422 protein-coding genes, 5 tRNA genes, 4 pseudogenes and 1 riboswitch (2 of these 432 only partly in view) are annotated in these 450,522 nt (G+C 63.6%); of the genes and pseudogenes, 248 read left to right on the top strand and 183 right to left on the bottom strand.

Annotation, left to right across the window (positions count from 1 at the left end; all coding sequences use genetic code 11):
* The 6 genes from ACVCMJ_RS06280 to ACVCMJ_RS06255 form a co-directional block, all read left to right on the top strand.
* Window positions 1-68 carry the end of an electron transfer flavoprotein subunit alpha/FixB family protein gene (locus ACVCMJ_RS06280; RefSeq protein WP_447080577.1) on the top strand. It extends 862 nt beyond the left edge of the window, so 68 of the gene's 930 nt are visible here — the last part of the coding sequence; its start codon lies beyond the left edge, outside the window; it ends in the stop codon at window positions 66-68.
* Window positions 69-140: 72 nt separating this feature from the next.
* On the top strand, window positions 141-1,961 hold the full coding sequence (locus ACVCMJ_RS06275; RefSeq protein ID WP_447080576.1) for an acyl-CoA dehydrogenase: 1,821 nt from the start codon (window positions 141-143) through the stop codon (window positions 1,959-1,961).
* A gap of 123 nt (window positions 1,962-2,084) precedes the next feature.
* Window positions 2,085-2,726 (top strand): peroxiredoxin, encoded by a 642-nt coding sequence (locus ACVCMJ_RS06270; protein ID WP_447080575.1) that lies wholly within the window; start codon window positions 2,085-2,087, stop codon window positions 2,724-2,726.
* 214 nt (window positions 2,727-2,940) lie between these two features.
* Window positions 2,941-3,213, top strand: coding sequence for a hypothetical protein (locus ACVCMJ_RS06265; protein ID WP_447080574.1), 273 nt, complete (start codon window positions 2,941-2,943; stop codon window positions 3,211-3,213).
* Between the two features lie 92 nt (window positions 3,214-3,305).
* On the top strand, window positions 3,306-3,677 hold the full coding sequence (gene rplS / locus ACVCMJ_RS06260; protein WP_447080573.1) for a 50S ribosomal protein L19: 372 nt from the start codon (window positions 3,306-3,308) through the stop codon (window positions 3,675-3,677).
* 63 nt (window positions 3,678-3,740) lie between these two features.
* Window positions 3,741-4,463, top strand: coding sequence for a CoA pyrophosphatase (locus ACVCMJ_RS06255; RefSeq protein WP_447080572.1), 723 nt, complete (start codon window positions 3,741-3,743; stop codon window positions 4,461-4,463).
* On the opposite strand, the gene rsgA is transcribed toward ACVCMJ_RS06255, so the two are convergent.
* Together rsgA and ACVCMJ_RS06245 are read right to left on the bottom strand one after the other, a co-directional pair.
* Window positions 4,421-5,317 carry a ribosome small subunit-dependent GTPase A gene (rsgA, locus tag ACVCMJ_RS06250; protein ID WP_447080571.1) on the bottom strand — a complete coding sequence of 299 codons (897 nt, stop codon included), beginning with the start codon at window positions 5,315-5,317 and terminating at the stop codon, window positions 4,421-4,423. The two genes, ACVCMJ_RS06255 and rsgA, sit on opposite strands and share 43 nt — an antisense overlap.
* Window positions 5,310-6,560 (bottom strand): M48 family metallopeptidase, encoded by a 1,251-nt coding sequence (locus ACVCMJ_RS06245; RefSeq protein ID WP_447080570.1) that lies wholly within the window; start codon window positions 6,558-6,560, stop codon window positions 5,310-5,312. The genes rsgA and ACVCMJ_RS06245 overlap by 8 nt, the downstream gene beginning before the upstream one ends.
* Window positions 6,561-6,608: 48 nt before the next feature.
* Between ACVCMJ_RS06245 and orn the strand changes: the two genes are divergently transcribed.
* From orn to pgsA, 5 genes are all read left to right on the top strand, one after another.
* Entirely contained in the window at window positions 6,609-7,154 is a 546-nt protein-coding gene (orn, locus tag ACVCMJ_RS06240) for an oligoribonuclease (protein WP_447080569.1), read from the top strand.
* A 67-nt stretch (window positions 7,155-7,221) separates the two neighbouring features.
* Window positions 7,222-7,635, top strand: coding sequence for a holo-ACP synthase (gene acpS, locus ACVCMJ_RS06235; protein WP_447080568.1), 414 nt, complete (start codon window positions 7,222-7,224; stop codon window positions 7,633-7,635).
* Window positions 7,636-7,651: 16 nt separating this feature from the next.
* Window positions 7,652-8,698, top strand: a complete 1,047-nt coding sequence (gene nagZ / locus ACVCMJ_RS06230; RefSeq protein WP_447080567.1) for a beta-N-acetylhexosaminidase — start codon at window positions 7,652-7,654, stop codon at window positions 8,696-8,698.
* Complete coding sequence (gene uvrC, locus ACVCMJ_RS06225; protein ID WP_447080566.1) at window positions 8,661-10,484, top strand: excinuclease ABC subunit UvrC; 1,824 nt, start codon at window positions 8,661-8,663, stop codon at window positions 10,482-10,484. The genes nagZ and uvrC overlap by 38 nt, the downstream gene beginning before the upstream one ends.
* 62 nt (window positions 10,485-10,546) lie before the next feature.
* Window positions 10,547-11,116 (top strand): CDP-diacylglycerol--glycerol-3-phosphate 3-phosphatidyltransferase, encoded by a 570-nt coding sequence (pgsA, locus tag ACVCMJ_RS06220; protein ID WP_447080565.1) that lies wholly within the window; start codon window positions 10,547-10,549, stop codon window positions 11,114-11,116.
* 37 nt (window positions 11,117-11,153) lie between these two features.
* Here pgsA and queF read toward each other — a convergent pair whose 3' ends face one another.
* Complete coding sequence (queF, locus tag ACVCMJ_RS06215; protein ID WP_447080564.1) at window positions 11,154-11,984, bottom strand: NADPH-dependent 7-cyano-7-deazaguanine reductase QueF; 831 nt, start codon at window positions 11,982-11,984, stop codon at window positions 11,154-11,156.
* Between the two features lie 280 nt (window positions 11,985-12,264).
* On the opposite strand from queF, the gene aceA reads away from it, so the two are divergent.
* The gene (gene aceA / locus ACVCMJ_RS06210) at window positions 12,265-13,584 is read left to right on the top strand and encodes an isocitrate lyase (RefSeq protein ID WP_447080563.1); all 1,320 of its coding nucleotides are present in this window, start codon (window positions 12,265-12,267) and stop codon (window positions 13,582-13,584) included.
* Window positions 13,585-13,599: 15 nt separating this feature from the next.
* Here aceA and ACVCMJ_RS06205 read toward each other — a convergent pair whose 3' ends face one another.
* A complete protein-coding gene (locus ACVCMJ_RS06205; protein ID WP_447082689.1) occupies window positions 13,600-14,328 on the bottom strand; it encodes a helix-turn-helix domain-containing protein in 729 nt (242 codons plus the stop codon).
* Between the two features lie 286 nt (window positions 14,329-14,614).
* On the opposite strand from ACVCMJ_RS06205, the gene nirK reads away from it, so the two are divergent.
* Window positions 14,615-16,033: a copper-containing nitrite reductase gene (nirK, locus tag ACVCMJ_RS06200; RefSeq protein WP_447080562.1), complete on the top strand. Its 1,419-nt coding sequence runs from the start codon at window positions 14,615-14,617 to the stop codon at window positions 16,031-16,033.
* On the opposite strand, the gene ACVCMJ_RS06195 is transcribed toward nirK, so the two are convergent.
* On the bottom strand, window positions 16,027-17,589 hold the full coding sequence (locus ACVCMJ_RS06195; RefSeq protein ID WP_447080561.1) for a sensor domain-containing diguanylate cyclase: 1,563 nt from the start codon (window positions 17,587-17,589) through the stop codon (window positions 16,027-16,029). The two genes, nirK and ACVCMJ_RS06195, sit on opposite strands and share 7 nt — an antisense overlap.
* Window positions 17,590-18,030: 441 nt before the next feature.
* Here ACVCMJ_RS06195 and aroG point away from each other — a divergent pair, with 441 nt between their 5' ends.
* From aroG to mnmA, 6 genes are read left to right on the top strand one after another with little or no spacing between them, the layout of a single operon-like run.
* Window positions 18,031-19,119, top strand: coding sequence for a 3-deoxy-7-phosphoheptulonate synthase AroG (gene aroG / locus ACVCMJ_RS06190; RefSeq protein ID WP_447080560.1), 1,089 nt, complete (start codon window positions 18,031-18,033; stop codon window positions 19,117-19,119).
* Window positions 19,120-19,155: 36 nt separating this feature from the next.
* Complete coding sequence (locus ACVCMJ_RS06185) at window positions 19,156-20,574, top strand: FAD-binding oxidoreductase (RefSeq protein ID WP_447080559.1); 1,419 nt, start codon at window positions 19,156-19,158, stop codon at window positions 20,572-20,574.
* Window positions 20,575-20,609: 35 nt separating this feature from the next.
* Window positions 20,610-22,085, top strand: a complete 1,476-nt coding sequence (locus tag ACVCMJ_RS06180) for an FAD-linked oxidase C-terminal domain-containing protein (RefSeq protein ID WP_447082688.1) — start codon at window positions 20,610-20,612, stop codon at window positions 22,083-22,085.
* Between the two features lie 9 nt (window positions 22,086-22,094).
* Complete coding sequence (gene glcE, locus ACVCMJ_RS06175) at window positions 22,095-23,186, top strand: glycolate oxidase subunit GlcE (protein ID WP_447080558.1); 1,092 nt, start codon at window positions 22,095-22,097, stop codon at window positions 23,184-23,186.
* A gap of 21 nt (window positions 23,187-23,207) precedes the next feature.
* The gene (gene glcF / locus ACVCMJ_RS06170) at window positions 23,208-24,437 is read left to right on the top strand and encodes a glycolate oxidase subunit GlcF (RefSeq protein ID WP_447080557.1); all 1,230 of its coding nucleotides are present in this window, start codon (window positions 23,208-23,210) and stop codon (window positions 24,435-24,437) included.
* Window positions 24,438-24,474: 37 nt separating this feature from the next.
* Complete coding sequence (gene mnmA, locus ACVCMJ_RS06165) at window positions 24,475-25,548, top strand: tRNA 2-thiouridine(34) synthase MnmA (RefSeq protein ID WP_447082758.1); 1,074 nt, start codon at window positions 24,475-24,477, stop codon at window positions 25,546-25,548.
* Between the two features lie 54 nt (window positions 25,549-25,602).
* Here the strand turns inward: mnmA and ACVCMJ_RS06160 are convergent, their stop codons facing one another.
* On the bottom strand, window positions 25,603-26,217 hold the full coding sequence (locus ACVCMJ_RS06160; RefSeq protein WP_447080555.1) for a glutathione S-transferase N-terminal domain-containing protein: 615 nt from the start codon (window positions 26,215-26,217) through the stop codon (window positions 25,603-25,605).
* 136 nt (window positions 26,218-26,353) lie between these two features.
* Here ACVCMJ_RS06160 and purB point away from each other — a divergent pair, with 136 nt between their 5' ends.
* The 5 genes from purB (at window position 26,354) to wrbA (ending at window position 29,549) form a co-directional block, all read left to right on the top strand.
* Complete coding sequence (purB, locus tag ACVCMJ_RS06155; protein WP_447080554.1) at window positions 26,354-27,730, top strand: adenylosuccinate lyase; 1,377 nt, start codon at window positions 26,354-26,356, stop codon at window positions 27,728-27,730.
* Window positions 27,731-27,831: 101 nt separating this feature from the next.
* Window positions 27,832-27,907: transfer RNA gene (locus ACVCMJ_RS06150), tRNA-Lys, on the top strand.
* A gap of 129 nt (window positions 27,908-28,036) precedes the next feature.
* Window positions 28,037-28,255 carry a glycine zipper 2TM domain-containing protein gene (locus ACVCMJ_RS06145; RefSeq protein WP_447080553.1) on the top strand — a complete coding sequence of 73 codons (219 nt, stop codon included), beginning with the start codon at window positions 28,037-28,039 and terminating at the stop codon, window positions 28,253-28,255.
* Window positions 28,252-28,755, top strand: coding sequence for a DUF4262 domain-containing protein (locus tag ACVCMJ_RS06140; protein WP_447080552.1), 504 nt, complete (start codon window positions 28,252-28,254; stop codon window positions 28,753-28,755). Before ACVCMJ_RS06145 ends, ACVCMJ_RS06140 begins: the two co-directional genes overlap by 4 nt.
* A gap of 161 nt (window positions 28,756-28,916) precedes the next feature.
* Window positions 28,917-29,549 carry an NAD(P)H:quinone oxidoreductase gene (wrbA, locus tag ACVCMJ_RS06135; RefSeq protein ID WP_447080551.1) on the top strand — a complete coding sequence of 211 codons (633 nt, stop codon included), beginning with the start codon at window positions 28,917-28,919 and terminating at the stop codon, window positions 29,547-29,549.
* 91 nt (window positions 29,550-29,640) lie between these two features.
* Here wrbA and ACVCMJ_RS06130 read toward each other — a convergent pair whose 3' ends face one another.
* Window positions 29,641-30,351, bottom strand: coding sequence for an FAD-dependent oxidoreductase (locus tag ACVCMJ_RS06130; protein WP_447080550.1), 711 nt, complete (start codon window positions 30,349-30,351; stop codon window positions 29,641-29,643).
* A 218-nt stretch (window positions 30,352-30,569) separates the two neighbouring features.
* Here ACVCMJ_RS06130 and ACVCMJ_RS06125 point away from each other — a divergent pair, with 218 nt between their 5' ends.
* Window positions 30,570-30,797 (top strand): hypothetical protein, encoded by a 228-nt coding sequence (locus ACVCMJ_RS06125; protein WP_447080549.1) that lies wholly within the window; start codon window positions 30,570-30,572, stop codon window positions 30,795-30,797.
* Between the two features lie 45 nt (window positions 30,798-30,842).
* Here ACVCMJ_RS06125 and ACVCMJ_RS06120 read toward each other — a convergent pair whose 3' ends face one another.
* Window positions 30,843-31,286 carry a hypothetical protein gene (locus ACVCMJ_RS06120; RefSeq protein WP_447080548.1) on the bottom strand — a complete coding sequence of 148 codons (444 nt, stop codon included), beginning with the start codon at window positions 31,284-31,286 and terminating at the stop codon, window positions 30,843-30,845.
* A 378-nt stretch (window positions 31,287-31,664) separates the two neighbouring features.
* Between ACVCMJ_RS06120 and ACVCMJ_RS06115 the strand changes: the two genes are divergently transcribed.
* The 4 genes from ACVCMJ_RS06115 to ACVCMJ_RS06100 all read left to right on the top strand — a co-directional run bounded on the left by ACVCMJ_RS06115 (window position 31,665) and on the right by ACVCMJ_RS06100 (window position 35,498).
* Window positions 31,665-32,393 carry a response regulator transcription factor gene (locus tag ACVCMJ_RS06115; RefSeq protein WP_447080547.1) on the top strand — a complete coding sequence of 243 codons (729 nt, stop codon included), beginning with the start codon at window positions 31,665-31,667 and terminating at the stop codon, window positions 32,391-32,393.
* The gene (locus tag ACVCMJ_RS06110) at window positions 32,393-33,742 is read left to right on the top strand and encodes a sensor histidine kinase (RefSeq protein WP_447080546.1); all 1,350 of its coding nucleotides are present in this window, start codon (window positions 32,393-32,395) and stop codon (window positions 33,740-33,742) included. Before ACVCMJ_RS06115 ends, ACVCMJ_RS06110 begins: the two co-directional genes overlap by 1 nt.
* 53 nt (window positions 33,743-33,795) lie before the next feature.
* Window positions 33,796-34,488, top strand: coding sequence for a methyltransferase family protein (locus tag ACVCMJ_RS06105; RefSeq protein ID WP_447080545.1), 693 nt, complete (start codon window positions 33,796-33,798; stop codon window positions 34,486-34,488).
* Window positions 34,489-34,565: 77 nt separating this feature from the next.
* Window positions 34,566-35,498, top strand: coding sequence for a 2-hydroxyacid dehydrogenase (locus ACVCMJ_RS06100; RefSeq protein WP_447080544.1), 933 nt, complete (start codon window positions 34,566-34,568; stop codon window positions 35,496-35,498).
* 9 nt (window positions 35,499-35,507) lie between these two features.
* Here the strand turns inward: ACVCMJ_RS06100 and ACVCMJ_RS06095 are convergent, their stop codons facing one another.
* From ACVCMJ_RS06095 to ACVCMJ_RS06085, 3 genes are all read right to left on the bottom strand, one after another.
* Window positions 35,508-36,608 (bottom strand): ADP-ribosylglycohydrolase family protein, encoded by a 1,101-nt coding sequence (locus ACVCMJ_RS06095; protein ID WP_447080543.1) that lies wholly within the window; start codon window positions 36,606-36,608, stop codon window positions 35,508-35,510.
* A gap of 260 nt (window positions 36,609-36,868) precedes the next feature.
* A complete protein-coding gene (locus tag ACVCMJ_RS06090) occupies window positions 36,869-38,068 on the bottom strand; it encodes an MFS transporter (RefSeq protein WP_447080542.1) in 1,200 nt (399 codons plus the stop codon).
* Between the two features lie 214 nt (window positions 38,069-38,282).
* A tRNA-Met gene (locus ACVCMJ_RS06085) sits at window positions 38,283-38,359 on the bottom strand.
* 113 nt (window positions 38,360-38,472) lie between these two features.
* On the opposite strand from ACVCMJ_RS06085, the gene ACVCMJ_RS06080 reads away from it, so the two are divergent.
* Complete coding sequence (locus tag ACVCMJ_RS06080; RefSeq protein ID WP_447080541.1) at window positions 38,473-40,053, top strand: diguanylate cyclase; 1,581 nt, start codon at window positions 38,473-38,475, stop codon at window positions 40,051-40,053.
* Window positions 40,054-40,232: 179 nt separating this feature from the next.
* Here the strand turns inward: ACVCMJ_RS06080 and ACVCMJ_RS06075 are convergent, their stop codons facing one another.
* From ACVCMJ_RS06075 to ACVCMJ_RS06045, 7 genes are all read right to left on the bottom strand, one after another.
* Complete coding sequence (locus ACVCMJ_RS06075) at window positions 40,233-41,897, bottom strand: FMN-binding glutamate synthase family protein (RefSeq protein WP_447080540.1); 1,665 nt, start codon at window positions 41,895-41,897, stop codon at window positions 40,233-40,235.
* A gap of 72 nt (window positions 41,898-41,969) precedes the next feature.
* The gene (locus ACVCMJ_RS06070) at window positions 41,970-42,404 is read right to left on the bottom strand and encodes a DUF3293 domain-containing protein (protein ID WP_447080539.1); all 435 of its coding nucleotides are present in this window, start codon (window positions 42,402-42,404) and stop codon (window positions 41,970-41,972) included.
* Window positions 42,404-43,075 (bottom strand): DNA-3-methyladenine glycosylase I, encoded by a 672-nt coding sequence (locus ACVCMJ_RS06065; RefSeq protein WP_447080538.1) that lies wholly within the window; start codon window positions 43,073-43,075, stop codon window positions 42,404-42,406. Before ACVCMJ_RS06065 ends, ACVCMJ_RS06070 begins: the two co-directional genes overlap by 1 nt.
* Before the next feature lie 25 nt (window positions 43,076-43,100).
* The gene (gene selD / locus ACVCMJ_RS06060) at window positions 43,101-44,150 is read right to left on the bottom strand and encodes a selenide, water dikinase SelD (protein ID WP_447080537.1); all 1,050 of its coding nucleotides are present in this window, start codon (window positions 44,148-44,150) and stop codon (window positions 43,101-43,103) included.
* A complete protein-coding gene (gene mnmH, locus ACVCMJ_RS06055) occupies window positions 44,147-45,253 on the bottom strand; it encodes a tRNA 2-selenouridine(34) synthase MnmH (RefSeq protein ID WP_447080536.1) in 1,107 nt (368 codons plus the stop codon). The genes selD and mnmH overlap by 4 nt, the downstream gene beginning before the upstream one ends.
* 1,147 nt (window positions 45,254-46,400) lie before the next feature.
* Window positions 46,401-47,222, bottom strand: coding sequence for a hypothetical protein (locus tag ACVCMJ_RS06050; RefSeq protein WP_447080535.1), 822 nt, complete (start codon window positions 47,220-47,222; stop codon window positions 46,401-46,403).
* A 446-nt stretch (window positions 47,223-47,668) separates the two neighbouring features.
* Window positions 47,669-48,202 (bottom strand): hypothetical protein, encoded by a 534-nt coding sequence (locus tag ACVCMJ_RS06045; RefSeq protein WP_447080534.1) that lies wholly within the window; start codon window positions 48,200-48,202, stop codon window positions 47,669-47,671.
* 96 nt (window positions 48,203-48,298) lie between these two features.
* Here ACVCMJ_RS06045 and ACVCMJ_RS06040 point away from each other — a divergent pair, with 96 nt between their 5' ends.
* On the top strand, window positions 48,299-48,649 hold the full coding sequence (locus ACVCMJ_RS06040; RefSeq protein WP_447080533.1) for a hypothetical protein: 351 nt from the start codon (window positions 48,299-48,301) through the stop codon (window positions 48,647-48,649).
* Here the strand turns inward: ACVCMJ_RS06040 and ACVCMJ_RS06035 are convergent.
* The 3 genes from ACVCMJ_RS06035 to ACVCMJ_RS06025 form a co-directional block, all read right to left on the bottom strand.
* Complete coding sequence (locus ACVCMJ_RS06035) at window positions 48,643-49,041, bottom strand: minor capsid protein (RefSeq protein ID WP_447080532.1); 399 nt, start codon at window positions 49,039-49,041, stop codon at window positions 48,643-48,645. The genes ACVCMJ_RS06040 and ACVCMJ_RS06035 overlap by 7 nt on opposite strands.
* A gap of 494 nt (window positions 49,042-49,535) precedes the next feature.
* Complete coding sequence (locus ACVCMJ_RS06030) at window positions 49,536-49,898, bottom strand: hypothetical protein (RefSeq protein WP_447080531.1); 363 nt, start codon at window positions 49,896-49,898, stop codon at window positions 49,536-49,538.
* Between the two features lie 575 nt (window positions 49,899-50,473).
* Window positions 50,474-50,558 (bottom strand) — tRNA-Leu (locus ACVCMJ_RS06025).
* A gap of 106 nt (window positions 50,559-50,664) precedes the next feature.
* On the opposite strand from ACVCMJ_RS06025, the gene rnr reads away from it, so the two are divergent.
* From rnr to ACVCMJ_RS05975, 10 genes are all read left to right on the top strand, one after another.
* Window positions 50,665-53,100 (top strand): ribonuclease R, encoded by a 2,436-nt coding sequence (gene rnr, locus ACVCMJ_RS06020; RefSeq protein WP_447080530.1) that lies wholly within the window; start codon window positions 50,665-50,667, stop codon window positions 53,098-53,100.
* Window positions 53,101-53,172: 72 nt separating this feature from the next.
* A complete protein-coding gene (gene rlmB, locus ACVCMJ_RS06015; RefSeq protein ID WP_447080529.1) occupies window positions 53,173-53,922 on the top strand; it encodes a 23S rRNA (guanosine(2251)-2'-O)-methyltransferase RlmB in 750 nt (249 codons plus the stop codon).
* 148 nt (window positions 53,923-54,070) lie between these two features.
* Complete coding sequence (locus ACVCMJ_RS06010) at window positions 54,071-55,315, top strand: cystathionine gamma-synthase family protein (RefSeq protein WP_447080528.1); 1,245 nt, start codon at window positions 54,071-54,073, stop codon at window positions 55,313-55,315.
* A gap of 266 nt (window positions 55,316-55,581) precedes the next feature.
* Window positions 55,582-55,854 carry an HU family DNA-binding protein gene (locus ACVCMJ_RS06005; RefSeq protein WP_447080527.1) on the top strand — a complete coding sequence of 91 codons (273 nt, stop codon included), beginning with the start codon at window positions 55,582-55,584 and terminating at the stop codon, window positions 55,852-55,854.
* 116 nt (window positions 55,855-55,970) lie between these two features.
* Window positions 55,971-56,046, top strand: a tRNA-Val gene (locus tag ACVCMJ_RS06000).
* Window positions 56,047-56,336: 290 nt separating this feature from the next.
* The gene (locus ACVCMJ_RS05995; RefSeq protein ID WP_447080526.1) at window positions 56,337-57,491 is read left to right on the top strand and encodes an ABC transporter substrate-binding protein; all 1,155 of its coding nucleotides are present in this window, start codon (window positions 56,337-56,339) and stop codon (window positions 57,489-57,491) included.
* Window positions 57,492-57,592: 101 nt separating this feature from the next.
* Window positions 57,593-58,474: a branched-chain amino acid ABC transporter permease gene (locus ACVCMJ_RS05990; RefSeq protein ID WP_447080525.1), complete on the top strand. Its 882-nt coding sequence runs from the start codon at window positions 57,593-57,595 to the stop codon at window positions 58,472-58,474.
* A gap of 7 nt (window positions 58,475-58,481) precedes the next feature.
* Complete coding sequence (locus tag ACVCMJ_RS05985) at window positions 58,482-59,348, top strand: branched-chain amino acid ABC transporter permease (protein WP_447080524.1); 867 nt, start codon at window positions 58,482-58,484, stop codon at window positions 59,346-59,348.
* Window positions 59,341-60,105 carry an ABC transporter ATP-binding protein gene (locus ACVCMJ_RS05980; protein WP_447080523.1) on the top strand — a complete coding sequence of 255 codons (765 nt, stop codon included), beginning with the start codon at window positions 59,341-59,343 and terminating at the stop codon, window positions 60,103-60,105. The genes ACVCMJ_RS05985 and ACVCMJ_RS05980 overlap by 8 nt, the downstream gene beginning before the upstream one ends.
* Window positions 60,102-60,812, top strand: coding sequence for an ABC transporter ATP-binding protein (locus tag ACVCMJ_RS05975; RefSeq protein WP_447080522.1), 711 nt, complete (start codon window positions 60,102-60,104; stop codon window positions 60,810-60,812). The genes ACVCMJ_RS05980 and ACVCMJ_RS05975 overlap by 4 nt, the downstream gene beginning before the upstream one ends.
* Window positions 60,813-60,892: 80 nt before the next feature.
* On the opposite strand, the gene ACVCMJ_RS05970 is transcribed toward ACVCMJ_RS05975, so the two are convergent.
* From ACVCMJ_RS05970 to ACVCMJ_RS05960, 3 genes are read right to left on the bottom strand one after another with little or no spacing between them, the layout of a single operon-like run.
* A complete protein-coding gene (locus ACVCMJ_RS05970; RefSeq protein ID WP_447080521.1) occupies window positions 60,893-61,861 on the bottom strand; it encodes an ABC transporter permease in 969 nt (322 codons plus the stop codon).
* Entirely contained in the window at window positions 61,858-62,796 is a 939-nt protein-coding gene (locus ACVCMJ_RS05965) for an ABC transporter ATP-binding protein (RefSeq protein WP_447080520.1), read from the bottom strand. The genes ACVCMJ_RS05970 and ACVCMJ_RS05965 overlap by 4 nt, the downstream gene beginning before the upstream one ends.
* A complete protein-coding gene (locus ACVCMJ_RS05960) occupies window positions 62,793-63,956 on the bottom strand; it encodes a COG1470 family protein (RefSeq protein ID WP_447080519.1) in 1,164 nt (387 codons plus the stop codon). The genes ACVCMJ_RS05965 and ACVCMJ_RS05960 overlap by 4 nt, the downstream gene beginning before the upstream one ends.
* A 200-nt stretch (window positions 63,957-64,156) precedes the next feature.
* Between ACVCMJ_RS05960 and ACVCMJ_RS05955 the strand changes: the two genes are divergently transcribed.
* From ACVCMJ_RS05955 to ACVCMJ_RS05930, 6 genes are read left to right on the top strand one after another with little or no spacing between them, the layout of a single operon-like run.
* Entirely contained in the window at window positions 64,157-65,035 is an 879-nt protein-coding gene (locus ACVCMJ_RS05955; protein ID WP_447080518.1) for a TonB family protein, read from the top strand.
* Between the two features lie 27 nt (window positions 65,036-65,062).
* A complete protein-coding gene (locus ACVCMJ_RS05950) occupies window positions 65,063-65,932 on the top strand; it encodes a MotA/TolQ/ExbB proton channel family protein (RefSeq protein WP_447082687.1) in 870 nt (289 codons plus the stop codon).
* A 1-nt stretch (window position 65,933) separates the two neighbouring features.
* Window positions 65,934-66,377, top strand: coding sequence for an ExbD/TolR family protein (locus ACVCMJ_RS05945; protein ID WP_447080517.1), 444 nt, complete (start codon window positions 65,934-65,936; stop codon window positions 66,375-66,377).
* 33 nt (window positions 66,378-66,410) lie between these two features.
* Window positions 66,411-67,085 (top strand): response regulator, encoded by a 675-nt coding sequence (locus tag ACVCMJ_RS05940; protein ID WP_447080516.1) that lies wholly within the window; start codon window positions 66,411-66,413, stop codon window positions 67,083-67,085.
* A gap of 37 nt (window positions 67,086-67,122) precedes the next feature.
* Entirely contained in the window at window positions 67,123-68,205 is a 1,083-nt protein-coding gene (locus tag ACVCMJ_RS05935) for a sensor histidine kinase (protein ID WP_447082686.1), read from the top strand.
* 3 nt (window positions 68,206-68,208) lie between these two features.
* The gene (locus ACVCMJ_RS05930) at window positions 68,209-70,095 is read left to right on the top strand and encodes a potassium transporter Kup (protein ID WP_447080515.1); all 1,887 of its coding nucleotides are present in this window, start codon (window positions 68,209-68,211) and stop codon (window positions 70,093-70,095) included.
* A 21-nt stretch (window positions 70,096-70,116) separates the two neighbouring features.
* Here the strand turns inward: ACVCMJ_RS05930 and ACVCMJ_RS05925 are convergent, their stop codons facing one another.
* The 12 genes from ACVCMJ_RS05925 to ACVCMJ_RS05870 all read right to left on the bottom strand — a co-directional run bounded on the left by ACVCMJ_RS05925 (window position 70,117) and on the right by ACVCMJ_RS05870 (window position 79,453).
* Window positions 70,117-70,599 carry a hypothetical protein gene (locus ACVCMJ_RS05925; protein WP_447080514.1) on the bottom strand — a complete coding sequence of 161 codons (483 nt, stop codon included), beginning with the start codon at window positions 70,597-70,599 and terminating at the stop codon, window positions 70,117-70,119.
* Window positions 70,600-70,706: 107 nt separating this feature from the next.
* Entirely contained in the window at window positions 70,707-71,006 is a 300-nt protein-coding gene (gene mnhG, locus ACVCMJ_RS05920) for a monovalent cation/H(+) antiporter subunit G (protein WP_447080513.1), read from the bottom strand.
* On the bottom strand, window positions 71,003-71,287 hold the full coding sequence (locus tag ACVCMJ_RS05915; protein WP_447080512.1) for a K+/H+ antiporter subunit F: 285 nt from the start codon (window positions 71,285-71,287) through the stop codon (window positions 71,003-71,005). The genes mnhG and ACVCMJ_RS05915 overlap by 4 nt, the downstream gene beginning before the upstream one ends.
* A complete protein-coding gene (locus ACVCMJ_RS05910) occupies window positions 71,284-71,772 on the bottom strand; it encodes a Na+/H+ antiporter subunit E (protein ID WP_447080511.1) in 489 nt (162 codons plus the stop codon). The genes ACVCMJ_RS05915 and ACVCMJ_RS05910 overlap by 4 nt, the downstream gene beginning before the upstream one ends.
* Window positions 71,769-73,433: a monovalent cation/H+ antiporter subunit D gene (locus ACVCMJ_RS05905; protein WP_447080510.1), complete on the bottom strand. Its 1,665-nt coding sequence runs from the start codon at window positions 73,431-73,433 to the stop codon at window positions 71,769-71,771. The genes ACVCMJ_RS05910 and ACVCMJ_RS05905 overlap by 4 nt, the downstream gene beginning before the upstream one ends.
* Entirely contained in the window at window positions 73,430-73,771 is a 342-nt protein-coding gene (locus ACVCMJ_RS05900) for a Na+/H+ antiporter subunit C (protein ID WP_447080509.1), read from the bottom strand. Before ACVCMJ_RS05900 ends, ACVCMJ_RS05905 begins: the two co-directional genes overlap by 4 nt.
* A 2-nt stretch (window positions 73,772-73,773) precedes the next feature.
* Entirely contained in the window at window positions 73,774-76,683 is a 2,910-nt protein-coding gene (locus ACVCMJ_RS05895) for a monovalent cation/H+ antiporter subunit A (protein ID WP_447080508.1), read from the bottom strand.
* Between the two features lie 114 nt (window positions 76,684-76,797).
* Window positions 76,798-78,162: a hypothetical protein gene (locus tag ACVCMJ_RS05890; protein WP_447080507.1), complete on the bottom strand. Its 1,365-nt coding sequence runs from the start codon at window positions 78,160-78,162 to the stop codon at window positions 76,798-76,800.
* Between the two features lie 6 nt (window positions 78,163-78,168).
* Window positions 78,169-78,411: a DUF2249 domain-containing protein gene (locus tag ACVCMJ_RS05885; RefSeq protein WP_447080506.1), complete on the bottom strand. Its 243-nt coding sequence runs from the start codon at window positions 78,409-78,411 to the stop codon at window positions 78,169-78,171.
* Complete coding sequence (locus ACVCMJ_RS05880) at window positions 78,408-78,833, bottom strand: VOC family protein (protein WP_447080505.1); 426 nt, start codon at window positions 78,831-78,833, stop codon at window positions 78,408-78,410. The genes ACVCMJ_RS05885 and ACVCMJ_RS05880 overlap by 4 nt, the downstream gene beginning before the upstream one ends.
* 60 nt (window positions 78,834-78,893) lie before the next feature.
* A complete protein-coding gene (locus ACVCMJ_RS05875; protein ID WP_447082685.1) occupies window positions 78,894-79,133 on the bottom strand; it encodes a DUF2249 domain-containing protein in 240 nt (79 codons plus the stop codon).
* 128 nt (window positions 79,134-79,261) lie between these two features.
* Complete coding sequence (locus ACVCMJ_RS05870; protein ID WP_447080504.1) at window positions 79,262-79,453, bottom strand: oxidoreductase-like domain-containing protein; 192 nt, start codon at window positions 79,451-79,453, stop codon at window positions 79,262-79,264.
* 213 nt (window positions 79,454-79,666) lie between these two features.
* Between ACVCMJ_RS05870 and ACVCMJ_RS05865 the strand changes: the two genes are divergently transcribed.
* From ACVCMJ_RS05865 to clpB, 14 genes are all read left to right on the top strand, one after another.
* The gene (locus tag ACVCMJ_RS05865) at window positions 79,667-87,325 is read left to right on the top strand and encodes an SDR family NAD(P)-dependent oxidoreductase (protein ID WP_447080503.1); all 7,659 of its coding nucleotides are present in this window, start codon (window positions 79,667-79,669) and stop codon (window positions 87,323-87,325) included.
* Window positions 87,325-88,647, top strand: coding sequence for an aminotransferase class I/II-fold pyridoxal phosphate-dependent enzyme (locus ACVCMJ_RS05860; protein ID WP_447080502.1), 1,323 nt, complete (start codon window positions 87,325-87,327; stop codon window positions 88,645-88,647). Before ACVCMJ_RS05865 ends, ACVCMJ_RS05860 begins: the two co-directional genes overlap by 1 nt.
* A 29-nt stretch (window positions 88,648-88,676) precedes the next feature.
* On the top strand, window positions 88,677-89,879 hold the full coding sequence (locus ACVCMJ_RS05855) for a Wzz/FepE/Etk N-terminal domain-containing protein (RefSeq protein ID WP_447080501.1): 1,203 nt from the start codon (window positions 88,677-88,679) through the stop codon (window positions 89,877-89,879).
* A complete protein-coding gene (locus ACVCMJ_RS05850) occupies window positions 89,872-90,996 on the top strand; it encodes a polysaccharide biosynthesis/export family protein (protein ID WP_447080500.1) in 1,125 nt (374 codons plus the stop codon). The genes ACVCMJ_RS05855 and ACVCMJ_RS05850 overlap by 8 nt, the downstream gene beginning before the upstream one ends.
* A 4-nt stretch (window positions 90,997-91,000) precedes the next feature.
* Complete coding sequence (locus tag ACVCMJ_RS05845; protein WP_447080499.1) at window positions 91,001-91,795, top strand: ABC transporter permease; 795 nt, start codon at window positions 91,001-91,003, stop codon at window positions 91,793-91,795.
* The gene (locus ACVCMJ_RS05840; RefSeq protein WP_447080498.1) at window positions 91,795-92,457 is read left to right on the top strand and encodes an ABC transporter ATP-binding protein; all 663 of its coding nucleotides are present in this window, start codon (window positions 91,795-91,797) and stop codon (window positions 92,455-92,457) included. The genes ACVCMJ_RS05845 and ACVCMJ_RS05840 overlap by 1 nt, the downstream gene beginning before the upstream one ends.
* A 68-nt stretch (window positions 92,458-92,525) precedes the next feature.
* On the top strand, window positions 92,526-93,635 hold the full coding sequence (locus ACVCMJ_RS05835; protein WP_447080497.1) for a stealth family protein: 1,110 nt from the start codon (window positions 92,526-92,528) through the stop codon (window positions 93,633-93,635).
* Between the two features lie 102 nt (window positions 93,636-93,737).
* On the top strand, window positions 93,738-94,535 hold the full coding sequence (locus ACVCMJ_RS05830) for an acyltransferase (protein WP_447080496.1): 798 nt from the start codon (window positions 93,738-93,740) through the stop codon (window positions 94,533-94,535).
* 296 nt (window positions 94,536-94,831) lie between these two features.
* Complete coding sequence (locus tag ACVCMJ_RS05825) at window positions 94,832-96,379, top strand: CDP-glycerol glycerophosphotransferase family protein (RefSeq protein ID WP_447080495.1); 1,548 nt, start codon at window positions 94,832-94,834, stop codon at window positions 96,377-96,379.
* A 107-nt stretch (window positions 96,380-96,486) separates the two neighbouring features.
* Window positions 96,487-98,487 carry a capsular polysaccharide biosynthesis protein gene (locus tag ACVCMJ_RS05820; protein ID WP_447080494.1) on the top strand — a complete coding sequence of 667 codons (2,001 nt, stop codon included), beginning with the start codon at window positions 96,487-96,489 and terminating at the stop codon, window positions 98,485-98,487.
* Window positions 98,488-98,571: 84 nt separating this feature from the next.
* Window positions 98,572-99,705 carry a capsule biosynthesis protein gene (locus ACVCMJ_RS05815; RefSeq protein WP_447080493.1) on the top strand — a complete coding sequence of 378 codons (1,134 nt, stop codon included), beginning with the start codon at window positions 98,572-98,574 and terminating at the stop codon, window positions 99,703-99,705.
* Window positions 99,705-100,454, top strand: a complete 750-nt coding sequence (locus ACVCMJ_RS05810) for an SDR family NAD(P)-dependent oxidoreductase (protein ID WP_447080492.1) — start codon at window positions 99,705-99,707, stop codon at window positions 100,452-100,454. Before ACVCMJ_RS05815 ends, ACVCMJ_RS05810 begins: the two co-directional genes overlap by 1 nt.
* Complete coding sequence (locus ACVCMJ_RS05805) at window positions 100,444-102,033, top strand: LTA synthase family protein (RefSeq protein ID WP_447080491.1); 1,590 nt, start codon at window positions 100,444-100,446, stop codon at window positions 102,031-102,033. Before ACVCMJ_RS05810 ends, ACVCMJ_RS05805 begins: the two co-directional genes overlap by 11 nt.
* 94 nt (window positions 102,034-102,127) lie before the next feature.
* Complete coding sequence (clpB, locus tag ACVCMJ_RS05800; protein ID WP_447080490.1) at window positions 102,128-104,719, top strand: ATP-dependent chaperone ClpB; 2,592 nt, start codon at window positions 102,128-102,130, stop codon at window positions 104,717-104,719.
* A gap of 125 nt (window positions 104,720-104,844) precedes the next feature.
* Here clpB and glnE read toward each other — a convergent pair whose 3' ends face one another.
* Window positions 104,845-107,601, bottom strand: a complete 2,757-nt coding sequence (gene glnE / locus ACVCMJ_RS05795; RefSeq protein WP_447080489.1) for a bifunctional [glutamate--ammonia ligase]-adenylyl-L-tyrosine phosphorylase/[glutamate--ammonia-ligase] adenylyltransferase — start codon at window positions 107,599-107,601, stop codon at window positions 104,845-104,847.
* A gap of 79 nt (window positions 107,602-107,680) precedes the next feature.
* Here glnE and ACVCMJ_RS05790 point away from each other — a divergent pair, with 79 nt between their 5' ends.
* Entirely contained in the window at window positions 107,681-111,385 is a 3,705-nt protein-coding gene (locus ACVCMJ_RS05790; protein WP_447080488.1) for a YhdP family protein, read from the top strand.
* Window positions 111,386-111,516: 131 nt separating this feature from the next.
* Here ACVCMJ_RS05790 and gdhA read toward each other — a convergent pair whose 3' ends face one another.
* The 3 genes from gdhA to trxA (ACVCMJ_RS05775) form a co-directional block, all read right to left on the bottom strand.
* Window positions 111,517-112,857 (bottom strand): NADP-specific glutamate dehydrogenase, encoded by a 1,341-nt coding sequence (gene gdhA / locus ACVCMJ_RS05785; protein ID WP_447080487.1) that lies wholly within the window; start codon window positions 112,855-112,857, stop codon window positions 111,517-111,519.
* 13 nt (window positions 112,858-112,870) lie between these two features.
* On the bottom strand, window positions 112,871-114,127 hold the full coding sequence (gene rho, locus ACVCMJ_RS05780) for a transcription termination factor Rho (protein WP_447080486.1): 1,257 nt from the start codon (window positions 114,125-114,127) through the stop codon (window positions 112,871-112,873).
* Window positions 114,128-114,214: 87 nt separating this feature from the next.
* Window positions 114,215-114,541 (bottom strand): thioredoxin TrxA, encoded by a 327-nt coding sequence (trxA, locus tag ACVCMJ_RS05775; RefSeq protein ID WP_447080485.1) that lies wholly within the window; start codon window positions 114,539-114,541, stop codon window positions 114,215-114,217.
* Window positions 114,542-114,685: 144 nt separating this feature from the next.
* Between trxA (ACVCMJ_RS05775) and ACVCMJ_RS05770 the strand changes: the two genes are divergently transcribed.
* The 13 genes from ACVCMJ_RS05770 (at window position 114,686) to ACVCMJ_RS05710 (ending at window position 131,862) form a co-directional block, all read left to right on the top strand.
* On the top strand, window positions 114,686-116,647 hold the full coding sequence (locus ACVCMJ_RS05770; protein ID WP_447080484.1) for a DNA topoisomerase IV subunit B: 1,962 nt from the start codon (window positions 114,686-114,688) through the stop codon (window positions 116,645-116,647).
* A 6-nt stretch (window positions 116,648-116,653) separates the two neighbouring features.
* Window positions 116,654-118,975 (top strand): DNA topoisomerase IV subunit A, encoded by a 2,322-nt coding sequence (gene parC / locus ACVCMJ_RS05765; RefSeq protein WP_447080483.1) that lies wholly within the window; start codon window positions 116,654-116,656, stop codon window positions 118,973-118,975.
* 33 nt (window positions 118,976-119,008) lie between these two features.
* Window positions 119,009-120,061 carry a CDP-6-deoxy-delta-3,4-glucoseen reductase gene (locus ACVCMJ_RS05760; RefSeq protein WP_447080482.1) on the top strand — a complete coding sequence of 351 codons (1,053 nt, stop codon included), beginning with the start codon at window positions 119,009-119,011 and terminating at the stop codon, window positions 120,059-120,061.
* Between the two features lie 36 nt (window positions 120,062-120,097).
* Window positions 120,098-121,354 carry a D-amino acid dehydrogenase gene (locus tag ACVCMJ_RS05755; RefSeq protein WP_447080481.1) on the top strand — a complete coding sequence of 419 codons (1,257 nt, stop codon included), beginning with the start codon at window positions 120,098-120,100 and terminating at the stop codon, window positions 121,352-121,354.
* Between the two features lie 6 nt (window positions 121,355-121,360).
* A complete protein-coding gene (locus ACVCMJ_RS05750) occupies window positions 121,361-122,746 on the top strand; it encodes an extracellular solute-binding protein (protein WP_447080480.1) in 1,386 nt (461 codons plus the stop codon).
* 107 nt (window positions 122,747-122,853) lie between these two features.
* Window positions 122,854-123,891 (top strand): TcpQ domain-containing protein, encoded by a 1,038-nt coding sequence (locus ACVCMJ_RS05745; protein WP_447080479.1) that lies wholly within the window; start codon window positions 122,854-122,856, stop codon window positions 123,889-123,891.
* Window positions 123,888-125,540 carry a hypothetical protein gene (locus ACVCMJ_RS05740; RefSeq protein ID WP_447080478.1) on the top strand — a complete coding sequence of 551 codons (1,653 nt, stop codon included), beginning with the start codon at window positions 123,888-123,890 and terminating at the stop codon, window positions 125,538-125,540. The genes ACVCMJ_RS05745 and ACVCMJ_RS05740 overlap by 4 nt, the downstream gene beginning before the upstream one ends.
* A gap of 3 nt (window positions 125,541-125,543) precedes the next feature.
* Window positions 125,544-126,812, top strand: a complete 1,269-nt coding sequence (locus ACVCMJ_RS05735; protein ID WP_447080477.1) for a hypothetical protein — start codon at window positions 125,544-125,546, stop codon at window positions 126,810-126,812.
* Window positions 126,799-127,320, top strand: a complete 522-nt coding sequence (locus ACVCMJ_RS05730) for a hypothetical protein (RefSeq protein ID WP_447080476.1) — start codon at window positions 126,799-126,801, stop codon at window positions 127,318-127,320. Before ACVCMJ_RS05735 ends, ACVCMJ_RS05730 begins: the two co-directional genes overlap by 14 nt.
* 8 nt (window positions 127,321-127,328) lie before the next feature.
* Complete coding sequence (locus ACVCMJ_RS05725; RefSeq protein ID WP_447082751.1) at window positions 127,329-129,026, top strand: ATPase, T2SS/T4P/T4SS family; 1,698 nt, start codon at window positions 127,329-127,331, stop codon at window positions 129,024-129,026.
* Entirely contained in the window at window positions 129,023-130,135 is a 1,113-nt protein-coding gene (locus ACVCMJ_RS05720) for a hypothetical protein (protein WP_447080474.1), read from the top strand. The genes ACVCMJ_RS05725 and ACVCMJ_RS05720 overlap by 4 nt, the downstream gene beginning before the upstream one ends.
* 40 nt (window positions 130,136-130,175) lie before the next feature.
* The gene (locus ACVCMJ_RS05715; protein WP_447080473.1) at window positions 130,176-130,757 is read left to right on the top strand and encodes a type 4 pilus major pilin; all 582 of its coding nucleotides are present in this window, start codon (window positions 130,176-130,178) and stop codon (window positions 130,755-130,757) included.
* Window positions 130,747-131,862 (top strand): hypothetical protein, encoded by a 1,116-nt coding sequence (locus ACVCMJ_RS05710; protein ID WP_447080472.1) that lies wholly within the window; start codon window positions 130,747-130,749, stop codon window positions 131,860-131,862. Before ACVCMJ_RS05715 ends, ACVCMJ_RS05710 begins: the two co-directional genes overlap by 11 nt.
* A gap of 7 nt (window positions 131,863-131,869) precedes the next feature.
* Here ACVCMJ_RS05710 and ACVCMJ_RS05705 read toward each other — a convergent pair whose 3' ends face one another.
* Both ACVCMJ_RS05705 and uraH read right to left on the bottom strand, forming a co-directional pair.
* Window positions 131,870-133,183 carry a urate hydroxylase PuuD gene (locus ACVCMJ_RS05705; RefSeq protein WP_447080471.1) on the bottom strand — a complete coding sequence of 438 codons (1,314 nt, stop codon included), beginning with the start codon at window positions 133,181-133,183 and terminating at the stop codon, window positions 131,870-131,872.
* Between the two features lie 83 nt (window positions 133,184-133,266).
* On the bottom strand, window positions 133,267-133,620 hold the full coding sequence (gene uraH, locus ACVCMJ_RS05700; protein ID WP_447080470.1) for a hydroxyisourate hydrolase: 354 nt from the start codon (window positions 133,618-133,620) through the stop codon (window positions 133,267-133,269).
* A gap of 205 nt (window positions 133,621-133,825) precedes the next feature.
* Between uraH and ACVCMJ_RS05695 the strand changes: the two genes are divergently transcribed.
* The 4 genes from ACVCMJ_RS05695 (at window position 133,826) to ACVCMJ_RS05680 (ending at window position 137,975) form a co-directional block, all read left to right on the top strand.
* Window positions 133,826-134,584 carry a GntR family transcriptional regulator gene (locus ACVCMJ_RS05695; RefSeq protein WP_447080469.1) on the top strand — a complete coding sequence of 253 codons (759 nt, stop codon included), beginning with the start codon at window positions 133,826-133,828 and terminating at the stop codon, window positions 134,582-134,584.
* A gap of 22 nt (window positions 134,585-134,606) precedes the next feature.
* Window positions 134,607-135,536, top strand: a complete 930-nt coding sequence (puuE, locus tag ACVCMJ_RS05690; protein ID WP_447080468.1) for an allantoinase PuuE — start codon at window positions 134,607-134,609, stop codon at window positions 135,534-135,536.
* A 163-nt stretch (window positions 135,537-135,699) separates the two neighbouring features.
* A complete protein-coding gene (gene alc, locus ACVCMJ_RS05685; RefSeq protein WP_447082684.1) occupies window positions 135,700-136,707 on the top strand; it encodes an allantoicase in 1,008 nt (335 codons plus the stop codon).
* A gap of 209 nt (window positions 136,708-136,916) precedes the next feature.
* Window positions 136,917-137,975 (top strand): alkene reductase, encoded by a 1,059-nt coding sequence (locus ACVCMJ_RS05680; protein WP_447082757.1) that lies wholly within the window; start codon window positions 136,917-136,919, stop codon window positions 137,973-137,975.
* A 5-nt stretch (window positions 137,976-137,980) separates the two neighbouring features.
* Here ACVCMJ_RS05680 and ACVCMJ_RS05675 read toward each other — a convergent pair whose 3' ends face one another.
* Window positions 137,981-138,268: a helix-turn-helix domain-containing protein gene (locus ACVCMJ_RS05675; RefSeq protein WP_447080466.1), complete on the bottom strand. Its 288-nt coding sequence runs from the start codon at window positions 138,266-138,268 to the stop codon at window positions 137,981-137,983.
* Window positions 138,265-138,573, bottom strand: a complete 309-nt coding sequence (locus ACVCMJ_RS05670; RefSeq protein WP_447080465.1) for a type II toxin-antitoxin system RelE/ParE family toxin — start codon at window positions 138,571-138,573, stop codon at window positions 138,265-138,267. The genes ACVCMJ_RS05675 and ACVCMJ_RS05670 overlap by 4 nt, the downstream gene beginning before the upstream one ends.
* Before the next feature lie 193 nt (window positions 138,574-138,766).
* Here ACVCMJ_RS05670 and ACVCMJ_RS05665 point away from each other — a divergent pair, with 193 nt between their 5' ends.
* Complete coding sequence (locus ACVCMJ_RS05665; protein WP_447082683.1) at window positions 138,767-139,066, top strand: helix-turn-helix domain-containing protein; 300 nt, start codon at window positions 138,767-138,769, stop codon at window positions 139,064-139,066.
* A gap of 67 nt (window positions 139,067-139,133) precedes the next feature.
* Here the strand turns inward: ACVCMJ_RS05665 and ACVCMJ_RS05660 are convergent, their stop codons facing one another.
* The 4 genes from ACVCMJ_RS05660 to ACVCMJ_RS05645 all read right to left on the bottom strand — a co-directional run bounded on the left by ACVCMJ_RS05660 (window position 139,134) and on the right by ACVCMJ_RS05645 (window position 143,843).
* Window positions 139,134-139,595, bottom strand: coding sequence for an adenylyltransferase/cytidyltransferase family protein (locus ACVCMJ_RS05660; protein ID WP_447080464.1), 462 nt, complete (start codon window positions 139,593-139,595; stop codon window positions 139,134-139,136).
* 17 nt (window positions 139,596-139,612) lie between these two features.
* On the bottom strand, window positions 139,613-140,821 hold the full coding sequence (locus ACVCMJ_RS05655; RefSeq protein ID WP_447080463.1) for a tetratricopeptide repeat protein: 1,209 nt from the start codon (window positions 140,819-140,821) through the stop codon (window positions 139,613-139,615).
* A 43-nt stretch (window positions 140,822-140,864) separates the two neighbouring features.
* Window positions 140,865-141,791, bottom strand: coding sequence for a hypothetical protein (locus tag ACVCMJ_RS05650; RefSeq protein ID WP_447080462.1), 927 nt, complete (start codon window positions 141,789-141,791; stop codon window positions 140,865-140,867).
* A 225-nt stretch (window positions 141,792-142,016) separates the two neighbouring features.
* Window positions 142,017-143,843 (bottom strand): flagellin N-terminal helical domain-containing protein, encoded by a 1,827-nt coding sequence (locus tag ACVCMJ_RS05645; protein ID WP_447080461.1) that lies wholly within the window; start codon window positions 143,841-143,843, stop codon window positions 142,017-142,019.
* 168 nt (window positions 143,844-144,011) lie between these two features.
* On the opposite strand from ACVCMJ_RS05645, the gene msrP reads away from it, so the two are divergent.
* The 4 genes from msrP (at window position 144,012) to yghU (ending at window position 147,018) form a co-directional block, all read left to right on the top strand.
* Window positions 144,012-144,974, top strand: coding sequence for a protein-methionine-sulfoxide reductase catalytic subunit MsrP (msrP, locus tag ACVCMJ_RS05640; RefSeq protein ID WP_447080460.1), 963 nt, complete (start codon window positions 144,012-144,014; stop codon window positions 144,972-144,974).
* Window positions 144,975-145,015: 41 nt separating this feature from the next.
* Window positions 145,016-145,717 carry a sulfite oxidase heme-binding subunit YedZ gene (locus tag ACVCMJ_RS05635; protein WP_447080459.1) on the top strand — a complete coding sequence of 234 codons (702 nt, stop codon included), beginning with the start codon at window positions 145,016-145,018 and terminating at the stop codon, window positions 145,715-145,717.
* 126 nt (window positions 145,718-145,843) lie between these two features.
* The gene (locus ACVCMJ_RS05630) at window positions 145,844-146,065 is read left to right on the top strand and encodes a SlyX family protein (RefSeq protein ID WP_447080458.1); all 222 of its coding nucleotides are present in this window, start codon (window positions 145,844-145,846) and stop codon (window positions 146,063-146,065) included.
* A gap of 86 nt (window positions 146,066-146,151) precedes the next feature.
* On the top strand, window positions 146,152-147,018 hold the full coding sequence (gene yghU / locus ACVCMJ_RS05625; RefSeq protein WP_447080457.1) for a glutathione-dependent disulfide-bond oxidoreductase: 867 nt from the start codon (window positions 146,152-146,154) through the stop codon (window positions 147,016-147,018).
* A gap of 75 nt (window positions 147,019-147,093) precedes the next feature.
* Here the strand turns inward: yghU and ACVCMJ_RS05620 are convergent, their stop codons facing one another.
* Window positions 147,094-148,314 carry an MFS transporter gene (locus ACVCMJ_RS05620; protein WP_447080456.1) on the bottom strand — a complete coding sequence of 407 codons (1,221 nt, stop codon included), beginning with the start codon at window positions 148,312-148,314 and terminating at the stop codon, window positions 147,094-147,096.
* A 152-nt stretch (window positions 148,315-148,466) separates the two neighbouring features.
* Between ACVCMJ_RS05620 and ACVCMJ_RS05615 the strand changes: the two genes are divergently transcribed.
* The 4 genes from ACVCMJ_RS05615 (at window position 148,467) to ACVCMJ_RS05600 (ending at window position 151,723) form a co-directional block, all read left to right on the top strand.
* A complete protein-coding gene (locus tag ACVCMJ_RS05615; protein ID WP_447080455.1) occupies window positions 148,467-149,378 on the top strand; it encodes a carbohydrate kinase family protein in 912 nt (303 codons plus the stop codon).
* A 79-nt stretch (window positions 149,379-149,457) separates the two neighbouring features.
* Complete coding sequence (locus tag ACVCMJ_RS05610; RefSeq protein WP_447080454.1) at window positions 149,458-150,399, top strand: sulfurtransferase; 942 nt, start codon at window positions 149,458-149,460, stop codon at window positions 150,397-150,399.
* A 1-nt stretch (window position 150,400) separates the two neighbouring features.
* The gene (locus ACVCMJ_RS05605; protein WP_447080453.1) at window positions 150,401-151,549 is read left to right on the top strand and encodes a YeeE/YedE thiosulfate transporter family protein; all 1,149 of its coding nucleotides are present in this window, start codon (window positions 150,401-150,403) and stop codon (window positions 151,547-151,549) included.
* A 9-nt stretch (window positions 151,550-151,558) separates the two neighbouring features.
* Window positions 151,559-151,723: a hypothetical protein gene (locus tag ACVCMJ_RS05600; protein ID WP_447080452.1), complete on the top strand. Its 165-nt coding sequence runs from the start codon at window positions 151,559-151,561 to the stop codon at window positions 151,721-151,723.
* Between the two features lie 75 nt (window positions 151,724-151,798).
* Here the strand turns inward: ACVCMJ_RS05600 and ACVCMJ_RS05595 are convergent, their stop codons facing one another.
* Window positions 151,799-154,633: a valine--tRNA ligase gene (locus tag ACVCMJ_RS05595; protein WP_447080451.1), complete on the bottom strand. Its 2,835-nt coding sequence runs from the start codon at window positions 154,631-154,633 to the stop codon at window positions 151,799-151,801.
* A 254-nt stretch (window positions 154,634-154,887) separates the two neighbouring features.
* Between ACVCMJ_RS05595 and ndk the strand changes: the two genes are divergently transcribed.
* The 19 genes from ndk (at window position 154,888) to rpoD (ending at window position 175,589) form a co-directional block, all read left to right on the top strand.
* The gene (ndk, locus tag ACVCMJ_RS05590; RefSeq protein ID WP_447080450.1) at window positions 154,888-155,313 is read left to right on the top strand and encodes a nucleoside-diphosphate kinase; all 426 of its coding nucleotides are present in this window, start codon (window positions 154,888-154,890) and stop codon (window positions 155,311-155,313) included.
* Between the two features lie 58 nt (window positions 155,314-155,371).
* On the top strand, window positions 155,372-156,580 hold the full coding sequence (gene rlmN / locus ACVCMJ_RS05585; RefSeq protein ID WP_447080449.1) for a 23S rRNA (adenine(2503)-C(2))-methyltransferase RlmN: 1,209 nt from the start codon (window positions 155,372-155,374) through the stop codon (window positions 156,578-156,580).
* Window positions 156,577-157,077, top strand: a complete 501-nt coding sequence (locus tag ACVCMJ_RS05580) for a helix-turn-helix domain-containing protein (RefSeq protein WP_447080448.1) — start codon at window positions 156,577-156,579, stop codon at window positions 157,075-157,077. The genes rlmN and ACVCMJ_RS05580 overlap by 4 nt, the downstream gene beginning before the upstream one ends.
* Complete coding sequence (gene ispG, locus ACVCMJ_RS05575) at window positions 157,074-158,399, top strand: flavodoxin-dependent (E)-4-hydroxy-3-methylbut-2-enyl-diphosphate synthase (RefSeq protein ID WP_447080447.1); 1,326 nt, start codon at window positions 157,074-157,076, stop codon at window positions 158,397-158,399. Before ACVCMJ_RS05580 ends, ispG begins: the two co-directional genes overlap by 4 nt.
* Window positions 158,400-158,403: 4 nt before the next feature.
* A complete protein-coding gene (gene hisS / locus ACVCMJ_RS05570) occupies window positions 158,404-159,687 on the top strand; it encodes a histidine--tRNA ligase (protein WP_447080446.1) in 1,284 nt (427 codons plus the stop codon).
* 7 nt (window positions 159,688-159,694) lie between these two features.
* The gene (locus tag ACVCMJ_RS05565) at window positions 159,695-160,330 is read left to right on the top strand and encodes a YfgM family protein (RefSeq protein ID WP_447080445.1); all 636 of its coding nucleotides are present in this window, start codon (window positions 159,695-159,697) and stop codon (window positions 160,328-160,330) included.
* A 6-nt stretch (window positions 160,331-160,336) separates the two neighbouring features.
* Window positions 160,337-161,488: an outer membrane protein assembly factor BamB gene (bamB, locus tag ACVCMJ_RS05560; RefSeq protein ID WP_447080444.1), complete on the top strand. Its 1,152-nt coding sequence runs from the start codon at window positions 160,337-160,339 to the stop codon at window positions 161,486-161,488.
* Window positions 161,481-162,854 (top strand): ribosome biogenesis GTPase Der, encoded by a 1,374-nt coding sequence (gene der / locus ACVCMJ_RS05555; protein ID WP_447080443.1) that lies wholly within the window; start codon window positions 161,481-161,483, stop codon window positions 162,852-162,854. The genes bamB and der overlap by 8 nt, the downstream gene beginning before the upstream one ends.
* Window positions 162,851-163,927, top strand: a complete 1,077-nt coding sequence (gene hisC, locus ACVCMJ_RS05550; RefSeq protein WP_447080442.1) for a histidinol-phosphate transaminase — start codon at window positions 162,851-162,853, stop codon at window positions 163,925-163,927. The genes der and hisC overlap by 4 nt, the downstream gene beginning before the upstream one ends.
* Before the next feature lie 79 nt (window positions 163,928-164,006).
* Window positions 164,007-164,243, top strand: coding sequence for an RNA chaperone Hfq (gene hfq, locus ACVCMJ_RS05545; RefSeq protein ID WP_447080441.1), 237 nt, complete (start codon window positions 164,007-164,009; stop codon window positions 164,241-164,243).
* 75 nt (window positions 164,244-164,318) lie between these two features.
* Window positions 164,319-165,422, top strand: coding sequence for a GTPase HflX (gene hflX, locus ACVCMJ_RS05540; RefSeq protein ID WP_447080440.1), 1,104 nt, complete (start codon window positions 164,319-164,321; stop codon window positions 165,420-165,422).
* A complete protein-coding gene (gene hflK / locus ACVCMJ_RS05535) occupies window positions 165,391-166,707 on the top strand; it encodes an FtsH protease activity modulator HflK (protein ID WP_447080439.1) in 1,317 nt (438 codons plus the stop codon). The genes hflX and hflK overlap by 32 nt, the downstream gene beginning before the upstream one ends.
* A 9-nt stretch (window positions 166,708-166,716) precedes the next feature.
* A complete protein-coding gene (hflC, locus tag ACVCMJ_RS05530; protein ID WP_447082682.1) occupies window positions 166,717-167,613 on the top strand; it encodes a protease modulator HflC in 897 nt (298 codons plus the stop codon).
* A 62-nt stretch (window positions 167,614-167,675) separates the two neighbouring features.
* Window positions 167,676-168,842 carry an ATP phosphoribosyltransferase regulatory subunit gene (locus tag ACVCMJ_RS05525; RefSeq protein ID WP_447080438.1) on the top strand — a complete coding sequence of 389 codons (1,167 nt, stop codon included), beginning with the start codon at window positions 167,676-167,678 and terminating at the stop codon, window positions 168,840-168,842.
* Window positions 168,843-168,926: 84 nt separating this feature from the next.
* Window positions 168,927-170,222: an adenylosuccinate synthase gene (locus tag ACVCMJ_RS05520; protein ID WP_447080437.1), complete on the top strand. Its 1,296-nt coding sequence runs from the start codon at window positions 168,927-168,929 to the stop codon at window positions 170,220-170,222.
* A 69-nt stretch (window positions 170,223-170,291) separates the two neighbouring features.
* Window positions 170,292-170,852, top strand: coding sequence for a phosphoribosyltransferase (locus tag ACVCMJ_RS05515; RefSeq protein WP_447080436.1), 561 nt, complete (start codon window positions 170,292-170,294; stop codon window positions 170,850-170,852).
* 225 nt (window positions 170,853-171,077) lie between these two features.
* Entirely contained in the window at window positions 171,078-171,290 is a 213-nt protein-coding gene (gene rpsU, locus ACVCMJ_RS05510; RefSeq protein ID WP_043681943.1) for a 30S ribosomal protein S21, read from the top strand.
* On the top strand, window positions 171,291-173,243 hold the full coding sequence (gene dnaG, locus ACVCMJ_RS05505; RefSeq protein WP_447080435.1) for a DNA primase: 1,953 nt from the start codon (window positions 171,291-171,293) through the stop codon (window positions 173,241-173,243).
* 66 nt (window positions 173,244-173,309) lie between these two features.
* A complete protein-coding gene (gene rpoD, locus ACVCMJ_RS05500; RefSeq protein WP_447080434.1) occupies window positions 173,310-175,589 on the top strand; it encodes an RNA polymerase sigma factor RpoD in 2,280 nt (759 codons plus the stop codon).
* A gap of 60 nt (window positions 175,590-175,649) precedes the next feature.
* Here rpoD and ACVCMJ_RS05495 read toward each other — a convergent pair whose 3' ends face one another.
* Window positions 175,650-176,561, bottom strand: coding sequence for a helix-turn-helix domain-containing protein (locus ACVCMJ_RS05495; protein ID WP_447080433.1), 912 nt, complete (start codon window positions 176,559-176,561; stop codon window positions 175,650-175,652).
* Window positions 176,562-176,675: 114 nt separating this feature from the next.
* Here ACVCMJ_RS05495 and pobA point away from each other — a divergent pair, with 114 nt between their 5' ends.
* A complete protein-coding gene (gene pobA / locus ACVCMJ_RS05490; RefSeq protein ID WP_447080432.1) occupies window positions 176,676-177,854 on the top strand; it encodes a 4-hydroxybenzoate 3-monooxygenase in 1,179 nt (392 codons plus the stop codon).
* A 52-nt stretch (window positions 177,855-177,906) separates the two neighbouring features.
* Here the strand turns inward: pobA and ACVCMJ_RS05485 are convergent, their stop codons facing one another.
* Entirely contained in the window at window positions 177,907-178,632 is a 726-nt protein-coding gene (locus ACVCMJ_RS05485; protein WP_447080431.1) for an alpha/beta fold hydrolase, read from the bottom strand.
* Between the two features lie 164 nt (window positions 178,633-178,796).
* Here ACVCMJ_RS05485 and ACVCMJ_RS05480 point away from each other — a divergent pair, with 164 nt between their 5' ends.
* From ACVCMJ_RS05480 to ACVCMJ_RS05455, 6 genes are all read left to right on the top strand, one after another.
* Window positions 178,797-179,306 (top strand): MarR family winged helix-turn-helix transcriptional regulator, encoded by a 510-nt coding sequence (locus ACVCMJ_RS05480; RefSeq protein WP_447080430.1) that lies wholly within the window; start codon window positions 178,797-178,799, stop codon window positions 179,304-179,306.
* A 222-nt stretch (window positions 179,307-179,528) separates the two neighbouring features.
* The gene (locus ACVCMJ_RS05475; protein WP_447080429.1) at window positions 179,529-180,581 is read left to right on the top strand and encodes an aromatic ring-hydroxylating dioxygenase subunit alpha; all 1,053 of its coding nucleotides are present in this window, start codon (window positions 179,529-179,531) and stop codon (window positions 180,579-180,581) included.
* A gap of 63 nt (window positions 180,582-180,644) precedes the next feature.
* Window positions 180,645-181,619 (top strand): PDR/VanB family oxidoreductase, encoded by a 975-nt coding sequence (locus ACVCMJ_RS05470; protein WP_447080428.1) that lies wholly within the window; start codon window positions 180,645-180,647, stop codon window positions 181,617-181,619.
* A 46-nt stretch (window positions 181,620-181,665) separates the two neighbouring features.
* The gene (locus tag ACVCMJ_RS05465) at window positions 181,666-182,835 is read left to right on the top strand and encodes an ABC transporter substrate-binding protein (RefSeq protein WP_447080427.1); all 1,170 of its coding nucleotides are present in this window, start codon (window positions 181,666-181,668) and stop codon (window positions 182,833-182,835) included.
* A gap of 156 nt (window positions 182,836-182,991) precedes the next feature.
* Window positions 182,992-183,990, top strand: coding sequence for an aldo/keto reductase (locus tag ACVCMJ_RS05460; RefSeq protein WP_447080426.1), 999 nt, complete (start codon window positions 182,992-182,994; stop codon window positions 183,988-183,990).
* A gap of 98 nt (window positions 183,991-184,088) precedes the next feature.
* Window positions 184,089-184,997 carry a DUF1932 domain-containing protein gene (locus tag ACVCMJ_RS05455; RefSeq protein ID WP_447080425.1) on the top strand — a complete coding sequence of 303 codons (909 nt, stop codon included), beginning with the start codon at window positions 184,089-184,091 and terminating at the stop codon, window positions 184,995-184,997.
* Window positions 184,998-185,010: 13 nt separating this feature from the next.
* Here the strand turns inward: ACVCMJ_RS05455 and ACVCMJ_RS05450 are convergent, their stop codons facing one another.
* The 3 genes from ACVCMJ_RS05450 to ACVCMJ_RS05440 are packed head-to-tail and all read right to left on the bottom strand — an operon-like array spanning window position 185,011 to window position 186,208.
* Window positions 185,011-185,445, bottom strand: coding sequence for a DUF6691 family protein (locus ACVCMJ_RS05450; RefSeq protein WP_447080424.1), 435 nt, complete (start codon window positions 185,443-185,445; stop codon window positions 185,011-185,013).
* 11 nt (window positions 185,446-185,456) lie between these two features.
* Window positions 185,457-185,888: a YeeE/YedE family protein gene (locus ACVCMJ_RS05445; protein ID WP_447080423.1), complete on the bottom strand. Its 432-nt coding sequence runs from the start codon at window positions 185,886-185,888 to the stop codon at window positions 185,457-185,459.
* A complete protein-coding gene (locus tag ACVCMJ_RS05440; protein ID WP_447080422.1) occupies window positions 185,885-186,208 on the bottom strand; it encodes an ArsR/SmtB family transcription factor in 324 nt (107 codons plus the stop codon). Before ACVCMJ_RS05440 ends, ACVCMJ_RS05445 begins: the two co-directional genes overlap by 4 nt.
* Before the next feature lie 93 nt (window positions 186,209-186,301).
* Here ACVCMJ_RS05440 and ACVCMJ_RS05435 point away from each other — a divergent pair, with 93 nt between their 5' ends.
* The 8 genes from ACVCMJ_RS05435 to ACVCMJ_RS05400 all read left to right on the top strand — a co-directional run bounded on the left by ACVCMJ_RS05435 (window position 186,302) and on the right by ACVCMJ_RS05400 (window position 193,370).
* Window positions 186,302-187,192 (top strand): MBL fold metallo-hydrolase, encoded by an 891-nt coding sequence (locus ACVCMJ_RS05435; RefSeq protein WP_447080421.1) that lies wholly within the window; start codon window positions 186,302-186,304, stop codon window positions 187,190-187,192.
* Between the two features lie 267 nt (window positions 187,193-187,459).
* The gene (locus ACVCMJ_RS05430) at window positions 187,460-188,629 is read left to right on the top strand and encodes an ABC transporter substrate-binding protein (RefSeq protein ID WP_447080420.1); all 1,170 of its coding nucleotides are present in this window, start codon (window positions 187,460-187,462) and stop codon (window positions 188,627-188,629) included.
* A gap of 137 nt (window positions 188,630-188,766) precedes the next feature.
* A complete protein-coding gene (locus ACVCMJ_RS05425; RefSeq protein ID WP_447080419.1) occupies window positions 188,767-189,633 on the top strand; it encodes a branched-chain amino acid ABC transporter permease in 867 nt (288 codons plus the stop codon).
* Complete coding sequence (locus ACVCMJ_RS05420) at window positions 189,630-190,610, top strand: branched-chain amino acid ABC transporter permease (protein WP_447080418.1); 981 nt, start codon at window positions 189,630-189,632, stop codon at window positions 190,608-190,610. The genes ACVCMJ_RS05425 and ACVCMJ_RS05420 overlap by 4 nt, the downstream gene beginning before the upstream one ends.
* A 63-nt stretch (window positions 190,611-190,673) precedes the next feature.
* Complete coding sequence (locus ACVCMJ_RS05415) at window positions 190,674-191,456, top strand: ABC transporter ATP-binding protein (protein WP_447080417.1); 783 nt, start codon at window positions 190,674-190,676, stop codon at window positions 191,454-191,456.
* Window positions 191,437-192,156: an ABC transporter ATP-binding protein gene (locus ACVCMJ_RS05410; RefSeq protein WP_447080416.1), complete on the top strand. Its 720-nt coding sequence runs from the start codon at window positions 191,437-191,439 to the stop codon at window positions 192,154-192,156. Before ACVCMJ_RS05415 ends, ACVCMJ_RS05410 begins: the two co-directional genes overlap by 20 nt.
* 29 nt (window positions 192,157-192,185) lie before the next feature.
* Window positions 192,186-192,518 carry a cupin domain-containing protein gene (locus ACVCMJ_RS05405; protein WP_447080415.1) on the top strand — a complete coding sequence of 111 codons (333 nt, stop codon included), beginning with the start codon at window positions 192,186-192,188 and terminating at the stop codon, window positions 192,516-192,518.
* A gap of 36 nt (window positions 192,519-192,554) precedes the next feature.
* Window positions 192,555-193,370: an alpha/beta fold hydrolase gene (locus ACVCMJ_RS05400; RefSeq protein WP_447080414.1), complete on the top strand. Its 816-nt coding sequence runs from the start codon at window positions 192,555-192,557 to the stop codon at window positions 193,368-193,370.
* A gap of 49 nt (window positions 193,371-193,419) precedes the next feature.
* Here the strand turns inward: ACVCMJ_RS05400 and ACVCMJ_RS05395 are convergent, their stop codons facing one another.
* A complete protein-coding gene (locus tag ACVCMJ_RS05395) occupies window positions 193,420-194,805 on the bottom strand; it encodes a sigma-54 interaction domain-containing protein (RefSeq protein WP_447080413.1) in 1,386 nt (461 codons plus the stop codon).
* A 146-nt stretch (window positions 194,806-194,951) separates the two neighbouring features.
* Window positions 194,952-195,860, bottom strand: a complete 909-nt coding sequence (locus ACVCMJ_RS05390) for a LysR family transcriptional regulator (protein WP_447080412.1) — start codon at window positions 195,858-195,860, stop codon at window positions 194,952-194,954.
* 228 nt (window positions 195,861-196,088) lie between these two features.
* On the opposite strand from ACVCMJ_RS05390, the gene ACVCMJ_RS05385 reads away from it, so the two are divergent.
* The 14 genes from ACVCMJ_RS05385 (at window position 196,089) to ACVCMJ_RS05320 (ending at window position 209,813) form a co-directional block, all read left to right on the top strand.
* A complete protein-coding gene (locus tag ACVCMJ_RS05385; protein WP_447082681.1) occupies window positions 196,089-197,117 on the top strand; it encodes an amidohydrolase family protein in 1,029 nt (342 codons plus the stop codon).
* An 18-nt stretch (window positions 197,118-197,135) separates the two neighbouring features.
* Window positions 197,136-197,831 carry a 4-carboxy-4-hydroxy-2-oxoadipate aldolase/oxaloacetate decarboxylase gene (gene ligK / locus ACVCMJ_RS05380; protein WP_447080411.1) on the top strand — a complete coding sequence of 232 codons (696 nt, stop codon included), beginning with the start codon at window positions 197,136-197,138 and terminating at the stop codon, window positions 197,829-197,831.
* Window positions 197,832-197,842: 11 nt separating this feature from the next.
* Window positions 197,843-198,760, top strand: a complete 918-nt coding sequence (locus ACVCMJ_RS05375) for an amidohydrolase family protein (RefSeq protein WP_447080410.1) — start codon at window positions 197,843-197,845, stop codon at window positions 198,758-198,760.
* A 3-nt stretch (window positions 198,761-198,763) separates the two neighbouring features.
* On the top strand, window positions 198,764-199,156 hold the full coding sequence (gene ligA / locus ACVCMJ_RS05370) for a protocatechuate 4,5-dioxygenase subunit alpha (RefSeq protein ID WP_447080409.1): 393 nt from the start codon (window positions 198,764-198,766) through the stop codon (window positions 199,154-199,156).
* Window positions 199,153-200,019 (top strand): class III extradiol dioxygenase subunit beta, encoded by an 867-nt coding sequence (locus tag ACVCMJ_RS05365; protein ID WP_447080408.1) that lies wholly within the window; start codon window positions 199,153-199,155, stop codon window positions 200,017-200,019. Before ligA ends, ACVCMJ_RS05365 begins: the two co-directional genes overlap by 4 nt.
* A complete protein-coding gene (locus ACVCMJ_RS05360; protein ID WP_447082680.1) occupies window positions 200,019-200,978 on the top strand; it encodes a Gfo/Idh/MocA family oxidoreductase in 960 nt (319 codons plus the stop codon). The genes ACVCMJ_RS05365 and ACVCMJ_RS05360 overlap by 1 nt, the downstream gene beginning before the upstream one ends.
* Before the next feature lie 162 nt (window positions 200,979-201,140).
* Complete coding sequence (locus ACVCMJ_RS05355; RefSeq protein WP_447080407.1) at window positions 201,141-202,316, top strand: ABC transporter substrate-binding protein; 1,176 nt, start codon at window positions 201,141-201,143, stop codon at window positions 202,314-202,316.
* Window positions 202,317-202,380: 64 nt separating this feature from the next.
* The gene (locus ACVCMJ_RS05350) at window positions 202,381-203,235 is read left to right on the top strand and encodes a branched-chain amino acid ABC transporter permease (protein WP_447080406.1); all 855 of its coding nucleotides are present in this window, start codon (window positions 202,381-202,383) and stop codon (window positions 203,233-203,235) included.
* A gap of 9 nt (window positions 203,236-203,244) precedes the next feature.
* Window positions 203,245-204,291, top strand: coding sequence for a branched-chain amino acid ABC transporter permease (locus tag ACVCMJ_RS05345; protein ID WP_447080405.1), 1,047 nt, complete (start codon window positions 203,245-203,247; stop codon window positions 204,289-204,291).
* A complete protein-coding gene (locus ACVCMJ_RS05340) occupies window positions 204,288-205,037 on the top strand; it encodes an ABC transporter ATP-binding protein (protein WP_447080404.1) in 750 nt (249 codons plus the stop codon). Before ACVCMJ_RS05345 ends, ACVCMJ_RS05340 begins: the two co-directional genes overlap by 4 nt.
* On the top strand, window positions 205,030-205,749 hold the full coding sequence (locus ACVCMJ_RS05335; RefSeq protein ID WP_447080403.1) for an ABC transporter ATP-binding protein: 720 nt from the start codon (window positions 205,030-205,032) through the stop codon (window positions 205,747-205,749). The genes ACVCMJ_RS05340 and ACVCMJ_RS05335 overlap by 8 nt, the downstream gene beginning before the upstream one ends.
* Window positions 205,750-205,760: 11 nt before the next feature.
* The gene (locus ACVCMJ_RS05330; protein ID WP_447080402.1) at window positions 205,761-207,650 is read left to right on the top strand and encodes an FAD-dependent monooxygenase; all 1,890 of its coding nucleotides are present in this window, start codon (window positions 205,761-205,763) and stop codon (window positions 207,648-207,650) included.
* A 167-nt stretch (window positions 207,651-207,817) separates the two neighbouring features.
* Window positions 207,818-208,417 (top strand): hemerythrin domain-containing protein, encoded by a 600-nt coding sequence (locus ACVCMJ_RS05325; protein ID WP_447080401.1) that lies wholly within the window; start codon window positions 207,818-207,820, stop codon window positions 208,415-208,417.
* A gap of 226 nt (window positions 208,418-208,643) precedes the next feature.
* The gene (locus ACVCMJ_RS05320; RefSeq protein WP_447080400.1) at window positions 208,644-209,813 is read left to right on the top strand and encodes an ABC transporter substrate-binding protein; all 1,170 of its coding nucleotides are present in this window, start codon (window positions 208,644-208,646) and stop codon (window positions 209,811-209,813) included.
* A 59-nt stretch (window positions 209,814-209,872) separates the two neighbouring features.
* Here the strand turns inward: ACVCMJ_RS05320 and ACVCMJ_RS05315 are convergent, their stop codons facing one another.
* Window positions 209,873-210,784 carry a LysR family transcriptional regulator gene (locus tag ACVCMJ_RS05315; RefSeq protein ID WP_447080399.1) on the bottom strand — a complete coding sequence of 304 codons (912 nt, stop codon included), beginning with the start codon at window positions 210,782-210,784 and terminating at the stop codon, window positions 209,873-209,875.
* Between the two features lie 182 nt (window positions 210,785-210,966).
* Here ACVCMJ_RS05315 and mdlC point away from each other — a divergent pair, with 182 nt between their 5' ends.
* The 5 genes from mdlC (at window position 210,967) to ACVCMJ_RS05290 (ending at window position 217,168) form a co-directional block, all read left to right on the top strand.
* Window positions 210,967-212,586, top strand: coding sequence for a benzoylformate decarboxylase (mdlC, locus tag ACVCMJ_RS05310; protein WP_447080398.1), 1,620 nt, complete (start codon window positions 210,967-210,969; stop codon window positions 212,584-212,586).
* Between the two features lie 29 nt (window positions 212,587-212,615).
* A complete protein-coding gene (locus tag ACVCMJ_RS05305; protein ID WP_447080397.1) occupies window positions 212,616-214,067 on the top strand; it encodes an aldehyde dehydrogenase in 1,452 nt (483 codons plus the stop codon).
* A gap of 86 nt (window positions 214,068-214,153) precedes the next feature.
* Window positions 214,154-214,717 (top strand): TRAP transporter small permease, encoded by a 564-nt coding sequence (locus ACVCMJ_RS05300; protein ID WP_447080396.1) that lies wholly within the window; start codon window positions 214,154-214,156, stop codon window positions 214,715-214,717.
* Window positions 214,714-216,048: a TRAP transporter large permease gene (locus ACVCMJ_RS05295; RefSeq protein WP_447080395.1), complete on the top strand. Its 1,335-nt coding sequence runs from the start codon at window positions 214,714-214,716 to the stop codon at window positions 216,046-216,048. Before ACVCMJ_RS05300 ends, ACVCMJ_RS05295 begins: the two co-directional genes overlap by 4 nt.
* Before the next feature lie 76 nt (window positions 216,049-216,124).
* The gene (locus ACVCMJ_RS05290) at window positions 216,125-217,168 is read left to right on the top strand and encodes a TRAP transporter substrate-binding protein (protein WP_447080394.1); all 1,044 of its coding nucleotides are present in this window, start codon (window positions 216,125-216,127) and stop codon (window positions 217,166-217,168) included.
* Between the two features lie 96 nt (window positions 217,169-217,264).
* Here ACVCMJ_RS05290 and otnC read toward each other — a convergent pair whose 3' ends face one another.
* From otnC to ACVCMJ_RS05265, 5 genes are all read right to left on the bottom strand, one after another.
* Window positions 217,265-217,924, bottom strand: a complete 660-nt coding sequence (gene otnC, locus ACVCMJ_RS05285) for a 3-oxo-tetronate 4-phosphate decarboxylase (RefSeq protein WP_447080393.1) — start codon at window positions 217,922-217,924, stop codon at window positions 217,265-217,267.
* The gene (gene ltnD / locus ACVCMJ_RS05280; RefSeq protein WP_447080391.1) at window positions 217,921-218,829 is read right to left on the bottom strand and encodes an L-threonate dehydrogenase; all 909 of its coding nucleotides are present in this window, start codon (window positions 218,827-218,829) and stop codon (window positions 217,921-217,923) included. Before ltnD ends, otnC begins: the two co-directional genes overlap by 4 nt.
* Window positions 218,830-218,878: 49 nt before the next feature.
* Window positions 218,879-220,144, bottom strand: a complete 1,266-nt coding sequence (otnK, locus tag ACVCMJ_RS05275) for a 3-oxo-tetronate kinase (protein WP_447080390.1) — start codon at window positions 220,142-220,144, stop codon at window positions 218,879-218,881.
* Window positions 220,145-220,233: 89 nt separating this feature from the next.
* The gene (locus tag ACVCMJ_RS05270; RefSeq protein ID WP_447080389.1) at window positions 220,234-221,178 is read right to left on the bottom strand and encodes an AEC family transporter; all 945 of its coding nucleotides are present in this window, start codon (window positions 221,176-221,178) and stop codon (window positions 220,234-220,236) included.
* Between the two features lie 132 nt (window positions 221,179-221,310).
* Window positions 221,311-222,588 carry an EAL and HDOD domain-containing protein gene (locus tag ACVCMJ_RS05265; RefSeq protein ID WP_447080388.1) on the bottom strand — a complete coding sequence of 426 codons (1,278 nt, stop codon included), beginning with the start codon at window positions 222,586-222,588 and terminating at the stop codon, window positions 221,311-221,313.
* Window positions 222,589-222,801: 213 nt separating this feature from the next.
* Here ACVCMJ_RS05265 and ACVCMJ_RS05260 point away from each other — a divergent pair, with 213 nt between their 5' ends.
* The gene (locus tag ACVCMJ_RS05260; RefSeq protein ID WP_447080387.1) at window positions 222,802-223,929 is read left to right on the top strand and encodes an aminotransferase class V-fold PLP-dependent enzyme; all 1,128 of its coding nucleotides are present in this window, start codon (window positions 222,802-222,804) and stop codon (window positions 223,927-223,929) included.
* Window positions 223,930-224,028: 99 nt separating this feature from the next.
* On the opposite strand, the gene ACVCMJ_RS05255 is transcribed toward ACVCMJ_RS05260, so the two are convergent.
* Window positions 224,029-224,790, bottom strand: coding sequence for an ABC transporter permease (locus ACVCMJ_RS05255; RefSeq protein WP_447080386.1), 762 nt, complete (start codon window positions 224,788-224,790; stop codon window positions 224,029-224,031).
* Window positions 224,787-225,728, bottom strand: coding sequence for an ABC transporter ATP-binding protein (locus ACVCMJ_RS05250; RefSeq protein ID WP_447080385.1), 942 nt, complete (start codon window positions 225,726-225,728; stop codon window positions 224,787-224,789). Before ACVCMJ_RS05250 ends, ACVCMJ_RS05255 begins: the two co-directional genes overlap by 4 nt.
* Before the next feature lie 15 nt (window positions 225,729-225,743).
* Between ACVCMJ_RS05250 and ACVCMJ_RS05245 the strand changes: the two genes are divergently transcribed.
* The 3 genes from ACVCMJ_RS05245 (at window position 225,744) to ACVCMJ_RS05235 (ending at window position 228,426) form a co-directional block, all read left to right on the top strand.
* Window positions 225,744-227,129, top strand: coding sequence for an ATP-binding protein (locus ACVCMJ_RS05245; protein WP_447080384.1), 1,386 nt, complete (start codon window positions 225,744-225,746; stop codon window positions 227,127-227,129).
* A 3-nt stretch (window positions 227,130-227,132) separates the two neighbouring features.
* Window positions 227,133-227,831, top strand: coding sequence for a response regulator (locus ACVCMJ_RS05240; protein WP_447080383.1), 699 nt, complete (start codon window positions 227,133-227,135; stop codon window positions 227,829-227,831).
* Window positions 227,832-227,928: 97 nt separating this feature from the next.
* Complete coding sequence (locus ACVCMJ_RS05235; protein ID WP_447080382.1) at window positions 227,929-228,426, top strand: Spy/CpxP family protein refolding chaperone; 498 nt, start codon at window positions 227,929-227,931, stop codon at window positions 228,424-228,426.
* A 70-nt stretch (window positions 228,427-228,496) separates the two neighbouring features.
* Here the strand turns inward: ACVCMJ_RS05235 and ACVCMJ_RS05230 are convergent, their stop codons facing one another.
* Both ACVCMJ_RS05230 and ACVCMJ_RS05225 read right to left on the bottom strand, forming a co-directional pair.
* Window positions 228,497-229,015 carry a C40 family peptidase gene (locus ACVCMJ_RS05230; protein WP_447080381.1) on the bottom strand — a complete coding sequence of 173 codons (519 nt, stop codon included), beginning with the start codon at window positions 229,013-229,015 and terminating at the stop codon, window positions 228,497-228,499.
* Window positions 229,016-229,030: 15 nt separating this feature from the next.
* Complete coding sequence (locus tag ACVCMJ_RS05225; RefSeq protein WP_447080380.1) at window positions 229,031-229,828, bottom strand: YggS family pyridoxal phosphate-dependent enzyme; 798 nt, start codon at window positions 229,826-229,828, stop codon at window positions 229,031-229,033.
* Window positions 229,829-230,000: 172 nt separating this feature from the next.
* Here ACVCMJ_RS05225 and recC point away from each other — a divergent pair, with 172 nt between their 5' ends.
* The 7 genes and pseudogenes from recC to ACVCMJ_RS05190 all read left to right on the top strand — a co-directional run bounded on the left by recC (window position 230,001) and on the right by ACVCMJ_RS05190 (window position 243,262).
* A complete protein-coding gene (gene recC, locus ACVCMJ_RS05220) occupies window positions 230,001-233,534 on the top strand; it encodes an exodeoxyribonuclease V subunit gamma (protein WP_447080379.1) in 3,534 nt (1,177 codons plus the stop codon).
* Complete coding sequence (recB, locus tag ACVCMJ_RS05215; protein ID WP_447080378.1) at window positions 233,534-237,205, top strand: exodeoxyribonuclease V subunit beta; 3,672 nt, start codon at window positions 233,534-233,536, stop codon at window positions 237,203-237,205. Before recC ends, recB begins: the two co-directional genes overlap by 1 nt.
* A complete protein-coding gene (recD, locus tag ACVCMJ_RS05210) occupies window positions 237,198-239,219 on the top strand; it encodes an exodeoxyribonuclease V subunit alpha (protein ID WP_447082750.1) in 2,022 nt (673 codons plus the stop codon). Before recB ends, recD begins: the two co-directional genes overlap by 8 nt.
* Window positions 239,220-239,247: 28 nt before the next feature.
* Entirely contained in the window at window positions 239,248-240,732 is a 1,485-nt protein-coding gene (locus ACVCMJ_RS05205; protein WP_447080376.1) for an NAD(P)H-hydrate dehydratase, read from the top strand.
* Window positions 240,733-240,750: 18 nt separating this feature from the next.
* On the top strand, window positions 240,751-241,599 hold the full coding sequence (locus ACVCMJ_RS05200; RefSeq protein ID WP_447080375.1) for an HAD family hydrolase: 849 nt from the start codon (window positions 240,751-240,753) through the stop codon (window positions 241,597-241,599).
* Window positions 241,508-242,104, top strand: a pseudogene (tadA, locus tag ACVCMJ_RS05195) (tRNA adenosine(34) deaminase TadA); the annotation flags it as partial. The gene ACVCMJ_RS05200 and the pseudogene tadA, both read left to right, overlap by 92 nt.
* 195 nt (window positions 242,105-242,299) lie before the next feature.
* The gene (locus ACVCMJ_RS05190; protein ID WP_447082679.1) at window positions 242,300-243,262 is read left to right on the top strand and encodes an LD-carboxypeptidase; all 963 of its coding nucleotides are present in this window, start codon (window positions 242,300-242,302) and stop codon (window positions 243,260-243,262) included.
* A gap of 101 nt (window positions 243,263-243,363) precedes the next feature.
* Here ACVCMJ_RS05190 and ACVCMJ_RS05185 read toward each other — a convergent pair whose 3' ends face one another.
* Complete coding sequence (locus ACVCMJ_RS05185; RefSeq protein WP_447080374.1) at window positions 243,364-244,176, bottom strand: IclR family transcriptional regulator; 813 nt, start codon at window positions 244,174-244,176, stop codon at window positions 243,364-243,366.
* A 285-nt stretch (window positions 244,177-244,461) separates the two neighbouring features.
* On the opposite strand from ACVCMJ_RS05185, the gene ACVCMJ_RS05180 reads away from it, so the two are divergent.
* From ACVCMJ_RS05180 to ACVCMJ_RS05150, 7 genes are all read left to right on the top strand, one after another.
* Window positions 244,462-245,208, top strand: a complete 747-nt coding sequence (locus ACVCMJ_RS05180) for an SDR family oxidoreductase (protein ID WP_447080373.1) — start codon at window positions 244,462-244,464, stop codon at window positions 245,206-245,208.
* 24 nt (window positions 245,209-245,232) lie between these two features.
* On the top strand, window positions 245,233-246,090 hold the full coding sequence (locus ACVCMJ_RS05175; RefSeq protein WP_447080372.1) for a fumarylacetoacetate hydrolase family protein: 858 nt from the start codon (window positions 245,233-245,235) through the stop codon (window positions 246,088-246,090).
* A 150-nt stretch (window positions 246,091-246,240) separates the two neighbouring features.
* On the top strand, window positions 246,241-246,912 hold the full coding sequence (locus ACVCMJ_RS05170; RefSeq protein WP_447080371.1) for an amino acid ABC transporter permease: 672 nt from the start codon (window positions 246,241-246,243) through the stop codon (window positions 246,910-246,912).
* A 1-nt stretch (window position 246,913) separates the two neighbouring features.
* On the top strand, window positions 246,914-247,564 hold the full coding sequence (locus ACVCMJ_RS05165; protein ID WP_447080370.1) for an amino acid ABC transporter permease: 651 nt from the start codon (window positions 246,914-246,916) through the stop codon (window positions 247,562-247,564).
* Between the two features lie 53 nt (window positions 247,565-247,617).
* Window positions 247,618-248,442 carry a transporter substrate-binding domain-containing protein gene (locus tag ACVCMJ_RS05160; protein ID WP_447080369.1) on the top strand — a complete coding sequence of 275 codons (825 nt, stop codon included), beginning with the start codon at window positions 247,618-247,620 and terminating at the stop codon, window positions 248,440-248,442.
* A gap of 60 nt (window positions 248,443-248,502) precedes the next feature.
* A complete protein-coding gene (locus ACVCMJ_RS05155; protein WP_447080368.1) occupies window positions 248,503-249,246 on the top strand; it encodes an amino acid ABC transporter ATP-binding protein in 744 nt (247 codons plus the stop codon).
* 199 nt (window positions 249,247-249,445) lie between these two features.
* Window positions 249,446-250,267 carry a hypothetical protein gene (locus tag ACVCMJ_RS05150; protein ID WP_447080367.1) on the top strand — a complete coding sequence of 274 codons (822 nt, stop codon included), beginning with the start codon at window positions 249,446-249,448 and terminating at the stop codon, window positions 250,265-250,267.
* A 49-nt stretch (window positions 250,268-250,316) separates the two neighbouring features.
* Here the strand turns inward: ACVCMJ_RS05150 and ACVCMJ_RS05145 are convergent, their stop codons facing one another.
* On the bottom strand, window positions 250,317-251,135 hold the full coding sequence (locus tag ACVCMJ_RS05145) for a universal stress protein (protein ID WP_447080366.1): 819 nt from the start codon (window positions 251,133-251,135) through the stop codon (window positions 250,317-250,319).
* Between the two features lie 226 nt (window positions 251,136-251,361).
* On the opposite strand from ACVCMJ_RS05145, the gene ACVCMJ_RS05140 reads away from it, so the two are divergent.
* Window positions 251,362-252,963 carry an ABC-F family ATPase gene (locus ACVCMJ_RS05140; RefSeq protein WP_447080365.1) on the top strand — a complete coding sequence of 534 codons (1,602 nt, stop codon included), beginning with the start codon at window positions 251,362-251,364 and terminating at the stop codon, window positions 252,961-252,963.
* A 178-nt stretch (window positions 252,964-253,141) separates the two neighbouring features.
* On the opposite strand, the gene trxA (ACVCMJ_RS05135) is transcribed toward ACVCMJ_RS05140, so the two are convergent.
* Window positions 253,142-253,525, bottom strand: coding sequence for a thioredoxin (trxA, locus tag ACVCMJ_RS05135; RefSeq protein WP_447080364.1), 384 nt, complete (start codon window positions 253,523-253,525; stop codon window positions 253,142-253,144).
* Between the two features lie 120 nt (window positions 253,526-253,645).
* Window positions 253,646-254,938 carry an NCS2 family permease gene (locus tag ACVCMJ_RS05130; RefSeq protein ID WP_447080363.1) on the bottom strand — a complete coding sequence of 431 codons (1,293 nt, stop codon included), beginning with the start codon at window positions 254,936-254,938 and terminating at the stop codon, window positions 253,646-253,648.
* A gap of 133 nt (window positions 254,939-255,071) precedes the next feature.
* Here ACVCMJ_RS05130 and tsaD point away from each other — a divergent pair, with 133 nt between their 5' ends.
* Window positions 255,072-256,115, top strand: a complete 1,044-nt coding sequence (gene tsaD, locus ACVCMJ_RS05125) for a tRNA (adenosine(37)-N6)-threonylcarbamoyltransferase complex transferase subunit TsaD (protein WP_447082678.1) — start codon at window positions 255,072-255,074, stop codon at window positions 256,113-256,115.
* Window positions 256,116-256,129: 14 nt separating this feature from the next.
* Here the strand turns inward: tsaD and plsY are convergent, their stop codons facing one another.
* A complete protein-coding gene (plsY, locus tag ACVCMJ_RS05120) occupies window positions 256,130-256,801 on the bottom strand; it encodes a glycerol-3-phosphate 1-O-acyltransferase PlsY (protein ID WP_447080362.1) in 672 nt (223 codons plus the stop codon).
* A 112-nt stretch (window positions 256,802-256,913) separates the two neighbouring features.
* On the opposite strand from plsY, the gene surE reads away from it, so the two are divergent.
* The 5 genes from surE to rlmD are packed head-to-tail and all read left to right on the top strand — an operon-like array spanning window position 256,914 to window position 261,452.
* Window positions 256,914-257,657: a 5'/3'-nucleotidase SurE gene (surE, locus tag ACVCMJ_RS05115; protein ID WP_447080361.1), complete on the top strand. Its 744-nt coding sequence runs from the start codon at window positions 256,914-256,916 to the stop codon at window positions 257,655-257,657.
* Complete coding sequence (locus ACVCMJ_RS05110) at window positions 257,657-258,484, top strand: protein-L-isoaspartate(D-aspartate) O-methyltransferase (RefSeq protein WP_447080360.1); 828 nt, start codon at window positions 257,657-257,659, stop codon at window positions 258,482-258,484. Before surE ends, ACVCMJ_RS05110 begins: the two co-directional genes overlap by 1 nt.
* Window positions 258,485-258,497: 13 nt before the next feature.
* Entirely contained in the window at window positions 258,498-259,361 is an 864-nt protein-coding gene (locus tag ACVCMJ_RS05105; RefSeq protein WP_447080359.1) for a peptidoglycan DD-metalloendopeptidase family protein, read from the top strand.
* Entirely contained in the window at window positions 259,358-260,137 is a 780-nt protein-coding gene (locus ACVCMJ_RS05100) for a 3'-5' exonuclease (RefSeq protein ID WP_447080358.1), read from the top strand. The genes ACVCMJ_RS05105 and ACVCMJ_RS05100 overlap by 4 nt, the downstream gene beginning before the upstream one ends.
* A complete protein-coding gene (gene rlmD / locus ACVCMJ_RS05095) occupies window positions 260,130-261,452 on the top strand; it encodes a 23S rRNA (uracil(1939)-C(5))-methyltransferase RlmD (RefSeq protein ID WP_447080357.1) in 1,323 nt (440 codons plus the stop codon). Before ACVCMJ_RS05100 ends, rlmD begins: the two co-directional genes overlap by 8 nt.
* Window positions 261,453-261,528: 76 nt before the next feature.
* Here rlmD and argH read toward each other — a convergent pair whose 3' ends face one another.
* The gene (gene argH / locus ACVCMJ_RS05090; RefSeq protein ID WP_447080356.1) at window positions 261,529-262,941 is read right to left on the bottom strand and encodes an argininosuccinate lyase; all 1,413 of its coding nucleotides are present in this window, start codon (window positions 262,939-262,941) and stop codon (window positions 261,529-261,531) included.
* A gap of 98 nt (window positions 262,942-263,039) precedes the next feature.
* Between argH and ACVCMJ_RS05085 the strand changes: the two genes are divergently transcribed.
* Together ACVCMJ_RS05085 and ACVCMJ_RS05080 are read left to right on the top strand one after the other, a co-directional pair.
* Window positions 263,040-263,378: a P-II family nitrogen regulator gene (locus ACVCMJ_RS05085; RefSeq protein WP_447082677.1), complete on the top strand. Its 339-nt coding sequence runs from the start codon at window positions 263,040-263,042 to the stop codon at window positions 263,376-263,378.
* A gap of 95 nt (window positions 263,379-263,473) precedes the next feature.
* The gene (locus ACVCMJ_RS05080; protein ID WP_447082676.1) at window positions 263,474-264,205 is read left to right on the top strand and encodes a pseudouridine synthase; all 732 of its coding nucleotides are present in this window, start codon (window positions 263,474-263,476) and stop codon (window positions 264,203-264,205) included.
* Here ACVCMJ_RS05080 and ACVCMJ_RS05075 read toward each other — a convergent pair.
* Window positions 264,178-265,044: a 23S rRNA (adenine(2030)-N(6))-methyltransferase RlmJ gene (locus tag ACVCMJ_RS05075; RefSeq protein ID WP_447080355.1), complete on the bottom strand. Its 867-nt coding sequence runs from the start codon at window positions 265,042-265,044 to the stop codon at window positions 264,178-264,180. The genes ACVCMJ_RS05080 and ACVCMJ_RS05075 overlap by 28 nt on opposite strands.
* A 7-nt stretch (window positions 265,045-265,051) precedes the next feature.
* Window positions 265,052-265,819 (bottom strand): glycerophosphodiester phosphodiesterase, encoded by a 768-nt coding sequence (ugpQ, locus tag ACVCMJ_RS05070; protein ID WP_447080354.1) that lies wholly within the window; start codon window positions 265,817-265,819, stop codon window positions 265,052-265,054.
* Between the two features lie 216 nt (window positions 265,820-266,035).
* Here ugpQ and ACVCMJ_RS05065 point away from each other — a divergent pair, with 216 nt between their 5' ends.
* Window positions 266,036-267,985: a SurA N-terminal domain-containing protein gene (locus ACVCMJ_RS05065; RefSeq protein WP_447080353.1), complete on the top strand. Its 1,950-nt coding sequence runs from the start codon at window positions 266,036-266,038 to the stop codon at window positions 267,983-267,985.
* A gap of 138 nt (window positions 267,986-268,123) precedes the next feature.
* Here the strand turns inward: ACVCMJ_RS05065 and ACVCMJ_RS05060 are convergent, their stop codons facing one another.
* The 6 genes from ACVCMJ_RS05060 to ACVCMJ_RS05035 form a co-directional block, all read right to left on the bottom strand.
* Complete coding sequence (locus tag ACVCMJ_RS05060) at window positions 268,124-270,391, bottom strand: RelA/SpoT family protein (RefSeq protein WP_447080352.1); 2,268 nt, start codon at window positions 270,389-270,391, stop codon at window positions 268,124-268,126.
* 12 nt (window positions 270,392-270,403) lie between these two features.
* Window positions 270,404-270,607 carry a DNA-directed RNA polymerase subunit omega gene (rpoZ, locus tag ACVCMJ_RS05055; protein WP_447080351.1) on the bottom strand — a complete coding sequence of 68 codons (204 nt, stop codon included), beginning with the start codon at window positions 270,605-270,607 and terminating at the stop codon, window positions 270,404-270,406.
* A gap of 12 nt (window positions 270,608-270,619) precedes the next feature.
* Window positions 270,620-271,276, bottom strand: coding sequence for a guanylate kinase (gene gmk, locus ACVCMJ_RS05050; RefSeq protein WP_447080350.1), 657 nt, complete (start codon window positions 271,274-271,276; stop codon window positions 270,620-270,622).
* Complete coding sequence (locus tag ACVCMJ_RS05045) at window positions 271,276-271,608, bottom strand: hypothetical protein (protein ID WP_447080349.1); 333 nt, start codon at window positions 271,606-271,608, stop codon at window positions 271,276-271,278. The genes gmk and ACVCMJ_RS05045 overlap by 1 nt, the downstream gene beginning before the upstream one ends.
* Before the next feature lie 53 nt (window positions 271,609-271,661).
* Complete coding sequence (gene xth, locus ACVCMJ_RS05040; RefSeq protein ID WP_447080348.1) at window positions 271,662-272,495, bottom strand: exodeoxyribonuclease III; 834 nt, start codon at window positions 272,493-272,495, stop codon at window positions 271,662-271,664.
* Window positions 272,496-272,633: 138 nt separating this feature from the next.
* Entirely contained in the window at window positions 272,634-272,861 is a 228-nt protein-coding gene (locus tag ACVCMJ_RS05035; RefSeq protein WP_447080347.1) for a helix-turn-helix transcriptional regulator, read from the bottom strand.
* Between the two features lie 892 nt (window positions 272,862-273,753).
* Between ACVCMJ_RS05035 and ACVCMJ_RS05030 the strand changes: the two genes are divergently transcribed.
* The 6 genes from ACVCMJ_RS05030 to ACVCMJ_RS05005 all read left to right on the top strand — a co-directional run bounded on the left by ACVCMJ_RS05030 (window position 273,754) and on the right by ACVCMJ_RS05005 (window position 279,687).
* On the top strand, window positions 273,754-273,990 hold the full coding sequence (locus ACVCMJ_RS05030) for a YdaS family helix-turn-helix protein (RefSeq protein WP_447080346.1): 237 nt from the start codon (window positions 273,754-273,756) through the stop codon (window positions 273,988-273,990).
* Window positions 273,991-275,310: 1,320 nt separating this feature from the next.
* Window positions 275,311-276,984 (top strand): multicopper oxidase family protein, encoded by a 1,674-nt coding sequence (locus tag ACVCMJ_RS05025; RefSeq protein WP_447080345.1) that lies wholly within the window; start codon window positions 275,311-275,313, stop codon window positions 276,982-276,984.
* A gap of 10 nt (window positions 276,985-276,994) precedes the next feature.
* Entirely contained in the window at window positions 276,995-278,182 is a 1,188-nt protein-coding gene (locus ACVCMJ_RS05020; RefSeq protein ID WP_447080344.1) for a protein-disulfide reductase DsbD family protein, read from the top strand.
* Window positions 278,179-278,688, top strand: coding sequence for a disulfide bond formation protein DsbD (locus ACVCMJ_RS05015; RefSeq protein ID WP_447080343.1), 510 nt, complete (start codon window positions 278,179-278,181; stop codon window positions 278,686-278,688). Before ACVCMJ_RS05020 ends, ACVCMJ_RS05015 begins: the two co-directional genes overlap by 4 nt.
* Window positions 278,689-278,760: 72 nt before the next feature.
* A complete protein-coding gene (locus ACVCMJ_RS05010) occupies window positions 278,761-279,195 on the top strand; it encodes a DUF411 domain-containing protein (RefSeq protein WP_447080342.1) in 435 nt (144 codons plus the stop codon).
* A gap of 63 nt (window positions 279,196-279,258) precedes the next feature.
* On the top strand, window positions 279,259-279,687 hold the full coding sequence (locus ACVCMJ_RS05005) for a cupin domain-containing protein (RefSeq protein ID WP_447080341.1): 429 nt from the start codon (window positions 279,259-279,261) through the stop codon (window positions 279,685-279,687).
* Window positions 279,688-280,222: 535 nt separating this feature from the next.
* Here the strand turns inward: ACVCMJ_RS05005 and ACVCMJ_RS05000 are convergent.
* From ACVCMJ_RS05000 to ACVCMJ_RS04980, 5 genes and pseudogenes are all read right to left on the bottom strand, one after another.
* Window positions 280,223-280,945, bottom strand: a complete 723-nt coding sequence (locus tag ACVCMJ_RS05000) for a TerC family protein (protein WP_447080340.1) — start codon at window positions 280,943-280,945, stop codon at window positions 280,223-280,225.
* A gap of 289 nt (window positions 280,946-281,234) precedes the next feature.
* The gene (locus ACVCMJ_RS04995) at window positions 281,235-281,495 is read right to left on the bottom strand and encodes a TFIIB-type zinc ribbon-containing protein (protein ID WP_447080339.1); all 261 of its coding nucleotides are present in this window, start codon (window positions 281,493-281,495) and stop codon (window positions 281,235-281,237) included.
* Window positions 281,496-281,812: 317 nt separating this feature from the next.
* Window positions 281,813-282,145: pseudogene (locus tag ACVCMJ_RS04990) on the bottom strand (Tn3 family transposase).
* 88 nt (window positions 282,146-282,233) lie between these two features.
* A complete protein-coding gene (locus ACVCMJ_RS04985) occupies window positions 282,234-283,640 on the bottom strand; it encodes a Cu(+)/Ag(+) sensor histidine kinase (protein WP_447080338.1) in 1,407 nt (468 codons plus the stop codon).
* Between the two features lie 3 nt (window positions 283,641-283,643).
* Complete coding sequence (locus tag ACVCMJ_RS04980; RefSeq protein WP_447080337.1) at window positions 283,644-284,324, bottom strand: heavy metal response regulator transcription factor; 681 nt, start codon at window positions 284,322-284,324, stop codon at window positions 283,644-283,646.
* Between the two features lie 212 nt (window positions 284,325-284,536).
* Between ACVCMJ_RS04980 and ACVCMJ_RS04975 the strand changes: the two genes are divergently transcribed.
* Window positions 284,537-284,893, top strand: a complete 357-nt coding sequence (locus tag ACVCMJ_RS04975; RefSeq protein WP_447080336.1) for a hypothetical protein — start codon at window positions 284,537-284,539, stop codon at window positions 284,891-284,893.
* Window positions 284,894-284,898: 5 nt separating this feature from the next.
* The gene (locus ACVCMJ_RS04970) at window positions 284,899-285,303 is read left to right on the top strand and encodes a hypothetical protein (protein ID WP_447080335.1); all 405 of its coding nucleotides are present in this window, start codon (window positions 284,899-284,901) and stop codon (window positions 285,301-285,303) included.
* A 99-nt stretch (window positions 285,304-285,402) separates the two neighbouring features.
* Here ACVCMJ_RS04970 and ACVCMJ_RS04965 read toward each other — a convergent pair whose 3' ends face one another.
* A complete protein-coding gene (locus ACVCMJ_RS04965; RefSeq protein WP_447080334.1) occupies window positions 285,403-285,720 on the bottom strand; it encodes a DUF4148 domain-containing protein in 318 nt (105 codons plus the stop codon).
* Between the two features lie 483 nt (window positions 285,721-286,203).
* On the opposite strand from ACVCMJ_RS04965, the gene ACVCMJ_RS04960 reads away from it, so the two are divergent.
* From ACVCMJ_RS04960 to ACVCMJ_RS04925, 8 genes and pseudogenes are all read left to right on the top strand, one after another.
* The gene (locus ACVCMJ_RS04960) at window positions 286,204-288,015 is read left to right on the top strand and encodes a copper resistance system multicopper oxidase (RefSeq protein ID WP_447082675.1); all 1,812 of its coding nucleotides are present in this window, start codon (window positions 286,204-286,206) and stop codon (window positions 288,013-288,015) included.
* On the top strand, window positions 288,012-289,130 hold the full coding sequence (locus ACVCMJ_RS04955) for a copper resistance protein B (protein WP_447080333.1): 1,119 nt from the start codon (window positions 288,012-288,014) through the stop codon (window positions 289,128-289,130). Before ACVCMJ_RS04960 ends, ACVCMJ_RS04955 begins: the two co-directional genes overlap by 4 nt.
* Before the next feature lie 68 nt (window positions 289,131-289,198).
* Window positions 289,199-289,705, top strand: a complete 507-nt coding sequence (locus tag ACVCMJ_RS04950) for a cupredoxin domain-containing protein (RefSeq protein WP_447082674.1) — start codon at window positions 289,199-289,201, stop codon at window positions 289,703-289,705.
* Window positions 289,706-289,719: 14 nt separating this feature from the next.
* Window positions 289,720-290,193 carry a c-type cytochrome gene (locus ACVCMJ_RS04945; RefSeq protein WP_447080332.1) on the top strand — a complete coding sequence of 158 codons (474 nt, stop codon included), beginning with the start codon at window positions 289,720-289,722 and terminating at the stop codon, window positions 290,191-290,193.
* 468 nt (window positions 290,194-290,661) lie between these two features.
* A complete protein-coding gene (locus ACVCMJ_RS04940; RefSeq protein ID WP_447080331.1) occupies window positions 290,662-291,192 on the top strand; it encodes a JAB domain-containing protein in 531 nt (176 codons plus the stop codon).
* Between the two features lie 637 nt (window positions 291,193-291,829).
* Entirely contained in the window at window positions 291,830-292,636 is an 807-nt protein-coding gene (locus tag ACVCMJ_RS04935) for a DUF3560 domain-containing protein (protein ID WP_447080330.1), read from the top strand.
* A gap of 71 nt (window positions 292,637-292,707) precedes the next feature.
* A pseudogene (gene ssb, locus ACVCMJ_RS04930) lies at window positions 292,708-293,177 on the top strand (single-stranded DNA-binding protein).
* Between the two features lie 787 nt (window positions 293,178-293,964).
* Window positions 293,965-294,498, top strand: a complete 534-nt coding sequence (locus ACVCMJ_RS04925) for a hypothetical protein (protein ID WP_447080329.1) — start codon at window positions 293,965-293,967, stop codon at window positions 294,496-294,498.
* A gap of 216 nt (window positions 294,499-294,714) precedes the next feature.
* Here the strand turns inward: ACVCMJ_RS04925 and mobF are convergent, their stop codons facing one another.
* The 34 genes from mobF to ACVCMJ_RS04755 all read right to left on the bottom strand — a co-directional run bounded on the left by mobF (window position 294,715) and on the right by ACVCMJ_RS04755 (window position 325,436).
* Window positions 294,715-297,609, bottom strand: coding sequence for a MobF family relaxase (gene mobF, locus ACVCMJ_RS04920; protein ID WP_447080328.1), 2,895 nt, complete (start codon window positions 297,607-297,609; stop codon window positions 294,715-294,717).
* A gap of 201 nt (window positions 297,610-297,810) precedes the next feature.
* Window positions 297,811-298,479 carry a uracil-DNA glycosylase gene (locus ACVCMJ_RS04915; RefSeq protein WP_447080327.1) on the bottom strand — a complete coding sequence of 223 codons (669 nt, stop codon included), beginning with the start codon at window positions 298,477-298,479 and terminating at the stop codon, window positions 297,811-297,813.
* On the bottom strand, window positions 298,476-299,621 hold the full coding sequence (locus ACVCMJ_RS04910; RefSeq protein ID WP_447080326.1) for a pyrophosphatase: 1,146 nt from the start codon (window positions 299,619-299,621) through the stop codon (window positions 298,476-298,478). The genes ACVCMJ_RS04915 and ACVCMJ_RS04910 overlap by 4 nt, the downstream gene beginning before the upstream one ends.
* The gene (locus ACVCMJ_RS04905; RefSeq protein ID WP_447082756.1) at window positions 299,611-300,219 is read right to left on the bottom strand and encodes an Nmad2 family putative nucleotide modification protein; all 609 of its coding nucleotides are present in this window, start codon (window positions 300,217-300,219) and stop codon (window positions 299,611-299,613) included. The genes ACVCMJ_RS04910 and ACVCMJ_RS04905 overlap by 11 nt, the downstream gene beginning before the upstream one ends.
* 26 nt (window positions 300,220-300,245) lie before the next feature.
* Complete coding sequence (locus tag ACVCMJ_RS04900) at window positions 300,246-300,716, bottom strand: TIR domain-containing protein (RefSeq protein ID WP_447080324.1); 471 nt, start codon at window positions 300,714-300,716, stop codon at window positions 300,246-300,248.
* A 55-nt stretch (window positions 300,717-300,771) separates the two neighbouring features.
* On the bottom strand, window positions 300,772-301,584 hold the full coding sequence (locus tag ACVCMJ_RS04895; RefSeq protein ID WP_447080323.1) for a hypothetical protein: 813 nt from the start codon (window positions 301,582-301,584) through the stop codon (window positions 300,772-300,774).
* Window positions 301,581-302,765, bottom strand: a complete 1,185-nt coding sequence (locus ACVCMJ_RS04890) for a toll/interleukin-1 receptor domain-containing protein (RefSeq protein WP_447080322.1) — start codon at window positions 302,763-302,765, stop codon at window positions 301,581-301,583. The genes ACVCMJ_RS04895 and ACVCMJ_RS04890 overlap by 4 nt, the downstream gene beginning before the upstream one ends.
* A 151-nt stretch (window positions 302,766-302,916) precedes the next feature.
* Window positions 302,917-304,506, bottom strand: coding sequence for a type IV secretion system DNA-binding domain-containing protein (locus tag ACVCMJ_RS04885; protein WP_447080321.1), 1,590 nt, complete (start codon window positions 304,504-304,506; stop codon window positions 302,917-302,919).
* Between the two features lie 16 nt (window positions 304,507-304,522).
* Window positions 304,523-304,969, bottom strand: a complete 447-nt coding sequence (locus tag ACVCMJ_RS04880; protein WP_447080320.1) for a hypothetical protein — start codon at window positions 304,967-304,969, stop codon at window positions 304,523-304,525.
* Between the two features lie 9 nt (window positions 304,970-304,978).
* Window positions 304,979-305,686 carry a StbB family protein gene (stbB, locus tag ACVCMJ_RS04875; protein WP_447080319.1) on the bottom strand — a complete coding sequence of 236 codons (708 nt, stop codon included), beginning with the start codon at window positions 305,684-305,686 and terminating at the stop codon, window positions 304,979-304,981.
* Window positions 305,687-305,690: 4 nt separating this feature from the next.
* A complete protein-coding gene (locus tag ACVCMJ_RS04870) occupies window positions 305,691-306,179 on the bottom strand; it encodes a hypothetical protein (protein WP_447080318.1) in 489 nt (162 codons plus the stop codon).
* Window positions 306,180-306,199: 20 nt separating this feature from the next.
* Complete coding sequence (locus ACVCMJ_RS04865) at window positions 306,200-306,667, bottom strand: hypothetical protein (RefSeq protein ID WP_447080317.1); 468 nt, start codon at window positions 306,665-306,667, stop codon at window positions 306,200-306,202.
* A 457-nt stretch (window positions 306,668-307,124) separates the two neighbouring features.
* Entirely contained in the window at window positions 307,125-308,042 is a 918-nt protein-coding gene (locus tag ACVCMJ_RS04860; RefSeq protein WP_447080316.1) for a TrfA, read from the bottom strand.
* Window positions 308,043-308,245: 203 nt separating this feature from the next.
* On the bottom strand, window positions 308,246-309,265 hold the full coding sequence (virB11, locus tag ACVCMJ_RS04855; protein ID WP_447080315.1) for a P-type DNA transfer ATPase VirB11: 1,020 nt from the start codon (window positions 309,263-309,265) through the stop codon (window positions 308,246-308,248).
* Entirely contained in the window at window positions 309,243-310,331 is a 1,089-nt protein-coding gene (gene virB10, locus ACVCMJ_RS04850; protein WP_447080314.1) for a type IV secretion system protein VirB10, read from the bottom strand. Before virB10 ends, virB11 begins: the two co-directional genes overlap by 23 nt.
* Complete coding sequence (locus tag ACVCMJ_RS04845; RefSeq protein ID WP_447080313.1) at window positions 310,328-311,155, bottom strand: TrbG/VirB9 family P-type conjugative transfer protein; 828 nt, start codon at window positions 311,153-311,155, stop codon at window positions 310,328-310,330. Before ACVCMJ_RS04845 ends, virB10 begins: the two co-directional genes overlap by 4 nt.
* Window positions 311,156-311,182: 27 nt before the next feature.
* Window positions 311,183-311,869: a virB8 family protein gene (locus tag ACVCMJ_RS04840; protein ID WP_447080312.1), complete on the bottom strand. Its 687-nt coding sequence runs from the start codon at window positions 311,867-311,869 to the stop codon at window positions 311,183-311,185.
* Between the two features lie 2 nt (window positions 311,870-311,871).
* Window positions 311,872-312,009, bottom strand: coding sequence for a conjugal transfer protein (locus tag ACVCMJ_RS04835; RefSeq protein WP_447080311.1), 138 nt, complete (start codon window positions 312,007-312,009; stop codon window positions 311,872-311,874).
* Window positions 312,010-312,105: 96 nt separating this feature from the next.
* Complete coding sequence (locus ACVCMJ_RS04830; RefSeq protein ID WP_447080310.1) at window positions 312,106-312,996, bottom strand: type IV secretion system protein; 891 nt, start codon at window positions 312,994-312,996, stop codon at window positions 312,106-312,108.
* Between the two features lie 72 nt (window positions 312,997-313,068).
* A complete protein-coding gene (locus tag ACVCMJ_RS04825) occupies window positions 313,069-313,773 on the bottom strand; it encodes a type IV secretion system protein (protein WP_447080309.1) in 705 nt (234 codons plus the stop codon).
* Between the two features lie 78 nt (window positions 313,774-313,851).
* Window positions 313,852-314,226 (bottom strand): hypothetical protein, encoded by a 375-nt coding sequence (locus ACVCMJ_RS04820; protein WP_447080308.1) that lies wholly within the window; start codon window positions 314,224-314,226, stop codon window positions 313,852-313,854.
* Window positions 314,223-314,426: a hypothetical protein gene (locus tag ACVCMJ_RS04815; RefSeq protein ID WP_447080307.1), complete on the bottom strand. Its 204-nt coding sequence runs from the start codon at window positions 314,424-314,426 to the stop codon at window positions 314,223-314,225. Before ACVCMJ_RS04815 ends, ACVCMJ_RS04820 begins: the two co-directional genes overlap by 4 nt.
* Window positions 314,417-314,983 (bottom strand): hypothetical protein, encoded by a 567-nt coding sequence (locus tag ACVCMJ_RS04810; protein ID WP_447080306.1) that lies wholly within the window; start codon window positions 314,981-314,983, stop codon window positions 314,417-314,419. Before ACVCMJ_RS04810 ends, ACVCMJ_RS04815 begins: the two co-directional genes overlap by 10 nt.
* Before the next feature lie 104 nt (window positions 314,984-315,087).
* On the bottom strand, window positions 315,088-317,517 hold the full coding sequence (locus tag ACVCMJ_RS04805) for a VirB4 family type IV secretion/conjugal transfer ATPase (RefSeq protein WP_447080305.1): 2,430 nt from the start codon (window positions 317,515-317,517) through the stop codon (window positions 315,088-315,090).
* Window positions 317,514-317,918, bottom strand: coding sequence for a type IV secretion system protein VirB3 (locus tag ACVCMJ_RS04800; protein ID WP_447080304.1), 405 nt, complete (start codon window positions 317,916-317,918; stop codon window positions 317,514-317,516). The genes ACVCMJ_RS04805 and ACVCMJ_RS04800 overlap by 4 nt, the downstream gene beginning before the upstream one ends.
* Window positions 317,919-317,921: 3 nt before the next feature.
* Window positions 317,922-318,242 (bottom strand): TrbC/VirB2 family protein, encoded by a 321-nt coding sequence (locus ACVCMJ_RS04795; protein WP_447080303.1) that lies wholly within the window; start codon window positions 318,240-318,242, stop codon window positions 317,922-317,924.
* Window positions 318,243-318,414: 172 nt separating this feature from the next.
* The gene (locus ACVCMJ_RS04790; protein WP_447080302.1) at window positions 318,415-319,122 is read right to left on the bottom strand and encodes a lytic transglycosylase domain-containing protein; all 708 of its coding nucleotides are present in this window, start codon (window positions 319,120-319,122) and stop codon (window positions 318,415-318,417) included.
* 12 nt (window positions 319,123-319,134) lie between these two features.
* Window positions 319,135-319,812 carry a TrbM/KikA/MpfK family conjugal transfer protein gene (locus tag ACVCMJ_RS04785; RefSeq protein ID WP_447080301.1) on the bottom strand — a complete coding sequence of 226 codons (678 nt, stop codon included), beginning with the start codon at window positions 319,810-319,812 and terminating at the stop codon, window positions 319,135-319,137.
* A 163-nt stretch (window positions 319,813-319,975) separates the two neighbouring features.
* The gene (locus tag ACVCMJ_RS04780) at window positions 319,976-320,269 is read right to left on the bottom strand and encodes a plasmid mobilization protein (RefSeq protein ID WP_447080300.1); all 294 of its coding nucleotides are present in this window, start codon (window positions 320,267-320,269) and stop codon (window positions 319,976-319,978) included.
* Between the two features lie 46 nt (window positions 320,270-320,315).
* Window positions 320,316-320,576, bottom strand: coding sequence for a type II toxin-antitoxin system RelE/ParE family toxin (locus ACVCMJ_RS04775; protein ID WP_414245493.1), 261 nt, complete (start codon window positions 320,574-320,576; stop codon window positions 320,316-320,318).
* A gap of 29 nt (window positions 320,577-320,605) precedes the next feature.
* The gene (locus ACVCMJ_RS04770) at window positions 320,606-320,887 is read right to left on the bottom strand and encodes a ribbon-helix-helix domain-containing protein (RefSeq protein ID WP_414245301.1); all 282 of its coding nucleotides are present in this window, start codon (window positions 320,885-320,887) and stop codon (window positions 320,606-320,608) included.
* 116 nt (window positions 320,888-321,003) lie between these two features.
* Window positions 321,004-322,326, bottom strand: a complete 1,323-nt coding sequence (locus ACVCMJ_RS04765) for a tyrosine-type recombinase/integrase (protein WP_447080299.1) — start codon at window positions 322,324-322,326, stop codon at window positions 321,004-321,006.
* A gap of 454 nt (window positions 322,327-322,780) precedes the next feature.
* A complete protein-coding gene (locus ACVCMJ_RS04760) occupies window positions 322,781-325,063 on the bottom strand; it encodes a DNA/RNA helicase domain-containing protein (protein ID WP_447080298.1) in 2,283 nt (760 codons plus the stop codon).
* Window positions 325,064-325,085: 22 nt separating this feature from the next.
* Complete coding sequence (locus tag ACVCMJ_RS04755) at window positions 325,086-325,436, bottom strand: nucleotide pyrophosphohydrolase (RefSeq protein WP_447080297.1); 351 nt, start codon at window positions 325,434-325,436, stop codon at window positions 325,086-325,088.
* Window positions 325,437-325,917: 481 nt separating this feature from the next.
* Here ACVCMJ_RS04755 and ACVCMJ_RS04750 point away from each other — a divergent pair, with 481 nt between their 5' ends.
* On the top strand, window positions 325,918-326,895 hold the full coding sequence (locus ACVCMJ_RS04750; protein ID WP_447080296.1) for a hypothetical protein: 978 nt from the start codon (window positions 325,918-325,920) through the stop codon (window positions 326,893-326,895).
* Between the two features lie 327 nt (window positions 326,896-327,222).
* On the opposite strand, the gene ACVCMJ_RS04745 is transcribed toward ACVCMJ_RS04750, so the two are convergent.
* The 10 genes from ACVCMJ_RS04745 to ACVCMJ_RS04700 all read right to left on the bottom strand — a co-directional run bounded on the left by ACVCMJ_RS04745 (window position 327,223) and on the right by ACVCMJ_RS04700 (window position 338,397).
* Complete coding sequence (locus ACVCMJ_RS04745) at window positions 327,223-328,287, bottom strand: DUF262 domain-containing protein (RefSeq protein WP_447080295.1); 1,065 nt, start codon at window positions 328,285-328,287, stop codon at window positions 327,223-327,225.
* Window positions 328,288-328,296: 9 nt separating this feature from the next.
* Window positions 328,297-329,061 carry an FRG domain-containing protein gene (locus ACVCMJ_RS04740; protein WP_447080294.1) on the bottom strand — a complete coding sequence of 255 codons (765 nt, stop codon included), beginning with the start codon at window positions 329,059-329,061 and terminating at the stop codon, window positions 328,297-328,299.
* A gap of 854 nt (window positions 329,062-329,915) precedes the next feature.
* Window positions 329,916-331,343 (bottom strand): heavy metal sensor histidine kinase, encoded by a 1,428-nt coding sequence (locus ACVCMJ_RS04735; RefSeq protein ID WP_447080293.1) that lies wholly within the window; start codon window positions 331,341-331,343, stop codon window positions 329,916-329,918.
* Window positions 331,340-332,002: a heavy metal response regulator transcription factor gene (locus ACVCMJ_RS04730; RefSeq protein ID WP_447082673.1), complete on the bottom strand. Its 663-nt coding sequence runs from the start codon at window positions 332,000-332,002 to the stop codon at window positions 331,340-331,342. The genes ACVCMJ_RS04735 and ACVCMJ_RS04730 overlap by 4 nt, the downstream gene beginning before the upstream one ends.
* A gap of 244 nt (window positions 332,003-332,246) precedes the next feature.
* Window positions 332,247-333,605 carry a four-carbon acid sugar kinase family protein gene (locus ACVCMJ_RS04725; RefSeq protein WP_447080291.1) on the bottom strand — a complete coding sequence of 453 codons (1,359 nt, stop codon included), beginning with the start codon at window positions 333,603-333,605 and terminating at the stop codon, window positions 332,247-332,249.
* A gap of 12 nt (window positions 333,606-333,617) precedes the next feature.
* Complete coding sequence (locus ACVCMJ_RS04720) at window positions 333,618-334,883, bottom strand: ribulose-bisphosphate carboxylase large subunit family protein (protein WP_447080290.1); 1,266 nt, start codon at window positions 334,881-334,883, stop codon at window positions 333,618-333,620.
* Window positions 334,884-334,890: 7 nt separating this feature from the next.
* The gene (locus tag ACVCMJ_RS04715; RefSeq protein ID WP_447080289.1) at window positions 334,891-335,430 is read right to left on the bottom strand and encodes a VOC family protein; all 540 of its coding nucleotides are present in this window, start codon (window positions 335,428-335,430) and stop codon (window positions 334,891-334,893) included.
* A gap of 70 nt (window positions 335,431-335,500) precedes the next feature.
* The gene (locus ACVCMJ_RS04710; RefSeq protein WP_447080288.1) at window positions 335,501-336,781 is read right to left on the bottom strand and encodes a TRAP transporter large permease; all 1,281 of its coding nucleotides are present in this window, start codon (window positions 336,779-336,781) and stop codon (window positions 335,501-335,503) included.
* Window positions 336,778-337,320 (bottom strand): TRAP transporter small permease, encoded by a 543-nt coding sequence (locus tag ACVCMJ_RS04705; protein ID WP_447080287.1) that lies wholly within the window; start codon window positions 337,318-337,320, stop codon window positions 336,778-336,780. The genes ACVCMJ_RS04710 and ACVCMJ_RS04705 overlap by 4 nt, the downstream gene beginning before the upstream one ends.
* A 63-nt stretch (window positions 337,321-337,383) precedes the next feature.
* Window positions 337,384-338,397 carry a TRAP transporter substrate-binding protein gene (locus ACVCMJ_RS04700; protein ID WP_447080286.1) on the bottom strand — a complete coding sequence of 338 codons (1,014 nt, stop codon included), beginning with the start codon at window positions 338,395-338,397 and terminating at the stop codon, window positions 337,384-337,386.
* Window positions 338,398-338,514: 117 nt separating this feature from the next.
* On the opposite strand from ACVCMJ_RS04700, the gene ACVCMJ_RS04695 reads away from it, so the two are divergent.
* The gene (locus tag ACVCMJ_RS04695; protein ID WP_447080285.1) at window positions 338,515-339,561 is read left to right on the top strand and encodes a LacI family DNA-binding transcriptional regulator; all 1,047 of its coding nucleotides are present in this window, start codon (window positions 338,515-338,517) and stop codon (window positions 339,559-339,561) included.
* Between the two features lie 39 nt (window positions 339,562-339,600).
* Here ACVCMJ_RS04695 and ACVCMJ_RS04690 read toward each other — a convergent pair whose 3' ends face one another.
* Entirely contained in the window at window positions 339,601-340,326 is a 726-nt protein-coding gene (locus ACVCMJ_RS04690; protein ID WP_447080284.1) for a 2-phosphosulfolactate phosphatase, read from the bottom strand.
* A 115-nt stretch (window positions 340,327-340,441) separates the two neighbouring features.
* On the opposite strand from ACVCMJ_RS04690, the gene ACVCMJ_RS04685 reads away from it, so the two are divergent.
* Both ACVCMJ_RS04685 and ACVCMJ_RS04680 read left to right on the top strand, forming a co-directional pair.
* A complete protein-coding gene (locus ACVCMJ_RS04685) occupies window positions 340,442-341,332 on the top strand; it encodes a dihydrodipicolinate synthase family protein (protein WP_447080283.1) in 891 nt (296 codons plus the stop codon).
* Between the two features lie 52 nt (window positions 341,333-341,384).
* On the top strand, window positions 341,385-341,837 hold the full coding sequence (locus ACVCMJ_RS04680) for a MaoC family dehydratase (protein ID WP_447080282.1): 453 nt from the start codon (window positions 341,385-341,387) through the stop codon (window positions 341,835-341,837).
* A gap of 53 nt (window positions 341,838-341,890) precedes the next feature.
* Here the strand turns inward: ACVCMJ_RS04680 and ACVCMJ_RS04675 are convergent, their stop codons facing one another.
* The 8 genes from ACVCMJ_RS04675 to ACVCMJ_RS04640 form a co-directional block, all read right to left on the bottom strand.
* Window positions 341,891-342,598, bottom strand: a complete 708-nt coding sequence (locus ACVCMJ_RS04675) for a substrate-binding domain-containing protein (protein ID WP_447080281.1) — start codon at window positions 342,596-342,598, stop codon at window positions 341,891-341,893.
* 171 nt (window positions 342,599-342,769) lie between these two features.
* Window positions 342,770-342,961, bottom strand: a complete 192-nt coding sequence (locus tag ACVCMJ_RS04670) for a hypothetical protein (protein ID WP_447080280.1) — start codon at window positions 342,959-342,961, stop codon at window positions 342,770-342,772.
* A 517-nt stretch (window positions 342,962-343,478) separates the two neighbouring features.
* On the bottom strand, window positions 343,479-344,018 hold the full coding sequence (locus ACVCMJ_RS04665) for a hypothetical protein (RefSeq protein ID WP_447080279.1): 540 nt from the start codon (window positions 344,016-344,018) through the stop codon (window positions 343,479-343,481).
* Between the two features lie 38 nt (window positions 344,019-344,056).
* Window positions 344,057-347,206: an error-prone DNA polymerase gene (locus ACVCMJ_RS04660; RefSeq protein WP_447080278.1), complete on the bottom strand. Its 3,150-nt coding sequence runs from the start codon at window positions 347,204-347,206 to the stop codon at window positions 344,057-344,059.
* A gap of 6 nt (window positions 347,207-347,212) precedes the next feature.
* Entirely contained in the window at window positions 347,213-348,658 is a 1,446-nt protein-coding gene (locus ACVCMJ_RS04655) for a Y-family DNA polymerase (protein WP_447080277.1), read from the bottom strand.
* Window positions 348,588-349,301, bottom strand: coding sequence for a translesion DNA synthesis-associated protein ImuA (gene imuA / locus ACVCMJ_RS04650; protein WP_447080276.1), 714 nt, complete (start codon window positions 349,299-349,301; stop codon window positions 348,588-348,590). The genes ACVCMJ_RS04655 and imuA overlap by 71 nt, the downstream gene beginning before the upstream one ends.
* 148 nt (window positions 349,302-349,449) lie before the next feature.
* Entirely contained in the window at window positions 349,450-350,106 is a 657-nt protein-coding gene (locus tag ACVCMJ_RS04645) for a hypothetical protein (protein ID WP_447080275.1), read from the bottom strand.
* Window positions 350,088-350,684 (bottom strand): excisionase family DNA-binding protein, encoded by a 597-nt coding sequence (locus ACVCMJ_RS04640; RefSeq protein ID WP_447080274.1) that lies wholly within the window; start codon window positions 350,682-350,684, stop codon window positions 350,088-350,090. The genes ACVCMJ_RS04645 and ACVCMJ_RS04640 overlap by 19 nt, the downstream gene beginning before the upstream one ends.
* A gap of 522 nt (window positions 350,685-351,206) precedes the next feature.
* Here ACVCMJ_RS04640 and ACVCMJ_RS04635 point away from each other — a divergent pair.
* The 5 genes from ACVCMJ_RS04635 to ACVCMJ_RS04615 all read left to right on the top strand — a co-directional run bounded on the left by ACVCMJ_RS04635 (window position 351,207) and on the right by ACVCMJ_RS04615 (window position 355,289).
* On the top strand, window positions 351,207-351,842 hold the full coding sequence (locus ACVCMJ_RS04635; RefSeq protein WP_447080273.1) for a LemA family protein: 636 nt from the start codon (window positions 351,207-351,209) through the stop codon (window positions 351,840-351,842).
* Window positions 351,839-352,702, top strand: coding sequence for a TPM domain-containing protein (locus ACVCMJ_RS04630; RefSeq protein WP_447080272.1), 864 nt, complete (start codon window positions 351,839-351,841; stop codon window positions 352,700-352,702). Before ACVCMJ_RS04635 ends, ACVCMJ_RS04630 begins: the two co-directional genes overlap by 4 nt.
* Before the next feature lie 2 nt (window positions 352,703-352,704).
* On the top strand, window positions 352,705-353,205 hold the full coding sequence (locus ACVCMJ_RS04625) for a TPM domain-containing protein (RefSeq protein ID WP_447080271.1): 501 nt from the start codon (window positions 352,705-352,707) through the stop codon (window positions 353,203-353,205).
* Window positions 353,206-353,348: 143 nt separating this feature from the next.
* A protein-coding gene (locus ACVCMJ_RS04620; protein WP_447082578.1) for an IS3 family transposase occupies window positions 353,349-354,559 on the top strand; the annotation gives its coding sequence in 2 pieces (ribosomal slippage) (window positions 353,349-353,664 and window positions 353,664-354,559; 1,212 coding nt in all).
* Window positions 354,560-354,866: 307 nt separating this feature from the next.
* Window positions 354,867-355,289: a DoxX family protein gene (locus ACVCMJ_RS04615; protein WP_447080270.1), complete on the top strand. Its 423-nt coding sequence runs from the start codon at window positions 354,867-354,869 to the stop codon at window positions 355,287-355,289.
* 27 nt (window positions 355,290-355,316) lie between these two features.
* Here ACVCMJ_RS04615 and ACVCMJ_RS04610 read toward each other — a convergent pair whose 3' ends face one another.
* Window positions 355,317-356,744, bottom strand: coding sequence for a phospholipase D family protein (locus ACVCMJ_RS04610; RefSeq protein ID WP_447080269.1), 1,428 nt, complete (start codon window positions 356,742-356,744; stop codon window positions 355,317-355,319).
* A gap of 469 nt (window positions 356,745-357,213) precedes the next feature.
* Between ACVCMJ_RS04610 and ACVCMJ_RS04605 the strand changes: the two genes are divergently transcribed.
* Window positions 357,214-357,693: a methylated-DNA--[protein]-cysteine S-methyltransferase gene (locus ACVCMJ_RS04605; protein WP_447080268.1), complete on the top strand. Its 480-nt coding sequence runs from the start codon at window positions 357,214-357,216 to the stop codon at window positions 357,691-357,693.
* Window positions 357,694-357,709: 16 nt separating this feature from the next.
* On the opposite strand, the gene ACVCMJ_RS04600 is transcribed toward ACVCMJ_RS04605, so the two are convergent.
* Complete coding sequence (locus ACVCMJ_RS04600) at window positions 357,710-359,692, bottom strand: helix-turn-helix domain-containing protein (RefSeq protein WP_447080267.1); 1,983 nt, start codon at window positions 359,690-359,692, stop codon at window positions 357,710-357,712.
* 134 nt (window positions 359,693-359,826) lie between these two features.
* Here ACVCMJ_RS04600 and ACVCMJ_RS04595 point away from each other — a divergent pair, with 134 nt between their 5' ends.
* The 5 genes from ACVCMJ_RS04595 to ACVCMJ_RS04575 all read left to right on the top strand — a co-directional run bounded on the left by ACVCMJ_RS04595 (window position 359,827) and on the right by ACVCMJ_RS04575 (window position 364,678).
* Window positions 359,827-361,122 (top strand): hydroxymethylglutaryl-CoA reductase, degradative, encoded by a 1,296-nt coding sequence (locus ACVCMJ_RS04595; RefSeq protein ID WP_447082749.1) that lies wholly within the window; start codon window positions 359,827-359,829, stop codon window positions 361,120-361,122.
* Window positions 361,123-361,177: 55 nt separating this feature from the next.
* Complete coding sequence (locus ACVCMJ_RS04590; protein WP_447080266.1) at window positions 361,178-362,386, top strand: ABC transporter substrate-binding protein; 1,209 nt, start codon at window positions 361,178-361,180, stop codon at window positions 362,384-362,386.
* 654 nt (window positions 362,387-363,040) lie between these two features.
* Window positions 363,041-363,337, top strand: a complete 297-nt coding sequence (locus ACVCMJ_RS04585; protein ID WP_447080265.1) for a type II toxin-antitoxin system RelE/ParE family toxin — start codon at window positions 363,041-363,043, stop codon at window positions 363,335-363,337.
* Between the two features lie 2 nt (window positions 363,338-363,339).
* Window positions 363,340-363,660, top strand: a complete 321-nt coding sequence (locus ACVCMJ_RS04580) for an addiction module antidote protein (RefSeq protein WP_447080264.1) — start codon at window positions 363,340-363,342, stop codon at window positions 363,658-363,660.
* A 622-nt stretch (window positions 363,661-364,282) separates the two neighbouring features.
* Window positions 364,283-364,678: an autotransporter-associated beta strand repeat-containing protein gene (locus ACVCMJ_RS04575; protein ID WP_447080263.1), complete on the top strand. Its 396-nt coding sequence runs from the start codon at window positions 364,283-364,285 to the stop codon at window positions 364,676-364,678.
* A gap of 217 nt (window positions 364,679-364,895) precedes the next feature.
* Here the strand turns inward: ACVCMJ_RS04575 and ACVCMJ_RS04570 are convergent.
* From ACVCMJ_RS04570 to ACVCMJ_RS04550, 5 genes are all read right to left on the bottom strand, one after another.
* Window positions 364,896-364,971 (bottom strand) — tRNA-Asn (locus tag ACVCMJ_RS04570).
* A gap of 45 nt (window positions 364,972-365,016) precedes the next feature.
* Complete coding sequence (locus ACVCMJ_RS04565) at window positions 365,017-366,609, bottom strand: DHA2 family efflux MFS transporter permease subunit (protein ID WP_447080262.1); 1,593 nt, start codon at window positions 366,607-366,609, stop codon at window positions 365,017-365,019.
* Entirely contained in the window at window positions 366,606-367,796 is a 1,191-nt protein-coding gene (locus ACVCMJ_RS04560) for an HlyD family secretion protein (protein ID WP_447080261.1), read from the bottom strand. The genes ACVCMJ_RS04565 and ACVCMJ_RS04560 overlap by 4 nt, the downstream gene beginning before the upstream one ends.
* Before the next feature lie 20 nt (window positions 367,797-367,816).
* Window positions 367,817-369,241: an efflux transporter outer membrane subunit gene (locus ACVCMJ_RS04555; protein ID WP_447080260.1), complete on the bottom strand. Its 1,425-nt coding sequence runs from the start codon at window positions 369,239-369,241 to the stop codon at window positions 367,817-367,819.
* Window positions 369,242-369,327: 86 nt separating this feature from the next.
* Window positions 369,328-369,819, bottom strand: coding sequence for a MarR family winged helix-turn-helix transcriptional regulator (locus ACVCMJ_RS04550; RefSeq protein ID WP_447080259.1), 492 nt, complete (start codon window positions 369,817-369,819; stop codon window positions 369,328-369,330).
* A 67-nt stretch (window positions 369,820-369,886) separates the two neighbouring features.
* On the opposite strand from ACVCMJ_RS04550, the gene ACVCMJ_RS04545 reads away from it, so the two are divergent.
* A complete protein-coding gene (locus tag ACVCMJ_RS04545; RefSeq protein WP_447080258.1) occupies window positions 369,887-370,873 on the top strand; it encodes a DMT family transporter in 987 nt (328 codons plus the stop codon).
* Window positions 370,874-370,883: 10 nt separating this feature from the next.
* On the opposite strand, the gene ACVCMJ_RS04540 is transcribed toward ACVCMJ_RS04545, so the two are convergent.
* The 4 genes from ACVCMJ_RS04540 to ACVCMJ_RS04525 are packed head-to-tail and all read right to left on the bottom strand — an operon-like array spanning window position 370,884 to window position 375,157.
* The gene (locus ACVCMJ_RS04540) at window positions 370,884-372,089 is read right to left on the bottom strand and encodes a DUF3734 domain-containing protein (RefSeq protein ID WP_447080257.1); all 1,206 of its coding nucleotides are present in this window, start codon (window positions 372,087-372,089) and stop codon (window positions 370,884-370,886) included.
* Window positions 372,076-372,975: a LysR substrate-binding domain-containing protein gene (locus tag ACVCMJ_RS04535; RefSeq protein ID WP_447080256.1), complete on the bottom strand. Its 900-nt coding sequence runs from the start codon at window positions 372,973-372,975 to the stop codon at window positions 372,076-372,078. Before ACVCMJ_RS04535 ends, ACVCMJ_RS04540 begins: the two co-directional genes overlap by 14 nt.
* 4 nt (window positions 372,976-372,979) lie before the next feature.
* Window positions 372,980-373,357, bottom strand: coding sequence for a SirB2 family protein (locus ACVCMJ_RS04530; protein ID WP_447080255.1), 378 nt, complete (start codon window positions 373,355-373,357; stop codon window positions 372,980-372,982).
* 12 nt (window positions 373,358-373,369) lie between these two features.
* Window positions 373,370-375,157 carry an ABC transporter ATP-binding protein/permease gene (locus ACVCMJ_RS04525; protein WP_447080254.1) on the bottom strand — a complete coding sequence of 596 codons (1,788 nt, stop codon included), beginning with the start codon at window positions 375,155-375,157 and terminating at the stop codon, window positions 373,370-373,372.
* Between the two features lie 257 nt (window positions 375,158-375,414).
* On the opposite strand from ACVCMJ_RS04525, the gene ACVCMJ_RS04520 reads away from it, so the two are divergent.
* Complete coding sequence (locus ACVCMJ_RS04520; protein ID WP_447080253.1) at window positions 375,415-376,590, top strand: ABC transporter substrate-binding protein; 1,176 nt, start codon at window positions 375,415-375,417, stop codon at window positions 376,588-376,590.
* A 1-nt stretch (window position 376,591) separates the two neighbouring features.
* On the opposite strand, the gene ACVCMJ_RS04515 is transcribed toward ACVCMJ_RS04520, so the two are convergent.
* From ACVCMJ_RS04515 to glpK, 4 genes are all read right to left on the bottom strand, one after another.
* On the bottom strand, window positions 376,592-377,875 hold the full coding sequence (locus ACVCMJ_RS04515; protein WP_447082672.1) for a purine-cytosine permease family protein: 1,284 nt from the start codon (window positions 377,873-377,875) through the stop codon (window positions 376,592-376,594).
* 51 nt (window positions 377,876-377,926) lie between these two features.
* Window positions 377,927-378,019, bottom strand: a riboswitch (TPP riboswitch).
* Window positions 378,020-378,150: 131 nt separating this feature from the next.
* Window positions 378,151-378,882, bottom strand: coding sequence for a lipoyl protein ligase domain-containing protein (locus ACVCMJ_RS04510; RefSeq protein WP_447080252.1), 732 nt, complete (start codon window positions 378,880-378,882; stop codon window positions 378,151-378,153).
* Window positions 378,883-378,889: 7 nt separating this feature from the next.
* On the bottom strand, window positions 378,890-379,360 hold the full coding sequence (locus tag ACVCMJ_RS04505; RefSeq protein WP_447080251.1) for a TM2 domain-containing protein: 471 nt from the start codon (window positions 379,358-379,360) through the stop codon (window positions 378,890-378,892).
* A 68-nt stretch (window positions 379,361-379,428) separates the two neighbouring features.
* Window positions 379,429-380,922, bottom strand: a complete 1,494-nt coding sequence (gene glpK, locus ACVCMJ_RS04500; protein WP_447080250.1) for a glycerol kinase GlpK — start codon at window positions 380,920-380,922, stop codon at window positions 379,429-379,431.
* Between the two features lie 86 nt (window positions 380,923-381,008).
* On the opposite strand from glpK, the gene ACVCMJ_RS04495 reads away from it, so the two are divergent.
* From ACVCMJ_RS04495 to flhF, 14 genes and pseudogenes are all read left to right on the top strand, one after another.
* Complete coding sequence (locus ACVCMJ_RS04495) at window positions 381,009-382,616, top strand: FAD-dependent oxidoreductase (RefSeq protein WP_447082748.1); 1,608 nt, start codon at window positions 381,009-381,011, stop codon at window positions 382,614-382,616.
* A 290-nt stretch (window positions 382,617-382,906) separates the two neighbouring features.
* Complete coding sequence (flhD, locus tag ACVCMJ_RS04490) at window positions 382,907-383,227, top strand: flagellar transcriptional regulator FlhD (protein WP_447080248.1); 321 nt, start codon at window positions 382,907-382,909, stop codon at window positions 383,225-383,227.
* A 5-nt stretch (window positions 383,228-383,232) separates the two neighbouring features.
* Window positions 383,233-383,796 carry a flagellar transcriptional regulator FlhC gene (gene flhC / locus ACVCMJ_RS04485; protein WP_447080247.1) on the top strand — a complete coding sequence of 188 codons (564 nt, stop codon included), beginning with the start codon at window positions 383,233-383,235 and terminating at the stop codon, window positions 383,794-383,796.
* Between the two features lie 106 nt (window positions 383,797-383,902).
* Window positions 383,903-384,772 (top strand): flagellar motor stator protein MotA, encoded by an 870-nt coding sequence (motA, locus tag ACVCMJ_RS04480; protein WP_447080246.1) that lies wholly within the window; start codon window positions 383,903-383,905, stop codon window positions 384,770-384,772.
* A 12-nt stretch (window positions 384,773-384,784) separates the two neighbouring features.
* A pseudogene (motB, locus tag ACVCMJ_RS04475) lies at window positions 384,785-385,645 on the top strand (flagellar motor protein MotB); the annotation flags it as partial.
* A gap of 311 nt (window positions 385,646-385,956) precedes the next feature.
* Window positions 385,957-388,089, top strand: a complete 2,133-nt coding sequence (gene cheA, locus ACVCMJ_RS04470) for a chemotaxis protein CheA (protein ID WP_447080245.1) — start codon at window positions 385,957-385,959, stop codon at window positions 388,087-388,089.
* A gap of 30 nt (window positions 388,090-388,119) precedes the next feature.
* On the top strand, window positions 388,120-388,617 hold the full coding sequence (locus ACVCMJ_RS04465) for a chemotaxis protein CheW (protein ID WP_447080244.1): 498 nt from the start codon (window positions 388,120-388,122) through the stop codon (window positions 388,615-388,617).
* Window positions 388,618-388,718: 101 nt separating this feature from the next.
* Window positions 388,719-389,564 (top strand): CheR family methyltransferase, encoded by an 846-nt coding sequence (locus ACVCMJ_RS04460; RefSeq protein WP_447080243.1) that lies wholly within the window; start codon window positions 388,719-388,721, stop codon window positions 389,562-389,564.
* Between the two features lie 27 nt (window positions 389,565-389,591).
* Window positions 389,592-390,650: a protein-glutamate methylesterase/protein-glutamine glutaminase gene (locus ACVCMJ_RS04455; RefSeq protein ID WP_447082671.1), complete on the top strand. Its 1,059-nt coding sequence runs from the start codon at window positions 389,592-389,594 to the stop codon at window positions 390,648-390,650.
* Window positions 390,651-390,707: 57 nt separating this feature from the next.
* Complete coding sequence (gene cheY / locus ACVCMJ_RS04450) at window positions 390,708-391,091, top strand: chemotaxis response regulator CheY (protein WP_447080242.1); 384 nt, start codon at window positions 390,708-390,710, stop codon at window positions 391,089-391,091.
* A 13-nt stretch (window positions 391,092-391,104) separates the two neighbouring features.
* A complete protein-coding gene (gene cheZ / locus ACVCMJ_RS04445; protein WP_447080241.1) occupies window positions 391,105-391,749 on the top strand; it encodes a protein phosphatase CheZ in 645 nt (214 codons plus the stop codon).
* Window positions 391,750-391,756: 7 nt separating this feature from the next.
* A complete protein-coding gene (gene flhB / locus ACVCMJ_RS04440; RefSeq protein WP_447080240.1) occupies window positions 391,757-392,920 on the top strand; it encodes a flagellar biosynthesis protein FlhB in 1,164 nt (387 codons plus the stop codon).
* Window positions 392,917-395,031 carry a flagellar biosynthesis protein FlhA gene (gene flhA, locus ACVCMJ_RS04435; RefSeq protein WP_447080239.1) on the top strand — a complete coding sequence of 705 codons (2,115 nt, stop codon included), beginning with the start codon at window positions 392,917-392,919 and terminating at the stop codon, window positions 395,029-395,031. Before flhB ends, flhA begins: the two co-directional genes overlap by 4 nt.
* Window positions 395,028-397,532, top strand: coding sequence for a flagellar biosynthesis protein FlhF (gene flhF / locus ACVCMJ_RS04430; protein ID WP_447080238.1), 2,505 nt, complete (start codon window positions 395,028-395,030; stop codon window positions 397,530-397,532). The genes flhA and flhF overlap by 4 nt, the downstream gene beginning before the upstream one ends.
* Window positions 397,533-397,539: 7 nt before the next feature.
* Here flhF and ACVCMJ_RS04425 read toward each other — a convergent pair whose 3' ends face one another.
* From ACVCMJ_RS04425 to flgA, 3 genes are all read right to left on the bottom strand, one after another.
* The gene (locus ACVCMJ_RS04425; protein ID WP_447080237.1) at window positions 397,540-397,986 is read right to left on the bottom strand and encodes a flagella synthesis protein FlgN; all 447 of its coding nucleotides are present in this window, start codon (window positions 397,984-397,986) and stop codon (window positions 397,540-397,542) included.
* Window positions 397,987-397,989: 3 nt separating this feature from the next.
* Window positions 397,990-398,277, bottom strand: a complete 288-nt coding sequence (gene flgM, locus ACVCMJ_RS04420) for a flagellar biosynthesis anti-sigma factor FlgM (RefSeq protein WP_447080236.1) — start codon at window positions 398,275-398,277, stop codon at window positions 397,990-397,992.
* A gap of 93 nt (window positions 398,278-398,370) precedes the next feature.
* Window positions 398,371-399,066, bottom strand: a complete 696-nt coding sequence (flgA, locus tag ACVCMJ_RS04415) for a flagellar basal body P-ring formation chaperone FlgA (protein ID WP_447080235.1) — start codon at window positions 399,064-399,066, stop codon at window positions 398,371-398,373.
* Between the two features lie 181 nt (window positions 399,067-399,247).
* Here flgA and flgB point away from each other — a divergent pair, with 181 nt between their 5' ends.
* From flgB to ACVCMJ_RS04355, 12 genes are all read left to right on the top strand, one after another.
* Complete coding sequence (gene flgB / locus ACVCMJ_RS04410; RefSeq protein WP_447080234.1) at window positions 399,248-399,664, top strand: flagellar basal body rod protein FlgB; 417 nt, start codon at window positions 399,248-399,250, stop codon at window positions 399,662-399,664.
* A gap of 18 nt (window positions 399,665-399,682) precedes the next feature.
* Window positions 399,683-400,090, top strand: coding sequence for a flagellar basal body rod protein FlgC (gene flgC, locus ACVCMJ_RS04405; RefSeq protein WP_447080233.1), 408 nt, complete (start codon window positions 399,683-399,685; stop codon window positions 400,088-400,090).
* A gap of 11 nt (window positions 400,091-400,101) precedes the next feature.
* Window positions 400,102-400,797 carry a flagellar hook capping FlgD N-terminal domain-containing protein gene (locus ACVCMJ_RS04400; protein ID WP_447080232.1) on the top strand — a complete coding sequence of 232 codons (696 nt, stop codon included), beginning with the start codon at window positions 400,102-400,104 and terminating at the stop codon, window positions 400,795-400,797.
* A gap of 70 nt (window positions 400,798-400,867) precedes the next feature.
* On the top strand, window positions 400,868-402,310 hold the full coding sequence (locus tag ACVCMJ_RS04395) for a flagellar hook-basal body complex protein (protein ID WP_447080231.1): 1,443 nt from the start codon (window positions 400,868-400,870) through the stop codon (window positions 402,308-402,310).
* Window positions 402,311-402,323: 13 nt separating this feature from the next.
* A complete protein-coding gene (flgF, locus tag ACVCMJ_RS04390; protein ID WP_447080230.1) occupies window positions 402,324-403,073 on the top strand; it encodes a flagellar basal-body rod protein FlgF in 750 nt (249 codons plus the stop codon).
* A gap of 33 nt (window positions 403,074-403,106) precedes the next feature.
* A complete protein-coding gene (gene flgG / locus ACVCMJ_RS04385) occupies window positions 403,107-403,892 on the top strand; it encodes a flagellar basal-body rod protein FlgG (protein ID WP_447080229.1) in 786 nt (261 codons plus the stop codon).
* An 11-nt stretch (window positions 403,893-403,903) separates the two neighbouring features.
* Window positions 403,904-404,596: a flagellar basal body L-ring protein FlgH gene (locus tag ACVCMJ_RS04380; RefSeq protein ID WP_447080228.1), complete on the top strand. Its 693-nt coding sequence runs from the start codon at window positions 403,904-403,906 to the stop codon at window positions 404,594-404,596.
* A gap of 4 nt (window positions 404,597-404,600) precedes the next feature.
* Complete coding sequence (locus tag ACVCMJ_RS04375) at window positions 404,601-405,770, top strand: flagellar basal body P-ring protein FlgI (RefSeq protein ID WP_447080227.1); 1,170 nt, start codon at window positions 404,601-404,603, stop codon at window positions 405,768-405,770.
* A 19-nt stretch (window positions 405,771-405,789) separates the two neighbouring features.
* Window positions 405,790-406,761: a flagellar assembly peptidoglycan hydrolase FlgJ gene (gene flgJ, locus ACVCMJ_RS04370; RefSeq protein WP_447080226.1), complete on the top strand. Its 972-nt coding sequence runs from the start codon at window positions 405,790-405,792 to the stop codon at window positions 406,759-406,761.
* A gap of 87 nt (window positions 406,762-406,848) precedes the next feature.
* The gene (gene flgK, locus ACVCMJ_RS04365) at window positions 406,849-408,816 is read left to right on the top strand and encodes a flagellar hook-associated protein FlgK (protein ID WP_447080225.1); all 1,968 of its coding nucleotides are present in this window, start codon (window positions 406,849-406,851) and stop codon (window positions 408,814-408,816) included.
* Window positions 408,817-408,842: 26 nt separating this feature from the next.
* Window positions 408,843-410,123, top strand: a complete 1,281-nt coding sequence (gene flgL / locus ACVCMJ_RS04360; RefSeq protein ID WP_447080224.1) for a flagellar hook-associated protein FlgL — start codon at window positions 408,843-408,845, stop codon at window positions 410,121-410,123.
* A gap of 74 nt (window positions 410,124-410,197) precedes the next feature.
* Window positions 410,198-410,785, top strand: a complete 588-nt coding sequence (locus ACVCMJ_RS04355) for a hypothetical protein (protein WP_447080223.1) — start codon at window positions 410,198-410,200, stop codon at window positions 410,783-410,785.
* Window position 410,786: 1 nt separating this feature from the next.
* Here the strand turns inward: ACVCMJ_RS04355 and fliR are convergent, their stop codons facing one another.
* The 13 genes from fliR to fliF all read right to left on the bottom strand — a co-directional run bounded on the left by fliR (window position 410,787) and on the right by fliF (window position 421,741).
* Window positions 410,787-411,572, bottom strand: coding sequence for a flagellar biosynthetic protein FliR (gene fliR / locus ACVCMJ_RS04350; protein WP_447080222.1), 786 nt, complete (start codon window positions 411,570-411,572; stop codon window positions 410,787-410,789).
* Between the two features lie 17 nt (window positions 411,573-411,589).
* Window positions 411,590-411,859, bottom strand: coding sequence for a flagellar biosynthesis protein FliQ (fliQ, locus tag ACVCMJ_RS04345; RefSeq protein WP_447080221.1), 270 nt, complete (start codon window positions 411,857-411,859; stop codon window positions 411,590-411,592).
* A 10-nt stretch (window positions 411,860-411,869) separates the two neighbouring features.
* Complete coding sequence (gene fliP / locus ACVCMJ_RS04340; protein ID WP_447080220.1) at window positions 411,870-412,664, bottom strand: flagellar type III secretion system pore protein FliP; 795 nt, start codon at window positions 412,662-412,664, stop codon at window positions 411,870-411,872.
* Window positions 412,664-412,984, bottom strand: coding sequence for a flagellar biosynthetic protein FliO (gene fliO, locus ACVCMJ_RS04335; protein ID WP_447080219.1), 321 nt, complete (start codon window positions 412,982-412,984; stop codon window positions 412,664-412,666). Before fliO ends, fliP begins: the two co-directional genes overlap by 1 nt.
* A gap of 35 nt (window positions 412,985-413,019) precedes the next feature.
* Window positions 413,020-413,559: a flagellar motor switch protein FliN gene (gene fliN, locus ACVCMJ_RS04330; protein WP_447080218.1), complete on the bottom strand. Its 540-nt coding sequence runs from the start codon at window positions 413,557-413,559 to the stop codon at window positions 413,020-413,022.
* A complete protein-coding gene (gene fliM / locus ACVCMJ_RS04325; protein ID WP_447080217.1) occupies window positions 413,556-414,572 on the bottom strand; it encodes a flagellar motor switch protein FliM in 1,017 nt (338 codons plus the stop codon). The genes fliN and fliM overlap by 4 nt, the downstream gene beginning before the upstream one ends.
* Entirely contained in the window at window positions 414,573-415,052 is a 480-nt protein-coding gene (gene fliL, locus ACVCMJ_RS04320; protein ID WP_447080216.1) for a flagellar basal body-associated protein FliL, read from the bottom strand.
* Window positions 415,053-415,133: 81 nt separating this feature from the next.
* Window positions 415,134-416,381, bottom strand: a complete 1,248-nt coding sequence (locus ACVCMJ_RS04315) for a flagellar hook-length control protein FliK (protein ID WP_447080215.1) — start codon at window positions 416,379-416,381, stop codon at window positions 415,134-415,136.
* Window positions 416,382-416,399: 18 nt separating this feature from the next.
* Window positions 416,400-416,846 carry a flagellar export protein FliJ gene (gene fliJ / locus ACVCMJ_RS04310; RefSeq protein ID WP_447080214.1) on the bottom strand — a complete coding sequence of 149 codons (447 nt, stop codon included), beginning with the start codon at window positions 416,844-416,846 and terminating at the stop codon, window positions 416,400-416,402.
* On the bottom strand, window positions 416,836-418,302 hold the full coding sequence (gene fliI / locus ACVCMJ_RS04305; RefSeq protein WP_447080213.1) for a flagellar protein export ATPase FliI: 1,467 nt from the start codon (window positions 418,300-418,302) through the stop codon (window positions 416,836-416,838). The genes fliJ and fliI overlap by 11 nt, the downstream gene beginning before the upstream one ends.
* Complete coding sequence (locus ACVCMJ_RS04300; protein WP_447080212.1) at window positions 418,299-419,075, bottom strand: flagellar assembly protein FliH; 777 nt, start codon at window positions 419,073-419,075, stop codon at window positions 418,299-418,301. The genes fliI and ACVCMJ_RS04300 overlap by 4 nt, the downstream gene beginning before the upstream one ends.
* The gene (gene fliG, locus ACVCMJ_RS04295; RefSeq protein ID WP_447080211.1) at window positions 419,068-420,072 is read right to left on the bottom strand and encodes a flagellar motor switch protein FliG; all 1,005 of its coding nucleotides are present in this window, start codon (window positions 420,070-420,072) and stop codon (window positions 419,068-419,070) included. The genes ACVCMJ_RS04300 and fliG overlap by 8 nt, the downstream gene beginning before the upstream one ends.
* Entirely contained in the window at window positions 420,059-421,741 is a 1,683-nt protein-coding gene (fliF, locus tag ACVCMJ_RS04290) for a flagellar basal-body MS-ring/collar protein FliF (protein WP_447080210.1), read from the bottom strand. Before fliF ends, fliG begins: the two co-directional genes overlap by 14 nt.
* A 351-nt stretch (window positions 421,742-422,092) precedes the next feature.
* Between fliF and fliE the strand changes: the two genes are divergently transcribed.
* Window positions 422,093-422,431 (top strand): flagellar hook-basal body complex protein FliE, encoded by a 339-nt coding sequence (fliE, locus tag ACVCMJ_RS04285; RefSeq protein WP_447082670.1) that lies wholly within the window; start codon window positions 422,093-422,095, stop codon window positions 422,429-422,431.
* Window positions 422,432-422,434: 3 nt separating this feature from the next.
* Here the strand turns inward: fliE and ACVCMJ_RS04280 are convergent, their stop codons facing one another.
* The 6 genes from ACVCMJ_RS04280 to ACVCMJ_RS04255 are packed head-to-tail and all read right to left on the bottom strand — an operon-like array spanning window position 422,435 to window position 426,705.
* On the bottom strand, window positions 422,435-422,740 hold the full coding sequence (locus ACVCMJ_RS04280; RefSeq protein WP_447080209.1) for an EscU/YscU/HrcU family type III secretion system export apparatus switch protein: 306 nt from the start codon (window positions 422,738-422,740) through the stop codon (window positions 422,435-422,437).
* The gene (locus ACVCMJ_RS04275) at window positions 422,721-424,058 is read right to left on the bottom strand and encodes a flagellar hook-length control protein FliK (RefSeq protein WP_447080208.1); all 1,338 of its coding nucleotides are present in this window, start codon (window positions 424,056-424,058) and stop codon (window positions 422,721-422,723) included. The genes ACVCMJ_RS04280 and ACVCMJ_RS04275 overlap by 20 nt, the downstream gene beginning before the upstream one ends.
* Window positions 424,059-424,061: 3 nt before the next feature.
* Window positions 424,062-424,397 (bottom strand): flagellar protein FliT, encoded by a 336-nt coding sequence (locus ACVCMJ_RS04270; protein ID WP_447080207.1) that lies wholly within the window; start codon window positions 424,395-424,397, stop codon window positions 424,062-424,064.
* Between the two features lie 16 nt (window positions 424,398-424,413).
* The gene (gene fliS / locus ACVCMJ_RS04265; RefSeq protein ID WP_447080206.1) at window positions 424,414-424,845 is read right to left on the bottom strand and encodes a flagellar export chaperone FliS; all 432 of its coding nucleotides are present in this window, start codon (window positions 424,843-424,845) and stop codon (window positions 424,414-424,416) included.
* A 9-nt stretch (window positions 424,846-424,854) separates the two neighbouring features.
* The gene (gene fliD / locus ACVCMJ_RS04260) at window positions 424,855-426,255 is read right to left on the bottom strand and encodes a flagellar filament capping protein FliD (protein ID WP_447080205.1); all 1,401 of its coding nucleotides are present in this window, start codon (window positions 426,253-426,255) and stop codon (window positions 424,855-424,857) included.
* A 36-nt stretch (window positions 426,256-426,291) separates the two neighbouring features.
* Window positions 426,292-426,705 (bottom strand): flagellar protein FlaG, encoded by a 414-nt coding sequence (locus tag ACVCMJ_RS04255; RefSeq protein ID WP_447080204.1) that lies wholly within the window; start codon window positions 426,703-426,705, stop codon window positions 426,292-426,294.
* 259 nt (window positions 426,706-426,964) lie between these two features.
* Here ACVCMJ_RS04255 and ACVCMJ_RS04250 point away from each other — a divergent pair, with 259 nt between their 5' ends.
* The 7 genes from ACVCMJ_RS04250 to trmD all read left to right on the top strand — a co-directional run bounded on the left by ACVCMJ_RS04250 (window position 426,965) and on the right by trmD (window position 433,149).
* Complete coding sequence (locus ACVCMJ_RS04250) at window positions 426,965-427,717, top strand: RNA polymerase sigma factor FliA (protein WP_447080203.1); 753 nt, start codon at window positions 426,965-426,967, stop codon at window positions 427,715-427,717.
* Window positions 427,718-427,823: 106 nt separating this feature from the next.
* The gene (locus ACVCMJ_RS04245; protein ID WP_447080202.1) at window positions 427,824-428,255 is read left to right on the top strand and encodes a hemerythrin domain-containing protein; all 432 of its coding nucleotides are present in this window, start codon (window positions 427,824-427,826) and stop codon (window positions 428,253-428,255) included.
* Window positions 428,256-428,390: 135 nt separating this feature from the next.
* Complete coding sequence (gene alaS / locus ACVCMJ_RS04240; protein ID WP_447080201.1) at window positions 428,391-431,015, top strand: alanine--tRNA ligase; 2,625 nt, start codon at window positions 428,391-428,393, stop codon at window positions 431,013-431,015.
* A complete protein-coding gene (locus ACVCMJ_RS04235) occupies window positions 431,012-431,269 on the top strand; it encodes a sulfurtransferase TusA family protein (protein WP_447080200.1) in 258 nt (85 codons plus the stop codon). The genes alaS and ACVCMJ_RS04235 overlap by 4 nt, the downstream gene beginning before the upstream one ends.
* Window positions 431,270-431,467: 198 nt before the next feature.
* On the top strand, window positions 431,468-431,728 hold the full coding sequence (rpsP, locus tag ACVCMJ_RS04230; RefSeq protein WP_447080199.1) for a 30S ribosomal protein S16: 261 nt from the start codon (window positions 431,468-431,470) through the stop codon (window positions 431,726-431,728).
* Between the two features lie 17 nt (window positions 431,729-431,745).
* Window positions 431,746-432,348 (top strand): ribosome maturation factor RimM, encoded by a 603-nt coding sequence (gene rimM, locus ACVCMJ_RS04225; RefSeq protein ID WP_447080198.1) that lies wholly within the window; start codon window positions 431,746-431,748, stop codon window positions 432,346-432,348.
* Window positions 432,349-432,354: 6 nt separating this feature from the next.
* Entirely contained in the window at window positions 432,355-433,149 is a 795-nt protein-coding gene (gene trmD, locus ACVCMJ_RS04220; RefSeq protein WP_447082669.1) for a tRNA (guanosine(37)-N1)-methyltransferase TrmD, read from the top strand.
* Here trmD and ACVCMJ_RS04215 read toward each other — a convergent pair.
* On the bottom strand, window positions 433,127-434,104 hold the full coding sequence (locus ACVCMJ_RS04215; RefSeq protein ID WP_447080197.1) for a PIG-L family deacetylase: 978 nt from the start codon (window positions 434,102-434,104) through the stop codon (window positions 433,127-433,129). The genes trmD and ACVCMJ_RS04215 overlap by 23 nt on opposite strands.
* Before the next feature lie 273 nt (window positions 434,105-434,377).
* Here ACVCMJ_RS04215 and ACVCMJ_RS04210 point away from each other — a divergent pair, with 273 nt between their 5' ends.
* The 4 genes from ACVCMJ_RS04210 (at window position 434,378) to ACVCMJ_RS04195 (ending at window position 437,260) form a co-directional block, all read left to right on the top strand.
* Window positions 434,378-435,028: a hypothetical protein gene (locus ACVCMJ_RS04210; RefSeq protein WP_447080196.1), complete on the top strand. Its 651-nt coding sequence runs from the start codon at window positions 434,378-434,380 to the stop codon at window positions 435,026-435,028.
* A 12-nt stretch (window positions 435,029-435,040) separates the two neighbouring features.
* Window positions 435,041-436,045 (top strand): magnesium and cobalt transport protein CorA, encoded by a 1,005-nt coding sequence (locus ACVCMJ_RS04205; RefSeq protein WP_447080195.1) that lies wholly within the window; start codon window positions 435,041-435,043, stop codon window positions 436,043-436,045.
* A gap of 112 nt (window positions 436,046-436,157) precedes the next feature.
* Window positions 436,158-436,745 carry a hypothetical protein gene (locus tag ACVCMJ_RS04200; protein WP_447080194.1) on the top strand — a complete coding sequence of 196 codons (588 nt, stop codon included), beginning with the start codon at window positions 436,158-436,160 and terminating at the stop codon, window positions 436,743-436,745.
* A 98-nt stretch (window positions 436,746-436,843) separates the two neighbouring features.
* The gene (locus ACVCMJ_RS04195; RefSeq protein WP_447080193.1) at window positions 436,844-437,260 is read left to right on the top strand and encodes a PAS domain S-box protein; all 417 of its coding nucleotides are present in this window, start codon (window positions 436,844-436,846) and stop codon (window positions 437,258-437,260) included.
* A 13-nt stretch (window positions 437,261-437,273) separates the two neighbouring features.
* On the opposite strand, the gene fghA is transcribed toward ACVCMJ_RS04195, so the two are convergent.
* Together fghA and ACVCMJ_RS04185 are read right to left on the bottom strand one after the other, a co-directional pair.
* On the bottom strand, window positions 437,274-438,113 hold the full coding sequence (gene fghA, locus ACVCMJ_RS04190) for an S-formylglutathione hydrolase (protein ID WP_447080192.1): 840 nt from the start codon (window positions 438,111-438,113) through the stop codon (window positions 437,274-437,276).
* A gap of 60 nt (window positions 438,114-438,173) precedes the next feature.
* Window positions 438,174-439,283 carry an S-(hydroxymethyl)glutathione dehydrogenase/class III alcohol dehydrogenase gene (locus ACVCMJ_RS04185; RefSeq protein ID WP_447080191.1) on the bottom strand — a complete coding sequence of 370 codons (1,110 nt, stop codon included), beginning with the start codon at window positions 439,281-439,283 and terminating at the stop codon, window positions 438,174-438,176.
* A gap of 241 nt (window positions 439,284-439,524) precedes the next feature.
* Between ACVCMJ_RS04185 and ACVCMJ_RS04180 the strand changes: the two genes are divergently transcribed.
* The 8 genes from ACVCMJ_RS04180 (at window position 439,525) to ACVCMJ_RS04145 (ending at window position 447,994) form a co-directional block, all read left to right on the top strand.
* Complete coding sequence (locus ACVCMJ_RS04180) at window positions 439,525-440,223, top strand: TetR/AcrR family transcriptional regulator (RefSeq protein WP_447080190.1); 699 nt, start codon at window positions 439,525-439,527, stop codon at window positions 440,221-440,223.
* A 258-nt stretch (window positions 440,224-440,481) separates the two neighbouring features.
* On the top strand, window positions 440,482-441,261 hold the full coding sequence (locus ACVCMJ_RS04175) for an SDR family NAD(P)-dependent oxidoreductase (RefSeq protein ID WP_447080189.1): 780 nt from the start codon (window positions 440,482-440,484) through the stop codon (window positions 441,259-441,261).
* 10 nt (window positions 441,262-441,271) lie between these two features.
* Window positions 441,272-442,063, top strand: coding sequence for an enoyl-CoA hydratase/isomerase family protein (locus ACVCMJ_RS04170; protein ID WP_447080188.1), 792 nt, complete (start codon window positions 441,272-441,274; stop codon window positions 442,061-442,063).
* A 245-nt stretch (window positions 442,064-442,308) separates the two neighbouring features.
* Window positions 442,309-443,589, top strand: coding sequence for an ABC transporter substrate-binding protein (locus ACVCMJ_RS04165; protein ID WP_447080187.1), 1,281 nt, complete (start codon window positions 442,309-442,311; stop codon window positions 443,587-443,589).
* A gap of 173 nt (window positions 443,590-443,762) precedes the next feature.
* Window positions 443,763-444,662 carry a carbohydrate ABC transporter permease gene (locus ACVCMJ_RS04160; RefSeq protein WP_447080186.1) on the top strand — a complete coding sequence of 300 codons (900 nt, stop codon included), beginning with the start codon at window positions 443,763-443,765 and terminating at the stop codon, window positions 444,660-444,662.
* A gap of 43 nt (window positions 444,663-444,705) precedes the next feature.
* Window positions 444,706-445,578, top strand: a complete 873-nt coding sequence (locus ACVCMJ_RS04155) for a carbohydrate ABC transporter permease (protein ID WP_447080185.1) — start codon at window positions 444,706-444,708, stop codon at window positions 445,576-445,578.
* A 22-nt stretch (window positions 445,579-445,600) separates the two neighbouring features.
* Window positions 445,601-446,812, top strand: coding sequence for a CaiB/BaiF CoA transferase family protein (locus ACVCMJ_RS04150; RefSeq protein WP_447080184.1), 1,212 nt, complete (start codon window positions 445,601-445,603; stop codon window positions 446,810-446,812).
* A 66-nt stretch (window positions 446,813-446,878) separates the two neighbouring features.
* Window positions 446,879-447,994 (top strand): ABC transporter ATP-binding protein, encoded by a 1,116-nt coding sequence (locus ACVCMJ_RS04145; RefSeq protein ID WP_447080183.1) that lies wholly within the window; start codon window positions 446,879-446,881, stop codon window positions 447,992-447,994.
* A 13-nt stretch (window positions 447,995-448,007) separates the two neighbouring features.
* Here ACVCMJ_RS04145 and ACVCMJ_RS04140 read toward each other — a convergent pair whose 3' ends face one another.
* The 3 genes from ACVCMJ_RS04140 to ACVCMJ_RS04130 form a co-directional block, all read right to left on the bottom strand.
* Window positions 448,008-448,754, bottom strand: a complete 747-nt coding sequence (locus tag ACVCMJ_RS04140) for an enoyl-CoA hydratase/isomerase family protein (protein WP_447080182.1) — start codon at window positions 448,752-448,754, stop codon at window positions 448,008-448,010.
* Window positions 448,755-448,832: 78 nt separating this feature from the next.
* Window positions 448,833-449,699, bottom strand: a complete 867-nt coding sequence (locus ACVCMJ_RS04135; protein WP_447080181.1) for a c-type cytochrome — start codon at window positions 449,697-449,699, stop codon at window positions 448,833-448,835.
* Window positions 449,700-449,836: 137 nt separating this feature from the next.
* A protein-coding gene (locus tag ACVCMJ_RS04130; protein WP_447080180.1) for a DMT family transporter crosses the window boundary here: on the bottom strand, window positions 449,837-450,522 show its 3' portion. It continues 241 nt past the right edge of the window; only the last 686 of its 927 coding nucleotides appear in the window; its start codon lies off the right edge, out of view — the gene reads right to left on this strand; the stop codon is at window positions 449,837-449,839.

Below are 450,522 nucleotides of genomic sequence, written 5' to 3'. Positions count from 1 at the left end.
GCGTGGCCGACTACGGCCTGGTGGCGGACCTGTTCGAGGCCGTTCCGGAGCTTGCAAAGGCGCTTTGATTTTCCGCTCGTCGCGCGGCCTCTTCCCGGCGCGCATCGTGCGGGCGTCCGTTTTCACGCACAGGATCAGCCATGACGTTTCAGGTTCCGGTTCGGGATATTCGCTTCGTGCTGCGCGAGCTGGCCGATTTGCCCGGCGTGCTGGCGCTGCCCGGATTCGAGGGCATCAGCGCGGATCTGGTGGACGCGGTCCTCGAGGAAGGCGCGCGCTTTGTGGAGAACGAGATCGCTCCGCTGAATCGCTCGGGGGATACGCAGCCCGCACGCTGGCAGGACGGTGAAGTCCGGACCAGCCCTGGTTTCCGCGATGCCTTTCGGGCCTTCGTCCAGGGGGGCTGGCAGGGCCTGTCGCATGCGGCGGACTGGGGCGGCCAGGGCCTGCCCAAACTTGTGGCGGCACCCGTTGTCGAAAGCCTGAATGCCGGCAACTTGTCCTTTGCCCTGTGTCCTCTGCTGACCGATGGCGTCATCGAAGCCCTGTCGCTGGTTGGTACGGCCGAGCAGCAGCGGCAGTTCATCGGGCCGTTGATGGAAGGCCGCTGGACAGGCACGATGAACCTGACGGAGCCCCAGGCGGGGTCCGACCTGGCTCTGGTCAGGACGCGGGCCGTGCGCCAGGACGATGGCAGCTACCGCCTGCAGGGCCAGAAGATCTTCATCACCTATGGCGAACATGACCTGGCCGAGAACATCGTCCATCTGGTGCTCGCGCGCACACCCGATGCGCCCGCGGGCGTGAAGGGCCTGTCTCTCTTCATCGTGCCCAAGTTCCTGGTCAACGCGGACGGTACCCTGGGTCCCCGCAATGACGTGTATTGCGCGTCTCTGGAGCACAAGCTCGGCATTCATGGCAGCCCGACGGCAGTCCTGCTGTACGGCGCCGGCAAGGGCGCGGTCGGCGAAGGCGCGGTCGGCTACCGGATAGGCGAGGAAAACCGTGGCCTGGAATACATGTTCATCATGATGAACGCCGCGCGCTACGCTGTGGGTCTGCAGGGAGTGGCGCTGTGCGAGCGTGCCCTGCAACAGGCGCAGGCCTACGCATGCCAGCGCCTGCAAGGCAGCGCCCTGGGAGATCCGGCGGGACCGGTTCCCATTGCGCGTCATCCTGATGTAGCTCGCATGCTGGGCATCATGCGAGGCCTCACGGAGGGAGCACGGGCCGTGGCCTACGTCGCGGCCAGTCATCGTGACTACGCGGCGCATGCGGGAGACGAATCCGAGCAGAGCCGTCACAAGGCGGTTTACGAATATTTCGTACCGATCGTGAAGGCCTTTTGTACCGAGTCTGCCGTCGAGGTCGCTTCACTGGGCATCCAGGTGCATGGCGGCATGGGGTTCATCGAGGAAACGGGTGCTGCTCAGTATTACCGGGACGCGCGCATTCTACCGATCTACGAGGGGACCACCGCCATTCAGGCAAACGACTTCGTGGGCCGCAAGCTGCTGCGCGACGGCGGCGCGGTGGCGCGCGCGCAGATCGAGGCCCTGCAGGCCGGCGTCCCGGCATTGCGCGACGTTCAGGGACAACATGCCCCCGCCTTCGGTCTGCTCGCCGACCGCCTCCAGACAGCCGGGCAAGCCTATGCGTCAGCCGTGACCTTTATGCTGGACCATGCCCGAGCCGACGTCCGGGGTGTGTTCACGGGCAGCGTTCCGTGTCTGATGCTGGCCGGCACGCTATATGCTGGGTGGCAGCTTGCACGGGCGGCGCTGGCGTCGGCGGCCGCCATCGAGACGGGATCGACGGACCCGTTCTACCCCGCGAAGATTGCGACGGCGGTGCAGTATGCCGCCCATGTGTTGCCGCGCACTGCGGCGCTCGCCGACGCTGTCGAAGCGGGCGTCGTGGCCGATCGTTATGCCGTCGCGGCAGGAGAACATAACAGATAAACACATAACTCTATTGTATTTAATACGCGGTCTATATTCTGACAGAATCTTAAGTGTCGATTCCCGATGTTTCCCGGCGGCGCCGGGAAACGGCTACTTCAGTCCTATTTACGGAGTTTTCACATGGCTACGCTTCGTCTGGGCGATATCGCCCCCGACTTCGAGCAGGATTCCTCAGTCGGAAAGATCAAGTTTCACGAATTTCTGGGTGACGGCTGGGGAGTGCTGTTTTCGCATCCGGCGGACTTCACGCCGGTATGCACCACGGAACTGGGCTATACGGCGATCGTATCGGGCGACTTTGCCAAGCGCAATGCCAAGGTGATCGCCGTTTCCGTGGACAGCCGGCAGTCCCACCTCGACTGGATCAAGGACATCGATGACACCCAGAAGACGCACGTCAATTATCCGATCCTGGCCGACGTGGATCGCAAGGTCGCCACGCTGTATGACATGATCCATCCGAACGCCAGCACCACCGCGACCGTGCGCTCGGTCTTCATCATCGATCCGGCCAAGAAGATCCGGCTGATCCTGACCTATCCCGCCAGCACGGGCCGCAATTTCGACGAAATCCTGCGGGCGCTGGATTCGATCCAGCTCACGGACAACTACAGTGTCGCCACGCCGGTCAACTGGAAGCAGGGTGAGGATGTGATCATTGCTCCTTCGATCAAGGACCCGGCCGTGTTGAAGGAAAAGTTCCCCAAGGGCTACACGGAGGTTCGTCCATATCTGCGCACCACGCCGCAGCCGGACCTGTAACTGCGTTCTTGAGCCCGGGCGGTCCGTCGAGGATCCCCGCGGCCGATGAGAGGGACGGCCCGATCCCCACGAAGCATAGCTTCGTGGGGATCGTCCTTTCGGGAGACCCGCCGGGCAATCCCCTACTTGCGCCATCGACTGTTTTTTTATACAGTATATGGAAATACTGTACACAACTACAGGTCGGCGCTGCGGCCGGCCACAGGAGATCATCATGGCGAACACTTTGGTCTGGGAATCGGCGGGGGCCGGATACGCGTGGGGTGGGCGCTCGCGGGCGACGTCCGCCGCGCGGGCCCGGTCAGGCCGGGGTGTCGTCTCGGCACCGGCTGCGGCGCTCCGTGCGCCCGCTCGCCGCCCGCGCAGCTACCGGCGGCCCTTGGCGTGGCGGCATCTGATTGGCCTCGCGGGCGACGTGGTCATGGTCGCGGTCTGGGCGGCCATGATCCCGGGACTGATGTGGGTGGGGGCGGCGGCTGGATTCTGACCGCGTACTGTCCTATAATCACGTGTTTATCGCATCCTCTGTCGCGGCCACAATTTTATCCAATGCCGCGGATATGATGCCTGGAGCCTAGTGTGAATCTCATCGAAACCCTGGAACAAGAAGAAATCGCGCGCCTGTCCGCGGGCCGCACGATCCCCGAATTCGGCCCCGGCGACACCGTCGTGGTCAGCGTGAACGTTGTCGAAGGCGAGCGCAGCCGCGCCCAATCCTACGAGGGCGTCGTGATCGGCCGTCGCAATCGCGGCCTGAACTCCGCCTTCACGGTACGCAAGATCTCCTCTGGCGAGGCCGTGGAACGTACGTTCCAGCTGTATTCGCCGCAGATCGCCAGTATCGAGGTCAAGCGCCGTGGCGATGTGCGCCGTGCTAAACTTTATTATCTGCGCAGCCGTACGGGTAAGGCCGCTCGCATCAAGGAAAAGCTGGTCCGCAAGGCCGTCTGATTCCTCTGCGATCGTCCGTGTCAAAGGCACCCGACCGGGTGCCTTTGTCGTATCCGGAGCGTCATGCCGCTGACTCAACCTTCGCCTGTTCATCGCGCGGCGGCCTTCGACCCGAAGGCCCAGCCGGTGGTGCCGGGCGCATCGCTGCCCAGTCTGCCATCCGCCTATCTGACCCTGGACCACATTCGTCGGGCCTTCAGCCAGCCTTCGCCCTGGGAGGTCGAACCGCTGTTTGCCAAGGCTTTTGAACCCGAGCAAGCGGCGCATGCACGGGCACGCCGCGCGGCGGTATTGATGCCGCTGGTCCAGCGGTCCGACGGCCTTCATGTGGTGTTTACCCGCCGGTCCGAACATCTGCACCATCATGCGGGCCAGATCAGCTTTCCCGGCGGATGCATCGAGTCGGGCGATGCCGGACCGGTGGCCGCCGCGCTGCGCGAAACGGATGAGGAAATCGGGGTGGACGCTCATTTCGTCCGGATTCTCGGGACGCTGCCCACGCTGTTGACCACCACAGGGTTCCTCATGACCCCCGTAGTCGCCGAACTCGAGACGGGGTTTCGCATTCGCCCGCAGGACAGCGAGGTTGCCGAAGTGTTCGAGGTGCCCCTGGTGGTGCTGATGGATCCCTCCCGCTACGAGCTGCGGCACCTTCGGAGCCAGAGTGTGGAGCGGTATTTCTACGCGATCCCCTGGGAAACGCATTTCATCTGGGGAGCGACGGCGACCCTGGCGCGCAATCTCTACCACTTCCTGGCGGCTTCGTTCTCGGCCAATATGCGCTGATACAGGGCGTGGCGCTCCGGCGTGATTTCGCCGCGAGCCATCGCCGCCAGTACGCCGCAGCCCGGCTCGTGGCGATGTGTGCAGTTGTAGAAGCGGCAATCCGTGATGACCCGTGTGAATTCCGGAAAGCCCTGTTCGATTTCGTGCTGGGTCAGGTGCTGCAGGCCGAAAGCCTGGAAACCAGGCGAGTCGATCAGATCGCCGCCACCGGGCAGCGGGTACAGGCGTGTCTGGGTCGTTGTGTGCCGCCCGGTGCCCAGCGCCCTGGAATGTTCCTGGGTGGCTGCCTGGGCGCGGGGCACCAAGGCGTTGAGCAGCGTGGATTTGCCCATGCCGCTTTGCCCCAGCAGCAGCGTGCTGCGTCCCTGCAGCCAGGCGCCCAACCGGGCGTGGACCTGCTCCGCATCCAGCGCGCACAGCTCCACGATGGGGACCCCCAGGGCGGCGATGGCCCGCAACCGTTCCCGCGCACCGGCGATGGTGGGCAGGTCGGCCTTGTTCAGTGCGATCCGCACGGGGATCCCCGCGCTGCCAGCCGCCACCAGCGCCCGGCCCATCAGGTCCGAGGAGAATTCCGGCTCCGGGGCGACGATCAGAAGCAGCTGATCCAGGTTGGCGGCGAATTGCTTGCTTCTGGAGGCGTCGGACCGATAGAGCAGATTGCGCCGGGGAAGAATTTCGGTGATGACGCCTTCGTCGCGCCCTTCTGGCAGGACCCGCACCTGGTCGCCGACCGCCGGGCCGGCCTTTTTGCCCCGTGTGTAGCAGTGGCGCAGCTCGCCGGGTCCGAATTGCACGCCGTAGTGGCGCCCGTGGGCGGCGATCACGCGGCCCTGGCGAGCAGTCTCAGGCATCGTGCAAGTGCGCAATGCGCACCGCTGCGGAGGGGTGGCTGTCGTACCAGGCCGAATGTAGCGGGTCCGATGTCAGCGTGGCGGCGTTGTCATCGTAGAGTTTCACCAGCGCGCTGCCCAGTGGAGCGGCGCCGCATCGATCGACGGCGTAGCGGTCGGCCTGGAATTCGTCGCGCCGCGAGAGCAGGCTGGCGACGGGTGTCACCCAGAACGTGAATACAGGCATGACCAGCATGAACAGCACCAGCGCCAGGCCATCGTTCGGACGCCCCAGTTGGGGAAGCACGCCCAGCCCGGTGTAGAACCACACCTGTGTGGCAAGCCAGGCCAGGACCTGCAGCAGCACCCCGGCCGTGATGAAGCCCAGCAAGATGCGCCGCAGGATGTGATGGTGGGCAAAGTGGCCGAGTTCGTGTGCCAGCACCGCCTCGACCTCGTCGGTGTTCAGCCGCGAGAGCAGCGTATCGAAGAACACGATGCGGCGATGCCGGCCGAATCCCGTGAAGTAGGCATTGCCGTGCGCCGACCGGCGCGAGCCGTCCATGACGAACAGGCCGGACAGACCGAAGCGGCATCGCTGTGCCAGGCTATGGATGCGCGCGCTCAGTTCGGGGTCGTCCAATGGGGTGAAGCGGTTGAACAGTGGAGCGATGAAGCTGGGGTACAGCCACAGGACGAGCAGATTGAAGGCGACCCAGACCCCCCACGCCCACCAGGCCCAATCCCTGCCCGTGGACCCCATGACCCACAGGATCGCAGCAAGTAGCGGCACCCCCAGGACCAGCGTCACGGCCAGCATCTTGAGCGCATCAGTCACGAACAGCCGCGGCGTCATGCGGTTGAAGCCGAAGCGCGCCTCTACATGAAAGGTCTTCCAGGCGGAGAAGAGCAGGCCAACGGCGCCCAGCAGAATCAGCACCACGCCGACCAGCGCCATCTGGCGCCAGAGTTCGGATTCGATCAGGCGTCCCAGCCAGAGGTCGATCGCCTGCAGTCCGCCCAGCAGTGTCAGGGCCAGCAGAACGGCCGCTTCGATGATCCGCTCGATCACGGACAATTGGGTGCGAGCCACCGTGTAGTCGGCGGCACGCTGGTGGCTGTGCAGTCCGATGCGCCCGGCAAAGGCCTCGGGGATGTCGTCGCGGTGAGCCAGTACGTGACGGATCTGCCGCCTGGCGAGCCAGTAGCGCACCAGCAGGTCCGCGAGAAGGCAGACAAGAAACAGGATAGTCAGCAGGTCCATGCAGCCAGTGTGCGAAAATCGGTGTTTTGCAAGCAAGGATTATAGGGTATGGCTGCGAATGATCAGCGCCTGATCTGGCTGGATATGGAAATGACGGGCCTGGACCCGGAAAAGGAGCGCATCATCGAGATTGCGCTCATCGTGACGGAAGCGGATCTGACCGTCGTGGCGCAGGCTCCCGTGCTGGTCATCCACCAGAGTGACGCCGTGCTGGATGCCATGGACAAATGGAACCAGTCCACGCATGGCAAAAGCGGCCTGATCGGGCGCGTGAAGGCCTCGACCCTGACCGAGTCGCAGGCGGAGGATATCCTGCTGGAATTCCTCAAGCCGCTGGTCCCGTCCGGCAAGTCTCCCATGTGCGGCAACACCATCGGCCAGGACCGCCGCTTCATGGTGAAGTACATGCCGCGCCTGGAGGCTTTTTTCCATTACCGCAATCTGGACGTCAGCACGTTGAAGGAGCTGTCGTTGCGCTGGAAACCGGAGGTCTATCGCAGCTTCGTCAAGGCGGGCAAGCACGAGGCGCTGGCCGACATCCAGGAATCCATTGACGAACTCAAGCACTACCGTGAACATTTTCTCAAGCTCTGACGGGGCGAGGCAGCGTGTCCGGGCCCGGCCCTTGCTCGCGCCGGGGCGCGCCGTCTGAGGAGAAGCCATGAACGCGCCAGCCATTGCCGGCATTGGGACGGACCTTCTGCGGGTGGCGCGGGTCGAGCGCATCTATGCCCGCCACGGGGAGCGGTTCGCACGTCGGGTACTGGGAATCGACGAGCACCAGGTTTACGAGCGCAGGCGCCTGCGGGATCCGCGCCGGGGGATCCTGTATCTCGCGACGCGATTTGCAGCCAAGGAGGCCTTTTCCAAGGCGATCGGCCTGGGGATTCACATGCCCATGACTTGGGCGCGCGTGCAGATCCTCAATCGTCGTGGAGGCGCGCCCGAAATCCACCTGGCGGGACCGCTGGCCGATTGGTACGATGCCCGCTTTGGGGCTGCCCATGTCTCCATGACCGACGAATCCGATATCGTGGCCGCGTTCGTGGTGGTCGAGGCGCGGCCGCTGCTGTGAGTTCCGGGAGACTCTGATGACGACAAGGATGGCGCCGGGTCCGGTGATGGTGGATGTGGCGGGGCTCGACCTGAATGGGGCGGAGCGCAGCCGGCTCAGGCACCCCCAGGTGGGCGGGGTGATCCTGTTTGCGCGCAATTTCTCCGACCGGGCGCAACTGACCGAACTGTGCGCCGCGATCCATGCGGCGCGCGACGAACCGCTGCTCATTGCGGTCGATCACGAAGGCGGGCGCGTCCAGCGCTTCCGCACCGATGGGTTCACGCCCATTCCCGCGATGCGCTCCTTGGGACGGTGGTACGAGCGAGATCCGCACGAGGCGCTCGGGGCTGCCACAGACATCGGCTTCGTGCTGGCCAGCGAGCTGCGGGCGTGTGGCGTGGATTTCAGCTTCACGCCGGTCCTGGACCTGGATTATGAGGTCAGCGAGGTGATCGGCAACCGCGCCTTCCACTCCGATCCCGCCGTTGTCGCCCTGCTGGCCCGGGCGCTGGTGCTGGGACTGGCACGCGCCGGGATGTCCGCTTGCGGCAAGCATTTTCCCGGCCATGGTGCCGTGGCGGCCGATTCCCACGTCGATATCCCCGTGGATGACCGCAGTCTGGACGAGATCCTGGAGGCGGATGCGGCCCCGTACCGCTGGCTGGGGGACCTGTGCCTGCCGGCCGTCATGCCCGCGCATGTCATCTACCCCCAAGTGGCTCCGGAGCCCGCCGGTTTTTCCCGCCGTTGGGTAACCGACATCCTGCGCGGACAGTTCCAGTACGACGGGGTGGTTTTTTCCGACGATCTCACCATGGAAGGAGCCCGTGTGGCGGGGGACATCCACGCCCGCGCGCAAGCCGCTCTGGCGGCGGGCTGCGACATGGTGCTGGTCTGCAATCGTCCGGATCTGGCCGATGAGCTGTTGGCCGGGCTGGCCGACCGTGCGCTGGATGTCCAGTCGGTGCGCCGGATCCGGCGCCTCATGCCTGCCCGTCCGGCCCCCGACTGGATAGGCCTGCTGTCCGATACGCGATATCTCCGTGCCCGAAGCCTTCGATCTGAAAACCTTTCTGGCTGACCTGCCCCATTTGCCAGGCGTCTATCGGCACATCGATGCCGATGGCGAAGTGCTTTATGTCGGCAAGGCGCGCGATCTCAAGCGTCGCGTGAGCTCCTATTTCCGCAAGACCGGCCATGGCCCGCGCATCGAGCACATGCTGGCCCGGGTGGTGCGCACCGAGATCACCGTCACGCGCTCGGAGGCCGAGGCGCTGATCCTGGAAAACAACCTGATCAAGCGCCTCAAGCCCAAATACAACATCCTGTTCCGGGATGACAAGTCTTATCCATACCTCATGATCACGGACCATGAGGCTCCGCGCATCGTGTATTACAGGGGCAGTACGCGTGGCAAGGGCCACTTCTTCGGACCCTACCCGAATTCCTGGGCCGTGCGCGAAACTATCCAGATCCTGCAGAAGGTCTTTCGCCTGCGCACCTGCGAAGACAGCGTCTATGCCCATCGGACCCGGCCTTGCCTGCTGCACCAGATCGGGCGCTGCTCGGCGCCTTGTGTGAATCTCGTCTCGCCGGAGGCCTATCAGGCGGACGTGGACCGCGCGATCCGTTTTCTCGAAGGCCGTACGACCGAGGTCATGCAGGACCTCGAGTCGCGCATGATGGCAGCGGCGGCCCGTGAGGAATTCGAGCAGGCCGCTGCGTTGCGCGACCAGATGCGGGCGCTGGCCAATGTGCTGCAGCAGCAGACCATGGAGCAGGTCGGGGATGATAGCGTGGACGTCATCGCCGTTGCCATTGCCGGCGGCCGGGTGTGTGTGAATCTGGCGATGGTCCGTGCCGGCCGGCACCTGGGTGACAAGCCCCTGTTTCCCACGCAGACCCAGGACGAATCCGCCGAGGAGGTCCTGGCGGCGTTCGTGGCCCAGCATTACGCCGACAATCCTGCTCCTCCGGTGCTGGTATGCTCGCACCCATTGGCGGAGCCCGAACTGGTCGAGCTGCTGGCGCAGCAGCAGGGGCATGGCATCCGGGTGCTGATTCGGCCACAGGGCATTCGGCGGACGTGGCTGGAACAGGCGGAGCGGAACGCGCGGCTGGCGCTCGCGCAGCGCCTGACGCAAAGCAGCGCGCGCGAAGCCCGCACCCTGGCGCTGGCGGAAGAACTGGATCTGGATACGGACGAGGATTCGCTGGAGGCGCTGCACATCGAGTGCTTCGACATCAGCCATACCGCCGGCGAGGCGACCCAGGCGTCGTGTGTGGTCTACGAGCACCACGCCATGCAGCCGTCCCTGTACCGCCGCTTCAACATTGCGGGGATTACGCCGGGCGACGACTATGCGGCCATGCGCCAGGCCCTGAATCGGCGCTATGCGCGCGCAGCGGACGATCCAACGCTCATGCCGTCCATCGTGCTCATCGATGGCGGCAAGGGCCAGGTGGAGATCGCCCGCCAGGTCTTCGTGGAACTCGGCCTGGACGTGGGCGTCATTGTGGGGGTGAAGAAGGGCGACCACCGCAAGGTCGGCCTGGAGACGCTGGTGTTCGTCGACGGCCGGCCGCCCGTGGCGCTGGGTGTGGAGTCCGCGGCGCTCATGCTGGTCGCGCAGATCCGGGATGAGGCGCACCGCTTTGCGATCACTGGCATGCGCGCCAGGCGGGCCAAGGCCCGCAATGTGTCTCGCCTGGAGGAAATCGAAGGGATAGGCAAGCAACGGCGTCAGCGGCTGCTGGCGCGTTTCGGCGGATTTTCCGGCGTGGTCGATGCCAGCATCGATGAACTGCAGACGGTGGAAGGCATCTCGGAGGAGCTCGCCGAGCGTATTTACCACGCCTTGCGCTGATAGGGGATGCTTGAGCCCCGCAGCGCTTCTCCGGCCCTCCTTGCGGTAGTATTGCATCTATCATGCCGTTCAACTTCCCCATCGCCCTGACCTGGCTGCGCATTGCCATGATCCCCCTGCTCGTGGGGCTGTTCTACCTTCCCGAGACATGGCTGGCGATGGGCATGCGCGACATGGTGGCGGCGGCAGCCTTCATCGTGGCGGCGGTGACCGACTGGCTGGATGGGTGGCTGGCCCGCCGCTGGAATCAGACCTCGGCGTTCGGCGCCTTTCTGGACCCGGTGGCCGACAAGCTCATGGTCAGTGCCGCGCTGCTCATCCTGGTGGATCTCGGCCGTGTGGACATGCTGATCGCGCTGGTCATCATCGGACGCGAAATCACGATTTCCGCGCTGCGCGAGTGGATGGCGAAAATCGGCGCCAGCAGCAGCGTGGCCGTGCATTGGCTGGGGAAATTCAAGACGGCCGCCCAAATGGTCGCGATTCCATGCCTGTTGTATTGGCAGCCGTTGTACCGCGTACCCACCCGGCTCTTCGGAGGCATCCTCATCGTGGTGGCGGCCATCCTGACGGTCTGGTCGATGTGCTATTACCTGAAAAAGGCGTGGCCCGAAATGCGGGCCCGCGTCTGATTCGGGGGGTTACCGGCCAGCGGCGTAGCCGCTTGGTTCATTGCCGCAGCGTGCGAATCTGGCCGACCGATTCCGGATCATGGTTGGCGCGCCAGGGATTGATGTCCAGCCCGCCGCGGCGGGTGTACCGCGCATAGACCAGCAGCTGCTCCGGCGCGCAGCGCCGCAGGATCTCGCCGTAGATCTTTTCGACGCACAGCTCATGGAATTCCCGATGGCGCCGCAGCGAGACGATGTATTGCAGCAGGCCGGCGCGGTCGATGCGTGGCCCCGCGTAGCGGATCTGCAGGCTGGCCCAGTCGGGCTGGCCCGTCACCGGACAGTTTGATTTCAGCAGTTCCGACACCAGCGTTTCACGTACGAAAGGAGCCGGCTGCGCCTGTTGCAGGAATTCGGGATGGGGCGCCGTCGCGGGCTCGCAGGCGACCTCCTGATCGTCGATGCAGGTTCCCTGCAGCGGCGCGCAGCTCAATTCGAAGGCGGGACGCACCGACAGAATCTCGATATGTACCGGCTTGCCGCAGGCGCGCGACAGGTCCGTGTACATGCGTTGGCGGGCGACGTCCGCGTAGTCGAAGCGCTCCTCGTTGAAGCTGTTCAGATAAAGCTTCAAGGATTTGGATTCGATCAGCCGGGGCGTGTCCATGGGAATGGTGAATCGGCCCATCGCCACGACGGGCTTGCCGTTCTTGTCCAGCCACGACAGCTCATAGGCATTCCAGATGTCCGCCCCGTGGGTGGCTTGTGGCAGATCCAGCGATGCGCGCGTCTGGGCGCGTTCGATGGGGAATAGCAGGTCCGGGTCGTAATGGTCCGAGCCGTGCGCGCTGCGTCCGAGCGGACTGTCCGCAAGAGGAGATGAGTTCATGGTCGTATTTTACGGCGCGCCCCGCCGGGGCCCACCGCCAAGCCTGCGATTTTGCATGGTGAAACGCCTTGTCCGTGATGTGGAAGCTTAATGTTGCGGCGCCACGCGTCTTGTTTCGAGAGGAGGAATTTGATTCCATTACATGAAATTATCGTTCCAATTATTTGATATAGATGACATAAATTTATTGTCATCTATAAGATATAAGTCATGTGTGCGCTGCGTCATTCTCGTAGACTGGTTCCAACGGTTTTCGATTTTTTCCACTAGGAGCAACATCATGACGACTCGCGAAAACGAAGTGCGCGCCCTCCAACGCCAATGGGCGGAAGACCCCAGGTGGCAAGGCATCAAACGCGGCTATAGCGCGGATGAGGTGGTTCGTTTGCGGGGTTCCGTGGTCGAGGAACATACGCTGGCCCGGCGCGGTGCCGAGCGCCTCTGGGCGCTGCTGCATACCGAGGATTTCGTGGCCGCGCTGGGCGCATTGACGGGCAATCAGGCCATGCAGCAGGTCAAGGCCGGTCTGAAGGCCATCTATCTGTCGGGCTGGCAGGTCGCCGGCGACGCGAACGATGCTGGACAGATGTACCCCGACCAGTCCCTGTATCCCTCCAGCTCGGTGCCGTCCGTCATCCGCCGCCTGAACAATGCGCTGACCCGGTGCGATCAGATCCAGTGGATGGAGGGCCGCAATCCCGGGGATGATGGCTATGTGGATTATTTCGCGCCTATCGTGGCGGATGCCGAGGCCGGTTTCGGCGGGATCCTCAACGCCTTCGAGCTGACGAAGGCCATGATCGCAGCCGGTGTGTCGGGGGTCCACTTCGAGGACCAGCTTGCGTCCGTCAAGAAATGTGGCCATATGGGCGGCAAGGTGCTGGTGCCCACGCGGGAGGCCGTTGCGAAGCTGGTGTCGGCCCGTCTGGCGGCCGATGTGCTGGGCGTGCCTACGCTGCTGGTGGCGCGCACCGACGCGGAGGCCGCCAGCCTGCTGACCAGCGATATCGATGAGAACGACCGGCCGTTCGTGACCGGCGAACGCACGCAGGAAGGTTTCCATCGCACACGCGCCGGGCTGGAGCAGGCCATCGCGCGGGGACTGGCTTATGCGCCTTACGCCGATCTGATCTGGTGCGAGACCTCCACCCCCAACATGGAATACGCCCGCAAGTTCGCGGAGACCATCCGGCGGCAGTTCCCCGGAAAAATGCTGGCTTACAACTGCTCCCCGTCGTTCAACTGGAAGAAGAATCTGGACGATGCGACCGTGGCGAAATTCCAGCGCGAGCTGGGATCCATGGGGTACAAATTCCAGTTCATCACCCTGGCCGGATTCCATGCCCTGAACTACAGCATGTTCGATCTGGCCTACCACTATGCGCGCTCGAACATGACGGCCTTCGTCGAGCTCCAGCAAAAGGAATTCGCGGCCGCCGACCGTGGATTCACCGCGGTGAAGCACCAGCGCGAAGTGGGCGTGGGGTATTTCGATGCCGTGACTCAAGCGATCGAGGGCGGGCAGTCTTCCACGACGGCGCTGGCCGGTTCCACCGAGGAGGCCCAGTTCGGCGCAGCCGCGGCGGCGCGGGCGGCCTGATACGGCCCGACCGTTTTACCCGCCGTCAGTCTCCGCGAGCGCCTGTAGCGCGTGCCGGTCCAGGATATGGACCTCGCGGTGCCGGACGTCCAGAATGCCGTCGCGCGTGAAGCGCGACAGAAGCCGGCTGACGGTCTCCAGCGTAAGCCCGAGGAAATTGCCGATTTCCTCGCGGCTCATGCGCAGGATGAAGGCGCTTGGGGAGTAACCCAGCGCCTGGAATCGCTCGGACAGGTTCAGGAGGAAGGCTGCAACCCGCTGTTCGGACCTCAGGCCGCCCAGCGCCAGGAGCAGAGTGTGAGAGCGGTTGATTTCCTTGCTCATCAGACGCCGCAACTGGGTTTGAAGAATCGGGAGCCGGGACGCGATCTGGTCCATCTCGTCCAGCCGGATGACGCAGACCTCGGAGTCTTCCAGAGCGATGGCGTGCGAGACCTGGGTATTGTCCATCAGGCCGTCCAGACCGAGGATCTCGCCTGGCAGCAGGAATCCCGTGATCTGAGCCTGTCCGCGCCTGTCCTGAATCTGGGTCTTGAGGGAACCGGAACGCAAGCCGTAGATGGCCTCGGAGGCGTCGCCCTGCTGGTAGAGCGCGCTGCCCTTGGGCACGCGGATGCGTTCCTTGATGAGTTCGTCCATTTTGACGATCTCGTCACGCGCCATGCCCAGCGGCAGGCAGACGGTGTTCATCATACAGGTGGAGCAGTGCGTCGAGTCGGGAGCGACCACGATGCGCTTCTGCAGGCGTGCCCGTACGGCGGGTCCGAAAGGCGATGGATGCACGATGGTTCTACCTGAAGGAAACAGGCACACCCGGGATGTCGCGGATGCGCGGCGGAGCGTCATGGGCCCCGACCGCCATTTTATGATCCAGATCAAACTTTGTGCATGGGGTAGCGGCCGATCTTGTGATTTGTCAGCTTTTTGACCGAGGAATCGTGAAAGGATTCTGACGTTCGGATACAGTGGGACATGCAAAGGGCCTGGTATCACGACAGGTCAGTTTCGAGTCACGAGAGACGGGGAAATCATGAATCTCTACAAGACCTTCATGAGGCAGGTGCTGCTTGCAGTGCTGGGCCTCGGATTGATGGCGCCAGTCTGGGCGCAGCACCATGGCGAAGCCGAGCACGCTGCCAAGAGCGGCGGCGCCGTCAGCTACCGGCCCGATGTGACGTTCACGCTGCGCACCGCGATTGCCGACGGCAAGCTGGTGTTCGTCGGCGACCGCGGCCCCATCGACAAGCAGATCAACCCCGACCTGAAGGTGCCCGAGGGCGCGGTGGTGCAGATCAATCTGATCAACGGTGACGGTGCCACCCACGATATCGCGGTCCCTGATTTCGGTGCCCATTCGGATCATCTCTCGGGCAAGGAGGCGGCCACGGCCATTGTGTTCCGCGCCGGGAAGAACGGGACCTTCGAGTACTACTGCACCTTGCCGGGCCACAAGGCGGCCGGCATGGTGGGCAAGGTGATCGTGGGTGAAGCGTCCGCGCAGCCACAGGCCCAGGCTCCACAGATCGCCCACGATCCCCACGACGTCGGCGTTCCTGTGGGCAAGCGCGCGCCACAGGACGTGAAGGTCGATCTGCTGACGACCGAGGTCGAGGGGCGCCTGGCTGACAACAGCACCTATCGGTTCTGGACCTTCAACAACAAGGTGCCCGGGCCTTTCGTGCGGGTCCGCGTGGGCGATACGGTGACGATCAACGTCACCAACGCCAAGGACAGCACCCACATTCATTCCATCGACCTGCATGCGGTGACCGGACCCGGTGGAGGCGCGGCCGTCACTCAGGTGCCGCCGGGGCAGACCAAGTCGTTCCGCTTCAAGGCCCAGCACGCCGGGCTGTTCGTGTATCACTGCGCAACCCCCATGGTCGCGCAGCACATCACCAACGGCATGTACGGCATGATTCTGGTGGAGCCCGAGGGCGGCCTGCCCAAGGTCGACCACGAGTTCTACGTGATGCAGGGTGAGCTCTACACCGCACAGCATCACGGCGCCAGCGGGCCGCAGGAATTTTCGCTGGAAAAATTGCTGGCCGAAAATCCCGAGCACGTCATGTTCAACGGATCCATGGATGCTCTGACCAAGATCTACAGCATGGAGTCCAAGGTCGGTGATACCGTGCGCATCTTCTTCGGCGTGGGAGGGCCCAACCTGACTTCCAGCTTCCACGTCATCGGCGAAGTCTTCGATCGCGTGTATGACCAGGCGTCACTGACGAGCAAGCCGCTGACGGATGTACAGACCACCCTGGTGCCGCCGGGCGGCGCGACTATGGTGGAGTTCAAAACCGACTTCCCGGGCCGCTATCTGCTGGTGGACCACGCGCTATCGCGCGTGGAAAAGGGCGTTGGAGGGTTCCTGACGGTCAAAGGCAAGGCCGACCCGGACATCTTCCATAGCGACGAGCCCATCGACCCGCACTCGGGTCACTGATCCTCGACAGGGAACCGCGTTTCGGAGCTCCCCTGCTGATAGACCACGACGCACTCCCGACCGCGCTCCTTGGCCCGGTAGAGTGCGTCGTCGGCCGCATGCAGCAAGGCGGCGGCGGTCTGGAAGTACGACGTGCCCTCCATGTGCGTCGCAATGCCGGCCGAGAACGTCACGGTGCCGCTGGCACCGCTTCGCGTATGGAAGGGCGTGTCGCGCACGCTGGCCAGCATGCGCTGCACGATCGCCGTGGCCTTGAAGGTCCCGGTCTCCGTCAGGACCACCACGAACTCCTCGCCGCCATAGCGAGCCACCGTGTCCGTCTGGCGGGCCTCGCCCTGCAGGCGCTGCGCGACGGAGGCCAGCACCTGATCGCCGATGGCATGCCCGAAGGTATCATTGATGGCCTTGAACCGGTCCACGTCGATGAAGGCCACGCTCAGCGGCAGATGCTCCCGGGTCGCACGGCTGAATTCGCGCTCCAGGGCCGCATCCAGGTAGTTGCGGTTGTAGAGGCCGGTGAGTGAGTCGCGCTGGGTTTGCGTCTCCAGGGTGGCGATCCGGGCTTCCAGCTCCTGGGTGCGGGTGGCCGGATCCGCTTCCTGGGAAAGTTGCAGATTTCGCACCGCCAGCAGTTCGCGGGCGCTTTCCTCGACACCGCGGATCATGCTGGGATCCACCAGCTGGGTCTCGAACAACGCCTCCATCTCGGGGATTTTCTGAATCATCGCGGTGATGACGTCGCGGTAGCTTTCCAGGCTGATGGCCAGCAGCTTGTAGACACTGTCATGCGCGCCCTCCAGCGCATCGGGCATGGATTGTTCCTCCAGCCAGGCGTCCGCGATTTGCGCGGCAGCGGCTACGTACAGGGGAAGCTGGCCGCCTTCGACCGCAAGGTTCTCATGCGACAGCATCAGTGTTTCGTGGCTGAGCCAGGCCGATTCGCAGACACGATCAGGGAGACCCCAGATTTTCAGCAGGTGGGCTCCCGCCTGCGCGTGGGTAAAGCCGAAGCGCACCGCTTCCTGGGCCAACAGATCCTTGTGGGTCGGGCTCTTGCGGTACAGCGCCGCATAGGTGTCGCCGAACATCGCGTCCATGGCCAGCACGCCGATGTCCTGCAGCAGTCCGGCAAACAGGAAATCCTCGGGTTGCAGCTCGTCCATCTCGGCCGCAATGGTCCGGCAGGCCAATGCCGTCAGCAGGGCGCGCCTCCAGTAGGCACTGGTGTCGAATCCGGAACTGTGCGGCTGGGTCAGACATTCGCGCAGCGAAAAGCTGAGCGAGAGCGCGATGGTGGCATTCAGGCCCAGCAGGCCCATCGCCTGGGAAAGGTTGGAAATGCTGCGCCGGCGCCCATAGAACGATGAATTGGCCACGCGCAGCAGCTTGCCGGCCAGTGCCGGGTCGTAGGTGATCTGCTCGGCGAACTGATCCAGGGTGGCCGTATCGTCCCCTGCCAGCTCGACCAGTCTCAGGGCGACGGCGGGCAGCGTGGGCAGCCGTTTGCAATATTTCAGTCGCGCGGTCAGATCCGGCACCGCCTGGGGGTTTGTCACGTTTTATTTCCTTTTCCACCCGGTTTTCGTATTGTGAAGGTGTTCCTGGTGTTACAGGTGGTCTTACATGCACAACTGAGGGTGATTTTGATGAGGCTGCGGCCGGATGCGGCCGGGATGTTGTGAGAACGCAACCAGTGCAGGGCGTTGATCCGGATCCCGGGATGCACAAGCTCAGTGTTGGGGAGTGCGCGCGAGTCCCGCCTTGCCGGGCAAATGGGTGTGAAAATCCGGCTTGGAATTTAGGTCCCGCGTGTGCTAGCATCGATGCATGCACGCGATTTCGTACTTTTTCAGCTTTTTTACGTTTCCAATGCCGCTGGCGGAGGAAGGGAATCGTTGCATCAACAGGTAGTCGAAAATTTCCCAGAAAGCCGCCGGCGGTGCCAGGCGGCTTTTTTATTTGCCCCCGCATGCATCCGGTCCAACAGGAGCTTTACCGTGTCACACAATACTGACGACATCCGCATCCGAGAGATCCGTGAGCTGGCCCCCCCGGCGCATGTGATGCACGAATTTCCCTGCACGTTGGCCGCCTCGGCCACAGTGCATGGCTCGCGTCAGGCCGTGCACGACATTCTCCATGGACACGGGGATCGTCTGGTCGTCGTGATCGGTCCGTGCTCCATTCATGATCCGCAGGCAGCCATGGAGTATGCCCGGCGTCTGGCCGAACAGCGCATACGCTACGCGAACGACCTGGAAATCATCATGCGCGTCTACTTCGAGAAGCCGCGCACCACGGTGGGCTGGAAGGGGCTCATCAACGATCCCGCGCTCGATGGCAGCTTCGACATCAACCAAGGCCTGCGCACCGCGCGGCGGCTCCTGCTGGACATCAATTCGCTGGGGCTGCCAGCCGGCTGCGAGTTTCTGGACATGATCACGCCGCAGTACATCGCCGATCTGGTGTCCTGGGGCGCCATCGGCGCGCGCACCACCGAAAGCCAGGTCCACCGCGAACTGGCCTCGGGGCTGTCCTGCCCCGTGGGCTTCAAGAACGGTACCGACGGCAATACGCGCATCGCGGTCGATGCCCTGAAGGCTGCTGCGCACTCGCACTATTTCCTGTCGGTGACCAAGGGCGGACGCTCGGCCATCGTCTCCACGCGCGGCAATGAAGACTGCCACGTCATCCTGCGCGGCGGCAAGGCCCCCAACTACGAGGCCGAACATGTACAGGCGGCGGCGGAAGCGTTGGAAAAGGCCCATATGCGGCCGCGCGTCATGATCGACGCCAGCCACGCCAACAGCAACAAGGACTACACGCGCCAGCCTCTGGTGATCGAGGACATCTGCGCTCAGGTCGAGGCGGGCGATTCCCATCTGTTCGGTGTCATGGTCGAGAGCCATCTGGTCGGCGGCCGCCAGGATTTGGTAGCGGGCAAGCCTCTGGTGTATGGTCAGAGCATCACGGACGGCTGTGTGGACTGGGACACGTCGGTGGCGCTGCTGGATCGCCTCGCGCGCGCCGCGCGGGGCCGCCGCGAGCGCCTGTCGAGTGCCGAGCCGGCCGCCAATGCCGCCTGATCGCTGGCTCGCAAACTGACCCTTTCGTGGACGAAGATGGATACCTTGCATGTTGTGCAGCACGTACGGCCCTTGCCTGACGGGTTCCTGGCGGCGCTGCAGGCGCGGTTCGGCGAGCGCTGTTCGCGGGCCGAGGCCGTGCGCGGGCACCATGGCCGCGACGAGTCGCCCTATCCGCCCATGTTGCCCGATGCCGTGGTGTTCGCCCAGTCCATCGAAGAGGTTGCCTGGGCGGCGCGGCATTGTCACGACCATGGCATCGCCCTCATTCCTTATGGGGCGGGTTCCTCGCTGGAGGGCCACGTGCTTGCCGTGCAGGGCGGTGTATGCCTGGACCTGTCGGGCCTGAACCGGATCCTGAACGTTCACGCCGAGGATTTCACCGCGACGGTGCAGGCGGGTGTCACGCGCAAGCAGTTGAATGAAGCGCTGCGCGATACGGGGCTGTTCTTTCCGATCGATCCGGGCGCGGATGCCAGCCTGGGCGGCATGTCGGCCACGCGCGCCTCCGGCACCAATGCCGTGCGCTACGGCACCATGCGTGAAAACGTGATGTCGCTGAAGGTCGTGACGGCGGACGGCCGGGTGATCGAGACGGCCAGCCGCGCGCGCAAATCTTCCGCCGGCTATGATCTCACGCGACTTTTCGTGGGCAGCGAAGGAACGCTGGGCATCATCGTCGAAGTCACGGTACGGCTGTATCCGCAGCCTGAGGCCGTGTCGGCCGCCATCTGCAATTTCCCGACGCTGGACGCGGCGGTCAACAGCGTCATCGAAATCATCCAGATGGGGATTCCGGTGGCGCGTGTCGAATTCATGGACGAAGGGGCCGTGCGGGCGACCAATCGTTATAGTCACCTGACGCTGCGCGAGTCGCCATTGCTGCTGTTCGAATTCCACGGCAGTCCGGCGTCGGTGCGCGAACAGGCGCAGTCCGTCCAGGACATCACCCGAGAGCATGGCGGCCTGGACTTTCAGTGGGCCGAGCATCCCGAGGACCGCAATCGCCTGTGGACGGCCCGTCACAACGCCTACTTTGCCGGACTGCAGCTGCGGCCTGGCTGCCGGTCGAGCACGACGGACGTCTGCGTGCCCATTTCCCGCCTGGCGGAATGCGTCCTCGAGACGGCGCGTGAACTGGATCAGGCGAGTTTCCCGTACACCATCGTCGGCCACGTGGGAGACGGCAATTTCCACGTGCTGATGCTGCTGGATCCCGATGACCCCGACGAATGGGCGGAATCCGAGCGGATCAACCATCGGCTGGTGGATCGGGCCATTGCCATGGATGGCACCTGCACGGGCGAACATGGCGTGGGACTGCACAAGCAGGTTTTCATGCGCGCCGAGCACGGCCAGGATGCGCTGGACGTGATGGCGTCCATCAAGGCAGCCCTCGACCCGCACAACATTCTCAACCCGGGCAAAATCCTGCCCCCGGCCGCGGCCGACTGAATCAGGAAATCGTGATGGATACTGCGGCGAGTGCCATGGTGGACCAGTCTGTCGAGCCGGACTTTGCGGGCTTTCTGGCCAGGATCCGGCCGAGTGTGCCGGACCATTGCATCCTGAGCCGGCCGGATCAGACGCGCGCCTACGAGGCCGACGGTTTGCTGCTCTATCGGGAGCGTCCGCCGGTCGTCGTGCTGCCCGAGACCGAGGCCCAGCTCGTGGTGGTCCTCAAGGCCTGTCGCGAGTACAACGTGCCCGTGGTGCCGCGCGGCTCCGGCACGGGGTTGTCGGGCGGCGCGACACCCCATCCCCGCGGCGTGCTGGTGGGGATGGCCAAGTTCAACCGGATCCTGCGGCTGGATCCGGAAGCCTGCGTCGCCGTGGTGGGGCCCGGAGTGCGCAATCTGGCCATCTCGGAGGCTGCCGCGCCGCTGGGGCTGTATTACGCGCCTGACCCGTCCAGCCAGATCGCCTGCTCCATTGGCGGCAACGTGGCCGAGAATTCCGGCGGGGTGCACTGCCTGAAGTACGGCCTGACCACGCACAACGTCCTGCGGGTGCGTTTCGTGACCATCGACGGCGACGTCGTCGAACTGGGGGGCGAGGCACCCGATTCCCCGGGCCTGAACCTGCTGCAGTCTTTCATCGGTTCCGAAGGCATGCTGGGCATGGTGACCGAAGTCACCGTGAAGCTCATTCCCCGGCCCGAGCTCGCGCGCGTCGTGATGGCGAGCTTTCCCAGTGTGGAACTTGCTGGGGAAGGGGTGACGCGCATCATTGCCGACGGCATCATCCCGGCGGGCCTGGAACTCATGGACAAGCGGGCCGTCAACATGGTCGAGCCGTTCGTCCAGGCAGGTTATGACCTGGAGGCCGAGGCAATTCTGCTGTGCGAATCCGACGGCACGCCCGACGAGGTCGCCGAGGAAATCACGCGAGTGGAGAGGCTGCTGCGCGAAGTGGGTGCCACCCGTCTGCAGACCTCCACCACCGAAGAGGAACGCCTGAAGTTCTGGGCCGGGCGTAAAAACGCCTTTCCAGCGGCCGGGCGCATCTCGCCGGACTACTACTGCATGGACGGGACGATCCCGCGCCGCCATCTGGGGCGTGTGCTCGCGGCGATCACGGACATGGAACAGGAATTCGGCCTGCGCTGTTCGAACGTCTTCCATGCTGGCGACGGCAATCTGCACCCGCTCATTCTGTTCGATGCCAATTCCCCCGACGAGGTCCGGCGGGCCGAGGCGTTCGGGGTGGCGATTCTGGAACTGTGTGTCCAGGTCGGCGGCACCATCACCGGCGAGCACGGCGTGGGCATCGAGAAAATCGACCAGATGTGCACCCAGTTTTCCCGCGAGGAACTGGACGCGTTTTCGGCCTTCAAGCGTGCGTTCGACCCGTACGGGCTGCTCAATCCGCTCAAACTCATCCCGACGCTGGTGCGGTGTGCCGAGTACGGCAAGATGCACGTGCATGGGGGCCAGATTGCCTTCCCCGACATTCCCCGTTTCTAGAGCAGACCCATGGAATATGTTCTTTCTGAGTTGAGCGAGCAGGTCGCCACGGCCCGCGCGGCCAAGCGCACGCTGCGGATTCGGGGCGGCGGCACGAAGGCCTTCTATGGCAATCCCTGGCCTGGGGACGAAACGGCTGGCTGGCTGGACCTTGCGCCTTATTCCGGCGTGATCACCTACGAGCCGTCCGAACTGGTTCTGACCGCTCGTTCGGGGACGCCACTGGCCGAGATCGAGGCGCTGGTCGCCGGCCAGGGACAAATGCTGGCCTTCGAGCCGCCGCGATTCGGCTCGGGCGGCACGCTGGGCGGGTGCGTGGCCGCGGGCCTGTCGGGCCCGCGGCGCATGGCGGCCGGGGCAGCGGCCGACTTCGTGTTGGGGACGCGCCTGCTCGGGGCCGACGGCACCGTACTGCATTTTGGCGGCGAGGTCATGAAGAACGTGGCCGGCTACGATCTCTCGCGCCTGCTGGCGGGATCTCTGGGGATCCTGGGTGCCATCGTCGAGGTCTCCCTCAAGGTCGTGCCCAAGCCGCGCACGGAAGTCACCACGTTGCTGGAGCTGGACGAGCGGCGGGCGCTCGAGCAGTGCTTGCAGTGGCGCTCCCAACCGCTGCCCATTTCGGCCACCGCGTGGATCGGTGACGGAGTGGGCCGCGGATGTCTCTCCGTGCGCGTGTCCGGCAACGAGTCCGCCGTGCGGCAGGCGCTGGTCCGCATCGGGGGACAGACCCTGCTGGAGGCCGACGCGGACGCGTTCTGGACCGGTCTGCGCGATCAGACGCATGCGTTCTTTCGGCAGACGCCGCTGTGGCGGGTGGCGCTGCCGCCCAAGGCGCCCGCGCTGGATCTGGGCGCCACGCTGCACGAATGGGGCGGGGGGTTGCGCTGGCTGGCGGGGCCCCAGGATGCCGCCGCGCTACGAGCCCGGGCGCAGGCCCTGGGCGGCTCCGTTTGCCTGTATCGGCGTGGGGATGTGCCGGCCGACGTGCCAGCTTTCCATCCGCTGACGGCGGGCCTCTTGCACATTCACCAGCGGCTCAAGCAGGAGTTCGACCCTGCCGGGATCTTCAATCCCCACCGGCTGATTCCCGAATTTTAAGGACCGATTCAAGGACCCCTCATGCAAACCCAACTCGCAGACTGGGCTCAGGATACCGATTTCGGCCGTGAGGCCGAAGAGATCCTGCGTCGCTGCACCCACTGCGGCTTTTGTCTGTCGGCTTGCCCCACCTATCAGATCTTGGGCGACGAGCTGGACAGTCCTCGCGGACGCATCTACCAGATGAAACAACTGCTGGAGGGCGTGGAACCTACCTACGTCACCCAGCAGCATCTGGATCGATGCCTGACCTGCCATGCCTGTGAAACGGTTTGTCCTTCGGGCGTGAAATACGGCGAACTGGTGGACATCGGTCGCCAGGTGATCGCGGACCGCGTGAAACGGCCCTGGCGGGAACGGCTGCTTCGGACGGTGCTGCGCCGCCTGATGGGCTCACCCGCGTTCAAGTCGTTGTACGGGGTGGGGCGCTGGTTGCGGCCGGTACTGCCTGCCGCTTTGCGGGCCAAGATCACGGTGGCCCGGGCCGCCGGCCCGCTGCCGCGGTCTCGGGAGCGCCACCCTCGCCAGGTACTGATGCTGGCGAACTGCGTGCAGCCGGCCATGATGCCGTCGATCGACGCGGCTACCCTGCGGGTGCTGGATGCCGTCGGTGTGGGTGCTCGCTACGCGGCGGGGTCGGGCTGTTGCGGGGCCATCAACTTCCACCTGGATGCTCAGGAAGCGGCGCGCGACCAGATGCGGCGCAACGTCGATGCGTGGCTGCCGCTGCTGGAGTCCGGCGCAGTCGAGGCCGTCATCGTGAATGCGTCGGGCTGCGGCGGCATGATCAAGGACTACGGCCGCCACCTTGCGCATGATCCCGACTATGCGGAGCGCGCGCAGCGGCTCATGCCCTATGTGAAGGACATTGCGGAATTCCTGGCGCCGATGGCGCAGGAGCTCCGGGCCAAAATGCCGTCGGCTCCCGGACGCTGCGCCTTCCATGCCCCCTGTACCCTGCAGCATTGGCAGGGACTGCGTGTCGTCACGGAACGCCTCCTGCGCGACCTGGGATTTGATTTGCAGGACTTTGCGGAATCGCAGATGTGCTGTGGGTCGGCCGGCACTTATTCCATCACCCAGCCGGAACTCTCCCTGTCCCTGCGGGACCGCAAGCTCAAGGCCATTCAGGAGACGCTGCCGCAAACCATTGTTTCGGCGAACATAGGGTGCATCTGCCATCTGCAGGGCGGCACCGAGACGCCGGTGCGTCATTGGATCGAATCCGTGGACGAGGCCATGCGTGGCTGAGCATCGGTCCGGGCGCGGTGCGCGCGTGGTGATCGGCATGTCGGGCGGGGTCGATTCCTCGGTCTCGGCGTGGCTGTTGAAGCAGCAGGGCTATGACGTCGTCGGACTGTTCATGAAGAACTGGGAAGAGGACGACGACAGCGAATACTGCTCGTCGCGCCAGGATTGGCTGGATGCGGCCAGCGTGGCGGATGTGGTGGGGGTGGACATCGAGGCCGTGAACTTTGCGGCCGAGTACAAGGACCGCGTCTTTGCCGACTTTCTGCGTGAGTACTCCGCGGGACGCACGCCGAACCCGGATGTCCTGTGCAACGCCGAGATCAAGTTCAAGGCCTTCCTGGATCATGCGATGGGCCTGGGCGCGGACTACATTGCGACGGGGCATTATGCCCGCGTGCGGCATGTCGATACGCCGCACGGGGTGCGTAGCCAATTGCTGAAGGCGGTGGACCTGACCAAGGATCAGAGCTATTTCCTGCATAGACTCAATCAGGGGCAACTGGCCAGGACACTGTTCCCGCTCGGAGAAGTCCGCAAGACCGAGGTCCGGCGCATTGCGCGGGAAATCGGTTTGCCCAATGCGGCCAAGAAGGATTCCACCGGCATCTGCTTCATTGGCGAGCGCCCGTTCCGGGAATTCCTGGGCCGCTATCTGCCCACGCATCCGGGGCCCATGCGCACGCCCGAAGGCCTGGATCTCGGGCTGCACCGGGGCCTGGCGTTCTATACCCTGGGGCAGCGCAAGGGGTTGGGCATCGGCGGCGTTCACGGCGCACAGCGCAGCGACGGCACGGCCGATGCGTGGTATGTCGCGCGCAAGGACATGGCGGCCAACGTTCTCTATGTGGTTCAGGGTCATGACCATCCCTGGCTGCTCAGCCGTACCTTGCGGGCGGAGGATGCGAGCTGGGTAGCTGGCGAGCCGCCGGTGTCCGGATCCTACGGCGCCAAGACCCGCTATCGGCAGGCAGACGCCGACTGCCGGTTCATGGCGGCGGACGATGGCGCCTTCGACGTGACATTCGAAGAAGCCCAATGGGCCGTGACACCGGGCCAGTCAGCAGTACTCTACGAGGGCGACGTGTGCCTGGGGGGCGGCATCATTGCCTGACCGGGATGCCGGGGAGCCTGGCCCGGCTGGCCGTGGCGTGCGGCAGGTGGGTATTCAGGCGGCCGGCGGACGGGTTGCGATGAACGAGGCCCGGGTTTCGAGCTTCTCCACCAGTCGGGCCAGGTTGGCGTGGTGCGGGCGCCAGTCCAGATCGGGGTTGCGCAGATCCAGATAGGCCAGCGCTGTGCCCACGGCGATGTCCGCCAGACACAGATTGACGCCACAGCAGTAGGCCTGTTCGCCCAGGAGGCTGTTCATGTAGTCCAGCGTGGCGTGGATCTTGTCCATCTGGCGGGCCGTCCAGGCGGGATCCTGCAAGGCCTCGGCGCGTCGATGCGTTTCGATATAGGCTGCTGCGCAGGCATCCATCACGCCGTCCGCAGTCGCTTCCCAGCGTTTGACTTCCACCCGCTCGCGACCGGGAGGCGGGATGAGCCGGCCCACTGGCGAGAGCGTGTCCAGGTATTCGACGATCACGCGGGAATCGAAGATCGCGCCGTTTTCGTCGAGAATCAGGCAGGGGACCTTGCCCAGGGGGTTATGTGTCTTGACCTGCGTCGCATCCCCCCAGGGATTGTCGAGAATCAGCTCGTAGTCGAGTTTTTTCTCGGCCAGCACGATACGGACCTTGCGGACGTAGGGGCTAGTCAGGGAACCGATCAGTTTCATGGCACAACGAGGTAGTCTAAGGCTCAAAAAGTATAGCAGGCCGGGCCGGAGCGCGGATGCTAGAATCCCTGCTGATTTCCCTCATTGCCACATGGTGTTGTGAGCCGTTGACACCGGCCCGCCCCAACTTTCTATCATGCAGACCGATTCCTCCCTGAGCGTCCTGAATGCGCTATCGCCCCTGGATGGGCGTTACGCGGCGAAAGCCGACGCGTTGCGTCCCTATCTGTCCGAAGCCGGTTTCATGGCCCATCGGGTCGAGGTCGAGATCGCCTGGCTGATCGGCCTGTCCGACGCAGGCTTGCCCGAGCTGCCGGCCTTCAGCGCGGCGGCCCGTACCCGCCTGCGGGCGCTGGTGGCGGGGTTTTCCGAGGCGGATGCCGCCCGCATCAAGGCGATCGAGCGCACGACCAACCACGACGTGAAGGCCGTGGAGTATTGGCTCAAGGAACAGGTGGCGGATGACGCCGAGCTGGCCCGCGCGTCCGAATTCATCCACTTTGCCTGTACGTCGGAAGACATCAACAACACTTCTCACGCGCTGATGCTGGGGCGGGCGCGCGGCGAGTGTCTGATGCCAAGCCTGCAGGCGGTCGTCAACCGGCTGCGCGAACTCGCGCACCGCCATGCGGATCAGCCATTGCTGTCGCGCACGCACGGTCAGCCGGCTACGCCCAGTACCGTGGGCAAGGAACTGGCCAACGTGGTGGCGCGTCTGGACCGGGCCCTGCAGGCCATCGAGTCCGTGCAGCCCCTGGCCAAGATGAACGGCGCGACGGGCAACTACAATGCCCACCTCGCCGCCTATCCGGAGATCAACTGGCCGGCGTTTTCGGCCGGGGTCCTGGGTAGCCTGGGGCTGGTTCAGAACCCCTATTCCATTCAGATCGAGCCGCATGACTGGATGGCGGCGCTGTTTGATGCCATCGCGCGGGCCAATACCATCCTGCTGGACCTGAACCGCGATTTGTGGGGCTACATCGCGCTGGGCTACTTCAAGCAGCGCCTCAAGGAAGGCGAGGTCGGCTCGTCCACCATGCCGCACAAGGTCAATCCCATCGATTTCGAAAATTCCGAGGGCAATCTGGGCCTGGCCAACGCGCTACTGCGCCATCTGGCCGAGAAGCTCCCCGTTTCGCGCTGGCAGCGCGATCTGACGGACTCCACGGTGTTGCGCAACCTGGGGGTGGCGCTGGGCTATTGTCTGGTCGCGTACGACGCCTGCCTGCGTGGGCTGGGCAAGCTCGAGCTGAACGCTGCCGCGATCGACGCGGACATCGACGGATGCTGGGAAATTCTGGCCGAGCCGGTACAAACGGTGATGCGTCGTTACGGGCTGCCACATCCCTACGAACAACTGAAGGCGCTCACGCGCGGCAAGGGCATCACCCAGGACGCTTTGCGCGCCTTCATCGCCGGTCTGGATCTTCCGGACGAGCCCAAGGGCCGTCTGTTGGCCATGACTCCGCGCAGCTACGTGGGGCATGCCGCCGGCTTGGCAAAGGCCGTGTAAATTGCGGGACAGCCGCTCGGGGCGCGCTTCTTTGGCCCCGACCCGCGCTTTGCGCGAGCCGCGGAAACCGTGTATAGTTTCGTTCTTCGCGGAAACGCGAAGGGCTGTTAGCTCAGTTGGTAGAGCAGCGGACTCTTAATCCGTCGGTCGACAGTTCGAGCCTGTCACAGCCCACCAGAATGCGGGGGTCTGAACGAACGTTCAGGCCCTCTTTTTTGTTACAACTAAGGGTATACGCGAACGTCGCCAGGCGTTACCGTTGATGTGACCCGACGAAAGTCGGCCGCTATCTGATACGGGGAGCGCATGATGAAAACGACGATTCGACTCTTTGGTAGTGTGGTGCTGGCGACGACACTGCTTAGCCTCAGCGCCTGCGGCGGCATGTCGCATCAACAGAAAAGCACGGTGGTAGGGGCGGGTGTGGGCGCCGTGGGTGGCGCTGTCCTGACGGGCGGAAGCGCACTGGGTACGGTAGGCGGAGCCGCCGTGGGCGGCGTGGTGGGGCACGAAGTCGGGAAATGAGCACAGCGATCAGCGAGCAGCAACGTAATCAGATCAAGCTTCAGGGTTTTCTGGAAGACAAGCTGAAGTGGCATGACTACACCCACATTGCCGTGGATGACGAAGATCTTCCCTTGGCGGAGAGGTTCGTTCATACGGTGGGTCGCGCGCGGGCGGGCAGGCCGGAGCTCATCCTGACCGGATGTGCCGACCTTCAGCGCGCCATGGATCTGATTGCTGACGTAGTGGCGCACGAGGACCGCGTCGGGCTGTTGTCAGACGGCCTGATGCTGTCCGCCTCCGAGGCGCGGTCGCCTCTGCTGATCAAGGACGTCTCCACGAGTTTCGTGCGGGAAAAGCGCGTGGCCCAGGCGTCCAGCCGTTTCGGGTCAGCCATCCGTGTTTTCCAGGTGGCCTGGCCAGACGCACAGGGTCGCTTTCCGCACGAGGCCGATTATGATGCGGACGGTCATCCGCAGCAGGCGCTGTGGGAGGAAACGGACTTGCCGTCACCGGGCTAGTGGCGCGCTGCATCGGGACTTGGAGTATTGGGCCGGCAGACGCCGGCCTTTTTATGATCTATTTTTCAGATCAAAAAGAACGATACTACGCTGTTCTTCATCGATTCAATCAATATTAAAGTGTGGTCATTCCATCGCCCATATTCATGAAGGAGAATTGAATGGCCAAGGTACTGGTGCTTTACTACAGCACGTGGGGTCACATCGAGCAGCTTGCGCATGCGGAAGCCGAAGGCGCCCGCGCCGCAGGGGCCGAGGTCGCCATCCGGCGCGTTCCGGAACTGGTTCCTCTTGAGGTCGCCCAGGCTGCGCACTACAAACTGGACCAGGATGCCCCCGTTGCGACCGTGGCGGAGCTGGCCGAGTACGACGCGATCATCTTCGGCACCCCGACGCGCTTTGGCAACATGGCAGCCCAAATGCGCAATTTCCTGGATCAGACGGGCGGACTGTGGGCAGCAGGCGCGTTCATCGGCAAGGTCGGCAGCGTATTCGTGAGTTCGGGCCAGCAACATTGGGGCCAGGAAACGACCATCACGTCGTTCCATACGACCTTGTTGCACCAGGGGTTTGTAGTGGTCGGTGTGCCGCCTTCAGTCCCCGGTTTGCGCGTGCTCGACGAGGTCAGCGGCGGCACCCCGTATGGCGCTTCCACGATTGCCGGGGCCGATGGGTCGCGTCAGCCGACTGAAAATGAACTGTCCGTGGCGCGCGCCCAGGGCGAACATGTGGCGCGCCTCGCAGCCAAGCTGGTTGCGAACACGGATGCCTTGGCGGAGGCCGAAGCCGCGTAGGATCTGTGAGTCGTTCGGATGAAAGGCCGAGGGCGTCCCGTGTCTGGCACGGGGCGCCCTCGGTTCATGGGCATCCGCCCATCAATGGCGATCAATAGCCGTCGAATTCTTCGGTCCGGATGTTCTCTTCATCGATGTCCATCTGTACCAGCAGCTCACGCATGGCGCGCACCATGCTCGCGGGTCCGGACAGATAATAGATCGCGGAGGCCGGATCGGGGACGTGGCGCCGAATCATGTCGGCATTGATCCGTCCGCGCTCCGCGCCGGGTTCGACTCCTTGCGTATAGACCGGCACGAAGGTGAAGTTCGGGTTCTGCGCGGCGAACCGTTGCAGATCCTGTGTGAAAGGTGCGCTGGCCGGTGTCTTGTTGGCGTACAGCAGGGTCATCTTGTGGGCGGTCTTGTCGTGTGTCGCCTGAGCGACGATGCTGCGTACCGGGGTGATCCCCACGCCGCCAATCAGAAAGACCATCGGCTTGGTGTCGTCCTTGGGCAGCGTGTAGCTGCCCCAGACCGCTTCGATCTGGAGGGCTGAATTCAGCGGCAGATCCCGGAGGGCGTTCTTGAATGCCGAGCCCCGCATGCGGGTCGCGGCGGACAGGTAGTCCTCGTAGGGCGCGTTGACGAACGAGAAGCCGTGTACGTAGGTCTTCTTTTCGGCCCCCGGCGCTGCCTTCAGGAGGATATCGAAGAACTGCCCTGCCCGGAATTTGAAGTCCTTGGGCTTTTCCAGGATGAATTCCAGCGTGCCTTCGGCAATTTCCCTCCGGCCGGTAAGTCTCGTGTCATAAACTGCCATGAATGATCTCCCATTTCCAACAGTCGGCGCGCCGGCCGGCCACGACGCTCACCCCAGCGCCGGTGGCGACACCCGTGGATCCGGTCGCGCGCCTCGGATTCGGCGCTGCAAATTTGTGGCACTGGTATATCACAAAACCACGGCCGACCGTCGCTCATTCGAAGCCTTGGCGGGAAAACCGTGTATCTTGCAAGAGTCCGAGTTCGAGTCTTCGTCCCATGCGTACTTTCATCGATCCCCAGGGGAATGGCTGGCAGGCTGCGCTGCTGGATGGCTCCTATGGCAATGTCACGCTGCTGTTCAGCCCGCTGCGCGCCAGCGACATCCGGCAGTATCAAATGCCGGCCGACACCATGGCCGAGGCCGAAGGGCAGTTCGCTGATCTGAGTGATGCGGAACTGCTGGACCTATGGGAGCGGGCCTCGCCATGGAGTCCGGGCGCCTGACTCCCGGCCGGTGCCGGAGGCGTCCGAGCTTCGGGCGCGGCCAATCTAGTCGCCCCGTAGCGTCAGCATGACGCCGGTGAAGGAACTCCCCAGCATGGCCAGCACCAGCAGCCAGTAGCCGATGCGGCCGAGGCCGGATTTTCCATTTCGGACCGACAGCCCCATCCAGATCATGGCCAGGTCGTAGAGGACCGTGCCCCCCAGCAGCAACGTCAGGCTGGTGGCGAGCGTGCCCGCGATGACGCCGGCGTGTCCCAGATTCAGTAGAACCCACTGGCCCCAGATCATGGCGGGAGGCAATTCGCGCGCCGACAGCGAGGCCTGGGCAGCGCCCAGCACGTACTGGACGACGCCGACCACCAGCACCAGGTAGGCCACCATCCAGACGATTGGTTTGGTGGGATGGTAGGCGATGGCGGCGGCGATCAGCCCTGCCGCGATGATGGCCAGCGCGCCCAGGACTTTGAAGGGTGCTGATGCGAATTCCATTGACGAGTGTCCTTGATGGGTACTGACGTAGGCCCGGGCGGATTCGGAGGGATCGTCCTGCCACCTCGATGAGGGCGGAAGGCTGGGCGCAATCGGTTCGAACCGGTTGCCCCGCGCCAGTACGACGCGCCGGTGATCGCCTCGAAGGGCGGGCAGCGGGGCGGCACGATGCCCGGCACCATTGTCCTCCTCAAAAGCCCCCGCATCGCCGGAAGCCCTTTCCGGCACCGGGCATTTGGGGAAGAGTAGCGACGGGGCTGCCGGCCTCGTCCAGCGGAGCGCCCCAAACCCGATGAACGGGATCGGCGCCAGCCGCATGTGGAGACTATGGCGGCAAATGACGATAATGCTTCTAATGCCTGGAGATGGAGCAAGGCCATGCGCGCGGACGGCGGGCGAGTCCTGATCGTGGAAGATGAACCGACGATTGCCGGGAATCTGTACAGTTACCTGGAGCGGCATGGGCTGATGCCCGATGTAGCCTATGACGGGCATGGCGCGCTCGCCCTGCTGCACACCGGTGGATTCGGCGCCATGGTGCTGGACCTCGGGTTGCCCGGCCTGAGCGGCATGGATCTGTTGCGCACCCTCCAGCGCGATGCGAGTCTCTGGTGCCCGGTGCTGGTGCTCACGGCGCGCGACCGTCTCGAAGATCGGCTCCAGGCTTTCGATCTGGGCGCTGAGGATTATCTGGTAAAGCCCTTTGCACTGGCCGAAGTCCTTGCGCGCCTGAGGGTGCTCTTGCGGCGCGGGCGCCGCGAGGACCCTGGGATCATGATGCTGGGCGAACTCAGCTACGATCCGCGCAATCACGCCATTGCCATGGGGGGGCAGTCCCTGCCGTTGCCCCGCAAGTCGCGGCTGCTGCTGGAGACTCTATTGCGCGCGGAGGGCCATCTGGCGTCCCAATCCCAGCTCAAGGCCGCGCTATGGCCCGATGGGCCGCCGTCGGAGCGTGCCTTGAACGATCAGGTTCATTTGCTGCGCCGTCGCTTGCGCGCGGTGGGCGGGGGCGATGTCGTTGCGGCACCAGGCCTTGGATGGAGGTTGGTACTCGTGGCGGAAACCGGTGACGGTCCATTCCGTTCTCAACCGGGATCTTCTTGATGCGTCTCGTTTCATTCGCCAGCCGCGTGACCTGGGCGCTGACGGCGGCGGTGTCGGTTTTTCTGCTCGTCATGAGCCTGCTGGCGTACGCGGTCTTTGCCCGGATGGAAGATGATCTGGTGGACAACGTGCTCGCCGGGCAGGTCCAGGCGTTGCGGGACGACCTGTCGGCGGGGCAGGATCTTTCGTCCGTCCTGTCGGCGCGCGCCGGCGATGGGGGCCTGATCCAGGCCTGGGTCCAGTCCGCTACTGCCTTGCCGCCGGAGGGCGACCTGTTCGCGTCGGGCGCGGGGGGACGGGAAGTCCATCGCGACGGCCATACCTGGCATACCTGGGTGGAAGAGGTCCCGCAGGGAAAGCTTTATGTTCGCTATGATGCCACTGCCCACGAGGACAGAGTGCGCGACTTCGGCTGGATACTGGCCGCGGGCGCCCTGATCGGGCTGTTGTGTGCCTGGGGGCTGTCGCGCCGTTTGGCGCGCCGTGTGGTGGCTCCCATTCGCATGGTGTCCGATCGTCTTTCCGCCTGGAGCATGGATGGGGGGCGAACGGCGGCCGTCATGCCGGGCGACGACGAGGCCGCGCAACTCATCGAGGCATTCAATCGGCTCCAGGACCACGTGGATCGCGCCATGGCCTTCGAGCGCCAGTTTGCCGCTAACCTCAGCCATGAATTGCGCACGTCGCTGGCCGCGTTGCGTTCCGACGGGGAAATGGCCCTCCTGGAGGTCGCATCCGGGTCGCCCCTGCACGATCGCCTGCAACGCATGCTGAATCAGGTGGATACCGCCGCCAGCAGTCTGTCGGGAGCAGTGGCCATCAACAGTGCGGATCCAGCCCGCATGAAGGTCGTAGACCTGGCGGCCGCGCTCGATGAAGCCTGGTATGCGCTCGAGCCTTTGGCCGAAGGACGCGGCCTGGCGCTCATGAGCAGGATTCCCGAGGGCGCGTTCTGCTGGCTCGATCCCCACGCCCTTCTCATCGTGGTGCGCAACTTGCTGCGTAACGCCATCGAACACGCGGCACCCGCCACACTGACAGTGGCGCTGGAAGGCCCCACTACACTGTTGTTCCATGATGATGGTCCAGGGATTCCTCCCGACCGCCTGTTGGAGCTGCAGGAATGGCGTAGCGGCCGGGTCGACCTGGCCAGGCCTTCGCCGTCCGAGTGGGAGCATGGCCTGGGGCTGCAGATCGCCCAGCGTGTGTGCGATCTGCAGGGCTGGCGTCTTTCCGTGGATTCCGTTCAGGGCGAGATGTCGGGATGGACGGAGTTCCGCCTGGGGCTGCCGGCTTCCGCACGCTGCGATCCCGACCGGTTTTCAGGTTATAGTCAGCCCGATTCGTAGCCTTTTCGTGCCGAAGGTACTAAGGTTCCAGCTGACTTTGAATGGGAGACGATATGTCTGCATCAGCTTCTTCGTCCGGTAGCACGGAAACCCTGGAAGCCGGTTCCGCTCCGGATGCCGGCCTTGGAGCCGTCTGGGCGCGCCTCGCTCACGCTCAGGTCTTGCGGCTGCGGGCGCTGACGGTGCTCGGCGTGCTGGCTGTGGCGGTATTGCCCTGGGTGGGCTCGGCGTGGCCGGAATCCGGCTGGGTCAATCGGAGCCTGGAGTGGCTCGGCCTTGCCCTGATCCTGGTGGCGATCCTGGGCCGCACGGCGTGCATGCTCTACCTGGGCGGGCGCAAGGGTGCCGATCTGGTGGCCGAAGGTCCTTACTCGGTCAGCCGCAATCCGCTGTACGTGTTCTCCATTCTGGCTGTGCTGGGCATCGGGCTGCAAACGGGCAGTCTGGTGGTGGGCGGGGTGCTTGCCTTGGCGGCATTCGCCGTGTTTCGCTGGATCGTCATTGAAGAAGAGCGTCTGCTGCAGGCGGCCTTCGGCACCCGGTTCGACGCCTATTGTGTGCGCGTCCCTCGCTTCTGGCCTCGCCGCGGCGTCTGGCGCTCACCGCGCCATGTCATGGTCGACCTGCATGGCGTCTGGAAGACGGTGCGCGATGCGTTGCCTTATTTCCTCGCCGTCCCCGTGTTCGAGGCCATCGAGGTCGCCCAGGCCAACGGCTGGGTACACGTCCGGTTGTGGCTCTTTTAGCAGACCGACCGATTCATCCGGGCGCGGGGCAGCGGCCATGCTACAGTGGCCCGTGAATTTTGCAGGGGCCACTGGAAATGGACGTCATCTTCGCTTCGCGCCAGGACAAGCAGCCGCAGGACTGGGTGCGAGCCCTTCAGCAAGCCTTGCCGTCGGTCCGCGTCCGCCTTTGGGAGCCCGGTGCGGCGTCCGGGGCGGCCCAGGCGGCCATCGTCTGGGAGCCGCCGGCCGAGCTGTTCCAGCGCGAACCGCACCTGAAGTATCTGTTCAATCTTGGTGCGGGCGTGGACGCCTTGCTGCAGACGCCGGGGTTGCCGCCGGACGTCACCATCGTGCGGATGGAAGACGGGGGTATGGCGGACCAGATGGCCGAGTACGCGCTGTATTACCTGCTGAGGGAAGCCAGGGGGTTTGGACGTTATGCCGGGCAGCAAAGGCAGTCCCGATGGCATCGATTGGGCGGCATGCAGCGCGAGCAGTGGCCGGTGGGCATCATGGGAGCGGGCCGGATCGGCGCCCAGGTGGCAACCCTGTTCGCGGCGCTGAACTACCCCGTGGCCGTGTGGTCGCGCACCGGCCGCGCCGTCGCGGGTGCCGAGGCATTTGGCGGTGATTCGTCGTTTGGGGCGTTTCTGGCCCGCACGCGTGTGCTCGTCAACGTGCTTCCCCTCACGGCTGAAACCCAGGGCATCCTGTGCCAGCACACGTTCGAGCAGCTTCGCCCCGATGCCTATCTGATCAACATGGCACGGGGCGGCCATCTGGTCGAGTCGGACTTGCTCGCCGCGCTGGAGTCGGGCCGCTTGCGCGGCGCGGCCCTGGATGCGTTCGTGCACGAGCCGCTTCCGGTCAGCCATCCGTTCTGGACCCACCCGCGCATCCAGCTCACTCCCCACGTCGCCGGGATCAGTCTGATGGAGCAGACCGTCCATCAGATTGCGGACAAGATTCGGGCGCTGGCGCGAGGTGAAACGATTTCCGGGGTGGTCGACCGCATCCGGCAGTATTGACGCGTCTGCTCAGCCGTGCTCGGCAGCCGCCTGGCGGGCGATGGTGGCCGCCAGGGCCTGGCGCTGTGGACCGCGTTCCAGTCCGTCCAGGAATCGACGGGGGATGGCCTGTATGCCGCCGATGGCTCCGCTCAAGGCGCCCGTCAGAATGGCGCGTGCCTGGTTCTGGCCGCCGCCATTGACGGCGTGCAGGACGGCGGATTCGAAGTCCCCCTGGAAACGCCCCGCCAGATAGTACGCAGCCGGGAATTGGTGATACACCGCGCACGGCATTCCGTAGACCAGCGACGCCTTCCAGGCCGGTTCGATGCGGACCTCCGGGTCGGCAATGGCGCGCTGGATGTTCGACACGGTCAGCAAGGCGTCGGGGGATGGATACTGGCCGGCGTGCCGGGGTGCTTCCGGTCCCGCCGGCGGCCGCTTCTCGCCAGCGGATGTGACGCTGTGAAACGGCAGGCTGCCGTCACGCACCAGCGCCATCAGTCGGTTGGAGGTGTCGCCGTCCAGCGGCTCGCCGCGTACCAGGCTGCCGAGGACGCAGGCGTAGGCGACGGTCATGGCCATGACGGTGGTGTCGCATTGCGTCAGGGCCGTGTTGGCGGAGGCATGCCGGGCGAGTGCGCCGGGGTGCAGTGCGTCACGGACGGCCAGCACCAGAATGCGCTCGGCCGCTTCGGTCGTGTCGGCCAGGCCGCAGACCTCGCCCCATGGACGCTTGTCCTGGACCCGCAGCCGCCACGCCTCGCGAATCGACTGGCTGGTGTAGCCGCCGGGACCCTGCATGGGTGTCCCATCGAGCTTGGGGAACAGATCTTCGTCGAGCCGTCGGCAGAAGTCCGCCTCGTCGTAGGCGCCCGTGTCCGCCAGCGATTGCGCCAGCATTTCGAGGATGATGCCGGCCTGGGATGACTGACCCGCATGCAGCCCGGCATGGTAGTGGTCGGGCTTGGGATCGACGTAGTCGGTGATCCAGGCGCCGAAATTCTTGTGCAGTTCATCGAGATCGTAGTACCAGTGGGGACCGAGTGCGAGCGCGTCGCCGATGAATGCCCCCATCAGCGCGCCTTGGGCGCGCTGTTCGAAACTGACCGCCGTGTGGTGACTTTCCATGGAAACTCCTGTTGTTCCGGCGTCCATCGGGTCTCCGCGGCCATGGGCCGCCTGGCCAGCCGCGCGCTCGAAGACGAGGCCGCGAAGGGGGGGCCGGCAGCACGTGCCAGGGTGCCGACATGCGCCGTTCGTTCAGCATACGCCAAAAGCCGAACGTGTCGCTCGGACATGGACCGGCCCAGGGACAGGCCGTGCGTGACAGACGAGCCGCTGCCGGAACATGGGCCGCGGCAGTCCTGGCGCGGTGGGATCGCCGCTACTCATGAACGGGTGCTGTCCGGTTGTACCGGGTCGGCGTGAGGCAGCCAGTGCCAGAACACTGCGGCGGCGACGAAACCCAGGGCCCCCGTGGCCACGATCGCGGGCGCCAGCGTTGCCGCCGCGGTGATGGCGGACAGCAGGGCGGGGGCGCCGCTTGCCCCGATGTCGGAAATCAGTCGCCACACGCCGAGGAACTGCGTCCGGCCCTCTCGAGGCGCGGCGTCGGCTCCCAGGGTCATGACCAGGCCCGATCCGATGCCGTTGCCCAGTCCGATGGCCATGGACACGGTCAGGAAGCTGATGAAGCCGGCCGTCGATGGGATCAGGATCATGGACGCCCCCATGATGAGCACCGACGGCACTGCGACCCACAGGCGCCCGTATTGATCCATGGCCTTGCCGGAGGGGTAGAAGGCCAGCATGTCGATGGAGGCGACGATTCCGTAGATGACCGAGGTGGTGGCGGGGCTGATGCCCAGATGCTCGGCCCAAAGCGGGATCACGATCTGGCGGGACGCGCGCAGCGCGCTCACCAGCAGGATACCGAAGCCTACCGTGCAGTAGGTCCTTCGATATGCGTGCATGATGTGCAGGATCCGGGTCGAGCCCGGAGTCGCCGGGGCGGAGTGGCGGTTTTCCAGGTCGGGGATGGTGTAGGCCAGTGCGCCTGCGGCCACCATGGCCACGATGGCGACCCAGTAGGCGCCGCTCAACCCCAGGATCTGCATGGCCCCGGCTCCCAGGAATGGGCCGACGAACACGCCAATGCGCCGCATGCCGCCCAGCGTGGACATGGCCCGGGCCCGCATGGAGGGCGGCACGAGCTCGATCAGGTAGGACTGGCGCGCCAGCAGCAGCACCGAGGTCGCCATGCCGATCAGAGAAATGCCAAAGGCCAGGAACATGATCTGTCCGGGAATCAGGCACAGAATCAGCGCCAGCACGCTGAGCGCGGCTGCCCAGACCATGGCCAGCCGCTCGCCGTGGCGTGCGATGAGCAGCGCGGCCGGGATATTGCTGATCAGTGATCCGATGCCCACCAACCCCACGATGAGCCCGGCCAGCGCGACCGAAGCGCCATCGTTGCGGGCACTCAGTGCGATGACGGGCAGGATTGCCCCTTGACCGATGCTGAACAGCAGCGATGGCCCGAAGGCGGGCACGGCGATTTTTCTGAGGCTGAATGTGGTGTCGTTCATTCGGGAAAACGGGTGCCAACGTCGCTCTGTTTGCGCATTCCGATACGGGATGCATCAAATAGAATGGCGAAGGCGGGATGGCGAAAGGGCTCATCATCCTGCCGCCCGCGCTGAAAGTAAACCAGAAGCATATGAGCGGCAGAAAAATAGGGCCGGAAACGAAAATCGCCACCGGATGCGGTGGCGATAGAGCTGTGGTATACAAGCGAATTCCTGGTGGCGCACCCCTGATTCGAACAGGGGACCTGCGGATTATGATTCCGTCGCTCTAACCGACTGAGCTAGTGCGCCAAAGGACGCAATTTTAGCGAGTATCCCCATGGGGTGCAAGTAACCCGCGTACCGCCATTATTACGGTCGGCGGCGAGCCGTGGGTGGGGGTCCCGCCGCGTTTTGAAACCCGAATGGGAGGGACCCTGCGGATGCGCCCGGAGCGTAGATCCAGAATCAACCTGCGTCAATTGATGCTTCTGCTGGCCGTCACCAGCGGAGTCATCATGCTGCTGGCCGGCCTGCTCGGCGCCTATCAGGTTCAGCGCCAGCAGCTCATGGACACGCTGGCCTCCAACGAAGCCTTTGCCGTGAAGCTGGCGACGACGACCACGGATCTGCTTCGTCGGGCGCAGCGCAACCTGGCCTATTCGGCCGACGTTCTGCAGGGTGCGCGGATGAATCCGGCCGTCTTGCGCGCCGAGGTCGATCGCCTGCGCGAACAAGGCATCGGGTTCAACTCGGTCACGGTGGTGGACAACGACGGTCTGGTCAGGATCATCGCTCCCGAAAGCCTGGGCCTGGAAGGGCGCCGGATTGAATCGGGCGAGTCCCTGATGATTCGCCGCTTGCGTATCCCGCTAGTCAGCAAGCCGCTGGTCACCCCGCTGGGCAATCTGGCCATCGTCCTGTCGCAGCCGCTTTTCGGGGCGGACCATCGGTACCTGGGTTACCTGGCGGGGACGCTCTATCTCAAGACCGATGGCGGTTTGCACCGCCTGATCGGCGAGCAGTATTTCCATGACGGCACTTACGTCTATGTAGTGGACTCATCACGGCGGCTTCTCTATCACCCCCTGCCGACCCGGATCGGAACTCAGGCGGACAACGATGCCGTCGTCGATGCCGTGCTGCGGGGCCGTTCCGGCCAGCAGCGCGTCGTGGACCAGCGGGGCAACGACGTACTCGACGGCTACGCTTATGTCGATGCGGCCGACTGGGGCATCATCGTGCAGCGGCCCACCGAAGTCGCTTTGCGGCGGCTCGATGACCTGATGCAACGGGTGCTGTGGCTGACGCTCGGCCCCGCCTTGCTGCTGCTGGTGCTGCTATGGGTATCCTCGCGCTGGATATCGCGCCCGCTGGAGCAGTTGGCTGGCATCGTGCGCGATGGCTACGAGGAAGGCATGATCCCGCGGATCGAAGCGGTGCGGGGCTCGTACTACGAGGCCCAGCAACTGAAGCACGCGTTGCTGGCCAGCCTTGGCGCCGTGCACACGCAGATGGGCAAACTGCATAGTGATGCCCATACCGATGCCCTCACGGGCCTGGGCAATCGGCGCGGGCTCGAGGCCTTGCTGCATTCATGGCGCGAATTGGAGCGGGATTTTGCCGTCATCTCTCTGGATATCGATCTATTCAAGCGCATCAACGACACATTCGGCCACGACGTGGGTGATGAAGTCATTCGCAACGTCGGCGGCCGGATGCAGGCCCAGGCGCGTCATGGGGACGCACTGTTTCGCATGGGCGGAGAGGAGTTCCTGGCTCTGTTGCCCGACGTCGGCCTGGAGCGCGGTGCCGGTATTGCCGAGCGCTTGCGGGCCAGCATCGAGAGCGCGCCTATTTTGGCCCAGCAGCAGGTCACAGTGTCGGTAGGCGTAGCCGTTTGCATGGGACGGGATATCGACGGTGCATTGAAGGCGGCCGACCAGGCCCTGTATCGAGCCAAGCAGGAAGGCCGCAATCGCGTGGTGATCGCGGGGGCCGCATAAAATTCAAAGGCCCCGCCTTTTGGCGGGGCCCTACTGCCGATAGGGCAGTGAACACTGCATGGGCGCAGTGTCTAACCAGTGCCTCTGGGGCATTGGCGTGCTACCGTAGGGCAGCAAGTCCAGTATAGGCAAACGCTTCGGTCCTGGCAATATCATGGATTTCCCTATGCCTTGGGGATTCAGCTGGCCGCCTCGGGGATGGCCTTGTCGGGGTGGCCAGACAGTGCTGCGCTCAGGCTATACAAGGGTTCGAACGATTCGGCCTGCGCCATGGGCCAGGCGGTCCGGAAGATCGTGTTGCGGAACCGGCCTTCTAGGAGTTCGCCTTTTTCCAGGTCTGGAAACAGGGCGGACAGCACGCGGACCTCGCCGTTTGGGATGCGACGCGCGATATGGTGCGGGCGCAGCTCGCCGGGATGGTGCAGGCCGGCCGCACCCAGCAGTTCGCCGAGCGCTTTCAGTGTGTTGGCGTGGTAATTGGCCACCCGTATGGATTTGTCCGCCACCACCAGCGCCTTCTGTCGTTTGGGATCCTGGGTGGTGACGCCGGTCGGGCACCGCCCGGTATGGCAGACCTGGGCCTGGATGCAGCCGATGGCGAACATATAGGCGCGCGCGCTGTTGCACCAGTCGGCACCCAGCGCCATGATGCGCGCCATGTCGAAGGCGCTGACCACCTTGCCGGAGGCACCCAGCCGGACTCTTTCCCTCAGGCCTATCCCCACCAGTGTGTTGTGGACCAGGCGCAACCCTTCGCGCAGCGGCGTGCCCACATGGTCCACGAATTCGATGGGCGCGGCGCCCGTGCCCCCTTCGGCGCCGTCCACCACGATGAAGTCGGGGGTCACGCCCGTCGCCAGCATGGCTTTGGCGATGGCGAACCACTCCCAGGGGTGGCCGATGCACAACTTGAAGCCCACCGGCTTGCCGCCCGACAGCTCGCGCAGGCGCACGATGAAATGCATCAGTTCGATGGGGGTGCGAAAGGCGCTATGGCTGGATGGAGAGACGCAGTCCCGCCCGACGGCAACCCCCCGCGCGGCGGCGATTTCGGCCGTGACCTTGGGGCCTGGCAGGACGCCGCCGTGCCCGGGCTTGGCGCCCTGGGACAGCTTGATTTCGATCATGCGGATATTGTCGCGCCGGGCCATGTCGGCAAAGCGCTCCTCCGAGAAGCTGCCGTCGTCATTGCGGCAGCCGAAGTAGCCCGAGCCGATGTTCCAGATGAGATCGCCGCCATGTTTCAGATGGTATGCGCTGACCCCTCCTTCGCCGGTGTCATGGGCGAATTTCCCCAGGGCGGCGCCCCTGTTCAGCGCCATGACCGCGTTGGCGGACAGGGCGCCGAAGCTCATGGCGGAAATATTGAACACGGACAGTTCGACGGGGCGGGTACAGTCCGGTCCGCCGACGGTGATCCGGAAGTCGGTGTCGGTGATGTGAGCCGGCACCATGGCGTGATTGATCCATTCGTAGTCGTGGCCGTAGACATCGCCCTGGGTGCCGAATGGGCGCAGGTCCGTCTGGCGCTTGGCGCGCTGGTAGACCAGCGAGCGGCTCACCCGCGAAAACGGCTGCTCCAGCGTGTCGTCCTCGAAGAAGTACTGGCGGATTTCGGGCCGCACGAACTCGAACAGGAAGCGCAGGTTGCCGATGACGGGGTAGTTGCGCCGGATGGCGTGCCGGGTCTGCCGCATGTCGTTGATTCCCACGACAGTCAGGGCGCCGAAGAACGCACAGGGCACCCACCAGCCCGCGTCGGCCGCCAGCGCCAGCGCCGCACTCAGCACGGTGAGGGTGATCACCAGATGGAAGATGGTGTAGCGGGACAGCAATCGGCGCATGTGGACTCTCCGGGGTGAGATCGGCCATTACCTTAGCAGAACGAACGGACAGCAGCCTGAAATCCAGGAGGCTCAGCGAATCGGCGCCGTCCAGACCAGGTGGGCGACGGTCTGCTCATCGCACCAGACAAAGGCGTTCTGTCCGAACCGGCGGGCCCAGGCGTGCGCAACGGTTTTCGGCAGGCCGGGAATCCACAGGCTGGGCTCGTCGGGCCATCGTCCGGCCGGATCCAAGCCGCGCCCTGGCACCCACGAGTAGCCCGCCTGCCTCAGCGCGCGCTGCAGCGCTTTGAGGCGCCGGTCGTTGGCCGCGGGGCTCAGGAGACGGCTGCGCGGATTGCTCGCCGAGAGGAACACTCCCCATGAGGGCCGCTGAAGGGTGCGGGCGAGCGCCTTCAACTCGGGCTGTGCGGCGCCGATTTTCAACAGGATGGGGGTCGGAGTGTCGATCCGATAGAGGGCGGCGTGGTAAGTCTGCGCCAGCCGGTCGGGACCCGGTTCGCCCATCAGCGTTGACCGGGCACCGACGGCGCGCGCCCGGGACCAGGCGTCGTGAAGCTCGACAGCGCCGGGTATCGGTCACAGTCCGTGGTGTGGTCCATGAGGCAGCCGATGGCCTGGAGATAGGATTGGCAGATCGTGGGGCCCACGAAGGTAAAGCCGAGCTTCTTCAATCGCTTGCTGAGTGTCTGGGCTTCGGGGCCGGCCACCGGGATGTCGCCGGCCGTCGCGTAATGGTGGATGCGGGGATGCCCCTTCACAGAGGACCAGATCAGGTCTACCGGATCGGAAATCGCCCGCCAGGCGCGTGCATTGCGGCCGACCGCCTCCAGCTTCAGGCGGTTGCGGATGATGGCCGGATTGCGCAGGCGGTCCTGCACCCAGGCGTCGTCCGTGGCGGCCAGGGCCTGCGCGTCGAACCCCAGCAAGGCATCGCGGAAGGCCTCGCGCTTGCGCAGGACCGTGATCCACGACAACCCCGCCTGGAAACCTTCCAGCAGCAGCATCTCGAAAAGATGCGCGGGGTCCCGGGACGGGACACCCCACTCATGGTCGTGGTAGCCGATATAAAGCGGATCGTCGTTGCACCAGGCGCAGCGGTGGATGAGCGGAGCCGCCGAGGGCGCTGTGGCGGCGCCGTGCGCCGTGTTGTGTGGGGTGGCCGACGGCTCGCTCATGGTGGACTCCGGGTGTGTGATCAGGTCAGGAGACCCGAATGCCGGGGGTGCCGGACCGCAGTGTCCCGATCCGAGCGGCGAAGCCGAAGCCGTCGGTCCTGAGCAGATCCAGCACGGAATCGGCGGCGTCCGGTGTGCAGGCAACCAGCAGTCCACCCGAGGTCTGCGGGTCGGACAGCAGCGTGCGGGCGACGGAAGGCAGGCCGGCATCCAGGGCGACCTCCGATTCGCAGGCGCGCCAGTTGCGCGCCGAGGCACCCGTGAAAATGCCGGCCTCGGCGAGGTCGCGCGCGCCTGGCAGCCACGGCAGGGCGTCGAATGCGATCTCGGCCCGCAGTCCTGAACCGCGGCACATTTCGAGCGTGTGCCCGAGCAGGCTGAAGCCGGTGACGTCCGTCATGGCATGCACGGATTCCATCTGACCGAGCCGGGCACCCGGAGTGTTGAGTTGCGTGGTGCTGGCCATCATGGCCTGGTAGCCGACGACGTCCAGCCGCTCCTTTTTCAGGGCGGCCGACAGGATGCCCACGCCCAGCGGCTTGCTCAGGATCAGCACGTCGCCGGCGCGGGCCTGGTCGTTGCGCCGGATGTGGTCGGGGTGGGCCAGCCCCATCACCGCCAGTCCGTAGATCGGCTCTACCGAGTCGATGGAGTGGCCGCCCGCAATCGGGATGCCGGCCTGCTCGCAGATCGATGCGCCGCCCGCGAGAATCGTATTGATGGTGTCGGCCGGCAGCGTCTTGATGGGCATGCCCACCAGCGCCAGTGCCATGATGGGCCGCCCGCCCATGGCGTAGACGTCCGATAGCGCATTGGCGGCCGCGATGCGGCCAAAGTCGCGAGGATCGTCCACGATGGGCATGAAGAAATCCGTGGTGGCGATGAGCGCCTGCTCGTCGTTGAGACGGTAGACCGCCGCGTCGTCCGATGTCTGCGTGCCCACCAGCAGGTCGGGGAACGGGCCCACAGGGAGGGTGTTGCGCATCAACTGCGCGAGGACGTCAGGTGCGATCTTGCATCCGCAGCCCCCACCGTGCGACAGGGAGGTCAGGCGGGGTGGTGTTGCTTGGGTCATGCGTGTTCCTGGAGTGATAGAGGGAGACCGGCGCTGTCGGCGAGCTGAGCCATCAAGGCTCGCGCCTGCGCTCCGCCGTCGTCGACCGTGGGGTCGTAGTGGAAGATGTCGGCGGCGGCCAGCCCCTCGTAGTTGGAGTGGCTGCTGCGCCGGTAGGCCGGGTCGTAGTGGCTTTGCACCAGCGACTCGAACAGTTCGGCCCGGCGGTCGGCATCGATCAGGGCCTGCCATCCGGAGACGGTCTGGCGGCTGTGCAGGCCGACGAGCTGCTCCAGTTTCTCCTTGAAGTCGCCGGAGGCATGAAAGAGATGGCGGTAGTCCTGCAGCAGGAATGCAATGCGTTGCGGCATGTCCGCGTGGACTTGCACGCAGCGTCCCGCACGCATGGCCTGCAGCAGCGCGTCGGGCAGGCTCAGGCGTCCGATGCGGCGGCTTTCCGCCTCGACGAATACCGGACGGGTCGGGTCCAGCACGCGGATGGCCTCGTGCAGCATCGTTTCGAAGCCGCGCTGGCTGGGCTGCGGGCGATCCGGAAGATCGCCGAGCAGCGACCCCCGATGGCAGGCCAGGCCTTCCAGATCCAGGGTCTGCGCACCCACGTCGGCGAGCGACTGCAGCAGCCGGGTCTTTCCGGACCCGGTGGGGCCGGCCAGAATGATGCAGGGCAGCCCCGCCGGCCATGAGGCCAGCCCGTCGATGACGTGGCGGCGCCAGGTCTTGTAGCCGCCGTCGAGCTGGCGCGCGCGCCAGCCGATCTGGTTCAGCCAGCTCGTCATGGCGCCGGATCGTTTGCCCCCGCGCCAGCAGTAGACCAGCGGGCGCCAACCCTTGGGACGGTCGGCGAACAGCGTTTCCAGGTAATCGGCAATGTGCCGCGCGACCAGCGCCGCCCCCAGGCGGGTAGCCTTGAAGGGTGATTCCTGCGCGTAGATCGTGCCGATGAGGGCGCGTTCCTCGTTGTCCAGCACCGGGGCGCTGATGGCGCCAGGGATGTGGTCGTCGGCATATTCCGCCGGCGAGCGCACATCGATGATGTCGTCGAACTGAGCGATGGCATCCAGGCCGCAGCGCAGCGAGGCCGGTGAATGGACGGGTGAGTTCATGGCCAAGATTGTAAATCCCGGGCGAGTTCCGGTCTGTATTGTCAGGAGTGGTGGCGTGTCAGGGGGAAAGGATGAGACCAGCCCGATGGGTGCATCAAACGAGCGGCACGGCGATCGTATCGGGCCGTGGCGCTGACTCAGGCCTTCAGCAGACGGCGGGTGAGCAACGACCGCATGTTTCGCAACCATCGACAATGGCGCAAATGATCACGTTGTGGTTAGTCACACCGTGGGGCCTGAAGGCGGTCTGCCGGTAGGTTTTGATGCCTAGGGCGAGGAGGCCCCGCGGGTAGCTGCCGCGATGCGGGAATCTAGACAGCTTTCCCGCAATCTTCTCCAAATCGCCAGACACATGGCCGGCGTTCGCCTAGCAGCCAAGTACGGAGATGTAGTCGTGGATCGCTTCTAAATCGTGCTCAGCGCCTGCCGCGAGCAGGACGTCGAACTTCGCTTGTACTCCTGTCATCAGGGAGCGGTTTGCCGGACCCGCAAGCGGGCGACGACATTCGTCCACGATGGTGACTATGTGTACCGCTACGTCCTGCAGCACCGCCTTGGCCCCTCCGCTTTGGGTAATGATCAGAGGCTCGCCTTCCTGGGCGAGTGCGTCAGTATTTGGGCTGCACGCGCTCGGAGTTAACTGATCGGCTTGGCCTGGGCTGAGTAGTGCATCGCTATGCTTTCGGCCGTGGTGGCATTCAACGAAGCCTCTTTATGACCGTATCAATATGATGTCAGGGGGACGCCAGCGAGCGCCTGTCTCCGTGATGCGCTGGAACAGAAACCCCCAGAACTGGATGTCTACGCGGGTCTCGCTTCTTGATGCCCGATCATATCGGGCTGCTTTGGATTTCCCGAAAGGAGATGTGGTGTCAGTAAAGAATGGTGCCAGGATAGGCAACAAAGGCATAGCATTTGTGCAGGTTTCCCTATGAAGTATTTCATATCCGCGCACGCTTCGCGCATAGCCACTGCACTTGATGTCGCGGACACGCTTCACCGAAGACCACTGGCACGTCTTAGGCGTTGTGTTGAGTCGATTGGGCTCACGCGCAGTTCGTAGCCATTATTGAACTTCACCGAATTGACGCAAGCTTGATCTTTTTCGGTGCCCCAGTATTGGGCTTTCCGTCGAGTACAAGTGCCGTTAGTTTCTCAATAATCCATTGGTTCTACGCTGCTTGGCCAATTCGTACTGGACAATGCTGCGAACCTGGTTAGCGGCCCCCTTCCACGCGCTTCGTGCCGCGCTGTTCTCGCTCCGTGTTGCGGAACTCGAACCGTCCCCCGCGACGTTGATGGTGATGTTCACGTCGCCGGCCGATTGATTACCGTTCATGGTCATGGGGATGGTTCGATCGTCTTGCAGCGGGACATATGCTTTAGGCTTCCTGCCTTCGCCATAAATGGTAAGCTGCAGGTTCCTCGCAATCCCGCGCTTGGCATACCGACGCAGTGGGATGGCCCCGAATTCAGCCATAATTTCGCCGTTTGCAAAGCTATAGCTGGGCACCGTGAACGCGGTTGCAGCGCTCGGGACAATCCCGGTCGTCTCGACGGCTCCAGTGGCACCCACGGTGCCAGCCGCGCCTTTAGCGAGGGCGCCCAAAATGCCCATGATATTGCCACCACCCGCTGAGGCGACCATGTTGGCCGGAGCCGTAGTGGCGAGACCTACCGCACTGGTGAAGGTCGTGAGAGAGGCGCTTGCGCCCTGTGTGGCTACTGCCTGGATCCCCACATTTATCTGGGTTTGAATCGCGTTTTGAATGAATTCCCGAGCTGACTTCGATGCACCTTGCGCGGCCAGCGCTTTCATAGCTTCGTTGGCCAAGTCAGCATTTTGCCCGAGCAATCCAATACCGGTCGTCGCAGCATTCGTTACAGCGTCAGCACCCTTGCTTGCGAGGATGCCAAGGAGGGACCGGCCCCTTATTTTACCATTGGGCAAATTGACCCTATCGCTCATTTTTGTGGATAGGTCCGTGAACTTGCCTGAAAAAGCCTTCTGCAATGCTATGCGGTTCAGGTCTTTTAACCACGATGCGACTAGGCCGCGAATGTCAGCTTTTTCCGTCTCGGTAAATTGCTTGGCGGCATCGATTCTCCCAACTGAGCGCAGGACAACGCGTAGACCGTCCTATGAGCCAGCGTCGGCACGGAGCGCAAGACGGCCTCTGCGCTCCCGGTAAACCGTTCGGTCAACGGCACGTTGTTCTTTTTCAAGCACTCCATCTCTTTTGTCATTGTAAGAAAATTTCCCACACTCATTTCTACGAGAGGGTGGGTCCGTCCGTCCACACTGGTGGAACGACTCGATGCGCGGACAATGGCGTCAATATTCAGAGCTTTCGTATAATCTTTTGTGAATGGGGCTCGACAATGCGAGCCCCAGGTGTCAGGAGGTAGGTGGAATTACGCCGACTCAGAGGCTGGATCGCCCAAACCGTAGAGGTCGTTGTTATGATCGGGGTCCGGATAAGCTTTGAATTCGACGATGAACACTCGCTCTTCGTCGACCTTGTAGGCAAAGGTCATGACACCGGAGGTCGCGGCGAGGTAAAGCGTCACGTCTTCGCTCTTGTCGGCGCGGTCGAGACCGATCGGGTGCAAAACGAGGGAATGCGCAATATCGAGCAAGCCAGTACCGACCCCCATGGGGACATCCACGCGTTTGAGAGTTGGGTGGCAGCGCCCGTCACCAGAGCTGCGCCGGCCCATATTCTTCACGAGGTTATCCAGCGTCGTTTCAGCCAGCGGAACCTTTGCGGTCACCTTGCGACCAATGATATATTGGTTAATCGGGGTTTCACCGGTCTGATCGACGGTGACTTCATGCGTAGTCGTCTCGACGGTGAGCTCAACGCCCCCTTTGGTCGCACCCATGTCGGTGCCACCGAAGGAAATGCTGCAAACACCGAGTTTCACGTTGTCGGCATTGACTGCCATAGTATTAACTCCTTGAAGGATTGTGATAAGCAAATACTTGCTAACCTCGCAATCCTAACAATCGGATTACTTATACTTCAATAGCTACGGGAAAATATGGGACTGATCGCAATGGCGACGCTAATGGTCGCTGCAACCGCCGTGACACCAACGTTGGAGGGAGCCTGCCACCACTACGCGTCATACATCGTCGCGTATGCCGGATCAGTTCGCTCGACTGGTGAATCACGTAGGGAATTTGTCGCGCCATTCGAAAGGTATGTCGCTCAGCAAAAAGACGACGGGGAACTCACCGCCCAGGAAGCCGTTGACGTGCTGAACGCCAATGATCTGATGACGCATATCATCTACGACGTGTATGCAAACACGTCGGTTGAAGCGATCGAACTCAGGTTTGAAAGCGACTGCCTGAAAAACAAGTGGGATCTACGCCCATTGTCTTATTGACCAACCACGTAAATAATAAAGAAATTCAGCGAGAACTTGATATTATTCCCGTCGCTGATCGGGTAGGGGATGGGTTCAGTCAGGGCGCGACAGCTTTTGATGAGGATTCCATCTGGCACGCGACGCTCGCCCCTGGTTGTGAGCGCGTCAATGATTTGGTCCGCCAAGGCACGCGCTTCGGTGTATTTGCTGCGGTTATCGCGCACCGCGATCTGAAATCGCGCTCTTCGCATCCCGGTGATCTCCGGGTCGATTTCAGCCCCCGCGTAACCTTCCATGATCAAGGCGCCACTGACGACCTCCGCTGGCATGGCATTAATGAGAATGTGACCGGCAAGCGCTGGGATCACCGCGACCAGTAGGTCGTTGATGGAATCTTCACGGTTTTTCATAGTTTCCCACTCGCAACCGCCCGTTGAACCATGGCGAAGACCCGAGCGGCGATAAAGGGCTCACGCTCCTTGTAGGCGCGTTCCATGAATTTGCCGCCCACCTTGAAGCCCGCTCTGCGTTTTGCCTCCGACCGCGGCCCGAGGTGAAACGCACCAGTCCCGTAGGGAGCCAGGCCCTCGTGCATCTGCCACATGTAGCTAGCCACGGTCCTGCCCGCCCGGTTGCCATCGGGGTGATCGCCATTGACATAGACGTAGAGCTGCGCGCGACGGTTGATGCCACCGCGATTTTCCTCAACCGTAATGGCGCCCGCAAGATCGCCCTTATCGACGGGGCATACTCACGCGCGAGCTGAGCGATGTTCTCGGACTCGTCACGGATGACATCCACCGCGTGCTTGACCACCTTGTGGCCCACCTGTCGCAACATCATGCCAAGCCCCACCGGGTCCCCGATGATGCGCGAGTTCGCCCCGCCAATCCTGCGTGAGCGCTTAAGCACTTTCGATGCTCCCCTTGATCTCGTTGTGGTCGTAGTCGCCGAAAGCGCCAAGTCGTGGGCGCACCGCGGTAACCTTGATCTGAAAACCCATCACGACAAGTCGATCGCCCACCCGAATGTCGTCATCAAAAGCGACAAGGAGCCATGCATCTGACAAGACCTCCTGCGCATGGCCGCGCGTGGCGGAGCTATCGGCGCGAACCGTCGTGTCAGCGGCACTCTTGCGCAACTTGAGCACCGCGCAGTGTGACCATCTTCGCTGCGCGTATAACGGGTGGCCGTGCGGTTGGTAGCCGGTGACTCGTCGCGACAAAAGCTTCACGGGCAGCGGTAGGACGGTGCGTATCGAATGCATCCTCAGCCTCTGTAAAGACGGAGGAGGGTGGATGCAAGGCAGGGTTTTAATTCACGCGCTGCCGCTGGCGAGATCTCTTCGGTTGCCATCGTGCGCTCATGGGTAGCGCCGCGCATTCGAGCCCAGCGTGCCTTGACTAACGGTCGACGAATTCATCAGAGGATTGGACTCGGTCTCGATGGAGCGACGCAGGCGGTTCTGTTCGCCTTGGAGACTGGGGCACCTTGGGGACAGTCGCAGCGCTTACCCATGCTGACTTAGCTAAGCTTCACTTGGGAGGGCTTGCGATATGGCTGGCGAACGTTACGCCTAGGAACATTGCGATTCCGAACGTGTTCTAGGAGGCGTCACCCGCGACGGGCAAGGCGGTGCCACTTGTAGAGCTAGAGCGCTCCGCGGCTGAGGCCGGGCGGGGCGTAGACTTCGATGGCCTGCGAAGGCTCTACCACAATCTGCTACCCGTCGACTTAGACAGCGACTGCGCAACTTCCATGGAATTTGTGGGGGACGTAAAAACGAATTTAGGGACGGAAATGGCCCCAAACCTCTGGAAAACCGCCTGAAATAAGGCCTGTTGGTGCCCAGGAGAGGACTCGAACCTCCACACCTTGCGGCACATGGACCTGAACCATGCGCGTCTACCAATTCCGCCACCTGGGCACAGCATAACGTGTATGCTATTGCTTCTGTCCGGAGCCGCGAATCCGGTGCCGCGCCAAACAGAAGCAAAACTATACAACACAAATTTTTTGGATGCAAACACCCTTTGAAAAAGCGAACCAACAACGACAATAACCGAGACGCTTCTCCCATACCGGCAGACCTGCCGCCCGACTTCGACCCCAGGGTCCCCAGCCGCGAGCAGGTTCTGCAGATTCTGCGGACCTCCGGCAAGCCGCTGTCTCTGGAGGCGCTCGCGGATGCCGTCGACGCGACGGTTCCGCCCTCGACCGGCTTCATCCGGCGCATCAAGGCCATGGAGCGAGATGGTCAACTCCGCTTCAATCCGCAGGGAAGGTTGCAGATTTGCAACAATACGACGTTCATCACCGGAACCGTTCAGGGACACCGCGACGGTTTCGGTTTTCTGATTCCTGACGACGGCAGCCCCGACCTGTTCCTGTCGCCGCACGAGATGGACAAGGTCCTGCATGGCGACCGGGTCCGCGTCAAGGCGGCCGGCGAGTATCGGGGCCGGCCCGAGGGAGCCATCGTCGAGGTCCTGGAGCGGCGCACGCTCAAGCTGGTCGGGCGGTTCCTGAAGGAACACGGGACCTTTGTGGTCGCTCCCGAGGACCAGCGCATCAAGCACGACATCCTGATCAGCGCTCAGGACACGGCGGGCGCAGAGCCGGGCCAGGTGGTGACCGTCCAGATCCTGCGCCAGCCAGCCAGCCACATGCAGCCCCTGGGCCGGGTGACCGAGGTGCTGGGCGAGATTGACGACCCCGGCATGGAAATCGAAATCGCCGTGCGCAAGTTCGACGTGCCCGTCGATTTCTCGGATGCGACGCAACGCCAGATCAAGGGGATCCCGGACCATGTGGCTTCCGGCGAAACGGCGGGCCGCGTCGATTTGCGCGATATCCCCTTCATCACGATCGACGGGGCAGACGCCCGCGACTTCGACGACGCGGTGTTCTGCACGGCGACCGACCTGGGCACCGCCAAACGGGCGCGCCCGGGCTGGCGGCTGTTGGTTGCCATCGCGGACGTCAGCCACTACGTGCGGCCACAGTCGGCGCTGGACGACGACGCCCTGGAACGCGGCACCAGCGTGTATTTTCCGCGCCGCGTGATTCCCATGCTGCCCGAGGCCTTGTCCAACGGGATCTGTTCGCTGAACCCGGACGTGGACCGGCTGGTGATGGTCTGCGACATGGTGATCCCCGCAGGCGGAGCGAAGGCGGGTACCGTCATGGCCTATCAGTTCTACGAGGCCGTCATCCATTCGCATGCCCGCACGACCTATGACGATATCTGGGCCGCGCTGCAGCAGCCATCGGGCCCCGCGGCGCAGAGCCTCGGCGACCTGTATCCGCACGTGCAGACGGCCCATGAGCTTTTTCAGGCCTTGTCGGCAGCCCGCCGCAAGCGCGGCGCCATCGACTTTGATACGGTGGAGACACGCATCGTCTGCAATCCGTTGGGGAAGATCGAGCGCATCGAGCCTACGACGCGCAACGACGCTCACAAACTGATCGAGGAATGCATGCTGGCCGCCAATACCTGCGCGGCGGACTTCATCGTGCGCAACAAGCGCCAGGCGTTGTTCCGGGTGCATGACGGCCCGACGCCGGTAAAACTGCAGGCCCTGCGCGATTACCTTCGCCATCTCGGGCTGACGCTGGAGGGCGGCGATGACCCCAGCACCAGCGACTACGCCAAGCTCATCGACGCGAGCCGCGCCCGGCCCGACTTCGCCGCCATCCAGACGCTGTGCCTGCGTTCGATGCAGCAGGCCATCTACAGTCCCGAACAAAGCGGCCACTTCGGCCTGGCCTATGAGCACTACGCGCACTTCACCTCGCCCATTCGGCGCTATCCGGACCTGTTGGTCCACCGGGTCATCCGGGCCATTCTGCACAAGCAGCCGTACCAGCCGCCGGCGCTGCCCGGGCTGCCGGCCGACCCGTCGCTGCCGGCGCGTGTGCGTGAGCATGACGCCTGGGAGGCGCTGGGCGCCTGGCTCTCGGCGCGCGAGCGGCGTGCGGACGAGGCCTCGCGCGATGTGGAGGCCTGGCTCAAATGCTGGTTCGTGCGCGAGCATGTGGGCGAAGTCTTCAGCGGCCACATCAGCAGCGTGACCAGCTTCGGCGTGTTCGTCACGCTGGATACGCTGTACGTAGAGGGGTTGGTGCACATCTCGGAACTGGGGGATGACTACTATCAGTACAACGAATCGCTGAACGAGTTGCGGGGCGAGCGCACCGGCATTCGCCATCAGTTGGGCGATGCACTGCAGGTCCAGGTATCCCGCGTGGATCTCGAGGGCCGCCGCATCGACTTTCGGCCCGTGCGCAAAGAGGACTACAAATCGCTGCAGGCTGAAATCGAAGGGGGCGCGCACCCGGCGCCACGCGGCTACAAGAAGGCGGCCGGGACCAAGCCAGCCGCACTGAAAGGCACGACGGCACGCCAGCGCCGGGCCGAGGCCAAGCGTGCCGCCCGCCAGACGCCAGCGCACAAACGGCACTCGTAGATCGGGAGCCCGTCGGGTCCATCCGCCAGCGGACGCCGCGCACTACAATCATGGCTTGCACCTAGGACTCCCATGTCATCCCAACAGATCCTGGCCGGCTTCCATGCCGTACAGGCGCGCCTGCGCCACGCTCCCGATTCGATTCGCGATGTCTACCTGGATACCAGCCGGCAGGACGCCCGCATGCAGCGGTGCATTCAGCAGCTCGACGCGGCGGGCGTGCATTGGCACGCGGCGGACGCACAGCGGCTGGATGGATTCGCGCACGGTGTCCGCCATCAGGGTATCGTCGCGCTGGCCCGGCCCAGGCCGCTGGCGGTGACTGTGGACGAGGTGCTGGATCCGCTGGCGGAGCGCAACGAACCCGCGCTGCTGCTGGTGCTCGATGGGGTGACCGATCCCCACAATCTGGGAGCCTGCCTGCGCACTGCGGACGCCGCTGGCGTCCATGCGGTGATCGCCCCCAAGGATCGGGCGGTCGGCCTGAATGCCACGGTCCAGCGCGTGGCGTGCGGGGCGGCTGACACGGTGCCCTACCTGACCGTGACCAACCTGGCGCGCACGCTGCGGGCGATGCGCGAACGCGACATCTGGCTGGTGGGTACGGACGACACGGCGGATCGCAGTCTGCATCAGGTCGACGCGGGCCGCGCCATGGCGTGGGTGATGGGCGCCGAAGGCGAAGGCATGCGCCGCCTGACGCGCGAAACCTGCGACGAACTGGTGGCCATTCCCATGCACGGCTCGGTCGAAAGCCTGAACGTGAGCGTCGCCAGCGCCATTTGCCTGTACGAAAGCGTGCGCCAGCGCACGGCGATGTAGGCGAACCCTCCTGGCGAAGGCCGTGCCGGTCTTTCGTCCGGCCGGCCGCCGCTGTCGGCGAATCGCGGGATAATGTCCGGACCCGCCGCCGTGGCCCATCGACAGCACGTGCGGCATCGTCCTCCAACCCTTCACGATCTCGACCATCATGTCCGATTTCGGTTTCACCACACAGATCGTCCACCAGGACCATCTGGCGCACCGCGAATACGGTGCCATCTTCCAGCCCATCCATCCGTCCACCGAATTCGCCTATGCGACGGCCGAGGACCTCGCCGCTGTCTTCCAGGGCCGCCAGGCAGGCTTCACTTATGGCCGCACCGGTACCCCGACGACGGCCTCGCTGGAAGCCAAGATCACCGCCATGGAACAGGGCATCGGCACGGTGTGTTTCGCCACTGGCATGGCGGCCCTGAACGCAATCTTCTTTGCACTGCTGCGCCAGGGCGATCACTTGGTCGCCAGCAAGTATGTGTTCGGCAACACCAACAGCTTGCTGCTGACCCTGGGAAGCCTGGGCGTGGAAGTCACGCTGGTCGACGCCACGGACGTGGCGCAGGTCGAGGCGGCGCTCAAGCCCAACACCCGGATGGTCTTCGTCGAGACCATTGCCAACCCCGGCACTCAGGTCGCCGATCTCATGGCCATCGGCGAACTATGCCAGGCCCGCAAGCTGGTCTACGTGGTGGACAGCACGCTGTCGTCACCCTACCTGCGCAGGGGGCGGGACTTTGGCGCCTCGCTGGTGATCAACTCGCTATCCAAGCACATCAGCGGCCACGGCAACGCGCTGGGCGGAGCGGTGACCCAGACCGGCCTGTACGATTGGGCCGGTTTCCCGCATATCTACGAGCAATACCGCAAGGGCGAATCCAATACCTGGGGCCTGCTGCAGATCAAGAAAAAAGGCCTGCGCGATATGGGGGGCACACTGTCTTCCGACGTGGCGCACCGCATCGCGGCGGGTGCTGAAACCATGGCCTTGCGGATGGACCGCATCTGCGCCAATGCGCAGGCGCTGGCCACGGCGCTGCAGGCTCACCCGCGCGTGAGCCGCGTTCATTATCCGGGTCTGACGAGCCATCCCCAGCATGAGCGGGCGACGCAGTTTTTTGGCGGGCTTTACGGCGGACTGATGGGCGTCGAGCTCAAGCCCGAGGTGGACGTCTTCGACTGCCTGAATCATCTGAAGGTCGCGGCGCTGGCCACCCACCTGGGCGACAACCGCACGCTGGTGTTGCCCGCGGCACACACCATCTACTACGAGATGGGGCCGGAGCGCCGAGCGCTCATGGGGATCCCGGACGGCTTCCTGCGTATCTCGGTGGGAATCGAAGACGAACCCGATCTGATCGGCGATTTTATCCAGGCACTGGACGCAGCTCGTCCTTGAATCGCGACCCCCGGGAATACCCGCACACTGCGCAGGCTTTTGCCGGGAGTCAGCAAACACGCGGGTTTCCAGCGGTTTTTCCTTGACAGGTCCATCGTTCAAAGGCTTAATACGCCTTAGCCACCCACTTCGTTGGAGCAATGGACGTTCTTCAGCCACAGGGCTGCTTGCGCCATGTCGGGGCTTGGTCGTGGCAGATCGTCAATCATCAGATGTCCGGCGTTCCACCTCGCCGGACCACAATAAACCTCAGGGGTATTTCATCAATGAATAAGACCGAGCTGATCGAGCACATTTCCTCCAAGACCGATCTCTCCAAGGCGGACGTAGGGCGCGCCTTGGAAGCCTTCGTGGGCGCCGTAAAGACCACCCTGAAAAAGAAGGGTTCCGTGACCCTGGTCGGCTTCGGCACGTTTGCCGTCTCCGAGCGCGCCGCCCGTACCGGCCGTAATCCGCGCACCGGCGACGCCATCAAGATCAAGAAAGCCCGCGTGCCGAAGTTCCGTCCGGGCAAGGCCCTGAAGGACGCCGTGAACTGATCGGCCCCTGTCGCACCCCCAAAAGGCCACCACCGGTGGCCTTTTTGCTGGGCGCGGGATTTGCCGCCCCATCGGCCTGCCGATATAATCTGCCCCGCGCGTTGTTGCGTGCGGCGGGGTGCTTAGCTCAGTTGGTAGAGCGGCGCCTTTACACGGCGTAGGTCAGCGGTTCGAGCCCGTTAGCACCCACCACGCACTGCAACGCCCGACGGGCCATGGTCTTCCTCCATCCCGCGCTGGTTCCTCGGTCACCCCGGACGATCCCGGTGTCGCCGCATCGTAAAGCAGTCTGACAGACCACCGATTGTCAGCTTGCGGTGACTTGTGTTGTCAGAATATTACAACGACGTCGCCGTTTTCACTCATCCGGCTTTGCACTAGAATCTCGCACAAGCTGCGTTTGAGTGGCAAGGCGTCGAGGGACAATGTCGAGAATGGGCTCATTCCAGCGTATCTCAGCAAAAACCAGAAGAGGTTTCAATATGCACGGCATACGCAATGTACTGCTCGCGGCGATCGTCGCGACCGGCAGTCTGTCAGCGGCCCAGGCGGCCGACATCAAGATCGGTATGGCGGAGGCTCTGTCGGGCCCCGCTGCCCAATATGGTCATTCGATCCAGAACGGCTTCCAGTTGGCCGCGTCGGAGATCAACGCCGCGGGCGGCATCAACGGCAACAAGATCCAGTTCGTGGTTGAAGACGAGCAGGGCAAGAAAGACGACGCCATCAATGTCTTCAAAAAGCTGATCTTCCAGGACAAAGTCCTGATGATCTTCGGACCCACCTTGTCGAATTCGGCACAGGCTGCGGACCCGATTGCCCAAGGGGCCAAGACGGTGGCCTTCGGAACGTCGAACACGGCGGACGGAATCACCTCCATCGGCAACTATATCTTCCGCAATTCAGTGACCGAGGCGGACGTGCTGCCGGTGACATTGTCCGTCGCCCAGCGCAAGCTCGGCATCAAGAAAGTCGCCGTACTGTACGGGAATGACGACGTCTTCACGGTCAGCGGGTACGACAACTTCAAGAAGGCGCTGTCCGACCTGAAGATTCCCGTCACCACGACCGAGACGTTCGCCAAGGGCGACGTGGATTTCAAGGCGCAACTGACAAAGATCCAGAGCACGCATCCGGATGCCATCGTGCTGTCGGCGCTGATGGCCGAAGGCGGCCCGATCATGGTGCAGGCGCGCCAACTCGGAATCAAGCTGCCGTTCATCGGCGGCAACGGCATGAATTCCGTCAAGATCTTCACGCTGGCACCGGGCGACGCGTCCAACGACCTGTGGGTGGGCAGCCCGTGGTCGATCGACAACGACACGCCGGAGAACACCAAGTTCGTAGCCGCCTACAAGGCCAAATACGGTGCGGCCCCCGATCAGTTCGCGGCGCAATCCTATGACGCGACCTATGTTGCGGCACAGGCCCTGAAGCAGGTGAAGCTTTCCGGCAATCTGGCGAAGGATCGCGCGGCGCTGCGCGATGCGCTGCCGGCCGTCAAGTGGACAGGGGCCACGGGTGCGTTCGAGTTCGTCCAGGCCAAGACCAAGGCAGGGCAGCCGGCCGGATACGACGCCAAGCAGACCGCCATCATCAGCGTGACGCGCAACGGCAAGTACACCATCGAGAAATAGGCGCGATCCTGTGCCCGCGTGGGCAGTGTCCTGTCTGGTTCTTCCGTTCAGGCGCCGAACGAATGTAGGCATCCGAATCAACCAAACAGCACACGAGTCCCATGCTGGCACAACAACTTGTCAATGCCCTGTCGCTGGGGTGCGTCTATGCCCTGTTTGCGCTGGGCTTCACGCTGATCTTTGGCGTCCTGGACGTCATCAACCTCTCGCACGGCGCGATTTTCATGGTGGGCGCCTATGTGGCGCTGTACGTCATCGCCGGGTTGGGGGTGCCGCTTTGGGCGGCGCTGCTGATCGCCTTTGCGGTGGCGGGACTTGGCGCTGCCGTGATCGACCGGCTGGTCCTGAAGCCGCTGCGCCGGCGGGGGGCCCCGCAACTGATTGCCATGATTGCCACGATCGGCATCAGCATCATCCTCACCAATGGCGCCCAAGGCATTTTTGGGCCCAACAATCAGCGCTTTCCCCATGGCACCGTCTCCACCGATACCCTGCAACTGGCGGGCCTGCGCGTGACGGTCGTGGAGCTGGGCATCATTTTCCTGTCGGTGGCGCTGATGGTGCTGCTCATGGTCCTGATGCGCCGCACCCGTTTCGGGCGCGCGCTGCGGGCGGTGGCGGAATCGCCCAAGGCGGCCTGGCTTCTCGGGATCGATGTGGAGCGGCTGTTTCTGACCACGTCTTTCGCGGCGGGCGGGTTGGGCGGCATCGCTGGCGTGCTGATCGGCCTGTACTCGGATGCACTGTATCCGCTCATGGGCGAACCCATGCTGCAAAAGGGCATCGCAGTGGTGATTCTGGGTGGGTTGGGCAGTATTCCGGGGGCGATGCTCGGCGGGCTGTTCCTGGGGTTTTCGGAGGTTCTGTCGGTCGCATACGTGGGCTCCACGATGCGCGATGCCGTGGCTTTCGGATTGCTGTTTCTGGTGCTGTTGCTGCGCCCTCAGGGGTTGTTTGGCAAGGCCGTCCAACGCAAGGCATGACACGGACATGGATGCATTCGAGACCTTCTGGGCCATCTACAGCAACGTGGTGCTGTCACTGGGCACCAACGCCCTGTTGGCACTGTCGATCTGGCTCACCCTGGACTGCGGCATGCTGTCCATTGCCAACGCCGCCTTCATGGGCATTGGCGCCTATTCCGCAGCGCTGCTCACGGTGAATTTCGCGCCGCCCTTCATCGTCTCGCTGCTCGCGGGGATGATCGTGCCGGCGCTGGCAGCCGCCATCATCGGCTTGCCGACCCTGCGGCTGTCGGGGGTTTATCTTGCCATGGCCACGCTGGCTTTTGGCGAGGTGGTGCGCGTGTTCGTGCTGAACACCCCATCGCTCACGGGCGGCGCGTTGGGGCTGAACGGCATCCCGCCGCTCACGCAATGGTGGCACGTGCTGCTGGCCGTGGTGCTGGTGTTGTTCGTGCTGTGGCGGCTGAGGGTTTCCCGGATCGGCCGCGCTTTCGACGCGATCCGGGGGGACGAGACGGCGGCCAGCCTGATGGGCGTGAACCTCGTGGCCAACAAGATGCTGGCGTTCGTGCTCGGGGCGGCCGTGGCCGGACTCGCCGGTGCGCTGGACGCGCACCTGACGTTCTATATCGGCCCCAACGAATACGGATTCGAGCGGGCGGTGGAAATCCTGACCATGACGATCCTGGGCGGGATCAACGGCCTCCTGGGCCCCGTGCTGGGCAGCACGATCATCACGTTGTTGCCGGAACTCCTGCGCGGCCTGGATCATTTCCGCCTGGTGGCCAATGGGTTGATCCTGGTGCTCATCGTGCTGTTCCTGCCGCAAGGCATCTGGGACCCTGCGCGGTATGCGCAGTGGCTGGGCAAACGGGGGCGCCGCCGTGCTTGAACTGTCCAATGTCTCGGTGCATTTCGGCGGACTGCAAGTGCTGCAGGACGTCAATTTCCAGGTGTCGCCCGGTTCGATTTTCGGGCTGATCGGGCCCAATGGCGCCGGCAAGACCACGATCTTCAATCTGATCACGGGTTTGCTCACTCCCGCGGCGGGGACCATCCAGTTCGATGACCGGGCGCTGGTGGGGATGAAGCCGCATCGCATCATGCGCCTGGGCCTGGCCCGCACTTTCCAGAACATCCGGCTGTTCAAGGAGATGACACTGCTCCAGAACGTCGTGGTGGGGGCTTACCGCCACATGGATTATGGCGTGGCCTCGCTGCTGCTCGGATTGCAGGGCTTTCGCCGCCAGGAATCCGCGGCGCGGGAGCGGGCGCTGGAACTGCTCACGTGGATGAAGCTCGATCACAAGGCGCACGAACTGGCCAACAATCTGTCCTATGGCGAGCAGCGCCGCCTGGAACTGGCGCGCGCGCTGGCGTCGGAACCCCGGCTGCTCCTGTTGGACGAGCCCGTGGCCGGTATGAATACCGGTGAACGCGCGGAACTCATGAAGGACATTCAGGCGATCCGGGCGCGCGGCTACACGATTCTGATGATCGAACACGACATGCACTTCGTCATGGGGTTGTGCGACCAGGTGGCGGTGCTGAACTTCGGCCGCATCATTGCCTGCGGGGAGCCGCAGGCCATCCGCAACAATCCGGATGTCATCGAAGCCTATCTGGGGCGCGACGAGGAGGCGGCATGAGCGCGGTGCTCGAGGTACGCGGCCTGGGGGTACGTTACGGGCACGTGGAAGCGGTGCGGGGCATCGATTTTGCGCTCGAACAGGGCGGCATCACGGCCCTGGTCGGCGCCAATGGAGCCGGCAAGTCGTCCACGCTGCTGGCCCTGTCCGGTCTGGTGGCGAAAGCTTCCGGAGCCGTGCTCTTCGAGGGTGAGGACATCACCCGCCTGCCGCCCCATCAGGTCGTGGCCCGCGGCATCATCCAGGTGCCGGAAGGCCGTTGCATCCTGACCCGCATGACAGTCCGGGAAAATCTGGAGCTCGGCGCCTATCGCCGGCGCAGCGGCGGCTCGCCTCAGGACTTCGATTACGTGTTTTCGCTGTTCCCGCGTTTGAAGGAACGGCTGGAAGGCATGGCGGGGAACCTGTCGGGCGGAGAGCAGCAGATGCTGGCCATCGCGCGCGCGCTCATGGCCAAGCCCCGGTTGTTACTGCTGGACGAACCCTCCATGGGGCTTGCCCCGCTGCTGGTCCAGGAGATCTTCCGTGCCCTGCGGGCCATCAACGCCGATGGCCTGACGCTGTTCCTGGTCGAGCAGAATGTGCGCCAGGCGCTGCGGCTCGCCCAGCAGGGCTATGTCCTGGAAAACGGCAGCCTGGCGTTGTGCGGAACCGGCTCCGAGCTGCTCAATCACCCGCGCGTCCTGCAGGCTTATCTTGGCGTCTGAGCCGGACCGCTGCCCGCGCGACCGTCACCGCGCGGGGTCGCGGGCCCGCATCGGGCCCGGGCGCCGAAGATCCATCCGGGTCAGGCCCTGACTTCCTGGCGCTGGAATGCGACATAGCCGGCCGTGAACAGCAGCACCACGGCGGCAATGAGTCCCGTGAACTGCGGCCAGATGATGGCCAGGCTCTGCGAGAGCGGCAGCGGGCTGCCCAGCAGTGCCCCCTGGATCTGCGACAGGAACACGGGGCCCAGCGTCCGTGTGGACGGGCTCAGCAAAGTGATGGCCGTGTCATTGAACAGGGTGGTGGGGGAAACATGCAGCAGCGCCTGCTGCCAGGCGGTGGTGTGCATGTCCACCCCGCCCGCCAGCAGGGTGGCGAGATCGGGCGGGGCGATGGCCTGGGCGATGGCGGGTGCCAGCATGGGCCAGAGCAGGGCGCAGAACAGCCAGAGACCCAGCGCGACCAGCGCCGATGTCGAGGCTGACCGGAAGGCCACCGAGCACAGCAGCGCCACCGCCAGCCACACGCCGGCGTAGGCCAGCGCGGCCAGCAGGAACATGAGCGAGCGCAACACTTCTTCGACGCTGGGCGGCACTCCGAGCAAGATGAGACCCGCGCCCATCACCAGCAACCACAAGCACGTCAGGCAGATGGCCAGTGCGGCGAGACCGGCCAGGAATTTTCCCAGCAGCAGCGCGTCGCGGTACAGCGGTTGCGACAGCAGCCGGCTCATGGTGCGCCGGCTGTATTCGCCGTTGATGGCATCGAATCCGAGGCCGATGGCGACCAGCGGGATCAGAAAGCCCAGCAGCGCGGCAAAGGAGGGCAGCGGCGCCCGCGTGTCGGTGAACAGGCGCAGGAATACGAACGGGTCGGAAGCGGTGGTCTGGCGGATGCCCTGGATGGCGCCATAGAGCGCGGCGGCCGCTGTCAGCACGACGAGCCATTCCAGCATGCGCATCCGCGCGCTGCCCATGTGGTCCGCCAGTTCCTTGGACAGGACCGCTCCCGTGCCGTTCCAGGGTGAACCGATGCGGTGGTCATTCATGATGCGGGATCCTCGGCAAAGGTGTGGTGATAGATGCGGTCCAGGCTCGGCGTGCTGACGGCCAGCCCGCGCAGCCGGGCGCCGGCCAGCACTGCGGCCTGGGCGGCCTGGGCGCGTACGTCCGCCTCGGCCTGCAGGATGTAGCCGCCGTCCGCGTCGACGCGGACCGATTTCACGCCGGGCACTGCGGCGAGCGCCTGATGCAGATCCGCGCCGTCGGCTTCCACGCGTATTTCGTGGCTGCATCCGCCCAGCACCTGCCGGGCCAGCTCGCGGACGGGACCCATGAGCGCGATGCGCCCGGCATTGAAGAGGGCCACCCGATCACAGATGCGCTGCATCTGGTCCAGCAAGTGAGAAGATAAAAGGATGGTGGTGCCGTCTTCGCGCAGGCTCTCGATCATGCGCAGGAAGGATTCCGTGGATTGCGGGTCCAGTCCCGATGTGGGCTCGTCGAGGATGGCGATGGGCGCGCGTTTGAGCAGGATCTCGGCCAGACCCAGGCGCCGGCGCATGCCGTGCGAGAACGTGCCCACGCGCTGGTCAATGCGGTCCTCCAGGGCGACGCGCCCCAGCGCTTGTTCGATGCGGCTGTCCCGTTCCGCAGCCGGGATCCCGAGCAGCCGTGCGGTGAAGCGCAGGTTGTCGCGCGCGCTCAGATAGTCGTAGAAACCCACGGAGTCGGGCATGTACCCGATCTGGCGCTTCACGGCCAGCGGGTTGCGCCAGGGATCTTCGCTCAGGACCCGTACCTCGCCCCGGGTCGCTTCGGTCAGCCCCATCAGCATCAGGATGGTCGTGGTCTTGCCGGCCCCGTTGGGGCCCAGCAGGCCGAAGACCTCACCCGCCCGGACGTCGAAGTCCAGCGACTGGACGACGGTGCGCCGGCCGTAGTCCTTGCCCAGCCCCTGGGCAGTGATGGCCGCGCGGCTCATCGCCGTCCGTACCGGGCGACCGCGCCGATCAGCACGAGCAGCGCGATGGCGATCAGGATGGCGCCGGTGATGCCCCATAGCGAAGACGTCGTGACCGAGACCCGCAGATCGCCGTCAGCCGATTGTCCGCCCGAGCGGGCGTGCAGCTTCACCATGTAGTCTCCCGCCAGCGACTGGGCCGACGGCGTGATGTGGAGCTGCACTTCGGCGGTCTTGCCCGGTTCGAGATGCGCTTCTTGCGAGGGCTCGAAACTGATCTTCCAGCCCGAAGGCGCAGTGCTGTCCAGCTTGATGTCCTGGGCCACGGCGGTGCCGGTGTTCCGCAGCTCCAGTGGCATGGTGCTGGCGTGGTCGATCTGCGCCCGGGTGCTCATCAGTCCGTCCCGACCGGCGAGCGTGAGGGCCGGTTGTCCCGTGATGTCGAGCTTGAGCGTAGTCGCCGCCTTGACCCCGTCAGCCGCCACTTGCACCTGAATGTCATGTTCGCCCGAGGCTGCCGAGACGGGGGGTCGAACGTGCAATTTCACGGTCTTGGATTCGCCGGCCTTGATGGGGACAGCGCTGATTTGTTGCGTACCGTAGCCTTCGGTGAAGGTGGCGTCATAGTACTGTGGTGCCTGGGCCGCCAGGCTTGCGAGGACATCTTGCCCGCTTTCGTTTTTGACCGTGAGTTGATAGTCGAACGAGGTGGTGGCAGATCCCGTGAGTTGCGGCAGTTCCGGCCTGACGGAGAGTTGCGCCGGCAATTGGGTGGCCAGCCTTACGTCGATCGGCAGACTCAGGTGGCGTTGACCATTGTCGGCATGGACCGTGATCGTGTGCTGGCTTTTCGCGTCCTGTTTGGGGATGTCCAGGTGGAGCTGCAGGCTCAGCGAGTCGTTGCTGGAGGGCATGGCCGACTCCACGGGGCGCCCGCCGCCCAGCAGTGTGGCCTTCCAGTCCTTGGGAACGCCGGTCAGGGAAAGCGCCAGGCGTTCAGGCGGCGTGGCCTGGTTGCGAAGTTGCAGCGATACCGTGGAGGTCTGGCCGGCCTGCAGCGTAATGGACGGATAATCCGTGGAGAGATAGATGCCGGCGGGAGGCGTGTCGGCGGCCAGTGCGGCGGTCTGTAGGCACAGGGCACACAAAGCGGTGGCCCACAGGGCAGAGATTCTGGGCATGGTGTTGTTCGGCCTCTTGATCGGTGAAAGAAAAGGAGTGTCTCCTGCCTCACAGACTGTATCGGTCGGGGTGAAGTTTCATTAAAGAAGTAAACAGTTATTTCTTTGGATCAACATTTGGGCGTGTCTTTTGTGTATTGAGAATCGTTTTCATTATTGTTAAAATGCCGATCTTCTCGTGGTAGGAACTGATGGTTTCCATGCGTTCACGCATTTCGCGCTGCCCGTGGCAGAAGGCTGCTGCCGCTCTCGCAGCATTGGGTCTGCATGCGGCGGTGCTGGCCATGGTGCTGTCATCCCCGGTGGCGCAGGTGGCCCAGGGGCAGCCGGAGGCGCTGGACGTGCAGTTCGTGGAACTGACACCGGCGCCGGGGCTGGCTGAATCCGCAGCCGCCACGGAGCAAGTGCCAGAGCCTGAGCGACCGCCAGCGCTCCCTGTGAACGAGGCGCCCGCACCCGAGCCGCAGCCAGCGCTTGTAAGCGAGGCGACCGAGCCTGAGCTCCAACCCGCGGCCGAACCGCAGCCCGAGGACGAATCCGAGCCCGAATCGCGCGAGCAGTCGGTGCCCAAGCTCCAGCCCGATCCCCTGCCCGAGCCCGAGTCCCAGCCCAAACCGAAATCGAAGCCGAGGCCGAAGCCGGTGCCTGTCCGTAATCCCCGTCCCGTCCAGCCGGTCAGGAGTGCGCCCGATCACGAGGCGAACCCATTGCCGACGGCTTCTTCATCCCCTTCGGCTGACAGCCGGGCGCAACCGGGCCCCGCCTCCGAGGGACAGCAGCGGCCGGTGGACGCGGACCGGCCCCGGACCGTCGGCCAGGTGGACTACCTGGGCAAGCGTCCCACACCGGTCTACCCCCGGCTGTCCGAGCGGCGGGGCGAGCAGGGGCGTGTCATGTTGCGCGTGCTGATTTCACCGCAGGGCCGCGTGGCCGATGTGACCGTACAGCGTTCCTCGGGCTACGCCCGGCTGGACGAGGCGGCCGTCCAGGCCATGCGCCAGGCGCGTTTCCGGCCTTATACGGAAAACGGTGTCGCTTATCCGGCCCGGGTGGACATTCCCTTTGATTTCGTTCTATAGATCTCTTGGTAAAAGGTTGCACTCATGATGCTGGATCTTGTTCATAACCTCGTGCTGACGGTGGCCCAGGTCAGCGGCGTCGATCCCGGTGCGGCAGCGGCCTCGGGGGCCATCGGGGCCGGCGCTCATGCGCTGGCCGCGGCGCCTGCGGCGACGGCTGCCAATGGCCTGGGGGTCGCGCACTTCGTGGGTCAGAGCGATCTGATCGGCAAGTCACTGTTCGTCTTTCTGCTGGCGATGTCGCTGGCAAGCTGGTATCTGATCCTCGCAAAGGCCTTCACCCATTTGCGCATTCGCCATCGTTCGAAGCAATTCCTGGCCGAGTTCTGGGCTGCCAGCTCGCTGGAGCAGGTCGAGAACGAGATCGCGACTCACGGGGCCACTGAACCCTTTGCCCATCTGGCCAGCCACGCCATTCATGCCCAGAAGCATCACGCCCGATACGGCGCGCTGAAGCTCGAGGAGAGTGGTTCCACGGCGGCGTTCGTGACGCGGACCATTCGCAAGGTCATCGACGAGGAGACCGCCCGGCTGGAAAACGGCCTGACTGTGCTGGCTTCGGTGGGATCGACGGCGCCCTTCGTCGGACTCTTCGGCACGGTGTGGGGGGTGTATCACGCGCTGCTCAGCATTGGCATGTCCGACGGGGTGACCATCAACCGCATCGCGGGACCGGTGGGGGAGGCCCTGGTGATGACTGGCCTGGGGCTGGCGGTCGCCATACCGGCCGTGCTGGGCTACAACGCCTTCGTGCGCATCAATCGCGTGTACCTGGCGCGGCTGGACGCGTTCGCCCACGACCTGTTCACGTTTCTGACCACCGGCCAGCCGGTCGATGACGGCGAACACGAGCGGCGCGGCCGCCCCATCAGTCTCGCGGCGAAACGAGGAGCCTGAGATGGCCTTTGGCAGCTTCGATTCCCGGCACCAGGGTTCGGCGATGTCGGAGATCAACATGATCCCGCTCATCGACGTGATGCTGGTGCTCCTGGTGATCTTCATCATCACCGCGCCTCTGCTCAGCCATACGATCCGCATCAACGTCCCGCAGGTCAGCGCCCAGCCGGCCGACGAAAAGCCGCGGGTGGTCGACCTGGCCGTCGATGCGCGAGGCGGGCTGTTCTGGAACGAACGGCCGGTCGCCGAAGGCGACCTGTCTGCGTTGTTCGCGCAGCAGGCGGCGCTGGATCCTCAACCCGAAATTCGCATACGGGCCGATGTGGACACGCGCTACGGGCTGCTGGCTCGAATCATGGGCGCTGCGCGCGCGTCTGGGATGAAGCGGCTGGGCTTCGTCACACAGCCTGGCGTCAACAATGTAACCGGCGCCCCGCATCGGTGACGTCGAGTGACGGGTTCAGGCTAGAATCACCTCATGCGAGTTCTAGTCATCGAAGACGACACCACTCTCGGCCATGCGCTGCAGGAATTCCTGTCCAGCCAGGGCTATGCGGTGGATTGGCTCAAGGAAGGCGACCGTGTCGAGGGTGCCGTTGCGGGGCAGGCCTATGACCTGTTGCTGCTGGACCTGAACCTCCCCGGCATGGGGGGGCTCGAGGTGCTGCGGCATCTGCGGGGAAGCGGCTATCAGGGCCAGGTATTGATCCTGACGGCCCGGGACGGGCTGGACGATCGGGTGGCCGGGCTGGATGCGGGTGCCGACGACTACGTGACCAAGCCCTTCGATCTGGCCGAACTGGCCGCGCGGGTGCGGGCGCTCGCCCGGCGCAATCACGGCAAGGCGCAGACGGTGCTGGAATGCGGTCCGCTGGCGTTCGATACGGTGGGGCGCCAGATTCGTGTGGCGGGCCGGCGTCTTTCGCTCTCGGTGCGCGAGCTGTCGGTGCTGGAGATGCTCATGGCGCGGTCGGGGCGTGTCGTGACCAAGCAGCAGATCGTCAACTCTCTGTCGGCCTGGGACGCTGATTTCAGCGAGAATGCGGTCGAAGTCTACATTTATCGGCTGCGCAAGCGGCTGGATGGCACCGGGGCCAGCATCCAGACCGTGCGCGGGTTCGGGTACCTGCTTGACGTTGAACGTGCCGATTAAGCCGGTCGCTCCGGATCCGCGTCGGGATAGGAATGCACTGGGTCTGCTCGAGCGCCTGGTGCCGCAGGATTCGCTGGCGCGCCGTCTGGTGCGGCGTCTGCTGCCGGCGCTGTTCATACTGATCGCCATCGATCTGCTCGCGACCTGGTCCATGACGGGCATGATCCGGCCGCAACCGTGGCTGCTGCGCGACCTGTTCTGGGTGATGCTGCTGGCCCAGGCTTTCCTGGTCCTGCTGTTCGTCTGGGTCCTGGTGTCCGGCATTCGGGCGGAGCTCCTCTCCATCAACCGGTTGGCCGATCAGATTCGCCTGCGGTCCATCGACGATCTCCAGCCCCTCGATCTGGAGGGCCTGCCCAGCGAAGTCGCGCCGCTCGTGCTGCATTTCAATGACTTGCTCGTACGGGTCGATGATGCCATGCTGGCGCAGCGCCGTTTCATCGGCCATGCGGCCCACCAATTGCGTACGCCGCTGGCAGGCCTGAAGGTGGAGTCCGAACTCATGCTCAGCCAGGAGCATCTGCCGCAGGACGTCCGGACGCGTGCCGAACGCATCAAGTCCGTGACCGACCACATGATCCGCATGGGCCAGCAGCTCCTGGTACTGGCGCGCGCCGATCATACGGCGCGTCCGCAGGACAGTTTCGTGCGCCTGGATTTATGCGAATGGATGCGCTGCACCGGCGCCGAGTGGCTGGGACGTGCACAGGCACGCGGCCTGGAACTCCAGCTCACGGCCCCCGACGATCCAGTATGGGTGGATGGAGACCCCGTACTTCTGGAGGAACTGCTGGGCAATCTGATCGACAATGCCCTGCGCTATGGTGCGGGTGCGCGGAACATCCAGTTGCGGGTGATGGCCAACCCGCCGTCCTTCTCGGTAGCCGACGATGGCTGCGGCATCCACGAGGGCGACGTGGAGCGCGTCTTCGAGGCCTTTTATCGCGCGTCCGACGCGGGATCGGGAGGGGCAGGGCTGGGATTGGCCATCGTGCGCGAAATCGCGCGCGCTCACGGCGCCTGGTGGAAGGTCGGCAGTCGGCCCGACTTTCCGGGTACCCGAATCACCATCATTTTCCCCGGACCCAGGCGCGGCATCGGCCTGACCCGGAGCGAGTAGAACATGGCGACACAGAACGAACAGGCCGCAAGCCCCCGGGCGGCCCTGCTGATCGGGGCATTGGGGGTGGTCTATGGCGATATCGGGACCAGCCCGCTGTATACGATCAAGGTCGCTCTGGCCGGGGTCGGGCACCAGCCCGACGTGGAGCATGTGCTGGGGATGCTCTCCATCCTGTTCTGGATGTTGATACTGGTGGCCTCGCTGAAGTATGTGATCTGCATCCTGAGCGCCGACAACCGGGGCGAGGGTGGGACGCTCGCGCTGATGGAGCTGGCGATGCGCGGGCGCCCGGACCGGGTGCGCTGGCGCTTGATCCTGCTCGGATTGATTGGCGCGAGCCTTTTCTATGGCGACAGCATGATCACCCCCGCCATTTCCGTGCTGTCGGCGGTGGAGGGTATCGGCATCGTGTCGCACGGCCTGGATCCCTGGATCGTCCCCATTTCCACAGCGGTGCTGGTGGGGTTGTTCATGTTCCAGTCGCGCGGCACCGGTGCGGTCGGCAAGCTCTTTGGGCCCGTGATGCTGGTGTGGTTCCTGGTGCTGGGTATCCTGGGGGCCTGGCGGATCATCGAAGAGCCGCGGGTGCTCAGAGCCGTGAACCCGTTGTGGGCCGTGCGATTCATCGCCGACGCGCCGCTGGAAACGTTTCTCGCGCTGGGTGCGCTGGTGCTGGCCCTGACGGGAGCCGAGGCCTTGTATGCCGATATGGGGCATTTCGGCCGGTCCATCATCCGGCGGTCCTGGTTTTCGGCCGTGCTGCCGGCTCTCGTCCTGTGCTATTTCGGCCAGGGGGCGCTGCTGCTCAGTGACCCCTCGTCCATCCGCAATCCGTTTTTTCTGCTGGCACCCGACTGGGGGCTGGTGCCTCTGGTGGCGCTTGCGACGGTGGCGACCGTGATTGCGTCGCAGTCGGTGATTTCGGGCGCCTTTTCCATGACCCGGCAGGCGGTGCAGCTCGGCTATTGGCCTCGCATGGTGATCCAACACACCTCGGCGCGCGAAGAAGGCCAGATCTATTTGCCGCGTGTGAACTGGCTGCTCATGGGGGCGGTTCTGGTGCTGATCCTGGCGTTCGGCTCATCGGACCGCCTCGCGCACGCCTACGGGTTTGCGGTGACCGGCACCATGCTGATGACCTCCGTTCTGGCCTTTGCGGTGCTTCCCCGGGGCGCCCGTGGCGGCCGGCGCGTGGCCTGGCTGGCCCTGATCTCGGTGTTCCTGGTGATCGACATTCTGCTGTTTTCGTCGAACACGTTGAAGCTGCATGAGGGCGGCTGGCTGCCGCTGGTGGTGGGCATCGTGCTGCTGACGCTCATGATGACCTGGAAGAAGGGCCGCCAGCAGGTCCACGACACCTTGGCGGGGGACCACCAGTCACTGGAAAGCTTCATGGAATCCCTGGAGGCCTATCCACCCATGCGGGTGCCCGGTACGTCCGTCTTCATGAGCATGATCGTTGGCACGGTGCCGCCCGCTTTGCTGCACAATTTGAAACACAATAAGGTGCTGCACGAGCAGGCGCTCTTCCTGACCATCGAGGTGGCCGACGAGCCTTATGTGCCGTTCGATGAGCGCCTGAAGGTCGAGCGGGTCAGCCGGAGCAGTTGGCAGGCGATTGCCCGCTGGGGCTTCAAGCAGGAACCGAACGTGCCGCAGGTCGTGGGGCAGATCGGCCAGGAAGTCCCCGAACTGAATCTGGAGCCCATGCAGACCTCTTATTTCCTGTCACGCCAGACCATTATCGTGGTGCGCCGCCTGCCCTGGTACAAGAGCTGGCGGCGCCATCTGTTCGCGTTCATGGCGCGCAACGCCAGCCGGAGCACCCGGTTCTATCGGATTCCGCCGAACCGGGTGGTCGAAATGGGCATGCAGATGGAACTCTGAGACCGATTCCCTGGCCGCTGCTTATTGGGTGACGCCGGTGACCCCGGTTGTGCCCGTTCCGCCGGTTACGCCCGTAGTACCCGTCACGCCCGTAGTACCCGTCACGCTGCCCGGGGCGGGAACCGTGATGGTGGTTTCGCGCAGGATGCCACCCGATTCCACGGATCCTTGTTCGCGGACCTGGGTCTTGTTGTCCATCAGCGTCATGCAGTCGGCGCGCCGTTCGCCCGTAAGCCTGTCGCAGCGCTCGGTACGGTTCTGCGTCTCGGCCTGCATGCCGGGCGCGGCCAGCGTGTTGTCACGGGCGGCCTGAGCAGCGGCACCGGCTTCTTTCAGGCACGCCTTCTTGTCGATGCCCGGCGTGGAATTGCAACGTGCCACGTCGCGCTGGTATTGCGATTGTACGGGGCTCGCGGCCTCGGCCACCGGGGAAAGGAGGAAGGCACACCCCAGGCCAGCGGTCAACAGGGCGGCGCGAAGGGAGACTTGAATCACTTGACGCATGATGCACTCCTATCTTAGGAACGGATATGGGCCCATGCCCGTACCCAACCATGTTACAGCTAGCTTCAGTGTACGGGTTTTCACCTATCACGATGTGACAAATTTGCTCATGACCGGCGGATGGCGCTTTGCATGAGCACAATGGCCGTCACCGGGGCCGTCAGCACCAGGAGCAGGCAGATCAGCCATTCATGCACAATGGGGCGGTGCTGCACCAGGGCCGCCACCAGGGTGCAGGCCAGCACCACGCAAAAGGCGCCCAGCGTCGTCCCCATGGTCGGAGCATGCATTCGCTCGTAAAAGCTGTGCAGGCGCAACAGGCCCAGCGAGCCGATCAGCGTGGCGATGCCGGCCACCGCCAGCAACAGGGCGACGATCAAGGCCGCCCACAGCGGCAGTTGGCTCATGGTTCGATCACCTCGCCGCGCAGGAGGAACTTGGCCAGTGCGGTGGAGCCCGCGAAGCCGAACAGCGCGATGAGCAGCGCCACGTCGAAATACAGTCCCGCTTCGAACCGCAGGCCAAGGACCAGAAGGATCAGCATGCCGTTGATGTAAATCGTATCGAGCGCGAGAATCCGGTCCTCTGCCGCCGGGCCGCGCAGCAGCCGGAGAACCGCGCATCCCAGCCCCAATACGAAGCACAGCAGCGCGAAGCCGATGGCCCCGTCCAGGATCAGTTGATTCATTCGAAAATCTCCATGAGTGGCCGCTCGTAGCGGTCCTGGATGGTGTGCGTGAGCCCGGCGGCGTCCCGCAGGTCGAGGACATGCAGCGTGAGGACGTTGCGTTCGGGATCATGTCCCGCCCAGACCGTGCCGGGCGTGAAGGTCACGATGCAGGCCAGCGCGGCCAGTGCGTGGGGATCGCGGATGTGCAGCGGAATGTCCAGAAATTCGGGATTGGCATTGGCTGCATCGCCGCGCAGGATGCGCAGGCCGACGAGGTAGTTCGAATGGGCGATGTCCACGGCGACCCGGCCCAGGAGCCGCAGCGCGATGACGGGGTGGCGCGGGCGCGACCGGACGGGCCGCAGGATCGGCGTCAGCAGGCTGAGCGTGAGGGCGATGGCCAGGCCCAGCGCCCATTGACCTGGGGATGCGCTGTCGTTCAGAACCAGCCATAGCGCGAGCAACAGGCCGGTCAGCGGCAGGGATCGCAACAGGGCCTTCATGGTTGCGTACCCCGGGCGTGGGCAGGGCCGGGGCCTGGCGTGGTGCCCAGGCGGGGGCTGTTCTGGCCCAGTACGGCCTCGACGTAGCGGCCGGGTTCATTCAGGTAGTGGGCCGTGCCGTCCAGGTAGTCCAGGGTCGGTCCCGCCCGAACGGTCAGCAGCGCGCAGGCCGACAGCAGGATCAGGATGGGAGTGATCTCCCGGATCCGGAGACGAGGAATCTGCAGGGCTTCGGGAACCCAGAACAGCCGCACGCCGGAGCGCCCCAAGGCCATCAGGCAGGCCACGCCTGACACCAGCATGGCTGCCACCAGCAGCCAGACATTCAGCGTGGGCGCCCCATATTCCGCCGTGCGCAGGGCGGCCGACAGCAGAGAGAATTTGGCCACGAAGCCCGACAGGGGCGGCAGGCCGACGATGATCAGGGCGCAGGCGAAAAAGCTCAGCCCCAGGAACGACAGGGTGGCCGGCAGAGGCTCGCCCACCACCTGTTCCGACAGGCTGGCGGCATCGGCCTCTTCGGTCTCGAAGGCCTCCTGGGTGATGGCCAGCACGTCAGCGCCAAAGGGCTGGCTGCGCTCGATGAGTTCCAGCAGCAGGAAGAGCGCGGCCAGTGCGGCCACCGAGCTGAGCAGATAGTAGAGCGCGGGGCCGGTCAGTGTGGCGCCCGGCATGCCCAAGGCCGCAAACAGCGTGCCGGATGAGGTGATGACGGCGTAGGCCGTGATGCGCCTGGCGTCGATGCTGGCCAGCATCCCCAGTGTGCCGAAGGCCAGTGTGGCAATCCCGGCCGGGAACATCCAGGCCCCGCCGAAGGCCGCCGGCGCGCCGGCCGGCAGCAACAGCGATCCGATGCGCAGGAGCGCGTAGATCCCCACCTTGGTCATGATCGCGAAGAGGGCACCGACCGGCGCGCACGCCTGGGCGTAGGTCGAGGGCAGCCAAAAATTCAGGGGCCAGGCGGCGGCCTTGATCAGGAAGGCGACGCCCAGAATCGCGGCTGCGCTATCGAAGAGCTGGCGGTCGGCGCCATACAGCGTCTGCGCCCGTAGCGACAGATCGGCCAGGTTCAGGGTGCCGGTCAGTCCGTAGATCAGCGCAATGGCGATCAGCAGCAGGAAGGACGCGATCAGGTTCACGCCAATGTAATGCAGGGCGGCGCTGACGCGCTGTTTGCCGGAGCCATGCAGCATGAGCCCGTAGGACGCGGTGAGCAGGATTTCGAAAAAGACGAACAGGTTGAACAGGTCGCCGGAGAGGAAGGCACCGTTCAGGCCCATGAGGATAAGCTGGAACAGCGGATGAAAGTGAGTGCCGACACTGTCCCAGCGCGCCGTGGCGTAGATCCAGGTGCACGTTCCGAGCAGCGCCGTCAGACCCAGCATCAGCGCGCTCAGCCGGTCCACCACCAGCACGATGCCGAAAGGGGCCGGCCAGCTTCCCAGCATGTAGACGCCGATGCCGTCGGGCCAGCCCGTGGGCAGCCACTCCAGCGTGGCAGCCAGCAGCAGGAGCGCGACCACGCCCTGCAGGGCGAGCGAAACCGCTGCGAGAGCCATGCGCACCGGTTTCTGCCCGTCGCGAGTGAGCAGCATGGCCGCCGCTGTCATCATGGGCAACAGGACCGGCAGGACTGGCAGCGGCTGCAGCCACGGGTTCATGGGCGCCGCTCCTCGCCGTCGACGTGATCGGTGTCGCTCATGCCGCGCGCGGCCAGCAGCACGACCAGGAACAGGGCGGTCGTGGCAAAACCGATGACGATGGCCGTGAGTACCAGCGCTTGGGGCAGCGGGTCGGCGTAGCGCTCCGGGTCCGCCCAGTGCGGGTCGATCACCGGCGGTGCGTCCAGCCGCAGTCGGCCCATGGCAAAGATGAACAGGTTGACTGCGTAGGTCAGCAGCGTCAGCCCCATGATGAACTGGAAGGTGCGCGGGCGCAGCAGCAGCCAGACACCGGATCCGGTCAGTGCACCGATCGCCAGCGCGAGTATCCATTCCATGGTCAGGTCTCCCGCAGCGTCGCGGGGGCGACGGGTTCGGTGAGTTTGCGGTAGGACCGCAGCGACTGGTGCGCCAGGGCGACGAGCATCAGCATGGTGGCGCCCACCACCAGCATGTAGACGCCGATGTCGAAGAACAGCACGCTGGAGAGATGAACCTGACCCAGAAGCGGCAAGGTAAAGTCCACGCTGTAGGCCGAGAGCAGCGGCAGGCCGGCTCCCCAGACAGACAACGCCGTCGTGCCGGCTACCAGCATGCCCCAGGCCATCCACGCCTGCGGGCGAATGAGCGGACGGGCCTCGACCCACAGAATGCCGCCTACCAGGTATTGCAGGATGATGCCGGTGGCCATGATCAGGCCGCCCACGAAGCCGCCGCCCGGCTGGTTATGGCCGCGCAGGAGGAAGTACAGCGAGATCATCGTGGAGAGGGGTAGCAGCAGCCGGACCAGTACCGCCGGGATGTGCATCAGGCCGCCGGGCAGCGGTGCCCGCGGATCGGGTTCCACGAAGGCAACAGGCTGCGACGACGGGCTGCGGCGCCGCAGCGGAGCAGTGATGGTGTCCGCCGGCGGCCTGAAGCGCCGCAGCAGCGCGTACACGCTCAGCGCCACGATGGCGAGCACCGTGATTTCGCCGAACGTGTCGAACGCGCGGAAGTCCACCAGGATGACGTTCACCACGTTGGCGCCCCCGCCCAGCGGCCAGGCCTGCTCCACGAAGAAGGACGATATGCTGGGGTGCCCGGCGGGCCGGGTCATCATGACGTAAGCCAGGGCCGCCAGGCCTGCGCCGGCAATGATCGCCACCGACAGGTCACGGGCGCGCCGCCAGGGGATGCGCCCCGGGGCGGCTTCGCCGAATTCCTCGATGCGCGGGGGCAGCCAGCGCAAGCCGAGCAGCAAGAGGATGGTGGTCACGACTTCGATCGAGAGCTGGGTCAGCGCCAGATCGGGCGCCGAAAGCCAGGCAAAGGTCACGCACGTGATGAGGCCTGCGGCGCCTGCCAGCATGAGCGATGCCAGGCGGTGGTATTTCGCCTGGCGGGCGGCGGCGATCGCGCAAGCGCCGCCGGCCAGCCACATGAGGCCGAAGGACTCGACGGCGCTGGACGGTTGCGAGCCGTGTGTCCACCAGCCGCCCGGCCAAAGTGGCAGCGCGGCCACTGTCACCGTGCACAGCACCAGCAGGAGGACCTGCGGCTGCAGCCTGTGCGTCTGCAGATGAGCGAGCAGCCAGGCGCTGCCCGCATCGACGGCTTCCAGGCCCGCTTCGAAGCTCCGGCGTCCGTCGAGCCCGTGGATGAGCGGCACCTGGCCCGGCGCACTCCGGTCGCGGCCGCGGAGCAGCCGATACAGCACGATGCCAGCGGCCAGCGCGATGATGCTCATGAGCAGCGGCAGATTCAGGCCATGCCAGACCCGCAGGTCATAGGCGGGCACATCGCCCCCCAGCAGCCCGCGCATGACCATGCCGAGTGCCGGGCCCAGTGTCAGCGAGGGCAGCGTGCCGACGCCCAGGCAGATCAGTACGAGGACGGCGCAGGGAATGAGCATCATGCGGGGCGGGTCGTGCGGGATGCGGGGCAGATCTGTGGTGGGCGGCCCGAAGAATACCTGCAGGATGAAGCGCAGGGAGTAGGCCACGCTGAACGCTCCCGCGATGACCGCCAGCGTCGGCAGCCCCCAGCGGCTGGCCCAATGCCCCGTTATGAAGACCGTCTCGGCGAAGAACATTTCCTTGGAAATGAAGCCATTCAGCAGCGGGACGCCCGCCATGGCCGCCGCCGATACGCCCGCCAGTAGCGCCGTCAGCGGCATGAGCAAACGCAACCCCGAGAGCCGCAGCAGATCCCGGGTGCCGCTTTCGTGGTCGACGATGCCGGCGGCCATGAACAGCGATGCCTTGAAGGTGGCGTGGTTGACCATGTGGAAGACGGCGGCGACCAGTGCGAGCCGGCTGTTCATGCCCAGCAGCAGCGTGATCAGCCCCAGGTGGCTGATGGTGGAGTAGGCGAGCACGCCTTTCATGTCGCGCTGGAACGTGGCCGCGTAGGCCCCCAGCAGCAGCGAACACAGTCCGGCACCCCCGATGATCCAGGTCCACCAATCGGTGCCTGAAAAGATCGGCCAGAACCGCGCCAGCAGAAAGACCCCCGCCTTGACCAGGGTGGCCGAGTGCAGGTAGGCCGAAACGGGCGTGGGCGCCGCCATGGCGTTGGGCAGCCAGAAATGGAACGGGAACTGGGCGCTTTTGGTCAGCGCGCCAACCGCAAGCAATGCCAGCAGAATGGGGTACCAGGGGTGGTTGCGGATGGCGGGAGCAGCCGCCAGTACGGCATCCAGATCGTAGCTCCCTACGATGTGGCCGATGATGAGCATGCTGGCCAGCAGGCAGAAGCCGCCGGCTCCGGTGACGAGCAGCGCCATCCGGGCGCCTCGCCGTGCGTCCGGCCGGTGGTGCCAGTAGCCGATCAGCATGAAGGACGAGAGGCTGGTGAGTTCCCAGAACACCACGAGCTGGATCAGGTTGCCCGCGAGCACCACCCCCAGCATGGCACCGGTGAAGGCCTGGAGAAAGGCGAAGAAGCGGGGGGCCGGATCCTGGTCTGAAAGATAGTAGTGGGCATAGAGCGCGATGAGCGCTCCCATCGTCGTGATGATGAGCGCGAACAGCCAGGCATAGCCATCCATGCGCAGTGTGAGTTCCACGCCCTGGGACGGGATCCAGGGCACGATCATCTTCACCATGCCATCGCGCGCGATGGCGGGAGTCAGGATGATGATGAGGGCTACGCTGGCCAGTGCGCTGAGTCCCGCCATCCAGGCGCAGGACCGCCGTGCGTGCGCCGGCAGCAGCGCTGTGCAGAGGCTGCCGACGAACGGAAAGGCAAGGATCAGGGCGAGAAGCATCCGGAGCGGCCAGAGATCAGCGGTTTCGCGTTCTATGATACGCGATGACACCGGCGGTTTTCGTGCGCCGCCGACGGCGGACTGGCCCCCGGGGACAGGGGCCGGCCAGAAGGCCTACTCCATGGACCCGGCGGGACGGCCGGAAGCTGGTGCCGCGAGTACTGCTGACAGCACCTGAGTCGCCACGCGATAGCGCCACAAGGCCGCGCCGGTATTCCAGGCCAGCGCGGCCGCCGACAGCACCAGCAGGGGGCCCGCAAGATATGCCGCCGCCCTCCATCCCAATGATGCGAGCGTCCAGCTCAGGATGACGGCGGCGTAGACTCCCGCCTGAACCTGGGCACGGCGCGCCGGGATGTACTGGCCCATCTTGGGCAACCGTTTCAGGCATGCGCGTATCCCGGCGGGGTCTGCTCCGGGAATCGAAAGAGCGTCCTGGGCGTGCTTCCACAACAGGAAGGGAATGATCTTGTAGAGCATCCCGTGGATGGCGGATCCGAATACACCCACGATCATCAAGGTGCCCAGCGCCAGTTCCGGCTGGGTCGAATGTCGGGGACTGAACCGCAGCCAGAACGCTGCACAGGCCAGCAGGCACACCATAGCGGCGTACCAGAAGAGTGACGTGGCCTCCGGCACCGGGCGCTTGCGGGTCCACAGCCGGTGCAGCGTCACGCCGCTCCATCCGGCATAACCGCAGGCGAGCAGCAATTCGGCCAGCCGAGGAGGCATGGCCGTGAGATCATCGGCCCATGCGAAAGCCGTCCATGCGGCCAGGAGCACAGGGATGGCGAGCGGCAGCCAGCGGACCATGCTCCGCGGATAGAGTTCGGTCGCCTGAAAAATGGGCAGCAGCTGGAACGATAGTCCCACGAGCAGCAGCCCGCCCCACCCCAGCAGTCCCCAGGATGCGTGGGCGTTCACCCAAGCGGGCAGCGCGTGGGCCGCGCCCATCGAACCGGCCAGCGCGAGCCCCATGGCGACTGTGATGGCGAGCGCGGCCAGGGAGCTCCGCACCGCCACCAGAATCTCGCGCGCGCCTGCGTAGACCCGAGCCCGCTCACGCCAGAGGGATCCCGCGACGGCCGCCAGATAGATGGCAAACGCCAGCGCCAGCAGCAGGGTGGCGGTGCGCCAGGCGGCGGGCCACCACCACAGAAATCCTGCCGCCAGAAACAGTGTCCCCGTGGTCAGCGTGGCGTGCACGAAGACCGATACTCCTCGCGCCCGCAATGTGGGAACGTTGCAGGCCACGGCCAGAATCTGCAGCAGCGCGCCCAGCATGGCGCTGGTCAGGATGCCCAGCGTCCACAAGTGGGTCAGTGCGAGCGTGATCGGGCTCCAGCGCGACGCGAAGGCCTGCGGGCCGGCCCATGTGGCCAGGATCCCCGCCAGCAGCGCAAAGGCGGGCACATTCAGGAGCAGCGGCAGTGGCACCGACAGCGCCGGAGTTTTGTCGAAATCCAGTGCGCGTTGCATGGAGGCTCAGCCGCGCCAGATGGTCACGCGGTAGTGGGGCGGCTCGAGAACGCAGTCGTGCTGGAAGCCGGCCCGCTCCAGCATGGCGTAGAGCGGATGCGGCTCGCGATCGATCAGGAGCTGCAGGCGTTGAGTCGGACCCAGTTCGTCCAGCGCCTGCAGGCAGAGCTCCAGCGGCTCGGGTGCGGGGAGGCCCCGCACGTCCAGCAGCCGGTCACCAGGGGCGGCCGCGTCGCCGGCCGCTGTCATTTGGCGAAGAGCCGGCTCATGTCCTTGAAGGCCTTGAACTCCAGGGCATTACCGCAGGGGTCGTACAGGAACATGGTGGCCTGTTCGCCCACCTCGCCTTTGAACCGGACGTAGGGCTCGATCACGAATTTCGTGCCGAGCGATTTCAGGCGTTCGGCCAGCGCCTCCCATTCGTCCCAGTGCAGCACCACACCGAAGTGCGGCACCGGCACGTCATGCCCGTCCACCGCGTTGGTGTGCGCGTGTTCCTGGGAAGGCGTGCGCGGATGCTCGTGGATGACGAGCTGATGGCCGAAGAAGTCGAAATCCACCCAATGGGTGTCCGAGCGGCCTTCCGCCAGGCCGAAGACTTCGCCGTAGAAGTGGCGGGCAGCCGGAAGATCGTAGACGGGGATGGCCAGGTGAAACGGCGACAGGCTCATGAAGGGCTCCGAGGCAAAAGGGTTGGAACCCCTATCGTAGTTGAAAACGCACCGCCCACGTCACGGGACGATATGGAAGTCAATCACGATTTCGCCAGGGTTGCGGGCCAGGTATTCGAACTGGATGTTTTCGCCGAAGTGCTGTTTCAGTTGCTGCAGCAGCGGCAGCGGATCGTGATCGTTGCAGAACCGCATGGTTTCGCCCGGCTGCAGCGCGGACAGGGCGCCGAAGATCGCCGCGTGGCGGAAGCGCTTGGCGATGCCGCGGGCATCCAGCGGGTAGGTGTTCTCGGCGAACATGGGGATAGCGTCAGAGGCCACGGTGCGTCGTCCTGTAGTGTTGTTGGGAAGTGGCCACGATTATAGGAACCCGCATCCGTCAGAAGCGATGGAACCCTACGCCCAATGGGGATGTGTTGCGCGGAGGTTCAGTCCGGCTTGTGGGCCGCGTCGGGGTGACGCAAGTCCCAGATGCGGACCGCCTCCTGCCAGCGGCGCTTTTCTTCGGCATAGGTGTCGAAGACGCACGGCGTGCAGCCGTTGCCGCAGCATTCGTTCAGGTCGGGCTCCACCGGCTCGATGGGGCGGGTGTCGTCGGGGGATAAACAGGGATCGGACATGATGTTTAAAGGCTTGAGGTCCCGTGATGGGAAGCCGTAGATGATGGCACGGCGGGCTCCGTGCAAGCAAATTACCCTTCTACGATAAGTACTATTGTGATAGATATTATTACGAAAGAAATAGAATGCCGCCGGCGCCTGCCGATCGTGTGACGGCATGGCGGTAGCGTGCCAAAAAGTAAGAAACATAACAAAGAATGTTGGGGAAGTTGTTTGTCAGTTCAGGAAAACAGCAAAAAAGCCAAGCGTACGACCATAAATCCGGATCAAGATGCCATCGCGCTGGTGGGGATGGCATTCCGGTTCCCCGGGAATTGCGACGACGAGCGCAGCTTCTGGGCCGCCCTGAAGGAGGGCCGCGACCTGGTCACGCAGATCCCGACGGACCGGTGGGCTACGTCAGAACTCCAGCACCCAAAGCGATCCGAGCCCGGTCGCAGCATCACGTTTTCGGCGGGCGTGCTGTCGCGCATCGATGAATTCGATGCTGGCTTCTTCGGTATTTCTCCGCGCGAGGCGGCATGGCTGGACCCGCAGCAGCGCCTGCTGCTGGAGTTGTCGTGGCAGGCCATGGAGAATGCCGGCGTTGCGCCGTCCACGCTAGCGGGCACCCGCTGCGCCGTGTACGTCGGCATTGCCGCCCTGGACTACGGGACCCGGGCATTGGACGATATGGCCAGCCTGTCCGCGAATTCCATGACAGGCAATACGCTCAGCGTGGCCGCCAACCGCTTGTCCTACGTCTACGATTTGCGCGGCCCCTCGCTGGCTGTCGATACGGCGTGTTCTTCGTCACTGGTCGCCTTGCATCATGCCTGCCGCGCTATCCAGGCCGGCGAAGCGGACTGCGCACTGGTGGGCGGCGTCAATCTGCTGCTGCACCCTTATCCATTCGTCGGCTTCACCAAAGCCGCCATGCTATCGGCCACGGGCCGCTGCCGGCCATTCGATGCCGCAGCCGACGGGTACGTGCGGTCCGAAGGCGCGGCGGTCCTGTTGCTGAAACCCTACCAGCAGGCGGTGGCCGATGGCGATGACATCCAGGCCGTTATCCTGGCCAGCGGCGTGAACGCCGATGGAGCCCGCAAGACGGGCATCACCATCCCCAGCGCCGAGGGGCAGGCCGAACTGATGCGGGAGGTCCTGGCGCGCAGCGGTCTGGCGGCGGGTGACGTCGATTTCATCGAGGCCCATGGCACCGGCACGGTGGTGGGCGACCCCGTCGAGGCCACGGCGATCGGCGAAGTGTACGGCAAGCCTCACGCCACTCCGCTGCCTATCGGCTCCGTAAAAGCGAATGTCGGCCACATGGAGGCCGCCTCCGGCATGGTGGGACTGGTGAAGACGGTGCTGGCGCTGAAACATCGCGCCTTGCCCGGGTCCATTCATCTGGAGGATCCCAATCCCCGGATCGACTTTCAGGCGCTGAACCTGGCGCTGTCCACCGAATACCGCACACTGCCCGCGTCCGACCGGCCGCTGATCGCCGGGGTGAATTCTTTTGGCTTTGGTGGCGCCAACGCCCACGTGCTGTTGCAGGGGCCGCCGGCCGCCACGCCGCGACTCGTGGCGACCGGCGCCGCCGCGGACCGTCTGCCGCCCTTGCTGGTGTCGGCTCGCAGTGCCTCCGCGCTCGCTGCTCTGGCCGGTCGTTACGCCGACGAACTTGTCGCCCATGGTGCGACGGTCTACGAGGACGTCGCCTACGGCGCGGCTTTTCATCGTGATCGCCTGGACAAGGCGCTGATCCTGCAGCCCGCCTCGTTCGCGGACGCAGTGGAGCGGCTTCGGGGTTTCGCCGACGGCGGCGATTCCGATGCCGTTCTGACGGGCGACACGCTCGCCGAGCCCGGTGATCTCGCATTCGTCTACTCGGGTAATGGATCGCAGTGGCAGGGAATGGGCTGCCGGCTGCTGGATGAGTCCCCCCGGTTTGCCGCTATCCTGGGTGAACTGGACGCGCTTTTGCAGCCACTGGCCGGCTTTTCGATCCTTCGGGAACTGCGTGCGCCGGTTGCCGAATACCGGCTTGCTGATACCACCGTGGCGCAACCGCTGCTGTTCGCCGTGCAAGTGGCGGTGACCTTGCTGCTGCGCGAGCGGGGTATCGAGCCGCAAGCTGTCACCGGCCATAGCGTGGGCGAGATCGCTGCCGCCTGGGCCTGCGGGGCGCTCACCCTCGACCAGGCGGCGCATGTCATTTGCGCCCGCAGTCAGGCCCAAGGCCTCACGCGCGGCACGGGCCGCATGGCGGCTGTGGCCCTGTCGGCGGATGCGCTGGCACCGGTTCTGGTTGAACTGGGTCTCTCCGCCCGCGTGTCCGTTGCGGGCTACAACAGCCCCGCCAATCTCACGCTGTCGGGCGATCTGGAAAGCCTGGCGCGCCTGCAGGCTCGCCTGGAGCCGCAGGGCGTCTTCTTCCGCCTCCTGGATCTGGACTACGCGTTTCACAGTCCGTACATGGACCCCATCCGCGACCAGCTCTTGTTGCATCTGCGGAATCTGGAGCCGTCAGCCCCAAAATCCGCAGCATTCGTGTCCACCGTTACGGGGAACGCCATAACAGATGGCGGTCTGGACGCCGGGTACTGGTGGCGCAATATTCGCGAGCCCGTTCGCTTCGAAGCCGCCGTGCGTCGCCTTGCCGATCAGGGATGCCGTGTCTTCCTGGAGATCGGCCCGCATGCGATCTTGCAGCGTTATCTGAATGAAAGCCTGGCTCCCTTGAATCTGCAGGCCCGGGCGCTAGGCACACTGCGCCGCCAGGATGACGGTCTGCAGCAGATCGAGCGCGCCGTCGGCAACTGCCTGTTGTTGTCCAGGCCTTCGGTCTTGCGGGCACTGTTTCCGGTGGCCCGCCCCCGTGTGCGCTTGCCCAACTACCCATGGCAACGCGAGCGGCATTGGCATCCGCAAAGCAGTGAGAGCCTGCTTGCGATCCACAGGCATCGCGAACATCCGTTGCTGGGCTGGCGCCTGCCCGATGCCGAGGCGGCCTGGGAAAACACGCTGGACGCCACGATCCTGCCTTGGCTGGCCGACCACCAAGTGGGCGGGGTCATCGTATTTCCGGGAGCGGCCTATGCAGAAATGGCGCTGGCCGCCGGCGGTTTCTGGCGCGGCAACGTGCCGTCTGTGCTGGAGTCGTTGGAAATCCTGGCGCCGATGGTGTTCGATGGCGAACACGCTCGCAGCGTCCGCCTCGCCGTCAATCCCCGCGATGGCGGCTTCACGATTCTGAGCCGCCAGCGCCTGAGTCAGGATGAATGGACGCTGCACGCTGCGGGGCGTTTGCTGGAGTCCTCGGGGCAACTACCCACGGTGCGCATGCCGGCACCGGGTGACGTCCGCCGTGCCGTCGATCATGACACCCATTATGCGCTGGCGGCCAGCCTGGGGCTCGCTTATGGGCCGGCCTTCCGCGGCCTGCAGTCCATTCGGGTCTACGGCGATCGCCTGGAGGCCACGCTGGATCCGCCGGCGGGAAGCGAGTCCGCCGACTATCTGCTCCATCCGGGCGTGCTTGACCTCTGTTTCCAGGTTTTGATCGCATTTTTTCAGGATGCCATCCACGCGGGCCATGGCGTGGCGATGCTCCCGGTGCGGATCGGCCGGCTCACCCTGTGCGGACCCGGTCCGGCCCGGCGCCTGCGGGTGCGGGTGTTGCGCCGCGGGCATCGATCTCTTCTGGCCGACTGTGAACTGCTCGATGAGGGTGGCGCACTATTGGCTCTGGCCGAAGCCTGCCGCTTTCGCGCTGCTGCCCTGAATCCGAACGCCAATAAGGCGGTTTCGCGTTGGCGTGTCAGCCCCCGCTTGCGGGTGCATCCCCACGACGAGCAGCGCACAACGATGCCGGCGCCTGCCGACGTCGTCCCGCTGTGCTCCGACAGCCTGTCCCCGCTGCTGGCCGCTCGCCATCAGTGGTTCCGCGAAACCTTGCCGCTGACCGAAATCCTGGTCCTGTCCTTTGCCTTCGGGGCTTGCCAGGACCTGGCACAGCAACCGGGCTCGCCTGATTGGGCCAACATGTTCGACGGGCCGCAGGCCAGTCCCATGGTGCGTTGGCTGGGCACGCAGCTGCGCGCCGAGGGTCTGTTGCTCCCCGAGGGTGAAGGCTGGAAATTGGCGCAGGATGCCGAGTGGCCGGTGGCTGCGGAATTGTGGCGCAGTCTGATGCGCGGCAACCCGGCCTATTTGCCGCAACTGGCCTTGATGGGCCACTGGGGCCGCCAACTGCCCGCGCTGCTGCGGGGCGATCTGGATCCGCTGGCCCTGCGGGATCGTCTGCGCCGATCCGCGGTCGCCGAGAGCCGCTATCAGGGCGACCCGACCTATTTGGGTGTGCGTACGGCGTTGGTGGCCGTGTTGCGCTCTTTGGCGGCCGCGTTGCCCCCGACTCGTCGACTGCGGGTGCTGGAGTGGACGGCTGGGCTCAGCGGCCTACCCGGGACGCTGTTGGCCGCTTTGCCAGAGGAGCAGATCGATTATGTGATGGTGGTCGCTGATCCGGCTCTGTCTGACCGCCAGGTGGCCGAATATCAGAATCGGCCGGCGGTCCGTGTGCTGGGATCGAGCCATGACTCGCAGGCCGTCTGGCAAGAGCTTGGAGGCGAGCGGTTCGACCTGATCATTTATCGCCATAGTCTGCATCTTTTGTCCGATCCGGCTGCAGCGGTGGCCCGGGCCCGCCGGCAGCTTGCCGCAGGCGGTCTGCTGATCGTTGCCGAGCGCAACCCCGACTGGAGCGCCCATCTGGTTGAGGGCCTGGATCCCGCCTGGTGGCTGACGACCGCAGCGGATGGCCGCGCGGACGGGCCGCAGGCCACCGCTTTGCCGACCGCTCCGTTGTGGCAGCCCGCCGCGTGGCGGCAGTTGCTGCAGGATGCTGGCTTGGGGCAGAGCACGGTTTGGTGCGAACCGGCCGCCGGAGACCTGGCCGAAGGCGCGTATCTGGTCCTGGCGCAATGCCCCGAGGCCGATGTTGAAGCGGCACGTGCTCTCACCTCCGGGGCTCCTGCTGTGGTCGATCCCACTGCGGACGCGGACCGGCCCGTCGATACGGCCGGCCGCTGGTTGCTACTGGTCGATGAGGCCAGTCTAGCGTTTGGCACCGAGCTGTCCCAAGGGCTGTGCGCCCGCGGGCTGTCGGTGGCGGTCCGCAACGCTGTTCCAGACACTGAAGCGGGCTCATGGGCCCATTGCGTCTCTTTGATCGGCTGGGTCGAGTCCGCGGACCAGTCAGCTGGTCCGGCTATCGCGCTGATGGCCTGCGCCCAGAAACTGATGGGGCTGCAAATCCCGCCGCGCCTCTGGATTGTTACGCGGGGTGGCGGCCTGGGCGGCGGAGACCAGGCAGATGGCCCAGCTCCCAGTCCCGCACAGGCCGCATTATGGGGTTTCGGCCGCGTGTTGATGAACGAGGCGCCGGCATTGAACTGCACGCTGGTCGACTTGGGCGATGGGGATGCGGACCGCCTGATGCGCGAACTGTGCCATCCCGATGGGGCCCACGAGATCCTGTGGCGGTCGGGCCGCCGAGAGGTTCCCGTGATGCAAGAAGAGCGCCGCACATCGGCGGCGCCACGCCAGCGTGCGGATCGGTTCCATCTGGATTTCCATGTGCCGGGAAAGCTGCGCAATCTGGTCTGGCTGCGGGATGCGCAACGCCCGCTGGAAGATCACGCCATCGAAGTCCAAACCCGCGCCACGGGCCTGAATTTCCGTGATGTCATGTATCTGATGGGCCTGTTGCCCGACGAGGCTGTGGAAAGCGGCTTTGCCGGCGCCAGCCTTGGCCTGGAGTTCTCCGGAGTGGTCAGCCGGGTGGGCGCGGCCGTCCGGGATCTGTCTCCGGGCGACCTGGTCATGGGGTTCGGTTCTTCCTGTTTTGCCAGCCATGTGCTGACCCGCGCCGACGCCGTCGCGCGCATGCCGGAAGGCTGGTCCTTCGAGGCGGCCGCCACAGTGCCCACGGTGTTTTTCACCGTGTACTACGCGCTGAAGCATCTGGCCGACTTGCAGCCCGGCGAACGTGTGCTGATCCATGGCGGCGCGGGGGGCGTGGGCATCGCCGCGATCCAGCTCGCTCGTCACATCGGGGCCGAGATCTTTGCCACCGCCGGCACGGACGAGAAACGCGACTTCGTCAGTCTGCTGGGGGCCGACCATGTCTTTGATTCGCGCAGCCTGGCGTTTGACGACCAGATCCGTGCCGCGACCGGCGGTGAAGGCGTGGATGTGGTGTTGAATTCGCTGGCTGGCGAGGCCATGCGCCGCAGCCTGGACGTGTTGAAGCCTTTTGGCCGGTTCCTGGAATTGGGCAAGCGGGATTTCTTTGAAAATACGCCACTCGGCCTGCGGCCGCTGCGCAACAACATCAGCTATTTCGGCATCGATGCGGACCAGCTTCTGACCGGCCGGCCCGCGCTGGCCGCCCGTCTGTTTGCCGAGGTCATGGCGCTATTTGCCGACGGCACTCTGGCGCCGCTGCCGTATCGCTGCTTCACCGCCGACCGCGTGGTGGATGCCTTCCGCGTCATGCAGCAGGCCCGCCACATCGGCAAGATCGTCGTGTCGCTGGCCGACGCCCGGCCGCCGATCGAGCCGCCCGAGCTCACCAGCCAGCCGCTGGCGTTGTCGGGTGATGTCACCTGGCTGGTCACCGGCGGTTTGTCGGGATTCGGCCTGGAAACCGCCCGCTGGCTGGCGGCCCGCGGCGTGCGCCATCTGGTGCTGCTGGGGCGGCGCGGTCTGGACGCACCCGGCGCGGCCGATGCCATCCGGAATCTGGAGGCGCTTGGCGTCCAGGCCCATGCGCGCGCCTGCGACGTTCGCGATGCCGGTGCCGTCCGGGCGTTGCTCAGCGAGGTCCGCCGAACGCTGCCGCCGCTGCACGGCGTGGTGCATGCGGCCGCGATATTCGACGACCGTCTGGTCAGCCGGCTGGATGCCGACAGCATGCGCGGTGTGCTGGATACGAAGCTGTCTGGCGCCTGGCACCTGCATCAGGCCACGTTGGCCGACCCGGTTCGGTATTTCGTGCTGTATGCGTCGGTCACGACGGCCATTGGCAACCCGGGCCAAGCCAATTATGTGGCTGCCAATGCAGGTCTGGAAAGTCTGGCTGCGTTGCGGCGCCGCGAGGGGCTCCCCGCCACCTGCATCGCGTGGGGACCCATCGGTGATGCCGGCTACCTGACGCGCCACGAAGCCGTGCGCGATAGCCTGGAACAGCGCCTGGGCCGGGCGCCCTTGTCGGCGGCCAGGGCGCTGGATGAACTGGGCCGCATTCTGGAACAGGACAGGCCCAGCGCGATCGTCGCCGATTTCGATTGGAATGTGCTGTCGCGGCTCCTGCCGTCGGCGGACAGCCCTCGTTTTGCCGTGCTGAACCGGACGCGCCAGGACGTCGATGTAGCCACCCAGGACATTCGCGCCCTGATTCGCGGCAAGGACCCGGAAACCGTGCTTCGCATCGTGCGGGAGCTGGTGACCGGCGAAGTCGCCCAGACCTTGTCCATCGCGCCCGATCGAATCGATGCCCAGAAATCCTTGCACGACCTGGGCATGGATTCATTGATGGCGGTGGAGCTGGCCCTCGGTCTGGAACAGCGCTTCGGCATCCAGCTTCCCGTCATGATGCTGAACGATGCGCCTACCGTGGCCAGCGTAGCGGCCCGCATCATTGAACGGCTGACGGACGATGCGACTGGCGACGACAGCGATCCTTCAGCATCTGTTGAGTCAAGTGCCGCCGATCTGGTGGCCAGTGTGGTCGGCCGGCACGAATCCGGTCTGAGCGCCAGTGAATTGCAAGATCTGGCGGCCGATACCCGGCAGCTCGCGAAAACCGGAACATCCCTGATCTGATGAGCAAAACCGAATTCAGCACGACGAACAAGCTTCAGCTCATCGACCGTATCCTGGGCAAGAAGACCGCAGACAATGGGTCGTCCGGCGCGGTGCCCGTCGGGCGCCGCGCCGCCCGCGCCGTTCCTGACGCCTGGACGCGATTCGACCGCCAGCCCGCCTACGAGAAGATGCTGGTCTCCAAGGCCGCGTCCCAGCGTCTGGGACTGGACAACCCGTTTTTCCGGGTCCACGAAGGCCTGGCGGGCGCCACCACCCGCATCGGTGGGCGCGACTATATCAATTTCTCCAGCTACAACTATCTGGGTCTGGCGGGACATCCGCAGGTCAATCAGGCCGCCAAGGACGCCATCGACCGCTACGGCACCACCGTGTCGGCCAGCCGCCTGGTGGCGGGCGAACGCCCCATCCAGCGCGAACTGGAACATGCGCTGGCCCGGGTCTATGGCACGGAAGATTGCGTGGTTTTCGTCAGCGGCCATGCCACCAACGTCAGCACCATCGGTCATCTGTTCGGTCCGAAGGACTTGGTCGTGCACGACAGCCTGATCCACAACAGTGTGCTGATGGGGGCTCAGTTGTCGGGCGCCACGCGTCGTTCTTTTCCGCACAACGACGCGGGCGCCCTGAACCGCTTGTTGAGCGATATCCGCAATCAGTTCGAACGCGTCCTGATCGTAGTGGAAGGCATCTACAGCATGGACGGCGACATGCCCGACCTGCCGGCGCTGATTGACGCTAAGCGCCGCCACAAAGCCTTCCTGATGGTGGACGAGGCCCACGCCCTGGGTGTGCTCGGCAAAAGAGGCTATGGCCTGCACGAGCATTTTGGGATGGGCGGCCGGGATGTGGATATCTGGATGGGCACGCTATCGAAGACGCTGTCAGGCTGCGGCGGCTATGTCGCGGGCGAGCGTGCTTTGGTTGAACAACTGAAATACGCCGCCCCGGGATTTGTCTACAGCGTGGGCATCGCGCCGCCGCTGGCGGCGGCATCACTCGCGGCGTTGACGCTGATGCAGGCCGAGCCCGGGCGCGTTGCGCGGTTGCGGCAGCGGGGCCAGTTCTTTTTACAGCAGGCCCGCCAGGGCGGTCTGGATACCGGTCTGTCCCAGGGGTACTCGGTGATTCCCGTCATCCTGGGCAGCTCGCTGAAAGCCGTGCGCCTTTCGAATGACCTGTTCGAGCACGGCGTGAACGTGCAGCCCATCATCCATCCCGCCGTCGAAGAAAAAGCCGCCCGCCTGCGGTTTTTCCTGAGCAGCGAGCATACCGAGGCCCAGATCACGGAAACGATCCGGCTGATTCAACAGCTCGCCTGAACAGACCAGAATTCCAATACCGAAATTTGATGGCCGACATTAACCTCCCCGCTACCTCATCCACTGCTTTCGTCGCAGCGGAGCCGGACCGGACCGTGCCCGACCTGGAATTGGAGGACATCCAGGCCGAAGTCACCCAACGGCGCCGCAAACGGCGTCTGTTGTGGGGCATCGTCATCCTTCCCATGGTCCTGGCTATCGTGTATTACGCTCTGCTAGCCGACAGCCGCTATGTCAGCCAGGCTCAGGTGGCCGTGCGCCAAACCAATGGCGAGTCCAATCAGGCGCTGCCCGGCCTGGCCATGATGCTGACGGGCACCAACCCGGCGTCGCGCGAAGAAACCTTGTATCTGCGCGAGTACATCCGGTCCCAGGACATGCTGGACGCCCTGAATGCGCGCTTGAAATGGACTGCCCATTTTGCCGGCCGCTGGCGCGATCCGCTTTATTGGCTGCCGTCCGACGCCACCACTGAAGATCAGCTTGTGTTCTATCAGCGCCTGGTGAACGCCCAGTTCGATGAGGAGACCGGCCTGCTGACGGTGACTGTAGAGGCTCTGGATCCGGCCTTCGCGCAGCGCAGCCTGGAATTCATCCTGAAGACGAGTGAGATTTTCGTCAATGAGCTGTCGCACCGCATGGCTCGCGAACAAGTGCAGTTCGCCGAAGATGAACTGGCCCATGCCCACCGGGATTATGAGGCTCAGCGCGACCAGATTCTGGATTTCCAGCGTCGGAATCAATTCCTGGATGCGGGTGAGGCCGCCAAAAACCGTGCCACCATCATCGGCGAACTGGAGTCCCAACTGGTCACGGCCCACGCGGAGTTGAAGGCGCTGAAAGCTCGCTTAACCGCCGACGCCCCGGCCGTGCGCACCAAGCAGACCCAGATCCGCGCGCTGGAACAGCAACTGGATGTCGAAAACAAGCGGCTGCTGTCTGACCAAGGCCAGAACAATCTGAATGTGGTAGCGGCGCAGTTCCGCAAGCTGGAGGTGGATGGCAAGATCGCCGAGGAGACCTACAAGCTGGGTGTGGTCGCGCTCCAAAACGCCCGTATCGAGGCCATCAAGAAAATCCGCAGTCTGGTGACGGTCGTGTCGCCCAACCTGCCCGATGAGGCCCTGTACCCACGCCGTCTGTACAACCTGTTCACTCTGTTGATCGTGCTGTTGCTGGCCTATGGCATCACCCGATTCATCATCGCCAGCATCGAGGACCATCGTGATTAAACCCTTGCGACTTTTGGTGTGCCTGGCGTTCTGTGGTGTGCTGGCGGGGTGTGCGGGATCCTTTCTATCGGCCGGGGGCCCATCCATCCGCCAGATCCAGCATCAGGCTGAACCGGATACGCCCGATGCCACGCCGCCTTACCAGCTGATAGACCTGAGCGCCCGGACCATCGCGCCCTACATGCGCCCGCCGGATGCCGAGCCCGTGGCCGCCGTGACGGAAAAACGCATGCCGCAACTGCGGCTGGCCGCTGGAGATGTCATCCATCTGATGATCGCGGATACGGCTGCGGACGGCGCCATTTTTGCCCCGCTGAGCAGCGGCGGCACCGTCTTCCCGCAACTCCGTGTCGATGCCGATGGCCGCCTGTCGCTGCCGTACGTCGGCCATATCCGCGTGGCCGGCCTGACACCCTACGAAACCGAACAACTGATCCGCCGCAAGCTGAAGGGCGTGGCTGTCGATCCCCAGGTTCACGTGGCGCTGACGGGGGACCGGTCGGATGCGGTGCTGGTCGCGGGGGCCGTGAAGAATCCGGGAAGAATCTCCGCGCTGGACGGCCCGCTCACGCTGCTGGACGCCATCAATCGCGCTGGCGGTGCTGTACTGGAACCCTATCTGGTGCGCGTGACCTTGCGTACCGGAGACCACGCCGAAGTCTACAACTACCAGGACGTGCTGGAAGGCCAGAACCGCATCATCCCCCCGGACTCGGAAGTCATCCTCGACCGCAACCGGCAGCGATTCGTTGCCATGGGGGCTGTGGTGAAGCCCGGCCTGCATGATTTCCCATCGCAAAACCCCAGCCTGTTGGAGGCGCTGGGTGTGGTCGGCGGCCTGCGCGATAGCACGTCCGACGCCACAGGGGTCTTCGTTTTTCGTTTGGCCGATGCCCAGCCGTCGTCGGACGCCGCCGCGCCTGCCAAGCCCCGGGCCCAAGTGTTCCGCCTGAACATGGCCGACCCATCAGCGCTATTTCTGGCGCGGCAGTTCCTTGTACAGCCCGAAGACGCGATCTACGTGACCAATGCGGGCGTGTATGAATGGCAAAAGATCATCTCGCCCATTGTGCAGGTCCTGGTTCTGGGCCGGACCGCGGACACCCTGGGGAACTGACACCATGGCTGTGATCCCGCCCCGGACCGCGTTCAGCATCACCCGTGCCGTGGTCTTCGCCATGGTGCTGCGTGAAATGCAGGTGCGATTCAGTTCGCGGCGCCTGGGCGGTGTGTGGACCTTGCTGGAACCTCTTCTGCATCTGGTGCTGATGATGCTGATCTACGCCTATATCCGAAGCAGGGGGTTGCCAGGCATGGATTTACCGGTCTTCCTGTTGTTGGGCGTGCTGCCTTTCCTGATGTTCAAGAATATATCTTTGAACATGATGGAGGCCCTGGAGGCGAACCGCGCTCTGTTCGCCTACCGCCAGATACAGGTCATCGATGCGTGGATTGCCCGTTTCGTCGTGCATTTCTGTATCTCTGCCAGTGTGTTGCTCCTGGTTGGATTCGTCATGGCATTCTGGGGAGGCTATGACCTGCGTATTCATGCACCCCTGGAATGGGGGTTGACGTGGCTGGTGGGCCTTGCCCTGGCGTTTGGGCTGGGGATGATCTACTGCGCCCTCGCGGAAGTCATGCCGGAATCAAAGAGCATCATCAGGCTTGCGTATTTCCCCTTGTATCTGCTGTCTGGCGCAATCTTTCCTGTGTGGCATCTGCCGTCCCCCGTCCTGGACTGGATGGCTCTGAATCCCTGGCTGCACGTGATCGAGTTGCTAAGAATCGATACCAGCACCGCATACCCAGTCATCGCACAGATCAATTTGGTATACCCCGCTGTCTGGGCGGCAGCCACCGTATTTATCGGCCTGGGCCTGTATCGTGCACGGCGCCTGCACATGATGGCGGCCTGATGATTGAAGTCCGCAATCTGTACAAGTCGTACCGCGATCGAAGCCAACAAAAACGATATCGTGTATTCGAAAATCTGTCGTTCACGATCCCAGAAGGGCGCAATGTCGCCATCTTGGGCCGGAATGGGTCTGGCAAAAGCACGCTGTTGAGGCTGTTGGGTGGCATCGATGTTCCCGACCGCGGCCAGATCATCACGGACCAGCGGATCTCGTGGCCTGTGGGCTTGAGCGGCGGCTTCCAAGGATCACTGACCGGGCGCGAGAACGTGAAGTTCGTGGCCAGGGTTCAAGGGGCAAGTGGTTCCGCATTGCAGCGAATCGTTGATTACGTTGAATCCTTTGCTGAGATCGGCAACTATTTTGATGAACCGGTCAAGACCTATTCGTCCGGCATGCGAGGCAGGGTCGCCTTTGGCCTGAGCCTGGCGTTTGATTTCGATTATTACCTGATCGACGAGGCAATGTCGGTCGGCGACGCACATTTCAAGAAGAGGGCGAAGGCCGCACTACACGAGAAGATCGGGAAAGCCAATGTACTGCTGGTGTCGCATAACATGGGGGATGTAGCTTCCCTTTGCGATTTGGTGTTGGTGGTCCAAGCGGGACAGATCCATCTCTATGAGGAAGTAAAAGCCGGGGTTAGGGCCTACCAGCAGGGATAGACGAAATCGGTCTCTGCGGATTTTCCAATCCAATCATTCTCATAGCGATCCGGCAAATCAAAAATCATATGACGAGAAACGCCCACCGAAAGCTCAAGAAACTAGTCCGTGACCCCGAGCTTTTCTTCCGCGATCTACTGATGAAGAGGAACCCTCCTGTTTATAACGAAATAGGATGTGACGCGTATACCGAAGAAACGCTGATCTCATCCAATAGCCTCTTGGAGGGGCTGATCCCCAACGACGTCCCTGTAGACGCTGTCTTCACCTGGGTCGACTGTAGTGACCCATGCTGGGAACAGAAAAGGCAAAACTTCCTCCTGTCCTCCGGCAAAGTGGAGAGCCTGTATGCACGTAGCCGGGCGCGATTTAGAAATCATAACGAATTGACGTATTCCGTCCATAGCGTTCTCACCAATATGCCATGGATAGGATCGGTATACATCGTCACCGACGGACAGCGACCAAACTGGGACCACGTCGACGACAGGATCAAGTTTGTGGCTCATGATGAGTTTATATCGTCCCGGTATCTCCCAACGTTCAACTCGCACGTAATAGAGGCGAATCTCCATAAAATCACTGGGCTGTCAGAAAATTTCATTTATTTTAACGATGACGTTTTTGCCGCCCGGGCGCTTGCAAAGGGCCATTTTTTCTCTTCGAATGGCCTTGCAATGCTGTTTCCGTCTGGAAAGCGCATCTCCAAGCTGGTGAACCGAGGAATCAGGACGGCGACACTTGTCGCGTCCCTCACCAGCTCCCGCCTTCTACAGCAACGCTACGGAGTGTCGGTGGACGTTCCCCTGGTACACACTTATGTGCCTCTGCGGAAGTCTGCCTATCGCTTGGCCTGGAGCTATTTTGAAGACGAAATAATTCGCTTTCAGCCAAGCAGATTTCGAAGTGATGGTGACCTGAATGTTGCCACGTTCCTGGTCCCATGGCTCATGTATTTGGAGGGGATGGCGTGCCTGGGACGGGACGTGTGTCACTATTTCAATATCGCTTCCCCTACGGCTTCACGGTACTACGAAAACCTTATTATGGCGCAAAAGAACGGAGCGGCACCGCACTCCTTTTGCGCAAATGACGTCAGTGATATAGACAACGTGCCCGGCTACGAGGCGTCGTTTGACAGGTTTATCGCGGAATACTATGGCTTTCCGTGCAGCTAGGTATCTGAACCGCGACAGATATGTCGATCGCAGCTAAAGGAATACCGTCGGGTTCTGGCGGGAATTTCTTCGTACACACTCACTGATTTTCGCTACAGAAATATGATGCTCAAGCCGTATTCCTTCGATAAGCTTACTCAAGAAGCCGTCGAATTTTGCGTTGCTGATTTTCTCACGTTCACAGAAAAGCTGTCTGAATATACTCCCGGTGATATCGGCATAGTAGGTGATGCGTCGAATCGCATATATATGGAGGATGGCAAACCTCCGGAAGGGCTGAAGATCATATTCACGAATAAGGCAGTGAATTGCAGGGTGATCATAAGGACCGGTGCGGCAATAAAGAACAGCAGGATTTCGTTCAAGTCAGAAGGCCAATTTTCTTATATTGGGGCAGACGCCGCGTTGAATGGCGTGACTGCGGTATTGCTAGGCGCCAAGGATTTCGTGATAGTAGGGAACGGTGTCTCAGTTACGGCATCTTCGAGCTGGAGCACTGGGTTCAATTCTGGTGTCTCGGGAAATGGGCTGATCGTCGGAGACCATTGTTTAATTGGGCCTGAGCTGGTAATTCGCCCGGCGGACGGCCATCTCGTCATAGACCTAGAGAGCCGACAGCAAATGAACAAGGCGGTTCGACCGGTCATTATTGAGCCCTATGTCTGGATCGCCCAACGGGCGGCCATCCTGAAAGGAGTAAGAATTGGGGCTTGCTCGATTGTCGCGTTCGGGGCTGTCATTACGAGATCTTGCGGACGGTTTAGTCTCATGGCCGGAGTTCCAGCTAAAGCTGTGGACCTCGGTAAAAAAATGTGGCTACGGAACAATGCCAAGAGATCCGTGCAGATTCAACAACTGTATGAGAAGAGGTTTCGGAGTGATCTTGTTAGCGAAGATTAGAGATGCAGACTTCCACGCTGCGAGGACCGTCATCGTAGAAATTTGATTTTCCGAGAAGCCCGATTCACGCCTCTCATGTCGGTTAATGCGATCAATTCTGTAAAACTGCGCAATTATACAAGCGGTGGAAGATGAAAAGCGTATATAGCAAAAGATTTCGGATACATAATTCTATTATCAGAATAAAAAAGAGTCGCAAGGACTTTTGGCTTTCCTGCTTGTGTCTGGGACTAGTTAAACACAGTTCGTTCGATAATAAATCCTTCCAGGTATTTGCCTCGAAAAGGGAGATCAAGGTGAAGATCTCCTTCATGCTGACCTTTCGGGTATTCCATTTCGGCTTTCTCTTCGTGCTGTACGGATTCAGGCTGGATCCCTCAGCGTTCACGGAGATACACAGCGGTCTGTTCTTGCGCAGCCTTTCGGGTGGTCTCGATTTTAGAAGGCCCATCAGATATAAGACGTTCGGGTTTGGCCGTCAGAGATATCTCAATAGCAAAATGATATTTTTGGATGGCCATCGATCCGCATATATCAGGATGGGGGGCAATGGAAATAGCTTTTTGACCATTCGTGAAACGGTCATATCTGATAAAGGACTTTATCAAGCCAAGATCATGCTGGCATGGGTGCTGTCGTCTCTTCTCTGGTTTCTTCCACGGCGCCTTAGACCTGTTCTGCTATATGAGAAGAAGTCTAGTAAGTACGAGGAAGGCGCCTCCATGTTATTCGAAAGGCTCGTTGACTGCGGATATCAGGAGGTGAGATTCATATTGTCTGGGGAGGCGATGGCCTCGTTGGACATTGATGACAAATATAGAGATCAAATAATCCTCAAGGGGAGTCTTAAGCATTACCTCGCTTTTTTTCTAAGTAAGACTTTCATCGCCACAGAATCACCCGCCCATGCCATTGACTTAAGGATTGCGAGTCCTTTCGCCCTCGAAAAACTGGCCCGCCGCCAGTTCGATTTTGTATTTCTCCAACACGGAGTTTCATACATGGTTTCCCTAGGAGCCAAGGAAAGGAAAAATTTTCGCGCTGGCAAGATATTTCCTGACAACGCGAAAGTGGTCGTCTCATCTCAATTGGAAGCCGAGCAATTCCGGTTGCATGCCGGGTTTCTGGAGAAAAATATCTATGTAACTGGTCTGCCCAAGTTTGACCGTAGAACGAGATTCCAGCAACACAATAAAATTATGATTATGCCAACGTGGCGCCCATGGGACTACAACCTTATAGCGTTGGACGTCACAAGGTCAAGCTATTTCCAGATGTGCATGGAGATCGTAGAATCTGTGCCCGACGATCTAAAGGTGCAGGTAATCCTATTGCCACATCCTTTGATTAGAGGAGCTCTTTACGGCACCCAGCTTTCTCCTTACTTGACAGATCTATCATACGAGGATGGCTTGCGCAGCTCGTCGCTGCTGATAACGGACTATTCATCGATAGCATACGATGCATTTAATAGAGGTTGCGCGGTGGCTTTTTGGTGGAAGGAGAAGGATCAATGTATGGAAAGGTATGGCGGGGAGCTTATGCTCAATAGGGAGAACGTGTTCGGTCCTGTAGCCTTTTGCAGCGAGCAGTTGAGGGATGTGATTGCCCATCAATATGGTCATGGTATTGACGGAATGTACTTGAAAAGATTTCGGGAGATAGTGAACGATTTTGGTTCAAATAGCACTGGTATGCTCGTCGATAGGATTGTAAAAGACGGACTTTTAAGAGAAAGGAGTGGGGCCGCCGCCACCGACCGTGCTCGTCAGTCGGGGCGGTATGGGGGCATGATGGGGGCCGCTGGGCCTGAGGTGCGGTCTACTCCTGGCCACAGGCTTTGATACATCCGGTGGGGGCCCCAGCCGCTCATTTTGTGCGCACTATCGGCGTTTTTTCCAACGGCGTCCTTTGCAATCGCCCTGCAGAATGGCTGCTGCAAGATTCTTTTGTGCAGTTGAGTGGCGGGCTGCGGCATTCGGGCGTTGACGGGGTGGCGGGGTGGGGTTCCAAACCGAATACCCAGCGAGCTCTGCAATACGCACGCGAGCGAAATCTGCCCTTCCTTCGCCTGGAAGACGGCTTTCTGCGCTCTTATGGCGCAGGCTGCGCGTCTCCGCAGTTATCTCTGATCGTTGATGACCGAGGTATTTACTACGATAGTACCCGACCATCCGCGCTGGAGAACCTGCTGCAGTCCGACCAGGATGTGTTGCAAGGGTTGCACGAACAGGTGGTGCGGGCTCGCTCGTTGATACAGGAACATGCCCTCAGTAAATACAATCACGCGCCGGATCTGTCGGCCGGCACGGTGTGTCCAGACGATGTATCTCGCGTGCTGGTCGTTGATCAGACGGTCGGGGATGTCAGCGTTTCGCTGGGCGCGGCATCGGCGCATACCTTTCGAGCGATGCTTACTGCCGCGCGGCGCGAAAATCCCGACGCCACAATCTACGTCAAGACGCACCCGGAAGTCTCGTCCGGCGCCAAACGGGGGTATCTGTCGGCCGTTGCGCCGGACAGTCGTACCGTCTTGCTGCGTGATCCCGTCAATCCGATTGATCTCATGCGGCAGATGGACCGTGTGTATGTAGTGTCGTCCACCATGGGTTTCGAGGCGCTGCTGGTTGGCAAGCCGGTGTCGGTATTCGGCATTCCCTGGTATGCCGGTTGGGGGGTGACGGACGATCGTCAGTCCTGCCCCCGGCGCACGCGCCGCCGCTCGGTCGACGAGCTGTTTGCGGCTGCCTATTTTCATTACACCCGCTATTTGAACCCGCTGACTCATCGGCCAGGCACGATATTCGATGTGATTGGCTGGCTGATCCTGCAAAAGCGCAAGCATCGGCGCCATGGCGGCAGGATCATCTGTATCGGATTTCGCCACTGGAAGGCGGCCCATTTGAAACCGCTATTGTCTTGCTATGACGGGTCGGTGCGGTTTGTGCGGAACAGCCGGCGGGCTGCTCAACTCGACATAGCCTGCGGAGATTCGCTTGCATTTTGGGGCCGCCAGCCACCTGTCGGGCTAGCGGAACTGGCGGCTGCGCGGGGCGCCCGTCTGGTCCGTCTCGAAGATGGTTTCGTGCGCTCGGTGGGGTTGGGGTCGGACATGATTCCGCCGCAGTCGCTGGTGCTGGACGAAACGGGCCTGTATTTTGACCCCACCGGACCTTCGGATCTGGAGAATCTGTTGAACCAGCGTGTCTGGTCGGTGGGTGAACTTCAGCGTGCGGAATCCGTGCGTGAATTCATCGTGGCGCACGGCATCACCAAATACAATCTGGAACCCCGAGCCGCCGTGGACTGGCAGCCGCGAGGACGCAAGGTAATCCTGGTGCCCGGTCAGGTCGAGGACGATGCATCGATCCGCTTTGGTTGCACGGATGTCCGTACCAATCTGGGCCTGCTGCAAGCCGCGCGCCAGGCGCACCCGGGCGCCTATATCGTCTATAAACCCCACCCCGATGTGGCCTGCGGCAATCGCCGCGGAACGGTGAGGTTCGACGAGGCGCGGCGCTATGCCGACCATGTGGAAACTCGCTGTTCCGTCATTAGCTGCATCGAGGCATGCGATGTGGTGCACACCATGACGTCGCTCACGGGCTTTGACGCGCTGTTGCGTAACAAGCGGGTGGTGACCTATGGACAGCCCTTTTATGCGGGCTGGGGGCTCACCACGGATCGAGCGAAGGGCGGTGCGGCGTTTGGGCGCCGCCACCGGCGGCTCAGCCTGGCGGAGCTGATCGCAGGGGCGCTTTTGGAATATCCGATCTATTGGGACCCTCTGCTGAAGGGTTACACCACCTGCGAAGCGGTCTTGCATCGCCTGGTCGAGGAACGCGATCAGCGTGAGCGCGATGGCACCTTGAACCTGCTGAATCGCGGCTTGTGGGCGCGCAATGGGCGCAAGCTGCGGGCACTATGGCAATCATGGCGTACCGCGGTTTGATCCATTTTTCTGAATTCTGACGGAATGCGCCGTTCTTTCTTGTTTTTACAGGGGCCTTGTTCACCCTTTTTCCGGGAACTGGCGATGGCATTGCGCCAGGCGGGGCATTCCGTCTGCCGCGTGAACTTCACCGCCGGCGATGCGCTGTACTGGCGCTTGGGCAATGCTGTTTCCTTTCGCGGGCGGCTGGCGCAGCTGCCGGAGTTCTATGAGCGTCGGTTCCGCCAGTGGCGGGTGACTGACGTTGTGCTATTCGGCGACTGCCGGCCCGTCCACCAGCCAGCGATCATGGTGGCCGAGCAATTGCATTTGCGCGTGCATGTGTTCGAGGAAGGTTATTTTCGTCCGTATCGCATCACGCTGGAACGAGGCGGGGTCAATGCGCATTCGCCGCTGATGACGATGTTGCGGCGGGATGCGGCCCCGGACTTTGAGCCGCCGGGCAAGCCGACCGCTTTCAAATCGCCTTTCTGGCGTCGGGCGGTGCATGACGTGGCCTATCACACCGCCGGGGTGGCGAATCCTGTGCTGTTTCCGTATTACCGAAATCACGCGCGCTACGTTGCGCCGCTGGAATATCTGGGCTACGCGTGGCGCCTTCCGGCGCTGCGGTGGTATCGCAAGCGCGACGATCGGCTCTTGAAATCTCTGTTGCTGCGCCGTCAGCGGTTTTTTGTGCTGCCGCTGCAGTTGGACGGGGACAGCCAGATCCGGCAGCATTCGCCTTTCAGCGACATGCGGGAATTGATGCAGGGTGTGGTGGGATCCTTCGCGAAGCACGCGCCGGCCGATGCGGCGCTGGTGGTCAAAAACCACCCGCTCGATCCGGGGCTGGCCCACCATGGCCGGGCATTGCGGCACCTGGTTGAACGATATGGCGTGAAGGACCGTGTGTTTTATATGGAAACGGGTCAACTGCCCCGACTGTTGCGCCAGGCTGCGGGGGTCGTGACCGTCAACAGCACGGTTGGGTCATTGGCGCTGGAAGCGGGTTTGCCTCTGATGGTATTGGGTCAGGCACTGTACGCGCAGCCGGGGCTCGTGCACGACGGCGATCTGGACACCTTCTGGACGCGCTGCATGCCACCGGATATGCAGCGGTTTCGCCGCCTGCGCCAGCGGGTTCTCGCGCAGGCGACGGTAAACGGGGGGCTTTATGGTGCCATGGGGATTGCCCTGGCGGTACAGAACAGTTTGCCGCGCTTGCTGGACGATTGATGCGAAGAGTCCTGATCACGGGCGCCACCGGCGCGATAGGCGCGGCGCTCGCGCATGCCTACGCAGCGCCCGGCGTGACCCTGGTCTTGCATGGCCGCCGCCCGGACGTCCTGGCGCAGGTGGCCGGCGCTTGTGCGGCCCAGGGAGCCACAGTCCAGCAGTATTGCCAGGATGTCCGTGATGGCCAGGCCTTGCAGGACTGGTTGACCGGCCTGGGCGCGCTGGATCTGGTGATCGTCAACGCCGGGATGAACACACACGTGGGGCCGGACGGCGCGCCGGAGCCCTGGGACGAGGTCGAAGCGTTGCTGGACGTGAACCTGAAGGCGTCTGTCCGGGTCGCCAACGCGGTGCTGCCGGCCATGCGGGCGCAGGGTAGGGGGCAGATCGCGTTCGTGAGTTCCCTGGCTGGGTACTTCGGCCTCCCGGTCACGCCATCCTATTGTGCCAGCAAGGCCGGTATCAAGGCCTACGGGGAAGCCCTCCGCGGCTGGCTGGCCCCCGAAGGCATCCGCGTCAATGTCATCATGCCCGGCTACGTTGAATCCGCCATGTGCAACGTTATGCCGGGCCCCAAACCGTGGCTGTGGTCCCCTGAGCGCGCGGCCCGCTCGATTCGCCGTGGCCTGGCGCGCGACCGGGCTCGCATCAGTTTCCCATTTCCTCTGAACTGGGGTGCCTGGTGGCTGGCCGTACTGCCGGCGGCCGTGTCGCATCGCATCGTGCGCTGGATGGGTTATGGGGCTTGATCCGGACTTGACGTCGATGGTGGCGGCTACGCTGTCGGGTTTGGCGCTCTCCGTGGGGATCGAGCGTCTGATGGTGCCGCGACCTCCGTGGGTGCGGCCATGGGCGGCCTGGGCGGTTCATGCCGGCCTGTGGTGTGTGGCGCATGCCGTGCTCGCCCTGCTATTGGGGCGGCCGTGGTTCGCTGCGGCGCTGGTGTCCGCACTCTGGATGGTGCTGGTACAGGTCAACAATGCCAAATACAGGTCTTTGCGTGAACCGTTCGTGTTCCACGACTACGAATATTTTACGGATGCCATCCGTCACCCGCGCCTCTATATTCCATTCCTGGGCTGGGCGAAATTTTCCGCTGCGGCCGTGGGTGTACTGCTGGCGGTGGCGGTTGGCCTGACGGCCGAGGAAAGCCTCGATGATCGCTGGAGGCTGTATGGCCATCTGGGCGGGATATGTGCCGTGGCAACGGCCGGCATGTTCCTGCTGTGGCGTGGATCGCTCAAGCTTGCCCCAGTCACTTATCACCCCGGCGCCGATCTGGCGAAACTCGGCTTTCTGGCCTGCCTTTGGCAGTATGCCCGCGCGGCCAGCCATCGGCCGGTGATCGCCTCACCCTTTGATTTTGCAGCGCGGAATCGGGCGTGGGCGAGCTTGGGTGATGCATTGTCGGGCGGTCGCCATGGGGCCATGCCGCCGGGCGGCGTCAGCGTGCGCGCAACCGGGCTCCCGCACCTGGTCGCCATCCAGAGCGAATCCTTTTTCGATCCGCGGCGCCTATGCTCTGGTATCCGGCCGGATGTGCTGGCCGAATTCGACCGCCTGCAAGCCGATGCGCCATTGTGGGGCGATCTGACGGTACCGGCGTGGGGCGCCAACACCATCCGCACGGAATTCGCTTTTCTCTCCGGGATCGGCGTTGAGCGGCTGGGGGTGCACCGCTTCAATCCCTATCGGGCGCTGGCCGCCGGATGGCGGCTGGCCTCATTGGCCTCCTGGCTGAAGCGCCGAGGTTATCGCACGGTGTGCGTGCATCCTTATCCCGCCACGTTCTATCAGCGCGACCGTGTCTATCCGCATCTGGGATTTGATGCCTTTCTGGACATTCACGCATTTGAGGGTCGGCATCCGGCAGGGCCGTATATGGATGATGCGGCGGTGGCCGACGAGGTCAGCCGCCTGCTGCGGCAGTCGGACCAGCCGCTGTTCGTGATGGCGATCACTATGGAAAACCACGGCCCTCTGCATCTGGAATCGGTACGGCCGGACGATCTGAATGGTTTGTACGTTCAGCCACCGCCTCCCGGATGCGAAGACCTGACCGTTTATCTGCGCCACCTGCGCAATGCCGATCGCATGGCGGCCCGGTTGCGCGCCACTCTGAAGTCCTTGAGCCACCCGGCGAGCCTGTGCTGGTATGGCGACCATGTGCCTATCATGCCCGAGGTCTACCGGCATTACGGTCTGCCATCGGGGCGGGTTCCCTATGTCTGCTGGAACAACTGGGAGTCCGGTGCGCACCCGTCCGTGAATCTGCTGGCGGAAAACCTGTCGCGGTGCTGGCTGCGCCAGGTCGGCCTGATGGCCTGAAGTAAGGCGGCGGAGTCTTGAAAATCCGCCGCGCCGGCCGCATGTACGGGATATCGGGGCGTATCGCCCCCACCCATTTCGGGAACCGCCCACCATGCGATTAGACAAACTGACGACGAAGTTTCAGCAGGCGCTGGCCGACGCCCAAAGTCTGGCCGTGCGTCATGATCATCCTTACATCGAAAACGTGCACTTGCTCTCGGCGCTGCTCGCCGACCCCGAGAGCGGCACCTCGAGCCTGCTCGCTCAGGCGGGCGTGGCGGTGCAGCGGCTCCAGGGCGAGCTCGAACGCCAGCTCAACGCGCTGCCGACCGTGCAGGGCGCCGAGGGCAACGTCCAGATCGGGCGTGAACTGCAGGCAGCGTTGGCACGCACCGACAAGGAAGCGGGCCAGCGCGGCGATGACTTCATCGCCAGCGAACTCTATCTGCTGGCGCTGGCCGACGACAAAGGCGCAGCGGGGCGTGCCTTGCGCGAAGCCGGCTTGCAGCGCAAGGCGCTGGAGGCGGCCATAGAATCGGTGCGCGGCGGCGCGACGGTTGCCAGTGCCGAGGGCGAGGACAATCGTCAGGCGCTGAAGAAGTACACCCTGGACCTGACGGCGCGCGCGCGGGAGGGCAAACTGGACCCGGTGATCGGGCGTGACGACGAGATTCGCCGCACCATCCAGATCCTGCAGCGGCGCACGAAAAACAACCCGGTGCTCATCGGCGAGCCGGGCGTGGGCAAGACCGCCATTGTGGAAGGCCTGGCACAGCGTATCGTCAACGGCGAAGTGCCCGAGACGCTGAAGGGCAAGCGCATCCTGGCGCTGGACCTGGCGGGCCTGCTGGCGGGCGCCAAATATCGCGGCGAGTTCGAAGAGCGCCTGAAGGCGGTGCTGAAGGAACTGTCCCAGGATTCCGGCCAGACCATCGTCTTCATCGACGAACTGCACACCATGGTGGGGGCAGGCAAGGCCGAGGGCGCCATGGACGCCGGCAACATGCTCAAGCCCGCGCTGTCGCGCGGTGAACTGCATTGCGTGGGCGCCACGACGCTGGACGAATACCGCAAGTACATCGAGAAGGACGCTGCCCTGGAGCGCCGCTTCCAGAAGGTCATGGTGGATGAGCCGAACGTCGAATCCACCATCGCCATTCTGCGCGGGCTGCAGGAGCGCTACGAACTGCACCATGGGGTGCAGATCACCGATCCGGCCATCGTCGCCGCGGCCGAATTATCCCATCGGTACATCACGGACCGCTTTCTGCCCGACAAGGCGATCGACCTGATCGACGAAGCCGCGGCCCGGATCCGGATGGAGATCGACTCCAAGCCGGAGGTGATGGACCGGCTGGACCGCCGCATCATCCAGTTGAAGATTGAACGCGAAGCGGTGCGCAAGGATACCGACGAGGCCTCGGGACGGCGCCTGAGGGCGATCGAGGAGGAACTGGCCTCGCTGCAGCGGGAATACAACGACTACGAGGAGATCTGGAAGGCTGAAAAGGCTGCGGTCCAGGGCTCGCAGGCCGTCAAGGAAGAAATCGAACGCGTGCGCGCCGAGATGGCCGAGCTTCAGCGCAAGGGTCAGTACGACAAGCTCGCCGAGCTTCAGTATGGCCGTCTGCCGGAGCTTGAAGCGCGGCTGAAGGCGGCCGAGTCGGCCGATCGGGATGCCGATTCTGAAAAGCCCCGGCTGCTGCGTACGCAGGTCGGCGCCGAGGAAATCGCCGAGGTCGTCTCCCGGGCCACCGGCATTCCGGTTTCGCGCATGATGCAGGGCGAACGCGCCAAGCTGCTGGGCATGGAAGCCGTGCTGCATGAACGTGTGGTAGGCCAGGACGAGGCCGTGCGTCTGGTCTCGGAAGCCATTCGCCGGTCGCGGGCCGGGCTCGCCGATCCCAATCGGCCCTACGGCTCGTTCCTGTTTCTCGGGCCCACCGGCGTGGGCAAGACGGAGCTGACCAAGGCCCTGGCGCAATTCCTGTTCGATTCGGACACCCACCTGGTGCGCATCGACATGAGCGAGTTCATGGAGAAGCATTCCGTGGCGCGCCTGATCGGGGCGCCCCCGGGCTATGTGGGCTACGAAGAGGGCGGCTACCTGACCGAAGCCGTGCGGCGCAAACCCTACAGCGTGATCCTGCTCGACGAGGTGGAGAAGGCCCATCCGGACGTCTTCAACGTGCTGCTGCAGGTGCTGGATGATGGCCGCCTGACCGATGGCCAGGGGCGCACGGTGGATTTCCGCAATACTGTCGTCATCATGACCTCCAACATCGGTTCGCAGCATATCCAGGACATGGCGGACCAGCCGTACGAGGTCGTGAAGGAAGTCATTCGGGACGAGCTCAAGACCGCGTTCCGGCCAGAGTTCCTGAACCGTATCGACGAGATCGTGGTGTTCCATGGCCTGGACGCTTCGCACATCGAGCCCATCGCACGCATTCAGCTCCAGCGCCTGGCCGAACGCGTGGCGCAGCAGGACATGCGGCTGGAAGTCACCGATGCTGCGATCCAGGAACTGGCCCGTGTCGGCTACGACCCGGTCTTTGGCGCCCGGCCGCTGAAGCGGGCGATCCAGCAGTTTGTGGAGAATCCGGTCGCGCGGCTTATCCTGGAAGGCAAGTTCGGGCCCCGGGACGTGATTCCTGTGGACTGGGACGGCGAAAAGTTCGTGTTCGAACGTACGCTGCAGTAGTGACCCGCCCGCTCGGGGCGGGCGTCGGTGTTGAAGAAAGGCCTTCGCGGGCGTCCGTTCGTGAAGGCCTTTTTCATGCCGGGAGGGGCAGCGCCCAGCGGGCCGGCCGTGCCGTCGGCCCCATTCTAGTCATCGCCCAGTACCTGTTGCCAGAGGCTGCGCACGGCGGCGCGCTCCCGGGTGAGTTCGGCGGCGGGTACGCGGGCCTTGTCGGCACCCTGCAGGCGCAGGGCGTGCTGCCGGCGGCGGAAGATGCGGTAAGCGTCGGCCACCTCGGTCGCGAGGGGGCCCGGGATCAGCCCGGCGCGCCCCGCCAGCCCCAGCAGCGCGATGTTGCCCAGGTTGCCCAGAAGCTCCGCGTGCGCGCCCGAATGGATCAGTACCAGGAATTGAGTGATGAATTCGATGTCCACCATGCCGCCCCGGTCGTGTTTCAGGTCAAAGTCGGCACCGCGGTTGGGGTGGCCTTGCGAGATTTTGTCGCGCATGGTGCGGACGTCGCTGCGCAGTGCCGCCGCGTTGCGCGGCAATAGCAGGATGCGCCGGCGGATGTCCTCGAAGCGCTGGCCGATGTCGGCATCGCCCGCTACGAAACGCGCCCGGGTGAGCGCCTGGTGTTCCCAGGACCAGGCCTGCGTGGTCTGGTAGCGTTCGAAGGCCGAAATCGGGACGGCGAGCAGGCCGGCATCCCCGTCGGGGCGTAGCCGCAGGTCAATTTCGTAGAGGCGTCCCGACGAGGTCATGGTGGACAGCCACGAAGCGACGCGCCGCCCCAGCTTCGCGTAGCGCTCCCCGGCCTCCTGGTCGGGGTCGTCGTACAGGAACACCAGATCCAGGTCGGAGGCGTAGCCCAGTTCCTTGCCGCCCAGCTTGCCATAAGCAATGATCGCGAAGCGCGGCGCCGGGGGATCCGCCCGCTGATCACGCGGCAGCACTTGGGGCCAGACGTGGCGGATGGTCTCGGCGAGCAGCAGATCGGCCAGCGCGGACAGGTGGTCGGCCAGCCCCTCCACGCTGATCACGTTTTCCAGGTCTTGCGCGAGCAGCTGGAAGGTCACCTGGTGCTGCACGTCGCGCATCAGGTTCATCTGCTGCTCCACGTCCGGCTGGCCGTCGGGCAGCACGCACGCGTCCAGGTCGGAGCGAAGCTGCTCGGCCAGCGCCGGAAAATCCGGCGCCTGCATGAGACTGCGCCATTCGATCAGGCTGTCGAGCAGCAGCGGATAACGCGTCAGGTACTGCGAGGCCCAGGGGCTGGCGCTGACGATGCGGGCGATCCGGGCCAGGGTCTCGGGATATTCGGCCAGCAACGCCAGATAGGCGCTGCGCTGGGCGATGTGTTCGACCAGGTTGAGCAGACGCTGCAGGGTTTCGGCGGGGGCGGCGGTGCGCATGGCCGCCTGGAGCAGGCCGGGCATGAGCGCGTGAACGCGCTTTTGACTGGTGAGCGGCAGGCTGAGAACGCGATGGCTATCCAGCAGCGTGTCGATGCGCGCTTGCAGCTCGGTGGCCTGGACATCCGACAGCGGCGCGGGACCCGCTGGTTGCGAGGCGGCGCTGTGCGGGGATTCTTCTTCGCCACCCATGCCGGCAATGCGAAAGGCGTCCCGGAAGCATTGGGCCACGAAGGCGCGGTGGCGTTCCAGATCCGCCGAAAACGAGGCCGTGTCGGTGTAGCCCATGGCCTGCGCCAGAATGGCCACTCCATCCGCAGTGCGCGGCAGCAGATGGGTCTGTTCGTCCTCCCGATATTGCAGGCGGTGTTCGAGCCGGCGCAGGAAGATGTAGGCAGCCTCCAGTCCATTGGCCTCGGCCTCGCCCAGGATGCCGGCACCGCGCTGCCGATGCAGGGCGGCGAGCAGGTTGCGCTGTTGCAGCGACGGCTGGCGACCTCCCCGGATGAGCTGGTTGAGCTGGATGACGAATTCGATCTCGCGGATGCCGCCTTCCCCCAGCTTGATGTTGTGACGCGTGTCGACCCCATTGCGGGCCAGCGCCCGGCGCTGCCAGTCCGTGCGAATGCGTTCGCGCAGCCCGCGCAAAGCCGCCAGTGCGTCGAAGTCGAAATATTTGCGGTACACGAAGGGAACGCGCAGCGACTCGATCTCATGGGCCAGCGTATCGAAGCAGGCCGTATCGAACAGCGGGCAGGGGATGAGCCGTGCTTTCAGCCAGGCATAGCGTTCCCATTCCCGGCCCTGGGCCACCAGGTAGTTCTCGAGCGCCGCCAGGCTCCACGCCAGCGGGCCGCTGTCGCCGTCCGGCCGCAGCCGCAGGTCGGTACGAAAGACATAGCCGTTGGCGTCCTGCTCGGACAGCAGGGTGGACAGCAGCCGGCAGACCTTGCCGTAGAACTCGTGGTAGCTGATGCGCCGCCGCCCGTCCGTTTCGCCTTCCTCCTCGTACAGCATGATGAGGTCGATGTCCGACGAAACATTCAGCTCCTTTCCGCCCAGCTTCCCCATGCCCAGGATCAGCATGTCTTGCGGCGCGCCGGTATCCGGGTGGCGCGGCGTTCCGTGGACTTCCGATAGCGCATGCATCGCACAGGCGTAGGCCTGGCCGATCGCCAGATCGGCAAGCTGCGTCATGGCGGTCACGACTTCCTGCAGTGAGGCCAGCCCGGCGATGTCGCGTACCATGAGCGTGGCAAACACCCGCCCTCGCACCCTGCGCAGGGCGGCCTTCAGCACATCGGGGGGAATCGGCTGGTCGCCGTCCGCCGGGGTCAGCTCCTGATACCAGTCCAGCAAGGTCCTGCGCGTGACGGCCTGCGCGGCATCGGCCACCAGCCGGCCCTCCTGCTCGGGATGGGCCAGCAGGAACCGGCGCAGCACCCCGGACCACTGCAGGGCCGGCTTTAATATAATGGCGTCAGACATGGGAACTGCCCGTGATTCAATTGGGCGGGCCGGCGCGGGCCGAACTCGCAAGGGGTTCTAACATACTTCAAACAACGGCATGCGCCAATTGATTTCAAGCCGTTTTGCCCCCTGGGTTCGCGGGCTCCTGGTCCTTGTGGCCTGCCTGTATTTCGGGCTGGGTCTCGGACTGCTGACACTGCGTTATGCCGTTTTGCCGCAGGTCGATCACTGGCGTCCGCAGATTGCGCAGCGCGTGGCCGAGGCGCTGGGCGTACAGGTCGAGCTGGGGCCGCTGCATGCCGAATGGCACGGTTGGGATCCCGCCCTCAGCGTGCAGGGGCTCCGCTTGCGCGATGCGCGCGGCAACGAACTCCTGAGCGTGCCGGCCGTGCAGGCCCGCCTGAACTGGCGGGCCCTGTTGCCCGGTCACCAGGGACTGTTGAGACTTCAGGCCAGCGGGATGGCGCTGGATGTCTCCCGGCTGCCGGACGGCCGCGTGAGCCTCCTGGGACTGTCGTTCACGCCGGGCGGCGAAGCGCCAGCCGCCGTGCCGCCCTGGTTGCAGTGGGTGCTGTCCCAACCGTTGATTGCTTTTCGCGACGTGACGCTGCATTGGCGCGACGGGGATGCGCCTGTTCTGTCATTTGATCAGCTCAATGCCGTCTGGCGGCATGACACGGCCAGCGGCGCCAGCCTGCAGGCTTCGGCGCGGGCAGAGGCAGCGGGCGGCGCGCATGTGCGCCTGCGTGCCGTGCTGGATGACGCGGCCGTGCTGATGCAGGGGCGTTGGCCCCCGCACGGGCGGGTCTGGCTGCAGGCTTCGCAGATCAAACCGCTTGCCTGGCAGCCGTGGGTACCGCCGATGCCGGCCGAGTGGCGCCAGGGGATGCTGGACCTGCAGGCGTGGGCCGAAATGTCGGCGGGCACTCCCCGGCTCACGGTGCAGGCGCGCATCCGATCGCTGGATTGGGCGGGGGCGCACAACGCCAATGTGCGCGTCCCCGAGGCGGCGGCCTGGGTTCAGGGAAGCTGGACACAGTGGCAGTCCATGGCGGGACAGGCCCGGTCGGGGCTGGCAGCGGCCGGTCAGTCACCCGGTGCGGGACCGCCGGTCGAGTCGGCGCGCGGCGTTGCGGCGTCCGAAGGCACACCATCCGGAGGCGCGACATCCGGTCAGGCGGACGGGCTCTCCTTCCAGGCGCGCGCCCAGGGCACCCAGCTCTTTCAGCCTCAATGGTTCGCTTCGGTGCTCAATCTCGGCACCCTGTCGGCGAGCGGCCGGCTGCGGCATGCGGCCCATTGGCAGTTGCAGCTCGATCACGCCCGCTGGGAGAATGCCGACGCCGACCTGCGGTTCCAGGGAACGTGGCAGGGCAATGAAGGTCCCGGCGTGGCGGACCTCAGCGGCACGATCACGCGAGCGCGGCTGGGCGCGATCCACCGCTATCTGCCACTCGTGGTGGACGCGGACACCAGAGAGTGGCTGGCAACCGGTCTGCAGTCGGGCGAGGTGGTCGATGCCCGGTGGCTGCTCAAGGGCGATCTGGCGCAATTTCCGTTCGGCGAGCACCCCCAGGCGGGGGATTTCAGGGTCACCGGCGGCTTCCGCGGGGCGCGCATCGACTTCGTGCCGGACAGTTCGCTGAAGCAGTCCTGGCCATTGCTGCAGGTACCGGCCGGCCGGGTCGATCTGCATCGCATGGACCTGAGCCTGCAAGCGGACCAGGCCAGCATGGCATCTTCGGACGAGCAGTCCATTGCCATGCACACGTTGCAGGCGCGCATTCCGGATATGGAACACGAACCGGTGCTGTCGGTTTCGGGACAGACGACGGCGCCTGCGGCGGCTTACCTGGCGCTGATCCAGCGTTCGCCACTGGGGACGATGCTCAATGGCCTCTTCGACGAGGCGAAAGTGACGGGCGACTGGCAGGTGCCTCTGGCGATCACCGTCCCGCTGCTGCACAGCCATGACACGCAGGTCCAGGGGCGCGTGGACGTCCATCAGACCAGCCTGCAGTTCTTGCCGCAGGCGCCCGCATTCCAGGATCTGGAGGGCCAGATTCACTTCACCGAGACGGGCGTGCGTATCGTCCAGCCGTTGAAGGGACGCTTCCTGGGCGGCGCCGTCCATGTGCTCGGCGACCTGGGCCGCCCCGCGGATCCCGGATTGACGTTTCGCGGACTGATGAGCGCTGCGGTGATCGGCCGTTTCGTGGATGTCCCGGGGATGAAACGGATCACGGGCGGGTTGGCTTATCAGGCCCGGCTGGCGCGCCAGAAACGGGGTTACCTGCTGAATCTGGAGTCGGACACGTCGGCGCTGGCGCTGGATTTCCCGGCACCGCTGTCCAAGCCGCAGGGCGAGGCGCGCACACTGAGCTTGCAGTGGTCGGACGCCGATCCCGCCGACGACAGGCTGGAGATCCGCTATGGTGACAGCCTGCGCGTGGACCTGAGCCACCGGCGCAGCGTGAGCAAAGGTCCCTATTTTCAGCAGGCGGCGGTGGGCATCGGCCAGGCGGCGACCCTGGCGCCTGGCCTTCAGGTGGAGATTGCCTATCCGCTGTTTGATCTGGACCTCTGGAACCGGATCCTGGATGAGTTTTCCATTGTGCGGCGCGGCCGGACACGTTCGGCCCATGCGGCCGGGCGCCCGCTGTGGCCCGATCTGGCTCTGCTTTCGGCGCAGGCCGATCAGTTGCGGCTGCTGGGGACGCGCCTCGATCATGCCGTGGTGCGCGTCGTCAAGTCGGCAGACGAGCGCTGGTCGATGAACGTCCGTTCGGCCCAGACCACTGGGACGCTCAAGTGGCAGGAACAGAACGGCCGCGTGCAGGGGAAAATGTCGGCACGCTTTGCGCGCCTGAGCCTGGGCGATGATTCCAGAGACAACAACGCGCTGTTGCCAGATGCGAAGGTCGACGAAGATGCCGCCTTCGACGACGATCTGGAAATCCCGGGAATCGTGCTGCAGGCGGACGACTTCCGGCTGTACGGCCGCCCGATGGGCGCTTTGTCGCTGGACGGCGAGCGGGATGGCGTGCGCCATGTGTGGTACATGAGCCACCTGCGGATGGGAGACGACCGCACCCGCCTGGCCGGCAGCGGAACGTGGCGCCTGCGCGGAGCCGATCGCGGGTTGAGCCTGAACGCGTCGATCAAGACCGAAGACCTGGGGGCGTGGATGGACCACGCCGGCTGGAAGGGGGTGATGGTCGGCGGCTCCGGCGATCTGAAGGGCAGCTTCGAGTGGCGCGATCTGCCATGGTCCCACGACAAGGCCAAGCTGCGCGGCGACCTCAAGGTGTCGCTGGACAAGGGGCGTTTCCCCAAGCTCGGCTCGCACACGGCAAAATTGCTGGAATTCCTGTCGCTGCAGTCCATCGCCCGTCTGACCAAGCTCGATCGGGGGCTGGCCGGGCTTTTGCACGAGGGCGTGCCCTTTGACCAATTGCGGGGCTCGGTCAGCCTGGATCGCGCGGTGGCCCAGGTGCACGATTACAAGCTGATCGGATCGGTGGGCACCATCCTGCTCGAAGGCAGCACCAACATCGTGGACGAGACCCTGAACATGCAGGCGGTGGTGGTCCCGAACCTGGATGTGAGCGGCGCGGCGATTGCCGCCGGCATTGCGATCAATCCCATCGTCGGGTTGGGCGCCTTCATCACGCAGTGGCTACTGAAGACGCCGTTGGCCAAGGCGATGACGTCCCACTATCGCATCACCGGAACGTGGGATGACCCCAAGGTTCGGGACGTCCCGGTGGCCGCCGCCTCGCCCGTCCCGGACGTACGCTGAGTGTCCGCAGGGTCTTTCGGGTGAACGTCATGAAAAACACCCCAAAGGTTGGATGGGTGTCCAACCTTTGGGGTGAGTTCATGCAGATCCATGCTTAGTGGCTGGGCAGCCTGCCCAAGCGGGAAGACCGCTCAATACACGCCCTGCGCCAGCATGGCATCCGCGACTTTCACGAAGCCGGCGATGTTGGCACCGTTGAGGTAGTTGATCTTGCGGCCTTGCGCGCCATGGCTCACGCAGTTTTCGTGGATGTCGCGCATGATGTCGTGCAGCTTCTCGTCCACCTGCTCGCGCGTCCAGGAGATGCGCTGCGAGTCCTGGGCCATTTCCAGGCCCGAGACGGCCACGCCGCCGGCGTTGCTGGCCTTGCCGGGCGCGTACAGCACGCCGGCCTCGATGAAGGCGCTGGCCGCTTCGATGGTGGAAGGCATGTTGGCGCCTTCGGCCACGCATCGCACGCCATTGGCGATCAGCGTCTTTGCGTCGCCGATTTCCAGCTCGTTCTGCGTGGCGCAGGGCAGAGCCACGTCCACCGGGACGTGCCACGGCCGCTTGCCGTCTTCATAGGTCAGGTTCAGTTGCTTGGCGTAATCCTGGACCGTCCCGCGCTGCTGGTTCTTGATGAACATCAGCACGGCCAGCTTCTCGGGCGTGAACCCCTCGGGATCGATCACGCAACCGTGCGAGTCCGAAACCGTGATGACCTTGGCGCCCAACTGGATGCACTTTTCGATGGTGTACTGCGCCACGTTGCCCGAACCCGACACGGCCACCGTATAGCCCTCAAGCGACTGGTTGGCCTGCTTGAGCATCTCTTCCGCAAAATACACCAGGCCGTAACCCGTGGCCTCAGGGCGGATCAGGCTGCCGCCGAAGGCGATACCCTTGCCCGTGAAGACGCAGCCGTTCTGGTTCGAAAGCTTTTTCATCATGCCGGCCATGAAGCCAACCTCGCGGCCGCCCACGCCAATGTCGCCTGCCGGGACGTCAGTGTCCGGGCCCAGGTGGCGGTGCAGTTCCAGCATCAGCGCCTGGCAGAAACGCATGACCTCGGCGTCCGACTTCCCCTTGGGGTCGAAGTCCGAACCGCCCTTGGCCCCGCCCATGGGCAGGGTCGTCAGCGCGTTCTTGAAGGTCTGCTCGAAGCCGAGGAACTTCAGGATCGACAGGTTCACCGACGGGTGAAAGCGCATGCCGCCTTTGTAGGGGCCGATGGAGGAGTTGTACTGCACGCGAAAGCCGCGGTTGACGCGGATTTGGCCGGCATCATCCGCCCAGGCGACGCGAAACTGGATGGCGCGTTCCGGTTCCACCAGGCGTTCGAGCAAGGCCTGGCTGGCGTAGCGCGGATTTTTCTGGATGAACGGCCACAGGCTGTGCATGACTTCGCTGACGGCCTGCATGAATTCGGGCTGGTGCGGGTCCCGTGCCTTGACTTGGGACAGGAATTGATCGACGGAAGATAGACTCATCAAAAGTGCTCGCTTATTTTTTCATCATGTCAAAGAATTCGGCGTTGTTCTTGGTGGCCCGGATTTTGTCCAGGATGAATTCCATGGCCTCGACTTCATCCATATCGTGGATGAATTTGCGCAGCACCCAGACTTTTTGTAAAAGCTCAGGCTTGATCAGGAGCTCCTCGCGACGCGTGCCGGATTTGTTCAGGTTGATGGCCGGATAAATGCGTTTCTCGGCCAATCGCCGTTCCAGGTGCACTTCGGAATTGCCGGTGCCCTTGAATTCCTCATAAATCACTTCGTCCATGCGGCTGCCGGTTTCGATCAGGGCCGTGCCGATGATCGTGAGCGAGCCGCCTTCCTCGAGGTTGCGCGCCGCCCCGAAGAATCGTTTCGGCCGCTGCAGCGCGTTGGCGTCCACGCCACCGGTGAGTACCTTTCCCGAGGCCGGCACCACCGTGTTGTAGGCGCGTGCCAGGCGCGTGATCGAATCCAGCAAGATGACAACGTCTTTTTTTAACTCAACCAGGCGCTTGGCTTTCTCGATAACCATTTCCGCGACTTGCACATGGCGCGTGGCCGGCTCGTCGAAGGTCGAAGCCACGACTTCCCCGCGGACGGTGCGTTGCATTTCCGTCACTTCCTCGGGCCGCTCGTCCACCAGCAGCACGATCATCACGGCGTCGGGATAGTTCGCGGTGATGGCGTGGGCGATGTGCTGCATGAGGATCGTCTTGCCGGATTTCGGGCTGGCCACGATCAGCGCGCGCTGGCCCTTGCCGATGGGCGCGAAGATGTCCATGATGCGGCCGGTGATGTTTTCCTTGCCCTTCAGGTCGCGTTCCAGCACCATCGGCACGTCGGGATGCAGCGGCGTCAGGTTCTCGAACATGATGCGGTGCTTGATCTCTTCGGGCTGGACGCTGTTGACCTTGTCCACCTTCACCAGTGCGAAATAGCGTTCCCCGTCCTTGGGCACGCGGACTTCGCCCTCGATCGAGTCGCCGGTATGCAGGTTGAAACGCCGGATCTGCGAGGGCGAAATATAGATGTCGTCGGTGCTCGCCAGATAGGATGTGTCAGGCGAACGCAAGAACCCGAAGCCGTCCGGCAGCACCTCCAGCACCCCGTCGCCGAAGATCTGTTCGCCCTGCTTGGCGCGCCGCTTCATGATGGCAAACATCAGTTCCTGCTTGCGCAGCCGGTTGGCGTTGTCGATTTCGAGTTCGGCAGCCATGTCGAGCAGCTGCGAGACGTGCAGTGCTTTGAGTTCGTTCAGATGCATGGGAAAGGGTAGGAGAGGATCGTGGGATCTATGGCGAGCCCGGAGCCGGGCTCGCGCGTGTGGAATCGGAGTGGAAAGAAGGCGAAGTCAGACGGCTTCGTCGAGGAAAGCCTGAAGCTGGGTACGCGAGAGTGCGCCGACCTTGGTGGTGTCGACCTTGCCGTTTTTGAAGAGCATCAGCGTCGGGATGCCGCGAATGCCGTATTTGGCGGCTGTTTGGGGATTCTCGTCGACGTTGAGTTTGGCCACGGTCACGCGGCCCTGGAATTTGGTGGCGGCTTCTTCGAGCAGCGGGGCGATCATTTTACAGGGGCCGCACCATTCGGCCCAGTAATCGACCAGGACTGGCAAATTGGATTTGAGCACGTCGGTCTCGAAGGACGCGTCGCTAACGTGCTTGATGGAGTCACTCATAGAGGTAGGCGCAAGTGCGAAGAATGGAAGTCTGCGGGCCGGGGATGGATCGCTGCGCGCGGGGCGCGTCTGGCCCGATGCAGATAAGCATACCATTAACTCCGTAAAATAGTCGTTTTTTTCGTACCGACGGCGGGCATTACAGTGACCATTGCTTCATACGACGAATCTTCGATCCGTGTCCTGAAGGGACTGGAGCCGGTGCGCCAGCGTCCGGGGATGTATACGCGCACCGACAATCCGCTGCACATCGTCCAGGAAGTCATCGATAACGCGGCCGACGAGGCGCTGGCGGGCTTTGCGCGCGGCATGGCGGTGACGCTGCACGCGGACGGCAGCGTGACCGTCGAGGACGACGGACGCGGCATTCCTGTGGGGGAGCACCCGGAAGAGCACGCGCCTGTCGTCGAGCTGGTCTTCACGCGCCTGCATGCGGGCGGGAAATTCAACAAGGCGGATGGCGGCGCCTACGCGTTCTCGGGGGGCCTGCACGGGGTCGGTGTGTCGGTCACCAATGCCCTGTCCACGCGGCTGGAGGTCACCGTCTGGCGCGATGGCGGGGAGTACCGGGTGGTCTTTGCCGACGGTGATGTGATCGAGCCATTGAAGCACGTCGCCTCGGTGGGCAAGCGCCGCACGGGGACGCGGATCCGGGTCTGGCCCGATGCCCGCTATTTCGATCACGCCGCGATTCCGCTGGCGGAGCTCGAGCATGCGCTGCGCAGCAAAGCGGTGCTGCTGCCGGGCACGCGGGTAACCCTGACGCTGGAGAAGGCCGGGCAGACCCGGGAATGGCACTATGCCGCCGGACTGCGCGATTATCTGTCTGAGGAACTGGGCGATGCGCCGGTGCTGGTGCCGCTCTTCGAGGGTCAGCAGTACGCGGCCGAGGACGATGAGCATTTCGCGCGCGGCGAAGGGGCGCAGTGGGTCGTCGCCTGGACGGCCGAGGGACCCACGGTCCGGGAGTCCTATGTGAATCTCATCGCGACCACGGCGGGCGGCACGCACGAATCGGGCCTGCGCGAGGGCCTGTTCAATGCCGTCAAGTCATTTGCCGAGTTGCATAATCTGCTGCCCAAGGGCATCCGCCTGCTGCCGGAAGACGTCTTTGCCCGCGCCAGCTTCGTGTTGTCGGCAAAGGTCCTGGATCCGCAGTTCCAGGGCCAGATCAAGGAGCGGCTCAACAGCCGCGATGCGGTGCGGCTGGTCGGCGGCTTCCTGCGCAACGCGCTGGAACTGTGGCTGCATGCCAATGTGGACTACGGCAAGCAACTGGCGGAGCTGGCGATAGGCCAGGCCCAGGCGCGCAGCCGCGCCGCGCGCAAGATCGAAAAGCGCAAAGGTTCCGGCGTGGCCGTGCTGCCCGGCAAGCTGACCGATTGCGAATCGTCGGATGCGACCCGCACCGAGGTGTTCCTGGTCGAAGGCGACTCGGCGGGCGGCTCGGCCAAGATGGGGCGCGACAAGGAATTCCAGGCCATCCTGCCGCTGCGCGGGAAGATTCTGAATGCCTGGGAAGTCGATCGCGACCGACTCTTCGCCAATCAGGAGATCCACGATATTTCGGTGGCGATCGGCGTGGATCCGCATGCGCGCGGCGAGACGGCCGACCTTTCCGGGCTGCGGTATGGCCGCATCTGCATCCTGTCGGATGCGGACGTGGACGGTTCGCACATCCAGGTGCTGCTGCTCACGCTGTTTCTGCGCCACTTCCCGCGCCTCATCGAAGAAGGGCATGTCTATGTCGCGCGGCCCCCGCTGTTTCGGGTAGACGTCCCCGCCGCGGGCAAGCGATCGGCGCGCAAGCTGTATTGCCTGGATCAGGCGGAGCTGGATGCCGTGCAGGAAAAGCTGCGGGGCGAGGGGCTGCGTGAGGGCGCCTGGCGCATCAGCCGCTTCAAGGGCCTGGGCGAGATGAATGCCGAACAGCTCTGGGATACGACGCTGAACCCGGATACGCGCCGGCTGGCGCGAGTGCGCCATGGCGGCGAGGGCGTCCGGGAGTCGGCCACCATGTTCGAGCTGCTGATGGCGCGGGGCGAGGCGTCCCAGCGCCGTGCCTGGCTGGAAGAAAAGGGCAACCTGGCCGATGTGGATGTTTAAGGAACCGTGATGGACGCAAATACCCCCGACCTGCTCGCTGCGGGTGATGATGAAAGCCTGGTGCTCGCGCAGTACGCCGAACAGGCCTATCTGGATTATGCCGTCTCGGTCGTGCGAGGCCGCGCGCTGCCCGAGGTCTCCGATGGCCAGAAGCCCGTGCAGCGCCGCATCCTGTATGCGATGGATGCCATGGGCCTGGGGCCGACGGCGCGGCCGGTCAAATCCGCCCGCGTGGTGGGCGATGTGCTGGGCAAATACCATCCGCATGGCGATCAGGCGGCTTACGACGCCATGGTGCGCATGGCGCAGGACTTCGTGCTGCGCTATCCGCTGGTCGACGGCCAGGGCAACTTCGGTTCGCGCGACGGCGACAATCCCGCCGCCATGCGCTATACCGAGGCCCGCCTCACGCCATTCTCGCGCCTGCTGCTCGACGAGCTGGACGAGGGTACGGTGGACTTCGTCGCCAATTACGACGGCAGTCAGCAGGAGCCGCTGTGTTTGCCGGCGCGACTGCCCATCATGCTGCTCAATGGCGCCTCGGGTATCGCGGTGGGCATGGCCACCGAGATTCCCTCGCACAACCTGCGCGAGATCGCGCGCGCCTGCGTCGCCTTGTTGCGGACGCCCGCGCTGCCCGACGCGGAACTCCACGCCATGGTGCCCGGGCCCGACTTCCCGGGCGGCGGGCAGATCATCTCGTCCGCGGACGAGATTGCGCAAATCTATTCCAGCGGCCGGGGAACCCTGAAGGCCCGCGCCCGATGGCATTTCGAGGACCTGGCGCGCGGGCAGTGGCAATGGGTGGTCACCGAGCTTCCACCCGGCGCTTCGGCGCAGAAGATACTGGAGGCCATCGAGGACCTCACCAACCCGAAGCCGCGCGCCGGCAAGAAATCGCTGTCGGCCGACCAGCAGCAGACCCGTGCGCTGGTGCTCAACATGCTGGACTCGGTGCGGGACGAATCCGGCAAGCAGGCCGCCGTCCGGCTGGTGTTCGAGCCCAAGACCAGCCGCATCGACCGCGATGAATTCGTCAGGCTGTTACTGGTGCGCACCGGCCTCGAGGGCAATGTGCCGATCAACCTGGTGTGCATCGATACCGATGGCCGTCCGGGCCAGCGCAGCCTGCGCCAGATCCTGGCATCATGGCTGGCATTTCGCTCGCAGACTGTGCTGCGCCGCACGCGCCACCGTCTGGACAAGGTACTGGACCGCATCCACATTCTGGAAGGCCGCAGCATCGTCTATCTGAATGTGGACGAAGTGATCCACACCATCCGCGAGGCCGAGGAGCCGCGGGCGGCGCTGATGCAGCGCTTCGGCCTGAGCGAGCGCCAGGCCGACGACATTCTGGAGATGCGACTGCGTCAGCTGGCGCGGCTGGAAGGCATTCGCATCGAACAGGAACTTGTCCAGAAACGCACGGAACAGGCCGAACTGCAGGATCTGCTGGACAATCCCACTGCTTTCCGGCGCCTGATGATCCGCGAGATCGAGGCCGATGCCAAGCAGTATGGCGACGACCGGCGCACGCTGATCGAGACGGCCGAGCGGGCCGTGCTGGAAACCCAGGTGGTGGACGAACCGGTCACCGTGGTGGTGTCGCAAAAGGGCTGGCTGCGCGTCCGGCAGGGCCATGGCCATGACCCGGCGCAGTTCGGCTTCAAGGCCGGCGACGGCCTGTATGGCACCCTGGAGTGCCGTTCGACCCAGGAATTGATCGCGTTATCCGATACCGGTCGCTCGTACAGCGTGGCGGTGTCGGCGCTGCCTTCGGCGCGCGGCGATGGACAGCCCATCACGTCCATGGTCGATCTGGAGCACGGCAGCCGCATCGTGCACATGACGGCGGGCGCGCCGGACGATCGTGTCATCCTGGGGACGGCGTCGGGCTATGGCTTCGTGGCCCGCCTGGGCGATCTGTCCACTCGCCAGCGGGCCGGCAAACAGTTCGTGACGGTGGACAAGGGCGATGGCCTGCTCCGGCCGCTGATGCTGCGGGCGGACGACAGTGCGGTGGCGCTGCTGACCCGCAAGGGCAAGTTCCTGGTTGTGCGGCTTGACGAACTCAAGACTCTGTCCGGCGGGGGCCGAGGCACCATTCTGATGGGCGTGGACGCGGGCGACCGCCTGGAGCAATGGGCGGGCGTGGGGCCGGCGGGTGTCGTGCTGCGCGGCGTGTACCGGGCGCGCGATTCGGAACTCGTGCTGTCCCCCGAGGACCTGCTGGAATATGCCGGCCACCGGGCGCGCAAGGGCAAGCTGTTGGCGACGCGGCTCAAGCAGCCCAGCCTCTGGTCGGGTCCCGCTTCGACCGGGGCCTAAAATGGGGGTGGGAATGCCGCAAAGGGAAGGATCATGAGCTTCAGGGTATCGGTGCAGCCCGCAGGCCAGGAATTCTCGGTCGAACCGGGACAGACCGTGCTGGACGCGGCGCTCGCCGCTGGTCTGGTGCTGCCTTACAGTTGCCGGACGGGCACCTGCTCGACTTGCCGGGCGCGGGTCGTGTCAGGCCAGTACGATGCCGGCCCGGCGCCGGCACGGATTCTGGGCGCCGCCGATCTGGCGCAGGGCTACACGCTGCTGTGCCAGGCGCGCCCGGCTTCCGATCTGGTGATCGAGGCACAGGAAGTGCACCTGTCCAGCGACGTGGTGGTGCACAAGATGCCGGTGCGTGTCCAGGCCCTGGAGCCGCTGAGTGCGGACGTCATGCGGGTCGTCCTGCAGCTTCCCACGGCCGAAGCCTTTCATTTCTACCCGGGCCAGTACCTGGAATTCCTGCTCAAGGACGGGGTGCGGCGCAGCTATTCCATGGCGTGCGCCATGGCCGAGAATCACCGCGTGGACCTCCACGTGCGGCACATGCCGGGCGGCGCCTTCACCGGTCGCATCTTCGGCGAGGGTGATGCGCCCCTGAAGGTCCGCGACATCCTGCGCATCGAGGGTCCGCTGGGGTCCTTCTTCGTGCGCGAGGACGCGGCGCGTCCCATTGTCTTCCTGGCCAGCGGCACGGGATTCGCTCCCATCAAGGCCATGCTCGAGGCCATGATCGCGCGCGGAGACGCGCGGCCGGCGGTCCTTTACTGGGGCGGTCGGCGCCCGGCCGACCTGTATCAGTCGGCGCTGGCTGCCGGCTGGCAGGCGGCTCTCCCGGATTTCCGCTTTGTGCCGGTGGTCTCGGAAGCGCGCCCCGAAGACGGCTGGACCGGGCGCACCGGCTGGGTCCACCAGGCAGTGATGCAGGATCTGCCCGATCTGTCGGCGCACCAGGTGTATGCGTGCGGCGCACCGGCCATGGTTGAAGCCGCCCGGCGCGATTTCGTGCAACGCTGCGGCCTGCCGCCCGACGCCTTCTTTGCCGATGCTTTTACGTCCGAGGCGGATCGGGCGGGCATATTGTCTGGCGCCTGACACAGGACCGGAGCGAGGGGCCGTGGGAGCGCGATCATGAGGGTGGCGGTATTCGGCGCGGGCATCGTCGGCGTCTGCAGTGCGTGGTGGCTTGCGCGAGCCGGCCATGAGGTCGTGGTGGTCGACCGGCGCGCCGGGCCTGCGCTGGAGACCAGCCGTGCGGGTGCCGGGCTGATCTCGGTTGGCCAATCTCGCCCCTGGGCGAGCCCGCGCGCCCTGCGGGCACTGCTGCTGCATGGGCTCGGACGGGGCGACGCCTCGTTCGGCGTGGCGCTGCGCCTGAGCCCCCACCAGTGGCTCTGGTGCCTGCGGTTTCTCGCCCAGTGCCGCGCTGCCCGGCATCCGGTCAATCTGCGCGCGCTGGTGAATCTGGCGCAATATAGCCAGGACGCCCTGCAGTCGCTGCGCTCGGATCTGGACATTGCCTGTGACCACTCGGCCCGCGGAGTGCTGACGCTCTATTCGGATGCCCGCGCGATGGCACGAGCGCGGGAAGGGCTCGCCGACCTGCCGGGCGGGGAGGAGCGGCGTCGCATCGTGGGTCCGGACGAGATCCTCCGCCTGGAGCCGGCTCTGGCGCCGGCCATCGATCGCGTGGTGGGCGGCGATTATTGGGCTGGCGACCAGGCGGGCGATGCCTATCTGTTCGCGCGGGCGCTCACCGAACACGCCCAGGCCGCCGGGGTGACCTTTCATTTCAATACGCGTGTGAATCGGCTGGTGCCCGTCAATGGCCGCGTATCGGTCGCGGAACTGGTCGATCCCGATGGTTTCTTCAGGCCTTTGCACGCCGATGCGTTCGTGCTGGCACTGGGCAGTTTCACGCCCATGCTGACCCGGCCGCTGGGGCTGCCTTGTGCCGTGTACCCAGCCAAAGGCTATTCGGCCACGTTCGGCGTGCGCGATGCGTCCGTCGTTCCCGAGATCAGTCTGGTCGACGATGCGGCCGGCGTGACCATCACCCGGCTGGGAGACCGTCTGCGCATCGCCGGGACGGCCCAGATCGGCAATTATGCGCGGTCCTTGAATACAGCTCGTTGCAATCAACTCGTGGAACGCGCCCGCGCCTTGTTCCCAAGCGGATTGGATTTTGATAATGTTCAGTTCTGGTCCGGCCTGCAGCCCGCTACGCCTTCCAGCGTGCCTTTGGTCGGGCGTACCCGATTGCGCAATCTGTACCTGAATACGGGTCACGGCCCTTCGGGCTGGGCCATGGGTGCCGGCTCCGGCCGGGCGTTGGCGGATGTGGTGTCCGGGCGGTCGCCCGATATCGATTTTCCTTTTTTGGATTAACTAGAGATGAAGCATACTTTCGGCCCCGGGACCTTCCGCCCGGGGTTTCGTGCTGTTTGCACGTTGGCGGCGGCCGCGTTGACCGTGCCCGCCATGGCGGCGACCGAAGTCCCGGTCTGGTATTCCCTGAGCGGCCACAACGCCGAGGCCTTCCAGACCCTTGTGAAGGACTACAACCGCAGCCAGTCCGCCGTGCAGGTCACCCTGAAGGCCTTCAATACGCCGGAGGCGCTGGATCAGGCGCTGGCGGCCGCCGCCGCCGCCAGGAAACTGCCGGCGCTGGCACAGATCGGTGACACGCACAGCCTGGACGAGATCGCGGCCCGTTCGTATGTGCAGCCGTTCTATACCCTCGAGAAGTCCGGCGAGCTGAAGAATGTGCGCTGGTTCCTGTCCTCGGACAATGCCTTCGTCCGCGACACCAAGGGCCGTCTCATGGCATTCCCGGCCATGTTGCAGGTGCCTGTCATGTACTACAACCAGGATGCCTTCAAGAAGGCCGGCCTGAAGCCGGCGACGCCGCAGCGGACGTGGATGGAGCTGCAGGGGCAGCTCGTGACGCTGGCCAACAACGGCTCGCGCACCTGCCCGCTCACGTCCGATCTTCCGGTCTCCATCAATCTCGAGAACCTGGCCGCCGTGAACAATCAGCTTTACGCGAGCGCGGAAAACGGCCTGAAGGCCAAGGGCCTGCCCAGCTTCTCGTTCGATTCCACGTACGTGCGCCATCTGGCGCTGATGATCAGCTGGGTACGCTCGCAAATCATGGTGCGCCCGGATGCCGGCATGCATTCGGTCGAACGCTTCGGCCAGGGCGAATGCGCCGTGCTGATGTCGAGCTCCGATCACATCGGCAGCTTCAACGCCCAGCGCAAGCTGCATTATGGGGTGAGCGGCCTGCCGTATTACCCCGATGTGACGGCCTCGCCCGGGAATCCTTTCGTGAGCGGTTCCGGATTGTGGGTGATGAAATCCGCCAAGCCGGTGACCGACGCCACCGTGGCCTTCCTGGGTTGGCTGGCGCAACCGAAGCAGGCGGCCTCCTGGTATCAGCAGACCGGGTTCCTGCCGCTGACGCAGGCCGCGTTCGATCAGACCCCGAACAGCTACTACAGCGATCTGGGGCAGTGGCGCCAACTGGTGGCGGTGTATGCCGGCCGCACCGCCTCCACGGCCCAGGGCTTCCGTATCCATAACTATCCCGCCATTCATGCGCGGTTCCGCCAGATCCTGGACTCGGCGCTGGACGGCAAGCAGCCGGCAGTGACGGCATTGAGCATGGCGGCGACCGAAGGCAACAGCCTCGCGCACCAGGGGATGGCGCCGGCGCCGTCCGCCAAGAGCGAGCGGACGGTCCACCACCGCCGCAGCACCGCGCACCCGAAAAAGTAGACACTTTGCTCCATCCGTAGTTCCCGATCTGGCGCGCTGCGCGCCACCTCGCCACCATAGGCACCTGATCGATCCGGTCAGGTGCCTTTTTCTTTTGGGGGGTGGCGATGTTCAGACTTTTGGGTGCCGGGGTGCTGGCCCTCACGCTCGCTGGGTGCGCCACATCCGACGGGCCGCAATGGTGGCGCACGCTGGCCGGCCTGTCGTCGGCGCCGGGGCATTACCGTTTTGACTGGCACATCGAGGGCGACCCTTCCCTGGCACCGTTGCAGGTCTTCGACGATGGGCGGCGGACCTGGCTCCAGTATCCCGCCAATCAACTGGCGCCGGCCCTGTTTGAGCGTACCGCGGCTGGGGACCGGCTGCTTCACCCCGAGCGTGAAGGCGATTATCTGGTGATCCAGGGCGTTCCCGAACGTCTCGTGGTGCGCGGCGGCCATCTGCAGGCGCAGATCTGGCGGGACGGGGCCGTCGGCGGTTCGGCGGCGGGCGGATTGGCGCCTTCCGCCGAACCGTCGGGTGCCGTGGCCCCCGGCCCGTCCGCGCCGCTGGGCGCATTGATCGAGCCGGCGGCCGCCATTGCCTCCCCCCTCGTGCCCATTCCCGCATCGGCTTCGCCCGTTCCCTCGGTGGCACCGGCGGCTGCATCGGCAGCGTCGGCGCACGCGGTCGTGCCGGCTTCGCCTTTGCCTCCGATGCCGTCACCGACCGCGCCGCCGCCTTCGTCGCTTTTGTCTTCGCCGCCGCCCGTCCCCCTGCGAGCGGGGCCGATGCCGAGCCACGCTGCTGGCTCACCGGGCCGCAGGCCTTCCACGTCGAGTGCGCCTGTTGCCGATCGCGCTCGCAGGTCGAGCCCCTTCGAGGCCACGCCGGCGGATGGCAATATCCGCCGGGCCTTGGGCCGTTGGGCGCGGTCGGCCGGCTGGGCGTTTGAATCCGAGCATTGGGCGGTGGACGTGGATATCCCGCTGGCCGGCTCGGCCGCGTTTGGCGACGAATTCGTGCCGGCCGTGCGCGGGCTTCTGGCCGCCACGGAACTGGGCGACCGGCCGTTGCAACCCTGTTTTTATGCCAATCAGGTGCTGCGCGTCATACCCTTGGCACAGCGCTGCGATCGCACCCAGCTGCCAGGAGCCTCTTCATGAAAGGCCGCGTGGCGACCGGCCACCGATCATTGGCGAATCGGCGTCCTGTCGGTGGCCCCGTTCGCTGGCTGATCGTGGTGGCCATTGCCAGCGGGCTTTCGGGATGCGCGCTGTCCGAGCGCCTGCGCCAGGCCGCCGCACGGCACCAGGAGGCCACACAGGACGTGGCCCGCAGCCGCGAGCAGTTTTCCGGCGCGATCACGGACGCGGAGCAGCGCCGTGCCGCGCAGCGGGTGGACAAGCCCTGGATCGCGGGCCGTGCGCAGCCGCTGGCGCGCGAGCTCAGCCTCCCGCCTGCGTTGCGGGCTGATGTGCATACCACGCTGTTGTTTGCGGACGGCACCGACGATCTTCGCAAGATCGCGCGCCGCATTGCCACCGTCACCGGCATCCCGGTGAGAGTGCGGCCGGACGCGCTGTTGCCGGACAGCCATTTCCTGCCGCGGCTTGCGGCCCAGCCCGGCCATGGCTCCCAGACGCCGGCATCGGAGGCAGAGCAGCCGTTTGATCTGGCGCCCGGGCCTGCGCCGCTGCCGCACATTCTGGACCGGCTGGCCGCGTACCGCGGCATCCGCTGGCGCCATGGGCCGGAGGGCATCGAATTCTTCCGAACGGAGACGCGCGTGTTCAACGTGCAGGCCCTCACGCTGGACGCCCGCGCACAAGCGTCGTTGGGTCTGGGTCGGAAGCAGACCGAAGGCGGCTTCGTCAGCGCATCCAGCACCCGGCTGTCGGGCACCGACCAGGACCTGATGAAGACCATACGGGCGCGCATCGAGCCGTTCCTGTCGCGCGCCGGTGTGCTGGTGGCGGAACCCGGCGCCAGCTCCTCTGTCGTGGTCACCGACACTCCGGACGTACTGGCGCAGATCGGCCGCTACCTCGAGCATGAGAACCGGGCGCTCACCCGGCGTATCCGGCTGGTCTTCGAGGAGCTCACGGTTGCATTGAACCAGCAGGCACATGCCAGCCTGGACTGGAATCTGGTCTTCTCGGGCGCCCGGCTTGCCGCCGGTCTGGCGGTACCGGCGCTCGCCACCGGTCCGGCCGGCAGGCTCGCTGTTGGCGTGACGAGCGGTCCGATGTCCGGCAGCGAGGCCGTCATCCAGGCGCTAGGTGAATCCGTCCAGTTGGTCAGGCGCAGCAGCGTGCCGATGCTTACCTTGAGCAGGCGCCCGGTGACCCACGCGGTGCGAACGACCTTTTCTTATATTGACCGGGTGGAAACCACCCCTGTCATTGGCGCCACAGGCCTGGCCGTCCCGGCCGTTTCCGTGAACCAGAAGGAAGAGACCGTGGGGTCTTTGCTGACCCTGGTGCCGGACGCCCAGGAGGATGGCCAGATCCTGCTGTCGCTCGCGTACGACAACACGGTGGCGCAGCCGCTGAAGACGGTGACCTTCGGCGACAAGTCCAATCCGCTTCAGCTGCAGCAGCTCACCGTCGAGGGCAATGGCACGGTACAGCAGCTCGCCCTGCAACCCGGCCAGCCGCTGGTGGTGTCCGGGTTCGAGCGGCGTCAGTCGGAATCGACCGAGCGGCGCCTGAATCCGGGATTGCCGGCCATCCTGGGGGGTGGCAATGCCCTCAGCGAGCAGCGGCTGGCCACGATCCTGATCATCACGGCCCAGGTCGAGGAGGGCCTCTGACCCATGCAGCTCTCGCGCGTCATTCAGGTCGATCAGATCCAGATGGTGTTCGGGCTGGATTGGATTCCGTTGTTGGGGGACGAGGGTGGGGCGTCCGGCGTGGCCGGCCGCCACGGCGCCAGTCACCTGACATTCTCGGGCCATCCGCCGGCAGCCCTCGGGATGGCGATGGGCCTGTCGCGCCGCGCCACTTATTGGTCGGCTGCGATTCTCATGGCTCGCCAGCATCCCGTCGGGACCGTCGTGCGGGTCATTCCCTTCGGGGATGGCTGCTGGCATGTGCTGGCCTGCCACGAGGGTGTGGCCCTGGTCCGGGCCGATCGAAGCTACGCTGATCACGCGCTCGCGCGCCAGGCTGTCGAGATGCTGCGCGTCAGTTATCCCCATCTGATCCTTCAAGAAGATCCGTCCTCAGCGGCCGAAGGCGCAGCCAGGGACGGCTTGCACGACCTGGCCAAGCTGTCGGGATCCGTCCCTCCGATGCAGCGGGTCCGCCGGCGTCCGGCCTTGGGGTCGGTGCTCGCCCTGCTGGCGTTGGCCGTTGCGCTGTCGGCGGGTGGCTTCTGGCGCGCGGCGGCGCGGCCCGCGCCCGCACCGGCTGCGATGGCCGCCTGGACGCAGGCGCTCAACCAGACGCTCGCCCGCCGCCCGGTTCACGGTCCCGCCGGTACGCGTGATCTTTTGCACGGCTTGTATCGGCAACCAGTTCACCTTGCGGGCTGGCGGCTGCACTCCCTGCGCTGCGAGCCCGGTTCCGGCGGCGTGCAGTGGCGGTGCGTGAGTGACTACAGGCGGGGGCGCACCGACGCCGACAACCGAGGCCTGCTTGAAGCCGCACCTGCCGACTGGCAGATTGATTTCCCGTCCCTGGATCGGGCACAGGCCCGGTGGCCGTTGACGCCGACGGCTGTGGACGTACGGCCTGGACAGCTTCCCGCAGGCGGGATTCTCGCGCGGGACTGGGCCAGTGCCCTGCAAGGCATCCTCCCCGCGTTTTCCAGGATTCAGGTGGAGCCTGCGCGGCCGCTCGCCATCGCCGGCCCGCGGGATGCCGAGGGGCGTGAGCTGCCTCGTCCGCCCGAGGTGCCTTCGCTGGCCACGCGTGCCCTGCAGGTCCAGGGACCTCTGCAATCCGCTTCATTGCTGATTCCTCTGGCAGAAGCCGTGTCCTGGCATCGGGTCACTCTGACCTTTACGCCCGGCGCCCGCACTGGCGTGCGTTTCAGCCGGTTGATCGTGCATCTGGAGGGCATCGCTTATGAAGCCTCGTGATCTGTGCCGCTGGCGGCCGCCGCTGTGGTCCGGGTACCGGCCCATGCGGGGCGCTTGGAACCTTGCTGCACTTTTACTGGCGGCGACCTGCTGCCTGGCCGGCTCGGCGTGGGCGCAGCCGGCGGGGACACAGCCGGCCGAAGACTGGGAGACGCAATCTGTGCGCGATCTCATGCGACAGGACTTGCAACGGGCATTGAATGATGCCGCGCGTTTGGGGCCAACGACTGGCTCGAGCGGGTCCCGGGCAGTCCCCGCACCGGTGCGCCCGCTGCTTGCGCCACGCCTCGTGGCGCTCTATGGCGTGGGCCGGGCGCTCATGGCCGAAGTCCAGGTGGGACGCGACTCGTTTCTGTATGTCCGTGGCCAGGCTTATCCAGCGGGGTATTCGGGCGACCGCACGGTCTATCAATTGCGCGGCATGAATGGCGCCTGCGTTCAGCTCGAGCGCGGCGAGGACCGTCATTCCCTGTGCTTGCGCATGCTGCTGGGCGAGGTGCAACCATGAAAGCGCCGATGTCTTCCTGGCTGCTGGCCGAGCCACCGGCGCCGTTCGATGCCTCGCGAGCCGGTGCGATCGATCATCCCGAGCAGATTGCGGCTCTGCAGCCCGCCGTGCGCCGACTGCTGCACCGGCCTCTGGGCACGCAGGGACTGGCGGACCGCTTTTGTCCGGTGGAGCGTGACGATGGCACCGTCACCTTGTTCACGCGTGTCGAGCATGTTGGCAGCGACCAGGCCGAGGCGCTGCTGCGTCGCATACAGGACACGGGTCATCGACTGTCCGCGCCGGACCGCTATGTGCTGCCGGCCGCGCTGCTCCTGAGCCTGTCGCGCAGCGCGGACAAGTTTCCGCTGTCCGGCACGGCATCGTCGCCTGCGGCGCAGCGCACACCCACGGCATTGTCGGGCGTTTTCCAGGATCTGTTGGAATGGGGTGTGCGCCATGGGGCGACCGACCTGCATCTGAACGTCGACAGGGCCGCACCCCAGTCCGAGGTCCGCTATACGGTTGCAGGCCGCTATGTGGCGCCCGAACGCTTTCGTCACATGCCGACCGATCTGCTCATGGACATGCTGTCGGTCGTATGGATGGATATCCAGGGCGGCAACGGGGCAGTCTTCGATCCGTTGATCGAGCAGCAAGGGAGCCTGCTGCGCCGGGTCGACGGCCGAGAGCTGCTGTTGCGCTGGGCTTCCCTGGCTTCGGATCGCGGGCCCGGCGTGTGCCTTCGGATCCTGGAGCGGGATGCCTGCCTGCAGGCCACCACGCTGCAGGCGCTGGGCTACCACGACCGCCAGGTCGCGCAGTTCGACCGCGTGCTGTGTGCGGAAGGTGGCGCTGTCGTGTTGGCCGGCACGGTGGGCTCCGGAAAGTCCACCACGCTGGCCACGCTGATTCGCGGGCTGCCGGAGCACCGCAAGATCATCACGCTCGAGGAGCCGGTGGAATACCGCATCTCGGGTGCCATCCAGAACACCATTTCCCGTGATCTGGACCGCCAGGCCCATGACCGTTATGCGGCCAAGCTGCGCACGCTCAAACGATCGGCCATGTCGGACGTACTGCTCGGGGAAATCCGCGACGCCGAGAGCGGCCTTGCGTTCATGGACCTGGCGGGATCGGGTGTCAACGTCTATACCACGGTGCACGCGCCGTCGGCGCGCGCAATCGTTGATCGGCTGGCATCCCGCTTCGTCGGGGTGCCGCGGGATTTTCTGGAAACGCCGGGAGTGCTGAAGCTGTTGGTGTTCCAGGTGCTGCTGCCGCGCCTGTGTTCGGGTTGCACATGCGCTGCTGATCCGAGCGAACTCGTGCGCCAGCAGGGTGGCGATCCGGCTCGCTGGCGCGCGTGGCTGGACTGGATCCAAGAGGGCTGGGATATCGCGCCCGCGGACCTGCGCCTGCGCAATCCGGCAGGTTGCGCCCGCTGCCGCCGGCCGCAACTGCCCGAGCTGGCCGGTTATGACGGCCGTACGGTCGCCGCCGAATTGCGCGAGCCCGGGCTGCCGTCGGCTGTCGCGGCGGACGATCCTTATCGTCCCGACCGGCATGACAGCGCGATGGCGCACGCCATGGAGAAGGTGGCGGCGGGACTGGTGGATCCGCGCGACGTGGAGCCGCGCTTCATGGCCTTCGAAACATGGGCGCTGCGCGTCCGGTCGGGCCGGCCATCGCCGGACCGGATGCGGCTCTTGCGAGGCTCGTCATGATGAGCCGTGCGCGCTGGCACCCTGTGCAAATGCGCCTGGATGCCTGGCGGTTTGCCGGTCGACGCGCCGATTATTTCGAATACTTGCACGCCGTACTTCGAGGCGCGGGCGGGCGACTCACGATCCGCGAACTCTTTGATCGCGACGCGCTGCGCCATGGCCCGCGGACGGTGCGCGGGCGGCTATCCCGCGTCTGGTCCCGCGCCTGCGAAGCGGGCGGCGGGGATCTGTACGGCACCTGGCTGGGCAGCTTTCCGGTCGATGAACTGGCGTTGATCCGCGCAGCCCAGGCACACGGGAACGCGCGGTTGCTGGCCTGTTTCGAGGCGCTGGCCAGTCATCTGAACCTGCTCATCGCGGCCCAGCGCCTGCTCTGGACGTCGCTGGGCGCGGCGGCTGTGGCGGCACTGGTGGCCAGTGTGCTGGTGCTGGCGCTCCCCGCCTGGACCGTTCCATCGCTACGGCAAGCTTTTCAGGGGCTGCCGCCGGAATACCTGGGCGGCACGGCGCGGGCGCTGTTTTCATCCGCGGGCTGGCTGCGGAACTGGGGACCGGCGCTGCCCGTCTCCGTGATCGCGGTGGCCGGCTGGCTGCTGTATGCGCTGCCGCGCGGGTGTGGCGGCTGGCGCCGCCGGCTGGACCGCCATGGCCTGTGGAGACTCTACCGTCAGGTCCAGGCGCTGCGCCTGCTGGCGCTGGTGGCGATCCTGCTGCAGCCCGGCGCGGGCGGATCCCACCAGTTCCGGCCTGTGGTGGCCTTGTTCCTGAACCAGGCCAGCCCCTGGCTCGCCATGTACCTGCAGCGCGTCGTCCGACGAATCGACCAGGGCATGGCGGGGGCCGTCGCCCTCGACGTCGGCTTGCTGGACCCGGACCTGTATTGGTACCTGGAGGATATGACGGTCGCCTGCGGCTTGCCCGAGGCCCTTCGCCTGACTCACGAGCGCATGGCTCGCCTCTGGCTGTCGCGCATCCGGGCGCAGGCGCAGACGCTGCGCTGGATGGTGCTGCTGGGCGGCCTGGCGATCGTGCTGGGCATCGGTCTTTGGCACTATGCCGCGATCGATGAACTCAGGCGCGGCTGGATGATGTTTCACGCCGGCCAATGAGGGCCGGCGATTTGAGCCGGTGAGCCGGCAGGGGAAAACCATGCAACTGAATCATCAACCGAAGGACGTCCGGCTCGCCGCACGGCAGGGGCAGCGCGGATTTTCGCTCATCGAGGTGTCCATCGTCACGGCCATCGTGCTCCTTATCGCCGTGATCGGGATTCCGGCCATCGGCGGCTATGTCATGGAGAACAAGGTACCCAAGGTCGGCCAGGAACTGGCCCGCTTCGTCATGCACACCCGCGTCAATGCGGGCACATCCGGCGAAGCGCCGTACGATGGAATCGGAACACCGAGCCTGGCCGCTCTGGTGGCCGATTCCACCGTGCTGACCGCGGCGGCGGACGGTACGGTCCTGCATGGTCTGGGCGGCGGCGGGGCGGTCGAAGTTGAACCCACGGACGCCGGGGCCGGGTTTCTGGTTCGCCTGCGCCAGGTGAATCATGTGGCCTGCCCGTCGATCGCCTCGGTGCTGCAGCGCGTAGCTGATCGCATTGTCGTCAGTTCGGACGCCGGCCCTGCGCAGACGGTCAAGGACGTCAACATCGTCTACAGCGCGCTGGCGACTGAATCGGCCTGCGCCAAGGGCGACGTCAATCAGTTCGTGTTTCATGTCCACTAGCCGGCTGCACCTCCCGCTTCGCCGCGCGCCGCCGGGTACGCTCCCGGCGGGGCAACGCGGGTCGCTGCTGATCGAATTCATGGTGGTGGCGGCGCTGGCCTTGGCCCTGGCCGTCTGGGGCAGCCACGAATGGGCCGAACGCACGCGCGTCTTGCAGGCGCGCAGCCTGGCGGCCTGGATGGAGACGGCGCGGGATGCCGTCCAGGCCTACCTGTCGCGCGAATCCGCCCGTGTTGCACAGGGCGCATCCGCGGGTGGTGAAACCGGACCCGCCGACGCACCATGGCCCGCCCCGAGCTGGCACGATCTCCAGGCGCAGGGGTTCCTGTCGGCCGGCTGGCAGCAGCTCGGGCCGATGGGCCATGAGCTGGGATTGCGGATCTGGCGCAGCGGCGACTGCCCGCTGGAAAGCTGCCGCCTGAATGCGCTGGTATACACCCGCAGCGCCTTGCAGCGCCGATCCGGACAAATCGACGCGGCGCTGGTGGCCGAGTGGCTGCTGGCCGCCGGTGGCCGGGGCTTCGTGTTGTGGCCGAACAAGCCCTCAGTGTTCAGCGGGGCGGGGGAGCAGATCTTCGTGCCGGAAGGTGGCCCCTCGGAATGGAGGCCAGGGACGGTCGCGCTCTTTGCGGGGCAAAACCTCGGGCGCGGCCCGCTGGCCGGTGACGTCGGAGGCTCGCCTGATACCGAGGAATTCCTGCGCGTGCGGGACACGCGCGATCCCGACTTTCAGAACGGGATGACTGCAAAGGGGGTGGTCCGCAGCGACACCCGGGTCGTGGCCAAAGAAAGCATTGTGCTCGAGGACGGCTGGAAGGGCGGCACTGCCTGTCCGATCGAGGGTGCCGTGGGACGTGATCAGAACTATGCCGGCGTCCTGATCTGCCGCCAGGGCAAGTGGACCCTGGTGGCGCGGGCGACCGGCGGTGGCTACATGCTGAACAGCCGCCGGGGATGCAGGAACGTCCTGGGCACGCCCACTCCGAATCCTTATACCGGAGAATGCCTGTGTCCGGCCGGGTTCTCGATCCTGCAGGTATCCGAGAGCGGCTCCATGACGGCGCCCGATGGGCTCACCATGGGGTATCTCTGCATTCCGAACTAGATCCCCGCTACTTCCCGTTCCAGCCCGCGATCACGGCGCGTTCTTCGTCCGTCATCTTCGTCAGGTTGGCCAGCGGCATGTATTTGCTGCCCACCACCTGCTTGATCTGCGCGGCGTGCTGCGTGGCCTGGGCCGTCGTGTCCAGCATGATACCGGCGGGCGCCGAGGCAAAGCCCGGTTGGGTCGGCTTGGCGGAGTGGCATTCGACGCAGCGCGCCTGCAGGATGCCATGTACTTGGGCCAGGGTCACGCCGGCCGGTGTCGTGCCTGCCGCCTGGGCTGGCGCAGCCCCTGCCGGTGAGGCGACGCTGGGCGTCGCTGGGCCTCCCTGACCCACCGCCGCCTGACTCGCTGCCGTCTGACCCGCAGCGACCGGAGCCGGCGCGGGAGCCGGCGAAGGCGCCGCCATCCAGCCGATGAGGGCCAGCAGAATGATGCCGGCCGTGGGATAGCGCAGGTCATTCTTGCCGGTATGGCGCAGCACGAAATACTGGCGGAGGGCCGCGCCGGCAAAAATGAAGAGGCTCATGATGATCCACGCATGCTCGTTCGTGTAGGTGAACGAGTAGTGGTTGCTGAGCATCAGGAAAATCACCGGCAGCGTGAAATAGGTGTTGTGCACCGAACGCTGCTTGCCCCAGGCGCCATCCAGCGGATTGGGTTTCTCGCCCGCCTTCAGTGCCTTGATCATGCGGCGGTGGCCAGGAATGATCCAGAAGAACACGCCCCACGCCATGCAGGTGGCCATAAGCCCGCCCACCAGCAGGAAGGCCGCGCGGCCCGGGAAGATCTGCGTGGACAGCCACGACGCGAACACCATCATCACGCCCACGGCCACGCTCAGCCAGCCGTCGTGGTTCACGGTGGGACTGATGATGCGGCATAGCTGGGAATAGACGTTGTAGCCCACGATCAGGAACGCCACGGCCACCAGGCTGGCTTCCGTGCCGTTCATGCCGCGCACCCACGCCCACGGGCTGTTGGGGTTCACCAGATAGATGTTGGCGTTCAGGCAGTACAGCAGCACGAACAGTCCGAAACCCGACAGCCAGGTGGTATAGGCCTTCCAGAACGACCAGTGCAGGTCGTCGGGCAGCTCGGCCGGGTTGGTCATGTATTTCTCGTTGTGGTAGAAGCCGCCGCCATGCACGGCCCACAGCTCGCCGAATACACCCAGCTGCTTGCCGCGTTCGGTGTGCGGCTTGTGCAGGCTCAGGTCCAGCATCACGAAGTAAATTGATTCGCCGATCCAGGCGATGGCGGCAATCACATGCAGCCAGCGCAGCAGCAGGTTGCTGTAATCCAGAAGGAATCCTTCCATGGGGTCTCCACGATCTCGTCAAAAGGGGTCATGCAACGCGGTTGGCCGCCGTCACGCCGGAGCGCGGGGGCGGCAAGCGCACGTCAACTGCCGCGATAGGTGGACCAGGTCCACGGCGTCACGACCAGCGGGACGTGATAGTTTTCGTCGGGGTTGGCGATGCCGAACCGCAGCACCACCTGGTCGACGAAGCGGGGTTCCGGCAACGTCACGCCTTTGCGGGCAAAGTAGTCGCCGGCGTGGAAGACCAGCTCGTACGTGCCTCGGATCAGCGCAGGGCCGCTGAGCAGCGGCGCGTCGCAGCGGCCGTCCGCATTGGTGGCCGTTTCGACGAGCAGAGTGCGGACATCGCCGTGCAGCCGGTACAGTTCCAGGGCAACGCCCTGGGCGGGTACACCATGCACGGTGTCCAGAACATGGGTGGAAAGTTTTCCCATGGGATATGTCTCCGGTCAGTATCCTGCCAAAAGGCCCCCGGTATGGCCGGCCCGGCCTTGGCGGCCGGTTCGCGAGCCCATCGGACGGCGGTCCAATGCGACTCGGGGCAGGACGGTTTAAATTGTTGTCGACAATTTGTGTTGACGATTTTCGTCTGGTCCACAATAATTGTCAACAATTTCGGTGGACAGGACTCGACCCTCCATGCTGGAGCTCAAACCCGCGGACAAGGCCGCGCGCGACCTCGAGGCGCCGCGCGCCTCTTCGCTGCGCGATCCCCGGCCCGCTGCCGAACGTCCGGAAGTGGACCGCGTCTACGGCGAAATTTTCGATGCCGCCATGGACAGGCGCTTGCTGCCCGGCGCCAAGTTGACCGAAGCGACACTGTGCGCCGTCTTCGACTGCTCGCGCGGTACGGTGCGGGCGGCGCTCGCCCGGCTGGCTCACGACAAGATCGTGGTCATCGAGCCGAACCGGGGGGCTCGTGTCTGGCAGGCCACGCCCAAGGAAGTGCGCGACGTGTTTGCCGTGCGCCGCGCGCTGGAGGACATCACGCTGGACTTGCTGGCGGTATCGAAGGACATCGCCCGGCTTCTCGTTCCCCTGCGCGACATGGTGGACCGCGAACAGCAGGCCTTCGAGCGTGGCGACCGCATCAGCTGGATCCGGCTGTCGAATGCTTTTCACGTCGAATTGGCGCGGCTGCTGGACAACCAGGTGCTGACCGAACTCCTGACCGGGCTGTGCGCGCGCACCACGCTCATCATTGCGCTGGGCGACCGTACCGCGGGCAGCACCTGCTCCTATGTCGAGCACCGGGAGATTCTGGACCATCTAGCGCGGGGCGACGCGACAAGCGCGCGCGCCGCCATGGATCATCATTTACAGGACTGCGAACTGCGGATGGAGGAGCCGGGCACCGGCACCCCCGATCCCTGGTCCGCCTTCAGCGTGAAACGCTGAGCACATTTTCGGGAGCCGCTCCATGTCAGACAGAAACTATCCCCGCGACCTCATCGGTTATGGGCGCACGCCACCACCGGCCAACTGGCCGGGCAAGGCGCGCCTCGCCGTCCAGTTCGTGATGAATTACGAGGAAGGCGGCGAGAACTGCGTACTCAATGGCGACGCGGGCTCGGAACAGTTCCTATCCGAAATCATCGGCGCGGAATCGTATCCGGACCGGCACCTGTCGATGGAGTCGATCTACGAGTACGGCTCGCGGGCGGGCGTCTGGCGCATCCTGCGCGAGTTCGAGCGGCGCAAGCTGCCGCTGACCGTCTTTGGCGTGGGCATGGCGCTGGAACGCAACCCGGACGTGGCGCGGGCCATCGTCGAGGCCGGGCACGAAATCGCCTGCCACGGCTACCGCTGGATCCACTATCAGAAGGTCTCCGAAGCCGTCGAGCGCGAGCACTTCCAGCGCTGCCTGGATATCGTCACCCGCATCCTGGGACGCCACCCCGACGGCTGGTACACCGGCCGTGACAGTCCCAATACGCTGCGCATCGTCGCCGAGGAAGGCAAATTCCTGTACGACGCGGACTACTACGGCGACGATCTGCCGTTCTGGACCGAAGTCGATCTGGGCAATGGCAAAACGCATCCGCAGCTCATGGTGCCCTATACGCTGGATACCAACGACATGCGCTTTGCCTCGCCCCAGGGGTTCAACACTGCGGACCACTTCTTCCACTATCTGCGTGATGCCTTTGACGTGCTCTATGCGGAAGGTGACGCCTCGCCCAAGATGATGTCGGTGGGCATCCACTGCCGGCTCTCCGGCCGCCCGGGGCGGCTGGCGGGCCTGCAGCGGTTCCTGGACCATGTGCAGAAGCACGACCGGGTGTGGATTGCGACGCGTGCCGACATCGCCCGCCATTGGGCCAAGGAGCATCCTTTCAAGGCGGCTTGAGCCGGCCGCTTCACATTTGTCAGAGCGCCGTTGACGCGGCGCTCCTCTGTTTCCCAGGCCGGCATCACGCCGGTCCCCGCCGCCGACCCCGGGGCCGGCGGCGTTAAATATCCATTCAGGAGCTTCTGTCATGGCAACGCCCAACCTGCCCGTCGGTACCATCGTGGACGCCCCCGCTGTCGATCTGCCGCCCTTTGCCACCCGCCATCCCAATCTCGCCAGTGCAAGTCTGGGCGCGACCGTCCAGTCCTGCACGGACCAGTTTTTCGCCGAGGCGAAACGCATGTTGCAGGATTCCGAACCGGTCTTCATCGTCGGCAAGTTCGACGACCACGGCAAGTGGATGGATGGCTGGGAAACGCGCCGCCGCCGCAACGGCGGGCATGATTTCGCCATCGTGAAGCTTGGGCTGCCGGGCACGATCAAGGGCCTGGACATCAACACCAGCCACTTCACCGGCAATTTCCCTCCAGCAGCCTCCGTGCATGTGGCCCACTGTGAGGGTGAGCCCGCGGAAGACACGCAGTGGGTGGAACTGGTGCCAGCGCGCTCCCTGCAGGGCCATTCCCATCATTTCGTCGCAATCGACGACACCCGCGTCTGGACGCACGTGCGTCTGAGCATTTTCCCGGACGGCGGCGTGGCCCGCCTGCGGGTCTACGGCCAGCCCCAGTGCAACTGGGACCAGCGCGACCCGAACCAGTCCTACGAAGTCTCGGCACTGGCCAATGGCGGCCGAATCGTCGCCTACAGCGATGCCCACTATGGCACGCCTACGGTGATCCTCCACGCCGGTCGCGGCGTCAACATGGGCGACGGCTGGGAAACCCGCCGCCGCCGCGAACCCGGCAACGACTGGATCATCATCGAGCTGGGCCATGCGGTCACGGTCGACAAGATCGAGATCGATACGGCGCACTTCAAGGGCAACTACCCGGACCGCGTCTCGGTGCAGGGCGCCCGCGTGGCCGAGTCCACGGATCAGTCGCTGGTGACGCAGTCCATGTTCTGGCCCACGGTGCTGGGCGAGCAGAAGACCGAGATGGACAAGCAGCACTTCTTCGAGGGCGATGCCATCCAGTTCAAGGAAGCGGTATCCCACGTGCGTGTGAATATGTTCCCAGACGGCGGCATCAGCCGCGTGCGCATCTGGGGGCGGCTGGCGAAATAGGGCGCGGCTTCGCCCGCGACAGGCATCGGCGAGCGCCTCGTTGAGGTCACCCCACGGGTGCCGGGTAGCGGGCACCGCCACACGCGGGCCGGCCGTTTTTCGGAGTAGCATGACCCCCGTCACCGGATTCCCTGTCCGGCCAGGAGTCAAACGCCGTGCTGTTCACGCCTTACCGGTTGGGCCCGCTGACCCTGCCTAACCGCATCATCATGCCGCCCATGACCCGGTCGCGTTCCGGGCCGGGCAACGTCCCCACCGAACTCATGGCCCGCTACTACGCGCAACGCGCCTCGGCCGGCCTCATCATCACCGAAGGCACCCAGATCAGCCAGCAGGGCCAAGGCTACGCCTGGACGCCCGGCATTCATAGCCCGGAACAGGTCGCGGGATGGCGCCGCGTGACCGATGCCGTCCATGCCGCCGGCGGCCGCATCTTCCTGCAACTCTGGCATGTGGGACGCATCTCGCACGTCTCGCTGCAGCCGGGCGGCAAACCCCCTGTTTCATCGTCTGAGCGCGTCGCCAATGGCGTGAAGGTCTTCATCGACCCCGAGCATAAAGGCGCGAAGGGCGGTGTAGGCGGCATGGTGCAGCATTCCCGGCCGCATGCGCTTACCGAGCACGAAATCGCCCTGGTAGTCGCCGATTTCGCGCAGGGCGCACGCAACGCGCTGCAGGCCGGTTTCGACGGCGTGGAGATCCATGCGGCCAATGGCTATCTGGTCAACCAGTTCATCGATTCCGGCGTCAACGACCGGACCGATTCCTACGGTGGCACCTTGCAGAAGCGCCTGCGCTTCCTGCGCGAGGTCGTGGAAGCCGTGATCCACGTCGTTGGCCGCGAACGCGTGGGCGTACGCCTGTCGCCGCTCACGACGCTCGCCGGCTCGGTCGACGAAACGCCTCAGGCGACGTATCTGGCGGCAGCGAAACTGCTGGATACCCTGGGCGTGGTGTATGTGCACATTGCCGAGGCCGATTGGGAGGACGCGCCTTTCATGCCGCCCGCGTTCAAGGAGGCGTTGCGAATGATCTATTCGGGCACGCTCATCTACGCGGGAAAGTACACGCAACAGCGGGCGGAAGACGCCATGGAACGGGGCTGGGCCGACCTGATCGGCTTTGGCCGGCCTTTTGTCGCCAATCCGGACCTTCCGGAGCGCATGCGCCACGGCTGGCGGCTCAATATGCCCGATGCCCAGCATTTCTTTGGCGGCGGCGCGGTCGGGTTTACGGACTATCCGTGTTGGGAAGAGGCCGTCGCGTAGCGATATCAGGCTGGCTGCGCTTCCAGCTTGATGACGGGACGGCTGCCCGTTGCCTCGGCGTAGCGCGTGAGCGTGCGCATGGATGGCATTACGCGGCCGCTTTCCAGGCGTGCGATGGTGGATTGTGTCGTGTGCATGAGTGCCGCTACCTCGCCCTGTGTCAAACCAGCTCGTACACGGGCACTGATCAACTCTCGCGCGATTGCGAATTCGGGGCCGAGCGCGTCGTACTCCGTACGGGTGTCTGGGTCGGCCAGAAGCCGGGTCTTGAGTTGGTGCAGATCTTTCATCATTCGGTTTCTCGCAGGCGACCCAAGGCCGTGTCGATCGCTTTATGCGGCGTCTTCCGGGTCTTTTTCACGAATACATGGAGTACAGTCAGCTCTCGTCCACTACGGGCTGCGTACAGCGCACGAGCGATACCATCGCCACCTGTCATGCGCATCTCCCACAGCCTCCCTTCCACAAACCGCACATGCGGTAAGCCAACCGCTAGTGGACCAAATTCTTCCAGCAATTCGCTGATCCTAAGAAACTTCGCCCGCATGTCCGCCGGAAGGCTCATCAGCTCGTCCTCGGCGGCGGCGATCAACGTCACGCGCCATATCATCATAATATCTCTTTTATGCTATGTACGATAGCAGACGGTCCGCTGATCCGCCGCCGTGGCTCCGACTGCTTGCAGGAGTTTGGGCGTTATGGAAGTCCAAGGTCGACACGGCGCCATTGTGGACGAGCCCTCAGCGGGCGACCAGCCTGGAAAGTGCTGAGCGTTGAAAGTGTCTCTCGGAATCCGGCCACGGCTAGCGGAGCGGCGGAATTGCGGAGCCGCTGCGGCGTGCCGCCAGAGGAACGCCGCCTCGCGCCAGCAGATCAACGACACGCGGCTGCTCAAGGAGCAACTGATGACTGCGTTGGCGGAATGGATTGCGCAGCATCACCTGAAGCAGGCGGAGGCTGCGGAGGTCCTGATGGTGTCGCGCCCACGCGTATCCGATGTGGTCAACAAGAAGACCGCAAAGTTCACGATCGATACTTTGGTAGAGATGCTGAGCCGGATTGGGAAGCCAGTCCACCTGGCGATCGGGTGATGGGCGTTGTCACTCGAAATGTCTGCCGAGTGCCTGTTGACCCAGACTCGTTGACTACGAACCTGTCCTAATCCAGCCGGGCGATAATCGCCGACATGACGTCTAGCGCGTGCTTGAGGTCCTTTACGTGCGCCGAATCAAGGATGCGCAACGTATTTTTCAGGTCGGTCGTCGAGATGCCCCGTGTTCGCGGAAGATACACGACCTCGCACAGGTTCCGTAGGTCGTCGAATTTCCCCTCCCAATCGGCGCCCATGCCGAACACGGACGCGTCATAGTGCTGAATGTCATGACGTTTTTGTTCCCACGAGGATTCGGGGATTACCAAATCCACGCACTTCATGGCTCCCACCAGGCGGCTTCGCTCGGCAAATGGGATCACCGTGTGTTTCCCCTTGCCTTCGTTGAATTCGTCGGTGGATACACCCACAATGAGGCGATCTCCAAGGGCTGAGAGCCTTTCGAGAAGATTCAGATGCCCTATGTGAAACAGATCAAAGGTGCCGTAGGTAATGACGACGCGCGACATGTTTATGATCCCTGTGGTCAGGACAGAATCTTATGATTCAGCCGGGAAACCACTTTCTGCATCAAATGGTCGGACGGATCGCGTGCGAGTATGTGTTGGGCGAGCACCCGGGCCCTGACGATCTTGCCTTCCGTCCAGTTTGAGAATATGCGCGAGTAGCCGTAGCACTTCGCGAGCAGTGAAAACGAGCGGATATTGTGGGCGGCCACCATGGTGTCGAAGTTCTTGTCGGGGGTCTTCCAGTCGCCGTAGATTGTCTCCAGCCATTCTTCTGGTTCAGTCATGAACCAGATTTGATGGGTACCGTCCGGCGTCGGCCGCTTTTCGAGGTGAATGTGGCTGAATTCGAAGATCATGTTCCATTCTTTGGGAAGACCCGGCATCCAGGCGCCAGCCGTCAGGGCCTTGCCAGTGTCCGCGTCGACCACGAAGCCGCTGATGTCCATACTGATCCCCGCGGCGCCGTTGACCATCGCACGAGGGTTCATGAGACCGAATGAATGGTGGACCTCTCTCCATCCGTGCCGTTGCAGGATGGCGATCGCACGTGGCATTTCCGAAAATGGAATGCCGGTATCTACGTCCTTGTCGTGCTTGAGCAGCCCGCCATTGCGAATGAGCCCCAGCAGGGTTCCGAATGCCGGGAACATATGCACGCCGTTTTTCGCCATCAACGCCAGAGTCCTCCACAGCAATCCCTCCGCGTCATCGGTGTGGAACGCCGCCTTTTTTGGGGGCTCGGGTGTATCGGCTTTCGATTTGAGCTGAAGCTCGAGACTGGTACGGTACTGCTCCACTGCTTCCGGAAGATTGCCGATACGCTGCTGCAATGCGGCCATCGCACAATGCGAGGCGGGGTCCTTGGGAGCGGTCTGCAGCGCTCTTTGGATATACGGGTTTGCTCTTGTGATCCCACCGTGCTTCAAGTGAATGTTGCCCAGTGCAATCAGACTGGGCAAATGTGCTTCATTGCGCGCAAGGACGGATTCCAATCTGTCGATTCCGGACTTCGTTGCGCCCTTGTCGGCCAGATATTTGCCGATCAGAAAGGGGATCTGCAGGTCGTCAGGCCAGGTTTTTTCTGCTTCCGCCAGAAGGGTCAGCGCTTCTTCAATCCGGCCGTTCTCGTGCGATTCGGCGGCCTTGGAGATTGCCTGAAGCTTCGGGGAACTACGATTGTTCGATATTAGTTGCGAAGCGAGGGGAGTTCCTGCGTTCTTGCTCATGATCTGTACTGGCCTCTATATTCACGTTCCGCCATGGGTGCGGCTACTTTTTCCATATGTCCGGACTGTAAGCTTCGGTGAGCGTGAATTCGCCTTCATCGTTATCAACCGGCCAGAGATAGCCTTCGGCCACGAGATATTGCTTTGCCAAGTCGGCGTCGCACTGTGCCAGTACATGGAACGCCAGATCCGGCAGTCCATAGACGGTATGCAGCAGGAAGGAGAGCTTCTGCAATTGATTGACTGACATCGTCGCCAGTCGTTCATCCGTCGGCATGAAGAGGGCCCTTCCAGCCTGCATCTCACTGGACCGGGTCTTTTCCAGATCGAGATCCGTAGGGAAGCGGCTTGTCATCCGGAACCCATGGAAGCAACAGAAACGGAAGCCGTTGTAGGTCATTGTCCCGCACACGGACCCGAATTCGGACTGACCCGCGCGGACGGGTTGAAAGGGAACGTCCACTTCGACCAGAAGTGTGTCGGCCAGCGCTCTGGACGCATTTTCCAGAATGGCCACGTTGTCATTGAGCGCGTCGAGAATGAGCCAGTCGCAGGTCGAGTCGCTCGTGATGTCGTCGAGCCGTTGGCTCCCGATCGGGATCCGCGCCAGCACCGGGCCCACGCCGAGATTCCCGGGCCCCCGCGTGGAAGCGAGACTGGCCGGCAGAGGTTCGAGCGTACCGCTCAGTGCGTTGTCCAGGCAGGCGAAGAAGGTAACGGTTTCCCCGTTTCCAAGGGTGGACCCTGCAACGATCTGAACCTGGGTCAGGTCTTGAAGGTCTGTGCGCTGGGCAAGACGGCCGCCCGGATCGAGCGCGACCACCGCAAAGCTGCCCAGATCCATATAGGTTCGGAAGCCAGCACTGGAAACGAATGAAGCGCCGTTGTCCAGCGCCATGATCCGCCCCTGAAAGGACCACTGAAAGCGCTCCTTGGAGGCGTCGCTTCCTGGAGTGACCAGCTCAGCCATCTTGATCTTTCCTGATTTTCCGGGATTTCATTATGCCGGTCTTGGGTGCCACACGACGGGAGAAGGTGACGCTGCTTATCGGGCCAGTTTCCGCATTTGCGAGGCGTGCTATTGCCTGCTTTGCGGCAAAAGAAAGCGGCCCCGACAGGAGCCGGGGCCGCTCGAAAAGCGCGTCACAGCGTGGCGCGGCTCAACGCTGCTGTTGAGCCGCCCCGCCTGGAACGATTACCGCAGCAGGCTCAGCACCGTTTGCGGAACCTGGTTGGCTTGTGCCAGCACTGCGGTACCGGCCTGTTGCAGGATCTGAGCACGCGTCATGTTCGAGACTTCCGTCGCGTAGTCCGCATCCTGGATGCGGGAACGAGCGGCCGTCAGGTTGGTGACGGTGTTGCCCAGATTGGCGATCGTCGATTCGAACCGGTTCTGCACAGCACCCAGCCCACTACGCATCTGGTCCACTTGGGACAGTGCGGCGTCGATGGCTTTCAGCGGATCAACCACTACCGCCGTCGGGGTAGCCGAACCAGAAGCGCCGGCGTCCGGCGTCAGAGTGATAACTCCGGTCGTGGAATTGGCGGCCGCTGCATAGTACGACGTCGTTGCCGTGCTGCCCGATCCGGACACGTGCTGGATGAAGTACTGGCCTGAAGCCGCACCCGCACCGTTGTATTTGACCAAGGTGTTTGTACCGCCCAGCGCCGAATTCACGGCGGACATATCCCAGTTCTGCACCAGTGCGGTCGTACCGGAAGCCACAGTCACCTTGCCCGATGATGTAGGCGCATTCGCTGCGTAGTAAGCGGAGGTGCCGCCATTGACGTTCTTGACGTAGTAGTCGCCCGCGCTGTTCTTCACCAGCGTGTTCGTACCCGAGTAGGTCACGGCGCTGAAATTGAGCATGACTGCCGCCGTACCGATACTGGACAGAACGCTCGTCGCCGTGATGGACACCCCAGCAGAACCGCCGGTCGGAGCGGTGCTGGAGCCCGTCGTCATGTCGAGCGTCAGACTGCCCGTGCCGTAATTCAGGGAGGCCTGATAATAGGTTCCGCTGGTCGTCTGTACGTAGTAGTTTGTCGGTACGCCGGCAGAGTTGTTGACCATGTACACGGTACTGACCGTGGGCGGGGTGGTGACAATCTTGGCGAGAGTCGCCTGCCCAATGGCCACGACGCCGCTTCCGCTCGTGTAGAACTGTGTGGCGGAAGTATTGATGCTGGTGCTCGTAATAGTAGCCGCCGCCGCGCTCACTGTGATCTTGTCGCTGGTGGCGTCGTATGTCGCGGCATAGTAGACGACGGAACCTCCAGATGTTGTGTGCTGCGCATACAGCTGGTTGTCGTTACCGACAACGAACGCACTATAAGCGCCGGTCGAGCCGTTGGTCTTATAGTCGAATTGGGTCCAACGAGCGCTTGCGGCCGCAATCCAGGTGCTGCTTACAGCCGAGAACGTCTGGGCTGCAAACGGATTCGCCACGGAAGTGAAGTTGCTCTTTCCCTGGTCGTCCACGCTGACCATCTGGCTCTGCATGTTGAGCTTGCCCAGCCCCAGGGTCTTGGAGGTGATCTCTTTCAGGTTGATATTGATGGTTTCGCTGTCGTTGGAACCCACTTGAATCGAGAGGTTTCCCGTCTTGGCCAGCACCTTCACGCCGTTGAACTGCGTCTGCGCCGACACGCGGTCGATTTCGCCCAGGCGCTGGGTGATTTCGTCCTGGATGGACTTCAGGTCGGACGGCGAGTTAGTGCTGTTGGCGGCCTGTACCGACAGTTCGCGGATGCGTTGCAGGTTGTTGTTGATTTCGTTCAACGAACCTTCCGTCGTTTGCGCGATGGAGATCCCGTCGTTGGCGTTGCGCGAGGCCTGGGTCAGGCCCGTGATGTTTGCGCTGAAGCGGTTGGCGATTGCCTGGCCCGCAGCGTCGTCCTTGGCGCTGTTGATGCGCAGGCCGGAGGACAGGCGCTCGATGGCGGTACCCAGGGCCGACTGGGATTTGTTCAAATTGCCCTGGGCGACCAGGGACAAATAGTTTGTGTTGATGACAGCCATGAAAGACTCCTAAGTGTTTATGGCGAGGATCTCGCGCTTTTTGCCCAGGACGACAAACCGAGTGACCTCCTGTTCAGCCTCGTTAACGGAGGAGGGGGCGCGAACTTTAGGGTGGGGATGCTTCCCCCGCAAAGCCCCTGGCAGTAGCATGGACACCGGAGGTGCATCATGCGCAGGATTTGGGATATTGGCCTATCGCCCTCGGACATTACGCCGGAGTCCGTGTGGCGGGCCCGTCGGCGATTCATGCAGGGCGCCGCGCTCGCGCCGCTGGCACTGGGCGCTCCGGCGCTGACGCGGGCTGCGGCTGATCCGGGGCCTGTGGGGCCGGTGCTTCCGGCGACCAAAGATACCCGCTGGCCCACGGTCGAGGCGGTGAACACCTGGAAGGACATCACCACCTACAACAATTTCTACGAATTCGGAACGGGCAAAGGCGATCCGTCGGAGTACGCCGGGCGCATGCAGCTCAAGCCCTGGACGGTGCAGATCGACGGCGCGGTGCGCAAGCCGATGACACTGGATCTCGATGATTTGCGCAAACTCGCGCCGCTGCAGGAGCGCGTGTATCGCCTGCGCTGCGTGGAGGCCTGGTCCATGGTGATTCCATGGACCGGTTATTCGCTGTCGCACCTGCTCTCGCACGTGGAGCCGACGGGCGATGCCAAGTACGTGGTGTTCACCACCGCCTTGCAGCCCAAGAACATGCCGGGCGTGAGTGAAGGCATCCTGGACTGGCCCTATACAGAGGGCCTGCGCATGGACGAGGCCATGCATCCGCTGACCTTGCTGACGTTCGGTGTCTACGGACGCGAGCTGCCGGCGCAGAACGGTGCCCCGGTGCGTGTCATCATCCCGTGGAAATACGGGTTCAAGTCGGGCAAGGCGCTGGTGCGCATCCATTTGCAGGACACGCAGCCGGAAACGAGCTGGATGCGCGCGGCGCCCCAGGAGTATGGTTTCTATGCCAACGTGAATCCGGCGGTGCCGCACCCCCGATGGAGTCAGGCGACGGAGCGTCGCATTGGTTCGGGATTCTTCGCGGCCCGACTTCCGACGCAGCCGTTCAACGGGTACGCCGATGCCGTCTCGGAGCTGTACAAGGGAATGGACCTGCGGCGCAATTTCTGAAGGTCTGAAGATTCTGAAGGATCCACGTGGTCGATCGGGACATGAACGGGGCGATACCGGCTCCTCGCCGCAGCCCGGCGCCGGGCGGACGACCGCGTGCCGCGCGGCCGGGTTCGGGCGGACGCGGCGGTGCGGACTGGCGGCTCGGGCTGTGCATTCATCTGATCGGCCTGTTCCCGCTGCTGCGCTGGATTGTGCTGGGTTTTTCGGACGAGTTGACGGTCAATCCGCCGCTGTTCCTGACGTGGTCGTCGGGTGACTGGGCACTCATTCTGCTGCTGATCGTGCTGATGGTGACGCCCATCCGGCGACTGACGGGCTGGAATGGCCTGTTGCGGCACCGTCGCAAGCTCGGCCTCTACGCATTTTTCTACACAGTGCTGCACGTGATCGCCTGGGCGATCTGGGACCGGGGTGGAGATCCTGCCGCCATGTGGACCGACCTGTGGCAGCGGGCCTTCATCGGCATCGGGGCGCTGGCGGTGCTGTGCCTGATACCGCTGGCGCTGACCTCCACCCATGGCTGGATGCGCAGGCTGGGCCGTTGGTGGACGCGCCTGCACTGGCTGATCTACCCGGCGGCGATCCTGTCGGTCTGGCATTTTTTCTGGATGCGCGCGGGCAAGAACGACTATCTGGAGCCCCGTGTTTCAGCCTGGATTCTTGCGGCATTGCTGGCGGTGCGGCTGCTGTGGTGGCTGCAAAAGTCCCTTCAGCGGCGCGCGGCGGCCAAGCCCCGCTGAAGCTGCACCCGGCGGGGCGGGTGCGGCGTGGCACGGTTGGACCTCGCTGAGGCGGGTTCGCCCCGGCAGCGTGTCGGGCGACTCGGCGCGAAATCCAGCGCGCACCGTTGAGGTATGCTTGACGGCATGACTCATGACGCAACAACGCTGGAAGCGCGGCTGGTGACGCTGGAATCGAAGCTCGCGCTGGCCGAGGATCTGCTCGACGACCTGAACCGGACGATCTTCAGGCAGCAGGAGCATCTGGATGCACTGACGCGCGAGCTGGCTGACGTTCGCCGGCAGCAGCTCATGGGGTCCGATCCCGCCTCGGCGCCTTTGGCCAACGAACGTCCCCCACACTATTGAATGACCGATGAACGGATCCGGAGGCTGGGCGCTGGCCGCAAAACGGGCGCGGCGGGCCGGCTTTCGCCATGGTTCGAAGGAGCAACATGACCCATCCTGCCCAATACGTACCGCCTAAAGTCTGGACCTGGGACAAGCCCAATGGCGGCCGGTTTGCCAGCGTCAACCGGCCGATCGCCGGGCCTACTCACGACAAGGTGCTGCCGGTGGGCAAGCATCCGCTGCAACTATATTCGCAGGCCACGCCCAACGGCCAGAAAGTCACCATTCTGCTCGAGGAGCTGCTGGCGGCGGGCCATGCCGGGGCGGAGTATGACGCCTGGCTGATTCGCATCGGCGAGGGCGATCAATTCGGCAGCGGCTTTGTGGGGGTGAATCCGAATTCCAAGATCCCCGCCATGGTGGACCGCGGCGGACCGCAACCCGTTCGTATCTTTGAATCGGGTTCCATCCTCCTCTACCTGGCGGAGAAGTTCGGGGCTTTCCTGCCCAAAGACCTGCCGGGACGCACGGAGTGCCTGTCCTGGCTGTTCTGGCAGGTCGGCAGCGCGCCGTATCTGGGCGGGGGTTTCGGACACTTCTATAACTACGCGCCGTTCAAGATCGAATATGCGATCGACCGCTTCGCGATGGAAGTCAAACGCGAACTGGACGTGCTGAACCGGCGCCTGGCCGATCATCCGTTCATCGCCGGTGACGAATACACCATTGCGGATATCGCGATCTGGCCGTGGTATGGGGGCGTGGTGCTCAATCGCGTCTATGGCGCGGCCGAATTCCTGTCGGTCCAGGATTATCCCCATGTACAGCGCTGGGCGAACATCATCGGCGACCGTCCCGCCGTGCGGCGCGGGCGAATGGTGAACCGCACCTCGGGCGAACCGGCCGAACAGCTTCGCGAGCGCCATGCCGCTTCCGACTTCGAAACCCGCACACAAGACAAGATAGGCTGAAGGCGGTCCCGACCGGCTGCTTGTAGCCCGCAGGTGTGGGTGGCTTGGCTCGGACGCGGGATCTGTGTCCCGCCCTCAGGCGCCTGCGGGCGCCTGTCGCCGAATCCGGTCCACGGCGACCGACATCATCAGGATCGCAAAGCCCGCCAGCGCCAGGGCGCTGCCGACCAGCCCGGGCGACGTCCAGCCGTAGCCGCCGGCGATCGCCATACCGCCCAACAGTGGGCCCAGCGCGTTGGCGAAATTGAACGCCGAATGGTTCAGCGCCGCGGCCAGTCCCTGGGCGTGCTGGGCCACGTCCATGAGCCGTGTTTGCAGGATGGTTCCCAGCGCGCCGGCAAAAGCGATGAAGAATACGTTGATCGATAGCGCCCAGACGTTCCCCGCGGTCAGCGGAAACAGGGCTGTCGTGGCGGCGCTCCAGAGGAGCAGGCCCCCCGCCGTGGGCATGAGCGCCCTGTCCGCGAGCCACGGCACCAGGATGTTCCCCAGCGTAAGCCCGATGCCGAAGACGGCCAGCACCAGGGGGAGGGTATCGGGGGAGACGTGCGTAACCTGCAGCAGGACGTCGGCCAGATAGGTGTAGACCGCGAACAGGCCGCCGAAGCCCACGGCGCCGGTGGCCAGCGTCAGCCAGACCTGCAGGTGCTTCAGGGCGCCCAGTTCGCGCCAGGGGCTGGCACCCGGGGCCGGCGGCGTGCGCGGCGCGAGCCACGCCACCAGCCCCATGGTGGTGAGCCCCGAGAGGCTCACCAGGCCAAAGCCCCAGCGCCACGAGAGCGCATGCCCCAGCCAGTTGGCGAAGGGGACACCGATGATGGTCGCCACCGTCAGGCCCAGGAACATGCGCCCGACCGCCTGGTTGCGCCGCGAGTGCGGCACCAGCGAGACGGCCACCAGTGAGGCGATGCCGAAGTACGCACCGTGGGGCAAGCCGCTCAGGAACCGCAGCACCAGCAACGCATGATAGCTGGGAGCGAACGCGCACAGTCCGTTGAAGAGCGCAAAGAGACCCATCAGCGCGATGAGCAGCGTGCGCCGCGCCACGCGTGCGGCCAGGACGGTCAGCAGCGGCGCTCCGACGACCACCCCCAGTGCATAGGCGCTGATGACGTGGCCGGCCGTGGGCGCGTCTATGCCCAGGTCCTGCGCGAAGTACGGCAACAGGCTCATGGTGGCGAATTCCGTCGTCCCGATGGCAAAGGCCCCGATCGCCAGTGCGAAGATCACCCACCCGGCGCGGGCGGCCGGACGCAGTGGAACTGACAAGGCGGGCGGAGGAGCGGGTGGGGACATGGACGGGCGGCAGTCGGCGGGTCGACAAGAGATGAAGGCTTCCAGTGTAACGTGGTGTGGTGCGGGTTAACCCGAATTGTGTGCAGTCGCTTGCGCCGATGCCGCTCGGGCCGTTACTGTGAGCGGATCATAAGACTTCGGGTGGAACAGGCATGCGGTTCACGACGATTGGCGCGGCCATTGTGGATATCGTGGTCTCACGCGTGCGCCCCATGCTGGGCGCCAAGCAGGACGTGGACCATATCGGGCTCTACGCCGGTGGCGGGGCCGTCAATGCGGCGCTGAATGTGGCGGGTCGCGGGGCGGAGGTGACCGTGCACGCATGCGTCGGGCGGGATCTGGAGGGCGGGCTGGTGCGCGATCTCTTGCAGCGCCATGGCGTGCGCGCCGTGATTCCGGACCATGCGCTGCCCACGGGCAAGGCGGTGGTCATGGTGGATGACAAGGGGGCGGCACGCGCTTATGCCCAGCGCGGGGCCAGCGCCTGGGTGGGCGAGAAGGGCTTCGCCGATCTGGAGCGGTCAGACGTCGTGTACGTGACCGGCCTGTCACTGAAGTCGCAGGACTGGCTGGTTCAGGCGCTAACGGCGCGATTGTCCGCGGGATTCAAGCTGGTGGTGACGCCGGGCGCGCGGCAGCTCTCTCATCCGCAGGCGCTGCATGACCTGTGGGATCGCGCCGACCTGATGTGCGTCAACGCCTTCGAGGCAGCCCGCCTGTGCGACGAGTCGCTCTCGGACGGGGACGCCGTTTCACCTCAGGCGGCCGGATCCCTCGCGCAACGGCTGACGCACCGGCCCGGCCAGTGCGTGCTTGTGACGCTGGGTGCGGCAGGCGCCGTTTTTTATGATGGCGCGCAGGCGCATTTCCAGGCAGCCCGTCCGGTGTCCGCCGTGTCCACCATCGGAGCGGGAGACGCTTTCGCCTCCGCCTTCACGCATGCATGGGCGAGCGGTGCGGCCCCTCAGGATGCGCTCGCCGCCGCGACAGACAGCGCCGCCCAGGTCGTCCAGGTGATTCCGGCCAATATGGCAGGACCATTGCGGCCATTTCAACAGAACTAAAAGTTATAATGAAATGGTTTCGTCTGGGTTTTGTATCTGAGAAAATGCAGCGTTCTCCGTTTTATTTCAGGCCTGAATCATGAAATCCTTGTTGAAGATTTTGAGCCTCCTGGCGCTGGCGGCCGGGGCATCGTCCGCTACCTGGGCCGCGCAGCCGCTGCTCACCCCCGCGGAACTCGATGCGGCACGCCAGACGCCGGAAGTTCGTGTGATCGACATCCGGCCCGCCGACGTTTATGCGGCGGGTCACGTTCCGGGTGCGGTCTCGGCCCCATACGGCAAATGGCGCGGGCCCGCCAACAATCCGGGCAAACTGCCGGCCGTGTCGGACCTGACCGCGCTGGTGCGCAGTCTCGGGGTGGATGCGGGCACGCACGCCGTGGTGGTCTCGTCGGGAGCGGACAGCACCGATTTCGGGGCTTCCGCGCGGGTGTACTGGACGCTGAAGTATCTGGGGCTCGGCCAGTTGTCCGTCCTCAATGGCGGCTACAAGGCCTGGACCGACGCCGGTCTGCCGCAGGACAAGGCGGTGCCGCAGGTCAAGCCCACCGCGTTCGACGCCCATCTGGACGATGACATCATCGCCACGACGCCGCAGGTCGCCGCCCAGGTCGGCAATCCGGAAACCCGTCTGGTCGATGCCCGTCCGCTGGATTTCTATCTGGGCAAGGTGAAGGCGCCGACGGCTCAGGTTCCGGGCACGATCAAGGGCGCGGTCAATGTCGAAAACGGCCGCTGGTTCGAGCCGGGGACCTCGATCTTCGTGCCGGTTGACCAGGCCCGCAAGATCGCGGCCCAGATCGTGCCGCACGAGGCCGTCAAGGAAACCATTTCCTTCTGCAATACCGGCCACTGGGCAGCCACGGACTGGTTTGCGCTGTCCGAGGTCCTGGGCCAGAAGAACGTGCGGCTCTATCCCGAATCGCTGGCCGAGTGGTCGCAGGACGCTTCCCGTCCCATGGACCATGTGCCCAGCCGCGGATCGCAGATCCTGAACAAACTCAAGGGCGCGCTGGGCTGACATGAAGCGGATTCCCCTGGCGGCGGTGATCGTCGCCTTTACTGTTTTCCTGGCCTGGTCGGTCGCTCTACGCCAGGCCTTGCTGTTTCTGGTGGGCCTGGGTCTTGGGCTGGTGCTGGCCGGCGCCCGGTTCGGTTTCACCACCGGTTGGCGCAAGCTTATCGAGCAACGCGATCCGTCGGGCGTGGTGGCTCAATTGGTTCTGCTCGCGCTGGCAGCGGCCGTGTCCATGCCGTTGCTTGCGGCGTATCCGACCGACCTGGGGGCGGCGCTTGGCCCGCCCAGCATCAGTTTGATCGTGGGGGCTTTCGTCTTTGGCGCCTGCATGCAGGTGGCGGATGGCTGCGGCTCGGGGACCCTCTACAAGGCCGGCATGGGCTTCACGATGAATATGGCGATCCTGCCGTTGTTTGCCATCGGCAGTTTCCTGGGGTCGGCGACGCTTGAGAACTGGCTGTCCCTTGGCGCCTTGCCGCCCTATGGGCTGGTGGCGCACTTCGGCGCGCCCGAGTCGGTCGCCATCACCCTGGCGGGCCTCGCCGTGGTGGGGTTCGTCGTGGTTGGATGGACGCGGCGCGGGGACGGCGAATCGGCGGCTGGCGCGGCCGCCGCCGGCGGGGCCCATTCGTCGGGGACCGGGCGCATCCTTCCCGCCCTGTGGGATCGGAAGCTGCTGGTCGGCGCGTTGCTGCTCGCCGCGCTGGCCGTTCTGAACCTCGTCATCGCCGGCCAGCCGTGGGGCATCGTGTACGGTTTCGGGCTGTGGGCCGCAAAGATCGCGGCGGCCGGCCACCTGTTCGATCCGGCGGCCAATGCGTTCTGGAGTGAACCCACCAATGCCGCGACACTGGCGCAGTCGGTGTTCCTGGATGTGACCTCCATCACCAATATCGGCATTTTGGCCGGGGCGCTCTGGATCGGCCTGGGTAAACCGGTGAAGGCCGCCAGAAAGCTCAACGCCACCCAATGGGCGGTGGGCCTGGGCGCGGGCCTGTTGCTGGGCTACAGCTCGCGCCTGGCCTTCGGCTGCAATATCGGGGCCATGGTCAGCGGCATTTCCACCGGCAGCCTGCATGGCTGGATCTGGGTGCCCATGGCGTTCCTGGGGTCGCTGATCGGCCTGCGGGTGCGACACCGGGTTTTCGCATAGGAGCCCATCATGAATTCCAGATTTTGGGCGGCGGTGTTCTGGCTGATTTTCGTGGGGTTTTTTACCTGGGACTGGGCGCATAGCGCCTCGGTCAACGTGCGCGCGGAACCGCCGCTCATCGCGGCCGGTTCGGGGGTTGCACCCAGCGGCGGGCACTGCGCCTCGACGTTCTGACGCGCGTTTCGCCGCCGCCGTTGCGGCGGGGGACCGCCTCCCGGCGTTGCCCGCGAGGCGCTCAGGGAAGGGTGCTCAGAGCCGCGCGCGTTGTGTGCGCACGCGCTCCAGCGTCTCGCTGAACTGCGCCAGCCTCGTCTTTTCCTGTTCCACCACGGCTGCCGGGGCACGCGCCACGAAGCTTTCGTTGGAGAGCTTGGCGGTGGCCTTGGCGATTTCCTTCTCCAGCCGCTCGATTTCCTTGTCCAGCCGGATCCGTTCGGCCGCCACGTCGATTTCCACGTGCAGCATGAGCTGAATGGTGCCCACCACCTGGACCGGCGCGCCCAGATCCGGGAGTCGGGCCACGGACTGGACACTTTCCAGGCGGGCCAGCGCCATCAGGTACGGGCCCATCGTGCCCAAGTCGGGAGCGTCGCCCTGCACCAGCAGCGGCACCTTCTGACTGGGTACCAGATTCATCTCGCCGCGCAGGGCGCGGATGGCATCGGTCAGTGACTTCAGTTGCGCCATCTGGGCGGCGGCCGACGCATCGCGCAGCGAGGCGCGCGCTTCGGGATACGGCTGGGTGCTGATGCTCGCCTCGTCGTCCCTGCCGCGCACGCCGGCCGCCACCGAGACCTTTTGCCAGAGTTCCTCGGTGATGAAGGGCATGATGGGATGGATGAGGCGCAGCAGCGTCTCCAGCACGTGGATCAGCGTGCGCCGGGTGGCGGCCTGCTGCACCGGGCTGCCGGTCTGGAGCTGGACTTTGGCGAGCTCCACGTACCAGTCGCAGTATTCATCCCAGATGAAGTGGTAGAGCCGGTCGGCCACCTGGTCGAAGCGATACTGTTCGAAACCCGCATGCACGTCGTCGATCACGCCCTGCAGGCCGTCGATGATCCAGCGGTCCACGAAGGACAGGTCGCCCGGAGCGGCTTGCCCCAGGTCGTGGCCCTCGACGTTCATGAGCACGAAGCGCGTGGCGTTCCAGAGCTTGTTGCAGAAGTTGCGATAGCCCTCGCAGCGCTTGAGGTCGAAATTGATGTTGCGGCCCAGCGTGGCGTAGGCCGCCATGGTGAAGCGCAGGGCGTCCGCGCCATAGGCCGGAATCCCGTCCGGATAATCCTTGCGCGTGCGCTTGCGGATCTTGTCCGCCTGTTTGGGGTTCATGAGCCCCACGGTGCGCTTGGCGATCAGGGGATCCAGCTCGATGCCGTCGATCAGGTCCACGGGGTCGATGGTGTTGCCCTTGGACTTTGACATCTTCTTGCCTTCCATGTCGCACACCAGCCCGTGCACATAGACGGTGCGAAACGGCACTTCGCCCGTGTGGTGCATGCTCATCATGATCATGCGCGCCACCCAGAAGAAGATGATGTCGAAGCCCGTGACCAGCACGCCCGAAGGCAGATAGCGGGCCAAGTCCGGCGTTTTGTCGGGCCAGCCCAGATCCGTGAACGGCACGAGCGCCGACGAGAACCAGGTGTCGAGCACGTCCGGATCGCGCGTGAGCGGTCCGGTGACGCCGGCGGCACGCGCCTGCGCCTGGGCCTCTTCGGCGGACCGGGCCACGAAGATCCGGCCGTCGGCCGCATGCCACGCCGGGATCTGGTGGCCCCACCACAGTTGCCGCGAAATGCACCAGTCCTGGATCTTCTCCAGCCACTGGTTGTAGGTAGTGGTCCAGTTTTCCGGGACGAATTTCACCCGGCCGTCGGCCACGACTTCCAGCGCGACCTCCGTGATGCTCTTGCCCGGATGCAGGCTGCCTGCGGGGGCCGGCTTGCTCATGGCGACAAACCACTGGTCCGTGAGCATGGGTTCGATCACGCTGTTGGTGCGGTCCCCGCGCGGAACCATGAGCGTGTGGGCTTGCACGCGCTGCAGCAGGCCTTGGGCCTCCAGGTCGGCGACGATGCGCGTGCGCGCCTCGTAGCGGTCCAGTCCGCGGTAGGCGGCGGGGGCATCGTCCGTGATCTTCGCATCCAGCGTGAGCACGCTGATCATGGGCAGCCCGTGGCGCTGGCCCACGGCGTAGTCGTTGAAGTCATGCGCGGGGGTGACCTTCACCACGCCGGTGCCGAATTCCCGGTCCACGTAGTCGTCGGCGATGATGGGGATCTCGCGGCCGACGAGCGGCAGCGTCACGGTGCGGCCGACCAGGTGCGCGTAGCGCTCGTCTTCCGGATGCACCATGACGGCCACGTCGCCCAGCATGGTTTCGGGCCGCGTGGTCGCCACCACCAGGTGGGTCAGACCGTCCACCGGCTGGGCGAGCGGATATCGGATCTCCCACATGTGGCCGTCTTCTTCGGTGCTCACGACTTCCAGGTCGGAGACGGCCGTACCCAGCACCGGATCCCAGTTGACGAGCCGCTTGCCGCGGTAGATCAGCCCCTGCTCATACAGCTTGACGAAGACCTCGATGACGCCGCGCGACAGGTTCTCGTCCATGGTGAAGTACTCGCGCGACCAGTCGCACGAAGACCCGAGCCGTCGAAATTGCCCCGTGATGGTGCTGCCGGACTTCTCCTTCCAGGCCCAGACGCGTTCCAGGAATTTTTCCCGCCCCAGGTCGTGGCGCGAGATGCCTTCCGCATCGAGCTGGCGCTCCACCACGATCTGCGTGGCGATCCCCGCGTGATCCGTGCCGGGAATGAAGACCGTGTCGTCGCCGCGCATCCGGTGATAGCGGATCAGGCCGTCCATGATGGTCTGGTTGAAGGCGTGCCCCATGTGCAGGGTGCCGGTGACGTTGGGCGGCGGGAACTGGATGGCAAAGGATTCTGCGGCCCGGCCCCGGGCTGCGGCGACGTGCTGTCCTCCCGCAAACAGGCCCCGGCGATTCCATTCGTCGTACCAGCGGGACTCGATGTCCTGGGGTTCAAAGCTCTTGGGCAGGGAGGGGGTGGGGGAATCGCTCATGGGTCCTGACAGTCTGGATCTGATGGCCGCGCCGGCCGGCGGGCGTCGCGCGGGGCGGCGGGCACGCTCACGAAAAAGGCCCATTTTAGGCGCTTGGTGCAAAAGCTGCGCATGTTAAAATGCCGGGTTATCGTCAGTTTGAACGAAACCCTTGTTTTCATTGGGGAAACGCGTCCGGCGTTTCGCCTGGCTGGCTGGTCGTGGCATCAGGCCGCCGGCGGGATGCCCTCCTTTGTCCATTCACTGGAATCTTTATGGCTATTGAACGTACCCTTTCCATCATCAAGCCCGATGCGGTTGCCAAGAACGCGATCGGCCAGATCGTCGCGCGGTTTGAGGAGGCCGGACTGAAGGTCATCGCCGCCCGCATGCAGCAGCTCTCGCGCGACGACGCACAGCGCTTCTACGCCGTGCACAAGGGCCGCCCGTTCTACAACGATCTGGTGGAGTTCATGGTGTCCGGCCCGGTGTTCGTGCAGGTCCTGGAAGGCGAAAATGCAATTGCAAAGAACCGCGACCTGATGGGCGCGACGGATCCGAAAAAGGCCGCCGCCGGTACCATCCGCGCCGACTTTGCCGACAGCATCGACGCCAATGCCGTGCATGGTTCCGATGCGCCCGAAACGGCTGCTGTGGAAATTGCGTTCTTCTTCCCGGAAAGCAACATTCACAGCCGGTGATGGCTGCGGGGCCGGCAGCACTGTGCCGCCGGCCCGTTTCTCTGGATGATTCTGTTCCATGTCTGCTCTTGATACGGCCATTGCCGAAGTCCTCGGCGATGCTCCCAAAGCACCCGCGGTACGCGGGGCACTGACCAATGTGCTGGGGCTCGATCCGTCTGCGCTGACGGCGCTGGTCGGGCAGTGGGGCGGCAAGCCGTTCCGGGCACGCCAGCTCTCCCAGTGGGTGCATCAGCGCGGCGTGGACAATTTCCAGGACATGAGCGACCTGGCCAAGGACTTCCGTGCCCGCCTGGAGTCGGACTGCATCGTCCAGCCGCCGCGTCTGAACATCGAAAAGCGTTCCGGGGACGGCACCCGCAAGTGGCTCTTCGACATGGGTATGGGCAACGCCATCGAGACCGTCTTCATTCCGGAAGACGATCGCGGCACGCTGTGCGTCTCCAGCCAGGCCGGCTGCGCCGTGGGTTGTCCCTTCTGTTCGACGGGCTACCAGGGTTTCAGCCGCAATCTGACCACGGCCGAAATCGTCGGCCAGCTCTGGTATGCCAATCGCGCGCTGCGCCTCGATCCGGCCGGCGCCCGGCTCAACGGTGCGCCGGTGGAGTCCCCCCAGGCGGTGAGCAATGTGGTGATGATGGGGATGGGCGAGCCGCTGTTGAATTACGATCAGGTGCTGGGTGCCCTGCGGTTGATGGTGGATGATCACGCCTATGGCCTGTCGCGGCGGCGCGTCACGGTATCGACTTCCGGCGTGGTGCCCATGATCGACCGCCTGGCCCGGGATTGTCCGGTGGCACTGGCGGTATCGCTGCATGCGCCCACCGACGAATTGCGCGATGAACTGGTGCCGCTCAATCGCAAGTATCCGCTGGCTGAACTGCTGGCGTCCTGCAATCGCTACCTGCAGGTCGCGCCGCGCGATTTCATCACCTTCGAGTACATTATGCTCGACGGCGTGAATGACGGCGACGAGCAGGTCCGGGGCTTGGTTGATGTGGCCCGGCAGGTTCGCTGCAAGTTCAATCTGATTCCGTTCAACCCTTTCCCCCAGTCGGGGTTGAAGCGTTCGCCGCCGGCACGCGTGCGGCTGTTCGCCCAGCAGTTGACGGATGCCGGCCTGGTGGTGACGGTGCGCAAGACGCGGGGCGACGATATCGACGCCGCATGCGGGCAGCTGGCTGGCGAAGTCCAGGACCGCACGCGCATCAACGAGCGCAAGCCCGACCGGGCGCGCATCGTCATACGAAACAAGGAGCATGGATGAGCGAACCTCTCAAGGACGGTCTGCACCACCCGGATGCCGACGCCGCGGCGATCAATTCCGTGGGCGGCACGCTGAAGACGTTGCGCGAGGCCCGTGGCCTGACGCTCTCCGAGGTCTCCGCCCGTGTCAAGTATTCCGCGCTGCAGCTCGGCCACCTGGAATCCTGCTCCTGGGACAAGCTGCCCGTGGGCGTGCCGCTGCGCGGCCTGGTGCGCAACTACGCGCGGTTTCTCGGGGCTGACGTCGATGCCGTCCTGCGCTCGCTGGATGGCGCCGTGGGTTCCACACGCCCGCATCCCACCGTCACGGCACTGGGTGCGCGGCGGGCCTTGCAGCAGGCGGATCTCAATGCGGCGGGCGAACCCGCGCATCGCACCTGGGCCTGGCTGCTGCTCATCCTCATTCTGTTCTGTGTCGTCGGTTTCTACGCCATCGACCGTGGCTGGGTACCGGACCGGTGGCTGGTTTTTGACTGGTTGAAGGCCCTGCGGTCATGAATCTCGCATCCGAAAGCACCGAACCGTCCGTTGCGCCGCGCCGGCCGACGCGGGCGGTGGCCGTCCGTTGGGGCGGGCATGCCGTCCAGATCGGCGGCGGCGCACCGGTGGTCGTGCAGTCCATGACCAACACGGATACGGCCGACCCGGATGCCACAGCCCAGCAGGTGCGTGAACTCTGGGAAGCAGGCTCCGAGATCGTGCGCGTCACGGTGAACACGCCGGATGCCGCGGCGCAGGTCGCGCCCTTGCGCGAGCGGCTGGACCGAATGAACGTCCCCGTGCCGCTGGTGGGAGATTTCCATTACAACGGCCACAAGCTGCTCACTCAGTTTCCGGAGTGTGCCCGGGCCCTGTCGAAATATCGCATCAACCCGGGCAACATGGGGGCCGGCAAGCATCGTGACGACAATTTCGCGCAGATGATCGAGGTCGCCTGCGCCAACGACAAACCGGTGCGCATCGGCGTCAACTGGGGCAGCCTGGACCAGATCCTGCTGGCTCAGATGATGGACGAGAACGCCAAACGCGCGCAGCCGCTGGGCGCCAACGCGGTGATGCGCGAGGCGCTGGTGGTGTCGGCCATCAGCAATGCGCAGCGCGCCGAGGAGCTCGGCCTGCGGGGCAACGCCATCGTGCTGTCCTGCAAGGTCAGCCATGTCCAGGACCTGATCGCGGTCTATCAGGACCTGTCGCGGCGCTGCGATTATCCGCTGCATCTGGGCCTGACCGAAGCCGGCATGGGATCCAAGGGAATCGTGGCGTCGACTGCTGCGCTGGCGATCCTTTTACAGCAGGGCATCGGTGACACGATCCGGATTTCCCTGACGCCCGAACCAGGCGGCGATCGGGCCCGCGAGGTCGTGGTGGCCCAGGAAATTCTGCAGACCATGGGATTGCGGGCTTTTACTCCCATGGTCGTCTCTTGCCCGGGCTGCGGGCGCACCAGCAGCACCGTCTTCCAGGAACTGGCGGCCGACATCCAGGCCTATCTGCGCACCCAGATGCCGGTCTGGAAGACCCGATATCCCGGCGTGGAGACCATGAACGTCGCTGTGATGGGTTGCGTGGTCAACGGGCCGGGCGAAAGCCGGCACGCCGATATCGGCATCAGCCTGCCAGGGACGGGAGAGGTCCCGGCCGCACCCGTCTATGTGGATGGCAAGCGTACCGTGACCCTGAAGGGCGACCATATCGCGCACGAATTCCAGGCCATCGTCGAAAATTATGTGGCGCGGCGCTACGGCCATGAGCCGGTGCCGGACCTGGCTGTCGAGCCGGCACCGCGCCATCCGGGCGTTGTCGCCCGACCAGCGGGTTGAACCCATGACTGCATTCAAGAAAGTCGCCGGCTTGACCGGCATGAAGGACGCTTTGCCGCCCGAAAGCGGGCGTTGGGAACAGCTCGAAGCCATCGTGCGGGAATGGCTCGCGGGCTATGGCTACCAGAACGTGCGCACGCCGGTGCTGGAATACACGCGGCTGTTTACGCGCGGCATCGGCGAGGTCACCGATATCGTCGAAAAGGAGATGTACTCCTTCGTCGATCCGTTGAACGAGGATCACCTCACCATGCGTCCCGAATTCACGGCGGGCGTCGTGCGTTCGGCCATCGAGCACAATTTCCTGTATGATCGGCCGCGCCGCGTCTACTCCATGGGACCGGTATTCCGGCACGAGCGTCCGCAGCGCGGTCGCTATCGCCAGTTTCACCAGATTGACGTCGAGGCGCTGGGCTTTGCCGGGCCGGACGTGGATGCCGAACTGATCCTGATGCTGGCGCGGCTCTGGCGCCTGCTGGGCTTGCGCGACATGCGGCTGGAATTGAATTCGCTGGGCCAGGCGGCGGAGCGTGCGGCACATCGGGCGGCACTCGTGGCCCACCTGGAAAAGCATGCCGATGTGCTCGACGAGGAAGCCCGCCGGCGCATGCATACCAATCCACTGCGGGTGCTGGACACCAAGAACCCGGCCATGCAGGATATGGCCAACAGCGCTCCGCGCCTGTTTGATTTCCTGGGCGAGGAATCCCTGGCCCATTACCGCGGCTTGTGCGCGCGCCTGGATGATGCCGGAATTGCCCATGTCCTCAATCCGCGTCTGGTGCGCGGGCTGGACTATTACAATCTGACTGTTTTCGAATGGGTCACCGACCGGCTGGGGGCACAGGGTACGGTCTGCGGCGGCGGTCGCTACGACGGCCTGATCGAGCTGCTGGGCGGCAAGCCCGCGCCCGCGGTGGGGTTCGCCATCGGCATGGAACGGCTGCTGGATTTGTGGCAACAGGACTCGGAGGCGCCGGCGCCCGCCGAATGCCAGGTGTACATGGTGCACCAGGGGGACGACGGTCAGCGCCAGGCGGCGCGCCTGGCGGAGACCCTGCGCGATGGCGGCCTTCGGGTACTTGTCCACGCCGGCTCGACTGGGTTTAAATCACAGTTTCGCCGGGCCGATGCCAGTGGCGCCGTGGCGGCGGTCATCATCGGCGGCGACGAACTCTCTCAGCGTGCCGCCACCGTGAAGTGGCTGCGCGCCGAGGCAGCCGGTGAAAACCAGCAGGAATCGATTGCGTTCGACGACCTGGCGGCACAACTGCAACAAAGGATCTGATTCTGGCATGGCATACGATCTCGAAGAACAGGAAAAACTCGACGCCTTGAAGGCGTGGTGGGAACGCTATGGCACGGCCAGCATGGCGTTGCTGCTGGCGATCGTGGTGGCGTTTGCGGGCTGGCGCGCCTGGCAGTGGTACCAGTCGCACCAGGCCGGGCAGGCCATGGGCTATTACGAGGCGCTGGAATCGGCGGCGGGCCAGCAGGGCGATGACGCGGTGGTGCGTATCAAAGCCGCCAGCATGGCGCTGCGCGACGACTACGCTCGTTCCGGCTATACCGCGCGCGGCGTGCTGGTCGCGGCCTGGGCCCTGCAACAGCGCAAGGACCTGGATGGTGCGCGCGAGCAGCTCCAGTGGCTGGTGAGCGACAAGGCGGATCCCGCCTTCCAGGCGGTGGCGCGCCTGCGCCTGGCCGGCGTGCTGCTGGCCCAGAAACAGTACCAGCCGGCGCTGGACCAACTGAAGGGCGCGGCGCCTGACGGCTTTGCCGCCCTGTATGCCGACCGGCGCGGGGACATCCTGGCCGCTCAGGGCCAGAAGCCCCAGGCCAAGCAAGCCTGGGAAGACGCACTGAAGGCATTGGGCACCGATCCGGCCGCCCAGATCATTCAGCTCAAAATCGACGCCCTGGGGGCTTGATATCTCATGCGAACCACGACTCGTCTGTTGCGCGCGGCCATCCTGTGTCTGGCGACGGCCAGCCTGGCCGGTTGCGGCCTGTTCACCCAGAAGGACGCCCGGTTCGATCCGGCGCCGCTGACCGAGTACACGCCTTCGCTGGCGGTGGCGGTGCGCTGGACCGCGGCCATCGGCAGTGGCGGCGGCTATGGCTTCGCGCCACAGGTCGTTGGCGACAGCGTCTATGCGGCTGCGCCATCGGGGTCCGTGGTGGCGCTGGACCTGGCGTCCGGCGCCGTCCGCTGGCAGGCCGCCACCAAGCCTTTGTCCGCCGGTGCGGGAAGCGATGGTCATGTGACGGCCGTGGTGACCCAGGAAGGTCTGGTGATCGCCTATGACGCCCGAGGCAAGCAGCTATGGGCGGCGCAGGCGGCCAGCGCGGTGAATGTTCCGCCGGCCGTGGGGAACGGAATCGTGGCCGTGCGGACCACGGACTATCGTGTGCAGGCTTTCGATGCCGCCACTGGCAAGCTGCGCTGGAATGTGCAGCGCCCGGGGCCGGCCCTGGCCCTGCGCACCAGCATGCGCCTGGCGATGCAGCCGAACCTGTTGATCGCGGGCATGCCCAACGGCCGGCTGATGGTACTGGACCCGGCCAGCGGGGCGGTTCGCTGGGAAGGCACGGTGTCGGCTTCGCGCGGCGCGTCGGACCTGGAGCGTATCAGCGACATCGTGGGCGAACCCCAGATCATCGGTCCGATGCTGTGCGGGGTGGGCTACCAGGGACATACGACGTGCTTTGATATCTCCCAGGGCGGTCGCGCCATCTGGACGCAGGACGTTTCCTCCGCGACGGGCCTGACGACCGACGGACAGCACCTTTATCTGGCCGATCAGCGCGATGTGGTACATGCGCTGGACCTGAAAGACGGCCATTCCCTGTGGCAACAGTCGGCGCTTCTCAACCGCCGCCTGTCCACGCCCGCCGTGGTCGGCCCCGCGCTGGCTGTCGGCGACTACCAGGGATATGTGCATTTCCTGTCGCGCGCGGACGGCAAGCTGATGGCGCGCCTGCAGGCGGGCAGCGACCCGATCCAGTCGGCGCTCGTCGCCAGCCCGCAGGGCGTGCTGGTGCAGACGGGGGACGGGAAGCTCCTGCTGGTGGGCGTTCGTGGCTGATCTCCGCTTCAAGCCTGTGGTTGCCCTGGTGGGGCGCACCAACGTCGGCAAGTCCACACTCTTCAACCGCCTGACCCGGTCGCGGGCCGCACTGGTGGCCAATATTTCGGGCCTGACGCGCGATCGCCATTATGGCGAGGGGCGGGTGGGCGATCATCCGTTCATCGTGGTCGATACCGGCGGTTTCGAGCCGGTGGCCACGCGCGGCATTCTGGTCGAGATGGCGCGCCAGACCGAGCAGGCAATCGCCGAATCCGATGTGGTGGTGTTCCTCGTGGATGGCCGCGACGGCATCAACGCCCACGATCACGAGATCGCCCGGCTGCTGCGCAAGTCCGGTCAGCGCGTGATGCTGGCGGTCAACAAGACCGAAGGCATGCGCGATCACGCGGCTCTGGCGCAGTTCCACGAACTGGGCCTGGGTGAGCCGCATCCGATTTCGGCGGCGCACGGCGATGGCATCTCCGATCTGGTCGACGAAGCGCTCGCGCCGTTGCTGGCCGATCCGGACAGCGTCCCGGATCCGGCCGAGGCGGCCGACGAACCCGCCGGGCATCGGATCAAGCTTGCTATCGCGGGCCGCCCCAACGTGGGCAAGTCGACCCTGATCAACACGCTGGTGGGCGAGGAGCGCGTGATCGCGTATGACCTGCCCGGTACGACGCGGGATGCCATCGAGATCGAGTTCGAGCGCGGCGAGCGCCGTTACACGCTGATCGACACGGCGGGCCTGCGCCGGCGCGGCAAGGTCTTCGAGACCGTCGAAAAATTTTCGGTGATCAAGACGCTCCAGGCTATCGAGGCGGCCAATGTGGTGCTGCTTCTCATTGATGCCGAATCCGGCATCTCCGACCAGGATGCCCATATCGCCGGCTTTGCCCTGGAGGCCGGTCGCGCCCTGGTGGTGGGGTTGAACAAATGGGACGCCATTGACCGCGAGAAGCGCGAATGGGTGGAACGCGAATACGCCCGCAAGCTGCGCTTTTTGTCTTTTGCGCGGATGCTGACCCTGTCGGCCCTGAAGGGGCAGGGCGTGGGTCCGGTGCTCAAGGCCGTGGATGCCGCCCATGCGGCTGCCTTCGCAAAATTGTCCACGCCCAAGCTGACCCGCACGCTGCAGGCCGCGGTCGAGCAGCAGCCGCCACCGCGCAAGGGCATCTTCAGACCCAAGATGCGCTATGCCCACCAGGGTGGCCAGAATCCGCCGCGCATCATCATCCACGGCAACGCCCTCGATGCGGTGCCTGATTCCTACCGGCGCTATCTGGAAGGCCAGTTCCGCGAGGCCTTCAATCTCGCCGGCACGCCGTTGAGCGTCGAGTTCAAATCCTCGCGCAATCCCTATCTGAAGGACGAGACGTCTTGAGCACGCTTTGGAGTGACCACGTTGCGGGTCTGGACCCTTATGTTCCGGGCGAACAGGCTCGCATTCCGAACCTGCTGAAGCTCAACACCAACGAGAATCCCTACGGACCGTCGCCCCGCGCCATCGAGGCCATGCGGGCGGCCGTGTCGGACGATCTTCGGCTTTACCCCGATCCGCGCGGCCAGGATTTGCGCCAGGCGATTGCCCGGCGCTACCGGATCGCGCCCGATCAGGTGTTTCTGGGCAATGGCTCGGATGAAATCCTGGCGCATGTCTTCAATGCGCTGTTCCTGCGTGGCGGTCGCCAGCTCTGGCTGCCGGATGTGACCTACAGCTTCTACCGAACCTGGTGCCGCCTCTACAACGTTCCCCATCGACTGATTGCCCTGGCCGATGATTTCACGCTGCGTGTCGCCGATTACACCGGGGCGGTGGAGCAGGAGCCCAGCGGGATCATCTTTGCCAATCCCAATGCACCGACCGGCTGCGCGCTGAGCCTGGACGACGTCGCCGCCATTGCACAGGCGCGCCCCGACAGTGCCGTGGTGGTGGACGAGGCTTATGTCGATTTTGGTTCCCAGAGCGCCGTCCCGCTCATCAGCCGCTTCGAGAACCTGGTCGTGATCCAGACGCTGTCCAAGTCGCGCTCGCTGGCGGGGCTGCGCGTGGGGTACGCGATGGCTCGCCCGGAAGTCATCCAGGGCCTGACGCGCGTGAAAGACAGCTTCAACTCGTATCCGCTGGATCGCGTGGCGCTGGCTGGCGCGCAGGCAGCCATCGAGGACGACGTCTGGTTCGATCGCACCCGCCAGGCCGTCATCGAATCGCGCACCCGGCTGTCGGCGGGATTGAAGGAACTGGGTTTCGACGTACTGCCGTCGCGAACCAATTTCGTCTTTGCCCGTCATCGCCGCGAGGAAGCCGCCATCATTGCGCGCGCGCTGCGCGAGCAAGGCATCCTGGTGCGTCACTTTCAGGCGCCGCGCATCGGGCAGTACCTTCGCATCACCGTGGGTACCGACGAACAGTGCGCGCGCCTGTGCGATACTCTGAAGATGATTCTGGCGACGTAAATAGCCGGACCGCCTCGTTTGGGCGGGTCGAATCGCATTAAAATAACGTCTTATAACTTTTATAAACGGAGTCTCGTCCATGAGCAACAAAGGGCAAATTCTTCAAGACCCCTTCCTGAACGCCTTGCGCAAGGATCATGTGCCTGTCTCGATCTATCTGGTCAATGGAATCAAACTCCAGGGACAAGTGGAATCTTTCGATCAATATGTGGTGCTGCTGCGCAATACGGTCACGCAAATGGTGTACAAGCACGCCATTTCCACGGTCGTGCCAGCGCGTCCGGTCGTCTTTCAGGTGGACGATTCTGCTGAATAACGCCGACTCCGGGTTGCATCCGATTCCGCCCGCCGCGCGGCCCGCGCAGGCGGGCGTTCCTTTTTGGGGCGGCGCATGAAGGCCCTGGTCATCAGCGTGGATCTGGGCGAGCCCGACTTCGAGGCCCACGCGGAAGAATTCGTCATGCTGGCCGCCGGCGCGGGTGCCGAAATCCAGCAGGTTCTGACGGTGCGGCGCTTGCGCCCGGACGCGGCCGGGTTCATCGGCTCGGGCAAGATCGAAGAAGCGGCCGCCCTGGTCGAGGCGACGGGGTCCGAGGTCGTGCTGTTCGACCGGCCGCTTTCGCCCGCGCAGCAGCGCAATCTGGAGAGGCATTTCGAGGTTCGCGTCGTGGACCGGGTGGCGTTGATCCTGGATATCTTCGCCCTGCGGGCCAAGAGTCACGAGGGCAAGCTGCAGGTCGAACTCGCTCAGCTCCAGCACCTTGCTACGCGGCTGACGCGCCTGTGGACCCACCTGGAGCGCCAGAAGGGCGGGATCGGCTTGCGCGGGCCCGGCGAATCGCAGCTAGAAACCGACCGGCGGCTGATCGGCGCGCGCGTCAAGGCGTTGCGCGAGCGGCTCGCGCGGGTGCAGCGCCAGCGCACCACGCAGCGCCGGGCCCGTGCCCGCGGCCAGACGCTGTCGATATCGCTGGTGGGCTACACGAATGCCGGCAAGTCCACGTTGTTCAATTCGTTGACGCGCGCCGGTGCCTATGCCGCCAATCAGCTGTTCGCGACCCTGGACACCACCACGCGTCGCATCTGGTTCGAAGGCGCCGGCCAGGTGGTCCTGTCCGATACGGTGGGTTTCATCCGTGCACTGCCGCCCACGCTGATTGCGGCCTTTCGCGCCACGCTCGAGGAAACCATCCACGCCGACTTGCTGCTGCACGTGATCGATGCGGCCAACCCGCAACGCGAGGAGCAGGCGGCCGAGGTCAACAAGGTCCTGGCCGACATCCAGGCCGAGGAAATCCCCCAGATCCAGGTCTATAACAAAATTGACCTGGCCGGTTACGAACCCCGGGTCGAGCGAAATGAACATGGTACGATTGCGCGAGTCTTTGTCAGCGCGCAGGAGCGCAGCGGGCTGGACGGCTTGCGGCAAGCCATTGTCGAATTTGGGGGGCACACGGGAAGCAATGCGATTCATGAATCTGTTCAACCTGAATGATCCGGGCTGGGGCCGCAATGGCCAGAACCCGGAAGACGATTCGCACCACAAGCCCGGCCCGGCTGGCGGACCGCCCGATCTCGATCAGGTCTGGCGCGATTTCAACAAGCGGCTGACGGGGCTGTTCGGGCGCCGGGGCGGCGGCGGACGCGGGCCTCGCCCTTCGGGAGGCCTGCCGCAATTGCCCGGACCGTCGCCGCGTTTCCTGGTGCTGGTCGTCGTCATTGCCGCGCTGTTGTGGCTGGCCAGCGGCTTCATGATCGTCCAGGAAGGCCAGGTCGCCGTCGTGACGCGCTTTGGCCGCTATACGCATACGCTGACGCCGGGCCTGCAGTGGCGCATGCCCTATCCCATCGAAGATTCCCAGACGGTGAATATCTCGCAGTTGCGGACCTTCGAGGTCGGCTTCCGGGGTTCGTCGCGCAACAAGGTCCTGTCTGAATCGCTGATGCTGACCAATGACGAGAACATCGTCGACGTGCAATTCGTGGTGCAGTATCGCCTGCGTCCGGACGGCGCACCGGCGTATCTGTTCAACACCAGCCAGCCAGACGAGTCCGTGCGCCAGGCGGCCGAGACCGCGATGCGTGAAATCGTGGGCCGCAAGCCCATGGACTTCGTGCTGTATTCGGGCCGTACCGAGGTCGCCACCGAAGTCCAGAGCCTGGCTCAGAACATCCTGGATCGTTACAAGACCGGAATCGAGATTTCCACCGTGGCCATCCAGAACGTCCAGCCGCCCGAACAGGTGCAGGCGGCGTTCGACGATGCGGTGAAGGCGGGCCAGGATCGCGAGCGGCAAATCAACGAGGGCAATGCCTACGCCAGCCAGGTGCTGCCCGAGGCGGAAGGCCAGGCTGCCCGCATGATCCAGGAGGCCGAGGGCTACAGCGCGAAGGTCATCGGTCAGGCCCACGGGGACACTTCCCGGTTTGACAGCATCGTGACGGAATACACCAAGGCGCCGGACATCACGCGCGAGCGCCTCTACCTGGAGACCATGCAGGACATCCTCGGCGAATCGGCAAAGGTCATGCTGGACGCTCCGGTAGGCAACAACATGCTGTACCTGCCACTGGACAAGATCATGGGCCAGGCGGCCAAGGACGCCGGCCGCGCTGTGTCGTCAGCGGAATCGGGCGGTAGCTCTTCGGCGGCCCAGGCGGCTTCGGGGGCAGCGGCTGCCCAGGCCCCAAAATCCGCCGCCGGATCGCGCGGCAGTCCCGCGCGGCGAGGCGTGCCGTCGAGCCTGGATTCGCTGATGACCAACCCGTACTCGAACTAGGAGCCCATGATGCAACGCTTATTTCCAGCTCTGGTTGGTCTGGTCGTGGTCGCGGCACTGCTGTCTTCGTGCATGTTCATCGTGCGCGAACGGGATTCGGCCCTGCTGTTCGCGCTGGGCGAGGTCAAGGAAACCATCACCAAGCCGGGGCTGTATTTCAAGTATCCGCCGCCCTTTGAAAACGTGGTCTACCTGGACAAGCGCCTGCAGACCATCGAGACGCGCGACCCCGAACGGATCCAGACGGCTGAAAAGAAAAACCTTCTGATCGATTCGTTCGTGAAGTGGCGCATCGCCGATCCCAGGCAGTTCTATGTGACCTTCGGCGCCAACAGCAGCGCGGCTGTCGAGCGTCTGCAGGCGCAGATCCGCGACGCCCTGAACGCCGCCGTGAACGTGCGGACGGTCAAACAGGTCGTATCGACGGACCGCGACACCATCATGAAAGAAATCCAGTCCTCGGTGGCGACACGCGCCAAGCCGCTGGGCGTGGACGTGGTGGACGTGCGGTTGCGCCGCATCGACTTTGCTCCCGAGATCTCTGAATCCGTGTATCGGCGTATGGAGGCCGAGCGCAAGCAGGAAGCGAACCGCCTGCGCGCGACCGGGGCGGCCGACAGCGAACGCATTCGCGCCGAGGCCGACCGCAAGCGTCAGGAGGTCCTGGCCAAGGCCTATGCCGAGGCTCAGGCCAAGCGCGGCGAGGGCGACGCCACGGCGACCGCCATCTATGCCAAGTCCTATGGCCGCGATCCTGAGTTCTACAGCTTCTACAAGAGCCTGGAAGCCTACCGCGAGTCCTTCGCCAAGCCCGGCAGCGCGCTGGTGCTGAGCCCCGACTCGAACTTCTTCCGCTATTGGGATCAGCCCAAGGGCGACAAGCCGGCCGGCGCCGCTGCGAAGTAAACTTGCCTCGACTCGCCTGGTGCAGCCGCACCAGGCGAGTCGTTTTTTCTGGAACACTGAACATGAAGTCGAACTGGCTGCTGCCGGAGAACCTGTCGGACATCCTGCCGGCCGAGGCACGCCGCATCGAGGAACTGCGCCGCGACCTGTTGGACCTGTATCGCACGTATGGCTTCGAGCTCGTCGCACCGCCCATGGTGGAATACCTGGATTCCCTGATGCTGGCCGATGATGAGGCGCTGCGGCTGCGCACCTGCAAGCTGGTCGATCAGCTCTCCGGACTGACCATGGGCGTGCGGGCCGACATCACGGTGCAGGTGTCGCGCATCGACGCCCATCTGCTCAATCGCCCCGGCGTGACGCGCCTGTGTTACTGCGGTCCGGTGGTGCATGCGCGACCGGCCGATCTCCTCTCGGATCGCGAGTTGCTGCAGATCGGGGCGGAGATATTCGGCCACGCTGGCGTACAGGCGGATATCGAGGCCATTCGCCTGGCGCTGGAATCCGTGCGCCGTGCCGGCGTGGTGGCGCCCCGGCTGGACCTGAATCACCCCGGGGTGGGGCGCGCGCTGGTGGACGCCGATCCGGCGCTCGCCGATGCCGGTGACAGGGTGTTCGACCTGTTGAGCGTCAAGGATGTCCCGGGGCTGGAAGCCCTGTGCCGGCAGTCCGGTGCGCAGGCCGAGACGCTGGCCGCGCTGCGCGCGTTGACGGGCCTGTATGGCGACCTGTCGGTGGTGGATCGGGCGCGCACGCGCCTGCCGGCCTTGCCGGCCGTGCAGGCGGCCCTCGATGCCCTGGCGGCGCTGTGTGGAGCGCTGCCGGATGCCCCTATTGCCATCGACCTCGCGGACATGGGCGGCAGCTACGGTTATCACTCGGGCGTGGTGTTCTCCATTTACGCCGAGGGGTGGCATGATGCGCTGGTGCGGGGCGGCCGCTACGACGGCATCGGCCGCAAGTTCGGCCGGGCGCGGCCGGCGACCGGTTTCAGCCTGGATTTGCGCAAGCTTTCCGCCGGCCTGCCGGAGGCTCAACCCTCACAAGCCGTCCGGGCGCCCTGGTCCGATGATCCGGCGCTGGTGCGCGCCGTTCGGGAACTGCGCAGCCAGGGTCACATCGTCATCCAGGTGCTTCCGGGCGAGCCCCAGCGCCCTGATGAATTCCATGTGGACCGGGAACTGGTGTCCACCCCGGAAGGCTGGGCGGTTCGGCCGGTGGCTCCCTGAGGCTGCGGACGGGGCCCACAAAGCGGGATGGTATAAACTAATACGTTTCCCAGGCGGCAAACTGTCGCCGCATGCGCAAAGCTTATGAGCAAGAACATCGTCGTGATCGGCACCCAATGGGGTGATGAGGGCAAGGGCAAGATCGTGGACTGGCTGGCCGAGTCAGCCCAGGGCGTCGTGCGCTTCCAGGGTGGGCACAATGCCGGCCACACCTTGTGGATCAATGGCCGCAAGACTGTTCTGCGGCTGATCCCGTCGGGGATTATGCACCCGAACGTCACCTGCTATATCGGTAATGGCGTGGTGCTTGCGCCAGAGGCGCTGCTGGGCGAAATCGCCGAGCTCGAAGCGGCCGGGCTGGACGTCCGCTCGCGCCTGCAGATTTCCATGGCCTGCCCGCTGATCCTGCCGTATCACGTGGCGCTGGACCAGGCGCGCGAAGCGCGCAAGGGCGAAGGCAAGATCGGCACCACCGGGCGCGGCATCGGGCCTGCCTACGAGGACAAGGTCGCGCGCCGGGCGCTGCGCGTCCAGGATCTGTACGATCCCACGGTGTTCGATGAAAAGCTGGACGAGGTCCTGGATTATCACAATTTCGTGCTGACGCAGTATCTCGGAGCGAAGGCCGTCGATGCGGCCGAGGTGCGCGACCATGTCATGGCGCTGGCGCCCCAGATCGAGCCCATGGTGGCCGACGTGTCCAGCAACCTGCATGTGGCTCGTCGTGCCGGCCACAACCTGCTGTTCGAGGGGGCCCAGGGCACCTTGCTCGATATCGATCACGGCACCTATCCGTTTGTCACCAGCAGCAATTGCGTGGCGGGTGCGGCCGCCGCGGGCGCGGGACTGGGTCCGCAGGCGCTCGATTACGTGCTGGGCATCGCGAAGGCCTACACCACGCGCGTCGGCTCGGGTCCGTTCCCGACCGAGCTGCTGGACGACACCGGCCTGCGTCTGGCCACGGTGGGCAAGGAATTCGGCTCGGTGACAGGCCGCCCGCGCCGTTGCGGCTGGTTCGACGGCGCCGCCATGAAGCGTTCGGTGATGATCAATGGCCTGACGGGCCTGTGCATCACCAAACTCGACGTGCTCGATGGGGTGGAACAGATCAAGATCGGCGTGGGCTATCGCTACAAGGGCAAGTTCCTCGACGTGCTCCCCTACGGCGCCCATGCGGCAGCCGAGGCCGAGCCGGTACTCGAAGAAATGGCCGGCTGGTCGGAGTCGACGGTGGGCATCACGGAATACGACAAGCTGCCCGTCAATGCGCGCCGCTACCTGGAGCGCATCGCCGAGGTCTGCGATGTCCCCATTGACATGGTGTCCACAGGGCCCGACCGCCTGGAGACCATCGTATTGCGCCATCCCCTCCAGGGTTGAGTCGTCCTGAGCCTCGAAACCGCAAGCCCGCTTGCGGTTTTTTTGATTGAATCTGAAAAGGAAGCAGCAATGAACGTGCCGCCGAGCACTGATCGCGACTTGTGGGTCAGTTGGGAGCAGTACCACGCGCTGATCGAACGATTGGCCTTGAAGGTCCATGAATCGGGTTGGGCGTTCGACAAGATCCTGTGCCTGGCGCGCGGCGGGGTGCGTGTGGGCGACGTGCTGTCGCGTGTCTTCGACCTGCCGTTGGGCATCCTCGCCACCAGCAGCTACCGCGAAGCCGCCGGCACCGTCCAGGGGCAACTCGATATCGCCCAGTTCATCACCATTACGCGCGGCACGCTCGACGGCCGGGTGCTGCTGGTGGATGACATGGTGGACACGGGGCTGACTTTCACTCGCGTGCGCGATCACCTGCTGCGCCAGTTTCCGGGCATCACTGAATTGAGAACCGCCGTACTCTGGCAAAAAGGCCACGCGCAGGTCCAGCCTGATTACTTCGTGGATCAGTTGCCGACCAACCCCTGGATCCACCAGCCGTTCGAGGACTATGACAGTCTGCGCCCGCATCAGCTCGAGTCCTGGATCCGCAAGGGGGTGCGGACCGCCCACCCCCCGGAAGAATAGCGGCCGCTCAGGCGGCGCGGATCAAACGCGGCGGTACGCCCGCAACGAAGCCTCCCGTTGGATGAACGCCTTGGATTCATGCTAGAATTTCTTGTTATCTAGTTTTCACCCTCGCCCACCTGGGGCAAGACGGGTTTTGCACATTGGGTTGCGCGCCTCTGTGGCGCGCATATGCGACCAAAGACGCCCCGCACGCCCCCGAACCACAGGCTTTAAGGATTCTGAATGCCGATTGTCCGCCTCAAAGAAAACGAGCCCTTCGAGGCTGCCCTGCGGCGCTTCAAGCGCACCATCGAGAAGACCGGGTTGCTGACGGAACTGCGCTCGCGCGAGTTCTACGAAAAGCCCACGGCCGAGCGCAAGCGCAAGCGTGCCGCCGCCGTGAAGCGTCACTACAAGCGCATTCGCAGCCAACAACTGCCGCCGCGACTCTATTGATTGATTCCTGAATCCTTCATTCAGGAGCTGCTGGCGCGCGTCGATATCGTCGACGTGGTTGGCCGCTACGTCCAGTTGCGCAAAGGGGGCGCAAACCTGCTGGGTTTGTGCCCTTTTCATACCGAAAAGACGCCGTCGTTCACGGTCAGCCCCACCAAGCAGTTCTATCACTGCTTCGGCTGCGGTGCCCACGGCAGCGCTATCCGCTTCCTGACCGAACACACCGGCGCACCGTTTCCGGAAGCCGTGCGCACGCTGGCCGCCAGCGTGGGCATGTCGGTACCCGAAGAATCCAGGACACCGCGCCAGCGCGCAGCGGACCGCGAGCGCCGTGAAGAGGGCTCGCGCCAGCAGCAGATCCTGGAACAGGCCCAGGCGCATTATCGGGCTGCGCTCAAGCAGGCGCCCGAGGCCATCACCTATCTGAAGCGGCGCGGCCTGAGCGGCGAGATCGCCGCGCAGTTCGGGCTTGGGTGGGCGAGCTCCGACCGGCGTGGGCTAGCCAGCGTCTTTCCACACTACGAGGATCCGGCACTGCTGGAATCCGGCCTGGTGATCGAGGCCGAAGACGGCCGCAGGCACGATCGCTTCCGCTCGCGGGTCATGTTCCCCATCCGGAATCCGCGAGGTCAGCTCATTGGTTTCGGCGGCCGCCTGATCGAGCCGGGCGAGCCAAAATACCTGAATTCCCCCGAGACATCCCTGTTCTCCAAGGGCAACGAACTCTACGGCCTGCACGAGGCGCGCGGCGGCATCCACGCCGAGGGCTGTGTGCTCGTCGTGGAAGGTTACATGGACGTCGTGGCCCTGGCGCAGTTCGGGCTGGCCAACGCCGTTGCGACATTGGGCACGTCGACGACGGCCAATCACCTCCAGAAGCTGCGCCGCGCCAGCGACCGCATCGTGTTCAGCTTCGATGGCGACAACGCCGGACGCAAGGCCGCCTGGCGGGCGCTGCAGGCCTGTCTGCCCTGGGTGGCCGAAGACGTCTCGATGCGGTTCCTGTTTCTGCCCAAGGAACACGATCCCGACTCCTATATCCGGGCCTTTGGCGCCCAGGCCCTGCGCGCCTGCCTGGATGAAGCGATTCCGCTGTCGCGCTTCATGCTCGACGAATTGGCGGCGCGCCATGATCTGGCCGAGGCCGAGGGGCGGGCGGCGTGCGTGCACGAGGCGCGCCCCCTGTTCGCCCAGATGCCGGAAGGTGGCTATCGGCTTCAGGTGGAACGGGAGTTCGCGCAGCGGGTGCGCCTGACGCCCGAGGAGCTCAGCCAGATGCTCGCCCAGGATCCAGGTTCCCGGCGATTCTCGCCGGCACCGGCCGGGAAGGCGCCCCTCCCCGAGGATGGAGCGCGGACCGGTGACTCCCAAGGGGCGGCGGGGGTGGCCGCTTATCGCGCGGCGCCTGCCATGGGTCCGGCTTTCGATCCGCACGAGCCTGGATGGGTGCGCAGCCTCGAACCGGACGATGCGGCCCGGGCGGGCTTCGCCCCGTCCGGCCGTGGGCGAACCGGGCGTCGCTCGGGGACCCGGCAGGTCACGCCCATGGCGCGCCGGTTGCTGCGGCTGCTGCTCGCGCACCCGGAACTGGTGGCGCGTCTGGGAGACCAGCAGCTTGAATTGTTGGCTCAACATCCCCATCTTCGTCTTGTACGGGACCTGGTCGGGCTGGCCAGCCGAGGCGGGGCCGTGCACGCCGGGGCGTTGCTCGAAGCGGCCGATCCCGACTCGGATCTGGCGCATGCGATCCAGGAGCTGTCCACCGAACTGCTGGCTCAGGACCTGCCGGAGCCCCAGGCCGAGTGGGATGATGCCCTCCGGGCACTGGAACGCCAGACGATTCAGGACCAGTGCGACAGGCTCATTCAGGGCGGACTGCCCACGGAAGATGAGCGGCGCCGTTATCGGGAACTGAGCCGGCGCCTGGCCCGCCTGAAGTCGGCGGCGGGATGAATCTTCCGGGCAGGTGAAGTAAAATACATGATTTTCAATAAGTTGTAGCGTCAACGGGAAAGACACATGACCCAAGGAACTGGCAAGACCCCTGTGGCCACCAAGAAAACGGTGTCCAAAAAGACCAAGGCGGAAAGCCCCGAGCTCGAGACCGTGGTGAAGGGGGCCAGCACAAGGACAGGGGCCGGAGCCGGTGCGAAAGCGGTTCCGGCTGCGGGCGCTGCAACCCGGGCGGAGAAACCGGCGAGGCTCCAGGCTGCAAAGTCGGCCGTGGCCGCCGAGAAGCCCGCAGCCTCGAAAAAGGCGGCTGCCAAAGACGAAAAACCGGCGGCCAAACCGCGCGCGCCCAAGATCGCCTCCGGCCGCAAGCCGGGCCGGCCGGCCAAGAGCGGGAGCGGCGATGGCGCCGATTATGTGGATGACGACGCCGATGGCGGCGAGGTCATTCCCGATCTGAAGCCGCTGCCCAAGCGCGGCGGCAAGCGCGCCAAGGGCGAAAAGGAAAGCCCCGCGCGCAGCCAGATGACCCCCGAAGAGCAGGAGGCCCGGCGCAATCGCCTGAAGATCCTGATCAAGCTGGGCAAGGATCGCGGCTACCTGACCTACGGCGAGATCAACGATCACCTGCCGGACGATCTGGTGGACGCCGAGGCGATCGACGGCATCATCAGCACCTTCAACGACATGGGGATCAAGGTCTACGACCAGGCGCCCGATGCCGAGACGCTGCTCATGAGCGATAACGTTCCCTCGGGGTCCACGGACGACGACGTCGAGGACGAGGCCGAGGCCGCGCTCACGACGGTCGATTCCGATTTTGGCCGGACCACCGATCCGGTGCGCATGTACATGCGCGAAATGGGGACGGTCGAACTGCTCACCCGCGAAGGTGAAATCGAGATCGCCAAGCGCATTGAAGACGGCCTGAAGCACATGGTCATGGCGATCGCCGCTTGCCCTACGACGGTCAACGAGATCCTGGAACACGTCCGCCGCGTCCGCGACGGATCGGCCCAGATCGACGAGGTGGTCGACGGTCTGGTGGATGAGGATGGCGAGGACTACGCTGGTTCGGGTGTGTCTTCCGACGAGGACGACGGCCCGGCGGGCGGCATGAGCAGCAAGCAGCTCGAGTACCTGCGCACCAAGGCCCTGAAGAAATTCGAGCTCGTGGAGACTTGGTTCGACAAGATGCGCAAGGCCTTTGAGGCCGAAGGCTACCGCTCGTCGGCTTACGTCCAGGCTCGCGAGGCCATCCACGCCGAACTGCTGGGTGTGCGCTTTACCGCGAAGATGGTGGAGCGGCTGGCAGATGCGTTGCGCGCCCAGGTGGCCGAAGTCCGCGCTCACGAGCGCGCGGCGCTGTCCATCTGCGTGACTCGGGCCGGCATGCCGCGGGTGCATTTCATCAGGGATTTTCCGGGTAACGAGACCAACCTCGAATGGGTGAACGCCGAAGTCGCGGCTGGCCATGATTATTCCGAGACCTTGTCGCGCCACGCGCCGGCGGTCCAGGAAATCCAGCAGAAGCTCATCGAGCTGCAGCGCCAGGTGGTGCTGCCGCTGAAGGACCTGAAGGACGTGAACAAGCGCATGGCCACGGGCGAAGCCAAGGCCCGCAAGGCCAAGCGCGAGATGACCGAGGCCAACCTCAGGCTGGTGATTTCGATTGCCAAGAAGTACACCAATCGCGGGCTGCAGTTCCTGGACCTTATCCAGGAAGGCAACATCGGCCTGATGAAGGCCGTGGACAAGTTCGAATACCGCCGGGGTTACAAGTTCTCCACCTATGCCACGTGGTGGATCCGTCAGGCCATCACGCGCTCGATTGCCGACCAGGCGCGCACGATCCGTATTCCGGTGCACATGATCGAGACCATCAACAAGATGAATCGCATCAATCGCCAGATTCTGCAGGAAACGGGCGCCGAGCCGGATCCCGCCACCCTGGCGCAGAAGATGGACATGCCAGAGGACAAGGTGCGGAAGATCCTGAAGATCGCCAAGGAACCGATTTCCATGGAAACGCCGATTGGCGATGATGACGATTCCCACCTGGGAGACTTCATCGAGGACACCGGCACCGTGTCGCCTTCGGACTTCGCCTTGCATGGATCCATGCGCGACGTGGTGAAGGAAGTGCTGGATTCGCTCACGCCGCGCGAGGCCAAGGTCCTGCGCATGCGTTTCGGCATCGAGATGAGCACCGACCAGACGCTGGAAGAGGTCGGCAAGCAGTTCGACGTGACGCGCGAGCGCATTCGCCAGATCGAAGCCAAGGCGCTGCGCAAGCTGCGCCACCCCAGCCGCGCCGACAAGCTCAAGAGCTTCCTCGAGGGCCAGTGACGCGGGCGGCGGCTGCTTGCATCCGTCCCTGAAACAGGCCTGCCTCTCGGCAGGCCTGTTTCATTCCGTCGGGGCTCGGAGCGGCTCCCAGACGATCGTGCTGGCGGCGCGGCGGCGGAAGTCCCTGGGTGATTCGCCGGTCACGTTGCGAAAGAACCGTGTGAAGTGCGCCGGTTCCGCGAAGCCGAGCGCATCCGATATCTCGCTGATGCTCAGCGGCGTATAGAGCAGGCACCGGTTCGCTTCCAGCGAAAGCCGCTCGTGGATGAGCTGAAGCGGCGGCTTGCCGGCATGGGTGCGCGTCACGACGTTCAGGTGGGCCGCCGTCAGTCCCATGCGCCCCGCATACCAGGCCACGTCGTGGTGGTCCGCATAGGCGTCCTCCAGCAGCGCGGTGAAGCGCGCGTAGTGGCTCAGCCCGCGTGAACGGGCGGGCTGCGGTGTGCCTTCCGGGCGGCTGCTGCGCAGCCGGGCGTAGAGAAGCGTCAGCCAGGCTTCCAGTTGCGCTTCCCGATAGGGCTGGGCGCCGGTGTATTGGGCCTGAAGCTGACTGCACGCCTCGTGCAGGGCCTGGGCGGATGGGCGTTCGTCCAGTCTGTGCACGGCCGGCCGGTCCGGAATGGAGGCCTTGGGATCCAGACGGTGGACAAGCCGGGCCAGCAACGGATAGGCGATCGTGATGACGTGCCCGTCGCAGTTCGTCGTGAAATCGTAGCCGTGCACGAAGGCCTGCGGGATTTCCACAGCGCCGGGACCCGTCAGCCGCACCCGCGTGTCGTCCAGCCAGATGGTGGCTTCGCCGCGGTGCAGCGAGAGGACCTGGTAGAGGCCGGAGTGGCGGTGGGGGCGGATATGCCAATTGTGCAAGCGGCTGCGGGTGGCAATGGTCTCACAATGCACCATTTCAGCGGTCGGCCATTCGTCCTGGCCGCCGTACAATTTGAAGATCGGTGCGAAGTCAAGAGATGCCATTTGGGTAATTTTACCCTCTAAAAATCCATTCAAAAATCGGGGTGGCTCGGGCACCATGCTGAAGGTGAAGAGGCCGCGCGCCAGGGGGCGCCATGGCCTGGATGGAGAACAGACATGAAAACACAGGTGGCCATCATCGGCGCCGGCCCGTCGGGACTGCTGCTGGGACAGCTTCTGCACCGTTGCGGCATCGATAACGTGATTCTGGAACGGCGCAGCCCGGAGTATGTGTTGGGGCGCATCCGCGCCGGCGTCCTGGAGCACGGGACGGTGGAATTGCTGCGGGAAGCGGGCGTGGCCGCGCACATGGAGCGCGAGGGCCATGTCCACGACGGTCTTTCGATTTTTGTGAACGGCGAGCGCACGCGCATCGATCTGAAGAAACTGAGCGGCACCAGCATCATGGTGTACGGACAGACAGAAGTCACGCGGGACCTGATGAAGGCGCGCAAGGAGGAAGGCGCCCTGAGCTTCTACGAGGTCGACGAGGTCGGGCTGCACGACATTGCGTCGGATCATCCCTCGGTCACCTACGTGAAAGATGGCCAGACGCACACCCTGGAATGTGATTACATCGCCGGTTGCGACGGCTTTCATGGGCCATCGCGCCAATCCATTCCGCGCGACAGGATCCGCGAATTCCAGCGGACCTATCCGTTCGGGTGGCTGGGGCTCATGGCCGACACGCACCCGGTCGAGCACGAACTCATCTACATCAACCACCCACGCGGCTTTGCCCTTTGCAGTCAGCGCTCGCTCACACGCAGTCGCTACTATCTGCAGGTTCCGCAGGGCGAGAAGGTCCAGGACTGGTCCGACGACCGCTTCTGGGAAGAGCTGAAGAACCGCATGGCGCCTGATGTCGCAGCGAAACTGGAGACGGGTCCTTCGCTGGAAAAGAGTATCGCGCCCCTGCACAGCTTCGTGGTCGAACCCATGCAGTACGGGAACCTTTTTCTGCTGGGGGATGCCGCGCACATCGTCCCGCCGACCGGCGCAAAGGGCCTGAACCTGGCGGCGAGCGATGTCTACGCACTCTATCACCTGCTGCGCAAGGCGTATCTGGACAAACAGCCCGAGGCCCTGCAACGGTATTCCGAGATCTGCCTGCGGCGGGTCTGGAAAGCCGAGCGCTTCACGTGGTGGATGACGTCCGTCCTGCACCGTTTCGATCACGACCCGTTCAGCCAGCGGCTGCAGGAAACCGAAGCCGCCTACAGTCTGGGCTCCGAGGCGGCGCGCACCTGCATTGCCGAAAACTACGTCGGGCTGCCATTCGAGAAGATAGCCTGACGGCTCCCGGGACGCCTGCGCTCCGCTGCGGGTGTGCAGGCCCGCGTCCCGCTCAAGGCGCGGTCAGTTCATGGCGCATGGCCCATTCCAGGATGTGCTCCAGGCATGTCGCGGGGGCTTCAAAAGGCGCCATGTGGCCGGCTTCCGGGATCCCATGGAGTTCGGCGCCCGGGATGGCCTTGGCCATGGCTTCGTGCCGCGACAGCGGGCTCCATCGGTCTTCGGCACCACTCATGAGGAGGACGGGACAGCCGATTCCGGGCAGCAGGTTCGTGGCGTCTGGCCGCTCGATGAGCGCCTGGATCTGTCCGGCGAACGAGGCGACGCTGGAGCGCAGCACCATGGTTCGCATGCGGCGCATCAGTGTCGCGTTGCCGGGCGTCTTCGAAGCAATCATCCCCGCCAGCCAGTCATCTGCGATGGCTTCGATGCCGCCGGCTTGTGCGGCTTGCACGATGGCGCGCCGGCGGTCGATTTCGTCCGGACCCAGGCCTTTGTAGCCGGTGTCCATGAGCACCAGGCCGCGGACGCGGTCGGGCGCCTGTCGCGCCATTTCGAGCGCGACGCGACCGCCCATCGAATGCCCGACGGCGACGACCGGCCCGCTCGTTCGTTGCAGAATGGTTTGTGCAGCCTCGGTCAGCGAGGTGATGCCGCTGAGCTTGGCCGCCAGTACGGGCGCCGTGCGTGAAAGAGGGCCAATGAAGTCGGCCCAAGTGTCCGCGTCGCAGAGCAGGCCGTGCAGGAGGATCCAGGTGGGTGCGGGTGAGGGGTTCATGATTCGGGTCGCCAGGAGGAATGAAGCGGATTGGCCGGCGGCGGCGCGGCCTCGCAGTCCGCGCCGGTTTTCGGCGTGATAATCTGGGCTGGGCGCACGGGCAGCGCTTCCGGTTCGCCGGACATTCCGGACCGCAAGCCCAGCGGTGTTTCGCGAGACCCTGCATGTCGGATTCTATTCTGTATGAGCCCCTCTACGTTCAACCGGGCCATCTGCTGCGGCGCGCACAGCAGATTTCGGCTTCGATCTTTCACGACGAGATCGGCAACCGGGTGACGCCCATACAATACGCCGTCCTGTGCGTGGTCATGGACAATCCCCAGGTTGACCAGGTGTCCATGGCCGGCTTGGCGGCCATCGATACGTCCACGGCGGCCAGCGTCGCCACCCGGCTCGAAGAAAAGGGGCTACTGACGCGTGAAGTCGATCCCTCCGACCGGCGGCAGCGGCGGCTGCTCCTCACGCAGTCCGGCCGGGACTTGCTGGTCGAGGTCAATGGGGGGATCAGTCGCCTGCACCGCCGCATCTTCGAAAAGTTCTCGGCAGAGGAGGAATCCCAATTCATGGTACTGCTGGAAAAACTGGTACACCTGAACAATCATCAAAGCCGGGCGCCGTTCACGGCTTCTCCGGTGACTGCCGCCGATTCGCAGCAGGCCACCGTCGGGTCGTAGGCGCCGGGAGAGCGGGAGAGGCGCTCGGACATCCCGAACGGCCGGCTGCTCACCGCGCCGGTTTCCGACAGTCCGTGAGGGTTAATACCAGTTCAACGCCTGAATCGAGGTTCGTAAAATGGCCATATATTCAGTGTGCTGAATAACAGCATGCTGAACAATTCGGAGGTCCATCCTCGGCTTGCGTGTTGCTCTCCGCACCGACTCTTCAGGAGATTGAGCATGTTTCCCATGAACGCTTGGTACGTAGCCTGTACCCCGGATGAGATCGCCGGGAAACCATTGGGGCGCAAGATCTGCGGGCTGCAGATCGTTCTGTATCGGGGCCGGGAAGGCAAGGTGGCCGCGCTGGAAGACTTTTGCCCGCACCGCGGGGCGGCACTGTCGCTGGGTTCGGTGGTGGACGGCAACCTGATGTGCGGCTACCACGGCCTGGTCATGGACGGCCAAGGCAAAGCGGTGTCCATGCCCATGCAGCGGGTCAATGGCTTTCCCTGCATCCGCAGCTACCCGGTGGAGGAGCGGCACGGATATGTCTGGATCTGGCCCGGCGATGCGGCGAAGGCCGATCCAGCCACCATCCCCAATCTGCCGTGGTCGAACAGCTCCGAATGGGCGTTCGGCGGCGGGCTGTATCATATCCAGTGCAGCTATCGCCTGATGGTCGACAATCTCATGGACCTCACGCATGAGGCCTATGTCCACGTGGGCAGCATCGGCCAGAACGAAATCGACCAGTCGCCTGTCAAAACCCATGTGGAAGGCAATCAGGTCGTGACCAGCCGCGAAATGAACGACATCGTGGCACCGCCTTTCTGGCAGATGGCCATGCGGGCGCAAGGCCTTGATGACCAGGCTCGTGTGGATCGCTGGCAGTATTCGCGTTTCACGGCACCGGGCAGTGTGCTGATCGACGTGGGCGTCGCGCTGGCGGGCGAGGGCGGCATCAAGGCCGATCCATCCAAGCGGGTGTATTCGATCGTGGTGGACTTCATGACGCCCGAGACTGAAACGTCACACTGGTACTTCTGGGGCATGGCGCGCCACTTCAAGCCCGACGATCCCGCGCTGACAGATGCCATTCGCGACGGACAGGGCAAGATTTTCAACCAGGACCTGGCGGTGCTCGAGGCGCAGCAGCGCAATCGCGATGCATTCCAGGGACGTCGTTTGCTGGCCCTCAACATCGATGCGGGTGGGGTGCGGGCCAATCGCATGCTGGACGACCTGGTCGCCGCCGAGCGCGCTTTGCCGACCGGGGCCACAGTCGGCTAAAGTGCAGTATGTTCCCGATCCGGCGCTCGGGTCCGTTGCGGGCCGGGACAACACGAGAAATTCATGACTGATACTTTGCTGTCTGTCCGGGTCGCCGGGAAATCCGCCGCGGCCCAGGACATTGTGAGCCTGGAGCTGGTCGACGCGGCGGGCGGACTGCTGCCGGCATTCACGCCTGGTGCGCACATCGACGTTCATTTGCCCGGCGGCCTGATCCGCCAGTATTCATTGATGAACGACTGCCAGGACCGCAGCCGTTTCCGGATCGGAGTCCTGCGGGAATCGCAATCGCGGGGCGGGTCCATCGCCTTGCACGATCAGGTAAGCGCCGGCGACGTGCTGCAGATCAGCGCGCCGCGCAATCGCTTCGAACTGGTGCCGTCGGCGCACAGCCTGTTGCTGGCTGGAGGAATCGGGGTCACGCCCATCCTTTGCATGGCGCTGGCGCTCAACCGGCAAGGCGCGGATTTCACCCTGCACTATAGTTGCCGCAGCCGGGGTCGGGCGGCCTTCCTCGCCGAGCTGGAGTCCATGGCCAGCGCGGGCCGCGCGCATCTGCATTTCGACGACGAACCGGCTACCGCGATGGATGCCGTGGCACTGTTGGCCGGGGCCGTGCACGATGCCGCGCAGGTCTACGTCTGCGGGCCGGCGGGTTATATCGAATTCATCCGCGCCCAGGCGCGCGCGGCGGGCCTTCCGGATACCCAAGTCCATTTCGAGCGCTTCGCGTTGAGCGAAGCCGACAAGCCGCAGACGGGGGATCAGGACGTTGCGTTCCAGGTGCAGCTTGCCAGCACCGGCGAAGTCTTCGACATTCCGGCGGACGAAACGATCACACACGCGCTGGATCGCCAGGGCGTCTTCATCCCGGTATCCTGCGAGGAAGGCATCTGCGGCACCTGCCTGACCGGTGTAAAGTCCGGCATTCCGGACCATCGCGACAGCTACCTTACCGATGACGAGCACGCGGCCAACGATCAGTTCACGCCTTGTTGTTCGCGGGCGCTTACGCCGTTGCTGGTATTGGATCTGTAGACCTCATCACCTGAAACCTGCTCTATAAAACCGAGGAGACAATTCCGTGAAGCATTCCATTGGCAAATTGCTGGCGACTGCGGCGCTGGCGGCCGGCGCCCTGGGCGTGGCCCAGGCACAAGACCTGAAGATCGGGATGGTGGTCCCGGTGTCCGGGCCGTTTGCGACCACTGGCCAGCAAATCATGAATGGCGCAAAGCTCTACCTGAAGCAGCATGATGACACGCTGGGCGGGCGCAAGGTCATCCTGCTCGAAAAGGACGACACGGGCATCTCGCCAGCGTTGAGCAAGCGCCAGGCGCAGAATCTCCTGATCCAGGACAAGGTCGATATCCTGGCGGGCTTTGGCCTGACCCCGGCTGCGTTTGCCGTGGCGCCGCTGGCCACCGAGGCCAAGGTTCCCATGCTGGTGCTCAATGCGGCGACGTCCTCCATTACCCAGAAGTCGCCCTATATCGTGCGCACGTCGATGACGTTGCCGCAAGTGGCTGCTCCTATGGCCACCTGGGCGGCGAAGAATGGCATCCATTCGGTGTATCTGCTGGTGGCCGACTATGGTCCGGGGCATGATGCCGCGGCGCAGTTCAAGAAAACCTTCACCGCCGCGGGCGGCACCATCGTGGGCGAAGTGCAGACACCGCTGACCAGCCCCGACTTCGCCCCCTTCCTGCAGAAGATCAAGGACGCGAAGCCCGATGCCATTTTCTCGTTCGTGCCCAACGGCGAGCAGGGCGTTTCGCTGGCCAAGGGCTACAAGGAGCGCGGGCTGGACAAGGCCGGCATCAAGCTGCTGGCCACTGGCGACGTGGTGACTGAAGACGTGATCAACGCCATGGGCGACAACGCGCTGGGCATGATCACCTCCTTCCACTATTCGACCGCCCATGATTCCCCCGAGAACAAGGCGTTCGTGGCGGCTTACGAGAAAGCCTATCCTGGCGTGCGTCCGAACATGGTCGCCGCGGCTTCCTACGATGGCATGCGCTTGATCGACGAGGCGCTGAAGAAAACCAAGGGCGATGCCAAGGGTGATGCGTTCATGGCCGCGGTGAAAGGCATGAAATGGGTGAGCCCGCGTGGTCCGGTGGAAATCGATCCGCAGACGCGCGACATCACCCAGAACGTCTACATCCGCAAGGTCGAACGCGTGAACGGCGTGCTGCAGAACGTGGAATTCGACACGTTCGAGGCGGTCAAGGATCCGGGCAAGTCGTAAGACGCTGATCCGGGCGGCACCTCCCGCTTCCGCAGCGGGGATCGGGGCGAGACTCTTCGGAGGCCGCCCCGATGTCGTCCATACCGGGCCGGTATAGCTGCTAGTCGGGATCCGGCCCTTAACATCGGGCGGCTTCATGGCGATAATCAGAGGATGATGACGACACGACAACGCACAATTGGCGGCCTGCGGGTCTTTCCGATCGGCCTGGGATGCATGGGGCTGTCACACGGCTACGGGCCCGCGGTATCTGACGAACAGGCGCGCACGCTGCTCCTGGGCGCGCTGGATGCGGGGGTGACGCTGTTCGATACAGCGGCCCTGTATGGCTTTGGCGCCAACGAAGAACTGCTGGGACGGATCCTGTCGCCGCATCGCACCCGTTTCACGCTGGCCAGCAAATGCGGCATCTTCCGGGGGCCGGACGGCAAGCGCCTGATCGACGGCCGCCCGGAAACACTCAAGCAGACCTGCGAGGACTCGCTGCGCCGCCTGCGCACCGACGTGATCGACCTCTACTACCTGCACCGCTGGGACAAGTCGGTGCCGCTGGAAGACTGCGTGGGAGCGCTGGCGGATCTGGTCCGCGCCGGCAAAATCCGGCAGATCGGCCTGTCGGAGGTCTCGGCCCGGACGCTGCGGCGAGCCCATGCGGTGCATCCCATCGCCGCCGTGCAGAACGAATATTCCCTGTGGACGCGCGAGGTCGAGATCGGGCTGCTTCAGGCCTGCCGCGAGCTGGATGTTGCGTTGGTGGCGTTCAGTCCCCTGGGACGCGCGTATCTGGCCGACGGCCTGCCCGATCTGGGGCGCCTGGACGCGTCGGATCTGCGCCTGCGGCTCCCCCGTTTTCAACCCGACGCCTACGCGCGCAACCTGAAGCTGTTGCTGCCGCTGCGCGAGCGGGCCCAGGCGCTGGGGTGCCAGCCCTCGCAGCTTGCGCTGGCCTGGCTGCTGCACCAGGCTCCGAATGTCGTTCCCATCCCGGGAACCACCAACCTGGCCCACCTCGAGCAGAATGTGGGTGCTGTGGACGTGGTGCTGGATGACGCCACGTGCGCAGAGCTGTCGCAATGGTTCGATCGGGAACGAGTGACCGGGCCTCGCTACGCCGACGCCACCCTCAAGGAAATCGATACCGAGCGTTATTCCTGACGCACCGCGCCTGACGCACGGCGGTTGTTCAGCGCCCCGTTGGGGCGATTGCGGACTTGTACACGGGTCCGGCCCTATTCATGACGGAGATGCGCATCATGCAGGATACGAAGAACACCAGGCTGGGATTCATCGGCTATGGCGAAGTGGGCGGAATCTTTTGCGCCGGTCTGTCCAGCCACGTGGACTCGGTCTGCGCCTGGGACCTCAAGCTCGCCGACGCGGCCCAGGCCGAGCCGCTGCGGGCCCGGGCCGATCGGGATCGGGTGTCGCTGTGCAGTTCGGCATCCGATCTGTGCGCGGCCAGCAATCTGATCATTTCGGCGGTGACGGCCTCCAATACCGTGGCCGTGGCGCGCGAAGCGGCCGCCTATCTTCAGCCGGACACGCTCTTCCTGGATCTGAACTCGGCCTCGCCCGGCGCCAAGCGTGAGGCTGGCGCCGCCATCGAGGCGGCGGGTGGGCATTATGTGGAGGCCGGCGTGATGAGTTCGGTGCCGCCGCATGGCATCCGCGTCCCGATGCTGCTCGGTGGCCCGTACGCGGATTCCTTGGCGGTGCGCCTGCGCGCCTGGGGCATGGACGCCCGCGCCGTCTCGGAAGAGCTGGGCATCGCGTCGGCCATCAAGATGTGCCGCAGCGTCATGATCAAGGGCCTGGAGGCACTGGTGGTGGAAAGCTACACGACCGCTCGCGCCTACGGCGTCGAAGACCATGTGCTGCCGACGCTGAAGGAAACATTCCCCTCTATCGATTGGTCGGAAGAGGGACGCTATTTCTATAGCCGCGTAGTCCAGCATGGGAAGCGCCGCGCCGAGGAAATGCGCGAGGCTGCCAACACGGTACGCGAAGCGGGATTCGAGCCGTTGATGGCCGCGGCCACGGCCCAGAAGCAGGATTGGGTCGCCCGGCTCGCTGCCAAGGGTCTGTTCGAGGGCATCCAGAAATCGGGCGGCTGGCAGGCCTACGCCGATCGCTTGATCCAGCAGGCCAAGCGCCGGGATTGATGCGGCTGTTCGGCTAGCGGCGCGCACCGCCTCTCACGCGGTGCCGTTCAACGAATTCGAAGATCCCCATGCCGGCCAGCAGCGCAAGAAAGAAGATGATGGCCTTTGTCTGCCCCGTGCCGAGATTGACGATCGCGGGTCCGGGGCACAGCCCGGCAATTCCCCATCCCATTCCAAAAAGCAGGCTGCCGAGGATGAGCCGGCGGTCGATGTGACGCGCCGTGGGCAGTTTCATTTCGAATCCAAGAAGCGATCGCCGGCGGCGGCCCGCCACCACGAACGCTCCGAACGCCACCACCACGGCGCCGACCATGACCAGCCCCAATGAGGGGTCCCAGGCGCCTGTGATATCGAGAAAACCCAAGACCTTGGCCGGCAGGACCATGCCGGAGAGCATTAGGCCTGCGCCGAAGACGATACCCGCTAATAATGATGTGATGATGCCCATGAGAGATTGCCTTACAGATGGAGGATATGACGGACGACATACACGGTCGCGAAACCGGCAGCCATGAACACGGCTGTGGCCGCCATGGAACGCGGCGACAGGCGTGACAGGCCGCAGACACCATGGCCCGACGTGCATCCGGACCCCAGGCGCGTGCCGAATCCGACCAGCAGTCCGGCCAGTACCAGCGCGCCATGCCCGGTGGCGATGGGGACGACCGGCCAGCGGCCGAACAGCCCGAAGAGCGAGGGCGTGACGGCCAGCCCGGCGATGAAAGCCAGGCGCCATGCGAGGTCTGTCGGGTGGGGGCTCAGCAGCCCCCCGAGCACACCGCTGACACCGGCGATGCGGCCGTTGAGCAGTGCATACAGTGCTGTTGCCAGGCCAATCAGCATGCCGCCGGCCAGCGCCGATCCAGGCGTGAACGCATTCCAGTCGATCATGGCCGGTTCTCCTTGGGGCAATAAAGTTCGTAGAGCAGCGTCAGGACCTGAAGCAGCTGTTGATCCGCCACGCTGTAATTGATGTACTTGCCCGACCGGCGGGTACGGACGACGCCTTCATGGCGCAGTACCCGCAATTGCTGGGACAGCGTCGGCTGGCGAATGTCCAGAACCTCTTCCAGATCGCCTACGCAGCGTTCCCCCTGTGAGAGCTGGCACAGCAACAGCAAGCGATCCGGGTTGGCCAGGATTTTCAGCTTGTCGGCCACGTCCTCCGCGGCGACCCGCATCAAAGCGGGATCCAGAACTTCAGTTGGCATTCATGGCTCCTATCGTTTCAATTACTATATTTTCACATATAATATATGTCAATAATATGTACAACTGAATAGTGCATACTCAGGGGGCGTATCGTGACTGCCAATATCCATTCCTTCTTTGATCCCGTCTCGGGGACCGTCAGCTATGTGCTGTCCGACAGCGGCGAGGCAGCCGTGATCGACTCGGTCCTGGATTTCGACAAGGCCGGGGCCTGGACTTCCACGCAGTCGGCTGACCGGATCGTCGATTACGTCCGCGCCCGCGGCCTGACCGTATGCTGGATCCTCGAGACACACGCGCACGCCGATCACCTCTCGGCCGCCAGCTATCTGAAGACCATTCTCGGGGGGCGCCTCGCGATGGGTGCGCAGATTCGCGAGGTGCAAAGGATCTTCAAGCAGTTCTACAACCTGGGGTCCGACTTTCCGACAGATGGCACGCCGTTTGATCATCTGTTCGACGATGGCGAGACGTTCCGGGTGGGTGCTTCGACCATCACGGCACTTCGCGTCCCCGGCCATACGCCGGCGGATATGGCCTACCAGGTCGACAGCCTCGTTTTCACCGGCGACACCCTTTTCATGCCGGACGTCGGCACGGCTCGCGCCGATTTTCCGGGCGGCAGCGCTCGGACCCTTTATCAGTCGATCCAACGGCTCCTGAGGTTGCCTGAGTCCACACGCCTGATGCACTGCCACGACTATCCTCCCAATGGGCGCGAACCCTCGTGGGAAAGCTCGGTCGGCGCGCAGCGCGCGGCCAATATCCACGCTCACGATGGCGTGTCGGAGGCGCAGTTCGTCGCTTTGCGGCAGGCGCGCGATGCATCCCTGCCGCCGCCCGACCTCATCCTTCCGGCCGTGCAGATCAACATCCGCGCGGGTGTACTCCCCCCGGCCGAAGACAACGGCGTGTCCTACCTCAGGATACCGGTGAATGTGCTGCAGCGGCCTTCGTCCTCGCCCAATCTTCGGCGCACGTAGCGCGGTCGCGCGGCGCTGAACTTGGCGCTCCGCTGTGTATGTGAATTCCATCACATGTTGTTGAACGTCTACACATGAGCCTCCCGGCGTACCGCGAAGGGCGCTCGGGGCGCGGGCGGGAAGACGTCCGCCACAGAGGAGCCTCCTGCGGAGGACCGGTGTGGCGCCACCCCCGAAAGTGTTGGCATGGCCTTTGCTTAAAGGTAAGGAAAGCAAACCCGCACCCCGGCACAAACGGATGCCGACACCCAGGAGGAGATCAATACCATGGAACTCAACTTCAAGCACACAGCTTGTCTTGCCGTCTCTGCTCTGGTCATCGCGACCACGGGCGCGCAGGCGGCTCAGGATAAAGAGCCTATCGTGATCGGCGCGGCGATTTCGCTGACCACGGAACAGGCCATTGCGGGTCAGGAGCAACGGGCGGGGATTTTGACGGCTGTCAATGAGATCAACCAGGCGGGCGGTGTGCCGGGCAAAGGGGGAAACCGCCCGGTCGAGATCATCTTCGCGGATAACGGCAACTCGCCCACCAAGGCCGTCAATGCCCTGGAGGAGGTGCTGAGCAAGCATCCCGTCGCCGTGATGCTTTCGATACGCGGGACGCACGTTCTGCCTCAGCTTCCGCTTCTGGCTCGCGAAAAAGTGCCAGGCCTGACGATCAGCGCCACCAACGCGCTGACCAAACAGGGCAATCACTACATATTCCGCTATTATCCGAACGACGCCGTCACCAAGCCGATTCTGACGAAGTACGTCACCGAGAAGCTCAAACTGACCCGCCCGGCGATCTTCTATTCATCGGAAGATTATGGTTCCAGCGGGCGCGATGCCTTTCTCGCCTCGCTGAAGGCGGCGGGCATCGAGCCGGTGGCCGTGGAGTCCCACAAGCCGACCGACAAGGACTTTACCGCCCAATTGCTGAAGTTCAAGAGCCAGCACGCGGATGTCATCTACATGCAGACCCAGGAGGCCGCCTCAGCGTTGATTCTCAAGCAGGCGAAGCGGCTGCAGCTGGGCATTCCCTTTGCGGTTGCCGTGACGTCGGTGGGCGCTTCGGCGCTTGAACTCGTCAAGCCGGATGAAATCGCCGGCACTTATGCCGAGGCTGCCGTCGTCGATCCAAACTCCAGCAAGGATCCGGCCGTCAAGAAATGGGCGGCCGCGGTCCAGGATGCGTTGAAGATCACACCCGACTACGCGGCGGAAATCAATTACGACGCCACGAAGATGCTGCTGAAGGCGATCGAACTCTACGGCCCGGACAGCGCCGCCATCGACAAGGGGCTGCACGAGATGTCCTACAAAGGCTTGATCAGCACCTATCGGGCCGACAAGGAGGGCAACATGAACCACGCCGCCTCCGTCATCAAGATCACGGCCGACAAGCATCAGGAGGAGGTCTTCCGCTCGGAAGTGGACTTTACGCCGTATTGAAGCAACGGCATCGCGTGAGCCGGGGAAGGGGATTGTCCGGGCGCCGGGATCGGCAGTGCCTCGGCCCGCACCCCGGCTCCACGTGAATGGGGCCGCGCGCAAGCGCACATTCATGCCCGCAATGGGGAGTCGGTGAAATGGACCAGATAATTTTGAGCGGTTTGACCATGGGCTGCATTTACGCGCTCATCGCCTCCGGATTCATTTTGATCTATGACGCGGTCGGTGTGGTGAACTTCGCCCAAGGGGACCTCGTGATGCTGGGCTCATACATCGGCGTGCTCGGCGTTGAACACCTGCGCATTGGCGTTCCGCTCACCATCCTCCTGGTGATCGTCGCTTGTGCGGCCATCGGCTATCTGTTCGAGCTCATCACCTATTCGTCGCTGAAAGACCGGTCGATCGTGCCGGTCCTGATCACGACCATAGGAGCGGGGATCATCCTGCAGAACGGTATCCAGGCCATCGCGGGACCCAATCCGATCTCGATCGATCCGTTTTTTTCGGTGCCCATCCTGACGGTTGCGGGGATCAATCTTTCGACCCAGAACCTCGCCATCATCGCACTCACGATCATCCTTCTGGTGGCCCAGTACTGGCTGTTCACGAGGACATCGCTGGGCTGGAAGCTGCGCGCGACGGCCGATGACAAATATGCCGCCAGGCTCTCGGGGATCAAGGTCGGCCGGATGATCGTCACCACCTTCGCCATCAGCAGCGCAATCTCCGGGCTGGCGGGGTTCTTCCTCGCCCCCATCTTCCTGGCCGAGCCCCACATGGGGTTCCCGCTGATCGTAAAAGCCTGGATCGGAATCGTCATCGGCGGCTTCGGAAGCGTGCCGGGCGCGATTGCCGGCGGGTTGCTCGTGGGATTGCTCGACGCGCTGTCCGCGTCGTTCATTTCCTCGGACTACAAGGATGTCATCACCATGGCCATCCTCCTTCTGGTGCTCTTCTGGAGGCCTCAGGGAATCTTTGGCGAACCCACACAGGAGAAGCTGTGAAAGCGATCCACGTCACCCGGCCGGGGACCTGGGCGGTCGCCCTGCTGGCGGCGATCCTTGTGCCGCCCCTCCTCGCCAATGATTACCAGCTCCGGCTCATCGTGGTGGTGGGCATCTACACGTTGCTCACCATGGGCCTGAACTTCATGCTGGGCTACGCCGGTCTGCTGTCGCTGGCCCAGGTCGGCTTCTTCGCCATCGGTGCGTACTTCACGGCGATCCTGACGGTGGATCATCACTGGTCGTTCTGGCTTGCGCTGCCTGTCGGAGTGGCGGCATGCGCCCTGGTGGCCATCATCCTCGGCAGGCCCGTCCTGAAGTTGAAGAGCCACTACTTCATGTTTGCCACATTCGTGATCGCCGAAATGTGTCAGCAGATCGCGACGAACTGGGACCCTGTCACACACGGGGCCACGGGAATCGCTGCCATCCCGCGGCCCGGGTTTTTCGGTGTCGCGCTTGCCGACAGCATCGGATTCTATTATCTGGTGCTGGGCGCCGTGGCGCTCGGCATCTACGTGTCGTTCCGTGTGGAGCGGTCGAAGCTGGGGCGCGCCCTGATGGCCATCCGCGAGAGCGAAGTGGCGGCCCAGACCATGGGCATCAGGGTGGCCGGCATGAAGCAGATGGCTTTCACGCTGAGTGCCATCTTTGGCGGCCTGGCCGGCGGCCTGTACGCCTCTTTCACATCCGTCATCAGTCCGGACGTGTTCTCGTTCGAAGTGACGATCATCGTTCTGGTGAGCCTGCTGTTGGGAGGCTGCGGCTCGATCGCGGGTTCGATCATCGGAACCATCATCGTCTACATGATGCCGGAGTGGCTGCGCTCGATCGGACAGTATTACATGATCGTGTACGGCGCCGGGATCATTTTGCTCATGGTCTTCCTGCCCAAAGGGCTGATCGGCATCGTGGAGACGGTCAGGATCCGGCGATCCGCACGGCCGGTGCTTCAGCGCAAGGGACGGCCGATTTGACGCGGCCTTCCAGCCGGGCAACGGCGGTGGTGTGTGGAGCCAAACCTACCTTCGGAGAGGGGAATGAGTGACCTATTGAGCCTCCAGCATGTGAGCAAGCGCTTCGGGGGACTGCTGGCGGTGGACGATCTGAGCCTGGATGTGGGAGAAGGCGAAATCCACGCGCTGATCGGGCCGAACGGCGCCGGAAAGTCCACCATCATCAACACCATCACCGGCATATACAGGGCCGGGAGCGGATCGATCCGGTTCAGGGGCAACGACATTAGCGGCCGGGACCCGGCGGACATCTCGCGGCAAGGAATTGCGAGGACATTTCAGACGATACGGGTCTGGAAGGGCATGACACTCCTCGAGAACGTCATGGTCGGTTTCCAGTCCACGACATCCTCCGGATTCCTGGATGCCCTGCTGCTGACGCCCCGCCATTTTCGTGACGAGGCGCGGACGCGAACCGTTGCGAAAGAGTGCCTTGCGCTGGTCGGCCTCGGCGACCAGATGGCGCGCCTTGCCGGTGCACTGTCCTACGGGCAGCAACGCCTGCTGGAGCTTGCGAGGGCCTTGGCCACGCAGCCGAGCCTGCTGTTGCTGGACGAACCGGCCGCCGGGATGAATCCCCAGGAAACCGGTTTTCTCAGCGAACTGTTCCTCACCATCAACCGAAGCGGCGTGACCTTGCTGATCGTGGAACACAACATGAATCTCATCATGCAACTCGCGAACCGCATTACCGTCGTCAACTTTGGCAGGCGTATCGCGGACGGGGCGCCAGAGGAGATCCGTGCCAACAGTGAAGTGATTGCGGCATACCTGGGAGGCGACGAAGGTGGCACTACTGAAAATTGAAGGAATAGCCGTCAAATACGGACCGGTCGACGCAGTGCGCGATGTGACCATGGACGTCGACGAAGGCGAGACCGTCACCGTCATCGGCGCGAATGGCGCGGGCAAGACCACGACGCTGAACACCATTTCGGCGATCCTGAAGCCGGGGGCCGGACAGATCTGCTTCGAGGGGCGAAGGATCGATCATTGCCGCCCTGACGAGGTCGTGGCGAAAGGCGTGGTCCATGTCCCGGAGGGGAGGCGGGTTTTCGGGGGCCTTTCCGTCGAGGAGAACCTCATGGTCGGAGCTTCCCGCTGGTACCGGCTCGGCCAGAGCCGCGCACGTGCGCGCGAGCGGGACCGGATCTTCGACCTTTTCCCGAAACTGCGGGAACGGCGCCGGCAGATGGCGTGGTCGCTGTCGGGCGGAGAACAGCAGATGCTGGCGCTCGGGCGCGCCTTGATGGCAAGGCCCAGAGTGTTGCTGTTGGACGAACCCTCGCTGGGTCTGGCTCCAATCATACGGGCGGACGTGTTTTCGATCATCAAGAGCCTCAAGGAATTGGGGTTGACCGTGTTGCTGGTGGAGCAGGATGCGTTCGGTGCGCTGCGGATTGCCGACCGTGCCTACGTTCTCGAGCTGGGCAGGACGGTCTTGCAGGGGTCCTGCCGGGCCTTGCTGGCAGACCCCAGAGTCAAAGCGGCATACCTGGGCGGGTAGCTCCGCGCGGCTTACATCAGGAGAGGGCAATGAATCAACAATTACCCCCGAGCAAGGGGACGACCAAACTCATGGATCGGCTGTATTGCGGGCCTTCCGTCACCGTGTGGCGAGAGGTTCTGGGTGTGGGGGAGGTCCTTGCGTGGCATTACCACAGCCATGTTTCCGACACGTTCTACGTGGTGCGCGGCCCGCTCCGGGTCACGTCCCGCAACCCCGATGATTGCGTCGACATAGACACCGGATGCCTGTATCAGCTTGCGCCCGGAATACACCATCAGGTCAGCAACGTGACGGACGGCGATGTGGAGTGGATCCTCGTCCAGGGCGTCGGGGATGTCGATTATCACGAGGTCGGCTAGGAAGCCTTGAGAATAGGGATGATCATGAAGAGCGAGATGATTAAGACCAGCGAAGTGGAACTGGAGGTGTCCGTGGAGGGCGAGGGCAATCCGGTGGTGCTGGTGCATGGATACACCACGACGTCGAACTTCTGGTGGCATCAGGTCCCTGATCTGGCCAAGTACTATCGCACGGTCCGTTTTGACCTTCGTGGGCACGGCAATTCCGGCAAGCCGCGGGACATTCCCTACGATATTGCGGGGTTCGCCACCGACCTGCGCAATGTGCTGGACTCCCTTGGCATCGAGCGGGCCGCCATTTTCGGCCTGTCCATGGGCGGCGCTGTCGTCATGCAGTTTGCCCATGACTGTCCGGAGCGTGTCGCGGCCCTGGGGCTGATCAGCACCACGGCTCATGGCCTCGGCACGCACGTACAGGCGGACCACGTGCTCGCGCGCATCCGCGAGGTAGGCGCGGCCGAAGCCAGCCAGGAAGTGATCGCGCACAGTTTTGCGCGCAGCACTGACCCGGCCATCGTGGAGTGGGCCAAGCTGGAAGTCGTCAAGACACCGCAATATGTCGCCGAGCCGGCCATCCGGGCTCTGGATGATTTTGATATTCGGGACAGCCTGGGCCGGTTCGACTTCCCGACCCTGATCGTGGTGGGATCGGAAGACCAGATCACGCCGCTGGAATATTCGCGGTTCCTGCATGTGGCCATTGCGCGTTCCGAGCTGCATGTCGTCCCACGGGCCGCGCACTTCCCCATGCTGGAGAAACCGTTCGTGTTCAACAAGATTGCGCTCGACTTTCTTGAGGACGTGAGGTTCGATCGCGGAGCCGCGCACGCGGCCGTCCCTGGCGAGAGGTAGTGCGGTCTCGCGCCGCAGCCCCGGGCGTCGGCGGAGAGGCCGGAAGAACCTACGCCAGGTCGTACTTGTGCAGTTTCTTGTAGAGCGAAGTGCGATCGATCTTCAGCAGCCTGGCGGCGCGCGACTTGTTGCCCTTTGCGTTCGCCAGCGCGTCGACCAGCGACGCCTTCTCCGCCGATACGATGGAGTCTTGCAGCGAGCCGTGCAGCGGCACGCTGGCCGGCGAATCTTTCGAAAGAGGCGGCAGATGGCGGCATTCAAGCCGGTCTCCGTCGATCATCGTCACCGCATATTCGATCGTGTTGTGCAGCTCGCGAACATTCCCGGGCCAGTCGTGCCTCTTCAATTGCTCGAAGACCCGCGGGTCCGCGCCTAACGTCGGCATGTTGTTGCGCCGCGATAGTTCGGTCAGCATTCGGTCCACCAGGCAGGGTATGTCCTGGGGATGCTCGCGCAGCGCCGGCGCCATGATCTGGAAGACGTTCAGGCGGTAAAAAAGGTCGAGCCGAAAGTGGCCTTCCCTCACCCGATGGTGCAGATCACGGTGTGTCGCGCAGATGACGCGCACGTCGATGGGAATGGGCCGGGAACCGCCGATGCGGACGACTTCACGCTCCTGCAGCACCCGGAGGAGCGCCGACTGCATCTCCGTGGGCATGTCTCCGATCTCGTCGAGGAAGATCGTGCCGCCGTTGGCCAGTTCGAACTTGCCCGGTTGGCCCTTGGGACGTGCCCCCGTGAAGGCTCCGCCTTCGTAGCCGAAGAGCTCCGATTCCAGAAGCGAGTGCGGTATTGCCGAACAGTTTACGTGGACGAAGGGGCGTACCGAACGGCTCGACGCCGCATGGATGGCGTGAGCCACCAGTTCCTTTCCCGTGCCCGACTCTCCCGACACCAGGACCGTGGACAAGGTCTGTGCGGCGCGGCCGATCTTCTCCCGCAGCTCCGCCATGGGCGGACTCGCGCCTATGATGTCGCCGCTCGTGTATCGCGCCATCCAGTGGTGCGAGGGCATGTTGCTGCTGCCCAGGTTGATGGAGAACAGGCTTTTTGCCAGCGACAATATCTGTTCCGCTTCCGTGAAAAGCGCGATCCCCACCGCGCCGATGATCTCGTCGCCATACCGGATGGGAACCTGGTTGACGATCATTTGATGCCCGTGAACCTTCAGGGTCTTGTTATGGGTGGGCGGCGCGCCTCGGGCGACGTGCGGCAACTGGGAGTCGGGCGAGATGACTTCTTTCACGGACCGCCCGTAGATGTCGCTTTTCTTCAGGCCGAGCAGCGAGCAGTATTGCTTGTTGATGTAGGTGACACGGCCCTTCTTGTTGATGGCGATGAGGCAGTGCGGGATGACGTCCAGTATTTTTTCGAGCAGGATCAGGTTCATGTTCACGACTGAACCGGTCTCTTCCTCGTCCTCTTGAGTCCCCATGGGGCATGTCTCCGTTCTCGGCTGTGGGTGGCACGTCGGCTCACCGGGGCGTCTGACGCCGCCCGTACCGTCTGGTCCTCTTCTGCGAGAGGTCGCGTTTTCCGATTCTACCGGTGAATGCGCTGCGGCGCAGTCCCCGGCGGCCTCTACACCGTCATGCTCGAGGGATATACCTGTCGGACGGTCGAGCGGATCAGGCTCAGCATGGCTTTTTGCGTCAGCGTGGTGATACGCCCCGGCGCGGTGGCCAGGTACAGCCGGCTGGGAAGCTCGGGCTGCACGATGGCCCGGACGTGGTAGCGCTCCGGCTGCGATGAGGTCAGCACGGCATGCCGCGTCAGGACCGCATACCCGGCGCCGTCGGCCACCAGGTCCAGTATGGCGGGCACGCCGTCGATTTCCAGGCGGATGTTCGGTCGACAGCCGATCAGCGCCATTTCCGACTCCAGCAGCATGCGCACCGTGTGGGGCCGGTTGGGGATGACCAGAGGGACGTTGGCCAGCGTCCGCAGCGTCATGGGCTGATCCGAGGGATGCGGGCCGCGCGGCCCCACCAGATACAGCAGTTCGCTGGTCAGCGGCGTCAGTTCCAGGTCGGCCGAGGCGGTGGGGTTATAGAGCAGCGCAATGTCCAGCCTGCCTGCCAGCAGCCATTCCTGCATCATGAGCGACAGGCCTTCGCTGATGGACAGCGTCGCGTTGGGGAGCTGGTTGCGGAATTGGCGCGTCAGATGCACCGTCAGCATCTTCGAGGCGCTGGGTGCGATGCCCAGCGCGACGCGTCCGGCCAATGCGCCCTGGACCCGCCCCAGGTCCTCCTTGGCGCGTTCGACCTGGTGCAGGATGCCGCGGCAGTGCTCCAGCAGCAGCTTGCCTGCGTCGGTGGTGGTCACCCCGCGGCCGTTGCGGTTGAGCAGGTTCTGGCGTAGTTCGACCTCGAGCCGCCGGACCTGCCGGCTGAGGGCCGGCTGGGCGATATTCAGCGCCTGGGCCGCTTGCGTAAAGCTGCCCAATTCGGCCACGCGCTGGAAGTATTCGAGCTGTTTCAGGTCCATGTAAGGGTTTACCCTAGTTTTCGGCATGAATTCGCAGCTATTATAACGGTTCGGCATAGCAGCTAGTGGGCCTATGTCCTTATTTATAAATGAACTCGTGGTCATAATGGGTCCATCCCGGTTAGGGGGGCCCGGCCGAGGGCCTGCTCCCGTCCGTTTCCGGAGCCAACGAGTAGGCCGAACCGCAACAGACCCGCGCAAACAGGAACCTTCATGAACAGAAAACCACTGATCATCGATTGCCACGGACACTACACCACCGCCCCGCAAGCGCTGGCGGATTGGCGCGACAGGCAGATTGCCGGGATCAAGGACCCCGCGCAGATGCCCAGGGCCGCCGATCTGCACATCAGCGACGATGAGATCCGGGAGACGATAGAGATCAACCAGCTTCGCTACATGCGCGAGCGCGGTGCCGACCTGACGATCTTTTCGCCGCGTGCGAGCTTCATGGCGCACCACATCGGCGACTTCAAGGTTTCCAGCGCTTGGGCGGCGATCTGCAACGAGCTCTGCCATCGCGTGGCCACTCTGTTCCCGGAACATTTCGCCACGGCCGCGATGCTGCCGCAGTCGCCGGGCGTGGATCCCGCGACCTGTATTCCCGAACTGGAAAAGGCGGTCACGGAATACGGCGCGGTGGCCATCAACCTGAATCCCGACCCGTCCGGCGGGCACTGGACGGCGCCGCCGCTGTCGGACCGCTCCTGGTACCCGATTTACGAGAAAATGGTGGAATACGACATTCCGGCCATGATCCACGTCTCCACGAGCTGCAACCCGTGCTTCCACACGACCGGGGCGCACTACCTGAACGCCGACACCACGGCCTTCATGCAGTGCCTGACATCCGACCTGTTCAAGGACTTCCCGACCTTGCGCTTCGTGGTGCCGCATGGCGGTGGCGCCGTGCCTTATCACTGGGGACGTTTCCGCGGGATCGCGCTACGCATGAAGCGGCCCCTGCCCGAGGACAATCTGCTGGACAATATCTACTTCGATACGTGCGTCTATCACCAGCCGGGCATCGACCTGCTCACGCGCGTGATCCCCGTGAAGAACGTCCTGTTCGCATCCGAGATGATCGGCGCCGTGCGCGACAAGGACCCCGACACCGGGTTTTATTTCGACGACACGAAGCGCTACATCGAGGCGGCGACGACTTTGAGCGAGGCCGACCGCTTCCAGATCTATGAAGGCAACGCGCGTCGTGTCTACCCGCGGCTGGATGCCGCACTGAAGGCCCGTGGCCTTTGAAACCGGAGGTTGAACCCAATGAGTACCCCGCTGAATCAACTGGGTGTCGTGCATCGCACCATTCAGCGCGCCGATGCGTCGGCCGTCGAAAAGCTGTCCCACCTGAGCGTGGCCACCATTCATGAGGCCATGGGGCGCGACGGGCTGATGCAGCCTTACATGCGTTCGGTCTGGCATGGCGCAAAGGTCTGCGGAACAGCCGTGACGGTCCTGCTGCAGCCCGGCGACAACTGGATGCTCCACGTCGCGGCCGAGCAGATCCAGCCGGGCGATGTGGTGGTGGCGGGCTGCACGGACGAAAGCACCGGTGGCTTTTTCGGCGATCTGCTGGCGACTTCCTACAAAGCTCGCGGCGCGCGCGGCCTGATTATCGACGGCGGTGTGCGCGACGTGGATACGCTCGAGGAAATGGGCTTCCCGGTCTTCAGCCACGTGGTGCATGCGCGCGGCACCATCAAGGCGACCCTGGGCTCCGTCAATGTCCCGGTGGTCTGCGGCGGAGCCATCGTGCATCCGGGCGACGTGGTCGTGGGCGACTCCGACGGCGTGGTCGTGGTGCCGGCGGCGGTGGCGGCCGAGGTCGCGGCCAAGGCCCAGGCCCGCGAGGACAACGAAACCAAGAAGCGCGAAATCTTTGCCTCGGGCGTGCTGGGGCTGGACTACTACAAGATGCGCGAAGGCCTGGAGAAGGCCGGGCTGAAGTACATCGATTGAGGACTGCTCGCATGACGACCGCCGAAGGCTTTACCAAGACGCCGGGCTGGCTGGATTTCTACGATGGGCCCAGCCGCCCGCATTTCCGGCTGCCGGCTGGCGCCGTGGATGCGCATTGCCATGTATTCGGGCCGGGCGCCGTGTTTCCCTATTCGCCGCAGCGCAAGTACACCCCCTGCGACGCATCCAAGGAAACCCTGTTTGCGCTGCGCGATCACCTGGGATTCGAGAAGAACGTCATCGTGCAGGCCACCTGCCACGGGACGGACAATCGGGCGCTGGTCGACGCGCTGAAGGCCTCCCATGGCCGGGCGCGCGGCGTGGCTTCGGTGTCGCCCGACATCACGGATGCCGAGCTGAAGGCCCTGCACGAGGCGGGCGTGCGCGGCACGCGCTTCAATTTCGTCAAGAGGCTGGCCGACTTCACGCCGCACGATGTCCTGGCGGGCATTGCCCGGCGCATTGCGCCGCTGGGCTGGCACATCGTGGTCTACTTCGAGGCGCAGGACCTGCCCGAACTCTACGATTTCTTCGCGACGCTGCCCACCACCGTGGTCGTGGATCACATGGGCCGTCCCGATGTCACGAAACCCTCCGATGGACCCGAATTCGATCTTTTCGTGCAACTGATGCGCGAACATGGCAATGTCTGGAGCAAGGTCACTTGCCCGGAACGGCTGAGCAAGACGGGCCCGTTCGCCCTGAACGGCGAGCAGCACGCCTACCGCGACGTGGTGCCGTTCGCCCGCCGCTTGGTCGAAACCTTCCCCGACCGTGTATTGTGGGGCACGGATTGGCCGCATCCGAATCTGAAGACGCACATGCCGGACGATGGCCTGCTCGTGGATTTCATCCCGCAAATTGCGCCGACCGCCGAGCTGCAGCACAAGCTCCTGGTCGACAATCCAAACCGCTTGTACTGGAGTTGAACCATGTCCTTGAACAAGCCCTATACCGATATTCCCGGTACGATCATTTTTGATACGGATCAGTCCCGCAAGGGCTACCATCTGAACCAGTTCTGCATGTCGCTCATGAAGGCCGAGAACCGCGACCGCTTCCGTGCCGACGAGCGGGCCTATCTGGACGAATGGCCTATGACCGAGGACCAGAAACAGGCCGTGCTGGCGCGCGATCTGAACCGCTGCCTGGAACTGGGCGGCAACATCTATTTCCTGGCCAAGCTGGGAGCGACCGATGGCCGTTCCTTCCAGTACATGGCGGCCAGCATGACCGGCATGTCCCAGGAAGACTACGCGGCGATGATGCTGGCCGGTGGCCGCTCCGTCGACGGCAATCGCAAGACCGGGGAGCATCACTCATGAGCCAGACTCACGCACACATTTCGGCCGGCGTCTTCACGTCGCACGTGCCGGCCATCGGCGCCGCCGTGGACCTGGGCAAGACGGGCACCGATTACTGGGCGCCCTTGTTCAAGGGTTACGAGCCCTCCAAGCAGTGGATGAAGGAACATACACCCGACGTGATTTTTCTGGTATACAACGATCACGCGACGGCGTTCAGCCTGGACTTCATTCCTACCTTTGCCATTGGCTGCGCCGAGCAGTTCAAGCCCGCCGACGAGGGCTGGGGGCCGCGTCCGGTGCCTACCGTCATCGGCCATCCCAAGCTGGCGGCACACATTGCCCAGTCGGTCATCCAGCAGGACTTCGATCTCACCATCGTCAACAAGATGGACGTGGATCATGGCCTGACCGTGCCGCTCACGCTGATGTGCGGCCAGCCCCAGGCCTGGCCGTGTCCGGTGATTCCTTTTGCGGTCAACGTCGTGCAGTACCCCGTTCCGTCGGGGCAGCGCTGCTTCGAGTTGGGCAAGGCCATCCGCCGCGCGATCGAGTCCTACGACGAGCCGCTCAACGTCCAGATCTGGGGCACCGGCGGCATGAGCCACCAGCTCCAGGGGCCGCGCGCCGGCCTCATCAATCGCGAATTCGACACGGCCTTCATGGACCAGCTCATCGCGGATCCCGCAGCCCAGGCGGCCGTGCCGCACATCAACTATGTGCGGGAAGCCGGCTCCGAGGGGATCGAGCTGGTGATGTGGCTGATTGCGCGTGGCGCCCTGGCGGACGTGGCCGGCGGCCCGGCCGCGCGCGTGGTGAACCGCTTCTACCATGTGCCGGGATCGAACACGGCGATCGGCCACCTGATTCTGGAGGAACAATGATGGCGGAAAAGATCTTGAAGGTTGCGCTCGCCGGCGCGGGCGCCTTTGGCACCAAGCACCTGGACGGCATCAAGCGCATTGCCGGCATCGAGGTGGTCTCGCTGGTGGGCCGTACGCTGGACAAGACGCGCGCCGTCGCCCGCCAGTACGGGATCGATCATGTCACGACCGAGCTGTCCGAGGCGCTGGAGCGCCCCGAGATCGATGCGGTCATTCTCTGCACGCCGACTCAGATGCACGCGGCGCAGGCCATGCAGTGCCTGAAGGCAGGCAAGCACGTTCAGGTCGAGATCCCCATGGCCGACGACCTGGCGCAGGCCGAGGCGCTGGTCGATCTGGCCAAGCGCAGCGGAAAGGTCGCCATGTGCGGACATACCCGCCGCTTCAATCCCAGCCACCAGTATGTGCACCAGCGCATCGCCCGCGGCGAATTTCACATCCAGCAGATGGACGTGCAGACCTACTTCTTTCGCCGCCAGAACATGAATGCCAAGGGCGAACCCCGCAGCTGGACGGACCACCTGCTGTGGCACCACGCGGCTCATACGGTGGACCTGTTTGCCTACCAGTGCGGCAGTCCGATCGTGAAGGCGCACGCGCTGCAGGGGCCCATTCACCCGCAGCTCGGCATTGCCATGGACATGTCGATCCAGCTCCAGGCCGAGAACGGTGCCATCTGCACGCTGTCGCTCAGCTTCAACAACGACGGCCCATTTGGCACGTTTTTCCGCTACATCGGAGATACCGCCACCTATCTGGCGCGTTACGACGATCTGGTGACGGGACGCGACGAGGCAATCGATGTGAGCAAGGTCGCGGTTTCCATGAACGGCATCGAATTGCAGGACCGTGAGTTCTTCGCCGCCATCCGCGAAGGGCGTGAACCCAATTCCAGCGTCGCGCAGGTATTGCCGTGTTACCGGGTGCTGGATCAATTGGAGCGACAGCTGTTGGGCTGACACCCTCCGGGGCGGCCGCCCTATGCGGCTCGCGGGGCCGTGCCGCGTTTTTATTGTTACATTTTCTATCCTTACGTCTGTGCTGCTGTGTTTTTCACCGCGGCGTCTTTCATCGTTGCATTCATAAGTAGTCAATATTCGTCATCCATCAGGAGCAAGACCATGAAACTCACCAAGACCCTGGGCGCGCTTGCCCTGGCTTTGGGCACAGCCGTCGCCTTCAGCCCCGTCCATGCCAAGGACCTCAGGATCGGCGTCGTCATGCCGATGTCCGGCCCGTTTGCCGCACATGGCAAGCAGATCCAGCATGGCATCGATCTGTATATGGCAGAGCATGGTGACACGGTCGCCGGCCGCAAGGTGAAAATCATCGTCAAGGATGACACGGGCATTTCGCCCTCTGTGGCCAAGCGCCAGGCCCAGGAACTCATCATCAAGGACAAGGTTGACATCCTGGCCGGTTTCACGCTGACGCCCAATGCCTTCTCGGTTGCGCCGCTGGCGACGGAAGCCAAGATCCCCATGGTGGTGCTCAACGCGGCGACCTCGTCCATTACCGAGAAATCGCCCAATATCGTGCGCGTGTCAATGACGCTGCCGCAGAACACGGCACCCATGGCCGAGTGGGCCTACAAGAATGGCGTGCGCTCGGTCTACACCCTGGTCGCGGACTACGGCCCCGGGCACGATGCCGAGAAGCAGTTCCAGAAGACCTTCACGGGGCTGGGCGGCAAGATTGTCGGCGAGGTCCGCACCCCGGTGAACACCGCCGACTATTCGCCATTTTTGCAGCGTGTGAAGGATTCCAAGCCGGATGCCGCGTTCCTGTTCGTGCCCAATGGCGAAGCTGTGGTGGCGCTGGCCAAGGGGTTCAAGGAACGGGGCCTGGACAAGGATGGCATCAAGGAACTCGCAACGGGTGACCTGACGGACGAAGACCTCATCGATGCCTCGGGGGATGCGGCGTTGGGCATGATCACGTCGTTCCACTATTCTCAGGCGCATGACTCGCCCGAGAACAAGGCGTTCGTCGCGGCCTATCTCAAGGCCTACCCGAAAGATCGCCCGAACTTCATGGCGGTGGCCGGCTACGACGGCATGCACATGATCTATCATGCCCTCGAGGAGACCAAGGGTGATGCGAGCGTCGATGCGTTCATGAAGGCGGTCAAGGGCATGAAGTGGGTCAGCCCGCGCGGACCCGTGGAAATCGACCCGCAGACGCGCGACATCATCCAGAATGTCTACATCCGCAAGGCGGAGCGCGTGAACGGCGAGCTGCAGAACGTCGAATTCGCCACCTTCAAGGCGGTCAAGGATCCCGGCAAGCAGAGCTGACACCAGCCCCGACGGGCAGACCGTGCCGGAGCCGCGCGGTCTGCCATCTTCTTCTGGATGAATCATGACGATATTTTTCGATGGCGTGGCCTTTGGCATGCTGTTGTTCCTGATCAGCGTCGGCCTGTCGGTCACCCTGGGGCTGATGAACTTCATCAACCTGGCCCACGGCGCTTTTGCGATGCTCGGCGGCTATGCGTGCGTGGTGCTGCTCAACCGCTACGGCGTCCCGTTTCTGGCGACGCTGCCGGTGGCGATTCTGGTACCGGCGCTGGCGGGCATCGTGCTCGAAAAGACGCTGTACCGGCGCCTCTACGCGGCCTCTGAGCTGGATCAGGTGCTGTTTTCAATCGGCCTGGTATTCATGGCGGTGGCCACGGCTCACTATTTCTTCGGCGCCCAGCAACAGCCGCTGCATCTCCCCGATTTCCTCCAGGGCCAGATTCACTTGCCCGGGATGGACGTGGGCGTCTACAGGCTGTTTCTCATTGTGGTGGGGCTCGTCGTCGCGTTCGGCCTGCAGTGGTCCGTCATCAAGACGCCGTTTGGCGCCAAGCTGCGCGCGTCGGTGGACAACCAGAGGGTTGCGCGCGGACTGGGGATCGACGTCAACCGGGTGTTCAGCCTGACTTTTGCACTGGGCTCGGCGCTGGCCGGCCTGGGCGGGGCCATGGGGGTGGAGATGCTGGGGCTGGATCCCGAGTTCCCCGTGAAGTATCTGGTGTACTTCCTGATTGTCGTGACAGTCGGCGGCAGCGGCAATATTCTGGGGTCGCTCTACGCCGCGATCCTGCTGGGCGTGGCCGACGTGGCCGGCAAATACTACATTCCGCAGATCGGCGCTTTCATCATCTATGCGGTGATGGTCGCGGCCCTGATTTTCCGCCCCCATGGCCTGTTTGGCCGCTCTCACAATTAAGCGTTCGACATGTCGACACTCTCTCTGAACAAGGCTTCCCCGGATCCTTCCGGCGGTGCCGATCCACTGGCCCGCTATCGTCGGTCGGCCCATTGGAAGCCGCTGGAATATCTGTTCTGGCTCCTGCCTGTCGCGGCGTACTTCCTGTTTCCGGGGAATTATCTGCTGCTCAGTCAGATCGCCATCACCGGGCTGTTCGCACTCTCGCTGGATCTGATTTTCGGTTACGCCGGCCTGATTTCATTGGGACACGCGGCCTTCTTCGGCGTGGGGGCGTACACGGTGGGGTTCCTCGGCACCAACGGTCTGGGTGACCCGATACTCGGGCTGGTGCTGGCGGCCGTGTTCGCCGCGCTGCTCGGATTCCTGAGCAGCTTTCTGCTGTTGCGCGGCAACGATCTGTCGCGTCTGATGGTGACCCTGGGCGTGGCCCTCATGCTCTATGAGCTGGCCAACAAGTTCACGAGCATCACGGGCGGGGTGGACGGCATGCCGGGCATCGAGGTGAAGCCGATTCTCGGGCTGTTCGACTTCGACATGTTCGGGCGCGTCGGATTCGTCTACTCGGTCGTGGTGCTCTTCGTGCTGTTCTGGTTTGCCCGCAGGCTGGTGCATTCCCCTTTTGGCCAGAGCCTGCGGGGCATTCACATGAACGCGCTGCGCATGCCCGCGCTGGGGGTGCCGGTGAACCGCCGCCTCGTGAAGATCTACACGATAGGCGCGGCCTACGCCGGCGTGGCCGGCGCGCTTCTCGCGCAGACCAACCAGTTCGTCTCGCTGGACGTGTTGAGCTTTCAGCGCTCGGCGGATCTGCTGCTCATCCTGATCCTGGGCGGGGCGGGGCATCTGTACGGCGGCATCATTGGCGCCGTGGTCTTCGTGGTCATCAACTACTTTCTCTCGGACATGAACCCCCAGTACTGGCAGTTCTGGCTAGGGCTGATTCTGGTGCTCATCGTGTTGTTCGCGCGCGGCGGGATCCTCGGCACGGCCCGACAGTGGATGGACTCGCGCCGCCGCGCCCGCGCGCATTCGCGCACGGGAGAAGCCTCATGAGCGCGGTGCTGCAGACGCGCGACCTGGTGCGCACGTTCGGGGCCTTCGTGGTCACCGACCGCGTGAATCTCTCGGTCGCGGCGGGCGCCCGCCACGCGCTCATCGGGCCCAATGGCGCCGGCAAGACCACCCTCATCAACCTGCTGACCGGCTATCTGGAGCCCACAGCGGGCAGCGTGATCCTGATGGATCAGGATGTGACTCGCATGCCGCAGCACGATCGCTGCCGCCGGGGATTGGTGCGCACGTTCCAGATCAACCAGCTCTTCAAGGACATGACGGTGCTGGAATCCGTGGCGCTGGCCGTGAGCGAACGCCAGGGGCTCGGTACGCAGTGGTGGCGCCCGCTGGCGCGCCGCGGCGAGGTTGTGGACGAGGCCGCCGCCATCCTGGAGCGGCTGAAGCTGTTGCCCGACGCGCTGGAAACCACACGAAATCTGGCCTACGGCCGCCAGCGCCTGATCGAGATCGCGCTGGCGCTGGCCCTGGAACCCAAAGTGCTGCTGCTGGACGAGCCTGCGGCCGGCGTTCCGACGGGCGAAAGCCAAGAGCTTTTCGAGACCATCGCGCAGCTCCCGCGCGACGTCACCATTTTGCTGATCGAACACGACATGAACCTGGTGTTCCGCTTTGCCGACCGCATCTCGGTGCTGGTTTCGGGGGCCTTGCTGGTCGAGGACACCCCCGACGTCATTGCGCACCATCCACGCGTGAAGGAAGTCTACCTCGGAGAGTCCCATGTCTGAGCTGCTGCACCTGGAAAACGTCTGGGCTGGGTACGGCGACGCGGTGGTGCTTGAAGACGTGTCGCTGACGCTGAATTCGGGCGACAGCCTGGCGCTGCTCGGGCGCAACGGCATGGGCAAGACCACGCTCCTGGCAACCCTCATGGGCGCCACGCGCCTGCGGCGCGGCAAGATCCTGTACTGCGGCAATGACATAGCGCACGTGCCCAGCCATCTGCGGGCTCAGGCGGGTCTGGGGTGGGTTCCCCAGGAACGTGATGTCTTCCGGTCGCTCACGGTCGAGGAAAACCTGACGGTGGTGGCACGGCCCGGCGACTGGACGCTGGAACGTACCTATGCCATGTTTCCGCGCCTGGAAGAGCGCCGCGCCAACCTGGGCAGCCAGTTGTCGGGCGGCGAGCAGCAGATGCTCGCCATGGGGCGGGCGCTGATGCTCAACCCCAAGGTCCTGTTGCTGGATGAGCCCCTCGAAGGCTTGGCGCCGCTCATTGCCCAGGAACTGCTGCATATCATCGACCGAATGGTATCCGACGGCCGCATGGCCGTGATTCTGGTCGAGCAGCACGCCCGCCAGATCCTGCCCATCACACGCCAGGCGCTGGTGCTGGAACGCGGCCGCGTGGTGTATTCGGGGCCGAGCGCGGCCCTGCTCGACGACGACGCGGCGCTGGACCGCTGGCTGGGGGCTGCGGCCGCCGAGCCTACACATTAGGAGGCCTTTCGATGCAGTTTCATCATGATGGCTACGTGTCGGGGGACCCGCGCCTGCAGGCGGCTGCGGGTGTGGGGGTGAACAGGCCCCATGACATCCCTGATCGAGTGGATGTCCTCATCGTGGGAACCGGCCCCGCCGGCATGATCACGGCGGCGCAGCTGTCGCAGTTCGCGGACGTCACGACTCGCATTGTGGAACGCCGTGGCGGACGTCTGGAAATCGGCCAGGCGGATGGCATTCAGCCGCGCAGCGTCGAGACCTTCGACGCCTTCGGCTTCGCCGAACGGATCGTGGCGGAAGGCTGCAAGATCACCGAGACGGCTTTCTGGAAGCCGGACCCGGCCGATCCGTCGCGCGTCGTGCGCACCTCGCGTGTGCTCGAAGATCCCAATGGCGTCAGCGAATACCCGCACATCACCGTCAACCAGGCGCGGGTGCTGGATTATTTTGCGGAATTCATGGCGTACGCGCCTACCCGGATGCGCCCGGACTATGGCGTGGAATTCCAGGGGCTGGAAATCACGGACGATCCGGATCATCCCGTGGCGGTCACGCTCGTCCACACCGAAGGGCCGCACAAGGGCGAGACGCGCACCGTGCGGGCCCGATATGTGGTTGGCGCCGATGGTGCCCACAGCCGGGTGCGCGAAGCGATAGGCTGCAAGGCGGAGGGGGATTCTTCCCACCATGCCTGGGGGGTGATGGACGTCCTGGCGGTGTCCGATTTCCCGGACATCCGCGTCAAATGCGCCATACAGTCCGAATCCCATGGCAGCATCCTGCTCATCCCGCGGGAAGGCGGCCACATGTTCCGCCTGTACGTGGATCTGGGCGACGTGCCGCCCGGCGACCGGACCATCCGCCAGACCACGGTCGAGCAGACCATCGCGCGGGCGCGGCAAATCTTCCATCCCTATACGCTGGATGTGCGCGACGTCGCCTGGTACAGCGTCTATCAGGTGGGCCACCGCGTGTGCGATCGCTTCGACGACGTGCCGGCGGACCAGATCGGCCGGCGCCTGCCGCGCGTGTTCATTGCCGGCGATGCCAGCCATACGCACAGCGCCAAGGCGGGGCAGGGCATGAATGTGTCCCTGCAGGACGGCTTCAACCTGGGGTGGAAGCTGGGACACGTGCTGCAGGGTCGCAGCCCGGCCAGCCTGCTCGCCACGTATTCGGCCGAGCGCCGGGTGATCGGCCAGGACATCATCGAGTTCGACAAGCGCTGGGCCAGTACCCTGGCCAAGCGCCCCGAAGACTTCGACAACCCCACGGACCTGGAAAACGCCTACCTGCGGATCACCGAGTTTGCCCAGGGGTTCATGACGCAGTACGCGCCGTCCCCGATCACCGGCACGGCTGATTTTCAGCATCTGGCGACCGGGTTTCCCATCGGCAAGCGTTTTCGCTCGGCGCCAGCCACCCGCGTGGCGGACGCCGATATCCTTGAAATCGGCCATGAGCACCGGGCCGATGGCCGCTGGCGAATCTATGTGTTTGCCGACGCGGCGCCGGCGGGGACGTCCGCAGCCATCCGTGCATTGGGAGACTGGCTGGCGCAGTCGCCGGAGTCGCCCCTGCGTCGCGCGACGCCTTCGGACCTGGATGCCAATGCCTGGTTCGACCTCAAGATCATCTATCAGCAGGCCCACATCGACGTGGATCCCGGCCAGGTTCCGGCCGCGTTCATGCCGCGCGTGGGGCGGTTCGACCTGATCGACTACTCGGGGGTCTATGCGGCCACGCCCGGCGACGATATCTTCGAACGGCGCGGCGTGGATCGGTCGGGTGCCATCGTGGTGGTGCGGCCCGACATGTATGTGGCCCATGTGCTGCCTTTGATGGCGACCGAGGCGCTGGGGCGGTTTTTCCGGGAAATCACACTGCCGCAGCGGTGAATCCGGCGTGCGGGCAGGGCGGTGCCAGTCGAGTGCGGCCCGCCCGCGCGATCGGACACGAAGCCGCAGGGCCGGCCTGTTGTCCGAGTGGGTATTAAGGCTGCGATCGGGGGATTCAGGCTACAGTCGTCTCGTCCACGCTTGGGCGGAAATCTCCAGGAGGCTCCATGTCTCGCTCTGAACCTTTCCATGCGCCTTCGGCGCTCAACGTCATCCGGGACGAACACCGTGCCATGGCCGCTGTTCTGGATGCCCTGGCCCATGTGGTTCGCGACATCGATGCAGGGCGGATGAAACCCGATCACACGCTGCTGGCCAGCATGGTCGACTACATCGCCGAGATGCCCGACAAGCTGCATCACCCCAAGGAAGACCGCATCTTTGTCCTGCTGCGGTCCAAGACCCACGATCTGGATGCCTGCCTGGCCGCGCTCGAAGCGGAACACCGGCAATCCGTTCCGGCGACCAGTGCGCTGGATCGCGCGCTGGTGCATTACCTGCAGGCGGGCGCGGACGGGTTTGGCGCGTTCCGCGATGCGGCACTGGCCTACGTCGGCCACGAGTTCCGTCACATGAGCATGGAAGAGCGCCATGTATTCCCCGCAGCGCGGCGGCTCCTGACGGCGGACGAGTGGGACGAGATCAACGCCGATTTTTCGCGCAATAGCGACCCGTGGTCCGGCCTTGACGACCGCTTCGTGAAACTCTTCCGCCAGATTGCGATGCTGATGCCGGCGCCCATCGGATTGGGCGATCCGCAAAGCTAGGGCAATCCCGGAGCCCGTCGTACGTTGAATCGCTGGACCGGTGCGGCGGTTCGTGGCAAGCTGGTGCCCCAATTCGCCACGATTCGTCATCAGTCATAACAATTCGACATAGCAGCTAGTGAGGCTCTATCCTTAACGGGCACGGGACTAGCGGCCATAATGAGCCCTCGGGCCGGGATACCGATTCGCGGCCGTTCGCATCATCGCAATCTCAAAGGAGCGAGACATGAAGTTCAGCAAGACGATGGGGGCCGTGGCTTTGGCCCTGGGAGCGGCGGTGGCCGTGAGCCCCGTGCAGGCCAAGGATCTGAAGATCGGCCTGGTGCTGTCGGTATCCGGGCCATTCGCGCCCTATGCCAAGCAGATCAGCCACGGCGTGGATTTGTATATCGCCGAGCATGGCGACACGGTGGCCGGCCGCAAGGTCCAGGTCATCATCAAGGACGACACCGGCATGGCGCCCGCAGTCGCCAAGCGCCAGGCGCAGGAGCTGCTGACCAAGGACAAGGTTGACATCCTGGCCGGTTTCGACCTGACGCCGAACGCGTTTTCGGTGGCCCCGCTTGCCACCGAGGCCAAGGTTCCGATGGTGGTGATGAACGCAGCGACCTCGTCGGTGACGGAAAAGTCGCCGAACATCGTCCGTGTGTCGATGACGCTGCCGCAAAGCTCATGGGCGATGGCGGAGTGGGCCTACAAGAACGGCGTGCGCAAGGTCTACACGCTGGTGGCGGATTATGGTCCCGGGCATGACGCCGAGAAACAGTTCCAGAAGACGTTCACGGCGCTGGGCGGTCAGGTCGTGGGCGAGGTCCGTACCCCCGTCACCACGCCGGATTATTCGCCCTTCCTGCAACGCATGAAGGACGCCAAGCCGGATGCGGCCTTCTTCTTCGTGCCGCCGGGCAGCTCCATGGTGGCGCTGCTCAAGCAGTTTCGCGAGATGGGGCTGGAAAAGGCCGGCATCAAGGAACTGGGCACAGGCGACATGACGGACGAGGATTCGCTGGCCGCCATGGGGGATTCGGCGCTGGGCATGATCACGGCCTTCCACTATTCGGAAAACCACGATTCGCCTGAAAACAAGAAATTCGTGGCGGCCTACAAAAAGGCCTACCCCAAGGATCGCCCCAACTTCATGTCCGTGGGTGGCTACGACGGCATGCACCTGATCTATCAGGCGCTGGAAAAGACGAAGGGCGACGCCAGTGCCGAGGCCTTCATGAAAGCCGTGAAGGGCATGCAATGGGAAAGCCCGCGCGGTCCGGTGCAGATCGATCCGCAAACGCGCGACATCATCCAGAACGAGTACATCCGCAAGCTGGAGAAGGTGGACGGCGTGGCGCAGAACGTGGAGTTCTTCACGTTCAAGGACGTCAAGGATCCGGGCAAGTAATCGGTCGACCGAAGCCCACGGGGGCGCGCGATTCGTGATTCACGGATCGCGCGCCTTCTTCATTTCGGGGCCTCGGTGTAGAGTTCCAGCATCAGGCCGCGCAGCCACCGGTTGGCGGGATCCCCATCGTAGCGGGGGCTCCAGTGGACGCTCACGTCGAGTTCCCGCATGGGGAAATCCGCGTCGATGACGGCGAATCGCCGGTGCGGTGCAAAGGAAGACAACGCGACGTTGCGCGGCATGATGACCGCCAGATCGGTCGCTTCGATAATGGCGGGCAGCGCCATGAAATGTTCGGTGGTCAGCCGGACTCGATCCCCCAGTTGCAAGGCTTCCAGCGCGGTGTGAGTGTAGGCATGCGTGCGGACCGTGATGAATTCCAATGCCCGGATGTCGGCGGCGCGCGCGATGCCTTGGGGGCGGGCCCGGCTGAAGGGATGTCCGTCGCGCATCAGGATGGCGTAGCGGTCCTGAAACAGGGTTGCTGAACGCATGCCTCTCAGGTTGGGCAGGAAGCCGACGGCGAGGTCCACGCGACCCTGATCCATGGCCAGCGCGAGTTCGGCCATTCCCGGATGCAGGGTCTCGATGCGGGTATGCGGGGCGCGCAGCCTGAGGGCTGTGATGAATTGCGGCAGGAACCGGCCCTCGCCGATATCCGTCATGTAGAGTCGAAAGACGCGTTCGGCCTTTGCGGGATCGAAACCCGCGGAATCGACGACCGCGCGCTCCAGCGCGTGCAAGGCTGCGTGGATGGCTGGCGCCATGCGCTCGGCGCGGGGCGTGGGGCGAACGCCGCCTCCGGCACGCACGAACAGCGGATCGCTCAGGGCCGTGCGCAATCGGGTGAGGCCCTGGCTCACGGCGGGCTGGGTGAGCCCGAGGGTATCGGCGGCTTGGGTCACGCTGCGCGCTGCGTAGATGAAATCGAAGAGTCGCAGCAGGTTCAGGTCCAATGCTTTGATATTCATTATTCTAATGTCGGATATCTAAAATATTTTATTGATTTATATCATGGATCCCATCAATATTGGGAAAGCGATTCCTGTGCTTCGGATCGGTCAGGCGGACAGGCGGGTGACCGGCCGAGAGGCAACCCCGGAGCACCGTTGAACATCAAAAAGATGGCCCACGACAGGGCCCGGAGGACGACATGGAGCAGGGCGCGGTGCGCGAACGCGTGCGTGAAGGCGATGTGGCGATGCAGGTGCCGGTTCGCCAGGCGGTGACGGACTTGCTGCGCGAGTTCGGCATGACGACGTTGTTCGGCAACCCGGGTTCGACGGAACTGGGCTTCTTCCTCGATTTTCCGGAGGACTTCCGCTATGTGCTGGGCCTGCAGGAGTCCGTGGTGGTGGGCATGGCCGACGGCTACGCCCAGGCGACTCATAATGCCGCGTTCGTCAATCTGCACGCGGCCGTGGGCGTCGGGCACGCCATGGGGGCGATCTTCACCGCTTATCGCAATCGCACGCCGCTGATCATCACGGCCGGACAGCAGTCCCGCGCGATCCTGCCCTTCGAGCCCTTCCTGTTCTCCAGCCAGGCGACGGAGCTGCCCAAGCCCTACGTCAAGTGGAGTGTGGAGCCGGCGCGCGCCGAAGATGTCCCGCTCGCGATTGCGCGGGCGTATTACATGGCCATGCAGCCTCCCTGTGGGCCGGTGCTGGTGTCGGTACCCGCCGACGATTGGAGCAAGCCTTGCACGCCGGTGAAGGCACGCCGGGTGAGCCGTTCCATCCGACCGGACGGAGCGCTGCTCGATGTGATCGGCCGGCAACTCGACGCCTCCCGACATCCGGCCTTCGTGGTGGGCGCCGCCGTGGATCGCGACGGAGCCTGGGATGACGTAGTGGCGCTCGCCGAGCGCCACCAGGCTTCAGTCTGGGTGGCCCCCATGTCGGGTCGCAATGGCTTTCCGGAGGACCACCGCCTGTTTGGCGGGTTCCTGCCGGCCGCGCGTGAACGCATCGTCGAACTGCTGTCGGGACATGACTTCATTCTTGCCCTGGGTGCGGCGGCTTTCACCTATCACGTCGAAGGATACGGTCCGCATATTCCGCCGGGCAGCCGGCTCGCGCAGATCGTGGACGACCCGAATACGGTGGCCTGGGCTCCCGAGGGGACGGCCGTGGTCGGCAGCGTGCGCTCGAGCGTGCAGGACCTCCTGGCCCGGCCGCAGCCTGCGGTGCGCCGCCCGCCGCAGCCCCGGGCTCCAGCCGCTGAGGCGCGGCCCGGCACGCCCATGAGCGTCGCGTATGCCTTGCAGACGCTCGCCCGCGTGCGGTCCCCGGACTCCATCATCGTCGAGGAAGCGCCCAGCGCCCGACCGGTGATGCAGCGCTATCTGCCGATCCTGCGTCCAGAGACCTTCTACACCATGTGCAGCGGTGGCCTGGGTTTCGGCCTGCCGGCGGCTGTGGGGGTCGCCCTGGGAAAACCGGGCTGCAAGGTGATCGGTCTCATCGGAGACGGCTCCAGCCTGTATTCCATCCAGGGATTATGGAACGCGGCCCAACTGGGGTTGCCCATCACGTTCCTGATCCTGAAGAATGGCAGCTATGCGGCGCTGCGCGAATTCGCGCCGGTGTATGGCTTCACGCCCAAGGACGAGTTGCGCGGCATCGATCTGCCCGGTATCGACTTCGTGGCCATGGCGCGCAGCCTGGGTTGCGAGGCCGAGCGCGTCTCGGATCCGCTGGCATTGCCGGAGGTCCTGCGCCGGACGCTGGAGGCTTCGCGTCCCACGTTGGTCGAGATCGGGGTTGCCTGACAGGGCACCCCATATAACGAGGAGGACACATGAGCACGATTTCAATGTTGATCAATGGCGAGCATCGCGCTGCGAGCAACGGCCATACCTTCGAACGGCGCAATCCGCTGGACGGCAATGTGGCCACCGAGGCGCCCGCCGCGACGCCGCAGGACGCCCGGGCGGCCGTGCAGGCCGCCGCCGACGCATTCGTGCAGTGGTCGCAGACGGGGCCGGGTCAGCGGCGCCAGATGCTGTCCCAGGCCGCCGACGCCCTGGCGGCGCGCAAGGATGCGTTCGTTGCCGCGATGGCGGCGGAAACCGGATCCTCGGCGCTGTGGGCGGAGTTCAACGTCCATCTGGCCGCCGGCATGCTGCGTGAAGCAGCGGCGCTGACCTCGCAGATCGGCGGCGAGGTGATTCCTTCCGATGTGCCCGGCAACCTGGCGATGGGCCTGCGGGTGCCGGCCGGCGTGGTGGTGGGCATGGCGCCCTGGAACGCGCCGGTCATTCTGGGCGTGCGTGCCGTGGCCACGCCGCTGGCTTGCGGCAATACGGTCGTGCTGAAGGGCTCCGAGATGTGTCCGGCCACGCATGGACTGATCATCGAGGCCCTTCAGGAAGGCGGGCTGCCCGCCGGAGTGGTGAACTTCATCACCAATGCGCCCAAGGATGCCCCTGAAGTCGTGGAGGCGCTGGTTTCGCACGCGGCCACCCGCCGCGTGAACTTCACCGGCTCCACCAAGGTCGGGCGCATCATTGCCGAGCTGTGCGCCCGTCATCTGAAGCCCGTCATCCTGGAGCTGGGCGGCAAGGCGCCGCTGGTGGTGCTGGATGACGCTGATCTGGAAACCGCCGTGAACGCGACGGCATTCGGTGCTTTCGCCAATTCCGGCCAGATCTGCATGTCCACCGAGCGCATCGTGGTGGATGAAAAGGTCGCCGACGCCTTCGTCGAGCGCCTGGTGAGCAAGGTCAAGGGTCTGCCGCTGGGCGATCCGCGCAAGGGTCCCGTGGTGCTGGGGTCGCTGGTGGATATTTCCGCCGTTGAACGCTGCAACGCCATGATCGACGACGCCATCGCCAAGGGCGCGAAGCTCCTGTGCGGGGGCAAGGCGGACAGCACGCTCATGCCGGCGACGCTGCTCGACCATGTCACGCCCGCGATGCGCATCTACGGCGAGGAAACCTTCGGTCCGGTCAAGGCCATCGTCCGGGTGTCCGGCGAAGAGGCGGCGGTGGCCTGCGCCAATGACACGGCGTATGGGCTGTCGTCGGCGGTGATCGGGGCGGACGTCGCCCGCGCCTTGCGCGTGGCAGGGCGTATCCAGTCCGGAATCTGCCATATCAACGGGCCCACCGTGCACGACGAACCGCAGATGCCGTTTGGCGGCGTGAAGGACAGCGGGTACGGGCGTTTTGGCGGCAAGCCCGGCATTGAGGCCTTCACCGATGTGCGCTGGGTGTCGGTACAGACGACACCGCGCGCCTACCCGTTCTGATGGATCGCTCCGGATCCGGAAGCGACCCGGGTCCGTGCCCCGCGAAGCGACACCCACTACAAAGTTGTCACGCGACAGGAGACATCATGCATACCCCTCTGGAACATGAGGCGCATGCCGCATCGGTCTTGCTCCCGGAACAGTTCGGGCCGACGGGGCGGTGGCTGCTGGCCGTATGCAAATTCTTTGCGGCGGTGGGCGGGCTTGCGTTTGTAGCCCTGGTGGCCATGTCCTTGATTTCCATCGTGGGGCGCAAGCTGTTTTCCATGCCGGTCCCCGGCGATATGGAGGTCCTGATGATGGTGTCGGCGGCCGCGTCGGCCGCATTCTTTGCGTATTGCCATCTGGAAGGCGAGGACCTCAAGGTCGACTTTTTCACGTCTCGTTGCGGTCCCCGGACGGTGCACTCCCTGGACGCCCTCGGGTCCTTGCTGATCGCGATTTTCGGGGCCCTGATCGCGTGGCGTAGCTGGGCGGGCGCACTATCGTTGCGCGATGCGGGTGAAACATCGGCCATTCTGGGGTGGCCGGTGTGGCTCGCGCAGGCCGGGATGGTGCCGGGCTTCATACTGCTCGCCATTGCGGGACTCTATACGTGCTGCCTGCATCTGCGGGCGTGTGGCAACCGCCATTCGGGAGACCGGTCATGAGCGGCGTCACGGTAGGCGTCATCATGTTCGCCGTGCTGCTGGCGCTCATGGTCGTCCGGATCCCCATCGGGATTTCGATGTTCATCTCCGGCGCCGGCGGCTACGTTTATCTGATGGGCGGAAACTGGGCCCCGCTCATGGCTTCTCTCAAGAACCTGGCCTATGCGCGGCTTTCCAACTATGACCTGGTAGTGATTCCGCTCTTTCTGCTGATGGGCCAGTTTGCCACCCATGGGGGTCTGAGCCGCAGCCTGTTCCGCTTCGTGAGCGCTTTTCTGGGGCACCGGCGTGGGGGCATCGCGATGGCCGCCGTGGGAACCTGTGCCGGTTTTGGCGCCATCTGCGGCTCATCGCTGGCGACCGCGGCCACCATGGGACAGGTGGTCCTGCCCGAACTGCGGCGCTATGGCTACGCGGGGAGCTTGGCCACCGGCACCCTGGCCGCCGGCGGCACGCTCGGGATCATGATTCCGCCTTCGGTTCCCCTCATCATCTACGCGATCCTGACGCAGGAATCCATTGGAAAGCTCTTCATGGCGGCCGTGATTCCCGGGCTCCTGGCGATGATCGGCTACATGATCGTGATCCAGATCATCGTGCGCTGGAAGCCCGAAATGGGGCCGGCGGGTCCCCGGGCGCCCTGGCCCGAGCGAATCAGGTCGGCGATCGAAGTGGGCCCGGTGCTGGCGGTCTTCTTTATCGTGATCGTGGGAATCTATGCGGGATGGGCCACTCCGACGGAGGCTGCAGCCATCGGCGCCGCCGCCTGCGGCATCATTGCCGTTGTCTCGGGCGGGCTGCGCTGGAAGGGGCTGCTGGACAGTGTGCTGGGAACCGCGCAGGCAACGGCCATGATCTACCTGGTCCTGCTGGGTGCCGACATGCTCAACGTGTCGCTGGCGGTCTCGCAATTGCCGGTGGAACTGGCGTCCTGGGTGAAGAACTGCGGGCTTTCGCCCTTCCTGATTATCGCGGCGGTGCTGGCGTCCTACATTCTGCTGGGATGCGTGATGGATTCGCTGGCCATGATTCTGCTGACGATTCCGATCTTCTACCCCATGGTCATCGGATTGGATTTCTATGGCATGACTGCGGGAGACAAGTCCATCTGGTTCGGGATACTGGCCCTCATGGTGGTCGAGATCGGCCTCGTCCATCCGCCGGTGGGTCTGAACGTCTACATCATCAACCGCATGGCCAAGGACGTTCCGCTCACCGAAACCTTCAAGGGAGTCGTGCCGTTCCTGATGTCGGATTTCGTCCGCATCATTGCGCTCGTCGCCTTTCCCAGTCTCACGCTGGTGCTGGTCAGGAGTTTCGGAGCGTTGTAGGGATTGATGGGTGTTGGGCAATAAGGCAGTGCCATCCAGCGGGTCTCGCACCCGCTCGTTCAAAAAGGAGACAAACATGAAGCAACACAAGAGAATCGGTGTGGCGCGGCGGCTCAGCCTGTTGGCGCTGGGTCTGGCGGTGGCCGGGATGGCTCACGCCGCCCCGCAGGTCGTGCTGCGGGTTGCGCATTTCCTGCCGGCCACCGCCAATGCGCAGGTCACGCTGATCCAGCCCTGGTGCGACAAGATCGCCCGGGAGTCCCACCAGAAGATGGTCTGCCAGATCTATCCGGCCATGCAGTTGGGCGGTACTCCCGCGCAGCTCTTCGATCAAGCCAAGGACGGTGTCGCGGACATCGTCTGGACGCTGCCCACCTATTCGGCCGGGCGCTTCACCAAGGCAGCGGTATTCGAACTGCCCTGGATGGAACGCAACGCGGAATCCGGCAGCCGCGCGTTGTGGATCTACACCCAGAAATATGCGCTCGACGAGTTCAAGGGCGTGCATCCCATCTTCATGCACGTCCATGGCGGCACGCTGCTGCATTTCGTGGACAAAAAGCCCAAGACGCTCGAGGACATGAGGGGCCTGAAGATCCGCTCCGCCAATCGCGTCAATTCGCAGATGCTGACCGCCCTTCACGCGGTCCCGGTGCAGATGCCGCTGCCGGCCGTGCCGGACGCCATGTCCAAAGGAGTGGTCGACGGGGCTGCGGTCCCATGGGAGGGCGTGCCTGCGATCAAGTTGGACGAGATCTCGCGCTATCACTTCGACGTGCCGAAAGGCAAGCCGCGCATGGGCAATTCGATTTTCCTGTTCGGCATGAACCAGGCACGTTACGACAGCCTGCCGCCGGATCTTAAAAAGGTCATCGACGACAACAGCGGCCCCGACGTATCGGCATGGGCCGGCCGCGTGACCTTTGACGCGAAGGAGGCCGAATTCATGAAGACCTCTCAGGAAAACGGCAGCACGTTCTACTACATGACCGATGCGGAGTATGCGCATTGGCAGGATGCCACCAAAGGCGTGGCGCAGCAGTGGATAGACGCGGTCGACAAGAAGGGCGCCGATGGCAAGGCGCTGCTGGCGGCGGCGAAGGACCTGCTGAAACAGTGACGAGAGAATCTGCTCATTGCTTCTGCGGGCATTGAGCAGCCTCCGGTGTGGCTCGCGGCGGGCTTTCGCAGGGAGCCGCCCGATGGGCGCGGTGCCTCAGATGTCCAGCCTGAAGACCGATTTCAGTTCGTCGATCTGGGCATCATCGAGCGGACGCGCCGCCCTGTCTTTCAGCAGCAGGAATATCCGGGCCGTTTCTTCGAGCTCTTCGGCGGCATTCACCGCGGTTTCCAGTGTCGTGCCGGCGACCACCGGGCCATGATTGGCCAGCAGGATCGCCGGGTGTTTCGCGGCGAGGCGCCCGACCACATCGGCCAGCTCAGGCGCGCCGGGACGGTAATAAGGCACCAGGGGCAGCCGGCCGATCTTCATCACGAAGTAGGCCGTCAGAGGCGGGATGCAATCGTCCGGGTCCAGATGCTTCAGGCACGAGACTGCGGCCGAGTGGGTCGAATGCAGGTGCACGATGGCGCGCGCCGACGGGCGATGTCGGTAAACGGCCAGGTGCAGGAATGATTCCTTGGACGGCGGATCGCCGCTGACCAGCGCGCCCGCCTCATCCAGCCGCGACAGCCGCTGTGGGTCCAGTCTCCCCAGGCTGCTGTTGGTGGGGGTGAGCAGCCAGCCATCGTCCAGCCGAACGCTCAGGTTGCCGCTGCTGCCTGCGGTCAGGCCGCGCTCGAACATCGAGCGGCCGAAGGCCACGATCTGTTCCCGCAGCGTCGCCTCGGTGTCGCGGTGCGGGCCAGCCCTCATGCCGGGTCCCCCGGCAGCTTGATGCCCGAGTAATTCCGGATGACGGCGCTGTCGTCGCTCTTGCCGTAGCCGGCGTTGCTCGCATTGACGAACAGGCTGTGAGCGATGGCGGCGATCGGAATCGGGAACTTGAGCGAATTCCCGGTCTCCACCACCAGGCCCAGGTCCTTCACGAAAATGTCGACGCTCGAGTGGGGCGTGTAGTCGCCGTCCAGCACATGCTGCATGCGATTCTCGAACATCCAGGAGTTGCCGGCGGCGTTCGTGACCACGTCGTACAGCGTCTGCAGCGGGATGTCGGCGCGGCTGGCCAAAGCCATGGCTTCGGCGGCCACGGCGATGTGGACCCCGGCAAGCAGCTGGTGGATGATCTTGACGGTCGAACCCTGTCCGATTTCCGTGCCGATCCTGAAGACCTTGGCCGCGATTGCCTCCAGCAACGGACTCAGTTTGTCGAAGGTCTCCGGTGCACCGGCAGCCATCACGGTGATTTCGCCTTTTGCCGCCCGCACGGAGCCGCCTGACACGGGCGCATCCAGCATCGGCAGGCCTTGTGTCCCGAGCCTGGCCTCGAGGTCGCGGGCATCGTTTGCCGCAATGGTCGCGGACACCATGACGGGCGTGCCCGGCCGCAGATGCGGCGCGATGCCGTCCGGTCCGAAAAGAGCCTGGCGGCACTGCTCGGCGCTCACGGGCAGCATCAGCACGGCATCCAGCGAACCGGCGAATGCCAGCCCGTTCCGGCCTACGGCAGCCGCGCCCGCCTTTTCCAGTTCATCCAGGGCTTCCTGTCGTACATCGATGCCGCAGGTTTCCAGCCCCGCTGCAATGCAGGACCTGGCGGCGCCCATGCCCATGGATCCGAGACCGATCACCGCCACCCGGTAGGGCTTGTCTGTGCTCATCCTGATGCTCCTTGGTAGATATGATTGGGAGTGCGTCGCTCCGTTGTGATCAGCGGGCCGCTGCCCGCAGCGTTCGGAGGGCTTTCTCGTAGAAATCGGTTGTCCCGAAGTTGCCGCTCTTGAGGGCGAGCCTGAGCGGTGTCGGTTGCTCGCAGGCAAGGGCGGGCACCCCCGGGTCGATTTCCGGTCCCACGCGCAAGGACTGGAGCGCGAGTGCCGTGACGACGGCTCCCGACGTTTCCCCGCCGCCGACCACGAGCCGCCGGACCCCGACGGCGGCCACCAGTTGGCGGGAGAGTTCGGCAAAGAAGCGCTCGATCCGGCCTGCAACGGCTTCGCGGCCGAAGCGCGACTGGGCTTGGGACACGGATTCGGGGGCCGCCGTGGAATAGACGATGGGGTCCTGGTGGAGGTTCCCCTGAACGAATGAAAGAACATCCGATACCGCCAGCCTTTCTTCCATCAGTTCCGTGGGGGATATTTTCAGTCCTGGGTGGGACTCCAGGTGGTGGGCGACCTGTGCGTTGGAGGCGGTCGAACAGGATCCGGACAGCACGACGCCTGGCCCTTGGATGGGTTCGAACCCGGAGCCTGCATCGGCCAGGAGCCCCGCCTGCCGGAAGTTCTCCGGAAGCCCCAGCGCAATGCCGGATCCCCCCGTGATGAGCGTCTGGTGAGCAACCGCCTGGCCCAGCGTCATCAGGTCTTCGTCGAGCACCGCATCCACGACGACCAGCGGCTTGCCCGCCGCGGCCTCGGCCTCCATCGCAGCCGTGACGGCTGCCGGACCCCGGCGCACGGTCGGATAGGGGACCAGGCCGACGCCAGCCTTTGTCTGCCGGCCCAGCCAGCGGCAGAGGTCGGCGTCCGTCATCGGATTCAGCGGGTGGTGTTCCATGCCCGATTCGTTCAGCAATCGACCGTTGACGAAGAGGTGCCCCATGAACAGCGTCCGGCCGGTCTCCGGAAACGCCGGACAGACAATGGCCAGCGGCGCCCGCAGGGCGGTCCGCAGCGCGTCGGCCACCGGCCCGATGTTCCCGGCGGGAGTCGAGTCGAACGTCGAACAGTATTTGAAAATGAACTGCCGGCAGCCCTGGTCCCGCAGCCATCGCAGCGCCTGCAGTGATTGCCGAGCGGCATCTTCCGCTGCGATGGAGCGCGTCTTCAGTGCGACGACGCCGGCCTCGCAGCCGGGCGCGTGGGCGGATGGCGGGACCCCGGCAAACAGGACAGTGGACATCCCGCCTTTGGCCAGGGTATTGGCCAGATCACTGGCTCCGGTAAAGTCGTCGGCAATGCACCCCAGCAGCATGGTTCACGTCCCAGTTCGAGTTCTCGCGTTTTACGGAGATTGTTCTCTTAGAGTAGAACATGCTGGCCCTGGTTGCCGGTAGCTTCGGCTCACGCCTGTGGCGGCATGCCGACGAGCCACATCACAAGGCTCAGCGTCGCAAAGGAGCTGACAGTGGCGACCAGCAGACCGGAGGCACACCAGGATTCCTCGCCGTACTTCTGACCCAGGATGGGAAAGATGCTCAGCATGGGCAGCGATGCGATGAGGATGCCGGCTCTGTGCAATACCGGGTCGGCAGGAGCGAACACCAGCATCAGCAACGTGACCGCCAGCGGGTGAATCACCAACTTGCCGAGACAGACCCACAGGACGCGCGGCAGCTCGCCGCCCGGGCGCAGGCCTACCAGAGTCCCGCCAATGACGAAGAGGGCGACCGCCGCGGAGGCTGCGGCGAACATGTCGATGACACGCCCGACCGGGGCTGGCAGCCGGAGTTGCAGGATCGAGCAGGCGATGCCCGCCAGGATGGACAGGATGAGCGGGTTGCGCATCAGCCGCCCAAAGAGCGACCGCAGTGCCTGCGCACGGCTGCGCCCGTTGCCCCGTGCCGACTCGGCGATGATGAGCGACGTCGGGAGAATCAACAGGTTCTCTACCAGCATGCTCAGTGCGATGGCGACGGTCGCCCCCGAGCCCAGGAATTGCAGGATCAGCGGAAAGCCGATGAAGCCGCTGTTCGACAGCGAACTGCCGATCGCCATCATGCCCAACGCGGGACGCGACAGGTTTTTCAGGAAGAACGCGCCGCTGCATGCCACGGCGAGCGCGATCAGCGAACCCGATGCGTAAGCCCCGAGATAGTCGAGATTGATGATTTCTCCAAACGACCGTTCCGCAAGCGATTTGAAGAGCAGCGCGGGAAGCGCCAGCTGAATGACGAAGCGCCCCAGTATGCGAATGTCGGTTTTGTCATAGGCGCCCGCGCGTACGGCGGCGAAGCCGAGCGCCATTGCGATGAAGAGCGGCCCTATGACGGAGAGGATGTTGAGCATGCAATACGATTCAGGCGAAGCGCTGCGGCACAGGGCGGTAGACGCCGCCCTGTGCCGCAATGAACCTCGTCGGGATCGGAGAGGAGCGCCGTGAGCCGGCGGACGCGCCCTGCGAGGGAAGAGAATGTGCGATCATGGTGCCGCACGGGTGATGCCATGCGCCCAGACGAAGGCGTCCTGGATCATGGGATCCAGTGTGTCGGTGTCCAGCGCCAGTGCGGCCAGGAGCGGATCCAGTTCCTCGATGGGGTCGCCCTCTGACGGGAAGACCAGCGTGGCCAGCCGCAACTCCAGGCCCAGCGCGCCCTCGCGCTGGAGCAGCGCCTGGCGGACCGGCACATCGACTTCGACATGGGACAGCAGTTCCGGCATGGTGCCATGGAAGATCCGGTCCATGGGCGACAGGATGCCGGTCGTGAAGGCGGCTTCGGCGCGGATGGTCTGCTCGGGGTAGCGCAAAGTGGACAACGCCTCCATCAGATGCGCCCGGGCGCTCGCCTGGATGAGCGTGGGCGAGAGAAACCCCGCCGGTCGGCCGGACTCGGTGTACATCAGCATCTGGACCCAGCGCTGCAGATGGCGGCGGCCCAGCAGCATGATCGCCTGGCTCAGCGACTCCACTTCCTGGCTCAGGCCATAGGCGGGAGTATTCACCATGTCGAGCAGCGTCTTCACCAGTTCGGCGTCCCGCTGCAAGCTGTCCTGGATTTCCCGGATCTCCCCGGTTCCCATGATGAGCGTCACCAGGCGCAGCAAGGTTTTCTGGCGCGAGGTGAGTGCGGATGCCGGGACGATGTTGTCCGGCCAGCGCCCCGCGAACAACGTGAAGCCCAACAGCAGGAAGTTGTCCAGTGTGGCCTGGTCGGGTGTGCTGGCGGCCATGAGCTGGCGCTTCGCCTGTTTGTGCGTGAAGCTCTGCCGAAAGATATCGGCTTTGGTGCTGAGCGACGGGTCGAAACTGACGACCTTGCAGAAGGGCAGCAGGGCGCTGTATTGGCTCTCTGCGGCCAGATCGCCCCGGATGGAAAAAGGGAGCCCGCCATGGGCCAGGCCTTGCAAGGCCTGGATCAGCTCGGGGGTGGCTTCCGTGCCCTCCGGGAATTCGACGTAGGTTCGGTGCCGGGGCAGCATGTGGGCAAACGCGTTTTTCAGCAGCGTTGGGGTGCCATCCACCCAGTGCGGCATGTAGGCCAGGCAGGCATTGACGCCATGGCGCCGGGCGGCCGCCATCACCGCCGCGCCCGCGTCCCGTCCAGCGGCGTCCGTACCGCTCCAGAGGATGCGCAGCCGGTAGCCCGCCAGACCGCGCTGCGCATCCAGGATCGGTTCGCGGCGCAGCAGATGCGGCGGCAGCGGAGCCGGCGCCTCGTCCGGTTCGGCGACAGGTTCGGCCGTCGAAGTGGATTCCATGGTGTCTCCTCTTGTCGCGGCCGTCCGCACAAGGCGCGGCACGATCCGCCATTTATGTTGATGGACAATACGGTACAGGGCCATGCGCCGCCGTGTTCACCCAGGCTCCCGGCGCCCGGCGGAGTGCTGACATTGTACTGGCCGCCTCCGGCGTCCATACGTCCGACATCGGTCTACAATCGCCCTATTCTTTTGCTTTCGACGGAGAGGCTCATGCCTGGATTGCTACCCAATGTGGACCCCGAGGGGCTGCTGGAATACTCGGTCGTCTACACCGACCGAGCGCTGAACCACATGTCCCAGACCTTTCAGGGTGTGATGCGCGACATCTCCCGCACCCTGAAGAAGGTGTACGGAGCCCAGTCCGCCATCGTGGTGCCGGGCAGCGGTACGTTCGGCATGGAAGCCGTGGCACGCCAGTTCGCCAGCGGCAAGCGGGCGCTGGTGATCCGCAACGGCTGGTTCAGCTATCGCTGGACGCAGATCTTCGAGGCGGGCAACATTCCGTCTGACGCGCGTGTCCTGAAGGCGCGCCCCATCGAAGCCGGCAATCAGCCCTTCTTTGCACCCCCGCCTGTGGACGAAGTCGTGGCGGCCGTGCGCGAGTTCAAACCCGATGTGGTCTTTGCGGCGCATGTGGAAACAGCTTCCGGCATCCGTCTGCCGGACGACTACATTCGCGCGGTGGCCGATGCCGTCCATGCGGTGGGCGGCCTGTTCGTTCTGGATTGCATCGCCTCGGGCACGATCTGGGTCAACATGCGCGACGTGCATGTGGACGTCCTGGTCTCCGCCCCCCAGAAGGGCTGGACGTCCTCGGCTTGCTGTGGCCTGGTCATGCTCGGCGAAGAGGCGCGCAAGCGCATCGAAACCACGCAAAGCACCAGCTTTGCCTGCGATTTGCGCAAATGGCTGGGCGTGATGGAAGCCTACGAGAAGGGCGGTCATGCCTATTACACGACGCTGCCCACGGATTCCCTCACCATTCTGCGGGACGTCATGGCCGAGACTGAAGGCTACGGCTTCGATCGAGTGCGCGACGAGCAGCAACAACTGGGCGACGAGGTCCGCAAACTCCTGCGCCGCCGCGGTTTCAAGAGCGTGGCGGCGCCCGGTTTCGAGGCACCGGGGGTGGTGGTGAGCTACACGTCCGATGACGGCATCCATACCACCAGCAAGTTCACCCAGGTCGGCTTGCAGGCCGCCGCCGGGGTGCCCCTGGCGTGCGACGAGCCCCAAGGTTTCAAGACGTTCCGGATCGGCCTGTTCGGCCTCGACAAGCTGCACAACGTCCAACGCACGGTCGATACGCTGGCCCAGGCGCTGGATCGCATGCAGTAAGGCGGACCCGCGCCGGACGGTCCGGCGGTTTCAGCGGGGGCCGGGCCTTGTGGGGCCCGGCCCTTTTCTTTTACATGGCGGCGGAGACTGCCGGGCGGCTCACGGCCGCAGCCGGTATCCGGTCCTGAAGATCCAGGCGGTCACCGCCAGGCATAGCGCCAGGAACAGGGCGGTCATGCCCAGGCTCAGCCACACGCCGACGTCGGCCAGCCCATAGAAACTCCAGCGGAACCCGCTGATCAGATACACCACCGGGTTGAAGAGCGTCACGGTCTGCCAGAAGGGCGGCAGCATGTCGATGGAATAGAAGCTTCCGCCCAGGAAGGTCAGCGGTGTCACGATCAGCAGCGGCACGAACTGCAGCTTTTCGAAGTTGTCCGCCCAGATCCCGATGATGAAACCCAGCAGGCTGAAGGTGAACGACGTGAGCACCATGAATCCCAGCATGGCCAGAGGGTGGTCGATGCGCAGCGGAACGAACAGCGCGGCGGTCGCCAGGATGATGAGTCCGAGCATGATGGACTTGCTCGCGGCGGCTCCCACGTAGCCCAGCAGGATCTCCAGGTAGGAAATCGGGGCCGACATGATCTCGTAGATCGTGCGAGTGAATTTCGGAAAATAGATGCCGAAGGATGCGTTCGAGATGCTGTGCGTCAGCAGCGACAGCATGATCAGGCCCGGCACGATGAAGGCCCCGTAGCTGACTTCGCCCACGCTCTGGATGCGCGAGCCGATGGCCGTGCCGAACACCACGAAGTACAGCGAGGTGGAGATGACCGGCGCGACGATGCTTTGCATCAGCGTGCGCCCGGTACGCGCCATCTCGTAACGATAGATGGCGCCGATTGCCCGCAGGTTCATGCTGCTCCCCCGGTCAGATTGACGAAAATTTCTTCCAGGCTGCGCTGCTCCGTTTCCACGTCCTCCACCGCCAGCCCGGCCGCGCGCAGGTCGGTCATCAGCTCCGGGATGTCCGCCCCGGTCTGCGTGCTGGTGTAGCGATAGTGCAGCGCGCGACCCTCATGCGTGATTTCCAGGCCCCACCGGTCCAGCGTGGCGGGGATCCGGGTCACCGCGTCGCGCAGGTGGATGATGAGCTGCTTTTGTCCCATTTGCCGCATGAGCTGAGCCTTCTCCTCGACCAGCAGCAATCGCCCCTGGTGAATGATGCCGATGCGGTCGGCCATCTCTTCGGCTTCTTCGATGTAATGGGTGGTCAGGATGATGGTGACGCCGGTGGCACGCAGCGACCGCACCATGTTCCACATGTCCTTGCGCAGTGTCACGTCCACCCCTGCGGTGGGCTCGTCCAGGAACAGGATGGGCGGTTCGTGGGACAACGCTTTCGCGATCATGACGCGCCGCTTCATGCCGCCGGACAGCGTGATGAGCTTGCTGTCGCGCTTGTCCCAGAGCGACAGTGCGCGCAGAATGCGCTCCAGGCAGGCCGGATCGGGCGCCTTGCCGAACAGCCCGCGCGTGAAGCGCACCGTGTTCCATACGGTCTCGAAGGCGTCGCTGGTCAGTTCCTGGGGAACCAGGCCGATCATGGCGCGGGCCGCGCGATACTCGCGTACGATATCGTGTCCGCCGACCGCAACCCGTCCGGAACCGGGGTTGACCAGCCCGCAGATGATGCTGATGAGCGTCGTCTTGCCGGCCCCGTTGGGGCCCAGCAGTGCGAAAATCTCTCCAGGCCGGATGTCCAGGCTGACGCGGTCCAGGGCATGATGGCCGCTGGCGTAGGTCTTGCTCAGCTCGGTGACTGAAATGACGGTCGGGGTGGGGCGGGTTTCCATGGTTGGGAAGAATACGTGCGAACGAGCATCACATTCAAGCTGTTTCTGGCCCTGCTCGCGACCAGCATCGTCGTGGCGCTCGCCATGGGCGGTGCGGTTCGCTACAGCTTTGACAGCGGCTTTGATGATTACATCCAGGAGCGCGAGCACCAGAGGCTGGACGATCTGGCCCAGGCGCTGGCGGTTGACTATGCCGAGGCAGGCGGCTGGGGGTTTCTCCAGTCCGATCATAACCGCTGGTGGCGCACTCTGCGGCTGGCGCGCCGCGAGGTCCAGGGATCGCCTGCGGCTGACCCGAGACTGCCGCCGTTTCGGGTGATGCTGGTGGATGTGGACCAGCACTGGCTCGCGGGTCCGCGCCTGCGTCCCGGGGCGGACTGGCGCCGCTACCCTGTGAAGGTCGCGGACCGGACGGTCGGCTGGCTGGTCAGCCCGCCGCTGGTTCCCACGGTCATCAACGACGAGATCGACCGGGAGTTTCAGTCCCGCCAGTTGCGCGCGACCTGGATCATCGTCGGCCTGTCGGTGCTTCTGGCGGCGCTGGTCGGCCTGTGGCTGGCGCGCGCGCTGCTGGGGCCGGTGAAGCGGATCGCCGAGGCCACGCACAGGCTCGCGAGCGGCGACTATGCCACGCGGGTCCAGATCGGCTCGCGCGACGAACTGGGGCGTCTGGCGCTGGATTTCAACCGGCTGGCGCACAGCCTGGGGCGCAACGAGCGGCTGCGCCGCGAGTGGATGGCCGACGTCTCCCACGAGCTGCGCACGCCCCTGGCCGTGCTGCGCGGCGAAATCGAGGCTTTGCAGGACGGGCTACGCCCGCTGGATGTCGCCGCGCTGGCCTCGCTGGCCCACGAGGTCCGCCAATTGAGCGATCTCATCGATGACCTCTACGAACTTTCGCTGGCCGACGCGGGCGCGCTGAACTACCACATGCAGCCGCTGGACCTGTCCCGGGTCGTGTCACAGGCCGTCGATGCGGTGCGCGAGCGCTTCGTCCGCCAGGGTCTGACGATCACCACGGAGCTTGAGGACGGCCTGGTGATCCAGGGTGATGAGCGCCGCCTGTCGCAGCTTCTCTCCAATGTGCTCGAAAACAGCTTGCGCTATACCGACGCGCCGGGGCGGGTGCGCATTCGCGCCTGCCGCGCCGGACCCGGCCTGATGCTCGAGATTGCCGACAGCGCGCCCGGGGTCGGCCCGGACCAGTTGCCTCGGCTCTTCGATCGCCTCTATCGGGCCGAACCGTCGCGCAGCCGCGCACATGGCGGCGCGGGGCTGGGCTTGTCGATCTGCCGCCACATTGCACAAGCCCACGGCGCCCATATCCGGGCGCTGGCGTCCGACTTGGGCGGCGTGGCGATCCGGCTGGAATGGCCGGTTTTTGCACCGGACGAGGAGTGACTCATGCGTATCCTGGTTGTAGAAGACGAACCGAAGCTTGCCGAGATCCTGCGGACCTATCTGCGGGCCGCCGGCTATGAGGTCGAATGCGTGGCCGACGGCCTGAAGGTCATGGACAGCGTGCGGCAGGCGCTTCCGGATCTGGTGCTGCTCGATCTGATGTTGCCGGGGCGAGATGGGCTGGACGTCTGCCGGGACATTCGCGCCTATGCCCCGGTACCCATCATCATGGTGACGGCCCGCACCGAAGAAATCGACCGGCTCCTGGGGCTGGAACTGGGGGCCGACGACTACATCTGCAAGCCCTACAGCCCGCGCGAGGTGGTGGCGCGCGTGAAGGCGGTGCTGCGGCGCGTCCAGGAGCGCCCCGGGCCCGCTGGCGCCACCGGAGCGGACGGGCTGGAAGTCGAACCCTCAGCCTACCTGGCGCGGCTGGACGGGGTGGTGCTGGATCTCACGCCCGCCGAATTCCGGCTGCTGGCATTGCTGGCCAGTCACCCGGGACGGATTTTTTCCCGCGATCAGGTGCTCGATGGACTGTACGACGACCACCGGATCGTGACGGACCGTGCCGTGGACAGCCATGTCAAGAATCTGCGCCGCAAACTCGCGCAGGTGCGGCCGGGGCGCGACCTGATCCGTTCGGTGTACGGCGTGGGTTACCGGCTCGATCTGTCGGCCGATGCTGACGAATCTCCATGAATCCTGCACAATTCGTCCATGCTTGCGCCTCAGTTCGCTCCTAATCTGTACCCATCGCGGCTTCCACCGGAGGCTGCACCACAAGAGGACGAACAACATGGCTTCCACTTTCTCACGCACCTATTCCACACTGGCCCTGGTCGCTGCAATGGCGGCCGCTCCGTTGATCGCCACGGCGGCCACCGACGGGCCGTCCGACAGCAATTGGCCGCGTCATCACCAGAAGATGCATCGTGGCCATGGCATGGAGGGCGGCTGGGGTGCGCCCATGCTGCGCAAGCTGAATCTGACGCAGGCGCAGCAGGACCAGATCTTCAAGATCCGTCACGACCAGGCGCAGGCATTCTATGACCAGCACAAGGCGGTTCGGGCCGCGCGCAAATCCCTGCGCGAGCTGACCATGGCCGATTCCTTCGATCAGGCGAAGGCCCAGCAGGCGGCGCAGGCGATCGGCCAGGCCGACGCTCAACTCGCGTTGCTGCGCGCAGAGACGCAGGCTCAGATTCGCGCCGTGCTCACGCCCGAACAGCGTCAGCAATTGGCCGACCAGCGCGCCGGCCGGCGTGGCAACCACGCCAAGCCCACGCAGTCCTGATCGATTTCCGGGATTGCCCGACACCCGGTGGCCGTCAGGCCGCCGGGTGTTTGCGTTCTGTCATGGGGAATCAGCGGGCGAACAAAGTGCCGACCGATTCGAAGTGGCGGCGGTAGTAGGGACTCGACAGATCGTCGATTCTCACCCGGCCGCCTGTGGACGGCGCATTGATGAAACGGTTGTCGCCCAGGTAGATCCCCATGTGGGAATTCGGTTCACCCGTCGTGTTGAAGAACACCAGGTCCCCCGGTTTCAACTGGCTGCGCGCCACCGGCCGGCTCATGCGGGCGATGCGCTCCGTGCTGTGCGGCAAGGCGGTATCGGTGGCCGCTCCGAACACGTATTTCACCAGGCCGCTGCAGTCGAACCCCTGTTGAACGTGGGTACCGCCGTAGCGGTAGCGCGTATCCAGCAGGCTCATCGCCGTCATCACGACCTCCGTGCGCTGCGCAGGATTGATGTTCGGATTGCGTTCCGCCGTGTGGCGTCCCCGACCGCCGGGGCCGGCGCAAGCAGCCAGCAGCACACACAGCAGGAAGGCGAGCCAGATGCGGATCAGAGACTGCGTCGCGGCCGAATGGGCGGTCATGGCGCGTCCCTGTGCTCAAGCCTTGCGGCCTTCGGGCCCATCGGGCCAGTAGTAGCTGTCTGGCAGTTTGCGTGATCCGAAGATCGCCTGCCCGACCCGCACGGTGGTCGAGCCTTCTTCGATGGCCCACTCGAAGTCGCCCGACATACCCATGGACAATTCGGCGAAGGCCTCGCCTTGCGGCGCGTCCTGGCGCAGCATGTCGCGCAGTTCCCTGAGTCGGACGAAACAGGGCCGGACCTGGGCCTGGTCGGCGGAAAACAGCGCCAGGGTCATCAGCCCGCGCACCCGCAGCGAGCCGTATGCCGGCAGCGCCTTTGCGAAAGCCAGCACGTCCGCCGGAGGCAGCCCGAACTTGCTGTCTTCGCGCGAGGTGTTGACCTGTACGAATACATCCAGCTCGCGTCCTTCTTCCTGTAGGCGCCGGTCCAGTGCCTCCGCCACGCGCAGATTGTCCAGCGCCTGGAACTCGCGCGCGAAGCGGGCGACGAATTTGGCCTTGTTGGTCTGCAGGTGGCCGATCACCGCCCACTCCAGATCGCCCAGATCCGACAGCGTTTCCCATTTGCCATAGGCTTCCTGGACCTTGTTTTCGCCCAGCAGGCGGCAACCGGCCTGGTACGCCATGCGAATGCGGTTCTCATCCACGGTCTTGCTCACGGGCAGCAGGCGAACCTCGGACGGCGCGCGGCCGGCACGCATGCAGGCCACCTCGATGCGCGCCCGGATATCCGCGATATTGGCCTGGATTTCCTGGAAAGTCGCGGCCTTTTCATACAGCGGACGCGGGGCGGGCGCAGCAACAGCATTCATCGGTAACCGGATCCTGCAAAAGAAACCAAATCGGGGGCTCTTTCAGGATACCCTCAATCCGCCGGAGCTGCGCGTTTTTGGCCGTGCACGGGCCGGCATCCGCGTCGAAACGTTCTATCATTCAGGGGAATCGGACGCCATCACGGAACGGCAGCCGTCGACGGGCGGCGTAATGCCGACACGATACGGAGGAACGGGATTGGACTTGCAGCCGGGGTTGATGCTGGTGCACGGCAATCGCGCGGAGCAGTTGCGCGATGTGCTGGTGGCATGGCTGCGCGGGAATCCGCTGGGTCCGCTGGAGAACGAATGCCTGTTGGTACATAGCAACGGCATCGCCCAGTGGCTGCGCCTGGCCCTGGCGGAGTGCGAGACAGGCTGCGGGGTGGCGGCGGCCCTGGATTTCCTCCTGCCGTCGCGCTTCATATGGCAGGCTTACCGGGCGGTACTGGGCGAGCAGTCCGTGCCGGCCGATTCTCCCATGGACAAGGATCCGCTCACCTGGCGCCTGATGCGGCTGCTGCCTGAGCTGGCGGGGCAGCCGGAGTACGCGCCCCTGCGGCGATACCTCACCGGTGACGGTGATGGCCGCAAACGCTACCAGCTGGCGGGGCGTCTGGCGGACCTGTTCGATCAGTACCAGGTCTATCGGGCCGATTGGCTGCAGGCCTGGGGACAGGGTCGGGCCGTGCTGCCTGATGCCGCGGGCCGAGATGAGCCTCTGGATGAGGAGAACGTCTGGCAGGCCCGGCTTTGGCGCGCCTTGCTGGACGATCTGGGCGCGCCGGATGTGCCGCAGGGGCGGGCGGCTATCCATGAGGCGTTCATGGCGCGCGTACGGGCTCTGCCGGACGGTCCCCGTCCTGCGGGGTTGCCGCGTCGTGTCCTGGTGTTCGGCATTTCGTCCATGCCGCGCCAGACTCTGGAAGCCCTGGCGGCGCTGGCGCGCTGGGTGCAGATCCTGATGTGCGTGAACAATCCCTGCGCGCACTATTGGGCGGATATTCAGGGAAGCCGCGATATCCTCCGCACGCGGTTCCGGCGCCAGCAGCGGCGGCCGGGGCTGCCGCAGATTCCCGATGAGGCGCTGCTGCATCAACAGAGCCAGCCGTTGCTGGCCTCCTGGGGCCGCCAGGGCCGGGATTTCATCGGCCTGCTGGACGATTTCGACGATCCGGGGCTGCGCGCCCGCGGCGGGCGGGCGCTGGCCGAGCTGCATCACCGCATCGATTCTTTCGAGGCGCTGCCGGGCCGCACGCTGCTGGAGCAGATTCAGGATGACATCCGCGACCTGCGGCCGCTGTCGGAATCCCGGGCGCGCTGGCCGGCCGTGGACACTGTGGCAGATGGGTCGGTGCGCTTTCACATCGCGCACAGCGCACAGCGCGAGGTGGAAATCCTGCATGACCAGTTGCTGGCCGATTTTGCGGCCGACCCGAGCCTGCAGCCGCGCGACGTGATCGTGATGGTGCCGGATGTGGAGGCCTATGCTCCGCACGTCCAGGCTGTCTTCGGCCTGCACGAGGCCCAGGACTGGCGCCACATTCCTTTTGCATTGGCCGATCGGGGGCAGCGCCATGCCGACCCGTTGGTCATCGTGCTGGAGCGACTTCTGTCCTTGCCTGGCCTGCGTCTGGGCCTGCAGGAAGTCCTGGAGTGGCTGGATGTGCCGGCCGTGCGCGACCGTTTCGGGATTGCGGCGGACGATCTGCCGTTGTTGCAGCGGTGGGCGCGTGAATCCAACGTCCGTTGGGGGCTGGATGCGCGGCAGCGGACGGATTTCGGGCTGGAACAGACGCCCCGGGCCGCGCACCGCTATACCTGGGCTTTCGGCCTGGAACGCATGCTGCTGGGCTACGCGGCGGGTGCGGAAGCGGGCCCGTGGCAGGACATTGCCCCCTACGACGAACCGGGCGGCCTGCAGGCGGCGGCCCTCGGGGCGCTGGCGCATTTCGTCGAGCGCATTGGCCACTACTGGGAACTGCTGCGTGACCCGGTGCCGCCCGAGGTCTGGGTCGCCCGCTGCCGCGCCTTGCTGGACGATTTTTTCAGTCCGGCGACCGACGAGGACGCCCATACGCTGCTGCGTTTCCGCGAATGCCTGCAGGACTGGTTGCAAGTGTGCGAACAGACCGGCCTGGACGAGGCCTTGCCTCTGAGCATCGTCGCCGAACACTGTCTCGGCCGGCTCGATCAGCAGGGGCTGTCGCAGCGTTTTTTCGCAGGGGCCGTGACGTTCGCGACCCTTATGCCCATGCGCGCGGTTCCGTTCCGGCGAGTGTGCCTGCTGGGTCTTCAGGACGGCGCCTTTCCGAGGACCCGGGTGCCGGCCGATTTCGATTTGATGGCGAGCCATCCGCGGCCCGGCGATCGCTCGCGGCGGGAGGATGACCGGTATCTGTTTCTTGAAGCGCTGCTTTCGGCCAGGGACCAGTTTTACGTTTCCTGGGTGGGCCGCGATATTCACGACAATGCCGAGCAGGCGCCGTCGGTACTGGTGTCGCAGCTCATGGAACACCTGGACAACGGCTGGCGCTGTCAGGGAGCGGAAACCAGCGTTTCCAAGGCCCTGACCTGTGTGCACCCGCTGCAGCCCTTCAGCCGCCGCTACTTCGAGGCGGGCGCGGCACCCGGGCCGCAGGCGCTTTTCACGTACGCCTCGGAGTGGCGCGATCGCTCCGCGCCCACCGGGTCAACGGCATCCGCCGTCCTGGCGCCTCGTCTGGTGGAGTCGCCGCTGGGCCTGACGACGTTGTCGCGCTTCCTGCGCCATCCCATCAAGGCATTCATGCAGCAGCGCCTGCGGGTCCGGTTCGACCTCGATGAGCCGATCGCCGATGACGCTGAGCCGTATGCGCTCGACGGGCTGCAGGAATGGCAGCTCCGGCAGACCTTGCTGGATGGCCTGCAGAGGGCAGGCGGGTCCAGGGGGCTGGCCGATCTGTATGGAGCGCTGGATCGGGATCTGGCCCGTTTGCAACGCCAGGGAGATCTCCTGGACGGGGCTCTCGGAGACCGCGCGATCGTGCGGTTGCGCCAGGTGCTGGAGGCTCCGTTGGCGGACTTTTCACGAGCCTGCGCCGACTGGCCGGAAGCGGTGAGCGAGGCTTTCCGGATGGAAAGCTGCGTAGCCGCGGAACCGGGCGGTGCCGATCTCGTCTTCACGGATACGCTGTCGGGCTGGCGTCGCAACGCGGCGGGCGAGTGGTGCCGGATCCGCCTGCTTGCCAGCGATCTGGTCGACGGCAAGGACCACTACCGCCTCGCGCCCATGCTGGAGGCATGGGTGGAGCATGTTTGTGCTCATGTCCATGGGCGCCCGGTCACGACCGTGCTGATCAGCCCCAAGGGCCGGGTGGAGTGGGCTGCGGCCGATGGGCCCGGCGACGAGCGGACCTGGCAATCGTTATGGTCCGATTTGTGGTCTGCCTGGCGCCAGGGCCTGTGCAGCGCCTTGCCGGTCGAGGCCCATGCGGCCGGCGTATGGCTGCGCGTGGGTCAGCCTGCCGATCCGCAGGACGACGGCTGGGCGCAAGTTCGCACCACCTATGAGGAACGGATGAGCGATGATCTTTATCTGCGGCGATGTTATCCGGATTTCGATTCGCTGGTGGCCGGTGGAGCCTTCTTCGACTGGGCCAGGACCCTGTATGGCGCATTGAGCGCCACGGTGTCCGGTGCTTCCGGCGGCAGGGGGAAGGGCTGATGCCGACTGTTTCGCCGGTGGACCCGCTGCAGTTCGAATTGCGCGGCAGCCACCTGATCGAGGCCAGCGCCGGGACCGGAAAGACTTGGACCATCGCTGCGCTCTACGTCCGGCTGGTGCTGGGGCATGGCGGTCATCCGCCCCGTCTGCCGGCCGATATCCTGGTGCTGACCTTCACCGAGGCGGCCGCGCGTGAGTTGCGGGACCGGATCCGCGCGCGCCTGTCCCAGGCGGCCGCGGCGTTTGCGGAACCGGACGATGCCTCCACGACCGCCGATGCCGCACCCGATGCCGCGGGCGACGCGTTCCTGGCTGGTTTGCGCGCGCACTATCCGCCCGACGAGTGGCCCAACGCTGCCCGTTTGCTGGCGTTGGCGGCCCAGTCCATGGACGAGGCGTCGATCTTTACCATCCACGCGTGGTGCGCGCGCGTTTTGCGCCAGCATGCGTTCGACAGCGGCAGCCTGTTCGATCAGGATCTGCAAACCGATCTGCGCGAGCAGATCCGCCAGGTCGCCTGGGATTACTGGCGCAGTCAGGTCGCGGGTCTGGATGGGGCCCTTCTGGACCACGTCCTTTCCGTGTGGCCCAAACCCGACGCGCTGCTGGATCTGTCAACGCTGCTCACGCTGGAGGCGTTGCCCTCCGCGCCGGACATGACGCTGGCGCGGGCCTGCGCACAGGCAGCGGCCTCCCGCGCCGTGAGCCTGCAGGCGCTGAAGCGTCCATGGGTACGGGACGCCGACGTGCTGGAGCATTGGCTGGAAGACATCCGCGGCGGCCTGAAACGCTACAGCGCCTCGACCGTGCATCGCTGGCTGGACGCGCTGCGCAGCTGGGCGGGCGATCCTGCACAGGAGTCCCCGCCCGACATGAAGAAAGGCTGGGAGCGTCTGGTGCCGGAAGGCATTGCGGCCTGGTGGTCGGGCATGGGGCCGGCGCCCTCCCACCCGCTCAGTGCGGCGCTGGCGCAGCTGCAGCGCGATCTGGCGGACTTGTCGCTGCGGGGGCCGTTGTTGCAGCACGCCGTTGGCTGGATGGCCGCGCGCTTGCAGCAGGCGCTGTCGGCGCGTGCGCAAACGGGCTTCGACGGTTTGCTTGCCGGCCTGGCACGGGCACTCGAAGGGGAGCGCGGGCCGATCCTCGTGCGGACCTTGCGCCGTCAGTTTCCGGTGGCGCTGATCGACGAGTTCCAGGATACGGATCCTCTTCAGTACCGGATCTTCGATCGGGTCTATGACGTGGCCCGCAACGACCCGGAGACGGCGCTGGTCCTCATCGGAGATCCCAAGCAGTCGATCTACGGCTTCCGCGGCGCCGACGTGCACACTTATCTGCGGGCCGCGCGCGATTGCGGGGACCGCGTTCATACCCTGGACCGGAATTTCCGGGCTTCGCACGCGATGGTGGATGCCGTCAACCGATGCTTCGGTCGGCGCGGCGATTCAGCGTTTCCGACCGGTATCCCCGGGGAGACCATCGCGTTCGAGCCGGTCAAATCCCGAGGGCGCCGCGATACCTGGCGGGTGGAAGGCTCGGCTGGCAGCGCCCTGAACGGATTCTGGCTGGCGCCGGAGAGGGCAGGCGAAACCCTGGGCGTGGGGCGTTACCGGGAACAGGCGGCCGCGCTTTGTGCGGCCAGGATCGCCTCGCTCCTGGCCATGGGCCGCTCTGGCGGGGCCGGGTTTGACGATGAGGAGCAGGGTTTTCGCGCCGTACGGCCGGCCGACGTGGCCGTTCTGGTCAACAATCACGCCGAGGCCCGCCAGGTCCGCGCGGCCTTGGGCCGTGTGGGCCTGCGCAGTGTCTATCTGTCGGAGCGCGATTCGGTTTATGACTCCCCCCTGGCCCGGGAGCTTGCGGTCTGCCTGCGGGCGTGCGCGCAGCCCGAAGACGAGCGGGCTGTGCGGGCCGCGCTGGCGACGCCGCTGCTCGGGCTTTCCGTGAACCGGCTGGATGCGTTGGTCGAGGACGAGAGCGCCTGGGACGCGCAGGTCGGGCGATTCCAGGCCTATCACCGGTGTTGGTGGCAGCGCGGCCTGCTTCCCATGCTGCGCATGCTGATGCACGATTTCGAGGTTCCGGCCCGGCTGTTGGCCGACGGCGCGGAGGGCGAACGCCAGTTGACGGATTGCCTGCATCTGGCCGAGCTGCTGCAGCAGGCGGCGGATCACCTGGACGGCCAGCACGCGGTGTTGCGATTCCTGGAGCAGCAGCGTCAGTCCCCCACTGATGAGGATGCGCGCCGGGTGAGGCTGGAAAGCGATGAGGATCTGGTCCGGGTGGTGACGGTGCACAAGTCCAAGGGCCTGGAATATCCGCTGGTCTTTCTGCCGTTTGTCTGCGCCGCTCCATCCGCGCGCCACGACCGCGGACCGGCCCGTCTCATCCAGGACGGCCGTTCAGTCTGGGTCATGGCGCCCGATGATGCTCAGGCGCGGCAGCTCGCGCTGGAGCGCCTGGGCGAAGAGGTCCGCAAGCTGTACGTGGCGCTGACGCGCGCCTGCCATGCCGCCTGGGTCGTGCTCGGCCCGTTGAAGGCCGTCAACGACAGCGGCATCGGCCACGTGCTGGGTGAAGACCTTCACGCTGCCTGGGATGGCCTGGTCGGCGACGGAGCGGGGGCCGTGGTGTGGGAGCGGGACGATGCGTGGGAAGAATCCCTGCGCGTCGAGGAGGATGCCCCCCGGGCGCTCGGTCCCGCGCGCCGCTTGGCGGGGCCCGCCGTGGCGCAGTCCTGGTGGATTGCGAGCTATTCCGCGCTGCATCGGCCGGATGCCGCGCGCGACGCCGCAACGGCCCTGGTGGTGCCGGCCGCCCCGCAGTCGGCTGCGGAGGACGTGCTGCGCGAGAACCGGTGGGCTCCGGCGGCGCTGGCCGAGGGCCGGGGCGCGCAGCCCGATGGTGGTCGCGCGGGCCCGTTGCGGGATTTCCCGCGCGGCAGCGAGGCGGGCACCTTCCTGCACGGGCTGCTGGAATGGGCCGGACGCCGCCAGTTCCGGCATCTGGAGGACGCGCGCGATCTGATCGCCCGCCGTTGCAAGGTACGCGGCTGGGAGGCGCATATCGACGGGCTCCACCAGTGGCTGGTGGACTTCGCGGCCACCGATTGGCGACTGCCTCCCCCTGACGGTTCCGTGTTGCGCCTGGACAGCGTTCAGACCTGTGTGCCCGAGATGGAGTTCTGGTTGCCGGTGGCCGATCTCGACACGGCCCGGCTCGATGGGCGGATCGGCCGGCAGCTCTTTCCGGGCGTTGATCGACCCGGGCTCGCTCCCACTCATCTGAACGGCATGTTCAAGGGATTCATCGATCTGGTGCTCCAGGCGGACGGCCGCTACTACCTGATCGACTACAAGTCCAATGATCTGGGGCCTCAGGCATCGGACTATGCGCCTCCGGCGTTGGTTCGCGCCATGTGCATCGCGCGTTACGACGTGCAGATGGCCATGTATGTGTTGGCCTTGCATCGGCAACTGAAGGCCCGTCTGCCCGACTATCGCTATGACCGCCATATGGGCGGCGCTCTCTACCTGTTCCTGCGCGGACAGGATTTCCCGGGCCAGGGGCTGCTGGCCGGGCGTCCGCCCGAGTCACTCGTGGAAGCGCTCGATGCGCTGTTCCGCGGGCAGTCGGGCGGCGAAAGTCATGAGGAGAACCGCCGTGGGTGAATCGCCCGTCCGGGCCGTGTCGGCCGAATCCGGCGCGGCGCCGTTTCCCGGATGGCTGGCCTATCCGGCGGTCCAGGGCTTGCGGGACCTGGATGTGGCATTGGGCCGATTCCTGGTGCGGCAGGCGCCGCAGGCGCCGGAGACGGCCGTGCGGCTGGCCGTCCTGTGCAGTGCCCGCCTGGCGCAGGGTCACCCTTGCCTGGATATGGCGCAGCTGTGCCGCCATTGGCATACGGAGCTTCCCGAAGACTGGCGAGTCGAGGCAGGCGGCCACCGCCCGGCCTGGCTGCCGCCGGATCCGGATGCCTGCCGGTCGGCGCTGATGGCGGCGGCGTTCGTGGGTGACGGCGCCGGAGAGGAGCCGCTGGTGCTGCATGCTCATCGGCTGTATCTGGCCCGCTATTGGCGCGCCGCGGCACGCATCCGCGCGGGTATCGCCGCGCGGTTGTCCTCCCCTGCCGTGGAGTCCGAGAACGCCGCGTCGGCTCGGTCCTGGCTGGATCGCGTGTTTACGCCCGGCGACGGCGCGCTGGACTGGCAGAAGATTGCCTGTGCCAATGCCTTGCTGCACGATTTTTGCATCATCACGGGCGGCCCCGGGACCGGCAAGACCACCACGGTGGTTCGATTGCTGGCCGTGTTGCAGGGGCTGGCACAGGAGCGGGGCCTGACGCGCGGCTTGCGCATCTGCCTGGCGGCCCCCACTGGCAAGGCCGCCGCGCGGCTGAGCGAATCCATTGCAGGTAGGCTGGACGAGCTGCGGCACCGCGCCGATACCGCCTTGCAGGCGGCCATGGAACGGATTCCGGCCGAGGTCGTCACGTTGCACCGGCTGTTGGGCAGCCGTCCGGATACACGCCGCCTGGTGTATCACGCCGGCCATCCGCTGGATCTGGATGTGCTGGTCGTCGATGAGGCCTCGATGATGGATATCGAGATGATGGACGCCACGCTGGCCGCGCTGCCGGAATCGGCGCGGCTGGTGTTGTTGGGAGACCGTGACCAACTGGCCTCCGTCGAGGCGGGGGCCGTGCTGGGCGAGCTGTGCGCACGGGCGCCACAGGGACACTATCGGCCGGATCATTGCGAGCGCCTGCGCGCCTTTTGTGGCCAGGCGCCTGCTGCGCGGTGGCAGGACGAGGAGGGTACGCCGCTGGATCAGGGGGTGGTGATGCTGCGCCATAGCCATCGGTTCGATGAAAACAGCGGTATCGGGCGCTTTGCGGCCGCCGTGAATACCCAGGATACCGCCGCTGTTGCCGCGCTGTACGATCAGCCGCTGCCGGGATTGAGGTTCCTGCCGCTTCAGGGGACGAGCGGGAGCGGGGCACCCGCACATTGGCTGGAAGACGCAGGCGTCCTGGGTCCGTCCGGCTATCCGGCGCTCTTTAGGACAGTGCAGGATGCCATGCCGTCCGTGGATGCCGTCCGGCCGGCTTGGGATCGCTGGGCGCGCTCCGTTCTGGAGTGCCAGGCCCGCTTCCAGGTGCTGTGCGCCTTGCGCACCGGGCCGTGGGGAGTGGAGGGCCTGAACCGGCTCATCGAGTCGCGATTGCGGGCTCTGGGCCGCATCGCGCCGGATGCCGGTCCGTGGTATTTGGGACGTCCGATTCTGGTGACGCGCAACCAGCCGGGCCTGGGGCTGGCCAACGGCGACATCGGCGTGGTGCTGAATCTGCCCGATCCGCGGCACGCCGGTCGGCGTGTGCTGCGGGCGGCGTTTGCCGGGAGCGGCGAAGGGCGGGTGCGCTGGGTTTCTCCGGCGCGGCTGTCCGATATTGAAACCGTGTATGCCTTGACCGTGCACAAGTCCCAGGGATCCGAGTTCGATCACGTGGTCCTGGTGCTTCCGGAGCGGCCCGGGCCGCTCCTCACGCGCGAGTTGTTGTATACCGGAGCGACGCGGGCGCGCGAATCCCTGGTGCTGGTATTGCCGGGGTCGCCGGCCCTGCTGGACGAGGCTGTGCGCCATGCCACGCATCGCGCCGGCGGTATTTGGGATCCCGACGCCTGACGGGCGGACAAGCATGGAAGAAAGTGTCATGAATGAATGGGCCCGGCACGCAGCGGCGCACGCACTCCTGACGCCGGCGCAGATGGCGGTGGCGGATAGCCGCACCATCGCCGCCGGCGTTCCGGGGGCCAGCTTGATGGCGGCAGCGGGCGCAGCGGTGGTGCGCGCCATCCAGGCACGCTGGTCGCCAGCGCCTACCGTGGTGTTGTGCGGTCCGGGGAACAATGGCGGCGACGGCTGGGTCGTGGCCCGACTGCTGCAGGAGGCCGGCTGGCCGGTGCGGGTGGCCTTGTGGGGCGAGCGCGATCGCCTGCGCGGAGATGCCGCCTGGGCGGCCAGCACTTGGCAGGGACCGGTGGAAGCCGCTCGAGCCGGGGCGCTGGAAGGGGCTGGATTGATCGTTGACGGCCTGCTGGGGGCGGGTCTCAGCCGGCCGCTGGGCCGAGATCTTTGCGCGTTGGTCGACGCGGTGAATGCCGCCGCAGCGCCGGTGTGCGCCATCGACGTCCCCAGCGGGCTGGACGGCGGGAGCGGTCGGATCATGGGCGCTGCCGTTCAGGCGGACCTGACGGTGACGTTTTTCCGGCGCAAGCCGGGGCATCTGCTGCTGCCGGGGCGCCTGTTGTGCGGTCAAGTGGTCTGCGCCGACATCGGCATTCAGCCTTCGGTGCTGGAGACCATCTCACCGCAGGTCTGGGCGAACGATCCGGACCTTTGGATCGGGCTGTTCCCATGGCCCGATGCGGCGGGCCACAAATACCGCCGAGGCCATGCGCTGGTGGTAGGTGGCGGCACTCTGCTGGGAGCCAGCCGCCTTGCCTGCCTGGCAGCGGCGCGCCTGGGCGCCGGTCTCGTCACGTTGGCGGTACCGGCGCAGGCCTGGGCGATTCAGGCCGGCGCGCTGACCTCGATCATGGTGGAGGCCCTGCCGGCGAGCGATGATGTTTCAGCGGCGCTGGCCGACGCCAGACGCAATGCCCTGCTGATTGGCCCGGGTCTGGGCCGGGCGCCAAAGGCGTGCTCGCAAGTGCTCGCCTTGCTGGCTACGGGGCGGCCTTGTGTGCTGGACGCCGATGCGTTGACGGTATTCGCGGATCAGCCCGAGGCGCTGATCCGCGCCTTGCATGGGCGCTGCGTGCTGACTCCGCATGAAGGCGAATTTGCCCGCGTGTTTGCGCATGAAGGCGATAAACTGCAGCGTGCGGCGGAAGCGGCTCGCGCCAGCGGCGCGGTGGTGGTCCTCAAGGGCGCCGATACGGTGGTGGCCGCGCCCGATGGCCGGTGCGTGATCAACGACAACGCGCCCCCTACGCTCGCCACCGCAGGGACGGGCGACGTGCTGGCGGGCATGGTGACGGGGCTGGTGGCCGCGGGCATGCCGCCGTTCGAGGCGGCCTGTGCGGCGGTCTGGCTGCATGGCCTGGCGGCCGATCAACTGGGTCCCGGGCTGCTGGCCGAAGATTTGCCGTCTGCGCTGCCGGGCGCCTTGCAGGCGCTGGCGCGATTGAGCTGAACACGAGGGAAAGGCACTATGGCCGATGTCATTGCGCTGGTATTTGATTTTGACGACACGCTGGCGCCCGACAGTACATCCGGGTTCCTGCAGGAAATGGGCGTGGACGCATCCGTGTTCTGGCGGGACCGGGTCGGGCCGCTGCTGGATCAAGAGGACTGGGATCCTGTCCCGGCCTACCTTTATCGCATGCTGCAGCTGTCGCAGTCCGGCACCCATGGGCCCATCACGCGCGCGCGCCTGCAGGCGTGGGGCCGCCGGTTGCCGCTGCATGATGGTGTGGACTCGCTCTTCGACCGGCTGCGCTCGCGGCTGCGCCAAGCCCATCCGACGGTACAGCTGGAGTTCTACCTGATTTCCAGCGGCCTGGGCGATGTGTTGCGCAGCACGCCCATTGCGGCACAGTTCACCGATATCTGGGCGTCGGAATTTCATTACGGCGCGGACGGTGCGATCGACTTTCCGCGCCGGGTCGTCAGTTTCACGGACAAGACGCGCTACCTGTTCCATATCCAGAAAGGCATCATCGGGCCAGAGTCGCGCAACAAGCCCTTCGAGGTGAACCGCAAGGTCGATGCGGACAAGCTGCGGGTACCGTTCGAACAGATGATTTTCGTGGGCGACGGTTACACCGACATTCCATGTTTTTCGCTGATTCGCCGGTCGGGCGGCGTGGCGTTCGGCGTATGGGACCCGCGCCACCGCGAAAAGCGCAGCCGGGCGTGGGGATTCATCCAGGAGGGGCGAGTCTCCAATCTGAATCAGGCGCGCTTCGATGAAAACGCCGAACTCTACCAGTGGCTGGAAGAGGCCGTGGAGAGCCTGGCCACCAAGATCGTGCTCAATGCCAGGATTTATCGTGGCTGAAGGGCATGTCAGCATGGCGCGGAACTCGGCGGGGCTCCAGCCGGTGGCTGCGGCCACGGCGGTGCCCCGGCCCAGCCCGGAGGCCGCTTCCGCCGTCCTGGACGATGAAGGCGCGATGGCCTTGGCGTTGGAGCAGGCGCGGCAGGCGGCCGCGCTGGGCGAGGTGCCGGTGGGGGCCGTGGTGCTGGATGCTGAGGGGCGGTTATTGGCCACGGGCCATAATCGCACCATTGTCGACCACGACCCCACCGCGCACGCCGAGATCGTCGCCCTCCGGGCGGCGGCGCTGGGCCGGTCCAATCATAGACTGACCGGGGCCCGGCTCTACGTGACGCTGGAACCCTGTGCCATGTGCCTGGGGGCCATGTTCCATGCGCGCGTGGCGGAGATCGTCTACGGTGCCGCGGATCCCAAGACCGGCGCCTGCGGCGGTGTGGTCGACCTTTCGCGGCAGGCGCAGCTCAATCACCATGCGCGGGTTCGGGCAGGGGTTCTCGCTCCCGCCTGCGGCGAGCTGTTGCGCGGATTCTTTCGGGCGCGCCGCGGCGCGCAACCCTCAAACCACTCATCGCGGAATGCAACCGACATGCCAGCCCAGAAGAGCCACCCCCAGAGACCGACATCCGTCCGTGGCCGAGGTCACGGCCATGATGCAGATCAAGGCCATGATGCAGATCACGGCCATGGCGGTGAATCCGCCATGGCTCATGATCGCGCCCACGCCCATGACTCCGATCACGACGGTGCGTCCCATGTTCACGGCCGACCCTCGGGGATCTACCTGATTTCGCCGTCGGGGGCGGTTCCCGACCCGGACGTGCTGGCGCTGGCCGCCAAGCGCCTGCGGGCACTGGGTTTCCATGTGGGCGTGGATCGTGCCGCGAAGGCGGTACACGAACGTTTCGCGGGCACCGACAAGCAGCGGCTGGCGAGCATCGTCCGAGCCCTCAAGCAGCCGCATCCTGTGGTGATGGCCACGCGCGGCGGCTATGGCCTGAGCCGCCTGCTGCCCTTCATCGACTGGCGGGCGGTGGCGGATAGCGGCAAGACCTTCATCGGACAAAGCGACTTCACGGTCTTCAGCCTGGCGCTGTTGGCGCGCACAGGGGCGAACAGTCTGCTCGGCCCCATGGCCCTGTTCGATTTTGGCGGCAAGAAGGTCGATGAGCTGACCCAGGACCTGTTTCTCGAAACCCTGTCCGGCGAGCTGGAAATCCTGAGCTTCGAATCTCCGGAAGCCGATCCCGTCGACGCCCGCGGCGTCCTGTGGGGCGGCAACCTGGCCATGGTGGCCTCGCTGGTGGGTACCCCCTATCTGCCCGACATACGGGGCGGCATCCTGTTTCTCGAAGACGTGGCCGAACATCCGTTTCGCATCGAGCGCATGCTGACGCAGCTCTGGCACGCCGGGGTGCTGGAGCGGCAGCATGCCATCGTGCTGGGCCAGTTCTCCGATTACCGGCTGGCGCCCCACGACAACGGCTATGACCTGCCGTCCGTCATCGCGTGGCTGCGCAAGACAGTCCGCGTTCCCGTGGTCGCCGGACTGCCGTTCGGCCACGTGCGGGTCAAGGCGACCCTGCCGGTGGGGCGGCGCGTCGGGATCGCCACCGAGGACGGCATGGCGCATCTGGTGCTGCAGGAGCATGCCCACGCGGCATGAGGGCCCGCACAGCGACAGCGGCGCCACCGGTAGCGGCTGCCCGGCCCTGCTGCCGGGAGCTGCTGGTCGATGCTACGCGGCACCGCTGCCAGCCGCTGCCGTTAGGCGCTCTCGCCGCTACCCAATTGCCGCGACAATCGTTCGCAGATGTCGGCCTGTGCGGTCTTGACCTGCTCGATCGTGGGGCGCGGCGCGCCGTCGATGCGGGCGATGTGCGGGATGTTGATGGCGGCCACGACCTGCCGGCCGGGCCCGTAGACTGGAAATGCGATATTGGTCACCCCGCTGATCTGGATGCTGCGCATCAACGAATACCCATGTGAGCGCACGTCGGCGAGCATCGACAGAAGCTGACCCGGATCCATGCGCTGTTCTCCATCCACGACGACGTGGCTGTTGAGCATGCGGGCCCGTTCGATTTCATCCCGATAGGCCAGCAGGATGTGACCGGAGGACGTGTCGGTCAGGCCCATCAACGATCCGGCCTTCAGACCGAAGGACCAGCGTTCCGGGCTGTCCACCTGGGCCAGCACGACGACGCGGCCCTGTTCGTAGACGGCGAGGTGGCAGGATTGCTGTGCGCGTTGCGCCAGTTCGTGCAGAAAAGGCAGTGCCACCTGTGAAAGCCGCTTGATGGGCGGGTGCCGGTGCGCGAGCTGGAAAAGCTGCAGCGTGAGCGTATAGCGGTCGTTGTCGTCTGCCTGGATGTAGCCCCGCCGTTCCAGGGTCACGACCATCCGAAAAATCTGGCTCACGCCCCGGCCCAGCTCCTGGGCGAGCTGATTCAACGTATAGCCGTCCGTGGTGGTACTGAGGATCTCGAGGATGTCCAGACCCTTTTCCAGGGCGGGCGCGGTGTATCGCGCCTTTTTTTCCTCGGGCGGGGCGAGTGGGGCGGGCGATTCCGGGTTCATGCTGTGGCAGGCCTCCTGGCGGGGACTGTTTCCAGATTATTTTTTAGATATGAATAATTCATTTCATATGTGAGACGTTTTACACGATTTTACGGTGTTCTCCGGTGATATTCAGGGTAAACACCTAGGCATGAAAAGGTCCATCGCATTGTGAAGAACAGTCGTGGTGGCTATGATGGCATTTCTTATATAAAAATTGATTTTATACCTAGAATGCAGCGATCCGGTGCGCGGCGATGCGCCTGGCGCCGCGCGGGTAAGCTCCATCACTTCAAGGAAAACATCATGGCAGGACGTCTGCAAGGCAAAACGGCGCTGGTGACGGCAGCGGCAAACGGGATAGGGCGGGCGACCGCGTTGCGGTTTGCCCAGGAAGGCGCGCGCGTGTTCGCCACCGACATCAATCAGGCGGCCCTCCAGGGCCTGCAGGGTTGCGAAACCCGCCGGCTCGATGTGACCGACGTGGCGGCAATCCATGCAACCGTGCAGGAAATCGGCGCGATCGACGTCCTGTTCAATTGCGCGGGCTTCGTGGACGGCGGCACCATCCTGGAATGCAGCCGCAAGTCCTGGGATTTTTCCTTCGCGCTGAACGTCACGGCCATGTACGAAATCATCAAGGCCGTATTGCCCGGCATGCTGGAGCGCGGGCATGGCTCGATCGTCAATATGTCGTCGGTCGCTTCCAGCGTGAAAGGCGTGCCGAATCGCTTCGTCTATGGCACGACCAAGGCTGCCGTCATAGGGTTGACCAAGTCGATCGCCGCTGATTTCGTGGGGCGCGGCATTCGCTGCAATGCCATTTGCCCGGGCACGGTGGAATCGCCGTCCCTCAAAGAACGTATCGCCACTCAGGCTCAGGCCCAACACCAGAGCGTGGACGCCGTGCATGCGGCATTCGTGGCACGCCAGCCCATCGGCCGCCTCGGAACTCCCGAAGAAATCGCCAATCTGGCCCTGTATCTGGCTGGCGATGAATCCGGCTACACCACCGGGACCGCCCAGATCATCGATGGCGGCTGGTCCAACTGATTCTGCCTGTCCAAAGGAAAATCCATGAAACTGCTTCGTTTTGGGCCGCAAGGCCAGGAAAAGCCCGGTGCGCTGGATGCGCAGGGCAATGTGCGCGACCTGAGCGCCATCGTGGGCGATCTGTCGGCCGACAAACTGTCGCCGGCGGGCTTGGCCGCACTGCGCGCCATCGACCTGCGGCAATTGCCGCTGGTGGCGAATCCGGGCCGGATGGGCGTGCCCCTGTCCAATCCCGGCAAGTTCATCTGCATCGGCCTGAACTATACCGATCACGCGAAGGAAACCGGCGCCGAGATCCCCAAGGAGCCGATCCTGTTCAACAAGTGGTCGCGCCCCACGGGAGCGAATGATCCCATCGTCATGCCGCGCGACTCCGTCAAGACCGACTGGGAGGTCGAGCTCGGCGTGGTCATCGGCAGCCGCGCCCGGTATGTCTCCAAACAAGATGCGCTGTCCCACGTGGCCGGGTATTGCGTCATCAATGACGTCTCCGAGCGGCAGTACCAGCTCGAAATGGGCGGGACCTGGGACAAAGGCAAGGGCTGCGACACCTTTGGTCCGGTGGGCCCCTGGCTCGTCACCGCCGATGAAATCGCGGACCCGCAGAATCTGGACATGTGGCTCGAAGTCAGCGGCAAGCGCTATCAGAGCGGCAATACGCGGACCATGATTTTCGGCGTGGCCACGCTGGTCGAGTACCTGAGCCGCTTCACCACCCTGGAGCCGGGCGACATCATCTCCACCGGTACGCCCCCGGGAGTGGGCCTGGGCCAGAAGCCGCCGGTCTATTTGAAGGCTGGCGATACGGTCCGGCTCGGCATTCAGGGCCTGGGGGAGCAGAACCAGCGCGTCTGCGCCTGGGACGCGGCGTTGCTGGCCTAGTGTCCCGTTCGGTTAATCCTGATGTTTGACACGAACTAACCGAACGGGACACTAGCCTTCGACATTGGGCCGGTTTGCCCGGCTCTTTCACTGGCGCGGTTTGGGCGTGTTTGTCCGAACCCGCGCCGGACTTCACTCCGAACGCACGACATGGTCTACCACTTTCAATTCGGCGTTGTGCTGCAGTCCTGGCCGCTGCTGCTCGATGGCGTGCTCAAGACGATCGAACTTTCCATGGGCGCCATGGTGATCGGCCTGTTGATTGCCGTGTTCTGTTCGTGGGGCAAGAGCAACGGGCCGCGCGCGCTGCACTGGGCGATCGATGCGTATATAGAGGCCATCCGCAACACGCCGTTCCTGATTCAACTGTTTTTCTTTTACTTTGCGTTGCCCAGCCTGGGGCTGCAGATGTCGGCGACGACGGCCGCCCTGGTGACCATGTTCGTCAACCTGGGGGCGTTTGCCACCGAGATCCTGCGAGCAGGGGTCGAGGCCGTGCCCAAAGGGCAGGTCGAGGCCGGACTGGCGCTGAACCTGAAGCGTTATCAGGTCTTTCTGTACATCGTGCTGCGGCCGGCGCTGAAGACCATTTTTCCGGCGCTGTCCAGCCAGTTCATCCTGCTGATGCTGACGTCCAGCATCGTGTCGACCATCTCGGCCGACGACCTGGCGTCCGTGGCGGCCAACATCCAGTCCGAAACCTTCCGCAGCTTCGAAATCTACATCGTGGTGACCGCCATCTACTTCCTGCTGTCGTTGTCCTTCATGGGCCTGTTCAAACTGGCCTGGAAGCGGTTCCTCTACTTCCCGGAGGGCCGCTGAGATGCGCAGTTTCTCGATAGTGGACGTCTGGTCCATCGTGCTGGCGGTCCGTTGGACGGTCGCCCTGGCCATCATGGCCCTGGTGGGCGGCTCGATCGGCGGGCTCATCATCGCCCTGGCCCGCACCGCGCAGTCCCGCTGGCTGCACGGTCCGGCGCGAGGCTTCATCATCGTCTTCCAGGGCACGCCGCTGCTGATGCAGTTGTTCCTGATCTTCTTCGGGTTCCCGGTGCTGGGCCTGGAGGTCAATCCCTGGCTGGCGGCGGGTGTGGCCTTGATCCTCAATACCAGCGCGTTTCTGGGCGACATCTGGCGCGGGTGCATCCAGGCGGTTCCAGGGGGACAGACAGAGGCGTCGCATGCCCTGAACCTGAGCAACTACGACCGAATGCGCTACGTGGTTCTGCCGCAGGCCCTGAAGATCGCCGTGCCGCCCACGGTGGGATTCATGGTCCAGATCATCAAGGGCACGTCGCTGACGGCGATCATCGGCTTCACGGAGCTCACACGCACGGGGCAGATCATCAACAATGCGACGTTCGCGCCCCTGCCCATCTTCGCGCTGGTGGCGTTCCTGTATTTCTGTTTGTGCTGGCCGTTGTCCAAATGGTCGCGGCGTCTGGAGCGGCGGCTGTCGGCATCGCTGCGCTGAAGCTCCGTTCCCCTTCGTTTCCCGTTGAGCATGATTATTCAAGGAGATCGTTCATGCGTGGTTTTTCGTTGAGCCGGGCGCTCAGTCGTTTTCTGGTCCCGGTCGTAGGGTCGCTGCTGGTCGTTTCAGCCAGCGCGTCGTTTGCCGCCGACAACAGCTATTGGCAGACCGTCAAGGATCGCGGCACGATCAAGGTAGGGGTCCTGGTGGACTGGCCGCCGTATGCGGGCTCCAATGCCCAAAATCAGCCGGCCGGCTATGACGCGGACGTGGCCGAGCTCCTGGCCAAGGATCTGGGGCTCAAGTTGCAGTATGTCATCATGACGGGCCCCAACCGGATCCCGTTCCTGCTGACTGACAAGGCCGACGTGCTGGTCGCTTCCCTGGCCATCACGCCGGAGCGCGAAAAGCAGGTGCAATTCTCGATTCCTTATTCCGCCGCCAGCATGGTCCTGCTCGGACCGGCTGACCTGAAGCTTTCGGGACCGGCCGACTTCCCCAAGTTCAAGATCGGTGTGCCGCGCGCCAGCACCACCGACATCGGGGTGTCCAAAGTGGCCCCCGAGGGCACGAAGCTGCGCCGCTTCGACGATGACGCTTCGGCGCTCCAGGCCATGCTGGTCGGGCAGGTCGATGCCGTGGGCACCTCCTCCGTGATCGCCGCCGACGTGCAGAAACGCTTCCCGGGCAAATACAAGGTCCTCTACGTCATCAATGAGCAAGTGATGGCGATTACCATGAGGAAGGATCGCCCCGAGCTGCTGAAGGTCATGAACCAGTTCGTCAAGACCAACGTTGAAAACGGGGAATTCGACAAGCTGTTCCAGAAAAGCCTCGGAACGCCGTTGCCACAGGCGGTCGTGAAGGCCGCCCAGTAAGGACGTCAATCCGGCGTGTGCGCCATGGGGTGCGCACGCCTCCAGGCAGTGAGTCAGAAGATGGATGACAAAACGATAATCGCCTTTTCCGGCGTCGAAAAATGGTATGACCAGTTCAAGGTGCTCAAGGGCATCGACCTGAGCGTGAATACGGGCGAGCGGATCGTCATCTGCGGGCCGTCGGGTTCGGGGAAGTCGACTCTGATCCGCTGCATCAACGGACTCGAGAGCATCCAGAACGGCCATATCGTGGTGGCGGGCATCGACATCACGGCCAACAAGCAGAATGCCGCCCGGATCCGCGAGCACGTGGGCATGGTGTTCCAGCAGTTCAATCTGTTCCCGCATCTTACGGTCCTGGAGAACTGCACGCTGTCGCCGATGCGCACCCAGAAGATGAAGCGAGCCGAGGCCGAAGAGATTGCCATGCACTTTCTGACGCGTGTGCGGATTCCCGACCAGGCCCGCAAATTTCCCAGTCAGCTTTCGGGTGGCCAGCAGCAGCGCGTGGCGATTGCCCGGGCCCTGTGCATGAAGCCCGAGATCATGCTGTTCGACGAGCCCACGTCGGCGCTGGACCCCGAGATGGTGAAGGAAGTGCTGGACACCATGATCTCGCTGGCCCATGACGGCATCACGATGCTGTGCGTGACCCACGAGATGGGCTTTGCGCGCAGCGTGGCGGACCGTGTGATTTTCATGGCAGACGGCGAGATCGTCGAGCAGGCGCCGCCCGATGTCTTCTTTGATTCGCCCCAGCACCCCAAGGCTCGCAGTTTCCTGGGCCAGATCCTGAACCACTGAAGCCGGGTTCCGCGAGAATCCTACGTCCGCCGCGTGGTGGATGCCCGAAAGGCGCCTCGCACGCGACTGGCGCGGTGCCACGCTGGGTCGGGCTGGTCCCGGTACTTGCGCCATATCAAATTACGGCCTGAATTCTACGATTCGCCGTGAATTCCGAGTGGATTTCGGGCATGCTATGAGAAACCTCGGGGGTTTTCTCATGAGCTTCAAAACCATTCTCGTCAATGTCGATGTCGATGGGCCCGTCGAGCCCTCGATTCTGGCTGCCTGCGACCTGGCCCGGCGTTTTCGGGCGAAGGTGATCGGGCTTTGCGCGGCAGACGCGCCCATGCCAGTCACGTATCCCGAAACCGATCCCGCTGTGGTCGGCGTATGGGATCAGATGCGGGATCAACTCAAAGCCAGATTCCGCGAGCTTCACGCCGTGTTCGACCGGCTCACTGCCGATCGCGTCGAGTCGGGATGGCGTGAAGCGCTGGGACCCCCGACCAATGTCCTTATCGACACAGCGCGAGTGGCCGATCTCATCGTCATGGCGGCACCCAACGGGGCGGCCAGCGGCAGCACTTACCGCGCCGCCAATCCGGGGTCCGTCCTGCTGCAGGCGGGGCGCCCGGTTCTGGTGCTTGCCTACGGGACGGACCACGTTCCGATCGGCAGGGCAATCGTCGCCTGGAAGGACACGCGCGAAGCCCGCCGAGCGGTGGCGGATGCGATTCCGCTGCTGTCGTGCGCCCGCGAAGTCACCGTCCTCGCGATCGCCGACGAAGTCGATTCGTGGGTGAAAAATGGCGCGAATGATGTAGTGGCCCTGCTATCCGGTCACGGGATTCAGGCGCACTCCGAGTTGATCGAAAGCTCCGACGAGGACGAAAAACTGACGGAGCACATCGCGGCCGCCGGCGCCGATTTCGTCGTCTCTGGCGCTTATGGCCATGGACGTTTGCGGGAGTTCGTTTTTGGCGGGGTGACGCGATCACTGCTCGACAGAACCGGCATCGACCGGTTCATGTCCAACTGATCCGTAACGTGCGCCGGGCCGGCGCGCAATAGCGGGGACGGGCGCCGGCTTATGGCAAACGCATCAGGACGGGTACCCCCGCCTTGCGCAGGCAACCGGCGGTGATGCTGCCCAGGAACGTGGCTTCGAGCGCGTCCTGCCGCCGTGTCGTCATGGCGAGGATGACATCTCGACGGTTGCCGACGTGGCCGATGATTGCTTCGGTGGGGTCGCCATGCAATACATCCCAATTGATCTCCACGCCGTACTGCTTGCCGAGTTCGCTTCCCTTGGCGCGGACATAACCGGATTCCAGGGATACCATTTCGCCCCCCGACGGTTCACCGACATTTGCGCCGCTGACGTCCCCCAGCGCGGTGACGAGCTCCAGGTCGGCGCCGACCCATTGAGCGAACCGGGCAGCGTCGGCGGCTATCGCTTCGGTGAGGGTACTGCCATCGAGCGGCAGGATCACGCGGGTCAACCGCACGGACGAATCGGCCGCCGGGCGCTTTCCTAGCGGGTGATACATGAGTACCGGTTTTTGGGCGCCCCGCATGATGCGCTGCGCCACACTGCCGAGCACGACCTCCGCCAGCCCCGAATGTCCCCGCGATGTCATTGCCAACAGGGTGTCGGGCTGATGGGCGAATTCCTGGAGCACTGTCTGCGCCACGTCGCCCGGCGCCAGCAGACACTTGCCCTGTGCTCCATGGGCGGAGGCGACCCGGTCGATATAGCGGGCTGCTTCGTCCCTGCCGGATGCCTTGTCGATGACGCGCAGCAGCAGGAGTTCGGTGCCGTGGATGGCAGCCAGGCCTGCCGCATAGGGGATGATTTCCTCCGAAAAATGCGACCCGTCAAGTGGAACCAGTATGCGTTTGTACATGGCCGGCTGCTCCCGAAAAAGGGGTTTCGAAGGGATTCCGTCCTCTTACAGGAGCCCCTGCATTTGATAGTCTAGGCGACTTCCCGCCCCGGGTATTGATGCGCATCAAAAAAGTCCGACCGATCCGAGTTCCCGCTTCGCCGGTGTTGCCGCAGCGGGGTACGGAAGCCGTAACCACTCCTGTTAAAATAGCCGGTTATTTTGCAATCTTTTCAAGTGCCTCCTCGTGATTTCCACCAACAACCTCACCATTCAGTTCGGTACCAAGCCGCTCTTTGAGAATGTCAGCGTCAAATTTGGCGACGGCAACCGCTACGGCCTCATCGGCGCCAACGGATCGGGCAAGTCCACGCTCATGAAGATCATCGGCGGGGACCTGGAGTCGACCGCGGGATCCGTATCGTTGGAGCCCGGGTTGCGGCTCGGCAAGCTGCGCCAGGACCAGTTCGCCTTCGAGGACTCCCGCGTGCTGGACGTCGTGATGATGGGCCATCGCGAAATGTGGCAGGCGATGACCGAGCGCGACGCGATTTACGCCAATCCGGAGTCTTCAGAAGACGACTACATGCGGGCGGCTGAGCTCGAGGGCCGCTTTGCCGAATACGACGGCTACACCGCCGAGGCGCGTGCCGGAGAACTGCTGCTGGGGCTCGAGATTCCCGTCGAGCAGCACCAGTTGCCCATGCGCGAGATTGCGCCCGGCTGGAAGCTGCGTGTGCTGCTCGCCCAGGCCCTGTTCTCGAATCCGGACGTGCTGCTGCTGGACGAGCCTACGAACAATCTGGACATCAATACCATCCGCTGGCTGGAGACGGTGCTGAACGGTTACGACAGCACCATGATCATCATCAGCCACGATCGTCACTTCCTGAACGCCGTGTGCACCCACATGGCGGATCTGGACTATGGCGAGCTGCGCGTCTATCCGGGCAACTACGACGACTACATGCTGGCTTCCACCCAGGCCCGCGAACGTCAGGTGGCGGCCAACGCGCGCGCCAAGGAACGTGTTGCGGAACTCCAGGATTTCGTGCGCCGCTTCGCGGCCAACAAGTCCAAGTCCCGCCAGGCGACCTCGCGGCTGAAGCAGATCGACCGGCTGAAAGCCGGCACGGTTCAGGTCAAGCCTTCGTCGCGCCAGAATCCCTACATTCGCTTTGAAGTCAACAAGGTCCTGCATCGGCAGGCCGCGCACATCGAAGAATTGTCCAAATCCTATGACCGGCCCATCATCCGGGGCCTGAACGCGATGGTGGAGGCCGGCCAGAAGGTGGCCATCATCGGCGCCAACGGGGTGGGCAAGACCACACTGCTGCGCATGCTGGCGGGCAATCTGCCGCCCGACGGCGGCCAGGTCCGCTGGTCGGAAAATGCGGATGTGGGCTATATGGCCCAGGACGTGTCCGACTCGTTCGATTCTGATCGTGATCTCTTCGACTGGATGACCGACTATCGTCAGCCCGGCGACGAGGATCAGTCCATCCGCTCGGTGCTGGGGCGGCTGCTGTTTTCAGGCGACGAAATCACCAAGTCCGTCCGGGTGCTGTCAGGCGGCGAGAAGAATCGCATGAGCTTCGGGCGGCTGATGCTCGGCCGCCATAACGTGATGCTGCTGGACGAGCCCACCAACCACCTGGACATGGAATCCATCGAGTCGCTGCAGTATGCGCTGGAACAGTACCAGGGCACGCTGGTGTTCGTATCGCACGATCGACAATTCGTGTCGGGGGTGGCCACCCGGGTGATCGAGATCCTGCCCGACGGCCGGCTCAACGATTACCCAGGCACCTACGAAGAGTACCTGGGTTCGCAGGGTATCGAGGACTGACGCCTGCCGGGGCGCGTCCCGGCCGCCTCGGGTGGCGGGATGCCCAAATCCTGGTCTTGCATGAAAAGCGCCCTGGGCGGAGACTGCCACCAGGGCGTTTTCGTAATGCGAATCAGCTGCAGGTCAGCAGCTGCGGCGTTTTCGTGGTGCGGATCAGCGGCAGGCCGCCAGCCGCGGCTCAGTGGGTCGTCGCGGACGCTTTTTCCTGGGTGGCGATTTCAGCGTGGACCTTTGTCATGTCGACCGCCTTTACCTGCGTGAGGAGCTCCTCGAGCTGTGCCGCCCCCAGCGCGCCGGCCTGCTGGAACAGCAGGACGTTTTCGCGGAACACCATCAGGGTCGGAATGGAGCGGATGCGCAGCGCCATCGCGAGTTCCTGCTGTTCCTCGGTGTTGACCGAGGCGAATGTCACGTCCTCGTGCTTTTCGGCTGCCGCGTGAAACGTCGGCGCGAAGTGCCGGCACGGCCCGCACCATGGGGCCCAGAAGTCAATGATGATGGGCTGCTTTTCGGATTGGGTGGCAGCCTGGAAGGTGGCTTGAGTGAGTTCAATAACGCTCATGGCGACTCCACAAATCAGAAGGGCGGCGCCAGAGCCACCCTGTCATGTCAGTGTACGCTGTCCGTCAAGGCCTGTCCCGTTCGCCCCCGACGCCGACAGGGTGGGGGCGAACCTGCGGTGTCAGTCCGGGAAGAAGGCGAATTTGATCACGAACAGCACCGCGACCAGGAGCGCCGCCGGGTGAACGTCGCGGAAGCGGCCCGACAGAGCCTTGATTGCAACGTAGCTGATGAAGCCGAAGGCCAGGCCATTGGCGATCGAGTAGGTCAGCGGCATGGAGATCGCAGCGATGGCAGCCGGTACCGACTCGGTGATGTCGTCCCATTTCACGTTCACCAGTTCACGCAGCATCAGGCACGCCACGTACAGCAGTGCGGGCGCCGTCGCGTATGACGGCACGATGGCGGCGATGGGCGAGAAGAACAAGGCCAGCAGGAACAGGACGGCGATGATGAGAGCCGTCATCCCCGTGCGTCCGCCGGCCTGTACGCCGGAGGCGCTTTCGATGTAGGCGGTGGTGCTGCTCGTGCCCAGGAATGAGCTGGCCAGGATGGCCGTGCTGTCGGCCAGCAGGGCGCGGCCCAGGCGGCCCGGGTTCTGGGGAGTGACCAGCCCGGCGCGGGTGGCGATCCCGATCATGGTGCCGGTCGCATCGAAGATTTCAACCAGCACGAACACGATGATGACGTGGAAGAAGCCCTGGCTGAGCGCGCCCATGATGTCGAGCTTGAAGAATCCGGGCTCGATGCTGGGCGGCATGGAGACGATGCCCGCGAACTGCACCTGGCCGGTGATCACGGACAGCAGCGTGATCGCCAGGATGCCCAGCAGGATGGCACCGCGCACGCGCATGGCGTCCAGCGCCGTGATGATGAAGAAACCCAGGATGGCGTAGAGCGTCTTGATATTGGTCAGGTCGCCCATGCCGACCACTGTGGCCTTGTTGGCGACGACGATGCCCGACGTGACCAGCGCGATGATGCCCAGGAACATCCCGATGCCGGCCACGACCCCGGATCGCAACGAAAGGGCGATCCCGTCGATCAGCCACTCGCGGATGCCGGTGATCGTGATGATCACGAACACCACGCCGGAAATGAAGACGCAGCCCAGCGCCTGCTGCCAGGTGAAGTGCAGGCCCAGCACCACGGTAAACGCGAAGTAGGCATTCAGCCCCATGCTGGGGGCCAGCCCGATCGGCCAGTTCGCGACGAACGCCATGATGAGACAGCCAATGGCCGCGGCGACGCAGGTGGCCACGAATAGCGCGCCCTTGTCCATGCCAGTGTTGGCGAGGATGTCCGGATTGACGAAGATGATATAGGACATCGTCAGGAAAGTGGTCACACCGGCCAGCAGTTCGGTGCGGGCCGTGGTGCCGTGTTCCCTGAGCTTGAAAAGCTGTTCGAACATGTTGAGGGGTCCTTTGTGGGTGACAGCCGTCGTAGGAGGCCAATTTTGGGACGGCCTATTCTAAGACCCTTTTGTGAACAGCCGTATACTGGGAAACACCATGTTATGGCGCCCTGATATTCACTATCACGACATGTTGATCATTGGCTTTGAAAGTTCCTGCGATGAAACCGGTGTGGCCATTGCCAGCACCGACCGTGGCTTGCTGGCGCATGCGCTGCACAGCCAGATCGCCATGCACCGCGAATACGGCGGCGTGGTGCCCGAGCTCGCTTCGCGCGACCATATCCGGCGCATCGTGCCCTTGACCCGCCAGGTCCTTGAACAGGCGGGGGTGCGCGCCGGCGATCTGGACGCCGTGGCCTACACGGCGGGGCCGGGGTTGGCCGGCGCGCTCCTCGTGGGCGCGAGCTTCGCCAAGTCCTTTGCCTGGTCGTTGGGGCTGCCTGCCATCCCCATTCATCACCTCGAGGGCCACCTGCTCTCGCCGCAGCTCGCGGACGAAGCACCCGACTTTCCTTTCATCGCATTGCTGGTGTCGGGCGGACACACGCAGCTCATGCGCGTGGTCGGTGTCGGCCGCTACGAACTGCTGGGCGAAACACTGGACGACGCGGCGGGCGAGGCTTTCGACAAAAGCGCCAAGCTGCTTGGCTTGAACTATCCCGGCGGCCCGGAGCTGTCACGTCTGGCGCAATCCGGCGATCCGGCGGCGTACGCCTTGCCGCGCCCCATGCTGCATAGCGGCGATCTGGATTTCAGCTTCAGCGGCCTGAAAACGGCTGTGCTCACGCGGGTGCGGGCTCTGGATGCTGCCGGCCGCGCGGCCGATCCTGCTGCCCGGGCTGATCTGGCGGCGGCTACCGAGGCTGCGATCGTGGATGTGCTGGCCGCCAAGTCGCTGCAGGCCTTGCGCCATACCGGCCTCGGCACGCTGGTCGTGGCAGGTGGCGTGGGCGCCAACCGGCGGCTGCGTGACCGGCTGCAGGCGGCGCTGGCCGAGATGGGCGGGCGGGTGTATTTTCCGCCGCTGTCGCTCTGTACGGACAATGGCGCAATGATCGCCTGGGCGGCCGTCCAGCGGGTGCGCGCTGGCCTGGTCGACCTGGACGCCTTCAGGCGGGCGGAGTTCGGTGTCCGGCCACGCTGGGACCTCCAGGACGTCTGCGTCGCCTGAGAGCCGCGCTGCGCTCAATGTTTCTGTGCCGGATGCCCCGGGTGCGGCTGCTTCTTCGCGCCGATGCGGCTTTCCTTGCCGGCCAGCAGGCGGACGATGTTTCCCCTGTGGCGGGCGAGGATCAGCACGCTGATGATGGTGATGACCGTGGCCGTCACGGAATCCGCTCGCCAGGCCACGTTGCCCCCCAGAATGTAATAGAACGGCGCGAAAATCGCCGCCATGATCGCCGCCAGCGACGAATAACGCAGGGCCACGGCCACGATCAGCCAGGTCGCGACAGTCGCCAGCGCGAGCCATGGCTGCAGCCCCAGCAGCACGCCCATCGCCGTGGCCACGCCCTTGCCGCCGCGGAATTTCAGGAAGAGCGGGTACAGGTGGCCCAAGAAGGCGCCCAGGCCCGCCAGCGGAATGGCGGCGGGCGGCAGATGGTTTTCAGAGACCGCCCATGCGGCCAGCGCCACGGCTGCCCAGCCCTTGGCTGCGTCGCCGATCAGCGTCAGCACCGCCGCGAGCTTGTTGCCGCTGCGCAGGACATTGGTCGCGCCCGGATTGCCGGATCCGAAGGTGCGAGGGTCGCTGAGTCCCATCAGGCGGCTGACCACCACCGCGAAGGAGATGGAGCCCAGCAGGTAGCCCAGGAGCAGGGCAAGCACAATGCCGGCGAACGGGAATGACAGCAACATTGGGTCAGGTACGGTCGAGAGATTGGGGGACATTCTATAGCATCGCCCGCAAGCCGCCCGCTTCCCCGGGTACAATTCGCATCATCTGGGTTCGAACGAGCAAGACTGAGGCATGCGCATATTGGTGTCCAACGATGACGGGTACACCGCCGCCGGCATCGAGGCGCTGGCGGCCGCTCTGCGGCCGCTGGGCGAGATCACGGTCGTTGCACCCGAAACCAACAGCAGCGGGGCCTCGAATTCGCTCACGCTGCGCCGTCCGCTGTCGGTCCGCCAGGCCCCCAACGGCTTCCATTACATCAATGGCACCCCCTCGGACTGCGTGCACGTGGCCTTGCATGGCTTGCTGGATTTCCGCCCCGACCTGTTGGTGTCGGGAATCAACAACGGCGCGAACATGGGCGAGGACACGCTGTATTCCGGGACCGTTGCCGCAGCGACCGAGGGCTATCTCTTTGGCATTCCGTCGATGGCGTTTTCGCTGGTACAGCGGGAATGGAAGCATCTGGACTGCGCCGTGCAGGTCGCCCGCGAGCTGGTGGAACGTTTTCGTGCTCGTCCCTGGCCGGGGCCGCTGCTGCTGAACGTCAATATCCCGGCCATTCCTTATCGCGAACTGACCGGTTTCCGTACCACGCGACTGGGCCGGCGGCACCCGGCGGAGCCGGTGATTCGCAGCACCACCCCTTATGGCGATACGGTGTACTGGATCGGTCCGGTCGGACATGCTCTGGATGGCGGCCCGGAAACCGACTTTGGCGCGATCGAGGAGCGGGCCGTGTCCATGACGCCGCTGCGTCTGGATCTGACCGACCATACGCAGACGGCGGCCGTTTCGCGCTGGATGGACCTGTGATGGGTTCATTCAAGCCGCGCCGCCCGCTGGACAGGTCGCGACGCCCCGCAACCACAAGCTGGGGCTCTTCGCCGGGGCCCGGCTATTCGCCGTCCAACAGCAACACCCGCATCCATGGGCCCAAGCCTTTCGCACTGCCGGAGGCCGGAGGCCGTTTGCCGAAATTGGTGCCAGCCATGAACATGGGCCTGAATTCCGAGCGCCTGCGGGCGCAGATGGTGCATCGCCTGCGCGAGCAGGGCATCGATGATGAGCGCGTGCTGGCGGCGATGCAGACGGTGCCTCGCCATCTGTTTGTGGACCAGGGGCTCGCCAGCCGCGCCTACGAGGACGCGGCGCTGCCCATCGGCTATGGCCAGACCATCTCGCAGCCCTGGGTCGTGGCGCACATGCTGTCGCTGATGTCCGAAGGCCGCAAGCCGCAGCGTGTGCTGGAAATCGGTGCCGGGTGCGGCTATCAGGCCGCCGTGCTGGCCCAGTTCGTGCCCGAAGTCTTCGCCATCGAAAGAGTCCGCGGCCTGTATGAGCAGGCACGCATGAACCTTGCGCAGGGCCGCCCCAGGAACCGCGTGCGCCTGACCTTTGGCGACGGCATGCTCGGTCTGGAACATCACGCCCCCTTTGACGGCATTGTCGTTGCGGCCGCGGGCGTTAAAATCCCTGAAACTTTGCTGCACCAACTGGCAATCGGCGCGCGCCTGATTGCACCGGAAGGCACGGCGCACCAAAGGCTGGTCCTGATCGAGCGTACCGCGCAGTCGTCGTGGCAGCGCATGGAGCTTCAGGATGTCCGATTCGTACCGCTGCGTCCAGGCACGCAGCTCTAAGTAGGAGAACCACATGCTCGATGGGACGCTGGTGACAGAAGGCCCGTTCAATCGCACTCCCCGCACCGGGCGCATTCTGCTGTTGGCCGTCTTGTTATCCTCCGCCGTGCTCGCCGGCTGCGCCTCGCGCTCGTCGCGGGCGCCCGTCACCGATCACTCCAACGGCACTCCGCCCGCCAGTGCGTCGGCGGCGGCTCAGGGCACCTATACCGTGCAGGCGGGCGATACGCTATACAAGATCGCCCAGGAGCATGGGATGTCGGTGTCGCGCCTGTCCGAGCTGAACAACATCACCAATCCGTCCCAGCTGTCGATCGGTCAGGTGCTGCGTCTGGACGGCAACCAGCCGGCCCCGTCGTCCAGCGGTCCGGCCGTGGTCGCCACGCCCGTGCCGGTGCCTGCTCCCAGCACCACCGCCCCCGCTCCCAGCACCAGCGCGCCGAGTGGCGGCACTGAAAGCGCGGCGCCCGAAGAGGCCGCGACCACGTCCGGTGCCCGCGCCAGCGACGCCGCTCTGGTTTCCTGGGCGTGGCCGGCTACCGGCAAGATCATCCAGGGTTTCAACAACAGCACCAAGGGCATCGACATCGAGGGTGCCACCGGCTCTCCGGTACTGGCAGCCGCCGACGGCAAAGTCATGTACGCGGGCAATGGGGTGCGGGGTCTGGGCAACCTGATCCTGCTGGGCCACACCAATGGCTTCATCACGGCGTATGCCCACAATCAGACCCTGCTGGTGAAAACCGGCGCCACGGTGAAGAAGGGCGCCAAGATCGCCACCATCGGCCAGACCGACACCACGTCTCCGCGCCTGCACTTCGAAATCCGGCGCCGCGGCACACCGGTCAATCCTTTGTCCTATTTGCCGCCGCGATGATTCCGACACTGGTCTTTGATCTGGAGACCATTCCGGACGCCGAGGGTCTGCGCCGGCTCAATCCCGACTGGGCGGACAAGGACGACACGACGGTCATCGAGGCGGCGCTGGCCGAACGCCGCGAGACCCACGGCAACGATTTTCTGCCGCTGCATCTGCAGAAGATCGCGGTCGTGGGGTGTGTGTTCCGCGACGACCAGGGCTTTCGCGTCCGGACGCTCGGCCAGGCCGACGATCCCGAAGAGGCGTTGATTGCCGGCTTCTTCAAGACGATCGGCCATTACACTCCCACGCTGGTGAGCTGGAATGGTTCGGGTTTCGATCTGCCTGTCCTGCACTACCGCAGCCTGATTCACGGCGTGGCGGCTCCGCGCTATTGGGATACCGGCGAGGACGACCGGGATTTCCGCTTCAACAATTATCTGAACCGCTACCACACCCGCCATGTGGACCTGATGGACGTACTGGCCAAGTTCAACGGCCGCGCCAATGCACCGCTGGATCAGCTCGCGAAATTGTGCGGCTTTCCGGGCAAGCTCGACATTCATGGCGATCAGGTCTGGAAGACCTGGCAGGCGGGGGACCGCGATCATGTGCGCAATTATTGCGAGACGGACGTGGTCAATACCTGGCTGCTGTACTGCCGCTACCGCTTGATCAAGGGCGAACTGGATCAGGCCGCGTACCAGTCCGAGCTGTCCCTGGTGCGGGATACGCTCGCGGCGATCGACGCTCCCCACTGGAAGGAATTCCTGGCTGCCTGGCGCCATGAGTGATCCCAAGTTGGTAACCCTGGACATCGAGTCGCTCGATCTGGAGGGGCAGGGCATTGCGCATCGCGACGGCAAGGTCGTGTTCGTAGAGGGCGCGCTGCCCGGAGAACGGGTAGTGGCGCGCCTGACCCGGCGCAAGCCCTCGTTCGACAAAGCCGTCACCGACAGCGTCCTGCGGGCTTCGCCGCAGCGCACCGTCCCGCCTTGTCCCCATTTTGGCGTCTGCGGCGGCTGCGCCATGCAGCACCTGGATCCGGTGGCCCAGATGGCGGTCAAGCAGCGGGCCCTGGAAGACGCGCTGGCACATATCGCCAAGATGCCGCCCTGCCAGATCCTGCCGGCCCTGCAGGGACCCGTCGCGGGTTATCGGCACCGGGCCCGGCTGTCGGTGCGCATGGTGCCCAAGAAGGGCGGCGTTCTGGTGGGGTTCCGCGAGCGCGCGAGCAGCTACGTCGCGGACATCCATCAGTGCCTGGTGCTGCCGCCGCACGTCTCGGCGCTGCTCATGCCGCTGCGCCGCCTGATCGAGAGCCTGTCGCGCCCGGACCGGATGCCGCAGATCGAAGTCGCGGTGGGCGACGAGGCGACCGTGTTTTGCCTCCGGCACCTGGAGCCGCTGATCGATACGGACATCGCGCGCCTGCGCGCCTTTGGCCTGCAGCATGACATTGTCTGGTGGTTGCAACCCAAGGGCCCGGATTCCGCCCATCCGCTGGATCCCGCGCAGCGGGATGCGCTGGCCTATGCGCTGCCGGCCTACGGGTTGCGCATGCACTACCGGCCCGCGGACTTCACCCAGGTCAATCCCTCCATCAACCGGGCGTTGATCGCGCGCGCGCTGACCTTGCTGGAGGTGCAGCCCGGGGACCGGGTGGCCGATCTGTTCTGCGGACTGGGGAACTTCAGTCTGCCGTTGGCCACGCGGGCGCGCGAGGTCGTGGGCATCGAAGGCAGTCCCACGCTGGTGGCGCGGGCGCGGGAAGACGCGGCCCGCCAGGGACTGGCGGACCGGGCCTCTTTTGCCGAGACGAATCTGTTTGAAGTGGATGCCGAGTGGTTGCGTGCGCAGGGCCATTTCGATTGCATGCTGATCGATCCCCCCCGCGAGGGCGCCCTGGCGGTCGCCCAGGCCCTGGCAGCGCTGGCGCCGCACGAGCGCCCGCGCCGGGTGGTGTATGTGTCCTGCAATCCCGCCACGCTCGCGCGGGATGCCGGAGTGCTTCACCATGTGGGCGGCTGGACCTTGAGGGCGGCCGGTGCCGTCAACATGTTCCCCCACACGGCCCACGTGGAATCGATCGCGGTCTTCGAGTCCTGAGGCATTGCGGCGTAGTGCGCGCCGCTGCGGCCGGGGTCCCCTCCAGCCGGTGTGTCGAGCCTCGCGTGTCGGCCCCTCAGTGCTTTTCGTCGAGGATTCGCTGGGCCTCGATGCGGACGCGCTCAGGTGCCGTGCCGCCAATGTGCTTGCGGGCGGCCACGGAGCCCTCCAGCGTCAGGACCTGGAAGACGTCGTCGGCGATGTCGGGGTGGAAAGCTTGCAGTTCCGCCAGCGACAGATCAGCCAGATCGCAGCCGCGCTGTTCGCAGGATCGCACCGCAAGCGCCACCGTCTCGTGCGCATCGCGGAAGGGCAGCCCGCGTTTCACCAGATAGTCCGCCAGGTCCGTGGCCGTCGCGTATCCTTGCAGCGCCGCCGCCCGCATGGTCTCGGGCTTCACCCGCACGCCGCCCATCATGTCCGCGAAGATCGTGAGCGTATCGCGGATGGTGTCGGCCGTGTCGAACAGGCCTTCCTTGTCTTCCTGGTTGTCCTTGTTGTAGGCCAGCGGCTGGCCCTTCATCAGCGTGAGCAGCGCCATCAGATGACCGTAGACGCGGCCCGTCTTGCCGCGGGCGAGTTCCGGCACGTCGGGATTCTTTTTCTGCGGCATGATGGAGCTGCCGGTGCAGAAGCGGTCCGCCAGGTCGATGAAGCCCACGCGCGGGCTCATCCACAGGACGAGTTCCTCGGACAGCCGCGAGACGTGCATCATGATGAGCGCGGAGGCGGCGCAGAACTCGATCGCGAAATCACGGTCCGACACGGCGTCCAGCGAATTGCGGCATACGCCCTCGAAACCCAGCGTGCGCGCCACCCGTTCGCGGTCGATGGGATAGCTGGTCCCCGCCAGCGCGGCAGCACCCAGCGGCAGGCGATTGACGCGGCGGCGGCAGTCGGCCAGCCGCTCGGCGTCGCGCCCGAACATTTCCGCGTAGGCGAGCAGATGATGGCCGAATGTCACGGGCTGGGCCACCTGCAGGTGCGTGAACCCCGGCAGGATCGTGTCGGCGTGTGTGAGCGCCAGTTCGGCCAGCCGCTGGCGCAGCGTCTGCAGCAGCCCGGCGCACAGGTCGATCTGGTGGCGCAGCCACAGGCGGATGTCGGTGGCCACCTGGTCATTGCGCGAGCGGCCGGTGTGCAGCCGTTTGCCGGCATCGCCGATCAGCTCGACCAGGCGTTTCTCGATGTTCAGGTGTACGTCTTCCAGGTCGAGCGACCAGGTGAAGCCGCCTTGCTCGATTTCCTGCAGGATCTGCGCCATGCCGCGCTGGATCGCCGCCAGGTCATCGCTGCCGATGACCCCCACGGCGGCCAGCATGTCCGCGTGAGCCAGCGAGCCCTGGATGTCGAAGGCCGCCATGCGCTGGTCGAAGCCCACCGATGCGGTGTAGCGCTTCACCAGGTCCGAGACGGGCTCGGAAAAGCGCGCCGACCAGGCCTGGGATTTGTTGTCGAACTGATTATGAGAGGAGGGTGTTTGGGACATAGTGGCAAAATTATAAAGGAGCGGCCCCTTGGGCCGTCCGGACCTGCGCTATATTAAAAACTTTCCGTGGAAACCAGGACATCATGGCCCAGCCAGACATGCAGCAAATCACTGCCATCGTCAAACCCTTCAAGCTGGACGAGGTCCGCGAGGCCTTGTCCGAGCTGGGGGCGAATGGGCTGACAGTGACCGAGGTCAAGGGCTTTGGCCGCCAAAAGGGCCATACTGAATTGTATCGGGGCGCGGAGTACGTGGTGGATTTCCTGCCCAAGATCCGCATCGATCTGGTGGTGCCGGCGGACCGCACCGAACTGATGGTCGAGGCGATCATCAAGGCGGCGCGCACGGGCAAGATCGGCGACGGCAAGATCTTCGTCACGCCGGTGCTGCAAGCCATCCGCATCCGCACGGGTGAAACCGGTCCGGATGCGCTGTAGTGCCCCGTCAGCCGCAACCCCGTCGGCCTGAGCCACGTCAGCCTCAGGCCCGGCGGCCTCAGCCCCGTACGCGGACGAACCCTGCGGCCCAGTCGCTGGAACCCGTCCGCATCTCCAAACTCATGGCCCAGCGCGGTCTGTGCTCCCGCCGCGAGGCCGATGCCTATATCGAGCGCGGTTGGGTCAGGGTGGACGGCCAGATCGTCCAGGAACTGGGCACCAAGGCTTTGCCCAGCGCCCGGATCACGCTGGAGCGCCAGGCGGCTCGGCGCCAGACCGACAAGGTCACGCTCATCCTGAACAAGCCCGTTGGCTATGCCTCGCACCAGACGGATCGCGGCTACCGGGTGGCGGCCTCGTTGATCCAGGCCCAGACCCTGTACCACCCGCAGTCGGCCGGGCGCGCCTTCGACCCCTCTCAACTGCGCGGGCTGGCGCCTGCCGGGCGCCTGGACATCGACTCCCAGGGCCTGCTGGTGCTGACCCAGGACGGGCGCATCGCCCGCCAGCTCATCGGCGAGGATTCATCGATCGAGAAGGAATACCTGGTGCGGGTCGAGGGCAGTCTTACGCCTCGCGGTCTGGCGCTCCTCAATCATGGCCTGTCCCTGGACGGTCACGAGTTGCGGCCGGCGCAGGTGGAGTGGCTCAATCACGATCAGCTCCATTTCGTGCTGCACGAGGGGCGCAAGCGCCAGATTCGCCGCATGTGCGAGCAGGTGGGCCTGAAGGTGGTGGGCCTGAAGCGCGTGCGCATGGGCCACGTGGTCCTGGGCGATCTGCCCGTGGGCCAATGGCGCTATTTGCGCGAGGGCGAGCGGTTCTGAGTCAGCGAAAACTTCGCGTGCCCGTCCTGGCCGAGTTTCTTCGTCAGCCAGGGCAGGGCGGCTTCCAACTCGGCCTGTAGCGTCCAGGGCGGGTTGACGATGAACATGCCGCTGCCGTGCATGCCCAGCCCGTCGGGTGCGGGTTTGCACACGGTCAGGCTGGCATGGAGCCATTGCACCGGCAAGCGTTCCAGCACGCGTACCATTTCGTGCGCCTGGAGGCGCTGCACCTGGGGATACCAGAGCGCATAGCATCCCTGGGCGAATCGCTGCAGGCCCTCGCGCAGCGCCTGGAGGGCACGTCGGTAATCCTGCTTGTCCTCGTACGATGGATCGATCAGGATTACGGCCCGGCGCGGCGGAGGCGGCAACAGCCGCAACAGGCCGCGGAAGCCATCTTCCTGCGCGATCTGGATCTGGCGCTGTGCGCGCCGCCCTTGGCGGGCCAGCGAGTCGCCCAGCACCTGGCTCTCGGTGGGGTGCAGCTCGAACAGCCGCAGACGGTCCTGGGGCCGCATGGCATGCAGAGCCAGACAGGGCGAGCCGGGATAGACGTCCACGCGCCCGCCGGGGTTGAAGTCCGCGATCGCCTGCAGGTAGCGGGCCACCAGTTCGGGCGGAGACTCCTGACCCAGCAGGCGGTCCAGCCCGGTAGCGACCTCGTCGGTCGTGCCGGCCCATTCCCCGTCCAGTGCGTACAGGCCACCGCCCGCGTGGGTGTCCACCACCCAATAAGGCGTGTCCTTGCGGCCGTAATAATCCAGGATCTGGACCAGGATGGCATGCTTCAGCACGTCGGCATGGTTGCCGGCGTGGAATGCGTGGCGGTAGCTGAACATGGGGGGCTCAGTCCGTCGGGACTACGGTTTCAGGGCGCACATCGTCCAGCGCATCCGTGAAGATGGCCTGGCAGCCCCAGCTGAAAAGCGCGCGCGCGCGGGCGGGGTCGTTCACCGTCCAGACGGCCAGCGTGGCGCCCCGGCCCAGGATGTCATCCACCACGGCGCGGTCGGCATGCTCGGTGTCGATATTCACCCCGGAGCAGCCCAGGCCGAGCATGCGCTCATGCCAATCGGCGGGCACAGGACCTTCGATGAGCAGGGCGCGCGGCAGCTCGGGCACGGCACCGCGCGCAGCTTCCAGCGACGCTTCCGAAAAGGACGACAGCAGCGGCACCACCGTGGCGCCGTGCCAGAGCTGCGCCACGGCCCGGGCTACCGCCTGGCCGGTCTCGGTGTCAAAGCCCGTTGTCGGCTTGATTTCAATATTGCAGTGCAGGCCCAGCGCGCGCGTACAGCGGGCGATCGCATGCAGCGTCGGCGCGGGTTCTCCGGCGAAGGCCGCTCCGTGCGAGCCGCCGAAGTCCAGTTTCGACAGAGCGTTCCAGCTGAGCTCCGAGGCCAGTCCCTCGCCATTCGACGTCCGGTCCACCGTGTCGTCATGCATCAGGAACAGCATCCCGTCCTGGCTGAGCTTGACGTCGAACTCCACCATGCGGAAACCCTTCCGTGCGCCCACGCGCATGGCGGCCAGGGTGTTTTCGGGGGCGAGGGCTCCGCCGCCTCGGTGGGCGATGAAGGCCGGCCAGGGCCAGGCGGCGTGTCGTGCGGGCATGTGAGTCGTCCGGGCCAGTGGCCCGGATCCGTTGGAGAACAGCCTGCATTTTAGTGTGTCCCGCGCCTGGCGGCGGTTTGCATGAGGTCGTCGCCACAGTGTTAAACTGCGTTCCATTTCACGCTACTAAAATTTTCAGCCGGCTTGGGCGAAGTATTGTCCTTTTCGCTGGCGGTCGCGGCTTGCGGTTGCGATCCTTCGGCAGGTGACCCGCTTATGTTCGATTTCATCCGCACGCATCAGCGTCTGATGCAGTTGCTGCTTCTGATTCTGGTGGTGCCGTCTTTCGTGTTCCTGGGCATCAGCGGCTATTCTTTCGTCACTTCGGATCCCGAAGTGGCCCAGGTCGGGCGTCTGTCCGTGACCAAGGAAGAATTCACGCAGGCGCAGCGCAATCAGCTTCAGCAGATGCAGGAAAGCAGCCAGGGGCGGTTCGATCCCGCGCTGCTCGACAATCCCCAGGCCCGCCAGGCGTTGCTGGATCAGCTCATCGATCGCAAGGTGCAGATGGCAGTCGCCACGCGCGAACACTTCAGCGTGTCGGACAGCACGCTGCGGCGCGCCATTTCCTCGATGCCACAGCTTCAGGTGGACGGCCAGTTCTCTCCGGACCGCTATCACGAGGTCCTGGCGCAGTACGGGATGAGCCCGCGTGATTTCGAGGCCGGGCAGCGATCCGAATTGGCGCTGTCCACGGTCCTGGGCCCGGTGGCCGGATCCGTCAGCCTGCCCGCGCCGGTGCTCGACTACTTGAAGCGCGCGTTGACCGAGGAGCGCACCGTCGCCCTTCGGGTCTTTCAGGCCGCGGATTATCGTTCGGGCGTGACGATCACCCCCGAGGACGTCAAGACCTGGTACGACGGCCATCAGAAGCAGTTGCGCCTGCCGGATGAAGTCTCGGCCGACTACCTGGTGCTGGACGAGGCCGCCGCAATGGCCAGCGTGCCGGCCATTTCCGAGTCGCAACTGAAGGACTACTACGAACAGAACAAGTCGCGCTATGTGGTGCCGGCGCGTGTCAGCGTGAGCCACATTCTGATCAAGGTGCCGTCGGGAGCAACGGACGAGATCGCCAAGGCGGCGCTTGCGAAGGCCCAGGACATCGATCGCCGGGCCCGGGCCGAGCCCAGCCAGTTTGCGGAGCTTGCGCGCAAGGAATCCCAGGATGCCGGGACGGCCCGCGAGGGCGGCAAACTGGGCTCCATCCAGCGCGGCACGCTGCCGCTGGCCATGGAACAGGTCATCTTCGGCCTGAAGCAGGGCGAGATTTCCGAGCCCGTGAAGGGGCCCGATGGCTACCACATCTTCATGGCCACCGAGGTCCACCCCGAGAAGGGCGAGACGTTCGCGGAAGCGCGCGCCAAGGTCATGGACGAAGTCCACCGCCAGTTGGCCGCGGATCGGTTCGCCGACATGGCCACCAAGCTCACCAGCCTGGTCTACGACAATGCCAGCAGCCTGGACCCGGCGGCCAAGCAATTGGGCCTGCAGGTGCGCCACGCCAGCGGTATTGCCCGCGACCGCCTGCTGGCGGCTGACGAGACGGGACCGCAGGCGGCTTCGGCCAGCAAGGACGCGGCCCTCCTGGGTGATGTGCGGGTGCGCCAGGCCCTCTTCAGCGCCCAGGTGCTGAACGACAAGCAGAACTCGGGCGTGATCGAGATCTCGCCCGATACGATGGTGGTGGTGCGCGTCAATACGCTCACGCCCTCGCACGTCCCGACGCTGGAGCAGGTCGACGGCCATATCCGCACCGCGCTGCTCAATGAACGGTCGCTGGCCGCTGCTGTTGCCGCGGGCAAGGCAGCGCTCGACAGCGTGCAAAAGGAGCCGTCCACCGAAGGCTTCCAGCCCCCGGTGACGATCAGCCGCATGGATCCCGCCGGCCTGAGCAAGGCCGTTCTGGAAACCGCCTTCTCGGTGGTCGCCTTCAAGCTGCCCGCCTACGGCGGCGTGGCGCTGCCGGCGGCCTATGCGATCGTGCGCCTGGACCACGTGCAACCGGGCACGATGGACAAACCGGCTCTGGACGGGCTGGGGGCGCAACTGGCGCAGGTCTGGGGGGCTGCCGAACAGCAGGCCGTACTGGCCGATTTGCGCAGTCAGCTCAAGGTTCGCGTCACCGACGAGGGTCGCAAGCTGGTCAACGGCAGCTCTGGGAGCTGATCGGCCGACGCTCCGGTAAGCCCGAGCTGGCATGGCGCCGGCTGTCCGGTATATGTAGCAGTGACAGTGGACCTACGGAACGGCCTGCATGCCGTTCCGGTAAGGCCGCGCCGACAAAATAGCCCATTGGGTCTATTGTCAGCCGGCCTTACTTCTACTGATCTTCTGGACCTGGGGGACGTGGCGGATGTTGCGGATCACCTGGGCCAGGTGCTTGCGGCTGTCGACCTGAACGGTCACGTGCAATAGCGCGGTGGCCGCGCCTTCGTCCGGCATGGTGAGCTGCACGATATTGGAATCGGCCTCGGTGATTTCAGCGGCCAGCCGGCCGAGCACACCGCGCTCGTTGAGCACCGTCAGGTCCAGGCGCGTGGTCAGGTGGCGAGCGGTGGTCGTATCCCACACGACGGGAATCCAGCGCTCGGGTTCCTTTGCCCGCTGGCGTTGGGCGACCGGGCAGTCCGCCATATGGACCACCAGGCCGTGCCCCAGGCGGATTCCGCCGATGATGGCATCGCCCGGCAGCGGCCCGCAGCAGGGTGCCAGCTGTACTGCCTGGCCCTCGTTGCCGTGGATCACCACGGGCGCGCTGGTGGCCGAGTTGTATTCGTCCACCGCCATGGCGGTGGTCTCCAGCATGTCGTTTTCGGGCGAGAAGCGTCGCGCCACGATGGCGGCCAGGCGCTTGCCCAGACCGATGTCGGCCAGGATTTCGGTGCGCGACGCACCCGCCGAGCCTTTGGACATGCGCTCCCATTGCGTGTCGTCGTCGGCCGGATAGGCGATGCCCAACTGATCGAAGGCCTGATTCAGCAGCCTGCGCCCGAAGGCGACCGATTCCTCGTAGCGTTCGGTGCGCAGGTAGTGGCGGATCTCCGATCGCGCGCGCCCGGTCCGCACATAATTCAGCCACTGGGCGCTGGGGCGCGAGGCGGTCGAGGTGATGATTTCCACCGCGTCGCCGCTGTGCAGCTCGGCCCGCAGCGGCGAGAAGTCCCCGTTGATCTTGCTTGCCACGGCATGATTGCCCACGTCCGTATGGATGGCGTAGGCGAAGTCCACAGGCGTGGCGCCGCGCGGCAGCGAGAGGATCTTGCCCTGGGGCGTGAACACGTAGACCGCGTCGGGGAACAGATCGACCTTCACATGTTCCAGGAATTCTCCCGAATCACCCGTCTGACTCTGGATGTCGAGCAGCGACTGAAGCCACTGGTGGGTGCGCTTCTGCAGATCGTTCAGCGAGGTGTCGACTTCCTTGTACAGCCAGTGCGAGGCCACGCCTTCTTCGGCCATGTGGTCCATGTCGCGTGTGCGGAACTGGAATTCCACCGGCGTGCCGTAGGGGCCGATCAGCGTCGTGTGCAGCGACTGATAGCCGTTGATCTTCGGGATCGCAATGTAGTCCTTGAATTTTCCCGGAACCGGTCGGTAGAGCTGGTGCAAGGTTCCCATGGCCAGATAGCATTCCGGCAGCGTGTGGACGACGACCCGGAAGCCATAGATGTCGAGCACGTCCGAGAATGACTTTTTCTGCTCGACCATCTTCTTGTAGATGCTGAAGAGCGATTTCTCGCGCCCGGAGACCTCTGCGTCAATACCGGCTGCCGGCAGTGCCGCGCGTACGGCCTCGGCGATGCGGGAGATGACCTCGCGCCGGTTGCCGCGCGCGGCCATCATCGCCTTGTAGAGCACCGCATAGCGATTGGGAAAGATCGCCTTGAAGCAGCGATCCTGCAGTTCGCGGAACAGCGCGTTCAGGCCCAGCCGGTGCGCGATGGGGGTATAGATGTCCAGCGTCTCGCGCGCCACGCGCCCGCGCTTTTCAGGGCTGACGGCTTCCAGCGTGCGCATGTTGTGCAGGCGGTCGGCCAGCTTGATGAGGATGACGCGCACGTCGCGAGCCATGGCCAGCAGCATCTTCCGAAAGGATTCCGCCTGCTGCTCGGCCTTGGTGGCATATTCCAGCCGTTCCAGCTTGGTCAGCCCGTCGACGATGTCGGCGACCTCGCCACCGAATTTCTCGGCGAGGTCCTGCTTCGGAACGTGCTGGTCCTCGATGACGTCGTGCAGCAGCGCCGCCATGAGCGAGTCGGCATCGAGCTGCCAGCCGGCGCAGATTTCGGCGACCGCGATGGGGTGGGAGATGTAGGGTTCGCCGCTTTCGCGAAACTGCCCCAGGTGGGCATTGTCCGCGAAGCGATAGGCCTCCCGTACGCGCGCGACGTCTTGCGGCGACAGGTAGTCTGAGATGATCTTGTTCAGCTCCGCCAGCGAGGCGATGGGGCTGGGTGGCGCTTCAATGGGGGCGGCTGGCGCCGGACGCGACCTTCGCCGGCGCAGCCGGGGGCCCTTGCGCAGGACGGCCAGCAGTCCGGAAGAAGCACCGCGAAGACCAGGAAACGCCATGGCCCCCCCGGTTCAGGTCGGGACCTTGCGCAGCATTTCCACGCCGACCTGGCCTTGCGCGATCTCGCGCAGCGCAGTCACCGTGGGCTTGTTGTGGGTCTGGATGCGGGCCTCGTGGCCCTGGGCCAGCTCGCGCGCGCGATACGTGGCCACCAAGGTCAGGTCGAATCGGTTGGGGACTCGCTCGAGGCAGTCTTCTACAGTAATGCGTGCCATGTGATCACCTGGTCAGGAAACGGTTGAAATAGGCTTCCGGATGCCAAGCTGCATGAACAGGTCGGCATGCCGGATCGATTGGGCGGTATAGCGTAGACGAGCGGCCGCGATGATATGCTGAAGCTGTGCGAGCGCGGCGCTAAATTCTTGATTAATAATAACATATTCGCAATCTGACGCATGGGCCATTTCGCCGCCCGCGGCCAGCAGCCGGCGCGCGATCACCTGGGGCGAATCCTGCCCGCGCTTTTGCAGGCGCCGCTCCAGCGCCTCGATCGACGGCGGCAGAATGAAGATGCCGATGGCCTGCGGATAGTGCTGCCGAACCTGGCGGGCGCCCTGCCAGTCTATTTCCAGGATGATGTCCTGGCCACCCGAAACCGCCTGTGCCACCCGGTCGCGCGGTGTGCCGTAAAAGTTGCCATGCACCTCCGCCCATTCCAGCATGTCGCCGCGCTCACGCAACGCCTGGAAGGCGTCCACAGTCAGGAAACGGTAGTTGACCTCGTCATGCTCGCCCGGGCGCGGCGGGCGCGTCGTGCATGAAATCGACAGCATGAGGCTGGGATCCCGTTCCAGCAAGGCATTCACCAGGCTGGATTTCCCGGCCCCGCTGGGTGCTACCACCATGAAAATATTGCCGACGTGCGGCACCGCATCCGTAGCCATCAGGAGTGAGCCTCCGGCTGGGGTGTCTGGCCAAACGCCGCCAGCGTGTCGACGTAGGCTTGTTCGCCGGTGCATAGAAACACGAGCGCATCCCCCGGATTCAGGTTGAAGAGCACCTCTTGAATGTGCTGGCTGGCGTCGTCGCCGTTGTGAATGGCCGCGACGTGCACTTCGCCTTCCCCCTGGAACTGTTCGGCGGGGACCAGGTCGGCGACCTGCTGCACGTCGGCATCGCGTTGGGCGACGTAAACCCGGAAGGGCAGGTTCTCGAGCGCGATGTCGAGCACCATGCCACGATCGAGCAGGGCAATGAGGCGGCTATCCAGGGGCATGGCAGAGGCAGGTTTGTTCAATGCAACATTATAGACAAGCGCCCCGGGGTCTTTCATCCCGGCAGCGCGTCCGGCGCAACGGGCGTCGGCGGAATCGCATCCGTGGGCGCGCCGAACTCGGCCACCACCGGCGCGTGATCCGATGGCTTCTCCCAACCGCGCGGAACCTTGTCGATGGAGCAGGCCTTGCACTGGTCTGCCAGGCTGGCCGATGCCAGGATGTGGTCGATGCGCAGGCCCGCATTGCGCCGGAAGCCCAACAGGCGGTAGTCCCACCAGCTGAAGGATTTCGGCGCCTGATCGAACAGGCGGAAGGTGTCCTGCAGCCCCAGGTGCAGCAGCGCGTGAAACGCATCCCGCTCGGGCTCCGACACCAGCACGGAGCCCACCCAGGCCGCCGGGTCGTGCACGTCCGCATCCGTCGGCGCGACGTTGTAATCGCCCAGGATCACCAGATCCGGGTGTTGTGTCAGTTCCGTCTGCAGCCAGCCATGCAGCGCCTTGAACCAGTCCAGCTTGTAGGCGTATTTGTCGCTGCCCACCGACTGGCCATTCGGGCAGTACGCGCTGATCACCCGCAGTGGCGCGCCGTCCGGCCCCGGCAGCGTCGCCGCGATGATCCGCTGGTGCGGGTCTTCGTATCCGGGAATGTTGCGCTGCACCGCTTCCAGCGGCGAACGGCTCAGGATCGCCACGCCGTTGTAGGTCTTTTGCCCCGCCCAGCAGGCGTGGTAGCCGATCTCCGCCAGCGCATCACGGGGGAATCGCTCGTCCGGCAGCTTGAGTTCCTGCAGGCAGAGCACGTCGACGGGGTTAGCTTCGAGCCAGGTGATGACGTGCCCTAGGCGGACGTTGAGGGAGTTGACGTTCCAGGTGGCGAGTTTCATACAGTTGATATTTCTGTTATTAATCAGATGGTTATCACACTGCCAGAAGCCGCATTATCGGTCTAGCTACCCACCTAGCTACCCAATTTAGGCCTGGTGGGCGTTGTTCTTCTGTGTTGCGTGAATACGACTATGGTATCAGCACGGCGCCTTGTTGCGCTCGATCATGGCGTGGAGGCTGGAGGCGGTGATTCCGCTGGAGCGCTTGCCAATCTTGACCAGTTCCAGCTCGCCGTCGTGGACCAGCCGGTAAATAGTGGAGCGTGAGACCCCCAGTTTTGCTTCTGCCACATTGATGCGATAGAGCAGGGCACGTGTTGCTGGGCGGTGAGGAGGATGGGTGATGAAGGTGCTTGCTACTGTCATAAGTCGATCCTTTCGGGATGGCTGGTGAAAATAGGAGTTCGAAGATGTGAGTACGGGCACTTTGGGAGATGCCCGGATGGACACCTTCCAAAGCGGGCTCGCCGGAGCCCTGGGAGCCGACCCGCCAAGATGCCGCGATGGAGGTCGGATGCTTTGATCGTCCCCGGCAGAGTCAGACGCTGGCCCGCTGGCAGCGGTTCGTCTGGGTGCAGAGAACTGCGGTCTTTCCCGCTGTCGTCATGGGATTACGTCGCCATCCCTGATGGTGGGCATTCGGGTGAATGCACCGGGCGCTTCCGCTAGGGGAGTCCCCACTGCACGGAGCCATCCATGCCCCACGCGAGGAGCTGACCGCCGTTGGTGGATTTCATCGGTTTTGCTTCAACCCCGATGCCTTACAGGTTGCTGCGCAGTCGCGTGCCGCGTGATCGGGCAGGGCGCAGTATTCATCGCTTGTTGCTTGTTAAAGAGCGGGGCTGCGTGAAGCAGATGGCCCTATTGTTATCAACAGCATAATGCTTGTCAATAGACAATCGGCTGGTTGATTTTCTAAGTGATTCAAGGTTTTACTAAGGGGTGATTGAGCTTAGCGGATACCTGCGCGGCCTTGGGATACGTTGCCAGGGCAAATTGTTTGTGCCTGTGACTATTCCGTACTGGGCGTATGGTCATAAAATCATCGGTCCCCTTAGGGGGCCTGAAAAAATTTTGGTTCAGATCGGTTCAACCTGTTTCACAGGCTGCCGGTCGAGTTTTGACCTGCCGTTACAACTCAGCCGATTACTGATGAACTTTCGCGCTGCAAAGAAGATCAAAAAACCTACGGTCCGTTACATGAAAATAACGGATTTATCTAATAGAATCCCTGTTATTAACATGGTTATGAAAGCAAATGCCAGATTTTCAACCTGTCCGCGAAGCCTGTGCCGTAATGGGTGGGATGACTAAACTTGCTAACAAGCTGGGGGTACCCGTGCCCGTGGTCAGCGGATGGGCATCAGGTAGTCGTCCAGTGCCGATTATCCGCTGCGTGGAAATCGAGGAGCTGACAGGTGGTGCAGTCACCCGGAAGCAGCTGCGTCCGGATGACTGGTGGCAGATTTGGCCGGAGCTGCGGGGAGAGGGTTAATTTGCCGAGAATTTCATGTGGATATCGGTGGCAGCAAGGCTTTGGTTCCTATTTTCACGCTGATTTCGGCCACGACGGCGCGCTGCAGGAGATACTTGGTGGTACGGCATGGGGCGATCTCCCCTGCCACTATCAAGCCATCCTGTACCGGTTTCTTCAGCGAAGCCCCGAACCTCCGGAGTTGCGCCACACGTGAGTCGATATGATGAGGAAGATGGTGGGCCGTGTAGCCGCCGGTACCAGCCTGGCTATCATTGCGCGGCTTGACCTTCTCCCTGGGTACAGGTTTATCATCAGAGCGAGGTCGAAGTCGTTTGACCAAGGTCTATAAGCAAGCTTTCAAACCGAAACGTCCAAGATGGTATCAATCCGTCACCTGAAACGTACTCTTATCACCGTTGTGGCTGCGCTCAGCTTGCTGCTGATGCAGGTGGTCGCCGCGGCTGGGACGTGTTCAGATACGATGAGGACTGCAAAGTCCGCATCGGCCACCATGGAGATGGGGTCATGCAGTACCGGCATGCAATCGAACTGTGGGCATTTGGACGCGGTACAAGCGGCTCAATGCGCTCCACAGGCCTACGCAAGTAACGAAGTTGCACCAGAGCTTCGAATGCCGAAGCTCCTGACCCCCGCACCCAATTTCTGGGTCTCAACCTTCTTTCATGTACCGGACGGTGCGTCCCAACAACCGCGTCCCCGTCCCTCGCCGGGCCTGACCCGGATAACTTCTCCCTCCCTATCGATCCGCAATTGCTGCTATCGAATTTGATTCGTAGCCACAGGCTTGCCGATTCTCGGTGAGAACTGCAATTGCGTCATAGCCAAACGCCAGTGCGCTGGGCAGACGCTGCGATCAACCCACAGGCCACACCTCACAATCGGGCACAAACTCCGCGAATCGTATCCGAGTTTGTGGTCAGTGCCGCGCCTGATTTTATATAGAGAATTCGCCGTGAAGTCATTTGTAATAGAAGGGATATCCCGTCCGGGGGCAGCCTCGCGCCTTTTCAGGCAAGTAATGCGTCATCGATTCTGGATCGGTCTGGCGACAGGTGCCGCCATCGTATGGGTTTTTTCCGGGAGCCTAAGTGGCCTCGCCGAAACAGAAACTGGAGTTGTGCTGCTTTCCATACTCCCTTGCGCCCTCATGGTGGGTGTCTGTATGAAGATGATGCATCATGGCGATGGAGATAGCTGCAATAACGCGAACGAGTTAGCGCGACAGTCTTCCCCAACTGCGTTGCCGGTGCCCGTGAATGGCGCCTCCACGGTGCAGGTATCGACGCCGCCGACGGGCATCCAGGGATGATGACCGCCATGAAGAGATTTGGACGCACCAGCCGCCGGGATTTTCTTGGTGCCACTGGTTTTGCCACTGTGTCGCTGCTGGCGGGGTTGCCACTTGCACCCGCCTGGGCCCAAAGCCCGCAGCGCACATTTGAACCCGACCTGGCTCTGGAGCTGACGGCGCGCCCTCGTAGGGTGGCGCTGCGCCCGGGATCAACCACTGCCGTCTGGTCTTACGAGGCCAGGGTGCTCAAAGGCGATGCCAACAGCGTGCTCGCGCACCCCAACAGCACTCTGGGGCCGACACTGTATGTTCGCAAGGGCCAAAAACTGCGCATCGACTTCATCAACGAGACCGATCAGCCGAGCATCATCAACTGGCATGGTCTGCATGTGCCAGCCGACATGATGGGGCTGCCACGCTACGAGGTCGCCTCTGGCCAACGCTACCGCTATGAGTTCCAGGTCAGCGACCGTGCGGGCACCTACTGGTACCACGCCATGGCGGCAGGCCACACGCCGGAGCAGGTTTACTTTGGCCTTGCCGGCCTGCTGGTCGTCAGCGATGAAGAAGAGGCGGCTTTGTCGCTGCCCCGAGGTGAATACGACTTGCCTCTCGTCATCCAGGACCGTGCCTGGGGGCAAGACAACCAGTTGCACTATCTGACCGGCACAGGGCCCGAGGCGTGGCACCAGCCTCAGACGGATAGCGGTTCCTCTGGCCAAGGCGGCATGATGGGGGGGCGGGGCATGATGAGCAGCATGATGTCGGGGGGCATGGGCCGCATGATGACCCGCATGATGGGGTTCTTTGGCGACTCGATCTTTGTGAACGGCCGTCCGGCACAGACGCTGGAGGTCGCCACGCATGCCTATCGTCTACGAATCGTGAACGCCTCCAATGCCCGCACCTACAAACTTGCCTGGCAGGATGGCCGGCCGCTCACGGTCATCGCCACTGACGGTGGACTGCTGCGTGAGCCTGTCCGCAAAAATTACGTCATGCTCACGCCTGGGCAGCGCATCGGACTCTGGGCGGATTTCAGCCAAGACGTTGCGGGCAGCGATCTTACCCTCATGAGCCAGGCTTTCAGCAGCATGATGAACATGGGCGGCATACCTGGCGGAAACGGCATGATGGGCGGCGGCAGCATGATGGGCGGATCTTCGCTTCCTGACGGTGCGCAGCTCCCCATCCTCACCGTCCACGTCACGCGCAAGGTCGCCAACACGCTTGAGCTTCCTAAACAATTGTCGAGCCTCGAGCGCCTGCGCATTCAAGACGCGATCAACCGTCACAGTCCCCGGACCTTTCGCATCACCATGAGTCATATGCAATGGGGGTTCAATGGCCGCAGCTTCAAGATGAATGCGGTGGCACCTGATGAGATCGTGCGGCTTGGCACCACCGAGGTCTGGGAATTTGCCAACAGCCCGATGATGGCGCACGCCATCCACTTGCATGGCCTGCAATTTCAGGTTCTGGAGCGCATCGGTAGTCCCGAGCATGCGGGCGTTGTCGGCGGCTGCGTGGATGAAGGCTGGCTGGATACGGTGCTCGTCATGCCCGGGGAGCGGGTGAGAGTGATCATGCGGTTCGCTGATTTCACGGGCCTTTACGCTTATCAATGCCACATGCTGGAGCATGCTAGCACAGGCCTCATGCGCGACTACGAGGTAAAGGCCTCGCGCCCGTCCACGTGAAGCCGCCGATATGAACTCACTGTTGCTTGTGCAGGCCTTGCTCGCGGCCGGCGCCGGGCTGCTGCTCAACCTCACGCCGTGCGTCCTGCCTGCCGTACCGCTCAAGGTGCGTGCGGTCCTGCGTGAAGCGGGCGAACGCCCGGCCGTTCGCTGGGTTTCCGCAGCGTTCTTTACTGCAGGATCGGTTCTCTTCTTTGGTGTTCTCGGTATTGCTACGGCCGTGCTGCAATGGCGCTGGGGAGTGCTCTTTCAATCGCGACCGTTGCTGATTGCACTGAGCATCCTTCTCATGGCCTTGGCTGTCGTGAATTTCACGGGCCGCAGCCTGCCTCTGCCCAATGCTTTGGTAACACTGCGTGGAGGGCGCCTGCTCGAACCCTTCTTTTCGGGACTGGTCAGCGCGCTGCTCTCCACTCCCTGTACTGGGCCGCTTCTGGGGGGCGTGCTGGTCTTTGCGCTGACGCAGCCATTCGCCAATATCATCGTCATTTTTGTCGCGATCGGATTGGGGTTGGCCGCACCCTATGTGATCCTTATCCTGTGCCCGGATTTGCTCAAGCGCTTGCCCCGCGCCGGAGCCTGGACGGCGGTCATTCAGCAGAGCTTTGGTTGGTTGCTCCTTGCTGCCGCTCTTTTTTATGCGCAAAGCATCCTGCCTACCGCGTGGGGCGCGCCGCTGTGGGTAGCCCTGCTCGTCGCTATGCTCGGTTGGGTAGCTGTCACGGCCTGGAGGGCGACAGAACGTAGCGCCCGCGCGGCGGCGCTTTTCGTAGGTGCCACGGCTGCGGCACTGGGCTACGTCGGTTCGGGACTTGGACAGTCAGCGGAAACGGTCATTGCCTGGCAGCCGCTGCGCGCCGCTGATGTGTCGGTGCTCCCCACGCTGGGCCGCCCTGTCTTGATGGAATTTACCGCTCAATGGTGCATCAACTGCAAGGTCCTCGAAAAAACCACCTACGAGGACCGCAGTGTCGTTGCCGCCTTGAAACGCACCGGGACCATCCCTCTACAGGTGGATCTCACCCACCCTGACCCAACTCTCGAACACCTGCTCGCCCTACATGGAGGAGTGGGGCTGCCCTTTGCCGTCGTGCTCGATCGCAAAGGGCGCGAAGTGCAAACGCTCTCGGGCCTTTTCACCAGCGCGAGCCTTGTGCAAGCACTGAACAAAACTGCATTACAGGAGTACTCACGATGAATCGCCGCTCTCGATATAGCCTGAGCATACTTGCCATTATCATCATCGTCGCTGGCGCTGCCACCATTATGTCGGACAGGATTCTTACACCGGTTAATCCGCCTGCTGGCGGCACTGCGTCATACACGGAATTTGCCAATTCTGCCAACCACGTCCAGGCATCGCTCGCCAAGATGGGACAAGACGGCGTCATCACTTTGCATGTCGGCCGCGAGTGGCACGTCAACGCCAACCCGGCCTCTCTGGATAATCTGATCCCATCCACCGTTCTCGTTGAACACAATGGCCAAGAACGTGCGGTGCAGGCCGATTACCCAACCGGCAAGCGTAGTGGTATCAAGATCGGCGCCACCGACATTCTGGTCTACGAGGACGGCACCCGCATCTCGGTGCACACACTCAGAATCGAAGCGGGCGACCGCCTGCTCGTGCGGGTCCAGGCCTGCAATGATCAAGGTATCTGCCTCGCGCCCGCGACAATCCCTGTTGTTGACGAACAAGCCTGACTACGGGGCTCACCTCACAACGCACGATTTTCAGATATTTTTTGGACGATTTCTCAACAGGAGGTTTTCACCATGCATAGCGTAAAAAAACTGGTATTGGGCTTGGCGCTCGGTTTGCCGCTCTCGGTCTTCGCGGCAGGCATTCCAGTCAAGATGTACAAGAATCCGAACTGCGGATGCTGCGACCGATGGGCCGCGTACATGGAAGCCAACGGGTTTACGGTGGAGACAATCAACACATCGGACCTCGCCTCCATCAAGGCGAAATACCACATTCCCACGAACCTCGCGGGCTGCCATACGGCGTTGATTGGCGACTACGTCGTGGAGGGTCTGGTACCTGCCGAGTATGTCAAAAGGATGCTGGGGGATCACCTTCCCGTCAAAGGCCTGTCCATACCCGGGATGCCTGTGGGTGCTCCCGGCATGTCGGGAGCCGCCGCCGGACCGCTCAACGTCTATGTTCTGGACGCTGGCCCTGCACCCAAGGTCTTCGCCACCTTTTGAAATCGGTGGGCAATGGGCGCAAACAAGTTATCGTGCAGATTGCACACAATCAGTGGAGTTACCATGAACGCAAAAAAATATGCAGCTATCGCGTCGCTCGGCTTCGCAATCGCGTTGGGCGCGACGCCGTTGCCCTCCGTCGCTGCGGATGCCTCAGCCAACGGAGTGGCCGAAGTCTTTAACCATGCAATTACGAACATCCCCGAGAAGTCTCTGATTGCGGTCGAGGTGAACTATAAGCCCGGCGAAAAGTCACCGTCCCACTGGCATGCCAAGTCAGCTTTCATCATGGCCTATGTGGTATCGGGTTCGATTCGTAGCCAGGTTGAAGGCGAACCGGTGCATGTCTATAAAGCGGGGCAGACTTGGTATGAGAATCCAGGCGCGCATCATGTCGTGAGCGAGAACGCCAGCCAGACCGAACCCGCCAAGCTGCTGGCCGTTTTCGTGGTCGACACAAAACACGGTCCTCTGACCACATTCGACAAATGAGCTTGGTGCCGTCCGGCGGCAGCCGTCCATCGTGGATTGTTTCTGAGCTGGCTTGACATTGTCCTGGGGTTAAGCTTCGGGGTGTGATCGCCACCTATACATCCAAGAGAATGCGCCGCACAACGCTCCCCTGCTTATTCTGGTGTTGTTGACGGCGCTGCTGTTCTGTAAGTGTCCCGCGAACGTATCTTGAAGGCGGGCGTCGATCGGACGATAGTCCCCACTTGTTTTGAACTGAACCCCAAACATGGTGCAGCACTGGCGCCGCGAGGTCCGATGCGGCGGGCTGCCGCTGCCGGTCGCACGCGCGTTTACTCCCTCCCGTCGTCGCGGCTTCGCTGGCCGCGAGCCGCATACGCACGAGCGCACCCGCGCGCCCGTCACGCATAGCCACCCGCACTATCTCGATATCCATCACCAGCATCGGCATCCGTAACGGAGGAGGCCGCCGGGCAGCGGAAGCTGTCTTTAAAAAAGTTCAGTGACTCCCCTGTGACGGGGAGGCAGAACTTTACAGGTTTTATGCTTGCGCGTACTACGTCCTTGCGGAATCCGCTTCCATTCTGGATGTGCTACGCCGAGCCGCAAGGTAGCGACCTGCGCCGACAACAAGCAGTGCACCTGCGACTTCCACCGCGAGCTTCACTGCTGTGGTGGGTTCGCCCAGGTATCCAACGATAAAGACGTCAGTCAACAGCATGCCGCCCGCAATCCAGCCAAGCAGCCCGGCGCCGAAGGTCACGACCAGTGGATAGCGGTCGATGAGTTTGAGCACCAGAGTACTGCCCCAGACGATGATAGGGACGCTCGCGAGAAGTCCGAAGACGATCAGCCCAATCTGGTGGTCGGCACGCGCACTCTGCGCAGCGCCAGCGATTGCAATGACGTTGTCCAAACTCATCACCACATCCGCCACGAGGATGGTCTTCACGGCAGCCAGAATCGACGCTCCGCCTGCAACCTTGTCGTGTGCTCCTGGGTCCGGGAGCAGCAATTTCACGCCGATCCACAGCAGCAGCAGCGCGCCTGCAATCTTTAGAAATGGGATAGTCAGCAGTGTCAGTGCAAAGGCAATGAGCACGACACGCAGTCCGATGGCGCCGACTGTGCCCCATAGGATTCCCTGCAGGCGTTGTCGGGGCTGTAGGTTGCGGCAGGCTAATGCGATGACAACCGCGTTGTCGCCACCTAGCAGAATGTCAATCAGGATGATCTGGAAGACGGCGGCCCAACTGAGCGTTTGAAATAATTCGAGCATTCGTTTCTCCGGATGCAGGTGTGGTCGGAAAACCCTGTCTTGGTCCGGGGCTGTCGCTTCGTACCGTGCAGCTCGATTCCAGTGCGTGCTTTGGCATGAAAACAAAAGGCCTGAACCATTTAAGGGTCAGGCCAGTCGAAGAGAGTAGACGTGCCTTGCCCTGACAGGCAAGGTCTGGCTTGCAGCGTATCGCTGCCCGGGCGCCGGATCTCTGCCAGAGACATGAGACCGTATTGACGACGCCGCGGAAGTAAGCTACTCCCCTTGTTGCTGCGCAATTATAAATGAGTTAGTCAAAAATATCGTGCCAGAATGACTTGTGTTTGCGTCGGTTGTCGTATCCGCGCGAATCGTCGTGGTGCTGCCGTGGATGTGTTTGCGATGCCGTCGTGCGTGTCTGGGCGGCAGCTTCTTCGGTACTGCGTTCGATCAGCTTGTCGAGCTCACCGCGATCCAGCCAGACACCACGGCATTTTGGGCAGTAGTCGATTTCGATGTTCTGGCGCGAGGACATGGTGAGATCCGTGTCCTGACATACTGGGCATTTCATGGGCCAATCTCCGTGTGGAATGAATGAACTATGACAGCAGGGCAAACTCTTGGTTCCATTCTATTTTCGCAGAATGCCCAGCTCCGATTCTTCACGCCTAGTCCTGTGTGAAGTCAAGATGCGTCATTGTGCATGAAGGATGGCGGCCGGGACGGTGCGCGGTGCGATGAGACGCATCAAAGGGCTACAGGACGGCGAGATTTGCTCGTATAGGGAACATGTTCTCACGACTCTTCTGCCTCGCGGTTGCAACTCGGTCGTGGATTCAGTCGGGCGGTGCTGCGCCAGAGGTAATTGCTGGTCAGATTGATGTGTTCCTAGCTCAACGGCGATAGGTACCGCAAGAGCGCCTCATCGATGGCGTGGTCGTGGCCACGCAGCGCATGTGCAGCCCGTTCCAGATAGACCGTATTCCACAGCACAACGCCGGCGGGCTGTTACCAAGTTGAGACCGCCAGTTCGGTAGCGCTGCTGATTAAAGCCGTGGTAGCGGGTTTCCCTAGTCGGTTGAAGAACACAGCGCGGGCCAGTGTGATGTGTGCTTCACCTCTATTTTGCCCGGCATGGACGAGACAGCGCAGTTCGACGCTTTGCCACCAGTCCAAGATGAACAGCGTGCGCTCGATGCGCCTCAGCTCGCGCAGTGTCACGGCTAGACCGTTTTGACGCGGGCATCCGGGTGGTCGTAGTCTCACCACGCGACGACGGCACGGTTCCAGTGTGCAGTTATGATAGGAATCAGCACCTCGTCAGAGGGACCAGGATTTCAAACGTGGTTACTTCTACGGTGGATGTGGCACGGATACTTCCACCATGAGCCTCTGCGATGGATCTTGCGATCGCCAAACCTAGACCAGCACCTTCTCCACTACGCCGTCGAGAAGCATCTGGTCGATAGAACCGCTCGAATATGTGAGTGATGTGCTCGGTGGGTATGACTGGCCCAGGATTCTGTATTCGCAGACAAGCGTTGTGAGAGGTCGCTGAAAGGGTAACGATGACACTACGCTTTGCTGGTGTATAGCGGATAGCATTTGATAAAAGATTGCTCAATGCGCGGCGGATCATCAGCCTGTCTCCAAGCATGCAGGTCGGCTTGCCGGCGACTTCCAGATGCACTTCTCGCTCTTCCGCCCAGGCGCCAAAGTAATCGAAGAGGAGGCGGGTTTCGGCCTCCAGGTCGATTTTCACCAATTCTGGCTTGAGCAAGTGATTGTCTGTCTGAGCCAGAAACAGCATGTCGCCCACCATCTTCGCCATGCGCTCATACTCCTCCAGGTTGGAGTAGAGGACTTCACGGTACTGCCCGACGCTGCGCGCTTGGGACAACGCCACCTCGGTCTGGGTCTTCAGGTTCGTGATCGGGGTGCGAAGTTCGTGCGCAATGTCGTCCGAGAACTCTGACAGACGGCGAAACACCCCTTCGAGCCGGTCCAGCATTGCGTTAAAGGAAGTGGCAAGCTCCACCAGTTCGGCAGGCAAGGCGTCCGGCGCTAACCGCACATGCATCTGGTTGGACCCAATTTTCTGCATTTCACGGCTGATACGCCGTAGCGGCGCATGACCTTGGTACACCGCGAACCAAATGGCGAGGATGGCAATAAGACAGGCGGCTGCTGTGACAAGGCGCAGATAGTTGTGCATGCTCTCCAAGTAATGTACATGGAAGTCGACATCGGTTGCCACAGTAATAGTCAGTCTGCTGGGCTTGGGGAGCGTATCGGATGTAAATTGAAGCACAGCGCCGCGTAGCGTCTGCCCGTGAGCTTGCCAAAGGCTGAGGGTATCGATCGTGATCTTGTCGACCGGCGCAACAGTACGAGTGAATGGAGTGAGGTCAGGGCCTGGTGTCGCATAAATCTGAGCACCCGCGTCCCATGCAACGCGGTATTGAGCGTTATGGTGGCCCGAAACTGCGTCGGAGAATCGTGCTCTCAGTTCAGTGGGGCCCAAATGGGGTGGAAGGGTTGAGAGCGTGTGCTTAAGCGCTTGCACAACCGCCTGGAGCTCATCGACGTCCTGTTGAATAAAGTGAGCATTGATCGACCGTTCTATGACCCAGCCAAAGGCGAGCAGGATAACCGTGATGGTGGTCCCAATGTAGACCGTAAGTCGCAATGCCAGAGATGCGGGTCGCTGCCTCATCGGTCAGTCCGTCTGATTCGTGTCTAGGATATAGCCCATACCGCGCACTGTGTGGATCAATTTAGGTTCGAAATTGTCATCGATCTTCGCTCGCAATCGACGCACTGCTACATCGATGACATTGGTCTCGCTGTCGAAATTCATGTCCCAAACCTGGGAGGCAATCAACGAACGCGGTAATACTTCGCCTTGCCGGCGTACTAGAAGCTCCAGCAGTGCGAATTCCTTGTTCGTCAGGTCGATGCGCACATTTTGGCGCTCAGCCCTGCGCCGAGGAATATCGAGTATAAGATCTGCGACCTGCAAGTGATCTAATATTGGGACCGCGCTTCGCCGCAGCAAAGTGCGCACCCGGGCGAGAAGCTCGGAAAATGCGAAAGGCTTCACCAGATAATCATCGGCGCCAAGCTCAAGTCCCTTTACCCGGTCCTCCACACTATCTCGTGCGGTGAGAAAAAGTACCGGAGTGGAAGATTTTGCCCCTCGCAGCGCCTGAACAATTCGCCAGCCGTCAATATCCGGCAGCATCACATCCAAGATGATGAGATCGTAGGGACTCGTCAACGCAAGATGATGACCATCCAGCCCTGATCGCACCAGATCGACAACGAATCCCGATTCCTCCAGCCCCTGCTTTAGATAATCCCCTGTCTTAGTCTCGTCTTCGACCACAAGTAGTTTCATGGGGTAACTCCTCAAAACCACAGGTTTTTGCCACGATGCGAACCTCCCTGCTGAAGGTGCCGCCCAACGGGGAACTTTAGTGCAGTACTGCTGTCGCGCACATGACAGTGTGATTACAAAATTGTAATGCCCTGTCCTTGTGTCGGCTATGCCGGGTGCTGATGCCTGCCGTCTGTAAAATCAACATGCCGAACTTGGTCGATGGAATTGACATGATGCCCACTAAAGTTTCAGCCTTTCTCGTTGTGCTGTCCTCGTCGATCCTGGCACTGCTGGCTTTGCCCGCCGTCGCCTCCTCGGGCGTGGTAGCAAGCGCGCCGCCCGCAGTGACGCTGAAGGTAGCGGGCTCGGATTCGTTTAGCTACCAAGCGTCGCCAGGTCCCGAGGTCGATCACCTGCACGTCTATGTGGATGGAGAGCAGGTGGGGCAAACGCGCCAGCTGCACGGAAACTTCACCCTCCAAGGGCTAGATCTTCCTGCGGGCGAGCACACCGTCTGTGTCGATGTAGCCAACCGAGCCCACATCCAGACCGGTGCAAAAGCCTGCGTGAACGTGCACGTCGGGTAGAGGCGATGAACGGGCAGAATCTCTTCTATGCACTCACCCAAGTGGTGCACAACTTTGGCGCGGTATTCGTTCTTGCCAGCCCTCTCTACCCAATCGTCTCTGGACGCCTGCAGTTGCGTAACGCACTATGGTTTGCGCTCGTTGGCTGGTCTATCCAGATCATAAGTGGCCTGTTGTTCGGACTTGTGAGTCTGCACTTTTACGGACAACTCCCTACGCTCCACGGCGTCGCGATTGTAGCGCTCGCAGTAAAGGCAGTCTCCGCCGTAAGCGCTTGCGTGCTTATCTTCATCTCGCTTCGCGAAGGGGCAATTCGTACAGATCCACGTGCGGTATTCACCTGGAGAGCACTGACTGGCCTTGCGATTGTGGCGCTTTCGAGTGCTGCATTTCTGCGCTGGTACTCCTGACAAGTGATTAACAGACGCATCCATGCTTCATTTGTTGACACATCGAGAAGCCCGCAAAGTTGGCTCACCTCGCGGGCTCCCGTCTTTTAATTATCGCGATCAGGAAACGGCGCCCGGATAGTATGGCAACGGACCCGATTGGAGCTCGCCTGATGCTTCCACTATCTGTAGCTCGGAAAGTACCTGTGCACGGGTTTTCGTACTCCGTGTGATATCCAGCGGATAGTACGGCTGTTGACTGAGCTGGAGCTCACCCACCGCTTCTGCTACCTGTAGCTTGGAAAGTATCTGTGCACGGGTTATGGTGCTGCTGACGCTCGTTGCGTCACTTATCGGATAGTATGGCTCTTCAGCGTACGTCAAACTCGCAGTGGTGAGGCTGAGCACAATAGCGGCGAGGGTGATGGTAACCTTCATATTAACTTCCTTCGTTTCTGGTTGATTGAGGTGGAGCAGTAAAACTGCATGTCCACCACTTTACAGTCCGGCAGGTTACTCGCCGATGACTGTTTCATTACCGTTTCGTCACATGAAGACGGCAAGCTGCCACCTCTAACGAAAAGCATTCATTCAATACATCATGTGCTGCCCAATCCGATACCTCTTTTGTCGCTGCGAGGTCGTTAAGTATTGGACGAGAAACGGCGCAAGGTGGATGCCTTTCAATTACAGGAAAGAGAGTATGGGGAGTTACCGCCTCAGACCAAATGATTACAAAAAAGTAATCTGGCCGTCACCTTGCTGACAACCGCACTTGATTAAAGTGTCGGATGTCACGCTCGGACGGATCAAACCCAATTGAATCAATCTAATCAGCGAGCACAGTTATTTGGATAATTAACCACAGGACTCTCTCGCGTGAAACACCCACTTTCACTGGCCACCTCCCCCTTCACCGCTATGCCTCGCCGTCGCTTCGTTCAAGGTCTTGTAGCCGGTGGCGTGCTGCTGGGCCTGTCGCCGTTTACTCGGGCCACAGGGTTAGGTTCGGGTACAACAGGTACTGGCCCGGCAGCGGTACTCAGTGGCACCGAATTCAATCTCGAAATCGGCGAGTCGCCGGTGAATTTCACGGGCAACCCGCGCATAGCGACTACGGTCAACGGGTCGCTGCCCGCACCCACGCTGCGTTGGCGAGAAGGCGATACGGTCACAATCCGCGTCAAAAATCGCCTGAAGGAAGTCACTTCCATTCATTGGCACGGCATCATCCTGCCGTTCCAGATGGACGGCGTGCCAGGTATCAGCTTTGCCGGTATTCCACCTGGCGCGACCTTCGTGTATCGATTTCAGGTACAGCAAAATGGCACGTACTGGTATCACTCGCACTCGGGCATGCAGGAGGCGACGGGCGTCTACGGCGCAATCATCATCGACCCCGCGCAAGCCGACCCGATCCGTGCAGATCGCGAGTATGTCGTTCAACTATCGGACTGGACCGACACAGATCCGATGCGAGTGCTCGCCAATCTCAAAACTCAAGGCGATTACTACAACTACAACCAGCCCACCGCCGTGGACTTCTTTCGCGACGTGTTCCAGACGGGTCTGAAGGCAGCGGTGGACAAGCGCAAGATGTGGAGCGAGATGCGTATGAGCCCCACGGATCTGGCCGACCTGTCCGCGAACGTGCTGACCTACCTGATGAACGGCACAACGCCTGCAGGCAACTGGACAGGGCTCTTTCGGCCCGGAGAGCAGATCCGACTGCGCTTTATCAACGGTGCGGCCAACACTTTCTATGATGTGCGCATCCCGGGTCTTGGGCTGACCATCGTGCAGGCAGATGGCGTCAATGTGGAGCCGGTCACGGTTGACGAGTTCCGCTTTGGCCCGGGGGAAACCTACGATGTGCTGGTGCAGCCCAAGGACGACGCGTACACCGTCTTTGCGCAGGCTATGGACCGCACGGGTTATGCGCGCGGCACGCTTGCCACACATGCCGGTCTCGAAGCGCCGGTGCCCGCTCTGGATCGCGTCGAGTGGCTCACCATGGCCGACATGATGGGTGCGATGGGCGGGAGCATGGCTGGGATGAATCACGGGGCAGCTGGTCAACCTTCTATGCCCGCTATGGATCACGGTGCTATGACCGGGATGAGCCATGGCAGCATGCCCGGCATGCAGGGCGTGGATCACGCAGGCATGGTCGGCATGGATCACGGTGCGATGGCTGCGACGGGTGCAAGTACACGGGTACGTCATGCGAGGACCGAATACGGCGCAAGCACCGATATGCACGTGGATATGCCGCGTACCAATCTGGATGACCCCGGAATCGGGCTTCGCAATAACGGGCGACGGGTGCTCACGCTCTCCGACTTGCACACCGTGGATGGCCCGATGGATCCGCGTGGTGCCGAGCGCGAGATCGAGCTTCATTTGACCGGAAACATGGAACGATACGCTTGGTCATTCGACGGCGTGGAATATGGAAAATCGACGCCAGTGCATTTTCGCTACGGCGAGCGGGTCAGAGTCATTCTGCACAACGACACCATGATGACGCACCCCATGCACCTACACGGCATGTGGAGCGAGTTGGAGGCGCCCGACGGGCAGTTCCAGGTGCGACGCCACACGATTCCCGTGCAACCAGCCCAGCGTATCAGTTTTTTGGTTACCGCTGACGCGCTGGGGCGTTGGGCTTGGCACTGTCACCTGATGCTGCACATGGATGCGGGGATGTTTCGCGAAGTGGTGGTGGCATGAAGAAAGCAACCGACTTCTCAGGCATCCATTCTATGAATCCTTCATTAAAGAAGACACTCGTCATCGCTGCAATCGCCACCCTAAGCGCAGCACCCCTGTTTGCCCATGCACAGGCGAACCATGCCGCCCACACCATGGAGCCACCCAAAGCCAGCGTACCGACGAAGGCTTCGGGCGTGGGCCACAGTTTGATGAACATGTCCGGCACGAGCCATGGGTCTGGCATGCCACAGGCACAGGGCCATGACGCCGCAAAGGCTGCACAGGAACGGGCCAATTCGGACAAGGCCATGGTCCCGGCCGCCGCTCACGATATGAGTGCGATGGGCCAGGGTAGTGGCGAGATGGATCACGGTGCCATGCAGATGCAGGGCGGCTTGGCCCCATCTGATGCCCGCGACCCCAACGTCTACTCCGATGGTTATGTGCGTAACGCAGGCAAATATGCGCTGCCGCCCTCTGAGGCACTGATGATGTCGGATATGCACAACTTTGGCTCGGTGAGCTTCGATCGATTGGAGTATGTCAGAGCTCGAGGCAATGAGTGGGCCGCCTACGAAGGGGAGGCCTGGTATGGCAGTACCTATAACCGCGCGGTGATCAAGGCCGAAGGAGAAGTCGCGAGCGGCCATCTGAGAGAATCCAAGACGCAACTGCTCTGGCGCCACGCGGTCGCCACCTTCTGGGATACGGAGCTGGGGGTTCGCTTTGACCACGGGCGAGGAGAGCCGAACCGGCAATGGCTGGCCCTTGGCTTCAAGGGACTTGCGCCCTACTGGTTTGATGTGGACGCCACAGCCTACGTCGGTCCCAGCGGGCGCACTGCGCTGTGGCTAAAGACGAGCTACGACATCTTGCTGACTCAGAAGCTCTATCTCCAGCCGAGCGTAGAAACCAACGTCTATGGCAAGAATGATGAACGCCGAGGTATCGGCAGTGGCGTGAGCGATGGAACAGCGGGTTTGCGCCTCAAATATGAAATCACGCGTCAGTTCGTCCCCTATGTAGGCGTGGAATGGTCCAGTAAATTCGGCAAGACGGCGGACTACGCACGGGCAGAGGGTGAGCCCAAGCAGGAAACCCGCTTCGTGGCTGGCTTGAGTTTCCGCTTTTGATCTTGCTTTTATATATGGGCGGCTTGAACCAGCCGTCAAATTCAACCATCTCCAAGAGAGTATTTATGATGAAAAAGACCTTGACCCTCCTCGCGCTAAGCGTGCTACCTACCCTCTCGCTTGCTGCCGGCAGTCATACTGGAGGTCATGGAGCGCCCGCGCATGGTATGCCTGGTCACGACATGTCCACCATGACCAAAGTCTCACTGATTGGACAGCCGGGAGACCCCGCCGAAGTCACGCGCACCATCGAACTTACGATGGATGACTCCATGCGGTTTACGCCGAGCGACGTTCAGGTCAAGGTCGGCGAGACTGTCCGCTTCTTTATAAAAAACACAGGGAAGATTCCCCATGAAATGGTGATTGGATCTATTGCCGATCTGAAGGGGCACGCAGCCGAAATGCGGAAAATGCCGGGCATGAAGCACGCCGAGCCCAATATGATCACCCTGGGTCCGGGCAAGCGCGGTGGCCTGGTGTGGCGGTTCGACCAGGCGGGTACCGTTGATTTCGCCTGTCTCGTGCCTGGTCACATGGAAGCGGGTATGGTCGGCAAGGTGAAGGTCAGCTGAGTTATTACACCTAGATGCTAAAGAAAATACTGACCTTTGGAGCGATCAGTGTCGTCATCATCGGCGCTGGCGCTGCACTTTACAGTACGATGCAGCCGTCAGGCGCAGCATTCATTGATCCTGCGGATCAGGCGCTTGTGGTACAGGGTAAGGCTATCTATGCCAACAGCTGTGCGGCCTGTCATGGTGCTGAGCTACAAGGACAACCCAACTGGCGTGAGCGTCTGCCTAGCGGCAGGCTGCCCGCGCCGCCACACGACAAAACGGGCCACACCTGGCACCATCCCGACAGAATCCTGATCGATATCGTGACAAATGGCCTTGTCCCGGGAAAGACCGCGCCTCAGGGCTATAAGAGCGATATGCCAGCTTATAAAGACATCCTGTCTGACGAGGAAATCAGGGCTGTGCTTGCATACATCAAGAGTACCTGGCCCCCCAAAGTTTTGCAGGCTCAAAAGGAGGTCACTTTGCAGCGGCAAAAATAGGTAAGGCCCATGCTGACAGTGGAGACAATCCTCTGTCGTGGTAAATCGTCCCATAGGATGCAACGGTTCCCTCTGCGGAGAGTTGATTTTCATCAGACCGCCCTCCGGCCGGTAGCAGCGCTCAGCCGCGCGGCCGGCATCCGCAGTCCATCTCCACGGCGCAGGCAGCCATTGCCCTGAGTTCGCCGCCCAAAACGCCGACTGTATCACTGCATTCCTTCCTGCAAGGGGTGCGCGTTGCCGGGTACTCACCCGGTCCCTTCGTCTCTCTTCGTTCTCCTACGGGCTGCGGCTTGCGTGCCCGCCCGTTTTCGGTCGTCCCTTCGTGATCCAGCACGACAAGGCGACGAACTCACGGCAACGGAGGCACTCCGGGCCAGACGTAGTACTGCGGACACCGCAAAACCTACGAAAGGCTCGGAATCTTCGGCCCCGGTAGCCGGTTAACCCCGAAAGGAGAAAGCACCCATGAACGCAAACAGCCAAGCCGCACTGAGCTATGACAACATGAACGACGCACACACGCTCTTCGTGCGCGGCCCCAGCGGCCGTTACAAACCTGCCACTGATGACCAGGTGCTGGCTGCGGGGCGTGTCGCAGCCGAAAGCCTGATTGCCACCGACGATGTCATGGCGCGTCCCGGCTATGTGGCAAGATTCTTTCAATCCAAGCTGGCAGGCCTGGGGCATGAATGCGCCGCGTTTCTGTATCTGGATTCGCAGCTGAAGCCCATCCGATACCTTGAGCAGGCGATGGGCACGTTGAGCCAGGCCAGCATCTACCCGCGCGAGATCGTGAAGACGGCCCTACGCCTGAACGCCGCCGCGCTGATGATGGCGCATAACCATCCTTCAGGGATTGCAGAGCCCAGCGCTGCCGATCTGAACCTGACGCGGCAGTTGAAGCAGGCACTGGCGCTGATTGATGTGCGGCTTCTGGATCACATCGTGGTGAGCGGGACCGGGACGGCCTCATTGGCCGAACGCGGGCAGGTGTAGGCGGGCATCAGGGCAGGGCGGGGAGTCCGTCCTGCTTTGCCGCAGGCGGTCAGTTGGCATGATCGGCTGATCATGCAGGTGGCCGTCAGCCGGCCCCTGCCGTGCGCCTGGGGTCGCGCGTCAGGGGCCGGGGAAAGCGGGGTCTCAAACCAGCAAGGCCGACCGGGTCAGGGGGCCCCGGTCGGCCTTGTCGTTGGTGCCGGTGGCATGGATTACTGCGAGGTGATGGGCGTAGCCCAGTCAGAGCCCCAAAAGGGCGGGGCTGAGGGGCGCTCGCCGCGCGGCTGCCGTGTGGGGTCATCGCCTGGTCGGGCCGTGATCCCGTCTTCCGTGACTCCCGCCGCCTAAACCACCGACGTGTACCACTTTCGCTTCTCCCTGCAAGGGGTGCGCTTTGCCAGGTACTCACCCGGTCCCTGCAGTTCTCTTCGTTCTCCTTCGGGCTGCGGCTTGCGTGCCTGCCCCTTTCCGCTCGGCGCTGCGTGGTCCAGATCGGCACGGCGACGGAACTCACGGAAGACGGCGGCAAGACCGGAAAGCCGGCGTAGACCCCACACAGCGGATTTACGTTCCGGCTCAAGAATCTTCGGATTCGGTCAGCTGAAAAGGCAGTTCAACCCTTGTTTTGGAGAAAACCATGAACACCTACGAAGCCAAGCAGGCAGCCCGCAAGGCCCGGTATCAGGAACGTGCAGGGCAGGCGGCACAGCAATCGGATGCAGTAGCAGCCCAGACCAGCCGGATGGCCGACGTCATCCCCATGGGGCAGCCCATCCTGGTGGGGCACCATTCCGAACGATCCGACCGCCGGTATCGGGAACGCATCAGCCGCAGCTTTGAAAGATCCTTCGAGTGGCAGAAGAAGGCCAACCACTACGCCGACAAGGCCGCAGCCGTCGGCAAAGGCGGCATTTCCAGCGACGACCCGGCCGCTATCGAGAAGCTACAGACGAAGCTGGCCAGCCTGCAGGCCATTCAGGAAACCATGAAGGCCATCAATGCCATTTTGCGCCGCCATGCCAAGGCTGGAGCAGATGCTCAGGTGGCCGCCCTGGTGGAATCCGGCCTGACCTACGAAGAACGCGCCCGCGAGCTCGTGACCCCGGACTATGCCAATCGCACCGGCTTTGCCCCGTTCCAGCTGCAGAACAACAACGCCAATATCCACCGCATCATGGCCCGTATCAAGGAGCTGCAGCGCGCGGCTGAGCTCACCGAGACCGAACGGGAGGGCGACGGCTACACCTATCGCGAAGACCCGCAGGAAAACCGCGCCATGTTTCTGTTTGACGGCAAACCGGCCAAAGATACCCGCGACGTGCTCAAGCGCCACGGCTTCCGCTGGAGCCCCACACGCAGCGCCTGGGTACGGCAGCTCACGGGTAACGCGCAATGGGCCGCCAGGGACGTGATCCGCCACCTGGATGAATTGAATCAGGTCTGATCGGCTTTCCTGTCCTAGGCTGGATTCCGACCTGGGGCATCACCTCCGACTTTCATCGTAGGAGCATCACCATGGCATCACTGAACCGCGCCACCCTCATCGGCAACCTGGGTAAGGACCCGGAAATCCGCTACACGCCTGACGGCGCTGCCGTCTGCAACGTGTCGATTGCCACGTGTCGATTGCCACGACCAGCACCTGGCGCGACAAGGCCAGCGGCGAGCGCCGCGAAGAGACCGAATGGCACCGCATCGTGTTTTACGGCCGCCTGGCCGAAATCGCGGGTAGATATCTGAAAAAGGGCCGCGCTGTCTTCGTGGAATGGCGGCTGAAGACCCGCAAGTGGCAGGACAAGGACAGCGGAGGCGACCGCTACAGCACCGAGATCATTGCCGAGCAGATGCAGATGCTGGGCGGTCGGGACGATGGGCAGGCGAGGGAAGCGAAGACGGCGGCAGGCCGGGCGAAAGGACGTAGTGGGCAGGCCTCGGCCTCAGCGGCTGGCGCCGCCGCGCCGGAGGAACCAGATATTCCGTTCTGATGGATCGGACGATCCTGGCCGGGTGACCCTGGCCAGACTCAGCATTGCACATCGGCCCGGCCTTGTCCGGGCCTGGTTGCGTTCTGGGCTGATGATACTGATGGTCTACCGGGTTCTGTTGCTGCCTTCTGATGGCTTGCCCTGGCGTTGCTTGGTTGTGTCCTGTGTGTCCTGTGTCATTTGCTTGGTGCTGATGGTTGGCCCTGTTCCCAGGCTTCGCCTGGGGCCCTGCGCTGTGACGCTGCCTGCCCGGTTCCCGGTCAGGCTGGGCCGTTCAGCCCCCAAATTCGCTGCGCTCATTTGTGGCCTTAAACGTCCCACACATGACGCACCCCTGGCGGGGTGGGGAAAGGCTTGGTGGATCAATGGCTTGTCGGGAAATGGTCGATTTCGGGGATGTAGGACGAATAGGGCACGCGGAGAGTGCAAGCCATTGATCCACCAAGGTAGATAGCGGCCACACCCGTGGCCAAATGGGGCGTAGACATTCTGAATGGGGCAAGAAATTTCATTTCAGAGGCGTTTCGGGTACATCAGGGATATAGGCAAGATACAAAAATAAGGCGACAGGATGACAGACTGAGTGCGCAGTGAAGGCAAACGTGGTGCGACATCGGGGCATTATGGCGACAGACTGTGGTCACTTGGGATATGGCCTGATGGTCTTGACAGGATCACCGTGAGGCATGATGACTGATTGTCCGGATTGATCCCGAGCCTGTATCCTTTGCGCTGGTCCACAACCTGGAATTGGTCCTTCGTGTCAGTTAATTGGAATGCAGGCATCATGCGCTGGAAGCCCCATGTGGATGGGGGCGGCCATGTGTTCGGGCTGAGCCACCTGCATCCCTTCAGGTATGAAGTCGCCCTGGAGGCAAGGAGGGGATTGCCTGCACGGGTGGTTCTGGTTCATGTGGGGTTTGGCATGCACTGCTTCACCCGCAAGGTCGAGGGTGATGATGACCCGAGCGACCATTATGCTGATGACCGTGAGACGCGCACGTTTTGCTTGGAACGATATCAGCTTTCTCGGGAACTCCCCAAGATCGTTCGAACGTTGGGGATGCGGCGTTGTGGCTTTGCCAAGGATGACAACTATGTGACGGTGGACTTGCCGACGGTGGACGGCCAGTCCATTCGGTATGCTGTGTTCTTCAATGTAAAGGCGTGGAAGGAACGCGGGCGGGATAGTGTTCTGCTGGTTGTGCAAAGCGCGTATGCACTCAGCGCAGCCAAGCCCGACCCGAGCAAGGGAAAAGTAGGATTCAATGTGCTTCTGGGTAGCGTGCTTCGGGGCGAGCGGCCACGAAGGCCTAGGTAGGTGCTGAGGATGTCAGAAAAGCGAAGGCCCCAACAAGTGGGGCCCCGTAGTCTGGAATCTGTTGCCTCCGCACTGGGCGGAACCACTTGCGTGGTAGTCAACGCTTTTGCCCTTTTGGGCGCACCAGCTATTGCGTTGGAAGCATTTTCTCAAGTTATCGCCTGGCTGTCAATGACAGCGGAGGCTTCCTGGAATAGGCAGTCAGGTCGTAGCTGACTACCAAGCCAGTTCCTGATCCGGTTCTGCAGGCTGAATCTCTGCCTTCCCTGTGCTATGAATTGGCAGCCCAGGATGCGGTCCGGCAATGTCATGCGCCAGCCCCTTGGCCCCCAGCCGATTCACCCGTTCCGGCAGCTTATCGGCATCATCCGTGAACACCATGATCTCATGCCGTTCGCGCGAGATGCTGACGTAGTAGGTATCCTGGGCCGTGGTGCGGCTGAAGCTTTCCGCGTTGTACAGCACGCGGTCACAGGTCAGGCCTTGGGCGCTATGCGCGGTGGTCGTGTAGGCATAGTCCAGGTGCAGCGGCCGGTCGGTGGGCAGGTCGATATGGCGGCCGCCGGTCTCGATGGTGACGGTGCTGGCTTCAATGGCGACGACCTGCGCCAGCTGGCCGTTGACCAGGTCATGCTGGGCATCGTTGCGGGTGATGCGCACCTGGTCGCCCACGGATAGTTCGGATTCGTTCAGGTGATAGACCGAGAGCCTGCCCATGGTACGGGGAATGAGCTCGATGGGCTCAGGTTTTGACGCGACAGTATTCACCGCTTGCACCGTGATGCGGTCATGGCGTGGGATACCGGTCACCCGGTACAGTTCACCACGCTTCAGGCCGCACTGGTAATCGCGCTCCGGTACGACGATATCGCCCACGGTGTAATACCGGGCGACACTGCGTTCGGCGCGTGTGGTCTCGTGGCGGGTCAGCAGCTGGCAGCGCTGGCCTTTTCCCTCCAGGCCGAGCAGGGCACGGATGCGGGCATTGATCGCCTGGCGCGAGGCGTTGGTACCGGTGACGACAATTGTGCCAGTTTGCTGAGCGGCAGGCAGCGCCGTATAGGCCTGGGCGATGGCCTCATACCGGGCGGAGCTGTCGCGTGTCTTCTGGCCATGCTCATCGACACTGAACTGATCTGGGATGGTCAGCACGCGGTCGAGCAGCGGCAGGGAGCGGCTGGCCTCGCCACGGGCTGCCAGCTGCACGGCATGGCGTAGCCGTTCGGATCTCTGGCGCTGGATGTCGCCCATGAGTACGGTCTTCATGCCGTGTTCCTGCAGCATGGCAAAGGCGCGGCCTGCCTCGATAGCCTTGGTCTGGGCCGTATCGCCCAGCAGCACCACCTTCGCGCCGGTGGGCTGGATGAGCGCCAGGAGCTTGTCCATCTGGCGCACGGGCACGACACCGGCCTCGTCGATCACCACCACGGTCTGTGGGCCCAGCTGGCTGGTGAAGGGCCGTTTGTCGCGGGCGGCAAGGACCGAGGCCACGGTGTTGGCCGGTACGCCGTCCTTGCGGAGATTTCGAACCATACCACCGTAGGGGGCGAGTGCTGCCAGATGATGGCCCTGTTGCTGCAGGATGGCCTGGGCATTTTGCAGGGCAAAGGATTTACCCGTACCAGCTAGGCCCTGGATGCCGCTGATCTGATCGGTGTCGCTGGCAATCAACATCACGGCTTCGCGTTGGCCTGGGGTCAGCCGAGAATCCAGCCCTGCTCCTGCCACGGTGCTGGCGATGGGAGCCCGCCAGGCACGGCGGCCATTTGCTTCAGCCGCCAGGATGCAGGATTCTGCCTCATAGGCCTTGCGCGTGGCGTAGCGTGGGCTTTCCATCAAGAGCCGGCCCTGGGTGATGGCCTGATCGACGAGTTGCAGCGCGGATTCCTGCGAGGCCCCGCGCAGGCGCACGACTTCGGCGGCCCAGCCCTCGCGGGTCATGGGCGTACCCTTCATGTCCTGGGTACTGCGGTAGTGCGGTGCTTCCTGGATGAGGATGCTGGCCTGCACGCGGGCCTGGATGACGGTCTGAATGGCAGTGACGTCGGTGTGACCGCCGGCATGGCGCACGGCGCCTTGCAGTAGGTCGGCCAGCGGCATGACGGATTCACGTTCCGTCAGGTGCTGGATCGCCCAATCGAGCGATGCCTGGGCGACCAGGTCGGATGCCTTGCCGGTTTCGCGCAACGGCTGCAGGGTCGCCTTCAGGCCCTCCTGGTCAAATCGCATGCCGATGGTGTGGGCCGCTTCTCGCCATTCCTGCTGCAATTCGGCCCGGCTGTACGCCTGGGCCTTCTGCTGCCGGTGGGCGAGGGTGATGCCCTGACGTAAGGCGTGCGGGGCCTGATCACGGCTGGTCCCGCGTGCGGCCAACTCTGCGGTGATCCCGGCGCTGCGCTTGCTGAAGAACTCGATCTGTTCCCGGCTGATGTGCGCAAGCTCGATATGATTCTTCTCGTGGCGCACGGCATAGCCCAGCGCCCGGACATTGCGCTCCAGCGTTGCTTGGTAGATGGCGTCCGTCACTCGCGGCAACTGGAAGATCTGTTCATTGGAAAGCGCCACCCACTGGCCATCGGCCCGTTGGGTCAGGTTCATCAGTAGCGCGTGAACGTGCAGATGTGGATCTGGTGCCGCGTCTTCTGTAGGGCGGGCCGTCTCGTGGCGAAACTTGGCGATGATGAGATTGCCGGTGTGTACCACCTGCGATTTGCCGTTTTCCTTCCTGCGGCCCATGGCCAGATGCTGCTCAACGTAGGTTAGGGCCGTGGCCACGGCGTCATCGTTTGCCTGGATCAGGCGCTCGTCGCCACCGATCAGGGCCTGCAGCGTGATGCTTTTTGGGGCGCCGAAGGTCAGATCCAGCGCTGCGCGGGCCTTGGCGCCTTTGCGCACGGATTGACTGGCTGTAATACCGTGGCCAAAATTACCTTGCAGCATAGACTTGAAGCGGGCAGGGTCGATGGTCCCGACTGCACCCAGGCGACGAGCGCCTTCGCCTTGCCATGTCGCGGCGCTGCCGTCTCGGCTGTAATAGTCATCGGCTTGGTCGGCATAGTAGTGGGTGGCGAGGGCCGCACGGGCCCTGTAGATCTGGCTATGCGAGATCATGGGTGCTCCGGGAAGTAGGGGATGGTAAAAGATCAGCCAGCAGGCGCGAAAGGCGCACCGGTGCTGGCTGTTGGGAGGAAGGGCAGAAGGATTACACAGGGTTTTCCACAGGAACTGTGGATGGCTGGTAACGGCACTGCACGGCCGTTCAGGCCGCAGCCGGTGTAGCCCGTTGCCAACGAGGACAATAGAAAGATAAACCTAAAAAAGTGTACGTTGGTCGCCAGCCTTGATTCCATATAGCGTACTAATTTGCGCGATGAACTGCTTTTGGCCCCCATAACTGGGGTGTCGAACGGCCACAGTCTGGATCGCGCCTTGAAACCGGCTAAGCGCGGCGTATGCATTGTTGCCGATGCAAACAATGCGTCTGGGGTGTAAGAGCCCAATAAGAGCCGCGAGAGCCTCCTCCCCGAACCTCCGTTCCAAAGCGTTGTGTTGGCGATTGCTGAACGGTTTCCCCGGTTCGTGGGGATGAAGCGGAAATACATTCCACAAGAAGACGTTTGACTGCGTCTGATTTAGCATCTGCCAGATCACTGCTGCAGTACGCTCGGCCACTGCTGCGCCAACCGTCGGCCTCTTAGCCACTAACCCCCATCTGGCGAGATGCGGGGCTACGTGAACATCGTCCGTAAGTGCTAACCCCGTACGGCGCCCACCGCGATAACCAAGATCACGGCCTACCCAGATGGCATCGACCTCGCTGGTTTCAGCACACTTGATCAATCGAGACAGGGTGCTTGCTCTCTCTGTTGGGGCGTCTTCAGAATCGTAGACAGGGCACTTGTCAGCATATGGATTGAAGCAGTTTTTGAATTTCGCGGCTGCGACGTGCTCAACAAATATATGTGGTTTTGTTTCAGTCATAGAGGCTCATAATAGATCGTTCTTGTTGTACGATTCCCAATAACCCAGCCGCCGCCAGCGTCACGAATTTGGCGGAATACAGCATAACCACTAAGGATAGTTCGCTCCCACAGCTTCGCTGGACATCTAGAAACTTCGTAGCCGGACGTGAATTCTTCAATCGTTTTTAGAATATCGAGCGACACTTTTTTCTGACCTTCAAAGTAGTGGAGCTCCTTGGCTCTCATAAAAATCCATGCAGTCAGGCCTTCCTCCACAACGATTGCGCGGCCGCTATCTTGTTCCTCATCAAAACGGCCCTTACTTTTGCGCTTTTGTTTTATTAAAGCTCGAAACACTGGTGACCAATGAAGTATGGCTGAATTCGCCAAATGAAAGACATCATGAAAGCGGTAGCCATCAGGATCACCAACGTTGTCGGTCAGGGGGTCTCCGATGAAGACACCATTCCATTGAAGATAACTCCTGCCAGCATTTCTCTGGCTTATTCTTATTCTGAAATCATTCGGTAGACGTTCCTCCTCGTTGAATTCGTCATCGAAAGTTGGAAGCTCATCCAGGTTCGGCTCCATGAAGGCGTTACGAGTCTTCGAAACATTCCTCCGTACAACATCCGCGAATATTAGGTTTGAAGAATGAAGTGCTCTAAGGTACGATTGCGCGAATTCAACAAGCTTTAATCGTCCTTCATTCCGCAATTTTTGAGGTTGTCGTAATAGTTCGGCTGCACATAAACCTAAATTGAATAAGGACGCGTCGATGTTCTTAGCATCGGTCGGAGTCGCGACGTGCGCCACGCTGCCGGGGGTGGCATCGCTCGCTGAGCAGGTCGTCGTAAATGAGGATCCGGTAGCAGCCTCGGCAAAGACCTGGTCTAGAGGCACGGCTGCGCGTCTACACACAGCATTGAAGTACCATAGAGTATCGCCAAATTCTTCTTCTGCCGCTCGCTTGAACTCTGGGTACGCGGCGCCTTCCCTGACATGCTTCTTGGCCGACGACATGATTCCGCCGACTTCACCGTAGAGTCCCATTAGTGCGCGATTGATATCATCTGGCGGCAGAATATCAGTAGGTAGCACGTCAGCCGCATATTCAGCTAACGCCACAGAGCCGCTGGAGGGGTTTTTTTCATTGGCCACGAAGCATTCTCCATTCAAATGGGGCGCCTTGATAATTGCTCATACCTAGAGAGCGTATCCAATGGACAAACTGCGCAATTAGCTCCTGATTCTCGAAGGCGTAATAGCCTCTACCTGATTTGCAAACATCCAAGCCGTGAAAATTGCGTAGGTGCTTCGGGATTGCCGGACCATATCCGCCAAAATAGACGTAGTCATCGCTGATCAAAACGCGATCAGATCCGGTATCAATTCTCATATGTTTGGGATGAAGGCCCCCATCTTTGTTGCTGTGAAAGGAATCTCGTTGCAGCCATTTTGTGCAAGTGGCATCGTGAAAATAAATGTTGTCTCCACAGCTTTGCTTTCTACTTCCTCGTCGATATGGTTTCTTTTTTGAGAATCTGGGGTCATCGTTATACGCTTGGAAACCCATCGCCTCCGTGACGCGCATTGCGTAGACTAGATATCCTCCTCGGAGCACAGCCTTAGCGTTACTGCCGGAACCGACTAGCCAGTCGCCGACTTTAGCGCTTCTACGAATCGATGCTTTGCAGGTCGCGAGTGTACAGAAACTACCAAAAGGATTGGGTGCAAAGCCGCTATCATAGCGAACCACATAGGAATAAAGTCTCAAGCGCCACCTCAGCAAAGATGTCGTTTGATTGGCACTGGATCGCAAGGCTGGCCGTCGGGCCTTTCCCAGCCGTCCTTGCCATTTATGGCATCAATGATGGATGTTCCATTCCAGCCGACTACTGCGTCAGCATATTCTTTCAGAGCAGAAGGAAGCTCACATTCTTTTGAGCCGTGTTCCCAAACGCCCACGATGCGTTTGTCATTCTTAGCCGCATATTCGATTTCCCAATTCACCCACTCGCTACCTTTAGTGTCAGGAGAGACATATACGAGCAGCGTTCCGGCCCAGTCGATCTGGGGTGCAAGGATTGACGACTTGATGTAATCCGGATCCTTTGCGTTGTTCGGGTTTGACGAGTTGATCGATGAGTCCCGAATGGTCAGGCCATTCTTTTTAAGGAGCGATTTTAGCTTCTCGAGACCGGCATCATCTTCGTGAATGTGGGAAATGAAAACGTTCTTGATATCTTTCGCCATGTGGCTCTCCTCACGCATTCGACGAGTACATGAAACACCATAGCGCTAATTGTGTCTAAATGTCAACACTCATAAGGCCCTTCAAGATTAAAACAATTGCCTGGTCGATGTGAGGAGTCTTAGCCAGGATTCGGTTCTCAGACTCGGTGAGTCCGTTCCTGAGGCTATCAGGGCCAAAGTGAGAAAAGCGCGTGCGCTCGGCCCATTTTCGGTGAGAAGACGCCCACGGGGCTACCAGCCCCAGCGTTTCAGCGATATCACGGGCACAACCGCCAAAGCCTCCTAGCACGAATAGTGGGGTGCCAAAATTAAGTGAGAGGAGAGATTCTTCGGCAACACCTGGCATAGAACCCATGAAATTTTCAACACGTCCACCTAATACGATGCGTGCGTGGCTTTCAGTTTGAACAGTGTGGCGCATCGCAGCAAGGCCATCGGCCCATTCCGCAGCGGAAGGCTCTCGTTCCTGGATCTGACGGCGAGCCTGCAGAGACATGCGCGCACCTTTCCGATCAAGGCAAATGAGCTCGGCTGTGCCCACTAGCGCATCTGATGCTCGTTTCACATCTGAAAATGGTATTCGGAGGTGCACAGGCCACGCTAAGAAGTCGGATATCCCCACCGGTGAACCTTCATCGACAACATCTCGCCTATGCCGCTGTACGAGCTCAAAGAGAAGCTCGCTGAAACCACCTGCTCGAAGATCACCACCATAGTTGAGCTGTGCACCAAGCGCGAGGAGATGTCGCGCAAGCTCTGTCATCGCGTCTTTCAAGTGCTCTACGCTTAATCCGAGGTAGGTCATGTCAGGGCCCTCAGACGCCGAGATCGCGATCACATGTTCCTGTAAAGCTTCTTGATAGCTCATCGCTGGGTCCCCGATAGCCACTCTGTTAGGCTGCGAAGTTGAACGTGCGGCGCAATCTCGAAAAAAAGACGTTCCTCCTCTTTGCTCAGAGGCGGATTGGGATAAACGATAATTGGGGCTGGTACATCAGTCTTGGGGGGTAGCATAGCTAACGTGATCAGTTCGGGTGGTCTCGGGATGAAAAAGATCGCGGGACCTGCAATCTCGGTCGAAATGTTGGTCCGACAACGCCAGAGAAAGTCTTTTAGAACCTCGTCGAGTAACCTTGCGATCACTACGTCGATCCGATTTGGCCCCTCGGGGTCGAGGCGAACTACCGGGACGTTCCCCAGATACGGAAACCCCCGCTCATCGAGGTCGCTGATGCAGTCGGCAACAACTAGAGGGACGTTATGGCGCTTCGCCTCAATGATTTCCCTGCGGCACCACTCGCGAGATGAGTAGGTGTCAGTATGCACCGCAACCATTGCGCTAACCCGAACCTGTGATAACAATACGGTGTGGAAGCGTAACCCGGCAGGGATATCATGCACATCGAAGAAGCTTGCGAGGCCGTGCCCAGCTTGGAGGCGATCCCGTATCAACTCGGCGGTTTGCTCTCCCGTGTCATCATGCTTCGAGTGGCTCAGGAAGATCTGAACTTTTCGGAGGTATGCCTCGAGTGTGGCCTCATCCTTATCGGGTCGCTCTAGGCATGCTAGGAAGTGTCGAAGCATTCGGCAGAACTCGTAGGTCAGCTCACTGATAAGCCGCCCAGTTCGCGCTGCCAAGTCGCCATCCCACGAGTCCCATCGCAGTGCCTGCTCTGCCATGTTAAGCGACGCAAGAACCTCTCGATCTACCGACACTGGAAATACCCTGGCGTGTAACCCAGTCATTTCAGCTTGTTCTCCGAGCTTGCGTGCGTATGCAACCCAATGAGGGTCTGCAGCAAGTACGTCGTCAGCCAAGATAATGACGGCTGTCGCATATGCTTCGTTAACGTCAACTTCGAGTGGCACCGTATCGCCCGGTGGTGGTAATGAGCGAAAGATAACGCTGAGGCCTATCCCACCCGCGACATTCTCATATAAGTCCCGACGGAAGTGACCACGAATCGCCTCCGCGATCGTGGGGCCCTGATTAAAACGGGGGTGCCACACTACATAGACCACGAGAAACGGGCGAGTAAGATCGGGCACAAGCTTTCCTTATGTTCGGTAGAGATAATGCTGCTGTGCCCTCTCTTGAGCATCAGCGGCAGCAATTGTGTATTGGCAAAAGGGGAGGGAAGCCTTATTCCAAGAGAAATGGAGATCGCAGTACCAAGTGACTGCTTTTGGCTGATTGCAGTCATTTCCCGTCTTCGAAAGGTGTGACATGTCCTCCACCATGCTGTAGTGACAGTGCCGCCCTGGCCACAGCCAAATCCCCTGCCAGAGCCACATATCCTTCGAGTACCGGCAGCGCCTGAATTTGCGCTGCCGTCACGACATCCTCCATCGTCCGATCCATATTATCCGACGTATTCCGATGATCGACACTGCGGCTGACGCTGTATTTTGGCCGCTCGACCTCGTGTTTGCCAAGGCTTTCGCTCATGTCGTGGGCGGTTTGCGGGTCGGTGCGCGATCCACCCAGCACGACCAGGTTCCGAAAGCTGGCCCGGATGGTGGTGGCCATGGTGCGTCCGTATAGGTGTTCCAGCTGTGACGTGCTCTGCAAGCCCGCGATGATGCGCAACCCATTCTTGCGGCCTTTGGTGAGGCCCGCTTCCAGTGACGGCAGGGCCTCCAAGCTGGCCAGTTCGTCGATGAAGAGCCACCAGCGTCTGCCGGTACCTTCAGGCATGGATAGGATCGACGTGATGAAGACGTCAGCCCAGGAGGACACCAGGGGCCGCATGGAGCTCATCATGTCTTCGCGCCAGTTGATGTACAGGTTTCCGCCGTCAGGCTTGTCCAACCAGTCCCGGATGGAGAAGGGGCCAGGTTTCATGCTGGTGTGTTCGGAGAGCTTATTCGAAAGCACGAACCGGGCCGACGACAGCGCCTTGCTGGCCTCGCTGGAGCCGACGAACAGAGATTCCGCCAGGGTGCCGTCCAGGAACTGCTTCAGCACCTTGGGGTCTTCGATGGTGCACAGGCGAAACAGATCCATGACGCTGGCCTCGGTGCCTTGCAGTTGGTACAGCTTTCTGGCGGTTTCACGCAGCAGCAGCCGCCCGAAATCGTTCCATTCCTCAGCGTTCTTGTCCTGACTCATGGGTACCAGGGAATGCGCCAGGCGCTTCCAGTCGTAGTCAGCGCGTACTTCATTGAAGAACGACCAGCCTTCGCTTCTGGCGTCGTAGGGGTTCAGGATTACGTCGCTCGGTTGCCAGAATTTACTGAGCAGGTCGCCATTGGGGTCGATCACGATCATGCGGTCGTTGCGTGTGGGTGTCTGGCTGGGCTGGCGACTGAGGGACCGTGCCAGCACGGAGGCCGCCATGTTGCGCAGCAGGACCGATTTGCCGGAGCCTGTGGCGCCGCTCACCAGTAGGTGCAGATTTTCGTTGGCAGTCGGCATGGGAATGCCGGCCACGTCGATCTGTTGCTTGCCAGGTTCCGTGCAGAGCTTTGCCAGGTGTTTGGCCGTGGTCATGCGGGTGCCGCGCACGAAACGCTTATAGGCGGCACCCTCGAAGCCTTCGGTTTTGGCCGTGCGGCCGACGAACAGAATCAGGCCGAGCGCCAGCACCAGGCCCACACCCAGCGCCCCGTAGAGTAGCGGGTAGGCTGGGGTGAGCTTCACGAAGTGCCAGGCCATTTTTCGATTCCAGTCATGCCAGGCGATGCCGCTGCCGTAGGTGGCGGCCGTCATCCAGGCGCCGACGGGAAAGAGTGCCAGGGAAAAGGCGGCAATCCGCCGCCGGGTGATGGGGGAAATCAGAGTGGACATGATGGCCTTCGTGAAGTCAGGGGATCAGCCACTGGCCCAGGGCCAGACCTGCCAGCAGCCCACCCAGCACTCCGGCTGCGCCCCCCAGAGCGATGGCGATGAGCGTCATGCGCCGGGCGGCCTGCTGAACTATCCTGGCCGTGTGGGCTGATTCCTGGCTGTGATGCTCCAGCTGGGTGCCTGCGCCGTCCAGCATGGCCTGGATGGCTTGCTCGTGCTGCTGGTGAATGGGCTTGGCGGTGGCTTCCAGGGTGGTAGTAAGCTGCCGGGCCAGGTGCTGGGGCAGGACCTGCTGGGTATCGGCCGTTGCTTGCAGCCGCGTTTGCGCGGTAGCCAGCGTCTGGGCCGTGGCCTCGAGTCGATCCACAAGGCCCGCGACCTCGCCCAGTACGTCGTGGTAGAGCAGATCGAGCTTCGTGCGGGCATGGCCTGTGGCCAGGCCTGGGGGCTGAGTTGAGTCCATGGCATGGGGTCAGGCAAAAAGTGCTGTAAAGGCTGCATTCATCTGCCGGTCCACGGGCTGGGCCAGGGCGCGCAAGGCGTGCCGGTTGCTCAGCTGGGAAATCCGCGCGTGGTCGCTGCGGTCGGCAGCCTTCAAGAGGGCCCGGTAGTCCGTCTGGTCGGCCAGCACGTCTGCGAGTGTGGTGCGCAGGTCGGCCAGCAGCTCAAAGACTTCGTTCTCGTAAACGGCTGCGGCTGGATTCGCCTGTACTTCGCCGGTCTTGGCGGCATAGGCGAGGATCGAGGGGAATTCCTCTTCGACGCTGGTTTCAACCCGATTGAAGAGGATGCGTACCCGGTCAGGGTCTACGCCCAGTTCCGCCAGGGCAGCCACGGTCTTGATCGTCTCGCGTTGGGCTTTGCCGGTATTGATGACGGGCAGTACGAAGTAGTTCATTTCTTCGTGCGCCCCTTCGTAGCGCATCATGTGCGTCAGAAAGTCCTCGATATTGCTGGCCCCCACGTCCACGATGGCATCGTCTCGGGTGAGCAGTTCTCGAAAGAGTCGGCCGAAATGTTCGCCACGCAACTGATCGACTTCCAGGCCCAGATCAGCGCCAGTTTCGTTGGTGGATTCCACGGCGAAGATCTGAGCGCCGTTCATGCGGGGGGCGAGCAGGTGGGAGGCGACGACGGTCTTGCCGACCGATCCGGTGTAGTTCAGGACTGCGACTTTCATGAGGTCATTCCTTGTCTTGGGTGTTTGGGGTGTCATCGGTGGCTTTGGCGCGATTGGCCAAGCCTTCACGGCGCAGGGCCTCCAGGTCGATGCGCATGTTGCGGATCTTGCGTAGGTCACCTGGCGTCTGGATGCGGTTGGGGCGCCCCTGGATTGCATCCAGCGGTGGCGGTGCGGGTGGGTCGAGTGCGGTGGGTGATGCAGGCTGCACTGGTGGGGGTGTGTCTTGGTCCTGGGCTTTTTCTGCTGCTGCCAATCTCTTGGCGCGACGCCAACGGCGCAGCGCCGTGATGTAGGTGTTGCGCACCACGGGTAGGCCGGCCTTTGCCAGGTCGTCCATGATGGCCGCGTGCGGGACGCCAGCGGCTACCTGGGGTTCGATGAGCGGAAAGAGGGCCCGCAGCTTGGCGGCCAGGCGTAGGCGCGGGTCCAGGGTGTCCAGCACTGCGCGGTAGCGGGCGATGGGATCGGGTGGAGCGTGGTTGTTGGTCATGGGTTCCTTGAGGATGAAAATCAGTGGTGCAGCGCAGGCAGTGCGGCCGCCTGCTTGCCTTCCAGCCAGGCCAGGCCTGCTGCGTGGGCCTCGTCATAGGCGGACTGGTCATCGGCAAAGCGCACGGACTGGCCGCGAGCCGGAAAATGACCGCAGCCGACCTCCTGGTTGTGATCGAGCAGGCGCAGCAGGTAGCCTTCGCCGTCGCCTTCACGCGGCACGATCTCGAACGAAAAGCGCAGCCGGGCCTGGGCAAGCTCCGTCTGGAACTGCCGGGCAACCACCGGGATGCGAGCGGCCCAGTCGCCGATGCGATCCAGGGCGTCGGCGATGCTGTAGCCGCGTTCCTGCAGCCAGTCGCCTCGATCCAGCACCAGGGCGGCGGTGAGCGCTTCGCCCAGGCTCAGGGCACCGATGCCTTCACGGGCGGCGCGGTGGGCGATGGCGAGGATGCGGGTGTCCAGGTTTGCGTACGGGTTCTGGGACATGAGAACTCCTTGGCCCTGCAGGTTCAGGGCGATGATGGGGAAGGGGTGATGTGCGGCCGACAGGGTGAGTGTTGATTCCCTGCTGACCGATGCAGCCGCTCAAGCGGCTGCGCAGCATGGCGAGTTGAGATGGCCTGGGGATGGAGCGATCAAGGCTGATGGCAGGTGGACTTATCCACAGGTCTTACTGGTAGAAATAAGGTAGAAGAAAGGTAGAAGGCGTTTCGATGGCTGGAAATCGCCTATCCATGCGGGTTTCCAAAAATCAGGCGCGATGTTATGACGATAAAGCGCGATGCTATGACGAAAACCCGCGATGCTATGACGATGCAGGCGCGATGTTATGACGACGGTAAAAGGAACTTATCCACAGGCGAAAATCGGTCATTTATTGACCAATCTGCGGTCTGTTTTGGGCCGTTCCGACCGCTAGGAGCGATGCTATGCCGACGGATATTCAGCGATCCAGTCGGGTCCAGACCGCCTGTTCATGACCTCGGGTGGCAGCCTCGATCCGGGGTTCTGCGATCACCTCCAGGGCCCCCAGTTCGGCCAAGCTGCGTTCCAGCGTGGTGCGAAAATCGCGCATGCGGCCGGTGTACTGGGCACGTTCTTTCAGGATCTCCAGGCTGTATTTTTGCTGCGTGTCGGCCGATGTGCCGATCAGGCGTTGCAGGCTTTTGGACAGGTCGTGGCGCATCTGCAGACGCTTGGGCCAATCCACCAAGGCGTATTCCCGGTTGCTGAAGATCTGCGCCCAGCGGGGATCGGCATAGATCGTGTAGCTGCTGGTGTGTTCGTCGTAATCGAAGCCGCCGATCATGGCCAGCACACGGGTCGATGGATGGTTGCCGTAGCTGTATTTGACCGTGCCATTCTTGCGCCGTGCCTCGATGCACAAGGTGAAGCGTGCCAGGTCCTTCATGCCCTCGTGCAACCATTCATAAGCGCTACCCCCGGTGGGTCTGCCTATGCCGCGCAGGAAATCCGCACGGTTGATAGTGGGGGCCTCACCCAGTAATGCCGTGGTCTGCAGGTACATGGCGTGCATCCAGATGTCTGCGTGGTCCTCGGTCAGCTGCTTGCCCGAGCCTTTGAGCAGAATATTGGTGCCCTGCAAAAAGACGGTGTCATCGTGCAGGGGCCGCCATCCTCGGCGCACAGGGGCGAAGATGGCGCTGCGGGCGATGTAGTTCGGAATGGCGCGGGCGGCCTCATTGATGCCAGGTACGATCAAGGGGGCCGGGGTGTGGGCTTCCTTTTCAGCGGCGGCGGCAAGGGCTTGTTGGGCCTTTTGCTGGGCACGCTGCATAGCGGCTGACAGGCGTAGCAGGTTGCTGTCGTTGTGAAAGGGCAGGCGCGTGGATGTAGTCATGACAAATGTTCCAGACAAGCCCGTACAAGGCCTGCCTGGTCGTGTGCAGCGCCTCACACGGGTACAGGGGGGGGGGTGGCCAGTGGCCAGCAGACGAGGCTGCATGGCCATGGATGACGAAAGGGCAGAATTGCCCGCGTGGGAGCTGATGTAGATGGCCAACAGGCAATCGGCCGGTCAGGGCGTAGGGGCCTATGGCCGCTTTATCCGGGTCCGTGTCGTTGCGGCTCGAACCACAGTTCCTTCAGTCGGAACCGCTCGAAATACAGCACGATGTCCACGGTCTGGAGCAGAAAGGCCTGGATGGTCGCCAGGTCCAGATTGCCGCCTGTGGGCGACTGTTTGATGAGCACAGCCAGGCGGTCAAACGTATCGGCTGCGCTGTTGGCATGGGTGGTGGTGACCGACCCCGGATGGCCAGTGTTCAGAGCCGCCAGGTAATCCCAGGTCTCCGGGCCGCGCAGTTCTGCGAGGAAGATTCGATCCGGGGATAGCCGCATGCAGGCGGCCAGGCTATCGGTAGCTGAGACCCGGCCGCGTGTGTCGCCATACATTAGGTGGATGCAGTTGCGGTGGCGCGGCAAGATGAGCTCGTGTACGTCTTCGATGGTGATGAGTCGTTCGTCGACGGGCACCCGGTCAATTAGGGACCGGGCGAAGGTCGTCTTGCCCGACCCCGTGGCCCCGGCCACGACCAGGTTCTTGCGAGCCAGAATGGCGATGGTGAGGAAAGCCGGGATATCGCCTGCTGATTTGAGGGCCATCAGCTGCTGGTCTGCGGCCGACAAGCTGCCTGCAGCATGCGCGGCCGCTGTGTCCGCCACTGAATCGAAGGCCCCCTGTGCCTGCAACTCGTCGAGCGTAAAGGCGGCCTGGGTGTGTTTGCGGATGTTGATGGCCATCGTTCCATCCAGGCAGGCCGGGGGCTGCACGATCTGCCCGCGTTCGCCGCCGGGCAGCAGGACCGATAGGATCGGGGCGCGGGCCATGTGGTTGTAGGCGGCGAAGGCTGTGGCCAGGGCCTCCAGGTGGGGGTAGGTCAGCGCCGCGCAATCATGCAACTGCCAGGCACCACGCACGCGGGTATAGAGTTCGCCCGGTCGCACGATGGCGATTTCCGTGACGGCGGGGTCTTCCAGTTGCGTGGCCAGCGGCCGCAGGAAGGTCTTGACCGCAATCGCCCGATCAAAGGGCAGCGGCTCAGGGGATGGTTTCAAGGTCATAGACTTGGCTGAAATCCAGGTCGCGCGCCACCATGATGCCGATGCGCGTGCCCTGGTTCTTGTAGAGGGTGGGAGGGATGTCGAGCGACTTCTCCAGGATCTTGGCCACGACCTCCTGGCTGCCTTCACGGGTGTTGTCAAAGCGGATGTTGTTGCTGCCGGACTGCCCCTGATTGGCCGCCCAGCTGCCGAAGTCGCCCACGAGCGACAACAGAATGGCGTTACCGAAGCGTTCCCAGAAATGGTTGTCGATATGGCCATCCAGGCCCGCTTCACCCAAGGGGCCGGTGCCAGGTGACCCCAGATTGACGATCACGCCTGCCGGGGTCTCCAGCCGGTTCCAGGTGACAAAGGCGCGGGCCTGGCCCTGCACAATGCCGCCGGATTGATAGCCCGTGAATTTGGTGCCTGCGTCGATGAGCTTTACCTGGCCGTTCGCGCTCATCACGTCGTGGGTGGCCAGGCACGTCAAGAGGCCCGCCTGGGTGCTGACGAGCTTGGTCTGCAGCGTGCAGTCGATCATCGTGCCCTGGGTGAGCAGGAAATTGCGGTCACCCAGTTGGCCTGCAACGGACGGCGCTAATTCCAGCGGCCGCAGCCTGTCGGCCAGAGGACCAGCGTCTGCCAGGGGGCCACCAGTTCCGCTGGCCCCGCTGCCGGGTGCCGCGCCATCCGTCGCTACAGTGTTCAGGGGGCTGGCCAAACGTCGCTGGGCGACTTCATCGACCGGCGGCGGTGCCGCAGGCAGGGGTGGCGGCACATAGATGGTGCGGTTCGGCGCTGCCGCCAGTGGCGGTGTCTCGGGTTTGGATGCCGGCGTCGGGCGTTCGACCTTGGGTGCTTTCAGGCGGTTGGTGATGCCGCTCTGGTCTGCCTCCAGACCCGTATTGCTGGCCTTTTCGGTGTCGCGCCCCCAGGCCTTGAGCAGCACGCCAGCGGCGACTGCCACAGCAATCAGGATGGTGAGCCACAGAAAGGCCCGAGCGCCGCGCGGGGCGCTGCGCCCCGTGGTCTCCAGGTCCAGGGGCTCTCGCTCCAGCTTCGGGTGAGCTTGTTCGTCGTTCATGGGAGATTCCTTGCTGGGGTTTCCTTCACCCGGCGCTGCACGGCGGGCGATGTGGTCCCGGTGTGCGTCGGTGGTGGCGTCGCGCCGTAGGTTTCGTTATAGATGGCCAGCACCAAGTCACCCAGGCGTAGATGCCATAGGGCCGATGTCTGATGCAGCACCATGGTGCGGTCGTCAGCCATGTGGAAGTTGGTAATCACTTCCTGCCCGTCGGGTGTCACCCGGTAGACGGCGGGAATGTCAGCACCGGGGGCAAACTGCAGCCAGGTCTGGCGGCCATCGTCCCAGGCGTGTACCGGGGCGATGGCGGCATTGCCGCTACGGGTGTAGGCGAGCCAATTGATACTAATGGGGGCCGTTTTCAGGGATCGTTCGATAGCGGCCTTCTGAGCGGCTTCGTCGCGCCTGCGGGCTTCGACCTCTGGGTAGCGGATGACGAGCTTGTAGAGGGCTGGGGCGCTGCGGCTGTCGTTGTAGGACAGCCGAAAGCTGTAGTCCCGTTGGTCGGTCACCACGATCAGGTTGGTGTTCGCGTCTTCAGCCGTGGGCTTGAAGAACAGGTGATTGTCCTTGTAGGTGAAGGCATAGGCCTGGCTGTCGCCAAAGACGTGATAGACATAGCGTTCGCCGGGGGCCAGCACGATGTGGGTGGCCACGCCGATCACGGCGTCCAGCTGGATTACGTCGGCCGCGTTGTAGTTCACATAGCGCACGCGGTGGTCCAGGCGCGAGGATCGCGGGTTTTCCAGGGCCAGGGCACTGGCGGGCAGCACCAGGCACAGCGCCAGGGTAAATGCCCGGCGACTGGGGAGGCAGTCAAACATGGGATTTCCTTCAGATGCAGGGTGCGGTTACCGCGAAAGGTCGGCCGCCAGGTCGTAGCGCGTCACCTGAAAGTCCAGCGGGTTGCGCCGGGCCACGGTTTCGGTGAGCGGCACATCGGCGTACTGATAGGCCATGGTGGCAATCAGGTGGCGCACCTTGGTCACTTCGCCCGTGTTCACGTCGCGTTCCGTTTTCGAGAACCGCACAATGGCGGCCTGATTGGCCCCGAGCGTAATGGAATGCACCTGCACATCTACCGTGCCCTGGGTGCCCAGACGGGTTGTGACGGCCTCTGGGCCCTCAAAGCGCTTGCCGTAGGCCGTCTGGATGGGTGGCGAGGACAGCAGGGCGCAGGTGTCGAATTGCTCCTGGATCGTCTGCCAGCTGTAGCCTTCGCAGTTCAGCACATAGCTGTTCAGGAAATACTTGGCGATGCGCTGGCCGTAGTCTTCCAGCGGCTGGCCCAGGCGGCTGACATGCTCGATGCTGCCGGTGGCGTCGTCCACGCGCACCACATACATTTCGGGCGGCTGCTTTAAGGGCGTGAGGCCCAGCACCGCGCCCACCGCAGCCAGTGCCAGGATGCCCGCGCCTAGGGCCACCTGCCAGGCCCGTTTGCGGCTGGTGATGAGTTCGCCCAGGTGATCGCGCTCCAGGCCCCGGGAACGCTCCAGGTAGGCCGCGATGTCTTCGGATTTCAGCGTGTCGGCCATGGTCAGGCTCCATCAAACGAAGGGGGTGTGGCGTTGACCGGCACACGGGGCGAGTCGGCCGGCTGTGGGGGCCGGGGCGCGTGAAAGGCGCAACCAGCCAGCAGCCCGGCGAGCGCCAGGGCGGCGATAAGGGATTTCATGGGTGAGAGCTCCTGTACTGCCGGGGATGCCGGCAGGCGGATCAGAGAAGGCGGGCGATTTCTGGATCTGTGGAGATTAGAAGATCGACGGGAGGATTACTTGGCGCGCGGGCGCAGCATGTTGCGGAGGCGCAGCACCGAGAAGGCACCGTGGGCAGCGGAACCGATACCCAGACGGGCCCCGAAGCCATTGGACAGGCCTGCGGCCAGACCGGGAAGCATGATCATGATGACCAGGCTGGCGACTCCGACCAGCATCTGGGCGCCAAAGAGCGACAGGATATCCTGGTCACCTGCTCTGATCTGGTCCGCAATCATGCGAATCAGCTGGATGTTCATTTGCAGCATCAGACCGAAGATAAGGCCAGCCAGGAGCGCCAGGAATACGAAGTTCAGGGCCTGGGAAACCCAGCTGTTGAATAGCTGCCTGGTGGGCTCGAACAGGGTGGCAGCAATGAAGATCGGGCCAGCGGCCACGACCAGCGCCATTCCAACCTTGCAGACCACAATGATGACCATCACGATGCTGCCCAGGACGGCTGCATTGATGCGCACCAGCGTGGCCAGGATGCTGACGAGGATCTTCCATGTAGAGGGGAGGAAGCCCAGCACGGCCCCGTCTTCGTCAGCGCCCAGCATGGTGTTCGACGTTTTGCTACTTTCGGCCTGCAGCTTGTCTACCTCCTGGGCCACATTGCCTGTGCCCATGGCCAGTTCAGTGACATCGTCTGGCAAGGCAATCATGACCTTGGCGATATCGGTTTGATAGAGACCTCCTGCACCGAAGAAAATGGAGATGATCACCACCATGATGGCCTTGCGAAAGAACTCGGTGACCGTCATGCCGCCCTGTCCGTGCATGAGGGCAAAGGCGTAGACCACGAACTGCAGGGTGAGGCCGACAACGATCACCGGCATCAGGGCTTCGAACAAGGCTTGCATGGGGCCGTTGACGGCATCGCTCAGGACATTTTCAGTTTGGGTCATGACCCACTGCGCAATGTCGCTGGGTGCCGTGGGTGGGCTGATAGAGGGTGTCAGGCCTGGCATAGCGTGGCCTTATTCGGTTGTGTTGGCTGTGTCCCCAGCCTTTTTGGTGTTTCCAAACCAGCCACCGTATACATGCTCTGCCCGTGCCTGCAGCAGGTTGCGTTCAGCTTCCAGCTGCTGGGAGGCAAGCTGAATTCGCGTTTGCTCAGCTTGGATGTTGGCCTGCTCGATTTGAATGCGGGCCTGCAGCTCCGCGATTTCCTTGGGGTTGCTGGTCTGGTTGATCTTGTCCTGCAGGGCATCCACATTGGCCAAGCGTCGGGTCATCGAATCGTAGGCCCGTTCACTCATGGCCTTGGATGTGGCTTCGATGTTCAGGGCACGTCTGGACAACTCCTGGCGGTCTTCCCTGAAATTCACTGGACCCATCACCTGATCGGTGATGCGGCCCACATCGCCGTCCAGGTTGGAACTGCCCGAGCGGTTCAATAGGTCCTGGGCGCTGGAGGGGAGCGCCGCGCGCAGTTGGTTCCGGATGTCCGAATTGCCCACGACGTTACCGTAGCCGCTTGACTGCGTGAAGGCGGCCAACTGGCTTTTGGCAGTAGCCAGCTGGTCGGTCAGATTCTTTAACTGGTCTCGGGCGGTCAGCAGTTGCTCCTGCAGTTGAGCGATGGTGGCGGCATCGACAGTGGGGATGCCACTGGCATGGACGGGGTTCATGAAGGCAGCGGACAGGGCAATGCCCGCCGCAAGCAGCTTGTAGCGTGTCATGGGGGAAGGCTCCGGGATGGATGCGGAAGGCGGACGACTGTCGGCCTGATGGTGGCGCGGGGGCCGCGCGGGGGTGAATTACTTCTCGTTGATAGTGCTTTGGTATTGCGCTTCGGTGATCCGGTGAGCCGTCATGCGGCCCGAGACAATTGCGTCCTGCTTTTCGTCGTATGCCAGGTGGAGCGTGTCGGCGACAACCAGCACGTTATCAGCATCCTTGATGACGGCGGGCACGGTGCGGGTTCGGTACCCCACGTTTCCGACAATGCTCCAGGCTGTTTCTTTGAAAAGGAAGCTGTCACCGTTGCGCTCGATCTGGACCAGTGCGGGATGGTTGCCTTTGTCCGACTTCCAGTACCCCACGAACTTTTCCCCGTCCGGTTCCGTCTTGCATCCGGCGAGGATGGTCAGCAGGGTGGCGCCGGTGGCGGCAATGAAGTGTCGTCGATTCATGGGGTGTCCGGTGGGGAAGGGTTGGTGGGGTTGACCAGGTGCCGCTTGAAGACGGCCCAGGCATCAGCCACGCTGCAGGTGGGCCCAGCTTTTGTAAGCCAGTACGCCCGTTCTGCGGGTTTCAGGATGTTCCACCAGGCCATGCCCATGGCTTCGTCGGCCGAGTGTGGCCGGTGCAGGTTTGCGGGGATTACAGACATAGGTCAGGGCCCTCCTGTTCGTGCGCCGGGGGCTCCAGTTGCATAGGGTGATCGAAGCGCACACCGATGAGATCGGCAATGCGCTGGATGTCCGCCGGTTCTGGTCGGTGGCCGTCCACTTCATGGATGTGCAGGCTGTAATACTTGTGTACACCTTGCTCGAAATACTCCCGATCCTCGCGCGGGGTGCTGGATGAGAACCAGAGATAGGGCGTGTGGCGGGGATCGGAGGCAGAAGCCAGATTCAGGCCGTAGTCCTGGCCGATGCGCTGCAGCTCTTCGCTATCGACGGTTTCGCGCTCAACTTCCGCACTGCCTTCGCTGAATTGCCCGGCCTCCCGATCTTCGGGTGTCCAGAGCTCGCGGTAGACCGAAACGCAGAAGGATGGTTCCGGGGTGTCGGCCTCCAGGCCTGTCAGGCCCAGCCGTTCATAGAAGGCGGTGTCTTGCTGGTGAACCCGCGCTTCTTGACGGTCATCCTGTTGGGTTTGTTCCAGGTGCCGACTGTGTGATTGGTCCGCGCGCAGCCGATCCTGAGCATGGGATTCATGCTTCATGGTGTGATTTCCTTGAATGGGTGCGCCTGCGGATGGATCATCTTCGTGGCATCACGAAAATGATCCTGGCCGCCTGTAAGGCGCGTCAGAGTGGCGTGAACTGCCTAGCGGTGGGTCTGTCTGACTCTGGCCAGATACACTGGCAGCCAGGTAGCAGGATCGGACCCCACTTCGGTAGCCGCCTGCTCCGCAATTTCCGCCATGTCGGGACTGCCTGAGAACACCAGCAGTTCGTCCTCGCAGCCCGACAGGTCCAGCTGGGCCACGGTGACGCTCGCCCCCTGCTTGACCAGGAATTTGCGGCTGGCTTCGCCCAGGCCGCGCAGGAGTTCAAATTCTGCGGCTGTGAGCCCGAAGCCTTCTATGTAGTCACGGGCGCGCGCCTTGGGGTTGGGCAAGAGGATGAGCGTGGCGGTCTGCTGCACGAGCGACGGCCCCACAGGATTCTCGGTGATGGCCCCGGGTTCCTGGGTGGCAAAGGCCAGCACGCCATTCTTTTTGCGAATCGTGCGGCTCGCGTCCTGCATAGACTCCTGAAAATGGGCGTCCTTCAGGGGGTGCTGACACTCGTCATACAGATTGATGATGCGCCGCCCATCGTGCAGGGTGTCGATGCGATGCTTGAGATACAGGGTGGCCGCCCCGCGCACTACGTCATCATCCAGGAGTTCCGTCAGGTCGAACCCGAAGATGGCGGGCTTGTCGCCGGTCGTCTCCAGGTCCAGATGGTCGCTGGGGTTGTCGAATACCCAGCCGTATTCACCACCCTGGCACCAGGGGGCGAGCCGCGCGTGAATCGTGCTGTGCGAGTCATCTTCGCTGTAGGGGTTGGGCAGCAGCGTGTTCAGGGTGGACAGTGTTCTGGCGGGTCGGTCGATGAGCGTCACCAGCTGCTGCACGGCCTGGGTGATGTCGGCCCGCTGGCGTGTGCTGACCGCTTCGCCCCGGCGTTCGGCCAGGTACACGACCAGGCGCACCATGAAAGCGATATTGCCCTTGCTGGGCTCCATCTGAAACGGATTCCAGCCGGTCGCTTCGCCCAGGCGGATATTGAAGTAGCGCCCGCCCAACGCCATGATGAGTACCTGCATGCCCTGGTCTTTGTCCCAGACCACGCAGGTGGCGCCGAACTTCTGCGCTTGGGTGAGCAGCATCCCCTGCAGTACCGTTTTGCCGGTGCCCGTCATGCCGATAATCATGGTGTTGCCGGGGCGCCGCTTGCCGGTCTCGTCCAGGTCTTCAGTAGAGGCGTGAAAGTTGAAGAAAAAGGGTGATCCGGTCTGGGTCTTCAACATCGTCACCGCCGGTCCCCATGGGTTTCCGGCAGGCTTGCCGGTCAGCTGGTTGTGCAGGCTGGAAAAGCACAGGAAGTTGAACGATGTGACCGGTACCGGCCGGGGCCGCCAGTGCCAGTTACCCGGCAGCTGCGCCCAGAAGCCGGCCTCCAGGGCCCGATCCAGTGGCCGAAGGCCTACGGCGTCTTCCGCCAAGGCCGTGGCGGTCTGTGCCAGCGCTTGGCGTACGCCTTCGGCCGTGTCGCCATAGATGAGGATCGTTGCATGGTGGTCACCCAGCCCCAGCCGGGCCGAGGTCAGGTCATCCATGGCGTCCGAGAGTTGCGCCACTTGGCTGGCCGAATCATCGCCCGAATCGACCAGCAGCTTGTGGTGCTTCTTCACCAGTTTTTTGGCTGCGGCCCCCGTGTGGCTGCCCCAGGACTGGGTGAGCACGAATTCATGCGGCAGGCCCAGCAGCCGATTCAGGTGGCCGGGTTTGGTGGTTTCCGGATAGTCGCGCAATTCCATCATGCCAAAGAGCCGGGACCTTGCGACCGTGCGCAGTTCACCCAGTTCGCCGTACCGTCCAAAGATCGGCCGGGCATGCGGCAGGGTTTCGCGCAGGCGTTCCCGGCTGATCGGTACGGGCCGGTGAATACCAGAGAGCAGGAACCCCAGGAATTCGGCGGCTTCGCTAAAGGCTAGGCCCTGGCGATCCACAATGCCCAGGATCTGGGGATCGTAGCGATACAGGCCAGCAGTGAGCGCCCGTAGGGTGCTGGTCAATCGTTCGATAGATTCAGCCTGCCAGTGCGCAAGGCGCTGGGTGTTGGCCTTCTCAAGGCTCGCGAAGGTGCCAAGTACCGGGTCTTCGACCGGATGGATGAGGACGGTCAGGTACAGATCGTTGACCATCAAGCCCGAGGCGTCGAACGTCGCCCGGTAAGCCGCATCGAACCACGAGGCAAAGGGCTGGGCAAAGGTGCTGTCCGGGTATTCCGTGACGCGGCGGCGGATGATATGTGAGTACAGACCCAACGACCCCATGGGCAGGCCGCGCAGCACGTTGTGCAGGGCTTCGATCCACTCTTTCAATTCCGCCTGGGCGTAGGCGTCTGGCGCCCGTCCAGCCACTTTGATGACGGCCAGATATTCATAGTTGTCGCAGGCGATGATCTGATCGGTGACGTGATGGGAATAGGGCAGGTAGCGGGAAACCAGCCGTTTATCGACGGCGAGAGCTGCGGCTGCGGTCATGAGGGGTTCCTTCGAGAAATGAGGCGGCGCCAGGGCCGGTCACGGTGGTAGCCCTGTAGGGCATAGCTGGACCCTTGCCAGAAGTGCTGGTTGCGGTTCAGGCGTCGAGTTTTGATCTCCAGCCACAGAACGTCGAGCGCTTTGTCGTCGTCCCGGGTGGCAATCGCGAGCGCCGGCATGACCACAAAGAGCAGCCCCCACCAGGCCAAGCCTGCCGTCATGGCGATGATGGCGACGACTGCAAAGGTACCGAGCATCAAGGTGGTGGGGATGCCCATGAACGTGGCCTTGCGCCCCAGGCCTTTGAAGACAGGGTAGGTGTTGGGATTCTGGTGTGTGGCTGGTGTCTGGTCGGTGGGTTTTAGGTGGCCAGCAGATGTACCGGAGGTGTGCGCTGCCATGACTTATTTCCAGAGCAGTACGACCAGTTCTGCAGCGGAGCCTGCCAGCAGCACGCCGATGCCCCAGCGGATGGCGTCGTCCTTGCGCATCACTTCGGCGGAATACAGCACGAAGATGATGACGCCAATGATCACCGCCGCAATGGGCAGGATGATGTCCAGATTGTCCTTCAGCGTCTGCAGGGTGGTCCGGGCGCGTGACAGGCCGCCCAGCGATTGGGCAAATGCCTCCTGGTGGACTGCTGCCAGTATCCAGAATGCCCCCAAGGTGCGGGCAAATCGTCCTTGAAGTGCCTTGTTCTTGAATCGTTGCAATATCTGCATGGCATGACTCCTGCCCCAGGCGCGGCGGGGGCGCTGGGGTAATGTTTGATGTGGGTTAGTGGGGAAGGCTGGTGGCTGCCCCAGTGGGTCAGTTTTCAACCGGCGCGGATCTCCAACCAGCCAGGCGAAGGGCCTGGCGTGGGGTGCCGTGGCAGGGGGCACAGTCGCAGGATCAGCGTGTCGGCTGCGTAAAGCCGTCCATTGCAGGGTGAGCGGCGAAACCGTCTGGACTGCCTTGTCGGTCGGATTCGGGGTGTTTGCCTTGCTGTGGGGGTGACTGGTCCGAACGCTCAGGATTGCTGCCCGCCGCCTGGTCCGATGATGGTGCCGAGCCGGGCTCTGATGCCGCTGACGGATTGGTCGAGTCGGCGGATGGCTGTGCTGGTGCTGCCGTGGACATAGGTTTCAGCGCAGGCACCTTGATCCCGGCCTGGGACAGCACCTTGCCCACATAGCCGTTGGCAAAGCCCCGCCGGAAATTGCCGGTGTTGTAGCAGGACAGGGCGGCCCGCAAGGCCTGCTGCTGGCGCCGCTGCGAATTCAACGCCCGAGCGTAGCAGTCGGACAAAACCGTCTGGGCAGCCGCCAGATTGCGGCAAGGATCAAAGACCGTGGTGCTATCCAGCCCCAGCCAGGCCCAGTTGCGCACATTGATCTGACCCAGGCCTGCATCGAAGTCGATGCCCTGCGTGATCAGGTTTTCAGCGGCCTTGCGGGCCGCTTCCAGGTCCTGGGGCTGGCGGGAAAGGGCGTGACCTTTGCGGTTGACGCCAATGGCGTACTGCCTGGCGCCAGACTCATGGTTGATCAGAGCCTCAAGTGTGACGGGGTGGATGTTGGGTGCACAGGCCAGGGCCAGGGTGGCCAGTTCGGCAATCATGGAGGGCCACCATCAAAGGCCACTGCGTTGTCGGGGATCAGACATCGAGAAGTTCCAGCCCTGGGCCCACTGGCCCCCATGGTCGGCGTCCCAGCGGGCCTGGGTGGCTTCGTAGTCTTCGGCCTTGACCCAATGCCCGCCCATCATGGGCTTGCCGACGTAGCGCACGGACAGTTCATAGGTCCAGTCGTGGTCGTTGTAGGCCACGCACCAGGTGGGCAACTGGGTGAGCGTCACTGTATCCAGCGCGTGGACTTCGTAGACGGGCTCCTGGGTGCCAGTCGCGACATCGTAGCGGTAGCCCCGTTTGCGCCATTTGTAGGCGATATCGGCATAGGCGCGGTTCAGGTAGTCCGCATCGCATGTGCCTGCCCCGTGCGAAATTGCCTCCACTCGTTCGGGCATGCCAGGGTCGGCAGCCGCTGGACACTGGCCCAGGAATGATCGACGGGCGGCCACCGTTGCATCCCAGTCTAGGCCGTGGCGATTGAACTTCTTGATGCCGAAATAGTGTTCCAGGGACGGGCTGCATTCGCCCGGCCGCAGACTGGAGGACAGGCACAGCGTGGCTTCGCAGGCCAGGCGCGGAATGCCGACGAGCAGATCGGCAGCATCGGCCGCGTGGGCGAGCGGGGCCAGAGCGCAGGCGAACGCCAGCGCCCCAGCCCGCAAGGTGGGAAGGGTTTGCATGAGGGGGTTCCTGGGGGGGGGACAGATAGCCGCAGTTGGGCTAGGAATGAGACATAGACCGTGCAGGTCTAATTAGGATAGGAGAGCAGAAATGAGTAACCCGCCGGTTTGAGGATGCGCACTGCGCATAGCCTTGGCGGGTCTTGTCGTTGACCATTGTAGATCAGCGCAAGCGTTGCAGGTTCCGTTGTGCCTGGTCGATTTGTTCTGGCTTGGCCATGGCCCGCACCAGGTGGACGGTTTCTACAGCAGCGATACGGGTATCGCGCAGCTGATCCAGGCTGACGACAACCTGGCGCAGCAGTGTCAGTTCTTCCTGCAAGGTGTCATCAGCCGCCAGACGGCGCCGAACGTAATTGGATAATGACAGTCCGGACAATGCGGCGGCCTCGCCCAAGCGCGCAGCATGAGACGGGGTCACCCGGATGCGGATGACCTCGGAGAGAGGTTCGTTCATGGGAATTTCCTGCGAAGTGATCAGGGTGCAGCACTCCTATAAGGAGCTAGTGGAATCCCCCGTCGGCAACCAACCGCCAGATGTCACGCGCCCCATGGAGGACTCGGATGATGGTGACGGCCTCACTGGTATGCGTGTAGTAGATTGCGTAGGCACCGTGGAAGGTCACGCGTATGCCTGGCGCGATGAGCGGACGTGCCGGCTGGCTTTCGGGGAAGGGCAGAATTTTTTCGCAGGTGGCTTGCAGCTTGGCAATCAGGCGGTTCGCCGTGGCCTCGCTGGAATCCTCCGCGACATAGGACCAGATTTCCGACAGGTCGGCTTCTGCGTGGTCGGTCAGGAAGAGCGTGCGGCTAATAGCTTTCTCCCTCGCTCGGCAATGCGCTGCGCATTGAATTCATGGACGCGGCCGGCCGCGACATCTGCGAGCCCCTTGTCGATATCCTGTTTGAGCGTCGCCAGTTCATCCAGCATCAGTTGACGTTTAAAGGACCAGTCACGCAAGGCTTCGCGGATGACTTCGCTGGTGGACGCATATTCACCCGCATCGACAGCGCTTTTGAGCGTGGCTGCCATTTCGGCAGGCATCGTGACGGTCAGGCGTTCAATGGTAGACATAGTGCTGTACCTCAGTGGAATTTCATACTTAATCATACTTTATCCTCCTAGAAAGTGAAATGATGCAACCCCGATGATCCGGACTGACCAGAGCGGATGCGACAGAGCGCTGTCCCCTATCCATGACTGTGGGCTCCAGCTGCTTTTCTCAATTGAATGATGTTGCTGATCGTGGGTTCAATCGCTTGGGGGGATGGGGCCCCGGTCTCGCAGGCGACGAGGAACGCCGCCCACATGGTCAGTGCCTGTCGCCGTTCTGGGATTTCTTCGCGGACATCATAGATGGCCTCCATGCCCTTGAGCGTATGGTTCAGCGCGATCTCCGAGATTTCCCTGGAGATCCCCATGTTCCGTAGGTGCCCTTTCGCGGTTGATCGGGTGTCGTGCGGCGTAAATTGCCGGATGGGAATTTCTTGGCGATCAAAGGCGCGTCGAAAGGCGGCCCATAGGGTGGTGGTTCCGACATGGGTATCTCCGTGATGATTGCGCCGTCGCCGTTCCTGGCGGGCAGGAAGCAAGTAGATGGATTCGCCAGACAGGTTGATCAGCGACTGGAACCAGGCGGCGACAGTGGGGACGATGGGAACCAAAAAGCCTTTCCTCGTTTTGACCGACTCGTCTGGAATCCACCAGACCCCGCGATCCAGAAACAGATGCTCCTTCTTCGCTCTGGCCAATTCGATGCCGCGTACGCAGGTGGCGAGCAAGATGCGGAAGGCCAGTCCGTTCTCCACGCCGATGATGTCGATGTCGGGCAACAAGACCCTGAGCTCATCCTCTTGCAGCATGATGCGTTGGCGTACCTGTGGGCGTGGCCCCATGACGGCAGAGAGGCGAATGCCTGTGCAAGGGTTGGCCGGAATCAGCATCTGGCCACAAGCGTGGTCGAAGGCCATGGATGCTGACGTCAGAATGCGCTTGCTGATTGTCCAACTGCGGTTTGCTGACACGAGCATTTCCACGATGTCTGTGGACGTGATGGAGGACACCAATCGTCGGCCGAGCTGGGGCAGAATGACCTGCTTGTAATCAGCCTTTCGGTAGGTAATCGTCTTTGCCGCGTAGTGCGGCTCGACCAGGATCTTGTTCTGGTAGTCCCGCACGAGTTCTCGCACGGTCCAGTCTGAACGAAATTGGGTTTTTCCGACTTGCTTGTTGGTTGCCGGGTCTCCGCCTGTGTCGATGGCAGCACGGTGTTTGCTGGCCAGTTCCCGAGCCTCGCGCAGGGAGATGTCAGGGTAGTTTCCGATGGTGAGTTCACGCCGCAGCACCTGGCCGTTATGGCGAGTGCCAAGACGGTACCGTAGTACCCAGGTGGCGGTACCGGCGGATGAAAGCGTGAAGGTTAGTCCGTCGCCATCCGAGCGTGCCACCGGGGCGCCGCTGGCGACCCAGTTGCGTAGCTGGATGTCGGTGAGTTTATTCGTTGATTTTGCCAAGCCTATCCCTGGCCAGGTGTTCTGGGTAGCTAGCGCGCAAACATTGCGGCTAGCTACCCACCTAGCTACCCAGTATGGGTCTGATGTCAGGGGACATCATGGCATGCTTAGAAACTGATATTCAAGACGTTGTCGTGCAATATCAGCACGTTAGGAACGTATTGGCGCAACTTGAGACGCTAATCCGTAGTGCAGGTGGCGAGTTTCATGGGTAAACGGGATTCCTTTTGATTCCATTGGGTTGCTGAGGGATGTCCAGCCATTTTTCGTTGCTGGGTTACCCATCAGCCACCCGTCTGTCGACCACCGTGCGCGCTGCCGCTGTGTTGAGTGGAGGTGACTATGGTATCAGCCGGCCGCCTTGTTTCGCTCATCTAGTGGCGTGATTCTGATCGCCTTGATGTCGCTGAATTCTCTGTGGGGAGAGGTGGAAATGACCGCTTATGATTCGTTCTCAAGAACAGTCAGGAATTCCGCCACGATCGTGAATCCATCGTCTGTGGCATTCCGGTCGATCACGATTGGCTCGTAGCCAGGCTGTTGCGAATCTGGACGTAGAACGATTCGTTCGTGCTGCCAACTGCCATCTGGGGCGACCGTCTTCTCGCTTGTGTAGACCTTGATGGTGTATTTTCCGCCAGCTTCTGGATCGTCGATGCTGCGGTGCTGGGCAATGACCACTTTGCCTTGACGTGTGCCGCTTGGAGGCGGTGTCGTCCAGCGTTTGGTAGTCCGAGAATGTGCCGGCCGCCATCTTGATGTTGACAAGTGGGAGCGCCGCTCTGCTGTTTTGACGTTCGGGTTCCGTGACCCGCCTCAGGGGTATGACGCTGGCGTTGTCGCTACGTATGACTGCTGCGGATGCCGCTTCCGTGGTCCGTTCGAGCCTGCTGCGCAGATATTCGGCTAGTGCGTTGTCTGTGCAATATACGTAGCAGCCTTTCATGCCTCGGGTCATCAATGTTCGATAGGTGTTCTTGACGATGAGGTCCGCCAGTTTCTGAGCGCGTTCGGGATCTTCTCGCATCATCTTCTTGAGCCCATGCACTGACTGGTCGGAAGAGGCCCGTTGGGTAGCGTCGGTGACGATCTGGCCATCACGGTAGACTAGGTCATCTCCGATGATCACGCCAACATAATCCAGTTCCAGGCCTTGGCAGGTATGGATGCAGCCCACCTCCTGGCCGGATCCGGGCTTGACGATCCAGAGGCTGCCGTCTGTGCTAAGGTTCCAGCGCTTCTGATAGCCGAACTGTGGCAGTTGGATGTCCCACGCTTCGGGATTTTTCTTGCTGGGCCATGGCCAGCAATAGCCAGCGACAACGCGAGATCGGTTGTTTGCCTGGTTCTTTGCTGCGATGAGTTCGTGCATTTCGGCGGGATTGTCGAACACTCGGAAGTCGTACTCAGCGGGATCGAACATTTGATTGGCCGTCAGCCGAATCTCTAGCGTGTTGTCCAGCCAGGCGAGATAGCCCTCGGAGCCATTGCATCGGAATTGCGACGTCAACTCGAGTTCTGTAATTTCGGCGCCCAAGGCTCTGGCTTGCCGTCTCAGTTCTTCGGTGTGACCAATATCGAAGACAGTGACCCGTTGGTCATCGTCTGTGAAGAAAACGGAGCATCTTGCGGATCGGATGATCTCTAGTACCTGGTTCTGACCTCGATTTCGAAACAGGCCGCTCTTCTCGTTGAGTCGGTGCGCTTCGTCCACCAACAGGACGTCGTGAGTATCTACCTCATCTTCAGTGAAGGAGCCAGAGCCGCTGAAAAGGTTCCCGAGTCGGGTTTTGGTAAAGGTGCCCGTCAACTTGGCTTGGAAGACATCGCGGGGAGCGCGGTTCTTGGTCACGTAGCAGGCGTTGCGCTGTCGACCGATCAATGCAACCAACAGGTTGATGGCGATCACCGACTTTCCGGTGCCAGGGCCGCCCTGAACGATGACGACCTGTTTTTTATTGTGCGACTGTGCTTCGATCTGAAGGATGGATTCGTAGACGACTTTTTGTTGATCGATCAGCACAAATTCGCTCTTGCCTTGCATCAAGCTGGTCACGTAATCCATCAGACCCTTCGATGGCTGGATGCGGCCGTGCTCGATAGCGTAGAGGGATTTCGAACGGTCGCCGCGGCGTACGTGCCTGCTGATGAATCGGCTGAGCTTGTCCTTGTCGCTTTTTAGGAATAGCGGTGCTCGTTGAATATGCAACCCATAGAGCGGGTGGTCGATCTGGCCGTCGTGCGGGTGATTGTGTAGGTAAGCGCAGGGCTGGAGGCGAATGCCTTGTTCGTGCACGGCAGCGTTAAGGTCCTCGAGCCGAGCAGCATAGGACCAAGCCTGATAGCACGGATGGGCACCTTCGGTCTCGGCATTACGCCCACCACGTCGTGCCCAGATGACCCCGTCCTTGTTGCTATATCGAGAACTAGACCACTGCTTGAGTTCGACGATCACGACTTTTGGGGTTCCTGTTTCGTCTTCACCCGTGATCATGAAATCGATGCGTTGTGAGCTGTGTGGTATCTGATACTCGATGGCGATGCCTGCATCGTCTGGGATTTCCTCGTCCTGCAGCACTTTGGCCATTTCAAACAACGAGCTTCGCCACGAGCGTACTTCACTTTCACCTCCACCGGCGACGCCGGCACGGCGAACATGTTGAAGCATGATGTCCTCGATGTCTTCACGGAGCGCGTTGTGAAGAAATTCCTTTTTACTGGCTTGGTAGATGATCACCGCTGCACCTGTCCCGACCGACTCAAAGCTGGTCGTATTTCTTGCTGCTGCCCTTGGCGAGGTCGACAGGGTACTTCTGCGAGTTGATCTGGACCTTGGCCTGCGCGGCTTTCACAGGATCGATTCCAAGCACGTTGCTCAGTTGGATGAGGAAAAGGAGCACATCGGCAATCTCGCTGCCAACAGCCTCGAGCTTTTCGGGAGGGAGCGTGCGGCTTTGCTCTTCCGTCATCCATTGGAAGTGTTCAAGCAGTTCTCCCGCCTCCACGATGAGTGCGGATGCCAAATTCTTGGGTGAGTGGAACTGCTCCCACTCGCGTTCCCTTGCGAATGCGCGTTGTTGCTGGCTGAGGGATTGAAGCGTATCGGTCATGGATGGATGCTCGGCGGAATGGTGCTGTTGGAAGAGGTAAATCCGCAGGTAGTGTCTGTGGTGTCACAGCATAATTGCTCTCCAGCCATTGTCAACGCCAAATAGCGATGTCCGGGTTGGGTTGGCAGTGACAGATTGGTTGGTTGCGCTCGGCATGGTCGTTCTTGCGGCGTATGCTCCCCATGAGTCTGTCTCTGGGAGACACGGGGCTCTGAAATGCGCGGCAAGAGGTTGCGAGCGGCGGTTTAGGGGGCGTCAATGCTGGTTGGGACGAACGAGTGTAGAGGCTCGAGGATTTGTCCACGGAAAGTGTGGATCTCTCCTAGCGGCCAGCTTGCGACGGTCGCGAACGATAGCACTCGGACATTCAGGTATCGGAAAAACACCCCAAAGCGGCCATCCATCCGATTTCTAAAGTTTGGTGTGTGGTTGCCGTTGAAGCGGTTAGAGCTGTCAACCAATAGGGTGCCAAGAGGGATTGATGGAGATACTGGAAGCATATTGTGAGGAGCTTGGAAAAGTCGTTGATATCTACGATGCACAGAATGCATACTTAGCCTTGCCGGAAAATCGCCGAAAGCGATTCATCTTTCGATGTTCCGACGATGCTTGTCGAGCAGAAAAAAATCCGCTCGTGTCAGGTATCAACTATGACAAGGTAATCGAGGAGACCGAGAAATATCGTCAGATTCACTTTCGAGCGCCGGCCGGAAATCCGCATCTCGAAACGTGCATTTGGGTGCAGGGGCATCCGCAGCGTCGAGCTAACGGCGGTGACACTGACGGCGCTCTGCACCATCGGGTGGAGCGATCCAAGTCGACCAACGTGATCGACGTATTCCGCCCGAAAACCTCTGATTCGGCGGCTGATGCGCCATCTGGAAAGCAGGTAACACCTTCTCCAGTAGATTGCGAGCCCCTGGATGTGAATTCATCGTCAGGCGGCGGTGCTCGTGCACGGGATGGCTACACCAGTACGTCGCGTCTGGAGCGCTTCATCGATTGCTGGGCACAGTATGAAGGCGATGATCTCAAGAAGCATAAGGTAGCCATTGAGGGAAAAACACTCAGCTATCGTCAAGCCGTTTTACGCCCGAATTGGATTACGCCGGGCGAGAACGGTCGCCGGATTGTGTACGGTGGCGCACGCGCCAAGCTTTGGCCTGAAGATACGCCGAAGCGGCTAGTCATCACTTTCATGGACGAGTGCGAAAAGCTCGATGAAAACGAAGGCGGCCGTTCGCTTACGATTGATTTACCTCTGTCGCGCATTCATGCTTATGGCGGAAGTGCCTTGCTGATGAAAAAGATCGAACAGGCCCAAGCCCCTAATCATTATTTGAAAGTTTATTTTTGGGGAACAATTCACGCGCGTGATCAACGATCAGGTTACGTCGTCGAAATTGAGGCGCTCCACAATCTGGTAATCAAGGCTATCGCACGACAGTCTGACTCTTGATTTTTGCTGCCTTGTATGGCCGTTGTGCACTCGAATCCAGCCGCCGCGCAGTCTTGTGCCCAAAGGCCGCAATGGGTCGGAAGTCGCCGTCCGCGACCGTCTGCTCTCGACCCGAAACGGACTCACGTTCCCGCGTTTGTACGAGGGCCGCTTACAAACTACGGCGGTCATGCAACGCCAGTACGAGAAGTGAGGAATCCGACCGTCAGGACCAAAATCGCGTAACGGTTTGCTCCGCAGTTCGATCGAATCCGCGGCAGGCCACGGGAACGAATTTGCAACGGCCAGGATCCAAGGTAGACCCGGCCTAGTGCATGCCTGCGCTGATCACGGGGTTATAACGAGAACCTGGTTCGGCACGATGTCCTCTGCAAGCTCTTCACCGTTTTCAAGCGTTACGAACTTCAACAGCACCGTATATCGAACCTTATAGCTAAACGGATCGTTGGTACTGCGGCTTACGTTGTTATATGCCACGACCGCGGGATGCCTCCGCTCGCTGGCTCTAAAACGCTCGAATTGCTCCAGCTTATCTCTTAACTCTGGGCGGCCCAGTCCATTCCTGACTAGCCAATAATAAACTGGAATGATTCCCGAAGACTTCAGGAGTGGATCGTTGTTTTTGAATAAATATGTTGACCGTTCCAATACATTCATCACTCGCTCCGCGCTTGACCGGAATTCTATCTCAGTAAGCGCTGCCTCTCTAGCAAATCGATCAAGATTCACCTTTTTCGTTTCAACGAATTCGCCGCGATGCTCAATAAGAAGCAATTTGGCTGCCACATTTTCCTGTTGCTTCCGATTCGTAGAAAAGGAAATATTTTCCGTAAAAAAGCGGGTCGCAGAAATCTCTCGTATTAGCTTAGGAACTTCGCCGATCATTGCACTTCTGACTTCAGCGCCTGTCAAGGGCTTACTTCTATTCAATCGAACGAACAGATCATTGATCATCTCCTCGCGATCGGTAATGACGGACATTACCGTGATATTGAAATTTTCAATGCGTTGCGCGACTTTTGGAAATTTTTCCTTCAATTCGAAATAGTTCATTCCAGCGAGAGAATATCGCTCCTCGCCAAGATATGTCATATCGCGGTTAAGTCTAATTCGACCGTCAAGAAAGTCGAACATCGCCTCGAACCTCTGGCGACCATCGATTACCGCAAATGGCTTTCCTTTCAGGTTCAGCACGCTACTTACATAACTGAAATCTGCAATATAAAATTTCGGCACATCGTAGCCGTTGATGATTGAGTCGATAAGATAAGCTTTATCAGAATGTGACCACACTCCCGGGCTTCTTTGATATGGTGGCGACAGGTCGATTTGCTCACGCTCCGCGTGCCACCACGAGAGAGTTGTAGCTTGGAACGGTCGAACTACAAACATGACTTCCCCTTAGAATCCAAAAGAGGTTTTTAACTCGGCACCCAAGCCCGACAAATCCGGGTAAATGACAGAGTGAGTGAATCCAATGGAGAGAAGTTTGCTATACAAATCAGATTTCACTGAACTCTCTACCACAAGACAAAGTAGGCAATCTTTGGCGTAGGCGATATTTTCCATTGCGGCTGTACCTCGACCGAAAATCGTAAATGTCCCTCTCTGCGCCACGATTCTCGGATTGGTGTGATTGGAGTAGATGGCAATCGGGTCAGTTCGAGGAGCAAGATCATCACCTAGACTCTCAATAAAACGCAAAGTCGCCGTATCAGCAGGATCAGGAATCCTCGGCAAGTTATTATTATTCAGCGATCGCTTATTCCACAATAGAGGATCCAGGACCCAAACGCACGCTGTGCTGTCGGGTTTTGACGTGGACAGAGCGAAATAGAGCGCAATAAAAGGATTTTCCGACCAATCCAACAATCTGGTCGGCACTCCAAAGTGTTGTGCCATAAACATCCAGTCTAGCGCCGTCACCGGCGGCGCATTTAGAAATGGAGGACTTGTCTGCCTGAAGCGTGCATCCAGTCTCCCTTCCATTTGCATTGGATTAACAGTGCCAGCCCGTACCTCGGGATGACGAAACAACGCCGGAATCAGTCCATGATTGTAACTACCCGCCCCGCGGAACCATCGAGGCCCCGGGCTGGCTTCGATCGAAGCCTCAATCAGTTTTAAAAGGCCGTGAAGAGTATCTACTTTTTCGATTCGAATCATTCTTCAATTTGACACGTTGGCTGGATATTGCCGTGCACTGGCGTTAGCCTATAATCGGACGGCACGGGACACCTACGTATGTTATCACCCGCGGGTGCGGCAGGCCGAATTTGCTCCGGGAAATGGGCGGTGTTTATCAGAGTCCGGAAGCCGGGAGATGCAACCGGAGTAATGCAGCCGCAAAGGCTAACGATTGGACCATACCGGCGAGCGCAATAGCTCCCAGGCGGTACTGCGTAACCGTGATTGGGAGGCCGGGATACGTTCCACAATCGCGGTTCGCAATCGGGCGGAAATGTGACTTTGGGCAGGCCGGCGGCCGCCTGCCTTGCCATGCCCCGTGCAGGAGCACGTGACCGGTTTGGGCCCGAGCCAGCACCGCCTTAGCAATTGAACGGCCGCTAGTTCAACTAAATTGCCTTCTGAATGTCTGACCCGCGCGCGGGACGAATGTCGCCTCTTGGCCGATAGCAGCCATTTGGTATTTTGGAGTGTCAGTGATCGCCTTATACCTAAACCCCGCACCTCCACGACGGCACCCTCCCGATCCATGGCAATCAGCTCGCGCACATTAAGCGGGCTCACGTAATCGATGTTACCTCCCAAGCCGCGGTTGCACATAGTCCTTCCCACGCGTGATGCCACCAACACAGTCGAGGGTTCGGTACCCTCGAACGCTAGCTGACGCAGACATGGGGTGATAGGGAGGGAACGATTTCACGCTGGTCGATGAGCGCCTCGTGGTCATACCCCGGGCCCCTCCCTCGGGGATCCGCTTTCAGGCCAGCTGCCGACGGTGCGGCAGCAGCTGGCTGGTACGGCCGGTGCGCTCCGTTACGCCCTAAGCTTCGATGTCACATCGCACTGGGATTTGATTCCATGCTGCCTGCCGGAAAATTCAGACAGAACCGAATGCGCCCGTCGCCATACGCTTCAACTCGCGCCCCGCCGCCATGGATTTCCATGATGGCGGCAACGATGGCCAGACCTAGACCGTTGGATTCGGTGGGAAGGCTTCGAGAGGCGTCCCCGCGATAGAAGCGTCCGAACATTCGGTCGGCTTCCTCCTGTGTCACGGGTGCGCAACGATTTTCGACGGTGACCGTAACCCCCTGCGGGCCGGAGTGTGCCGTCAGATGTATGCAGGTACCTGGGTCTCCGTACCGGATAGCGTTGATGACCAGGTTATTGACGGCGCGCCGGTACATGACTGGGTTTGCGTAGCCGATGCCGCTTGCTTGAATTGCGAAGGACATGCCTCGCTCGTCGGCCAGGCCTTCAAAATATTCGGCGATTTTTTCCAGTTCTTGTGAAAGCGCGATGGGCTGGCGTTCCAGCGCGGCGGCGTTATGGTCTGCGCGCGAAAGGAAGAGAATGTTTTCCACGATGTGGGTGATGCGCGTCAATTCCTCAAGATTGGACGCGAGCAACGCTTCATAGTCGATGGTACTTCGTGGTTGTGCCAGCGCGACCTGGGTTTGGCCCACCAGCACATTGACCGGGGTACGTATCTCGTGGGCAAGGTCGGATGAGAATTGAGACAGGCGCTCATAGCCTGATTGAATGCGGTCCAGCATGGCATTGCATGAACGGGCAAGCTGGCGCAGCTCCGAAGGCATTTCGTCTTCTGGCAGCCGCACAGTGAGGTTGGTGGGCGAGACCTGTCTTGCACGTTTCCTCATCACTTCCAGCGGGCCCAGACCGCGCTTCAGGAGTAAAAGACCCAGCAGCGAGCTCAGTAGCGCGGCGAGCGCGATAGCGCCCATGACGCGCAGTCGATATGCTGCGAGCATTCTGGACTCCTGCGTCATGACGTAGGCAGCCGTGATTTGGACCGTACCCGCCTGGTCGCCCACCTTCGCGAGTGCCGAAACCCAGCGCACACCGACACCATCCTCGCGTGTTCCGATATGCAATGCGCCGATGCCCATGTCCTGGTCTACCGGCACGGGTACCAGAGCGGGCACCGCCATGTGGTCAGGGTTGACATCGATGAACGGCCTTTCTCCCACGCGCTGGAAGATTCGCACGTCCTTTTCGTTGCCCAGCATGCTTTCGAAGAGGGCGGGGCGCTCCTCCATCTGTCGGACGTTGTACAGATCTTGCAGCAGCGTGCGAAAGCGCTCCACCCGGCCCACCAGCGTGTAGTCCGCACGGATTTCAAGCGCCTGCTTCGCAGAGGTGTACAGGTACAGCCCCAGACCGGACACCACCAGGCAGGAGACGATGGTGAAAAGAATGGCCGTGCGTGCTGTGAGCGACTGTGGCGCCAGATGCTTCACGGCTGCTCCGCAAGCATGTAGCCAATGCTGCGCACGGTGTGGATGAGCTTTGGTTCGAATGGTGCATCGACCTTTGCGCGCAGCCGCTTGATGGCGACGTCCACCACGTTGGTGTCACTATCGAAGTTCATATCCCAGACTTGGGAAGCGATAAGGGTGCGTGGCAGTGCTTCACCCTGGCGACGCATGAGCAGGTGCAAGAGCAAGAACTCTTTGTTGGTCAACGCGATGGTGGCGCCCCTTCGCGTGACTTTGTGCCGAATCGGATCGAGCTCCAGGTCTGCCACTTTCAATGTGGTGGGCTCGTGCTTCACGCCACGACGCAGCAGGGTCTGTATCCGCAAAACCAGTTCGGTAAAGGAAAACGGCTTGACCAGGTAATCGTCCGCACCGAGCCGCAGGCCGCGGATGCGATCGTCGACATGATCCCGTGCGGTGAGGAAAATGACCGGTATGTCCGATGACCGCCGTATTTCCTCCATCACTTGCCAGCCGTCTTTCCCGGGCAGCATGACATCCAGAATCAGCAGCTCGTAGGATTGTTCGCGCGCAAGATGCAGACCGTCGATGCCATCACGCGCCAGATCCACGTGATGACCTGCCTCGGACAGGCCTTTCTGAAGATAGTTGCCAGTTTTTATATCGCCGCCTGCGCCCAGGAAGCTCCGGCGGAGAGTGCGGCAACCAGGGCGAAGCGATACGCGGACTGGCGGAAGTGGAGGGACGAGGCCGGCTGCTGATTGATGGATACCATCGTGGTTCCTGAAGATGATCGGCCGCGACGCGTTCAATGGAATTTGTCGCCTGCCATGATCCGCATCTTAGGATTCGCGTTCTGTCGGCAACATGGCATTCCGATGACAAAACTGTCATGAAAGCGGCGTCATCCCGGCGGGTTGGGGCTCATGGCTCGCGCCGCAGCGCTTCAAACACACCATCGGACCCCATCTGTCCGCCTTTGAGCATGACGGTCAGTCCATCGAGATTAGCGTCGTCCGCATGCAGCCGGCACAGCGCAACCCCTGGCTCGAGCGTGCGCTGATAGCTCAACGCCCAGGCCCCGGAGGCCTGCAGACAATGGCTCGACGTATCGCCACCCGAAATACCCAGCCGGGCGGGGCGAACGTCGCGCAGCACGCCCGCCAGCAGCCGACCGCCGGCGCGCGCCAGTCGCGCGGGATCGATGCGCGGCGCGTCGGCGACTCCGGTGCGGCCCGCCCAGTGGGCGAGGACGGACCGTCCCGCGCGCAGACACCCGACGATGTGGTCCCGAACGGCGATTTGTTCGGATCGGGTGCCCTCCAGAATGGCGTCGACTGCGATGGGAATCCGGGTATAGGAAGTGGCAGCTTGAATCTGGCGCTGCGTCCGCGGCGACAGGCTGCCCGAAAACACCAGGACCGGTCCGGCTTCTGGCGCAGCATCAACAGGCGATCCGAGTGCGTCGGGTCGAGCGGCCCCGACCGACGTGTCCCACTGCGTCAGCAAGGCCTGTTCGACCACGCTGGACCCCACGGCCAGCAGCGGTGTCTGTCGGGCGCGCGCCCACAGCAGCCGTCCCACGACGGAAAGATGCTGGGGCGTGGCCACGTCCATCACCACGCCGTCCGCTCCGGCGGCAATAGCGTCCTCGACGCACGAGTCGAGCGCGTCGTCCCGCTGCTCGTAGGCCGGATAGGGGATGAGCGCCAGTTGCTTCAGTCCCTGGCGGCCCAGGTGCCGGCGCAGGTCCGCCTCGTCCATGGGCGTCACCGGGTGCCGGCTCATGGTGGGGTGGCGATCGAGCCGAAAGACGGGCCCACCCGGCTCGAAGGCCGCAAACAGGTTGCCGAAGGCGCAGTAGCGCCCCAGATTGGGCTGTCCCCCGACGATCGGCGTGAAGCCGTCCGTCGCAAGGTGTTCGCGCAGTGTGCGGACCGCCAGTCCGATGCTGCCGATTTGCGGGCTGCTGTCGAAGGTGGAGCAGACCTTGTAATGCACAATCCGCGGACGCCATTGGGCGACGTGCCGCGCGACCGTTTCGATCTCGGTCTTCAGCGTCCGGCATGGCATGGAACGCGACGCGCCGGCGATGCCCACGCAGTCCTGTGGACCCACTTGAGCCAGGCGGCCTGGGCTGGGGACTCCCAGAAACAGCACGACGCGTTGGCCCGCGCGGGCGAGGGTGGCCAGCGTGTCCGTGGCGCCGGTGAAGTCGTCGGCGTAGAACACGAGGCGCAGATCCGATGGCGCGGATTGCGCCGCAGTGCAGTTTCCAGTCATGTCTTGATTGCCCTAGCGGCTGCCGAAGAACGCAAGCGCATGCTGCAATTCAGGCGCATGGCGCGCGAAGTCGGCCAGCGCGACGCCGCTTCGTGTGGCCTCCCACGCCTGGCGCAGGCTCGCCACGCCCGCTGCCGGGCCATCTGGGTGGGCGAGGATGCCGCCGCCCGACATGAAGAGCAGATCTTCGCCAGCCGCCCGATAGGTCGCGGGCACGGTGCCGGCCCATTGGCCGGATGAAAACGCGGGCATCACAATGTCGTCCGCGCCGTCGCACAACGGCGTCAGGCAGGCCTCGGCTGAAGCCGCCACTTCGGCGTCCGTCTGCGCAAATTTTCCCTGGAGGCCGTGGACGTGCATGTGGTCCACGCCGGCCAGCCGCCACATCGTCTGGTATGCCTGAAACGAGATCCCCAGCAGGGGGGCGCGCGACATCGAACCATACCCGTTGCGGTGCCCATGGATGGCGAGCGGCGTGCTCCGGCGCAGGCTCTGCACACCCGCGAAGCCGCAGCTGTTGAGGCTGACCATGACGCACGAGCCGCCTTCGCGTTGGACCTGGTCGGCATGCGCGCGCATGGCGTCGACTTCGTCGCTGATGTTGAACGCCACCATGACCTCGCGGCCGGTCCGCTCGCGGTAGGCGCGCACCACCGCCATGACGGCGGGGATCCGTTGGGACAGGGGGGCGTGCAGCGGGTTGGCGCTGATCTCGTCGTCCTTGATGAAATTCACCCCGGCCTCGCACAGCTGTGCCACCAGCTGGGCCGTCTGTTCGGCGGACAGGCCGACATTCGGCTTGATGATGGTCCCGATCAGGGCGCCGTGGGCGACGCCGGTCACCGCGCGGGTTCCGCGAACCCCATGAGAGGGAAAGTCGAACTGCGCCCGGTAGGTTGGCGGCACGGTCAGCGTTTCAAGCCGCATGCCGGTCACTTCGCCCAGATCGTACAGATTGCCCGCCACGGTGGCGTACAGCGTAGGCAGGTTCGCACCCACGTTGTCCACGGGGAAGCGGATCCGGACGCGGGCTCGCGTGTAGGGACCGCCGATCCCCTTGCGCGTCAGGAAGGCGTTGGGCAGCGTGGGCCGATCCACCCGGTCCAGGACCTCGATGTTCTCGACGGTCGCGCGCGCCCGCGCCCGCAGTTCGTCCGTCTCGCCCGTCACGCGCGCGAATGTGCCGCACGACTGTTCGCCGGCCATCACTTCGGCCACTCGTTCCACCGCCAGCGGCGTCTCGATCAGATAGCTGGCTTCATAGGTCAATGCCGTCATCGCCGTCTCACAGGGTGGTGAGGTCGGGGAACGGCCGCACCGGATCTTTGCCGTCCCAACCGTGAGACGCGTCGCGAATCAGGTCGAAGAGCCTCCCTTTGGGTCCCAGGACTTCGGAGAGCTCGATGACCGTGCCCGGGTGGTATTCGGTGTCGAAATAGACGAAGCGTCCATGTTCGCCGACTTCGCCGCCCATGGCGGGCCGGAAGCCTTGCGCCAGCAGCCGTTCGAGGTCGGCATCGTAGTCACGGGTCCAATAGGCGACGTGCTGCAATCCGCGATGGCCGGCGCGCTTGAAATCGCGGTACATCGAGGGGACATCGTTGCGTGTCTGGATCAGTTCAACCTGGACGCTTCCGGAATTGGCCAGCGCGACCGAGTTGTGCGGCTCGTATGCTTCGCCGTGAAACTGGTAATTGCGAATGGGCACGCGCGGGTTGTAGAACCACGGTCCCACCCCGAGTACCTGATGCCAGTGGGCCATGGCGGCTTCGATATCGTCCACCACATAGCCCAGCTGGCGGATTTCCCCAAAAAAGCGACTCATTTCTACGGCTCCTTCTTTTTTCATGTCCGGCGCGGTACGTCGGACTGCATGTGATCGGGCTTCGGTCGGCTCACTGGATGAACAGGCTGGGAAACCAGGTTGAGATCTCTGGAACCAGGGTGACGGCCAACAGCGACAGCAGCAGGGGAACGAAAAACGGCATCGCGCCCGCGATCACCCGGTGCAGCGGCATGCGCGCCATGATGCTCACCATGTACAGGCTCATCCCCACAGGCGGGGTAAGCAGGCCAATCATCAGGTTGAGCACCACAACGACGCCCAGTTGCACGGGGTCCACGCCCGCGGACAACAGGGCGGGCGTCAGGATCGGCGCGAGGATGAGAATGGCGGCGATCGATTCCATGAACATGCCGACCACGAGCAGCAGTACGTTGACGATCATCAGCAGCACGAACGGACTGCTGGAGAGGCCCAGGAAAAAATTCGTCGCCAGCATCGGCACCTGGTCGATGGTCAGTACCCACGCGAACAGCGCGGCTGCGCCGACGATGAAGAGAACACTGGCCGTCGCCCGGACGGTTTCGCGCGCGGCGTCCCACACACCGCGAAGCGTCAGCTGTCGGTAGACGACGAACCCCAGGAGCAGGGCATAGACGACCGTTACCCCTGCCACCTCGGTCGGTCCGAACAGTCCGCTCACCAGGCCACCGATCAGGACCAGCGGCGCGCACAGGGCCGGAAAGGCGATCAGCATCTGGCGGATCAGCGCCCGCGCGGTCACCGTTATCGTGTCGCGCGGCAGCTTCTGGCGCCGTGCCATGACCGCGATCTGGACCATCAGCAGAAGCGTGATGATCAGTCCCGGCACGACTCCGGCCAGCAGCAGCTTGACTGCCGAGACCTGGGCGGCGGAGGCAAAGATGATCAGCGGAATGCTGGGCGGAAAGATGGGGCCGATGGTGGCCGCCGCCATGGTGATACCGGCGGCAAATTCGGGCCGGTAGCCCTGCTCGCGCATCAGCCGCATCTGGGTGCCGCCCAACGCCCCGATGTCCGCCAGGGCGGCGCCCGACATTCCGGAGAAAATCAGGCTCGTGAGCACCGACACGTGGCCCAGGCCGCCGCGGATGCGCCCGACCACCATGCGCACCAGCGTGAACAGCCGGTCCGTGATGCCCGATGCGTTGAACAGCGTGGCGGCGAAGATGAACATCGGCACTGCGAGCAAAGGGGTGGAGTCCAGCGCGTTCACCATGCGTTGCGCCAGCACGGACAGCGGCAGATCGAACCACCAGAGCACGATGCCGGCGGACATCCCCATGGCCACCGCGATGGGCGCACCCAGCAGCATGATGACCAGAAAGAGAATCAGGATGGTCAGGCTCATCATGATGCGGCGCTCCCGGTGGACGTTGTATGGGCGCGGGGGCGGAACGCACCGACCAGGCGGCGTAGCGCGACGATCGTGAACAGAGCCATTCCCACCAGGGCGGGCAGGTAGAACAGCAGATTGGGCATCTGCAGCGCGGGTGTGGAAAACTTGCCGGCTTTCAGCATGAACTGGTAGCTGCCAAACAGGAACAGGCCGCAGAACCCGACCACGATCAGCTCGTTGATGATGGCCAGTGCCCGGCGGGACCGCCCCCGGAGTCGGGCGATGACGATGTCGACTGCGATATGTCCGTCCTGCAGCAACAGCAGGGGAACCGCGAGATACACGATGCCCAGTCCGCCGTACCGGGCCAGTTCATCGGCCCAAGGCAGGCCGAGCTGCCAGATGTTGCGCGCGGCTACCTGCAATACCACCAGGAATGTGGTCGCCAGCAACATGACGATCGCCAGTCGCTCGAACCAGCAGCACACTCGAGACAGTGCGGTATCGAAAGCCGGCTGCGGAGAGCCGTCCGCGGGATGAGTGACAGGCGTCATGGCCGTGGTTCTCCAGGCCGCTCCGGCCCACCGGTGCGGCCTCACAAGAGGTCGATGGAAGTGTTACTTGATCGCGGCGATTTGCTGATACAGGGCGCCGTACTTGGCGCCGAATCGTTCCTGGACAAGCTTGTGGGCACGCTCCTGGAATGCTTTCAGGTCCAGTCCCTGTTCGGGACCGATCACCTTCATGCCTAGCGATTGCAGTTTGGCAAGCTGGCTTTTTTCCTGGGACACGACCATCTCGGTCGCCTTCGCGCGCGTTTCCGCCGCTGCCCGGCGGAAGGCATCGCGCTGGGCATCGGTCAGCTTGTTCCACGTCCGGTCGTTCATGATGATGAGTTCCGGATTGGTGATGTGGCCCGTCAACATCAAGTGCGACTGTGATTCGTACAGCTTGTTGGACAGCACGACATCCACCGGGTTTTCCTGACCGGAAACCTGTCCGGTCGCCAGCGCGGTCGGTACCTCCGACCAGTCCACCGGCACCGGGACTGCGCCCAGGGCTTCCACGGCCGTCATGTAGATGGGAAACGGCAGCGAACGAATCTTGACACCGGAGAGGTCGGCGGGCTTGTGGACCGCCTGGTTGGCCGTCAACTGGCGCGTGCCGAAATCGTAGGCGTACAGGATGCGCACGCCAGCCGACTCCTCCAGCCCTTTGTTGAGTTCCTTCATGACCGGTGAACCGATGTCGGTCACTTTCATGAGGTGATCGACGTCCCGGTACAGATAGGGCGTGTCCAATGCAGCGACCGGGCCGTACAAGGCCCCGATTCCGCCCGCCGTGTTGTGTGAGAGCGCGATCACGCCCGTCGATGTGGCCTCGGCCAGCTCCTGCAGTTTGCCCAGCTGGGATGACGGGTACACCTGAATCGTCACCTCTCCGTGGGTGTATTCCTTGACTTTGTCTGCAAACATTTGGGCTTGCTGACCGGCCACGCTGCTCGGGGAGTTCATGTGGCCGTAGCGCAGGGCGAGGGTGGCGGCGTTGGCCGTGCCGGCGATGACGCCGCACGTGGCCGTCATCGTCGTCGCTATCAACGCAAGGCGCAACGCTCGGACTGTAGCTTTCATTTGATGTCTTCTGATTGAGTTTGATGTAATATTTTCATGCCGAGTGGCGTAAGAACAGATTCTCGACGTAAACCCTTCTCATCGTCAAATCTTTATTTGATTGATTTTGATGTAAAAATGGATCACCCATCACAGACCCGCGGTCGCCCCGGCATCCGCGAAATCGCCAGGCGTGCCGGCGTCTCGACCGCTACCGTTGACCGCGTGCTCAATCAACGGCCCGGGGTTCGTCCCGCCACCGCACAGGCTGTAATCCAGATCGCGGCCGGGATCGGATATCTGCCACAGGCAGACCTGCGGCGCCGGCTTCAGCCCAGTCCCATGCGGCTGCTTTTCATGCTGCCGGCCGGCTCGAACCGGTACCTGAACATGCTGGGCGACTACGCGGGCACCGCGCACGACCAGATCAGTCCGTTCAACGTCCAGTGTCGCAGCCGTTTCGTCGAAGGGTTCAACGCGCACATTCTGGCGGACGCGTTGTTGCACGAGGGCGAGCGGTTCGATGGCATCGCCTTCATGGCGTTGGAACATCCCGTCGTTCGCGAGGCGGTCAGCCAGCTTGCAGAGCGGGGTATCCATACGCTGACGTTGATCTCGGACCTGCCGCGTTCGGCCCGTGTAGCCTATGTCGGGCTGGACAATCGCGCGGCAGGGCGCAGCGCCGGTCTGTTGCTGGGTCGCTTTCTCGGCTCCCGGGCCGGTCGTGTCGCCATGATCGCCGGCAGTCGCCACTATCGCGGCCATGAAGAACGGGAAATGGGATTCCGGGATGTCCTCTACGAGAAATTCCCCCATTTGCAGATCATCGATCTGAAAGAGGGCCACGATGACGCCCAGGCCAACTATCGGCAGACGCGCCATCTACTCGAGCAGCATCCCGATCTGGTTGGCATCTACAACATCGGCGGCGCGGCCGACGGGGTCGGCAGGGCGCTGAAAGAGCTCGGACGCCAACAGGAGGTCGTCTTTATCGGCCACGGCCTGAGCCCCGATACCCGGAGTCTGCTCATCGACGGGACATTGGATGCGCTGCTCAATCAGAATCTTCAGTCCACGATTCTGGCCGCAGTCCGTGCCTTCACCAACGTGCGCGCGGGGCGTGATGCCATGGCGGGCGTGGAGCCCATGCAGATCAGCGTGATCCTGAGCGAAAATCTGCCGTAGCGGCCCGGTGAGTGACGGCGGATCGTCCGGAGTCCGCCCTCACACCGCCAGCACCACCCCCTCCCGATACACGGCCACCAGCCTGCAAACATCCAGCTCGCTCACATAATCGATGCTCCGCTCGAAGCCTCGATCACACATCATCCGTCCCACGCGTGAAGCCATCAACACTGCTCGGGGATCCGTGCCCTCGAACGCCAGTTCCGCGGCAATGGCCGCATCCGAGTAGTTCAGCGTGTCGCCAGCCATTTGCCGCAGACAATGCACGATGTAGCCGGCACCGTAGAAGTCCTCCAGGCTGAAATGCCCACGCGAGCCGGAGCACAGGATGACGATGTCGGCGGATGCACGCCGTCTGGCAAGCAGGTGGCGCACGACGGCAGGGCCGTTCCTCAGATTGGCGATGTAGACGTCGGGGAAGAAGTGGGCACGGCGCAGTGCCACCGTTCCATTTGTCGTGGCATACACCAGCGTTTTGCCGGCCATCTCCGGTCCGATCAGCGCGAGCGGCTCGTAGGAGTGATACCCGGGAAAGGACTCGGAGTACTTTTCACCGGCCAGGATCCAGGATCCGGGGGCGGACCCTTTGGCCAGTTGTTCGGCTTCCTCCAGATCGAGCGCCGGCACGATTCGGGAAGCACCGCTTTCCAGGGCCGCCACCATGGAAGTGGTGGCGAAGATGATGTCCAGCACGATGACGCTGGCGTTCGTGCGCCGGTCGGTTCGCAGGGCGTCCTTGGTGGGCACGACGTATACGTTTGGCATGAAGCTCCTTTTCAGCGGGCGGTTCGCGTCGCTCGGTCCGATGATAATGGACTTGCATCCGTCCATGGGTGGCCGCCTGTGGATACACTATCCGGTGATGACCGAAGGAGACATCATGTTTTCCGGATTGAGTGCATTTCCGCTGACTCCCTTGAATGAAACGGCGATCGATGAGGCGGCGTTCGTCCGTCTGGTCGAGCGCCTGGCCGTTGCGGGGGTTGATTCCATCTGCGCGCTCGGATCGACGGGCAGCTATGCCTATCTCACCCGTGCCCAGCGTGCGCGCATTGCCCAGATCGCCGTCCGTCACGCGGGTGGTGTGCCGGTGATGGTGGGTATCGGTTCGCTGCGCACGCGCGATGTGCTGGATCTGGCACAGGACGCGCAGCAGGCCGGTGCCCGTGGCGTGCTGCTCGCTCCGGTGTCTTATCAGCCGCTCGCCAACGATGAAGTGTTCAGCCTCTTCGAGGCCGTGACCCGCTCGCTGTCGATCCCGCTGTGTGTGTATGACAACCCGCGCACCACGCATTTCGAGTTCAGCGATGAATTGCATGGCCGTATCGCGCAGCTTCCCAATGTCGCCTCGATCAAGATCCCGCCGGTGGCAGTGGAGCCTGACGCGGCGCGTGCACGGGTCGAGCGGTTGCGCGCCTTGATCCCTACGCATGTGACGATAGGGGTGAGCGGGGACGCGTCCGGGGCCAACGGGCTGCTCGCGGGGTGCGATGCCTGGTATTCGGTGATTGCGGGTCTGTTCCCGCAAGCCGCCTTGGCGATCACGCGCGCAGCCCGGGCCGGAAATGCGCAGGAGGCAAGACAGCTTTCTGATCGGTTGGCGCCGCTATGGGCGCTGTTCTCGCAATACGGCAGCGTGCGCGTGATCGCCGCGGCCGCCGAGCTCAGGGGGCTGGTCGCGGCCCCCAGCCTGCCGTTGCCGCTCCGGTCGCTCGAAGGGGACGCGCGGCAGCGTCTCCACGCCGTCCTGGATGAGCTGGATCTGGCCTGAGGCGACTGGCCTCATTTATCGTATTGGTTTCGGTGCGTGACGGCGGGGTGATATGGCACAAGCGGAAGTATTGTTCCTGGATGATCTGGCGGTGGGGGCGGAATTCCACAGCGCGGAACATTCTCTGACCGAGGCTCAGATCCACGATTTCGCGCGGCAGTTCGACCCGCAGCCTTTTCATCTGGACAATGATGCGGCGAAAGCGTCTTTCTTTCAGGGGCTGGCGGCCAGCGGCTGGCATACGGCCGCCCTTACGATGAAGCTGCTGGTGGGCAGTCTGCCGCTGGGCTCCGGCATCATCGGCGCCGGGGGCGAGATCCAGTGGCCCAGGCCCACGCGTCCGGGCGATGTGCTGCGGGTGACCAGCAAGGTCCTGGAGATCAAGCCGTCACGATCGAAACCGGACCGGGGCATCGTGACGGTGGAATGTCTGACCCGCAATCAGCACGGAGACGTCTGCCAGCGCATGGTCACCCGATTGCTGGTGATGCGCAGGCCGGAATGACGAACGGCAGGAGCGCCGCGGCGGGCGGGCACGCCCGTTGACGAGGCCCTGATTCAGGCCGCTGTCATCCCGTTGGCCGCCTTGGCAGGCTCGGCGGCAGGCGACACAAGGAACGCCAGAAACGCCTGTGTGGCCTCGCGGTTGCGCATCGCCGATCCCATGGCGGCCGAGAAGGTCGTGGTCTTCTGGATCGAGTCCGGCAACAGCCCGAGCAGGTTGATGCCTTCGACGTTCATCAGCTCGCTGATCTGCTGGAATCCCATGTCCACCTCGCCGGAGGCGACCAGCGAGCCCACCGGGACACCCGGTCGCGCCTCGACCAGGCGCGGACCGGTTGTGCCGTCGCCGCCGGACACGCCCCACTTTTCCAGTAGGCCCAGGATGTACTTGCCGCTGGGCCCGGTCGAGTAACCGATGGCCCGTGCGCGCTTGGCGGCTTCCCGGATGGATCGCTCGTCGCGAATGTCGGGCGCCGTGGCACCGACCTTCATGGCGACTGCGATGGATGAATTCACCACCCCCCTCAGGCTGCTCCGGTCTATCTTGTCGGCGGCCGCCAGGCGCTCCATGGCGCCGGCAGCCAGCATGACGACGTCGAACGGCTCGCCGGCTAGGATCCGCTTCTCGGCCGTCACGCCACCGACGGATTCGAACACGACCCGTTGACCGGTCTCGCGTTCGTATTGCTCGGTCAATTGAGCCAGCAACTGGCGCGTGGCCATGGATGAAATACCTTTGAGGGTGGTGTGTTCCGTCGACATGATGCGGTCTCGTCTTCTTCAGTTTCGGATGCCTGTGTGGTGTTGGGTGGTACTTTCAGTAGGGTAGTGTAATGTGTCCGGCCCGTTGAGGAGGCGGCGGTGGGGCGGTGCAGGCGACATCGGAGAGCATGGCGGCGTTGCTTTGGGGGGCGGGAAAATGTTCGCGCCATGTCAGCCCCCGAAGAAGAACACGGTGCCCATCGTCCCCATGATCGCGAACACGGCAAGCACCGCGATGGTGATCAGGATGTCGTAGACCTTGGTCGCGGGGCGGGGCTCCACGTAGTGCCTGTCGGGGTATTGCGGAAACGCATCGCGGGCGGGGGGCTTCCAGCCGCTGATCGAATGTTGGCAGTCTGGCATGTCACTCTCCATATCGGAGAGGTGGGGTGATCGCGGTGCCCACGCATTTGGCTTGCCCGCTCGGATCGCATCCTTGAGTTTGCATGTCAGACTCCCAGCAGCGTGGGGCCGACGAACACCAACATACCGTACATAGCCAGGACAATAGCGAAAACCAGGTATTCGAGAATGTTGCTCATGGTGTCTCCCAGAGAAAAAAGCGCACTGGCTTCCCCTCAGCAACATATTCACCAGCCGCTTTTCGGTGTTTCCAAGTGTTCCCCCAAACGCGCGCAATCGGTGTCGGACAAAGCGCCGATTGTCAGATACCCAATGGATGAGTCACGATAGGCCGTCCCTTGGGGAAGGGCCTATCGCATCAGCCGGACGGTTCCACCCTTCGGATGGGGCCATCTTTCCGAGGTGGTCCGGGGTGGTAATTTTTAGAATTCTTTTGGCGCTGGACAGCGCTACCATGTGCGCCATCAAACTGGGCGGCATCGGTGCGATCGCTATCCGGTAACGCCCGACCAGGCGCTCAAATCGCGCCCACAGGTTGCCGCCGCACATAGCGCCGACGCTCGCTGCTCAACACCGCCTGCTCCACGCCGAACATCACGCCATCGCCGGCCCGGTACCGCGCGCACGGCAGGTCGCCGGCCACGATGATGCCGTGGTGGTAGTCGCGCGGTGTCGCGGGCAGATGCGTGACTTCCACGGGCACCAGCAGCTCCGTGCGAGAGCAGATGAGGCGCACCCGCTCGCCCACGGCCAGCCGCACCTTGCCCGGTGCGCGGTGGTAGTCGTGGTGGCCGACGACAACCTCCCACTCGCTGTATCGATGGCATACAAACGTCGCGCGGACGCGGGCCTCGGCCGCACGCACCGCTGCTACCACCCCGGCCAGGTCGCCGTCCTGCTGGGCGGGGGCGGCGTCCGCCCGGTCGACAAGGATCCGGGACAGCGCCGGTCGCAGTCGCTCATCGACGCCCAACAGATCGATCAGTACCTGCAATTCGTCCCGCGTCATTGCTCCATCCTCGTGTCCGCCGGCCGGCTGGCATCTGGCGGATCGCATCGGCTGTTTCCCGTTTCTTGACATGAATATCCTACCCTTCAGTGGAAATTACGGCTGGCCGTCTGCAACTCGCCCAGGAGTGGCGTCAGATCCACGAGCCGCCCGACGATAAGGTTCTGGACGCCGCTTTGCGACTGCCATGAGCCGTAGGCGCCCAGGAGCCTGGACGCCAGCACCTCGCGGCGTTGCCGTTCCATGATCTGGGGACGCACGATGAGATTGATCTGGCCTTCTTCGTCTTCCAGCGTCAGGAAAATCACACCTTTCGACGTGCCGGGCCGCTGGCGCACCGTCACGATGCCGCAGGCACGCACCAGGCGGCCATCGGGCTGCTGCCGCAGGTGGCCCGAAGACGAGAACCGCATGCCGGCCAGCCTGTTCCGCAGCAGCGCGACGGGGTGGCGTCCCAGCGTGAGGCCCAGCGTGCGATAGTCTGCGACCAGCGCCTGGCCCTCGGTGAGCAAGGGCAATTGCGGCGTGGCCGTTTCATGGATCTGCGCCTCTTTCAGCAGCCCGCGCTCGGGCGTACTGACGGCCGCTTCCCAAAGCGCCGCGCGCCGATGGCCGGCAAGCGACTTCAGGGCGTCACCGGCGGCCAGGCTGTTCAGATCGTGGCGGTTCAGATCGGCCCGCCGGGCCATGTCGGCGACCGAACTGAATGGCCTGACGGCGCGCGCCTCCTCGATTCGCCAGCCGCTCTCTTGATGCATGCCCTTCAGTTGGTTCATTCCGAGACGAACCGCCGGACGACGCTCGCCGGGGGACTCGAGCCGCGCCTCCCAGTCGCTGACCGTGGCGTCGACGGGCAAGACGGTGACGCCGTGCCGGCGAGCGTCCTGAACAAGCACCGAGGGCGAATAGAAGCCCATTGGCTGGCTGTTGAGCAAGGCCACCAGGAACGCCTCCGGCTCGTGGCGCTTGAGCCAGCAGCTCGCGTAGGCGAGCAGTGCGAAACTCGCCGCATGGCTCTCGGGAAACCCGTATTCGGCGAACCCCTGGATCTGGTTGAAAATCTGTTCGGCAAAGCCCCTGTCATAGCCGCGGCTCGTCATGCCGTTGATGATCTTGTCGTAAAACCGGCCCAGGCCACCTCTGCGCCGCCACGCCGCCATCGAGCGTCGAAGCTCGTCGGCTTCGCCTGCCGTGAAACCGGCGGCCAGCATGGCCACCTGCATCACCTGTTCCTGAAAAATGGGGATGCCCAGAGTCCGCTCCAGGGCTTTGCGCACATCGTCGCTGGGATACGTGACCTCTTCGAGCTTCTGGCGCCGGCGCAGATAGGGATGGATCATGCCGCCCTGTATGGGGCCCGGCCGGATGATGGCAACCTCTATCACCAAGTCATAGAATTCCTGCGGCTTCATACGCGGGAGCATGCTCATCTGGGCCCGCGATTCGATCTGGAAGGTGCCGATGGTGTCGGCCACCGAGATCATGTCGTAGGTCTCCTTGTCCTCGGCCGGGATGTCCTGGAGTTTAAAGGGCTCCCCGCGCAATTGGGAGACACCCTCCAGGGCGCGGCGGATGACGCTCAACATGCCAAGCGCCAGGATGTCGATCTTCAGCAGCCCCACGGCATCCAGGTCATCCTTGTCCCACTGCACGACGCTGCGCTCTGCCATTGCGGCGTTTTCGATGGGCACCAGACGGCACAACGGTCCACGCGAAATCACGAAGCCTCCGGGATGCTGCGACAGATGCCGTGGGAATCCCATCAGCCGTTCGGCCAGCACTATCCATTGCTGGGCGGTCACCGACTGGGGGTCGAGGCCGCACTCGGCCATGCGGGCCGCGAGTTGGGTGCGGCCGTCCCAGTAGTGGTAGGCCTTGGCGACGGCATCGACGATCATCGGATCGATGCCGAGCGCTTTACCCGTGTCGCGCACCGCGCTTTTGACGCGATACGTGATGACCACGGCCGTGAGCGCTGCCCGGTCCCGGCCGTATTTGTCGTAGATGTACTGGATGACTTCTTCGCGGCGCTGGTGCTCGAAGTCCACGTCGATGTCTGGCGGTTCGTTGCGCTCCCGGCTGACGAATCGCTCGAACAGGTTGTTGCCCCGAGCCGGATCCACCTCGGTGATGCCCAGGCAGTAGCAGACCGCGCTGTTCGCCGCCGACCCCCGTCCCTGGCAAAGGATCTGCTGTCCACGGGCGAATTTCACGATGTCGTAGACGGTCAAAAAGTACGGCTCGTATTTGAGCTCGGCGATGAGCGCCAGTTCGTGCTCGATCTGTTCCTGGACGTTGAGCGGGATACCCTGGGCGAAACGCCGGCGGGCACCTGTGTACGTCTCCTGGCGCAGGTAGGCGGCTGGTGTGAGACCCTGCGGGCAGATCTCATCCGGATACTCATACCTGAGCTCGTCCAGATTGAATGGGCACTGTGAGGCGACTTCCAGCGTCTCTTCCAGCGTCTCCCGAGGGTAGAGGTTGGCCAGGCGCAGCCTCGTGCGCAGGTGTTGTTCGGCGTTGGGCGCCCGCTCGAACCCGCAGTCCTGCACCGATTTGCCCAGGCGCGTGGCTGCGAGCGTGTCGTGCATGGGCTTGCGGGACCGGACATGCATTTCGACCTGGCCGGTCGCCACCACCCGCATGCCGATGCGACGGGCTACCTCCAGCACGGTGGCCTTGTGCCGGTCATCTTGGGCCCGATGCAGGAGAGTGAGTGAAATCCAGCAGCGACCTGGAAACGTGGCCTGGACCCACTCGGCCTGAGCGGCCAGGCGCTCCGGGGCCGCATCGTAGTCCGGGACCAGCAGCACCACACATTCGGGTAGGCCCCGCAGGTGCGCGAGGCCGAGATCGCCCGGACTGTCGATGTCCTTTGGCGACAGGCGATATTGTCCCTTCGGGGCCCGGCGCCGGCCGAGCGTAATGAGCTCGCACAGGTTGCCGTATCCGCGACGGGTCTGGGCCAATACCACGAGCGAAACAGCGGGTTGGCCGCCGACCTCGCGTAGCGTGAAGCTCGCGCCCACCAGCAGCGGCAGGTTCTGTTTCTTCGCCTCGACGTGGGCCCGAACGACACCGGCGACCGAACATTCGTCGGTGATCGCGATCGCGCCATAGCCCAGCTCGGCGGCGCGCGCTACCAGTTCCTCGGGGTGCGATGCGCCCTTCAGGAACGTGTAGTTCGTGAGACAGTGAAGCTCGCTGTAAGGCGGGAGGGCAGTCGCGGTGTACATGGCGGCTCACGCGAAAAGGCCGTGCAAGAACCAACCGGTGTCGCGGCCGCGCTCCTGGTAGAGCCAGTATCGGACCCCGTCCTCGGCCTGCGCGACGTAGTAGTCGCGCACCGTGAGGCCCGCCCACCAGCCATCCTCGATACGCTCCGGACCCCGGATGATGCGCAGTGGGGAGCCGTAGAACGGACGGTGCTGTTTGACCGGAAGCGCAATCGGTTCGTCCAGCAACCAGAAGGGGCGCTCGGCACCCTGTACGCAACCGCCGGGCCTGGGCTTTTCGTCGACCGGCACCCAGCGGTTTGCAATCTCCGGCCGGTGGTCCGGGACGGGAGCAGGCTTCAGGACGTTTTCACGTCCGAGGCGCGCCACGAGCACTTCGATCAGTCGCTGCTGGTCCGCCGGACTGCCTCTCGGCTCCGGGAACAGGTCCACCGGCATTTCGACCACGGGTTGCGTATCGGAAGCATGCAAATCCACCGCGATGACCGGTGCCGGCAGCTCCAGGTCATGCAGGCGCTCCACGAGCAGCCGCAGCAGGTGTTCGGCCTGGCACGTCGGCGCCCCAAGGGCCAGTTCCAGCTCGGTGGCTGGCCTCGCGTGCCGGCCGCGCTCGTGGTCGAGCTCCAGCACCACGCGCGTGACCGCGAGACGGCGAGCCGACAGCCAGCCGCAAAGCCGTTCGATCAAACGGCGCGCCACGAACAGTACCGCCTCGGCGTATTCGATATGTTCCATGAGCTCGATGCGGCCAGAGAATTCGTGCGGCGGCTCAATCCAGTTGAGTATTTCAGGAGCTTGGCCATAAGCGGCATCCAGCGCCTGCAGGACTGCCTTGTTCGTGCGCCGCTGCAGGCCCGCGCGCGGCAATGCACGCAGAGATCTCAGGGATGCACATCCGATCCCCTCGATCCACTCGATGTAGGGGGCTGCCGCGGGAAGATGCGCACAGGGCATGCGGTCCAGGCGCTGGGCCAGGGTGGAGAGCTGCAGCACCCGACAGCGCCGCATCGGCCGGGCCGCGAGCAGCCAGGAGCCGCCGGCCGTCGGCGCAAGCGAGATCCGCGCTGCAAAGCCCAAGCCGTCCATCGACGCGTGGACGCGTCGGTACAGGCGGCGCGGACCACCGAAGAGGTTCAGACTCGCTGACACGTCCAGCAGCAGCGTGTTTTCGTCCGATAGCGCGACCTCGGGGGTGTACTGCAAAAGTGCCAGGGACACTTCGTCCAACATGCGAGCCTCTGCAGCCGGGTCGCGGGGCACCAGGGCTGCTTGTGGGCACAGCGTGCTCACGCCACCACGGCGCATGCCCACGCGCACGCCGGCCTTTTCGGCTGCCGGCGAGGCGGCCTGCACGTGGTCCCGCTCCAGCACGACAACCGGCTCAGTGCGCCAGCTCGGACTGTGCGTATCCAGGCTTGCGTGCGACAAGTGCACGGCTACCCACAATCTCATGGTCGAACTCGGAAAATCGGATGTCACGATAAAACGGCAGAAGAAGGGGGCCTTCGTGAGTGGCACCTCGCCGCTTGATGATTGAAATATTGAGCCCTTGCGCAGTTGGCTCGAGCGCGAGGCGCAAGGGTGCCGGGGAAAACTGCTCGGCCGCGGCTGCGGGCCGCATCAGGACAAACAAGGTGTCGCTCGTCTGCGCCGCCAGCTGCAGCCGGCGCAAGGCCTGGCTGCGGACGCGATCCTGCCAGACGATGAGTGCCCCGACTGTGCCGGCGCGCAAGACCTGCTCCGCGGTCCATAACGCATCGGTCGAACGTCGCGCACGAACCCAAATCAGGGAGGATGGCGTGTAACCCCAGTTCGCCCACGCGGCGGTTTGGGGCGGGTGCGGCGGCTGCACCAGCATCGTTGATCGCGCGCCCAGCCGGCCGAGTGCTGGCCGCAGCACTTGCAGTTCGCCGCTACCGGGCTGCCGGACCAGGAACTCGATCAAATTGCCCAGCGGCCAGCCTCCGCCGGGGAGCTCGCGTGAGAGGCCGGCATAGCCCGTGGCCGCGCATCGGCCGTAGGCGTGCGAGAGCTGGGACGCACGCCACAGCCCCGGGTGGATGCGTTCGGGGCGGGAAATTTCGTCGGGAGTCATGGCCGCTTCGTATCAAAAATACTGTTTATGTGTACAGTATTTTTAGCACGAAAAGGCCGCACCGATGGCAAGCCGATGTGTCGCCGTTGCCTGGTGAGGCTTTGCGCTGAAAAATTCCACATAAGCGGCCAGAGGTTGGGTAGCGCGATCAGGTGGCCTTGAAACCCCAGCGTCTAGCCAGCGCGGTGGCGAAGGCAGGACATCCGGCATGGTCCAGGATGACCAAGAAATCTTCCTGGCTGACCCTGGGTTTCTTAAAGCGTGAGAGCATGGCCGCCAGTACCGTGGCGACTTGCGGTTGAACGGCAAGAAGCGCAACCAGAAATGTGCCTGGCCGTACCGGTCGAACCTGTGTTCCCACGAACGCTGTTTGCGGCAGGTGCTTGGTATTGCTTGTCACCAGGACAACCGGCTGGCCGGCATTGGTCGCTTGGCTTAGTGCTAACGCACCCGCCGCCACGTGGGCATCCTTGGGATCCGTGGTTTTTTCAAACTGCGGCTCCAGCGTTTCGCTACCCAGTACCAACGCGTCCGGAAAGGCTTGCGCGAACGTGCGTATCAGGTTGTTGGCTTGGCGTGTCGTTCTGCCAAACGCGGGCTTGACCAGGTTTCGGCGCACTTCATCCAGTACCCGCTTGCCCCAATGGACTCGAATGAGCCCGGCATCAGCCAGATCCAGAAAGACGCTGCGCAAGTATTGCGGCAGCAGGATGTTAGCGTCGAGATAGACCAGAGGAACCTGGCCCGGCCGAACCAAGGCAGATGCCTGTGACGCCGCCCTGGCCATCAGACGGTTTTGGTCCACCGTCGCTTCGCGGCCGTGCGGGCCGCGTCAAGTTCCCGCGTCTGTAGATCGGACGTGAGGGCGTCCACCTTTTTCAGCGCGGCGCGACGGGAAACCTGCATGTCGTGCTGTACCCGTTCCACCTCCGCAGCCGGAATGCGTCGATGGCCGGCCCGGGTGCGTTCGACGCCTTGAAATACGCCGTCCTCGACCAACTTGACGACGTAAGGGCGGCTCACATTGAGTTGATCCGCCGCTTGTTGCGTGGACAGCATGGGCGTGCGCGCCGGCCCCAAGTCCCGGTCGGTGGCGGGCCGGACACGGAAGATGACCGCCTCGCTATCATTCGGGTCGGCGACATAGGCCACGAAGAAGCGGCGGTCCGGCTCACCTTGCCGGCGCATCCTGACCGTGTGTTCGTGAACCTGCCCTTGCAGCTTCGCCTTCGCCCGACGGGGCGGGACGGTCTTGAGCGCTGTGAGCACGACGCTTTCCAGGGATTCCACGCGCATGCGACCTGTTCCCGGTTTGGTTGCAAGCTGGGAACGCTTGAGCTTGGCGCTCTGGAACGACTGGAGGGGCGATTTCAAGGAAGTCATGCGAACATCGTAGACTGATTCCCGAAAAAACGCAAATATCGAAACAACTGGAACATGCGTCTGGCAGCCAAGCCAGGCAGTTCTGATCTTAGCGCGCACGCCTGACGCGTGCCTCGACCGCTCAGGCTTTGCCCTTGAATTCGTCCTCAGTCATGCCAATGTCATTTTCCCGCTCTCCGTCCAGGTTCCGCTGCCGGGTGACGGCAGCGTGGAACGTCTTTCGCGATGCCTGATTGGCGGGATCGCGCGGCCGGCGCCCCTAACTGCCGAAATGTTCTTGCGTGGGGGCGATGGATGGACCCCAGCCCCGGGTGGATGCGTTCGGAACAGGATATTTCATCGGAATCATGGCCGCCTCGTACCAAATATACTGTTCATATATACAGTATTTTTAGCACAAAAAAGCCACGCCGAGGACAAGCCGATGTGTCGCCGTCACTTGCGGTGCGGCCCACGCCTCCGGCCACCTACATGCCTCATAATAGGGCGTTGAAGAGTAAGTAACCCACAAGGAGAGCGCTCATGCGCAAAGTATGGACTCTGCTGCTGCTGATGATGCTGACGCTGAGCCTTTCTGGCTGTGGCTATAACACTTTGCAGTCCAGCGACGAACAGATCAAATCGAACTGGTCAGAGGTGCTGAACCAGTACCAGCGCAGGGCAGATCTCATTCCTAATTTGGTCAACACTGTCAAAGGGTATGCGGCCCAGGAAAAACAAGTGCTGGAGCAAGTGACGGCTGCTCGAGCGCGAGTCGGGTCGGTCCAGGTCACTCCGGAACTGCTGAACGATCCTGAAGCCTTCGCCAAGTTCCAGGCGGCACAAGGCCAGTTGACGGGAGCGCTGTCCCGGCTGCTGGTGGTCTCGGAAAACTACCCGCAACTGAAATCCGACGCCAATTTCCGCGACTTGCAAGCGCAGCTCGAGGGCACCGAGAACCGGATTACCGTGGCCCGCAACCGGTATATCAAGGCCGTCCAGGACTACAACGTGACGGTGAGAAGTTTCCCGACCAACCTCACCGCGATGGTCTTCGGCTACAAGATCAAGCCGAATTTCACCGTCGAAAATGAAAAAGCCATATCCACCCCTCCTCGGGTGGACTTCGGGACGTCGACTGGGGCAAATCCGGCGGGCGCCCAAGGAAATCGTCAATGAGATTCTCGCGTGCGATGTGGACCTTGGTGGCGGTGATCACGCTGTGTTGGAGTGTGCTTGCCACCGCCCAGCCCGTGCCTGTTCCACCTTTGACGGCACACGTCACGGATCAAACGGGCACCTTGACCCGCCAGCAGGCAGCGGCCTTGGAGCAGAAGCTGCAAGCCTTCGAGGCCGCCAAGGGGGCTCAGCTTGCCGTGCTCATCGTTCCCACCACCGGAGACGAGCAAATCGAGCAGTATTCGATTCGCGTGGTCGAGAAGTGGAAGCTCGGGCGCAAGAATGTGGACGATGGCGCGCTGTTGATCATTGCCAAGAACGACCGAACGTTGCGCATCGAGGTGGGCTATGGCCTGGAAGGCGTGCTGAATGACGCCACCAGCAAGCGCATCATCAGTGAAGTCATCGTGCCGCGCTTTCAACAGGGAGATTTCTACGGCGGCATCGAAGCGGGGGTCGACCGCATGATTGGCGTGGTCAACGGCGAGCCACTACCCGCGCCTACCCGTCGTGCCCACAATGGCGATCAGGATCTCGGGCAACTGGTGCCCGTCATCTTCCTGCTGGTGGTGGTCGTCGGGGGCATCCTCCGGCGCGTTTTCGGGAGGTTGCCTGCGGCCATCGTGGCGGGCGGCGGTGCGGCCGTGCTGGCGTGGTTCTTTATCGGGGCCCTCCTGGTGGCATTAGGCGCCGGGGTGATCGCCTTTGTGTTCACCTTGGGGGGAGGCATGGGCGGACGTGGCGGTTGGTATAGTGGCGGCGGATGGTCGGGTGGTTTCGGACGTGGCGACAGGGGCGGCGGCGGATTCGGCGGCGGCGGGGGTGGGTTTGGGGGCGGTGGTGCCTCGGGAAGGTGGTGACGATGAACCCCGAACGCATGTGCCGGCATCTCGTGATGACCTCCTGGCAGGTCCGAAGGATTTTCTCTCCATCCACCTTGCGAGCCATCGAAACAGCCATCACACGAAGTGAAAAATCCCATGCCGGCCAAATTCGAGTCGCCGTAGAGGGCGCGCTGCATAGTGCGGCGCTGCTGCGCGGGCAGACGGCCGGTGAGCGTGCCATTGAGGTATTTTCCCTCTTGCGCGTGTGGGACACCGAACGCAACAACGGCGTTCTGATCTATGTCTTGTTGGCGGATCGAGCCGTTGAGATCGTTGCCGATCGCGGCATTCACGCGAAGGTCGGCCCGCAGGAATGGGAGAAGATCTGCCATTCGATGGAAGTCGCCTTTGGCCAGGGCCGCTATCTGGAGGGAATGGAAGCAGGCATTCAAGCAGTGACACAGTGTCTTGCAGAACACTTTCCAATGGGTGACGGTGAAGGAGCGGGGGAATTGCCCGACAGCCCCGTGCTGCTGTAGCGGCCAACGACTCCACGCGCAGTCGCTTGTAACGACATGACGGGCCAACTGGACCAGCCCCCTGAAACACCGGACACAGTCACCCACTTAAAATAGCAAGTAGGCATACGACTGTGTTTATGACCAACAGCAAGCAGGAAGTGATGGAATTACTGACCCAGCCGGAGCGTCGGCGGCGCTGGTCGGTGGAACAGAAGCTGGCCATGGTGCGCGAGAGCAACGAGCCTGGTCAGACGGTTTCGATGGTGGCGCGCCGCCATGGTGTGAACCCGAACCAGCTGTTTCACTGGCGCAAACTGTACCAGGACGGCGGCTTGTCGGCAGTGGATGCTGGCGAGCAGGTGGTCGCGGCCTCGGAGCTTGCCGACGCGCTCAAGCAGATCCGGGAGCTGCAGCGCATGCTGGGCAAGAAGACCATGGAGAACGAGATTTTGCGCGAAGCGGTGGAGTACGGCCGCTCAAAAAAATGGATTGCGCGCTCGCCCTCGTTGCCAGGGGAAGACCGGTGAAGCGGGTCTGTGAAGTCCTCGGCGTGGCGCGCTCGAACATGGCAGTCAGGCTGGCACGATCAGCGGATTGGCGCGATGGCCGCACGGCCCGCCCGACGCAGGATACGAAGTTGGTCGAAGAGATTCATGAGCATATTGGTCAGTTGCCCAGCTACGGCTATCGGCGAGTCTGGGCGCTGGTGCGGCGAGAGCGGGAGCAGCGGCTGGAGCCGCCGGTCAACGCCAAACGGGTCTACCGGGTGATGCGCGACCATGGCCTGCTGCTGGAACGTCGCCGGCAGCCCCAGGCGCCTGCGCGGTGCCACGATGGGCAGATCGCCGTCCTGCGCAGCAATCAGCGCTGGTGCTCTGACGGGTTCGAGTTCCGCTGTGATGATGGCAGCCCCTTGCGGGTGACCTTTGCCCTGGACTGCTGCGACCGTGAAGCGATGAGTTGGTCGGCGACCACCGCTGGTCATAGTGGCGACGTGGTGCGCAATGTGATGCTGGCGGCGCTGGAACACCGGTTCGGCAATACCGATCGGACGCCGCAGCAGATCGAGTGGCTGAGCGATAATGGCTCGGGCTACATCGCATCAAAGACGCGAGAGTTCGCCAGACGCATTGGCCTGAAACCGCTGACCACGCCCGTGCGCAGCCCCCAGAGCAATGGCATGGCCGAGAGCTTCGTGAAGACAATCAAGCGTGACTATGTCGCCTTCATGCCCAAGCCCGATGTGTCCACGGCGTTGCAGAATCTGGCGATTGCCTTCGAGCATTACAACGAGCGGCATCCCCACAGTGCGCTGAAATACCGGTCTCCCAGGGAGTTCAGGCGCCATCAGGATTTATCAACCCAAGGGTGATTCTGTGTCCGGTAATACGGGGGCAAATCCACCAACCAAGGGCGTAAGCGGAAGCAATGGATGTCTTGCAGGCCATGAGAACCTTTATTGCGGTGGTGGAGGCCGGCAGCTTCGTGGGTGCCATCGAGACTACTGGCTTTTCCAAGCTTGTCTCTATCGAAGAGACTGTTAATCTGCCTTTCCACTATTTATTGCCTATAGAGAGTCCTATAAAGTGTTGATCAACACGGGCCCCTCAAGGATTGGAGCCCGACTGAGCGGCTCATCCCGAACCGCCTCATGGATTTTTCACTGACGGGGTCATCAAATGGAACGTTCTCTCAACTCTGTCGCGAGCGGCACGGCGCCCTACGCGGCCTTATTGCTTCGCCTGGCGCTTGGCGTCATGTTCTTGGCGCATGGCCTCACCAAATTGCTGGTTTTCACGCCGGCGGGGACGGTCAAGTTCTTCGCGAGTGTGGGGTTCCCCGGGTTCCTGGCGTATCCGGTCATCGCGTTCGAGATCATCGGCGGTGCGATGCTGATTCTCGGGATTTTGCCACGCTGGATCGCCGGGCTGGCCGCCGTCGAGCTTCTGGTGGCGTCTACCGTTCATTGGGCCAACGGTTGGGCGTTTGCCGCTCCCAACGGCGGGGGCTGGGAGTATCCAGTCTTTCTGGCGGTTACCGCCGCGGCCTTGGCCTTGTTGGGCGACGGGGCTTACGCAATGAGACCGTCTTTGCGCAAGTGATTCGCTCGCGTCACTCAGGCGGCGCGCCTATAACAGCCAGTCGATCGGCAACAGGGATGCTGCCGTGACGGCGGCCCGCCGCCAGGCGCCTGCGCCCGGTTCGCTGGGGTGCACGATCGTTGATGAATCGGCCTGCTCGACCCACTCCAGTGCCCCCGTCTCGCCGATCTGCACTCGATAAGCGCGGGACGCCAGCAGTCTCTTCAGACGATCGGAGATCTCTCCCGCGAGGGTCGGGCTTTCGATGACGAATCCCATTTCAGTATTGAGATGCTGGGAGCGCGGATCGAAGTTGAACGAGCCGATGAATACGCGCCGTCGGTCGACGGTAAACACCTTGGCGTGCAGGCTCGATCCCGAGCCGCCCGTCAGGCCCCTGTCGCGAACCTTGGGAATGGATGCCATGCGCTTCAGTTCAAAGAGGGCAACGCCGGCGGCGAGCAGCGGCTTGCGCCGCTTGGCGTATCCGGCGTGGACCGCGACCACGTCGGTGGCCTCCAGCGAGTTCGTCAGCAGCGTGACTTTCACGCCTTTGTTTACGAATGCCCCAAAGGCTTCGACGCCCGCGCGTGCCGGCACGAGATAGGGCGAGACCAGTTCCATCTCGATGGTGGGATCGCCCAGAATCGCCTGTAGCCGCGGCCAGAGCGCCGTGTGATCTGGCGCTTTGCCCAAGCCCTTGTCCGGACTGTCGCTCAAGAGCGATACGGCCGCCCATTCGAAGCGCAATTGACCGGCCAACAAGTCACGCACAAACGCGTGACGGGTGATGGCCTCGGTATAGGCGCTGGCTTCGGGGCTGCCGGCCAGTTGGTGGGCGACGGATGACAACGCAGCGATTGCCGCAGCGCGCGGCTTGCGCACGACCTGTGCCGCGGGCCGGGCAGACCCGCTTGTCCAGTAGCGCTCGAAGTCGTCGGCGACGTCGCCCACCACCGGGCCGATCGCCATGATGTCGAGGTCGATGAAGAGGGCGTTGTTGCCCGTTTCAAAATACTCGTCGCCGATATTGCGCCCGCCTACGATGGTGACCTGCCGGTCCGCCGTGAACGATTTGTTGTGCATGCGCCGGTTCAGTCGCGAGAAGTCGCTCAGGTATCCCAGCGCACGCCAGCGGCGGACGGTGAAGGCGTTGAACAGTCTCACTTCGATGTTGGCATGGACGCTAAGCTCGGCAATGATGGTGTCCAGCCCCACCGTATTGTTGTCATCGAGCAGCAGCCGGACGCGCACGCCGCGGTCGGCGGCGCGTCGCAGGGCGTCAAAGAGCATCAAGCCCGTCATGTCACCATGCCAGATGTAGTACTGCACATCCAGCGATAGTTCGGCGGCGTCGGCGAGCGCAACACGTGCGGCGAAGGCGGAGCGTCCTTCGGACAGCGGGACGAATCCCGATTCTGCAGCGTGCGTCTGATGCAGCGGTATGACGGATCGCGCCAGCCTGGTTCCATCCATTGCGACCGAAGCTATAGTGGGGGCCGGGCCCTCGACATTTTGGCGGCCTGCGCGCTGACGGCCTCGCAAGAGTGCTTGGCCCGCGGCCCGCATCATGGCCTGGAAGCGGGTCCGGGAAAGACGCATGGTCGGGGTCCATCCTCATTGGGTGAATGCATGGCGAGACTAAAAGGGTATCCCGTTTTGGTCATGTCGGCTCCGGGATGGGAGGCGCAGACGTTGTTGCGCGATCGTCCGTGCTCTCAACGACGGCTTGTTGTCGGCGCTGCTGATCATCCCGCCGGTCCGACAAATATTGGCCGATGATAGAAGATCCAGCTTGTGGTTCATGTCCTCGCCTCAGCCGCGATGCTACACCTGGAACAGGACTTTATTGTCATCGACCAGAATCATCGGCGCCCGCTCCCTTGTCGGGTTTCCCCCACGCTCCCCCTGAGCGTACAATCTGTTCCTCCTGCCTGGGTCTGAAATGACACGCTATGGCTATTTTGATTCGCCGTTGGGTCCGCTGCTGCTTGCAAAGGATTCCGCCGGGCTCTGTCAGCTGACTTTCGAACGCCACAAACACCCGCGTCCGATACAGGAAGACTGGCTGCGCGATGACCAGGCATTCATCGAGACGTGCGAACAACTCGGCGCATACTTCAGCGGCAAGCGCAGATCGTTTGATCTGCCTCTTTCGCTGTGCGGCACCGATTTCCAAAAATCCGTGTGGCTGGCGTTGATCGATGTGCCATATGGCGGTACGACCACCTATGCCGACCTGGCCAAAAAAATCGATCGGCCCGGCGCCTACCATGCCGTCGGCGCGGCAGTCGCCATGAATCCGATCTCGATCATCGTACCCTGCCACCGCGTCCTGGGCAGCAATGGCAGCCTCACCGGTTACGCGGGCGGCCTTGAAAACAAGGCCAGGCTGCTGGCGATGGAAGGGACGCTGCTGGTCTAGGCGCGATAGCGCCGTCTCAGCATCCCCAGCGGCCGTCCAGCTTCCATAGCCGCAAGGCCGTGTGGATGTCCAGGATGCGGGCGGGAGTCTGCCAGCCCGGCAGCAGTTCATCGAGTGCGGCGAGTCGCTGGTGGACCGTATTCAGATGGATCTTCAGGGCCTGCGCGGTGGTGCTGGCGTGGTGTCCGGCATCCAGGTAGACGAGCAGCGTCAGCGCCAGGCGGCGCTTGCGTGCGTCTTCGGGCTGATAGAGCGCCCCCAGCGACGTGCGCAGGTAATGGAGCGCATCGGCGCGCCCGCGTCCTCCCGAGAGCAGCAGGGTGTAGAGGCTGAGTTCTTGCTCGTGGAACAGCCGGTGCGGACTGTCGAACAGGTCGATGACGCGCAGGCATTGTCGCAACCGGTGATGGGCGGCCCGTAGCTCGCCATGCGAGGGAATGGGCGCAGACAGGACACCCGCAGGGGCGCGGCGCAGCACTTTTCTGGCGTGCCGGGTCAGGGACGGAAGCAAGGCCGGGAGGTGATCGCAGTTGATCAGCAGCACGAGGGTGTCCTGTCCCGCATCGAGTGCTGCCGGGCCGAAGCCGGGGGCTTGCGTGAGGGCCCTGGCCAGGTAGCCGGCCTTGCCGCCCAGGCGTGCCAGCACGATGAGCTGCAGCGGTGCCGAGAGATCCAGCCCCAGATGGGCGGCGTGCGCGGCTATGGCGCCTGGGTCGTCTTCGGGCAGGCCGACGAGGCTGCGCACCAACGCCGACATTTCCGTCTGCGCGATGGATTCCCGCTGCTGGCGCGACAGCAGTACGGCGCTGGCGAGCATTGCGCTGCGCTCGAAAGTGCGGATGTCGGCATCGCGCAGCGGCGCGGCTGTCCGGATGACCAGCCCTCCCAGGGTGCCCAGGGCGCCCGTGGCCGCCGCCACTCGGCAGGTTTCTGTACTGCGACGAGGCAACACGATCGAGCGGCCCGCCACGCGGCTGTCCTGCAAGGCCCGATGCAAAGCGTCGCTGCCGGTTGTGCCCGTATCGTCGCTGGGAAGGGCCTCTCCCGCCCGGGCGATTTCCTGGTCGCCGCCGTCGTAGGCGGTGACCTCGCCTCCCAGGATGCTCGCCGCCATTTGGCAGATGTCCTGCAGGGTGCCGCCGCGCGCGGCCAGGGCCGTCAGCCGCTCGTGGGCCTGCGTGGCACGATCGGTTTCGGCGGTTCGCTGGGCAAGCTGCTGGTTGATGTCGCTTGCCTGGCGCAGGGCCATCTGCGTCTGTTCGAATAACCGGGCGTTGTTCAGCGCTACGGAGGCGTGGGCCGCCAGCACGGACAGGATGTGCTTTTCCCAGGGCGAATAGGTCCGCACGTAGCGGTCGCCCACGAACAGCACCCCGGTCACGGATTCCCCCGCCAGGAGGGGTACGCCCAGGATGGAGTTGATGTTTTCTTCGGTGACGGCCGAATCGATGCCCGAGGTGTGCGGAAACCGGCTGTCGGAGCCGTAGTCCGAGGAGGAGTAGGGGATTTTGTGGCGGGCGACGAAGCCACAGATGCCTACATCCAACGGTACGCGCACCTGCTTGAAGTTCTCGGAAAACGCGCCGTCCGTGGCGCGCACGTAGAAGGCGCTTTGCCGCGGGTCGTAGATGGACAGGTAACCCACGTCGCAGTTCATGAGCCTGCGGGCGCGTTGCACGATGGCCTGCAGGATGCGGTCAGGGTCCGTGATGGCCGTGAGATCCTGCGCGCTTTCCAGGACGGCCAGCAGGCCGCGTTCGCGTTGCTGGTGGAATTCGAAGCGCTCCTTGACGGTGAGGGCCAGTTCGATGCAGTGGATCAGGTCTTCCCGGTCCGCGGCGCTGGGCGACAGGGCGCGGGCGCGTTCCAGCAGATTCGAGAATTGTTCGCGATTCTCGTCGCGATGCAGCAGATCCACGATTTCCCGCCATAGGGTCCGGGCCGCCCGGGTTTCGGCCCGTGCCACGTGCGGGCGGGTGTTTTCGGAAAGGACTGGCAATGTGGATCCGACCATGAATGAATTGAACAACAGTGAATTTAAACCATATCTTTCGAGGGGGCCGTCTTTCATACTGAAACGATTCTTCAACCTTTTGTGATCGTGCCCGGCACGATCGGAGTGCAGACAACACCATGACGATTGATTCCACACTGCCCGGCTTCCGTTCCCTGGACCCCTCCCAGCGACTGGACCATCTGGCCCGGAAAGTGGGGCTGGACGACTCGGAGCGAGCGCTGCTGGGCGCAGGCAGCGCGCTGCCGCTGGCCGTGGCCAACGGCATGATCGAAAATGTGGTGGGCCGCTTCGAGCTGCCTTTCGGCGTGGCCGGTTACTTCCAGGTCAATGGCCGAGATGTGCTGGTCCCCATGGCGGTCGAAGAACCGTCCGTGGTGGCCGCCGCTTCCTTCATGGCGAAGCTAGCCCGCCAGGCGGGGGGCTTCCGGACCTCCAGCACCGGACCTCTCATGCGCGCGCAGATCCAGATCCTGGGTGTGACGGATCCCTATGGCGCCCGTCTGGCGATCCTGCAGAATCGTCACGACATCATCGACCAGGCCAACAGTCGCGACAGCATGCTGGTGAGCCTGGGCGGCGGCTGCAAGGACGTGGAAGTCCACGTCTTTCCGGAATCGGCGCGGGGGGCCATGGTCGTCGTGCACCTCATCGTGGACGTGCGCGACGCCATGGGGGCCAATACCGTCAACACCATGGCGGAATTCGTCGCCGGACGACTGGAAGACATCACGGGCGGCCATGTGCGGCTGCGCATCCTGTCGAATCTGGCCGACCTGAGGCTTGCGCGGGCCCGGGTCCAGGTGCCCGCCGAGGCACTGGCAACGAAGGAATACCCGGGCGCCGACGTGGTCAACGGAATCGTCGATGCTTATGAGTTCGCGGCCCTGGATCCGTACCGCGCGGCGACGCACAACAAAGGCATCATGAACGGGATCGACCCGGTCATCGTGGCGACGGGCAACGACTGGCGCGCCATCGAGGCGGGGGCGCACGCCTATGCGTGCCGCGGCGGGCGTTATACATCGTTGAGCACCTGGGAGATCGCCCGAAGCGGCGATCTGGTGGGCACGCTGGAGATGCCCATGGCCGTGGGGCTGGTGGGCGGTGCCACCAAGACGCACCCGCTGGCCCGTCTGTCGCTCAAGATTCTGGCGGTGCAATCCGCCCAGGAACTCGCCGAGATTGCCGTGGCGGTGGGGCTGGCGCAGAACATGGGGGCGCTGCGAGCACTCGCGACCGAAGGCATCCAGCGAGGCCACATGGCGCTGCACGCCCGCAACATCGCGATCAATGCGGGCGCCAGAAGTGACGAAGTCGACTGGCTGGCCCGCGAACTGGCCGCCGCGCACGACGTGCGCATCGATTTTGCGAAATCATTGCTGCAAAAGCATCGAGGCGGCACGTCACGCTGAAGACTCATCCGATAAGAACCCGGGTTCCGCCCGAACATCCACAAGGAGATATTTCGTGAAATTTCGTTTTTCGCACATCGCGCTCGCAGTCCTGACCGCGGGCGCACTCGCCGGCACCGCATCCGCGGCGACCGATGATGGCGTCATCCACATCGGTTTCATCACCGACATGTCGGGGCCGTATGCGGACACTGATGGCCCGGGCGGCCTGGAGGCCATTCGCATGGCGGTGGCCGATGCCGGTGGCACCGTGCTGGGCAAGAAGGTCGAGGTGCTCTCGGCCGACCACCAGAACAAGGCCGACATCGCCGCGTCCAAGGCGCGCGAGTGGATCGACCGGGACCATATCAAGCTGCTGATCGGCGGGGTGAATTCGGCCACTGCCCTGGCCATGAACGCCATCGTGGCCGACAAGAAAGTGCCTTACATCAACGTGGCGGCCGCCACGGCGCGCCTGACCAATGAAAACTGCACGCCATATACCATCAGCTATGAATACGACACCGTGGCGCTGGCGCGCGGCACGGGCTCGGCCGTCGTGAAGCAGGACGGCAAGACCTGGTTCTTCCTGGTGGCGGACTACGCGTTCGGGCATTCCTTGTTCAACGACACCTCCGCCGTCATCAAGAAGGACGGCGGCAAGGTCCTGGGGTCGGTGAAGCATCCGCCCAGCTCGCCGGACATGTCGTCCTATATCCTGCAGGCGCAGGCTTCGGGCGCGCAGATCCTCGGACTGGCCAACGCCGGCGCCGATACGACCAATTCCATCAAGGCGGCGCATAGCTTCGGGCTGACCAAGACCATGAAGATCGCGGGCCTGCTCATGACCCTCAACGACGTGCACAGCCTGGGGCTGCAGACCGCCGAAAACCTGCTCATGACCGATAGCTGGTACTGGGATCTGAACGATGACTCACGGGCTTTTGCCAAGCGTTTCTACGCGAAGATGCACCAGATGCCCAGCACACACCAGGCGGCTGATTATTCGGCGGCGGCGACCTGGCTGAAGGCGGTGAAGGCGGCGGGAACTACGGATTCCGACAAAGTCATGGCTCAGTTGAAGCGCATGCCCATCCACGACTTCTACAGCAGCGGCCGTATCCGCCAGGATGGCCGGTATGTGCATGACATGTATCTCTTCGCGGTCAAGACTCCGGACGAGTCCAAAGGCGACTGGGATCTGTTGAAGAAGGTCACCACGATTCCGGGGGATGTGGCGTTCAACAGCCTGGCCGAGTCCACCTGCCCGCTGGTCAAGAAATAGGGCGCCTCAGGCTTTGTGCCTCGGCGTTCCGGAGTGTGCGGTCCGATAGTCCCGCCCCTCTTGCGAGGGCCGGGACTGTTTTCTGAAAGCCGGCAGGTGTCGCCGCGCGGATTGCGACAGGATGCTGGAGGCGGATGTTGATGCACCCGTCTACATGCCACGCTCAGCCATGTCCGCTCCGATTTGCGCTTCCTCTGTCGTCAGGAATGACAAAATCACCTGAACGCGTCGAATGCGCGGCGCTGGAAGGCCACGCCGCAATATCGCACCACCGACGACGATGGTGGCGGACACAAAGAAGCCCGCGCTGAGGCGGGCCGAAAACTACTGGATATCCGCATTTATGTGAGGACCTCACATATCGCATCACATATCGGCAAAAACAAAGGGCTTCGGAATCGTCCGAAACCCTTGAATTTCTTGGCTCCCCGAACAGGGCTCGAACCTGTGACCTGCGGATTAACAGGCCGTACTGTAAAAGTTTTTTATGGTATCTTCTGCTTTAGAAATCAATGGCTTAGTCCGCCATACGGTTGCTATGAAGATGCTTTATTTCGCTATGCCGTTGAACAGTTGGTTGACACGTATAAGCTAGTAGAAACCATATAGCAACTATAGTTTGCATATGCTGTCAATGACAACTATAATTGGCACATGATCGAACTCATTAAGACCAACCTTTTTGACCGCTGGCTGATCGACCTACGCGACCGCAAGGCCCGCGCAGGGATTGAAACACGCATTCGTAGGCTGAGTCTTGGAAACCCCGGTGATGTGAAGCCCGTGGGGGAGGGAGTCTCTGAAATGAGGATCGACTATGGCCCCGGCTACCGCGTGTATTTCACACGACGCGGACCTGTAGTGGTGGTGCTCTTGTGCGGTGGCGACAAGGGAAGCCAGGACAGAGACATAGCCTTAGCAAAGACCGTTGCAGCGCAATGGAAGGAGTAAAGATGATGGACGTGAAATTCAGCCGCTATGACACGGTGGACTACCTCAAGACCGACGAAGATATCGCGGCCTACCTTGATGCCGTAGTCGAGGAAGGCGAACCCGCACTGATTGCGGCGGCGCTGGGCGACGTGGCCCGCGCCCGCAACCTTAGCCAGCTTGCCCGTGATGTAGGCATGAGCCGCCAAGGGCTGGACAAGGCGCTGTCCGGTGGCGGCAACCCGAGCCTTTCAACCGTTGTAAAGGTCGCCCACGCGCTGGGTCTGCAGCTTTCATTTAAGCCTGCCCATACGGATACTACCGCTGTTGCCACAGGTGCCTGAATGCGTCCAGTGGCCATCCGATGGCATCAAAACCACCGCATACCAAAGGCAATAGAGTAGTCACGAGTTGTGCACTGGTCGCCTTGCGACCGGGCAGCGGCGGGCGCTGGTCACGGCCCCAGTTGGTTCAGCAACCAAGAGGCTACGCCGCACCTTGGCTGCCCCCCGAAAGCAAGTAGCCCCTTTCATGGGGCTGCGGTGTGTTGCTGATGGGGCCGCTCTTGGGCTACGTTGCCGCCCATAACGTGAAAATCACGTAGACCGCAAGAGGCACTAAAACAACGGAGTGTCAGTAGAGAACCTTAAGAAGCCACCGTCTGCGTTCCGGGTTCTTGATGTCTCGGTACAGGGAAATGCCGCCCCACGCGATGACGGCACAGAAGATGGCCAGCCGGATACCCGATGTCATCGCATTCGCAGAAACGCGGTCAAACCAAGATCAAAGGAGCGGCTCGAGTGGATGCCCCGCGAGTTTCAACTGATGATCGGGCGACGAGGCTCGAATCGAACGTTATGCCCAGGCGGCCTTCTCCCTGATTCGTGGTACCGGTGTCATTGCAGTTTCCTCCCGGCGTATACAGTTTTAACGCGCCAGAAATCGTTGCGCCGGCGGGGTGGGGGTGTGGATGGACCTGCCGGCGCGGGCGGTGCGGGCGTCGTCGATGCGGGCTTGTCGATCCTCAACAGCGGCACGATATCCGGCGGGGGCAGCGCAAATGCCCTCCTGTTCACAGGCGGCAACAATACGCTGACATTGAACGGGGTGAACACCTACACGGGCGGCACGACAGTGAGCGCCGGCACGCTCGCCGTGGGCGATGCAGCCCATCCTTCGGCCAGCATCATGGGCGACGTGCGGGTCGATGGCGCAGGCACCCCGCGCGGCCACGGGACGGGTCCCGGGCAGCGCAGTGCCGGCCGGGTTCGCGTCGACCTTCTCCTACGGTCCGGGCGCCTGATCGTCGTGTTGCCGGTGGGCAAATCTGTATCGCGCGGTCTTGCGGTCCGCAGGTACTGAGCAAGCTCGACGGTGGGGATGACGGTGACGCTGCGGCCGCCCAGCCGGTGCAGCACAAGCGGCCCGGTGCCGGGCGGCACATTGTGGCGACGCCACGCACAAAGAAGCCCGCTCGATGGCGGGCTGGGAACTACTGGATATTGGACAGTGTCAAACATTCCGTCCAATATGACCAAAAACAAAGGGCTTCGGAATCGTCCGAAACCCTTGAATTTCTTGGCTCCCCGAACAGGGCTCGAACCTGTGACCTGCGGATTAACAGTCCGTCGCTCTACCAGCTGAGCTATCGGGGAACTGCGAAGAAGCAGAACTATAGCACAATTTTTTCCACGGTATGGTCAGTGAGCGGCTGGTGGCGCGCCTGACCCGCCACCCGAACGGCTCTTCGGCCGCGCCAGCCAGATGAGACTGATGAGCAGCAGAAACAGGATGGCGGAGGCGTAGAAAAAGTCGGTGGCCGACAACGTGTAGGCCTGCTGGTTGATCAGTCCATCGATCAGCCCCGCACCCTGTTGCTGGCTCAGCCCCAGGTGCTGCAGGCCGTTCATGACGTGGTCGAAGGCCGGTTCGCCCGGCCGGGCCGCTTCGGTCAACTGGCTGTGGTGGAGCGAGGCGCGGTTGTCCCACAGCGTGGTCGTGATCGACGTGCCAAAGGCGCCGCACACCAGCCGGAAGAAATTCGTCAGGCCGGCCGCGGCCGGAATCCGGTCGGGACGCAGGCCGGAAAGCGAAATGGCGGTCAGCGGAATGAAGAACGTTGCCATCGCCACGCCCTGGATGAACGTGGGCAGCATCACCGTATACAGGTCCACCTGCGTGTTGTAGAGCGCGCGCATGTAGCTGATGAGTGCGAACACCAGGAATGCCACCGTGGCGATGGCGCGGGGGTCCAGACGTCCCATGAGCTTGCCGACGATGGGCGACAGGATGATGGCCAGAATCCCCACTGGCGCCAGCGCCACGCCCGCCCAGGTGGCGGTATAGCCCAGCGTGCTCTGCAGCCACAGTGGCAGCAGCACGACGGTGCCGAAGAACACCCCGTACGCGATGGAGAGCGCCACCGTGCCGGCCGTGAAATTGCGCTCTGCGAACAAGGTCAGGTCGACCACCGGGTGGCCGGCCGTCAGCTCCCAGATGACGAAGTAGACGAAAGCGACGACCGATACGATCGCCAGCACGGTGATGACCGGGCTGCTGAACCAGTCCAGGTCCTTGCCCTTGTCCAGCATCACCTGCAAGGCACCCACCCAGACCACCAGCAGGAAGAGGCCCATGCGGTCGATGGGCAGCTTCACGCGTCGGCTGTCGCGCGCCTTGAAGATTTGCCACGATGCCCAGCCGGCCAGCAGGCCGATTGGAATGTTGATGTAGAAGATCCAGGACCAGGCATAGTTGTCTGAAATCCACCCGCCCAGCAGCGGCCCCGCGATGGGTCCGACCAGGATGGTCATGGACCAAAGGGCCAGGGCCATGCCCGCCTTTTCGCGCGGGTAGCTCGCCAGCATCAGCGACTGCGACAGCGGGATCATGGGACCCGAGACCGCGCCCTGGATGACCCGGAAAAACACCAGGGATTCCAGCGACCAGGACAGGCCGCACAGCCAGGAGCTGGCCACGAACAGGAGTACCGCCATCACGAACAGGCGCACCTGTCCAAAACGCTGGGTGAGCCAGCCGGTGAGCGGCACGGTGATGGCGTTGGCCACCGCAAAGGAGGTGATCACCCAGGTGCCCTGGGTAGCGCTCACCCCCAGATCCCCCGCAATGGTCGGAATCGAGACGTTGGCGATGGATGAGTCCAGCACGTTCATGAACACGGCCGCCGACAGGGCGATCGTGCCGAACGCGCGTGCACTGCCTTCCAGCGGCGGCAGAACGGCGGCGGGGCGGGCGCCGGGCGCCCCTCCCGGAGAAGCGGGTTCTGCGCTCATTTGGCGATGTTTTCCCGGATGATGCGCTGGATCAGCGCGTCGACCGCGGCGGAATCACGGTCGTAGACCGGCGTGCGCATCGTGGAGACCGGCTGCTGCTTCGGCGCTTCGCTGGAGGTTGAGGACAGATCCACGTCCACCGTCGTGGACAACCCGACGCGCAAGGGATGATCCTGGAGTTCCTTGGGATCCAGGGCGATCCGTACCGGCACGCGCTGGATGACCTTGATCCAGTTGCCGCTGGCGTTCTGAGCCGGCAGCAGGGCGAAGGCACTGCCACTGCCCGCCGAGACGCCCACCACGGTTCCGTGGTAGGTGACCTTGCTGCCGTACAGGTCCGATACCACCGTGGCCTTTTGGCCCGGCCGCATGTCATGAAGCTGGTTTTCCTTGAAGTTGGCCTCGATCCACAGCGCGTCCAGGGGCACGATGGTCATGAGGGGGGTGCCCGGCTGGATGCGTTGTCCCAGTTGGACCGAGCGCTGGGCCACCATGCCGCCCACCGGCGCCAGTACGTGGGTGCGCGCGTTGGCCAGCCATGCCTGGCGGACGCGGTCGGCGGCCTGGCGGACGTCCGGGTGGGACTGGACCGTGCTGCCGCGTGTCAGCGCCTGGTTGGTGGCCAGTTTCGCTTTGGCAGCCGCCATTGCTGCGCGCGCCTGCGCCAGCCCGGCCTGGGCCGATTTCACGGCAACCTGTGCGTGCAGCAGTTCCTCGCCGCTCACGCCGCCCGAGTTGCGCAGCGCGTTGCGCCGCTGCAGGTCGTTCTGGGCCTTGTGCAGCAGCGCGTCGGCCTGTTCGACGTTGGCTTGCCCCACGGCCACGTCGGCGGCCAGCGCATCGTTCTGCACGAACAGCGTCTGAGTATGGCGGACCGTCTGCGCCAGCGACTGTTCGGCCTGGGCCAGCGCGATTTGCGTGTCGCTGCCATCCAGCGTGACCAGATGCGCGCCCTGCGCGATAGTCTGCGTATCGTCAGCGCCTATCGATACGACGGTGCCGGGAATCTGTGCGCTCACCTGGACCAGGTTGCCATGAACGTAGGCATCGTCGGTGGATTCGTAATGCGAGGCATACAACAGCCACCAGATTCCATAGAGAACGGCGAGCAGGATGAACACGAGGGTGGCCCACAGCAGCAGGTGTTTGCGGGTGGGCTTGGTGCGGGGGATGCTGGGTTCGGTCATGATTCAGCGAAACGGTGGAATTATTGTGGGTTCGATGCGGGCGCGGCAGCGGTCGCCGGGGCGCCATAACCGCCTCCCAGGGCGGTCTCGAGCTGGGCATCGAGAATGTACGCGCGGGCGCGTAGGTCCGTGGTCTGTATGGTCTGTTTGAGGACCTCGCTCTGTGCGAGCAGCACCTGGACGAAGTTGCCCAGCCCCTCGCGATAGCGGTCCAGCGCCACGTCATAGGCTGACGTGATCGCCTTCAGGCTGGCTTCCTGGTGGCGGATCTGCTCATGCAGCGAACGGATCGATGCGCTGGTGTCGGCGACTTCGCGCAGAGCGCCCAGCACCGTCTCGTTGTATTGCGCGATGGCCTCGTCGCGGGCGGCGCGCCGACCGGACAATTGGGCGTTCAGCGCGCCGCCATTGAAGATCGGCAGCGTGATGACCGGCCCGATGCTGTTGTTCTGGCTGCTGCTGCGGACCAGCTTGTCCAGCCCGAGCGACAGAAAACCCGCAGCGGCCGACAGGTCGACGTTGGGCAGGAAATCAGCCTTGGCCGCTGAGACTTCAGCGCCAGCGGCCTCCGCCTGGAGACGTGCCGCCGCGATGTCCGCTCGGCGCCCCAGAAGCGCCATCGGCATGTGTTCGGGCACGCCCTTGGGCAGCGCGGTTCCCGTGCGGGCCTTGATGGGGGTGAGCTGTTCGGGCGATTGTCCCAGCAGCGCGGCCAGTTGGTGTTCCAGCAGTTCCACGTTGTTGCGTGCCTGCGCGAGCTGCACTTGGGCCGCCGATACGGCCGAGTCCGCCTGATCCACGTCAACCTGGATGCCAAGCCCGTTCTTGTAGCGGTCGCGCGTGATGTCCAGTGCCTTTTGCAGTTTGCCGACGATGGTGGCAATTGCGTTGAACTGGGCCAGCGCATCCTGCAACTGGAAATAGCCCTGGGTGACGGCCGAGACCAGCAGGGTGTAGGACTGCTGCTGCGCCGCCTGTGCGGCGAGGGCTCGTTGCCCCGCAGCCTTGGCCAGTGATCGCTGCTTGCCCCAAAGGTCCAGATTGAAGTCCAGTTGCAGGCCCAGCCCCGTATCAGTCTGGAACGAGCCGCCCAGCGGAGGCGGATAGATATAGTTCTCGCTCAGGCGTTCGCGCGTGACGTGAAAGTTGGCGTTGATTTGCGGCCATTGCACGGCGCGGGCGCCCCGCGCGGCGGCCTGCGCCGTCCTCACACGCGCCGCGGCGATGTCCAGCGACGGGCTGGATTGCAGTGCCTGGGCTATCAGTGCGTCCAGTTGGGGATCCTGGTAACGGCGCCACCATCGGGTTTGCGGCCATGCAATGGCTGTGTCTTCCCGCAGTGACAACGACGGCCCTGTCAGGGGCTGGACGGCGGACTGGCCGGGTTCAATCTGTGCGCAGGCCGATAGCGACAGGACGAGCAACAGGGGCAGAAACGGTTTCATGCTGACAGAAAACTGAATATTGTTGATGGTGTTGGTATCTGACTAGGCAATTATATAGGGGCCGTCCCGAAAAATGGGGTTTCCCACTACTGTTTTGGGGCTGTAGCCCGGAGGTGGCTTTCTCCATTGGCGATCATGCGCCTGAGCAGACTGAGCAGCATGCGGAATTCGTCGTCCGAGAAGCCCTGCAGATGCAGGTTCAGCGTCTCGGCGATGATGGGCAGAATCTGCGACGAGGCGGCCACGCCGGCGTCGGTAAGCACGATCTTCACGACGCGCCGGTCGTCGGAGGCCCGCTCGCGACGCACAAAGCCTTTGGCGACCAGCCGGTCCAGCGCCCGTGTCACGGCTCCGGTGTCGATGCAGAGGGCGCGGGCCAGTTCGGCCGGAGTGTCGATGCCCTTGTAGCTGATCAGCAGTAGCGGGCGCCACTGATGGGAAGTCAGGCCCAGCGGGCCCGCCATTTGATTGATGACCTGATGGATCAATGTGTGAAGCTGGCGAATCAGCAGGCCGACGTTGCGGTCAAGCCCCAGGTCGCCGGGATCGCTGGTGTAGAAGGGCGGGATAGCGGGCATGGTGCAAATTGGAAAGGAGGCGTGCGTGGTAAAATTGTACTACTCAGTATCTGACTAGACAATAATCATGAAAGCACCTTCCCGCAGCCTGTTCTGGACGGGTTTCGTTCTGGCGGGTCTGGGGGCCGTCCTGTTTTCAGCCAAGGCGGTGGTGGCGAAGCTCCTTTATCGGTATGGTGTCGATGCTCTGGATGTAATTGGCTTCCGGATGCTGCTGGCTTTCCCCTTTTTCGCGGTCATCGCCTGGACTCAGGCGGGACGGGCCCGGCGTGGCCTGCTGCCGCGTCTCAACCGGCGTGACGGGCTCAAGATTATTGTCCTGGGCTTCATTGGATACTATCTGTCCAGTTTGCTGGACTTTCTCGGCCTGCAATATGTCACGGCCGGCCTGGAACGCCTGATCCTGTTCCTGGCGCCTACTTTCGTTCTGCTGATTTCGGGTTGGTTCCTGCATAAGCCGATCGCGACGCGCCAGTGGGTGGCCATGGCGCTGGCCTATGCCGGCGTGGCGCTGGTGTTCTGGGCCGACCTGTCGATCTCAGGCGAGCACGTATTTCTCGGCGCGGGCTTTGTGCTGGCGGCCGCGTTTTCTTATGCGCTGTATCTGATCGGTTCCGGAGAGCTGGTCGAGCGGGTCACCCCCACCCGCCTCACGGCCTACGCCATGACGGTCTCCACGCTGGTGACCATGGCGCACTTCTTCATCGTAAAGGGTTGGGGCGGCCTGGATCAGAGCTGGCCCGTCTATGGTCTGTCGCTGATCCATGCCACGGTCAATACCGTCTTGCCTACCTTCATGATCATGTGGGCGGTCGCGCGTATCGGTGCGCCGCTGACAGCGCAGCTCGGTTTGCTGGGGCCCGTCTCCATCCTGTTCCTGGCATGGGCATTTCTGGGTGAGCCCATCACGACGATTCAGGTGGCGGGGACCGTACTGGTGGCGGTGGCGGCTCTCATCCTTGGGCGGCGCCGGTCGCTACCGGCAGCGCGGGCGACGTCTCGCTTCGTTCATGAGGCGGCGCCTGGTCGCGCACCGGGGGATGCGACCCGCTGAAAGCGGCGCTTCAGTTGGTCCGGCTGCGCGGTTGCATGGTTTGCTCGATCTCGTCGCGATGCACGTCGTGGGTGACGAAGCCCGCTTCGTTGTCCGGCATGGCGAAGTAGGCTGGATGCGCCAGCGTGCTGCGAATATCGTGCAGGCCGCTGGTCCAATGCTCGTGCATGGTGGCCAGGCCGAACTGGAAGTCGCGGAAGTGCTGTTCGTAGGGTTTGTCGCGATAGATCAGGTGGACGATGTTGCTGCGCGGTGATGCCGCCGCTTCGGCCGCCTGCCGGCAGGCCGGGGATTCCTCGCGGATCTTTGCGGGGACCTCGTCCAGCACCTGGCGCAGAAGCCGCTGCATCTTCCGCAGGGTCCGCATTTCCTCGGTGATCAGGCGGGTCCGGCTGGAATAGCGGATGTCCTGGATGCGGTCGCTGACCTCGCTCAGCTTGTGCGGGACCGCCCCTCGCGCGGACCAGAGGTCCACCTGGAAGACCAGCGTGTCCCGCTCGGGGCGCTGTTGCAGGACTTGCGCCAGCGGCGTGTTCGAAACCAGGCCGCCGTCCCAGTAGTATTCACCCTCGATTTCAATGGCCGGGAAGGCGGGCGGCAGCGCCCCCGATGCCATGAAGTGCTCCGGCTGCAGCCGTATGCGCCGGTTGTCGAAGTAGGTGAAGTTCCCCGTGCGTACGTTGACGGCGCCTATTGAAACGTGCAGTTTTTTCGCGTCATTGATGCGGTCGAAATCGCATAGCGTCTCCAGCGTGGCCTTGAGCGGCTGGGTGTCGTAATGGCCGACACAGACGGGATCCAGGGTGCCGGACAGGAACGCGGGCGGAAAGCGTGGGCGGAAGAACCCCTTCTGGCCGATCATCAGTGCACTGCTTGCGTACAGTGCGCCCAGGGTCTGGCGCGCCAGGTCGCTCGTATGGAACAGGGTGTCCTCGATCAGCGGGTTGGCGCTCTGGCCAAAATAGGGCTGACAGATAAGGTCCCAGAACTCGTGCAGGCGTTCCACGCGTTTCCCAGGAGGATTGCCGGCGATGATGGCCAGGTTCAGCGCCCCGATCGAGATCCCCGCCAGATCGGTGAGCGCGATGCCCGCCTCGGTCAGACCTTCGAACACTCCTGCCTGATAGGCCCCCAACGCGCCTCCGCCCTGAAGTACCAGCGCACGGACTTCGTAGGCCTGTACGGCGGTGGCGATGCGGTGTTCAGTCTTGGGCATGAGGCGAAATCTCCAGGGATTGCAGGAAGGCTTCGATGAGCGTACCGCGATAACGACTGCGGTGCAGAACCAGGGAGAGACGGCGCTCGAGATGCAGAAAGGGCGTGCGCAGGACGCGCAGGCGGCCCGTGGCCACGGCGTCCACCGTCGCTGCCGCGGGCAGGCATGCGATGCCCAGGCCGGCGATGACGGCCTGCTTGATGGCTTCGATCTGGCCCAGTTCCAGCAGGATGCGGCCCGGTGGAAGAGAAGTCAGCATCTGTTCCGTCTGGCTGCGGGTCGCCGAGCCGCGCTCGCGCAGGATCCAATGGGTATCGGCGAAGTCTTCCGGGGTCAGCCGTGCCTTCAGTGCCAGGGGGTTGGTCGGGGCCGCGCAGACCACCAGAGCGTCGTTGCGCCAGGTGAGCGTTTCCAGCTGCGCATGGTGCACCGGGCCTTCGACGCAAGCAAGATCGATTTCGCGATCCAGCAGGCGTTGCGTGATGTGGCGCGTGTTGTCCACGGCCAGGTGCAGGGCGATCATGGGGTGTTGGGCCACGACCGGTCCGAGAAGTTCCCCCACCAGATAGTTCCCCACCGTATTGCTCGCGCCGATGCGCAGTTCGCCCGTCAGGGCTCCCCGTCGGTCAGCGTGGCGGCGTTGCATGTCCTGCAGGCGCTCCAGGATCTCGCGCGCCTGAACCAGCTGCTCGAGGCCCCGCGGGTTCAGGTGCAGGCGGCCCCGGATGCGGTCGAACAGCGGCGTGCCCAGGTGGCGCTCCAGCTCCCCCAGCGCCATGCTCACGGCCGGCTGGGTCAGGTGCAGGTCGTCGGATGCGCGCCGTACGCTGCCCAGCGTGGCGACGGCGATGAAGACCTCGAGCTGACGGACGCTGATGCCGATCATGGCATCACGCGAACCATGAGGCCGGGTCGTGACGGACAGCCACGCCCACGATGTAGAAGAAGATGGCGACGGCGGCCACCGCGGCGACCAGCCGGGTGGTCCGCGTGCGCCCGCGCTTGATCGCGATGGTGCCCACGCCGATGTAGGCGACGAGCAGAACGATTTTGGTCAGGATCCAGGGCTGCGCGGGGCCTATCCTGACCGCCAGGATCACCCCGCACACGAGCAGCACACTGTCGACGACGTGAGGCACGATGCGCACCGGACGCCGCTGCAGCAGCGCCGATCCCGTGACGGACCAGTAGGCCCGGATGACGAAGAAGACGATGCTCAGACCGACGGCGGCCATGTGCAGGTTCTTGACGGGGAGATAGTATTCCATGTCCGTGGACTCCTAGATGGGAGACAGCGACCAGCCGCCGTCGGTGCCTTTCAGGACCAGTTCCACGCCGTGGTGGCGGCGCAGCGAGCTGCGGTGTCCCACGCTGACGATGCGGGCCTGGGGCAAACGGTCACGCAGCAGACGGTACATGGCGTCTTCCAGACCCTCGTCCATGGCGGATGTCGCCTCGTCCAGGAAGGCTGCGCTGGGATGTGCGATGAGCAGCCGCCCGAAGGCCAGACGCTGCTGTTCCCCCAGCGACAGGATGCGGCTCCAGTCATCGTGCGAGTCCAGCTGGTCGCACAGATGCCCGAGCTGCACCAGCTCCAGGACCTTGGGGTCGTTCTCGGCGGTGACGGGATCCACCGGCAGCGGATAGTGAAGTGCCTGCCGCAACGTCCCCAGCGGCAGATAAGGTTTCTGCGCGAGGAATAGCGAAGCGGTCTGAGGCCGCACGATTTCCCCCGATCCATAGGGCCAGATCCCCGCGATCATGCGCAGCAGTGTCGTCTTGCCGGAGCCCGACGGGCCGCGTACCAGCAAAGGCTGTTCGCTGGCGACTTCCAGGTTGACGTCTTTCAGCAGCGCCTCGCCATCCGGCCGACGGACGGTGACACCCAGCAGCGCGAGCCGCTGGCCGTCCTGGCGCGATGGCGGCAGCGTCATGGCCCGGGCGGCATCGATGGTCGCATCAAATCCGGTCAAGCGGTCCAGGGTGGCACGATAGGTGGCGAAGCTGTCGTAAATATTGCGGAAGAACGACAGGTTGGTCTGCAACTGCCCGAAAGCCTGTGCGGTCTGGATCAGGTCGCCCAGGCTGATCTGCTTGGTGAAGAAGCGCGCCGCCTGGATGATGAAAGGGAAGACGACCGCCGTCTGGGTGACGACGAAATTGAATCCCAGGAATTTCAGCGACCGGTAGATGATGGCCCAGGCATTGCCGATGACCTGCCGGAACACTCCGCGAAGCGTGCTGCCTTCGACCCGCTCTCCGCGGTAGAAGGCAATGCTCTCGGCGTATTCGCGCACGCGGACCAGCGCATAACGATAATCGGCGTTCAGTTTTTCATTCAGGAAGTTAAGCAGGATCAGTGGCTTCCCGATCCAGATCGCCAGGATGGTGGCGATGAAGACGTAGATGAAGACCAGGAATACCATGGCCCGCGGAATCTCGTACCCGAGTACCGTCATGGGGCCGGACAGGCTCCAGAGGATCGCGGTGAATGCGATGGTCGACACCAGCGAATTGATGAGCCCCACAGCCAGCGTCATGGACGTCTGCGCAAAATTGGTGATGTCCTGCTGGATCCGCTGGTCCGGGTTGTCGGCGAGGTGGCTGAGCGACAGGGAACGGTAATAGGCCTGGCGCTCCATCCAGCGCACAAGCATGCGTTCGTTCAGCCATTCGCGCCAATGGACCACGAAAGCCTGCTCCACGTAGAAGTCGAACAGCGAGCGCACGACATGCACCGTGGCGAGGATCGCAAACAGCAGCATGGCGGCCCAGAAGCCAGCCTCGTCCATCTTCTGGAGTGCGCTGTACATGGTGTTGTACCAGTTGGAAAACAGCACATCCACGCGCACGGCGGCCAGCGTCAGCAGCAGGATCAAGGCCAGCCCCGCGATCGGCTTCCAGCTTCGGCGCGGAGAAAAATAGGCGGCCGTCAATTGCCAGAACTGATTGCCCCATCGTGTAAATCGCACCAGGCCCCAGGTGGCGAAGACCCCGACCAGAAGTGTCAGGACATAGGCTTTGACGAGCCACATACCGCTTTCGGCCAGCGCGACTTTCCATTCCATGGGTATCGGATTTCCTTGAGGGTTCGTTCCAGATGCAGCCAGGGGCGAAGGCATTGTAGGTTGGATGCGACATGGTGGGGAAGGTTTGGCCCGGCCGCGCTCCGATTTGACGCACTTTCCCATCGATGCCCAGAGGCGCTGAGTCAGGGATTCTCCTAGGGTCTTTCAGGGCCAGCGGCGGGAACGCCGGCAGTTCCCAGTGCGCGGCCCGGGTTACAGTCAGTCGGTGGGATAGAGGATCCCAGAGGAGACTACACATGATTCGGATGTTGAAGCTGAAAATGGCGCTTGCCGCCGTATGTTTCGCGGCGGTAGCGCCCGGCCTGGCGCAGGCCAAGGACCTGAAGATCGGGCTCGTCGTTCCGCTCTCGGGGCCCTTTGCCACGACCGGCCAGCAGATGATGAACGGCGTGAAGCTGTACGTTCAGCAGCATGGCGATACGGTGGCGGGACGCAAGGTCGTGCTGATCGTCAAGGACGATACCGGCGTCAATCCCACCATCACCAAGCGTGAGGCCCAAGGCCTGCTCATCAATGACAAGGTCGACGTGCTGGCGGGCTTCGGCCTGACGCCCGGCGCGTTTGCGACGGCACCGCTGGCCCAGGAGACCCACACGCCCATGGTCGTGATGAACGCGGCCACCTCCGCCATTACTACCAAGTCCGACTACATCACGCGGACCTCGACGACGCTGCCGCAGGTTGCCGCGCCCATGGCCACCTGGGCCAAGGAAAACGGCGTCAGGAAGGTCTACGTCATCGTCGCGGACTACGGCCCCGGCCATGATGCCGCCAAGCAGTTCAAGAAGACCTTTACGGAGGCCGGCGGCGAGATCGTCGGCGAATTGCACACGCCGCTGACCAGCCCGGACTTCGCGCCGTTCCTGCAGAAAATCAAGGACGCCAAGCCGGATGCCCTGTTCCTGTTCATCCCCAACGGTGATCAGGGGATTTCCTTCGCCAAAGGCTACAAGGAGCGCGGCCTGGACAAGACGGGAATCAAGTTGCTGGCGACAGGCGACATCACGACCGAGGACATGATCGATGCCATCGGCGACAGCGCGCTGGGGATCATCACCTCGTACTATTACGCGCAGTCGCACGACTCGCCGGAAAACAAGGCGTATGTCGCCGCTTATATGAAGGCGTATCCGGGGGTGCGCCCGAACATGATCTCGGTGGCCGGATACGATGGCATGAATCTGATCTACGAGGCCCTGAAAAAAACCAACGGCGATGCCAGCGGGGACGCCTTCATGTCGGCCGTCAAGGGCATGAAGTGGATGAGCCCGCGGGGGCCCGTTTTGATCGATCCCAAAACCCGCGACATCGTCCAGAACGTCTACATCCGTCGCGTGGAGCGGGTCAATGGCGTCCTGCAGAACGTCGAGTTCCACACCTACGAGGCGGTGAAGGACCCCGAGAAGGGTTGAATCATTGCGGTGCGGCCTGGGTGGCGCGCGCGCCCACGCGCGCGCTCGCCGCTCCCAGGACAAAGGTCAGCAGCAGGGTGGGCAGGGCGCTGCCGTATTGCGGGGCCCATAGGGCCAACCCCTGATAGCACGCAATGCCCAGCGCCCAGATCACGGCCGGAGCGGTGTGGATCGCCCGAGGAGTACCGGACAGATAGGCAGAATGCGTGCCCAGGCGCCCCAGGATCACGCCGAAAAGCGGCACGAAGACCGAACTCAGCGTCAGCAGGAACGGCTCCAGGCTGTGCATGGGCAGCACCATCGCGCAAACGATGGACACGGCGGCCAGAATTGTGCTCCAGGTCCGCACGCTGATCGACGCGAACAGGCTCTGGGTGCAGACGGATCCGGAATACAGGTCGCCGTAGGTGTTGTCCAGCTCATCGACCAGGATCAGGCCCAGCGCGATCAGGCCCCCCTGCGCCAGCAGCAGGGCGCTCACCATGTCCACGTTCGGTCCCGTTACGGTGACGACCAGCACCCCCAGGGCGTAGCACCAGATGTTGGCAATGGCATAACCCAGCCAGGTGCCGCCCAGTGCGCCGCTCGCGCTCTTGCCGTGTCGGGCGTAATCCGCTACCAGCGGAAGCCATGAGACCGGCATGGCAATCACCAGGTCCAGTGCCTGGAAGGTATTCATGCTCCCGTCCCCGGCGCGCTGCCATAGGGTGTGCAGTCCCTGGGCGTCGAGCTTCAGGGCAAATTGTGCGGAGAGCCACAGCAGGGACAGGATGACCAGCGGCAGCCCCACGCGGCTGACAATGCGTCGTACCAGCGTCACCATGGATCCCCGCAGCAGCGCCATGACGATCAGGCCCCACAGCAGGGTGGGCAGAATCAGGCCTGGATCCATGCCGAAGGCCCGGCGGCTGATGGCGCGTGTCCCGTCGCGCATCACGACCAGTTCAAAGGTAGCCCAGCCGACCAGTTGGATGACGTTGAGCAGGACCGGCAGGTGGGCGAATCGCCGCCCGTAGACCGCGTGGATCAGCCCGGCGCTCGACAACCCGCTTTCGCATCCGATGCGGGCAACCCAGGCGAGCAGTCCGGCTCCGACGATGGACCCTGCGACGACGGCCCATAGCGCCTCGCGCGTGCCCAGTGCCGGTACCAGGTAGGCGCCGACCTGCATGACGAGCAGGCCCACACCAAGGCTGAACCAGAGGGACATGTGTTCGCGCCAGCCAAAGACGCGCTCGGCGGCCGGGATGGTGTCGGATGATGGAATTGAAGCGGACGGACTCATGGTGCGCCTGTCGGAAAAGCCAGGAAGCAGGCGCGCGGCGACGGCAAGCGTCGCCATGGCGAGCTGCTTTCCTGCGCGAGGATGATCTCAATCAGGTTCGAAGGGACTGTCTCAGCCGCGCGAGCGGCACCCCTAGCGATGCTCGTATGGTAAATCTTCGGTGATTTTAGGAGTGTCTCCGCACTGCGGCAAGCGCGGCAAGCACGTTGTGGCATGGACGCGCCACGTCGGCGCATTGCGCCCGGCGCAAGGCCGGACGTCTGGCCGCGGACATGTCACAGCGTCGGCCAGGTGCGGAGCTGATCCAGCAGTTCATCTTCCAGGGCTGAGCAGAATCCGGGGCGGCGGGAGTCGGGCAGCCAGTGGTCCAGCGACGCTACGCTTTCCGGCTGGTAGCGCCGGCCCGAGCCCAGGGCCGCCTCGAGTTGGTTGGCCCGCGCGGTGGCCTCGTCGGTATCGCACTGGGCGAGCACCATCGCATGCACGATCGCGACCTGATGCGTGAAGTCGTGGCCCGGGATGTGACGCCACAACTGTGCCGTGCCCACGACCTTGCGGGCCGGAGAGCCGGCGGCCAGGTTGTAGCGGCCGTCGCAAAACGAACCCTCCACGGCCTGAGCGCGCGCTTCGATTCCGAAAGTGAGCAGGCTGATCTGGAGCAGGGCGCAGAGATGCCGGTAGAAGGCGTCGGCATGATCCATCGGGCGACCGGTGAAGCGCTGAGCGAGGCTGATGTTCAGAATGCCGGTTCCTTGGGGAACGACGCCGCCGCCCGACTGGCGCACGTGGACGGGCCAGCCCTGGCCGGCCAGCTCGGACCGGATGGCGTCGAAGCCGGGGTGCGCTGCATAGGTGCGTGGCACGACCAGCCCTTGTGGCGCTTGCCACATGCAGGCGGCGGCGCCGTCGACGGCCAGCGGCAGCAGCTTCTCATCGGCCAGCGGGCCACGTGCCGGGCCGGCGGGGGATTCAACGACGCGGTAGGAGCAGGACTCTGCAGTCACCATCGCCGCATCAGGAAAGCTGTGTGGCGGCGAACGTTTCTTCGTCCATGAACAGGTAGCGGATCGCGTCGATCAGCCCGATCACGGCGGCGAGCGGCAGGAAGATCCAGGCGATCACCAGCAGCACGACTCCCCAGCCGACCTGGCCCAGATAGAATCGGTGTACCCCGAGCCAGCCGAGGAACAGCGCCAGGATGATCGCTATCCGGCGCTGCGTGGCCGGGTGGCCGAGCGCGCCGCGTCGCGAGCGCAGCACCCAGAGACTGGCCGGGACGGTGAGCGCGATGGCGAGCAGGACCTTGCCGGTGTGCGCACGCAGATAGTTCCCCACCACGGCGAACAGGTCGCTGAAATTGCGAATCAGGACGCCGGTGAGGGTGGAGATCCAGGCGAAGATGTCGTGAAAGACGGCTTCGCCGAACGTCAGGGCCAGCAAGATGGCGACGAAGATCGCGACGATCAGGATCAGGTTTTTCAGCATGGTGTCCCGTGGCACGCGAGGCGGACGATGACTGTGGGTGACTCCATTCTATAAGGAACGGTGCTGCTTTAGCGGGTGCAGGCCTGCCGTATGGCGTGATCCCAGGCGGCCAGTCGGTCGGCAGCCTCGTCGTGCGGCATGACCGGATCGAACTGGCGCTCCACCCGCCAGAGCGATTCCAGCTCCTGGGTGTCGGCATAGACGCCCGCGTGCAGGCCGGCCAGGAAGGCGGCGCCCAAGGCGGTCGTTTCCACCATGGTGGGACGCAGCACGGGAATGCCCAGCAGGTCCGCCTGGAACTGCATGAGCAGATCGTTGACGCAGGCGCCGCCATCCACGCGCAAGGCTTCCAGCGGCGCTGCGTCCGTGGCCTGGGCGTCCCGGCTCATGGCCTGCAGCATTGCGGCACTCTGGTAGGCGATGCTCTCCAGCGCCGCACGAGCAATGTGCGCCATGGTGGTGCCCCGCGTCAGCCCCGTGATGGTGCCGCGGGCCTCGGCGTCCCACCATGGCGCGCCCAGCCCAGTGAACGCGGGGACAAACGTCACGCCGCCCGCGTCCGGGACACTGCGGGCCAGCGCCTCGATGTCGCTGCTATGCACGAAGGCGCGCAGGCCGTCGCGCAGCCATTGGACGACGGCGCCGCCGACGAATACGCTGCCTTCGAGGGCGAAGGCGGGCTGATGGTCGATCTGGGCGGCGCTGGTGGTCACCAGACCGTTGGCCGAGGTCTGGAAATGCCCGCCGGTGTGCATCAGCATGAAGCAGCCCGTGCCGTAGGTGTTCTTCGCCATGCCGGGGTGGAAGCAGGCCTGGCCGAACAGCGCGCTTTGCTGGTCGCCCGCCACGCCTGAGATCGGAATTTCGCGGCCGGCCACGTCGGTATGGGTGTGCCCGAAGGCGGCCGACGAGGGAAGAATGGCCGGCATCATGGCGGCCGGGATCTGCAGTCGGTCCAGCAGTTCCGTGTCCCAGGCGTTGCGGTGGATGTCCATGAGCATGGTGCGGGCGGCGTTGCTGACATCCGTCAGGTGGCGTTGGCCGCCCGTCAACTGCCAGATGAGCCAGGAGTCCACAGTTCCGAACAGCAGCTCGCCGGCTTCAGCGCGCGCGCGAGCGCCCGCCACGTGGTCGAGAATCCATTTGAGCTTCGTGGCTGAAAAGTATGCGTCGACGCGCAGTCCGGTCCTGGCCTGAATCATGGGTTCCATCCCCTGTTCGCGCAGTGCCGCACAGGTGGGCTCGGCGCGTCGATCCTGCCAGACGATGGCGGGGTGGATGGGTTCCCCCGTGTGGCGATCCCAGACGATCGTGGTCTCACGCTGGTTGGTGATTCCGATCGCTGCTATTTCCGATGCCGCGATCCGCGCTCGCCCCAGCGCTTCGCGCAGGGTGTCTTGCTGGCTGCGCCATATTTCGATCGGATCGTGCTCTACCCAGCCCGGCTGCGGGTAATGCTGGGTGAGCTCGCGCTGCGCTAGCCCCACGATGCGGCCCTGGCGGTCGAAGACGATGCTGCGGGTGCTGGATGTTCCCTGGTCCAAGGCAAGCAGGTAACTCATGGCCACTCCTTTGAGCGTTGTAAGCGAATAGAATGCCGGAAAACCGCCCGAAGCGGGCATGAAAAGATTGCTGCAAAATGAACCGCATGGTCTTGCCCCCCCTCCGCACTGATCGCGCGCGGCTGCTTGCCGACCTGCGCGCGCTGCGCGAGGTGGACGTCGTCGTCATCGGCGGCGGAGCCACGGGCCTGGGCGTGGCGCTGGACGCGCGCCTGCGCGGGCTGTCAGTGCTGTTGCTGGAATCGTGCGACTTCGCCGCAGGGACCTCGTCGCGCGCCACCAAGCTGGTTCACGGCGGGGTGCGCTATCTGGCGCAGGGCAATGTCGGGCTGGTGCGCGAAGCCCTGCACGAACGACAGGCGCTGCTGAACAACGCTCCGCACCTGGCGCAGCCCTTGGCGTTCGTGATGCCGGCCTACCGGTTCTGGGAAGTCCCGTTTTATGGGATGGGCCTGAAGGCCTATGACGCCCTGGCGGGTGCGGCCAGCCTGGGGAGGACCCAATGGCTGGGACCGGCCGGCGTGAAAACTCATTTGCCCGGCCTGAACGCGCATGGTCTGTTTGGCGGTGTGCGCTACTGGGACGGCCAGTTCGACGATGCTCGCCTGGCGCTTGCGCTGGCGCGTACGGCGGCGGCGCAGGGTGCCTTGCTGCTCAATTACTGCCCGGTGACGGAAGTCGTGCATGAGACGGGCCGCGTCTGCGGCGTGCGATGGCGGGATGCGCTGGAACCTGCGTCCGAGGGGGGCGAGGTGCGTGCGCGTTGCGTCATCAATGCGGCGGGGGTATGGGTGGATGAGGTGCGCCAGATGGACGATGCGGCTGCCGGCCGCGTCACGGTGCCCATGGTCGCCCCCAGCCAGGGCGTGCATTTGGTCGTGGACCGGTCCTTTCTCCCGTCTGGGGAAGCGCTGCTGGTTCCTCACACGCGCGATGGCAGGGTGCTGTTCGCGGTGCCGTGGCAGGGGCATGTCCTTCTGGGCACCACCGACACCCCACGACACGCCGTGGCTCGCGAGCCACAGGCGCTCCCGGAAGAAGTCGCCTTCATCCTCCGCGAGGCCGGCCATGTCCTCGCGAAGGCCCCCCGGGCTGGAGACGTCCTGAGCATCTGGGTAGGCTTGCGCCCGTTGGTGCGGCCGTCCAACGAAGAGGGCGAGGACACCAAGTCCATCAGCCGCGAGCACACGGTCCGAGTCAGTCCCGCCGGGCTGGTCACGGTGACGGGCGGAAAGTGGACGACGTATCGGGCGATGGCCGAGGACGTGCTGCGGCGCTGTGTCCAGGCGCGCCTGCTCGATGCGCTGCCCGCTTCGCGCACTGCACACTTTCCGTTGGTGGGAGCTCCCGCGCCCGGCCAGGCCAGCACCCCCATGACGGCGCCCCCGGGCCTGCACCTGTATGGCAGCGAAGCGGACGTGGTCGGCGGGCTGCCGGGAGCCGAACAGGAACTCGCGCTCGGGCTGACCGCCGCGATGGTGCGTTTCGCTGTCCGGTACGAATATGCGCGCACGGTGGAAGACATACTGGCCCGGCGACACCGTATGCTCTTTCTGAATGCGGCGATGGCCGCCCGTCAAGCGCCGGCTGTGGCGGGAATCTTACGCGAAGAAATAGCCGCCGATGGGCGCCTGGCCGACTTCCTGGAGCTGGCCCGGCACTACGGCAGCGTTCCTGTTCCCCTGGTTTCCTAGGCGGAATTCCGCCGTCATTGGCCTGTGTCAGGGATCCTCATCCATGTAAGTTACCTATGGTTTCAATAATTTCTATATTCGTGTCTCAGGTAACAACGAAAAACAACGACTTAGGCGATATACTCACCCTGTCCATGTCAAATTTGCATGAAAATGTATTTTCGATGACCGGATCTAAATAATGTTTCAGCCTTAAATGTGACAAATGCATTCAGATTGCTGTTAGGAAATTGAAGTATGGCAATCCGGTGTTGTCCTGGCCCGGTACAAGTTCGCACTAGAGGAAGCCCATGTCCACCCTTGATTCTGCGCTGTTGAATGATATTCGCGAGGTCAATCTCTCCTACTTGATGCTTGCACAGCGCCTGTTGCGCGAAAATCTTCCGGCCGGCATGTTCAGGCTGGGCTTCAATGCGGATGTGGCGGACATTGTCTTGAACCTTTCGCCGGCACAGATCGTGAAGCTGGCCAGCTCCAATTCGGTATTGTGCGCGTTCCGGTTGAACGACGCCCAGTTGCTCGCATCACTGACGCACGAAGTGCTGGGCGGCGTGTTGCAACAGGCTCACTCCACCATCCTCATGGCCCAGCGCGAGCCCGTCAGCGCCTGATCGAGATGGCCTCCAAAAGCGTTGCACGAGAGGCCGACGATATTCTGTTGGCCACCGACATGATCCGCCTGGGTGCCCGCTTGCAGGTGCTGCAGGCTGAGACCTCCCTGAGCTACGATCGCCTGGCGCGCCTTTACCGCGAGATCAAGGGCGCCTCTCCCCCAAAGGGCATGCTGCCGTTTTCGGTCGACTGGTTCATGACCTGGCTCCCCAATATCCACTCCAGCCTGTTCTTCAACATCTACCGTTACATGGACGCGTTCACGCCGGCGAAGAAGTCGCAGGCGCTGGTGGAAGCCTATCGGCTCTATCTGGAGCAGTCCTCGGTGGGCCTGCCTGCGGGCGAATCCCCTGAGGAGCCGGTGCTGAGCTTCACCCGCGCATGGATGCTGGTGCGCTTTTTCGATAGTGGCCTGGTCCAGCTTTCGGCCTGCCAGCAGTGTGGTGGCCACTTCGTGGCCCACGCTCACGACCCCGAAGCCGGTTTCATCTGCGCCATCTGCAAGCCGCCACCACGGGCGGGCAAGACCCGGGCCCGGCGCAAGACGGCCGGCCGAATGCTCGCATAGCGGGTCCAGAGGACGGATCTGTGGACAAAAAGCCCTGTTGAGCCCTGCTTTTGAATGAAGCGGGACGGGCGATGATGGGCGATATTCGGATAATTGGGGCGGGCGCGTGTTTATCATTCTGGGGTATCTGGTCGTCGCTGTTTCGGTGATCGTCAGCTTCACGGCGGTCGGTGGACATCTGGGCGCCTTGTACCAGCCGTTCGAGTTCCTGCTGATCGGCGGGGCGGCTGTTGGCGCCTATATCGGCGGCAGCAACGGCGCGTCCATCCGGCTGCTGTTCCAGGCGTTCCCCAAGGCAATCAAGCGCAGTCCTTACGGAAAGCCACTGTACATGGAGATGCTGGCGCTCATGTACACACTGCTGAACAAGTCTCGCAGGGACGGCCTGATGTCCATCGAGTCCGACATCGAAGACCCGGCCTCCAGCGCCATTTTCAGCCAGTTCCCCCAGGTTCAGAGAGACGCCAAACTCATGGAGTTCCTGACTGATTATCTGCGCATCATGATCAGCGGCAACATGAATTCATTCGAGATCGAGACCTTGATGGACCAGGAGATCGAGGCCTTGCACAACGAGCACAATACCCCGATCAATGCCGTGCGCGCGGTGGCGGATGGATTGCCGGCATTCGGTATCGTCGCCGCCGTCCTCGGGGTGGTGAAGGCTCTGTCGGCTGTGGATCAGCCTCCCGCGGTTCTGGCGCACCTGATCTCCGAGGCCATGGTGGGGACCTTCCTGGGCATTCTGCTGTCATACGGTTTCGTGGCGCCCTTTGCCTCCGCCGTGGAACGGCAATCCGTGGCGGCCATCAAGGTCCTGGAATGCATCAAGGTCACGCTGCTGGCCAGCATGAACGGCTACCCCCCTCCGCTGGCGGTGGAGTTTGGCCGCAAGGTCCTGTTTTCGTCCGTGCGCCCGTCGTTCTCCGAACTCGAGGACCACGTGCGGCAGACGAAGAACGCGGCCAAGGTCTGAGGAACCGCAGCCATGGCCAAGCAAGAACACGGCCGAATTGTCGTCCGACGCAAGCGTGCCTATGGTGAAGCGCACCACGGCGGGAGCTGGAAGATCGCCTACGCCGACTTCATGACTGCCATGATGACGTTCTTCCTGGTCATGTGGCTGCTGCTGCTCGTGCCCAAGAAGAATCTGGAGGGCATTGCGCAGTATTTCCGGATGCCGCTGGCGACGGCCATCACGGGCGGCCCCAAGCTGGACAACAGCAAGTCTCAGATTCCAGGTGGCGATCCCAGCGTCATTCCCAACCCGTACCCGACGCCAGCACCCAGCAATCAGGATGCCGATCCCGCCGATCAGCAGGATCTTGAGAACCTGGAAGACCTGAAGTCCGGGCTCGAGAACCTGATCGAAAACAACCCGGTGCTGAAGCAGTTCCGGCCGCAGCTCCTGCTGGACATGACCCCGGACGGGCTGCGCATCCAGATTCTTGATCAGCAGAGCCGTCCCATGTTCGCGACGGGCAGCGCGGTGGTTCAGTCCTACATGCGCGACATTTTGCGTGAGCTGGCGCCGCTCATCAACAAACTGCCCAATTCCATCACGATTTCGGGGCATACGGATGCCACCCGGTATGCCATGGGGGACCGTCGCTACAGCAATTGGGAGCTTTCCGCGGACCGGGCCAATGCCGCGCGGCGTGAATTGGTGGCCGGCGGCCTGGTCGAACACAAGGTCAAGCGAATCCTGGGATTGGGCGACACGGTGGACCTGATCAAGGATGATCCGCTGGCGGCCGTCAACCGGCGCATCAGCATTCTGGTGCTGAATCGCCGGGCCGAGCGGCGCATCGACGCGCAGAACGCCGCGGGCGAGGGCATCGATATCCGCCAGCGGCTGGAGCAGCTTGGCAACCCTTCGCCGGACCAGCCGCCATCGCCGGCTGACACGACGGGTGCTCCGGCGGGTGCGGCAGCCGCCAAGGGAGCAGCCACATCCCCGGTTCCAGTCGCGCCTTCCGGGTCGGCGGCTCCGGCCGCTCGGGGTGCGGCCACGCTGCCGATTTCTACGGTGCCTTCTGCGTCAGCGGCTCCAGCCGCCGCGCATCGGCCGTCGGGCACACCGTCGGCGCCGGGCAAGGCTGCGGCGGCTTCTCCAGCCAGGCCTGCGGGCCCATCGGCTCAATAAGGGTGAGGACTGATATGAGTGCAGGTGTGGATCTGAGTGAGTTTTTCGATACGTTCTTCGACGAAGCCGACGAGCTGCTCACCAACATGGAGAAACAGCTCATGGATCTGGATCTGGATCATCCCGATCCGGACCATCTGAATGCCATCTTCCGGGCGGCGCACTCCATCAAGGGGGGAGCAGGAACCTTCGGCTGTTTCGAAGAACTGGCGAAGACCACCCATCTGCTCGAGAACCTGCTCGACCTGATCCGGCACGAAGAACTGGCGTTGCGCCGCGACATGATCGACTTATTTCTGGAAACCAAGGACGTGCTGACCGACCAGGTTGCCGCTTATCGCGGTTCCGACAGACCGGATCAAGAGACCTATGAGCGCATTTGTGCGCAGCTCCGCCAACTGGCGGAGGAGCACCAGAATGGTGGTCCGGCCGCTGCTGTTCAGGCTACTGCCAATTCCTCCGCGCCTGCAGCCCCAGTAGTTCCAGCCGCCGCGCCCGTCCATGCCCCTGCGGCCGCCGCGGCCGCATCGGCGGCGGACGCCTGCGTCTGCGTGCGTATCGTACGGATCCAGGACAAGGACGTGGAGCCGTTGTGCAACGAGATGGCACTGATGGGCGAGATCCTGCATCGCGAGCATCAGGACGGCAACCTGGCGTTGTGGCTGAAGACCACCACCGGCGCGGACGACCTGGAGGCCGTGTGCTGCTTCATCGTGAATGCGGATCAGGTAAAGGTCAGCCATGAGCCGTTGCCGTCCGGCCCGGCGGCCACGCCGGCGTCCTCTGTGGCGGCGATTCCCGCACCAGCCGCTCCTGTGGCGCCGCAGGTTCCTGCGACAACGATCAGCGCCGCGCCCAGTGTGCAACCCGAATCCCCCGAGATTCCAGTCCTCGCCGATGCGCCTCATGGGCCCTCCGGGGCCAACACCCACGAGGCCGAGCATCGGAAGGCGGCCAAGCACAAGGAAAGCGGCACCATCCGCGTCGGCGTGGAGAAGGTCGACCAGATCATCAATCTGGTGGGCGAACTCGTCATCACCCAGGCGATGCTCGTGCAGACTTCGCAGTCGCTGGACCCCGTGCTGCACGACCGCCTTCTCAATGGCATCGAGCAACTGGAACGCAATGCGCGCGACCTCCAGGAATGCGTGATGTCGATTCGGATGATGCCCATGGACTATGTGTTCAGCCGCTTTCCGCGCGTCGTGCGCGAGAATGCCAGCCGTCTGGGCAAGCGTATCCGGCTGGTCACCAGGGGGCAGGCGACCGAACTCGACAAGAGTCTCATCGAACGCATTATCGATCCGCTGACGCACCTGGTGCGCAACAGCCTGGACCACGGCATCGAAGCACCCGAGGTGCGCGCCGCCGCCGGGAAGGACCCGGAGGGCACGCTGACCCTGTCCGCTCAGCACAATGGCGGACAGATCATCATTGAAGTCGACGACGACGGCGCCGGCCTGAATCGCGAAAAGATCCTGAAGAAGGCCAAGGAGACCGGTTTCGCGGTGTCGGACACGACGCCCGACGAGGAGCTCTGGCAGCTGATCTTTGCGCCGGGGTTCTCGACGGCTGACAAGATCACGGACATTTCGGGACGCGGAGTCGGCATGGACGTCGTGCGCCGCAACATCCAGAGCATGGGGGGACATATTCAGCTCTCTTCGCGCAAGGGAGAAGGGACCACCACCCGCATCGTGTTGCCGCTCACCCTGGCCATCCTGGACGGCATGTCGGTGAAGGTCGGCGAAGAGACCTTCATCCTCCCGCTGAGCCATGTCATGGAGTCCATGCAGCCCACTCCGGAACAGATTCATCGCATTTCGGATTCGGAGCAGATGCTGCACGTGCGAGGCGAATATCTGCCGATTGTGGTCTTGCATGATACTTTCGGCGTCCGCGGCGCCGAAACCGATCTCACGCGGGCCATTGCCGTCATCCTCCAGGCCGAGGACGTCCGGTTTGCCCTGATCGTCGATCATCTGATCGGGCAGCACCAGGTAGTCGTCAAGAACCTGGAGACCAATTATCGCAAGGTCCCCGGCATATCCGCAGCCACCATTCTGGGCGATGGAAGCGTGGCCTTGATCGTGGACGTGTTTGCGTTGCGCCGGACCACCACACAGCGGATGGGCGCGGCCGCCTGAAGTCTTGAATCCCCGTTTTTCGGAGCCTCCATGAACATTACCGACACTAAAGCGGACCAGGTCGAAACCCAGGGCCGCGAATTCCTGATCTTTACGCTGGCCAGCCAGGAGTATGGGATCGACATCCTGAAGGTTCAGGAAATCCGCGGCTATGACAGCCAGTCAGTCACCCGGATTGCCAATGTGCCGTCGTTCATCAAGGGCGTCACCAATCTGCGCGGCGTCATCGTCCCCATCGTCGACCTGCGCATGAAATTCAACATGGAGAACGTGGAGTACACGCCTCAGACCGTGGTGGTGATCCTGAATGTCCGGTCACGCGTGATGGGCGTGGTGGTGGATGGCGTGTCCGACGTGCTGATCCTGCAGTCCTCCCAGATCAGCGCACCGCCTCAGTTCGGCTCTGCGTTCTCGACGGAGCATCTGACCGGAATCGGGACAGTGGGCGATCGGATGCTGATCCTGGTGGATATCGAAAAATTGATGACCAGTGACGAAATGGCGCTGGTCGAGAGTGCGGCGGTTTGATGTCCGGCAGCACTCTCGACCGGTGCCCTCCGGGCGTGGTGCCGCCCGCGTATTGCGCCTCGTATTGTCACTGAGTCCGCAGCCCGATCGGATTTGTCACGATGCTTCAAGAGTCTCCTATCGCCTCGTATTTCGCGCAGCCTGCGTTGCCGAAAGTGGACCCTGCCGACCTGGCGCGCGCCGTGCAGATCCTTCACCGGCGCACGGGGATCGTGCTGGGCGACCATAAGCGCGACATGGCGGCACGGACGCTGGGGCTGCGTACGCATCACGCGGGGCAGCCGTCGGTGCGCACGTATCTGGATTTTCTGGAGCAGAATCCGCAGGCTGAGGAGTGGGACCGGTTCGTGAGCGCCTTCACGATCAACCATACGGCGTTTTTTCGTGAACGGCATCATTTCCGGATCTTGAAGGACTTTGTGCAGAAGCGCGCGAAACCTCTCTCAGTCTGGTGTTGCGCGTCCTCGACGGGGGAAGAGCCCTACACGCTGGCGATGACGCTGCACGACGCTTGTGGCCAGTCGGGAGCGGACATTTCGGTTCTGGCCACCGACATTGACGCCCAGGTAATCGCCCAGGCCCGCAAAGGCATCTATACCCTGGACCGCGTAAAGCCTGTGCCGCCCGAATTCCTGCGCCGGTACTTCCAGCGCGGGACGGGCCGCCAGGCTGGCATGGCGCGAATCAAGCCGGCGATCCGCCAGCTCGTGACCTTCCAGGAATTGAATCTGGTGTCGCCGAGCTGGCTGATCAGCCAGAAGTTTGACGCGATCTTTTGCCGCAACACGATGATTTACTTCGACAAGGCCACCCAGGCAAAGATCCTGGAGCGTTTCGTGCCGTTGCTCAAGTCCGGAGGCCTGTTGTTTGCCGGCCATTCGGAAAATTTCACCTATTTGACCAAGGCCCTGCATTTGCAAGGGCACACCGTTTATTCCGTGAGTTGAGGCCGGAGCGCCGAGAAAATGGCAGCGATCAAAAAAATCCGCGTGCTGTGTGTGGACGATTCCGCGCTGGTACGCAGTCTCATGACGGAGATCATCAACAATGAGCCGGATCTGGAGGTCGTGGCGACGGCACCCGATCCCATCATTGCGCGCGAACTCATCAAACAGCACAATCCGGACGTGCTGACGCTGGACGTGGAAATGCCGCGCATGGACGGGCTGGATTTTCTGGAACGCCTGATGCGGCTGCGGCCCATGCCGGTCGTGATGGTGTCGTCCCTGACCGAGCGCAACTCCGAAATCACGCTTCGGGCGCTCGAACTGGGGGCGGTGGATTTCGTCACCAAGCCGAAACTGGGCTTGCGCGACGGCCTGATGGAATATGGCGACATGATCGCCGACAAGATCCGTGCGGCGGCCCACGCTCGGCTGCGGCCGTACGTGGCCCATGCGCCAGAAGCTCGCGCCCGGCCTCGGCTCCTGGGCAACTTTTCCACGACGGAAAAGCTCATCATGATCGGTTCTTCGACCGGCGGGACGGAGGCCATCCGGCATGTCCTCGAACCCTTGCCCGCCAATAGTCCCGCCATTATGATCACGCAGCACATGCCTGCGGGGTTCACGCGCTCGTTCGTGCAGCGTCTGGACGGCTTGTGTGCCGTCCAGGTGCATGAAGCCGAGGACGGTCAGCGCGTGCTCCCGGGCCATGTGTACTTGGCGCCCGGCGGCATTGCACACATGAAGCTGGCCCGTTCCGGTGCGAACTATGTCGTCAGGCTGGAATTCACGGATCCCGTCAATCGGCATCGGCCTTCCGTGGACGTGCTGTTCCATTCGGCCGCCCAGGTGGCGGGCCGCAATGCCATCGGTGCCATTCTCACGGGCATGGGCAGGGATGGCGCACAGGGCCTGCTCGCCATGCGTCAGGCCGGGGCCCGCACCTTCGCCCAGGACGAAGAAAGCTGTGTGGTCTTCGGCATGCCCCGCGAAGCGTTGCTGATCGGCGCGGCCGAGGAAGCCGTGGCGCTGGATGACCTGAGCGAAAAGTTATTGCAAAGTGCGGGTGCCTACGGGCACCGTGTATGAACATCCGGGTGCGGCCGCGGCCGTCACCCAGTATTTAAATTCTAGGGAGAGCGATCCGTGGTACAGAAAACGATGAAGATTCTGATCGTCGATGATTTTCCGACCATGCGTCGGATCATCAAGAACCTGCTGAAGGACTTGGGATACGAAAATGTGGACGAGGCCGAAGACGGGGTGATGGGACTGGAGAAGCTGCGAAACGGCAGCTTCGAGTTTGTGGTATCGGACTGGAACATGCCCAACATGGACGGCCTGACCATGCTGCAGAACATCCGCGCCGATCCGAACCTGGCCAGTCTGCCCGTCCTGATGGTGACGGCTGAAGCCAAGAAGGAAAACATCATCGCGGCCGCCCAGGCCGGTGCCAGTGGCTATGTGGTCAAGCCCTTCACGGCGGCGACCCTTGAGGAAAAACTCAACAAGATTTTCGAGAAACTCTGAGCAGAGGTTCAGCATGACGACCGACGTACCTTCCAGCCCCGTGACCGGTCTTGAGCCCTCGGTGGATCTCATCCATCGCATCGCCCATCTCACCCGTACCCTGCGCGAAAGCATGCGCGAGCTCGGCCTCGATCAGGCCATCAAGGAAGCCGCCCATGCCATTCCCGATGCCCGCGATCGCCTCCACTATGTGGCGGAGATGACCGAGCAAGCGGCCAATCGCGTACTCAATGCCGCGGAACAGATGCAGCCCTGGCAGGAATCCATGCAGACTCAGGCACGGGCGCTGGATGCGCGCTGGCAGCAGTGGTTCGACCAGCCCGTGGCGCTCGATCAGGCGCGCGGCCTGGTGGACGACACCCGCGCCTTGCTCAAGGACATCCCCGAAAAGACCCAGGCGTCGCAGAACAACCTGATGGACATCATCATGGCCCAGGATTTCCAGGATCTCACCGGCCAGGTGATCATGAAGATGCTGGGGGTGATCGGTGCGATTGAGACCGAGCTCGTCCAGGTGCTCATCGACAATGTGCCCGCGGACAAGCGCGACGAGACTCGCAGTCTGCTCAACGGCCCTGTCGTCAACGCCGACGGCAAGAACGATGTGGTGACCAACCAGGATCAGGTGGACGACCTGCTCGCCAATCTGGGCTTCTGATTTCTGAATGGCTGAAGAAAGCGATCTCGAAAAAACCGAACCGGCATCGCCTCGGCGCCTCGAAAAGGCGCGAGACGAAGGGCAGGTTGCGCGCTCGCGCGAGCTCGGGACCTTTCTCGCCCTCATCAGCGGAATCGGGGCGCTCTGGTTCGGTGGCGGTGCCATGTACCAGACGCTCGAAGGGGTGTTGCGCAGCGGGCTCGGGTTCGATCCCCGGGTGACGCGGGAAACCACCGTGATGCTGTCGGTGGCGGGGCATTCGGCCTGGGAAGCCTTGCTCCTCGTGTTGCCCATCTTTGGTTTGCTGGTGGTGGTGGCGATATTTTCATCAGTGGCGCTGGGCGGCTTCCTGTTGTCTTCGAAGGCGCTCGAGCCCAAGTTCGAGCGGCTCGACCCGCTGAAAGGTTTCAAGCGGCTGTTTGCCATGCAGACCGTGATCGAGCTGCTGAAGACGATCGCCAAGGCTGTGTTGATCGGCTATGTCGGTGTCAAGGTGATCTGGGCCTATAAGGGCGACATGCTGGCCCTGTCGCATATGGCGCCCACTGAGGCCCTGATGCGGGGGCTGAGCCTGGCGGCATTGTGTTGCCTGCTGATAGCCGCATCGCTCATCATCGTTGTCCTCATCGATGTTCCGTGGCAACTATGGAACCATGCCAAGCAGCTTCGCATGTCGCGCGAGGACGTGCGGCAGGAGCACAAGGACGATGAAGGGGATCCGCATGTGAAGGGCCGCATCCGCCAGCAGCAGAGGGCGATGGCGAAGCGGCGCATGATGAGTGCGGTCCCCAGAGCCGACGTGGTGGTGACCAATCCGACGCACTACGCCGTGGCGCTGCGCTATCGGGAGGGGCAGGGGGGCGCTCCCATCGTGGTGGCCAAGGGTGCGGGCCTGATCGCGGCCCAGATCCGTCAGATCGCACAGGAGCATCATGTGGCCTCGCTGGAGGCCCCGCCGCTCGCACGTGCCCTTTATCATCACGTCGAGCTGGAGCAGGAAATTCCCGCTGCCCTGTATGCGGCGGTCGCCGAGGTGCTCGCGTGGGTGTATCAGTTGCGCAGTTGGAAGCAGGGCTCGGGTACACTGCCGCAACAGCCGCAATCGCTGCCCGTGCCGCCCGAACTCGATCCACAGTACCGACCTGAATCGGTGCTCATGCCCGCCTCATGAACAGCTTCCTGGACTTCCTCAAAAGCCAAGGCTTTGCCCAAGCGCGGCTGATGGCCGGCCCGGTGCTGATCCTCATGGTCCTGGCCATGATGATCCTGCCTTTGCCGCCCTTCATCCTGGATCTGTTGTTCACGTTCAACATATCCCTGTCGGTGATGATCCTGCTGGTGGCCATGTTCACCCGCAGGCCGCTGGACTTTGCCGCCTTCCCGTCGGTGCTGCTGTTTGCCACGCTGCTGCGGCTGTCGCTCAACGTGGCCTCCACGCGGGTGGTGCTGCTCAATGGCCACAAGGGGCCGGCGGCCGCCGGCCACGTGATCGAGGCTTTCGGCCATTTCCTGGTGGGCGGGAATTTCGCCGTCGGGATCGTGGTGTTCATCATCCTGGTCATCATCAATTTCATTGTGATCACCAAGGGTGCCGGCCGTATCGCCGAGGTCGGCGCGCGCTTCACCCTGGATGCCATGCCGGGCAAGCAGATGGCCATCGACGCCGACCTCAATGCCGGCCTGATCGGAGAGGAAGACGCCCGCAAGCGGCGCTCCGAGGTGGGCCAGGAGGCCGAATTCTATGGCGCCATGGATGGTGCCAGCAAGTTCGTGCGTGGCGACGCGGTGGCGGGCCTGCTCATCATGGTGATCAACATCCTGGGCGGCCTCATCGTGGGCGTGGCGCAGCACGGGATGTCGGTGTCCGACGCGGGCAGTGTCTACACGCTGCTGACGATCGGCGACGGCCTGGTGGCCCAGATCCCTGCGTTGGTGATCTCCACGGCGGCGGGCGTGGTGGTGTCGCGTGTGGCTACCGACCAGGACGTAGGCCAGCAGATGATGGGGCAGCTTTTCTCCAACCCCAACGTCATGTTCATCACGTCAGGCATCCTGACGCTCATGGGACTGATCCCGAACATGCCGCACGTGGCGTTCCTGTTGCTGGCGGCCATTCTGGGGGGCAGCGGCTGGCTGCTGCGCCAGCGCCAGGAGCAGGATCGTCTGGCCGCCGCCAAGGACCCGGGTCAGGAGCAGGCCGCTGCCGTCGCAGCGGCGTCGGAAGCGAGCTGGGAGGACGTCTCGACCATTGATCCATTGGGGCTGGAAGTCGGCTACCGACTGATTTCGTTGGTCGATCATCAGCAGAACGGCGAGCTGCTTCACCGCATTCGAAGCCTGCGCAAGAAGTTTGCGCAGGAAATGGGCTTTCTGCCGCCCGTCGTGCATATTCGCGACAATCTGGAAATCAAGCCCACGGACTACCGTATTCTCCTCTTCGGAGTCGAGGTCGGCCGGGGTGTAGCCCAGACGGGGCAATGGCTGGCGATCAATCCGGGCGGCGTGACGGGGACGGTCCAAGGGACGCCGACCAAGGACCCGGCCTTTGGCCTGCCAGCCGTCTGGATCGAGCCTTCGTTGCGCGAGCAGGCGCAGATTGCGGGTTATACGGTGGTCGATGCCGCCACGGTCGTGGCCACGCACCTGAACGACCTGATGCACCGTTATGGCGCTCGGTTGCTGGGGCGCCAGGAGACTCAGCAATTGCTGGACCATGTGGGCCGCGACGTCCCCAAACTGATTGAGGACCTGGTTCCCAAGACGCTCACCCTGCCGCAGTTGCAGAACCTGCTCCGCAGCCTGCTGGACGAAGGCGTCCCGATTCGCGACATGCGCAGTATTTTGGAAACCGTGACCGAGCATGCGCCTCGTCTGGCCGGCCTGAATCCGGCTGGCACCGGACCGAATCTGGACGAGTTGCTGGCCCAGGTGCGCGTCGCACTGGGCCGCGCCATCGTGCAGCACTGGTTCGAAGGCGAAACCGAACTCCGCGTCATTGGCCTGGACGCTCGCCTGGAACGGGTTCTGATGCAGGCGCTGGGCAGCAGCGGTGCACTGGAGCCCGGCCTGGCCGACAATCTGCTCAATGATACGCAGCGGGTGGTGCAGAGCCAGGAAGATCGCGGCGATGCCCCCGTGATGGTGGTGCCGCCCGTGCTCCGGGCGTCGCTGTCGCGTTTCCTGCGGCACCACTTGCCGCATATGGCGGTGCTCTCCAGCGCCGAGATCCCTGAGGAGCGTATGATTCGGGTCACTGCGGTCATTGGTGGGAGCCCAGCTTGAACATCAGTCGCTTTTTTGGGGCCACCAATCGCGAGGCCATGCGGCAGGTGCGGCTGGCCCTGGGGCCCGAAGCGCTCATCATTTCCAACAAGCGGGTCAACGGCGGCGTGGAGATACTGGCTACCGACCAGACCGCCTTGCCCGAGCAATCCTTGGTGCCGTCGCCGCGCACATCGGTCGTGGCCGAACCTGCTCGTCCCTTGTTTCGGGCGTCCGACCGGCCGGCTCGGGAAGCGTCCTTTTCGTCCGGTCCTGTATCGACAAACCCCGTTTCGCGAGGCGCCGTATCGGCGCGTCCGGTATCGCCGCATCCGATGTCATCGTATCCGGTGTCGTCGGCTGGCGCATCGTCCGGCCACCCATTGACGGAAGCGGCTGCGCCGGGCCAGGTACAGACGTCCGTGCCGACCCCTGCGCCGGCGCCCCAGGCGGAACTGTTGGATGCCATTGGCGACCTGAAGGGATCGCTGGAATCCCGGATTGATGAATTGCTGTGGGGCAACCAGTTGCGGCGTTCGCCTCAGGCGGTCACGCTGTTCCAGACGTTGCTGCGCTTCGGCTTCAGTACGGCGCTGCTGCGGGCCATGCTCAAGCGCATGCCGGAGCAGCCATCGGCCCGCGCAGCCTTCCAGTGGGCTCGCAACGAACTGGAGACGCATCTTCCGGTGCTGACTGCTGAAGACTCGCTTTGGCAGCCTGGGCTGGTGTTGGCATTGGTGGGACCCACGGGGGTTGGCAAGACCACCACCATTGCCAAGCTGGCGGCCCGTTGCGTGCGCCGTACCGGTCCCGGTGGCCTGGTACTGCTCACGACTGACACCTATCGTATCGGCGCCCACGAACAGTTGAAGATCTACGGCCAGATGCTGCATGTCCCGGTCCACGTGGTGCAGGACGTGCATGAATTTCGCCGTATCCTCGATTCGGTGCGGCCCGAACAGACGGTCCTCATCGACAATGTCGGCATCAGCCAGCGTGATCGCTACATTGCCGATCAGGCGGCGTTGCTGGCCGGTGCGGGGCGGCGCGTCGAGCGGCTGCTCGCGCTGAATGCCTCCAGCCAGGGGGATACGCTGGATGAGGTCGCCCGCTCTTATGCCAACGATGGCGGTACCCCGCTGCGCGGCTGCGTCGTCACGAAGATCGATGAGGCGTCCTGCCTGGGTGCCGCGCTGGATACAGCCATTCGCTATCAGCTTCCCATCCACTACGTGTCCAACGGCCAGAAAGTGCCGGAGAATCTCCTGTTCCTGTCCGCAGTCGAGCTGGTGGATCGGGCGCTTGCGCCTGTGCAGGGCCATCGCGCCCTTTACGCGCCGACGGAAGCGGACCTGGTAGCCATGCTGTCGATGGTGCAGCCGCCCCAGGACCCCGACATGGCCGCTGAGCGGCACCGCCAGCAGGTCTTGCTGCCCCAGTTGCTCACTCGGTCTCCTCATGGGGATTCGTTGGCACTGGACGAACTGCGCGAAGCCGTCACCCGGTTGGACGATGACCCGCTGTTGTCAGAGGCCGGCGAGCTCTGGCGCCATCGTGCATCGGGGGCGCTCCCCTCGGCGGAGGATGCCGTTGCCCGTCTGCGCCATCAGGCACAGGGACTGCTCGGCGACGCCGCGTCCGCCTTTGTCCTGCATGTCAGGCAATCACTGCTTTGGCCCGGAAGGCGGGGTGTCTGGCTCGGGGCGTCGTTGTTTGGGGCGGAGCGGCCGCTTGTCGCCGCCATGCAGCAGATCGGCCTGGCGGATGGCTGGTACACGCCGGACGGGGCGACCCTGACGCCCCCCTCGGTGGCGGATGCCTGGATGGCCCAGGTTGACGCCGAATCTTCGGGGGCTCCAACGCCGCCTTGCCATGTGCTGGATGCGGCGCCGCAGGCCTTGCTGCGGAACCTGGACTCCGCCGGCCAGCTTTGGTTGTCGGCATGTGGTGCATCCTTTCGGGTCCACGAGGCAGGAGAAGCCGCTGTGGTATCGGCTGCCACGCAGCGCCTGTCGCATCAGCCGCTGGATCCCCGGGCATTTGCCGGGATGCGGATGCCCGCCGGATTTTCCGCTGGCTCGGCCGTGTGGTGGGCGGCCTCGGGCCCTGTGGACTTGCAGGCCCGGGGTGAAAAACCTTTGCCGGTGCGACTCTTCAGCCTGCGTGCCGTGGATCCGGGTAATGGCCGGACGCTGCGTGCCTGGTACGCCATCGGGTCTGTCGCCCTGGAGGCGGATGGGACGCGTGCCGCGCGCGCGATCATCCTGCGCCAGGAATACCATGCCATGGGACGGCTTTCGGCAGGCCTGCTGGTCGGTGATACGGGAAGTGAGCCGCTGGTGGACAGGGCCGTCTATTTTGCCCAGCTCGGCCTGGCGGCCTGGCATCTGTGGCAAAGCCCGATCCAGGCGCCGGCGGCCCATGTGGCGGCGCGGATGATGGGACTGCGGAATCTGGCTGCGCGCCAAGCCCACGCAGGCTTGCTGAAACTGTTCACTTTGAAGGAATTGCTGGCCCGCTGACGGCGGGTCAGGCGATGGGGCGGCGCGGCATCCGGCCCCGAGCATCGTACAGTTCTTCGCCCATGAGTGCGCGCAAGGTCTCCAGCGCGCGTTGGTTGTGGCCGATGAAGGTCTGCAGGATCTGGCCGTTTTCCTGGTTCAACGACTGGGCCTGAGCGGCCCGCTGCCAGAGCGATTCGAAAGCCGGCTGGAGCGCCGGATATGCCTGGCAGGCGCTTTCTATGCTGTCGCGCGTGTCAGTGAACCCCATGACGGAGAGTTCTCGACTGCGGATCCCGTCGAGCTCCGCCAGACGGCGCGCGTAGTCGTTCTTGCGCGAGGTCAACGTCCCCAGGGATTCGTCTGAAGGAGTTTCCAGCAGGAGCTGGCCTTCGACCCGCAAGGTCTCGATGAAGTCATCGAGCAGGGCGGACTGCTCGTTCACGCAACGCAGCAAGGCTTCGGCGGAGCCCATGGCCTACTTCAAAAGTTCCCGCACGCTGGCCAGCAGCCCGTCGGCGATGCGGCTGGGATCGATGTGCAGATCGCCCGAGGCCAATGCATCGCGGATCTGCTGGACGCGTTCGGTCTGGACATCGGCGTTGCCGTCCTGCAAGGAGGCCAGGTGGCGGGCCGCCGGGCTGAGATCCACGTCCGAGCGGCCGGCGGCGACAGCCGCGGTGCTGGCGTGGGAGGCGGATTCGCCGCGTGTGGTGCCGGAGACCCCGCCCAGCAGGGGATTGGATGACGTGGAATTGATTTTCAAGATTCGTCTCCGGATTCGGTCAGGCGCGGAATCGGTCGGGTTCATCGGGTGCAGCCCTTGTAACGGAGGCGTCCCGGGATTCTTTAGACCGGTCTACATCATAACCTGAACCGTGTGCCCGTCGATGACCGTGCCCGTGATGATCTGCCCCTTGGGGGTACGCACCTGGATCTGAGTCCCGGGACCGCCCGAATCCATGGCCACGCCCTCGCTGGTCGCCACGAAACCGGGGCCTCTGGCGACTGTGCGCACCTGCTGGCCCCGTTGGATGGCATTCGGGTCTCGCAGCGCGGAAGACTCGATCGCGCTGCCCGCGCGGATGTTGCGTGTGGCAATCCACCCGAGCACGCGGCTGGGGTCGCCGACCAGCCGCCGGTTGCGCAGCAGGTCGCCTTCGCGCGTTTCCAGGTCGTCCTGGCTCAAGGCTTCACCGCGCTGGATCGCATGGCCGGCCACGAAGTAGGGACCGATGATCTGTACGCTGACCTGCAGATAAGTCGTCCAGGGTCGCGGGGCCAGACAGCGGATGCCCACGGAAGTGCGCGGTTGCAACCCGTTGCCCGCCAGGAAGGCTTCCATCTGATCGCAGGCCGGCTGGTCGAACTGGGGGGGAGGGGTCACGCTGATCACTGCACGCCCCGGGTAGGAGGCCGCCCGGTCCTTGACCAGGGCTTCAGCCCGGGAGACTAGCGCAGCCGGGTCCTGCCGTGCGGCGGCCGGAATCTGGGCAGGGGACAGCGCCGGCAGGAAGGCCAGCAGAAGCGCCACCGGTAGGCGATGTGCGGACATGGCCTCATTGTACGGGAATGAATTGCCGTCCGACATCGGCTGAATTGGCCTTCAAACCCTGCTTTGTTTGCGTCTTTGTGGGCACATCACGGGCCGTACGATGGTGGCGTGCGATAAAGCCGTCGGTGGTCCGGGATCATCGGGTGCGCGGCCGAAGCGCTGGTTTGATTTACGGACAGCCATGATCGACGGTATCGGCAAGGACTTCGCGTTCTACCAGAAAGCCCTGGCGTTGCGTCAGCAGCGGCAGGAGATTCTGGCGACCAACATCGCCAATGCGGATACGCCCAACTACAAGGCGCGCGATATCGATTTCGGCGCGACGCTTCGCCAGGCCATGGGGCAGGGCGGCGGCCTGCCGCCCCTGCCGGATACCTCGCTCACGCTGACCTCCGCCCGCCACATCCCTGGTACGGCTCATACGCCGGCGCCCGCACAGGAACTCTATCGGGTGCCGCTGCAGCCCAGCCTGGACGGCAACACGGTGAACATGGATGTGGAGCGCGTACAGTTTGCCGACAACACGACCCGGTACCAGACTGATCTTCAGGTTCTGAACCAGCGCATCAAATACATGCTGTCGGCACTGCAGCAATAACGGCATTCAGGACTTTTCATGGCGACCTTCAGCATCTTTCAGATTGCAGGATCGGCACTGGCGGCCCAATCGGAGCGCATGAACGTGTCGGCGAGCAATGTCGCCAACGCCGACAGCGCGGTCGGTCCCGGGGGACAGCCTTACCGGGCCCGCGAGGTCGTTTTTCAGATGACACCATCGGCACAGTCGGAAGCCGTCGGGGGCGTGAAGGTCGCCTCGGTGGTCGAAAGCAACGCGCCGCCGCGTCTCCAGTACAACCCGGGCAGTCCGCTGGCCGACAGTCGTGGGTACGTCACCTTGCCCAACGTGGACGTGGTGGCGGAAACCGTCAATATGATCTCCGCCTCGCGTTCCTATCAGGCCAACGTCGAGGTCATCAACACGGCCAAATCCTTGATGGCCAGGACCCTGACCCTCGGTCAGTAAGGACTACTCCAATGGCTTCCGTTTCAGGTGTCGCAAACCCCGATCCCAGCGCGGCTGCAGCGTTGGCCAGCGCGCAGACCAACAGTCTCGTGTCCGGCACCCAGAACCAGTTCCTCACGCTGCTGGTCACCCAGTTGCAGAACCAGGATCCGCTGAATCCCATGGACAATGCCGAGGTCACCTCGCAGATCGCCCAGCTCTCCACGGTCAACGGCATCCAGCAATTGAACAACACGCTGCTGGCCCTTTCCGGCCAGATGGACATGTCGCAGTCGCTCCAGGCTGCGAATCTGATCGGCAAGGACATTCTGTACCCGGGGGCGAAGGTCTCGCTGGGCAGCGACCCGAGCAGCCCTACGGTGAAGACGGCGACGCCTTTCGGGGTGGATCTCATGTCGGGCACGGCCACGACGACGGTATCCATCGCCGACGCCAGCGGCAAGGTCGTGCGCAAGATCGACCTGGGCCCCCAATCCAGCGGCATTTATCCGCTGTCCTGGGACGGCCTGGATGATACGGGTGCCCCCGTGCCGGATGGCGCCTACACCATCCAGGTCGCGGCGGCCGACGCCAAGGGACAGCCTGTCTCGGCCCAGGCGCTGACGTCGGGGTATGTCTCCAGCGTGGCTTATGCCAGCGATGGCCTGAAGCTGAACCTGGCCATGGGCGACAAGATTTCCCTGCTGGACGTCCGGCAGATCATGTAATACCCACGGGCGGCGCGCACGGCGCGCCGTCGTTCCCGCATTCACGACTCACGCTCTCTAGAGGTCAAACATGGGTTTCGGACAAGGTCTCAGCGGCTTGAACGCCGCGGCGCAAAACCTGGACGTCATCGGCAACAACATCGCAAACTCTGGCACCGTGGGCTTCAAGGCGGGCTCGGCCACGTTTGCCGACGTGTACGCCAGTTCACGCGTGGGTTTGGGCGTGCAGGTGGCGTCGATCAACCAGCGCTTCACGACGGGCACGGTTTCGTCGACCGGCAACCAGTTCGACATGGCCATTGACGGCGCCAACGGCCTGTTCGTGGTGAAGGACCCCAGCGGGCAGTCGCTCTATACCCGCAACGGGCAGTTCGTTGCCGACAAGAACAACAATATCGTGAACACTCAGGGCCAGCAGCTCATGGGCTATGCACCCGGCGGCACCACGCTGATCGGTTTGACGGTGCCCACCGGCAACATCAATCCCCAGGCCACCAATTCCATCACCAATACGGTCAACCTGGATGCGAATGCGGCGGTAATACCGGGGACGACCGTTACGGAACAGGTCGGCTCGGTCAACCTGGGCGGGACCGACTACTACTACAAGGTTTTCGGCGGCACCTATACCTGGTACACGACTAACGCGGGAACCACCCCTGGCGGCGTTCCCCCGGATGGTACCTATTCTACGGGCGCGCCGGCGGGGAATGTCACGATCGCTTCAGGGGTGCCCAGCGGTGCTATTCCCACCGGTGGGACCAATGTTGCCTATGTGGCGCCCGTGACAGCCGTGCCATTCGATCCCAGCGACGCGAAGTCCTTCTCCAACATGACGCCGGTCACGGTCTACGACTCATTGGGCAATGCCCATACCGTGCAGCAGTACTACACCAAGCGGGAACCCACCGGGACCAACAGCGTCTGGGAGGTCAATTACGTCGTGGACGGCACCTATGATCCGGCCAACACCGTACAGCTTCAATTCGACCAGGCAGGGCGTCTGGCCGCTGGATCCCCGACCTTTGGCACCATCAACTACACGCCGGGCGGCGGTTCGTCGCCGGCTGCGCCAATGGCCATCAAGGTCGCCTACGACGGCTCCACGCAGTTCGGCGGTTCCTTCAGCCAGAACTTCATCCAGGACGGCTACTCCACGGGCGAATACGCCAGCATGTCCATCGGTACGGACGGTTCCATGGTCGCCAACTACACGAACGGCGTGACCAAGGTGGTCGGTACGCTGGCACTGGCCAACTTCAACAACCTGCAAGGCCTGCAGCCGATGGGTGGCAACGCCTGGGCGGAGACGGCCAATTCCGGCCAGCCGATCCTCGGCATTCCAGGCAGCAACGGCCTGGCCCTGATCAAGGGACAGGCGGTGGAAGAGTCCAACGTGGACATGAGCCAGGAACTGGTCAACATGATCATTGCCCAGCGCACCTATCAGGCCAACGCCCAGACGATCAAGACCCAGGATCAGGTCCTGCAGACCTTGATCAACATGAGTTGATCGGTAGCCCGGCATGGACAGGATTCTCTACACGGCGTCCAACGGCGCGGCCCGCATCCTGGAGCAGCAGACGGTCATCGCCAACAACATGGCCAATGTCTCCACCACGGGCTTTCGCGCGCAGCTCGCGATGTACCGCTCGGTGCCCGTGGTGCCGCAGGCGGGCGAGCTGCCCACGCGCGTGAGTACGGTGGCCTCTACGCCCGGAAGCGACATGACGCAGGGCGCCATGGTGGATACGGGCCACGCATTGGATGCCGCCATTGCCGGTCCGGGCTGGTTTGCGGTGCGCACGCCGCAGGGCGAGGCCTACACGCGGGCGGGCGAATTCGCCGTCAATCAGCAGAATCAGTTGGTGACGCAGACAGGCTGGCCTGTGCTCTCGGCCGATGGCCAGCCCATCGAAATTCCCGAGCGCGGCTCGGTGACTTTTGCGACAGACGGGCAGATCAGCGCGCTGGGCGCGGGCGACAATCCTCGCGATATCCAGATGCTGGCCCAGCTCAAGCTGGTGAACCCGCCACCGGGGCAATTGCAGCGGGGCGATGACGGGCTGTTCCGCCTGGCGGCCGGCCAGCCGGCGCAGCCGGACCCCGCCGTGAAGATCGCGCCGGGCTTTGTTGAAAAGAGCAACGTCAATCCGGCGGCGACCATGGTCGCCATGATATCGAACGCCCGTCAATTCGAGTTGCAGATGCAGGTCATCAAGAACGCCAGCAGCAATGAGGACCGCGGCAACTCCATCCTTTCGGTGCAGGGCTGAGGCGCTGCACCGCCATGAACAGGAACAGCTCCCATGATTCGTTCACTGTGGATCGCCAAGACCGGCCTGGAAACCCAGCAGACCGCCATGGACGTGATCTCCAACAACCTGGCCAACGTCAATACCACGGGCTTTAAGCGTGGCCGCGCCGTGTTCGAGGACTTGATGTACCAGACGGTACGTCAACCGGGCGCGGCCGTCGGTGCCGCCAACCAGCTGCCCTCGGGGTTGCAGCTCGGAACCGGCGCACGCACGGTCGCGACCGAGCGCATCCACACCCAGGGGGATCTGAAGGAAACCGGCAATGCGCTGGACGTGGCCATCCAGGGCAATGGGTTTCTGCAGGTGGAAATGCCCGACGGAACGTTCGCCTACACGCGCGATGGCAGTATCCAGCGCGACCAGAACGGCATGCTGGTGACGGCGGGTGGTTACCCGATCCAGCCGGGCATCAACATTCCCGACAACGCGCAATCCATCACCATCGCCCGCGACGGCACCGTGTCCGTGACGCAGCCGGGCGCAACCGGCACCAATGTCCAGGTCGGCCAGTTGCAGTTGGCCACCTTCATCAACCCCACCGGCCTGCAGAGCATGGGGGAAAACCTGTATGCGGAGACCGACGCCTCCGGGCCGGCCAATCTGCTGCAGCCGGGCCTGGACGGCGCGGGCATCCTGCTGCAGAACTATGTGGAAACGTCCAACGTCAACGTGGCGGAAGAGCTCGTCAATATGATCACCACGCAGCGGGCGTTCGAAATGAACAGCAAGGCCGTGGAGACATCCGATCAGATGCTGGCGCGTCTGACGCAGCTTTAAGCGGGTCCTGCATGAAGGGATTGCGTCGTTTTGCAGGAGCAGGCGCGGCCGCGCTGGCCTTGACCTTGTCGGGTTGCGCGCTTGTGCCACCGGAGCCTGTGGTAACCGGGCCGCTGACCGCGCCGCCCCCCGCGCCGCGTCCCCCTTCCGCCGAGGCGAACGGCTCCATTTACCAGCCCACGGCCTACGGCAACTATCCCTTGTTCGAGGATCGGCGGCCGCGTAATGTGGGCGATATCGTCACCATCGTGATCCAGGAAAAGACCAACGCGGCCAAGACCGTGGACACCAATACGAACCGCAATGGCAGCGCGGACATGACCATCGGGCTGGCGCCCGCCATTCTGCCCACTGACCTGGGTGCCAAGCAGAATTTCCAGGTGGCCAGCGGCAACAAATCGGACGGCAAGGGCTCCAGCAGCGCCACCAATGTGTTCAGCGGGACACTGACGACCACCGTGATCGGTGTGCTGCCCAATGGCAACCTGCAGGTCGCGGGTGAAAAGCAGATCGCCATCAACCGCGGCAGCGAGTACGTGCGATTCTCAGGCGTGGTGGATCCGCGTTCGATTACGGGGAGCGGTACCGTCGCCTCCACGCAGGTGGCCGATGCCCGCATCGAATACCGCAGCAAAGGCGTGATGGACGAGGTTCAGACCATGGGTTGGCTGCAGCGCTTCTTCCTCAACATTGCTCCCTTCTGACGTCATGATCGTGACTTTGTTTTCCCCTGGTGTTGGAACGAGACTGAAAGCGGGACCGCTGGCCCGCCGAGCCGGCATGCTGCTGCTGGCGCTGACGTTGGGGGCGTTAGTGCCGCTGCAGGCCGCGCAGGCCGAGCGGATCAAGGATCTGGCCTCGTTCACCGGGGTGCGTCAGAACCAGCTGGTGGGCTATGGCCTGGTGGTGGGGCTGGACGGCAGCGGTGACCAGGTGCGCCAGACGCCTTTCACCCAGCAGAGCCTGACCAACATGCTGTCGCAGCTTGGCGTCACGGTGCCTCAGGGCACCAACATGCAGGTCAAGAACGTGGCGGCCGTCATGGTGACCGCGCGCCTGCCCGCCTTCGCGCAACCCGGGCAAACCATGGACGTCGTGGTGTCTTCCATGGGCAACGCCAAGAGCCTGAGGGGCGGCACGCTGCTCATGACGCCCCTGAAGGGCGCCAACGGTCAGGTCTATGCGCTGGCCCAGGGCAATCTGCTGGTGGGCGGCGCGGGCGCCTCGCAGGGCGGGGCCAGCGTGCAGGTGAATCAGTTGAACGGTGGCATTGTTCCGGACGGCGCGATCGTGGAGCGGGGCGTGCCCACCACGTATGCCGAGAATGGCGTCGTGCGGCTCGAGCTCAACTCCAGCGATTTTGGGGTGGCTGAAAACGTCGTTGCCGCGCTGAACCGCCGCTTTGGCGGGCAGACGGCCACGGCGCTCAACGCGCGCACCATCGAGTTGCGCGCGCCCAGCGACCCCAAGTCCCAACTGGCCTTCCTGTCCCAGGTCGAAAACCTTCAGGTAGCCTTACCCCCCGCTCGGGCCCGTGTGGTCATCAACGCGCGGACCGGTTCGGTCGTCATGAACCGCACGGTCACCATCGACGAATCGGCTGTGGCCTATGGCAACCTGTCGGTCACCATCAGTCCGCAGCAGCAGGTCAGCCAGCCCACGACGCCGTTTGGCGGCGGCCAGACCGTGGTGACCAACAATACCCAGATCGAGATGCGCAGCGACAACGGTGTCATCAAGCGGATGAAGACCAGCGCCAATCTGGCGGACGTGGTGCGCGCCCTGAACGCATTGGGGGCGACGCCGCAGGATCTGCTGTCCATCCTGCAGAACCTGAAGAGTGCGGGTGCGTTGCACGCCGACCTGGACGTCATCTAAGGGATACCGGTACTCATCCATGGCCTTTGTCTCCAATACGCCCTTGCCCAGTTTCAGCGCCTCGGAGCCGTCCGCCCTGGATTTTTCCAGCTTGAATACGCTCAAGCGTGGCGTACAGGCCGGAGAGAAGGCGCCCGCCGATCAGCAGCGCGAGGTCGCGCGCCAGTTCGAAGCCATGTTCATCCAGATGATGCTCAAGCAGGCACGCAAGAGCCAGATGCCGACTCTGTTTGATTCGCAGGCCACCCGCATGGCACAGAGCCTGAGCGACGAACAATCGGCGCTGGCGTTGGCCAACCCAGGCCTGGGGCTCGCCAGCGCCCTCATGGCGCAGATGCGCGGGCAGTCGCCGGATGCGTCCGTCGATCCCTTGGCCAACCCGCCGGAGGCGGCGCGATCGCGCCTGCCGGGCCTGCAGTCGCGCATCGGGACAGGCCAGCGGGTTGTGGCCGACTCCATCGATTCGCTGATCGATCTGCTGGCCAGCCGGCGCCTGGGCGACAAGGTCAGCAGCGCCATCCAGGGGGCCCCCGAGCATATTCGCGCCTTTGTGGATCAGATGTCGGCGGCCGCGCAGGCCGCTTCGAACCGTAGCGGCGTGCCCGCCAAGCTGATCCTGAGTCAGGCGGCGCTGGAATCCGGCTGGGGGCAGCGCGAGATCCTGCGCCCGGATGGAACAACGACCCACAATCTGTTCGGCATCAAGGCCGGCGGCAACTGGCACGGCGAGGTCGTGAAAGTCATGACCACCGAATACGACGACAAGGGGGTGCCGCACAAGGTCGAGCAGCCCTTCCGGGCTTACAAAACCTATGCGGACTCGTTTGCGGACTACGCCAGCCTGATCGGCAACAGTGGCCGCTACAGCGAGGTAACCACCGCCCCGTCCGCCGAAGAAGCGGCGCGGCGCATCCAGACCGCCGGGTATGCGACCGACCCTTCGTATGCGGACAAGCTCATCTCCATCATGGGCTATTTCCAAGCCCGCTAAATTTCGGGGCCCGGATGCCGTTATCAGGGCCAATGACACACAGGGCGTGCCCTAGCGGCGTGCTCGCAATGGATAGGATTGCAGCGTATGAATCTGGCTAATCTGGGCAAGGCTGGGCTGCTGGTGGCACAGAACCGTCTGCAGACTGCGGGGCACAACATCAACAACGCCGCCACGCCCGGTTATAACCGTCAGAGCGTGCTGGTGCAGACGGCGGGCGCGACGCCCACGTCGGCGGGATGGATCGGCCGTGGGGCGGTGGCCGTCAGCGTGCAGCGCTCCTACGACAGCTTCCTGTATCGGCAACTCACGGATTCCCAGACCAAGAGCGCCGCACTCACGGCCTATGGGAACCAGATCAGCCAGATCAACAATCTGGTGGCGGACCGCACGGTCGGGATTTCCCCCGCCATTCAGAAGTTCTTTGACAGCCTGGATGCACTGGCGTCCGCGCCGGCGGATGTGGCCGCCCGACAGGACCTGATCGGCCAGTCCAACAGCCTGGCTTCGCAGGTCCGTAGCGCCAACTCCTTCCTGGACAGCCAGCGCCAGAACGTCAATACGCAGATCACGACCACGGTTTCGCAGATCAATAGCTATCTGACCCGCATCCAGGACCTGAACAAGCAGATCACGGTGGCCAAGGCGTCCACACCGAATCAGCCGCCCAACGATCTTCTGGATCAGCGAGACCAACTGGTGGGCGAGCTGGGGCAGCTCGTCAACGTCAAGGTCTACAACCAGGATGACCAGGTCAGCATCACGGTGGGCAACGGCCAGACCGTTCTGGGCGGCAATACCGTCTACCCGTTGCAGGCACTGCCGTCGGCGGCCGATCCCAGCCGCTTTTCCATCAGCTACACGACGACGGACGCCAGTGGGCAGCCCAAGGCGGTCGAGATGGACGATGGCATGATCACCGGAGGCCAGTTGGGCGGGTTGCTGACATTCCGCTCGGACGTGCTGGACTCTGCGCAGAATGACCTGGGGCGCATCGCGCTGGGAATCTCGGTGGCGGTCAACGCGCAGCACCTGCAGGGTTACGACACCACCGGGGCAGCCGGCGGTTATTTCTTTTCCAGCAACAGCATCACGGGTACGAACGTGACCCCGGGTGCGGGCAATACGTCCGTGGGCAATCTTGCCGTGACGGTGGATGCGGGCACGGTTCCCAATCAAAGCTATCAGCTCAGCTACGATGCGACGACGGATCCGCTCAATCCTCAGTACGTCCTGAAGACGTCCCCCCAGGGCGCTACGGTGGGCACGATCACGCCGCCAGCCACCAGCGTGGCAGTCAATGGCGTGACGATAGACACGGCGGGGATGACCGCTCCGGTGGACGGCGATAGCTGGAACATCGGGCTGGTCGAGCAGCCGAAGGCCAAGGTCATCGGCAACGCGGACAATCGCGCCACGAGCGGCCCTTCAGCCTCGATTCGCGACGTCTCGAAGCTCACGAATCAGGACTATCGGGTGGACTTCGATGGCGCCGGCTACACGGTGACCCGCATACCCGACGGTGTACAGCCCTCCGATTTCGTACAGAATGGCAATGTATTGAGCTTCGACGGTATTCAGGTCGACACGAGCACTATTGCGGGTGCCGCGTCCGGCGATTCCTGGTTGGTGCAGCCCACCCGCGACGCCGCTGCGGGCCTGGACGTGGCCATCTCCGATCCGTCCAAGATCGCGGCGGCCGGCTTTGACTCGGCCAGCGGCAGGCCGGCGGGTTCGGCCAATGGCGACAATGCGCTAGAGCTGGCGGCGCTGCGCACCGGCAAGGTCTTGGGCAATGGCTCCATGGGCTTGAACGAGGCCTATTCCCAACTGGTCAACAACGTCGCGGTCAAGACGCAGCAAAACACCACGGCCCAAAAGGCACAGGACACCCTGGTGCAGCAGAACACGGCTGCCCAGCAAGCTGTGTCGGGCGTCAATCTGGACGAGGAATACATCAATCTGCAGCAGTATCAGGAACAGTATCAGGCGGCCGCGCGTCTCATCGACACGGCTTCCACCCTGTTTGATACCCTGCTCAGCCTGCGCAGCTAGGCCGCACGATTAACCGGAAACCCATCATGCGTATCAGTTCCAGCCTCATGTACAGCACGGGCTTGAATACCATCAATGCCCAGCAGTCCGACTTGATGCATCTGTATCAGCAGATCGGCTCCGGCCAGAAGATGGTCACGCCAGCCGATGATCCGCTCGGCGCCGCGCAGTCCATCAATATTTCGCAGTCGCAGGCCCTGAATAGCCGCTATGCGGCCAACCGGTCGGTTGCCAACCAGAACCTGGGCACCGAGGAAAACGCGCTCAGTTCGCTCACCGATCTGCTGGTGAACGTACGCACCAGCCTGGTCCAGGCGGGGAACGGGACGCTGTCGGATGCGGACCGCGCTACGCTCGCCGATGTGTTGCGCAATGCCCAGAAAACCATGCTGGGGATTGCCAATACGACCGATGGCAACGGGCAATACGTGTTCTCGGGGTCCCAGGGCGGGACAGCGCCTTATCAGCTGGCCAACCCCAGCGATCCGACCAGCGGCTACCAGTACAAGGGCGACACGCTCCAGCGTACCATCCAGGCCGATCAAACCCGGCGGATCGCCAGCGGCGATGTGGGTTCAGACGTGTTCGATCGTGCCCAGCCGGGGACTCTGGCCTACACCACATCGGCGGCGGCGACCAACACCGGTACGGCAGTGGTGGGCCAGCCGTCCATTTCCGATTCCTCGCAAGGCAACGCGCGTGCCGACTACAGTTTCAGCGTGGCGTTCCAGGACGACGGGGCGGGCGGGCTGCAGTACGTGATCACGACACTGGATGACTCGACCCAGCCGCCCACCGATGTGTCGCCAAGTCCCAATCCGGCGCAGCCCTGGACGACGGGCCAGCAGGCTATCGACCTCGGAATGGGCACGACGGTACAGATTTCGGGGGCCCCGGCGATCGGTGATACCTTTTCGGTGTCTCCGCTCAAGAGCACCAGCGTCAATATGTTCGATACGCTGGATCAGCTTGCCGCGGCGTTGGAGTCTCCTTCTCAGGGCGACCCCCAGTCCGGCGCGAACCTTCAGAACATCCTGAATTCCGCCATGCAGAAGCTCGCCACCAACTACGACAACGTGCTGACGGTCCGCTCGTCGATCGGGTCGCGCATGAACGAATTGACGGCGCTGGACAACACCGGCACGCAGAACAATCTGAGTTACACCAAGGCGCTTTCCGGCCTGGAAGACCTGGATTATTACGACGCCTCCATGAAGCTCAGTCTGCGCCAGATGGCGTTGCAGGGGGCGACCGCCGCCTTCCAGACCATCCAGAACCTCAGCCTGTTCAAGATGAACAGCCGGTGACGGCGCGGTGGGGTGACATGAGCATGTTTTCCATTGCAGGAAATGGGCGCTGTTTCCTCAGGCTTCGGAGGTCAGTGCTAGCGTTGCTGCTGGTCGGCCTGTCGGCCTGTTCGACGACAGGTGAGACCTTTCGCTCCGCCGGGCTGGACCGGATCGTCGTAGGGCGCACGACGCTGGCGCAGGCGGCCGTCGACCTCGGGGCACAACCCGTGGATACGTGGCAGCAGGGCGACACGCTCCTGGCACGCTGGGCCTACAAAGGCACTGTGGCGACCGATGCGGTGTATTTTCGTGAGGAGGTCTGGCTGCGATTCGGACCCGACGGCCGGTTCGTGCGCACTGAACGCACCATCAACGTGCCGCCGCAGCATCACACGCGCACGGCGCAGGAGGCCGATCGCGAAGCGGCCGAAGCCAGGGCGCGCACTGCGCCCCCCGCTGCCACGGCTGTCGACCCGACCGGTCCGGTCCTCGATGGCGGGGCGCAATCACTGGCGATTCCGGTGCCTCCGCCGCCCTCCGTGGAGCCAGTCGCATCAAGCCCTGGTTCCGGGGACGGGGCGTCGATTCCGGGCGCCGCTCCCGCTGCTGAGCCCCTGCTGCCGGCCGGTACGCGCATCATCCCGGGTGCCACCTATCCGGTAGGGAGCGGGGGCCGGTGAGTTACAGGCCGGCCAGGGCTCGGGCGATGCGGGCCATGGCCTGGTAGGCGTCCGAGAACAGTCCCGTCAGGAAGTCGCCGCTTTGGGGCAGGACGATGGCCAGCATCACAAGGCCGGTCGCAAGGGAAATCGGGAACCCCACGGCAAAGACCGAAAGCTGCTGGGCCGTGCGATTCAGAATGCCGAGCGAAAGATTGATCGACAGCAGGACGATGATGAGCGGCAGCGCGAGGAGCATGCCCGAAATCCAAAGCTGCCGGCTCCATTCGATCAACGCGCCCCAGCCGTTCGGATTCAGCGAGCTGCCGATCGGCAGGAATTCGAAGGTTCTGACCAGCCCGTCGAGCATCAGCAGGTGCCCGTTGACGGACAGGAAGATCAGCATGGCGACCAGGTTGATGAAACGCGACAGGACGGCTGTGTTGGCACCGGTGGCCGGGTCGAAGAAGGACGCGAATGCCAGACCCATTTCCAGGCCGACGAATTCACCGGCCATCATGGCTGCCGTGAAGACCAGGCGTACGCACAGACCCAAGGCCAGCCCGATCAGCACCTGCTGGCTCGCAATCATCAGGCCCGCCCAGGAGGCTGGCGCGACTGCGGGCAAGGGACCCAGCAGCGGGCTGACGATGAAGGTGATGACGACGGTGAGTCCGATCTTGACCCGCACCGGGATCGTGGACTCTCCGAAGATGGGGGCCGTGGTCACGAGCCCCCCGATGCGGCATAGCGGCCACAGCAGTGCCGTGAGCCACTGGTAGAGCTGGTCCAGGTGGAGTTCGATCACGGCCGGGGCGGCGCGGCCTAGCTGGCCAGCCCGGGGATGGTATTGAACAGCGTCTGGATGTAGTCGACCATGGTCGAAATCAGCCAGGGCCCCAGCAACACCAGAGCCGCGCCCACGGCGAGCAGCTTGGGGATGAAGGACAGCGTCATCTCGTTGATCTGGGTTGCCGCCTGGAAGATGCTGATGACCAGACCGACGACGAGCGTCACCAGAAGCAGCGGCCCGGCCATGATCAGGGCGACCTTCAGCGCCTGATAGGTCATCGACATCACGGCTTCCGAGTTCATGGGGGGCCTCTTATTGGTAGAAGCTGCGAGCCAGCGACCCCAGCAGCAGGTGCCAGCCGTCAGCCAGCACGAACAGCATGAGCTTGAAGGGCAACGAGATCGTCACCGGTGGAACCATCATCATTCCCAGCGCCATCAGGAGGCTGGCCACCACCAGGTCGATGATGAGGAAGGGAATGAAGATGGTGAAGCCGATCTGGAAGGCGGTTTTCAGCTCGCTGGTGACAAAGGCTGGCACCAGCACTCGCAGGGGCACCGACTCCGGCCCCTGCAGCGGCCCCACGTTGGCCATGTCGGCAAACAGGCTCAGGTCGGATTCCCGGGTCTGGTGCATCATGAAGGTCTTCAACGGCTGGCTGCCGCGGTCCAGCGCCTGCTCGAAGCTGATCTTGTCCTGGGCGAGCGGCTGGTACGCCTGCGTGTAAATCTGGTTGAAGACGGGTGACATGACGAAGAAGGTCAGGAACAGCGCCAGCCCCACCAGCACGGAATTGGGGGGTGACACTCCCGTGCCCAGCGCGTTGCGCAGCAATCCCAGCACAATGATGATGCGCGTGAACCCGGTCATCATGAGCAGCGCCGCGGGCAGAAACGACAGCATGGTCAGCATGACCAGCGTCTGGATGCTGAGCGACCAGGTCTGCGATCCGTTGGGGCCCGGCGTAGCGGTCAGGGCAGGCAGCGTCGCCTGGGCCAGGCTGTTGGTGGGCCAGATCAGCGCCAGGGTGAAGATTGCCAGGGCGAGCAGGGGCCAGTGCAGCGCCCGATGTTGGACTGGGACGGCCGGAAAAGCAGCGACCGCCATCAGGAACGGGCCACGGCCTTGTTCAGGCTTCCGGCGAAATCCGCAGGCGCCACGGGGGCGCCCGGTGCGTCGGTCGGCAGCGTGTGCAGCAGCGTGATCTGTTGGGCGGTCACGCCGACCACCAGCCGTGCGTCCCGCACCTGAACCAGCGCGATGGAACTGCGCGCACCGAGGCGCAGGGTCCCCAGAACCTTGAGGTCGGTGCGGTTGATGTGCTGTCGGATCCAGCCGCTGCGCCGTGCCATCCAGGCCAGGCTCAGCAGCAGCCCGACAATGAACAGCAGCGCGAGAATGACTTGCAGCGTTTGGGCAGGGGTCATGGCGTTTCAGTAATCGGTGATTCGGCGCCAGTCGCTCAACGCCGGTTGTTCAGCCGTGCGATGCGGTCCGACGGCGTAATGATGTCGGTGACCCGGATGCCGTATTTTTCATCCACCACAACCACTTCGCCTTGCGCGATCAGGTAGCCGTTGACGTAAATGTCCATGGGTTCACCGGCCAGCCCGTCCAGTTCCACGACGGAACCCTGGCCGAGCTGCAGTATGTTCTTGATGGTCAGCCGGGTGCGCCCCAGTTCGACTGAGAGCTGGACGGGGATGTCCATGATCATGTCGATGTCGCTGTCGGCGCTGTTTTCCTGGCTCACCAGCGGCTGGAAGACCTGGGCTGCGGCCGCCTGCGCGCTGCTGCCGCTTCCTGCCTGGGTCGCGGCCGTCTGTTCGGCCAGCGCGGCTGCCCAGTCGTCAGCGCCGCCCAGGCCGGACGCCTGGGTCGGTTGGTTGTGTGCCGACTCCTGCTCGGCCAGCGCGGCCGCCCAGTCGTCTTCTGGCGCGCTGGCGGGCGCTTGTTCCGGTCCTTTCGGGTCCTGGATGTCGTCGTCTTTGTGGTCGCTCATTTCGGTGTGCGGGCTATCAGTTGGTCGGAATCCGCGGGGGTGGCAAGAGTCTTGCGGACCCGCAGGGCGAAGCGGCCGTTGAAGGTACCGTAGGTGCAGTCCAGCACCGGTACGCCGCCGACTCGGGCGACCACGGTGGGCTGGATTTCTACGGGCAGGATGTCGCCCACCGCGAGATGCAGCAGCTCAGCGATGGAGGTTTCAATATGGGCGAATTCAACCGCCAGCTCGACTTCGGCGCTGCGCACTTCGCGCGTGAGCTGCTGGGTCCATCGCTGATCGATGGAGTCCGCGGCGGCCTGCTGCAGAGGCCGCGTGAGCAGGTCCCGAATGGGTTCCAGCATGGAGTACGGCAGGCAGACGTTGAGCTTGCCGCCGGAGGAACCCAGTTCGATATTGAACGAAGACACCACGACGGTATCGTTGCCCGAGCTGATGTTCGCGAACTTGGTGTGCATCTCCGAGCGGATGTATTCAAACTCCAGCGGGTAGATGGATTTCCACGCCTCGCCGTAGCATTCCAGCGTCAAGGTGAGCAGGCGGCGGATGATGCGCTGTTCCGTGTTCGTGAAATCCCGTCCCTCGACCCGGGTGTTGTAGCGCCCGTGCCCGCCAAACAGGCTGTCGATGACCAGAAACACCAGATTTGGATCGAAGGTGAACAGGCTCGTGCCGCGCAGAGGCTTGAGCGCCACCATGTTCAGGTTGCTGGGCACCGGCAGGTTCCGCTCGAAGTCGGAATATTTCTGGATCTTGATCGTGTTGACCGTGATGTCGGCGTTGCGCCGCATGAAGCCGAAGAACATCGAACGCAGCCGCCGCGCGAAGCGCTCGTTGATGAGTTCCAGCGTTTGCATGCGGTGACGCGCCACCCGGTCCGGCGAACCCAGATCGTAAGGGCGCACCCCGTCCGTGGCCTCGGCCGGCTGCTGCCGTTCAGGAGTCTCCTCGCCGGTGACGCCTGCCAGCAGCGCATCGACCTCGTCCTGGGAGAGCATGCTGGAATAGGGCATCTACTGCACCACGAAAGCGGTAAACAGAACATCGGCCACCTGCGGGCCGGCCAACTGCGCCACGAAGGGATGCGACAGTGCGGTCTTTATGGCGTCCGCCAGCGCCTGCCGTCCCTGGACGGTCTGGATCGCCGGAAGCTGTTGCGACGACAGGACCTTCAGAATGCGGTCACGGACCTCCGGCATGTAGTCGCGGATCTGCTTGCGGGACGCTTCGTCGCTCATCCGCAGCGTGATGGCCGTGTACAGGATGCGATTACGCGTTTCACCGTACAGCGTCACGGTGAAGGGCTCCAGTTCGGCAAAGATGGGCGCAGGCACGGCGGGCGGGGGCGTGGGGGCATGCGTCTCTGATGCGGCCTGTGCCGCAGGGGGGGCGCTGGTGATGCCGTTCCGGTTCATGAAGAAGATCGTGCCTCCGATGGCGGCGCCGATGACTACGATGAGCAGAACGATAAGTTTGAGGAGCCTTCTTAACATGATTCCGGAGTGAGCTGTCGCGGCGGGTTGGGGGGCAAGGGGCTGATTGTAACGCTCCATCGGCGGGCGTTACATAGGCGCTCAGACGAAGGTGTCCACCAAGGCATCCGGATGTCGTGCGGGGTTGTGAGGGCGGGAGGACAGCGGCGCGATTCCCGCCGTGTTCGTGTCCAGGCTGAAGGATGTGCCGGAAGGGTTCTGCGGATTCGGCGACTGTTGCGCAAAGCCTTGCTGCCCGGATTGCTGATCGCTGACATTGGCCTGGCCCAGAGACAGGCCCGCCTGGGCGAACTGCTGCGCCAGGCCGGGAAGGGCATTTTCGAGCGCTTGGCGGACGTGCAGGTGAGGTGAGACGAACGCCGCCTGGGTCATAGAGTCGCCGATCTGCAACGTGATACGGACGGGGCCCAGCTCAGGCGGGTTGACGTGCAACTGCACTGTGTGCGTGCCGTTGATCCCCGATTGCGCCAGCGTCACCATCTGGCGGCTGAGATCCTGGGCCCATTGGGGTGACGCCAGTGGGGTCGGGACGGCCAGCGTGATGACGGGCGTTGTCGCCGGCATCGCCGCCGCTGCGGGCGCCAGTCCGGCCGTCGCGAGAGGGGCTGCGAACATGGGCGCCTGGCTGTCATCGGCGGTCGTCGCCTGGTTCGGCTTGAGGACTTCAGTGAGCGCGGCCAGCAACCCGCTGGTGCGCGGGTTCTGGCTGGCGTCGGCCGGCTGGGCCGTTGTGGCCGATTGGGCTGCTGCTGTCGGGGCAGGGCGCCCGGCATCGTGGCCAGCATCGACGGGGGTGCCTTCCTGAACCGTGAGCGCGGCCGTCATCGCAGGCAGCGATTCAAAGGCTTGGCCCGGTGTCGCGACAGCCGGCTTCTGCGTCCGGGGGGATGGCGCCGCGTCGGGCGGTATCTGCATTGCGGCGGCGACGTCCGATAGCAGGGTTACCGCAGCGGTTGTTGCGATCGGGGATGCGCCCTGTGCGGCTGTCGCCGCGGGTTCCGACAGTGCGTCAGCGGAATGACCCGCGGCCGGGGTGCCCGCCACCGCCGCTGCCTGCGGCAGGCCTTGCATGATGGGCAGCGCGGTACTGTCGAGGATCAGGGCGAGCGTGGAATCGGGGTCCAGCGGGTCCTTGGTCTTTCCATCCCGGGGTTCCCCCGCAGGGACGCGGGATGTCGTCGCGGCACCCTTCGCGGCCACCGGATGTCCCTGTTGGCGCGAAAGGACTGTGGAAAAGCTGCGGGTGCTGCCCGGTGCGCCGGCGTCGCTGGTGCGCGCCGAAGCCTCGGTCGGAGGGGGGCTGGAGCTGGTCGCAGGAAGCACGGGCATGTTCATGGCTTGAGCTGTTCAATGAGACTGCCGTCGCCGATACAGGCTGGCTGCGGCCTCGTCGCTGGCGCGTTGTTCGCGGCGCTGTTCATGGTATTGAGACTGGCGAATCTGACGGGCCTTCAGTGCCTCGTAGGAGTTCAGCCGCCGCTTTTCATCGTGCCACCGCTTGCGTCCGGCCTCGAGCCGCGTATCAATCTGCGCGATGATCCTATTTTGCTGGGAAATGGCCTCGTCCAATGTGGCGATAAACTGCCTAAAGTTGTGGTAATTCGAGGCGGTCACGCCACCCTCGGTCGTGGATTGCAGCCGCTGCGTGTAATCGGCGCGATAGCCGTCCAGCGTGGCCAGTTGCCCCTGCGCTTGCCGTCTTTCGTTGCCGAGCTCGGCCAGCGTGCGGCCGGCGGCATCCAGCTTGTCCTGTGCCAGGTTGATCAGGACGTCCAGTGGCGTTTCAGGCGCCATGGCCCGCTTCCTGGCCCAGTGCGCCGGTCAGCGCGGAAACCGCCCCCGGATAATCGACGCGCACGTCGATTCCCTGCTGCAGATACTGCTCGAGCCACGGGAAGCGTTCGATCGCCCGGTCGATTTCCGGGTCATTGCCCGCGGTGTATGCACCCACCGCGATCAGGTCGCGGTTGCGCTGGTAGCGAGACACCATGCGCTTGAACCGGTGCACGTCGTGGAACTGGCGTTCGGGCACGATGGCCGACATGACGCGCGAAATCGACGCTTCGATATCGATGGCCGGGTAATGTCCCGATTCAGCCAGGCTGCGCGAGAGCACGATATGGCCATCGAGGATGGCCCGGGCCGAGTCGGCAATGGGATCCTGCTGATCGTCGCCTTCGGTGAGCACAGTATAGAAGGCTGTAATCGAGCCGGCGGGCCGATCCCCTTGAGGAGCTCCGTTGCCCGCCCGTTCCACCAGGCCCGGCAGTTTGGCGAACACCGAAGGAGGGTAGCCCTTGGTGGCAGGCGGCTCGCCGATGGCCAGCGCGATTTCGCGCTGCGCCATGGCGTAGCGCGTGAGCGAATCCATGATGAGCAGGACGTGCTGCCCTCGGTCGCGAAAGTATTCGGCCAGCCGCGTAGCGTAGACGGCGCCCTGCAGCCGCAGCAAGGGCGATACGTCCGCGGGAGCGGCCACCACCACGGAGCGCGCCAGTCCGGTCGGGCCGAGGTTCAGTTCGATGAATTCCTTGACCTCCCGGCCACGCTCTCCGATCAGCCCGACCACGATGACGTCGGCCTGAGTGTAGCGGGCCATCATGCCGAGCAGCACGCTTTTGCCCACGCCCGAGCCGGCGAACAGTCCCATGCGCTGGCCGCGGCCAACTGTCAGGAGACCGTTGATCGCGCGTACGCCCACGTCCAGGACCGTGTCCACGGGCGCGCGCGTCAGCGGGTTGATGGGCAGGGACGTCAGCGGCGCCATTTCGAGGCCGATTGGCAGCGGCTTGCCGTCCAGCGGGCGGCCAGCTCCGTCCAGCACGCGGCCCAGCAGGGCCTGCCCCACCGGCAGGTGACGTGTCTGATCCGCGCCGAGCGGACGTGGCGATTCCCACGCACTGGTGGTCGGCAGCGGTACCGGGTCCAGCCACAGCTTTTCCGCCGGCAGAACCCGCGCGCCCGGCTGCAGCCCCGTGATGTCGCTTTGCGGCATGAGAAACAGGGTGTGCGCCTGGAAGCCCACGACTTCGGCGTCGGCCCAGAGGTCACGTCCCGGTGAGACCTGCACCTTGCAGGCGGCGCCGACCGGGAGCTGCAGGCCCGTGGCTTCCAGCACCAGGCCGGTTGCGCGCACGACGCGACCCTGGCTGCGGGTGGCCTGGCGCGCACTGACTCGACTTTCGCAGGCGGCAAGCTGGGCCCTCCAGCGTGCGCCGGCCGACTCCAGCAGTTCGCCGGTGCCACTCATGGCGAACCAGGCGCTTGACCGAGCGCGGCAATCACCCGAAGCCAGCGGGTTTCCAGCGTGGCATCGATCGAGCCGTGGAGTGTCTCGGCAATGCAGCCACCGTGCGTGAGCTGTTCGTCCGCAACGAGCTGGTACTGGCTGACATCGGGATTCTGTCGCAGGAAGGCCTGTACGAGTTCCAGGTCATCCGGATGCAGGCGCAGGATGATGGCCGCGCCCTCGCGAGGGGAAGATTGGAGCACGTCCTGGACCAGATCCAGGATCTGGTTGGGGTGGTCCCGCAGATGGCTGCGCAACACCTGTTCCGCGATGCGCGTCGCCAGATGGATCAGAGCCTGACCGACCTCCTGTTCCAGGCCGTTGAGCGCAGCGCCGCATGCGTCGGCCAGTGCGTCCAGGCGTCCGGCCTGCTCGCGGGCTCGTGATGCCCCTTCGGCGTGCCCCTGTTTCATGCCGGCCTGAAGCCCCTCGGCGCGGCCCTCGGCGCGGCCTTGTTCCAGGCCTTCGGCATGGCCTGACTCCAGTCCCTGAGCGTGACCTGCGCGCTGCCCCTGTTCGAACCCTTCCTGGTAGCCGCGGGCGCGGCCCTGCTCGTGGGCCCGCGTCAGCGTTTCAACCGCGCGCCGTTGCATTTCCGCCTTCCGCTGTTCGGCATCCCGGTCGCTTGCCCGCCGCATGGGGTTGGCGCGCAGGGCGTCCAGCGATTCCATCTCCCAGCGCTGCCAACGGGCACGCGTGGCGAGATCGGCGGAAGGTCCCGGCTTGTCAGACATATTCGTCGTTGCCCATGCTCAGATTGATCTGGCCGGCATCGGCGAGCTTGCGTGCGACCATGAGAATGGATTTTTGTTCAGTTTCCACGCGTGACATGCGCACCGGACCCTGGGCCTCCAGGTCGTCGCGCAGAATCTCCGCCGCGCGATTGGACATATTCTTGAAGAACTTGGCACACAGTTCTTCGCTGGCACCCTTCAGCGCGATGGTGAGCGATGCGGTGTCGATTTCCTTCAGGATGAGCTGGATGGCGGCGTCTTCCACGTCGACCAGATTGTCGAAGACGAACATCTCGTCCACGATGCGCTGGGCCAGGTCGGCGTCCAGTTCGCGCAGGCTGCTCACCACGGCTTCCTCTTCGGTCGAGTTCATGAAGTTCAGGATCTCGGCCGCCGTACGCACACCGCCCATCTTCGAGCGCTTCGCGCCCTGGCCGGAGAGCACCTCATTGAGCACCTCGGTCAGTTCGTGCAAGGCGGCAGGCTGGACGCCCCCGAAGGTGGCAATGCGCATCATCACGTCGTTGCGCAGGCGTTCGTTGAGCAGCGCCAGAATGGCAGAGGCGCGATCGCGTTCCAGGTGCACCAGGATGGTGGCGATGATCTGCGGGTGTTCGTCGGCGACGAGCTCCGCGACGTTGCTGGGCTCCAGCCAGTTCAGGGCGTCGATGCCCGACGCCGAGCCGTCGTCGCCGGCCTCCAGGATGTCCTCGATGAGGCCGGCGGCGCGATCCGTCCCCAATGCCTTGGTAAGCACGGACCGGATGTAGTCGTCGGACCCCAGTGTCACCGCCATGAATTGATCAGCCTCGCGGCGGAAGTCTTCAAGGACTTTGTCCACGTCCGCCCGCGCGACCTGCTTCAGGTTGGCCATGGCCAGCCCGATCTGCTGGACTTCGCGTGAAGACAGATACTTGAACACTTCGGCGGCCGCGTCTTCACCGATGGACATCATCAGGATGGCGCAGCGGGACAGGTCGGCTTCAGGATTTGGCATTCTTGGGGTCCATCCAGGATCTCAATACCATGGCGACCGCGCGCGGGTCGTTCTTGGCGAGATTGCGAGCAGTGTCCAGGTTGTCCTCGTAGCGGTTCATTTCCGAGGCGCGCATCTCGTCCTGGCGGCGTTGTTCGCGCATGGTCTCCAGGTGGGCCTCGTTTTTCACGCGCTCCACCTGGGCATTGGCGAATCCCTGGACGATGGGGCGAATGACCGAGCGCCACAGGAAGAACAGTACCACCAGGATGAGCAGGACCTTGAGGATCTGCAACGCGAGATTGCGGTAGGCGGGGTCTTCCCACGGCTTGACGGACGGTTCCTGGTCGGTGAATTCGTTGTTGACCACGCTGAGCGTATCGCCGCGGTCGGCAGAGTACCCCATGGCCTGCTTGACCAGGGCGTTGATGTTGGCCATTTCTTCGGGGGCCAGCGGCTCGGCCGTGCCGTCCTTGTCGCGATAGTTCACCACGACGGCCACGGAGAGCCGTTGCAGCGTTCCCATCTCGTGCTTGACGTGATCGATGGTGCGGTCCACCTCGTAGTTGACCGTTGCATCATTGCGGACCGACTTGGGTGTGGCCGATCGGTCGCCGGTTCCCAATGCCTGGGTGCCGCTGGGGGTGGCCGGAGGGGGAGCCGCGTTCTGGCCGTTCTGTCCCTGTGCGGGTTGTTGCGGATTAGGGGGGGTCACCTGAACCGGGGCCGTGGCGCTGGCGGGGGCCTGATTGGTCAATGCGCCCGGGACCCCCTGAGGCGGCAGCACGTCGCTCTGCACGGCGTCGCTGGTCTGCTTGCTCCGGACCGCCGCGGTGCCCGGCGTCTCATTGGGGCGGTAGGTCTCCGAAGTCTGTTCCCGCTGTGCGAAGTCCACTGTTGCGCTGACCTGTGCGCGGACGTTGCCCTGGCCCACGATGGGATTGAGCAGCGTCAGGATGCGTTGCGTGGTGCGTTGTTCGATGTCATTGATGAAGTTCCGCCGGGTGCTGTCCAGGCCGGCGGTCCCCCCCGGCGTGGATAGCAGGTGGCCGTCCTGGTCGACGATGGAAACATTGGCGGCATTGAGCTGAGGCACGCTGGAGGACACCAGCCAGGCCACGGCCGAGACCTGCGCTTCGCTCAGTGAGCGCGCAGGGAAGAGCGTGAGCAGTACGGAGGCAGTGGGCGCCTCGCGGTCGCGCACGAACAGGGACTGCCGGGGGATGGCCAGGTGGACGCGCGCCGATTTGACGGGCTGCAGCGCTTCGATGGATCGCGCCAGTTCGCCTTCCAGTGCGCGCTGGTAGGTCACCTGTTCCGTGAATTGACTGGCACCGAATTTGGGTGCGTCCAGCAGCTCGAAGCCGACATTCCCGCCCCGTGGCAGCCCCTGTTCGGCCAATTCCAGGCGCAGGGTGTACACCTGGTCCGAAGGCACCAGGATCGTGCTGCCGTTATCGGCGAACTTGTAGGGGATGTTGCGCTGGTTCAGGATGTTGACGATGGCCCCGCCATCGCGGCTTTCGACGTTCGAAAACAACGTGCGGTAATCGGGTTCGCGCATCCAGAGCGCCAGCACCACGAAAATCGCGATCAGCGCCGCGCCCAGCCCGAGGAGGACTGGCCGTGGCAGTGTGTTGAGCCGGGCCAGCACCGGGTGGTGGTTCATCCAGTCGGCGACAGTAGTCATTGAACCGGCGGGAGGATTTGAGTCGCCAGGACGGACCGAGGCCGGGAACTGAGGGTCGGGAGGGTGGGCATGCGGTGTGGCGAAATTAAAGGACGGTGGCGGCCATTATGGCCGTGATGGGGCTTGCGGCATGTCTGGAAAAACCCCGGTTTTGGGGCATAGTTAGGGCTATCCCGGCAGGGGTTGGGTTCCTTTGATGTCAATTGGCGGAATTGCCCGCCTTTGGAGGGCTTAATGGCGAGCTAGCCGAATCGAGCGCTGATTTATAGTACAGGCCGGTGCTTGAAATCAAGCGCGTGGTCGCTGGGACCGCGGCATTTTTCACATCCAACAGGAATTCCGCTTTTCATGATGACATCCCAGGCCCTCTCCAGTGTGGAAAGTCTGCTGGCGCAGATGCGGTCGGTTGCGCGTGCGGCCCAAGGGGTGGATCAGCCGGCGCGGCCCGACGGCCCATCAGGAGCGTCGGGCGGCTTCGCAGCGGAACTGACGCGATCGCTGAACCGCGTCTCACAGGCCCAGAACGCCGCCAACGCGCAGGCTCAGTCCTTCGAGCTGGGTAATCCGGACATCGGCCTGAGCAATGTCATGATCGATCTGCAGAAGGCCAACCTGGCCTTCCAGGCGACGGTCCAGGTCCGCAATCGCCTGGTCGACGCCTACAAGGAGATCGCGAATCTGTCGATCTGACGCCTAGTCGGGGTCGGGTGGCGGCCGCACCGGTTCCTGATCCGAGTCGAGCGCATACAACCAGGCGAGCAACTCCGCAATCGCTACATAGAGCTGAGGCGGTATGTGCGCATCCAGATTGACCTGCATGAGCAGGCCGACGAGTTCGGGTGATTCATGCACGTAGAGGCCGTGTTCTCGGGCTGTTCGCACGATGGTGTCGGCCAGTGTCCCGTAGCCCTTGGCCACCACGCGTGGCGCCTGGTCGGAAGGATCATAGGCGATCGCGACCGCGCTGGCGCGAGCGGGATCAGGCTGCGGGTTCTGCATGGGATCGGGGTGCCGGCGCACCGGCAGATTCTTCGTGGCTGGCGACCGAGAGCTGACTGGCCTGGAGTCCCTTCGCAAGCAGCCGTGTACGGAGCGCTTCGATGGACGCGCTCAACCGCTGTGCGGATTGGGGAGCGGCAAGCCGCATGACGAGATGGTCGCCGGCCAGACTCAGGCGTGCCTGGATGTTGCCAAGCGTCGGCAGGCTGAGCGTCAACTGGGTAGCCCAGTGGTTATCTTCGAAATCCCGGTGGCCCGAGTCGCCGGCGTCCCGGCGCCTGACCTCCCAATGCATTGCGGCACCTGGCCACGCCTCGCCCTGCCAGGCGAAGCCCTGATTGGCCAGCACGTCGAGCTGCTGGCGCACCAACCCTTGCGCCTGGCCGTCGATGCCTGGAACGGCGGCTGATGTGGCGAGGGAAGGGCCGGGGAGAGGATTGCTCGCCTGCTGGGGAAGGTTGGTCCCCTGATGTGCGGCGCTCGTCTCGACGGACGGCAATGCTCCCGGAGAGGCGTTTCCCGGGTTGGAGGAGGCCGCCTGGTCTGAGCGCTGCGCTGTTTGCGCGGACTGGGGCGCGATCTGCCCCTGGGGCTCCTGGCGTAGCGCCCGGGGCGTCGATTGACCAGCCGCGAGTTGTGCCAGGTGCGATTCGTAGAAAAGGCCGCTGGTCTGTACCGATTGCATCAGGGCTGTGGCCAGCCGGGCGACCAGGGCACCGGGCTGATTCAAAACCGCGGCAAGCGGCCCCCCGGCCGGGCCAGCGCCCGCTGTCTGGATCGGGTTTCCTGTGGCTGGGGAACCCGCGGGAGGAGAGCCCGTACCGGATGAACCGGCGGGGCTGGAAGCCGTGCCGGAGGCCGGTTCGGCGGTTGGGCTGGCACCGGCCGCGGACGGAGACTGCGGCGATCCGGGCAGCAGTGGCGCCTGGGCCCGGATCGCCGGCTCAGCCTCTGGGTAGGCATTGAGCAAGGCGAGGATGATGCGGGCGGCATAGCCCAGCGTAGTGGGAGCCGATTGGGTGACGCTATGGAGTGTGGTGGCGCGCCCCAGAAGGTTGTCCAGCTGCATTTCCCGCGTTGCCTTGCCCACGGCCGCGCGCTGTTGATCCTGGGTTGCCGCCTGGTCCACTGCCTCGCGGGTGCTGCGCTGGGGAGGGTTTTGTAGAGCGCCGGGGTTTTCCGGATTGCCCGGTTGGGGGACGGCCAGCGGGCCGGCGCCGTTGGCGAGGCTGGCCTGCTGCCCCAGCGATGTCCCCAGCGCCGCGTCGAGCCGCTGGACCAGCAGCGTGCTGAGGTTCGAGGGCGCACCGATGCTCATGACCTACCCTGGCCGGACACTGGAATAGTAGGCCTGCAGAACGCTGCGCTGGCGCTTGAACGAGCCCAGCAGATGACTGAGCCGATCCAGTTCCGGCGACACCAGTTGCCGGATGTGGGCATCGTTATCCAGGATGCAGGTCAGAAGCTCACGCCGGGCGTTCTTCTGATCGTCGTCCAGCGGCCCCAGGGCCCTGAGGTGTTCGACGGCATCCTGGTATTGTCCGCCGAGGGCGACCAGGTCGTCCCATTGCTGACTCCGTGCCTTGTCGAGCATTTCGGCCGACAGCGTCGCGATCGTGCGGTAGTGCTGCAAAAGTGTGGTGTGCGGCGAAACCAATTGCGCTCTTCCTGAATCAGGGGGTGGCGGCCGGCAGGCCGAATTGCGGGTCGGCCGCGATGTGCCAGGCTTCCGCGAGATTGCTCAGCAGCGCTTCAGCCGCATCGAGCTTGGCTTCGTCTTGGTGCAGGTTGGCCTGCATCAGATCACGGACGACAAGTTCGTAGGCGGCAATCAGATGGCGGGCCACTTCCCCGCCCCGTTCCGTGTCCACGCTGGCTTTCAGGCCCGATTCGACGATATCGATAGCCTTGGACAACGCCTTGCCTCGTTCGGCGACATTGCCGTTGCGCAGGTGGTGGCGGGCCTGTGCCAGCGCCGTCTGGGCACCGCGAAACAGTAGCGAAATGAGGCGCTCCGGGGAGGCGCCCATGACCTCGGTTTCGAGGCCGATATTGGCGTAAGACCCGGTGGCCCGGGCGGCGCGTGAACGAGGTGCGTAGGTCATCGGCACAGCTTACTTCGAGTTTTTGGTTCCGTTCAGCGCGGTGAGCTGCTGAGTCAGGTAGCTGCTCAGCGAATTCATCTGAGTCACCATGCTGTCCAGTTGGGTGAATTGAGTCCGGTAGGTGGCCATGCGCTGATCGATCAGGCTGGAGGTGGCGTCGTACTGTTTCTTGATGTCGGCGATGGTCTTGTTCAGGCCGTCGGTGGTGGTCGAGAAGATGCCGCCGCTGCGAGTGAAGGTGTCGGCCGCCGCCCCGACGCGCGTCCCTATGCCTGTGCTGCCGGTCAGCAGTGATTTTACGCCGTTCATGTTGCCGGACAGCGCCTTGTCGAGTTTGGTCTGGTCGACCTTCAATTGGCCCGAGGTCGGATCCGTCGTGATTCCGATGGATGCGAGCGTGGTACCGGTCGTGGAATCGATGGCACCGGTGAGCGCGCCCTGCATGCGGGTCTGCACCGAGCGCGCCACGGAGTCTCCCGTCAGGACGGAAGAGGTCTGGCTGTCCACATCGAATGCCGTGAGCGACTTCATCGTGCTCTGCAGCGTGTTGTAGGCCGAGACGAAATCGGTGATGGCCTTTTTGGCCACGCTGTTGTCGCGGGACAATGTCAGGCTGGTTGCGGTGGTGGTGATCTTGTTCAGCGAAAGCGTCACGCCGTCGATGACGTTGTCCACCGTGTTGGTATGGCTGGTGATGGCAATGCCGTTGACCGAGAGCGTGGCGTCCTGAGCCGCCTGGACCTGTATGGCGGGGTTGCTGCTGGTGGAGCCCGACGCGTCCGTGGTGATGGAGGTGCCCAGGAAGGCCTGCAGATCGGCGTTGCCGGCGACGCTGATCTCGCCGACGGCCTCCTGTGTGCCGGTGGCGCGGCTGGTGAGCAAAAGGCGGTAGGGGCTGGCGCCGCCATCGTTCACGATGGTGGCATTCACGCCAATGTCGGTCTTGGCGTTGATGGCCTTCACCAACCCGTTGAGCGATGTGTCGCCTCCGGTGAGGTCCAGTGTGTGGGTCTTTCCGTCGGCTGTCGTGATGCTCAGCGTACCGTCGGTACCGATCGCAGTGGTGCGGTCGCCGCGCCCATCGAAGACCAGCGTCTGGGACGTGGCGAGCTGGTCGACCTGGATGGCGTATTGACCGGGGATCGCCGTGGTAGTCGTCGTGGCTGAAATGGCGTCCGAAGCGGTTGCCGAGGTGATCGCGCCGTAGCTATCGGACTTGGCGACCACCTGCGCCGCTACCTGGAAAGCCGACACAGCCGCCTGCAGCTTCCCGTATGCCGACAGCTTGGCCTGGGCCGCGGTCTGGCGACTCTGGATGGCCTGCAGCGCCAGATTTTCGTTGTTCTGCAGGCTGGTGAGCAGACTGTCGAGCGGCAGTCCGGACATGCCCAGGGATTGTATGGTTGGCATCGGCGGTTCTCTGTGTGGTGGCGTCTGGCAAGTGTGTCAGGCTCGGGTGTCCACCCCGGACCCCTGAAGCGTGACGATCATTTTGGCGGCCTGGAGGACCGCCTCGGACGGGATGGTGCGGAGCACTTTTCCGGTCGAGGTGTCGACGATGGATATCACGAGGCGCTGCGCGTCCTTGTCCATGTCGAAACGCATCCCGGTGGACCAGGCTTTCAGGTTCTCGTTGACCGACTCCAGCGCCTTTTCCAGGGAAGATTTCGGGGCCCCCGGATATTGGGGGATGTCCCGATTATCCAGACCGAGGCCCGCCTGAGACGAATGATCCTGCAAAGCACCCTGTGCGGGCACGGCGGGTGGCGTGGGCTGGGGCTGCGTGCCGGGTCGGTCCAGAAGCGGCGACGCCTGGCCGAGGCCGACGGACGTCAGTGAACTGCCGATGGGTTGAATCATGCGCGAACCTCTGTGAATTTGCTCGTTCTCGATCGGACGGGCGCATCGTGCCCGCACCCAGGTCTATGCCTCTCGCCCAGCCATAACGGCCGACGGGTGTAAAACTTTAGTGGGGAGCCGCGTCTATTCTTGAACATTATCCGGGTCGAGCGGGATGCCAGTCGGTGAAAATCGTGGGGGAACCCGCGTCTGCTCCCCGGAATGCAGAGGCGCGCATGGTGCATACTGACGGCGTCTCTCCTGTATCACGGATCGCGCGATGCCTCTGTCCGAGGACCAGCTCATTGGACAATATGCACCTCTGGTGCGCCGCCAGGCGCTGGCGCTGATTGGCAAATTGCCAGCCAGCGTGGAGCTGGACGACTTGATGCAAGCCGGCATGATGGGGCTGCTGGACGCGGTGCGCCGATATCAGGAGCGCGCCGATGCGCAGTTCGAGACATACGCCGTCACGCGTATTCGCGGCGCCATGCTGGACGAGTTGCGCAGTCAGGACTGGCTGCCGCGCAGCGTGCGAGCCAAGGCGCGCAGCATCGAAGCCAGCATCCGAACGCTCAATCACAGGCTGATGCGTCCGGCGACCGAATCCGAAATTGCCGAAGACATGGGTCTGGATCTGGCGGCTTACCAAACCCTGCTCGAAGAAGCGCGCGGCGTCCAGATCCTGATGTATGAGGATCTTGCCCAGCACCGCGAAGAGGGCGGGGCCGAGTCCGTCATCGACGGCATGGCCGCCGATGCGTCGTCGAATCCGCTGGACTGGCTCATGCGCGACAGCTTGCGGGCCGCATTGATCCGCGCCATCGAGAGCCTGCCGGAACGCGAGAAGCTCTTGCTCTCGCTGCAGTTCGAACAGGACCTCAACCAGAAGGAGGTGGCGGCCGTGCTGCAAGTCACCGAAGGTCGTGTCTCCCAGCTGCGCTCCCAGGCCATTGCCCGCATCCGAACCTGGCTGGCGGAGCATTCGTGGGCAGCAGAGGGCAGCGCGGGCAACTACGAACACCTGATGTAGCGCCGGCATCCGGCCGGAAAGCGGTTTGCTGGTCTTAAAAGATCTATTTAGAATGCATCTTAACCGGCAAACGCCGCCGCGCTTTCGCTGAAGAGGAAATCTCGTCATGAATATCGATCGTTTCAAGGACCATCACGTCAAAATCATTGTCGGCATCGAGACCTTGCGCTCGCTGGCGCACAAGGGGATCGTGGACCATGCGGTGGACATCGCCAACGAACTCAAGGCACTGTCCCAGGTGGTGACCCAGCACCTGGCGATCGAAGATCGCATCCTGTACCCGTCGGTGGAACGCAGCGGCGACCCGCGCATGGCGGTGATGAGCCGAACCTATCAGGGCGACATGAAGGGGATCGCGACCGCTTTCATCAGTTTTGCGCGCCGCTGGACCAATGCCACCCGGTTGACTCGCCAGCCCGAGGCCTTTCGTGAGGAGGCCAACACGGTGTTGAAAGATGTCTATCAGCGCATGGTGCGCGAGAATCGGGAGTTCTATCCCGCCATCGAAGCCATGATTGAAGAAGCCGCCACGGCTTGAAGCGCGGTGCGTCGAAGGCGGCGAGAGGGACTTGGCCGCCGGCGGACCCGCCTTTGGGCCTGCCGGCCCGCGTCTGTGACGCAGAAAGCCATTCTATAATGCCCCGTTGGTATTTCCCCTGTTGCGAATCCCAGAATGAAAACCGCCGAAATTCGTCAAAAGTTTCTGTCTTTTTTTGAATCCCAGGGGCACCAGATCGTGCCGTCGTCGCCGCTGGTGCCGGCCAACGACCCCACGCTGCTGTTCACCAACGCGGGCATGGTGCAGTTCAAGGACGTGTTCACCGGCAAGGACACGCGCGCCTATCGCCGCGCGACCACCGCGCAGCGTTGTGTGCGCGCGGGCGGCAAGCATAACGACCTTGAAAACGTCGGGTATACCGCCAGGCACCATACTTTCTTCGAAATGCTGGGCAACTTCAGCTTCGGCGATTATTTCAAGCGCGATGCCATCGTTTTCGCCTGGACCTTGCTGACCGAGGTCTTCGGGCTGCCAAAGGAAAAGCTCTGGGTCACGGTCTACCAGGACGACGACGAGGCCTACGAGATCTGGGAAGGGACCGTGGGTGTGCCGGCCGAGCGTATCATCCGCATCGGCGACAACAAGGGCGCCCGCTATGCCTCCGACAACTTCTGGCAGATGGCCGATACGGGGCCATGTGGCCCGTGTTCCGAAATTTTTTACGACCACGGTGCTGACATCTGGGGCGGGCCTCCGGGATCGCCGGAAGAAGACGGTGATCGCTACATCGAGATCTGGAATCTGGTGTTCATGCAGTTCGAGCGCGACGCCCAGGGCGTGATGCATCCGCTGCCCAAGCCCTGCGTGGACACCGGCATGGGGCTGGAGCGCATTGCCGCAGTGCTGCAGCATGTGCATTCCAACTACGACATCGACCTGTTTCAGCATCTGATCCGTGCGGCAGCGCGCGAGACCGGCGTACAGGACCTGTCCGACAATTCCCTGAAGGTCATTGCGGATCACATCCGTGCCTGCAGCTTCCTAGTGGTCGACGGTGTGATCCCGGGCAACGAAGGACGGGGTTATGTGCTGCGCCGCATCATCCGCCGAGCCCTGCGCCATGGTCACAAACTGGGTCAGAAGGGGGTATTTTTCTACCGCCTGGTGGCCGATGTGGTCGACCAGATGGGGGCGGCCTACCCGGAACTCGCCGCGCAGCAATCGCGCGTGGAACAGGTGCTGCGCCAGGAAGAAGAGCGTTTCGGCGAGACGCTGGAAAACGGCATGCGCATTCTGGAGTCGTCCCTGGCTGCGTTGCCGGCGGGGCAGCCTCTGGGCGGTCAGACGCTTTTCACGCTCTACGACACCTACGGCTTCCCGGTGGACCTGACCGCCGATATCTGCCGCGAGCGCAACATCCAGGTCGATCTCGAAGGCTTCGAACGGTCGATGGCCCGGCAGCGCGAGCAGGCGCGTGCGGCGGGCAAATTCAAGGCGGCGGCCGGGCTGGATTATGAGGGCGTACAGACGCGGTTCGATGGCTACGAACGCCTGGACGGCTCGGCGGCCGTGACGGCGTTGTACGTCGATGGCACTTCGGTACCTGCGGTCGTCCAGGGCCAGGATGCGGTGGTGGTGCTGGATGCGACGCCGTTCTACGCCGAGTCGGGGGGGCAGGTGGGCGATACCGGCGTGCTGGCAAGCGCGGCGGCGCGGTTCCAGGTCGCCGATACGCACAAGATTCAGAGCCATGTATTCGGCCACCACGGCACCTTGGTCGAGGGAACCCTGTCGGTGGGCGATACGCTGGACGCGAGGGTCGATGCCCAGCGGCGCGCCGACACCATGCGGAATCACTCGGCCACGCACCTCATGCACAAGGCTTTGCGCCAGGTGCTGGGAGACCATGTGCGTCAGCGTGGCTCGCTGGTCGATCCGGAGAAGACCCGCTTCGACTTTGCGCATGATGCCCCCCTGACGCCTGAGCAGATTGCGCGTGTGGAGGCGATCGTGAACGATCAGATCCTGTCCAATCAGCCCGTGCAGGCTCAGCAGATGCCTTACGACCAGGCTGTCGCGGGCGGTGCCATGGCGCTTTTCGGCGAGAAATACGGCGACGTGGTGCGGGTCCTGGATATCGGCTTTTCGCGCGAGCTGTGCGGCGGTACGCACGTGGCGCGTACCGGAGACATCGGCTTGTTCAAGATCGTATCCGAAGGCGGCGTGGCTGCCGGCATCCGTCGGGTCGAGGCCATCACGGGCCGCAATGCGGTGGCGTGGGTGCAGCAGACCCAGGATGTGCTGCTGCATGCGGCCGCTCTGCTGAAGACACAATCGGACAGCGTCCCCGAGCGGGTGCTTGCGCTGCAGCAGCAACTGCGCGAGAGCGAGCACGAGCGTGAGCGCCTGCAGGACAAGCTGACGGCCGCCGCAGGCGCTGATCTGGCCAGCCAGGTCGTCGACGTGGCGGGTGTCAAGCTCCTGACACAGCGCCTCAACGGCGTCGATCCCAAGGCGCTGCGCGGAATGGTCGATCAACTGAAGTCCCGGCTGTCCTCCGCCGTCATTCTTTTGGCTGCGGTTACCGACGACAAGATCAGCCTGGTGGCGGGGGTAAGCCCCGAACTCTCCTCCAAAGTCAGGGCCGGCGACCTAGTGGGGTCGGTGGCGGCCCAGGTCGGCGGCAAGGGCGGTGGCCGCCCCGACATGGCGATGGGCGGCGGTTCGGATGTGGGCGCGCTGGACGGCGCCATCGCCGCCGTGCCTGCCTGGCTGGCTGATCGGCTGGGGTCGGCATGACGGAGCTTGCCTCCGGGCTGCCGCAGGCCGACCAGCACGTCGATGCACGCGGCCTGAACTGCCCGTTGCCGATCCTGCGGGCCAAGAAAGCGCTGGCCGCGCTCGAAAGCGGGCAGGTGTTGTCAGTCCTGACGACAGATCCTCATGCGGCGGGTGACTTTGAGGCGTTTTGCCGGCAGACGGGCAATGGACTGCTGGCCCAGCGTCCTCTGGAGGATGGTGCCGCGCTGATGCACTACATCCGCCGCCGTTGATCGGGCCGAAAGATCGTACCGGGGTGGCCCGCACGGCAGGACCGGTTCGGCCGAGCGTTCGGAATGTGCACTCCTCCACGGTTGCAGCGCCTTGTTGTTTTTCGGAGTGTCCCGCTCATTGTTCGCCGCAGTCGTTGCGGCTCAGTGGGTCGGATGCTAGAATCCTTTGTTTTTTACAGCATTTTCAAGGAACTCTTCATGGTTGTGATTCGTCTGGCTCGCGGTGGCTCGAAGAAGCGCCCCTTTTACAATGTCGTTGCCGCGGATTCGCGCAATCGCCGCGATGGGCGCTTCATCGAACGTGTGGGCTTCTACAATCCCGTCGCAGCCGAGGGCCAGGAAAAGCTTCGCATCGCCCTGGATCGCGTGAAGTACTGGGTGGATAACGGCGCGCAGCCCTCGGGCACGGTCGATCGTCTGGTCAAGGAATTCTCCGCCACGGTTTCGGCGACGGCCTGACGGCTTCGCCTTTCTTCATGGCAGAGCCCGCCGGCGCAAGCGCTGCCTCGCCCAGCGATCTGGTTGCGGTCGGCCGGGTGGCAGGTGCTCACGGCGTGCGCGGTTGGTTGAAGATTCAGCCCTATTCGCGTCACGGGGATGCCTTGGCGTCTGCCAAGACCTGGTGGCTGATGCCCAGCGCGGCTGACGCCATGCCGCGCGCTGTCCAGGTGGTGGCGTGCAAGACGGGTGGCACCCACCTCCTGGCCCAGATCGACGGCGTGGCTGACCGAGACGGCGCGCAGGCCCTGCGAGGCCGGACGATCGGGGTTCCCCGGGCATCGTTTCCGGCCCCCGCCGAGGGCGAGTACTATTGGGTGGACCTCATCGGGTGCCTCTTCTATGGCTCGGAAGACGGTTGCCCCGTACTGCTGGGCCAAGTGGATGAGGTTTTCGATAATGGCGCCCATGCCGTATTGCAGGTAGCCCGAGGTGATCTGACGGACTCGGGGGCGTTCGGAGCCCGGTCCGATTCTCGGGGGCGGCCCCGCCATGTTCTCGTCCCGTTCGTGGCGGCCCATATCCAGCATGTCGACCTGCAGGCTCGGCGCATCGATAGCGACTGGCCGGCCGAATTCTGAATGCTCATGCGCTTCGACCTGATTACTCTGTTTCCCGAGATGTTCGTCGCCGTGCGCGATTCCGGAATCAGCGGACGGGCGCATGCTCACGGCCTATGGTCTCTGGTGACCTGGAACCCCCGCGATTTCACTCAGGATGTCCACCGGACGGTGGACGACAGGCCTTACGGGGGCGGACCTGGGATGGTCATGATGGCCGAGCCGTTGTCGCGGGCCGTTGCCGCTGCGCGCGAGGCCCGACTGCGCGCGGGAGCCGATCCTGAGGACCGGCCGCCTCCTGTGGTGCTGTTGTCCCCGGTAGGGGACGTGCACACGCAGCAACGAGCACAAGCGTGGGCAAGCCATTCGGGGGCCATCCTCGTCTGTGGCCGCTACGAGGGGATCGACCAACGCTTCATCGATCGCTGTGTGGACCAGCAGATTTCCTTGGGGGATTTCGTGCTGTCCGGCGGCGAGCTGGGGGCCATGGTCCTGATCGATAGCGTCGTGCGATTGTTGCCGGGGGCGCTGCATGACGCCGAGTCGGCCGTTCAGGACTCGTTCAGCCCGACCCTGGATGGGCTGCTTGACAGCCCCCACTACACGCGGCCCGAGACATGGGCTGGAACGTCTGTGCCGGCGCCCCTGCTGTCAGGTCACCATGCTCATATTGCGGCTTGGCGCCGCCGACAGTCTCTCGAGCTGACTGTGGTGCGCCGCCCCGACCTGATCGAAGCTGCGCGACGGGCTGGCTCCCTGGGCCCGGACGACGAGGCCGTCCTGGCCGGCGTTCCGGGAGCTACCGTACCGCCGTCGCCGTGACGCGGCTGTTGCTGACGGTGTATTGCCGCCAGACCCACTTGGCCTCGGGGCCACGGACTTCGGAACAACGGGCGGCATCCGGACAATAGTGCGGATCGTGCTTCATGTAGCGCATGAAGATGGCGGTCTTGCGCTCGGCTTCCGCATCGCTCAGGTTGGCGGCGCGTTCCTGGGTAGGGTAGTCCAGGTAGGCCACCCGGGCATACAGGCCGGGGGCGGCGGCCATGGCATCGTTCATCAGCCGCGCGCTGGCGATGTGGTCAGGGTGATCGTGTCCCTTGCAGCGCCAGCACAGGGCCTGATAGGCGACTTGCACGGTGGAGTCCATCGTGCGGACCTCCTGGGGGTGCTCCGATTGAATCAGGCTGGCCAGCAGGCCCACCAGCTCGCTGCGCGTATAGCTCTCATGATGGGGGCCGTAGGATTTCACCTCTGTGTCGGGGACTGATTCCAGACGGCTGATCGGGGTGAGGCTGCCCCAGCCGGGTCCGAGCCAGGGATCCGGGATGCGCAGCATGATGAGTTGGACCCGCGGATCGCCGCGCAGTGTGTGGCGCACCAACGTGCGGCCGTCCACTCGCATGCCGTCCGTATCCCACAGGTCGGGAGTTCGAGCCATGTCCGCGTAGGCCGCCATGATGCCGCGTTCCCGCTGCTGCAGGTATGGCAGGCCCTCACCCCGGTCGCCCGCAGTTACGTACACGGTGCGCACACACAGGCCCTTGCGGATGGAATCGTCCAGGTCGGGGTTCATGAACAGCAGGTCGTCATCGGTGTGGGCGACCACGCTCAGTACGGTTCCGTCAGGACAGTGGCCGGAGTGGCCCGGGGAGGCTGCCGCTCGGGATGTGGCCGGCACCATCGCGCAGGGCAGTGCCAGCAGGCACAGCGCCAGGAGACCGGCGCGGCGGAGAGCGGGAAGGAAGAGCACGGAGATGGGAAAATACCCTGTCATGGATCGCACGTTCTGTTGCAAGGCAAGTTTCAGGACTGTACTCCCGGTTCGGGCCGCTGCGCCATCGCAATAGCGCGGACAGGCGTCTGGCACTCGCGATATCGAATAGACTGGGATGGCTCGCCATTGCGCGGCCGGGCAAGATTCGGAAACACTTGTTCTCCCTCTTGCCTTGTCGCGGAACGGTTCAAGCCGCTATCGTGACAATCGTGCTCAAATTTTGCGGGGTATCGCATGCGCGGGATTGCAGGTTTGTTGTTGGCAGGGTGTTGCGTGGTTTCCACAGGTGCGGCGGCTGCGGGGGTGGCGACCGTCCACACGGGTGATCGCACGCTGACGGTCAGCTTTCAAGGCGGCGACGCACGGGTGGATGTCTCCGGCGTACAGCGCGGCTATCTGGTCCTGCGCGGCGATAAGGTCTACTCGGTGATGCAGGTGAATGGTCAGCCGCTGGTGCTGGACGCCCAGAGCGCTGCAGGGATGCTGGGCGGCGGGCCGCTGCAGACTTCACCCGACATGATCCGGTCGCTGACGCACATTGCCGCGACGGGTGCGCACGAAACCGTCGCTGGCCGACCAGGCGATGTCTATACCGTCACGTATGTCGACGCGCAGGGGCGCACGCGGAAGGGGCGCGGCGTACTGGGCCCGCAGCCCGAGGTGCGGGAGCTGACGCAGGTGCTGGCGCATATGGCGGTTTTGCTGCAAAGGGCCGGACAGCAGCCGGTCCAGGGTACGGAGCAGGTGCTGGCCGCCCTGAATCAGCGCGGGATGGGACTCCTGGCGTACGGCACCCAATTCAGGGTAGAGAAGATTTCGACGGTGGCGCCGGCGCCCGGCACGCTGGATCTGCCGGCAAATCCGGGGCAGTTGCCCGGCAATCTGGGGCAGCTGCTCCAGGGCCTCAGTCCTCAGCCGAAATAGCGGGGAGGCATCATGGCTTCCGGTGTGTCCGCATCTACCCTGTACGAACGCAGCGCGGTCGCGTCCACGCACTATGCGGCGGGCCAGGCGCCCCGGGACGTCGGTCTGGACGAGCTTGGGACGACGGCTGACTCCCGCCATGGCTTGTTGTGGGTAGGACTGAAGGATCCTGAGGACAGCCTGTTGCGCCAGGTCGGTGAGCGCCTCAATCTTCCGCGCCGGGCGGTCGAGGAAATCCTGTCCGAACATCGGCGACCCAAGATCGTGGAATACGCCCATCTCACGCTGATCGTGGCCATCACGGTCGAGATCGCCCGGGATCGTCCAGCCATGGGTGAGATCCAGCTGCTGATAGGCTCCGGCTATATCCTCACCATCCGGCGCCACTCGTCGAGCTCGCATCGTGAGCTGCGCACCCTGTTGACTGAATCGCCCGACTTCCAGGGGCGCGGCAGCGACTACGTGGCTTCCGCCCTGCTGGAATTGTTGGCGGATCGCTATGTGGACATGCTCCAGCAGCTTGAAACCATGGTCGAAGGGGTGGAACACCAGTTTCTGTTGCGCGGCCTTCGCGAGGTGGATATCCGTGGTCTGTACCGCCACCGCCGTGACCTGCTGCGCATACAGACTGCCATTGCGCCGTTGGCCGAGATCTGCCGGCGCATGGCGCACGTGGAAACGCGCAACATCGGGGCCGACAGTCGTGCCTATTTTGCAGAGATCGGGGATCGCATCCAGCGCGTAACCGAGTCGGTGTCCGGTCTGCGGGAGGCGCTCGCCTTCGCCTTCGAGGCCGCGATGATGATCGGCCAGATGCAGCAGACGGACATCACCCGCAAGCTCGCCGCCTGGGCCGCCATTCTGGCCGTGCCCACAGCCGTTGCCGGTATCTATGGAATGAATTTCCACGACATGCCGGAATTGAGCTGGCGCTTCGGCTACCCGGCCGTTTTGATCTCGATGTTCGCGGTCTGTGCCGTCCTGTATTGGAAGTTCAAGCGGATCCGCTGGCTTTGAAGTGACGCCGTTCTGTGCGTGCGCCCTGGGAAACTACGGATCGACGACGAAGAGGAAGCGGCGAAAGATTGTCTCCGGAACTCTCGCGTTCTCATTGAAGACAGGAGGCGCCATGGCAGCGTCCATCGGCCAGATACCCATTCCCTCGCAGGCCCCGGTGGTGCGGTGGCATTATCTTTGGTATGTCGCGGCCGCGTTGCTGGTCATGGTGGCGGCGATTGTGATCGGCAATGCCTGGTTTCTCAACTGGGTGCATGTCATGAGCGGCGTGCTGTGGACGGGGATTGACCTTTTCATGGGGTTCGTGATCGGTCCGATCATCCGCAGCGTGTCCGTGCCAATCCGCAAGGAAATCATCACCCGGCTCACGCCTGTGACCCTGTTCCTGATGCCGACCCTGTCCATCGTCACGGGTACGGCGGGCTGGTTCCTGGCGGTTCAGCTTGGCTTTACGCAGATGCCCTGGCCCGAGTTCGGCTGGATCGTCGCGGCATTGGTGCTCGTTACCCTGATGGCGATCCAGGGCCTGGGCTACCTGCTGCCCACCAGCGTCCGGGTGTGCCTGGAGCTGCAGAAACCTCAGCCGGACGGGCCGAGGATCGGACGGATGATGAGCCGCTTCTACTACGTGGTCGCCAGCCAGGGCCTCATGCAGGTAGCCATCATCGTCGTCATGGCCCGCCTGGTGACGGGCGGCTGATCGGCTGCCTCCGGGCCGGAGGGATTTCCGGGTATAAAGTGATGCGTGCAAACGCATCACCCGCCGGGCGTCGGCAGGTGATCTCTGGAGATTCCATCATGGACGAACCCGCCGAACTGGCAGAATGGATTCTGGAACAGGTGTCTGATGCCCTGATCTATGCTGACAGGGACGGAACCATTCGGCGCTGGAATCCGGCCGCCACCTTACTCTTCGGGTTTTCGGCCGATGAGGCGCTGGGGCAAAATCTGGATCTCATTATTCCCGCGCATTTGCGCGAGGCGCACTGGGCAGGCTTCGAGGCGGCCATGGAACGCGGCCGGCTGAAGCTGGGCGGCCATCCGACGTTGACCCGCGGCTTGCGCAAGAACGGCCAGAAGCTCTACGTCGAGATGACGTTTGCGCTGGTGCAGGACAAGGCTGGCCGCGCGGTGGGCGCGGTTGCCATGGCGCGTGATGTCACCGAACGCACGGAGATGGAGCGCGTCGCCCGCAAGGCCGCCGCGCTTCATTGAAGCCGGAAAATCCTCAGTGCTCGCGGGCGTGCAGCGCCCGCGCGTGGTGGGCGATATGGTCGCCAATGAAACTGGCGACAAAGTAGTAGCTGTGGTCGTAGCCGGGGTGGCGGCGCAGCCGGACCGGGTGGCCACAGCGTTCCGCTTCTTTCGTGAAAAGCCAGGGGCGCAATTGGGTGTCCAGGTATTCGTCCTCGTCGCCCTGGTCGATCAGGATGGGTAGCCGCTCGTCGGCGCCAGCGAGCAGCGCCGTGGCATCCCACTCGCCCCAGGCAGAACGGTCGGCTCCCAGATAGGCCAGAAAGGCTTTTTGACCCCAGGGGACCTGGGTGGGTGCGACGATCGGAGCAAAGGCCGAAACGGCTCGGTAGCGACCGGGATTGCGCAGCGCGACCACCAATGCGCCATGTCCGCCCATCGAGTGGCCCATGATGGAACGCTGCTCGTTGGCGGGGAAGTGCGCTTCCACCAGGCCTGGGAGTTCGATGGCCACGTAATCGTGCATCCGGAAATGTGCGGCCCAGGGGGCCCGGGTGGCGTTCAGGTAGAAGCCTGCGCCCTGGCCCAGGTCGTTGGCCGGATCGTCGGCTACGCCGTCACCGCGCGGGCTGGTATCGGGTGCCACCAGAATGACTTTGCGCTCAGCGGCGTAGTGTTGCGCGCCCGCCTTGGTGATGAAATTCTGCTCGGTGGCCGTCAGCCCGGACAACCAGTAGATCACCGGCAGCCTTTCACCTTCTTCGTGAGCCGGGACAAAGACGGCAACATTCATGTCGCAGCCCAGCGTCCGGGAAGCATGGCGCCAGACGCTCTGGGTGCCGCCCCAACAGGTGTGTCGTTCGATGCGCTTCATGTGTCTGCCCGTGGAAAGAGGACCCGTGGGCGCGCACGGCGCGGCCCGACGAAAGTCCGATCAGTATTTGATGACCGAGCGGATGGACTTGCCTTCGTGCATGAGGTCAAAGGCCCGGTTGATATCGGCCAGCCCCATGGTGTGCGTGACGAAGGGCGCCAGGTCGATTTTGCCCTGCATGGCGTCCTCGACCATCCCGGGTAGCTGGGTGCGGCCCTTGACTCCGCCGAAGGCCGTCCCCATCCAGCGCCGGCCCGTGACGAGCTGAAAGGGGCGGGTGGAGATTTCCTGGCCGGCGCCCGCCACCCCGATGATCACCGATTGTCCCCAGCCGCGGTGGGTGCACTCCAGGGCTGCGCGCATCACGTTCACGTTGCCAATGCATTCAAAAGAGTGGTCCACTCCCCAGCCGGTCATGTCGATGATCACTTGCTGAATGGGTTTTTCGTGATCCTTGGGATTCACGCAGTCCGTGGCGCCGAACGTCCTTGCCAGCGCAAACTTCGCTGGATTGGTGTCGATGGCGATGATGCGGCCTGCCTTGGCCTGGCGTGCGCCCTGGATGACGGCCAGACCGATGCCCCCCAGTCCGAAAACGGCGACCGAGTCGCCGGGCTGGACTTTCGCGGTGTTGCGCACGGCGCCGATGCCGGTGGTGACCCCGCACCCCAGCAGGCAGACCTGCTCATGATTGGCTTTGGAATTGATCCTGGCCAGGGAGATTTCCGCGACCACCGTGTATTCGGAGAAGGTCGAGCAGCCCATGTAGTGGTAGATGGGCTTGCCCTGATACGAAAATCGTGTGGTGCCGTCCGGCATCAGGCCCTTGCCCTGCGTGGCACGTACGGCGACACAAAGGTTCGTCTTGCCTGACCGGCAGAATTCGCATTCGCCGCATTCGGCGGTATAGAGTGGAATGACATGGTCGCCGGGCTTGACCGAGGCGACTCCTTCGCCGATTTCGACGACCACACCGGCGCCTTCGTGGCCCAGAACGACCGGGAAGACGCCCTCAGGATCGTCGCCCGACAGCGTGAAGGCATCGGTATGACAGACGCCCGTGTCGGTGATCCTGATGAGGACTTCGCCTTTTTTGGGCGGGGCCACGTCGATCTCGATGATCTCGAGGGGCTTGCCGGGGGCGAAGGCGACTGCTGCACGGGACTTCATGCGGTTTCTCCATTCATGCGGTGATTCTGGATTGGACTCTAGACGCGAAGGAAGGGCTTGTCCAGCGGCCGGTCGAGAGCCATCGGGCCGGCACTGCGGGCTCCCGGCTGCCCGGGTCTGCTAGACTGCTGACTTACCTGCCAGTTCATGGACGCGTTCGATTGGGAACCCGGGCAGCCTACGGAGGCAAAAAACCTTGTCGCGATCAGAAGTGAAATCAACCGACATCAAGCAGCCGGACATGCGCGAGCGGATCAAGTCGCTCGCCGCCAAGCTGCTGATCAAGCACGGGTACCGGGGAGTGAGCTTTGGCGATATTGCCGACCGATTGTCCACCACGCGGGCCAATATTCACTACCATTTCGGCAACAAGAACTCGCTCGTCGAAGAGGTGACGGACGAGTATGTGACGGCTACGCTGGCGCGCTTCCGATCGATCTGGACGGATACGGACACCGCTCTGGACCTCAAGCTGGATGCGACCATTGCATTCAACCGTCAGCGCTACGACGAGTTCAACGTCGGCGACGATGACGGCCTGTCGTGGAGCCTGGTGGCGCGGATGCGTGCGGACAGCGATGCGCTGAGCCCGCGCAGCGTTGCCTCGGTGCAGCGCTTCGCGTCCGATCTGACGAATGCCATCCGGGTCGGCATCTCATGCGCGGTCGCTCGGGGTGAGCTGTCCACCGCGACGCCGGTCGAGGACGTCGTGGCGATGCTCGTCAACATCATCAATAGCGCCGGCCTGGTCACGCAGGATGCTGCACGGTTCGATCAGCTCGAACTGATCTATCGCGCGTTCCTGAGGACGGTCGTCGCCGCCTATGGCAGTCGGGGTCGAGGTGCTGCGCCCCGTAAGGCCAAACGTCCATTTGGCGCTGTATCCGACGAGGCTGCAGCCGGTTCTTCCCGTTCGGTGGCCGCCCGGCGGCGGCACTAGCAGTTTCCTGCTCCCTCGTCTCCGGCGAGACGCATCGAGCCTCGCTCAGAGGCCCGGACTGTCCACGGCTGTTTCCTCCGTTGTATTTGCGTTGGTTCCGGGTCCACCCGCTGACCTGATGCAGGCGCACGCCTGAAGCATATGGGTACCCGAAGCGCACGTGCGCCTGCACCCGCACCGGGAAAACCCTTGTTGTGTCGGTGGCCCGCTCAAACTATGCTGACTTACACATAAGTAAGTTTACATACTCGAATGCAAATGCCAAATACGCGTAGCTTGGAAGGGAAGGTCGCTCTCGTTACAGGTTCGGCGGCTGGTATAGGGCGGGCCATCGCCATCCGGCTGGCACAGGACGGGGCGGATCTGGCGCTTTTCGACATCAACGAAGAAGGCGCGCAGCGCACGGCAGAGATGGTGCGTGCCGAAGGGCGCGCCTGCAAGGTCGCGTGCGGCGACGTGGGCGAGTACGCGCAGGTCCGGCAGGCCGTGGACGCATTCGTCGAGTCATTCGGCGCCATCGATGTTGCTGTCCACAACGCGGGGATCACTCGGGTGGGTACGGTGGTCGAGACCTCGGTCGAAGACTTCCATGCCGTGTTCCGCGTCAATGTCGACGGGGTCTTCTACGGCTGCAAGGCCGTGGTTCCGCACATGCTCCGGCAGGGCAGCGGAAAGATCATCAATACGTCGTCCTGGCTCGGCAAGGTGGGCAAGTCGAATTATGGTGCGTACTGTGCGTCGAAGGCCGCCATCATCGGCCTGACGCAATCACTCGCTATGGAGGTGGCCCCTCAGAAGGTCAACGTCAACGCGGTGTGCCCGGGGGTCATCGTCGATACCATCATGCGGGACGAGGCGGACGCCGCGTCGATCAGGCACGGTTTGCGAACGGCCAAACAGCGCGAAGGCGAGATCCCCCTCGGCCGGGTCGGCCTGCCCGATGACGTGGCACGCGTGGTGTCGTTCCTGGCTTCCGATCAGGCCGATTACATGACCGGGCAAGCTTTGAATGTCACCGGCGGGCTGTGGCTGTTGTGAGGAACCGGCGATGAACACGATGAGCAACCAGATCGAATGCAATGTGGCCGAGGGCGTGGCCACGATCACGCTGGACAACCCGCCCTTGAATGTCGTCACGCTGGCGATGTCCCGGGAGCTGGACCAGGTGCTGCCCGTTCTGGCCGAGGATCCGGATACGCGGGTGCTCGTTCTCACGGGGGCGGGGGAGCGGGCGTTCTGCGCTGGCTCCGATATCAGTGAATTTCCGAACATGCTGGGCCGTGGAAAGATCATCCCCATGAAGCTCGAGTTTGAAAATCAGGTCTACGGGAAGGTGGCGAATTTCCCCAAGCCCACGATTGCGGCGGTTTCGGGTCTGGCGTACGGAGGCGGTCTGGAGCTGGCGGTTTGCTGCGATTTCATCGTCGCCGAGGAAACCACCCGGCTGGCCCTGCCGGAGATCAAGCTGGGTGTGTTTCCGGGGAGTGGTGGCACGGTCCGGGTGACCCAACGGATCGGGGTGAGCCGGGCCAAGGAAATGATGTTTTATGGCGAGCCGATAGACGCGCCCACGGCTCTTCTTTGGGGGCTGGTGAATCGGGTGGTCCCCGTTGGCGAGAGCCGGAATACGGCGCATGCGATGGCGCGAGCGTTGGCCAATCAGCCGAATCTGGCTCTGCAGTGTTGCAAGGCTGCGATCGCCCTGTCCCAGGCGCTGCCGGAGGACGAAGCGATTCGTCGCACCATGGACCTGAGCGACAAGGTATTCGATACCGAGGATTGTCGTGAAGGCGTCAGAGCTTTCTTCGCAAAGGAAAAGCCGCATTTCAGGCATCGATGAGGAGGCCTGGGCCTTTGACGGGCCTTGGCGTTCGATTCCAGTCCCGCGGTGGCACCTTCGATGGATGCGTCATGCAGATATCGTACGGAGGCTAAAACAGGTGTTATCGATTGTCGGCGGAGTTTCTTGCAGCGAATACACGAAGCATTTGAAGCATCCAGTGTCATGAGGTCTTGCCGTATGGCCATCGTTCGGGCCCTGACACGCCGTAGTGACATCCAATAACCAGTCGTCGGAGACAGGATATGAGACAAGCAGGCAACACAACAGGCACATTCCGGGCATCGGCCGCAGCGCTTTGCGTGTGCGCCGCAACGGCGTTTACGGCGGCCACGCCGGCACAGGCGAAAGGTGGCCAGATCAACGTCATGCTGTTCGCCGGCCCGATCGCCAGCTTCACGCAGCAGAACCTGCCCGATTTCGAGAAGGCAAGCGGCATCAAGGTGAACCTGACGATCATCGGCGGCGAGGTGATCAACAACAAGACGTCGACGGAGCTGCTCGGATCAGGAACTTCGTTTGACGTGATCAGCATTCGCGGCGATTCCATGCCGTTCTACGGCACCAAGGGTGTGCTGGCGGATGTCACGCCATACCTGAAGGATGCGAAACTGACGCCGGCCGAATACGACCTCAAGAGCATCCCCGATGCGCTGCTGAATTTCTACCGCTGGAATGAAAAGCAGGTGGGAATGCCCTGGCAGGTTGCGTCCTACATCACGTACTACCGCAAGGATTTGCTGGACGCCGCTGGCCTGAAGCAGCCGCCCAAGACGGCCGAAGAGTATCGCAGCTATGCGCAGAAGCTCAACGCGCCGCCCAATGTCTACGGGACAGGCCTGACGATGAAGAAGAGCCATAACCTCACCTCCGAGTACTTCCAGTGGCTGTCCACCTTCGGCGGCGGCGTGATCGATGCCAACGGCAAGGTGATTCTCGACAGCCCCGAGGCGCGCCAGGCCCTCGAGTACTACGTCAGCCTGCGCAAATCCGCGCCGGAAGACGTGACGAACTGGGCTTACGAGCGACTCACGACGGGTCTCTCGCAGGGCGAGGTCGCCATGGCGGTGCAGTGGACCGACACCGCTGCCGTCATGCTGGAGCCCAAGCAGTCCAAGGTTGCCGGCAAGATGTCGTTCACGGCCGCGCCGGTCGCCAAAGTGCCGGCGGCCGTGATCGGCGGGTGGGGTCTCACCATTCCGGCGAGTTCACACAACAAGGAAGACGCCTTCAGATTCATCCGTTGGGCGACCGGCCCCGCGATGTCGCGCAAGGTGGCCGACCTGGGCGGCACGCCGTTTCGCACGAGCTTGTTGAGGGACAAGGACCTGTCGGCAAAATTCCCCTGGTTCAGCGCGCAGGCCGATGCTGAGGAGGTTGCCATGCCACGCCCGCGCACGCCGGCCTGGCCCGCGATCGACGATGCCATGTCCACCATCCTTGCGCGCGTCGTGACGGGTGGGCTGACGGTCGAACAGGGCGTCACGCAGATGGCCGATGCCGCCAAAAAGCAGATCGGCAACTGAGCCACACCCGTTCCCAGGCTGTTCCGGTTCGCCGCAGCGGCTTGGGCGGGCAGCGCGCCCATCCCCCGCTGAGGATCGGGAATCGCCGGATGGCGCCCGGCGGACATTGGATAGTACGCTCATGGCGCACATCAGCCTCTTGCGCCAGATCCCCTGATACGGAGAGAAGACACATGCACGACGGCGACATCGAACGCAAGCCACCGTGGCGTCGGCGGGCGTTTCCCTATGTGCTTATCTTTCCTGGCCTCGTCTACATCGCCGCCACGACGCTTGTGCCCCTCGTCTACTCGTTCTGGACGAGCCTCACCTTCAATCGCGCGACGTCGGTCCAGGCGCCGCACTTCAACGGGATCCAGAACTACATCGATGTGCTGAGTGATTCCAGCTTCTGGAACGCGCTCAGGGTCACGGCGATCTATACGGGGGCGACGGTTGCGGCCGAGATGATCCTCGGCACCGCCCTCGCGCTGCTCTTGGTCAGGCTCACGCGCGGCCGCAAGCTGGTGCGGCTGCTGCTCATCATCCCGTTCAGCGTGCCGCCGGTGGTGATCGGGCTCATGTACCTGCTGATCATGGACCGCAGCTACGGCATCCTCAATTACCTGCTCGGTCTCGTGGGTGTTTCACCCATCTCGTGGCTCAGCAGCCCGGACGTTGCAATCTGGGCCATCATCGGTGTCGACCTGTGGCAGTGGACTCCCTTCGTCATCATTTCGGCGGTCGCGGCGCTCGAATCCATGCCGGGCGACGTGATCGACGCCGCATCGATCGATGGCGCCAGTTCGATGCAAATGGTGCGCTGGGTCGTGCTGCCGCTCATCAAGCCCGTCCTGCTCGTCGTGGCGCTGACGCGTGCCCTGACGTCGCTCAAAGTCTTCGACGTGATTTTCGTTTTGACCAATGGCGGTCCGGGCAGAGCCACCGAGACGCTCAGCTACATGGTCTATGTGGATGCATTCCAGCGCTTTGATTTTGGCCGTGGGGCCGCTGTGTCCTGGCTGCTCATTCTCATCGCGATGGTGGTTGCGATTCCCATGGTGCGCTCTGTGCTGCGCAGCGACGTTGCATGAACAGGACGCAACTGCAAATGAACGATTCCAAGGAGGCGCGCCGATGCTGTCCATCAGCCTGAAGGCCTTTCGGCGCAGGATTCCTCTGGCCGTGATCTGCATCGCGCTGGTGCTTGCGCTTGCGCCCGTCGTCTGGTTCTTGCTCACGTCGCTCAAGGATCGGAGCGAGACCTTCCAGATTCCTCCCGCGTGGTTCTTCACGCCCACGCTTGACCACTACAAGAACGTGATGGGCTTGGGCGGCAAGCTCACCTCCCTCTACCAGGCCGGCAGGATCGACAATTTCTTCGACGCGGGAATCAACAGCATCGTGATCGCAGTCGGCTCCACGCTGCTGTCCACCTTCCTGGGCACCATCGCCGCGTTCGGTTTTGCGCGCTTTCGCATCAAGTGGGAAAACGCGCTGCTCGCCGCGTACCTGCTCATCCGCATGGTTCCCGCCGTCTCTCTGGTGCTGCCGCTTTACCGTCTCTTCGGCTTCCTGGGCCTGAATGACACTTATGCCGGGATGATCATCGCGGAGAGCACCTTCCAGGTTCCCTTCGTTGTCTGGATGATGACCGGCTTCATCCGGCAGGTGCCCGCTTCCCTTGAAGAAAGCGGCATGATCGATGGCCTGGGACGATTCGGCGCCATGATGCGCATCACGCTGCCGCTGATCAGCTCGGGCCTGTTCGCGACAGTGATCTTCAACTTCGTGCAGGCCTGGAACGATTTCCTTTATCCCCTGGTTCTGACATCGCAGCGCACGCAGACGCTCCCTGTCACCATCATCGGGTTCATCGCGGACGGCAACATCTTCTGGGGTGAAATGGCGGCTGCCGGCATCCTCGTCGTGCTGCCCGTTCTCCTGTTCTCCATGCTGGCGCAACGTTATGTGCTGGCAGGCGCCACTGCCGGCGCGGTCAAGGGGTAGAGCCCCGGGAGCAAATACAGACATGAGCACCACGGAATCACGCAATCCCTCGACGCACGATGCGGCGCCCGACACCCGGCCGCTGGCGGGCGTGCGCGTCATCGACTTCACGCAGGTTCTCGCCGGCCCCTATTGCACGCGATTGCTGGCGGACATGGGCGCCGAAGTGATCAAGGTCGAGTCCCCGTCCGGGGACCCGTCGCGAGTGCTGCCGCCGCAACTGGGTCCCGGCCACAGCGGCTACTTCGCCTGGCTCAACGCTGGCAAGAAAAGCATCGTGGCCGACCTGCGCAACGAGGCCGACGTGGCACGGCTGCGCGACCTGATCTCCCAGGCGGACGTGGTGGTCGAAAACATGCGCCCGGGGAGCCTGTCTGCCAAAGGGCTGGGGTTTGAAGACCTTCGCAAGCTGAACCCGCAGATCATCATGTGCTCGATTTCGGCATTCGGGAACAGCGGCGCGTTGGCCGGACAGGCGGGGCAGGGCATTATCGCCGAAGGTATGGCCGGCGTCATCGACATGAATGGCGAGGCGGACGGGCAGCCGTTGCCGCTGGGCGTCTCTCTGGCCGACGTGTCTTCCGGGGTTCACGCCTACGGCGCCGTGGTGACGGCGCTGTACAAGAAACTGAGCCAAGGCGGGGCCGGGGAGTACATCGACATCTCGCTGTTCGACTCGTGCCTGCCCTATCACGACATCGCGCTCATGCAGGTGTGTGTCGGAAATGGCGAGGTCGATCCGACACGCAATGGCAACGAACACCCGCAGGTGGTTCCCTATGGAGTCTATCAAGCGCCCGATGCGGCGTTCGTGCTGGCCGCCGGCACCGAAGTGCTGTGGGGCCGCCTCAGCCGCCTGCTGGATGATGCATTGGGGGCTTCCCCCGAAGATTTCAGCACCAATGCCCGGCGCATCCAGGCCCATGGCGCCGTGCGTCAGCGCATCGAAACCTGGTCGCGCGGCCTGGGGTCGGCGCGCAGGACGATCGAAGCCCTGAAGGCGGCAGGTGTTCCGGCGGGTCCCGTGGAACCCGTCAAGAACGTGCCGGGCAGCGAACTGGCCCGCTCACGCCGCTCTTTCGTCAGCCTGGAGGACCCCGACATGGGCCAGATCAGCGTTCTCGCCACCCCTTTCCGGTTTTCAGGCACGAATACCGAGCCTCGCACCCGCGCCCCGGAGCTGGGGGAACATACCGCCGAGATCACGGCGGCGCTCGCAAGGACGAAAGCATGACCTGCGCGACGAGATCCCGCAGTGGCCGGCTGCCGTTGGAGGATTCATTCATTCAGGTGAGAGTTCATGGCGATCGTTGAACTGAGACATGTCGGAAAGCGCTACCCGGGGGGCGCGGCGCTCGCCGTGAGCGACTTCAACCTGGTCACGGAGGATGGGGAGTTCGTCGTGCTGGTAGGGCCATCGGGCTGCGGCAAATCGACGACCATGCGCATGATTGCGGGGCTGGAGGAGCATACGCATGGCGACATCCTCATCGACGGGATCAACGTCAATGGCGTCGAACCGAAGGACCGCGACATCGCGATGGTGTTCCAGAGTTATGCCCTATATCCGCACATGAGCGTGCGCGAGAACATGGGGTTTTCGCTCAAGCTGAAGAAATTCGCCAAGGCCGACATCAAGGAGCGCGTGGAAAAGGTCGCGCAAGTTCTCGGGATCGAAAAGCTGCTGGAGCGCAAGCCGCGCGAGCTCTCCGGGGGGCAACGCCAGCGCGTCGCACTCGGACGCGCGATCGTGCGTCAGCCGCAGGTCTTCCTGATGGATGAACCGCTCTCCAACCTGGACGCAAAGCTGCGCGTGGACATGCGCGCGGAGATCATCAAGCTGCACCGGACCCTGGGCGTCACCACCTTCTACGTGACGCACGATCAGACCGAGGCGATGACCATGGGGCAGCGCGTCGCCGTGATGCGCGACGGCCTGGTCCAACAGATCGATACCCCCAACAATCTGTACCAGCGGCCGGCCAATCGGTTTGTCGCGGGATTCATCGGGACGCCGTCCATGAATTTTCTCGAGACCACGCTGGACGGGGACAGGGCGCTGGGCGAGAACTTCTCGCTCATCCTGGATCAGGCCGGTTGCGCGGCCGCCAGGGATCATGCGCGGATCTGCGTCGGAATAAGGCCCGAGCACCTGCACCTGTCGAGGCGGGACGACCATTCTTGTCGCCTGACCGGCATCGTCGAAGTCATCGAGCCTCTGGGCGCCTTTACTCTGATGCAGGTGCGGGTGGGGAAGACCGTCATGACGGCCCAGATCGAGCCCGGCCGCCGGATCGCGATGGGCGACTCGGTGGCGGTTGCCTGCGGCGCCGACAAGCTGTACCTGTTCGACACGAAAGACGGTCTGCTCCTGAAGGGCATCGATCTTCAGGGCGACTCAGACCTTCCCTGGTGAACGCCGGCTGCGCCTATTGTTCACCGCGTCGCTCGCGCATCGTGTCGAGCGCTTCGGGACTCTCGGCATCTTGGGCGTAGACGCGGTTGGCGAACACGTCCATTGTCTCGGCATTACGCGCCATGAGCGAGAAGTAGTGTTTGACGGAGCCGACGGCGCGCGGTGGCAGGGCGGCCAGCCTCTGCGCCTGGAACAGCGCCTTGTCGAGCACCGTCTGCTCCTCGCTGAGGATGTCGGCGAGCCCGATCGCAACCGCCTCGGCGCCATTGAATGGCTCCGCGCCGAACGCGATGCGTCGTGCCCGGGCAAGGCCGACCCGGTCCACGAGCGTGCTCAGGCCGAAGCCAGGTAGCCAGCCGAGCGACACTTCTGGCAGTCCCCAGCGCGCCCCCGGGGTAGTCACCACCAGATCGCATGATATTGCGAGCATCAGGCCACCACCCAGCGCGAAGCCATCGACGGCGGCAACGACCGGCTTGGACATCAGCGGAATGGAGCGTACGAATGCGCCCATTTCAAGATTCAGGCGGGAGACGGCGTCTCGATCGTCCCCCGAAAATTCCTTGAGGTCCGCTCCGGCGCAAAAGCCTTTGCCGGCGCCGCCGATCACGATCGAGCGGACCGTCGTCTCGCCAGACAATTGCGTGAACGCGGCGACCAGCCCGCTGAGCAGCTCGGAGCCGAGCGCGTTGCGTCGTTCCGGCCGGTCAAGTGTCAGAATGGCCACGGATTCGCGGCGCTCGATGTGAACATAACGCATGAGCGGAGACCTCTATCGCTGTGCCGAGTGCAGGGCCTCAGGATACAGCATTTGCGCGGCTGGACCAGTCGCCGTTCGTCAATGCTGCGTTGGCGTAGGTAGCGGCGGCAGCGATCGCAAGTAGGCGATCAGGGCCTTCATGTCCGGTTCGCTGATGTTTCGGTACCAGTCGAAAGCCATGATTCGCGCCAGCGGCTGGCCGTTTTTGTCGACGCCTGTTCGGATCGCTGTTTCGATCTGTGCGTCGGTCCAGTCCCGCAAACCCTCGGCGTCAGGCGTCAGGTTGCGGGATACGGCCGCGACGCCGCCCGGCCCCGGGATGAGTTGTCCGCCTGCGCCTAGTTGGGCCATCACAAGCTGTCCGTGCGCATCGCGCGGTGTGTGGCAGTCCATGCAATGGCCGATTTGCGCCAGGTACCGCCCGTAGTCGACCCGGTTCGTCGCGTCAGGCGTGCCGACATGGGGGACCGGCGGTCCGTAGCTGGAAGGCAGGGGAACTTTGTAGCTGGAAGCCGGGACGGCATGCTCGACCGCCGGTTGACTCCGGAGGTAGGTGATGATGGCCTTGAGGTCGCGGTCGGACAGATTGCGATAGAACGGGACGGGCATGGGCGGACCAATGAGCGAGCCGTCCGGCCGGATGCCTTCGCGGATCGCGCGGGCCAGTTGGGCGTCGGTCCAGTTGCCGATGCCTGTCTTGCGATCGGGCGTGATGTTCGAAGCGTAGGTCTTGAATACCGGCGCCTCGAAAACCATGCCGCCCGATAGCCCGAGGTTGCTCAGGACGTTGCCTTTGTCATCGCGGGCCGCGTGGCAATTGGCGCAGGCGACCACGCCATTCATCAGATAGTCGCCGCGGACGAGCAGGTCGTCGGCTTGCGCCGGGGCGATGCAGGCCCCCCAAGCCACGACGCCGCAAGCCGCCAGTTTCAGAATCGTTTTCATTTATTTTGGATCCCATCAAGAGGGAAATTGGCCGCTGGCGCCGACCTCGCAGCGTGCGCCAGTGTCTGAGTTTGCAACAAATTCTGCTGAATTATGCGCCCCCCGCGCCGGAGCCTGCATCCCCTGTCCGGCGGAGATCATGGTCGCGGGGCGCCATGCGTTTCGGCCCGGATGACGATAGCCAGCCCCGCCAGCAATGCCGCCAGACCCGCATAGGCTGCGGATCCCGGCTGTTCGCCCACCACCACGATGGCCAGGACGAAGGCGGTTACCGGCTCCATCAGCGCCAGGGATACGCCGCTGGCGGCGCTGATGCTGCGCAAGCCGGTGGTAAATAGCAGGTAAGCGACGCCAGTGGCAGCCACTCCCAGGAACCCGACCACCAGCCAGCCCGTTCCGGTGATGTGCGGCGGACCTGCCTGCAGCCCCGCTGCCGGAAGAGCGAGCACGGCGCCCACGAAGAAGACGCCCAGCGTCGTGACAGCCGGCGCCGAGTGGCGGACAAGTTGCTTGTTGAGAAGCGCATACACCGCATAGGTCAAGCCTGCGGCCAGGCACAGCGCGATGCCGAGCGGATCCGCCCGCACGGCGCCGCCACGCCCGATGACCAGCAGCACCCCGCCTGCGACGGCCAGCAGGGTGCCCAGCCACCAGCCAGCGCTGGGCCGCGTGCCCGCGGTCATTTGCAACAATCCCGCCCAGATCGGACCGCTGCCCAGCGCCAGGGCCGTGCCGACCGCTACGCCGGTGATTTTCACGCCAGCGAAGAATGTCAGGTTGTAGCCGGCCATGCAAGCTCCCGCCCAGATGGCCTGCCTCCAGT

The organism is Castellaniella sp. UC4447_H14, from assembly GCF_052978285.1.
This window is presented reverse-complemented; position numbering and strand designations above follow the sequence as displayed.

What these genes read in the sequence shown, in the direction of transcription:
- ACVCMJ_RS06275 (WP_447080576.1), top strand. Translation starts at nt 141, where the DNA reads ATGACGTTTCAGGTTCCGGTTCGGGATATTCGCTTCGTGCTGCGCGAG.
- ACVCMJ_RS06270 (WP_447080575.1), top strand. Translation starts at nt 2,085, where the DNA reads ATGGCTACGCTTCGTCTGGGCGATATCGCCCCCGACTTCGAGCAGGAT.
- ACVCMJ_RS06265 (WP_447080574.1), top strand. Translation starts at nt 2,941, where the DNA reads ATGGCGAACACTTTGGTCTGGGAATCGGCGGGGGCCGGATACGCGTGG.
- ACVCMJ_RS06255 (WP_447080572.1), top strand. Translation starts at nt 3,741, where the DNA reads ATGCCGCTGACTCAACCTTCGCCTGTTCATCGCGCGGCGGCCTTCGAC.
- rsgA (WP_447080571.1), bottom strand. Translation starts at nt 5,317, where the DNA reads ATGCCTGAGACTGCTCGCCAGGGCCGCGTGATCGCCGCCCACGGGCGC.
- ACVCMJ_RS06245 (WP_447080570.1), bottom strand. Translation starts at nt 6,560, where the DNA reads ATGGACCTGCTGACTATCCTGTTTCTTGTCTGCCTTCTCGCGGACCTG.
- orn (WP_447080569.1), top strand. Translation starts at nt 6,609, where the DNA reads ATGGCTGCGAATGATCAGCGCCTGATCTGGCTGGATATGGAAATGACG.
- acpS (WP_447080568.1), top strand. Translation starts at nt 7,222, where the DNA reads ATGAACGCGCCAGCCATTGCCGGCATTGGGACGGACCTTCTGCGGGTG.
- nagZ (WP_447080567.1), top strand. Translation starts at nt 7,652, where the DNA reads ATGACGACAAGGATGGCGCCGGGTCCGGTGATGGTGGATGTGGCGGGG.
- pgsA (WP_447080565.1), top strand. Translation starts at nt 10,547, where the DNA reads ATGCCGTTCAACTTCCCCATCGCCCTGACCTGGCTGCGCATTGCCATG.
- queF (WP_447080564.1), bottom strand. Translation starts at nt 11,984, where the DNA reads ATGAACTCATCTCCTCTTGCGGACAGTCCGCTCGGACGCAGCGCGCAC.
- aceA (WP_447080563.1), top strand. Translation starts at nt 12,265, where the DNA reads ATGACGACTCGCGAAAACGAAGTGCGCGCCCTCCAACGCCAATGGGCG.
- nirK (WP_447080562.1), top strand. Translation starts at nt 14,615, where the DNA reads ATGAATCTCTACAAGACCTTCATGAGGCAGGTGCTGCTTGCAGTGCTG.
- ACVCMJ_RS06185 (WP_447080559.1), top strand. Translation starts at nt 19,156, where the DNA reads ATGGATACCTTGCATGTTGTGCAGCACGTACGGCCCTTGCCTGACGGG.
- ACVCMJ_RS06180 (WP_447082688.1), top strand. Translation starts at nt 20,610, where the DNA reads ATGGTGGACCAGTCTGTCGAGCCGGACTTTGCGGGCTTTCTGGCCAGG.
- glcE (WP_447080558.1), top strand. Translation starts at nt 22,095, where the DNA reads ATGGAATATGTTCTTTCTGAGTTGAGCGAGCAGGTCGCCACGGCCCGC.
- glcF (WP_447080557.1), top strand. Translation starts at nt 23,208, where the DNA reads ATGCAAACCCAACTCGCAGACTGGGCTCAGGATACCGATTTCGGCCGT.
- mnmA (WP_447082758.1), top strand. Translation starts at nt 24,475, where the DNA reads ATGTCGGGCGGGGTCGATTCCTCGGTCTCGGCGTGGCTGTTGAAGCAG.
- ACVCMJ_RS06160 (WP_447080555.1), bottom strand. Translation starts at nt 26,217, where the DNA reads ATGAAACTGATCGGTTCCCTGACTAGCCCCTACGTCCGCAAGGTCCGT.
- purB (WP_447080554.1), top strand. Translation starts at nt 26,354, where the DNA reads ATGCAGACCGATTCCTCCCTGAGCGTCCTGAATGCGCTATCGCCCCTG.
- ACVCMJ_RS06145 (WP_447080553.1), top strand. Translation starts at nt 28,037, where the DNA reads ATGATGAAAACGACGATTCGACTCTTTGGTAGTGTGGTGCTGGCGACG.
- ACVCMJ_RS06140 (WP_447080552.1), top strand. Translation starts at nt 28,252, where the DNA reads ATGAGCACAGCGATCAGCGAGCAGCAACGTAATCAGATCAAGCTTCAG.
- wrbA (WP_447080551.1), top strand. Translation starts at nt 28,917, where the DNA reads ATGGCCAAGGTACTGGTGCTTTACTACAGCACGTGGGGTCACATCGAG.
- ACVCMJ_RS06130 (WP_447080550.1), bottom strand. Translation starts at nt 30,351, where the DNA reads ATGGCAGTTTATGACACGAGACTTACCGGCCGGAGGGAAATTGCCGAA.
- ACVCMJ_RS06125 (WP_447080549.1), top strand. Translation starts at nt 30,570, where the DNA reads ATGCGTACTTTCATCGATCCCCAGGGGAATGGCTGGCAGGCTGCGCTG.
- ACVCMJ_RS06120 (WP_447080548.1), bottom strand. Translation starts at nt 31,286, where the DNA reads ATGGAATTCGCATCAGCACCCTTCAAAGTCCTGGGCGCGCTGGCCATC.
- ACVCMJ_RS06115 (WP_447080547.1), top strand. Translation starts at nt 31,665, where the DNA reads ATGCGCGCGGACGGCGGGCGAGTCCTGATCGTGGAAGATGAACCGACG.
- ACVCMJ_RS06110 (WP_447080546.1), top strand. Translation starts at nt 32,393, where the DNA reads ATGCGTCTCGTTTCATTCGCCAGCCGCGTGACCTGGGCGCTGACGGCG.
- ACVCMJ_RS06105 (WP_447080545.1), top strand. Translation starts at nt 33,796, where the DNA reads ATGTCTGCATCAGCTTCTTCGTCCGGTAGCACGGAAACCCTGGAAGCC.
- ACVCMJ_RS06100 (WP_447080544.1), top strand. Translation starts at nt 34,566, where the DNA reads ATGGACGTCATCTTCGCTTCGCGCCAGGACAAGCAGCCGCAGGACTGG.
- ACVCMJ_RS06095 (WP_447080543.1), bottom strand. Translation starts at nt 36,608, where the DNA reads ATGGAAAGTCACCACACGGCGGTCAGTTTCGAACAGCGCGCCCAAGGC.
- ACVCMJ_RS06090 (WP_447080542.1), bottom strand. Translation starts at nt 38,068, where the DNA reads ATGAACGACACCACATTCAGCCTCAGAAAAATCGCCGTGCCCGCCTTC.
- ACVCMJ_RS06080 (WP_447080541.1), top strand. Translation starts at nt 38,473, where the DNA reads ATGGGAGGGACCCTGCGGATGCGCCCGGAGCGTAGATCCAGAATCAAC.
- ACVCMJ_RS06075 (WP_447080540.1), bottom strand. Translation starts at nt 41,897, where the DNA reads ATGCGCCGATTGCTGTCCCGCTACACCATCTTCCATCTGGTGATCACC.
- ACVCMJ_RS06070 (WP_447080539.1), bottom strand. Translation starts at nt 42,404, where the DNA reads ATGGGCGAACCGGGTCCCGACCGGCTGGCGCAGACTTACCACGCCGCC.
- ACVCMJ_RS06065 (WP_447080538.1), bottom strand. Translation starts at nt 43,075, where the DNA reads ATGAGCGAGCCGTCGGCCACCCCACACAACACGGCGCACGGCGCCGCC.
- selD (WP_447080537.1), bottom strand. Translation starts at nt 44,150, where the DNA reads ATGACCCAAGCAACACCACCCCGCCTGACCTCCCTGTCGCACGGTGGG.
- mnmH (WP_447080536.1), bottom strand. Translation starts at nt 45,253, where the DNA reads ATGAACTCACCCGTCCATTCACCGGCCTCGCTGCGCTGCGGCCTGGAT.
- ACVCMJ_RS06050 (WP_447080535.1), bottom strand. Translation starts at nt 47,222, where the DNA reads ATGAGCGATAGGGTCAATTTGCCCAATGGTAAAATAAGGGGCCGGTCC.
- ACVCMJ_RS06045 (WP_447080534.1), bottom strand. Translation starts at nt 48,202, where the DNA reads ATGGCAGTCAATGCCGACAACGTGAAACTCGGTGTTTGCAGCATTTCC.
- ACVCMJ_RS06040 (WP_447080533.1), top strand. Translation starts at nt 48,299, where the DNA reads ATGGGACTGATCGCAATGGCGACGCTAATGGTCGCTGCAACCGCCGTG.
- ACVCMJ_RS06035 (WP_447080532.1), bottom strand. Translation starts at nt 49,041, where the DNA reads ATGAAAAACCGTGAAGATTCCATCAACGACCTACTGGTCGCGGTGATC.
- ACVCMJ_RS06030 (WP_447080531.1), bottom strand. Translation starts at nt 49,898, where the DNA reads ATGCATTCGATACGCACCGTCCTACCGCTGCCCGTGAAGCTTTTGTCG.
- rlmB (WP_447080529.1), top strand. Translation starts at nt 53,173, where the DNA reads ATGTCATCCCAACAGATCCTGGCCGGCTTCCATGCCGTACAGGCGCGC.
- ACVCMJ_RS06010 (WP_447080528.1), top strand. Translation starts at nt 54,071, where the DNA reads ATGTCCGATTTCGGTTTCACCACACAGATCGTCCACCAGGACCATCTG.
- ACVCMJ_RS06005 (WP_447080527.1), top strand. Translation starts at nt 55,582, where the DNA reads ATGAATAAGACCGAGCTGATCGAGCACATTTCCTCCAAGACCGATCTC.
- ACVCMJ_RS05995 (WP_447080526.1), top strand. Translation starts at nt 56,337, where the DNA reads ATGCACGGCATACGCAATGTACTGCTCGCGGCGATCGTCGCGACCGGC.
- ACVCMJ_RS05990 (WP_447080525.1), top strand. Translation starts at nt 57,593, where the DNA reads ATGCTGGCACAACAACTTGTCAATGCCCTGTCGCTGGGGTGCGTCTAT.
- ACVCMJ_RS05985 (WP_447080524.1), top strand. Translation starts at nt 58,482, where the DNA reads ATGGATGCATTCGAGACCTTCTGGGCCATCTACAGCAACGTGGTGCTG.
- ACVCMJ_RS05975 (WP_447080522.1), top strand. Translation starts at nt 60,102, where the DNA reads ATGAGCGCGGTGCTCGAGGTACGCGGCCTGGGGGTACGTTACGGGCAC.
- ACVCMJ_RS05970 (WP_447080521.1), bottom strand. Translation starts at nt 61,861, where the DNA reads ATGAATGACCACCGCATCGGTTCACCCTGGAACGGCACGGGAGCGGTC.
- ACVCMJ_RS05965 (WP_447080520.1), bottom strand. Translation starts at nt 62,796, where the DNA reads ATGAGCCGCGCGGCCATCACTGCCCAGGGGCTGGGCAAGGACTACGGC.
- ACVCMJ_RS05960 (WP_447080519.1), bottom strand. Translation starts at nt 63,956, where the DNA reads ATGCCCAGAATCTCTGCCCTGTGGGCCACCGCTTTGTGTGCCCTGTGC.
- ACVCMJ_RS05955 (WP_447080518.1), top strand. Translation starts at nt 64,157, where the DNA reads ATGCGTTCACGCATTTCGCGCTGCCCGTGGCAGAAGGCTGCTGCCGCT.
- ACVCMJ_RS05950 (WP_447082687.1), top strand. Translation starts at nt 65,063, where the DNA reads ATGCTGGATCTTGTTCATAACCTCGTGCTGACGGTGGCCCAGGTCAGC.
- ACVCMJ_RS05945 (WP_447080517.1), top strand. Translation starts at nt 65,934, where the DNA reads ATGGCCTTTGGCAGCTTCGATTCCCGGCACCAGGGTTCGGCGATGTCG.
- ACVCMJ_RS05940 (WP_447080516.1), top strand. Translation starts at nt 66,411, where the DNA reads ATGCGAGTTCTAGTCATCGAAGACGACACCACTCTCGGCCATGCGCTG.
- ACVCMJ_RS05930 (WP_447080515.1), top strand. Translation starts at nt 68,209, where the DNA reads ATGGCGACACAGAACGAACAGGCCGCAAGCCCCCGGGCGGCCCTGCTG.
- ACVCMJ_RS05925 (WP_447080514.1), bottom strand. Translation starts at nt 70,599, where the DNA reads ATGCGTCAAGTGATTCAAGTCTCCCTTCGCGCCGCCCTGTTGACCGCT.
- mnhG (WP_447080513.1), bottom strand. Translation starts at nt 71,006, where the DNA reads ATGAGCCAACTGCCGCTGTGGGCGGCCTTGATCGTCGCCCTGTTGCTG.
- ACVCMJ_RS05915 (WP_447080512.1), bottom strand. Translation starts at nt 71,287, where the DNA reads ATGAATCAACTGATCCTGGACGGGGCCATCGGCTTCGCGCTGCTGTGC.
- ACVCMJ_RS05910 (WP_447080511.1), bottom strand. Translation starts at nt 71,772, where the DNA reads ATGAAGGCCCTGTTGCGATCCCTGCCGCTGACCGGCCTGTTGCTCGCG.
- ACVCMJ_RS05905 (WP_447080510.1), bottom strand. Translation starts at nt 73,433, where the DNA reads ATGAACCCGTGGCTGCAGCCGCTGCCAGTCCTGCCGGTCCTGTTGCCC.
- ACVCMJ_RS05900 (WP_447080509.1), bottom strand. Translation starts at nt 73,771, where the DNA reads ATGGAATGGATACTCGCGCTGGCGATCGGTGCACTGACCGGATCCGGT.
- ACVCMJ_RS05895 (WP_447080508.1), bottom strand. Translation starts at nt 76,683, where the DNA reads ATGCTTCTCGCCCTGATCCTTGCCTTTCCGTTCGTCGGCAGCCTCTGC.
- ACVCMJ_RS05890 (WP_447080507.1), bottom strand. Translation starts at nt 78,162, where the DNA reads ATGCAACGCGCACTGGATTTCGACAAAACTCCGGCGCTGTCGGTGCCA.
- ACVCMJ_RS05885 (WP_447080506.1), bottom strand. Translation starts at nt 78,411, where the DNA reads ATGACAGCGGCCGGCGACGCGGCCGCCCCTGGTGACCGGCTGCTGGAC.
- ACVCMJ_RS05880 (WP_447080505.1), bottom strand. Translation starts at nt 78,833, where the DNA reads ATGAGCCTGTCGCCGTTTCACCTGGCCATCCCCGTCTACGATCTTCCG.
- ACVCMJ_RS05875 (WP_447082685.1), bottom strand. Translation starts at nt 79,133, where the DNA reads ATGTTCGCCGAGAACACCTACCCGCTGGATGCCCGCGGCATCGCCAAG.
- ACVCMJ_RS05870 (WP_447080504.1), bottom strand. Translation starts at nt 79,453, where the DNA reads ATGTCCGATCCCTGTTTATCCCCCGACGACACCCGCCCCATCGAGCCG.
- ACVCMJ_RS05860 (WP_447080502.1), top strand. Translation starts at nt 87,325, where the DNA reads ATGAGCAAAACCGAATTCAGCACGACGAACAAGCTTCAGCTCATCGAC.
- ACVCMJ_RS05855 (WP_447080501.1), top strand. Translation starts at nt 88,677, where the DNA reads ATGGCCGACATTAACCTCCCCGCTACCTCATCCACTGCTTTCGTCGCA.
- ACVCMJ_RS05845 (WP_447080499.1), top strand. Translation starts at nt 91,001, where the DNA reads ATGGCTGTGATCCCGCCCCGGACCGCGTTCAGCATCACCCGTGCCGTG.
- ACVCMJ_RS05840 (WP_447080498.1), top strand. Translation starts at nt 91,795, where the DNA reads ATGATTGAAGTCCGCAATCTGTACAAGTCGTACCGCGATCGAAGCCAA.
- ACVCMJ_RS05835 (WP_447080497.1), top strand. Translation starts at nt 92,526, where the DNA reads ATGACGAGAAACGCCCACCGAAAGCTCAAGAAACTAGTCCGTGACCCC.
- ACVCMJ_RS05830 (WP_447080496.1), top strand. Translation starts at nt 93,738, where the DNA reads ATGATGCTCAAGCCGTATTCCTTCGATAAGCTTACTCAAGAAGCCGTC.
- ACVCMJ_RS05815 (WP_447080493.1), top strand. Translation starts at nt 98,572, where the DNA reads ATGGCATTGCGCCAGGCGGGGCATTCCGTCTGCCGCGTGAACTTCACC.
- ACVCMJ_RS05810 (WP_447080492.1), top strand. Translation starts at nt 99,705, where the DNA reads ATGCGAAGAGTCCTGATCACGGGCGCCACCGGCGCGATAGGCGCGGCG.
- ACVCMJ_RS05805 (WP_447080491.1), top strand. Translation starts at nt 100,444, where the DNA reads ATGGGGCTTGATCCGGACTTGACGTCGATGGTGGCGGCTACGCTGTCG.
- clpB (WP_447080490.1), top strand. Translation starts at nt 102,128, where the DNA reads ATGCGATTAGACAAACTGACGACGAAGTTTCAGCAGGCGCTGGCCGAC.
- glnE (WP_447080489.1), bottom strand. Translation starts at nt 107,601, where the DNA reads ATGTCTGACGCCATTATATTAAAGCCGGCCCTGCAGTGGTCCGGGGTG.
- ACVCMJ_RS05790 (WP_447080488.1), top strand. Translation starts at nt 107,681, where the DNA reads ATGCGCCAATTGATTTCAAGCCGTTTTGCCCCCTGGGTTCGCGGGCTC.
- gdhA (WP_447080487.1), bottom strand. Translation starts at nt 112,857, where the DNA reads ATGAGTCTATCTTCCGTCGATCAATTCCTGTCCCAAGTCAAGGCACGG.
- rho (WP_447080486.1), bottom strand. Translation starts at nt 114,127, where the DNA reads ATGCATCTGAACGAACTCAAAGCACTGCACGTCTCGCAGCTGCTCGAC.
- trxA (WP_447080485.1), bottom strand. Translation starts at nt 114,541, where the DNA reads ATGAGTGACTCCATCAAGCACGTTAGCGACGCGTCCTTCGAGACCGAC.
- ACVCMJ_RS05760 (WP_447080482.1), top strand. Translation starts at nt 119,009, where the DNA reads ATGAGCTTCAGGGTATCGGTGCAGCCCGCAGGCCAGGAATTCTCGGTC.
- ACVCMJ_RS05755 (WP_447080481.1), top strand. Translation starts at nt 120,098, where the DNA reads ATGAGGGTGGCGGTATTCGGCGCGGGCATCGTCGGCGTCTGCAGTGCG.
- ACVCMJ_RS05750 (WP_447080480.1), top strand. Translation starts at nt 121,361, where the DNA reads ATGAAGCATACTTTCGGCCCCGGGACCTTCCGCCCGGGGTTTCGTGCT.
- ACVCMJ_RS05745 (WP_447080479.1), top strand. Translation starts at nt 122,854, where the DNA reads ATGTTCAGACTTTTGGGTGCCGGGGTGCTGGCCCTCACGCTCGCTGGG.
- ACVCMJ_RS05740 (WP_447080478.1), top strand. Translation starts at nt 123,888, where the DNA reads ATGAAAGGCCGCGTGGCGACCGGCCACCGATCATTGGCGAATCGGCGT.
- ACVCMJ_RS05735 (WP_447080477.1), top strand. Translation starts at nt 125,544, where the DNA reads ATGCAGCTCTCGCGCGTCATTCAGGTCGATCAGATCCAGATGGTGTTC.
- ACVCMJ_RS05730 (WP_447080476.1), top strand. Translation starts at nt 126,799, where the DNA reads ATGAAGCCTCGTGATCTGTGCCGCTGGCGGCCGCCGCTGTGGTCCGGG.
- ACVCMJ_RS05725 (WP_447082751.1), top strand. Translation starts at nt 127,329, where the DNA reads ATGTCTTCCTGGCTGCTGGCCGAGCCACCGGCGCCGTTCGATGCCTCG.
- ACVCMJ_RS05720 (WP_447080474.1), top strand. Translation starts at nt 129,023, where the DNA reads ATGATGAGCCGTGCGCGCTGGCACCCTGTGCAAATGCGCCTGGATGCC.
- ACVCMJ_RS05715 (WP_447080473.1), top strand. Translation starts at nt 130,176, where the DNA reads ATGCAACTGAATCATCAACCGAAGGACGTCCGGCTCGCCGCACGGCAG.
- ACVCMJ_RS05710 (WP_447080472.1), top strand. Translation starts at nt 130,747, where the DNA reads ATGTCCACTAGCCGGCTGCACCTCCCGCTTCGCCGCGCGCCGCCGGGT.
- ACVCMJ_RS05705 (WP_447080471.1), bottom strand. Translation starts at nt 133,183, where the DNA reads ATGGAAGGATTCCTTCTGGATTACAGCAACCTGCTGCTGCGCTGGCTG.
- uraH (WP_447080470.1), bottom strand. Translation starts at nt 133,620, where the DNA reads ATGGGAAAACTTTCCACCCATGTTCTGGACACCGTGCATGGTGTACCC.
- ACVCMJ_RS05695 (WP_447080469.1), top strand. Translation starts at nt 133,826, where the DNA reads ATGCTGGAGCTCAAACCCGCGGACAAGGCCGCGCGCGACCTCGAGGCG.
- puuE (WP_447080468.1), top strand. Translation starts at nt 134,607, where the DNA reads ATGTCAGACAGAAACTATCCCCGCGACCTCATCGGTTATGGGCGCACG.
- ACVCMJ_RS05680 (WP_447082757.1), top strand. Translation starts at nt 136,917, where the DNA reads ATGCCGCCCATGACCCGGTCGCGTTCCGGGCCGGGCAACGTCCCCACC.
- ACVCMJ_RS05675 (WP_447080466.1), bottom strand. Translation starts at nt 138,268, where the DNA reads ATGATGAAAGATCTGCACCAACTCAAGACCCGGCTTCTGGCCGACCCA.
- ACVCMJ_RS05660 (WP_447080464.1), bottom strand. Translation starts at nt 139,595, where the DNA reads ATGTCGCGCGTCGTCATTACCTACGGCACCTTTGATCTGTTTCACATA.
- ACVCMJ_RS05655 (WP_447080463.1), bottom strand. Translation starts at nt 140,821, where the DNA reads ATGAGCAAGAACGCAGGAACTCCCCTCGCTTCGCAACTAATATCGAAC.
- ACVCMJ_RS05650 (WP_447080462.1), bottom strand. Translation starts at nt 141,791, where the DNA reads ATGGCTGAGCTGGTCACTCCAGGAAGCGACGCCTCCAAGGAGCGCTTT.
- ACVCMJ_RS05645 (WP_447080461.1), bottom strand. Translation starts at nt 143,843, where the DNA reads ATGGCTGTCATCAACACAAACTATTTGTCCCTGGTCGCCCAGGGCAAT.
- msrP (WP_447080460.1), top strand. Translation starts at nt 144,012, where the DNA reads ATGCGCAGGATTTGGGATATTGGCCTATCGCCCTCGGACATTACGCCG.
- ACVCMJ_RS05635 (WP_447080459.1), top strand. Translation starts at nt 145,016, where the DNA reads ATGAACGGGGCGATACCGGCTCCTCGCCGCAGCCCGGCGCCGGGCGGA.
- ACVCMJ_RS05630 (WP_447080458.1), top strand. Translation starts at nt 145,844, where the DNA reads ATGACTCATGACGCAACAACGCTGGAAGCGCGGCTGGTGACGCTGGAA.
- yghU (WP_447080457.1), top strand. Translation starts at nt 146,152, where the DNA reads ATGACCCATCCTGCCCAATACGTACCGCCTAAAGTCTGGACCTGGGAC.
- ACVCMJ_RS05620 (WP_447080456.1), bottom strand. Translation starts at nt 148,314, where the DNA reads ATGTCCCCACCCGCTCCTCCGCCCGCCTTGTCAGTTCCACTGCGTCCG.
- ACVCMJ_RS05615 (WP_447080455.1), top strand. Translation starts at nt 148,467, where the DNA reads ATGCGGTTCACGACGATTGGCGCGGCCATTGTGGATATCGTGGTCTCA.
- ACVCMJ_RS05610 (WP_447080454.1), top strand. Translation starts at nt 149,458, where the DNA reads ATGAAATCCTTGTTGAAGATTTTGAGCCTCCTGGCGCTGGCGGCCGGG.
- ACVCMJ_RS05605 (WP_447080453.1), top strand. Translation starts at nt 150,401, where the DNA reads ATGAAGCGGATTCCCCTGGCGGCGGTGATCGTCGCCTTTACTGTTTTC.
- ACVCMJ_RS05600 (WP_447080452.1), top strand. Translation starts at nt 151,559, where the DNA reads ATGAATTCCAGATTTTGGGCGGCGGTGTTCTGGCTGATTTTCGTGGGG.
- ACVCMJ_RS05595 (WP_447080451.1), bottom strand. Translation starts at nt 154,633, where the DNA reads ATGAGCGATTCCCCCACCCCCTCCCTGCCCAAGAGCTTTGAACCCCAG.
- ndk (WP_447080450.1), top strand. Translation starts at nt 154,888, where the DNA reads ATGGCTATTGAACGTACCCTTTCCATCATCAAGCCCGATGCGGTTGCC.
- rlmN (WP_447080449.1), top strand. Translation starts at nt 155,372, where the DNA reads ATGTCTGCTCTTGATACGGCCATTGCCGAAGTCCTCGGCGATGCTCCC.
- ACVCMJ_RS05580 (WP_447080448.1), top strand. Translation starts at nt 156,577, where the DNA reads ATGAGCGAACCTCTCAAGGACGGTCTGCACCACCCGGATGCCGACGCC.
- ispG (WP_447080447.1), top strand. Translation starts at nt 157,074, where the DNA reads ATGAATCTCGCATCCGAAAGCACCGAACCGTCCGTTGCGCCGCGCCGG.
- hisS (WP_447080446.1), top strand. Translation starts at nt 158,404, where the DNA reads ATGACTGCATTCAAGAAAGTCGCCGGCTTGACCGGCATGAAGGACGCT.
- ACVCMJ_RS05565 (WP_447080445.1), top strand. Translation starts at nt 159,695, where the DNA reads ATGGCATACGATCTCGAAGAACAGGAAAAACTCGACGCCTTGAAGGCG.
- bamB (WP_447080444.1), top strand. Translation starts at nt 160,337, where the DNA reads ATGCGAACCACGACTCGTCTGTTGCGCGCGGCCATCCTGTGTCTGGCG.
- hfq (WP_447080441.1), top strand. Translation starts at nt 164,007, where the DNA reads ATGAGCAACAAAGGGCAAATTCTTCAAGACCCCTTCCTGAACGCCTTG.
- hflX (WP_447080440.1), top strand. Translation starts at nt 164,319, where the DNA reads ATGAAGGCCCTGGTCATCAGCGTGGATCTGGGCGAGCCCGACTTCGAG.
- hflK (WP_447080439.1), top strand. Translation starts at nt 165,391, where the DNA reads ATGCGATTCATGAATCTGTTCAACCTGAATGATCCGGGCTGGGGCCGC.
- hflC (WP_447082682.1), top strand. Translation starts at nt 166,717, where the DNA reads ATGCAACGCTTATTTCCAGCTCTGGTTGGTCTGGTCGTGGTCGCGGCA.
- ACVCMJ_RS05525 (WP_447080438.1), top strand. Translation starts at nt 167,676, where the DNA reads ATGAAGTCGAACTGGCTGCTGCCGGAGAACCTGTCGGACATCCTGCCG.
- ACVCMJ_RS05520 (WP_447080437.1), top strand. Translation starts at nt 168,927, where the DNA reads ATGAGCAAGAACATCGTCGTGATCGGCACCCAATGGGGTGATGAGGGC.
- ACVCMJ_RS05515 (WP_447080436.1), top strand. Translation starts at nt 170,292, where the DNA reads ATGAACGTGCCGCCGAGCACTGATCGCGACTTGTGGGTCAGTTGGGAG.
- rpsU (WP_043681943.1), top strand. Translation starts at nt 171,078, where the DNA reads ATGCCGATTGTCCGCCTCAAAGAAAACGAGCCCTTCGAGGCTGCCCTG.
- rpoD (WP_447080434.1), top strand. Translation starts at nt 173,310, where the DNA reads ATGACCCAAGGAACTGGCAAGACCCCTGTGGCCACCAAGAAAACGGTG.
- ACVCMJ_RS05495 (WP_447080433.1), bottom strand. Translation starts at nt 176,561, where the DNA reads ATGGCATCTCTTGACTTCGCACCGATCTTCAAATTGTACGGCGGCCAG.
- pobA (WP_447080432.1), top strand. Translation starts at nt 176,676, where the DNA reads ATGAAAACACAGGTGGCCATCATCGGCGCCGGCCCGTCGGGACTGCTG.
- ACVCMJ_RS05485 (WP_447080431.1), bottom strand. Translation starts at nt 178,632, where the DNA reads ATGAACCCCTCACCCGCACCCACCTGGATCCTCCTGCACGGCCTGCTC.
- ACVCMJ_RS05480 (WP_447080430.1), top strand. Translation starts at nt 178,797, where the DNA reads ATGTCGGATTCTATTCTGTATGAGCCCCTCTACGTTCAACCGGGCCAT.
- ACVCMJ_RS05475 (WP_447080429.1), top strand. Translation starts at nt 179,529, where the DNA reads ATGTTTCCCATGAACGCTTGGTACGTAGCCTGTACCCCGGATGAGATC.
- ACVCMJ_RS05470 (WP_447080428.1), top strand. Translation starts at nt 180,645, where the DNA reads ATGACTGATACTTTGCTGTCTGTCCGGGTCGCCGGGAAATCCGCCGCG.
- ACVCMJ_RS05460 (WP_447080426.1), top strand. Translation starts at nt 182,992, where the DNA reads ATGACGACACGACAACGCACAATTGGCGGCCTGCGGGTCTTTCCGATC.
- ACVCMJ_RS05455 (WP_447080425.1), top strand. Translation starts at nt 184,089, where the DNA reads ATGCAGGATACGAAGAACACCAGGCTGGGATTCATCGGCTATGGCGAA.
- ACVCMJ_RS05450 (WP_447080424.1), bottom strand. Translation starts at nt 185,445, where the DNA reads ATGGGCATCATCACATCATTATTAGCGGGTATCGTCTTCGGCGCAGGC.
- ACVCMJ_RS05445 (WP_447080423.1), bottom strand. Translation starts at nt 185,888, where the DNA reads ATGATCGACTGGAATGCGTTCACGCCTGGATCGGCGCTGGCCGGCGGC.
- ACVCMJ_RS05440 (WP_447080422.1), bottom strand. Translation starts at nt 186,208, where the DNA reads ATGCCAACTGAAGTTCTGGATCCCGCTTTGATGCGGGTCGCCGCGGAG.
- ACVCMJ_RS05430 (WP_447080420.1), top strand. Translation starts at nt 187,460, where the DNA reads ATGGAACTCAACTTCAAGCACACAGCTTGTCTTGCCGTCTCTGCTCTG.
- ACVCMJ_RS05425 (WP_447080419.1), top strand. Translation starts at nt 188,767, where the DNA reads ATGGACCAGATAATTTTGAGCGGTTTGACCATGGGCTGCATTTACGCG.
- ACVCMJ_RS05415 (WP_447080417.1), top strand. Translation starts at nt 190,674, where the DNA reads ATGAGTGACCTATTGAGCCTCCAGCATGTGAGCAAGCGCTTCGGGGGA.
- ACVCMJ_RS05405 (WP_447080415.1), top strand. Translation starts at nt 192,186, where the DNA reads ATGAATCAACAATTACCCCCGAGCAAGGGGACGACCAAACTCATGGAT.
- ACVCMJ_RS05400 (WP_447080414.1), top strand. Translation starts at nt 192,555, where the DNA reads ATGATTAAGACCAGCGAAGTGGAACTGGAGGTGTCCGTGGAGGGCGAG.
- ACVCMJ_RS05395 (WP_447080413.1), bottom strand. Translation starts at nt 194,805, where the DNA reads ATGGGGACTCAAGAGGACGAGGAAGAGACCGGTTCAGTCGTGAACATG.
- ACVCMJ_RS05390 (WP_447080412.1), bottom strand. Translation starts at nt 195,860, where the DNA reads ATGGACCTGAAACAGCTCGAATACTTCCAGCGCGTGGCCGAATTGGGC.
- ligK (WP_447080411.1), top strand. Translation starts at nt 197,136, where the DNA reads ATGAGTACCCCGCTGAATCAACTGGGTGTCGTGCATCGCACCATTCAG.
- ACVCMJ_RS05375 (WP_447080410.1), top strand. Translation starts at nt 197,843, where the DNA reads ATGACGACCGCCGAAGGCTTTACCAAGACGCCGGGCTGGCTGGATTTC.
- ligA (WP_447080409.1), top strand. Translation starts at nt 198,764, where the DNA reads ATGTCCTTGAACAAGCCCTATACCGATATTCCCGGTACGATCATTTTT.
- ACVCMJ_RS05365 (WP_447080408.1), top strand. Translation starts at nt 199,153, where the DNA reads ATGAGCCAGACTCACGCACACATTTCGGCCGGCGTCTTCACGTCGCAC.
- ACVCMJ_RS05360 (WP_447082680.1), top strand. Translation starts at nt 200,019, where the DNA reads ATGGCGGAAAAGATCTTGAAGGTTGCGCTCGCCGGCGCGGGCGCCTTT.
- ACVCMJ_RS05355 (WP_447080407.1), top strand. Translation starts at nt 201,141, where the DNA reads ATGAAACTCACCAAGACCCTGGGCGCGCTTGCCCTGGCTTTGGGCACA.
- ACVCMJ_RS05350 (WP_447080406.1), top strand. Translation starts at nt 202,381, where the DNA reads ATGACGATATTTTTCGATGGCGTGGCCTTTGGCATGCTGTTGTTCCTG.
- ACVCMJ_RS05345 (WP_447080405.1), top strand. Translation starts at nt 203,245, where the DNA reads ATGTCGACACTCTCTCTGAACAAGGCTTCCCCGGATCCTTCCGGCGGT.
- ACVCMJ_RS05340 (WP_447080404.1), top strand. Translation starts at nt 204,288, where the DNA reads ATGAGCGCGGTGCTGCAGACGCGCGACCTGGTGCGCACGTTCGGGGCC.
- ACVCMJ_RS05335 (WP_447080403.1), top strand. Translation starts at nt 205,030, where the DNA reads ATGTCTGAGCTGCTGCACCTGGAAAACGTCTGGGCTGGGTACGGCGAC.
- ACVCMJ_RS05330 (WP_447080402.1), top strand. Translation starts at nt 205,761, where the DNA reads ATGCAGTTTCATCATGATGGCTACGTGTCGGGGGACCCGCGCCTGCAG.
- ACVCMJ_RS05325 (WP_447080401.1), top strand. Translation starts at nt 207,818, where the DNA reads ATGTCTCGCTCTGAACCTTTCCATGCGCCTTCGGCGCTCAACGTCATC.
- ACVCMJ_RS05320 (WP_447080400.1), top strand. Translation starts at nt 208,644, where the DNA reads ATGAAGTTCAGCAAGACGATGGGGGCCGTGGCTTTGGCCCTGGGAGCG.
- ACVCMJ_RS05315 (WP_447080399.1), bottom strand. Translation starts at nt 210,784, where the DNA reads ATGAATATCAAAGCATTGGACCTGAACCTGCTGCGACTCTTCGATTTC.
- mdlC (WP_447080398.1), top strand. Translation starts at nt 210,967, where the DNA reads ATGGAGCAGGGCGCGGTGCGCGAACGCGTGCGTGAAGGCGATGTGGCG.
- ACVCMJ_RS05305 (WP_447080397.1), top strand. Translation starts at nt 212,616, where the DNA reads ATGAGCACGATTTCAATGTTGATCAATGGCGAGCATCGCGCTGCGAGC.
- ACVCMJ_RS05300 (WP_447080396.1), top strand. Translation starts at nt 214,154, where the DNA reads ATGCATACCCCTCTGGAACATGAGGCGCATGCCGCATCGGTCTTGCTC.
- ACVCMJ_RS05295 (WP_447080395.1), top strand. Translation starts at nt 214,714, where the DNA reads ATGAGCGGCGTCACGGTAGGCGTCATCATGTTCGCCGTGCTGCTGGCG.
- ACVCMJ_RS05290 (WP_447080394.1), top strand. Translation starts at nt 216,125, where the DNA reads ATGAAGCAACACAAGAGAATCGGTGTGGCGCGGCGGCTCAGCCTGTTG.
- otnC (WP_447080393.1), bottom strand. Translation starts at nt 217,924, where the DNA reads ATGAGGGCTGGCCCGCACCGCGACACCGAGGCGACGCTGCGGGAACAG.
- ltnD (WP_447080391.1), bottom strand. Translation starts at nt 218,829, where the DNA reads ATGAGCACAGACAAGCCCTACCGGGTGGCGGTGATCGGTCTCGGATCC.
- otnK (WP_447080390.1), bottom strand. Translation starts at nt 220,144, where the DNA reads ATGCTGCTGGGGTGCATTGCCGACGACTTTACCGGAGCCAGTGATCTG.
- ACVCMJ_RS05270 (WP_447080389.1), bottom strand. Translation starts at nt 221,178, where the DNA reads ATGCTCAACATCCTCTCCGTCATAGGGCCGCTCTTCATCGCAATGGCG.
- ACVCMJ_RS05265 (WP_447080388.1), bottom strand. Translation starts at nt 222,588, where the DNA reads ATGGAATCCACTTCGACGGCCGAACCTGTCGCCGAACCGGACGAGGCG.
- ACVCMJ_RS05260 (WP_447080387.1), top strand. Translation starts at nt 222,802, where the DNA reads ATGCCTGGATTGCTACCCAATGTGGACCCCGAGGGGCTGCTGGAATAC.
- ACVCMJ_RS05255 (WP_447080386.1), bottom strand. Translation starts at nt 224,790, where the DNA reads ATGAACCTGCGGGCAATCGGCGCCATCTATCGTTACGAGATGGCGCGT.
- ACVCMJ_RS05250 (WP_447080385.1), bottom strand. Translation starts at nt 225,728, where the DNA reads ATGGAAACCCGCCCCACCCCGACCGTCATTTCAGTCACCGAGCTGAGC.
- ACVCMJ_RS05240 (WP_447080383.1), top strand. Translation starts at nt 227,133, where the DNA reads ATGCGTATCCTGGTTGTAGAAGACGAACCGAAGCTTGCCGAGATCCTG.
- ACVCMJ_RS05235 (WP_447080382.1), top strand. Translation starts at nt 227,929, where the DNA reads ATGGCTTCCACTTTCTCACGCACCTATTCCACACTGGCCCTGGTCGCT.
- ACVCMJ_RS05230 (WP_447080381.1), bottom strand. Translation starts at nt 229,015, where the DNA reads ATGACCGCCCATTCGGCCGCGACGCAGTCTCTGATCCGCATCTGGCTC.
- ACVCMJ_RS05225 (WP_447080380.1), bottom strand. Translation starts at nt 229,828, where the DNA reads ATGAATGCTGTTGCTGCGCCCGCCCCGCGTCCGCTGTATGAAAAGGCC.
- recC (WP_447080379.1), top strand. Translation starts at nt 230,001, where the DNA reads ATGCCGACACGATACGGAGGAACGGGATTGGACTTGCAGCCGGGGTTG.
- recB (WP_447080378.1), top strand. Translation starts at nt 233,534, where the DNA reads ATGCCGACTGTTTCGCCGGTGGACCCGCTGCAGTTCGAATTGCGCGGC.
- ACVCMJ_RS05205 (WP_447080376.1), top strand. Translation starts at nt 239,248, where the DNA reads ATGAATGAATGGGCCCGGCACGCAGCGGCGCACGCACTCCTGACGCCG.
- ACVCMJ_RS05200 (WP_447080375.1), top strand. Translation starts at nt 240,751, where the DNA reads ATGGCCGATGTCATTGCGCTGGTATTTGATTTTGACGACACGCTGGCG.
- ACVCMJ_RS05190 (WP_447082679.1), top strand. Translation starts at nt 242,300, where the DNA reads ATGGCTCATGATCGCGCCCACGCCCATGACTCCGATCACGACGGTGCG.
- ACVCMJ_RS05185 (WP_447080374.1), bottom strand. Translation starts at nt 244,176, where the DNA reads ATGAACCCGGAATCGCCCGCCCCACTCGCCCCGCCCGAGGAAAAAAAG.
- ACVCMJ_RS05180 (WP_447080373.1), top strand. Translation starts at nt 244,462, where the DNA reads ATGGCAGGACGTCTGCAAGGCAAAACGGCGCTGGTGACGGCAGCGGCA.
- ACVCMJ_RS05175 (WP_447080372.1), top strand. Translation starts at nt 245,233, where the DNA reads ATGAAACTGCTTCGTTTTGGGCCGCAAGGCCAGGAAAAGCCCGGTGCG.
- ACVCMJ_RS05170 (WP_447080371.1), top strand. Translation starts at nt 246,241, where the DNA reads ATGGTCTACCACTTTCAATTCGGCGTTGTGCTGCAGTCCTGGCCGCTG.
- ACVCMJ_RS05165 (WP_447080370.1), top strand. Translation starts at nt 246,914, where the DNA reads ATGCGCAGTTTCTCGATAGTGGACGTCTGGTCCATCGTGCTGGCGGTC.
- ACVCMJ_RS05160 (WP_447080369.1), top strand. Translation starts at nt 247,618, where the DNA reads ATGCGTGGTTTTTCGTTGAGCCGGGCGCTCAGTCGTTTTCTGGTCCCG.
- ACVCMJ_RS05155 (WP_447080368.1), top strand. Translation starts at nt 248,503, where the DNA reads ATGGATGACAAAACGATAATCGCCTTTTCCGGCGTCGAAAAATGGTAT.
- ACVCMJ_RS05150 (WP_447080367.1), top strand. Translation starts at nt 249,446, where the DNA reads ATGAGCTTCAAAACCATTCTCGTCAATGTCGATGTCGATGGGCCCGTC.
- ACVCMJ_RS05145 (WP_447080366.1), bottom strand. Translation starts at nt 251,135, where the DNA reads ATGTACAAACGCATACTGGTTCCACTTGACGGGTCGCATTTTTCGGAG.
- trxA (WP_447080364.1), bottom strand. Translation starts at nt 253,525, where the DNA reads ATGAGCGTTATTGAACTCACTCAAGCCACCTTCCAGGCTGCCACCCAA.
- ACVCMJ_RS05130 (WP_447080363.1), bottom strand. Translation starts at nt 254,938, where the DNA reads ATGTTCGAACAGCTTTTCAAGCTCAGGGAACACGGCACCACGGCCCGC.
- tsaD (WP_447082678.1), top strand. Translation starts at nt 255,072, where the DNA reads ATGTTGATCATTGGCTTTGAAAGTTCCTGCGATGAAACCGGTGTGGCC.
- plsY (WP_447080362.1), bottom strand. Translation starts at nt 256,801, where the DNA reads ATGTTGCTGTCATTCCCGTTCGCCGGCATTGTGCTTGCCCTGCTCCTG.
- surE (WP_447080361.1), top strand. Translation starts at nt 256,914, where the DNA reads ATGCGCATATTGGTGTCCAACGATGACGGGTACACCGCCGCCGGCATC.
- ACVCMJ_RS05110 (WP_447080360.1), top strand. Translation starts at nt 257,657, where the DNA reads ATGGGTTCATTCAAGCCGCGCCGCCCGCTGGACAGGTCGCGACGCCCC.
- ACVCMJ_RS05105 (WP_447080359.1), top strand. Translation starts at nt 258,498, where the DNA reads ATGCTCGATGGGACGCTGGTGACAGAAGGCCCGTTCAATCGCACTCCC.
- ACVCMJ_RS05100 (WP_447080358.1), top strand. Translation starts at nt 259,358, where the DNA reads ATGATTCCGACACTGGTCTTTGATCTGGAGACCATTCCGGACGCCGAG.
- rlmD (WP_447080357.1), top strand. Translation starts at nt 260,130, where the DNA reads ATGAGTGATCCCAAGTTGGTAACCCTGGACATCGAGTCGCTCGATCTG.
- argH (WP_447080356.1), bottom strand. Translation starts at nt 262,941, where the DNA reads ATGTCCCAAACACCCTCCTCTCATAATCAGTTCGACAACAAATCCCAG.
- ACVCMJ_RS05085 (WP_447082677.1), top strand. Translation starts at nt 263,040, where the DNA reads ATGCAGCAAATCACTGCCATCGTCAAACCCTTCAAGCTGGACGAGGTC.
- ACVCMJ_RS05075 (WP_447080355.1), bottom strand. Translation starts at nt 265,044, where the DNA reads ATGTTCAGCTACCGCCACGCATTCCACGCCGGCAACCATGCCGACGTG.
- ugpQ (WP_447080354.1), bottom strand. Translation starts at nt 265,819, where the DNA reads ATGCCCGCACGACACGCCGCCTGGCCCTGGCCGGCCTTCATCGCCCAC.
- ACVCMJ_RS05065 (WP_447080353.1), top strand. Translation starts at nt 266,036, where the DNA reads ATGTTCGATTTCATCCGCACGCATCAGCGTCTGATGCAGTTGCTGCTT.
- ACVCMJ_RS05060 (WP_447080352.1), bottom strand. Translation starts at nt 270,391, where the DNA reads ATGGCGTTTCCTGGTCTTCGCGGTGCTTCTTCCGGACTGCTGGCCGTC.
- rpoZ (WP_447080351.1), bottom strand. Translation starts at nt 270,607, where the DNA reads ATGGCACGCATTACTGTAGAAGACTGCCTCGAGCGAGTCCCCAACCGA.
- gmk (WP_447080350.1), bottom strand. Translation starts at nt 271,276, where the DNA reads ATGGCTACGGATGCGGTGCCGCACGTCGGCAATATTTTCATGGTGGTA.
- ACVCMJ_RS05045 (WP_447080349.1), bottom strand. Translation starts at nt 271,608, where the DNA reads ATGCCCCTGGATAGCCGCCTCATTGCCCTGCTCGATCGTGGCATGGTG.
- xth (WP_447080348.1), bottom strand. Translation starts at nt 272,495, where the DNA reads ATGAAACTCGCCACCTGGAACGTCAACTCCCTCAACGTCCGCCTAGGG.
- ACVCMJ_RS05035 (WP_447080347.1), bottom strand. Translation starts at nt 272,861, where the DNA reads ATGACAGTAGCAAGCACCTTCATCACCCATCCTCCTCACCGCCCAGCA.
- ACVCMJ_RS05030 (WP_447080346.1), top strand. Translation starts at nt 273,754, where the DNA reads ATGCCAGATTTTCAACCTGTCCGCGAAGCCTGTGCCGTAATGGGTGGG.
- ACVCMJ_RS05025 (WP_447080345.1), top strand. Translation starts at nt 275,311, where the DNA reads ATGAAGAGATTTGGACGCACCAGCCGCCGGGATTTTCTTGGTGCCACT.
- ACVCMJ_RS05020 (WP_447080344.1), top strand. Translation starts at nt 276,995, where the DNA reads ATGAACTCACTGTTGCTTGTGCAGGCCTTGCTCGCGGCCGGCGCCGGG.
- ACVCMJ_RS05015 (WP_447080343.1), top strand. Translation starts at nt 278,179, where the DNA reads ATGAATCGCCGCTCTCGATATAGCCTGAGCATACTTGCCATTATCATC.
- ACVCMJ_RS05010 (WP_447080342.1), top strand. Translation starts at nt 278,761, where the DNA reads ATGCATAGCGTAAAAAAACTGGTATTGGGCTTGGCGCTCGGTTTGCCG.
- ACVCMJ_RS05005 (WP_447080341.1), top strand. Translation starts at nt 279,259, where the DNA reads ATGAACGCAAAAAAATATGCAGCTATCGCGTCGCTCGGCTTCGCAATC.
- ACVCMJ_RS05000 (WP_447080340.1), bottom strand. Translation starts at nt 280,945, where the DNA reads ATGCTCGAATTATTTCAAACGCTCAGTTGGGCCGCCGTCTTCCAGATC.
- ACVCMJ_RS04995 (WP_447080339.1), bottom strand. Translation starts at nt 281,495, where the DNA reads ATGAAATGCCCAGTATGTCAGGACACGGATCTCACCATGTCCTCGCGC.
- ACVCMJ_RS04985 (WP_447080338.1), bottom strand. Translation starts at nt 283,640, where the DNA reads ATGAGGCAGCGACCCGCATCTCTGGCATTGCGACTTACGGTCTACATT.
- ACVCMJ_RS04980 (WP_447080337.1), bottom strand. Translation starts at nt 284,324, where the DNA reads ATGAAACTACTTGTGGTCGAAGACGAGACTAAGACAGGGGATTATCTA.
- ACVCMJ_RS04975 (WP_447080336.1), top strand. Translation starts at nt 284,537, where the DNA reads ATGATGCCCACTAAAGTTTCAGCCTTTCTCGTTGTGCTGTCCTCGTCG.
- ACVCMJ_RS04970 (WP_447080335.1), top strand. Translation starts at nt 284,899, where the DNA reads ATGAACGGGCAGAATCTCTTCTATGCACTCACCCAAGTGGTGCACAAC.
- ACVCMJ_RS04965 (WP_447080334.1), bottom strand. Translation starts at nt 285,720, where the DNA reads ATGAAGGTTACCATCACCCTCGCCGCTATTGTGCTCAGCCTCACCACT.
- ACVCMJ_RS04960 (WP_447082675.1), top strand. Translation starts at nt 286,204, where the DNA reads ATGCCTCGCCGTCGCTTCGTTCAAGGTCTTGTAGCCGGTGGCGTGCTG.
- ACVCMJ_RS04955 (WP_447080333.1), top strand. Translation starts at nt 288,012, where the DNA reads ATGAAGAAAGCAACCGACTTCTCAGGCATCCATTCTATGAATCCTTCA.
- ACVCMJ_RS04950 (WP_447082674.1), top strand. Translation starts at nt 289,199, where the DNA reads ATGAAAAAGACCTTGACCCTCCTCGCGCTAAGCGTGCTACCTACCCTC.
- ACVCMJ_RS04945 (WP_447080332.1), top strand. Translation starts at nt 289,720, where the DNA reads ATGCTAAAGAAAATACTGACCTTTGGAGCGATCAGTGTCGTCATCATC.
- ACVCMJ_RS04940 (WP_447080331.1), top strand. Translation starts at nt 290,662, where the DNA reads ATGAACGCAAACAGCCAAGCCGCACTGAGCTATGACAACATGAACGAC.
- ACVCMJ_RS04935 (WP_447080330.1), top strand. Translation starts at nt 291,830, where the DNA reads ATGAACACCTACGAAGCCAAGCAGGCAGCCCGCAAGGCCCGGTATCAG.
- ACVCMJ_RS04925 (WP_447080329.1), top strand. Translation starts at nt 293,965, where the DNA reads ATGCGCTGGAAGCCCCATGTGGATGGGGGCGGCCATGTGTTCGGGCTG.
- mobF (WP_447080328.1), bottom strand. Translation starts at nt 297,609, where the DNA reads ATGATCTCGCATAGCCAGATCTACAGGGCCCGTGCGGCCCTCGCCACC.
- ACVCMJ_RS04915 (WP_447080327.1), bottom strand. Translation starts at nt 298,479, where the DNA reads ATGACTGAAACAAAACCACATATATTTGTTGAGCACGTCGCAGCCGCG.
- ACVCMJ_RS04900 (WP_447080324.1), bottom strand. Translation starts at nt 300,716, where the DNA reads ATGGCGAAAGATATCAAGAACGTTTTCATTTCCCACATTCACGAAGAT.
- ACVCMJ_RS04895 (WP_447080323.1), bottom strand. Translation starts at nt 301,584, where the DNA reads ATGAGCTATCAAGAAGCTTTACAGGAACATGTGATCGCGATCTCGGCG.
- ACVCMJ_RS04885 (WP_447080321.1), bottom strand. Translation starts at nt 304,506, where the DNA reads ATGTCCACTCTGATTTCCCCCATCACCCGGCGGCGGATTGCCGCCTTT.
- ACVCMJ_RS04880 (WP_447080320.1), bottom strand. Translation starts at nt 304,969, where the DNA reads ATGGACTCAACTCAGCCCCCAGGCCTGGCCACAGGCCATGCCCGCACG.
- stbB (WP_447080319.1), bottom strand. Translation starts at nt 305,686, where the DNA reads ATGAAAGTCGCAGTCCTGAACTACACCGGATCGGTCGGCAAGACCGTC.
- ACVCMJ_RS04870 (WP_447080318.1), bottom strand. Translation starts at nt 306,179, where the DNA reads ATGACCAACAACCACGCTCCACCCGATCCCATCGCCCGCTACCGCGCA.
- ACVCMJ_RS04865 (WP_447080317.1), bottom strand. Translation starts at nt 306,667, where the DNA reads ATGTCCCAGAACCCGTACGCAAACCTGGACACCCGCATCCTCGCCATC.
- ACVCMJ_RS04860 (WP_447080316.1), bottom strand. Translation starts at nt 308,042, where the DNA reads ATGACTACATCCACGCGCCTGCCCTTTCACAACGACAGCAACCTGCTA.
- virB11 (WP_447080315.1), bottom strand. Translation starts at nt 309,265, where the DNA reads ATGACCTTGAAACCATCCCCTGAGCCGCTGCCCTTTGATCGGGCGATT.
- virB10 (WP_447080314.1), bottom strand. Translation starts at nt 310,331, where the DNA reads ATGAACGACGAACAAGCTCACCCGAAGCTGGAGCGAGAGCCCCTGGAC.
- ACVCMJ_RS04845 (WP_447080313.1), bottom strand. Translation starts at nt 311,155, where the DNA reads ATGTTTGACTGCCTCCCCAGTCGCCGGGCATTTACCCTGGCGCTGTGC.
- ACVCMJ_RS04840 (WP_447080312.1), bottom strand. Translation starts at nt 311,869, where the DNA reads ATGGCCGACACGCTGAAATCCGAAGACATCGCGGCCTACCTGGAGCGT.
- ACVCMJ_RS04835 (WP_447080311.1), bottom strand. Translation starts at nt 312,009, where the DNA reads ATGAAATCCCTTATCGCCGCCCTGGCGCTCGCCGGGCTGCTGGCTGGT.
- ACVCMJ_RS04830 (WP_447080310.1), bottom strand. Translation starts at nt 312,996, where the DNA reads ATGACCCAAACTGAAAATGTCCTGAGCGATGCCGTCAACGGCCCCATG.
- ACVCMJ_RS04825 (WP_447080309.1), bottom strand. Translation starts at nt 313,773, where the DNA reads ATGACACGCTACAAGCTGCTTGCGGCGGGCATTGCCCTGTCCGCTGCC.
- ACVCMJ_RS04820 (WP_447080308.1), bottom strand. Translation starts at nt 314,226, where the DNA reads ATGAATCGACGACACTTCATTGCCGCCACCGGCGCCACCCTGCTGACC.
- ACVCMJ_RS04815 (WP_447080307.1), bottom strand. Translation starts at nt 314,426, where the DNA reads ATGTCTGTAATCCCCGCAAACCTGCACCGGCCACACTCGGCCGACGAA.
- ACVCMJ_RS04810 (WP_447080306.1), bottom strand. Translation starts at nt 314,983, where the DNA reads ATGAAGCATGAATCCCATGCTCAGGATCGGCTGCGCGCGGACCAATCA.
- ACVCMJ_RS04805 (WP_447080305.1), bottom strand. Translation starts at nt 317,517, where the DNA reads ATGACCGCAGCCGCAGCTCTCGCCGTCGATAAACGGCTGGTTTCCCGC.
- ACVCMJ_RS04800 (WP_447080304.1), bottom strand. Translation starts at nt 317,918, where the DNA reads ATGGCAGCGCACACCTCCGGTACATCTGCTGGCCACCTAAAACCCACC.
- ACVCMJ_RS04795 (WP_447080303.1), bottom strand. Translation starts at nt 318,242, where the DNA reads ATGCAGATATTGCAACGATTCAAGAACAAGGCACTTCAAGGACGATTT.
- ACVCMJ_RS04790 (WP_447080302.1), bottom strand. Translation starts at nt 319,122, where the DNA reads ATGATTGCCGAACTGGCCACCCTGGCCCTGGCCTGTGCACCCAACATC.
- ACVCMJ_RS04785 (WP_447080301.1), bottom strand. Translation starts at nt 319,812, where the DNA reads ATGCAAACCCTTCCCACCTTGCGGGCTGGGGCGCTGGCGTTCGCCTGC.
- ACVCMJ_RS04780 (WP_447080300.1), bottom strand. Translation starts at nt 320,269, where the DNA reads ATGAACGAACCTCTCTCCGAGGTCATCCGCATCCGGGTGACCCCGTCT.
- ACVCMJ_RS04770 (WP_414245301.1), bottom strand. Translation starts at nt 320,887, where the DNA reads ATGTCTACCATTGAACGCCTGACCGTCACGATGCCTGCCGAAATGGCA.
- ACVCMJ_RS04755 (WP_447080297.1), bottom strand. Translation starts at nt 325,436, where the DNA reads ATGACCGATACGCTTCAATCCCTCAGCCAGCAACAACGCGCATTCGCA.
- ACVCMJ_RS04750 (WP_447080296.1), top strand. Translation starts at nt 325,918, where the DNA reads ATGGAGATACTGGAAGCATATTGTGAGGAGCTTGGAAAAGTCGTTGAT.
- ACVCMJ_RS04745 (WP_447080295.1), bottom strand. Translation starts at nt 328,287, where the DNA reads ATGTTTGTAGTTCGACCGTTCCAAGCTACAACTCTCTCGTGGTGGCAC.
- ACVCMJ_RS04740 (WP_447080294.1), bottom strand. Translation starts at nt 329,061, where the DNA reads ATGATTCGAATCGAAAAAGTAGATACTCTTCACGGCCTTTTAAAACTG.
- ACVCMJ_RS04725 (WP_447080291.1), bottom strand. Translation starts at nt 333,605, where the DNA reads ATGACTGGAAACTGCACTGCGGCGCAATCCGCGCCATCGGATCTGCGC.
- ACVCMJ_RS04720 (WP_447080290.1), bottom strand. Translation starts at nt 334,883, where the DNA reads ATGACGGCATTGACCTATGAAGCCAGCTATCTGATCGAGACGCCGCTG.
- ACVCMJ_RS04715 (WP_447080289.1), bottom strand. Translation starts at nt 335,430, where the DNA reads ATGAGTCGCTTTTTTGGGGAAATCCGCCAGCTGGGCTATGTGGTGGAC.
- ACVCMJ_RS04710 (WP_447080288.1), bottom strand. Translation starts at nt 336,781, where the DNA reads ATGATGAGCCTGACCATCCTGATTCTCTTTCTGGTCATCATGCTGCTG.
- ACVCMJ_RS04705 (WP_447080287.1), bottom strand. Translation starts at nt 337,320, where the DNA reads ATGACGCCTGTCACTCATCCCGCGGACGGCTCTCCGCAGCCGGCTTTC.
- ACVCMJ_RS04700 (WP_447080286.1), bottom strand. Translation starts at nt 338,397, where the DNA reads ATGAAAGCTACAGTCCGAGCGTTGCGCCTTGCGTTGATAGCGACGACG.
- ACVCMJ_RS04695 (WP_447080285.1), top strand. Translation starts at nt 338,515, where the DNA reads ATGGATCACCCATCACAGACCCGCGGTCGCCCCGGCATCCGCGAAATC.
- ACVCMJ_RS04690 (WP_447080284.1), bottom strand. Translation starts at nt 340,326, where the DNA reads ATGCCAAACGTATACGTCGTGCCCACCAAGGACGCCCTGCGAACCGAC.
- ACVCMJ_RS04685 (WP_447080283.1), top strand. Translation starts at nt 340,442, where the DNA reads ATGTTTTCCGGATTGAGTGCATTTCCGCTGACTCCCTTGAATGAAACG.
- ACVCMJ_RS04680 (WP_447080282.1), top strand. Translation starts at nt 341,385, where the DNA reads ATGGCACAAGCGGAAGTATTGTTCCTGGATGATCTGGCGGTGGGGGCG.
- ACVCMJ_RS04675 (WP_447080281.1), bottom strand. Translation starts at nt 342,598, where the DNA reads ATGTCGACGGAACACACCACCCTCAAAGGTATTTCATCCATGGCCACG.
- ACVCMJ_RS04670 (WP_447080280.1), bottom strand. Translation starts at nt 342,961, where the DNA reads ATGCCAGACTGCCAACATTCGATCAGCGGCTGGAAGCCCCCCGCCCGC.
- ACVCMJ_RS04665 (WP_447080279.1), bottom strand. Translation starts at nt 344,018, where the DNA reads ATGCGATCCGCCAGATGCCAGCCGGCCGGCGGACACGAGGATGGAGCA.
- ACVCMJ_RS04660 (WP_447080278.1), bottom strand. Translation starts at nt 347,206, where the DNA reads ATGTACACCGCGACTGCCCTCCCGCCTTACAGCGAGCTTCACTGTCTC.
- ACVCMJ_RS04655 (WP_447080277.1), bottom strand. Translation starts at nt 348,658, where the DNA reads ATGAGATTGTGGGTAGCCGTGCACTTGTCGCACGCAAGCCTGGATACG.
- imuA (WP_447080276.1), bottom strand. Translation starts at nt 349,301, where the DNA reads ATGACTCCCGACGAAATTTCCCGCCCCGAACGCATCCACCCGGGGCTG.
- ACVCMJ_RS04640 (WP_447080274.1), bottom strand. Translation starts at nt 350,684, where the DNA reads ATGACTTCCTTGAAATCGCCCCTCCAGTCGTTCCAGAGCGCCAAGCTC.
- ACVCMJ_RS04635 (WP_447080273.1), top strand. Translation starts at nt 351,207, where the DNA reads ATGCGCAAAGTATGGACTCTGCTGCTGCTGATGATGCTGACGCTGAGC.
- ACVCMJ_RS04630 (WP_447080272.1), top strand. Translation starts at nt 351,839, where the DNA reads ATGAGATTCTCGCGTGCGATGTGGACCTTGGTGGCGGTGATCACGCTG.
- ACVCMJ_RS04625 (WP_447080271.1), top strand. Translation starts at nt 352,705, where the DNA reads ATGAACCCCGAACGCATGTGCCGGCATCTCGTGATGACCTCCTGGCAG.
- ACVCMJ_RS04615 (WP_447080270.1), top strand. Translation starts at nt 354,867, where the DNA reads ATGGAACGTTCTCTCAACTCTGTCGCGAGCGGCACGGCGCCCTACGCG.
- ACVCMJ_RS04610 (WP_447080269.1), bottom strand. Translation starts at nt 356,744, where the DNA reads ATGGATGGAACCAGGCTGGCGCGATCCGTCATACCGCTGCATCAGACG.
- ACVCMJ_RS04605 (WP_447080268.1), top strand. Translation starts at nt 357,214, where the DNA reads ATGACACGCTATGGCTATTTTGATTCGCCGTTGGGTCCGCTGCTGCTT.
- ACVCMJ_RS04595 (WP_447082749.1), top strand. Translation starts at nt 359,827, where the DNA reads ATGACGATTGATTCCACACTGCCCGGCTTCCGTTCCCTGGACCCCTCC.
- ACVCMJ_RS04585 (WP_447080265.1), top strand. Translation starts at nt 363,041, where the DNA reads ATGATCGAACTCATTAAGACCAACCTTTTTGACCGCTGGCTGATCGAC.
- ACVCMJ_RS04580 (WP_447080264.1), top strand. Translation starts at nt 363,340, where the DNA reads ATGATGGACGTGAAATTCAGCCGCTATGACACGGTGGACTACCTCAAG.
- ACVCMJ_RS04565 (WP_447080262.1), bottom strand. Translation starts at nt 366,609, where the DNA reads ATGAGCGCAGAACCCGCTTCTCCGGGAGGGGCGCCCGGCGCCCGCCCC.
- ACVCMJ_RS04560 (WP_447080261.1), bottom strand. Translation starts at nt 367,796, where the DNA reads ATGACCGAACCCAGCATCCCCCGCACCAAGCCCACCCGCAAACACCTG.
- ACVCMJ_RS04555 (WP_447080260.1), bottom strand. Translation starts at nt 369,241, where the DNA reads ATGAAACCGTTTCTGCCCCTGTTGCTCGTCCTGTCGCTATCGGCCTGC.
- ACVCMJ_RS04550 (WP_447080259.1), bottom strand. Translation starts at nt 369,819, where the DNA reads ATGCCCGCTATCCCGCCCTTCTACACCAGCGATCCCGGCGACCTGGGG.
- ACVCMJ_RS04545 (WP_447080258.1), top strand. Translation starts at nt 369,887, where the DNA reads ATGAAAGCACCTTCCCGCAGCCTGTTCTGGACGGGTTTCGTTCTGGCG.
- ACVCMJ_RS04540 (WP_447080257.1), bottom strand. Translation starts at nt 372,089, where the DNA reads ATGCCCAAGACTGAACACCGCATCGCCACCGCCGTACAGGCCTACGAA.
- ACVCMJ_RS04535 (WP_447080256.1), bottom strand. Translation starts at nt 372,975, where the DNA reads ATGATCGGCATCAGCGTCCGTCAGCTCGAGGTCTTCATCGCCGTCGCC.
- ACVCMJ_RS04530 (WP_447080255.1), bottom strand. Translation starts at nt 373,357, where the DNA reads ATGGAATACTATCTCCCCGTCAAGAACCTGCACATGGCCGCCGTCGGT.
- ACVCMJ_RS04525 (WP_447080254.1), bottom strand. Translation starts at nt 375,157, where the DNA reads ATGGAATGGAAAGTCGCGCTGGCCGAAAGCGGTATGTGGCTCGTCAAA.
- ACVCMJ_RS04520 (WP_447080253.1), top strand. Translation starts at nt 375,415, where the DNA reads ATGATTCGGATGTTGAAGCTGAAAATGGCGCTTGCCGCCGTATGTTTC.
- ACVCMJ_RS04515 (WP_447082672.1), bottom strand. Translation starts at nt 377,875, where the DNA reads ATGAGTCCGTCCGCTTCAATTCCATCATCCGACACCATCCCGGCCGCC.
- ACVCMJ_RS04510 (WP_447080252.1), bottom strand. Translation starts at nt 378,882, where the DNA reads ATGGTGACTGCAGAGTCCTGCTCCTACCGCGTCGTTGAATCCCCCGCC.
- ACVCMJ_RS04505 (WP_447080251.1), bottom strand. Translation starts at nt 379,360, where the DNA reads ATGCTGAAAAACCTGATCCTGATCGTCGCGATCTTCGTCGCCATCTTG.
- glpK (WP_447080250.1), bottom strand. Translation starts at nt 380,922, where the DNA reads ATGAGTTACCTGCTTGCCTTGGACCAGGGAACATCCAGCACCCGCAGC.
- ACVCMJ_RS04495 (WP_447082748.1), top strand. Translation starts at nt 381,009, where the DNA reads ATGGTCTTGCCCCCCCTCCGCACTGATCGCGCGCGGCTGCTTGCCGAC.
- flhD (WP_447080248.1), top strand. Translation starts at nt 382,907, where the DNA reads ATGTCCACCCTTGATTCTGCGCTGTTGAATGATATTCGCGAGGTCAAT.
- flhC (WP_447080247.1), top strand. Translation starts at nt 383,233, where the DNA reads ATGGCCTCCAAAAGCGTTGCACGAGAGGCCGACGATATTCTGTTGGCC.
- cheA (WP_447080245.1), top strand. Translation starts at nt 385,957, where the DNA reads ATGAGTGCAGGTGTGGATCTGAGTGAGTTTTTCGATACGTTCTTCGAC.
- ACVCMJ_RS04465 (WP_447080244.1), top strand. Translation starts at nt 388,120, where the DNA reads ATGAACATTACCGACACTAAAGCGGACCAGGTCGAAACCCAGGGCCGC.
- ACVCMJ_RS04460 (WP_447080243.1), top strand. Translation starts at nt 388,719, where the DNA reads ATGCTTCAAGAGTCTCCTATCGCCTCGTATTTCGCGCAGCCTGCGTTG.
- cheZ (WP_447080241.1), top strand. Translation starts at nt 391,105, where the DNA reads ATGACGACCGACGTACCTTCCAGCCCCGTGACCGGTCTTGAGCCCTCG.
- flhB (WP_447080240.1), top strand. Translation starts at nt 391,757, where the DNA reads ATGGCTGAAGAAAGCGATCTCGAAAAAACCGAACCGGCATCGCCTCGG.
- flhA (WP_447080239.1), top strand. Translation starts at nt 392,917, where the DNA reads ATGAACAGCTTCCTGGACTTCCTCAAAAGCCAAGGCTTTGCCCAAGCG.
- ACVCMJ_RS04425 (WP_447080237.1), bottom strand. Translation starts at nt 397,986, where the DNA reads ATGGGCTCCGCCGAAGCCTTGCTGCGTTGCGTGAACGAGCAGTCCGCC.
- flgA (WP_447080235.1), bottom strand. Translation starts at nt 399,066, where the DNA reads ATGTCCGCACATCGCCTACCGGTGGCGCTTCTGCTGGCCTTCCTGCCG.
- flgB (WP_447080234.1), top strand. Translation starts at nt 399,248, where the DNA reads ATGATCGACGGTATCGGCAAGGACTTCGCGTTCTACCAGAAAGCCCTG.
- flgC (WP_447080233.1), top strand. Translation starts at nt 399,683, where the DNA reads ATGGCGACCTTCAGCATCTTTCAGATTGCAGGATCGGCACTGGCGGCC.
- ACVCMJ_RS04400 (WP_447080232.1), top strand. Translation starts at nt 400,102, where the DNA reads ATGGCTTCCGTTTCAGGTGTCGCAAACCCCGATCCCAGCGCGGCTGCA.
- ACVCMJ_RS04395 (WP_447080231.1), top strand. Translation starts at nt 400,868, where the DNA reads ATGGGTTTCGGACAAGGTCTCAGCGGCTTGAACGCCGCGGCGCAAAAC.
- flgF (WP_447080230.1), top strand. Translation starts at nt 402,324, where the DNA reads ATGGACAGGATTCTCTACACGGCGTCCAACGGCGCGGCCCGCATCCTG.
- flgG (WP_447080229.1), top strand. Translation starts at nt 403,107, where the DNA reads ATGATTCGTTCACTGTGGATCGCCAAGACCGGCCTGGAAACCCAGCAG.
- ACVCMJ_RS04380 (WP_447080228.1), top strand. Translation starts at nt 403,904, where the DNA reads ATGAAGGGATTGCGTCGTTTTGCAGGAGCAGGCGCGGCCGCGCTGGCC.
- ACVCMJ_RS04375 (WP_447080227.1), top strand. Translation starts at nt 404,601, where the DNA reads ATGATCGTGACTTTGTTTTCCCCTGGTGTTGGAACGAGACTGAAAGCG.
- flgJ (WP_447080226.1), top strand. Translation starts at nt 405,790, where the DNA reads ATGGCCTTTGTCTCCAATACGCCCTTGCCCAGTTTCAGCGCCTCGGAG.
- flgK (WP_447080225.1), top strand. Translation starts at nt 406,849, where the DNA reads ATGAATCTGGCTAATCTGGGCAAGGCTGGGCTGCTGGTGGCACAGAAC.
- flgL (WP_447080224.1), top strand. Translation starts at nt 408,843, where the DNA reads ATGCGTATCAGTTCCAGCCTCATGTACAGCACGGGCTTGAATACCATC.
- fliQ (WP_447080221.1), bottom strand. Translation starts at nt 411,859, where the DNA reads ATGAACTCGGAAGCCGTGATGTCGATGACCTATCAGGCGCTGAAGGTC.
- fliP (WP_447080220.1), bottom strand. Translation starts at nt 412,664, where the DNA reads ATGGCGGTCGCTGCTTTTCCGGCCGTCCCAGTCCAACATCGGGCGCTG.
- fliO (WP_447080219.1), bottom strand. Translation starts at nt 412,984, where the DNA reads ATGACCCCTGCCCAAACGCTGCAAGTCATTCTCGCGCTGCTGTTCATT.
- fliN (WP_447080218.1), bottom strand. Translation starts at nt 413,559, where the DNA reads ATGAGCGACCACAAAGACGACGACATCCAGGACCCGAAAGGACCGGAA.
- fliM (WP_447080217.1), bottom strand. Translation starts at nt 414,572, where the DNA reads ATGCCCTATTCCAGCATGCTCTCCCAGGACGAGGTCGATGCGCTGCTG.
- fliL (WP_447080216.1), bottom strand. Translation starts at nt 415,052, where the DNA reads ATGTTAAGAAGGCTCCTCAAACTTATCGTTCTGCTCATCGTAGTCATC.
- ACVCMJ_RS04315 (WP_447080215.1), bottom strand. Translation starts at nt 416,381, where the DNA reads ATGCCCGTGCTTCCTGCGACCAGCTCCAGCCCCCCTCCGACCGAGGCT.
- fliJ (WP_447080214.1), bottom strand. Translation starts at nt 416,846, where the DNA reads ATGGCGCCTGAAACGCCACTGGACGTCCTGATCAACCTGGCACAGGAC.
- fliI (WP_447080213.1), bottom strand. Translation starts at nt 418,302, where the DNA reads ATGAGTGGCACCGGCGAACTGCTGGAGTCGGCCGGCGCACGCTGGAGG.
- ACVCMJ_RS04300 (WP_447080212.1), bottom strand. Translation starts at nt 419,075, where the DNA reads ATGTCTGACAAGCCGGGACCTTCCGCCGATCTCGCCACGCGTGCCCGT.
- fliG (WP_447080211.1), bottom strand. Translation starts at nt 420,072, where the DNA reads ATGCCAAATCCTGAAGCCGACCTGTCCCGCTGCGCCATCCTGATGATG.
- fliF (WP_447080210.1), bottom strand. Translation starts at nt 421,741, where the DNA reads ATGACTACTGTCGCCGACTGGATGAACCACCACCCGGTGCTGGCCCGG.
- fliE (WP_447082670.1), top strand. Translation starts at nt 422,093, where the DNA reads ATGACATCCCAGGCCCTCTCCAGTGTGGAAAGTCTGCTGGCGCAGATG.
- ACVCMJ_RS04280 (WP_447080209.1), bottom strand. Translation starts at nt 422,740, where the DNA reads ATGCAGAACCCGCAGCCTGATCCCGCTCGCGCCAGCGCGGTCGCGATC.
- ACVCMJ_RS04275 (WP_447080208.1), bottom strand. Translation starts at nt 424,058, where the DNA reads ATGAGCATCGGTGCGCCCTCGAACCTCAGCACGCTGCTGGTCCAGCGG.
- fliS (WP_447080206.1), bottom strand. Translation starts at nt 424,845, where the DNA reads ATGACCTACGCACCTCGTTCACGCGCCGCCCGGGCCACCGGGTCTTAC.
- fliD (WP_447080205.1), bottom strand. Translation starts at nt 426,255, where the DNA reads ATGCCAACCATACAATCCCTGGGCATGTCCGGACTGCCGCTCGACAGT.
- ACVCMJ_RS04255 (WP_447080204.1), bottom strand. Translation starts at nt 426,705, where the DNA reads ATGATTCAACCCATCGGCAGTTCACTGACGTCCGTCGGCCTCGGCCAG.
- ACVCMJ_RS04250 (WP_447080203.1), top strand. Translation starts at nt 426,965, where the DNA reads ATGCCTCTGTCCGAGGACCAGCTCATTGGACAATATGCACCTCTGGTG.
- ACVCMJ_RS04245 (WP_447080202.1), top strand. Translation starts at nt 427,824, where the DNA reads ATGAATATCGATCGTTTCAAGGACCATCACGTCAAAATCATTGTCGGC.
- alaS (WP_447080201.1), top strand. Translation starts at nt 428,391, where the DNA reads ATGAAAACCGCCGAAATTCGTCAAAAGTTTCTGTCTTTTTTTGAATCC.
- ACVCMJ_RS04235 (WP_447080200.1), top strand. Translation starts at nt 431,012, where the DNA reads ATGACGGAGCTTGCCTCCGGGCTGCCGCAGGCCGACCAGCACGTCGAT.
- rpsP (WP_447080199.1), top strand. Translation starts at nt 431,468, where the DNA reads ATGGTTGTGATTCGTCTGGCTCGCGGTGGCTCGAAGAAGCGCCCCTTT.
- rimM (WP_447080198.1), top strand. Translation starts at nt 431,746, where the DNA reads ATGGCAGAGCCCGCCGGCGCAAGCGCTGCCTCGCCCAGCGATCTGGTT.
- trmD (WP_447082669.1), top strand. Translation starts at nt 432,355, where the DNA reads ATGCGCTTCGACCTGATTACTCTGTTTCCCGAGATGTTCGTCGCCGTG.
- ACVCMJ_RS04215 (WP_447080197.1), bottom strand. Translation starts at nt 434,104, where the DNA reads ATGACAGGGTATTTTCCCATCTCCGTGCTCTTCCTTCCCGCTCTCCGC.
- ACVCMJ_RS04205 (WP_447080195.1), top strand. Translation starts at nt 435,041, where the DNA reads ATGGCTTCCGGTGTGTCCGCATCTACCCTGTACGAACGCAGCGCGGTC.
- ACVCMJ_RS04200 (WP_447080194.1), top strand. Translation starts at nt 436,158, where the DNA reads ATGGCAGCGTCCATCGGCCAGATACCCATTCCCTCGCAGGCCCCGGTG.
- ACVCMJ_RS04195 (WP_447080193.1), top strand. Translation starts at nt 436,844, where the DNA reads ATGGACGAACCCGCCGAACTGGCAGAATGGATTCTGGAACAGGTGTCT.
- fghA (WP_447080192.1), bottom strand. Translation starts at nt 438,113, where the DNA reads ATGAAGCGCATCGAACGACACACCTGTTGGGGCGGCACCCAGAGCGTC.
- ACVCMJ_RS04185 (WP_447080191.1), bottom strand. Translation starts at nt 439,283, where the DNA reads ATGAAGTCCCGTGCAGCAGTCGCCTTCGCCCCCGGCAAGCCCCTCGAG.
- ACVCMJ_RS04180 (WP_447080190.1), top strand. Translation starts at nt 439,525, where the DNA reads ATGCGCGAGCGGATCAAGTCGCTCGCCGCCAAGCTGCTGATCAAGCAC.
- ACVCMJ_RS04175 (WP_447080189.1), top strand. Translation starts at nt 440,482, where the DNA reads ATGCCAAATACGCGTAGCTTGGAAGGGAAGGTCGCTCTCGTTACAGGT.
- ACVCMJ_RS04170 (WP_447080188.1), top strand. Translation starts at nt 441,272, where the DNA reads ATGAACACGATGAGCAACCAGATCGAATGCAATGTGGCCGAGGGCGTG.
- ACVCMJ_RS04165 (WP_447080187.1), top strand. Translation starts at nt 442,309, where the DNA reads ATGAGACAAGCAGGCAACACAACAGGCACATTCCGGGCATCGGCCGCA.
- ACVCMJ_RS04160 (WP_447080186.1), top strand. Translation starts at nt 443,763, where the DNA reads ATGCACGACGGCGACATCGAACGCAAGCCACCGTGGCGTCGGCGGGCG.
- ACVCMJ_RS04155 (WP_447080185.1), top strand. Translation starts at nt 444,706, where the DNA reads ATGCTGTCCATCAGCCTGAAGGCCTTTCGGCGCAGGATTCCTCTGGCC.
- ACVCMJ_RS04150 (WP_447080184.1), top strand. Translation starts at nt 445,601, where the DNA reads ATGAGCACCACGGAATCACGCAATCCCTCGACGCACGATGCGGCGCCC.
- ACVCMJ_RS04145 (WP_447080183.1), top strand. Translation starts at nt 446,879, where the DNA reads ATGGCGATCGTTGAACTGAGACATGTCGGAAAGCGCTACCCGGGGGGC.
- ACVCMJ_RS04140 (WP_447080182.1), bottom strand. Translation starts at nt 448,754, where the DNA reads ATGCGTTATGTTCACATCGAGCGCCGCGAATCCGTGGCCATTCTGACA.
- ACVCMJ_RS04135 (WP_447080181.1), bottom strand. Translation starts at nt 449,699, where the DNA reads ATGAAAACGATTCTGAAACTGGCGGCTTGCGGCGTCGTGGCTTGGGGG.